The 461,373-nt window shown below is 28.0% G+C and carries 439 protein-coding genes, 1 tRNA gene, 1 other RNA gene, 4 pseudogenes, 1 CRISPR repeat array, 3 riboswitches and 2 other annotated features (2 of these 451 cut by a window edge); of the genes and pseudogenes, 356 read left to right on the forward strand and 89 right to left on the reverse strand.

Features of this window, described 5'->3' with window-relative positions:
• The 3 genes from ACTG44_RS05635 to ACTG44_RS05645 all read left to right on the forward strand — a co-directional run.
• A protein-coding gene (locus ACTG44_RS05635) for an acetyl-CoA C-acetyltransferase (protein ID WP_479919990.1) crosses the window boundary here: on the forward strand, positions 1-521 show its final stretch. 655 nt of this gene lie to the left of the window's left edge; 521 of the gene's 1,176 nt are visible here — the last part of the coding sequence; its start codon lies beyond the left edge, outside the window; its stop codon occupies positions 519-521.
• A gap of 177 nt (positions 522-698) precedes the next feature.
• Positions 699-1,601, forward strand: a complete 903-nt coding sequence (locus tag ACTG44_RS05640; protein WP_479921447.1) for an RluA family pseudouridine synthase — start codon at positions 699-701, stop codon at positions 1,599-1,601.
• 13 nt (positions 1,602-1,614) lie between these two features.
• Entirely contained in the window at positions 1,615-2,619 is a 1,005-nt protein-coding gene (locus ACTG44_RS05645; RefSeq protein WP_021383820.1) for a nucleoid-associated protein, read from the forward strand.
• 140 nt (positions 2,620-2,759) lie between these two features.
• Here the strand turns inward: ACTG44_RS05645 and acpP (ACTG44_RS05650) are convergent, their stop codons facing one another.
• Complete coding sequence (gene acpP, locus ACTG44_RS05650; protein WP_003418905.1) at positions 2,760-2,987, reverse strand: acyl carrier protein; 228 nt, start codon at positions 2,985-2,987, stop codon at positions 2,760-2,762.
• 171 nt (positions 2,988-3,158) lie between these two features.
• Between acpP (ACTG44_RS05650) and ACTG44_RS05655 the strand changes: the two genes are divergently transcribed.
• From ACTG44_RS05655 to ccpA, 5 genes are all read left to right on the forward strand, one after another.
• The gene (locus ACTG44_RS05655) at positions 3,159-3,584 is read left to right on the forward strand and encodes a hypothetical protein (RefSeq protein WP_021383900.1); all 426 of its coding nucleotides are present in this window, start codon (positions 3,159-3,161) and stop codon (positions 3,582-3,584) included.
• A gap of 47 nt (positions 3,585-3,631) precedes the next feature.
• The gene (locus tag ACTG44_RS05660; RefSeq protein WP_009888870.1) at positions 3,632-3,838 is read left to right on the forward strand and encodes a hypothetical protein; all 207 of its coding nucleotides are present in this window, start codon (positions 3,632-3,634) and stop codon (positions 3,836-3,838) included.
• Positions 3,839-4,118: 280 nt separating this feature from the next.
• Positions 4,119-4,298: a hypothetical protein gene (locus ACTG44_RS05665; protein WP_021383870.1), complete on the forward strand. Its 180-nt coding sequence runs from the start codon at positions 4,119-4,121 to the stop codon at positions 4,296-4,298.
• Positions 4,299-4,332: 34 nt separating this feature from the next.
• Positions 4,333-4,533, forward strand: a complete 201-nt coding sequence (locus tag ACTG44_RS05670; protein ID WP_021383905.1) for a hypothetical protein — start codon at positions 4,333-4,335, stop codon at positions 4,531-4,533.
• 245 nt (positions 4,534-4,778) lie between these two features.
• On the forward strand, positions 4,779-5,801 hold the full coding sequence (gene ccpA, locus ACTG44_RS05675) for a LacI family transcriptional regulator CcpA (protein ID WP_044212986.1): 1,023 nt from the start codon (positions 4,779-4,781) through the stop codon (positions 5,799-5,801).
• A gap of 125 nt (positions 5,802-5,926) precedes the next feature.
• On the opposite strand, the gene ACTG44_RS05680 is transcribed toward ccpA, so the two are convergent.
• Positions 5,927-6,325: a hypothetical protein gene (locus tag ACTG44_RS05680; RefSeq protein WP_479921448.1), complete on the reverse strand. Its 399-nt coding sequence runs from the start codon at positions 6,323-6,325 to the stop codon at positions 5,927-5,929.
• Between the two features lie 211 nt (positions 6,326-6,536).
• On the opposite strand from ACTG44_RS05680, the gene ACTG44_RS05685 reads away from it, so the two are divergent.
• The 3 genes from ACTG44_RS05685 to ACTG44_RS05695 all read left to right on the forward strand — a co-directional run bounded on the left by ACTG44_RS05685 (position 6,537) and on the right by ACTG44_RS05695 (position 9,120).
• Entirely contained in the window at positions 6,537-7,409 is an 873-nt protein-coding gene (locus ACTG44_RS05685) for a hypothetical protein (protein ID WP_479921449.1), read from the forward strand.
• Positions 7,410-7,524: 115 nt separating this feature from the next.
• A non-coding RNA gene (gene ssrS, locus ACTG44_RS05690) (6S RNA) lies at positions 7,525-7,705 on the forward strand.
• 182 nt (positions 7,706-7,887) lie between these two features.
• Positions 7,888-9,120, forward strand: a complete 1,233-nt coding sequence (locus tag ACTG44_RS05695) for an exosporium morphogenetic protein CdeC (RefSeq protein ID WP_021383829.1) — start codon at positions 7,888-7,890, stop codon at positions 9,118-9,120.
• A 99-nt stretch (positions 9,121-9,219) separates the two neighbouring features.
• Here ACTG44_RS05695 and ACTG44_RS05700 read toward each other — a convergent pair whose 3' ends face one another.
• On the reverse strand, positions 9,220-10,542 hold the full coding sequence (locus ACTG44_RS05700) for a polysaccharide biosynthesis protein (protein ID WP_021383867.1): 1,323 nt from the start codon (positions 10,540-10,542) through the stop codon (positions 9,220-9,222).
• 50 nt (positions 10,543-10,592) lie between these two features.
• A complete protein-coding gene (locus ACTG44_RS05705) occupies positions 10,593-11,387 on the reverse strand; it encodes a histidinol-phosphatase HisJ family protein (RefSeq protein ID WP_479919996.1) in 795 nt (264 codons plus the stop codon).
• 109 nt (positions 11,388-11,496) lie between these two features.
• Here ACTG44_RS05705 and pdxR point away from each other — a divergent pair, with 109 nt between their 5' ends.
• The 9 genes from pdxR to ACTG44_RS05750 all read left to right on the forward strand — a co-directional run bounded on the left by pdxR (position 11,497) and on the right by ACTG44_RS05750 (position 18,786).
• Positions 11,497-12,942, forward strand: a complete 1,446-nt coding sequence (gene pdxR / locus ACTG44_RS05710) for a MocR-like pyridoxine biosynthesis transcription factor PdxR (RefSeq protein ID WP_021383868.1) — start codon at positions 11,497-11,499, stop codon at positions 12,940-12,942.
• A 27-nt stretch (positions 12,943-12,969) separates the two neighbouring features.
• Positions 12,970-13,179 (forward strand): DUF896 domain-containing protein, encoded by a 210-nt coding sequence (locus tag ACTG44_RS05715; RefSeq protein ID WP_021383914.1) that lies wholly within the window; start codon positions 12,970-12,972, stop codon positions 13,177-13,179.
• 19 nt (positions 13,180-13,198) lie between these two features.
• The gene (locus ACTG44_RS05720) at positions 13,199-14,593 is read left to right on the forward strand and encodes an aminopeptidase (RefSeq protein WP_479921450.1); all 1,395 of its coding nucleotides are present in this window, start codon (positions 13,199-13,201) and stop codon (positions 14,591-14,593) included.
• A 184-nt stretch (positions 14,594-14,777) separates the two neighbouring features.
• A complete protein-coding gene (locus ACTG44_RS05725; RefSeq protein WP_021383805.1) occupies positions 14,778-15,530 on the forward strand; it encodes a GntR family transcriptional regulator in 753 nt (250 codons plus the stop codon).
• A 24-nt stretch (positions 15,531-15,554) separates the two neighbouring features.
• Positions 15,555-15,968 (forward strand): PTS sugar transporter subunit IIA, encoded by a 414-nt coding sequence (locus tag ACTG44_RS05730; RefSeq protein WP_021383875.1) that lies wholly within the window; start codon positions 15,555-15,557, stop codon positions 15,966-15,968.
• A gap of 3 nt (positions 15,969-15,971) precedes the next feature.
• A complete protein-coding gene (locus ACTG44_RS05735; RefSeq protein ID WP_021383907.1) occupies positions 15,972-16,715 on the forward strand; it encodes a BtpA/SgcQ family protein in 744 nt (247 codons plus the stop codon).
• Positions 16,715-17,185 carry a PTS sugar transporter subunit IIB gene (locus ACTG44_RS05740; protein ID WP_479919997.1) on the forward strand — a complete coding sequence of 157 codons (471 nt, stop codon included), beginning with the start codon at positions 16,715-16,717 and terminating at the stop codon, positions 17,183-17,185. Before ACTG44_RS05735 ends, ACTG44_RS05740 begins: the two co-directional genes overlap by 1 nt.
• A gap of 16 nt (positions 17,186-17,201) precedes the next feature.
• Positions 17,202-17,960: a PTS mannose/fructose/sorbose/N-acetylgalactosamine transporter subunit IIC gene (locus ACTG44_RS05745; protein WP_021383858.1), complete on the forward strand. Its 759-nt coding sequence runs from the start codon at positions 17,202-17,204 to the stop codon at positions 17,958-17,960.
• Entirely contained in the window at positions 17,944-18,786 is an 843-nt protein-coding gene (locus ACTG44_RS05750; RefSeq protein ID WP_021383812.1) for a PTS system mannose/fructose/sorbose family transporter subunit IID, read from the forward strand. The genes ACTG44_RS05745 and ACTG44_RS05750 overlap by 17 nt, the downstream gene beginning before the upstream one ends.
• Before the next feature lie 249 nt (positions 18,787-19,035).
• Here the strand turns inward: ACTG44_RS05750 and ACTG44_RS05755 are convergent, their stop codons facing one another.
• Complete coding sequence (locus tag ACTG44_RS05755) at positions 19,036-19,941, reverse strand: selenium metabolism-associated LysR family transcriptional regulator (RefSeq protein WP_479921451.1); 906 nt, start codon at positions 19,939-19,941, stop codon at positions 19,036-19,038.
• A gap of 362 nt (positions 19,942-20,303) precedes the next feature.
• On the opposite strand from ACTG44_RS05755, the gene ACTG44_RS05760 reads away from it, so the two are divergent.
• The 22 genes from ACTG44_RS05760 to ACTG44_RS05865 all read left to right on the forward strand — a co-directional run bounded on the left by ACTG44_RS05760 (position 20,304) and on the right by ACTG44_RS05865 (position 43,205).
• Positions 20,304-21,038 carry a hypothetical protein gene (locus tag ACTG44_RS05760; protein ID WP_021383823.1) on the forward strand — a complete coding sequence of 245 codons (735 nt, stop codon included), beginning with the start codon at positions 20,304-20,306 and terminating at the stop codon, positions 21,036-21,038.
• 254 nt (positions 21,039-21,292) lie between these two features.
• Positions 21,293-22,474: a molybdopterin molybdotransferase MoeA gene (locus tag ACTG44_RS05765; protein WP_021383906.1), complete on the forward strand. Its 1,182-nt coding sequence runs from the start codon at positions 21,293-21,295 to the stop codon at positions 22,472-22,474.
• Positions 22,475-22,497: 23 nt separating this feature from the next.
• Positions 22,498-23,031, forward strand: coding sequence for a molybdopterin-guanine dinucleotide biosynthesis protein B (mobB, locus tag ACTG44_RS05770; RefSeq protein ID WP_021383818.1), 534 nt, complete (start codon positions 22,498-22,500; stop codon positions 23,029-23,031).
• A 118-nt stretch (positions 23,032-23,149) separates the two neighbouring features.
• Positions 23,150-23,425 (forward strand): PTS sugar transporter subunit IIB, encoded by a 276-nt coding sequence (locus ACTG44_RS05775; protein ID WP_021383888.1) that lies wholly within the window; start codon positions 23,150-23,152, stop codon positions 23,423-23,425.
• 239 nt (positions 23,426-23,664) lie between these two features.
• Positions 23,665-25,365 (forward strand): ABC transporter ATP-binding protein, encoded by a 1,701-nt coding sequence (locus tag ACTG44_RS05780; RefSeq protein ID WP_021383886.1) that lies wholly within the window; start codon positions 23,665-23,667, stop codon positions 25,363-25,365.
• Between the two features lie 360 nt (positions 25,366-25,725).
• On the forward strand, positions 25,726-26,913 hold the full coding sequence (locus ACTG44_RS05785; protein ID WP_021383912.1) for a membrane protein: 1,188 nt from the start codon (positions 25,726-25,728) through the stop codon (positions 26,911-26,913).
• A 65-nt stretch (positions 26,914-26,978) separates the two neighbouring features.
• Positions 26,979-28,142 (forward strand): M20 family metallopeptidase, encoded by a 1,164-nt coding sequence (locus tag ACTG44_RS05790; RefSeq protein WP_479921452.1) that lies wholly within the window; start codon positions 26,979-26,981, stop codon positions 28,140-28,142.
• A gap of 150 nt (positions 28,143-28,292) precedes the next feature.
• Complete coding sequence (gene zupT, locus ACTG44_RS05795; protein WP_021383901.1) at positions 28,293-29,096, forward strand: zinc transporter ZupT; 804 nt, start codon at positions 28,293-28,295, stop codon at positions 29,094-29,096.
• A 104-nt stretch (positions 29,097-29,200) separates the two neighbouring features.
• Positions 29,201-29,752 (forward strand): DUF2812 domain-containing protein, encoded by a 552-nt coding sequence (locus ACTG44_RS05800; protein WP_479921453.1) that lies wholly within the window; start codon positions 29,201-29,203, stop codon positions 29,750-29,752.
• Between the two features lie 254 nt (positions 29,753-30,006).
• Entirely contained in the window at positions 30,007-30,720 is a 714-nt protein-coding gene (locus ACTG44_RS05805; RefSeq protein WP_021383919.1) for a LytR/AlgR family response regulator transcription factor, read from the forward strand.
• On the forward strand, positions 30,714-32,093 hold the full coding sequence (locus tag ACTG44_RS05810) for a GHKL domain-containing protein (RefSeq protein WP_479921454.1): 1,380 nt from the start codon (positions 30,714-30,716) through the stop codon (positions 32,091-32,093). The genes ACTG44_RS05805 and ACTG44_RS05810 overlap by 7 nt, the downstream gene beginning before the upstream one ends.
• 226 nt (positions 32,094-32,319) lie before the next feature.
• Positions 32,320-33,003 carry a hypothetical protein gene (locus ACTG44_RS05815; protein ID WP_021383842.1) on the forward strand — a complete coding sequence of 228 codons (684 nt, stop codon included), beginning with the start codon at positions 32,320-32,322 and terminating at the stop codon, positions 33,001-33,003.
• Positions 33,004-33,183: 180 nt separating this feature from the next.
• Positions 33,184-35,556 (forward strand): glycyl radical protein, encoded by a 2,373-nt coding sequence (locus tag ACTG44_RS05820; RefSeq protein WP_021383903.1) that lies wholly within the window; start codon positions 33,184-33,186, stop codon positions 35,554-35,556.
• Positions 35,557-35,570: 14 nt separating this feature from the next.
• Positions 35,571-36,473 carry a glycyl-radical enzyme activating protein gene (locus tag ACTG44_RS05825; protein ID WP_479920002.1) on the forward strand — a complete coding sequence of 301 codons (903 nt, stop codon included), beginning with the start codon at positions 35,571-35,573 and terminating at the stop codon, positions 36,471-36,473.
• Between the two features lie 20 nt (positions 36,474-36,493).
• Positions 36,494-37,045 carry a helix-turn-helix domain-containing protein gene (locus ACTG44_RS05830; protein ID WP_021383825.1) on the forward strand — a complete coding sequence of 184 codons (552 nt, stop codon included), beginning with the start codon at positions 36,494-36,496 and terminating at the stop codon, positions 37,043-37,045.
• A gap of 163 nt (positions 37,046-37,208) precedes the next feature.
• Positions 37,209-38,084 carry a metallophosphoesterase gene (locus ACTG44_RS05835; RefSeq protein ID WP_021383831.1) on the forward strand — a complete coding sequence of 292 codons (876 nt, stop codon included), beginning with the start codon at positions 37,209-37,211 and terminating at the stop codon, positions 38,082-38,084.
• A 156-nt stretch (positions 38,085-38,240) separates the two neighbouring features.
• Positions 38,241-39,221 (forward strand): SPASM domain-containing protein, encoded by a 981-nt coding sequence (locus tag ACTG44_RS05840; RefSeq protein ID WP_021383897.1) that lies wholly within the window; start codon positions 38,241-38,243, stop codon positions 39,219-39,221.
• Positions 39,222-39,725: 504 nt separating this feature from the next.
• A complete protein-coding gene (locus tag ACTG44_RS05845; protein ID WP_021383887.1) occupies positions 39,726-39,947 on the forward strand; it encodes a hypothetical protein in 222 nt (73 codons plus the stop codon).
• 500 nt (positions 39,948-40,447) lie between these two features.
• The gene (locus tag ACTG44_RS05850) at positions 40,448-41,317 is read left to right on the forward strand and encodes a nitroreductase family protein (RefSeq protein ID WP_021383860.1); all 870 of its coding nucleotides are present in this window, start codon (positions 40,448-40,450) and stop codon (positions 41,315-41,317) included.
• 224 nt (positions 41,318-41,541) lie between these two features.
• On the forward strand, positions 41,542-42,414 hold the full coding sequence (locus tag ACTG44_RS05855; RefSeq protein ID WP_021383810.1) for an AraC family transcriptional regulator: 873 nt from the start codon (positions 41,542-41,544) through the stop codon (positions 42,412-42,414).
• A 147-nt stretch (positions 42,415-42,561) separates the two neighbouring features.
• Positions 42,562-42,759, forward strand: coding sequence for a helix-turn-helix transcriptional regulator (locus ACTG44_RS05860; protein ID WP_021383879.1), 198 nt, complete (start codon positions 42,562-42,564; stop codon positions 42,757-42,759).
• 2 nt (positions 42,760-42,761) lie between these two features.
• Positions 42,762-43,205, forward strand: a complete 444-nt coding sequence (locus ACTG44_RS05865; RefSeq protein ID WP_479918366.1) for a hypothetical protein — start codon at positions 42,762-42,764, stop codon at positions 43,203-43,205.
• 204 nt (positions 43,206-43,409) lie between these two features.
• Here the strand turns inward: ACTG44_RS05865 and ACTG44_RS05870 are convergent, their stop codons facing one another.
• A complete protein-coding gene (locus ACTG44_RS05870; protein ID WP_021383891.1) occupies positions 43,410-43,757 on the reverse strand; it encodes a cupin domain-containing protein in 348 nt (115 codons plus the stop codon).
• A gap of 132 nt (positions 43,758-43,889) precedes the next feature.
• Here ACTG44_RS05870 and ACTG44_RS05875 point away from each other — a divergent pair, with 132 nt between their 5' ends.
• Positions 43,890-44,777: a LysR family transcriptional regulator gene (locus ACTG44_RS05875; protein ID WP_021383808.1), complete on the forward strand. Its 888-nt coding sequence runs from the start codon at positions 43,890-43,892 to the stop codon at positions 44,775-44,777.
• A gap of 205 nt (positions 44,778-44,982) precedes the next feature.
• Here the strand turns inward: ACTG44_RS05875 and ACTG44_RS05880 are convergent, their stop codons facing one another.
• The 3 genes from ACTG44_RS05880 to ACTG44_RS05890 form a co-directional block, all read right to left on the reverse strand.
• Positions 44,983-46,176: an alginate O-acetyltransferase AlgX-related protein gene (locus ACTG44_RS05880; protein ID WP_479918367.1), complete on the reverse strand. Its 1,194-nt coding sequence runs from the start codon at positions 46,174-46,176 to the stop codon at positions 44,983-44,985.
• Positions 46,177-46,192: 16 nt separating this feature from the next.
• Positions 46,193-47,602: an MBOAT family O-acyltransferase gene (locus ACTG44_RS05885; RefSeq protein WP_021383807.1), complete on the reverse strand. Its 1,410-nt coding sequence runs from the start codon at positions 47,600-47,602 to the stop codon at positions 46,193-46,195.
• 941 nt (positions 47,603-48,543) lie between these two features.
• Positions 48,544-48,626, reverse strand: a tRNA-Leu gene (locus ACTG44_RS05890).
• A 338-nt stretch (positions 48,627-48,964) separates the two neighbouring features.
• Between ACTG44_RS05890 and polA the strand changes: the two genes are divergently transcribed.
• The 27 genes from polA to ACTG44_RS06025 all read left to right on the forward strand — a co-directional run bounded on the left by polA (position 48,965) and on the right by ACTG44_RS06025 (position 76,351).
• On the forward strand, positions 48,965-51,613 hold the full coding sequence (polA, locus tag ACTG44_RS05895) for a DNA polymerase I (RefSeq protein ID WP_479921455.1): 2,649 nt from the start codon (positions 48,965-48,967) through the stop codon (positions 51,611-51,613).
• Between the two features lie 8 nt (positions 51,614-51,621).
• Positions 51,622-52,224 (forward strand): dephospho-CoA kinase, encoded by a 603-nt coding sequence (coaE, locus tag ACTG44_RS05900; RefSeq protein WP_479921456.1) that lies wholly within the window; start codon positions 51,622-51,624, stop codon positions 52,222-52,224.
• Complete coding sequence (locus ACTG44_RS05905) at positions 52,217-52,771, forward strand: lytic transglycosylase domain-containing protein (RefSeq protein ID WP_021383889.1); 555 nt, start codon at positions 52,217-52,219, stop codon at positions 52,769-52,771. Before coaE ends, ACTG44_RS05905 begins: the two co-directional genes overlap by 8 nt.
• Positions 52,771-54,489, forward strand: a complete 1,719-nt coding sequence (locus ACTG44_RS05910; RefSeq protein ID WP_479921457.1) for an ABC transporter substrate-binding protein — start codon at positions 52,771-52,773, stop codon at positions 54,487-54,489. Before ACTG44_RS05905 ends, ACTG44_RS05910 begins: the two co-directional genes overlap by 1 nt.
• 77 nt (positions 54,490-54,566) lie before the next feature.
• Positions 54,567-54,779 carry a heavy-metal-associated domain-containing protein gene (locus ACTG44_RS05915; RefSeq protein WP_021383836.1) on the forward strand — a complete coding sequence of 71 codons (213 nt, stop codon included), beginning with the start codon at positions 54,567-54,569 and terminating at the stop codon, positions 54,777-54,779.
• A gap of 201 nt (positions 54,780-54,980) precedes the next feature.
• A complete protein-coding gene (locus ACTG44_RS05920) occupies positions 54,981-55,580 on the forward strand; it encodes a hypothetical protein (protein ID WP_021383851.1) in 600 nt (199 codons plus the stop codon).
• Between the two features lie 274 nt (positions 55,581-55,854).
• Positions 55,855-56,226 (forward strand): VOC family protein, encoded by a 372-nt coding sequence (locus tag ACTG44_RS05925; RefSeq protein WP_021383811.1) that lies wholly within the window; start codon positions 55,855-55,857, stop codon positions 56,224-56,226.
• 122 nt (positions 56,227-56,348) lie between these two features.
• The gene (locus ACTG44_RS05930; protein ID WP_479918369.1) at positions 56,349-57,644 is read left to right on the forward strand and encodes a Cwl0971 familypeptidoglycan hydrolase; all 1,296 of its coding nucleotides are present in this window, start codon (positions 56,349-56,351) and stop codon (positions 57,642-57,644) included.
• Between the two features lie 110 nt (positions 57,645-57,754).
• Positions 57,755-58,699, forward strand: a complete 945-nt coding sequence (locus ACTG44_RS05935; RefSeq protein WP_021383859.1) for a hypothetical protein — start codon at positions 57,755-57,757, stop codon at positions 58,697-58,699.
• A gap of 215 nt (positions 58,700-58,914) precedes the next feature.
• The gene (gene rsxC / locus ACTG44_RS05940) at positions 58,915-60,252 is read left to right on the forward strand and encodes an electron transport complex subunit RsxC (RefSeq protein ID WP_021383815.1); all 1,338 of its coding nucleotides are present in this window, start codon (positions 58,915-58,917) and stop codon (positions 60,250-60,252) included.
• A gap of 22 nt (positions 60,253-60,274) precedes the next feature.
• Positions 60,275-61,252, forward strand: a complete 978-nt coding sequence (locus tag ACTG44_RS05945; RefSeq protein WP_021383838.1) for an RnfABCDGE type electron transport complex subunit D — start codon at positions 60,275-60,277, stop codon at positions 61,250-61,252.
• Positions 61,252-61,821 carry an RnfABCDGE type electron transport complex subunit G gene (locus ACTG44_RS05950; protein ID WP_021383890.1) on the forward strand — a complete coding sequence of 190 codons (570 nt, stop codon included), beginning with the start codon at positions 61,252-61,254 and terminating at the stop codon, positions 61,819-61,821. The genes ACTG44_RS05945 and ACTG44_RS05950 overlap by 1 nt, the downstream gene beginning before the upstream one ends.
• A 12-nt stretch (positions 61,822-61,833) precedes the next feature.
• Positions 61,834-62,427 (forward strand): electron transport complex subunit RsxE, encoded by a 594-nt coding sequence (gene rsxE / locus ACTG44_RS05955; RefSeq protein WP_021383804.1) that lies wholly within the window; start codon positions 61,834-61,836, stop codon positions 62,425-62,427.
• Positions 62,428-62,441: 14 nt separating this feature from the next.
• On the forward strand, positions 62,442-63,017 hold the full coding sequence (rsxA, locus tag ACTG44_RS05960) for an electron transport complex subunit RsxA (RefSeq protein WP_021383857.1): 576 nt from the start codon (positions 62,442-62,444) through the stop codon (positions 63,015-63,017).
• A gap of 15 nt (positions 63,018-63,032) precedes the next feature.
• Positions 63,033-64,004: an RnfABCDGE type electron transport complex subunit B gene (locus ACTG44_RS05965; protein ID WP_044213008.1), complete on the forward strand. Its 972-nt coding sequence runs from the start codon at positions 63,033-63,035 to the stop codon at positions 64,002-64,004.
• 219 nt (positions 64,005-64,223) lie between these two features.
• On the forward strand, positions 64,224-64,808 hold the full coding sequence (locus tag ACTG44_RS05970) for a Maf family protein (RefSeq protein ID WP_021383880.1): 585 nt from the start codon (positions 64,224-64,226) through the stop codon (positions 64,806-64,808).
• 44 nt (positions 64,809-64,852) lie between these two features.
• On the forward strand, positions 64,853-65,512 hold the full coding sequence (gene radC / locus ACTG44_RS05975; RefSeq protein WP_021383866.1) for a RadC family protein: 660 nt from the start codon (positions 64,853-64,855) through the stop codon (positions 65,510-65,512).
• A gap of 69 nt (positions 65,513-65,581) precedes the next feature.
• Complete coding sequence (locus tag ACTG44_RS05980; RefSeq protein ID WP_044212993.1) at positions 65,582-66,643, forward strand: rod shape-determining protein; 1,062 nt, start codon at positions 65,582-65,584, stop codon at positions 66,641-66,643.
• A gap of 9 nt (positions 66,644-66,652) precedes the next feature.
• Positions 66,653-67,546: a rod shape-determining protein MreC gene (mreC, locus tag ACTG44_RS05985; RefSeq protein ID WP_021383899.1), complete on the forward strand. Its 894-nt coding sequence runs from the start codon at positions 66,653-66,655 to the stop codon at positions 67,544-67,546.
• Positions 67,547-67,560: 14 nt separating this feature from the next.
• Positions 67,561-68,049: a rod shape-determining protein MreD gene (gene mreD / locus ACTG44_RS05990; protein ID WP_021383803.1), complete on the forward strand. Its 489-nt coding sequence runs from the start codon at positions 67,561-67,563 to the stop codon at positions 68,047-68,049.
• An 11-nt stretch (positions 68,050-68,060) separates the two neighbouring features.
• Positions 68,061-71,039 carry a penicillin-binding transpeptidase domain-containing protein gene (locus ACTG44_RS05995; protein WP_479918371.1) on the forward strand — a complete coding sequence of 993 codons (2,979 nt, stop codon included), beginning with the start codon at positions 68,061-68,063 and terminating at the stop codon, positions 71,037-71,039.
• Positions 71,040-71,136: 97 nt separating this feature from the next.
• Complete coding sequence (locus ACTG44_RS06000) at positions 71,137-71,820, forward strand: septum site-determining protein MinC (protein WP_021383876.1); 684 nt, start codon at positions 71,137-71,139, stop codon at positions 71,818-71,820.
• Between the two features lie 23 nt (positions 71,821-71,843).
• Entirely contained in the window at positions 71,844-72,641 is a 798-nt protein-coding gene (minD, locus tag ACTG44_RS06005; RefSeq protein WP_021383865.1) for a septum site-determining protein MinD, read from the forward strand.
• Positions 72,642-72,658: 17 nt separating this feature from the next.
• Positions 72,659-72,943 (forward strand): cell division topological specificity factor MinE, encoded by a 285-nt coding sequence (gene minE, locus ACTG44_RS06010; RefSeq protein WP_021383822.1) that lies wholly within the window; start codon positions 72,659-72,661, stop codon positions 72,941-72,943.
• A gap of 84 nt (positions 72,944-73,027) precedes the next feature.
• Positions 73,028-74,158 carry a rod shape-determining protein RodA gene (rodA, locus tag ACTG44_RS06015; protein WP_479918372.1) on the forward strand — a complete coding sequence of 377 codons (1,131 nt, stop codon included), beginning with the start codon at positions 73,028-73,030 and terminating at the stop codon, positions 74,156-74,158.
• Positions 74,159-74,196: 38 nt separating this feature from the next.
• On the forward strand, positions 74,197-74,610 hold the full coding sequence (mgsA, locus tag ACTG44_RS06020) for a methylglyoxal synthase (protein ID WP_021383835.1): 414 nt from the start codon (positions 74,197-74,199) through the stop codon (positions 74,608-74,610).
• 703 nt (positions 74,611-75,313) lie between these two features.
• Complete coding sequence (locus ACTG44_RS06025) at positions 75,314-76,351, forward strand: transglutaminase-like domain-containing protein (RefSeq protein WP_021383839.1); 1,038 nt, start codon at positions 75,314-75,316, stop codon at positions 76,349-76,351.
• A 230-nt stretch (positions 76,352-76,581) separates the two neighbouring features.
• On the opposite strand, the gene ACTG44_RS06030 is transcribed toward ACTG44_RS06025, so the two are convergent.
• Positions 76,582-77,775, reverse strand: coding sequence for an FprA family A-type flavoprotein (locus ACTG44_RS06030; protein WP_021383872.1), 1,194 nt, complete (start codon positions 77,773-77,775; stop codon positions 76,582-76,584).
• Between the two features lie 318 nt (positions 77,776-78,093).
• Between ACTG44_RS06030 and ACTG44_RS06035 the strand changes: the two genes are divergently transcribed.
• The 9 genes from ACTG44_RS06035 to ACTG44_RS06075 all read left to right on the forward strand — a co-directional run bounded on the left by ACTG44_RS06035 (position 78,094) and on the right by ACTG44_RS06075 (position 86,417).
• Positions 78,094-79,938, forward strand: coding sequence for a TIGR03960 family B12-binding radical SAM protein (locus tag ACTG44_RS06035; RefSeq protein ID WP_479920011.1), 1,845 nt, complete (start codon positions 78,094-78,096; stop codon positions 79,936-79,938).
• 1 nt (position 79,939) lies between these two features.
• Positions 79,940-80,641, forward strand: a complete 702-nt coding sequence (locus ACTG44_RS06040) for a TIGR03936 family radical SAM-associated protein (protein WP_021383885.1) — start codon at positions 79,940-79,942, stop codon at positions 80,639-80,641.
• A 17-nt stretch (positions 80,642-80,658) separates the two neighbouring features.
• Positions 80,659-82,080 (forward strand): Rne/Rng family ribonuclease, encoded by a 1,422-nt coding sequence (locus ACTG44_RS06045; RefSeq protein ID WP_479921458.1) that lies wholly within the window; start codon positions 80,659-80,661, stop codon positions 82,078-82,080.
• A gap of 100 nt (positions 82,081-82,180) precedes the next feature.
• Positions 82,181-82,492, forward strand: coding sequence for a 50S ribosomal protein L21 (gene rplU / locus ACTG44_RS06050; protein ID WP_003419082.1), 312 nt, complete (start codon positions 82,181-82,183; stop codon positions 82,490-82,492).
• Positions 82,493-82,506: 14 nt separating this feature from the next.
• Positions 82,507-82,824, forward strand: coding sequence for a ribosomal-processing cysteine protease Prp (locus ACTG44_RS06055; protein WP_479921459.1), 318 nt, complete (start codon positions 82,507-82,509; stop codon positions 82,822-82,824).
• Positions 82,825-82,837: 13 nt separating this feature from the next.
• Entirely contained in the window at positions 82,838-83,128 is a 291-nt protein-coding gene (rpmA, locus tag ACTG44_RS06060; protein WP_003419086.1) for a 50S ribosomal protein L27, read from the forward strand.
• 110 nt (positions 83,129-83,238) lie between these two features.
• Positions 83,239-84,516, forward strand: coding sequence for a GTPase ObgE (obgE, locus tag ACTG44_RS06065; RefSeq protein ID WP_479921460.1), 1,278 nt, complete (start codon positions 83,239-83,241; stop codon positions 84,514-84,516).
• A 29-nt stretch (positions 84,517-84,545) separates the two neighbouring features.
• Positions 84,546-84,914, forward strand: coding sequence for a YhbY family RNA-binding protein (locus tag ACTG44_RS06070; RefSeq protein ID WP_021383816.1), 369 nt, complete (start codon positions 84,546-84,548; stop codon positions 84,912-84,914).
• Positions 84,915-85,005: 91 nt separating this feature from the next.
• A riboswitch (SAM riboswitch) is annotated at positions 85,006-85,112 on the forward strand.
• Between the two features lie 102 nt (positions 85,113-85,214).
• Positions 85,215-86,417 (forward strand): homoserine dehydrogenase, encoded by a 1,203-nt coding sequence (locus ACTG44_RS06075; protein WP_021383828.1) that lies wholly within the window; start codon positions 85,215-85,217, stop codon positions 86,415-86,417.
• Positions 86,418-86,538: 121 nt separating this feature from the next.
• Here ACTG44_RS06075 and ACTG44_RS06080 read toward each other — a convergent pair whose 3' ends face one another.
• Positions 86,539-87,105 (reverse strand): tyrosine-type recombinase/integrase, encoded by a 567-nt coding sequence (locus ACTG44_RS06080; protein ID WP_021383821.1) that lies wholly within the window; start codon positions 87,103-87,105, stop codon positions 86,539-86,541.
• 267 nt (positions 87,106-87,372) lie between these two features.
• On the reverse strand, positions 87,373-88,632 hold the full coding sequence (locus ACTG44_RS06085; RefSeq protein WP_021383863.1) for a nucleoside recognition family protein: 1,260 nt from the start codon (positions 88,630-88,632) through the stop codon (positions 87,373-87,375).
• Positions 88,633-88,756: 124 nt separating this feature from the next.
• On the opposite strand from ACTG44_RS06085, the gene ACTG44_RS06090 reads away from it, so the two are divergent.
• The 5 genes from ACTG44_RS06090 to ACTG44_RS06110 all read left to right on the forward strand — a co-directional run bounded on the left by ACTG44_RS06090 (position 88,757) and on the right by ACTG44_RS06110 (position 94,302).
• Positions 88,757-89,470, forward strand: a complete 714-nt coding sequence (locus tag ACTG44_RS06090; RefSeq protein ID WP_479921461.1) for a FadR/GntR family transcriptional regulator — start codon at positions 88,757-88,759, stop codon at positions 89,468-89,470.
• Between the two features lie 116 nt (positions 89,471-89,586).
• Positions 89,587-90,861: a nickel-dependent lactate racemase gene (gene larA / locus ACTG44_RS06095; RefSeq protein ID WP_479921462.1), complete on the forward strand. Its 1,275-nt coding sequence runs from the start codon at positions 89,587-89,589 to the stop codon at positions 90,859-90,861.
• 16 nt (positions 90,862-90,877) lie between these two features.
• Positions 90,878-91,666 (forward strand): electron transfer flavoprotein subunit beta/FixA family protein, encoded by a 789-nt coding sequence (locus tag ACTG44_RS06100; protein WP_479921463.1) that lies wholly within the window; start codon positions 90,878-90,880, stop codon positions 91,664-91,666.
• Positions 91,667-91,679: 13 nt separating this feature from the next.
• Complete coding sequence (locus ACTG44_RS06105; RefSeq protein WP_479921464.1) at positions 91,680-92,900, forward strand: electron transfer flavoprotein subunit alpha; 1,221 nt, start codon at positions 91,680-91,682, stop codon at positions 92,898-92,900.
• Between the two features lie 10 nt (positions 92,901-92,910).
• Positions 92,911-94,302 carry an FAD-binding oxidoreductase gene (locus tag ACTG44_RS06110; protein ID WP_479921465.1) on the forward strand — a complete coding sequence of 464 codons (1,392 nt, stop codon included), beginning with the start codon at positions 92,911-92,913 and terminating at the stop codon, positions 94,300-94,302.
• A 261-nt stretch (positions 94,303-94,563) separates the two neighbouring features.
• Here ACTG44_RS06110 and ACTG44_RS06115 read toward each other — a convergent pair whose 3' ends face one another.
• On the reverse strand, positions 94,564-95,844 hold the full coding sequence (locus ACTG44_RS06115) for a nucleotidyltransferase (RefSeq protein WP_479921466.1): 1,281 nt from the start codon (positions 95,842-95,844) through the stop codon (positions 94,564-94,566).
• Between the two features lie 460 nt (positions 95,845-96,304).
• Between ACTG44_RS06115 and ACTG44_RS06120 the strand changes: the two genes are divergently transcribed.
• From ACTG44_RS06120 to ACTG44_RS06300, 37 genes are all read left to right on the forward strand, one after another.
• Complete coding sequence (locus tag ACTG44_RS06120) at positions 96,305-97,501, forward strand: acetate/propionate family kinase (RefSeq protein WP_479921467.1); 1,197 nt, start codon at positions 96,305-96,307, stop codon at positions 97,499-97,501.
• 92 nt (positions 97,502-97,593) lie between these two features.
• Entirely contained in the window at positions 97,594-98,118 is a 525-nt protein-coding gene (locus ACTG44_RS06125; RefSeq protein ID WP_021383950.1) for a YceD family protein, read from the forward strand.
• Between the two features lie 24 nt (positions 98,119-98,142).
• Complete coding sequence (gene rpmF / locus ACTG44_RS06130) at positions 98,143-98,319, forward strand: 50S ribosomal protein L32 (protein ID WP_003419113.1); 177 nt, start codon at positions 98,143-98,145, stop codon at positions 98,317-98,319.
• Between the two features lie 204 nt (positions 98,320-98,523).
• Positions 98,524-99,081: a transcription factor FapR gene (gene fapR, locus ACTG44_RS06135; RefSeq protein WP_003419115.1), complete on the forward strand. Its 558-nt coding sequence runs from the start codon at positions 98,524-98,526 to the stop codon at positions 99,079-99,081.
• A 10-nt stretch (positions 99,082-99,091) separates the two neighbouring features.
• A complete protein-coding gene (gene plsX, locus ACTG44_RS06140) occupies positions 99,092-100,114 on the forward strand; it encodes a phosphate acyltransferase PlsX (RefSeq protein WP_021383976.1) in 1,023 nt (340 codons plus the stop codon).
• A 25-nt stretch (positions 100,115-100,139) separates the two neighbouring features.
• A complete protein-coding gene (locus ACTG44_RS06145) occupies positions 100,140-101,126 on the forward strand; it encodes a beta-ketoacyl-ACP synthase III (protein ID WP_021383966.1) in 987 nt (328 codons plus the stop codon).
• 108 nt (positions 101,127-101,234) lie between these two features.
• Complete coding sequence (gene fabK / locus ACTG44_RS06150; protein ID WP_021383942.1) at positions 101,235-102,164, forward strand: enoyl-[acyl-carrier-protein] reductase FabK; 930 nt, start codon at positions 101,235-101,237, stop codon at positions 102,162-102,164.
• 15 nt (positions 102,165-102,179) lie between these two features.
• Positions 102,180-103,130 carry an ACP S-malonyltransferase gene (gene fabD / locus ACTG44_RS06155; protein WP_021383967.1) on the forward strand — a complete coding sequence of 317 codons (951 nt, stop codon included), beginning with the start codon at positions 102,180-102,182 and terminating at the stop codon, positions 103,128-103,130.
• Positions 103,130-103,879, forward strand: a complete 750-nt coding sequence (gene fabG, locus ACTG44_RS06160) for a 3-oxoacyl-[acyl-carrier-protein] reductase (protein WP_021383965.1) — start codon at positions 103,130-103,132, stop codon at positions 103,877-103,879. Before fabD ends, fabG begins: the two co-directional genes overlap by 1 nt.
• A 63-nt stretch (positions 103,880-103,942) precedes the next feature.
• Positions 103,943-104,167 (forward strand): acyl carrier protein, encoded by a 225-nt coding sequence (acpP, locus tag ACTG44_RS06165; RefSeq protein WP_003419132.1) that lies wholly within the window; start codon positions 103,943-103,945, stop codon positions 104,165-104,167.
• A 28-nt stretch (positions 104,168-104,195) separates the two neighbouring features.
• On the forward strand, positions 104,196-105,434 hold the full coding sequence (fabF, locus tag ACTG44_RS06170) for a beta-ketoacyl-ACP synthase II (protein ID WP_021383994.1): 1,239 nt from the start codon (positions 104,196-104,198) through the stop codon (positions 105,432-105,434).
• Positions 105,435-105,666: 232 nt separating this feature from the next.
• Entirely contained in the window at positions 105,667-107,385 is a 1,719-nt protein-coding gene (locus ACTG44_RS06175) for a tetratricopeptide repeat-containing diguanylate cyclase (protein WP_479921468.1), read from the forward strand.
• A gap of 30 nt (positions 107,386-107,415) precedes the next feature.
• A complete protein-coding gene (locus ACTG44_RS06180) occupies positions 107,416-109,416 on the forward strand; it encodes a sigma-54 interaction domain-containing protein (protein ID WP_479918379.1) in 2,001 nt (666 codons plus the stop codon).
• Between the two features lie 356 nt (positions 109,417-109,772).
• Positions 109,773-110,018 carry a TIGR03905 family TSCPD domain-containing protein gene (locus ACTG44_RS06185; protein ID WP_021383974.1) on the forward strand — a complete coding sequence of 82 codons (246 nt, stop codon included), beginning with the start codon at positions 109,773-109,775 and terminating at the stop codon, positions 110,016-110,018.
• Positions 110,019-110,053: 35 nt separating this feature from the next.
• Positions 110,054-110,779: a gamma-glutamyl-gamma-aminobutyrate hydrolase family protein gene (locus ACTG44_RS06190; RefSeq protein ID WP_479920016.1), complete on the forward strand. Its 726-nt coding sequence runs from the start codon at positions 110,054-110,056 to the stop codon at positions 110,777-110,779.
• A 22-nt stretch (positions 110,780-110,801) separates the two neighbouring features.
• Positions 110,802-112,115 (forward strand): APC family permease, encoded by a 1,314-nt coding sequence (locus ACTG44_RS06195; RefSeq protein WP_021383982.1) that lies wholly within the window; start codon positions 110,802-110,804, stop codon positions 112,113-112,115.
• Positions 112,116-112,320: 205 nt separating this feature from the next.
• Positions 112,321-112,860, forward strand: coding sequence for a GNAT family N-acetyltransferase (locus tag ACTG44_RS06200; RefSeq protein WP_021383997.1), 540 nt, complete (start codon positions 112,321-112,323; stop codon positions 112,858-112,860).
• An 88-nt stretch (positions 112,861-112,948) separates the two neighbouring features.
• Positions 112,949-114,934, forward strand: coding sequence for a fructose-1,6-bisphosphatase (locus ACTG44_RS06205; protein WP_021383980.1), 1,986 nt, complete (start codon positions 112,949-112,951; stop codon positions 114,932-114,934).
• Positions 114,935-115,156: 222 nt separating this feature from the next.
• Positions 115,157-116,125 carry a stage III sporulation protein AA gene (spoIIIAA, locus tag ACTG44_RS06210; RefSeq protein WP_021383924.1) on the forward strand — a complete coding sequence of 323 codons (969 nt, stop codon included), beginning with the start codon at positions 115,157-115,159 and terminating at the stop codon, positions 116,123-116,125.
• A complete protein-coding gene (locus tag ACTG44_RS06215; protein WP_044213029.1) occupies positions 116,115-116,636 on the forward strand; it encodes a stage III sporulation protein AB in 522 nt (173 codons plus the stop codon). The genes spoIIIAA and ACTG44_RS06215 overlap by 11 nt, the downstream gene beginning before the upstream one ends.
• Positions 116,637-116,653: 17 nt before the next feature.
• The gene (spoIIIAC, locus tag ACTG44_RS06220) at positions 116,654-116,851 is read left to right on the forward strand and encodes a stage III sporulation protein AC (RefSeq protein WP_009888937.1); all 198 of its coding nucleotides are present in this window, start codon (positions 116,654-116,656) and stop codon (positions 116,849-116,851) included.
• A 24-nt stretch (positions 116,852-116,875) separates the two neighbouring features.
• The gene (gene spoIIIAD / locus ACTG44_RS06225; protein ID WP_003428424.1) at positions 116,876-117,253 is read left to right on the forward strand and encodes a stage III sporulation protein AD; all 378 of its coding nucleotides are present in this window, start codon (positions 116,876-116,878) and stop codon (positions 117,251-117,253) included.
• An 83-nt stretch (positions 117,254-117,336) separates the two neighbouring features.
• Positions 117,337-118,542, forward strand: coding sequence for a stage III sporulation protein AE (gene spoIIIAE / locus ACTG44_RS06230; RefSeq protein WP_479920017.1), 1,206 nt, complete (start codon positions 117,337-117,339; stop codon positions 118,540-118,542).
• Between the two features lie 55 nt (positions 118,543-118,597).
• Complete coding sequence (locus tag ACTG44_RS06235; RefSeq protein ID WP_021383945.1) at positions 118,598-119,215, forward strand: stage III sporulation protein AF; 618 nt, start codon at positions 118,598-118,600, stop codon at positions 119,213-119,215.
• A gap of 11 nt (positions 119,216-119,226) precedes the next feature.
• The gene (locus ACTG44_RS06240) at positions 119,227-119,781 is read left to right on the forward strand and encodes a stage III sporulation protein AG (RefSeq protein WP_021383956.1); all 555 of its coding nucleotides are present in this window, start codon (positions 119,227-119,229) and stop codon (positions 119,779-119,781) included.
• A 26-nt stretch (positions 119,782-119,807) separates the two neighbouring features.
• On the forward strand, positions 119,808-120,494 hold the full coding sequence (locus tag ACTG44_RS06245) for a SpoIIIAH-like family protein (RefSeq protein WP_021383962.1): 687 nt from the start codon (positions 119,808-119,810) through the stop codon (positions 120,492-120,494).
• Positions 120,495-120,603: 109 nt separating this feature from the next.
• Entirely contained in the window at positions 120,604-120,966 is a 363-nt protein-coding gene (locus ACTG44_RS06250) for an Asp23/Gls24 family envelope stress response protein (RefSeq protein ID WP_021383951.1), read from the forward strand.
• An 85-nt stretch (positions 120,967-121,051) separates the two neighbouring features.
• Entirely contained in the window at positions 121,052-121,558 is a 507-nt protein-coding gene (gene nusB / locus ACTG44_RS06255) for a transcription antitermination factor NusB (RefSeq protein WP_021383993.1), read from the forward strand.
• Positions 121,542-122,612 (forward strand): Kae1-like domain-containing protein, encoded by a 1,071-nt coding sequence (locus ACTG44_RS06260; protein WP_021383991.1) that lies wholly within the window; start codon positions 121,542-121,544, stop codon positions 122,610-122,612. Before nusB ends, ACTG44_RS06260 begins: the two co-directional genes overlap by 17 nt.
• Complete coding sequence (gene xseA / locus ACTG44_RS06265; RefSeq protein ID WP_479921469.1) at positions 122,609-123,814, forward strand: exodeoxyribonuclease VII large subunit; 1,206 nt, start codon at positions 122,609-122,611, stop codon at positions 123,812-123,814. The genes ACTG44_RS06260 and xseA overlap by 4 nt, the downstream gene beginning before the upstream one ends.
• A gap of 1 nt (position 123,815) precedes the next feature.
• Positions 123,816-124,031, forward strand: coding sequence for an exodeoxyribonuclease VII small subunit (gene xseB / locus ACTG44_RS06270; RefSeq protein WP_479921470.1), 216 nt, complete (start codon positions 123,816-123,818; stop codon positions 124,029-124,031).
• A gap of 2 nt (positions 124,032-124,033) precedes the next feature.
• Positions 124,034-124,921, forward strand: coding sequence for a polyprenyl synthetase family protein (locus tag ACTG44_RS06275; RefSeq protein WP_021383981.1), 888 nt, complete (start codon positions 124,034-124,036; stop codon positions 124,919-124,921).
• 29 nt (positions 124,922-124,950) lie between these two features.
• Positions 124,951-125,388, forward strand: a complete 438-nt coding sequence (locus ACTG44_RS06280) for a divergent PAP2 family protein (protein ID WP_021383959.1) — start codon at positions 124,951-124,953, stop codon at positions 125,386-125,388.
• 33 nt (positions 125,389-125,421) lie between these two features.
• Positions 125,422-127,287 carry a 1-deoxy-D-xylulose-5-phosphate synthase gene (gene dxs, locus ACTG44_RS06285; RefSeq protein WP_479921471.1) on the forward strand — a complete coding sequence of 622 codons (1,866 nt, stop codon included), beginning with the start codon at positions 125,422-125,424 and terminating at the stop codon, positions 127,285-127,287.
• 132 nt (positions 127,288-127,419) lie between these two features.
• Positions 127,420-128,232, forward strand: a complete 813-nt coding sequence (locus ACTG44_RS06290; protein ID WP_021383987.1) for a TlyA family RNA methyltransferase — start codon at positions 127,420-127,422, stop codon at positions 128,230-128,232.
• Positions 128,233-128,251: 19 nt separating this feature from the next.
• Positions 128,252-129,931 carry a DNA repair protein RecN gene (gene recN, locus ACTG44_RS06295; protein ID WP_479918386.1) on the forward strand — a complete coding sequence of 560 codons (1,680 nt, stop codon included), beginning with the start codon at positions 128,252-128,254 and terminating at the stop codon, positions 129,929-129,931.
• 202 nt (positions 129,932-130,133) lie between these two features.
• The gene (locus tag ACTG44_RS06300; RefSeq protein WP_021383984.1) at positions 130,134-131,000 is read left to right on the forward strand and encodes a hypothetical protein; all 867 of its coding nucleotides are present in this window, start codon (positions 130,134-130,136) and stop codon (positions 130,998-131,000) included.
• A gap of 83 nt (positions 131,001-131,083) precedes the next feature.
• Here ACTG44_RS06300 and ACTG44_RS06305 read toward each other — a convergent pair whose 3' ends face one another.
• Together ACTG44_RS06305 and ACTG44_RS06310 are read right to left on the reverse strand one after the other, a co-directional pair.
• The gene (locus ACTG44_RS06305; RefSeq protein WP_021383943.1) at positions 131,084-131,575 is read right to left on the reverse strand and encodes a GNAT family N-acetyltransferase; all 492 of its coding nucleotides are present in this window, start codon (positions 131,573-131,575) and stop codon (positions 131,084-131,086) included.
• A gap of 60 nt (positions 131,576-131,635) precedes the next feature.
• On the reverse strand, positions 131,636-132,076 hold the full coding sequence (locus ACTG44_RS06310; RefSeq protein WP_479921472.1) for a GNAT family N-acetyltransferase: 441 nt from the start codon (positions 132,074-132,076) through the stop codon (positions 131,636-131,638).
• A gap of 160 nt (positions 132,077-132,236) precedes the next feature.
• On the opposite strand from ACTG44_RS06310, the gene ACTG44_RS06315 reads away from it, so the two are divergent.
• The 17 genes from ACTG44_RS06315 (at position 132,237) to ACTG44_RS06395 (ending at position 150,164) form a co-directional block, all read left to right on the forward strand.
• Positions 132,237-133,298 carry a SpoIVB peptidase S55 domain-containing protein gene (locus ACTG44_RS06315; protein ID WP_479921473.1) on the forward strand — a complete coding sequence of 354 codons (1,062 nt, stop codon included), beginning with the start codon at positions 132,237-132,239 and terminating at the stop codon, positions 133,296-133,298.
• A gap of 140 nt (positions 133,299-133,438) precedes the next feature.
• Positions 133,439-134,263, forward strand: a complete 825-nt coding sequence (gene spo0A / locus ACTG44_RS06320; protein WP_021383996.1) for a sporulation transcription factor Spo0A — start codon at positions 133,439-133,441, stop codon at positions 134,261-134,263.
• Between the two features lie 424 nt (positions 134,264-134,687).
• Complete coding sequence (gene steA / locus ACTG44_RS06325; RefSeq protein WP_021383954.1) at positions 134,688-135,809, forward strand: putative cytokinetic ring protein SteA; 1,122 nt, start codon at positions 134,688-134,690, stop codon at positions 135,807-135,809.
• 17 nt (positions 135,810-135,826) lie between these two features.
• A complete protein-coding gene (locus ACTG44_RS06330; protein WP_479918388.1) occupies positions 135,827-136,702 on the forward strand; it encodes a copper transporter in 876 nt (291 codons plus the stop codon).
• A gap of 23 nt (positions 136,703-136,725) precedes the next feature.
• Positions 136,726-137,418, forward strand: a complete 693-nt coding sequence (locus tag ACTG44_RS06335; protein WP_021383983.1) for a glycosyltransferase family 2 protein — start codon at positions 136,726-136,728, stop codon at positions 137,416-137,418.
• Positions 137,419-137,425: 7 nt separating this feature from the next.
• Positions 137,426-138,250 (forward strand): glycosyl transferase 4 family protein, encoded by an 825-nt coding sequence (locus ACTG44_RS06340; protein WP_021383979.1) that lies wholly within the window; start codon positions 137,426-137,428, stop codon positions 138,248-138,250.
• A 4-nt stretch (positions 138,251-138,254) separates the two neighbouring features.
• Positions 138,255-139,322, forward strand: a complete 1,068-nt coding sequence (locus ACTG44_RS06345) for a DUF3866 family protein (protein ID WP_021383975.1) — start codon at positions 138,255-138,257, stop codon at positions 139,320-139,322.
• Position 139,323: 1 nt separating this feature from the next.
• Positions 139,324-139,860, forward strand: coding sequence for an NUDIX hydrolase (locus ACTG44_RS06350; protein ID WP_021383955.1), 537 nt, complete (start codon positions 139,324-139,326; stop codon positions 139,858-139,860).
• A gap of 68 nt (positions 139,861-139,928) precedes the next feature.
• On the forward strand, positions 139,929-140,534 hold the full coding sequence (locus ACTG44_RS06355; RefSeq protein ID WP_021383964.1) for a stage II sporulation protein M: 606 nt from the start codon (positions 139,929-139,931) through the stop codon (positions 140,532-140,534).
• Positions 140,535-140,545: 11 nt separating this feature from the next.
• On the forward strand, positions 140,546-141,460 hold the full coding sequence (locus ACTG44_RS06360) for a tyrosine-type recombinase/integrase (protein ID WP_021383986.1): 915 nt from the start codon (positions 140,546-140,548) through the stop codon (positions 141,458-141,460).
• Positions 141,461-141,501: 41 nt separating this feature from the next.
• Positions 141,502-142,674: a phosphopentomutase gene (locus ACTG44_RS06365; protein WP_021383922.1), complete on the forward strand. Its 1,173-nt coding sequence runs from the start codon at positions 141,502-141,504 to the stop codon at positions 142,672-142,674.
• 56 nt (positions 142,675-142,730) lie between these two features.
• The gene (locus tag ACTG44_RS06370; protein WP_021383992.1) at positions 142,731-143,543 is read left to right on the forward strand and encodes a purine-nucleoside phosphorylase; all 813 of its coding nucleotides are present in this window, start codon (positions 142,731-142,733) and stop codon (positions 143,541-143,543) included.
• A gap of 186 nt (positions 143,544-143,729) precedes the next feature.
• Complete coding sequence (locus tag ACTG44_RS06375; protein WP_021383989.1) at positions 143,730-145,055, forward strand: pyrimidine-nucleoside phosphorylase; 1,326 nt, start codon at positions 143,730-143,732, stop codon at positions 145,053-145,055.
• 213 nt (positions 145,056-145,268) lie between these two features.
• Positions 145,269-146,348 carry an endolytic transglycosylase MltG gene (gene mltG, locus ACTG44_RS06380; protein ID WP_021383930.1) on the forward strand — a complete coding sequence of 360 codons (1,080 nt, stop codon included), beginning with the start codon at positions 145,269-145,271 and terminating at the stop codon, positions 146,346-146,348.
• A 171-nt stretch (positions 146,349-146,519) separates the two neighbouring features.
• A complete protein-coding gene (locus tag ACTG44_RS06385) occupies positions 146,520-147,194 on the forward strand; it encodes an O-methyltransferase (RefSeq protein WP_021383929.1) in 675 nt (224 codons plus the stop codon).
• Positions 147,181-148,428: a peptidase U32 family protein gene (locus ACTG44_RS06390; RefSeq protein ID WP_021383971.1), complete on the forward strand. Its 1,248-nt coding sequence runs from the start codon at positions 147,181-147,183 to the stop codon at positions 148,426-148,428. Before ACTG44_RS06385 ends, ACTG44_RS06390 begins: the two co-directional genes overlap by 14 nt.
• A 71-nt stretch (positions 148,429-148,499) precedes the next feature.
• On the forward strand, positions 148,500-150,164 hold the full coding sequence (locus ACTG44_RS06395) for a peptidoglycan D,D-transpeptidase FtsI family protein (RefSeq protein ID WP_021383933.1): 1,665 nt from the start codon (positions 148,500-148,502) through the stop codon (positions 150,162-150,164).
• A gap of 101 nt (positions 150,165-150,265) precedes the next feature.
• Here the strand turns inward: ACTG44_RS06395 and ACTG44_RS06400 are convergent, their stop codons facing one another.
• Together ACTG44_RS06400 and ACTG44_RS06405 are read right to left on the reverse strand one after the other, a co-directional pair.
• Positions 150,266-150,550, reverse strand: coding sequence for a sigma-70 family RNA polymerase sigma factor (locus ACTG44_RS06400; protein ID WP_021383999.1), 285 nt, complete (start codon positions 150,548-150,550; stop codon positions 150,266-150,268).
• Between the two features lie 25 nt (positions 150,551-150,575).
• Positions 150,576-152,090 (reverse strand): recombinase family protein, encoded by a 1,515-nt coding sequence (locus ACTG44_RS06405; protein WP_021383947.1) that lies wholly within the window; start codon positions 152,088-152,090, stop codon positions 150,576-150,578.
• A gap of 235 nt (positions 152,091-152,325) precedes the next feature.
• Here ACTG44_RS06405 and ACTG44_RS06410 point away from each other — a divergent pair, with 235 nt between their 5' ends.
• From ACTG44_RS06410 to ACTG44_RS06425, 4 genes are all read left to right on the forward strand, one after another.
• On the forward strand, positions 152,326-152,484 hold the full coding sequence (locus tag ACTG44_RS06410) for a type I toxin-antitoxin system toxin (RefSeq protein WP_169466111.1): 159 nt from the start codon (positions 152,326-152,328) through the stop codon (positions 152,482-152,484).
• Positions 152,485-153,045: 561 nt separating this feature from the next.
• Entirely contained in the window at positions 153,046-153,264 is a 219-nt protein-coding gene (locus tag ACTG44_RS06415) for a hypothetical protein (RefSeq protein ID WP_021383949.1), read from the forward strand.
• 560 nt (positions 153,265-153,824) lie between these two features.
• Positions 153,825-154,439: a DUF1653 domain-containing protein gene (locus ACTG44_RS06420; RefSeq protein ID WP_479921474.1), complete on the forward strand. Its 615-nt coding sequence runs from the start codon at positions 153,825-153,827 to the stop codon at positions 154,437-154,439.
• A 212-nt stretch (positions 154,440-154,651) separates the two neighbouring features.
• Positions 154,652-155,161 (forward strand): VanZ family protein, encoded by a 510-nt coding sequence (locus tag ACTG44_RS06425; protein WP_479921475.1) that lies wholly within the window; start codon positions 154,652-154,654, stop codon positions 155,159-155,161.
• A 466-nt stretch (positions 155,162-155,627) separates the two neighbouring features.
• Here ACTG44_RS06425 and ACTG44_RS06430 read toward each other — a convergent pair whose 3' ends face one another.
• The 5 genes from ACTG44_RS06430 to ACTG44_RS06450 all read right to left on the reverse strand — a co-directional run bounded on the left by ACTG44_RS06430 (position 155,628) and on the right by ACTG44_RS06450 (position 159,972).
• The gene (locus ACTG44_RS06430) at positions 155,628-155,867 is read right to left on the reverse strand and encodes a DDE-type integrase/transposase/recombinase (protein ID WP_479921476.1); all 240 of its coding nucleotides are present in this window, start codon (positions 155,865-155,867) and stop codon (positions 155,628-155,630) included.
• A 437-nt stretch (positions 155,868-156,304) separates the two neighbouring features.
• Entirely contained in the window at positions 156,305-156,469 is a 165-nt protein-coding gene (locus ACTG44_RS06435) for a hypothetical protein (protein WP_479921477.1), read from the reverse strand.
• Positions 156,470-156,644: 175 nt separating this feature from the next.
• Entirely contained in the window at positions 156,645-156,821 is a 177-nt protein-coding gene (locus ACTG44_RS06440) for a DNA-directed RNA polymerase (protein WP_479921478.1), read from the reverse strand.
• A gap of 361 nt (positions 156,822-157,182) precedes the next feature.
• On the reverse strand, positions 157,183-159,009 hold the full coding sequence (locus tag ACTG44_RS06445) for an AIPR family protein (protein ID WP_479921479.1): 1,827 nt from the start codon (positions 159,007-159,009) through the stop codon (positions 157,183-157,185).
• A gap of 540 nt (positions 159,010-159,549) precedes the next feature.
• The gene (locus tag ACTG44_RS06450; RefSeq protein WP_479921480.1) at positions 159,550-159,972 is read right to left on the reverse strand and encodes a sigma-70 family RNA polymerase sigma factor; all 423 of its coding nucleotides are present in this window, start codon (positions 159,970-159,972) and stop codon (positions 159,550-159,552) included.
• A 604-nt stretch (positions 159,973-160,576) separates the two neighbouring features.
• Here ACTG44_RS06450 and ACTG44_RS06455 point away from each other — a divergent pair.
• From ACTG44_RS06455 to ACTG44_RS06570, 24 genes are all read left to right on the forward strand, one after another.
• Positions 160,577-160,939, forward strand: coding sequence for a hypothetical protein (locus ACTG44_RS06455; RefSeq protein WP_044213042.1), 363 nt, complete (start codon positions 160,577-160,579; stop codon positions 160,937-160,939).
• Positions 160,923-161,606 (forward strand): hypothetical protein, encoded by a 684-nt coding sequence (locus tag ACTG44_RS06460; RefSeq protein ID WP_479921481.1) that lies wholly within the window; start codon positions 160,923-160,925, stop codon positions 161,604-161,606. The genes ACTG44_RS06455 and ACTG44_RS06460 overlap by 17 nt, the downstream gene beginning before the upstream one ends.
• On the forward strand, positions 161,581-162,045 hold the full coding sequence (locus ACTG44_RS06465; protein ID WP_479918396.1) for a hypothetical protein: 465 nt from the start codon (positions 161,581-161,583) through the stop codon (positions 162,043-162,045). The genes ACTG44_RS06460 and ACTG44_RS06465 overlap by 26 nt, the downstream gene beginning before the upstream one ends.
• Positions 162,035-162,565 carry a hypothetical protein gene (locus tag ACTG44_RS06470; protein ID WP_021383928.1) on the forward strand — a complete coding sequence of 177 codons (531 nt, stop codon included), beginning with the start codon at positions 162,035-162,037 and terminating at the stop codon, positions 162,563-162,565. The genes ACTG44_RS06465 and ACTG44_RS06470 overlap by 11 nt, the downstream gene beginning before the upstream one ends.
• 310 nt (positions 162,566-162,875) lie before the next feature.
• Entirely contained in the window at positions 162,876-163,433 is a 558-nt protein-coding gene (efp, locus tag ACTG44_RS06475) for an elongation factor P (protein WP_021383927.1), read from the forward strand.
• Between the two features lie 91 nt (positions 163,434-163,524).
• A complete protein-coding gene (locus tag ACTG44_RS06480) occupies positions 163,525-163,980 on the forward strand; it encodes a CD1247 N-terminal domain-containing protein (RefSeq protein ID WP_479921482.1) in 456 nt (151 codons plus the stop codon).
• A gap of 163 nt (positions 163,981-164,143) precedes the next feature.
• Positions 164,144-164,854: a ribonuclease III gene (gene rnc, locus ACTG44_RS06485; RefSeq protein ID WP_021383953.1), complete on the forward strand. Its 711-nt coding sequence runs from the start codon at positions 164,144-164,146 to the stop codon at positions 164,852-164,854.
• Between the two features lie 53 nt (positions 164,855-164,907).
• Positions 164,908-165,978, forward strand: coding sequence for an elongator complex protein 3 (locus ACTG44_RS06490; RefSeq protein WP_021383936.1), 1,071 nt, complete (start codon positions 164,908-164,910; stop codon positions 165,976-165,978).
• Between the two features lie 27 nt (positions 165,979-166,005).
• The gene (gene smc, locus ACTG44_RS06495) at positions 166,006-169,560 is read left to right on the forward strand and encodes a chromosome segregation protein SMC (protein ID WP_021383946.1); all 3,555 of its coding nucleotides are present in this window, start codon (positions 166,006-166,008) and stop codon (positions 169,558-169,560) included.
• A 26-nt stretch (positions 169,561-169,586) separates the two neighbouring features.
• Positions 169,587-170,861 (forward strand): signal recognition particle-docking protein FtsY, encoded by a 1,275-nt coding sequence (gene ftsY / locus ACTG44_RS06500; protein WP_021383973.1) that lies wholly within the window; start codon positions 169,587-169,589, stop codon positions 170,859-170,861.
• Between the two features lie 102 nt (positions 170,862-170,963).
• Complete coding sequence (ylxM, locus tag ACTG44_RS06505) at positions 170,964-171,332, forward strand: YlxM family DNA-binding protein (protein WP_021383968.1); 369 nt, start codon at positions 170,964-170,966, stop codon at positions 171,330-171,332.
• Positions 171,329-172,681: a signal recognition particle protein gene (ffh, locus tag ACTG44_RS06510; RefSeq protein WP_021383940.1), complete on the forward strand. Its 1,353-nt coding sequence runs from the start codon at positions 171,329-171,331 to the stop codon at positions 172,679-172,681. The genes ylxM and ffh overlap by 4 nt, the downstream gene beginning before the upstream one ends.
• Positions 172,682-172,718: 37 nt before the next feature.
• Positions 172,719-172,991, forward strand: coding sequence for a 30S ribosomal protein S16 (gene rpsP, locus ACTG44_RS06515; RefSeq protein WP_479921483.1), 273 nt, complete (start codon positions 172,719-172,721; stop codon positions 172,989-172,991).
• Between the two features lie 64 nt (positions 172,992-173,055).
• The gene (locus ACTG44_RS06520) at positions 173,056-173,283 is read left to right on the forward strand and encodes a KH domain-containing protein (protein ID WP_021383925.1); all 228 of its coding nucleotides are present in this window, start codon (positions 173,056-173,058) and stop codon (positions 173,281-173,283) included.
• 109 nt (positions 173,284-173,392) lie between these two features.
• On the forward strand, positions 173,393-173,908 hold the full coding sequence (gene rimM, locus ACTG44_RS06525) for a ribosome maturation factor RimM (RefSeq protein WP_021383932.1): 516 nt from the start codon (positions 173,393-173,395) through the stop codon (positions 173,906-173,908).
• Positions 173,909-173,916: 8 nt separating this feature from the next.
• On the forward strand, positions 173,917-174,612 hold the full coding sequence (gene trmD / locus ACTG44_RS06530; RefSeq protein WP_021383926.1) for a tRNA (guanosine(37)-N1)-methyltransferase TrmD: 696 nt from the start codon (positions 173,917-173,919) through the stop codon (positions 174,610-174,612).
• 184 nt (positions 174,613-174,796) lie between these two features.
• Positions 174,797-175,147, forward strand: a complete 351-nt coding sequence (rplS, locus tag ACTG44_RS06535; RefSeq protein WP_021383988.1) for a 50S ribosomal protein L19 — start codon at positions 174,797-174,799, stop codon at positions 175,145-175,147.
• 319 nt (positions 175,148-175,466) lie between these two features.
• Entirely contained in the window at positions 175,467-176,363 is an 897-nt protein-coding gene (gene ylqF / locus ACTG44_RS06540) for a ribosome biogenesis GTPase YlqF (RefSeq protein ID WP_021383977.1), read from the forward strand.
• Positions 176,364-176,761: 398 nt separating this feature from the next.
• Entirely contained in the window at positions 176,762-178,054 is a 1,293-nt protein-coding gene (brnQ, locus tag ACTG44_RS06545; RefSeq protein ID WP_021383960.1) for a branched-chain amino acid transport system II carrier protein, read from the forward strand.
• Positions 178,055-179,188: 1,134 nt separating this feature from the next.
• Positions 179,189-180,481, forward strand: coding sequence for a branched-chain amino acid transport system II carrier protein (brnQ, locus tag ACTG44_RS06550; protein WP_479918397.1), 1,293 nt, complete (start codon positions 179,189-179,191; stop codon positions 180,479-180,481).
• Between the two features lie 567 nt (positions 180,482-181,048).
• On the forward strand, positions 181,049-183,241 hold the full coding sequence (locus tag ACTG44_RS06555) for an adenosylcobalamin-dependent ribonucleoside-diphosphate reductase (RefSeq protein WP_021384063.1): 2,193 nt from the start codon (positions 181,049-181,051) through the stop codon (positions 183,239-183,241).
• A gap of 70 nt (positions 183,242-183,311) precedes the next feature.
• The gene (locus tag ACTG44_RS06560) at positions 183,312-184,079 is read left to right on the forward strand and encodes a ribonuclease HII (protein WP_021384056.1); all 768 of its coding nucleotides are present in this window, start codon (positions 183,312-183,314) and stop codon (positions 184,077-184,079) included.
• Between the two features lie 57 nt (positions 184,080-184,136).
• The gene (locus ACTG44_RS06565) at positions 184,137-185,153 is read left to right on the forward strand and encodes an alpha-hydroxy-acid oxidizing protein (RefSeq protein ID WP_021384023.1); all 1,017 of its coding nucleotides are present in this window, start codon (positions 184,137-184,139) and stop codon (positions 185,151-185,153) included.
• A gap of 65 nt (positions 185,154-185,218) precedes the next feature.
• Positions 185,219-185,467: a hypothetical protein gene (locus ACTG44_RS06570; RefSeq protein ID WP_021384021.1), complete on the forward strand. Its 249-nt coding sequence runs from the start codon at positions 185,219-185,221 to the stop codon at positions 185,465-185,467.
• A gap of 137 nt (positions 185,468-185,604) precedes the next feature.
• On the opposite strand, the gene ACTG44_RS06575 is transcribed toward ACTG44_RS06570, so the two are convergent.
• The 6 genes from ACTG44_RS06575 to ACTG44_RS06600 form a co-directional block, all read right to left on the reverse strand.
• Positions 185,605-186,099, reverse strand: coding sequence for a CarD family transcriptional regulator (locus tag ACTG44_RS06575; protein ID WP_021384042.1), 495 nt, complete (start codon positions 186,097-186,099; stop codon positions 185,605-185,607).
• A gap of 238 nt (positions 186,100-186,337) precedes the next feature.
• Positions 186,338-187,402: an ABC transporter permease gene (locus ACTG44_RS06580; protein WP_021384050.1), complete on the reverse strand. Its 1,065-nt coding sequence runs from the start codon at positions 187,400-187,402 to the stop codon at positions 186,338-186,340.
• A gap of 2 nt (positions 187,403-187,404) precedes the next feature.
• Positions 187,405-188,502 (reverse strand): ABC transporter permease, encoded by a 1,098-nt coding sequence (locus ACTG44_RS06585; protein ID WP_021384009.1) that lies wholly within the window; start codon positions 188,500-188,502, stop codon positions 187,405-187,407.
• Positions 188,503-188,515: 13 nt separating this feature from the next.
• Complete coding sequence (locus ACTG44_RS06590) at positions 188,516-189,451, reverse strand: ABC transporter ATP-binding protein (RefSeq protein ID WP_021384064.1); 936 nt, start codon at positions 189,449-189,451, stop codon at positions 188,516-188,518.
• A gap of 189 nt (positions 189,452-189,640) precedes the next feature.
• Complete coding sequence (locus ACTG44_RS06595; protein ID WP_021384005.1) at positions 189,641-190,285, reverse strand: response regulator transcription factor; 645 nt, start codon at positions 190,283-190,285, stop codon at positions 189,641-189,643.
• Entirely contained in the window at positions 190,278-191,438 is a 1,161-nt protein-coding gene (locus tag ACTG44_RS06600) for a sensor histidine kinase (RefSeq protein ID WP_021384006.1), read from the reverse strand. The genes ACTG44_RS06595 and ACTG44_RS06600 overlap by 8 nt, the downstream gene beginning before the upstream one ends.
• A gap of 184 nt (positions 191,439-191,622) precedes the next feature.
• Here ACTG44_RS06600 and ACTG44_RS06605 point away from each other — a divergent pair, with 184 nt between their 5' ends.
• The 18 genes from ACTG44_RS06605 (at position 191,623) to ACTG44_RS06690 (ending at position 213,864) form a co-directional block, all read left to right on the forward strand.
• The gene (locus ACTG44_RS06605; protein ID WP_021384060.1) at positions 191,623-191,967 is read left to right on the forward strand and encodes a YraN family protein; all 345 of its coding nucleotides are present in this window, start codon (positions 191,623-191,625) and stop codon (positions 191,965-191,967) included.
• A gap of 30 nt (positions 191,968-191,997) precedes the next feature.
• Complete coding sequence (locus tag ACTG44_RS06610; protein ID WP_479921484.1) at positions 191,998-193,602, forward strand: YifB family Mg chelatase-like AAA ATPase; 1,605 nt, start codon at positions 191,998-192,000, stop codon at positions 193,600-193,602.
• A gap of 18 nt (positions 193,603-193,620) precedes the next feature.
• A complete protein-coding gene (gene dprA, locus ACTG44_RS06615) occupies positions 193,621-194,721 on the forward strand; it encodes a DNA-processing protein DprA (RefSeq protein WP_021384018.1) in 1,101 nt (366 codons plus the stop codon).
• A gap of 32 nt (positions 194,722-194,753) precedes the next feature.
• On the forward strand, positions 194,754-196,841 hold the full coding sequence (gene topA / locus ACTG44_RS06620; RefSeq protein ID WP_479921485.1) for a type I DNA topoisomerase: 2,088 nt from the start codon (positions 194,754-194,756) through the stop codon (positions 196,839-196,841).
• A gap of 165 nt (positions 196,842-197,006) precedes the next feature.
• A complete protein-coding gene (codY, locus tag ACTG44_RS06625) occupies positions 197,007-197,792 on the forward strand; it encodes a GTP-sensing pleiotropic transcriptional regulator CodY (RefSeq protein ID WP_021384027.1) in 786 nt (261 codons plus the stop codon).
• Positions 197,793-197,910: 118 nt separating this feature from the next.
• Positions 197,911-199,176: a replication-associated recombination protein A gene (locus ACTG44_RS06630; RefSeq protein WP_021384051.1), complete on the forward strand. Its 1,266-nt coding sequence runs from the start codon at positions 197,911-197,913 to the stop codon at positions 199,174-199,176.
• Positions 199,177-199,206: 30 nt separating this feature from the next.
• Positions 199,207-199,977 (forward strand): GNAT family N-acetyltransferase, encoded by a 771-nt coding sequence (locus ACTG44_RS06635; RefSeq protein ID WP_479918400.1) that lies wholly within the window; start codon positions 199,207-199,209, stop codon positions 199,975-199,977.
• A 109-nt stretch (positions 199,978-200,086) separates the two neighbouring features.
• The gene (locus ACTG44_RS06640; protein ID WP_003419409.1) at positions 200,087-200,533 is read left to right on the forward strand and encodes an RrF2 family transcriptional regulator; all 447 of its coding nucleotides are present in this window, start codon (positions 200,087-200,089) and stop codon (positions 200,531-200,533) included.
• A gap of 17 nt (positions 200,534-200,550) precedes the next feature.
• Positions 200,551-201,744 carry a cysteine desulfurase NifS gene (gene nifS / locus ACTG44_RS06645; RefSeq protein WP_021384067.1) on the forward strand — a complete coding sequence of 398 codons (1,194 nt, stop codon included), beginning with the start codon at positions 200,551-200,553 and terminating at the stop codon, positions 201,742-201,744.
• Between the two features lie 53 nt (positions 201,745-201,797).
• Positions 201,798-202,238, forward strand: coding sequence for a Fe-S cluster assembly scaffold protein NifU (gene nifU, locus ACTG44_RS06650; protein WP_021384029.1), 441 nt, complete (start codon positions 201,798-201,800; stop codon positions 202,236-202,238).
• 325 nt (positions 202,239-202,563) lie between these two features.
• Positions 202,564-205,398, forward strand: a complete 2,835-nt coding sequence (locus ACTG44_RS06655; protein ID WP_479921486.1) for a cell wall-binding repeat-containing protein — start codon at positions 202,564-202,566, stop codon at positions 205,396-205,398.
• A gap of 149 nt (positions 205,399-205,547) precedes the next feature.
• Positions 205,548-206,627, forward strand: coding sequence for a tRNA 2-thiouridine(34) synthase MnmA (gene mnmA / locus ACTG44_RS06660; protein WP_021384032.1), 1,080 nt, complete (start codon positions 205,548-205,550; stop codon positions 206,625-206,627).
• A gap of 142 nt (positions 206,628-206,769) precedes the next feature.
• Positions 206,770-207,009 (forward strand) — a binding site (T-box leader).
• A gap of 67 nt (positions 207,010-207,076) precedes the next feature.
• Positions 207,077-209,716 (forward strand): alanine--tRNA ligase, encoded by a 2,640-nt coding sequence (gene alaS, locus ACTG44_RS06665; protein ID WP_479918404.1) that lies wholly within the window; start codon positions 207,077-207,079, stop codon positions 209,714-209,716.
• 24 nt (positions 209,717-209,740) lie between these two features.
• Positions 209,741-209,998 carry an IreB family regulatory phosphoprotein gene (locus tag ACTG44_RS06670; RefSeq protein ID WP_003419418.1) on the forward strand — a complete coding sequence of 86 codons (258 nt, stop codon included), beginning with the start codon at positions 209,741-209,743 and terminating at the stop codon, positions 209,996-209,998.
• 9 nt (positions 209,999-210,007) lie between these two features.
• Complete coding sequence (locus ACTG44_RS06675) at positions 210,008-212,179, forward strand: hypothetical protein (protein WP_479921487.1); 2,172 nt, start codon at positions 210,008-210,010, stop codon at positions 212,177-212,179.
• Between the two features lie 153 nt (positions 212,180-212,332).
• On the forward strand, positions 212,333-212,758 hold the full coding sequence (gene ruvX, locus ACTG44_RS06680; protein ID WP_021384054.1) for a Holliday junction resolvase RuvX: 426 nt from the start codon (positions 212,333-212,335) through the stop codon (positions 212,756-212,758).
• A 77-nt stretch (positions 212,759-212,835) separates the two neighbouring features.
• The gene (locus tag ACTG44_RS06685; RefSeq protein WP_021384007.1) at positions 212,836-213,123 is read left to right on the forward strand and encodes a DUF1292 domain-containing protein; all 288 of its coding nucleotides are present in this window, start codon (positions 212,836-212,838) and stop codon (positions 213,121-213,123) included.
• 282 nt (positions 213,124-213,405) lie between these two features.
• Positions 213,406-213,864 carry a Fur family transcriptional regulator gene (locus ACTG44_RS06690; RefSeq protein WP_021384065.1) on the forward strand — a complete coding sequence of 153 codons (459 nt, stop codon included), beginning with the start codon at positions 213,406-213,408 and terminating at the stop codon, positions 213,862-213,864.
• Between the two features lie 116 nt (positions 213,865-213,980).
• Here ACTG44_RS06690 and ACTG44_RS06695 read toward each other — a convergent pair whose 3' ends face one another.
• Positions 213,981-214,718, reverse strand: a complete 738-nt coding sequence (locus ACTG44_RS06695) for a metal-dependent hydrolase (protein ID WP_021384024.1) — start codon at positions 214,716-214,718, stop codon at positions 213,981-213,983.
• 216 nt (positions 214,719-214,934) lie between these two features.
• Here ACTG44_RS06695 and ACTG44_RS06700 point away from each other — a divergent pair, with 216 nt between their 5' ends.
• The 3 genes from ACTG44_RS06700 (at position 214,935) to ACTG44_RS06710 (ending at position 218,236) form a co-directional block, all read left to right on the forward strand.
• Positions 214,935-216,611: a ribonuclease J gene (locus ACTG44_RS06700; protein WP_079746946.1), complete on the forward strand. Its 1,677-nt coding sequence runs from the start codon at positions 214,935-214,937 to the stop codon at positions 216,609-216,611.
• Between the two features lie 207 nt (positions 216,612-216,818).
• Positions 216,819-217,019: a CD1290 family small acid-soluble spore protein gene (locus ACTG44_RS06705; RefSeq protein ID WP_021384062.1), complete on the forward strand. Its 201-nt coding sequence runs from the start codon at positions 216,819-216,821 to the stop codon at positions 217,017-217,019.
• A 53-nt stretch (positions 217,020-217,072) separates the two neighbouring features.
• Positions 217,073-218,236, forward strand: a complete 1,164-nt coding sequence (locus tag ACTG44_RS06710; protein ID WP_021384057.1) for a D-alanyl-D-alanine carboxypeptidase family protein — start codon at positions 217,073-217,075, stop codon at positions 218,234-218,236.
• Positions 218,237-218,400: 164 nt separating this feature from the next.
• Here the strand turns inward: ACTG44_RS06710 and ACTG44_RS06715 are convergent, their stop codons facing one another.
• From ACTG44_RS06715 to ACTG44_RS06725, 3 genes are all read right to left on the reverse strand, one after another.
• On the reverse strand, positions 218,401-218,823 hold the full coding sequence (locus ACTG44_RS06715; RefSeq protein WP_479921488.1) for a DUF2000 domain-containing protein: 423 nt from the start codon (positions 218,821-218,823) through the stop codon (positions 218,401-218,403).
• A gap of 20 nt (positions 218,824-218,843) precedes the next feature.
• Complete coding sequence (locus ACTG44_RS06720) at positions 218,844-219,680, reverse strand: AraC family ligand binding domain-containing protein (protein ID WP_021384016.1); 837 nt, start codon at positions 219,678-219,680, stop codon at positions 218,844-218,846.
• A gap of 140 nt (positions 219,681-219,820) precedes the next feature.
• Positions 219,821-220,315, reverse strand: coding sequence for an N-acetyltransferase family protein (locus tag ACTG44_RS06725; protein ID WP_479918408.1), 495 nt, complete (start codon positions 220,313-220,315; stop codon positions 219,821-219,823).
• Positions 220,316-220,574: 259 nt separating this feature from the next.
• Between ACTG44_RS06725 and ACTG44_RS06730 the strand changes: the two genes are divergently transcribed.
• From ACTG44_RS06730 to ACTG44_RS06760, 7 genes are all read left to right on the forward strand, one after another.
• A complete protein-coding gene (locus tag ACTG44_RS06730) occupies positions 220,575-221,171 on the forward strand; it encodes a site-2 protease family protein (RefSeq protein ID WP_021384047.1) in 597 nt (198 codons plus the stop codon).
• A 30-nt stretch (positions 221,172-221,201) separates the two neighbouring features.
• Entirely contained in the window at positions 221,202-221,921 is a 720-nt protein-coding gene (locus tag ACTG44_RS06735) for a segregation and condensation protein A (protein WP_479921489.1), read from the forward strand.
• A gap of 1 nt (position 221,922) precedes the next feature.
• On the forward strand, positions 221,923-222,462 hold the full coding sequence (gene scpB / locus ACTG44_RS06740) for an SMC-Scp complex subunit ScpB (protein ID WP_021384030.1): 540 nt from the start codon (positions 221,923-221,925) through the stop codon (positions 222,460-222,462).
• Between the two features lie 190 nt (positions 222,463-222,652).
• The gene (locus ACTG44_RS06745) at positions 222,653-223,285 is read left to right on the forward strand and encodes a DUF2953 domain-containing protein (RefSeq protein ID WP_021384013.1); all 633 of its coding nucleotides are present in this window, start codon (positions 222,653-222,655) and stop codon (positions 223,283-223,285) included.
• Positions 223,239-223,673 (forward strand): GerW family sporulation protein, encoded by a 435-nt coding sequence (ytfJ, locus tag ACTG44_RS06750; RefSeq protein ID WP_479920035.1) that lies wholly within the window; start codon positions 223,239-223,241, stop codon positions 223,671-223,673. Before ACTG44_RS06745 ends, ytfJ begins: the two co-directional genes overlap by 47 nt.
• 248 nt (positions 223,674-223,921) lie before the next feature.
• On the forward strand, positions 223,922-224,362 hold the full coding sequence (locus tag ACTG44_RS06755; RefSeq protein WP_479921490.1) for a MarR family winged helix-turn-helix transcriptional regulator: 441 nt from the start codon (positions 223,922-223,924) through the stop codon (positions 224,360-224,362).
• A gap of 15 nt (positions 224,363-224,377) precedes the next feature.
• A complete protein-coding gene (locus ACTG44_RS06760) occupies positions 224,378-225,829 on the forward strand; it encodes a leucyl aminopeptidase (protein WP_479921491.1) in 1,452 nt (483 codons plus the stop codon).
• A 92-nt stretch (positions 225,830-225,921) separates the two neighbouring features.
• Here the strand turns inward: ACTG44_RS06760 and ACTG44_RS06765 are convergent, their stop codons facing one another.
• Entirely contained in the window at positions 225,922-226,590 is a 669-nt protein-coding gene (locus ACTG44_RS06765) for a TMEM164 family acyltransferase (protein WP_021384003.1), read from the reverse strand.
• A 270-nt stretch (positions 226,591-226,860) separates the two neighbouring features.
• On the opposite strand from ACTG44_RS06765, the gene ACTG44_RS06770 reads away from it, so the two are divergent.
• The gene (locus ACTG44_RS06770) at positions 226,861-227,001 is read left to right on the forward strand and encodes a hypothetical protein (protein WP_021384055.1); all 141 of its coding nucleotides are present in this window, start codon (positions 226,861-226,863) and stop codon (positions 226,999-227,001) included.
• A 186-nt stretch (positions 227,002-227,187) separates the two neighbouring features.
• On the opposite strand, the gene ACTG44_RS06775 is transcribed toward ACTG44_RS06770, so the two are convergent.
• Entirely contained in the window at positions 227,188-227,508 is a 321-nt protein-coding gene (locus ACTG44_RS06775; protein WP_021384031.1) for a MazG-like family protein, read from the reverse strand.
• Positions 227,509-227,628: 120 nt separating this feature from the next.
• Complete coding sequence (locus tag ACTG44_RS06780; RefSeq protein ID WP_021384028.1) at positions 227,629-228,366, reverse strand: NAD-dependent protein deacylase; 738 nt, start codon at positions 228,364-228,366, stop codon at positions 227,629-227,631.
• Between the two features lie 314 nt (positions 228,367-228,680).
• Between ACTG44_RS06780 and ACTG44_RS06785 the strand changes: the two genes are divergently transcribed.
• The 29 genes from ACTG44_RS06785 to ACTG44_RS06925 all read left to right on the forward strand — a co-directional run bounded on the left by ACTG44_RS06785 (position 228,681) and on the right by ACTG44_RS06925 (position 267,420).
• The gene (locus tag ACTG44_RS06785; RefSeq protein WP_479921492.1) at positions 228,681-230,516 is read left to right on the forward strand and encodes an SH3 domain-containing protein; all 1,836 of its coding nucleotides are present in this window, start codon (positions 228,681-228,683) and stop codon (positions 230,514-230,516) included.
• 213 nt (positions 230,517-230,729) lie between these two features.
• Entirely contained in the window at positions 230,730-235,028 is a 4,299-nt protein-coding gene (locus ACTG44_RS06790; RefSeq protein ID WP_021384036.1) for a PolC-type DNA polymerase III, read from the forward strand.
• A gap of 201 nt (positions 235,029-235,229) precedes the next feature.
• The gene (locus ACTG44_RS06795) at positions 235,230-235,691 is read left to right on the forward strand and encodes a ribosome maturation factor RimP (protein WP_021384019.1); all 462 of its coding nucleotides are present in this window, start codon (positions 235,230-235,232) and stop codon (positions 235,689-235,691) included.
• A gap of 30 nt (positions 235,692-235,721) precedes the next feature.
• Entirely contained in the window at positions 235,722-236,876 is a 1,155-nt protein-coding gene (nusA, locus tag ACTG44_RS06800) for a transcription termination factor NusA (RefSeq protein ID WP_021384044.1), read from the forward strand.
• A 6-nt stretch (positions 236,877-236,882) separates the two neighbouring features.
• Complete coding sequence (gene rnpM, locus ACTG44_RS06805; protein WP_044213074.1) at positions 236,883-237,164, forward strand: RNase P modulator RnpM; 282 nt, start codon at positions 236,883-236,885, stop codon at positions 237,162-237,164.
• Complete coding sequence (locus ACTG44_RS06810; RefSeq protein WP_021384040.1) at positions 237,154-237,465, forward strand: L7Ae/L30e/S12e/Gadd45 family ribosomal protein; 312 nt, start codon at positions 237,154-237,156, stop codon at positions 237,463-237,465. The genes rnpM and ACTG44_RS06810 overlap by 11 nt, the downstream gene beginning before the upstream one ends.
• 21 nt (positions 237,466-237,486) lie before the next feature.
• A complete protein-coding gene (gene infB, locus ACTG44_RS06815) occupies positions 237,487-239,427 on the forward strand; it encodes a translation initiation factor IF-2 (RefSeq protein WP_021384052.1) in 1,941 nt (646 codons plus the stop codon).
• Between the two features lie 42 nt (positions 239,428-239,469).
• Positions 239,470-239,850, forward strand: a complete 381-nt coding sequence (rbfA, locus tag ACTG44_RS06820) for a 30S ribosome-binding factor RbfA (protein WP_021384033.1) — start codon at positions 239,470-239,472, stop codon at positions 239,848-239,850.
• Positions 239,831-240,814, forward strand: a complete 984-nt coding sequence (locus ACTG44_RS06825; RefSeq protein WP_479920041.1) for a DHH family phosphoesterase — start codon at positions 239,831-239,833, stop codon at positions 240,812-240,814. The genes rbfA and ACTG44_RS06825 overlap by 20 nt, the downstream gene beginning before the upstream one ends.
• 12 nt (positions 240,815-240,826) lie before the next feature.
• On the forward strand, positions 240,827-241,732 hold the full coding sequence (truB, locus tag ACTG44_RS06830) for a tRNA pseudouridine(55) synthase TruB (protein ID WP_021384020.1): 906 nt from the start codon (positions 240,827-240,829) through the stop codon (positions 241,730-241,732).
• Positions 241,733-241,863: 131 nt separating this feature from the next.
• Positions 241,864-242,793 (forward strand): bifunctional riboflavin kinase/FAD synthetase, encoded by a 930-nt coding sequence (locus ACTG44_RS06835; RefSeq protein WP_021384038.1) that lies wholly within the window; start codon positions 241,864-241,866, stop codon positions 242,791-242,793.
• 103 nt (positions 242,794-242,896) lie between these two features.
• Entirely contained in the window at positions 242,897-243,154 is a 258-nt protein-coding gene (gene rpsO / locus ACTG44_RS06840) for a 30S ribosomal protein S15 (protein WP_021384061.1), read from the forward strand.
• Between the two features lie 239 nt (positions 243,155-243,393).
• Positions 243,394-244,239: a DegV family protein gene (locus tag ACTG44_RS06845; RefSeq protein WP_021384058.1), complete on the forward strand. Its 846-nt coding sequence runs from the start codon at positions 243,394-243,396 to the stop codon at positions 244,237-244,239.
• A 123-nt stretch (positions 244,240-244,362) separates the two neighbouring features.
• Positions 244,363-246,474, forward strand: coding sequence for a polyribonucleotide nucleotidyltransferase (gene pnp / locus ACTG44_RS06850; RefSeq protein WP_021384017.1), 2,112 nt, complete (start codon positions 244,363-244,365; stop codon positions 246,472-246,474).
• A 187-nt stretch (positions 246,475-246,661) separates the two neighbouring features.
• Positions 246,662-247,405 carry a polysaccharide deacetylase family protein gene (locus ACTG44_RS06855; RefSeq protein WP_021384066.1) on the forward strand — a complete coding sequence of 248 codons (744 nt, stop codon included), beginning with the start codon at positions 246,662-246,664 and terminating at the stop codon, positions 247,403-247,405.
• A 156-nt stretch (positions 247,406-247,561) separates the two neighbouring features.
• The gene (locus ACTG44_RS06860; protein WP_479921493.1) at positions 247,562-248,809 is read left to right on the forward strand and encodes a M16 family metallopeptidase; all 1,248 of its coding nucleotides are present in this window, start codon (positions 247,562-247,564) and stop codon (positions 248,807-248,809) included.
• Between the two features lie 35 nt (positions 248,810-248,844).
• On the forward strand, positions 248,845-249,090 hold the full coding sequence (locus ACTG44_RS06865; RefSeq protein WP_003419503.1) for a YlmC/YmxH family sporulation protein: 246 nt from the start codon (positions 248,845-248,847) through the stop codon (positions 249,088-249,090).
• Between the two features lie 9 nt (positions 249,091-249,099).
• Positions 249,100-250,323, forward strand: a complete 1,224-nt coding sequence (gene dapG / locus ACTG44_RS06870; protein WP_479921494.1) for an aspartate kinase — start codon at positions 249,100-249,102, stop codon at positions 250,321-250,323.
• 112 nt (positions 250,324-250,435) lie between these two features.
• Positions 250,436-251,170, forward strand: a complete 735-nt coding sequence (locus ACTG44_RS06875) for a ClpP family protease (protein WP_021384022.1) — start codon at positions 250,436-250,438, stop codon at positions 251,168-251,170.
• Between the two features lie 122 nt (positions 251,171-251,292).
• On the forward strand, positions 251,293-253,704 hold the full coding sequence (locus tag ACTG44_RS06880) for an FtsK/SpoIIIE family DNA translocase (protein WP_479920045.1): 2,412 nt from the start codon (positions 251,293-251,295) through the stop codon (positions 253,702-253,704).
• 2 nt (positions 253,705-253,706) lie between these two features.
• Positions 253,707-254,759, forward strand: coding sequence for a tRNA 2-selenouridine(34) synthase MnmH (mnmH, locus tag ACTG44_RS06885; RefSeq protein ID WP_021384002.1), 1,053 nt, complete (start codon positions 253,707-253,709; stop codon positions 254,757-254,759).
• Positions 254,753-256,087, forward strand: a complete 1,335-nt coding sequence (gene rimO / locus ACTG44_RS06890; protein ID WP_479921495.1) for a 30S ribosomal protein S12 methylthiotransferase RimO — start codon at positions 254,753-254,755, stop codon at positions 256,085-256,087. The genes mnmH and rimO overlap by 7 nt, the downstream gene beginning before the upstream one ends.
• Complete coding sequence (pgsA, locus tag ACTG44_RS06895; RefSeq protein ID WP_021384010.1) at positions 256,074-256,616, forward strand: CDP-diacylglycerol--glycerol-3-phosphate 3-phosphatidyltransferase; 543 nt, start codon at positions 256,074-256,076, stop codon at positions 256,614-256,616. Before rimO ends, pgsA begins: the two co-directional genes overlap by 14 nt.
• A gap of 281 nt (positions 256,617-256,897) precedes the next feature.
• Positions 256,898-257,968: a recombinase RecA gene (gene recA, locus ACTG44_RS06900; protein WP_021384069.1), complete on the forward strand. Its 1,071-nt coding sequence runs from the start codon at positions 256,898-256,900 to the stop codon at positions 257,966-257,968.
• 151 nt (positions 257,969-258,119) lie between these two features.
• Positions 258,120-259,661: a ribonuclease Y gene (gene rny / locus ACTG44_RS06905; RefSeq protein WP_021384070.1), complete on the forward strand. Its 1,542-nt coding sequence runs from the start codon at positions 258,120-258,122 to the stop codon at positions 259,659-259,661.
• A gap of 327 nt (positions 259,662-259,988) precedes the next feature.
• Positions 259,989-261,812 (forward strand): sensor histidine kinase, encoded by a 1,824-nt coding sequence (locus ACTG44_RS06910; protein ID WP_479921496.1) that lies wholly within the window; start codon positions 259,989-259,991, stop codon positions 261,810-261,812.
• On the forward strand, positions 261,790-262,605 hold the full coding sequence (locus tag ACTG44_RS06915; RefSeq protein WP_021384108.1) for a response regulator: 816 nt from the start codon (positions 261,790-261,792) through the stop codon (positions 262,603-262,605). Before ACTG44_RS06910 ends, ACTG44_RS06915 begins: the two co-directional genes overlap by 23 nt.
• Positions 262,606-262,918: 313 nt before the next feature.
• Complete coding sequence (locus ACTG44_RS06920; protein WP_479921497.1) at positions 262,919-265,258, forward strand: sensor domain-containing diguanylate cyclase; 2,340 nt, start codon at positions 262,919-262,921, stop codon at positions 265,256-265,258.
• Between the two features lie 380 nt (positions 265,259-265,638).
• Positions 265,639-267,420: a UvrD-helicase domain-containing protein gene (locus tag ACTG44_RS06925; RefSeq protein WP_479921498.1), complete on the forward strand. Its 1,782-nt coding sequence runs from the start codon at positions 265,639-265,641 to the stop codon at positions 267,418-267,420.
• An 84-nt stretch (positions 267,421-267,504) separates the two neighbouring features.
• Here ACTG44_RS06925 and lepB read toward each other — a convergent pair whose 3' ends face one another.
• Entirely contained in the window at positions 267,505-268,035 is a 531-nt protein-coding gene (gene lepB / locus ACTG44_RS06930) for a signal peptidase I (RefSeq protein WP_021384074.1), read from the reverse strand.
• A 39-nt stretch (positions 268,036-268,074) separates the two neighbouring features.
• Positions 268,075-268,899, reverse strand: coding sequence for an undecaprenyl-diphosphate phosphatase (locus tag ACTG44_RS06935; protein WP_479921499.1), 825 nt, complete (start codon positions 268,897-268,899; stop codon positions 268,075-268,077).
• 256 nt (positions 268,900-269,155) lie between these two features.
• On the opposite strand from ACTG44_RS06935, the gene ACTG44_RS06940 reads away from it, so the two are divergent.
• From ACTG44_RS06940 to ACTG44_RS06950, 3 genes are all read left to right on the forward strand, one after another.
• Positions 269,156-270,064: a tyrosine-type recombinase/integrase gene (locus tag ACTG44_RS06940; RefSeq protein WP_479918423.1), complete on the forward strand. Its 909-nt coding sequence runs from the start codon at positions 269,156-269,158 to the stop codon at positions 270,062-270,064.
• Positions 270,065-270,207: 143 nt separating this feature from the next.
• Positions 270,208-271,653, forward strand: a complete 1,446-nt coding sequence (gene purB, locus ACTG44_RS06945; protein WP_021384089.1) for an adenylosuccinate lyase — start codon at positions 270,208-270,210, stop codon at positions 271,651-271,653.
• 311 nt (positions 271,654-271,964) lie between these two features.
• Positions 271,965-272,417 carry a MarR family winged helix-turn-helix transcriptional regulator gene (locus ACTG44_RS06950; RefSeq protein WP_021384084.1) on the forward strand — a complete coding sequence of 151 codons (453 nt, stop codon included), beginning with the start codon at positions 271,965-271,967 and terminating at the stop codon, positions 272,415-272,417.
• An 82-nt stretch (positions 272,418-272,499) separates the two neighbouring features.
• On the opposite strand, the gene ACTG44_RS06955 is transcribed toward ACTG44_RS06950, so the two are convergent.
• Positions 272,500-273,696 carry a pyridoxal phosphate-dependent aminotransferase gene (locus ACTG44_RS06955; protein WP_021384092.1) on the reverse strand — a complete coding sequence of 399 codons (1,197 nt, stop codon included), beginning with the start codon at positions 273,694-273,696 and terminating at the stop codon, positions 272,500-272,502.
• Positions 273,697-274,081: 385 nt separating this feature from the next.
• Here ACTG44_RS06955 and galT point away from each other — a divergent pair, with 385 nt between their 5' ends.
• Positions 274,082-275,032, forward strand: a complete 951-nt coding sequence (gene galT, locus ACTG44_RS06960) for a galactose-1-phosphate uridylyltransferase (RefSeq protein ID WP_021384097.1) — start codon at positions 274,082-274,084, stop codon at positions 275,030-275,032.
• Between the two features lie 122 nt (positions 275,033-275,154).
• A complete protein-coding gene (locus ACTG44_RS06965; protein ID WP_021384096.1) occupies positions 275,155-275,907 on the forward strand; it encodes an exodeoxyribonuclease III in 753 nt (250 codons plus the stop codon).
• 90 nt (positions 275,908-275,997) lie between these two features.
• On the opposite strand, the gene ACTG44_RS06970 is transcribed toward ACTG44_RS06965, so the two are convergent.
• Positions 275,998-276,774 (reverse strand): 3'-5' exonuclease, encoded by a 777-nt coding sequence (locus ACTG44_RS06970; RefSeq protein WP_479918426.1) that lies wholly within the window; start codon positions 276,772-276,774, stop codon positions 275,998-276,000.
• A gap of 312 nt (positions 276,775-277,086) precedes the next feature.
• Between ACTG44_RS06970 and ACTG44_RS06975 the strand changes: the two genes are divergently transcribed.
• Positions 277,087-278,985 carry a type I glutamate--ammonia ligase gene (locus ACTG44_RS06975; RefSeq protein ID WP_479921500.1) on the forward strand — a complete coding sequence of 633 codons (1,899 nt, stop codon included), beginning with the start codon at positions 277,087-277,089 and terminating at the stop codon, positions 278,983-278,985.
• Between the two features lie 132 nt (positions 278,986-279,117).
• On the opposite strand, the gene ACTG44_RS06980 is transcribed toward ACTG44_RS06975, so the two are convergent.
• On the reverse strand, positions 279,118-280,248 hold the full coding sequence (locus ACTG44_RS06980) for an MGDG synthase family glycosyltransferase (protein WP_479918428.1): 1,131 nt from the start codon (positions 280,246-280,248) through the stop codon (positions 279,118-279,120).
• A gap of 189 nt (positions 280,249-280,437) precedes the next feature.
• On the opposite strand from ACTG44_RS06980, the gene ACTG44_RS06985 reads away from it, so the two are divergent.
• From ACTG44_RS06985 to ACTG44_RS07020, 8 genes are all read left to right on the forward strand, one after another.
• Entirely contained in the window at positions 280,438-280,770 is a 333-nt protein-coding gene (locus ACTG44_RS06985) for a PadR family transcriptional regulator (protein WP_009889116.1), read from the forward strand.
• Positions 280,757-281,680 carry a DUF1700 domain-containing protein gene (locus ACTG44_RS06990; RefSeq protein ID WP_479921501.1) on the forward strand — a complete coding sequence of 308 codons (924 nt, stop codon included), beginning with the start codon at positions 280,757-280,759 and terminating at the stop codon, positions 281,678-281,680. The genes ACTG44_RS06985 and ACTG44_RS06990 overlap by 14 nt, the downstream gene beginning before the upstream one ends.
• Positions 281,673-282,761 (forward strand): DUF4097 family beta strand repeat-containing protein, encoded by a 1,089-nt coding sequence (locus ACTG44_RS06995; RefSeq protein WP_021384078.1) that lies wholly within the window; start codon positions 281,673-281,675, stop codon positions 282,759-282,761. Before ACTG44_RS06990 ends, ACTG44_RS06995 begins: the two co-directional genes overlap by 8 nt.
• Before the next feature lie 101 nt (positions 282,762-282,862).
• On the forward strand, positions 282,863-283,399 hold the full coding sequence (locus ACTG44_RS07000) for a hypothetical protein (RefSeq protein ID WP_021384093.1): 537 nt from the start codon (positions 282,863-282,865) through the stop codon (positions 283,397-283,399).
• Between the two features lie 121 nt (positions 283,400-283,520).
• Positions 283,521-284,228, forward strand: a complete 708-nt coding sequence (locus ACTG44_RS07005; RefSeq protein ID WP_021384081.1) for a lantibiotic protection ABC transporter ATP-binding protein — start codon at positions 283,521-283,523, stop codon at positions 284,226-284,228.
• Position 284,229: 1 nt separating this feature from the next.
• Complete coding sequence (locus ACTG44_RS07010) at positions 284,230-284,949, forward strand: lantibiotic immunity ABC transporter MutE/EpiE family permease subunit (protein WP_479918431.1); 720 nt, start codon at positions 284,230-284,232, stop codon at positions 284,947-284,949.
• 1 nt (position 284,950) lies between these two features.
• Positions 284,951-285,721, forward strand: a complete 771-nt coding sequence (locus ACTG44_RS07015) for a lantibiotic immunity ABC transporter MutG family permease subunit (RefSeq protein ID WP_167640035.1) — start codon at positions 284,951-284,953, stop codon at positions 285,719-285,721.
• A gap of 126 nt (positions 285,722-285,847) precedes the next feature.
• Entirely contained in the window at positions 285,848-287,239 is a 1,392-nt protein-coding gene (locus ACTG44_RS07020; protein WP_479918777.1) for a sensor histidine kinase, read from the forward strand.
• Between the two features lie 76 nt (positions 287,240-287,315).
• On the opposite strand, the gene ACTG44_RS07025 is transcribed toward ACTG44_RS07020, so the two are convergent.
• Entirely contained in the window at positions 287,316-288,137 is an 822-nt protein-coding gene (locus ACTG44_RS07025) for a pyridoxamine kinase (RefSeq protein WP_479918432.1), read from the reverse strand.
• Positions 288,138-288,393: 256 nt separating this feature from the next.
• On the opposite strand from ACTG44_RS07025, the gene ACTG44_RS07030 reads away from it, so the two are divergent.
• The 3 genes from ACTG44_RS07030 (at position 288,394) to ACTG44_RS07040 (ending at position 290,766) form a co-directional block, all read left to right on the forward strand.
• Positions 288,394-289,542 carry an amidase domain-containing protein gene (locus ACTG44_RS07030; RefSeq protein ID WP_044213125.1) on the forward strand — a complete coding sequence of 383 codons (1,149 nt, stop codon included), beginning with the start codon at positions 288,394-288,396 and terminating at the stop codon, positions 289,540-289,542.
• Positions 289,543-289,724: 182 nt separating this feature from the next.
• Positions 289,725-289,925, forward strand: a complete 201-nt coding sequence (locus ACTG44_RS07035) for a cold-shock protein (RefSeq protein ID WP_003419624.1) — start codon at positions 289,725-289,727, stop codon at positions 289,923-289,925.
• A gap of 412 nt (positions 289,926-290,337) precedes the next feature.
• On the forward strand, positions 290,338-290,766 hold the full coding sequence (locus tag ACTG44_RS07040; protein ID WP_021384091.1) for a CBS domain-containing protein: 429 nt from the start codon (positions 290,338-290,340) through the stop codon (positions 290,764-290,766).
• Positions 290,767-290,910: 144 nt separating this feature from the next.
• Here the strand turns inward: ACTG44_RS07040 and ACTG44_RS07045 are convergent, their stop codons facing one another.
• From ACTG44_RS07045 to ACTG44_RS07055, 3 genes are all read right to left on the reverse strand, one after another.
• Positions 290,911-291,666 (reverse strand): peptidylprolyl isomerase, encoded by a 756-nt coding sequence (locus tag ACTG44_RS07045; protein ID WP_479918433.1) that lies wholly within the window; start codon positions 291,664-291,666, stop codon positions 290,911-290,913.
• A 701-nt stretch (positions 291,667-292,367) separates the two neighbouring features.
• Positions 292,368-292,874 carry an ImmA/IrrE family metallo-endopeptidase gene (locus ACTG44_RS07050; RefSeq protein WP_021384113.1) on the reverse strand — a complete coding sequence of 169 codons (507 nt, stop codon included), beginning with the start codon at positions 292,872-292,874 and terminating at the stop codon, positions 292,368-292,370.
• 80 nt (positions 292,875-292,954) lie between these two features.
• The gene (locus ACTG44_RS07055) at positions 292,955-293,275 is read right to left on the reverse strand and encodes an XRE family transcriptional regulator (RefSeq protein ID WP_003428185.1); all 321 of its coding nucleotides are present in this window, start codon (positions 293,273-293,275) and stop codon (positions 292,955-292,957) included.
• 119 nt (positions 293,276-293,394) lie between these two features.
• Between ACTG44_RS07055 and ACTG44_RS07060 the strand changes: the two genes are divergently transcribed.
• The 14 genes from ACTG44_RS07060 (at position 293,395) to ACTG44_RS07125 (ending at position 304,909) form a co-directional block, all read left to right on the forward strand.
• Entirely contained in the window at positions 293,395-293,637 is a 243-nt protein-coding gene (locus tag ACTG44_RS07060; protein ID WP_479918434.1) for a helix-turn-helix transcriptional regulator, read from the forward strand.
• 108 nt (positions 293,638-293,745) lie between these two features.
• Positions 293,746-294,186: a hypothetical protein gene (locus tag ACTG44_RS07065; protein WP_479918435.1), complete on the forward strand. Its 441-nt coding sequence runs from the start codon at positions 293,746-293,748 to the stop codon at positions 294,184-294,186.
• Positions 294,187-294,434: 248 nt separating this feature from the next.
• Positions 294,435-294,878, forward strand: coding sequence for a phage tail terminator family protein (locus ACTG44_RS07070; RefSeq protein ID WP_479918436.1), 444 nt, complete (start codon positions 294,435-294,437; stop codon positions 294,876-294,878).
• 4 nt (positions 294,879-294,882) lie between these two features.
• On the forward strand, positions 294,883-295,947 hold the full coding sequence (locus tag ACTG44_RS07075) for a phage tail sheath subtilisin-like domain-containing protein (RefSeq protein WP_021384076.1): 1,065 nt from the start codon (positions 294,883-294,885) through the stop codon (positions 295,945-295,947).
• Between the two features lie 13 nt (positions 295,948-295,960).
• Positions 295,961-296,389 (forward strand): phage tail tube protein, encoded by a 429-nt coding sequence (locus ACTG44_RS07080; protein ID WP_479921502.1) that lies wholly within the window; start codon positions 295,961-295,963, stop codon positions 296,387-296,389.
• A gap of 102 nt (positions 296,390-296,491) precedes the next feature.
• The gene (locus ACTG44_RS07085; RefSeq protein WP_479920053.1) at positions 296,492-296,938 is read left to right on the forward strand and encodes a phage tail assembly chaperone; all 447 of its coding nucleotides are present in this window, start codon (positions 296,492-296,494) and stop codon (positions 296,936-296,938) included.
• 193 nt (positions 296,939-297,131) lie between these two features.
• Positions 297,132-299,483, forward strand: a complete 2,352-nt coding sequence (locus ACTG44_RS07090; protein WP_479921503.1) for a hypothetical protein — start codon at positions 297,132-297,134, stop codon at positions 299,481-299,483.
• Positions 299,483-299,905, forward strand: a complete 423-nt coding sequence (locus ACTG44_RS07095) for a hypothetical protein (protein WP_223152542.1) — start codon at positions 299,483-299,485, stop codon at positions 299,903-299,905. Before ACTG44_RS07090 ends, ACTG44_RS07095 begins: the two co-directional genes overlap by 1 nt.
• A 109-nt stretch (positions 299,906-300,014) precedes the next feature.
• The gene (locus ACTG44_RS07100; protein WP_479921693.1) at positions 300,015-301,664 is read left to right on the forward strand and encodes a C40 family peptidase; all 1,650 of its coding nucleotides are present in this window, start codon (positions 300,015-300,017) and stop codon (positions 301,662-301,664) included.
• Between the two features lie 14 nt (positions 301,665-301,678).
• Positions 301,679-302,005, forward strand: a complete 327-nt coding sequence (locus tag ACTG44_RS07105; RefSeq protein WP_479921504.1) for a DUF2577 family protein — start codon at positions 301,679-301,681, stop codon at positions 302,003-302,005.
• Positions 302,005-302,436: a DUF2634 domain-containing protein gene (locus ACTG44_RS07110; RefSeq protein WP_021384098.1), complete on the forward strand. Its 432-nt coding sequence runs from the start codon at positions 302,005-302,007 to the stop codon at positions 302,434-302,436. The genes ACTG44_RS07105 and ACTG44_RS07110 overlap by 1 nt, the downstream gene beginning before the upstream one ends.
• Positions 302,429-303,478, forward strand: a complete 1,050-nt coding sequence (locus ACTG44_RS07115) for a baseplate J/gp47 family protein (protein WP_021384077.1) — start codon at positions 302,429-302,431, stop codon at positions 303,476-303,478. The genes ACTG44_RS07110 and ACTG44_RS07115 overlap by 8 nt, the downstream gene beginning before the upstream one ends.
• Positions 303,478-304,095 (forward strand): putative phage tail protein, encoded by a 618-nt coding sequence (locus tag ACTG44_RS07120; RefSeq protein ID WP_479920056.1) that lies wholly within the window; start codon positions 303,478-303,480, stop codon positions 304,093-304,095. The genes ACTG44_RS07115 and ACTG44_RS07120 overlap by 1 nt, the downstream gene beginning before the upstream one ends.
• 1 nt (position 304,096) lies before the next feature.
• Positions 304,097-304,909, forward strand: a complete 813-nt coding sequence (locus ACTG44_RS07125; RefSeq protein ID WP_479921505.1) for a phage tail protein — start codon at positions 304,097-304,099, stop codon at positions 304,907-304,909.
• A gap of 212 nt (positions 304,910-305,121) precedes the next feature.
• On the opposite strand, the gene ACTG44_RS07130 is transcribed toward ACTG44_RS07125, so the two are convergent.
• Complete coding sequence (locus ACTG44_RS07130) at positions 305,122-305,577, reverse strand: hypothetical protein (RefSeq protein WP_021384080.1); 456 nt, start codon at positions 305,575-305,577, stop codon at positions 305,122-305,124.
• Between the two features lie 227 nt (positions 305,578-305,804).
• Positions 305,805-306,224 carry a helix-turn-helix domain-containing protein gene (locus ACTG44_RS07135; RefSeq protein ID WP_021384112.1) on the reverse strand — a complete coding sequence of 140 codons (420 nt, stop codon included), beginning with the start codon at positions 306,222-306,224 and terminating at the stop codon, positions 305,805-305,807.
• Between the two features lie 296 nt (positions 306,225-306,520).
• Here ACTG44_RS07135 and ACTG44_RS07140 point away from each other — a divergent pair, with 296 nt between their 5' ends.
• A complete protein-coding gene (locus tag ACTG44_RS07140; RefSeq protein WP_021384075.1) occupies positions 306,521-306,730 on the forward strand; it encodes a helix-turn-helix transcriptional regulator in 210 nt (69 codons plus the stop codon).
• 31 nt (positions 306,731-306,761) lie between these two features.
• A complete protein-coding gene (locus ACTG44_RS07145; protein WP_479918450.1) occupies positions 306,762-306,971 on the forward strand; it encodes a hypothetical protein in 210 nt (69 codons plus the stop codon).
• A 215-nt stretch (positions 306,972-307,186) separates the two neighbouring features.
• Here the strand turns inward: ACTG44_RS07145 and ACTG44_RS07150 are convergent, their stop codons facing one another.
• From ACTG44_RS07150 to ACTG44_RS07160, 3 genes are all read right to left on the reverse strand, one after another.
• Positions 307,187-307,594, reverse strand: coding sequence for a helix-turn-helix domain-containing protein (locus tag ACTG44_RS07150; protein ID WP_479921506.1), 408 nt, complete (start codon positions 307,592-307,594; stop codon positions 307,187-307,189).
• A gap of 413 nt (positions 307,595-308,007) precedes the next feature.
• A complete protein-coding gene (locus ACTG44_RS07155) occupies positions 308,008-310,515 on the reverse strand; it encodes an MFS transporter (protein WP_479921694.1) in 2,508 nt (835 codons plus the stop codon).
• A gap of 4 nt (positions 310,516-310,519) precedes the next feature.
• Positions 310,520-311,062, reverse strand: a complete 543-nt coding sequence (locus ACTG44_RS07160; protein ID WP_479921507.1) for a TetR/AcrR family transcriptional regulator — start codon at positions 311,060-311,062, stop codon at positions 310,520-310,522.
• 245 nt (positions 311,063-311,307) lie between these two features.
• Here ACTG44_RS07160 and glpK point away from each other — a divergent pair, with 245 nt between their 5' ends.
• Positions 311,308-312,822 (forward strand): glycerol kinase GlpK, encoded by a 1,515-nt coding sequence (gene glpK, locus ACTG44_RS07165; RefSeq protein ID WP_479920059.1) that lies wholly within the window; start codon positions 311,308-311,310, stop codon positions 312,820-312,822.
• A gap of 114 nt (positions 312,823-312,936) precedes the next feature.
• Here the strand turns inward: glpK and ACTG44_RS07170 are convergent, their stop codons facing one another.
• Positions 312,937-313,566: a GntR family transcriptional regulator gene (locus ACTG44_RS07170; RefSeq protein ID WP_021384134.1), complete on the reverse strand. Its 630-nt coding sequence runs from the start codon at positions 313,564-313,566 to the stop codon at positions 312,937-312,939.
• Between the two features lie 584 nt (positions 313,567-314,150).
• On the opposite strand from ACTG44_RS07170, the gene ACTG44_RS07175 reads away from it, so the two are divergent.
• The 4 genes from ACTG44_RS07175 to ACTG44_RS07190 are packed head-to-tail and all read left to right on the forward strand — an operon-like array spanning position 314,151 to position 317,922.
• Positions 314,151-314,942: a LamB/YcsF family protein gene (locus tag ACTG44_RS07175; RefSeq protein WP_479918455.1), complete on the forward strand. Its 792-nt coding sequence runs from the start codon at positions 314,151-314,153 to the stop codon at positions 314,940-314,942.
• Between the two features lie 28 nt (positions 314,943-314,970).
• On the forward strand, positions 314,971-316,191 hold the full coding sequence (locus tag ACTG44_RS07180; protein ID WP_021384142.1) for an NRAMP family divalent metal transporter: 1,221 nt from the start codon (positions 314,971-314,973) through the stop codon (positions 316,189-316,191).
• Positions 316,192-316,210: 19 nt separating this feature from the next.
• Entirely contained in the window at positions 316,211-316,906 is a 696-nt protein-coding gene (pxpB, locus tag ACTG44_RS07185; RefSeq protein WP_021384119.1) for a 5-oxoprolinase subunit PxpB, read from the forward strand.
• Between the two features lie 29 nt (positions 316,907-316,935).
• The gene (locus ACTG44_RS07190) at positions 316,936-317,922 is read left to right on the forward strand and encodes a 5-oxoprolinase subunit C family protein (RefSeq protein ID WP_021384127.1); all 987 of its coding nucleotides are present in this window, start codon (positions 316,936-316,938) and stop codon (positions 317,920-317,922) included.
• Between the two features lie 216 nt (positions 317,923-318,138).
• Here the strand turns inward: ACTG44_RS07190 and ACTG44_RS07195 are convergent, their stop codons facing one another.
• Positions 318,139-318,705: a helix-turn-helix domain-containing protein gene (locus ACTG44_RS07195; protein WP_021384131.1), complete on the reverse strand. Its 567-nt coding sequence runs from the start codon at positions 318,703-318,705 to the stop codon at positions 318,139-318,141.
• A gap of 349 nt (positions 318,706-319,054) precedes the next feature.
• On the opposite strand from ACTG44_RS07195, the gene ACTG44_RS07200 reads away from it, so the two are divergent.
• From ACTG44_RS07200 to ACTG44_RS07210, 3 genes are read left to right on the forward strand one after another with little or no spacing between them, the layout of a single operon-like run.
• Positions 319,055-320,122, forward strand: coding sequence for a mandelate racemase/muconate lactonizing enzyme family protein (locus ACTG44_RS07200; RefSeq protein ID WP_021384139.1), 1,068 nt, complete (start codon positions 319,055-319,057; stop codon positions 320,120-320,122).
• Between the two features lie 18 nt (positions 320,123-320,140).
• Positions 320,141-321,301 (forward strand): DUF819 family protein, encoded by a 1,161-nt coding sequence (locus ACTG44_RS07205; RefSeq protein ID WP_479921508.1) that lies wholly within the window; start codon positions 320,141-320,143, stop codon positions 321,299-321,301.
• A gap of 12 nt (positions 321,302-321,313) precedes the next feature.
• Positions 321,314-323,410, forward strand: a complete 2,097-nt coding sequence (locus tag ACTG44_RS07210; protein WP_479921509.1) for a CocE/NonD family hydrolase — start codon at positions 321,314-321,316, stop codon at positions 323,408-323,410.
• 158 nt (positions 323,411-323,568) lie between these two features.
• Here ACTG44_RS07210 and ACTG44_RS07215 read toward each other — a convergent pair whose 3' ends face one another.
• Positions 323,569-323,913 carry a RidA family protein gene (locus tag ACTG44_RS07215; RefSeq protein ID WP_021384144.1) on the reverse strand — a complete coding sequence of 115 codons (345 nt, stop codon included), beginning with the start codon at positions 323,911-323,913 and terminating at the stop codon, positions 323,569-323,571.
• A 292-nt stretch (positions 323,914-324,205) separates the two neighbouring features.
• Between ACTG44_RS07215 and ACTG44_RS07220 the strand changes: the two genes are divergently transcribed.
• Both ACTG44_RS07220 and ACTG44_RS07225 read left to right on the forward strand, forming a co-directional pair.
• On the forward strand, positions 324,206-325,099 hold the full coding sequence (locus ACTG44_RS07220; RefSeq protein ID WP_021384130.1) for a DMT family transporter: 894 nt from the start codon (positions 324,206-324,208) through the stop codon (positions 325,097-325,099).
• Positions 325,100-325,327: 228 nt separating this feature from the next.
• Positions 325,328-326,614 carry a Gfo/Idh/MocA family protein gene (locus ACTG44_RS07225; protein ID WP_479921510.1) on the forward strand — a complete coding sequence of 429 codons (1,287 nt, stop codon included), beginning with the start codon at positions 325,328-325,330 and terminating at the stop codon, positions 326,612-326,614.
• A gap of 88 nt (positions 326,615-326,702) precedes the next feature.
• On the opposite strand, the gene ACTG44_RS07230 is transcribed toward ACTG44_RS07225, so the two are convergent.
• From ACTG44_RS07230 to ACTG44_RS07250, 5 genes are all read right to left on the reverse strand, one after another.
• Positions 326,703-327,146 carry a regulatory YrvL family protein gene (locus ACTG44_RS07230; protein WP_021384151.1) on the reverse strand — a complete coding sequence of 148 codons (444 nt, stop codon included), beginning with the start codon at positions 327,144-327,146 and terminating at the stop codon, positions 326,703-326,705.
• 9 nt (positions 327,147-327,155) lie between these two features.
• Positions 327,156-327,950: a M55 family metallopeptidase gene (locus ACTG44_RS07235; RefSeq protein WP_021384150.1), complete on the reverse strand. Its 795-nt coding sequence runs from the start codon at positions 327,948-327,950 to the stop codon at positions 327,156-327,158.
• Positions 327,951-328,355: 405 nt separating this feature from the next.
• Positions 328,356-328,718: a hypothetical protein gene (locus tag ACTG44_RS07240; RefSeq protein ID WP_021384140.1), complete on the reverse strand. Its 363-nt coding sequence runs from the start codon at positions 328,716-328,718 to the stop codon at positions 328,356-328,358.
• Positions 328,719-328,908: 190 nt separating this feature from the next.
• Positions 328,909-329,385, reverse strand: coding sequence for an SAM-dependent methyltransferase (locus ACTG44_RS07245; protein WP_479918463.1), 477 nt, complete (start codon positions 329,383-329,385; stop codon positions 328,909-328,911).
• A 97-nt stretch (positions 329,386-329,482) separates the two neighbouring features.
• On the reverse strand, positions 329,483-330,652 hold the full coding sequence (locus ACTG44_RS07250; RefSeq protein WP_479921511.1) for a M20 metallopeptidase family protein: 1,170 nt from the start codon (positions 330,650-330,652) through the stop codon (positions 329,483-329,485).
• A 162-nt stretch (positions 330,653-330,814) separates the two neighbouring features.
• Here ACTG44_RS07250 and ACTG44_RS07255 point away from each other — a divergent pair, with 162 nt between their 5' ends.
• Together ACTG44_RS07255 and ACTG44_RS07260 are read left to right on the forward strand one after the other, a co-directional pair.
• Positions 330,815-331,678, forward strand: coding sequence for a S66 peptidase family protein (locus ACTG44_RS07255; protein WP_479921512.1), 864 nt, complete (start codon positions 330,815-330,817; stop codon positions 331,676-331,678).
• A 70-nt stretch (positions 331,679-331,748) separates the two neighbouring features.
• Positions 331,749-332,342: a DUF3867 domain-containing protein gene (locus tag ACTG44_RS07260; RefSeq protein WP_021384146.1), complete on the forward strand. Its 594-nt coding sequence runs from the start codon at positions 331,749-331,751 to the stop codon at positions 332,340-332,342.
• Positions 332,343-332,592: 250 nt separating this feature from the next.
• Here ACTG44_RS07260 and ACTG44_RS07265 read toward each other — a convergent pair whose 3' ends face one another.
• Complete coding sequence (locus tag ACTG44_RS07265; RefSeq protein WP_021384160.1) at positions 332,593-333,228, reverse strand: cysteine hydrolase family protein; 636 nt, start codon at positions 333,226-333,228, stop codon at positions 332,593-332,595.
• Between the two features lie 87 nt (positions 333,229-333,315).
• On the reverse strand, positions 333,316-334,038 hold the full coding sequence (locus ACTG44_RS07270) for a glycerophosphodiester phosphodiesterase (protein ID WP_479920067.1): 723 nt from the start codon (positions 334,036-334,038) through the stop codon (positions 333,316-333,318).
• 324 nt (positions 334,039-334,362) lie between these two features.
• Between ACTG44_RS07270 and ACTG44_RS07275 the strand changes: the two genes are divergently transcribed.
• From ACTG44_RS07275 to ACTG44_RS07285, 3 genes are all read left to right on the forward strand, one after another.
• Positions 334,363-336,552 carry an amino acid adenylation domain-containing protein gene (locus tag ACTG44_RS07275; RefSeq protein ID WP_021384125.1) on the forward strand — a complete coding sequence of 730 codons (2,190 nt, stop codon included), beginning with the start codon at positions 334,363-334,365 and terminating at the stop codon, positions 336,550-336,552.
• A gap of 410 nt (positions 336,553-336,962) precedes the next feature.
• Positions 336,963-338,891 (forward strand): OPT family oligopeptide transporter, encoded by a 1,929-nt coding sequence (locus ACTG44_RS07280; protein ID WP_021384126.1) that lies wholly within the window; start codon positions 336,963-336,965, stop codon positions 338,889-338,891.
• Entirely contained in the window at positions 338,878-339,225 is a 348-nt protein-coding gene (locus tag ACTG44_RS07285; RefSeq protein WP_021384124.1) for a PqqD family protein, read from the forward strand. The genes ACTG44_RS07280 and ACTG44_RS07285 overlap by 14 nt, the downstream gene beginning before the upstream one ends.
• Before the next feature lie 173 nt (positions 339,226-339,398).
• Here ACTG44_RS07285 and ACTG44_RS07290 read toward each other — a convergent pair whose 3' ends face one another.
• The 4 genes from ACTG44_RS07290 to ACTG44_RS07305 form a co-directional block, all read right to left on the reverse strand.
• Positions 339,399-341,354, reverse strand: coding sequence for an ABC transporter ATP-binding protein (locus ACTG44_RS07290; protein ID WP_479921513.1), 1,956 nt, complete (start codon positions 341,352-341,354; stop codon positions 339,399-339,401).
• Complete coding sequence (locus ACTG44_RS07295; protein WP_479918469.1) at positions 341,344-342,126, reverse strand: M15 family metallopeptidase; 783 nt, start codon at positions 342,124-342,126, stop codon at positions 341,344-341,346. Before ACTG44_RS07295 ends, ACTG44_RS07290 begins: the two co-directional genes overlap by 11 nt.
• Before the next feature lie 82 nt (positions 342,127-342,208).
• The gene (gene ddlR / locus ACTG44_RS07300) at positions 342,209-343,657 is read right to left on the reverse strand and encodes a MocR-like transcriptional regulator DdlR (RefSeq protein WP_479921514.1); all 1,449 of its coding nucleotides are present in this window, start codon (positions 343,655-343,657) and stop codon (positions 342,209-342,211) included.
• Between the two features lie 23 nt (positions 343,658-343,680).
• Positions 343,681-344,580, reverse strand: coding sequence for a D-alanine--D-alanine ligase (locus tag ACTG44_RS07305; protein ID WP_021384129.1), 900 nt, complete (start codon positions 344,578-344,580; stop codon positions 343,681-343,683).
• A gap of 257 nt (positions 344,581-344,837) precedes the next feature.
• Here ACTG44_RS07305 and ACTG44_RS07310 point away from each other — a divergent pair, with 257 nt between their 5' ends.
• Together ACTG44_RS07310 and ACTG44_RS07315 are read left to right on the forward strand one after the other, a co-directional pair.
• Entirely contained in the window at positions 344,838-346,094 is a 1,257-nt protein-coding gene (locus ACTG44_RS07310) for a competence/damage-inducible protein A (protein WP_479921515.1), read from the forward strand.
• Positions 346,095-346,163: 69 nt separating this feature from the next.
• Entirely contained in the window at positions 346,164-346,943 is a 780-nt protein-coding gene (locus ACTG44_RS07315; RefSeq protein ID WP_479921516.1) for an HAD family hydrolase, read from the forward strand.
• Positions 346,944-347,134: 191 nt separating this feature from the next.
• Here the strand turns inward: ACTG44_RS07315 and ACTG44_RS07320 are convergent.
• Both ACTG44_RS07320 and ACTG44_RS07325 read right to left on the reverse strand, forming a co-directional pair.
• Positions 347,135-347,718, reverse strand: a pseudogene (locus ACTG44_RS07320) (zinc dependent phospholipase C family protein).
• A 199-nt stretch (positions 347,719-347,917) separates the two neighbouring features.
• The gene (locus tag ACTG44_RS07325; protein WP_479921517.1) at positions 347,918-349,360 is read right to left on the reverse strand and encodes a sigma-54 interaction domain-containing protein; all 1,443 of its coding nucleotides are present in this window, start codon (positions 349,358-349,360) and stop codon (positions 347,918-347,920) included.
• Between the two features lie 324 nt (positions 349,361-349,684).
• Between ACTG44_RS07325 and ACTG44_RS07330 the strand changes: the two genes are divergently transcribed.
• Positions 349,685-350,629, forward strand: coding sequence for a DMT family transporter (locus tag ACTG44_RS07330; protein WP_479921518.1), 945 nt, complete (start codon positions 349,685-349,687; stop codon positions 350,627-350,629).
• A 233-nt stretch (positions 350,630-350,862) separates the two neighbouring features.
• Here ACTG44_RS07330 and mnmL read toward each other — a convergent pair whose 3' ends face one another.
• Entirely contained in the window at positions 350,863-351,798 is a 936-nt protein-coding gene (gene mnmL, locus ACTG44_RS07335) for a tRNA modification radical SAM protein MnmL/YtqA (protein ID WP_021384118.1), read from the reverse strand.
• A gap of 120 nt (positions 351,799-351,918) precedes the next feature.
• A complete protein-coding gene (locus ACTG44_RS07340) occupies positions 351,919-352,467 on the reverse strand; it encodes a DUF308 domain-containing protein (RefSeq protein ID WP_479921519.1) in 549 nt (182 codons plus the stop codon).
• Positions 352,468-352,619: 152 nt separating this feature from the next.
• On the opposite strand from ACTG44_RS07340, the gene ACTG44_RS07345 reads away from it, so the two are divergent.
• On the forward strand, positions 352,620-353,048 hold the full coding sequence (locus ACTG44_RS07345) for a DMT family transporter (protein ID WP_479918475.1): 429 nt from the start codon (positions 352,620-352,622) through the stop codon (positions 353,046-353,048).
• Positions 353,049-353,121: 73 nt separating this feature from the next.
• The gene (locus ACTG44_RS07350) at positions 353,122-353,790 is read left to right on the forward strand and encodes a diphthine--ammonia ligase family protein (protein ID WP_044213136.1); all 669 of its coding nucleotides are present in this window, start codon (positions 353,122-353,124) and stop codon (positions 353,788-353,790) included.
• Between the two features lie 108 nt (positions 353,791-353,898).
• Here ACTG44_RS07350 and ACTG44_RS07355 read toward each other — a convergent pair whose 3' ends face one another.
• The gene (locus ACTG44_RS07355) at positions 353,899-355,254 is read right to left on the reverse strand and encodes an MATE family efflux transporter (protein WP_021384141.1); all 1,356 of its coding nucleotides are present in this window, start codon (positions 355,252-355,254) and stop codon (positions 353,899-353,901) included.
• A gap of 421 nt (positions 355,255-355,675) precedes the next feature.
• On the opposite strand from ACTG44_RS07355, the gene ACTG44_RS07360 reads away from it, so the two are divergent.
• The 7 genes and pseudogenes from ACTG44_RS07360 (at position 355,676) to ACTG44_RS07390 (ending at position 360,270) form a co-directional block, all read left to right on the forward strand.
• A complete protein-coding gene (locus tag ACTG44_RS07360) occupies positions 355,676-355,906 on the forward strand; it encodes a helix-turn-helix transcriptional regulator (RefSeq protein WP_021384155.1) in 231 nt (76 codons plus the stop codon).
• Complete coding sequence (locus ACTG44_RS07365; protein ID WP_479921520.1) at positions 355,893-356,324, forward strand: hypothetical protein; 432 nt, start codon at positions 355,893-355,895, stop codon at positions 356,322-356,324. The genes ACTG44_RS07360 and ACTG44_RS07365 overlap by 14 nt, the downstream gene beginning before the upstream one ends.
• A gap of 113 nt (positions 356,325-356,437) precedes the next feature.
• The gene (locus ACTG44_RS07370; RefSeq protein ID WP_479921521.1) at positions 356,438-357,193 is read left to right on the forward strand and encodes a DUF1835 domain-containing protein; all 756 of its coding nucleotides are present in this window, start codon (positions 356,438-356,440) and stop codon (positions 357,191-357,193) included.
• A gap of 19 nt (positions 357,194-357,212) precedes the next feature.
• Complete coding sequence (locus tag ACTG44_RS07375; RefSeq protein ID WP_479918477.1) at positions 357,213-357,785, forward strand: DUF4145 domain-containing protein; 573 nt, start codon at positions 357,213-357,215, stop codon at positions 357,783-357,785.
• Positions 357,786-358,481: 696 nt separating this feature from the next.
• A pseudogene (locus ACTG44_RS07380) lies at positions 358,482-358,580 on the forward strand (transposase); the annotation flags it as partial.
• A gap of 75 nt (positions 358,581-358,655) precedes the next feature.
• Complete coding sequence (gene tnpB, locus ACTG44_RS07385) at positions 358,656-359,765, forward strand: IS200/IS605 family element RNA-guided endonuclease TnpB (protein WP_479918478.1); 1,110 nt, start codon at positions 358,656-358,658, stop codon at positions 359,763-359,765.
• Between the two features lie 85 nt (positions 359,766-359,850).
• Positions 359,851-360,270 carry an HTH domain-containing protein gene (locus ACTG44_RS07390; RefSeq protein ID WP_479918479.1) on the forward strand — a complete coding sequence of 140 codons (420 nt, stop codon included), beginning with the start codon at positions 359,851-359,853 and terminating at the stop codon, positions 360,268-360,270.
• 449 nt (positions 360,271-360,719) lie between these two features.
• Here ACTG44_RS07390 and ACTG44_RS07395 read toward each other — a convergent pair whose 3' ends face one another.
• Together ACTG44_RS07395 and ACTG44_RS07400 are read right to left on the reverse strand one after the other, a co-directional pair.
• Positions 360,720-362,453 (reverse strand): sensor domain-containing diguanylate cyclase, encoded by a 1,734-nt coding sequence (locus tag ACTG44_RS07395; protein ID WP_479918480.1) that lies wholly within the window; start codon positions 362,451-362,453, stop codon positions 360,720-360,722.
• A gap of 350 nt (positions 362,454-362,803) precedes the next feature.
• Positions 362,804-365,038, reverse strand: a complete 2,235-nt coding sequence (locus ACTG44_RS07400) for an EAL domain-containing protein (protein WP_021384166.1) — start codon at positions 365,036-365,038, stop codon at positions 362,804-362,806.
• A 766-nt stretch (positions 365,039-365,804) separates the two neighbouring features.
• On the opposite strand from ACTG44_RS07400, the gene ACTG44_RS07405 reads away from it, so the two are divergent.
• Positions 365,805-366,644, forward strand: a complete 840-nt coding sequence (locus tag ACTG44_RS07405) for a MerR family transcriptional regulator (protein WP_479918481.1) — start codon at positions 365,805-365,807, stop codon at positions 366,642-366,644.
• A 58-nt stretch (positions 366,645-366,702) separates the two neighbouring features.
• Here the strand turns inward: ACTG44_RS07405 and ACTG44_RS07410 are convergent, their stop codons facing one another.
• Complete coding sequence (locus ACTG44_RS07410; RefSeq protein WP_479921522.1) at positions 366,703-367,917, reverse strand: tyrosine-type recombinase/integrase; 1,215 nt, start codon at positions 367,915-367,917, stop codon at positions 366,703-366,705.
• Between the two features lie 160 nt (positions 367,918-368,077).
• Between ACTG44_RS07410 and ACTG44_RS07415 the strand changes: the two genes are divergently transcribed.
• The 5 genes from ACTG44_RS07415 to ACTG44_RS07435 all read left to right on the forward strand — a co-directional run bounded on the left by ACTG44_RS07415 (position 368,078) and on the right by ACTG44_RS07435 (position 372,350).
• The gene (locus ACTG44_RS07415) at positions 368,078-368,860 is read left to right on the forward strand and encodes a hypothetical protein (RefSeq protein ID WP_479921523.1); all 783 of its coding nucleotides are present in this window, start codon (positions 368,078-368,080) and stop codon (positions 368,858-368,860) included.
• Between the two features lie 45 nt (positions 368,861-368,905).
• Positions 368,906-369,097, forward strand: a complete 192-nt coding sequence (locus ACTG44_RS07420; RefSeq protein ID WP_479920083.1) for a hypothetical protein — start codon at positions 368,906-368,908, stop codon at positions 369,095-369,097.
• 721 nt (positions 369,098-369,818) lie between these two features.
• Positions 369,819-370,634, forward strand: a complete 816-nt coding sequence (locus ACTG44_RS07425) for an SHOCT domain-containing protein (protein ID WP_021384222.1) — start codon at positions 369,819-369,821, stop codon at positions 370,632-370,634.
• A 266-nt stretch (positions 370,635-370,900) separates the two neighbouring features.
• Positions 370,901-371,389: a CRISPR direct-repeat array (repeat unit 29 nt; unit sequence GTTTTATATTAACTAAGTGGTATGTAAAG).
• 455 nt (positions 371,390-371,844) lie between these two features.
• Positions 371,845-372,117 (forward strand): putative peptidoglycan-binding LysM domain protein, encoded by a 273-nt coding sequence (locus ACTG44_RS07430; RefSeq protein WP_021384214.1) that lies wholly within the window; start codon positions 371,845-371,847, stop codon positions 372,115-372,117.
• Entirely contained in the window at positions 372,111-372,350 is a 240-nt protein-coding gene (locus ACTG44_RS07435; protein ID WP_021384177.1) for a hypothetical protein, read from the forward strand. Before ACTG44_RS07430 ends, ACTG44_RS07435 begins: the two co-directional genes overlap by 7 nt.
• On the opposite strand, the gene ACTG44_RS07440 is transcribed toward ACTG44_RS07435, so the two are convergent.
• Complete coding sequence (locus ACTG44_RS07440; RefSeq protein WP_021384215.1) at positions 372,323-372,523, reverse strand: cold-shock protein; 201 nt, start codon at positions 372,521-372,523, stop codon at positions 372,323-372,325. The two genes, ACTG44_RS07435 and ACTG44_RS07440, sit on opposite strands and share 28 nt — an antisense overlap.
• A gap of 374 nt (positions 372,524-372,897) precedes the next feature.
• Positions 372,898-372,993, reverse strand: a riboswitch (cyclic di-GMP riboswitch).
• A 207-nt stretch (positions 372,994-373,200) separates the two neighbouring features.
• Between ACTG44_RS07440 and ACTG44_RS07445 the strand changes: the two genes are divergently transcribed.
• From ACTG44_RS07445 to ACTG44_RS07460, 4 genes and pseudogenes are all read left to right on the forward strand, one after another.
• Positions 373,201-373,578: a BlaI/MecI/CopY family transcriptional regulator gene (locus ACTG44_RS07445; RefSeq protein WP_021384211.1), complete on the forward strand. Its 378-nt coding sequence runs from the start codon at positions 373,201-373,203 to the stop codon at positions 373,576-373,578.
• Positions 373,579-373,684: 106 nt separating this feature from the next.
• Positions 373,685-374,067: pseudogene (locus ACTG44_RS07450) on the forward strand (BlaI/MecI/CopY family transcriptional regulator).
• Positions 374,068-374,438: 371 nt separating this feature from the next.
• Entirely contained in the window at positions 374,439-375,233 is a 795-nt protein-coding gene (locus tag ACTG44_RS07455; protein ID WP_479920085.1) for a MerR family transcriptional regulator, read from the forward strand.
• Between the two features lie 58 nt (positions 375,234-375,291).
• Entirely contained in the window at positions 375,292-376,431 is a 1,140-nt protein-coding gene (locus tag ACTG44_RS07460; protein ID WP_479921524.1) for an agmatine deiminase family protein, read from the forward strand.
• Between the two features lie 231 nt (positions 376,432-376,662).
• Here ACTG44_RS07460 and ACTG44_RS07465 read toward each other — a convergent pair whose 3' ends face one another.
• The 3 genes from ACTG44_RS07465 to ACTG44_RS07475 form a co-directional block, all read right to left on the reverse strand.
• The gene (locus ACTG44_RS07465) at positions 376,663-377,337 is read right to left on the reverse strand and encodes an MgtC/SapB family protein (protein WP_021384200.1); all 675 of its coding nucleotides are present in this window, start codon (positions 377,335-377,337) and stop codon (positions 376,663-376,665) included.
• 220 nt (positions 377,338-377,557) lie between these two features.
• Complete coding sequence (locus tag ACTG44_RS07470) at positions 377,558-378,112, reverse strand: cysteine hydrolase family protein (protein WP_479921525.1); 555 nt, start codon at positions 378,110-378,112, stop codon at positions 377,558-377,560.
• Positions 378,113-378,189: 77 nt separating this feature from the next.
• The gene (locus ACTG44_RS07475; protein ID WP_479921526.1) at positions 378,190-378,555 is read right to left on the reverse strand and encodes a winged helix-turn-helix transcriptional regulator; all 366 of its coding nucleotides are present in this window, start codon (positions 378,553-378,555) and stop codon (positions 378,190-378,192) included.
• A gap of 229 nt (positions 378,556-378,784) precedes the next feature.
• Here ACTG44_RS07475 and ACTG44_RS07480 point away from each other — a divergent pair, with 229 nt between their 5' ends.
• Positions 378,785-378,919: a hypothetical protein gene (locus tag ACTG44_RS07480; RefSeq protein ID WP_021384195.1), complete on the forward strand. Its 135-nt coding sequence runs from the start codon at positions 378,785-378,787 to the stop codon at positions 378,917-378,919.
• Between the two features lie 196 nt (positions 378,920-379,115).
• Positions 379,116-379,901 carry a GNAT family N-acetyltransferase gene (locus ACTG44_RS07485; RefSeq protein WP_479920089.1) on the forward strand — a complete coding sequence of 262 codons (786 nt, stop codon included), beginning with the start codon at positions 379,116-379,118 and terminating at the stop codon, positions 379,899-379,901.
• Between the two features lie 287 nt (positions 379,902-380,188).
• Here ACTG44_RS07485 and ACTG44_RS07490 read toward each other — a convergent pair whose 3' ends face one another.
• The 3 genes from ACTG44_RS07490 to pdaA all read right to left on the reverse strand — a co-directional run bounded on the left by ACTG44_RS07490 (position 380,189) and on the right by pdaA (position 383,368).
• The gene (locus ACTG44_RS07490) at positions 380,189-381,373 is read right to left on the reverse strand and encodes an alpha/beta hydrolase family protein (RefSeq protein ID WP_479921527.1); all 1,185 of its coding nucleotides are present in this window, start codon (positions 381,371-381,373) and stop codon (positions 380,189-380,191) included.
• A gap of 96 nt (positions 381,374-381,469) precedes the next feature.
• Complete coding sequence (locus ACTG44_RS07495; RefSeq protein WP_479921528.1) at positions 381,470-382,234, reverse strand: helix-turn-helix domain-containing protein; 765 nt, start codon at positions 382,232-382,234, stop codon at positions 381,470-381,472.
• 309 nt (positions 382,235-382,543) lie between these two features.
• Positions 382,544-383,368: a delta-lactam-biosynthetic de-N-acetylase gene (gene pdaA / locus ACTG44_RS07500; protein WP_021384202.1), complete on the reverse strand. Its 825-nt coding sequence runs from the start codon at positions 383,366-383,368 to the stop codon at positions 382,544-382,546.
• Between the two features lie 222 nt (positions 383,369-383,590).
• On the opposite strand from pdaA, the gene ACTG44_RS07505 reads away from it, so the two are divergent.
• Entirely contained in the window at positions 383,591-386,710 is a 3,120-nt protein-coding gene (locus ACTG44_RS07505; RefSeq protein WP_479921529.1) for a helicase C-terminal domain-containing protein, read from the forward strand.
• Between the two features lie 17 nt (positions 386,711-386,727).
• Positions 386,728-387,327, forward strand: coding sequence for a ribonuclease H1 domain-containing protein (locus ACTG44_RS07510; protein ID WP_479921530.1), 600 nt, complete (start codon positions 386,728-386,730; stop codon positions 387,325-387,327).
• A gap of 203 nt (positions 387,328-387,530) precedes the next feature.
• Here the strand turns inward: ACTG44_RS07510 and ACTG44_RS07515 are convergent, their stop codons facing one another.
• The gene (locus tag ACTG44_RS07515; RefSeq protein WP_021384223.1) at positions 387,531-389,621 is read right to left on the reverse strand and encodes a peroxiredoxin; all 2,091 of its coding nucleotides are present in this window, start codon (positions 389,619-389,621) and stop codon (positions 387,531-387,533) included.
• A gap of 265 nt (positions 389,622-389,886) precedes the next feature.
• On the opposite strand from ACTG44_RS07515, the gene ACTG44_RS07520 reads away from it, so the two are divergent.
• From ACTG44_RS07520 to ACTG44_RS07640, 25 genes are all read left to right on the forward strand, one after another.
• Complete coding sequence (locus ACTG44_RS07520) at positions 389,887-390,135, forward strand: hypothetical protein (RefSeq protein WP_044213175.1); 249 nt, start codon at positions 389,887-389,889, stop codon at positions 390,133-390,135.
• Positions 390,136-390,300: 165 nt separating this feature from the next.
• Positions 390,301-391,692 (forward strand): hypothetical protein, encoded by a 1,392-nt coding sequence (locus ACTG44_RS07525; RefSeq protein WP_021384184.1) that lies wholly within the window; start codon positions 390,301-390,303, stop codon positions 391,690-391,692.
• Positions 391,693-391,815: 123 nt separating this feature from the next.
• Positions 391,816-393,285, forward strand: coding sequence for a VanW family protein (locus ACTG44_RS07530; RefSeq protein WP_021384204.1), 1,470 nt, complete (start codon positions 391,816-391,818; stop codon positions 393,283-393,285).
• A 64-nt stretch (positions 393,286-393,349) separates the two neighbouring features.
• Positions 393,350-393,943: a helix-turn-helix domain-containing protein gene (locus ACTG44_RS07535; protein ID WP_021384219.1), complete on the forward strand. Its 594-nt coding sequence runs from the start codon at positions 393,350-393,352 to the stop codon at positions 393,941-393,943.
• Positions 393,944-394,073: 130 nt separating this feature from the next.
• Positions 394,074-395,471 (forward strand): tetratricopeptide repeat protein, encoded by a 1,398-nt coding sequence (locus ACTG44_RS07540; RefSeq protein WP_479918502.1) that lies wholly within the window; start codon positions 394,074-394,076, stop codon positions 395,469-395,471.
• 179 nt (positions 395,472-395,650) lie between these two features.
• On the forward strand, positions 395,651-396,022 hold the full coding sequence (locus ACTG44_RS07545) for a CidA/LrgA family protein (RefSeq protein WP_021384229.1): 372 nt from the start codon (positions 395,651-395,653) through the stop codon (positions 396,020-396,022).
• Positions 396,015-396,704 (forward strand): LrgB family protein, encoded by a 690-nt coding sequence (locus ACTG44_RS07550; RefSeq protein ID WP_044213158.1) that lies wholly within the window; start codon positions 396,015-396,017, stop codon positions 396,702-396,704. The genes ACTG44_RS07545 and ACTG44_RS07550 overlap by 8 nt, the downstream gene beginning before the upstream one ends.
• A gap of 523 nt (positions 396,705-397,227) precedes the next feature.
• Positions 397,228-398,094: a YitT family protein gene (locus ACTG44_RS07555; RefSeq protein WP_479918504.1), complete on the forward strand. Its 867-nt coding sequence runs from the start codon at positions 397,228-397,230 to the stop codon at positions 398,092-398,094.
• 241 nt (positions 398,095-398,335) lie between these two features.
• Positions 398,336-399,145: an MORN repeat-containing protein gene (locus ACTG44_RS07560; RefSeq protein WP_021384171.1), complete on the forward strand. Its 810-nt coding sequence runs from the start codon at positions 398,336-398,338 to the stop codon at positions 399,143-399,145.
• A gap of 147 nt (positions 399,146-399,292) precedes the next feature.
• Positions 399,293-400,357 carry a CAP domain-containing protein gene (locus ACTG44_RS07565; RefSeq protein ID WP_479920096.1) on the forward strand — a complete coding sequence of 355 codons (1,065 nt, stop codon included), beginning with the start codon at positions 399,293-399,295 and terminating at the stop codon, positions 400,355-400,357.
• Between the two features lie 27 nt (positions 400,358-400,384).
• Complete coding sequence (locus tag ACTG44_RS07570; RefSeq protein ID WP_021384191.1) at positions 400,385-401,104, forward strand: polysaccharide deacetylase family protein; 720 nt, start codon at positions 400,385-400,387, stop codon at positions 401,102-401,104.
• A 24-nt stretch (positions 401,105-401,128) separates the two neighbouring features.
• Positions 401,129-401,713, forward strand: coding sequence for an anthranilate synthase component II (locus tag ACTG44_RS07575; RefSeq protein WP_021384194.1), 585 nt, complete (start codon positions 401,129-401,131; stop codon positions 401,711-401,713).
• Between the two features lies 1 nt (position 401,714).
• Positions 401,715-403,064 (forward strand): aminodeoxychorismate synthase component I, encoded by a 1,350-nt coding sequence (gene pabB / locus ACTG44_RS07580; protein WP_479921531.1) that lies wholly within the window; start codon positions 401,715-401,717, stop codon positions 403,062-403,064.
• Positions 403,054-403,797 carry an aminotransferase class IV gene (locus tag ACTG44_RS07585; RefSeq protein WP_021384186.1) on the forward strand — a complete coding sequence of 248 codons (744 nt, stop codon included), beginning with the start codon at positions 403,054-403,056 and terminating at the stop codon, positions 403,795-403,797. Before pabB ends, ACTG44_RS07585 begins: the two co-directional genes overlap by 11 nt.
• Positions 403,798-403,830: 33 nt before the next feature.
• Positions 403,831-404,532, forward strand: a complete 702-nt coding sequence (locus ACTG44_RS07590; RefSeq protein ID WP_021384176.1) for a hypothetical protein — start codon at positions 403,831-403,833, stop codon at positions 404,530-404,532.
• Between the two features lie 25 nt (positions 404,533-404,557).
• Complete coding sequence (gene folE, locus ACTG44_RS07595; RefSeq protein ID WP_021384210.1) at positions 404,558-405,130, forward strand: GTP cyclohydrolase I FolE; 573 nt, start codon at positions 404,558-404,560, stop codon at positions 405,128-405,130.
• Positions 405,131-405,192: 62 nt separating this feature from the next.
• Positions 405,193-405,984, forward strand: coding sequence for a dihydropteroate synthase (gene folP / locus ACTG44_RS07600; RefSeq protein ID WP_479921532.1), 792 nt, complete (start codon positions 405,193-405,195; stop codon positions 405,982-405,984).
• Between the two features lie 10 nt (positions 405,985-405,994).
• Complete coding sequence (gene folB / locus ACTG44_RS07605; protein ID WP_021384220.1) at positions 405,995-406,360, forward strand: dihydroneopterin aldolase; 366 nt, start codon at positions 405,995-405,997, stop codon at positions 406,358-406,360.
• Complete coding sequence (gene folK, locus ACTG44_RS07610) at positions 406,353-406,859, forward strand: 2-amino-4-hydroxy-6-hydroxymethyldihydropteridine diphosphokinase (RefSeq protein ID WP_479921533.1); 507 nt, start codon at positions 406,353-406,355, stop codon at positions 406,857-406,859. The genes folB and folK overlap by 8 nt, the downstream gene beginning before the upstream one ends.
• Positions 406,840-407,625, forward strand: coding sequence for a 3-deoxy-7-phosphoheptulonate synthase (aroF, locus tag ACTG44_RS07615; RefSeq protein ID WP_021384224.1), 786 nt, complete (start codon positions 406,840-406,842; stop codon positions 407,623-407,625). Before folK ends, aroF begins: the two co-directional genes overlap by 20 nt.
• Before the next feature lie 222 nt (positions 407,626-407,847).
• Positions 407,848-409,674 carry a DNA primase gene (gene dnaG, locus ACTG44_RS07620; RefSeq protein ID WP_021384207.1) on the forward strand — a complete coding sequence of 609 codons (1,827 nt, stop codon included), beginning with the start codon at positions 407,848-407,850 and terminating at the stop codon, positions 409,672-409,674.
• Between the two features lie 17 nt (positions 409,675-409,691).
• Entirely contained in the window at positions 409,692-410,858 is a 1,167-nt protein-coding gene (rpoD, locus tag ACTG44_RS07625; RefSeq protein WP_021384218.1) for an RNA polymerase sigma factor RpoD, read from the forward strand.
• Between the two features lie 165 nt (positions 410,859-411,023).
• On the forward strand, positions 411,024-411,713 hold the full coding sequence (locus ACTG44_RS07630; protein ID WP_479918510.1) for a tRNA (adenine(22)-N(1))-methyltransferase: 690 nt from the start codon (positions 411,024-411,026) through the stop codon (positions 411,711-411,713).
• 13 nt (positions 411,714-411,726) lie between these two features.
• Positions 411,727-412,824 (forward strand): Nif3-like dinuclear metal center hexameric protein, encoded by a 1,098-nt coding sequence (locus tag ACTG44_RS07635; protein WP_479921534.1) that lies wholly within the window; start codon positions 411,727-411,729, stop codon positions 412,822-412,824.
• Positions 412,825-412,895: 71 nt separating this feature from the next.
• Entirely contained in the window at positions 412,896-413,468 is a 573-nt protein-coding gene (locus ACTG44_RS07640) for a flavodoxin family protein (protein ID WP_479921535.1), read from the forward strand.
• A gap of 64 nt (positions 413,469-413,532) precedes the next feature.
• Here ACTG44_RS07640 and ACTG44_RS07645 read toward each other — a convergent pair whose 3' ends face one another.
• A complete protein-coding gene (locus ACTG44_RS07645; protein WP_021384199.1) occupies positions 413,533-414,000 on the reverse strand; it encodes a pyridoxamine 5'-phosphate oxidase family protein in 468 nt (155 codons plus the stop codon).
• Positions 414,001-414,142: 142 nt separating this feature from the next.
• Positions 414,143-414,409, forward strand: a binding site (T-box leader).
• Between the two features lie 168 nt (positions 414,410-414,577).
• On the opposite strand from ACTG44_RS07645, the gene ACTG44_RS07650 reads away from it, so the two are divergent.
• Complete coding sequence (locus ACTG44_RS07650; protein WP_479921536.1) at positions 414,578-415,129, forward strand: tryptophan transporter; 552 nt, start codon at positions 414,578-414,580, stop codon at positions 415,127-415,129.
• A 119-nt stretch (positions 415,130-415,248) separates the two neighbouring features.
• Here the strand turns inward: ACTG44_RS07650 and ACTG44_RS07655 are convergent, their stop codons facing one another.
• The 3 genes from ACTG44_RS07655 to ACTG44_RS07665 all read right to left on the reverse strand — a co-directional run bounded on the left by ACTG44_RS07655 (position 415,249) and on the right by ACTG44_RS07665 (position 417,317).
• Positions 415,249-415,725 carry an HD domain-containing protein gene (locus ACTG44_RS07655; protein ID WP_021384205.1) on the reverse strand — a complete coding sequence of 159 codons (477 nt, stop codon included), beginning with the start codon at positions 415,723-415,725 and terminating at the stop codon, positions 415,249-415,251.
• A gap of 118 nt (positions 415,726-415,843) precedes the next feature.
• Entirely contained in the window at positions 415,844-416,935 is a 1,092-nt protein-coding gene (locus tag ACTG44_RS07660; RefSeq protein WP_479921537.1) for a DUF5808 domain-containing protein, read from the reverse strand.
• Positions 416,928-417,317, reverse strand: a complete 390-nt coding sequence (locus ACTG44_RS07665) for a GntR family transcriptional regulator (protein ID WP_021384190.1) — start codon at positions 417,315-417,317, stop codon at positions 416,928-416,930. Before ACTG44_RS07665 ends, ACTG44_RS07660 begins: the two co-directional genes overlap by 8 nt.
• Positions 417,318-417,507: 190 nt before the next feature.
• Between ACTG44_RS07665 and ACTG44_RS07670 the strand changes: the two genes are divergently transcribed.
• The 6 genes from ACTG44_RS07670 to ACTG44_RS07695 all read left to right on the forward strand — a co-directional run bounded on the left by ACTG44_RS07670 (position 417,508) and on the right by ACTG44_RS07695 (position 424,990).
• Positions 417,508-417,954, forward strand: coding sequence for a hypothetical protein (locus ACTG44_RS07670; protein WP_021384216.1), 447 nt, complete (start codon positions 417,508-417,510; stop codon positions 417,952-417,954).
• A gap of 246 nt (positions 417,955-418,200) precedes the next feature.
• Positions 418,201-418,926, forward strand: a complete 726-nt coding sequence (locus ACTG44_RS07675) for a response regulator transcription factor (protein WP_479921538.1) — start codon at positions 418,201-418,203, stop codon at positions 418,924-418,926.
• Positions 418,913-420,163, forward strand: coding sequence for a sensor histidine kinase (locus tag ACTG44_RS07680; protein WP_479918516.1), 1,251 nt, complete (start codon positions 418,913-418,915; stop codon positions 420,161-420,163). Before ACTG44_RS07675 ends, ACTG44_RS07680 begins: the two co-directional genes overlap by 14 nt.
• Before the next feature lie 79 nt (positions 420,164-420,242).
• Positions 420,243-420,920, forward strand: a complete 678-nt coding sequence (locus ACTG44_RS07685; protein ID WP_479918517.1) for an ABC transporter ATP-binding protein — start codon at positions 420,243-420,245, stop codon at positions 420,918-420,920.
• On the forward strand, positions 420,921-423,482 hold the full coding sequence (locus ACTG44_RS07690; protein ID WP_479921539.1) for an ABC transporter permease: 2,562 nt from the start codon (positions 420,921-420,923) through the stop codon (positions 423,480-423,482).
• A gap of 233 nt (positions 423,483-423,715) precedes the next feature.
• A complete protein-coding gene (locus ACTG44_RS07695) occupies positions 423,716-424,990 on the forward strand; it encodes a 4Fe-4S dicluster domain-containing protein (protein WP_479921540.1) in 1,275 nt (424 codons plus the stop codon).
• A gap of 55 nt (positions 424,991-425,045) precedes the next feature.
• Here ACTG44_RS07695 and ACTG44_RS07700 read toward each other — a convergent pair whose 3' ends face one another.
• A complete protein-coding gene (locus tag ACTG44_RS07700; protein ID WP_479918520.1) occupies positions 425,046-428,093 on the reverse strand; it encodes a serine hydrolase in 3,048 nt (1,015 codons plus the stop codon).
• Positions 428,094-428,300: 207 nt separating this feature from the next.
• On the opposite strand from ACTG44_RS07700, the gene ACTG44_RS07705 reads away from it, so the two are divergent.
• Entirely contained in the window at positions 428,301-428,600 is a 300-nt protein-coding gene (locus ACTG44_RS07705) for a rhodanese-like domain-containing protein (RefSeq protein ID WP_479918521.1), read from the forward strand.
• 57 nt (positions 428,601-428,657) lie between these two features.
• Here the strand turns inward: ACTG44_RS07705 and ACTG44_RS07710 are convergent, their stop codons facing one another.
• Together ACTG44_RS07710 and ACTG44_RS07715 are read right to left on the reverse strand one after the other, a co-directional pair.
• Positions 428,658-429,227, reverse strand: a complete 570-nt coding sequence (locus ACTG44_RS07710) for a TetR/AcrR family transcriptional regulator (RefSeq protein WP_479921541.1) — start codon at positions 429,225-429,227, stop codon at positions 428,658-428,660.
• Between the two features lie 197 nt (positions 429,228-429,424).
• Positions 429,425-431,653, reverse strand: a complete 2,229-nt coding sequence (locus tag ACTG44_RS07715; protein WP_202594856.1) for a YhgE/Pip domain-containing protein — start codon at positions 431,651-431,653, stop codon at positions 429,425-429,427.
• Between the two features lie 291 nt (positions 431,654-431,944).
• Here ACTG44_RS07715 and ACTG44_RS07720 point away from each other — a divergent pair, with 291 nt between their 5' ends.
• The 14 genes from ACTG44_RS07720 to ACTG44_RS07785 all read left to right on the forward strand — a co-directional run bounded on the left by ACTG44_RS07720 (position 431,945) and on the right by ACTG44_RS07785 (position 447,831).
• Complete coding sequence (locus tag ACTG44_RS07720) at positions 431,945-433,720, forward strand: ABC transporter ATP-binding protein (RefSeq protein ID WP_479920108.1); 1,776 nt, start codon at positions 431,945-431,947, stop codon at positions 433,718-433,720.
• Positions 433,721-433,732: 12 nt separating this feature from the next.
• On the forward strand, positions 433,733-435,556 hold the full coding sequence (locus ACTG44_RS07725) for an ABC transporter ATP-binding protein (protein WP_479921542.1): 1,824 nt from the start codon (positions 433,733-433,735) through the stop codon (positions 435,554-435,556).
• A 117-nt stretch (positions 435,557-435,673) separates the two neighbouring features.
• A complete protein-coding gene (locus ACTG44_RS07730) occupies positions 435,674-436,219 on the forward strand; it encodes an NADH peroxidase (RefSeq protein WP_107594844.1) in 546 nt (181 codons plus the stop codon).
• A 265-nt stretch (positions 436,220-436,484) separates the two neighbouring features.
• Positions 436,485-437,195: a CPBP family intramembrane glutamic endopeptidase gene (locus ACTG44_RS07735; protein ID WP_479921543.1), complete on the forward strand. Its 711-nt coding sequence runs from the start codon at positions 436,485-436,487 to the stop codon at positions 437,193-437,195.
• A 123-nt stretch (positions 437,196-437,318) separates the two neighbouring features.
• Positions 437,319-437,927: a dienelactone hydrolase family protein gene (locus ACTG44_RS07740; protein ID WP_479921544.1), complete on the forward strand. Its 609-nt coding sequence runs from the start codon at positions 437,319-437,321 to the stop codon at positions 437,925-437,927.
• A gap of 344 nt (positions 437,928-438,271) precedes the next feature.
• Complete coding sequence (locus ACTG44_RS07745; RefSeq protein WP_479921545.1) at positions 438,272-441,181, forward strand: EAL domain-containing protein; 2,910 nt, start codon at positions 438,272-438,274, stop codon at positions 441,179-441,181.
• A 310-nt stretch (positions 441,182-441,491) separates the two neighbouring features.
• Positions 441,492-441,704, forward strand: coding sequence for a FeoA family protein (locus tag ACTG44_RS07750; RefSeq protein WP_021384253.1), 213 nt, complete (start codon positions 441,492-441,494; stop codon positions 441,702-441,704).
• Between the two features lie 12 nt (positions 441,705-441,716).
• On the forward strand, positions 441,717-441,938 hold the full coding sequence (locus ACTG44_RS07755) for a FeoA family protein (RefSeq protein ID WP_021384243.1): 222 nt from the start codon (positions 441,717-441,719) through the stop codon (positions 441,936-441,938).
• Between the two features lie 101 nt (positions 441,939-442,039).
• Entirely contained in the window at positions 442,040-444,196 is a 2,157-nt protein-coding gene (feoB, locus tag ACTG44_RS07760) for a ferrous iron transport protein B (RefSeq protein ID WP_021384245.1), read from the forward strand.
• A gap of 25 nt (positions 444,197-444,221) precedes the next feature.
• Positions 444,222-444,374: a FeoB-associated Cys-rich membrane protein gene (locus tag ACTG44_RS07765; RefSeq protein ID WP_021384256.1), complete on the forward strand. Its 153-nt coding sequence runs from the start codon at positions 444,222-444,224 to the stop codon at positions 444,372-444,374.
• 180 nt (positions 444,375-444,554) lie between these two features.
• Positions 444,555-445,265, forward strand: coding sequence for an AIM24 family protein (locus ACTG44_RS07770; RefSeq protein ID WP_021384249.1), 711 nt, complete (start codon positions 444,555-444,557; stop codon positions 445,263-445,265).
• A gap of 84 nt (positions 445,266-445,349) precedes the next feature.
• Complete coding sequence (locus ACTG44_RS07775) at positions 445,350-446,120, forward strand: ABC transporter permease (protein WP_044213199.1); 771 nt, start codon at positions 445,350-445,352, stop codon at positions 446,118-446,120.
• Positions 446,113-446,844: an ABC transporter ATP-binding protein gene (locus ACTG44_RS07780; RefSeq protein WP_021384254.1), complete on the forward strand. Its 732-nt coding sequence runs from the start codon at positions 446,113-446,115 to the stop codon at positions 446,842-446,844. The genes ACTG44_RS07775 and ACTG44_RS07780 overlap by 8 nt, the downstream gene beginning before the upstream one ends.
• A 33-nt stretch (positions 446,845-446,877) precedes the next feature.
• Positions 446,878-447,831, forward strand: coding sequence for an NrtA/SsuA/CpmA family ABC transporter substrate-binding protein (locus tag ACTG44_RS07785; RefSeq protein WP_479921695.1), 954 nt, complete (start codon positions 446,878-446,880; stop codon positions 447,829-447,831).
• Positions 447,832-447,925: 94 nt separating this feature from the next.
• Here the strand turns inward: ACTG44_RS07785 and ACTG44_RS07790 are convergent, their stop codons facing one another.
• Positions 447,926-448,522 carry a DUF3793 family protein gene (locus ACTG44_RS07790; RefSeq protein WP_021384242.1) on the reverse strand — a complete coding sequence of 199 codons (597 nt, stop codon included), beginning with the start codon at positions 448,520-448,522 and terminating at the stop codon, positions 447,926-447,928.
• A gap of 245 nt (positions 448,523-448,767) precedes the next feature.
• Between ACTG44_RS07790 and ACTG44_RS07795 the strand changes: the two genes are divergently transcribed.
• Positions 448,768-449,367 carry a hypothetical protein gene (locus ACTG44_RS07795; RefSeq protein WP_479921546.1) on the forward strand — a complete coding sequence of 200 codons (600 nt, stop codon included), beginning with the start codon at positions 448,768-448,770 and terminating at the stop codon, positions 449,365-449,367.
• A 205-nt stretch (positions 449,368-449,572) separates the two neighbouring features.
• Here ACTG44_RS07795 and ACTG44_RS07800 read toward each other — a convergent pair.
• Positions 449,573-449,896, reverse strand: a pseudogene (locus tag ACTG44_RS07800) (DUF4097 family beta strand repeat-containing protein); the annotation flags it as partial.
• Positions 449,897-449,983: 87 nt separating this feature from the next.
• Between ACTG44_RS07800 and ACTG44_RS07805 the strand changes: the two are divergent.
• From ACTG44_RS07805 to proC, 8 genes are all read left to right on the forward strand, one after another.
• The gene (locus tag ACTG44_RS07805; protein ID WP_479921547.1) at positions 449,984-450,151 is read left to right on the forward strand and encodes a hypothetical protein; all 168 of its coding nucleotides are present in this window, start codon (positions 449,984-449,986) and stop codon (positions 450,149-450,151) included.
• A gap of 174 nt (positions 450,152-450,325) precedes the next feature.
• Positions 450,326-450,432: riboswitch (SAM riboswitch) on the forward strand.
• 117 nt (positions 450,433-450,549) lie between these two features.
• Positions 450,550-451,515: a methionine ABC transporter ATP-binding protein gene (locus tag ACTG44_RS07810; RefSeq protein ID WP_021384244.1), complete on the forward strand. Its 966-nt coding sequence runs from the start codon at positions 450,550-450,552 to the stop codon at positions 451,513-451,515.
• Positions 451,508-452,164, forward strand: coding sequence for a methionine ABC transporter permease (locus ACTG44_RS07815; protein ID WP_479918533.1), 657 nt, complete (start codon positions 451,508-451,510; stop codon positions 452,162-452,164). Before ACTG44_RS07810 ends, ACTG44_RS07815 begins: the two co-directional genes overlap by 8 nt.
• Before the next feature lie 36 nt (positions 452,165-452,200).
• Positions 452,201-452,992: a MetQ/NlpA family ABC transporter substrate-binding protein gene (locus ACTG44_RS07820; RefSeq protein ID WP_021384237.1), complete on the forward strand. Its 792-nt coding sequence runs from the start codon at positions 452,201-452,203 to the stop codon at positions 452,990-452,992.
• 147 nt (positions 452,993-453,139) lie between these two features.
• Positions 453,140-455,875, forward strand: coding sequence for a sensor histidine kinase (locus ACTG44_RS07825; protein ID WP_479918534.1), 2,736 nt, complete (start codon positions 453,140-453,142; stop codon positions 455,873-455,875).
• A 103-nt stretch (positions 455,876-455,978) separates the two neighbouring features.
• Positions 455,979-456,590 (forward strand): DNA-3-methyladenine glycosylase, encoded by a 612-nt coding sequence (locus tag ACTG44_RS07830; protein ID WP_044213203.1) that lies wholly within the window; start codon positions 455,979-455,981, stop codon positions 456,588-456,590.
• A gap of 892 nt (positions 456,591-457,482) precedes the next feature.
• The gene (locus ACTG44_RS07835) at positions 457,483-458,073 is read left to right on the forward strand and encodes a helix-turn-helix domain-containing protein (protein ID WP_479918535.1); all 591 of its coding nucleotides are present in this window, start codon (positions 457,483-457,485) and stop codon (positions 458,071-458,073) included.
• A gap of 39 nt (positions 458,074-458,112) precedes the next feature.
• Entirely contained in the window at positions 458,113-458,916 is an 804-nt protein-coding gene (gene proC / locus ACTG44_RS07840; RefSeq protein ID WP_021384261.1) for a pyrroline-5-carboxylate reductase, read from the forward strand.
• A gap of 83 nt (positions 458,917-458,999) precedes the next feature.
• Here the strand turns inward: proC and ACTG44_RS07845 are convergent, their stop codons facing one another.
• Positions 459,000-460,172: a DUF1002 domain-containing protein gene (locus tag ACTG44_RS07845; RefSeq protein WP_021384264.1), complete on the reverse strand. Its 1,173-nt coding sequence runs from the start codon at positions 460,170-460,172 to the stop codon at positions 459,000-459,002.
• Between the two features lie 258 nt (positions 460,173-460,430).
• Between ACTG44_RS07845 and ACTG44_RS07850 the strand changes: the two genes are divergently transcribed.
• Positions 460,431-460,904, forward strand: a complete 474-nt coding sequence (locus ACTG44_RS07850) for a type I restriction enzyme HsdR N-terminal domain-containing protein (protein WP_479918537.1) — start codon at positions 460,431-460,433, stop codon at positions 460,902-460,904.
• Between the two features lie 291 nt (positions 460,905-461,195).
• Positions 461,196-461,373, forward strand: partial view of a sigma-70 family RNA polymerase sigma factor gene (locus tag ACTG44_RS07855; protein WP_021384276.1) — the beginning only. It continues 707 nt past the right edge of the window; 178 of the gene's 885 nt are visible here — the first part of the coding sequence; it begins with the start codon at positions 461,196-461,198; the stop codon falls past the right edge of the window.

Below are 461,373 nucleotides of genomic sequence, written 5' to 3' on the forward strand. Positions count from 1 at the left end.
TAAAAGCTGGTACTACAATAGAAAAACTTGCTAAATTAAGACCAGCATTTAAGAAAGATGGAACAGTTACTGCTGGTAACGCATCAGGAATCAATGATGGTGCTGCTATGTTAGTAGTAATGGCTAAGGAAAAAGCTGAAGAATTAGGAATAGAGCCTCTTGCTACTATAGTTTCTTATGGAACAGCTGGTGTTGACCCTAAGATAATGGGATATGGACCAGTTCCAGCAACTAAAAAAGCTTTAGAAGCTGCTAATATGACTATAGAAGACATAGATTTAGTTGAAGCTAATGAGGCATTTGCTGCTCAATCTATAGCTGTAGTAAAAGATTTAAATATAGATATGGCTAAAGTTAATGTTAATGGTGGAGCAATAGCTATAGGGCATCCAATAGGTTGTTCAGGAGCAAGAATACTTACTACACTTCTATATGAAATGAAGAGAAGAGATGCTAAAACTGGTTTAGCTACACTTTGTATAGGTGGTGGAATGGGAACTACTCTAATAGTTAAAAGATAGTTCTAGATTATAATTTAAAAAAATTAAATATTCAACTATGAATGTAACCTGTAAGAGTAACTATTTGTTATTCTTACAGGTTTTTATAGTTAAAAATAATTATTATCTATTAAACAAAAATAGTGTAAAATATATAATATCATGATTTTGAAGATATAAAAGAAAGTAGGTAAAGGCTTGTTTAAAAAAGAAAATCAAAGATATAATATAATATCATATACAAATGAGGAAGAAATGACTTTAAAAGAAGTTTTATTGGACAAACTAAATTTTTCGGTTAGGTCATTATCAAAAATGAAGAGAGAAAAGAGTGTTTTAGTAAATGGGGTATATAAAAAGCCAAGTATAAAAGTATATTGTGGTGATTTAATAGAGGTAAAAATAGAAGAAGAAAAAGCTAGATTTGAACCTCAAGATTTAAATTTACAAATAATATATGATGATTTTGATATAATCATGGTAAATAAACCTCCATTTATGGTAGTTCATCCAACCAAAAGTCACTATGATAAAACAATAGCAAATGGTATTAGTTACTATATAGATAGTAAGAAAGAAAATGTAAAAATACGATTTGTAAACAGGTTGGATATGAATACCTCAGGACTCGTTATAGTAGCGAAAAATGCTTATGCACATCATACTTTGTCTATAGCAATGAGTGAAAATAAAGTTAAAAAAACGTATATAACAGTAGTTGATGGAATTATAGAAGAAGATGAGGGAACTATAAATGAGCCAATCTATAGACAGACAGAGGATTCAATAAAGAGAGTAATAGATGAAAGAGGACAGGCATCTGTTACTCATTATAAAGTGATAGAAAGATTAAAAAATGCAACTGTACTAGAAGTAAGTTTAGAGACTGGCAGAACACATCAAATAAGGGTGCACATGGCTCATATAGGGCATGGAATAATAGGTGATGAGTTATATGGTTGTGTAGATGAAAAACTTATAGATAGGCAAGCACTTCATGCTTATGAGTTGGAGTTTGAGCAACCAAGGACAAAAGAAAAATTGAAATTTAAAGCAGATATACCAAAGGATATGAAAGAGTTAATATCGAAATTAAGATAATGGGGTGATATATATGATAATACATAAATTTATAATACACGTTTTGGACAAAAATAGTGATGTTCCAATATTAAATGACTTTGAAGGTAAAGTTAACCAAGAAGTGGATGGCTTTTTTCAAAAATCTATAAAAAGAATTGCAAAGGATGAGGATTTAAGAAAAGGTATTTTTAAAGATTATAATGATAATCTAATTAAGAACTGTTGTGAACAAATAATATATGATGAAAGTTCTTTTTTAAAAAACTCTAAAGAGATTGCATCTTACTTGTTTGATGTTATGAAAATTAATGCTGCACTAGAATCTTGTGATTTAGCAATCTGTTTATATACTATTAAGGATGAAAAGAGTGTAGCTATATTAAAATTAGACTATAAAAAGTTATATACTCATTCAATTGAATTTGTAGATGATAAATTTAATATTCAAATGGTTTCAAATGAAATTGGTATTCCAGAGACTCTAAGACAAAAGCAAGGAGCGTTGATTAGTCTAAGTGGAATAAATGATGAGTTTCATCTAAGACTTTTAGATAAAGATGCAGAAAAAGAAGGTTCAGAATCAAAATTTGTGACAGAATTTTTAAATGCTAAAAAAATCGATGATGATAAGTATAAGACAAAAGTATTTAAAAACACAGCTGAAAATTGGATAACAAATGCTCTTAGTAATGATATAAAACAGGCAGAAGATGTAAGAAGTATATTAAATTATACATTAAAGGAAAAACATGAGGTTGATATAAATGACTTTGTTGATAATTCAATTAAGGATGATGAGTTAAAGGATAGTTTCAAAGAACATATGGAGGAAAAAGGTCTTGATGAAGGTTTTAGTATAGATAAAAAATGGGTTGAGAAAAAGCTTAAAAAAAGAAGTATAAAAACAGATAATGGATTTGATATAAAAGGAAACTTAACTGATTTTGAAGACCCAATGAAATATACTGTAAAACAAAATCAAGATGGAACCATAGATATAGTAATAAAGAATGTAACATTTTATGAAGAAAAGTAACTTTAATTTGAGTAATTTATATATGAAAATTGAATATTTTCTATAATTGTAAATAAACGTAATATAGTCTGTGTAAACTTCGATATAAATTATTATATAGAAGTTTACACAGACTATTTATATTTGTAGACAAAACAATACTATTTGTTTTCTTCGATATATTTACATATATCACCAATACATTTAAAATTCTCAGCTTCTTCGTCTGGTATTTCTATTCCAAATTCGTCTTCAAGGGCCATTATAATTTCAACAGCATCTAGTGAATCAGCTTCTAAGTCATCCATTAAAGATGCTTCCATAGTTATCTCATCTAAATTGTCTACCCCTAATTGTTCTGCTATTATTTCTTTTATTTTTTCAAACATTTTAAGCCTCCTAAAGCAGTTTTAATTAATTTTAATGTTAGTTTAATATAATATCGAGAATTTTTCAATACGGAATCCATAAAAAATAATAAAATTTTATAAAGGTAGTAATAAAGTCTTATTTGGTGAATAAACTTTATTGATAACAAATATAACTTAGGAGGAAATGCTATGAAATATGTAGGACTATTACTAGCATCAGTAGGAATGTTTTTACTTGTAGCAGTAAATTTTTATTATAATTCAATAACTTTAGATATGCAACGTATAGAGGATTATGTAATGGAGACAAATTTAATACTTGAAGATGTGGCTGAAAAAGATAGTTATGTATCTAATGAAAAAGAAGATTACATATCAAGATTAATGCATGTAAAGAAAGGGATAGAAAACTCAAAAACATCATTCTTGATAGAAAGATATAAAGAATACAAAGTAAAATCAATAGAGAGTTTAATTTATACTATATCAGAAGAGAAAAAAGATTATCTAGATGAAGTTGATAGATACAATAAACTTGGTGAAAAAGAAATAAATAAACTAATCAATAAAAATTTTTTAGAAGTAACTTATCTGTCTATTACTACATATATTTAATTAAAGAGACAGAACTTAGTCTCTTAATGATTCAAGGAGGATTAGTTATGACAAAATTAGAAGACAATATGGAACGTTTCTTTGGAGGATGCGAAGGATTTTTTGGTAATAAAATGTTGATAATAATAGTTATAGTATTCTTATTATTATGTACAGACATTTTAGAAGACTTATTATGCGATGACAATATATGGATATGGGTTATACTAATAGTATTGTTGTTATTTAACTTCGATGATGGTTGTTGTTGCTAAAAAATATTGATTATTAAATAGGCAAAGCCAGTAACTTATACAAGTTATGGTTTTGCCTTTTTTAGTTTAGATTACAAATTTAATACTTCATTATAAATAAAATACTCTGTAAAGTGCTTGTTTACCATACTTATAGTCTGTATGAATGTACAAACTTTACTTTTTTAGGATAAGAAAAAATTAAAAAATAATAAAAATACATTAGCAAAATGGAAACCAAATGCATAGTATATGTTAGGAGCGAAAAGCTCAACAAAATATCAACAGGAGGTAACGTGGAATGTTAGATAGATTCTTTGGAGAAGAAGGATGTTTTGGTGGAGGAGGATGGTGGATAATAGTACTATTCTTCCTATTTTTAGCTTTTGGAGATAGCTGGGCAGAATTTGACATAATGTCATGGATACCATTCCTAATAGTTTTATTAATACTTTGCTGCTGTGGTGGATGCTTAGAGTAAAGATAGTAGTTACTAAAAAAAGGAGGGCTTTGTTATGTTAGATAGATTTTTTGGAGAAGAAGGATGTTTTGGTGGAGGAGGATGGTGGATAATAGTACTATTCTTCCTATTCTTAGCTTTTGAAGATTGTTGGAGAGATATAGACATAATGTCATGGATACCATTCTTAATACTATTATTAATAACTTGTTCATGTGGTGGATTCTTTGAAGGTGATGGAGGCTGCGGTTGCTAGGATTAAACCGTTGCAATGTAAAAATGCTGGTATTTTATACCAGCATTTTTTTATTTTGTTTTTTAATATGATTTAAATTAATAATGAATATTATTAAATTTGTTGAATATAGGGTATAATATAAAATATAATGTATTTAAATGTACTTGCTTTTATGGTAAAATAAAAACTTATATAAATATAGTTAAAATAGGGACCTTCACAAATTGGGTTCAGTTTTAGATAAATTTAGTAAAATAAGGAGGATGAAGATGAAAGGTAATATAACGATAAAAGATGTTGCTAAACAAGCAGGCGTGTCAATATCTACAGTATCTAGAGTTATAAATGATTCAAAACCTGTGACTGATGAAGTCAAACAAAAAGTTTTAGAAGTTATAAAAGAAACAGGATATATACCAAATCCGCTTGCAAGAAGTTTAGTAACTAAGAAGAGTCAATTAATAGGGGTAATAGTTCCAGAAGTTTCAGATTCTTTTGTTAATGAGATATTAAATGGGATAGAGGAAGTTGCTAAAATGTATGACTATGATATTCTTTTAGCTAATACATACTCTGATAAAGAACAAGAACTTAAGAGTATAAATCTATTGAGAGCAAAACAAGTGGAAGGTATAGTTATGATTTCATGGGTAGTTGAACAAGAACACATCAACTATATACAAAATTGTGGTATACCAGCAACATATATAAGTAAAACTGCTAGAAATTATGATATATATACAGTAAGTACTAGTAATAAAGAGGCTACTTTTGATATGACAGAACATCTTATAAAGAAAGGTCATGAAAAGATAGCTTTTATAATGACAAGTAAAGATGATACTGTTTTAGAGATGGAGAGACTTTCAGGTTATGAGAAAGCACTTTCAAATAACAACATAGAATTAAACCAGAGTTTAATTAAATATGGTGGAACTGATTATGAAAGTGGATACAATAGTATGAAAGAATTATTAGATGATGGAATAATACCTCATGCAGCTTTTGTAACAGGTGATGAGGCCGCTATAGGTGCTATAAACGCCATCTGTGATGCTGGATATAAGGTTCCAGAAGATATATCAGTTGCAGGATTTAATGATGTTAAGATAGCTAAAATGTATAGACCTAAACTTACTACAGTATATCAACCTTTATATGATATGGGAGCAGTAGCAATAAGAATGGTTATAAAATTAATAAACAAAGAAATAATTGAAAATAAGAAAATAGAATTACCTTACAGAATTGTTGATAGAGAAAGTGTTATAGAAAGAAAAAAATAAAACCATTAAAATCAATCAGGTAGTGCCTTAAGCACTACCTGATTTTTTATGTCAATAATATCAAATTTAAGAATAGTTCAGTTGAAAAAATAATTGTCATGAATATCTAAATAATTTATTTTTATTTATTCATGAGGATTGGACTTCTTAGTTTTTTTAAATAAACCTTTAGATTTTTTTTGTTGACCATTTGGTGTATTTTTTGGTGCAGGGGAACTTGGTTTACCTTTAGTAGGTTTAGTTTTCTTACTTTTAACTGTTTTAGTATCTCTTTGAGTTTCTGCATCTGAGATTTTTTCCATTATATTATCTAATTTTTTGCGTTGATTTTCATCTAAAAATGCTTTGAATTTTGATACTACTTCATCTCTTCCATCCAAGTTTTTACCTATTTTTATAAGTTCCTCCATAAGTTCATTTTCTGATTTTCCTTTGTAATTATCAGCAATCTTTTCTATCTTATCCTTATCAATATTTTTTTGTTTAGCCATTTTTTCTAATGACTCTGTATCTAATTTTTTCATAAAAAAACCCCTTTCTATAAATATATATTGAATTATATTCATACTATTTATATATAGAAATAATATTGAAGTGGTGAATTGTGAGTGATATATAATATAAATAAAAATTCTTATAGATAATATATATGCACTGAGCTTTAAAAATGGAACATTAAAATATGAAAAACATACTTTAATATAGGGCAATTATATAATATAAGGGGGAATTGTCTTGAATAATTTACTATTTTTGATTGGAGTGATTGCATTGAGTAATGGTAATATCTCTATATTTGATGATAAAAATAAATCAAAAGGAAATAATAGAGTTAGAAAAAACAAAAAAAATGCAAATGATAAACTTTCACAGTCTACACATGGAAATTTGAGGTTTGATGCAAATGATATAAAAAGAGGCTTAAGGCTTATGGATTTAAGTGAAGAAGATTTAGAAATGGGAATGGAAATAATAACAAGAACTAAAAAATACATGTCAAGAGATGAAAGGAAAATACTAATAAAAATAGAGAGTGTTTTAGACTTGGTTAGAGGTATAAAAAAATTAAATAATATAGATGTAGTAGATTCGGAAGATGAAACAGACTTTTTCAGAAAAATGGATAGTGACGATAAAAAGAATATGATGATAAAAGAAATTATAGATGTATTCCCAGAAAAAAGAAAAAATTCGGTTGAGAAAGCTATAGGAATGAAAAAGAAAATAGATTTATTTGCAGAATTGTTTTTGCCAGATGACTTTGGAGAAGGTGGATTCAGTCTAAGTTCTTTGGCAAATATAAATAATCTTGGTAGCATGAATAATCTTAAATTATTGGGAAGTCTTTTAAGAGGTGATGATAGTAATAATGATGATGATGATGAAGATAATAATGAAGAATTAGATTATGAAGAAGAGCTAACAGATGAGAATGAAATATATAATGGTGAAGAAGAATCAATGGAAGAAGAGGAAATATACTATGAAAATGTCGAAAACGATGAAGATATAGTTTATGATGAAGAATTATACAATGTAAATGAGCAAAAATCTGAACATAATTATAATGAAAAAAATACTAAAAATAGAACTAAGAGAAAGAGATAATTTAACTAACTACATAAAGAGAAAAGGAAGAAAAAGTAATACTAGAATAAGTTTATCTTAATTACTATATAAAACCACTTTAAAAAATTCGAAATTTATTATATAATAATAGTATGAAATCCTGAAACATACGATAAGGCTTTTTTAAATTCAACCTACAAATGAAATACGGGAGACCGTGTCTAGTAAATTATAACATGCCTGTTTAGTTTGGACGTTAAAGGTTACTGGCAAGTCACCCACCTGGGAGTGCCTAGGGTGTGAATTTACTTAGCCACCGGTGTTTCGGGACAAAAAAAGTGCTACTATTTCAAATAGTAGTACTTTTTTTATTAAAATGCATTTTTCTACTAAATATATCTAATTATTGATAAATTTAAAAAGCGAAGTAACAATTAAGTTTATAAGAGCATAGTATTAATTAGGCTTCAAAAAGCCGAGACTTAATTAGAATAGCTTACAGGGAGGGCAATGAAAAATGCAAGATTATAAAAAAAATAAAAGAAGAATGATAAATCAGCCAATGCCTACAATTAGTGAAGAAGAAGTGTATACAGAGGAAATGAATTCAGAAGATATGAGAGGATTTAAAAAATCACATCATCATAATAATGGATGTAATAATGATAATAAGTGTGAATGTCATGATGATTGCAAACCTAATCCATGCAATCCATGCAAACCTAACCCATGCAAACCTAATCCATGTGATCCATGTAAACCTAATCCATGTGATGACAATTGTGGATGCCATGACAATTGTAAATGTGATTGTGAACCATGTCAAATGGATTCAGATGAATGTTTTGAAAACAAATGTGGACCAAATTGCTGCAATCCTATATCACCAAGAAACTTCTCTGTATCAAATGCAGTGCCATTTGCAATAGAGGCTAATAGAATATTTGATACTATGCAATTCCAAACATTTACAGATGCAACTGGACCAAATGGAGAACCATTAACTTTTGAAACAGAAGTAGTAGAAGTATTTGGTTCAGTTCCAAGTGCAGGTCAAGCAAGTGTAACTATAGAAAAAATATGCTTAAGTAATGATGGAATAGTTATAGACACAGGAATGACAACTTTAGAAGATTTCGATTTAGATCCATTAGGAGATATAGTAGGAAGAAATTGTGAAACAACTTTTGAATTTGCAGTATGTGGAGAAAGAAACGCTGAATGTTGTAGACAAGGAAAAGGCAAATCAGTAGCTTATAAACAAAGAGGATTAACTGTAGCAGTTCGTAATTTAGTATTAGAGCTAAGAGGTAGATGTGGATGTACAGAATTCGTTGCATTAGCTTTCCCAGCAGTCAGAGCAGGAGGTGGATGTAAGAGAAGAGTTGATTATGTAGAATTTACTTTTAACACACTTTCAGCACCAATATGCTTACCAGCTGACGGAAGAGCTGTTACTTTAAGACAAGAATATCAAACTAACTTAACTGTAGATTGTATAGGAAAATCTATATTAAAATTAGAATGTAACGAATGTTGTGAACCTTTCTATGAATTAATAATACCAAATGATATAGATTTAGTACTTTGCTTACAAGAAACAGTTAGCACATTAATAAGTGAACAAATAGTAGTTTTAGCATCACCAAATCCAATCGAACCAAGACTTGTTGATACTTTCTCTAAAGTATGTGATTTTTCGCAATGTGGACCTAATCACGGAAGTGGTAAGCCTAGTTGCCACAGATAGATAGGTAGATATATAGACAGTTTAAATTATAAATAAAAATCATCTAAGGAAGGCTACCAATGTAAATTATTTACTTTGGTAGCCTTCACGTTTTTATAACTAGTGTATAGATTTTAGTGATTTAAAAAGTACTATAGTATGTAATAGACAAGTAAATATTGATACGATTGTCATTGTGTATATGTATGCATAAATATTAAGCCCTGGAATAGGTAGGAATACGTATAGAGCCACTAGTTGAATTAACATACCAATTATAGTATTTATGCTTGAGGCTAACTCTTTTCTTATTGAATGTAAAATGCCAGATAGAGTTTGATTTAATGACATAAATAATGGAACTAAAAACATGGCTTTTAAATATTCTCCAGCAAGTTTATTTTTAAATACTAACACACATAAATCTTTTCCAAAGAAATAAAAAAATATTGATGATAGTATGCCTACAAATAAAGTTAGAAGTACAGAGTATTTTATTTTTTTTAAGACACTCTTACGTTTTCTTAGAGCTATTTCTTGTGATATAGTAGGTATCAAGTTTACAATAAGTGCTGAACCAACAGTAAAAGGTAAAAATATAAATGGCATTACCATTCCACTGACAACACCATACATGCTTAGCGATTGCTGATAAGTCATTCCTGATAATGCTAATCTCGATGGTATCATCATAGAACTAATAGACTGCAAAAGTATATTTGACATTCTGTTACAAGTTATTGGAATGGACATTTTTAATGTTTCCATTGAAGAATTATAAAAATCTTTTATACTTATAATATACCTATTGTCAAACGATGAATCTCTCCATAAGCAAATAAGCATGAATACAATATTACTCAATTCACCAATCGATATACCTAATAGGGCAATATAACAATTCATAGATTTATTATTTATGTACATAACAAGTAAAAAAACAAATAAAATTTTACCAATCTGTTCAATAATTTGTCCAATAGCAGGGATTTTTACATTCTTTATACCATAATAATATCCTCTTAGTACATTTGAAAGAGTTATTATAACTATAGCAGGGCAAACTGCTAGTATAAATAGGTTTAATTTAGCGTCTTTTAAAAACTTAAGTGATAAAAAAGAGCTATTGAAGGATGCAACTATAGATATAGCAAGTGCTACGAAAAATGATATATATAAAGTTGATATAAATAAAGCATTAGTATTGTGTCTATCATTTAAAGCTTTTCTCTTTGCGACTAAACAACTAAGTGCAGTAGGTATACCTGTTGTTGTAACAGCTAAACAAATCATTAAAAAGTTAAAAATCATATGGTAAATACCTAGACCCGTTTCACCCAAAGCCCTTGATAAGAATATTTTATACAAAAACCCAAATATCCTTACAATAAAATTAGATATAAATAGAATAACTGTTGATAGTACTAAATAAGGTACTTTCAAAAAAATCACCTCCTTATCTTTTAAATATATTCACAAGGAGGTGTAAAAATTTATAATTTTATAAATTCTGGTTTCAATTTATTAAATTTAGATACATATTTAAAGCCCATGTTTTTTAGTAATGCATATATGTAATCAAATTCACAGGCAATTTGACTTACATGATGTGAATCTGAACCTGTAGTTATAATTTCTCCTCCCAAGTCTTTATACATCTGAAGGATATATCTAGACGGAGTTAAATCTGGAAGGTTATATCTGTAGCAAGATGTATTTATCTCAATACCTTTACCATCATAAATAGCTTGTTTAAGAGTTTCTTCAATTATATCTGAAAATAGTCTATCATCTAAAATAGTATCATAAGGTGCATATCTTTTAATTAAATCTAAGTGACCTAAAATAGAGTAATCCTTATAATTCTTAACAATATTATATAAGTAAAGGTAGTAATTTTCATAAACTTCATGTTGAGTTTTATCTTTAAAATAACTACCAAGGTATAAATCCATTGTATCTATAGCATGAATAGAACATATTATAAAGTCCAATGGATATTGATGAGCTTCTTTTCTATAGGTATCCATTAATTGAGTCTGAACTCCAAATTCAATTCCTTTTTTTATTGAGATTTTATCCTTATATTTATTTTGAAGAGTTTCTAGACTCTTAAAATAGTCTTCATATACAATCGAAAAAGAATCATCGGCATAGACATCATAATCAACATGGTCTGTGAAACAAATTTCATTTAAACCAAGTTCAATAGATTTTTTTATCATTTCTTCCATTGTAGATTTTCCATCAGTAGAGAAACTTGAGTGCATGTGATAGTCGTAAAACATAAATATTTCCCCTTTTTATAAAAATTTTGGTATTATATATACATACTAAATAATATCAAATATATGTGAAAGCATCAATAAAATATAAATACAATGAGCGGTGATAAAGGTGGAAAAATACAGAATAGATTTAAGTGAAAAAAAGTTAACTAAATATATACAGATATTTAATCATATAAAAGAATTGATAATAAATAAAGAGTTAGTGGAACATGAGAAACTACCACCAATAAGAAAACTATCAGATTTCTTACAAGTAAATAATACTACCATAGTTAAAGTATATGAACTCTTAGAGAATGAAGGATATGTATATAAGATTGTAGGTAGTGGAACTTTTGTATCAAGTTCAAATTCTTATAAAAGTGGTATAGACAACAGAAAAAACAAGAATACTGTGCAAAGAGAAGATTTAATTCATTTTGATAATGGAAATCCATCTAATGATATGTTTCCTATTGATTCCTTTAAAAATGCTGTAAATATGGCATTATCTAAAGATGGCAGTTCGATATTTGATTACGATGAAGGTCTTGGTTCTGAAGAATTAAGAGAAAAGATGGTAGAGTATCTAAGTGACGGAAATATAAAAACTACTAAAGAAAATATTCAAATCATATCTGGTGCTCAACAAGGTATAGATATAGTTTGTAAAGGGCTTATAAGTTATTCAGATGTTGTCTTTATGGAAGAGCCTTCTTATAATGGAGCGATTGAAGTATTTAAAAGTAGAGGTGCAAAAATAATATCTATACCTATGTTAGATGATGGAATTGATATAGGTATTTTAAAATTAAAATTGGAAAAAATAAAACCAAGACTTATATATATTATGCCTAACTTTCAAAATCCAACAGGAATATCTTATTCAACATATAAAAAAAAGAAGTTAATAGAATTAGCAGAAGAACATGATTTTTATATAATTGAAGATGATTTTATAAGTGATTTTATATTTGAATCAAAAGACAATAGGACAGTTAGAAGTTATGATGATAAAAATAGAGTGGTATATATAAAGAGTTTTTCAAAAATACTTATGCCAGGTCTTAGGATAGGAATTGTAGAAATGCCAAATGAACTGCTAAAGAAGGTTTTATGGGCTAAATACTCTTCAGATATATCAACACCAGGTCTTATTCAAAAATCAATGTATTACTATATGGAGAATTTTGATTGGAAAAATTATCTGAATCATATAGAGAAGATATATACTGATAAGTACAAATTGGCAAAAAGCTTGATTAATAATAAATTGAGTGGTAAATTAAAAGTTAGAAAATCTTGTGGAGGAATAAACTTTTTTTTAGAATTACCAAGAGGATATACATCCCAAGGATTTACAAGTTTTATGCTGAACAAAGGGGTATCTATGCTTCCAGGAACTTATTTTTTTGACAATTTAGTGGATGATAGATTTTTTAGGATAAACATAGCTCGTCCAAGCATGGAAGAATTAGAAAAAGGAATAACCATAATCAGTGATAATATAGATGAGTTTTTTTGTGAATATAAAAACAAGTTAGATATAAAAAGCAATAAATTATTTTATTAAATAAATAGAAGTCTTTAGGAGGAAAACATGTTTGACAAAAAGAAGTTAGATAGGATTAATGAATTGGCAAAGAAAAATAAAGAGGGAGTTCTTTCTGATGATGAAATCAAAGAAAGAGAAATTTTAAGAAAAGAATACTTAGAAAATTTTAGGGCACACTTTAAATCAAGACTTGACAGTGTTAAAGTAGTTTCACCAGAGGAATATGAACAGTATATGAAAAACAATAAAAATTAAAACTTAATAGGAGGAAAACATGAACTTAAAGCATGAATTTAAGAATGCATGGGATGTTGAAAGAAAAGAAAATGCTATTGAACAAGTTATGCAATATTCTCGCAATTATATGGATTTTTTAAGTAAATCAAAAACTGAAAGAATTTCAGTAAAAGAAATTATAAAATTAGCTAAAGAAAATAATTATATTTCAATAGATGAAGCTATGGAAAAAGGAAGTATAGGTAGTGGTGACAAAATTTATGTTATAAATAAAGAAAAGGCAGTAGCACTTTTTGTAATAGGTAAAAATTATATAGAAAAAGGTATGAAAATTATAGGAAGTCATATAGATGCACCAAGATTGGATTTAAAACCAAATCCACTATATCAAGAAGGAAACTTAGGTTTTTTTAAAACTCATTATTATGGAGGAATAAAAAAATATCAGTGGACAGCTATCCCTCTTGCTTTACATGGTGTAGTTATATTAAATGATGGAACAAAAGTTGATATATCCATTGGAGAAGAAGAAAGTGACCCAGTATTTTGTGTAACGGATTTATTAGTTCATTTAGCTGGAGACCAAATGCAAAAGAAACTATCTGAAGGAATTAGTGGTGAAGCTTTAAATATATTAATTGGTAATATGCCTTTAAACGATGAGGAAAAAGAACCTATAACAGCAAATATATTAAAGATTTTAAGTGAGAAGTATAGTATAGTTGAAGAAGACTTATTAAGTGCTGAAATTGAAGTAGTTCCAGCTGGAAAAGCTAGAGATTTAGGTTTTGATAGGTCAATGGTATTGGGATATGGGCATGATGATAGGGTATGCTCATATGCTGCTGTGAAAGCCATATTAGAAACTGAACAACCAGAATTCACTTCAGTTACATTATGTGTAGACAAAGAAGAAGTTGGTTCTCAAGGAAATACAGGTATGCACTCAAAGTTTTTTGAAAATACTGTAGCTGAATTAATTGCTTTGGAGGGTGATTACTGTGATATTAAGGTAAGAAGAGCCCTAGCAAATAGTAAGGTTTTATCAGCTGATGTTTCTGCTGGATATGACCCAAATTTTAGAGAAGCATATGAAAAGAGAAATTCCGCATATATGGGAAATGGAGTAGTTTTAAATAAGTATACTGGCTCGAGAGGTAAGGGCGGATGTAATGATGCAAATGCAGAATTTATGTCAGAAGTAAGAAGAATTTTTAATGAAGGAAATGTAGTATGGCAAACTGCTGAACTTGGAAAAGTTGACCAAGGAGGAGGCGGAACTATAGCGTATATATTAGCAAATCAAGGTGCAGAGGTTATAGACTGTGGTGTTGGAGTTCTAAATATGCATGCACCACATGAGATTGTCTCTAAGGTAGATATATATGAGATGTACAAGGGATATAAGGCATTTTTTAATATCAACTTATAAATTAAAATATAAGAGTAATAAGTGAATAAAGGCTATTGTATAAACAATTTTAAATTGTTATACAATAGTCTTATTTTTTTGTAAAATAGCAAAAAAAATTGACAACAGTTTTATCTTGTTATAATATGTAATAAAGAACTTGTTATATAATGTTATAAAAAAGTTACATAGGGAGGTGAACAAAATGGATGAAAAGAAACAAAAAAAAGAGATGGATTTAGAAGTAAATTCATTTGTTCCTTTATATCAACAACTATATGACAACATTAAAAAACAAATAGCATCTGGTATATATAAGCCGGGAGATAAACTTCCATCCGAAGGTGATTTATGTAAAGAATTTAATATAAGTCGTATAACTGTGAGAAATGCACTTAATGAACTTGTAAAAGAAGATATACTGTGTAAAAAACGTGGTAAAGGAACTTATGTAACAATACCAGAGAGAATAGAAGCAACATGTGCGGGAAATAGTTTTACTAATTCTTGTCATCGTATTAATGCAAAACCAAGCACCAAAATAATCTCTGTTTTAATAAAAAAAGCTGATAAGCAGGTAGCTGAAGCTTTAAGTATTGAGTTAGAAGAGAAGGTAATCTGTATTAAAAGACTTCGATTAATAGATGAAGTACCTGTTATCTTTGAAGTTGATTATTTTAGGATAGATTATATGTTTTTATTAAAAGAAGAATTAGAAGATAAATCTTTAATGGAAGTTATATCTAATAATATAAGTACATTACCTAAGCGTGTAGAAAATATATTTGAAGTAAAACATTCAAACAAAGAATATTCTGACCATCTTAAATGTGCAAGCAATATGCCATTATTGAAAGTAAGACAATCAGTATATACAGAGAATAATGATGTTTTATATTACAATGAACAATTTATAAGAAGTGATAAGTATAAATATGCAGTATCAGCAGAAATATAATCTATATTTAGTAGGAGGACAGATATGAGAAAAATAATATTAGCATCTCATGGAGAATTTTCAAAAGGTCTTTTAGATTCAGTAAAAATGATAGTAGGAGATTTAGCAAATTGTGTTAGTTCATATAGTTTGTATCCTGGACAAAGTGCTTCAGACTTTGCTTTAGAATTAGAAAAAATAATAGTAGAAGATAAAGAATGTGAATACATAATTTTATCTGATTTATATGGTGCAAGTGTATGCACTGCAATGTTGAGATTAACTAACTTACATAATGTTAATTTATTCTCTGGAATGAACTTGAATCTGGTATTAGAACTTCTTACAAGATTTTCTGATAAATTGACAGCTGAAGATGTAGAAGAATTAGTGAAAGAATCTAGAATGGGAATACAAAGTGTGACATTACAAATTAAAGAAGAAGAAGAGGTATTTTAGTTTATGAAAAAAAAGGGAATATTATCAGTATTTAAAAATAAGAAGCCAATTATAGCAATGATACATTTAAAAGGAGATACTCCAGAAGATATCTTTGAAAGAGCTAAAAAAGAAATCGCAATCTTGGAGGAAAATGGTGTAGATGGAATAATGTTAGAAAACTACTATGGCAATTACTATGATTTAGAAAGAATACTTGAGTATGTATCAAACGCTAATTTGTCAATACCATATGGAGTAAACTGCTTAAATGTTGATACTATGGGATTTGAACTGGCAACAAAATATAAGGCAAGTTATATACAAGTTGATTCTGTAGTAGGTCATGTTAAACCTAGAGACGAGGCAACATTAGAAGAATTTTTTAAATTACAACGCTCAAAGTGCCCAGCTTATTTAATTGGAGGAGTGAGATTTAAATACCAACCAGTATTATCAGAAAAGACAGTTGAAGAAGATTTAAAAATAGGTATGACAAGATGTGATGCCATAGCAGTTACAGAGAATGCTACAGGACAAGAAACATCAATGGAAAAGATAGAGTTATTCCGTAAAAACTTAGGGGATTTCCCATTAGTTATAGCTGCTGGAGTTACTTTGGAAAATGCAAAAGAACAGCTTGAATTAGGAGATATGGCAATAATAGGAAGTTACTTTAAAGATAATTATAAAGATTTTGGGGATGTTAGTGTAGAACACGTGAAAACATTCATGGATGAAATAAAAAAAATTAGGGAGGAATTATAATGATTAAATTAGTAAGAGTAGACCACAGACTTATACATGGACAAGTAGCATTTACATGGACAAAATTTCTAAGTACAGATTGTATATTGATAGCAAGTGACGAATTATTAAAGGATGAATTAAGAATGGCAGGACTTAGAATGGCTAAACCATCTAATGTTAAACTTGTAATGAAAAGTATAGAAGATTCTGTAAAAGCACTTAATTCAGGAGTTACTGATAAGTATAATTTATTGATACTTTGTGAATCTGTAGAAGATGTTTATAGACTAGCTAAAGAAGTAAAATCTATTAAATCTATAAACCTTGGTGGAACAAAATCAGCTGATAATCGTGAAAATATATCTAAAGCAGTACATGTATCAAAAGATGACATAAATATGATTAAAGAATTAGATTCAGAAGGCGTAAATGTATTTGTACAATTGGTTCCTGATGATGATGCTACAAATGTAATGAAATTAATATAATTTTAGGGGGATGAAAATGGAATTTACACAAGTTATTCTAATAACTCTAATTGCATTCTTTGCATATATGCATTGTTTTGTAGGTTCTACAATGCATAATAGACCTATAGTTGTTGCACCACTTGTTGGTTTAGCACTAGGTAATCTACAGACAGGTATAGTAATAGGCTCAACATTAGAGCTAGTATTTATGGGTGCATTTCCAGTTGGAGCAAGTAATCCTCCTGATTTTGTTTCTGGTTCTATTATTGCTACAGCATTTGTAATATTAACTGGGCAAGATGTATCAGCGGCAGTTGTACTTGCAGTTCCTATAGCAACATTAGTATTGCTTATAGACAACTTCTTAATGACAGTAGTACTTACATGGGGAGCTCATATTGCTGACCGTTATGCAGAAGAGGGTAATATTGAAGGCGTAGAGCGTGTGCAATTATTATTTGGTATAGGAAATAAATTAATATTAGCAATAATAGTAGGTATAGGATTCTCATTAGGTGTTCCAGTAATAGAAAAGATACTTTCATTTATACCATCATATGTAACTCATGGAATGGATGTTGCAGCTGGTGTTATACCAGCAATAGGTTTTGCTATGTTAGCTAGAATGATGCTTAATAAGAAGACAGTAGCATTTTTATTATTAGGATTTATATTGGTCGCTTATCTAAATATAACAGTAACAGGTGTTGCATTGTTTGGATTAGCAATAGCTTTAATATATGTTAACTTTGTAGGAGAGAAGGAGGTAGTAGTAGATGACAACGAATTCTAAGAAATTGGAAACAATTTCACCAGACAGTAAAATAACGAGGAAAGACTTTTGGAAATGTTTTAGAAGGTCTTTAACACTAGATTCATCTTGGAACTATGAGCGTATGCAAAATATAGCATATGCATATATGATGGCACCTATAATCCGTAGATTATATAAAGATGATAAGGAAAAAAAATCTAAGGCTTTAAAAAGACATCTTGAATTCATGTCAGTTACTCCTCATATAAGTACTCTTTTGGCGGGTATATCTGGAGCTATGGAAGAAGAAAATGCAAAGAATGAAGAATTTGATGCAAATAGTATAAATGCTGTTAAATCAAGTTTAATGGGACCCATTTCTGGGATAGGAGATTCATTTTTCTGGGGTACATTAAAACTTATAGCAGCTGGAGTTGGTATAGCTTTAGCTTCTCAGGGAAATATAATGGGGCCAATTTTATTTCTTTTAATAATAAATATTCCTCATTTTATCATTCGTTATATATGTCTAGATAAAGGATTTAAGTATGGGACTCAATTTTTTAAAGATGTAAGTGGTTCAAGTATAGTTTCAAAAGTTATGGAAGCAGCGTCAATGCTAGGGCTTATGGTAATTGGAGGAATGACTGCCTCTAATGTAATGTTAAAGCTTAGTGTTAATGTAGGTAGTGGAGAGTGGGCAGAGCCTATTCAAACTTACTTAGATCAAATAATGCCATGTATGCTTCCAGCTATGATATTTGGTATTATATATTGGTTATTAGGAAAAAAGGTCAAGACAACTACGATATTAATTTCCGTTATAATTATTTGTATAGTATTAGCTGCTATTGGAATAGTATAATCAAAATTAAGGATATATTTTTTTAAATATTATCCACAAATGAAATTTACAAAGGGGATGTTGCACTAAAAATAAGGCAACTCCCTTTTTATATAAAAAATCCCAAGTTCATTTGAACAAGGGTTTTTTTACTAAATTAACTAAAAAAGAAAATTGTTACATAGTAATTTATGACTATGTATGTGACAGTTATAGTTAGTTTATTCATTAGTTATATAATTTAGGATTAAGTATCTTATATTATAATTATTATATTATGATTTCAAAGTACTCACACAATCTGTTTAGGAATTTATCCTCTAGTGGAGAAAAAGTTTTCTTCTTGGAATAAATAAAGAAAAATTTTCTAGTAAAGTCAACATTTTTTATTTTATAACATTTAATCTTGCCTGCATTTAGATAATCAATAGCTGAGATATAAGATATAAAAGACACACCAAGACCCAATCTAACCATTTCTTTAATAGCTTCATTTGATTCTACATGAGCTATTACATTTAATTTATTTACAGGAAAGTTATTTTTGCTAAGTGTATTTAATATTAAATTTCTAGTACCAGAGCCCTCTTTTCTCATAATAAAATTTAAGTAAGCCAATTCTTCTATATCAATTTTATTATCTTTATTGTCAATTTTAAAATCTGAAGGAGTGATAAGAACAAGCTCATCATCTAATAAGTCTAGGTATTCTATTTGAGGATTGTTGACCTTAGAACCAACTAATCCAAAGCTTATTCGTTCATTTAAAATTTCTGATATAGCATATTGAGAATCATAATGGCTTATGGAAAATTTTACGTCTGGGTAACTCATGGAAAAACTCTTCATAAAATCAGGTAAAATATAGGTTTCAGGTATAGAGCTACATGCAATATCTATCATACCTTCTATTTTTCCTGAATATTCTTTTATATCATATATTGCACGTTTACAGTTGTTTAATATATATATAGCATGTTCATAAAGAATTTCACCAGATTTTGTAAGTGTAATCACTTTGTTGCTTCTATTTATAAGTACAGTTTCTAACTCTCTCTCTAAATTTTGTATATGTGCACTTACAGTAGGTTGAGTTAAAAAAAGTTCTCTTGCAGCTTTTGAAAAACTTTGATGTTTTGCAACAGCAACAAATACTTCAAGTTGTTTAAAATCCATTATTTAATCCTCCTTAAATTATCTAAAACTATTATAACATATTTGATAAATTAATAGTCAAAGGTGATTTTTAAAATAGAAAACCTTAAAATATTCATGGAGTTTTTGATTGTTTAGGAATAATTTGGTATAATGTTATAAGGATATTTACCTTAAAAATATCTTAAATTGAATTTTCAAAATTCAACTTTAAAATGTGTTTTATTACAGAAAAATTACAAATAGCTTCTTAATCTTATTAAATTCAAATAAATATTATATAATTATTTTATAATATAATAAATATAATTATTGAAAAAAGAGATAATCGTACATTGATATATAGATAAATATTATAAAATTTAAGAAAGGAGGATTGATTTATGAAGTTAAAAAAGTCATTAGTTTGTGTAACTATTTTAGGTATTGTACTTGTTGGATGTCATAAAGAAAATACTAAAGAGAAAAATCAAGTAGCAAATAAAGCAACACAACAAAAAACTATGACAAAAGTTCAAAATGATGTTAATGAAATTATGAGTAAAGACTATAATTTTGTTATAAAGAATATGGGAATACCTTATAACACAATTTACTATATAAAACCTAAAGATTTAAAAGAATCAGATACAATGCAAGATATAAATACATCAAGTTATATGACATTAGTTTACCCCAAGTATACTGGAAATAATGAGCTAGATGGAAGTGCTTTATACATTGATATTAATAAAAATAAAGTAGTCAATGTTGAAACAAATTCATTTTCTTCACAGAGCAATATAACTATTGACGCTGATTCTAGTATTATGATTGAAAAAAGTGACCATGAAAAATCGGCTGTATCAATAGAAAAATTTAGAAAAATTGACTTAGGGGAGTATATTGGAGTTGAAGAGGCTAGAATAAATGAAATTGTGGGAGATGTAAATTATGATTTAATAGCATACGATCATGAAGGTAGCAAAGTAGTGAAAAGTTATAGATTAAAAGAAGATAATAAATTGTTAAAAAAAGAAGTGCTTACAATAAGTATTGAGGATAACAAAATAAAATCTATAAAAACTACTGAAAGTGATAAAATTGTAAAAATATTAAAAGGAGCTTTAATAGAATAATGGATTCTAGAGCATACAAGACTGTTTCAAGATAGAAGTAAATTTCTAGCTGGAAACAGTTTTTTTATAAGATTTATAAAATTTAGCACATTGTAGTTGGTAATAATTTTATAAGCTTTATTAAATTTGAACTGCACTTATAGATGACAATTAGTTATAATTAAATATAAGATAAAGTTATTTCTAATTTTTATAATCTATAGCATATTACATTAAAATGTTTTAAATAAAAAATATATTGGGGAGTATTTAAAATGATAGAATTAGCAGATGCCATAAAAATTATTGAAGAAAATGTTGTACCAATAAGTAGGGTGAAGAGAGTAAATCTTATAGACGCAGTAAATAAGGTGGTTGCAGAAGATATATATTCAACAATTGATAGCCCTCCATTTGATAGGTCACCGTACGATGGTTATGCATATAATGCAAATTCTGAAAATAGAAGTTTAAAGGTTATAGGGACTTTATATGCAGGAGAAGTGTTTGATAGTGTATTAAATAAAAATGAAGCAGTGAAGATAATGACTGGTGGTAAAATACCAAAGGGTGCAAACTGTGTAATAAAAAAAGAAGATGTAACTGTTATAGATGATATGATAACTTTAAATGTAAAGTTAAAGGAATACGATAACTATATATTTAAGGGTGAGGATATAAAAAAGGGACAATTGATAATTAATAAAAATCAGGATATAGGATATGATGGAGTAGGAGTATTAGCAAGTCTTGGAATATCTACAGTAACTGTGTATGATGATTTAAAAGTTGGGATTTTGAATACAGGAACAGAACTACAAGATATAAATGAGGTTTTAGAGGATGGTAAGATATATGATAGTAATAGATATACATTATATTCAAAACTTCTAAAGCTTGGAATACAAGCAGATACAATATGTAATTGCTCTGATGATATATTAGAGTTAGAAAAAATAGTAAAGAATATGTTGCAAAAGGTAGATTTTTTAATTACAACAGGTGGTGTGTCTGTTGGGGACAAAGATTTAATTCCAGATGTATTTAGAAAGATAGGTGCAACGGAGTTATTTTGGAAAATAAACATTAAACCTGGAGGGGCTTGTTATGTAGCTACATTGGGAGAAAAACTATTATTTGGGCTTTCTGGAAATCCACATGCAGCAATTGTGGTATTTGATAATGTGGTAGTTCCTGTTATTGAGTATTTGACATATAAAAAAGGAGAGCATTATATAAAAGCCATATTTAAGGGAGAATTTAATAAACTTTCAAATAAAGATAGATTTGTAAGTGGGAAATTATACACAAGTGAAGGTAAATTATATGTAAAGTTAAATGATAAGAAAGATGCTAAAGCTAGATTGTCAGCAACACTGAGAAGTAATTGTATGATAAGGATAAAAAAGAAAGAAACTATAAAAGAAAATCAGTTAGTAGATGTTGTTATTAGATAGTTTTATGAGAGGAAGTCAATTTTATGTATAATATATTGTCAATTGTCTCCTATTCTGGAGTAGGTAAAACTACATTGATTGAAGGTATAATAAAAGAACTAAATAAAGAAGGGTATAATGTTGGAGTGATTAAACATACATGTCATGATTTTGACATGGATGAAGAAGGTAAAGATACTTATAAACATAGAAAATCTGGTGCTAAAAAGGTATGTATAATATCAGATAAGAGAGTAGCGTATATTGAAGAACTAAAAGAGAAGAATCCATTATATGAAATGATTCAGTTATATAGAGATATGGATTTAATTATTATAGAAGGATATAAAAATTATAGGTTCAAAAGGTTGGAGATAACTAGAAAGAATAAATATAAGGATATTTTATCAAATAAGTCTGATTTAATAGGTATTGTTAGTGATATAGAATACGATTTGAATATTAAACAATTTGATTTAAATGACTATAAAAATATATCAAATTACATAGAGTATTGTATAAAAAATGAGATTTTAAGTATAAATGATACTGAAATAAAAAACATATTAAAAGAATAATTTTAAGATACTCTTTTGATATAAAATGGTATAATTATTTATATAAATAAAGATATGAGAAATTTATCAATCGTATTTTGAATTATAAAATATCAAAGAAATCGTAGGAGGAAAAAATATGAAAAAAATATTAGTAGCATGTGGGGCAGGAATTGCGACATCAACAGTAGTTTGTGATAGGGTAGAAAGATTAATTAAAGAAAACAACATACAAGCAGAAGTTATACAATGTAAAATTGCTGAATGTGCAACAAAACAAGAGGGGGCTGATTTAATAGTGTCTACTACTATATTGCCAACAACTTACGATATACCTGCGATAAAAGCAACAGCATACATAACAGGTATAAATACAGCTGCTTTAGATAAGAAAATATTGGATGCATTGAAGTAGTTTTGTATCTATAAAAAATATTTAGCATTAAATATAGAGTTATATCTTTGTAATAAGTTATTTACAGAGATATGGCTCTTTTATATTGTTTTAAATGTATAATATATGACATAAATATTCAAATTTATGAAAAATATTGATTTATATTGCAAGTTTATAAAAGATTTAAAATTGTTGTTATGTTATACTAATTTATGGGTATTTTTTAGAAGTATCAATGAAGGAGGGGTTTAATACTTATGATAAAACAATTTATAAAATATTATAAGCCGTATAAGAAAATTTTTACACTAGACCTTATAGCAGCTTTTTTATTTTCCTTATGTGATTTAGTTTATCCTATGATAACTAGAAATATAATGGATGACATTGTTCCAAATAAAAATTTAAGAATGTTAGTAGTTTTTGCAGTGGTACTTATTCTTATCTTTATAGCAAAAGCAGGTCTTAACTATTTTATGCAGTATTGGGGGCATGTTATTGGTGTAGATATGCAAGCTGATATGAGAAATGAAGTATTTACACATTTGCAGAGACTTCCAAATACGTATTTTGATAATAACAAATCTGGGGTAACTATGTCTAGAATAGTAAATGACCTAATGGATATAACAGAACTTGCACATCATGGGCCTGAAGATTTATTCATTTCTATAGTAATGTTGGTGGGTTCATTCTTTATACTTATAGATATAAATATTCCTCTTACTCTCATAATATTTGCCATATTACCATTTATAATTTGGTTTGCAATAACTAAAAAAGATAAAATGAATGTTGCTTTTATGAAGAGTAGAGTTACTATAGGTGATGTGAATGCTACCTTAGAAAATAGTATAGCAGGTATGAAAGTAACTAAGTCTTTTTGTACTGAAAAAGAAGAATTAAATAAGTTTGTAAGAAGTAATAAGTTATTTAGAAGAGCAAGACAAGATTCTTATAAAGTAATGGCAGAATACTATTCTGGCATGAACTTATACATGGATATTTTAGAGTGGGTAGTTGTTATAGCTGGTGGTTACTTTACTTATCTTGGAAAAATTACTTTGGGTGATTTTGCTGCCTATATATTATATGTAAAAATGTTTATACAACCTATGAAAAAATTGATAAACTTTACAGAGCAATATCAAAATGGTATGACAGGTTTTAAAAGGTTCATAGAAATAATGGAACAAGACCATCAAAAGGAAGCTAAAAATCCTGTTGAGCTTGAAAATGTAAAAGGTAATATTGAGATAGAAAATATATCTTTTACATACGAAGATAAGACTCAAGTATTAAATAATTTAAGTTTATCTATAAAAGCTGGTAAGACGATAGCATTAGTTGGACCTTCTGGAGGAGGAAAGACTACACTATGTAATCTATTGCCAAGGTTTTATGAATTTGATAAGGGTGATATAAAAATTGATGGAAAGAGTATAAAAGATGTCAGCTTAAAATCATTGAGAAAAAATATAGGTATAGTTCAACAAGATGTGTTTTTATTTACAGGAACGATAAGAGACAATATTCTTTGTGGAAATCCTAATGCTACAGATGAAGAAATGATATCAGCAGCCAAAAAGGCAAGGATACATGATTTTGTAGAGACTTTACCAGACGGATATGACACTTATATAGGTGAAAGAGGAGTAAAATTATCAGGTGGACAAAAACAAAGAATATCAATCTCAAGAATCTTTTTAAAGAATCCTCCAATAATAATATTGGATGAGGCTACATCTGCCTTAGACAATGTAACAGAGAGAGAAATTCAAGAATCCTTAGAAGAACTAAGCAAAGATAGAACAAATTTAGTTGTTGCACATAGATTAACTACTATAAAAAATGCTGATGAAATCATAGTATTGACAGATAAAGGAATTGAAGAAAGAGGTACTCATGAAGAGTTAGTAAACAAAAATGGAGTATATAGTAGATTACACAATAACTAGTATGTAAATTTTATACAATAACTAACATATACACTAAATTTATAAACATAGAATATATTAAGATTCATAAATCAAATTCATTTTAATTAATGAGATGTTTTATGAAAAAATGTATTCTATGTTTTATTTTTTGCAAATTACAATTAATTCTATTTATAAGAATAGTGATAAATAGCCAATAACTAGGATAACGTTTTTTTAAAAAGAATAATTTAGAAAGCTAACTTTAATTTATAGAATTTATGGAATTTTATGAAAAAATTCGAATTTTGTCTTGAAATGTTTTTCAAAAGTAGTAAAATAATGGATAACTATACATACATTGTATACAAATATATTTATTATGAGGGGGGATTTTGTATGGAGGCAATAACAGCTTTTTGTCTAGTTTTAGTATCACTGACGATAGGTGATGTAGTTTCAGCGAAAACTAAAGCTTTTGTTCCATCAGTTTTTGTATCAGCAATTATATTTATAGTAGGATTTTGGACTTTTTTCCCAGAAAATATTGTAGACTTAGCCGCTTTAGGAACACCATTAGCCCAATTGGGAATGCTTTTATTAATAACACATATGGGAACTATGATGAGTATTAAAGAATTGGCAGGGCAATGGAAAACAATCGTAATAGCTTTGGCAGGAATAGTAGGTATATGTGTAGGGGCTTTAGCATTAGGTACAGTAGTATTTGGATGGGATACAGCAGTAATAGCTACACCTCCTCTTACTGGGGGACTAGTTGCATCTATAATGATGGCAGATGCTGCTACAGCAAAAGGTCTTGCAAGTTTGGCAGTACTTGCAATTTTGATGTATGTTGCACAAGGATTTGCAGGTTATCCTATTACAGCACTAATGCTTAAAAAAGAAGGAAAAAGACTTTTATCAGATTTTAGAAGTGGAAAAGTAACTACAAGTAAAGTTGAAGAAAAAACTGAGAATTTACCTGAACAAAAAAGTAGATTTAAGATAATTCCAGATTTACCTGAAAAGTATGATACAACATATATGATAATACTTAGATTAGGATTGGTAGCATGGTTAGCAGTACAATTTACAAATCTTACACATGAAGTTGTATCTAGATATGTTATATGTTTGATATTTGGTGTAATAGCATCAGAACTTGGAATAGTTGATAGAAAACCTCTTAACAAATCTGGTTCATTTGGATGGTTAATGACATCATTGATGGCTTTTATATTTGCAGGATTAGCAAAAGCTACACCAGCAATGCTTGCTGAAATGGCAGTTCCTCTTGTAGGAATCATAATATTTGGTGTAATAGGAATGGGAATATTCTCTATTATAGTAGGTAAGCTTTTAGGTGAAAGTAAAGAAATGTCTTTTTCAGTTTCTCTTACAGCACTTTATGGTTTTCCACCAAACTATATATTAACTGAAGAAGCAGTAAAAGCTTTAGCTGAAACACCAGAAGAAAAAGAGTTTTTAATGGATAAGATGCTTCCAAAGATGCTTGTTGGAGGTTTCACTACAGTTACAATAGCTTCTGTAGTAATAGCAGGTATATTTGTAAATCTAATCTAATATTTAAATGATAATAATAAAAAATATTTTAAATAAGAAGAATATGTACTACTTGGAGGTCTGGAATGGATATTAAAGAAATAACAAAGAATTATAAAGATTATGTGATTAAACTTAGAAGGGAATTTCATGAAAATCCTGAGAAGAGTATGGAAGAAGTTAGAACATCAAAAAGAGTTAAAGAAGAGCTTGATAAAATTGGAGTACCATATGTATCAGCTGGAGGTACAGGTGTAATTGCAACTATAAAAGGAACTAATCCAGGAAAGACTGTAGCACTTAGGGGTGATATGGATGCACTACAAGTTGTTGAATGTACCGATGTAGAATACAAATCAAAAAATGAAGGACTTATGCATGCTTGTGGTCATGATGGTCATACATCAATGCTTTTAGGAGCAGCAAAAGTACTAAATGATATTAAAGATAGTATTAATGGAACTGTAAAATTATTTTTTCAGCCAGGAGAAGAAGTTGGTAAAGGTGCAAGAGCTATGATTAAAGATGGTGCTATGGAAGGTGTAGATAGTGTATTTGGAATACATCTTTGGACAGATGTAGAATCTGGAACTATATCAGTAGAAGAGGGACCAAGAATGGCTTCTGCCGATTTCTTTAAAATCACTGTAAAGGGCAAAGGTGGGCATGGCTCACTTCCTCATCAGGGTGTTGATGCAGTGCTTGCAAGTTCAGCAATAGTTATGAATTTACAATCTATGGTTAGTAGAGAAGTAAGTCCTTTAGAGCCATTAGTTGTAAGTGTTGGAGTTTTAAATTCAGGAACTAGATTTAATGTAATAGCAAGTGAAGCTATATTAGAAGGTACAATAAGACTATTTAATCCAAAACTTAGAGAACAAATTCCTTCAATTTTAGAACGTATAGCAAAATCTACAGCAGGAGCATATAGAGCAGAAGCTGAATTAGAATATGGATATTTAACACCAGCAGTTATAAATGACAAAGAATGCTCAAAGATAGCAACAGATGCAGCAATTAAGTTATTTGGAGAAGAATGTATAACAATGTTTGAAAAAGTAACAGGAGCAGAAGATTTGGCTGAATTTATGAATATTGCACCTGGTGCACTAGCGTTTGTAGGAGCTAGAAACGAATCAAAAGGTGCTTGTTACCCTCATCATCATGGATGTTTTAATATAGACGAGGATGCCTTAGAAATTGGGACTGCTTTATATGTTCAATATGCAGTAGATTTCTTAAATAAATAAATTTAATATACTATAAAGAAAAAGCAGAGACTAAGTTTATATCTCTGCTTTTTTAATGCATATAATTCTTATAAGATTGACTATATAAAAGATATATGATAACATAAAAGAAAATGATAATCAATATCAATTAAAAAGAGGGTGATTTATTTGAATAATGTAGTGTTTGCATTTTTGATAACATTATTGGCAGGTTTGTCTACAGGTATAGGAAGTTGCATAGCATTTTTTGCTAAAAAAACTAATACTAAGTTTCTTTCTATAAGTTTAGGATTTTCTGCTGGTGTTATGATTTATGTGTCTATGATAGAAATTTTTCCTAAAGCACAAGATGCTTTGACAAAGTCTATGGGTGAAAAAATGGGAAGCTGGTCAACTGTAATAGCTTTTTTTGTAGGGATGGCTATTATTGCAATTATTGATAAGTTAATTCCTCAAGAAGAAAATCCACATGAGATAAAGAAAATGGAAAATATAGAAGAACAAAATATCAATAGAAATAAATCTCTTTTGAGAACAGGAGTATTTACAGCAATGGCTATAGCAATTCATAATTTTCCAGAAGGTTTAGCTACATTTATATCGGCTCTTGATGATGTTACAATAGCTATACCGATAGCTATTGCGATTGCTATACACAATATACCTGAGGGTATATCTGTATCTGTACCAGTTTATTATGCTACAGGAGATAAGAAGAAAGCTTTTTATTATTCTTTTTTATCGGGAATGTCTGAACCATTAGGAGCAATTATTGGATATGTGCTTCTTAGAAATTTCTTAAATGATATAACTCTTGGAATTGTATTTGCAATTGTAGGAGGAATCATGGTATTTATATCACTTGATGAGCTATTGCCATCAGCTAGAGAGTATGGTGAGCATCATTTATCTATTTATGGGTTGATTGCAGGTATGGGTGTTATGGCTATTAGCTTATTGTTATTTAAATAAGCCTTTAGATATCTGATTGTAACTTAAAATTAATATCAAAATGATATAATTATTTAAATAGATTTTTAAGATATTTAAAAATATCATTTTGGAGAGTGAGTATTATGAAAAAGAAAATAAAGTTTAAATTTGACTGGTATAGCTCACCTGATAAGATAGAAAAATGGCTAGAAGATATGGAAGCGAATGGATATAATCTGTATAAGATAAATAAATTTGGAGGAATATTTTATTTTCACAAAGGAAGCCCAAGAAAAATAAAATACGCTATTGATTACTACTATGATGCAGAGAATAATTATTTTGATGAACATAAATCAAAAGGTTGGAATCTTATATTTAGGAGTATTGGCAGTTTTATGGGGACATCTTCATGGTATGTATGGTCTAAAGAGTATAAAGATTTGCCTCCTAAACTATATGGTGATTTTGATAAACAAAATAAAGTAAAATCAATTTTGTTTATGAATATATTTATATTCTTTTTGTTAGTGGTAATCTTTATATATTTATTATCTGTTGAAGTAAGTAATTTATATAGTGGTTATGGAGTATCTATAACTGCTATTGTACTACAGATTATGTTATTAGTTTTATATATAGTACAGTTATATAAGAGACTAATGTATTATTTAAGGCTCAAAAAGTTTAAATAAATAGAAGAGGGTACCTTGAAATGATTTTAAAAATATTTTAAGGTACCCTCTTTTATACATAAATACTATCTTTTAATAAGGATAATTTTCATTGTGAAAATGATATATCAAAATAACAGTTGTATAAAATTGAGTATTGATAGAAATAATTTAAAAATGTTATTCTAAAGTATCAGATATAAAAAATTATGCCTGAATGAATTAATTCAAATATTTTAACTGTAGTAATTGGAAATCGTGCAAGGAGGAATTTTATGATTAATATAGCAGTTTGTGAAGATGAAAAAGAAACTCAACTTTTAATAGTAGATTATATTGAGAATATATTAAAAAATATAAGTATAGAATATGAAATACAAAAGTATTTATCTGGCGAAGAGTTGCTTAAAAGCAACTTGAAAGACATAGATATATTATTTCTTGATATAAAGATGGAAAAACTAAATGGAATGGACACTGCAAGGAAGATTAGAGAAGTAGATAATGAAATGGAAATAATATTTATAACGTCTCTGATAGACTATGTACAAGAGGGGTATGAGGTAAGAGCTTATAGATACTTGTTAAAGCCAATAGAGTTAGAAGAATTAAAAAAGCATGTGCTGACTTGTATCAAGGATATTGAAATAAATAGGGATAGTTATATTACAATAAAAAATAAGTCCAATACATACAAGATATATCTAAATGAAATTAAGTATATAGAAGTTCAAAAAAAGGATATGCTAATACACACAATAAATAAGAACTTTGATATAAGATATAGCTTAAGTAAAATAGAAAAAGAATTAAATCTATATAAATTTATAAGATGTCATAAAAGCTTTATAGTCAATTTAAGTTATGTTGAAAATATAAAGCATAATATTGCAATACTGGAAAGTGGGGAGGAAGTTCCTATTAGTAGATATAGATATAAAGAGGTTAAGGAGAAGTTTTTGAAATTTCTTGGTGATACAATATGCTAAATTTTATGACTGAGATGTTATTAATTTTATCTGTATTTACAAAATTTGTTATAATGAAAGATGTATTAACTTACAAACAAGATAATAAAAAAAATGAAAAAATAGCATTTTGTATCTTGTTGTTTCTTATTTATATTTTGGTTCAAATAACTAGATTATTTAATGAAGGTAAGTATTATAATAATATAAATTACTTATTTCCTATTGTAATATTTATCGTTTGGGCAGGTTACTATAATTATTTTTACAAGATGAATTATATTAAGTATTCTATTTTATTTTTTATATTTAGTGTATATTATGAGTGTCTAAATGATGTCATATATAGAATACTATTTTTTGTAATTACAGGGAATGTTATATCATCTAAAGAATATCTATTGGCATCTCATCTAGATTATATAAAAATTAATATATATAGAAATTTAATAATTATACTTATATACATGATATTTAGTTTTTTTAGGAAGCATATAAAATTGATTAGTCAGGATAAGAGAAATTATATATACTTATTATTTGCTTTATTAGTTAATACAATGAATGTATTTGTAAATTATATATTAAAGAAATTAGAACGGTTTGGGTCATTATATTCAGAAGGATACTATTTTTACAATTTTGTAAATCCGAAGTTAGTAGGAGCTAGTAGCATACTTATTATTCTGGTATTCAAGGAAATAATAAAAGAAAATAGATTAAAATCTCAAAATGAATTAATAAAAAATAAGTTAGATATGCAATATGCACATTATTTAGCTATTCAACAATCTCATATGAAAGTTAAGAAGCTTTACCATGATATAAATAATCATATTTATTGTATAGATAATCTTAAAAATAATAGTAAAGAAATGGATGAATATGTGCATAATTTAAAAGATGAAATTAAATCATTTAAATATATTTATAATACAGGAAATATGATATTAGATATTATAATCAATGAAAAGAGTGAAATATGTGAAAAAAAGGGAATTAAATTTACTTGCTGTATAAATTTTTCAAATGTAAATTTTGTGAAACCTATAGATGTGTCAAGTATATTTTCTAATGCTTTAGAGAATGCAATAGAAGCATGTGATAAAATTATAGATGAGAATGTTGATAAATATATTAGGATTAAAGGAACTATAACGAAGTCATTTTTTGTATTTAAGTGTGAAAATAGTAAGGTGAATTCTATTAATTCCAATAAAAGTATATTATTTACAGACAAAGTGGATAAATTTATTCATGGAATAGGGATTCAGAGCATGAAATCCTCTTTACAAAAATATAATGGAGAATTATTATTTGAAAATAATAAGGATAAATTTATACTAAATATATATATACCATTGAATCAAGATACTGACAGTTGGGTCGATTAGATTACTAGTTGGTCCATATATATTGATACAAAAAAATAAGGATGTTATCTTTGTGATAGAAAAAGATAACATCCTTATTTGTGTATTAAGGAATGTATAACTTTACTAGTATAAGTTATAAGCATTGGATAGAAAGGTGGTATGTATTGAACAATGAAAGCTAAAAGAATATTGCAGTTAAATAAGTAATACTTTAAATATGTAAATAGAGTGGAGGTAAGTATAAATGAAGATAAAAATGTATAGAGTGGCTATAGTGGTAGCTTTAAATATCAGTTTAGGACTGATGGTAGGATGTATGCCTACTGTGTCTGACAATAATTCAAATGGCTCAGAGCAAATTAGTGAGGATTCATTAAAAAAACAAATTGAAGATAAAAAAGATGAATCTATTGAATTATTTGATAATTACTCAAAAAAGATGAATGATGTAAAAGGTAGAGAAGAAGTAAAAAAAGATTTATCCCAAAGATTTTCGAAAGCTATAACAAATAGTGGTTATAGTATTACTAATTCAAAAACAGATGGTAGTTTTGTGGTATCTATAAATGGAACAGAGAAAGTACCTGAAAAAAATATCCGAAGTTTATTCTATTCTATGTCTGAAGACGACAAAGAAGGAAAGGTAATAATAGATATTCTCTGTGCTAAAGAATATCCAGAGGAAGATAAGTTGTCTGAGAGTGATAAATATATTAAATTTCTATACAATCTATTTAAGTCATTGACGAATACAGAATTAACAGAGAAAGAATTTTTTTCTATTGTAGAAAAAAACTTTAATGATGGAACAGGTACTGTAGAACTTCCTTATATGAAGGATATGCATATTGAAGTTAACAAAGTTAAAGAGTCTACTAAAGTCTTAAAACTTAGCCTATTATATAAAGTTGATATTTCAAATCATTAGCATATTAGTATAATATAAAAACTTATAACAAGATAGAAATACATTATAAATAAAATATCCCTCTTCTTACATAAATAAATTATTTATGCTTCCATTTTATGTAAAAGGACAGTATAATATAATTAAAGTATGTTATAACATACAAAAGCTAATAGATATTTATCTAAAGGGGGATTTTAAATGAGTCAAACTAATAGAATAGAAGCATTTAGACAAGAATACATTAATTCTAAGCCTATGATATGTTGTGAAAGGGCTAGAATTTTTACAGAATCACATAAAAAAACTGAGGGAGAGGCTATATGTATAAGAAGAGCTAAGGCTTTTTTAGAAACATGTAAGGGGCTTCCTATAAAAATATTTGAAGATGAATTAATTGTGGGAACAGCAGGTAAGTTTAGAAGAACAGGTATATTGACACCAGAATTTTCTTGGCAATGGGTAGATAAAGAAATGGATACTTTTGATGAAAGAACTCAAGACCCATATGTAATATCAAAAGAGCAAATAGAATTTATAAGAAGAGAGATATTTCCATATTGGAAGGGAAAATCTTTGGAAGAAGTTTTTTTAGCAAGAATTCCAGAAGATACAGCTAAGATATTGGTAGATACAGGAATAATAGACAATGATTCTAAGTGGAGACAGGCAGTTGGTGAAGTAACACCAGACTATCAAGATATACTATTTGTAAAAGGATATAAAGGAATCAAAGAGGATGCAGACAAAAAAATAGCAGAACTAGATATATCAATTTCAGAAAATATTGAAAAAATAGATTTTTACAAATCTGTTTCTATAGTTGCAGAGGCTATTATGATATTAGCAAATAGATATTCAAATCTTGCAAAAGAAATGAGTGAATCTGAAACAGATGAAAAGAGAAAAGCAGAACTTATAAAAATAGCAGAAATATGTATGAATGTACCAGCAAATCCTCCAACTAGTTTTTATGAAGCAATACAATTTGTATGGTTTGTACAATTGGGAGGTGTTTTATCAGAAAATCCTCTAGCATTAAATTTAGGTAGATTTGACCAATATATGTACCCTTATTATGAAAATGATGCTAAAGAAGGCAAAATAACTGCATCAGAAGCCCAAGAATTGATAGAAGCTCTTTGGATTAAGTTGTCAGAATGGGTATGGACTATATCAGCAAATACAGCAAATTACTTTGCAGGATATAATCAATTCCAAAATCTTACTGTTGGTGGTAAAAAGAGAAATGGTACTGACGGAACAAATGACATTTCATATATGTGTTTAAAGGCTACAGAAAGTGTAAAAACTCATCAGCCAGGTTTAAGTGTTAGAATAAGTCAAGGAGCACCAGATGATTTCGTTATGGCAGTTGCAAAACTAGTAAAACAAGGTACTGGTTTCCCTGCTATACACAGTGATAGTGCAGGGGCACAAATGTTATTACAAGATGGATATGATGCAGAAGATGCAAGAGACTGGAGTAATTGTGGCTGTGTAGTTCCTCATTTCAGAAAAACAGGGCAATGGACTTCGGCAGTAAATATAAATTTTGCAGCAGCTTTAGAATATGCTATGAATGAAGGTAAAAGTAGGTTAACTGGAGAAGTAATGGGATTAGATATAAAGAATATCGCAGAATTTACTTCTTTTGAAGAAGTTAAAGATGAGTTTTTAAAACAATTAGCATACCTTATCAAAAATTCTGTTATAGGAACTACTGTTGCCCAACAAATTCATAAAGAAATGGTACCGAGACCATTTTTATCTACTTGTGTAGATGGATGTTTAGATAAAGGTGTTGATTTAAGCAAAGGAGGAGCAAAATATAATATAGGGCCTGTATTAACTGGTATAGGGCTAGGAGTGGTTTCAAATTCATTAGCAGCTATAAAAAAATTAGTGTTTGAAGATAAAGTTACGACATTAGAAGAGTTAACAAAAGCACTAAACAATGACTGGGAAGGTTATGAAGATTTAAGAAAACTTGCATTAGATGTTCCTAAGTATGGAAATGACAATGATTATGTAGATTCATTAGCAATTGAAGTTTCTGATTTTTATTATACTGAAACTAGAAAATATAAGGATATATTTGGCTCAAAATTTAATAGTGCATTTATGGGAATATCAAATTATGTACCAACTGGAAAAATTGTAGGTGCAACTCCATGTGGAAGAAAAGCAACAAAACCTTTGACAGAAGGCGTTTCTCCATTCGTTGGAACTGATACAACAAGTCCACTAGCAGCTATGAAATCTGCATCAAAAATAAATCATGATGTTCATACTGGTGGAACACTTTTAAACTTAAGACTGAATCAAGATTTGGTAGAAACAGAAAGAGGACTTAGAAATCTAACATCTATGGTTAAATCATACTTTGCTCTAGGAGGATTCCATGTACAGTTTAATACAATATCAAATGATATTCTATTGAAGGCTCAAGAAAATCCAGAAGAATATAAAGATTTACTAGTGAGAGTTGCTGGATATAGTACTCAATTTGTTAATTTATCAAGAGAAATGCAAGATGCTATAATAGCTAGAAATTCACATAGTAATTTTTAATTAAGAGGTAGATTATGAGTAAAAAAGGTAGAGTTGTAAAAGTGCAACATTTTTCAGTAAATGATGGAGATGGAATAAGGACTACTATATTTTTGGAAGGATGTAAATTAAAATGTAAGTGGTGTTCCAATCCAGATTCATGGAGTAATATAGTCAAGCTAGGTGTTATGAAGGATAAGTGTGTATCTTGCAATAGATGTATAGATGTTTGTCCTCAAAAGATAAGTTCACTATTTGATAGGGCTCAAATAAATAGCAAGTGTGATTTATGTGGAGAATGTGTTAAAGTATGCCTTAAAGATGCTATATGTATAATGACTGAAGAAATGAATGTTGAAGAAATTATAAAGGAAGTTGAAAAAGATTTTATATTCTTCTTTGAATCTAATGGAGGTGTAACTTTTTCTGGAGGAGAGCCAACACTTCAAATTGATTTTTTAAGAGAATTAGTGGATGTTTTTTATAATAAAGGTATAAATATGGCAATTGAAACTTGTGGATACTTTGATTGGAATAAAGTAAATGATGTATTCGAGAAAATAGACCATATTTTTGTAGATATAAAATCAATGGATGATAATATCCACAAAGAATATACAGGAGTAAGTAATAAAATTATATTAGAGAATATATGCAAGCTTTCAAATCTGAATAAATCTATGGTTATAAGAGTACCAATTATTTATGGAGTGAATGATAGTGAAGAAAATATAAGAAATACTGCATTATTTGTAAAACAAAATGTTTCGGGAGGAAAGATGGAATTGCTTCCATATCATAAATTTGGAATTGATAAATATAAGGCATTAGGACTTGAAGATTATATATATGAATTTGATGAAATTTGTAATAATCATATGTTAAAATTAAAAGAGATAGTAGAACTTACAGGAGTAAAAATCATAGAATATAAATAGGCTATCAGGAGGGTTTTAACATGGATAATAAATTTCCTAATGTGGGAGAAAACTTAAGGTTATTGAGACAAGAAATGGGCATGAGTTTAGATAAGGCCTCAAAGATGACAGGAGTTAGTAAAGCAATGCTTGGTCAGATTGAGAGAGGGGAATCGAGTCCAACAGTATCTACCTTATGGAAAATTTCATCTGGATTTAAAATAAATTTTACAACACTATTAAGTGAAAACACAAATACCTATGAAGTTATAAAAAAGGAAGATGTAGAACCTATTATTGAACAGAAAGGTAATATGAAGTTATATCCAATATATCCTTTCAGTCCTCAAAGAAGGTTTGAACTTTTCATAATAGAGCTTGAAGAGAATTGTACTCATGTTTCATCTACGCACAGTCATGTTTTAGAAGAGTACGTACTTGTAATAGAAGGAAAACTTGAACTTAATGTTGATGGGAAAACTTATATTTTAGAGTCTGGACATTCTATTAGATTTGATGGAACTTTAGAGCATATATATAAAAATTTAAATATAGGAAAAACTATATTTCACAATATAGAAGTTTATAGATAATTTTATAGTTATCCTTTTCTGAAATAAATTATAATTTTGGAAAAGGGTGACTTGTTTTTATAATGTCAAAAAAAATTATATATATGTACTAATATTATTGTTTTAAAAAAAACATAAAAGCATTATAATAATATTAATAAAATAGAATAAAGAGGAAGAGAATATGATTATAAAGGTTTTATTAACAGTATTGGTATTAGTACTATTGTATATTCTGTATAAGTATGAAACTCAGCATATAGAAACAACAGAATATACTATTTTTAATGAAAAAATTCCAAAAGAATTTGATGACTTTAAAATAGTTCAAGTAAGTGATTTACATAATAAGGTCTTTGATAAAAAAAATAATAAGGTATTAATGGATAAAATTGATTCCTTAAGTCCAGATGTTATATTTATAACAGGAGATTTAGTTGATGGGGAAAATAAAAATTTTCAAGTTGCATTAGATTTAATCGATAATTTGGTAGAAAAATATGAGGTATATCATATAATTGGAAATCATGAACAAAAATCTTTAATAAAAAAGTACAAGCATCTATATAAAGACTATTTTAAGAAGTTGTACTCAAAGAAAATAATAAATATGGAAAACGAGTATGTAAGAATATATAGAGGAGATAGTCATCTTAATTTATATGGTTTAATTATACCATTGGAATGCTATCCATATTTTTTTGGCAATAATAAAAAGTTAGAATTAAGTGACAATTTTATAGAAGATAATCTAGGTAAGATAAATGAAAATGAGTATAATATGCTTTTAGCTCATACACCTTTTTTCTTTGAAAAATATGCAAAATGGGGAGCAGACTTAATTTTAGCTGGACATGTTCATGGTGGTATAATAAGAATACCTTTTATTGGAGGGGTATTATCTCCAAATAGAGAGTTCTTTCCTAAGTATGACTGGGGAAAATATGAAAAAGATAATAGTACTATGATTTTAAATAAAGGCTTGGGAGGTTCAAAAGTTTTAATTAGACTTAATTGCAAACCAGAAATAGTTAAAATTACATTGAAGTCTAATGAATAAGAATTTGTATATAAACATCAATAACATATAGATAAAATTGATGTTAAATCCAGTTAAACATGTACAATGACCAATTTTGAATAAGTGTTGAATTAATAAAAATAAAGTGTTATTTTTAGCATAGAATATTTAAAATATAGGGGGATTAGAAGAATCATGGGTGATATAAGTAGATTTTATGAATCTGTAAGAAATAAATATCCAAAACTAAAAGATGGAACCAGAGTTCATATGTGGCCAAAGGAAAATCTTATACTTGGCCCAATTTATGATGAAGCAAATGGATATGAAAAAAGTATAGGAAATGTGGATAGCTTAACTTGGAAGCAAATTGTTGTACTGGCAGAATGTGATGGGAAAAATACTACTGAAGATGTAATAAATCTATTATCCAATAAATATAGGAATATGCTTGATATAAAAGAAAATGTCATTGAATTTTTTATGTTTTATGAGAATGTATATTTAACCTTTGAAGACGAAGTACAGACACTATCAAGTGTTTTTGAGATAACAGGAAACAAAGTATATCTTACTCCTTTATATTTTACAATAGAGATAGATGGTAACAACAATACAAGTCAGTATTTTTCTGAAATCACAAGATTATTAAAGTGTATGAATGAAAAAGGTTGTAGATTCATAGAGGTTATTGGTGAGGATATTTTAAAAAATAAAAATATGAGAGAAATATTTCAATATATGTTAGACCACTTTGATTTAGTTGTGGTAACTAAGGAGAGTTTTACTATTGATAGAGGACTTATAAAAGAATTAGATAATTATCGTCATAAAGTAATATGGAAAGTATATTCAAACAATGATAATGCACATGTTAAATTAAAAGAAGATATAAAAATAACTAGTTTGATAAAAAGAGGGCATACAGTAGTAAGAGAAGATAGGGAGAAAGCAATAAAAATAGCAGACATGAGATTTAAGGATACAAAAGAAAGATTTTCAAAGTATGGTGCAGAATGGAGTCATTTATACATTTCTTCTGATGGTAGCGTAAAATCTTATTCACTTCAAAAAGATAAAAGAATCTATTTAGGCAATATATTTAACAATTCAGTTGAAGAGATTTTCTTAGAGATGCAAGATAAGATTGATAAACTAGAGATTGTGTATCAATAAGTATTAAAATTATATTTTATAAGAGCTTTATAGACTGTTTATTTGATTTTGTGTCAATAATTATAATGAGGTGATATAACTTGTTAAAATTATTGGACAAATTTTTTTATGATATTTTACTTAAATGTTGGTTGTTTACGATGTTATGGTTTTTTAGAGAACTTTTTACAAATTTCAAAGGACTAAAAAATTTAAATTTCATAAAATATTTATGTAAAAATCATATAAAATTCATATAGCATATGTATTATATAGAGTATAGAAAGACTAGCTTAAAAAACCATAATATAATACCCTATTGTAATGATAACCCTCCCTCACATCCTCAAATAGAGTTATCATTACAAGAATTAATCCATAAATTTAAAATTTATGGTTTTTTTTTATTTAATTTGTTTTATTATATTAGAATATGATTTATTATAGAATATATACTAAGTAATATAGAATACAGTAATTAAGTTTTTGACATATTTTTAACTATACTAATAAGGAGGAGTATTTATGAATGTAAATAATCACAAGTGCCCAGAGTGTGGTGAACACAGTAAAAAGTTTGAGATAGTAGAGGAAAATGAGGATTGTGTGACATTTGAATGTTACACGTGTGGAACTATATCTATATTGAAGTATTGTGAGAACTGTAAAGAATTTGTATTTGTAAATATTCCAAATAATGTGGAAACATATGAGTATCGTTGTGGAAAATGTAATAATAAGATTTAATATAATAAATATAGGTAATTTCATATACCATTTATACAAATCTCATATAAAATTCATATATAAAATGTATTATATAAATATAGAAAGAACTAGCTTAAAACATAATATAATTACCCTAAAATTATAATGACAACTCTCCCTCACATCCTCAAATTATAGTTGTCATTATAAAATAACTTGGCTGTTTCAAAATGTGAAATCATTTAGAAACAGCTTATTTTTTTAAAAAAATAAAGAAGGCAACGGGAAGCCTTCTTTCGTGTAAAAAAGTTTAATTTTTTGTTAAGATTTGTTTGTTTATTTTATATTACCTTTATAATATGTGTTTATTTGAAGGTTGGCAATGGATTTTGCACAACTGGTCATTATTAATGTAAAAGTGGAATATTATTAACAAATAATAATTACAAAATTGTAATTATTATTTGTTAAGTAAATGAGTAAAATATCATACTAATGGGTATATAATTAATAATATACTAGTTTGGGGAGGATAAATTATGAATTATAAAACAATCATATTAAATAGAAAGTCTGTTAGAGAATACAAGAACACAGATATTAAAGAGGAATATCTTAGTGAAATTAAGAAATACTCAGAATCTTGCAAGAAACTAGTTCCAGAAATAGATGTTGACATAAGAATTATGAATAGAAATGAAGTTTTTGACAATTTAGATAAAGTAGCAGGATATAAAGGAAATATGATAGATGCTCCAAGTTATATTATAATATTATCTGATGTAAAAGATAACTATATTGAAAATTCAGGATACATAGGAGAAAGTATAATCTTTAAAGTAACAGAACTAGGAATAGGTTCTTGTTGGGTTACTTTTGAAGATGGTAAAAAGGTAAGAGAGAAACTTGAAATTAATTCAGATAAAGAAGTAACAGGAATCATAGCAATTGGATATGGGGAAAATGCAAGCAATACTAAAATATTAAATGCTACAAAGACTGGAGAAAATTATTCAAAATCTGATATGCAAGTTGTATTAGACAATGGTTCTTCTAGATTAGGTGTAGAAGATGTAGTTTACATGGATGAATGGGGAAATGATGCAAGTATAGAAGTATTAGAAGAAAGAGCACTTCTTGAGGCATTCCACTATGCAAGATTAGCACCATCTACACTAAATAGACAACCATGGAGATTTATAGTTGATGGAGGAGTTGTAGTTTTAGCCGTTAGAAAAGATGGGCATACTAGTCTATATGAAGAAAAAATAGATGTAGGTATCGTTATGCTTTACTTTGCAACAATAATAAGTGCAACTATGTTTGAGTTGAAATGGAATTTAGGTACTCCAGATAAAGATTACAAAGTACCAGAAGATTATAAGATAGTTGGATATTGTAATATATAAGATAATTTAATACTTAACTACACTTAAACTAATTTTTATAAAAAGTTCAATAACATTCCATAATATAATGTTATTGAACTTTTTTATTGTATAATCCAGCTTTCTTATTTATCATGTTTATGAATTAAAAAATACTTACGAATTTTAATGCTTACAATTTTGTGCATGAATAGAGAGGTATATTATTTTATTAGATTGTATAATTTGTTTGGAGGTAATATCAAATGGAATGGATAAATAAATTAAATCAAGCTATTACTTATATTGAAGATAATCTTGAAAGTGGGGTAGATTATGCCGAAGCAGCAAAAATCGCATGCTGTTCAACCTTTCATTTTCAACGGATGTTTTCATATATTGCAGAAGTACCAGTATCTGAATACATTAGACGAAGACGTATGACTAAAGCCGCATTTGAACTACAGAATAGCAATATTAAAATCTTAGAACTATCTGAGAAATATGGTTATGATTCACCAACATCTTTTAATAGGGCTTTTCAAAATATACATAGCATTTCTCCTTCTGCGGCTAGAGCAAAGGGAGTTGTTTTAAAAGCATATCCTAAGATGACATTAACTATTTATGTAAAAGGGAACTTAGAAATGCAGTATCGTATTGTAGAAAAGAAAGGATTCCGTATTGTTGGTATAAAAGAAAGTATGAATATGATTGTAGAAGAGTGTTTTGATAAAGTTCCTAAATTGTGGGATAAATCCATAAAAAATGGAACAATTGATAAGCTTTCAGAGTTAATAAATAACGAACCTCATGGGTTGCTTGGAGTTAGTGTATGTACAGATAGTAAAGGCTTAGATTATTACATTGCTGTCTCAACGGATAATCCTATAGTAGAAAATACTTATGAATACTTTATACCATCAGGTACATGGGCAGTATTTGAATGTATTTCCCCAATGCCAAATGCTTTGGCAATACAAGAATTACAAAAAAGAATTATTACTGAATGGTTACCAAGCTCTGGATATGTATATGCTAATTTACCAGATATTGAACTTTATCCTAATGGTGATATTAATGCTCCTGATTATACCACAGAAGTTTGGATTCCAATTAAGAAACAATCCCAAAATTAACGAACAATATAAACCTTTAAAATTACAGACTGGAAATGGTCTGTTATTTTTTTTGATAAATGGAAAGTAGACTTTACATAAGATGAATATTATTGTATAATTATGGAAAGTAGACTTTACATAAATAAGATATTAAAGGAGAGCAAAGTGAAAAATAGATTAGAAGAAATAAGAAAAAAGAGAGGTATAAAACAAGAAGAACTTGCATCTGCTTTGCAAGTATCAAGGCAAACTATAGGTTCATTAGAAAATGGTAGATATAATCCTTCTATCATATTAGCTTTTAAGATAGCAAGATATTTTGATATGAATATTGAAGAAATATTTATTTATGAGGAGGAGTAAAAATGAAAAAGAACAGATTATATGTTGGAATTGGATATTTTATTTGTGGAATTTTACTTGTTTTATTGGCTACATTTACAGAGTTTTCATTTGAGGCTTTGATTTGGGGATTATCTGGAGCTACTTTGGGTCCTGGGGTATGTATGATTTTTCAATATATATATTGGAGTAATCCAGAAAGAGCTGTAGAATATAAAGAAAAGGTAGAGAATCAAAGGATAGAGATGAATGATGAAAGAAGAATTATGTTACGTGACAAATCTGGACGTATTACTAATCAAATCATGTCTTATGTTTTCGTAATTCTTATACTTATTGTTTCTATATTGAGTGTGTTCTCTGTAATGTTAACAAGTAGATGGGTTTTAATTGTTCTTGGATTACTTATTTTATTTCAATTTATTTGTGGTGTTGTTGTATATAATAAATTAGATAAAAAATTGTAATGAATTATAACGCTGAATATAAAATTATATAAAAGCAAATTAGTTTATAAATTGATAGTATAAGATTAAATTATATGTATAAATTCTTAAAAGCCACAAGTATTATATATTGTGGCTTTTTTATATGGAATTCTATATGTTTTGAATAGAAGTACTATAGTATTATCATTACTTATGAATGATTTTTATAGATTACAAAATAGGCTAGTCTTCATATAAATTACCACTATTTTTTTTATTAAGAGTTCCTTCTAATTCAATCATTAGAAATTTTGTAAGTTTTTTAACTACTGGTCTATGTATTGTATTTTGAGGTACAATGATAAATTCTCCTTCTTTAACTTCTGTTAATCCTTCTGGAGTTTCCAAATTAAATCCTCCCTCTATTACATAAAACAATTCATCTGATTTTTCATGAACATGAAAATTTAAGCTTCTATTTGCTACTTGTACAACACTTAGTATATTATTGTTTATTTTTCCTAATTTTTTGTATACGTACAGTTGTTCAATATTATTTACTTCTTCAATTATATTAGTTTTTGATAACATTAGAATCTCCTTTAGATTTTATTTTTGTTTGACTTTTAGTATATCTGTATGTTAACATCAATCTAATTATTTGTGAAATAGATTGATTTGATTATATCAATCTGATATTTAGATGAAATGAGGTACATAGATATGGAATTAAAGCATTTAAATACATTTTTAACACTTAGTAAAATTAAAAATTTTACTAGAACTGCTGAATATTTGAACTATGCACAATCAAATATTACAGCTCATATACAACAATTAGAAAAGGAATTGGATGTACATCTCTTTGAACGTATAGGAAAAAGTGTAGAATTGACTAGAGAAGGTGAGAAGTTGGTTTCATATGCTGAAAAAATGCTTTTATTATCATCTGATATAAAAAAGATGTATAAAGAGAAAGATAATTATGGGCGTATTGTTATTGGAGCATCAGAATCTATTTGTATTTTTAAGTTACCTGAGATTATTAAAGTATATAAAGAGAAATATCCAGATGTTGACCTTTTTATAAAAACTCTAGATTCTTCTGATTTTGTTCCTTTACTTGCTGATAATACGATTGACATAGCATTTATACTTGATTTACCTATAAATGATAAATCTACTATTTCTGTATTAAAAAATGAGGAGCCAATCTGTGTCTTATCAGTTCCAGAAAGTGATTTAGCCTTAAAAGAAAAGGTGTATATTCAAGACTTTCAAAATGTTCCATTTATTTTGACAGGAAAGAGTTGTTGTTATAGAAGTTTATTTGAGAAAGAGCTATCTGAATCATCTATAGTACCAAAAACAGTTCTTGAAACTGGAAGTATTCAGGTAATTAAACAAACAGTACTTAGTGGGCTTGGATTGTGCCTTCTTCCAGAGCTTGCAGTAGAAAAGGAATTAAAAAAACATGAATTGGTTAAGATTCCTTATACTACAGACTATAATATTTTTTCACAATTAATTTATCATAAGGACAAGTGGTTGTCTAAGAATCTTTGTGATTTTATCTCTATTGTAAAAAAGACGTATGGGATTATTTCTTAATTGTTTACGCTATGCTAATATAAGATATATATTGATATTTTTAGAAAGATAACATAGTGTAGAGAGGTTGTTTATAAGTTTATATGGTAGGTATATGCATTGTTAGATAAATAGTCTCTTTTCCAGTTTTGGTATAAAAAAGGGATGATTCAAATTTTTATTTTGAAATAATCCCTTAAAATTAATTTTAGTTAATATTTTTATATTATACTATTCCTTTATCTATCATCGCATCTATCATTGAATCAAACCCAGAGCTATTATACATAAACATTACAACATCAGCATTGCTTTCCTCAATCATATCTTTGTATGTTTTATCTATTGAGTTTATATTTCTAGGGTCTACTATCTCTACTTCATTAAACATATCAGCAAATAAAAGTGTTGTAGGAGCCTGGTATGAATCTCTAAATATTAGTATTTTTTTATCTAATAATGCTTTAGGATTTTTTATAGTTAATATATTAGTTTGAGCTCCTCTAATGTATGCCCCACCATAATCCCACTTTTTATCACTTCTTTTAGTTGCATAGACCTGTCTTTCTTCTTTTTCTTTTCCATTTATATCAAAGCTATAATCTTGGTTATCTTTTGTCATATAAACTACATATTCATTTTCTTTAATTAGCATATCTATATTTTGATTATAACTTCCTACAAACTTTTTATCAGTAACTATAGACTTTTTGTAGCTATTAAAATGATTTCTTAAATCTTGCTTAGAAAGACCCAAGTCCATATTTGATGCCATCATTTTAAAGCCTTCAAATGCTCCATATCCAGTCCAATGATGGTCAGTTTTAAAATATAAATTTTCTCTTTCTTTATTTGAATAGTTGCTTAAAAAATACTCATCCATATCTATGTATTTAATTGAATCTTGATTTAATCTATTTTTAAAATTCTTTAAATTTATATCTATATTACTTATATTATCAACATACTTAGGATATAAATGTTTTAGCATATTAGATTTATGTGGCATCATTGTAAAATACACATCTTTTCCCATATCTTTACTTAGATTAGATAAGTAATTAATAGACTTTTCGTATCTATTTAATTGGTTTTGGTTTAAAACTTTTGGAAACATACCTAATATCCAGTTATCTTTTCCTAAGTAATAGTTACCTACTTTAGTTTTATTTAAACTAGCTTGAGATTTTGTATTTATTGATATCATTTCATCTCTAAATGCAAAATGGTCATTAAAGTACTCTTCAAATTTATCTATGTAGTTACCTTTTTTAAAATTTTCTATAGTTGGGAATTTTGCAAGATTTCTATTTTCAGTTATACTTAATTTTTTCTTTGGAAGTGAGAAGTTTAGTATAAAAAATCCAAATACTATAATTAAAAATGAAATGGCAACAATCCTTGGTTTATTTTTATTCATGTCAATACCTCCAAAATTAGAATCTAAAGTATAAGAATGGATTATAAGTTGAGCTACTTAACATTACCATTACAATAAACATGCAAGCAACTATGAAAGCTGCATTAGTAACTTGACACATTGTACTATTTAGTGTATTTTTATTCTTCTTAACTACTAATGACTTTATAACTTCTACAATAGGAGTTGATAGAATGATTGCTCCAACAATTATATACCAATATTCAATTATAAATACATTGAATGCATTACTGACAAGTGGATAATTTCCAGAACCAAACATAATACCTATAAACTTAATAGCTTTTGGTAAATCTTCTGCTCTAAAGAATACCCATCCAATCATGACTATAAAAAGTAAATACATATGTCTTATGATTCTTGGCATTTTATATAACAACTTTTCTAAAAATGCTTTTTCTATTGATATTAATATTCCAAAATATAGACCCCATATAATAAAAGTCCAATTAGCTCCATGCCACATGCCAGTTAAAAACCATACTATAAATAGATTTCTATATAGTTTTAATCTAGAGACTCTATTTCCACCTAATGGGAAATATACATAGTCTTTAAACCAAGTACTTAAAGATATATGCCACCTTCTCCAAAACTCAGATACTGTTTGAGAGATATATGGATAGTTGAAATTTTCTAAAAAATCAAATCCAAATATCTTACCTAAACCAATAGCCATATCACTATAACCACTAAAGTCATAGAATATTTGAAGTGTATAGCAAACTACACCTAGCCACACATCAAGTCTTGATAAATCTCCAGATGACTTATTAAATACATCATCTGCAATTATACCTAATTGATTTGCTAAAATCACCTTTTTTCCAAGACCAATAACGAATCTGTTTACGCCTTGAGTAAATTTATACCAATTATGTTCTCTATGTCCAATAGCATCTGCCACAGTCTGATATCTAACAATAGGACCTGCTACAAGCTGAGGGAATAAACTTATGTATAATGCTAGGTTAGTTAATTTTCTTTGAACTTTAGCGTCATTTCTATATACATCTATTACATAGCTCATTATCTGAAATGTGAAAAATGAGATACCTAAAGGTAATTTAATTTCAGGTATAGTTATATTTGTATTTAATAAAAAATTAATATTATCTACAAAGAAATTGCTATACTTGAATATACCAAGAATGGATATATTGTAAATCACAGAAAGCACAACCCATATTTTCTTATCTTTACTGTCAGAAACTTTAATACCAAATATATAGTTTACTATTATTGATAGCATCATCAAAAAAATATATTTTGGTTCTCCCCATGCATAGAAGGTAATACTTGCTAGAAGTAACACAACATTTTTATACTTAGAATTTGCTAAGTAATAGCAAATGAGTATGACTGGAAAGAATAAAAATAAAAATATTAAACTACTGAATATCATATTAAACTCCTTATCTTTTTATTATTTAATAAATGAATAATAAATAAAACAACTAAAATTAATAATATATATATTAAGAGTAAGGTCTTGATTTATTTCTGATTTTAGGCCCATACTATTTAACTACCACTGCTTACTGAGCACTTCTTGAGAGAGTACAATACCAACAATAAGTTGATGTATCAAGAATTATACTCAGAGCAATTGTTAAAGATCTAGCTTTATAACTTTTTATGTATTTTAGTGTTATTTTTAAATTATCTTTTATATTTACAACTTCCTTTCTTAACTAAATAAATTATATATTTATCTAAAATATATAGCAAAGTAAGTATTTTCAAGTTTTAAGTACTTAATTGTAGAAATTTAGCTGTGTTTTTACAAGTTTTATTAATATATATGTAAATTTTGACTTTTTATATAATTTTTTTTAAATTATGTAATGTTATAATGGATTAATAAAGCTATTATAATAAAATAATAAAGAAAAATCACGGACACATTGCTTAACTATATGTGTTTGCCTTTGGTTGTAGCTCTATACAGTCCATTAAGATAGATGTTGTTTATATCTATAATTGTAAAAAGAACTCTTTATTAAGTATTGGAGTTAGAATACTTTCAGATATGCTTTTATTACAAGTTTGTTTTAAATGACAAATACTTTAAAATAATATCGAATCGTTATACTGAATAATGATGATTGATTATAAATATTTTTAGAGAGGGAAAAGTTTTAGAGATTGGGAGAAAATCAATATGATAAGAAGTATGGATTTATTAAGTAAATACATAAAAAATCCTGCTTTGTTTAGATATGTTTTAGGAGTTCAAGAAGTCATGCCTATGGTATTTATACTTATACAAGGCTAGAAACAAAGATGAAAAAATATTACAGTAAAAAAAAACTCTTTAGTATATACTAAAGAGTTTTTTTTTATTGGTGCCGCTGATGGGACTCGAACCCATATGGTTTCCCGTACGATTTTGAGTCGTATGCGTATGCCAATTCCGCCACAGCGGCTTATATTTTAAATCCAAGCTACTTGTATATCCTACCAGATTTTCCAAGAATATGCAAGAGGAATATTGAATACAAAATACTCATCAAACTGTAAAATATCATAAATACTAGACTTTTATTACAAAAACTTATAAATCAACACAGTTGATTTTGAACCCATTGTATTTATCAATTCCACCACTCGGGCATATTATGTATATTATTATAGCAAAAAAATATATTGTTTGCAACATATTTAATTTTAATATACTATTATTATTATGGGAATATTAAATAACAGTATATTGGTATATAATATATATGTTACAAAAATAGATAATTTTTAGGAGTGATATAATTTGGAAAAAAAATTAATTATAATAGATGGAAATTCAATAATAAATAGGGCTTTTTATGCTCTTCCAGAAATGAATAATAAAGAAGGTCTAAAGACCAATGCTATATATGGTTTTACGACAATGTTATTTAAAATGATTGATATATATAAACCAACACATATAAGTGTAGCCTTTGACAGAAAAGCACCTACATTTAGACATTTAGAATATAAAGAATATAAGGCTGGAAGAAAGGGAATGCCAGATGAATTGGCAGAACAATTACAACCATTAAAAGACCTTTTAGATAAATTTAAAATAAACAGATTAGAAATAGATGGTTATGAAGCAGATGATATTATAGGTACTGTTTCTAAAAAAGCAGAAGAGAATGGATATAAGGTATACATAGTAACTGGAGATAAAGATGCCATCCAACTTGCTTCAGATAACACAACTACTCTTATAACAAAAAAAGGAGTTGGTGAAGTAGAAGAATACAACTTTAATTCTGTGATTGAAAAGTACGAGATGACACCAACACAGTTTATAGATTTAAAAGGTCTGATGGGAGATAAGTCAGATAATATACCTGGAGTACCTGGGATAGGTGAAAAAACAGGCATAAAGCTTATAAAAGAGTTTTCTAGTGTAGAAAACTTGATAGAGAATACAGATAAACTTAAAGGTAGTGTAAAAAAGAAAATAGAAGAAAATAAAGAAATTGCTATTCAAAGTAAAAGATTAGCAACTATTATAAGAGATGTACCAATAGAAGTAAATTTAGAGAGCATGATTTTTGGTGATTATGATAAAGATGAGCTTTTAGATAAATTTAGATATTTTGGATTTACAAGTCTCTTATCAAGATTAGTTGATTTAGTTGATTCAAATGATACAGAGCAAGTAGAAGAAAAAATAGAAATATTAAAACTAAAAGATATAGATAAATTTATAGATGAAGTGAATAAAAAAGGACAGGTTATTTTAAAAACTGTTAGAGGACAAGGTAATATACTTGAAAAAAATATAATATATATTTTTATAAGTGTAGATGGAGAAAAAATATATTATATAGATTCAGATGAAGTAACAAAATTAGATAGCATACTTTCAAATAACGAAATTAAAAAATATGGATATAATTTAAAGGATGATTATATATCTTTAAAGCCATATAATATTAAATTGGAAAATATGTATTTTGATATAACTATAGCTGAGTATTTAATAGATTCAACTTCATCTACTTCATATGATTGTAGTGCAATAGCCATGAAGTATTTATCAAAAAAGGTTAAATCAAAAGAAGAATTATTAGGAAAAGGAGTTAAATCCAAAAACTATGAAGATTTAGAGTTTGAGGATTTAGCTGAGTACATGGGTCAAATAGTATGCACAGTGAAAGAAACAGTTCCTATGATGGAAAGAAGTCTAATAGATATGAGTATGGATGGTCTTTTTTATCATGTAGAGATGCCTTTAGTAGAAGTTTTAGGACATATGGAGTATGAAGGTATAAAAGTAGACAAAAGTATCTTGGATGAGTTAAGTATTGAGTTTAAAGAAATAATAGCTACATTAGAAAAGGAAATTTATGAATTATCTGGAGAACCATTCAATATAAATTCACCAAAACAATTAGGTGTTATACTATTTGAAAAATTAGAGCTTCCAATAATCAAAAAAACTAAGACTGGATACTCTACTAATGCAGATGTTCTAGAAAAATTAAGGGATAAACATCCAATAATAGATAAGATAACTGAGTATAGACAAATAGTAAAGTTGAATTCTACTTACGTTGAAGGGCTTTTAAATATAATAAATCCAGAAAGTAATAGAATTCATTCATCATTTAATCAAACAATAACAACTACAGGAAGAATTTCATCTACAGAACCAAATCTTCAAAATATACCTATAAAAATGGAAATGGGTAGAAAAATAAGAAAAGTATTCATTGCAGATGATAATTGTAAGCTGGTTGATGCCGATTACTCACAGGTAGAACTTCGAGTTCTTGCACATATGAGTCAAGATGAAAATATGATAGAAGCATTTAAACACAATGAAGATATTCATACTAAAACAGCTTCACAAGTTTTCAATGTTTCTATGGAAGATGTCACTAGTGAATTGAGAGGTGCAGCTAAAGCAGTAAACTTTGGTATTATATATGGTAAAAGTGATTTTGGATTGGCAGATGATTTAAATATACCTGTTCCAAAGGCAAAAGAGTATATTGAAAGTTATTTTGCTAAATACCATAAAATAAAAGAGTTTATGGATATGACAATAGAAAAGGCTAGTGAAGATGGATATGCTGTAACAATTTTAAACAGAAGAAGATATATACCAGAGATAAAATCAAGCAATTTTATGGAAAGAAACAGAGGAAAGAGATTTGCTATGAATGCACCAATACAGGGAAGTGCAGCAGATATAATAAAAATTGCTATGATAAATGTTCATAAAAAGTTGGAAGATAATAATTTAAAATCAAAACTTATACTACAAGTTCACGATGAATTGATAGTTGAAGCAATTGATGATGAAATAGAGATAGTTAAAAAGATAGTAAAAGAAGAAATGGAAAATGCTGTAAGTATGGATGTTCACTTAGATGTAGATTTAAATGTCGGTAGTTCTTGGTATGAGACAAAGTAGGTGATTTTATGTTGATATTAGGACTTACAGGAGGAATAGGCTGTGGAAAAAGCAGCCTATCAAATATATTCAGAAATCTTAATATTTCTATAGTGGATGCAGATATTATATCTAGAAAAATATTTGAAGATAAAATATTATTAAAAAAAATATTTGATTACTTTGGACAAAATATAAAAAATGATGATGGAACATTAAATAGAAAAGCTCTTGGAAAAATAGTTTTTAATGATGAAGAAAAACTTAGAGAGCTAAATAATTTGACTCATCCACGAATAAGAGAAAGAATAATAAGTGAAATAGATGAAGTAAGAAAAAAAGGTGAAAGTATAGTGATTTTAGATGCAGCTATATTGGTAGAAAGTGGTTTTTTAGATATGGTTGATAAGTTATTAATAGTCACTTGTCAACAAGAAGTGCAAATTAATAGGATAAAGAATAGAGATAATTGTAGTGAGCAAGAAGCAATTAGTAGAATAAATTCACAAATGAGTCAGGAAGAAAAATCCAAATATGGTGATTATATAATAGATAATTCGGGAACAATAATTGAATTAGAAAGTAAAGCACACAAATTTATTGAGTACATGAAGGAGAATTGGCGTGAATAGTAAGAAAGTATTGATTCTATCTATTTTTATAATCTTATTTGGAGCACTATTAATGGAAAGCAAAGTAATACATAAGTTTTTGTATCCTAAAAAATATTCAGAATATGTAGAAAAATATTCTAAGGAATTTAATTTAGATGAAAATATAGTTTACAGTGTTATAAAAGTCGAAAGTAAGTTTAATAGTTCTGCCATTTCAAAAAAAGAGGCAAAGGGTTTAATGCAACTATTAGATATAACTAGGGACTGGGGAGCAGATGAACTAAAACTAAAAAATGTTGATATTTTTGACCCAGAGACTAATATAAGACTTGGTTGTTGGTATTTAAATAAATTGTATAAGGAATTTGGTAAGTTAGACTTAGTAATAGCTGCATATAATGGTGGTTCAGGTAACGTGAGAAAGTGGTTAGAAAATAATGAATATAGTAAAGATGGAGAAAATCTACATGATATACCTTTTGAGCAAACTTCAAAATATGTAGAAAAAGTTAAAAATAATTATAAACATTATAATAAGATATATGGCAAGAAAGGAAAAAACTAATGAAGAGAATAAAAGTTTTAACAGTTATTTTAGCTATAACTCTTATGGTAGTTGGTTGTAGTAATACTAAAACAAAACAGAGTAGTAGCGATTCGAGTTTAAAAAGTCAAAGTTCTATAGATGCTAAATATATAAACTTAACAATGGTAACTCCAAAAACTATAAATCCTATAACTAATACTGATAAGTCTGTTGGTTATATAATGAATTTAGTTTATGATGGTTTATTTACTATAGATGAAAACTATAATGTAACTCCTCAACTAGTTAAAGAGTATAATATAGCTCAAGATGGAATGAGTATAGATATAAAGTTAAAAGATGCAAAGTGGCATGATGGAAAAGCTGTTACTTCAAATGATGTAAATTATACTATTGGTTTAATTCAAAAAAGTGCAGATAGTCCATATAATGAATTTACTAAAAACATAGCTTCTGTGAATATTAAATCAGATAAAGATTTCACAATAAAATTTAAAGCTAGATATGCTTTTTCTATTGATAGTTTAATCTTTCCAATAGTATCTCAAAATCATTTAGATTCAAAGGATGCAAATGACAAAAATAATAATTTGATAGGAAATGGGAAATATAAAATAGAATCATATACAGAGAGAGAAGGAATGGTTTTATCTGTAAATAAAGATTACTATGAAGAAGTTCCAAAAACTATGAAGAATATAAAAGTGGGTATGGTTCCTAATGAAGATGCAAGAACATCTATGGTCATGGCACTTGATAGTGATATAACTAATGTTACATTGAATGATTTGAGTAAGTTTCAAGAAAAAGAGTTTAATATAACAAAATATCAAGGTAGAGAGTATGAGTGTATATTGTTTAATTATAATAATCCTTTTTTCAAGGATGTCAATTTTAGAAAAGCAATTGCACATTCTATAAATAAAGATAGAATTATCAGTGAAGGTTATATGGATGATGCTACTCCAGTTAATTTTCCGCTTAATTCAAAGTCAAAGTACTACAATAGTGAAATGAAAGATTTAGAATTCAATAAAGATAAGGCGATAGAGTATCTTAATAAAGTAGAATATGCAAATATAAATTCAGTAAATCAAAATGATAATAAAGCAGATAAGAAACAAAAAAAATCAACTAAAAAGAATACAAAAAAGCTTACTCCAGAAGAAGAAGCAAAAGCTAAAAAAGAGGAAGAAGAAAGAGTTAAAAAAGAAGCTGAGGAAAAACAAAATAGAGAAAAAGAAGAAGTAAAGAAAAGACTTTCTGAAATGAATTTAAAAATAATAGTAAATAGAGATAATAGCGAAAGACTAAAAACTGCAAACATAATAAGTGAAAACTTAAAGGCTATAGGAATAAATAATACAATAAATCAGTTATCAGATAAAGATATGGAAAATGCTCTTAATTCTAAAAACTATGATTTAGCATTGGTTGGATGGAAACTATCAAGTATACCAGATGTAAGTAGCATTATAGCAAGTAGTGGCTATACTGATGATAAGTTAAATGGATATATGTCTGCACTTACAAGTTCCACATCTGAAATTGAAACAAAAAAAGCATACAAAAATGTACAGACATATGTAAAAGATAATGCAACATTTATAAGTTTAGCTATCAGAAATAACTATATTGTAAGTAATAGTAGATTAAAAGGTAAAATTACTCCAAATGATTTTGATGTATATGAAGGAATATCTAATCTAGATATAAAATCTAGTGAATCAAATTAAATTAAATGGTTAATTAGTATTTAAAAAGTCAAAACTATATGATAAAATACCCTTATAGGGTATAAGGAGGTAATTAAATGAAAAAGAAACTATTAGTAGAAGGTATGAGTTGTGGTCATTGTGTAAATCATCTTAAAACTGCATTAACAGAAGATATAGATGGCATTGAAGTTTTAGATGTAGATTTAGAAAACAAGTGTGCATCTGTAGATATGAAAGATGATGTATCAATTGAAAAATTAAAAGAAGTAGTAGCAGAGTTAGGATTTGAATTAAAGGGAATTGAATAGAAAGATAACAAACTAAAAAAAGACCTCTATTGGGGGAGTAATAGAGGTCTAAAAATGGGGGAGATTGAGTATGTTTGATTTTACATTACTATTATCTCCCCCTTTAAATTAATATATACATAAAAAGTAAAAAAATTTTGTAATTACTCACATTTCTTAATTGTTTTGAATATACTATAAATAGTTAAGGGAGGGAGTATCATGGAATCTAGGGGATATAAAGAGGATTTAAAAAAAATGATACTTGATATGGCCCACAAAGAACTTGAGAGTTATGTATCACAAAAAGGAGCAAAAAAATACTTTGAAGGCAATTTGGATAAGATTATCAATAATAACATAAAAAAATTTAATCAAAGTATTGGTCTTAATAGAGTATATTTAAAAATGTTAAAAAAGTGTGCATATCAAGAAAGTGTAAATTCAATATCAAGAACTATAAAGAAAGAAACATTATTTAAATCAAAAAAAGAGCTATTCGCTTTTTCAGAGTACTTAAAGCTTGATATTAACAAGAGACTTTCATATAATCAGATTTTAAGAAAAATATCAAGATATATATACTATAATAGAAGTTCATATGCTCAAAAGTATGTTGCTTTTAAAAGAGGGGATGAAGAATATCTTTTAGAACCTGAAAAGATAAAAGATGAATTAATAGCAAGTTATAGGTCAAAAACTAGGGAAGATATGAAGTCTATAGCAAAACTTTTGGATATAGAAGTAGAAGATGATTATAATGCTGAAGACATTAGAAAAAAAGTAATAAATTATATTATTAAAGAGAAGATTAAGAACTAAAGTTTTAATTTGTTTGGTTAGAATTGTACGAAGCAATACAATTTAAAAATTTTAAATAGTAAGTTCTATCAATTTACATGATTAAGTATAACTTGATTATAATTCTTCTATGGATTTGATAGAACTTATTCTTTTTTTGACATATTACCTTAAATAATTTACTACTATTTAGGAATTACACAGCATTATTCAAATTTTTAACTTAATGTGATTTAAATAAATTTATAATAATGATATAATATAAAAAAAATAAAAATTGGAGGGTGATTTCAAAATGAAGTTTAATTTTTGCCATAACAATTTCAATGTTACTGACCTGGAAAAAAGTTTGAATTTTTATAATAAAGCTTTGGGACTGAAAGAAGTAAAGCGTAAAGAAGCAGAAGATGGTAGTTTTATATTAGTTTATTTGGGGGATGGCATTACTAGTCATACATTAGAATTAACTTGGCTTAGAGATTGGGATGGACCATATAATTTAGGAGATAATGAATTCCACTTAGCTTTGGAAGTTGATGAGTTTGATGAGGCAAAAAAACTTCATAAAGATTTGGACTGTATATGTTTCGAAAACGAAAATATGGGAATTTATTTCATAGCAGACCCAGATAATTATTGGATTGAAATACTTCCTAAAAATTATTAATTTTAAGTAAATATTTATAATTTCTTTACAATTAATAATATAATAAGTTATCATTAAATTATAGGTACTAAAAATGGATAATAATGTTATGAATTTATGTTTATAAAAATTTGTTGGGGGGAGTGATGGTAGTGAAGAAAGCTATAGCAGCTTTAGGAATTGGAGCGGTAGCAGTATCTGTTAGTTCCATAAATGCAAGTGCTCTTGAAAAAGGAGTAGTAACGGCAAGTGCTTTGAATATAAGAAGTGGGCCAAGCGCTGATTGTGATAAAGTAGCAAAATTATACAAAGGAAAAACTGTAGAGATTTTAGAAAAATCTAATGGTTGGTATAAAGTAAGGGTATCAAGTTCTGTTGTTGGATGGGGAAGTGCAAAATACATATCAACTAGTGGTTCATCTGAAAGTACATCAAACCAAAGTAATTCGACTTCAAGTGGGACAACTATAAGTGGAAATGGTAAGGTAAATGTGAGTTCAAGACTGAATATAAGAAGTGGTGCAGGTACTAACTATTCATTAGTTGGTAAGGCAAATAATGGAGATGTAGTAAAGTTATTAGAACAAAGTAATGGATGGTACAAAATAAAACTATCAAATGGTGTTACTGGATGGGCTAGTAGCCAATATATCTCAAAAACGTCAGAAGATGTTGGGACAAATAATTCTAATTCAAATAATTCCAATTCAAGTAATACTAATAATTCTGATAAAAAACCATCTAGTGAAGAGTCTATTGAGGGAAAAAACGGTAAGGTAACCTCTACTGTAAGTTTAAATGTGAGAAGTGGACCTGGGACAAGTTATTCTATAATAGGAAAATTAAATGGTGGAGATATTGTTGAATTAAAGGCTAAGAGTAGTGGATGGTATAAAGTAAAGTTATCAAATGGTACAACTGGATGGGTAAGTGCTAGTTATATTTCTGAGACTAATGAAGGAACAAAAGACAATTCTAGTTCATCATCTAATCAGAATTCTCAATCCAACAGTAATTCTAATTCATCATTTACTGGAAATTCAGATAAATCTACAGCAAAAGGCTCAACAATTGTAGACTTTGCATATACTCTTATTGGAATTCCATATCAGTGGGGTGCATCAGGCCCTAATAAATTTGACTGCTCTGGATTCACACAGTATGTTTTCAAAAACTCTGTAGGTGTTTCTATTCCTAGAGTTTCCAGAGAGCAAGCCAAATCTGGAAGCGCAGTTTCTATGGGAAATTATGCACCAGGAGATTTGGTTTATTTTGACACTGATGGAGATGGAGCAACTAATCATGTAGGCATATATGTAGGTAATAGTAAATTTATCCATTGTAGTGGTACTCAGACCAATCCTAATAAGGTTAAAGTGGATAATTTAACTAGTTCATATTGGTCTAAAGCATTACTTGGAGCAAGAAGACTTGCTTAACAAATACAATTTCTTATTAAAAAATTAGAATAAATAATCATTTCTATTCATAAATTGTGACTCTTAAAAATATACTTTATTAATAATATAATTTTGGGAGGGACAAACTAATGAATAGAAGAAAAACGATATACAGAGGATTTAATAATAATAGACATAAAATTGATTTACGTAAGTATGTTATAACCATTGCCTGTTTATGTTTAATTGGCTATTATTCTTATACAAAAATAAAAGATAGCAAGGTACTTGAATATGTATCAGCTAAAATACCATTTCTAAATCATTCATCAGATATAACTTATAAAGATATATCTGATGAATTAAATTCAATAAAAAACGGAAAAAAATCTAAATCAGAAACCAGTCCAGAAGATAAAGAAGAAACTAATCCAGAAAAAGCAGTAAATAATACTAAAGAAGCAGAAGAAGTGAAATTAGCTACTATAGAAGGATGGGATATGTATACTATTCAAGTTGCTGCAATAGATAATAATGATGACTTGAAAAAAATACAGACATCATTAGTTAGTAGCGATATACCTTTTTCAGTTATGGAGAAGGATGGAGTAAAAAAAATACAGACATATTCTTCGTTTGACGAAAACGAAGTTAGAAAACACATAAGCAGTGTAAGAAAGGTATTTCCAGATGCATTTTTATCACACTTGGATGCACCAATGTTATCTTTAGAATATACAAGTAATTACGCTTATATAGAGAGTATATCCAAAGAATTAAATAAATTAATAACAAACTTTAAAGAAGAATCAAGTTTTTGGTCAAATGATGAAAATAATGTGGATATGAAAAAATATAATACTATTTTGACAAATAGAAAGGCAATATCACAAAATATATCAAAAGAAGCTGAAAAGATTGACTATTCTGAAATGCGTTTATTTAAAGATAATTTAATTGATTATGTAAAGAATGTAAATGAAAAAATTGATACAGCTTCAAAAGCAGCAAATGAAGAAAAATATAGTGTGAGTAAAAGTCTACTTTTATCATCTATGCAAGAGTACTCTTTGTTTATAAATTCTATAAAATAAAATACAGAAAATTTGGACTTTAGAAAGCTATATGAAAAGGATTGTTTAATTAAGCAATCCTTTTCCTCGTTTTGACTTAATATAAAGAGATTGATTTATAAAATAAATTATAAAAATAGGGATATTTTTTTAACAATTGTTAAGATTTTTTAATATATATAGTATACTTATAGAAGGCAGAAAAAATGTTTTTTTATAGATAAGGGGGTAAAACAATGAAACTCTTAACTTTTAAGGGAGGGATACATCCTCCATATAGAAAAGAGTACTCTAACACAAAGGCACTTGAAAAAGCTCAAGCTCCAAAGATAGTTTACATTCCTCTTCAGCAACATATAGGGGCACCAGCTAAACCTATTGTTGAAGTTGGTGATGAAGTAAAGTTTGGGCAAAAAATAGGTGAACAACAAGGTTTCGTGTCATGCAACGTTCATTCTTCAGTATCAGGAAAAGTTATTGCTATTGAACAACATGAAGTACCAGGTGGTTCGGCTCAATGTGTAGTTATCGAAAACGACTTTAAGGAAGAATTACATGAAAGTGTTCAACCAAAAGGTCAGTTAGAGGATTTGAGTAAAGAAGATATAGTAGGTATTATAAAAGAGGCAGGAATAGTAGGTATGGGTGGAGCTACATTCCCTAACCATGTAAAAGTATCTCCTCCACCAGATAGTAAAGCAGAAGTAGTTATATTAAATGGAGCAGAGTGTGAGCCATACTTAACTGCAGACCACAGATTAATGATTGAAAATCCAGAAGATGTTGTATTTGGTTTAAGAGCATTAATGAAGGTATTAGATGTTAAAAAAGGATTTATAGGAATTGAAACAAATAAACCAGATGCTATAGAAGCAATTCAAAATGTAGCTAAAGATTATAGTGAAATCGAAGTTGTTGGTCTTCAAGTGAAATATCCACAAGGAGCAGAAAAACAACTTATTTATGCGTGTACAGGTAAAGAAGTTCCATCTGGTGGATTACCAATAGCAGCAGGTGCAGTTGTTGACAACGTTGCCACAGCAGCTCAAATAGCTAAATCTATTAAAACAGGTATGCCTTTGGTAGAAAGAATCACTACAATAACAGGTAGTTGTATCAAAGAACCTAAAAACCTAATAACAAAAGTTGGAACATTAGTTTCAGAAATAATAGAACAATGTGGTGGATTTAAAGAAGGTAAGAAGGTTGGTAAAGTTATAATGGGTGGACCTATGATGGGTATGGCTCAATATACTACTGAGATAGCAACTAATAAAGGTTCTTCAGGGATTTTATGTTTGGATGAGGAAGAATCACGTACTCCAGATATTCAAAACTGTTTAAGATGTGGAAGATGTACAGATGTATGTCCATCATTCTTACAACCACTTTACATAAGTGCATATTCTTTAAGAGATGATTATGACACAGCTGAATATCATAGAGCAATGGATTGTATCGAATGTGGGTCTTGTTCATTTATTTGTCCAGCAAGAAGACCATTACTTCAATCTATAAGATCAGCAAAGAGAGAAATAGGAGCAAAGAGAAGAAAGCAAGCTGCTCAGAAATAAAGAAAGTTAAGGGGGAAAAACGATGGAAAATAAGTTGATAGTATCATCTTCTCCTCATGTGAGAAGTAATGAAGATACTTCATATATAATGAAACAAGTTATTATAGCACTCCTTCCAGCAGCAGTAGCAGGAGTATACTTCTTTAGACTTAATGCTTTGAGTGCTATGTTTTTTTGTATACTTGGTACAGTAGGTACTGAATTTTTATATCAAAAATTTATGAAGCAAAAAAGTACTATAGGAGATTTTTCAGCTGTTGTAACAGGATTATTATTAGCATTTAACGTACCTGCATCACTTCCTTGGTGGATGTGTCTAGTAGGAGGAATATTTGCAATATTAGTAGTTAAAATGGTATTTGGTGGAATTGGATGTAACTTTGTCAATCCAGCACTTGCTGCAAGAGCATTTTTATTAGCATCATTCCCAGTTGCGATGACTGCTTGGACTCAGCCAGGTGTTAACTGGATAGGTAAAAACTTAGATGCAGTTAGTACAGCAACTCCATTGAGCTTTTTGAAAAATGGAGCAGCAGGATTAGCAGACCTTTCTAGTAATGGAATCAGTCTCGCTGATATGATGATTGGTAATATTGGTGGATGTATAGGTGAAACATCAGCAATATTATTATTATTAGGTGGAGTATACCTAATGTATAAAGGCATAATAAATTATATTATACCAGTATTTTACATAGCAACTGTATTTATATTAACATTCCTTTTAGGTGGATTTAATATAAATTTCGCAATATATCAGCTGTTTGCTGGAGGTCTTATGTTAGGTGGATTCTTCATGCTTACGGATTATACAACTTCGCCTATGACTAAAAAAGGTCAAATAATATACGCTGTATTAGCTGGTCTTATAACAACAGTTATAAGAATGTATGGTGGATATCCAGAAGGTGTATCTTACTCAATACTACTAGTAAACTGTCTTGCTCCACTTATAGATAAGTTTGTTAGAAATAGAGTGTTTGGGGAGGTGGCTAAATAATGAATAGTATTGTAAGACTAGGTGGGACTTTACTTGCTATAAGTGCTATAGCCGCATTAGCACTTGGGGCTACAAATCAAGTTACAGCTCCAGTAATAGAACAAAGAAATATACAAGCAAATAATGAACTTAGAAAAGCAGTACTTCCAGAAGCAAAAGAGTTCAAAGAAATGGAAGAAAGTACTTATAAAAACCTTGGAGATGGACTTATAGCTGAGGTATATGAAGGTCTTGATGGTTCTGAAGTAGTGGGATATACTTTAAAAGCTAAGCCAAGTGGTTATGGTGGAGAAATTGAAGTTATGGTAGGTATATCATCTGAAGGTCAAGTTACAGGTGTTGATATTGGTAATATGACAGAGACAGCAGGACTTGGAGCAAAAGCTAAAGATGATGCATTTAAAGGTCAATATAAAGGCAAAACTGCTGAGCCTCTTGAAGTAGCAAAAGGTAGTGCAACAGCAGACAATCAAATACTAGCAATATCAGGTGCAACTATTACGTCTACAGCAGTTACTACAGGAGTAAATGCGGCTATAGATGTTTTCAATAGTGCTCTTAATAAATAAGGAGGGTTAATTATGAATTTAGCTAAAGTATTTAAAAATGGGCTAATAGATGAGAACCCAACATTTGTGCAAGTTATAGGTATGTGTCCAACACTAGCCGTTACAACTTCAGCAATAAATGGAATCGGTATGGGTCTTTCAACAGCAGCAGTTTTAATATGTGCAAATTTAGTTATATCATTACTAAGAAAAATCACACCAGATAAGATAAGAATACCTATATTTGTAGTAATTATAGCTACATTTGTTACAATAGTAGGAATGGTTTTAAAAGCATATGTTCCTGCTCTTGATAAGGCTCTTGGTATATATATACCATTAATAGTTGTTAACTGTTTAATATTAGCTCGTGCAGAGAGTTTTGCTTTTAAAACTGGTCCACTAGCTTCAATTGTTGATGGTGTAGGTCAAGGTCTTGGATTTACTGTTGCTCTTACAATAATAGGTGCAGTAAGAGAATTACTTGGAAATGGTAGTTTATTTGGATTGACACTATTTGGAGCATCTTTCCAACCAGTATTAATATTCATATTACCACCAGGTGCATTCTTAACATTAGGATTCTTATTTGCAGGATTTAATAAATTAAGAAGTAAAAAAGCGTAGTGGAGGTGTAATAAATGAATTTAATACTTTTATTTTTAAGTATCGTTCTTGTTAATAACGTTATAACATCTCAGTTCTTAGGTATATGTCCTTTCTTAGGAGTTTCTAAGAAAGTTGATACAGCAGTAGGGATGGGAGTTGCAGTTACATTCGTTTTAACTTTAGCTTCAATTATAACTTATTTTATACAAATTTTATTAGTAAAAACTGGAACTGGATTTTTACAAACAATAGCTTTTATATTGGTTATAGCTTCTATAGTTCAGTTCGTTGAAATGGTAATTCAAAAGATGAGTCCATCTTTATATCAAGCATTAGGAGTTTATTTACCTCTTATAACTACAAACTGTGCAGTTCTTGGTATAGCTCTAGTTAATGTTCAAAAAAGTTATAACTTAGTAGAAACAATAATAAATGGATTTGGTGCCGGAGCTGGATTTACTTTAGCAATAGTAATATTCGCAGGTATAAGAGAAAGACTAGAATTAGCTGATATACCAGAAGCATTTAAAGGTTTCCCTATAACACTTATATCAGCAAGTTTAATGTCAATAGCTTTCTTAGGATTTACAGGACTTATAAAGCTATAAAAAAGAGGGGTGAAAATAGTGATACTTACAGCTGTATTAGTTTTAGGAGTTATGGGCTTAATCTTCGGGATAGTACTAGATTTTGCATCTAAAAAGTTTGCTGTAGAAGTAGACGAAAGAGTGGAAGCTATACTAGGAGTACTTCCAGGAGCTAACTGTGGTGGTTGTGGATTTCCAGGTTGTGGAGGTCTTGCAAGTGCAATAGTTGAAGGAAAAGCACCAGTTAATGGTTGCCCTGTAGGTGGAGCAGATGTTGGTGCAAAAGTAGGAGAAATAATGGGAGTAAGCGCTGAAGCAGGTGAAAAGCAAGTAGCAAAAGTTATTTGTAAAGGAACTTGTTCAAGTGCAAAAGATAAATATGAGTACGACGGAATATCAGATTGTAGAGCAGCAAATGTTTTAAATTCAGGAGCTAAAATGTGTAAATTTGGATGTTTAGGTCTTGGAACATGTAAAGCTGCTTGTAAATTTGATGCTATATCTATAGTTGATGGAGTAGCAGTAATAGATGAAGAAAAATGTGTAAATTGTGGAAAATGTCAAGAAGTTTGTCCTAAGGGCATAATAATCACAAAGCCAGAAAGTCAAGAAGTAGTTGTAGAGTGTAACAGTAAAGAGTTTGGTAAGGCTGTTAAAGAAAAATGTACTGCTGGATGTATTGGCTGTGGAATGTGTGTAAAAGCTTGTAAATTTGATGCTATAATATTTGAAAATAAAATAGCTAAGATAGACTCTAGCAAGTGTGTAGGTTGTATGGAATGTGTAGCAAAATGCCCTACAAAAGTAATATCAGGTGATATAACTAAGAAAAAGAAAGTTACTATTGACCAAGAACTTTGTGTTGGATGTACAGTATGCAAAAAACAATGTAAGTTTGATGCAATAGAAGGAGAATTAAAAGAAAAACATAAGGTAGATGCTGATAAATGTGTAGGATGCCATTTATGTATGGAAAAATGTCCAAAGAAAGCTATTAAAATTTTGTAATATGGACAAAATAAGGATATGGAATAATTTCCATATCTCTAATGAGTACATAAAACAGAGGTATGGAATAATTTCCATACCTCTATTTTATGTATATTTATTTTATTGGTAATAAATATAACAATAGTGTAACAAAAAAGGTTCGACATTTCTGTTGAATTTTTTACAATATAGTGATAGACTAAATAGGTACAAATTACGTACAAACGAGGTGAATAAATGAATATAATCTTGGCATCAGCCTCTCCAAGAAGGAAAGAAATTCTAGAGAATACAAATGTAAGATTTGATATAATTAAAAGTGAAATTGATGAGATTATATTAGAAAGTGAAGCACCAGAACATTTAGTTATGAGATTGGCTTTTGAAAAAAGTATGTCTGTAGCATCTGAACATAATGAAGATGTTGTTATTGGAGCTGATACAGTTGTTGTTTTAGACAATGCTATTTTAGGAAAACCTAAAGATGAGTCTTGTGCAAGAGATATGCTAAAAAGACTATCTGGAAGAGAGCATCAAGTCATAACCGGTATTAGCTTAATAAACTTGTGCGAAGATAAGAAAGTAATTGACTATGTAATCAGCAATGTGAAATTTAAAACGTTATCAGAACAGGATATTGAGGATTATCTGAGAACTAAAGAGTCATTTGACAAAGCAGGAGCTTATGGTATACAAGGCTATGGAGCTTTGCTAGTTGAAGAAATTAAAGGAGATTATTTTAATATAGTCGGTCTTCCAATTTCAAAGTTAGGTGACTTATTAAAAAAACATTTTAATATAAATCTTTTTTATGGAGTGTGATTTATCTGAAAAAGTCATTTAATTCAACCATTAAGGTAAAAGAAATGGCACCAGAGGAAAGACCCAGAGAAAAGATGCTTGCTGAAGGAGTAAAAAGCTTATCAAATACTGAATTGTTGGCTATACTTTTAAGGACTGGTAACAAAAATAAAAATGCTATTGAGTTAGCCAACTATATAATAAATAGAGATATTCAGGGTATTAGACATTTAGAAGATATGACAATAGAGGAGCTGTGTAATATAGATGGAATTGGGTTATCAAAATCAACCCAAATTAAAGCAGCTTTAGAACTAGGCTCTAGAATAGCCAGTTTTAAACCTATGAAGTATAAAATAAAAAATCCTTGGGATATACATAAATATTATATGGACAGCCTTAGGTATTTAAAAAAAGAGGTTTTTAAAGCAGTTCTTTTGAACACAAAAAATGAGATAATATCTGATGTAGATATATCCGTGGGGACTTTAAGCTCGTCATTAGTCCATCCTAGAGAGGTTTTTAAAGAAGCTATAAGAAGAAGTGCAAGTAAAATAATAGTGATGCATAATCACCCTTCAGGAAGTGTGGAACCATCAAGTGAAGATAAGAATATCACATCAAGACTTGTTAAATGTGGAGAAATAATTGGAATAGAAATAATTGACCATATAATTATTGGAGATGGATTATACTTTAGCTTTAAAGAAAATATGATAATTTGACTTTATATGTGATAAAATAGTAGGAGAATGTTTTTAACATGATTCTTAATAGTAGGAAGGAGTAAAATCATGGCTAAGGAAAAAAAGAAAGAGAAAAAAGGTTTTTTTAGTTTTAATAAGATGACAAAGGATATGGGAATAGATTTAGGGACTGCAAATACATTAGTTTACATAAAAGGACAAGGTATTGTTGTTAGAGAACCATCAGTTGTCGCAATAAGAGATGACAGTAAGGAAGTTTTAGCAGTAGGTGAAGAAGCTAAAAAAATGATAGGTAGAACACCAGGAAATATAGTAGCTATAAGACCTATGAAAGATGGTGTAATAGCTGATTTTGATATAACTCAATCAATGATTAGTTATTTCATACAAAAAGCAGCTGACAAAAAAGGTGTTGTAAGTCCAAGAATAGCTATATGTGTTCCTTTTGGAGTTACAGAAGTAGAAAAGAGAGCTATAGAAGAAGCTGCAAGACAAGCAGGAGCTAAAGATGCATTCCTTATAGAAGAGCCAATGGCAGCAGCTATAGGAGCAGGATTAAAAGTTGAAGAACCAGAAGGTAATATGGTAGTTGATATTGGTGGAGGTACTTCAGAGATAGCTGTAATATCTTTAGGAGGAATCGTTACTGCTAAATCTATAAGAATTGGTGGAGACGAGTTTGATGAGTCTATAGTTGCTTATGTAAAAAAAGAGTACAATCTTATGATAGGTGAAAGAACTGCTGAAAATGTTAAGATTAGTATAGGTTCTACATTTAAAGATGATGAAGAAGTAAACATGCAAATAAGAGGTAGAGATTTAATTTCAGGGTTACCTAAGACAATAGAAATATGTTCTACAGAAGTTAGAGAAGCATTAAAAGAACCTGTAAGTTCAATAGTAGATGCAATAAAATCTACACTAGAAAAAACTCCACCAGAATTAGCGTCAGATATAATGGAAAACGGAATAATGCTAACAGGAGGAGGAGCTTTGCTTAGAGGTCTTGATAAACTTATTACACAAGAAACTGGAATGTCTGTGCAAATAGCAGAAACACCTCTTGATTGTGTTGCACTTGGAACAGGAAAATCTGTTGAAGACCAAGAAATCTTTGAAAAAGTATTAATGATGAATGCTAAAAATTAGAAGTTGGTGATGGCCTTGAGATTTGACAAGAATAAAAATGAGAAAAAAAGGATTAATGTTAAAGTGATAGCAACGGGCGTAGTTGCTATCACTTTAATTGGAATTGTGGGTATATCAATCGGTAAGTTTTCTAGTGGTAGTCCAGTAAATTTAGGAGTAGCCTCTGATGCTATTACAAGTGTTGGAAAAGGAATAAACAATGGCTTTTCTTTTATCAAAAATGGATTTAAAGATATATCAAGTTTTAAAGAGAATTCTAAAAAGGTAAAGAAATTAGAAGCAGAAAATGAAAAACTTAAAAAGGATATGATAACTTTAAATACTAAATTAGATAAAACAGAATCACTAGAAGAGTTAAAAAAGACGCTTAATTTTGTAGAGGAAAAATATAAAGCTACAAGTATTTCTACAAGTGTTGTCAGTAAAAATGATGGAAACTGGTATGAGAGCTTTGTTATAGGTGCAGGGAAAAGTTCGGGTGTAAAAAAAGAAAGTATAGTTATGAATGGTAGTGGATTAGTTGGTGTAGTTTATGAAGTTTCAAACAATTATAGCAAGGCAATTTCACTATTGGATTCTAAGGCATCTGTAAGTTTTAAACTAGCAAAGGATGCTAATGCAAAAGGAACAATTACTCAAAATACTACTTTGGATAATAAGGATAGTTATAATAGTAAAGGATATTTACAAGGTTATATGTTTGACTCATCATACAATGTAATTCAAGGAGATATAATAACAACATCAGGTCTTGGATTCTTCCCAGAGGGTATACCAATTGGTGAGGTTGAAAAAGTAGTTGATGATAAAGATAAGTCGCTAAAATATGTAGTTGTAAAACCTTATGTTGATTTTAAGAATATAGATGACGTTGTAGTCATAGAACCAAGAAATATAGGATAAAGGGGATAAAAACAATGAAAAAAGTTTTACTTTGTCTATTAGGAATTGTGCTTATGACTATAGAAAATAGTATAACAAATTATATAGATATTTTTGGCATAAGCTTTAATCTAGTTCTTATATATGTGACTATAATCTCTCTTTATTTAGATGAACTAGAGGGTGGTATTATAGCTGCTATAATAGGGCTTATTAAAGACATAACCGTTGGTGGAATTTTTGGTGTAAATGCGTTAGTTTTGTTTGTTATTGCGTATGCAATCGGACACATGAGAGACCAGCTATATAAAGGTAGCTATATTATTACTTTCGTTTTGATTTTTATAGGAAGTTTAATTGATTCAATTGTCAATATAGGTACATCTAGTATAATCTATCAAAGCTATAGCATATCAACACTTTTAGTAAAAGGTCTACTAGTAGCACCAATAGTGAATAGTTTAATTGGTTTAGTAATATATCGCTTATCTAAAAGAGCAGTTTTAAAACTTAAAGAAGATTAGTTGGTGAGTTCATGGAAGAAAATAAACAAGTTGATAGACTAAAAATAATTAAAATAGTCATAAGTGTGATATTTTTAGCTATTTTAGTAAAAATAATCTACATGACTACATTTAAATATGAATATTACAATGAGTTAGCTGAGAATAAAACATATAAAAAATTGGCAATAGAAGCTCCAAGAGGAGAAATAAAAGATAGATATGGAAGATTGTTAGCGGGAAATAAAAACTTATTTACTGTTCAGGTTTCAGGTAACGATATTAATAAAAAAGATGCAAAGAAGCGTTCAAGAGCAAATGAAATATCATTAAAGCTTATAAATTTGCTTGAAAAAAATGGTGAAGAATATGTAGATGAGTTTCCTATATATGTAGAAAATGGAAAGTACTATTATACATATGACAGAGATATTAGAGAGTATAAATCAGAAAATGGTATCCCAAATGATTATAATGCTAAAGAAAGTTTTTATTACTTAGTAGATAAACTTATATCAGCTGGAATATTGTCTCAAGAAGATAAAAGATTGGATGCAACAAAGTTACAAGCAAAACTGAATGAAAATGGATATTATCCACCTATTTTAGTTAGTAAATGGATGTTCACAGCAGAAAGAGATAAGAGAGATTGGCTGGCTAGTTATAAGATAAAAGAGACTAAGCTAAATGCCAAAGAAGCATTTGAAAAAGTAAGAAATAGTGAAGCATTAAACATTGATAAAAGTTTAAGTGATGAAGATGCAAGAAAAATAATGGTTGTGAGAGATTTGATAAAATCAAAAGGATATTCTCAGTATAATCCAGTAACCATTGCAAAAGATGTAGGAGAAACTACAATTGCACAAATTGAAGAGCGTGCTATGGACCTTGTTGGTGTTTCAATAGCAGTCGAACCAGTAAGATATTATCCTAATGGAACTTTAGGTTCACATATGCTAGGATATGTAGGAAAAATGCCATCAACTCAAATAGAATCATACCTTCAGAAAGGGTATGAAAATGGAGACATGGTAGGTCTTGCAGGAGTAGAGAAAAGTAATGAAAGTAGACTAAGAGGAACTGATGGTTATAAAATGGTTAAGGTTGATGCATTGGGAAGAATCAGTAAAGAGATTGAATCTAAAAAGCCTAAATCAGGAGATACTGTATATCTTACACTAGATAAAGACTTACAGGAAGTTTCAGATAATGCATTAAAACAAATAATAGAAGTTGCTTCTAAAGGAGGTACTTTTAAAAGTAAATTTGGTGATAAACCAATTAGTGCATATGCAGGAAAAGCACAATCAGCAGCCCTTATAGCTATTGATGTAAAAAATGGAGAAGTATTAGCTTCTTCAAGCTATCCTAATTATGACCCAAATAAATTTGCAAAAGGTATTTCTACAGAAGATTATAAAGCACTTCAGCCAAAGAATCCAAATGACTTACTAGCAGGGAGTCCACTTTTAAACTTAGTTACACAAGGGGAATTCCAGCCAGGTTCTTCATTTAAGATGGTAACTTCAATGGCAGCTTTAGAAAATGGTTTAAATCCAAACTTTACAATAAATGACCCTGGGGTTATCATGTTAGGTAAAAAATCTTTTGGTGACTATGTATGGAACCATGGTAGAGGCAATCATGGCATGACAAACTTATATAAAGCAATACAAGAATCTTGTAATATATATATGGCAACTATTGGTACAGGTAAAACATGGCCAGATGGAAAAAGCATTGGTATAGATATGAATGCAAGTAAAATCCTTGAGTATGCAAAATTGTTTGGACTTGACCAAAATACTGGACTTCAAGATGAAGTAGAAGAAAGAGCAGGTAAAGTTCCTAGCACAGAGGATAAATTGAAATCAACACAAGCTCTGTTAAAGTCGAATTTAGAAAGAGAAATGGCAAATGACTTTGTTGATATAACTAGAGATAAAAATCCTAAAGAATATGAAAAAAGAATCAATGAGATTGTAAGCTGGGCAGCAGAAAAGAAAACTCCTGGTAGAGTAGAAACAATGAATAGACTAAAAAAATTGGATGTTAAAGAAGAGAGAATAGAAGATGTAGCAGATTTAGCAGTATTTAGTTATTTCAACTTTGCAAAATGGAGTACTGCAGATACATTCAACTTGGCTATAGGTCAAGGTGAGAATGCCTATACACCAGCTCAGATATCAAGATATGTGGCTGCCATAGCAAATGGAGGCAATTTAGTAGAATTATCTGTAGTTGATAGAGCTGTTTCAAGTAACTATTCATCAGTGAAAATCAATGACCAGAAGAAAGTAGAAAAAATACCTTTTAAAAATCCTGACAACTTAAAAGAATTAACAAAAGGTATGAAATTGGTTGCAAAACAAGGTACAGGAAAGAGTGCTTTTGCTGATTTCCCAATAGATGTAGCGGCAAAGACTGGTACAGCTGAGAAAAGTGGGAAAATACCTACAGATAATGAATATGAATATTTAAAAAGTCATATATCATCTTATAATGTAAATCTAGATGATGCAGTTAAACTAGCAGATAAGATGAAAGCAGAAAAAGAAAAAGAACTTTCATTAACTAAAGAAAAGGAAGTAAAAAAGAAATTAGAAAACAAAGATTTAAAAGACAAAGAAAGAAAGAAATTAGAAGAAGAATTAGAGGATGGAATAAAAGTTAGATTAGAAGATACTGATAAAGTGAATTCTTCATATTTAAGAAAAGCTATAAAAGAATTAAATCCAAAAATAACAGATGACGAAATAGATAAATTTAAACAAGATTATGGTTCTTTTACATGGACTGTTGCTTTTGCTCCAGCAGATGACCCAGAAATAGCTGTTGTATGTGTAATTCCTCAAGGTGATTCAAGTGTATTCTCACTTTTACCAACTCGAGAAGTTATTGGAACGTATATGGGATTAGAGCCAACTAATAGTAAAAAAGACAACAATACGAATGATGTTAACAATTCTTCTGACGAAAATATAAATTTCGAGTCACAAATTAACAGATAGCTTAATCCATATATAAACTTTAGCTTTATACAGAAAAAATAAAAGGATTTAAAGCGTATTTGAAGAATATAAATGATATATCACTCTGGAGGTTGTTATGTCTTTAAGAGAAATTTGTAGTCAAGAACTAGTAGAGTTCAAAGGTAATAAAAGAGGGATAATAGTAAATATAAAAAAAGAAGCTCCATTTGAGGAAATACAGGAAAAATTAATAAACAAATTGGAAGCGTATGTTGGCTTTTTTAATGGGGCTAAAATTAGTAAAATTAATAGTGATTATTTAACTGACATGGAGATTCTAGAATTAAAAGAAGGAATCACTTCTAGATTTGATGTGGAATTCGTTGAAGATCAAAAAATTGAAGAAAATAGTAATTTTCCAACAAAATATGTCAATACCCTAAGATCTGGAGAAAATATTGAATTTGAAGGTGATGTAGTCATATTAAATGATATGAAACCTGGTTCAAAGGTGCTTTCAAAATCAAATACAGTTGTTATGGGAGATATAAATGCTGGTGCTAAAGTTGTAGCAGGAGGTAATGTTTTTGTAATGGGTAAAATAGAAGGCTTTGTACATGCAGGTGCAGAAGGTAATGAATTTGCATATGTTGTTGCTGGAAATCTTAATCCTAAAATATTACAAATAGCAGAAAATATTGCAGAAGCTCCAGATGATGAAGAAAATTATGAAGTTGAATCAGAAATTAGCCCAGAAATAGCCTTTGTGAGTAATGGAAGAATTGTAATCGAAAGCTATTTGTCAAAATTGGACAAATAGAAAGAAAAATAGGGGGTAGTATTATGAGCGAAGTTATAGTTATAACATCTGGTAAAGGTGGAGTTGGAAAAACTACTACCGCAGCAAACTTAGGAACTGCGCTAAGCCTAGAAAATAAAAAAACAGTAGTAGTAGATGCAGATATCGGACTTAGAAACCTAGATGTAGTAATGGGTCTTGAAAATCGAATAGTTTATGACATAGTAGATGTAGTTGAAGGAACTTGTAGGCTTAAGCAAGCTCTAATAAAAGACAAAAGATTTGATAATCTATATTTATTACCAGCAGCACAAACTAGAGACAAAAATGCTGTCTCAGTTGAACAAATGGTTGACCTGTGTGAAAAACTAAAAGAATCTTTCGAGTATATAATAATAGACTGCCCAGCAGGTATTGAGCAAGGATTTAAAAATGCAATAGCTGGAGCAGATAGAGCTATTGTGGTTACAAATCCAGAAATATCGGCAGTAAGAGATGCTGATAGAATAATAGGTTTATTAGAAGCAAATGAAATAAAAGAAATAAGATTAGTTATAAATAGGATTAGAAATGATATGGTTAAACGTGGAGACATGATGGATAAACAAGATATAATAGAAATATTAGCAATAGATTTGTTAGGTCTTGTTCCTGATGATGAAAGTATAATTATATCGACAAATAAAGGTGAGCCAGCTATACTTGATTCAAAGTCACTTGCTGGTCAAGCATACAAGAATATCGCAAAAAGGATACTAAATGAAGAAGTTCCTCTACTTGAACTTGAAGTTGAAGATGGATTCTTTGGTAGACTTAAAAAAATGTTTAGCATGGCTAAGTAGCAAAGGAGGATACATCTGTGTTAGATTTATTTAGAGTTTTTTCTAACGATGCTAAAACTAGTAAATCTGTTGCTAAAGAGAGGTTAAAATTAGTTTTAGTACATGATAGAGTAGATTGTTCACCACAACTTTTAGAAATGATAAAAACAGACATTTTAAAAGTAATAGCCAATTATGCAGAGATAGAAGATGATGGCCTTGAAATAAAAATGTCTAAATGCAGAGGTGAGCACGATGACAAACCTGTATCTGCATTAGTTGCTAATATACCATTAAAGAATATAAAAGATAGATGTATGTAATTAGTGCTTAAAAGGGGGGTATCCTTATTGGTATATGCCCCTTTTATTTAATTATGTGTTTAAAGATAGAAAGACGGTGATTCTTTGAAAAAAATCAATATTAATTATAAGTCGACAATTAAGTTGATAAAACAGTTAGACTGGAAACTTATAGTTACAGTATTAGCTATCTTTATTTTTGGACTTGTTATACTTAGTAGTGCAACGCATGCTAATTCGACTGGTTCATATAATCAATTAATTAAGCAAGGACTAGCTTTTGTACTTGGCATAGGGATGATTATAGTCATATTATTTTTTGATTATAATCTTTTAGGTAGGTATTACAAAGCGCTTTATATAATAAGTCTTGTTTTGTTAGCCATCGTTTTATTACCTGTAATTGGTACAGAAAAAGGTGGTGCTAGGTCGTGGATTAACTTAGGTCCACTTGATTTGCAAACATCTGAGATAGTCAAATTAACATTTGTACTTAGTTATGCAAAGATACTTGAAACTAAGAAAGACAAATTAAATACATTAAAGGAAGTTATACCTGTTGTGGTTTATGCTATTCCATTTATTGGATTATTACTTGCACAACCAGATTTGGGAACAGGAATTGTCTTTTGTTGTATGATATTTGCAATGATGTTTACAGCAGGTCTTAGTTCAAAATTGATAAAAAGAGGAATAATCATACTGTTGGTATCAATGCCACTGATGTATTTGATGATGGCAGACCATCAGAAGATAAGAATAGAAGCCTTTTTAAATCCAGAAGATGTAACACTGAAAGGAAACTATCAGGTTATGCAATCTTTGATTGCGATAGGTTCTGGTGGTGTAACTGGTAAGGGGCTATACAATGGAAGTCAGAACCAAGAAGATTTTTTACCTGTGCAAGATAGTGATTTTATATTTGCTGTTGTAGGTGAAGAACTTGGTGTAATAGGAATGGCAGTGCTGATAATCTTATTTGCAATATTCTTATTAAGGCTTTTAGTAATTGCAAGAGATGCCAAGGATTTTTATGGAACCCTCATCGTGGTTGGTGTTATGGGGATGTTTGGTTATCAGATAATCCAAAATATAGGTATGACTGTTGCATTAATACCAGTAACAGGAGTAACACTACCTTTTGTAAGTTATGGAGGTAGTTCGTTATTAACATCCTTAGCAAACTTAGGATTAGTACTAAATGTTTGTATGAGAAGAAAGAAAATAAATTTCTAGATTTAATACTTGAAACGTAAATTGAGGAGATTGAGCATATGAATATAGCATTAGTAGCGCATGACCAAATGAAAAATACTATGGTCGGATTTTGTATAGGTTATGAATCAATTTTAAAAAAGTATGGACTTTATGCAACTGGAACTACAGGAAAAAGAATAATGGATGAAACTGACTTAAATATCAATAGGTTAGCATCTGGTCCTTTAGGTGGAGACCAACAAATAGGTTCTTTAATAGTAACACAAGAGATAGACTTAGTTATTTTTTTAAGGGACCCATTGACATCTCAGGCTCATGAAACAGATATACAAGCTTTAATAAGACTTTGTGATGTTTATCATGTTCCAATAGCTACAAATCTAGCTTCTGCAGAAATATTTATAAAAGCTCTTGATAGGGGAGAACTATCATGGAGAGAAGTTAGAAAAAATAAAAGTCAACGTGTTTAAGAAAAGTAAATTATATATAAAAAAAGGAGATGTTTCAAAATAAAAATTTGAATCATCTCCTTTTTTTATATTATTTTAAACCTATTGATTTGTATGTTATCTACAATATTCACTGACTTCACAATAAAATTGTACATAGTTTTTTGTGTAAGTACAATAACATACATTGTGTTTTAGATTATAAATCATTTTTATCTGAATTACTTGCTCAATCAACTGATATATTGTTACATTCTTTTCTTTTATAGTCTTCACAGTGAGCCATAACTATACATGATTATACATCCTGATGTAACTATACTTTCCAAAAAATGTATTGAATATATATATTATAATCTGTATAATGTTTTTAGGGGAGAATATATAAATTGTATACAATTTTGATTTTAATTATATTATTGAAAATTCTCCTCACTCTCACCGTTAATAATGATTGAAAAAGAGTTACTCCAGATACAGAATAACAGTTTCTAATATATTAATAATTATCGTTTTCTCATGTTGACATCAAATATACTAATTTGTGAGTTGTATTGTATACCAATTATGTAGAAAATATTAACCAGATTTTCCATGAAATCCAGATATTTCTCAACTGTATAAATGGAGATACATGTTTACAATCCTTCTTTTTAAATCCAAAATAGTCTGATTAATGGTAGGGAATAGGAAATAAAAATATTTTATAAAGGAGAATGCTAATATGAAAAAAATCAGGAAATTAGCTACCAAACTATTGATTACAACAATGGTTTTAACTTCAAGTATGTATGTGACAGTTTATGGTATGACAGCTAAAGATGTTACTGCAAAGACACCAAAAAGCTACGTATCTGGAACTAACAGTATATATGGTCCAAAGTTGTCACAAGCCCAACTGAATTCAGTAGCACAGGCAACAGCAGACTTTATGAATAATAAAATTACAAAGAACATGACCACAGATGCTAAGATTATGGTTGCCTACAATCACATTAAAAATAACACAACATATGTTAATTGGAACGCAGCAGAGGGAGCCAATACTGCCTATACATTGGTAACTAAAAAAGGTGCGTGCTCTGGAATGTGTAGGAGTTTTAAAGCCCTATGTGATGCTATGGGAATTGAATGTTATTATGTACATAGTACATCAAATGACCACCAGTGGAACCTTGTCCGTTTTGAGGATGGACGTTTGTATCATGTAGACATTGATGCTAACAAATCGGCAGGAAAGGACATTATATACAAGAGCCTTACTCACCCATTACCATTTGACAAGACAGCATATCCAGCTGTTGGAGCAGTAAATACTCAAAATCCACCAGCAAAAGCTGGGAAGCACACTATGCTAGCAGATCAACAAGGGGCAATACTTAATGAAGTTTATGGAAATAATATGAAGCCAAAAAATGAAATGTATGAGGGTCTTTTGTGTAGTTCAATTGACTCATCAATAAATACAATTAAGTTTACAGGTAGTAATTCAAATTTAGACCCATCAAAGCATACGGTTTCTGTAATAGGATTTATGAAAACACCATATGGTATGTTTGCATTAGCACCAAATAGTAAACCTGTTGAATATCCTTTTGAATATGATAAGCCATTTTCTTTAGATTTTAGTGGTAAGAACCGTTCTGCGGCAGAATTGTCAAAATACTGTAAAAAAAATAATATAATTATTAAAGTAGAAATTGGTGAAAAAGGATCTAATTCTGGAATAGGGCTAGTAGCATACGCTAGATACGTCCGTTAATACTAATATACAAATAGAACATATCATTATAAATAATGCAACCTCTCGCTGAGGGTGTATTTAACATTATTATGTGAAACAAAAAAGAGATTTTCGACCTCTTTAAAAATTTAAAAAAGGAGTTGAACTTAAAATTAGATTAGAAAAAATCAATTTTGAGACAACTCCTTTTTAATTTATTTTTGGATATAAAACTATTTAAATTAAATAATTTTGTTTGTGATTAATGATTATTTAACTAATTTTGCAAATTCTGCACCAAATGCCATACAGTCTTTTAATGTTTCTTCACTAGGGAAGAATTTTTTCTTAAGAGATTCTACAGGCATTTTAAATGACATAGCTTTAAGTAAAGTCTCAGCCATAGTTATACCTTCACCACTCCAACCGAATGAACCGAATACTCCTGCTATCTTGCCTTGATTAGCCATTGGGTCTATAACAGAGAATAAATCCCACATAGGTTTAACCATAGTTTTGTTTATAGTTGGAGAACCTAATAGTATTACCTTTGATACTACTAATGTATCGTGCATCTCTGTTAATGTCATATCTTCTAAATCATATAATTCAGCTTTTGCGCCTTCTGCATCAAGACCTTCTTTTATCTTTTTAGCCATTTCTAAAGTATTGCTATAAGCTGATAAGTAGAATATAGAAACTTGGTTTTGATTTGTTGTATTAATAGCTTCTGTAGACCATTCAACATATCTTTTAACAGCAGCCATTGGGTCTTTAGTAAGCATTGGTCCATGAGAAGTTAATATAGTATCAAATTCTATGTTCATTCCTACAACCTTATCTACAGCACTTAAAACGTGCTTAGCAAATGGCTTAACTATACAGTCATAATAGTGTTTAGCTGATTTTAGGTAATCTTCACTGTTTACTACATCTGCATCAACACTTGCAAAGTGACAACCAAATGCATCACAAGTTAAAAGAGTCTTGTCCTCTTCAATGTAAGTAAACATTGTATCAACCCAATGTAAGAATGGAGCAGTTATAAATTTAAGGTTTCTTTTACCAATATTTAAAACTTCACCATCTTTTATTACATGACAATTAAAAGGTCTATTTATTTGACCATCTAAGTATAGTTTAGCAGCTTTAGTACAATAAACTTCTATATTAGGATTTAAATCTAATAAGTACTTTAAACTACCAGCATGGTCTGGTTCTGTATGATGAATTACAACATAGTCAATCTTAGCTATATCAGTAACTTCTGATAGATTACTTAAGAATTCATCTTTAAAATTTGCTTTTACTGTGTCAAATAAAACCGTTTTTTCGTCCTTGATTAAATAAGAGTTGTAAGTTGTCCCAAACTCAGTTTCCATTATTATGTCGAATACTTTTAAACCTTCATCTACTACGCCAGTAAAGTAGATATCTTTTTTTACTTCAAAAACTTTACTCATTTTTAACCCTCCTAAAATTTATCATTATACAAGTAACATACCCCATTTTGGGGTTAATGAAACAAAAGATGTCATTATAAGTCATATAAAACAATAGTTTATGTTTATAATATATCATATTTGATAAAAAATCTGCATTTTAATAAAAATTTAATGGAAAATATTATTAAATATTTTTTAGACATTCTATTTTGTGAATAATATAGGTTTTAAATTCAATATTTTAGTTATATTTTTGATAGAAAATATTTTATCGTGTATAATATTACTTATAAATAAGAATAAAAATAAAGAGCTTGTTTGGAGGAATTTGGATAAATGAATAAAGTAGACTTGAAAAAAATCTTAAAAAAAGTAGAAAAGCCTGCTAGATATCTTGGAAATGAAATAAATTCAATTCATAAAGATACTAGTAATAGTGAATTGATAAGATACGCACATTGCTTTCCAGATTTATATGAAGTTGGTATGAGTCACTTAGGAAGTCATATATTATACGATGTAATAAACAAAGATGAAGATGTATTTTGTGAGAGAGTATATTCTCCTGCTGTTGACATGGAAAATATAATGAGAGAAAAAAACATACCATTATTTGCATTAGAGTCAAGAGAGCCTATAACAAACTTTGATTTTGTTACTTTTACACTTCAATATGAACTTTCATATACTAATATCTTAAATATATTAGATTTAGCAAATATACCAATATTAAAAAAGGAAAGAAAACTGGAAGACCCATTTGTAATGGTTGGTGGCCCTTGTGCCTATAATTCTGAACCTTTAGCAGATTTTGTGGATGTAGTAATATTAGGTGAAGGTGAAGAGGTCAATTTAGAAGTAGTAAATGAGTATAAAGGATGGAAGGAAAATAAAACGACTAGAGAAGATTTTTTATATAAAATATCAAGTATAGAGGGAGTATACATACCAAGTTTTTATGATGTTAAATACAATGAAGATGGTACAGTTCAAAGTGTAACTCCTAATAGAGATGGAGTTCCTAAGAATCCTACTAAGAGAATAATAAAAGATGTTGAAACTGTAGACTATCCAGAGAAACTAATAGTACCTTATATAGATACTGTTCATGATAGAATAGTGTTGGAATTATTCAGAGGATGTACAAGAGGATGTAGATTCTGTCAAGCAGGTATGATATATAGACCAATAAGAGAAAAAAGTGTTGAAAGACTTAAAGAAATATTAGATAAATTAGTTAAAAATACTGGATATGATGAAATATCATTATCATCACTTAGTACAAGTGACTATAGCAAATTATCTGAGCTTACTGATTATTTGGTAGACGAGTATGCTTCTAATAATATAGGGATTTCTCTTCCATCTCTTAGATTAGATAACTTCTCAATGGAAATTGCTGATAAAATACAACAAGTAAGAAAGTCTGGACTTACTTTTGCTCCAGAGGCGGGAACTCAAAGACTTAGAGATGTTATAAATAAAGGTGTCACAGAAGAAGATTTGGAAAATGCAACAGAAAGAGCTTTTGAGATGGGATGGAATAGTGTCAAACTATATTTCATGATTGGTTTACCAACTGAGACTTATGATGATTTAGATGGAATAGCTAAATTAGCATATAAGGTTATTGATATTTACAGAAAAGTAAATGGAGGTAAATTAAAGAGAAGTTTTAGCGTTACAGTAAGTACTTCTACATTTGTACCAAAGCCATTTACACCTTTCCAATGGCATGGACAAGATACTACAGAAGAAGTAGTTGAGAAGCAAAGACACTTAGTAAATAAATTGAGAAACAACAATATAAAATACAATTACCATGATTCAAAAACTAGCTTGATGGAAGCTGTAGTAGCTAGAGGGGATAGAAGGATAGGAAAAGTTATATATGATGCATTTAAACTAGGTGCAAAGTTTGATGGATGGGCAGAACACTTTAATTTGGATATATGGAAGGAAGCTATGGAAAAAAATAATCTTTCTATAGATTTTTATGCACATAGAAATAGAACTTATGAAGAAGTATTTCCTTGGGACCATATAGATGTAGGTGTTAATAAAAAATTCTTAATTAGAGAAGATGAGAATGCTAAAAAAGAAAAAATCACTTCTGATTGTAGACATAATTGTAATGGCTGTGGAATAAATATACATGATATAGGAAGGGGGCTTTGCTAATATGAGTAAAATAATAAGAGTAAAATTTAAAAAGGAAGGCGATATGATATATATATCACATCTTGACCTTCAGAGATTATTGCAAAGAGCATTTAGGAGAGCTGAAATAAACTTATCACATTCTCAAGGGTTTAATCCTCATCCTAAAATGAGTTATGGTAATGCTTTGGCTTTAGGAACAGAAAGTCAGGGAGAGTATGTAGATATTGAGATAGAAGAAGATGATTTATCAGTAGAGGAGTTCTTAAGTAAAGTATCAGTTCAACTTCCAGATGGAATAGCATTTATCAAAGCAAAAGAAATTGATAGACAAACACCTTCTCTTTCTTCTGTGATAGATTATGGAGAATATCTGTTTAATATAGAGTTAAAAAGACCTCTAACTAAAGAGTTTGTAAAAAGAAAAGTAATTGATTTTATGAATAATAAAGAAATAATTATAACAAAAAAGAATAAAAAAGGGAAGATGGTAGAAGTTGATATAAGACCTATGATAAGAACTTTTGATGTTTTAAATTTAGAAGATGAATATATTACTCTTACCGCTACTATAGCTACAGGTTCAAAGACTAATTTAAATACTAATATACTTATTCCAAAAATATTAGAGATGTTTGAATTGAATGTTGACCCATTAGATGTTGATATATTGAGAAGAGATTTATATGTATTAGAAGATGGTGAATTAGTGACTCCTATGTAGGCTCGAGAGGTGAAGTTGTGAAAAAGATAGTTATCGAGTCCTTAGTAGGGTCTCAGAAAACAGCAGTACTTGAAGATGAAAGGTTAGTAGAACTTTTTGTTGAGGATAATTTAAATAAAAAGACTGTATCCAATATATACCGTGGAATTGTAAAAAAAGTTATACCAGGAATAGAAGCTTGTTTTGTAGATATTGGCTTTAAAAAACTTGCTTATTTACAATTGAAAAAAGGAAGTACTATAAAATCTGGTCAAGATATTCTAGTGCAAGTAAATAAAGAAGAAATAGGAACTAAAGGTGCAAAATTAAACACTGAAATTAGTATTTCTGGAAGGTATATTGTCTATATACCTTCCAATGATAGAACTACAATATCGAATAAAATTACTGATGAAAAAGAAAGATTTAGATTAAAAAAAATTACTAAGGCAGTAAATAAAGAAAATTTAGGCTTAATAATAAGGACTGAGGCTCAAGGTTGCACTCATGATGAAATAAAAAAAGATATAGAAGAGTTGAAATTAAAGTATGAAAACATTTTAAAAGAATATAAACTTGGTATTGGACCAAAATTATTATATAAATCCTTAGATTTTGCAACTAAATATGTAAAAGATAATGTGAATGATGATATTGAATCTATAATTACTAATAGTTATGATAGATATTGTGAACTCAAGTCTATTTTGAAGGGAATAGACAATACTTATGCTGATAAACTATGCCTTGAAGAAAATAGAGATGTATTTGATTTATATAGAATAGAATCTCAAATAGAGAAGTTATTAAATAAAAAGGTATGGTTAAAGAGTGGAGGTTATCTAATAATTGAAAAGACAGAAGCTCTTACAGTCATAGATGTAAATACAGGTAAGTTTGTTGGAACTGGCAAACTTGATGAGACTGTTTATAAAACTAATATTGAAGCTGCAAAAGAAATTGTAAGGCAACTTAGAATTAGAGACATAGCTGGAATAATAATAATTGATTTTATTGACATGCATAAGAAGAAGCATCAAAATGAAGTTTTACACCTCTTAGAGGAAGAATTTAATAAAGATAAACGAAAAGCTGAAGTGTTAGGTATGACGAAGCTTGGTTTAGTAGAAGTTGCAAGGCGTAGAGAAAAAGAGTCTATTGATAAGTATTATCTAATGTCTTGTCCATGTTGTGATGGTGCACAAACGATAAAATCTATACATCATATGGTAGATGGCATTGAAAAAGAAATTATGAGAATAAGTGAGCATACAGTCTATAAAAATATAATAATAGAGTTTAATGATTTTATTTTTGAACAAATAAAAGAATATTATATGGATATAATTGATAAAATTGGTGAAAAATATAATATAAAGATTTCTTTAAACGCAAATGCTACATTAAAACACAATAAAACTAATGTTATTTTCGATAAAATAGTTGACAATAAAATGTAAATATTTTATAATTAATAATTGTAATGCCGCACAGTAAAGGTTTAAATCTTCAAATGAAGTACCTTGTACTGGCGAGTTTGAGGCCGAGGAGGTGTATTTAATGTACGCTATAGTAAAGACTGGTGGAAAGCAATATAAAGTTTCTGAAGGTGATGTATTATTCGTTGAAAAATTAGAAGCTAACGCAGGTGATGTTGTTACTTTAAACGAAGTATTAGCTTGCTCTAAAGATGGAGAATTAAAATTAGGTTCTCCAGTAGTAGAAGGAGCATCTGTTCAAGCTAAAGTTGTTGAACAAGGTAAGGCTAAGAAAGTTATAGTTTTCAAGTATAAAGCAAAAAAAGATTACAGAAGAAAACAAGGACATCGTCAATCATACACTAAGATAGTTGTAGAAAAAATAAACGCTTAGTTGTTGGTTAAGTTATGATAAAGGTAAAATATTATTATAATGATGATTTCTTGATACAAGGTTTTTGTTTAAAGGGACATGCTGATTTTGATGAAATAGGCTATGATATAGTGTGTGCTGCAGTTACATCTAATGCTATTGCAGTTATAAATTCTTTAGACAAATTACAAAAGATTGAATTTGAAAAAGTAGTAGGAGAAGAAGGTCATATAGAATGTATAGTTAAAGATATACATATAAAAGATGCACAATTATTACTAAATCACTTTCAATTAGCGGTTGAAGAAATTAAACGGGAATACCCAAAAAATATAAAAATTTTAAAAAAGTAGGGGGTGACTCCATATGTTAAACATGAATTTACAATTATTAGCATCTAAAAAAGGGGTAGGTTCTTCTAAAAATGGTAGAGATTCTATATCTAAAAGATTAGGTGTTAAGAGATTCGATGGGCAATTAGTAACTGCTGGAAGTATAATAGTTAGACAAAGAGGAACTAAAATACATCCAGGAACTAATGTTGGAAAAGGTAGCGATGATACTTTATTTGCATTAGTTGATGGTACTGTTAAATTCGAAAGAAAAGACAAGAAGAGAAAAAAAGTTAGTATATATCCAGTAGCAATAGCTGAGTAATATACATAAAAGGAGTGTTGAGGCACTCCTTTTTCTTATAGTACTGATGAATTTATAATAGTGTTTTTGGTAATGCTAATTAAAAGTTTTTAATTAAGTAGGTGAAGAATTTGTTTATAGATAAGGCAAGAATATTTGTTAAGGCTGGAAATGGTGGAAATGGTTCGGTAGCATTTAGAAGAGAAAAATATGTTCCAGCTGGTGGACCAGACGGCGGAGATGGTGGTCGTGGAGCAAGCATCATATTTGAAGTTGATTTGGGTCTTAGAACTCTAATGGACTTTAAGTACCAAAAAAAATATCAAGCTCAAAATGGTGGCGACGGAAGCAAAGGTAAAAGAGCTGGTAAAAATGGAGAGAATCTAGTATTAAAAGTACCAGCAGGTACAGTAATAAGAGATGAGGCTACAGGCCTTGTATTGGCAGATTTAAAGAAAGAAGGAGATATAGCTGTAGTTGCAAAAGGTGGTATAGGTGGTAAAGGTAACCAACACTTTGCAAATGCAGTAAGACAAGCTCCAGCTTTTGCAAAATCTGGTACAGATGGAGAAGAAAGATGGGTAACTCTTGAACTTAAAATGATAGCAGATGTAGGTCTTTTAGGATTTCCTAATGTAGGTAAATCAACATTTCTATCAGTGGTAACTAAGGCTAAACCCAAAATTGCAAACTATCATTTTACAACACTAACACCAAATCTAGGTGTCGTTCAAACTAAGTTTGGAGATAGTTTTGTACTTGCAGACATACCTGGAATTATAGAGGGTGCTTCTGAAGGTATAGGATTAGGGCATGAATTCCTAAGACATGTAGAGAGAACAAAGGTATTGATACATATTGTAGATATATCTGGACTAGAGGGTAGAGACCCTATTGAAGATTTTGACAAGATAAATGACGAACTTAGATTGTACAATGAAAAGCTTTCAAAGAGACCACAAGTTGTTGTTGCAAATAAGTTTGATATACTAGAAGATGAAAGTAAGTTTGATACATTTAAGAATGAGTTAGAAGGCAGAGGATATACAGTATTTAAAATGTCTGCAGCAACTCGTCAAGGAATAGATGATGTAATAGCCTATGTCTCTAAACTTTTAAAAGAAGTAGAAGATGTGGAACTAGTTTCAGAAGAAGAAATGTACAGACCAGAACTTGATATTGGTACTGAAGAAGAATTGAGTATAGATATTGAAGATGGTGTGTATGTAGTTACAGGTAAAGCACTTAGAAGAATAATGTATTCTGTAAATTTTGATGATATGGAATCTCTTCAATATTTCCAAAAAGCTATGGAAAGTCAAGGTGTGTTTGATAGACTTAGAGAAATGGGAATAGAGGATGGAGATGTAGTTAGAATTTACGAATTGGAATTTGAATTTTACAATTAATTTTAGTATAGGATTATAGAGGTGAGGATATGTTAAAAGGAAAACAAAGAGCGTATTTAAGATCTTTGGCAAATACTTTAAAACCTACTACACAAATTGGTAAAGAAGGTGTCACAGAAAGTTTCTTAGAGCAATTAGATGATATGTTAAGAGTTAGAGAATTAGTAAAAGTTACTATACTAGAAAATGCAGGTCTTGATGCTAAAGAAACTGCTAATGCAGTATGTGAAGCTTTAAGAGCTGAATTTGTGCAAGCTATTGGTTTTAAATTTACTATTTATAAGAGAAATGTTGAGGAACCTAAGATACTTTTCCCAGGACATGAACAGGCAAAAGCCAAGGTTAAAAATAATAATGTTACAAAAAAAGGTAAACCAACTAAAAGAGCAGCTAGATAATAGTATATATTCTTTTAGTAAAATAAGTTAAAAAAATAGTGACAATTGGCAAAAATTGTATTATACTATTAAACATAAATTTAAATTAGCAATCTTATCAAGAGAGGCAGAGGGACTGGCCCTATGAAGCCCGGCAACCAGTATATTTTATTATACATTGGTGCTAAATCCTGCAGCAGTTATGCTGAAAGATGAGTATAAACCCGTCATATGGCTTGAGTTTATACTCAAGCTTTTTTAATTAGTATATTTATACATATAAATAATTTAATATAATCAAAATGATGGGGGTATGTAACAGTGAAGATAGCAATATTAGGGTATGGAACAGTAGGAAGTGGATTAATTGATTTAATAGAAAATAATACTTCAAAAAGAGATATAGAAATAGTTGGAATTTTAGTTAAAAATAAAGAGAAACATAAGTCTAAAAAGTATTTTGATAAGATAACAACAGATATAGAAGATATATTTGATAAGGATATTGATATACTAGTTGAAGTAATTGGAGGATTGAATCCAGCTTTTGATTATGTAACAAGAGCATTAAATAAAAAAATACATGTAGTAACAGCCAATAAAGACTTGCTTGCAGAGAGAGGTAGCGACCTTATAGAATTAGCCAATTTAAATGATGTTAGCATTAAATTTGAAGCATCTGTAGCAGGTGGTATTCCAGTTTTAAAGCCATTGATAGAATCATTAGAAGGTAATAATATAAAGAGTATAAATGCTATTTTGAATGGAACTTGTAATTTTATATTATCAAAGATGTATGATGAAAATCTACCGTATGATGTAGCTTTAAAACAAGCACAAGAATTGGGATTTGCAGAAGTTAACCCAGATGCAGATGTTTTAGGATATGATAGTGCTAGAAAACTATCTATATTATCTACTTTATCTTATGGAAAAATAGTATATTGGAAAGATTTATTATTAGAAGGAATAACTTCAATAGATGAAAAAGATATAGAATACGCAAAAAAATTAAATTGTAAGATAAAATTAGTTGCTAGAAGTAAGTATGAATCAGGAGAAGTAAGTGGGTTTGTTAGACCAGCATTGGTTGATAATGATAATATGCTTTCAAAAATAGATAATGAGTTTAATGTAGTGATTCTAGTAGGTGATTCAGTAGGTGAACTTTCTTTTGTGGGTAAAGGAGCTGGAAGAGGTGCAACAGGTAGTGCTGTCTATGCTGATATTATAGATATAATAGATAATAGAAATGCAAATATAAAGTCTTTCTCAAAAGGAAAGTTGGATTTAAGTGGACTTATAGAAGATGAATGTAGTGCTGTAGTTAGATTTGATGGATATGATAAAGATGGAATTTTAAAATGTTTAGATAAATATGTGGATAGCTATGACATTATAGATGATGAAGAACTAGCGATTTTTGTAAATGCAAATTCAGAGCATAAAATTGATAGACTTTTGGAAGATGTAAAAAGAAATAATTATAGTAAATCAGCTAAGAAATTATTGAAGATAGATTAATATATTTATATAGGAATTATAAAATTTAAGGTGAAGTAAAACAAAATAAATATTTTGTTTTACTTCACCTTTTTAATATCTGGTGAATTAATAAGATAATAGAAAAATAAATACGTTATAATTAGCCAATAAAGAAGTTTTCACTAGCTTCATTAATAGCTTGTTGAGTTACCCTTATATATCGCTGTGTAGTGGCCACAGAGCTATGATTTAAGAGCTCTTTGACTAACTCTAAGTTATTATTACTCTTTTCAAATTGAGTAGTAGCATATAGCTTTCTAAAGCTATGTGTACTTATATTATACAAATTCAAGTATTTACAAATTATCCTCAACTGTTTTTGAATAGCTTTTGTCTTTATATTTACTAAATAGTCATTTGATTTAAGATTATACTTTCTAGCATGTTCATTTATAGATTCAATTATATTTTTATTAACTGGTCTATATTGTAATTTGCCTGTCTTTTTTTCATTTATTTCTAACATGTTACCTTTAAAATTGCCTATTTTTAATCTTAAAATATCTGATATTCTTAGACCTAAATTAGCTTCTAACATTAGTGCCAATGCAACTTTAGGATTTTTTCTAAATCTTTTTTCAACGCCATTTTCACTATAAATAAAGCCAGTATGTAATAGTTCCATTATCTTTTTATATTCGTCTATTTCTATAGGTCTTGTTGCCATTTTCAACCACTCCTCTTATTTGATTTGGTAAGTTTAGGTCGGTATTTATTATATAATATAAATGAAACATTATATAATGGAAAAATTTACCAATAAACTTATGCAACTGTGATATATGTGATTAAGGAGAATTTTTTGAAAAATATTTACTAATAAAATTACAAAATTGTGATGAAATAACTGTGTTGTTAAACTAATTAAAAAGGTTATTAAAATTATGACAAATATAATAAAAAAATGGAAGTATTTAGTCAATTTTTGTGATTTTTATTTTTTTCGTAAATATTTCTTAATGGAGAAAGTATTTTTATATCTGATTAATTTTCCACTTGTAGATAAACTTTTCATATGCTTTTTAGCAATAAATAAAGCTGATATTAGGTAAACTATTACTACAATTTGAAGAATTGTGTCATAATAGCTAAGATAATAAAACCAGATTAAGTTATTATATATAACATTATATGTATCAGCAAAACTAGAAACCAATACAGTAGAGTTTGCAATAGGATAAAGTATAAATATAAATAGAGCAGCTAAGATTCCATGAGCAAACTTACTTAGTATGTATAATTTTAAATCTATGTCTGTTTTTGATAAAAATGTACAGCATTGAGCAAGTATGGATAATCCACTAAATCCTATTAAAAAACTAGCTAAAGATGCTCTTAGTATTTCTGGAGCACTTGTTATACTGGACACCTTATTGCAACCTATAGTGATTTCAAATAAACCACTTACAAATGCTTGACAGAGTTCTTTGTTTACACCTAAAAATGAAAGAGGTAAATACAAAATTGACGCTATTAAAGATATTACATTAAAAAGTGATAGTATTTTAAATACTACTGAAAAAACAATTACAAATCCACCAACTGTGAGTAAGGTATTTACTCCATTAAATACAGCATTTCCAAATAGAACAAAAAAGCCATTTCCACTTGCATTTCGAAGATTGATTATATTTTTTATGTTTGTTTTTAAATCTAATTTTGTCTTTGGAAGAATTTCATTACCATAATTTCTAAAAAAAAGACCAACCAATATAGTCCCTAGATAATGGCATAGAATCATTAAATAGCCTAAATTTGAATTTTGAAACATGCCCGTACCAACCGAACCTATTATGAATAAAGGTCCTGATGTAGAACAAAAAGAGACGAGTCTTTGTGCTTCATGTTTAGAAATTTGTCTATTATTTCTAAATTCAGAAGCCAAACTTACCCCTACTGGATAACCAGATACTGCTGATATTGCAAAAGCCAAAGCACTTTTGCCTGAGACATTAAATACAAGTCTAGTTATAGGATTAATAATAAATCCTATAATATCCACTATTTTTAAATCGACAATTAGGTTTGCTCCAATTATGAATGGTAGTAGTGATGGAACTAGAACATTAGACCATATAGAGAAACCCTCTCTTGCAGATTTTATAGCTTCATTTGGGTATAGGATAATGCCTAAAACTAGAACTCCAACTATAATAGCTGGAGCAAAAAAAGCAATAATTTTATTTTTTTTCATAATATCACCTATAAATTTGAGTTATAAGATATTATATTAAAAGTAATAAAAATATATGAATGTAATGGCTTAAGATATATAATAGATATATATTACAAGAACGATTATAATATTGGAGGAAAAAATGTTTAATAGTATAGCTAGTAAGAAAGTTTATGAACAAGTAATTGAACAAATACAATATAAAATACTAAATGGAGAATTAAGAAAGGGAGATAAATTACTGTCAGAAAGAGAATTATCTGAGCAAATGAATGTAAGTAGAACCTCTATTAGAGAGGCTATTAGAGTCTTAGAAACTATGGGAGTGATAGAAAGTAGACAAGGTGAAGGAAACTTTATATGTACAAATATAGAAAAAACTTTAATAGAACCATTATCTATGATTTTTAAACTTAATAATGGAACACTTGAAGATATATTGGAGCTTAGAATAATTTTAGAGATTGAAATTGCAAAACTCGCTTCAAAGAGAATAACTTCTTCTGAATCCATAGAACTGAAAAATATAATAGATGAAATGAGAATGGAAACTAAGAGAAAAGATAATAACCAAGCTTTAGTTTTATTAGACCAAAAATTTCACAGTAAACTAGCCACAATAAGTAAAAATTATTTAATTCAAAGTCTTTTTATGACAGCATCAAAATTATTTGATGGATTTATAGAAGATGCAAGAGAAAAAATAATTGCAGAACCTTTAAATGAATATATATTACTTGAGCAACATGAGGCGATATATAATGCAGTTGTAGAAAATAATTTAGAACTTGCATCTGAAAAAGCAAAAGAGCATATGAAGTTTATAAGTAAAAATTATAGAAAAAATGAAAATTAAAAGTTTGTTATAAAATAAATTATTCTTGCAAATGGAATATAATGGTATTATCATATAAGTGTAAAACTGGTATGACCACATACCAATTTTATAGTTTATATAATGGGAGATTAAAAATGGTAAAGTTAAAAGTACCGTATTCAAAGCAAGGAATGATTTTAGAAATACCTGAAAAACGTTTTATTGGTGTTTTGGAAGCAAAATCGGATAATTATATAGAAAATAAAACTCAAGAAGAAATAGTTGAAGAATCTATGAATAATCCAATCGGCTCTAATTCACTGGAAGAACTAGCTAAGGGTAAAAAGAATGTGGTTATAATTACAAGTGACCATACAAGACCTGTACCAAGTAAAATAACTATGCCAATTATATTAAGACGAATTAGGAAGGTCAATCCAGACATTGATGTGAAAATTATAGTGGCAACTGGATTTCATAGGCCAAGCACAAGGGAAGAGTTAGTTTATAAAATGGGAGAAGAAATAGTAGATAATGAGGATATAGTTATGCATATATCTACTGATGACGAATCTACGTGTAAAGTGGGAGTACTACCTTCAGGTGGGGATTTATATATAAATAAACTAGCATATGAGGCAGAACTTTTAATAGCAGAAGGATTTATAGAACCACATTTTTTTGCAGGTTTTTCAGGTGGAAGAAAAAGTGTACTTCCAGGAATAGCATCTGCAAAAACTATAATGTATAACCATTGTAGTGACTTTATAGACAGTGATAATTCAAGAACTGGAAAATTAAAGAATAATCCTATTCATGAAGATATGGTGTACGCAGCTAAAGTTGCAAGGTTAGCGTTCATATTGAATGTTGTAATAGATAAAGATAAAAAAATAATTGCATCCTTTGCTGGGGATGTCGAAAAAGCACATACTAAGGGTTGTGAATTTGTAACAGAGTTATCAAAAGTAAATTCCATAAAATCAGATATTGTTGTAACCACAAATGGTGGATATCCATTAGACCAAAATATTTATCAATCAGTTAAAGGTATGACAGCAGCAGAGGCTACCTGTAGAGAAGGTGGAGTAATAATAATGATTGCAGCATGTAATGATGGTCATGGAGGTCAATCTTTTTATGAAAATGTAGCAAGTGCAGATTCTCCAAAACAATTATTAGAAAAAATTAGAAGTGTTGGTAGATGTGATACAATCCCAGACCAATGGGAATTTCAGATATTAGCAAGAATATTATCTAAATATACTGTGATAATGGTAACAGATAAGTGCAATCCTGAAATGATAAATAGAATGCATATGAAGCACGCATTTAATTTTAAAGAAGCTTTGGAAATGGCAACTAGTATAGTTGGCAATGATAGTAAGATAGTAGTTATACCTGATGGAGTGTCAGTTATAGTTAAATAAAAAAGGGGTGTACTTTATGGAAATTTTGACATGTATAAAACAAGTACCTGGTACAACTTCAGTAGAGGTTGATGAAACTACAGGGGTACTAAAAAGAGATGGAGTAGATTCAAAAATGAATCCTTATGACCTATATGCTTTAGAAACAGCACTTAGAATAAAACAAGAAAAAAGAGCTAATCTAAAAGTGCTTAGTATGGGTCCTCCTCAAGCAAAAAAAGTAATAGAAGAGAGTTTTATGATGGGAGCTGATGAAGGAGCTTTAATAAGTGATAGAAGATTTGGAGGTGCAGATGTACTGGCTACTTCCTATACTATATCACAAGGCATTAAGAAGATGGGAAAAGTAGATTTAATAATATGTGGGAAACAAACTACTGATGGTGATACAGCACAGGTTGGACCTGAAGTAGCTGAGTTTTTAGATATACCTCATGTTACTAATGTCACAAAATTAATTGATGTTAAAGATAAAAGTATAGTTGTTGAAATAGATATGCCAAATGATTTACAAGTATGTGAGATTGAATATCCATGCTTAATAACTGTAGAAAAAGATATTTTTCAACCAAGACTACCATCATTTAAATTAAAGTTAGACACTAAAGAAAGAAAAATACCTGTATATAACTTAGATGATTTTGAAGATAAAGATGAAAACAACTATGGGCTTAATGGTTCTCCTACTCAAGTTGTAAAAATATTTCCTCCAAAGCCAAACACAGATAAAAATATTGTAAGAGGAAATGCAGATGACTTAAGTTCTGCACTCATAAATAAATTAGAGGAATTAAAATTAGTTTAGGGAGGATTAATAAATGTCAAAGATAGTTGTAAATCAAGATAAAATAACTGATTTAAAAGGAGTATTAGAAATATGTCCTTTTGGTGCTATAGAAGAAAAATCAGGTATAGTAGAAATAAGTGCTGCCTGTAAGATGTGTAAGTTATGTGTCAAAAGTGGACCAAAAGGTGCATTTGAATTTATAGAAAGTAGCAAAGTACAAATAAATAAGGATGAATGGAGGGGGATTGCGGTATATGTAGAACATCACAATGGAAATATACATCCTGTAACATATGAGCTTATAGGTAAAGCTCGTGAGATGGCATCAAAAATAAAACAACCTGTGTATTGTGTGTTTGTAGGAAAAGACATAAAAGATAAGTGTAATAATTTGATTTCCTATGGTGTGGATGAAGTATTTGTATATGATGAGGATGAATTTAAAGATTTCAGGATAGAACCATATGCAAAAGCGATAGAAAACTTTATAAATAAAATAAAGCCAACAATAATGCTAGTGGGTGGAACTACACTAGGAAGGTCATTAGCTCCAAGACTTGCTGCTAGATTTAGAACTGGTCTTACAGCAGACTGTACAATACTTGATATTCAATCTAATACTGATTTAGACCAAATAAGACCAGCATTTGGTGGAAATATAATGGCTCATATAAACACACCTAATAATAGACCACAATTTGCTACTGTAAGATACAAAATATTTTCAGTGCCAGAAAAAGTACAAAGTGCTACAGGAAAGATTACTTTATGTCAAATAGAAAAAAAAGAGCTAAGCTCTAAGATTAAAGTATTGAGTGTAAAAGAAAAAAATAAAGAAATTGGGCTTGAAGAAGCCGAAGTGATAGTTGTTGCAAGTAGAGCAATAAAAAAACAAGAAGATATGGAGATGATATATAAATTAGCTGATAAATTAAATGCTCAAGTAGCAGGAACAAGACCTGTAATAGAAGCAGGATGGATAGATGCAAAAAAACAAATAGGTCTTAGTGGTAGAACTGTAAAACCTAAACTTATAATAACTTGTGGTGTATCTGGAGCTGTTCAATTTGTTGCAGGGATGCAAGGTGCTGACTATATAGTAGCCATAAATAAAGATGATAAGGCTCCTATACTTGATGTAGCACACCTAGCTTTAATAGGTGATATTTATGATATTATTCCTAAATTGATTGAAAAGATAGAAAATAAAAAAGATGATAATCAAATATATATGGCATCAGCAGCCAAATAGGGGGATAGAAATGTACAAATTAATCGATAAAAAAGATATAGATTTTTTAATAGATACTTGTGGAGAAGAAAACGTAATAGTTGGAAGTGATATAAATGAAGATTTTTCACATGATGAACTTGGAGGAATTGAAAAATATCCTGAAGTTCTAGTAAACGTAGTTGAAACTGAACAAGTATCTAAAATAATGAAATACGCATATAAAAATAATATACCAGTTACACCAAGAGGTCAAGGAACTGGTCTTGTAGGTGCTGCTGTTGCCATAAATGGTGGAATAATGATTAATCTGTGTAAAATGAATAAAATACTTGAAGTTGATTATGAAAATTTAACATTGACAGTAGAACCAGGTGTTTTGTTGATGACAATAGGTCAATATGTTCAAGATAGAGATTTATTTTATCCACCTGACCCAGGTGAAAAAAGTGCTACAATTGCTGGTAATATAAATACCAATGCAGGTGGTATGAGAGCAGTAAAATATGGTGTCACAAGAGATTATGTAAGAGGTCTTGAAGTTGTATTGCCAAATGGAGAGGTTATAAATGTAGGTGGAAAAGTTGTTAAAAATAGTTCTGGATATAGTATAAAGGATTTATTAGTAGGTTCGGAAGGAACTTTAGGAATCGTTACTAAAGCCATATTAAAATTACTTCCACTACCAAAGAAAAGTATAAGTTTACTTATACCATTTCCAAATTTGTCAATGGCAATCGAGACTGTTCCTAAAATAATAAAATCAAAGTCAATACCAACAGCTATAGAATTTATGGAAAGAGATGTAATACTAGCAGCTGAAGAATTTTTAGGTAAGAAGTTTCCAGATAACACATCAGATGCTTATCTTCTACTTACATTTGATGGAAATAGCACTGAAGATATAGAAAAAGAGTATGAAAAGGTCGCTAATTTATGTCTAGAAAACGGTGCATTAGATGTATTTATATCAGATACACAGGAAAGAAACGATTCTATATGGTCAGCTAGAGGTGCCTTTCTAGAGGCTATAAAGGCATCTACAACACAAATGGATGAATGTGATGTCGTTGTTCCAAGAGATAAGATAGCAGAGTTTATAAGATATACTCATGAGCTTCAAGATGAATTAAAAATAAGAATAAAAAGTTTTGGGCATGCAGGAGATGGAAATCTACACATATATATTTTAAAAGATGGTATGGATGATAATACATGGAAGACGAGATTAAAAGAAACTTTTGACTGTATGTATAGAAAGTCTAGAGAACTTAGTGGCCAAGTTTCTGGCGAACATGGTATAGGATATGCTAAAAAAGAGTATTTGCATGAATCAAATTCAGATGCTTATATGATGTTAATTAAAAATATAAAATTAGCTTTTGACCCTAAAAATATTTTAAATCCAGGAAAAATATATTAGACATATTAATTTAGCAATGTTTGTGAGAAAAAAAGTATAAAAATGATATTTAAATGTAATATTTTAAAATTTATTTTTAAATAAGAAGCTAAACTGTAAAAGTTTTAGGATGGCAATATTTACTTAAAATTAGAAAGTTAGATAATTTTTAAGTTGATGTTGCCATCCTAAAAGTATGTGCATATAGATTGAAGTAAGATTATTATATTTTGTACAATATATTAATAAAATAGTTTTTAGAAATATTTTTATTTTAAAAATCTATTTTATATAGATTGGACGAGTATAAAAATCCATAGGACCTTTTATTAAGTTTTCATTATTTTTGTAATATACTGAGTTATACATATTTGTAGATTTTATATCATAACTTATGAGCGTTCTAAAAATCATATCATCCAATGAAAATGATATATTTGAAAATTTGTTTATTATTTTTATTTCAGATTTATTTTTTACTTCTTTTAGAATTTCTCTACCTTTATCATTAAAAGCAAGTATTCTTATATAAGGTATTGTATCTATATTTTTTATAAGTTGCATATCACTTTTTTTAATACCTAACAATATATTATTTAAAGTACGTTTGATTTTGGTTAAAGTATATCGTTTAGATTTAATTGATAATTGTAGTTCATATAAGGCTTTAGATGTAAAAATATCTTTGTAGATTTTATTTTCTATACCTTCATTTACCTCAAAATAATCTTTTAAATTGTCTATATCTCTAAGTATAATTGTCTTTAAAGCATCAAAGAAAAAGTTATCAAATATAGGCAAAAAGCCATTATCTATTTTTTCATTTAGAGTGTTATAAGTCTTTTCTGGAATAACATTTTTTAAGTGAAAAAGTGTATTGTTTTCTTTAAGTGAAGTTCTTATAGCAGTAGCAGAACAAATATTACTATCGATTTCTTCAGAATTGTATTCTGCTTGAACTCTAGAGATAGTGAATGGTTTTATATTACTATTTAAATGGATAAGATTTTTTATATATTCTATACCAAGTATATTGTTTGATGAATTTAATGTTTTTGATAATTGTTCCTTTGAATAACTCTGCATAAAGTCATTTTTTTTGTATTGATGTATATAATCAAAAAGTGCATTAGTTCTAGCTGTTGGAAATAACATACCATCATCTAAATATTTTTTTAAAAATAATTTAAATTCATCTGGTTCATTTGCTAAAATTTCTGCAATGTTGTAAAGAATTTCTGTATCTCCTTCTTCACTACCAAAACATATAGAATTTATACAGTTTAGTGAATTTAAAATTGTTATGGCACCATGAGAAAAAATTTCAGCACTTTGGCAAGCAAATAGAGTTGGTAATTCTATAACTAAGTCTACACCATTTTCGACAGCAATTTTTGCTCTAGTATATTTATCAAATAAAGCTGGTTCACCTCGTTGTAGAAAGTTTCCACTCATTATTGCTACAGTATGTGTTGCATTTGTTTTTTCTATAGATTTAGATAAGTGATATATATGTCCATTATGAAATGGATTATATTCAACTATTAGTCCAAGTACATTCATAAAATACTCCTTCTATCTTTAGTTATTTTTATATATATCTTAATTTATTAAAATGTATATAAAATTTAAATTTTTAATTATAAAACTAAAAAACGTAAAAAAAGTTATAAAAATGTAGAAATACTACATAATAAAAAACTAGTTAAATGTTATTAAAATAACTTTATTAGAGCTTTATATTATATTATTATAGCAAATGGGAAAGAATAATCTACATTAAGTTAATTTGTTAATATATTATTAGGAAAATACACAAATTACCATACTATAAATATGATATAATATAAAAAAAAAGTATATACTTTTATATTAAAAGGTGATATATTATTTATGAAAATCGTTTAATGTATACAATAATATATCTATGACAAAATAATAAAAGATAGAGTTTTATTTAGACATTTATTACAAATCAAAAATTATTACATATTATTTATAAAAATCTAAGGAGGAAATAATAATGAAAATATTAGTATTAAACTGTGGGAGTTCTTCATTAAAATATCAACTAATAGATATGACTAATGAAGAAGTTTTATGTATAGGATTAGTTGAGAGAATAGGAATAGAAGGTTCTATACTAAAACATGAAAAAGCAGGTAGAGATGATAAATACATTGTTGAACAACCAATGAAGGACCACAAAGATGCAATAGCATTAGTTTTAGAAGCTGTTGCTCACTCAGAATTTGGTGCAGTTAAAGAAATGAAAGAAATAGATGCAGTAGGACATAGAGTTGTACATGCTGGAGAAAAATTTGCTACTTCAGTAGTAATAACTCCAGAAGTAGAAGAAGCTTTAAAAGAATGTATAGATTTAGCTCCACTTCATAATCCAGCAAACATAATGGGAATAGATGCTTGTAAAGCTATACTTCCAGACGTACCAATGGTAGGAGTATTTGATACTGCTTTCCATCAAACAATGCCTAAATCTTCATATTTATATGGTTTACCTCATGAGTTATACACTAAATATGGGGTAAGAAGATATGGATTCCACGGAACTTCTCATAATTATGTATCTCAAAAAGCAGCAGAGATATTAGGAAAAGACATAAAAGATTTAAAAATAGTAACTTGTCACTTAGGAAATGGAGCTTCTATAGCTGCTGTTGATGGTGGAAAATGTGTAGATACATCTATGGGATTCACTCCATTAGAAGGATTAATAATGGGAACTAGATGTGGAGATATAGACCCAGCTATATTACCTTTCTTAATGAGAAAAGAAGGTTTAGATGCTGATGGATTAGATAAATTAATGAATAAAGAATCTGGAGTATATGGAATGACTGGTATTTCTAGTGACTTCAGAGATATAGAAGATGCAGCTAAAAATGGAGATGAAAGAGCTCAAGCAACACTAGAAGCTTATGTTAAAAAAGTACAAAAATATATAGGTGCTTATGCAGCTGAGATGAATGGATTGGATGTCGTAGTATTTACTGCTGGTGTTGGCGAAAATGGAAAGGCTATAAGAGCAGATATAGCTTCTAATATGGAATTCTTAGGAATGAAGTTAGATAAAGAAGCTAATGATGTTAGAGGAAAAGAAACAATAATATCTACTGCTGATTCTAAAGTAAAAATACTTTTAATACCAACTAATGAAGAATTAATGATAGCTAGAGATACATTAAGATTAGTAAAATAATTTAAGCAAACTGATGCCTATCAAGTAAAAATACTTGACAAACAAATGCTAGATTTGTATAATAAATTTGGTGATATGTTGAGGTGAACTTAATGAAAGTTAGCATAGAAAAAATAAATAGAAAAGAAACTGATAAAATAGACTTGAATTTTTGTGAAAAAATTGATACTATTAGTTATTGTGATGAGATTTACAAATTAGTATCACCTGTAAATTTAAAAGGGAAAGTGTCAAAGACTAATAAAGGTTTATATCTAGATATAGATGTCAATTTTACAATTGTTGACAATTGTTCAAGATGTCTTAAAGAAGTAGAAATACCATTAGAGTATTCTATACAAGGCTTTTTAGTAAAAGAAGAAGATTATGATGAAGATGATTTTGAGGAATTTGATCCTTTTATATTCGATGGCGAAGAAATCGACCTTATTGATATAATAGAACAGACATTAGATTTTAATGTACCTCATAAGGTTCTTTGTAGTGAAAACTGTAAAGGTCTTTGTCAAGTATGCGGAGCAAACTTAAATGAAGTAGAATGTTCTTGCAGTGAAATTACAAACGATGAGGAATACATAGATCCTCGTTTTGCTAAATTAAAAGATTTATTTAATTAAATTTTGACTAAGGAGGTGGCGTAAATGGCAGTACCAAAGCGTAAAACGTCTAAATCAAACACAAAAATGAGAAGAGCAGCTAACTCAAAGATGGAAGCAACAGGATTTGTAAGTTGCCCACAATGTCATGAGCCAAAATTACCACATAGAGTGTGTCCAGACTGTGGATATTATAAAGGTAAAGAAGTTGTGTCTAAGTAATAGCTTCTAAAAAAACATGTAGAGTATACTCTACATGTTTTTTTTGTACATATAAAAGGAAGATGATTTACTAGAGAAATAAGTGGATTTTATGCATATTAAAAAATATAAAAATAATAATATAAGTATTGAAAATTTTTGTGTGTTACTATATACTACTATTAGTAGCTGGTACTAATTACAGCTATAAAATTTGGAGGGAACATGAAAAAGAAAAGTAAAGCCCAAAGACAAAAAGAGCTTATAGATATGCTAAAGACGGATCCTTTTTATACTGATGAAGAATTATCAAGTCTGTTTGATGTAAGTATACAGACTATAAGATTAGATAGAATGAGTCTAAACATACCAGAGCTAAGAGAAAGAGTCAAATCAATAGCAGAAACTCAGAGTTCAAAAGTAAAGACTTTAGGAGTAAAGGAAATTACAGGAGAAATCATTGATTTATCTGTAGGGCGATTAGGTATATCTATGTTAGAAGTTACACAAGACATGATTTATTCTAAGACTAATACTTTAAAAGATACGTATATATTTTCTCTAGCAGATTCATTGGCAATGGCTATAATAGATGCACCTAAAGTTATTATGAGAGTTGCAAATGTAAAAAGTTTTAAGTTGATAGAACAACAAGACAGGCTTATAGCAAAAGCAGAAGTGTATAGAAATATAGATAAAAAGCATTATGTAAAAGTTGTTATCAATAATAAAGCTCAAGAACAAATATTTAGAGGAAAGTTTATCTTTGAAGAATTAGATTAGGAGGGTAATCATGAAAATAGTAATTGATGGAATGGGTGGAGATAATGCACCTAAATCTAATGTAGAAGGCGCAGTAAATGCTATAAAAGAATATAACGTTGATTTAATAATCACAGGAGATAAAGATTTATTAGAAAAGGAATTTTCAAATTATGAATTTGATAGAAATAGGCTAGAGATAGTTCATACTACTGAGATTATAGAAAATGAAGATAAACCAGTAAAGGCTATAAGAAGTAAAAAAGATTCTTCTATGGTAGTAGCATTAAACCTTGTAAAAGAAGGAAAGGCAGATGCTATAATATCAGCTGGAAATACAGGAGCTTTACTTGCTGGTGGATTATTTGTTGTTGGTAGAATAAAAGGAATCGATAGACCTTGCTTATGCTCAGCAATACCGAATGTAAAGCGAGGAATGACACTTATAGCAGACTGTGGCGCAAATGCAGATTGTAAACCTAAAAATCTAGTTGAATTTTCAGCTATGAGTAATATCTATGCAAGAAAAGTTTTAGGTCTTGAAAATCCTAAAGTAGCATTAGCAAATGTTGGACTAGAGGAAGGCAAAGGTAATGATTTAGTTAAAAGGTCATATGAAGAAATTAAAAAATTAGATTTAAATTTTATAGGGAATGTAGAAGCTAGGGAAGTTATAAATGCATATACAGATATAATAATCTGTGATGGATTTACAGGTAATATATTACTTAAGTCTGCTGAAGGTGTAGCTCTTTCAGTTATGAGCCTTATAAAGGAAACTTTTATGGCTAGTACAAAGAGTAAAATAGGAGCATTACTTATAAAGGATGATTTAAGAAAATTAAAGAGTTTTATAGATTATTCTGAGTATGGGGGAGCTCCACTTTTAGGTCTAAATGGAGGCGTTATAAAAGCTCATGGAAGCTCTGATGCTAAAGCTATAAAGAATGCTATAAATCAAGGAATAAAATTTGCAAAAGGAAACGTTGTTGAAGATATCAGTCAATTTATAAGCAAATATAATGAAGAAAATAAAAATAACGAAGATGAATAAACTCGTTTTGGAGGTTTAATATATAATGAATACAAAGGCTGGAATATTAGGAGTAGGAAGTTATCTACCTGAGAAATCATATGATAATTTTCACTTCGAGAAGATAATGAATACATCAGATGAGTGGATAAGTACTAGAACTGGTATTAAGGAAAGAAGATTTGCTAAAGAGTCTGAAGCAACTTCTGACCTAGCATCTAAAGCTGCCTTAAAAGCTATAGAATGTGCAAAGTTAAATGTAGAGGATATAGAGTTGATTATATTAGCGACAATTACTCCTGATATGTCTTTGCCTTCAACTGCATGTATAGTACAAGATGCAATAGGAGCAGTGAATGCTACTGCATTTGATATATCAGCAGCTTGTTCTGGATTTGTATATGGAGTAACTATTGCAAAGCAATTTGTGGAAACTGGTTGTTACAAAAATGTACTTGTAATAGGAGCAGAAACTTGTTCTAAGTTTTTAAATTACGATGATAGAACAACAGCAGTATTATTTGGAGATGGTGCTGGAGCAGCTGTTATTGGACCTGTAAGTGAAGGTGGAATACTATCTACTCATATGGGTTCTGATGGTAAAGGAAAAGATTGTTTAAAAGTACCTGCTGGAGGTTCAAGACTTAAAGCAAGTAAAGAGACTGTAGAAGCTAATCTACATACAATAGAAATGGCAGGAAGTGATGTATTTAAATTTGCAGTTAGAAAGATGGCAGAAACTTCTTTAATAGCTCTTGAAAAAGCCAATTTAAATACAACTGACATAGACTATTTAATACCACATCAAGCTAATATAAGAATCATACAAGCGTCTTCTAAGAGATTAGAACTTGATATGAAAAAAGTTTATGTAAATATAAACAAGTATGGAAATATGTCTGCTGCATCTATACCAGTTGCGTTAGATGAAGCTTATAGAGAAGGTAAAATTAAAAAAGGCGACAATGTAGTTTTAGTTGGCTTTGGTGGAGGTCTAACTTGGGGGGCTTCAGTTGTCAAGTGGACTTTATAGTATAAAATATCCAAAATGCTTTAATTGACAAAATTAACTTTATATTAAGAGTAAGGTTGATTAATAATAAAAAGTTTACTTTTATGATTTCAAGTGAAGGAGAATTGTATGAATAAAATTTGCAAAATATTAAATATAAAATACCCAGTTATCCAAGGGGGAATGGCATGGGTAGCTACTGCATCATTAGCAAGTGCTGTATCTAATGCAGGAGGGCTTGGAATAATAGCAGCAGGAAACGCACCAAAAGAAGCTATAAAAAAAGAAATTGTTGAGTGCAAAAAATTAACAGATAAACCTTTTGGAGTAAATGTAATGCTTATGTCACCATTTGTAGATGACATAATTGATTTAATTATAGAAGAAAAAATTCAGGTTATCACTACTGGGGCAGGAAATCCTGCAAAGTATATGGATAGATTAAAAGAAGCTGGAACAAAGGTTATTCCTGTAGTACCTACAATAGCTTTAGCTCAAAGAATGGAAAAGCTAGGAGCTACAGCAGTAATAGCTGAAGGTACAGAAGGTGGAGGCCATATAGGAGAGCTTACTACTATGGTTTTGGTTCCACAAGTTGCTGATGTTGTCAACATACCTGTAATAGCTGCTGGAGGAATTGTAGATGGTAGAGGTATTGCTGCTTCTTTTGCATTAGGTGCTAGTGCAGTTCAAGTAGGAACTAGATTTATCTGTAGTGAAGAGTGTTCTGTACATTCAAACTACAAAAACTTAGTAATAAAAGCAAAAGATAGAGATGCGATTGTTACAGGAAGAAGTACAGGTCATCCAGTAAGAACATTAAAGAATAAATTATCGAAAGAATTTTTAAAGATGGAGCAAAATGGAGCTACTCCTGAAGAATTAGATAAAAAAGGTACAGGTGCTTTAAGATTTGCAACAGTAGATGGAGATATAGAAAAAGGCTCATTTATGGCAGGTCAAAGTGCTGCTATGGTAAAAGAAATAACACCTTGTAAAGAAATTATAGAAACTATGGTAAATCAAGCAAAAGAGATTATGCCAGCAATAGAACTGTAAATCAGGAGGAGCAAGATGGGAAAAGTTGCACTAGTATTTCCTGGTCAAGGAGCTCAATATGTAGGTATGGCCAAGGATTTATACGAAAATAATGATGTTGCTAAAAATGTAATAGATGAGGCTTGTGAAGCCTTAAAAATGGACTTAAAAAAACTTATGTTTGAAGGCAATGAAGAAGAACTTTCTAAAACTGAAAATACTCAACCTGCTATGGTTACACATAGTGTAGCGGTATTAAAAGCAGTACAAGCTCAAATAGATTTAAAATATAGTGCATGTTTAGGTTTATCTTTAGGAGAGTATAGTGCATTAGTTGCAGCAGATGCAATTGATTTTAAAGATGCTGTATGCTTAGTCAAAAAAAGAGGTAAATTTATGCAGGATACAGTTCCAACAGGTGTTGGAGCTATGGCAGCAATTTTAGGACTAGATAGAAGTATATTAGAAAATGTAGTTAAAGATATACAAGGAGGTATTGTAGAAGTAGCAAATTACAATTCTCCTGGTCAAATAGTTATATCTGGTGAAAATGAAAAGATAGAAGAGGCAATGGTAAGATGCAAAGAAGCAGGAGCAAAAAGAGCTGTTAAATTAAATGTAAGTGGACCTTTTCACTCATCAATGCTAAAAGAAGCAGGAGTAAAGTTAGGCAGTGAGTTGGAGAAAGTTAACATCACTAAACCTAAAATTGATGTAGTAGCAAATGTAAATGCAGATTACTATAAAAATGAAGGGAAAGAACTACTTATAAAACAAGTAAGTTCATCTGTTCTTTGGGAAGATTCTATAGAAAGACTTTTAAACGATGGATATGATACTTTTATAGAAATGGGACCTGGAAAAACTTTAAAAGCATTTATCAAGAAGATAGCTTCTAACAAAAAAGCAAGTGTGAATATTTATAATATAGATGGTATAGATTCTCTTAATGAATTTGTACAAAATTATAGAAATGGAGAGATATAATGATAAATCTTACAGGACAAGTAGCAGTTGTTACTGGTGGCTCTAGAGGCATAGGAAAAGAAATAGCAAAAAAACTAGCATCTTTTGGGGCTGATGTAGTAATCAATTATACTTCTAAAGAAGATGAAGCACTAAAAACTAAAAATGAAATAGAAGGCATGGGTGTAAAATGTACTTCTATAAAATGTGATGTGTCTAAATCTGATGAAGTAAATCAAATGATAGATTCTGTTGTAAAAGAATTTGGAAAAGTTGATATATTGGTTAATAATGCAGGTATAACTAAAGATGCTTTGCTTATGAGAATGAAAGAAGAAGATTTTGATAGAGTCATAGATATAAACTTAAAAGGTGTCTTTAATTGTACAAAAGCAGTTACTAAACCTATGATGAAAAAGAAGTATGGAAGAATAATTAATATGACTTCAGTAGTTGGAATTATGGGTAACCCAGGACAAACTAATTATTGTGCATCAAAAGCTGGTGTAATTGGATTTACAAAAGCTTCTGCAAGAGAATTGGCATCAAGAAATATAAATATAAATGCAGTAGCACCTGGATTTATAGAAACAGATATGACTAAAGTATTAAGTGATGATGTAAAAGAATCAACACTTGCAAATATACCAAAAAAATCTTATGGTAAACCAGAAGATGTAGCAAATGCTGTAGCATTTTTAGTTAGTGACATGTCAAGTTATATAACAGGACAAGTGATAAATGTAGATGGCGGAATGGTAATGCAATAATAAAAAATAATAATTTAAAAAGTAGAGAAATCTATTAAAATAAAAAATCTTAGGAGGTACACAATGTTTAATAAAGTTGTAGAAATAATAATAGAGCAATTAGGAGTAGAAGATAAAGAAATAACTATGGAAACATCATTAATGAAAGATTTAGAAGCTGACTCATTAGATGCAGTAGAAATAATAATGGCACTTGAAGATGAATTTGGTATAGAAATACCAGATACAGAAGCAGAAAACTTCAAATCTATAGGAGATATAGTTAAGTATATAGAAGCTAATAAATAGTCGAGCTTTAAAAAAGTGGAGGTATCCGATGAATAAAAGAGTAGTAATAACAGGACTTGGATGTGTTACGCCGTTGGGAACGGGAAAAGATGAGTTCTGGAGCAATATAAAATCTGGAGTATCTGGTATAGATAAAATAACTAATTTCGATGCTAGCACATATCAAACTCAGATAGCAGGAGAAGTTAAGAATTTTCACCCAGAAGAATATATAAGCAAAAAAGAACTGAAAAGATTAGACAAATTTGCTCAATTTGCAATAGTATCTGCAAAATTAGCAGTTGAAGATGCAAATCTTGATTTAGATAAAGTTAATAGAGAACGTGTTGGTGTTATAATAGGTTCTGGAATAGGTGGAGTTGAAGCAATAGAAACTCAACATAAAATTCTTTTAGAAAAAGGAAACAAAAGAGTAAGCTCTCTTTTTGTACCTATGATGATAGGTAATATGGCAGCTGGTCAAGTTTCAATATTTTTAGGAGCAAAAGGACCTAACACTAATGTATGTACAGCTTGTGCATCAGGGACTCATTCAATAGGTGATGCTTTTAAGGTTATACAAAGAGGTGATGCAGATATTATGGTGGCAGGAGGTTCTGAAGCTGCTGTAACAGGTCTTGCATTTGCTGGATTCTGTAATATGAAAGCTATGTCGACTAGAAATGATGACCCTAAAACTGCATCACGACCATTTGATAAAGATAGAGATGGATTTGTAATGGGAGAAGGAGCAGGTATTGTTATCCTAGAAGACTTGGAACATGCTTTAGCAAGAGGTGCTAAGATATATGCAGAAGTAGTTGGATATGGTTTAACTGCTGATGCATATCATATGACAACTCCAGCTGAGAATGGAGAAGGAGCAGCTAGGTCTATGAATATGGCTTTGAAAGATGGAAATGTTCCATTAGAAGAAGTAGATTATATAAATGCTCATGGAACTTCAACTTATTACAATGACTTGTACGAAACTATGGCTATAAAAACTGTATTTGGAGAAAAGGCATATGATTTATGTGTATCATCAACAAAATCTATGACTGGACATTTATTAGGGGCATCAGGTGCTATAGAAGCTGTTGTTTGTGCTATGAGTATAGAGGATAGTTTTGTACCTCCAACTATAAATGTACAAGAAGTTGGTGAAGATTTGGATTTAGATTATGTTCCAAATAAAGGTAAAGAAAAAAATGTTAGATATGCACTATCAAATTCTTTAGGATTTGGTGGGCACAATGCTACAATTGTACTAAAAAAATATGTATAAATAAATCATAAATATTAAATTTGAAATTAAAAAACAAGTACTTGTTTTAACTTTTAAATTTACATTGACTTAAATTCAAAGTCCCCTAAATTATTTTAGGGGATTTTTTATTAAGATTTAATTCTAGCATATGTTGTAAATCATTTTGATATATTGTATTATTAAGTATTAAGAGGTTATTTATATATATGCGAGTTTTCATTCTACAATATACAGAAGGAGGACTAAAATTTTGAATTTTAGACTACCAAATAAAAGATTATTAAAAAGTATAATTTTTATAGGTGTAATACTTATTAGTATTATTTTGTTTATAAAGTACGACCAAAATGGGCTGAAAGAAAGAGAAATTATAAATAAGGGGAAATATATGTCTGAAAGTCTTGTTTCAGATAAGAAGTATGATGAAGCAAAAAAATTGGTTAAAACGTCTTTTGAAGCTATACCAGAAAAAAAATACAATAAAGTATATAATGAAGTATGGGACATGTTAAAAACTATTTCATCTGTTCCAGGAGGAACGAAGATAGTTATTGATTCATTGGAGAAGATGAGAATGTCAGATGAAAAATTATCTGATGAGAGTAGATTTAATATAGAAAAAAGATTAGCATCAGTGTACATAATGGATAATAATTATTCTAAAGCCGTAGATTTAACTGTAAAATCTATAAAATTGGCTGAAAAATTAGAGGACAATTATGAAAAAGCAAGGCTAGATGTTGATTTGGCGAGCATACTTTTAAAGGTAGGTGGCTATGAAACAGGAGAGAAATTAATAAGAGATTCTTTTAATATAGATATTGATGAAGGCGAAAAAAATGGAATGGTTAGATTATATGCTCTTATAAATTTATCAGAAATATATGTAGAGCTGGGAGAATATGATAAAGCTATTGAAACGAGTGGCAGAGTAGAAGACTATAAAAAATTTGTAAAGATAGATAATTACAACGATTTTGAGATAATGGCTTCTATAATGCAGGCAAATGCATACGTAGGAAAAAATGATATGCCAAAGGCAAGCACTTTTTTAGAAAGAGCTGATTATCTTATAAAATCTGACAAATCAGTCTATATATTAGATAAAGATATGTATTATTATATGGCAATGGGAAATTTAGAATATAAAAATGAAAATTATACTTCTGCAATAGATAATTATAAAAAAAGCTTAGAGATATCTAATAAAAGAAAGTTAATTCAGGAAAAAATAAGAATTTTAAACAAAATATTAAATATATATGAAAAACAAGGAAATGTAAATGCTGTAAATAAGTACCAAAAGATACTGATAAGTGAATACAAAGAGAACAAAAGGATAAGAGACTCAGAGACTAGTTTTTATATAATTGACAAAGTATCAAATGAAAGTGCATTATTTGAGAAAACTAAGAAAGAAATCAAATATTACAAAATATTATTTACAGTAATTATAATTGCTATATTAGGGTCTACTTTTTTATATAATAGACTGAAGTATTTTAAAGCACAAAACTTACATGATGGGCTTACAAATGTTTATAATCGAAAAAGTTTCGATATTATGTATGAAAAATATAGAGATAAAGATGATAATTTTGCACTTGTAATGATAGATATTGACAACTTTAAACTTATAAATGATAATTATGGACATAAATTTGGTGATGTTGTCATAAAGGGGATAACAAATACTATTTGTGTCATGTTGGAGCAAGAAGATAAAGTATTTAGGTATGGAGGCGAGGAGTTTTCTGTACTAATAAGAAATAAATCTGGTGAAGAAGTAGTAAATATAATTGACAATATAAGAATTGCAATTGCAAATAAAAAATGGGGTGAAGATGTAACTGTGACTATAAGTGCAGGTATAGCTCATATTTCTGACAGTAAGAATGTACTAGAAGAAGCTGACAAAAATTTATACAAAGCAAAACAACTTGGTAGAAATAAAGTAGTATATAAGTAATTATATGTTATATAAATAAGAGGTATAAGTATGAAACAATCAATAGCTATAGTAACTGATAAAATAACCAAATTATCATCTTTTTTAGAAGAAAATATACGTTTGGTTTTGGGTGATTACATTGATATAAACCATTACTATTTAGACAATTTAAAAGAGGATGATAAAATACAAGGTGACTTTGTATTGGTAATGACTGATGATAGATTAAATAGCATGAGAAAGCATTTAGTACAAGATAGTAAGATTATAGTAGTAAGAAGGACTCTTAAAGAAAATGAAATCTATGGATTATTTTCAATCCCAAATGGAACAGAAGTATTAGTTGTAAATGATACAAAAGAAACTACCTTAGAAACAATAAGTTTGTTTTACAAGATAGGAGTAAAAAATTTAAAGTTTACTCCATATATTGAAGGAAAAATTTATAAAAATATAGATATAGCTATAACACCTGGAGTAAAAGAAAAAGTACCAAGTTATATAAGTAAAGTAATAGACCTTGGGAATAGATATATTGATATATCTACTTTTATAGAAATAATAAATGGACTTAGAATTGATGTTAAGGAAATACGTAAAAACTTAATGGCATATTCTGAACGTTTAATAAGTCTAGATAACGGAGTCAAAGATAATTATAGACAATTGTTTCTAAAAATGGAGGAACAAGATGTTATATTAAATTTATCAAAAGATGGAATAATATTTACTTCAGCAGATGGTGTTATAAATACTTTTAATAAAGAAGCTTTAAAGATTTTAGGTATAAATGAAAACCCACAAAGTAAAAACATAGAGGAAGTTATATCTAAAGATTTAAATATTTTACTTGAAGACAAAGAAATAGTTGATGAAGTTGTATTTACAAATAAAAAATATATAAATGTAAATAAAAAAAATATATTTTCTATGGGGAATAAAGCTGGTATATATTATAATTTACAAGAAATAACATATATAAAAAAGTTAGAACAAAATCTTACTAATAAATTGAGAGAACAAGGACAAATAGCTAAGTATACATTTAAAGATATAAAAACTAAAAATAAAAATATGATAAAGTGCATAGAATTGGCTAAAAAAATATCTAAATCAGACCTTTCTGTGTTAATAATAGGAGAAAGTGGTACTGGGAAAGAATTGCTATCCCAATCAATTCATAATGACTCTAATAGAAGCAATCAACCATTTATAGCAGTTAATTGTGCAGCAGTTCCAGATAGCCTATTAGAAAGTCAGTTGTTTGGATATGAGAAAGGCTCTTTTACAGGAGCTTTAAGAGAAGGAAAAAAAGGGTTATTTGAACTTGCAAACAATGGAACCATATTTCTAGATGAAATAGGAGATATGCCTCCATTGCTGCAAACAAAGTTACTCAGAGTACTTCAAGAGAAGCAGGTTATGCCTATAGGTTCTCATAATGTTGTAAATATAGATGTTAGAGTTATAGCAGCAACAAATAAAAATTTGCCAAAGATGATTAGAGAAGGAAAATTCAGAGAGGATTTATATTATAGACTGAATGTATTGCCAATAGATGTACCATCATTAAAAAATAGAAAAGAAGATATAATAACACTTATGAATTTCTTCTTAAAACATAATATAAGGCTTTCACCTGAAGTTGTAACTATCTTAGAAAAATATAATTGGCCAGGAAATATAAGGGAGTTACAAAATGTTGCTTCTTATGTAAGTCTAATGTGTGATAATATGGTTTTTAAAGAGGACTTACCACCATATATAAAGACAGAATATGTTGCTAATTATGAAGATGGATTTGGTTATACAAAAAAAGAATTTGAGGATATATTAAGAGTTCTATATGAAAGAAGAGAATCAGCTTCTGGAGTTGGAAGAGGATTTATAATTGAAAGACTTACAGATGAAGGGATTGAGATTTCTGAAAGCAAAGTTAGAAAGGTATTATCTTATTTAAGTGAGTGTGGATACATATCATCTAAATCTGGTAGATTTGGAAGTCAAATAACTTCAGAAGGTATAAATCTTTACAATAAAATGACTTAAGTGTACTGATATTAAAATAAGATATTTTGAACATAAATATTTAAATAAGTGTAAACTTTTATACTTATAAAATTCAGATTATATTATAGTGGAGAGAATAGCATATATTTCAAATGTTTTAAATTAAATATTAATAGGTTAAAAAAATAGGTTTAGATAGGTAATGGGTTATTATAAAATAACCCATTACCTATTTTTATTTTCAAAAAGATTGTATATAAGATAAACAATAAAAACTGAAGTCTACAAAAGCACTGAAAATGCTAGATAAAAAATAAATATAAATAATTATAAATCTTGGCATGTATATTGCTAATTATAGGGATAAGACGACAAAATAATTAGGAGGTTTAATTATGAAATACAAAACAACAGGGACTTGTGCTACAGAAATTGAATTCGAGGTAAAAGAGAATAAAGTTACAAATGTAAATTTTATTGGTGGATGTGATGGAAATTTAAAAGGATTAAAAGTATTAGTTGAAGGTATGAATATAGAAGATGTAATTAAAAAATTAAAAGGAATTGAATGTAAGACAAAGCCAACATCTTGTCCAGACCAACTTTCTCTAGCATTGGAAAATTATATAAATATAAAATAAATACATACAACAATCGATTAGTTAGGAGCTTGATTATGAAACCAATAATAGGGATTTTAGGAAATTTAATAATAATGGAAAATGGAATGTTTCCAGGTCTTGAAAGGTCATATGTAAATAATGACTATATAAATGCAGTACTAAAAGGTGGAGGTAGTCCAGTTATTATTCCAGTAAATACAGATAAAGAAGTTATAAAAAAACAGATTGAGATGGTTGATGGAGTTTTAATATCTGGGGGATGGGATGTCAATCCTCAATTGTATGGTGAAGAAACAAGAGAAGAAACGACATTTATATACCCAGAAGTTGATGAGTTTGATTTAATTGCTATAAGTATAGCATTAGAACTTAAAAAACCTATATTGGGTATATGCAGGGGCTTACAAATCTTAAATGTAAGCTTAGGAGGAACTTTATATCAAGATAATAATCTTGTAGAAGGAAGTTATATAAAACATACACAATCTTCAAAAAGACATGTAGCTACTCATAAAGTAGATGTTAAAGAAGGTAGTATTTTAGAAGGAATCTTAGGAAAACAATTACTTACAAATAGTTATCACCATCAAAGTGTTAATCAGCTTGGAAAAAGATTAAAAGCTATAGCATATTCAAAAGATGGTATAATAGAAGCTATTCAGAAAGAGGATGAAAATTTTGTAGTAGGTGTACAGTGGCATCCAGAAATGATGGTAGACCACTGTAATAAAATGGAAAAACTATTTAAATATTTTATAAATATTTGTTCAAATTTATAATATACCTTGGGGGGGATTGAACATGAACGAAAAGAATAAAATGGGATTAATAAGTATTATACTTTTAGGTATTAACGCAGTTGTAGGAGCTGGAGTTTTCCTATTACCAGGAGATGCAATGAAATCATTTGGTGTAGCAAGTATATTTGTATATATGTTTGATATGTTGTTGGTTTTATCCATGGCATTTTGTTTTGCTGAGGTAGCAGGTAAATTTAACAAAAATGGTGCTGCCTATGTATATACTAAAGAAGCTTTTGGAGATTTTTGTGGTTTTGAAGTAGGTCTTATGAAATGGGTAATAGGATGTATCTCTTGGGGGGCATTAATCGTAGGTTTCCCTACATCATTGTCAGCAGTATGGGCTCCAGCAGGTGACCCTTATATACAAAAAATTATAATTGTAACTATGATAGTTGGTCTTACAATTATAAACTTATTAGGTGTATCCTTATCAAAAATTGTACAAAATGTTATAACTGTAGGTAAACTGATTCCATTAATATTATTTATAGGAATAGGTATATTTTTTATAAAAGGAGTTAATTTTACTACTTCAACAATGGTACCTCCAGGAGCTGGAGTAACAGAGTTTGGAGCAGCAGCACTTTTAATGTTTTATTCATTTACAGGATTTGAATCTATAGCAGTTGCAGCAGAAGATATGGAGAATCCTAAAAAGAATATACCAATAGCAATTATAAGTGTAATAGTAATTGCATCAATAATATACATATTAAATCAAGTTGTATGTGTTGGTATACTAGGAGATTCATTATCTAGTACATCTACACCGGTTGCAGACGCTGCAAGAATATGTTTTGGAAATATGGGTGCAGGATTGGTAACTTTTGGGACATTAGTTTCTGTGGGTGGAATTTGTATGTGTGGTGCTTTCGTAAATCCAAGAAGTTGTGTAGCTTTGGCTGATGATAAAATGTTACCTAGAATATTTGCAAGAAAAGACAAAAAAGGGACACCATATGTAGCAATAATAGCTACTATGATAATTACTATACCAATAGCCTTATCTGGAAGCTTTGCTGAATTAGCGGCAATAAGTGCAGTTGCTAGATTTATACAGTATATACCAACATCTTTATCAGTATTAGTATTTAGAAAGAAAAGACCAGAATTAGTAGGTACTTTTAAAACTCCATTTGGAGCAGTGATTCCTTTAATTGCGGTATGTGTTGGGACATGGTTATTATTCCAAGCATCTATGCATCAGTTAATTATGGGATTAGGAGCATTGGCAATTGGAGTACCACTATACTTTATAATGAAGTCTTATAATAGAAAAGTTTATGGTGAAGAATTAAAGAAAATAGTTTAATTGCATTATAAAAACAAATTGAAATAAGGTTGGATATTGGCAGAAAATTAAATATAAATAAGTATATATAAGGTTATATTAAAATATTATTGATTTTTTATTTTAGTGTAACCTTATATTGTTATTAATACATGAAAAATATTGTAATAGGTTAAAAACAATAGTATTATGTTTATAGATAAAAAACTTGTTAGGAGGTAAATTTATGCCAACAATAACTTTAAAAAATGGTGTGGACATACTTATTAGAGAGGGAGTAAAAGAAGATGCTCAAAACATTATAGATTTCTATAATGAAGTGGGTGGAGAAACTCATTTTCTCTCATTTGGAAAAGACGAATATAAAGTATCTTTAGAGGAACAAGAAAACGCTATAGAGGCAGCAAAAGCGTCTGATAATTCAGTGAAATTGATTGCATTTATAGATAATGAGATAGTTGGTATTGCGACAATTGATTCTAATCAAAAAGCAAAAGGAAAGCATGTTGGAGTATTAGGGATTGTTGTAAAAGAAAAATATTGGGGAATTGGATTAGGAAAAAGACTTATGTTAGACCTTATAGAATGGTGTAAATCAAATGGAATAACTAAGAAAATAACTCTTGTAACTAATGAAGAAAATCATAATGCTATAGGACTATACAAAAAGGTTGGATTTGAAGTAGAGAGTATATTAAAGAAAGAATGTTACTATAATGGTGTTTATACAGATTTAGTAGGAATGTCACTTTTATTAGGAATATAATTAGTGTACATTTTATCTCGAAAAAAGTATATTAAGTATGGTATAATTAAAAAAGAATATAACTTAATATAATTTTGGAGGACGAATTATGAAAAATCTGTGTAAAATATCAGATGATTATTTAAACAGCAAACTGAAGTATTTAAAGTTATTATCAAAACAATATCCAAGTATATCAAAAGCAAGTACAGAAATAATAAATTTAGAGGCTATATTAAATCTTCCAAAGGGAACAGAACATTTTATAACAGATGTACATGGGGAATATGAGCCATTCGTACACGTATTAAAAAATGGTTCTGGTGTAATAAAGAGAAAAATAGAAGAATTATTTTCAAACACAATAAGGGACAGCGAAAAAAAGATGTTAGCAACTCTTGTATATTATCCTGAACAAAAGTTAGACCTAATAATTAAGCAAGAGGAAAATATAGATGATTTTTATAGAATAAATATTTATAGACTTATAGAACTTTGTAAGTATGCTTCTAGCAAATATACTAGGTCCAAAGTTAGAAAACTTTTGCCAGAAAATTTTAAATACATAATAGAAGAAGTTTTACATGAGCATGTCAAAAGTGAACATAAAGAAGAGTACTATAAAAGTATAGTTGAAACAATAGTAAACATAGGTATAGCTAAAGAGTTTATAATTGCTATTTCTACAGTTATACAAAAATTAGTTGTCGATAGATTGCATGTAATAGGAGATATTTATGATAGAGGTCCAAGACCAGATATAATTGTCGATAAACTTATTGAACATCATTGTGTAGATATTCAATGGGGAAATCATGATATATTATGGATGGGTGCAGCGTCAGGTGAAAAAACTTGTATAGCAAATGCTCTTAGGATATCAGCTAGATATGCTAATTTAGATATTGTAGAAGACATATATGGAATAAATCTATTACCTTTAGCTACTTTTGCTATAGAGATGTATAAGGATGACCCTTGTAAAGAATTTATTCCAAAGATTAATGACCAAAGTGTAACAATAACAGAAAAGTCTTTGATGGCTAAGATGCACAAGGCAATAAGTATAATCCAGTTTAAACTTGAAGGTGAAGTTATAAGGAGAAGACCTGAATTTGAGATGGAACATAGACTTTTGCTTAATATGATAAACTATGATGAAGGTACAATTACTTTAAATGGAAAGACATATAAATTAAAAGATACTTATTTGCCTACAATAGACAAAAAGGACCCATATAAATTAACAATAGAAGAAAAAAATGTTATTGATAAATTAGTATCCTCATTTAGAGGTAGTGAAAAACTACAAAAACATGTTTCATTTTTATTTTCTAAAGGAAGTATATATTTAAAGGCGAATTTGAACTTACTGATTCATGGATGTGTACCATTAAATGAGGATGGAAGTTTTATGTCTATGAATATAATGGGAAAAGAGTATAAAGGTAAGGCTCTTATGGACAAAATGGAATCTCTAGCAAGAGAAGGTTTTTTCTTTAAAGATAAGGCAGAAGAAAAGTTATATGGTATGGATATTATGTGGTATTTATGGACTGGAAAATGTTCCTCATTATTTGGTAAAGATGATATGACTACATTTGAAAGATACTTTATAGCAGAAAAAGAGACTCATAAAGAAAATAAGAACCCATATTTTAAACTTAGAGAAAATGAGATGGCTTGTAAAAGAATATTTGAAGAATTTGATTTAGAACTTGATGAATCACATATAATAAATGGTCATGTTCCTGTGGAAAGTAAAAACGGAGAGAGTCCAATAAAAGCTAATGGTAAAATTCTTGTTATAGATGGTGGTTTTTCTAGAGCGTATCAAAAAACTACTGGTATAGCTGGATATACTTTGATATATAATTCTAGAACTCTACAATTAGTATCACATGAACCATTTAATTCTGCTGAAGAAGCTATTGCAAATGAAAGCGATATTTTATCGACAACTGTTGTAGTAGAGCATAAGGCAAAGAGAAAAATGGTAAGAGATACTGATGAAGGAGTAAAAATACAGGAAGAAATAGAAGATTTAAAACTACTTTTAATGGCTTATAAAAAAGGCCTAATAAAAGAAATGTAGATATTATAGAGACACTTCATAATTGAAGTGTCTTTTTTATTGAGTAATATACCATAAAGGTTAATAATAGTAATTTAATAGAGCTTACTTAATAAGTGAATCCTAAATAAATGGGTTTACTTTTTTTTATTGATAAATATTATTTTAAAAAATATATATGTTTTGGTAATATTCCTTGTCCTTTATAAATAGAATTATATAAACAAAGGAGGAGGACAAGAAATGAATAAACTTTCTGATGAAATTATAAACTCTCTTTCTACAACTATAAGAGAAAAGGTAGAAAAAATCTCAAATAATAATCTAAATATAGAAGAAATTAGGTTACGTTCACAAAAACCATTGATACTAAATGCAAACTCTAAAGATTATTTTTATAATCAAAAAACTATGACACTCGATTTAAATCAACAAAACTCATATGTAGTGACAAGAGAAGATGTAGAGCAAACTTTTCAAATAATATGTAAATATTCGATACATTCATTTATGGATGATATAAAAAAAGGATTTATAACTTTGAGAGGAGGGCATAGAGTAGGGTTAGTTGGGAAAGCAATAGTAGAAGATGGACAAGTCAAAAATATAAAGCATATATCATCTTTAAATATAAGAGTATCGAGAGAAATCGTTGGATGTTCAAATAAGATTTTAAGTCATATCATAAATGGAAAAAATCAGATTAATAATACTTTGATAATATCGCCACCTCAATGTGGAAAAACAACTTTAATAAGAGATATAGTAAGAAATTTAAGCAATGGAAATGAGGATTATGGATTTAAAGGTTTAAAAGTGGCTCTAGTGGATGAGCGTAATGAGATAGCAGGTGCTTATCTAGGTGTTCCACAAATGGATGTTGGAATAAGGACTGATATAATAGAAACTTGCCCAAAAGACTTGGGGATTACAATGCTTTTAAGGTCTATGTCACCAAATGTTATTGTGACAGATGAGATTGGAAGCGAAAAAGAAATAAAGGCATTATATACAGCATTAAATGGAGGTATAGGATTAATAACTACTGTACATGGAGATTCAATAGAAGATATACAAAATAGAAAAGAATTAAATAGGCTTCTAGATAAAGAATTATTTAAAAAAGTTATAATTCTTTCTGCCAAAAGAGGTGCAGGGACAATTGAAAAAATTTATGATTTAGAAGAAAAGAGATGGTATTTTGCAAATTAAGATAATTATTATAGCTCTTTTAATAGGAAGTAGTTATTTGATAGGTGAACACATCTACAAGACTTATACTCGTAGACATAAACAATTGAATGATTTAATAAGAGTTTTAGAAATATTAAGGATGGACTTGTCTTTTGGACTTTATACATTGGAAGAGATTTTTAAGAGGATAGGTGCTAATAAAGAGTTTTGTTTTTGGAATTTTTTTCTTCAAATATCAGAAGAACTTCACAATGAACAAGGCAAAACTTTGGAAATGATAATATCAGAAAATCTTGATATTTTAAACAAAGAAACTTATCTAGGTAATAAAGAAATCGAGGAGTTAAAAAATTTAATACTTACTTTAGGTAAAAGTGACATAGAGTCACAACAAAGAATGATAGATTTATCTATAGAAAATTTGAAAAAACAGACCTATGAGACAAAAGAAGATATAAACAAAAAAGGTGTATTGTATAAAAAATTAGTCACATTTATAGGCATAGGTATATGTATTATATTGATTTAAATATGGGGAGGTTTATTATGGAGATATCATTGATATTAAAGGTTGCAGGTGTTGGAATTCTAATATCAGTATTGAATATGATATTGGAAAAAACAGATAGAAAAGACTGGGCAGGACTTACTACATTAGCAGGTGTAATAATCGTATTGGGTATGGTAATAACAGAAATAAGTGACTTATTTAATACTGTAAGAACAATGTTTCAACTTTACTAAAGAGGAGGGAGTAATTTGGAAATAATGCAATTAATAGGAATTGCAATCATTTCAACTACACTCTGTTTAGTAATTAAAAAAGATAGACCAGAGATAGCAAACTTCATAGCGATAATAACTGGAGTAATAATACTATTATCAGTTATGTTTAAGTTGAACTTTATAGTAGATAGTATACAAGATTTAGCTAATAAAGCTAATATCCCAACCATGTATATATCATTAATAATAAAATTAATTGGGATAGCATATTTAATGGAATTTGCAATACAACTTTGTAAAGATTGTGGGGAAGGAAACATTGCTTCAAAGCTAGAATTTGGAGGAAAAATAATAGTTATGTCAATGTCTTTCCCTATACTTCTATCCATTGTAGAAATGGTAGTTAACATAATTCCATAGTTATGTATCTTAAGATAACTATAGGTATATTAGAGAGATTCGTTGTATTGAGGTTTATAGAGTGAAGAGAGGCATGGTTGCTTATGAAAAAAAGATTTTTACCAATGATTATAGGTTTTGTATTTACTTTCTTTTTTATAAATATTTTTGCTATTATGATATTTGCTAACGAAGTACCAAGTAGTGAAGATAAAGAATATGGTGAAACAAAAAATAGTATAGATAAATATATAGATGGTCAGTTAGACAAGCTAGATATAAATGAAATTCAAGATTATATAAATAAAGAAATAGTTATTAATGATGTTAATTTAAAATCGTTTGTAAAAGATTTAATTAGTGGCAAAAAAAATATCTTAGATTTATTCAATAAAGATGGATTGAAGATATTGATGTTTGACGAATTTAAAGCGAGTTTAAAGGTAGTAGCAATAATTTTGGTACTGGCTTTATTATCATCTATTTTAAAAAGTCTAGAGAACTCTTTTTCATCAGGTGCTGTAAGTCAAATAGCAACATATATAATATTTATCACAATGGTATCACTCACACTTGTTGGATTTAAAGATGTATTACAAATTTGCTATGATGCAATAGACCATACTGTAGGTCTCATGCAGGTTATAATGCCAATATTGATAACATTTTTACTTTTAATTGGATTCCCAATAACATCTACTACTTTGAATCCTATCTTTATAGGAGGAGTAACATTTATAAATGTATTTTTTAAAAATTTTTTATTTGTATCAATTACTGTTGCGTTTGGAATTTTAATAATAAACAATTTATCAAAAAATATAAGGTTAAAGAGATTTTTCTCCTTTGTAAAACAAATAAATTATGTTTCTATTGGAGCTATGTTTACTATTTATTTAGGGCTTGTATCCATACAAGGATTGTATGTAACTAGTTTTGATAAATTCAGTGTAAAGACTGCTAAATTTGCTATAGGTAATTTTATTCCTGTTGTTGGTGGATTTGTATCTGATTCTGTGGATATTTTATTATCTTCATCTCAACTTATAAAAAATATATTTGGAGGAATAGGGCTTATATTACTTGTTGGAATTTGTTTACTTCCAGTTATAAAAATTTTATCCGTTATAGTAGTATACAAATTAGCCTCAATAATTGTAGAACCAGTAGGAGAAGATGGAATATCTAATTTTTTAAATGAAGTTGCAAATTTAATGATAATAATGCTAGCATCAGTAATTGCCATAACAGTAATGTTCTTTGTAACTGTAGCTATCTTGACCTCGATAAGTGTCGTAAGTCAAGGATAATATATCAATAAAAAATGATTACATTGAATCGAAAGTTTGTAGAGAGGAGGGTGCTATGTTAGAGGGCATAAAGGCATGGATTGTTAGTGTTTTAATAGGAGCATTTATAGTAAATATAGTAGATATGATTTTACCGAGTTCTAAGATAAAACCTTATGTCAACTTAGTTTTAAACTTTATGTTTGTATTTATTGTAATAACTCCATTAGTAGGATTTTTTTCAAAAGATATGAGCTTAGAAGATAGAATCTTGAAGTCTATGGGCAACTACAACAAACAATATGTAGATAGTACAAATGCTTTAGCAAAAGAAACTGGGAACAATAGCTTATCTAAGGGATATGAGGACGGTTTAAAAGAAGTGCTTAAATTAAAACTTGACGAATATGGTTATGATTTAGAAGATATAGAGCTTAATGGAGCAAATATAAATAATATAAGAATAAAAGAAAAAAATGATAGTACAAAAAGTGATGGCAGTATTGATGAAGAAAATAAAAATAATAGTACTAAAAATAATGGAGAAAACATAAACTCTAATGACAAAGAAAATTCTAAACAAGTCTTTAAAAAAGGTACAGAATATGGACTGAACCTAAATGAAAAAAAATTAAAAAATGACTTAATAAAGGTGCTTGATGTTTCTATAGAAGATATACAAATTGATAAATAGGAGTTGGGAGAATGTTGAAAAACTTGAATGACAAAGATAAGAGAAAGGTATATTCACTAATAACTATAGCTGGAATATGTGTGGTGTCATTAGTATTATTATCTTGTTTTCCGAGTAGCAAAAACAATAAAGAAGCTGAAAAAACAGAAGCTAACAAAAGTACTGAAAAACAAGTTACTAAAGAACAGGAAAAAGATGATTTAGAATCAAAACTAACAACAATACTATCTAAAATTGATGGAGCAGGGGATGTTGATGTAATGGTTACATTTGAATCAAGTGAAGAAATACAACCTGCTTTTAATTCAAATAATACAACAGAAACAACAGAGGAAAAAGATGCACAAGGAGGAGAAAGAACAGTTACGACTTCTAGTGAAAATAAAACAATGATAACTTCAAATTCAAGTGACCCTGTAGTTATAAAAACTACAGAGCCAAAGATAAAGGGAGTGATAGTAGTAGCAAGTGGAGCTAATGACCCAAGTGTGAAAGAAACACTTTATAGTGCAGTACAAACATCATTACAAGTAGCTGGACATCAAGTAGAAATATATTCTAAATAAATACATATAACCGGGGGGATAAATGAATGAAGTTTAATTATAAGGGAAGAGGATTTGTAATAATAACTTTAACTGCAATGTTAGTTGTAGTAGGAACAGTGAATTATCAATTGAGTAAGAAGTCTTTATTAGAAACATCAAAAGAGTTTAAGGCATATGAAGAAGCGCAATTACAGAAAAATACTGATGATAGCGATAGTAGTAAAACAGAGGATTCTAGTAATGTAAATAAACAAGATGGAAAGGAAAGTGCTGATATTGACATAGTCGATAGTAAAACTAGTAAAATAAAAGAAAAGGCAACTGAAACAAGCAAAGAAATAAAAGCTCAACTATCATCTGAGAAAAATATGAAAAAAGCATCTTATATTTTGGATATGAAAATGAATAGAGAAAAGCAAAGAAATGAATTAGTTCAAGATTTAAATGAAATGATAAATAATCCATCTACAACAGAAGAATCTAGAAAAGAAGCTTCTAATATGAAATTAAATATAGTTAAAATTCAAGAAAAAGAACTTCAAATAGAAAATCTCTTGAGTACAAAAGGATATGAAGAAGCATTAGTTTATATAAGTGATAGCAAAGTTAATGTAGTAGTAAATGAAGCTAAATTAGATAAGAAAGATGCAGCAAAAATATTTGACTTAGTTGCAGAACAAGCGAATGTAAAGTATGAAAATATTAAACTTACAAATAATAATAAAAAGTAAAAAATAAACCTCAGAATTAACTGAGGTTATTTTCTTGCAAAGTAGACTTGTATTTGGTATTATTATACTTATAAAAATAGTTCCTTAAAATCAGGAGGTAAGTTTTAATATGGAAGATAATAAGTTTGGACAAGTAAAAATATCTAATGATGTAATAGCTACAATAGCTGGTTTAGCAGCATTAGAAGTTGAAGGCATAGAAACTACAGCAACATTAACAGATAAGTTGTTAAAAAATAATGGAGTAAAAATACAAATAGAAGAAGAGGATGTTAATTTAGATGTAATGGTTATGATAAAATATGGAATGTCAATACCAGATACGGCTTTTAAAGTTCAAGAAAATGTAAAAAATACTGTTGAGACAATGACAGGACTGAAGGTTTCTCAAGTAAATATACACATTCAAGGAATCAGCTTTAAGAAAGATAAAGTTGATAAAGAAGAAGCAAAAGCAACTAAGAAAAATTAATATTAGCCCTCTGAAAAGTCAGAGGGTTTTTTGTTGGCATCTGATTTTTATATAGATAATTAAACTTAAAGGAGAATTTTGATTGATGAAAAAAGATAGGGCACAAAAGAGTACAACAAGAGAATATATAATGAAACTTATATACCAGATAAATATTAATAAAGAAGATTTTGAGGCTTTAGAAGATAAAGTAGATACTTTTTTAAAAGATAATTCGGAGCATATTATAAATAGATATGAAGAACTTGCACTTCAGTATTCAAATAATGCAAATTTAAAATTAGAAGATATTAAGCTTGAAGATGTTATAGACAGAAAGTATATAAACAGAGTATGCAAAGAACTAAAAGAAAATCATGATAAGATAGATGAGTTAATAAATAAGCATGCTAAAAACTGGACAGTAGATAGAATGCCAAAGGTAGATGTGTCTATACTTAGATTATCTGTATGTGAAATAGCTTATTTGGATACTCCTAATAAAGTATCAATAAATGAAGCTGTAGAACTTGCAAAGATATATTGTGATGATAAGTCTCCTAAGTTTATAAATGGTATATTGGGAAGTGTTGTTGATGAAATCGGGAAATAATATAATAATTGGAATTGATACTAGCTGCTATACTACTTCTATAGCAGCTATCTCTTTAGATAAGAAAGTTATCTTTAATGAAAAAATAATGTTGGAAGTAAAAGAAAATACCAAAGGTCTAAGACAGAGTGAAGCTGTATTCCAGCATGTAAATAATTTAGGACTTCTCAGTGATAGAATAAAATCATTTAAAGGTAAGTTTAATGTAGAAGGTGTCTGTTCATCTATAAGACCTAGACCAGTTGAAAACTCATATATGCCTGTATTTAATGTAGGATATAATTTTGGAAAGTTATTATCAAGCATGTATGGTTGTAGATTTTATGAGACTACTCATCAAGAAAATCACATTGAAGCAAGTTTATTAAATAGTAAATTAAAAAATAATAATAGATTTATTTCTGTTCACATGTCTGGTGGCACTACAGAGATACTTTTAATAAGCAAATTGGATAGTAATTATAATATATGGGATAATAACTTAGATGCAATTACCAAAATAAGTAATAAAAAAGATGATAAAAGTAAGTTATGCAATAATTTTGGATATAATATAGATATAATTGGAGGAAGTAAAGATATTAGTTTTGGTCAACTTATAGATAGAGTAGGAGTTAAGTTAGGATATAAATTTCCTTCAGGAAAATATTTAGATGAAAATGCTTTAAATTGTAATCTTAAAATAGAAAGTGGTCTAAAAACTTCTGTGAGAGATGGATATATGAATTTATCTGGATTAGAAAATCAGGTAAATAAGATTATAGAGGATAATAGAGATAATACCAATCAAAAAGAATATGTATCTAAATTAGTATTAGATTCAGTAGTTAGAAATATGTTTAAATCTTTAGTGTATTTATGTGAAACTTATAATATAAATGAAGTAGTTTTTGCAGGTGGAGTTTCTGCAAGTAAGTATATTCTCAAAGAATTAAGTCTAAAATTAAGAAAAAAACATATAGAAGCTCATTTTACAGAGCCACAATATTCAACTGATAATGCTGTTGGGTGTGCTATAATAGGATTGAATAACTTTTTAGGAGAAAGAGTATGAAACTAAGAGCTTTAGATATAAGTGAAGCAAATTCATATATTAAAAGAATTTTAATAAACGACCCAATACTTTCTAATCTTAAGGTTAAGGGAGAAATTTCTAATTTTAAGGTTCATAGTAGTGGGAATGTGTATTTATCACTTAAAGATGAATCATCAAAGCTAAACTGTGTAATTTTTAAAAGCAATTTTAATCGTAATCTAAAATTGGACAATGGTGTGAAAGTTATAGCTAGTGGATATATATCAGTCTATGAGAGAGATGGTGCGTATCAATTATACATTAACCAAATTGAAATAGAGGGAATAGGAAATTTACACATAGAATTCAATAGATTAAAAGAAAAACTTAATAAAGAAGGGCTATTTGACTCAAAATACAAGATACCTATACCTAAAATGCCAAAATCAATTGGAGTTATAACATCTCCAACAGGTGCTGTTATAAGAGATATAATAAATGTTATAAAAAGAAGATACCCTAAAATTAATATAAAGCTTTATCCAGTAACAGTTCAAGGAGATAAATCAGCAGAAGAAATATGTGAAGCAATTAGATTTTTTAATCATATGAAGAATGTTGATACACTTATAATTGGTAGAGGTGGTGGGTCAATAGAAGAGCTTTGGTCTTTTAATGATGAAATGGTAGCAAGAGAGGTTTTTAATTCTCAGATTCCAATAATATCAGCAGTTGGGCATGAAACTGATTTTACTATTTGTGATTTTGTAGCTGATATGAGAGCACCAACACCATCAGCAGCAGCAGAGATTGCTACTCCATCATTAGATGATATAAATTACAAGCTTGGAAATATAAAAAGTAGAATGAGTAAGTCTCTTACAAATCAAATTGAACTAGACCAATACAAGCTAGAGTCAGCGTTTAACAAGATAAATAACTATTTAGATTCTTATACAATAAAAGATAAAGTTATACAATTAGATAAAATATATGATAAAATAATTTTTGGAATAGAAAGTAATTTGAAATTGGAAGAAGAGAAACTAATAAAGATTGGAGCTTTACTTCATAATTTAAGTCCACTAGCTACTATGGATAGAGGCTATAGTATAGCCCAGAAAGATGGAAAAGTAATAAACAGTATAAATGGATTAAAAACAAAAGATATGATAGATATAGTATTAAAAGATGGAAATTTAGAATGTATGATAGATAAAATTGAAAATAAAGAGGTATAGTATGAATTTAACCTATGAAGAAGCTTATAAAAGATTGGAGAGTATTTTAAACGAGTTAGAATCTAAAAATGCTAGCTTAGATGAATCTTTGAGCTTGTATGAAGAAGGTATAAACCTTTATAAACATTGTAATAAGCTTTTAGATGATGCTAAATTGAAAATAAGTAAATTTAATCAATTAGGAATAGAAGAAGATTTTAAAATCGAGGAGGAGTAAAATTGGAATTTAAACAATGTCTGAAAGAAAAAGCAAGTTTTATAGAAAATGTACTTAAAGAATATATGCCTAAAGAAGAAGGATATCAAAAAACTGTTATTGAAGCTATGAACTACAGTTTAAGTGCTGGAGGTAAGAGATTAAGACCAATACTTACATTAGAAGCTTGTAAAATAGTTGGAGGTAATGAAGAAGAAGCTATTCCTTTTGCTGTGGCAATTGAAATGATACATACATATTCACTAATACATGATGATTTACCAGCTCTTGACAATGATGATTTAAGAAGAGGAAGACCAACAAATCATAAAGTATACGGAGAAGCTATGGGTATTTTAGCAGGGGATGCTCTACTAAATTATGCTTTTGAAGTTATGCTTTCAGGTTCAATCAATAAAGAAAATCCAGAAAAATACTTAAAAGCTATAAATGAAATTGCTAAAGGTGCTGGTATATATGGAATGATAGGCGGTCAGGTAGTAGATGTAGAAAGTGAAAATAAACAAATTGAAAAAGAAAAATTAGATTATATACATATGAATAAAACTGCTGCAATGATGGTGGGCTGTATGAGAGCAGGAGCTATTATAGGTGGAGCAAATTCAGAACAGATGGAAGAAATAACTAAATATGCAAAAAATATCGGATTATCATTCCAGATAGTAGATGATATACTAGATATAGTGGGAGATGAAGCGAAGTTAGGAAAAAAAGTTGGAAGTGATATAGAAAATCACAAGTCAACGTACCCATCACTTTTAGGTTTAGATAAATCTAAAGAAATTGCATATAATTTGATTGATGAAGCAAAGAAAAGTATAGAAAAATTATCTGACGATGTAGATTTTTTAAAGGGATTGGCTGAATATATAATAGATAGGGAATACTAAAATATACAGCTAAAATCGAGGAGGGAAAAATGGACTTTTTTTCGGAGATTTTTAACAATGGGGCTTTGGGAATAAGTCTGATTGCTTGTTTCTTGGCACAATTTATAAAAATATTTACTGGTAAGGAAAAAAGAATTGAGTTATCAAGAATACTTATTTCAGGAGGTATGCCTAGTTCCCATAGTTCTTTTGTTACAAGTTTAGCTACAGTGGTAGGTATTGAAAAAGGGTTTAATTCTACTGATTTTGCTATAATTACTGTGCTTGCCTTGATTATAATGTATGATGCAGCAGGTGTTAGACGGGCTGTAGGTAAACAAGCTATTATATTAAATCAAATAGTAGCAGATATACAGCATGGAAAGCATATAGAGCAGAAGAAATTAAAAGAATTAATAGGTCACACACCACTAGAAGTTTGGTTTGGAGCTTTACTCGGAATAGTAACAGCTTTAATATTGATGTAAATTTAAAATTTACAAAACAAAGGTGAGGATAATATGTATAAATATTTAGATAAAGTAAATTCTCCAAAGGATATAAAAAATATGAGCATAGAAGAAATGGATTTACTTGCAAAAGATATAAGAAAATTTTTAGTAAAATCTGTTTCTAAGACAGGTGGACACTTAGCTTCTAATTTAGGAGTAGTTGAGTTAACATTAGCTCTTCATAAAGTGTTTGACAGTCCTAAAGATAAAATCGTATGGGATGTAGGACATCAATCTTATGTTCATAAAATGGTTACTGGAAGAAAAGATTGTTTTATATCTTTGAGACAATTTAATGGACTAAGTGGTTTTCCAAAGGAGAGTGAAAGTCCTCATGATATTTTTGACACAGGACATAGCAGTACATCTATTTCTGTAGCTACAGGTATTGCCTGTGCTAGAGATATAAAAAAAGAAAATTACAGTGTTATATCTGTGATTGGAGATGGTTCTATAACTGGAGGTATGGCACTTGAAGCTTTAAATCAATTGGGATATATCAATACTAATATGATAGTAATCCTTAATGATAATGAGATGTCCATAGATAAAAATGTTGGTGGAATGTCTAAATATCTGTCAAGTATTATAAGAAATTCAACAGTTGAAAAAATGACAGATGAAGTTGATAAAATTTTAAACGTTACATCAACAGGCGAAATTTTATCTAAAACTGCACATAGATTTAAAGACAAGTTGATGTATAGTTTTTCTCCTCAAGATTGTTCATTTTTTGATTCATTAGGTATAAAATATTATGGTCCTATAGATGGTCATAATACTAAAGAATTAATAGATATATTGAGGAAGGCTAAACACAAAAAAGGGCCTGTACTTTTGCACGTAATTACGAGAAAAGGAAAAGGGTACAGATTTGCGGAGGAGCAACCTGATAAATATCATGGAGTATCAAAATTTGATATAAAGACAGGTGTTACATCTTCAAAAGTTAAGTCTATGTCAGCTAGTGTTGGAGAAAAACTGGTTGATATGGCTAGCGATAATGAAGATATAGTAGCAATAACAGCTGCGATGCCATCTGGTACTGGGTTAAATTTATTTGAAAGTGCATATCCAAAAAGATATTATGATGTTGGTATAGCTGAACAACATGCAACAGGGTTTGCAGCAGGACTTGCAAAAAATGGCATGAAACCTTACTTTGCTGTATATTCATCGTTTTTGCAAAGAGCATATGACCAAATTATTCATGATGTATGTATAACTAAAAAGCCTGTTACTTTTCTTATAGATAGAGCTGGGTTAGTTGGAAATGATGGAGAAACTCATCATGGTATGTTTGATTTAAGTTACTTGAATTCTATTCCAAATATTGTAGTAATGGCACCAAAAGATACAAGAGAGATGGAACTTATGATGGATTTATCATTAAAATTAGACTATCCATTAGCAATTAGATATCCAAGAGGAAATAGCTATTACTTGGACAAGGGAGAATATAAAGAACTTGTATTAGGAAAGTATGAAGTATTAGATGATGGACAAGATACAGTTATACTTTCTATTGGAAGTATGGTAAAACATGCTTTGGGTGCTAAAGAAATATTATTGAAAGAAGGAATAAATCCAACAATAGTTAATGCTAGATTCTTAAAGCCAATGGATGAAGATATGTTGAATGTTTTATTAAAGACTCACAAAAATGTAGTTACAATAGAAGACAACGTTGTAACTGGAGGGTTTGGAAGTAGAATAAACAAGTTTATTATAGATAATGAGTATAAGATAAATATACTCAATATAGCAATACCAGAAGAATTTATAAAACATGGTAATGCAGATGAGTTATATGATTTTGTAGGATTATCCTCAGAGAGTATTGCTGATAAAATAAGAAAGTTAGTTATTGAATAAAAAGCTAATGAAAATATTATAAATTAAGACTGATATGAAATATAAAATTTATCAATTAGAATAAATATCAAGTGTGTTACTTAAAGCTACTTTAGTTATTATTAAAGTAGCTTTTAACAGAAAGGTAATTTTATGAAAAAGAGAATAGATTTATTGTTAGTAGAACAAGGTCATTTTGAAAGTAGAGAAAGAGCTAAAAAAGCAATAATGGCTGGTCTAATTTTTGTTGATAATCAAAGGTGTGATAAGGCTGGCACAGAAGTAAAAGAGGACTGTAATATAGAAGTAAAAGGAAATCCAATACCATATGTAAGTAGGGGTGGTTTAAAGCTTGAAAAAGCAATGAAAAACTTTGATTTAACTATTGATGGAAAGGTATGTATGGATATAGGTGCATCTACAGGTGGTTTTACAGATTGTATGCTCAAAAACGGAGCAATAAAAGTATTTTCTATAGATGTTGGTTATGGTCAACTTGCTTGGAAATTGAGACAAGACGATAGAGTTGTGTGTATGGAAAGAACCAATATAAGAAATGTAACAATAGAAGATACAAAGCAGTTTGCTGATTTTGCATCAATTGATGTGTCTTTTATATCATTAAAACTAGTACTTCCAAAAGCTAAGGAGTTAGTACGCCATGATGGAGAAATTGTTGCTTTAATTAAACCTCAATTTGAGGCAGGAAGAGAAAAAGTAGGTAAAAAAGGTGTAGTTAGAGAAAAATCTACACATATAGAAGTTATAAAAATGATTTCAGACTTTTCGGTTAAAAATGGATTTGAAATTTTAGGATTAGACTTTTCTCCAATTAAGGGTCCTGAAGGAAATATAGAATATTTAATTCATTTGAGAAATGGTAATGAAGGTTATGAGTTTAATAGTGACATACACAATAACAAAATAATAGAAGTCGTTGAGGCTTCTCATAATTTAGATAAATAGACTAAAAGGGGGCTTAGACTTGATCCTCGAATTATATATGAAAAATTGTGCTTTAGTTGAAGAGCTAAGGTTGAGTATTGATAAAAATTTAAATATACTTACAGGTGAAACTGGTTCAGGAAAATCTATAATAATAGATGCACTTGGACTTTGTCTAGGTGATAAATACGATAGGTCTTTTCTAAGAAAAGGAACAGACAAGGGACTTATTGAGGCCGTATTTTTGTCAGATAATATATATTTAAAAAAAATACTAGACGAAAATGATATAAGTATAGAAGATGACAATTTGTTAGTCATAACTAGATTGATATATTCAGATGGAAAGAGTACTGCTAGAGTAAATGGAAGAACTGTTAAAGTATCTCTTCTTAGAGAAATTGCATCAACACTTATAGATATACATGGTCAACATCAAAATCAAGCTTTATTTAATAAAGATACTCATTTGAAATTTCTAGACCTTTTTGGAGAAAATGAATTAGAAAAATTTAAAGTTGCCTATAAAAAAGTGTATAACAAGTATAGTGAGGTAAAAAAAGCTTTAAATTGTTTGACAGAAAATAAAGATGAGATGCAAATTCAAAGAGAAATAGATTTATTAAAATTTCAAATAAATGAAATAGAAGTTGCAAATTTAAACAAAAATGAATATGAAGATTTATTAAAACAAAGAGAAGTTTATAGGAATAGTGAAAAGATATATAATAATTTAAATTTAAGTTATAGCAAGTTACATAATGGTGAGTATAATGTTATTGACCTAATAGGTCTTGCATCTAAAGAGCTTAATGACATATCAAAATATGACAGTGTTTTGAGTGAATATAGTGATACTGTAGAAAGAATTATGTATGAATTACAAGATATATCTGGTGATATAAGAAATTACAAAGATAATATAGACTTTGAGCCTTATGAGCTAGAGCAGATTGAACTTAGAATTGATGAGATTAACAATTTAAGAAGAAAATATGGAGATAGTATAGACGATATATTTGAGTATTATGAAAAGATAAAAGATAGATTAGATGAGATACTAAATAGAGATGAAAGAGTTGAACAATTAAAAAGTCAACTTATGAATATAGAAGAAGATTTAAAAATAAAAGCTAATAAATTGACCAAAGCAAGAAAAGAAGTAGCAACTACTTTAGAGAAAATACTTCTTGATGAATTAAAAAGTCTAAACATGAAAAATGTAATGTTCAAAGTTAATTTTGAAGAAGGTCAATTTACTTTAAATGGAGTAGATGATATTGAATTTATGATATCTTTTAACTTAGGAGAAGATATTAAACCAATATATAAAGTTGCATCAGGTGGTGAGATGTCAAGATTTATGTTGGCATTTAAGACAATATTAGCTGATATAGATGATATTGATACATTAGTGTTTGATGAAATAGATACAGGGATAAGTGGCATAGCAGCACAAATTGTTGGTGAGAAATTAAGTGATATAGCAAAGAAAAAACAAATAATATGTATAACTCACTTACCTCAAATTGCGGCAAATGCAGATACTCATTATTGTATAGAGAAAGACACTTCAAATAATAGGACATTTACTAATGTTAGTAAACTAAATCAATCTCAAAGAAAAAATGAAATTGCTAGACTTATAGCAGGTAATAATATAACAGAGAAAACTATTGAACATGCAAGTGAAATCATTGAAATGGCTAAAAAATGCTAGTTAAGAAAGATTGCTCTAATATAGATGTAAAGAATTTTCTATCTGAATACTTTACATCTATTTTTTATGACAAAATAATTTTATATTATTTAATGTAGACATTAAAAACATAAAATTTAAAGGTTTATAAATTTGTAACTTTGAAATTTTTAGATGCTTAAGTATAATATTATGTATAAGGTATTAGTGAGGGGGGCATAAATTGAATAAAAAAAATACTATGCACTTAATTTTTACAATTGTAATTTTTATTTTATTATGGTATATGATATTGACAATGAATGAAATTAACAAAAACATAGAAAACTATAATAATAAATTAGAGTACTTGTCACAAGAAATTATGAACACCAAGTCAGATATTAGTAATACGATAAATGAAGAAATGTCGAAAAGCTATATAACTAAAAGTATCGATTTAAAAGTTAAAAAGCTTGAAAAAGAAGAATGTATTATTGAGGTAGATATTCAATTGAGTAAGCTGGGTAAAGATGGCAAGGTATTTTTCATGTATAAAGAAGATAATAATAAATGGAATGAAATTAAAATGACAAAACATGGAGAATTATCGTATGCTTGTGAGATGAAAATAAAGACAGGCAATGAATATGACTATAAAGTAGTTACAAATGGGACAATATCTGAAAGCTCAGATGTACAAAAGCTAACTACATCTGATTATATGCCTGAACAACCTGTATTTAATTCTGGAATAAGGGATAATAAAGAATATTTTATTGAAATAATAGAAAATAGTAATCTCTTAAATCATGAAAGTGAAAAGTCAAAAAATAAAGTTTATAATAATATCAGATTGAAGAAAGTAGATATCATTGTAAATGAAGGGAAAAAAGATACTGTATGCAAAGCAAAATCTGTTAAAATCTCAGATGATGATAAAAACAATAATTCAAATGAAAGTCAAGTAAATTATGAAGCTGCTTTTCCTAAAAGGGATATTGATGATATAGTTTATATTAAAGCCAAGCTTACATACAGTAATGGAGTAGAATACATAAAGGATATAACTGAAGAGGTAACTATGGGACTACAAGATTTAGAAAAATAAATACATATACAAATAAAGTTAGTCAATAAAATAGAGTATAAATAAAATCTTAGTATTTTTATTTATACTCTATTAAATAAAAATTATAATTTTAATTCCATATATCTAGCACCTTCAATCGGATTATAAGTATACGGTTCTATATCATAGAAACCAAGTTTTTCATATAGTCCTTGAGCACTTTTCATACTTGGAAGAGTGTCTAGTCTCATATATGCATATCCAATTTCTTTTGCCTCTTTAATAATTTCTTCTAATAGTAGTTTTCCTATTTTTAGTCCTCTAAATTGATTTCTTACATATAATCTTTTTAACTCACATATTTTGCCTTCAAGTTTTTTTAGAGCAACACAACCTGATAAATTTCCATCAACAAATGCTAATATCAATGAACCAGAAGGTTTTTTGTATTTTCCTGGAAGTGTTTTTAATTCATTGTTAAAGTCTTGAAAACATAAGTCTATATTTAGAGAATTCGAATATTCAGTAAATAAAATTTTTACATTTTCAAGGTTTTCCAAGTCTTTTTCTTCAACAAATTCTAAAGTTATATTTTGAGCCATTTTATCCATCATTATATAAATATGTTTATATAACGACTTCACCTCCTTGATATATGTATATTTTTGTTAATATCAATTAGATTTTAATACCATTACTTTTTCACCACCATAGTCAAGTTCTCCATTAAACTCAAATCCAAAATCTTTATAAAGCTTGATAGCCTTTTTATTGTTATCAAATATACTAAGATATAATTCATCACAGTTATATTCTTTTTTAAGAAGATTTATAAGATAATCTAAGGACGCTTTTCCGTATCCTCTGCCTTGATACTTTGAATCAATCATGAATCTATCAAGCCAAACTCTATCATCTTCTAAGCGACCATACATAGCGAATCCTATCAATGAATTTTCATCATATATTCCCACAGGTATCCAAGCTGTTATAAATTTAGATTCAGCAATAGAAAGTGCATTGCTTTCTATATAATCTAATTGACTTTTATCTACAGACAAATTAACTAAATCATGCCAATTATTTATGTCTGCAATTCTTACATTTAATTTCAAGATATTACCGCCCTTCAAACTTTTTGTTACAATATAATACTATCATATTATATATTAAAAATCACTTAGTAAGATACTCAGCAAGGTTTTTAAATGAATAAATTTTCTGGAAAAAGGAATTATAAATACATAATAATACAGCATAGGAGTAGATGAATATATGAACAAAGCAAATAAAAATTTCAAAAATATTTGGATAATATTAGGAGCTGTATCGATTTTTATGATGGTTATAATTTTTCAAAATAAGAATTATAATATAAATAAAGAAACTCTAATAGAAGCTTTTACAATTAAGAATCATGATAAAAAATTCGTATATCCACTTGGAAATATAATTGGAGTAAAAGCCAATACGGATGGTGTATTGGTCTTAGGATATGAGGAAGAAGATGTAGATTATATTGGAGGCATACAAATTGGTGATAATATAGTAAAAATAGATAATAAAAGGATAAAAAACAGTCAAGATGTATCAGAAATTTTGAACAAGGCTAAAAAAAGTAAAGTTGAAGTGACTTTTGAGAGAAAGAATAAGTATAAGACAGAAATAATAGAAACTAAAAGAGAAAATGGTAAATATAAGCTTGGTCTTTGGGTAAGAGATAAAATATCTGGAATTGGAACTATGACTTTCTATGACCCTAGTATGGAAAAGTTCAAAGCAATTGGTCATGCCATAAAAGATTCGGATACTAATGAACTATTAAAAATAAAACAAGGATATATATATAAGCCAGAAAAGCTAAAAATAGTAAAGGCTAGTAATGAAAAAATCGGTAAAATAAAAGGCGACTTTAATGATAGCAATTTAATGGGTAATTTCTCGAATAATTCAGAGTTAGGTATAAGTGGTAATATTACAAATAAACAGAACAAAGAATTTGATTTGGCAAATAAAGAAATGCAATTGATAGAAGTTGGAAGACCACAAGATGTAAAAATAGGAGATGCAGTAATTCTTTTTGAAGATAAAAATAAGAATATAACAAGCTATGATATAAAAATAGAAAGTATAGTATATGATAAAGGAAATTATAGAGATATGGTAATAAAAGTAGTAGATGATAAGTTATTGGAATACACAGGAGGTATTGTACAGGGGATGAGTGGAGCCCCAATAATACAAAATAATAAAATTATTGGTGCAATAACTCATGTTTTTAGAGATAATCCGAAAAAAGGATATGGTATTTTTATAGATGAAATGATAAAATTGTAGGTGAGGCATTAAAAAATTTTATTATTTTATCAATTATCTAGAAGGAATATAATTTTGAAGTGTCGAATATGCATTAGAGTAGATAATTAAGAGCAATTGTGTAAAAAGTTTAGTTTTCTGTAATAAGAAGATGTTTTTTAATGGGGGGATTTTTAGTGGAAAAAATCAAAATAGTTTTAGCAGATGACAATAAGGATTTTTGTCAGGTATTAAAAGAGTATTTGTCTAATGAGGATGATATCGATATATTAGGCATAGCTAAGGATGGAATTGAAGCATTAGACTTAGTAAAAAAGACACAACCGGACTTATTAATATTAGACGTAATAATGCCACATCTAGATGGATTAGGTGTAATTGAAAAATTGAATACTATGGATATACCTAAAATGCCAAAAATAATAGTACTATCAGCAGTAGGTCAGGATAAGATAACTCAAAGCGCAATAAATCTAGGAGCAGATTACTACATAGTAAAGCCGTTTGATTTTGTTGTGTTTATAAACAGAATTAGAGAATTGGTTTCTAATAGAGTTGCTCAAGTTGAGCCAAAGCCTAGACCAGTTCAAGAAACTCAAATGACTAGAAGTGATTTTGTTAAGAATGTAGGAAATATAGAAACAGAAATCACAAATATAATACATGAAATAGGAGTACCAGCTCATATAAAAGGATATTTATATTTAAGAGAAGCGATTAAAATGGTTATTGATAATGTTGAGCTTTTAGGTGCAGTAACAAAAGAGTTATATCCAAGTATAGCTAAAAAATTCAATACAACACCAAGTAGAGTTGAAAGAGCAATCAGACATGCGATAGAGGTTGCATGGAGTAGAGGAAAAGTTGACACAATAAATCAACTATTTGGATATACAGTACACAATACTAAAGGAAAACCAACTAACTCAGAATTTATAGCAATGATTGCTGACAAATTAAGACTAGAGCATAGTATGGTTAAATAAATAGACACAAAAAGTAAGGCTTTTTAATTAAGGCATTGGCGATAAATATGTATTACAAGTAGCGAAATGGTATAACCAGTAGGGTTATGCTGTTTCGCTATTTTAATAAGTATAAAATTTTTTCTTTATTTTTTCTTTATTATTCATTCAATATATTAATATAATAAATTTATTTATACTATGCTTATAGTATATGTCTTTATAAGTTGCAAAATGGAAGGAGTTTATTTTTTAAAAATAAATGTTGAATAAAATATAATAAACTTTATATTTTAAAGAATATTGTTGAATGTGTTAAATAAAAAAATAATAGAATATAGTATTATAAATGCCAAAGATGCAAAACAAACTTAAAACATTTATTTTATTGTTAAGTAATGCTATAATATAATGTGATTTTAATAATGATAGTGGAGGTTTAAAAATGAGAGTCGAGGCCCCTATAAAAGTAGATCGAAAAACCAAAAAACTTGCTAAAAGAGTTGAAAGTGGGGAAATAGCAGTTATAAATCATATCGATATAGATGAAGTTGCTGCAAACTCTTTAGTAGAAGCTAAAATAAAACTTGTCATAAATGCGGCTCCTTCTATAAGTGGTAGGTATCCCAATAAAGGTCCAGGAATATTAACTGAAAATAATATACTAATAATTGATAATATTGGAGAAGAATTATTTGAAGAATTAAAAGAAGGGGAAACTATAGAAGTTGTAGATGGAAAGATATATAGAGAAGGAAAATTTTTAGGTGCAGGCGAAGTTTTAGACAAGTATGAAGTTTCACACCAAATAAAGGCTGCTTATGAAAATTTAGCTGTAGAATTGGACAGATTTATAGATAATACTATAGATTATGCTAAAAAAGAAAAAGGATTTATACTTGGAGAAGTAGAAATCCCAAAAGTGAAAACTAATTATGCTAATAAACATGTATTGATAGTTGTAAGAGGTCAGGACTATAAAGAAGATTTAAGTACTATGCTTTCTTATATAGAAGAGGTAAAGCCAGTCTTGGTTGGTGTTGACGGAGGAGCAGATGCTTTAATTGAGTTTGGATATACTCCAGATGTAATCGTAGGAGATATGGATAGTGTAAGTGACGATGCTTTAAAGAAGGCTAGCGAAATAGTAGTACATGCTTATACAGATGGAAGGGCACCAGGTCTTAAGAGAGTTCAGGAGTTAGGTTTAGATGCAATTGTATTTCCTGCACCAGGAACTAGTGAAGATATAGCTATGCTTATTGCTTATGAGTATAAAGCAGAGTTAATAGTAGCAGTTGGTACACATTCAAATATGATTGATTTCCTTGAAAAGGGAAGAAAAGGTATGGCAAGTACCTTTTTAGTTAGGCTTAAAATAGGCTCAAAGCTTATAGATGCTAAAGGAGTTAATCTGTTATATAGAAGTAAGTTAAAAATAAAGTACATATGGGCATTAATAGCAACAGCTTTATTTCCTGTGTTGGTAGTAGCATCGTTGTCACCAGGAGTTCAACAATTTATACAACTAATGCAATTAAAGTTTAGAGTATTATTACAGATGTAAATTTTAGGAGGATAAATATGCATATTAATATGAAATATTATATAGTCACTATAGGTGCTATATTTATAGCTTTGGGTATAGGCATGTTAGTAGGATTTAACTTAAATAATAATCAACAATTAAGTGAACAACAAGCAAATATAATAAATGATTTAGATGATAAGTTTAATATTTTAAAAGAAAAAAACGATAAACTTGATGGTGACCTAGCAAATGTAAATAAAGATTATGAAGAGGCGGTTAATTTTATAAATAAAAATGTAGATAAGATTTTAGCCGGTTCATTAAATGGTAAAAATATAGGAATAATATCAGCTAATGAAAATGACGATTATACAAAGAATATAGAAGACATAATAAATAAATCTAATGGAAATATTGCATTCAATATAGTATTAAAAGAAAATATAACAAGTCCAGAAAAGTTAAAAGAAATATCAACTAAATTGGGTGCAGATATAAAAAATTCAAGTGATGCTGTTAATTATATAATGGATACTCTTAAAAAGGAAGATGCAAGTGATATTCTGACATATCTTCAAGAACTAGATGTAATAAAATTTAACTCTCTTGGTAATACATATCTAAAATATGATTCTGTTGTAATAGCTGGTGGAAATGATGCAAAAGATAGTACAAAACAGTTTGAAAAGATAGAAAAGTTTGTAGTTTCAAAACTTAAATCAGAAAATAAATATTTAGTAGAAGTTCAAAATACAGGAGTTAAAACTTCTTATGTAGAACTATATTCTAAAAACAAGGTTGCAACTATAGATAATATTGATGAAGGAATAGGAAGTATATCTCTAGCTATTCTTTTACAACAAGGAAATATAGTTGGCAATTTTGGTAGATTAGATACTGCAACTTCATTGTTGCCATCTATTAAATAGAAATAATTTTAAGGAGAGAAGAAATGAATTCTTATATAAGTATAATAATACCAGCTTATAATGAGGAAAGTAGAATAAAATATACGTTAGATAGTATAGTGGATATTAAACAAATAAACGAAATAATAGTCGTTGATGATGGTTCAATTGATAATACTGCTAAAGTTGTATCTGAACTAGAAAATGAAAAGATTAAATTTTTTAAGTTAGATAAAAATAGAGGTAAAGGATATGCTTTAAATTATGGTATTAAGTTAGCAATGAAAAATGCAGACATTATAGGATTTTTAGATGGAGATTTAGGAAGTTCTGCTAAAGAAGTTGAGAAATTAATAGTGCCTATATTAAATGGTGATGCTGATGTTACTATAGCTAAGTTTCCTCCTGCAAAGAAAAAAGGAGGATTGGGATTTGTAAAAGGTTTAGCTAAAAATTCTGTTTTTGAGATGACAGGTGTTGAGTTAGACGCAACTTTATCAGGCCAAAGAATATTTAAAAGAGAAGTTTTAGAAAAATTTGATGAAATACCTTTTGGATATGGAGTAGAAGTTGGTATGACTATTGATATATTAAAGTATGGATTTAAAATTAAAGAAGTATTAGTGAATATGACTCACAATGAAACAGGAAGAAATTTAAAAGGATTTATTCATAGAGGAAAACAGTATTATCACATAAAAAAGGTTTTAGGACAAAAAAAGAAAGAATGGAGGTAATATCTTAGTGAAAGATTATATACTTTATACCATTTTACTATTAACAGGATTATTTGGAACCTATGCTGTAATACCACTATTTAAAAATCTATTGATAAATGGAAATGTACTTAGGCCAAACTATAAAAAAGATATGATACCAGTAAGTATGGGTATTGTGTTTTTGCCGATGGTTGTAATTAACGGAATAATACTTGCTCTCTTTACTACAGAATTTAGGGATTTAGCATATATATTTATGTTTATGTTTGGTATGATATCCATGTTTTTTGCAGGGATACTAGACGATATTATTGGAAATAGAGATGTAAGTGGTTTAAAGGGACATTTTAAAAGTCTATTTAAAGGAAGTCTTACAACTGGTGGTTTTAAAGCATTATTTGGTGGATTTGTAGGACTTATAGTTTCTGTTGCTATATCAAAAGACATAATTGACATAATAATAAACACACTAATAATAGCTCTATCGACTAATTTAATGAATCTCTTGGATTTAAGACCAGGGAGGGCAATAAAAGTATACTTATTTATAATGGTGATTATATTTTTAACATTGACAGGTTTTGTTCAAGTGCTTCCATTACTTATAGTACCAAATGTACTTGCATATTTTAATTATGATTTAAAAGCAAGAGCAATGATGGGAGATACTGGTTCAAATGTTCTTGGAATATCTATTGGAATCATGATTGCTTTTGGATATTCATTTAATGTTAGATTAGGATGGTTAATATTCGTAGTTATTATGCATATATTCACTGAGAAATACTCATTAACTAAGATAATAGAAAAAAATAAATTATTAAATTTTATAGATAAATTGGGAAGGTAGCATTATGATAAGCAAAAGAGTGGGGATTGTTGAGTCAATAGTAAGCCAAACTGAAACTCTTGATGATATAAGAGTGAATATAAATGGGGAAGTGCAAAGGGCATATAATTATCCAAAACTATCTGGAAGCGTAAGTATAGGAGATGAAGTAGTTTTAAATACAACGGCAGTAGAATTGAGTTTAGGTACAGGTGGATACCATTTTGTAATAACTAATTTAAATAACTTAGAATCTACTTTAACTGAAGGTGGACATATAATGAAACTTAGGTATACACCTTTTCAAATAAAAGTTGATTCTATTGAAGAACAAGAAAGTATTTATCATGATGCATTTGAAAACTTTAAAGGATTAGAAGGTCTTTCTGTTGTGGTAGGAACTCTTCACAGTATGTTAACACCATTTGCAGCTTCATTTAAAAGAAGTAATCCCAATAAAAAGTTAGTATATATAATGACTGATGGGGCATCTCTTCCAATTTATTTAAGTAAAAATGTGGATACTTTGAAAGCAAAAAAATTAATAGACAGTACCATAACAATAGGCAATGCATTTGGTGGAGATTATGAATGTATAAATATATACACTGCACTAATTACAGCAAAAGAAATATTAAAAGCAGATGTAGTATTTGTAAGTATGGGACCAGGAATTGCTGGTACAGGAACAAAATATGGATTTACAGGAATTGAACAAGGTCCAATTCTTGATGCGGTAAAAAAACTTGGAGGAAGAGCAATAGCAATTCCAAGAATTAGTTTTGCTGATAAAAGAGAAAGGCATCAAGGTATTTCACATCATAGTATGACTGTATTTAAAGAAATTGTAAATGTAAATGTAGATATACCAATAACCATATATGATGATGAAAAATTAAGTTTTATAAAAGAACAAGTAAGTTCAAATGGTTTAGATAAAAAGCATAATATAATTTATATAGATAATAATAAAACGAAAGAGGATTTAGACTATTTTAATCTAAAAGTAAAAAGTATGGGAAGAAATTATGAACAAGATGAGGCATTTTTTAAAGCTGCAAGTACAGTAGCATATTACTTAATGGAGGTTTAAGATGGTATTAGAAGAAAAAACTATTAGTAGTGATAGGGTTTATACAGGTAAAGTAATTACTTTAAAGGTTGATACTGTTGAAATTCCAGGGCAAGGATATCAAAAAAGGGAGTTAGTAGAAGTTGGTGGAGCAGTAGGAATAGTTGCAATTACAGATGATAACAAAATTGTACTAGTTAAGCAATTTAGAAAGCCTATAGAAAAGCCAATTTTCGAAATTCCAGCTGGTAAACTAGAAAAAAATGAAAGTCCAAAAGAATGTGCTGAAAGAGAACTAAAAGAAGAAACTGGGTATAGTGCAAAAAATATTAAATTAATACATAAATTTTTCACTTCAGCAGGTTTTTCTAATGAGATAATGTTCGTATATTTAGCAACTGGGCTTACTCCAGGAGAGAATAACTTAGATGCAGATGAGTTTTTAGATGTATATGAAGTTGAGCTTGAAGAGGCATATAATATGGTATTAAAGAATGATATTGAAGATGCAAAAACTTCTATTGGATTATTATTAGTAAAAGATATGTTTAAAAATTAATATTTATAAAAATGAATAACCCCTTGTCCTAAAGCATATTATTTTATAAAGGACAAGGGGGAATAAAATTGAGAAGAACATATAGAAAAAATGATTTTAGAGAATTGAATAGACAAATAATTATTATAGGATTGTTGTTTATGATGTCTATTGTTATTGGGTCTTATATAAATAAAATCTTGCCAGGTTCTAGTGACAATATATTAAACAATATAAATCCTGCTGTAGAGTATTATAATCTAAATCTAAACATAAAAGAGACAGTTATACAAAATTTAAAGTCAGATGGAATTTTTATGGGCTCAATAGCTCTATTAAGTTTGTTTGTAGTGACAATTCCAGCAGTGTTAGTAGTTTTTGTATTAAAAGGTATGTCAATAGGATATACAATAAATAGTTTTATATTGGCATTAAAGTTTAAAAGCGTAAAAATGATTTTAATAATATTATTTAAAAATTTGATTATTATTCCATGTGCAATCATATTAACATTAATTAGTTTAAGCTATTTCAAAGAGATGGTTTATGAATTTAAAAAGAATAACAGAAAAAATATGCAATTTTTAATTAAGAGGTATATACTAAATATTATAATTATAATAGCACTATCATTGGGGTTGCAATTAATATTAAATACTGCAAGTATTGGTATTATTAAGTTCCTAGTTAAATAAAGGAGTTTATAATGGATATTATAGAGGGATATATAGATTACATAAAAGATAAAAAAAAATTATCAGAAAATACAGTGGCATCATACTTTATGGATATAAAAAAATATATGGAATATATAAATCAAAAAAGTATTAAACTAGTAGATATAGTTGAAAATGATATTATAAGTTATTTAATAAAGTTGGAAAAAGATAATGTATCAATAGCTACAATAGCGAGGATGATATCCTCTATAAAATCTTTTCATGATTATTTATTTTTAAATCATGTATGCACAAATAATCCTGCAAAGGACATAAAAAAACCTAAAATAAAAAAAGAAAATATAAATATACTTACAGAAGAAGAAATTGAAAGATTATTAAAGTTTCCAAAGTTAACAACACCTAAGTTGATTAGGGACAAGGCTATTTTTGAGGTATTATATGGTACTGGTATAAAAGTATCTGAATTAGTAGATATGAACGTAGAAGATGTTGACCTGGATATTGACTATATATATTGTAATTCATGCTGTAAAAATCAAAGAGTAATACCACTTTGTGATATTACAAAACTTTATTTAGATAAGTATTTAAAAGAAGCAAGACCTAAAATAGCTGTGGAAGGTGAAAAATCATTATTTGTAAGCTCATTGGGTCAAAGGTTTACACGACAAGGTCTTTGGAAAGTCATAAAAAAATATTCTAATTTAGCTAATATAGATAAAAATATAAATCCTACAATGCTTAGACATTCATTTGCAATTCATTTATTAAATGAAGGTGCTAACATTGCTGTTGTAAGTAAAATTTTAGGAAATGTTAATCTATCTAGCCTCCAAGTATATTTAAATCATATAGATAAAAACGTGAGAAGAGAAATAAAGGAAAAACATCCAAGAAATGATATTGATATAGAATTACAAAAAGCAGAGGCTAAATAGACTGTAGAGCAAATTTTATAATTTAAAAGGAGCGTATTTATATGAGCAGAGTGATTTGGATTGTAATTGACAGTGTTGGGATAGGAGCATTGCCTGATGCTGAAAATTTTGGAGACAGTAAGGATGTAAGTACTCTTGGAAATATATTTAAGAAATATCCAGATATACAAATTCCTAATATGAGAAAATTAGGGATAGGTAATATAGAGGGTGTAGATTTTTTTGAAAGTATAAAAGAACCAATAGGTTGTTTTGGAAAATGCAAGGAAATGTCTCAAGGGAAAGATACTACTACTGGTCATTGGGAAATGACTGGTATAATAGTTGACAAGCCTTTTAAAACATTTGAACATGGATTCTCAAAAGAAATAATAGAAGAATTCGAGCAAAAAACTGGAAGAAAAGTAATAGGAAATAAACCAGCTTCAGGGACTGTGATAATTGATGAATATGGAGAGCACCAAATAAAAACTGGTGATGTGATAGTATACACTTCAGCTGATAGTGTATTTCAAATAGCTGCAAATGAAGAAGTAATCCCACTAGAAGAACTTTACAATATGTGTAAAATAGCTAGGGAAATAATGATGGGAGATAATGCAGTTGCTAGAGTAATTGCTAGACCATTCATAGGGAAGAAAACTGGTGAATTTGTTAGAACTTCAAATAGAAGAGACTATTCATTAGACCCATTTGAACCCACTGTTCTGGATAATATAAAAGAGTCAGGGCTTGATGTTTTAGCAGTCGGAAAAATAGAAGATATTTTTAATGGAAAAGGAATTACAGATGCTATCCATACTAAAAGTAATATGGATGGAGTAGATGAAACTTTAAATTATATGAAACAAAAAAACAAAGGTCTAATATATTCAAATCTTGTGGATTTTGATTCTAAATATGGACATAGAAGAGACCCAGAAGGATATAAGAAGGCTCTTGAGGAGTTTGATAGTAGACTTCCTGAAATAATGGATAATATGAGAGAAGATGATGTGCTTATAATCAATGCAGACCATGGGAATGACCCAACATATAAAGGTACAGACCATACAAGAGAATATATACCAGTTATGATTTATGGTAATAAGGTTAAAAAAGGATTTAATTTAGGAATAAGAGATACTTTTGCTGATATTGGAGCAACTGTTGCAGATATACTAGATGTAAAATTGCCTAAACATGGGTCAAGTTTTAAAAAAGAATTATTCTAAATTAAAATATAAATAAAAAGTCAAAAAATTTAGCTTAATAGAATGGAGGGATTGGAATGTTTGAAAAGATAGAACAAAGTAGCAAATTTATAAATTCTAAAATTAGTATAAAACCTAAAATTGGTTTAATATTAGGTTCTGGACTTGGAGATTTGGCAAATGATATAGAAGATTCTGTCATAATTAAATATAGTGAAATTCCAAATTTCCCTGTATCAACAGTAGAAGGACATGCTGGACAACTTGTTATTGGAAAGCTTGAAGGGAAAGAAGTAATTGCTATGCAGGGGAGATTTCATTACTATGAAGGATATTCTCAGAAAGAGGCTACTTTTCCAGTAAGAGTTATGAAAGCTTTAGGAGTTGAAATTCTTATAGTAACCAATGCTGCTGGAGGAGTAAATAAAAAGTTTGAAGCAGGGGACTTGATGATTATAAGAGACCATATAAACTTTAGTGGAAGCAATCCATTAGTAGGCAAAAACGATGATAGGATTGGAGCTAGATTTCCAGATATGTCAGATGCATATTCTTCTAAATATGTAGATATAGTTAAAGACTGTGCAAAAGAATACAAGATAGATGTAAAAGAAGGCGTGTATATGTTTTTTAGTGGTCCAAACTATGAAACACCAGCAGAAGTAAGAATGGCTCAAATATTAGGAGCTGATGCTGTAGGAATGTCTACTGTTCCAGAAGTTATAGTAGCAGCACATTCTAATATTAGCGTTATTGGGATATCTTGTATAACTAATATGGCTGCTGGTATCTTAAATCAACCACTAAGCCATGAGGAAGTAATACAAACTACTCAAAAAGTAAAAGCAGAATTTATGAATTTAGTTAAGAGTACAGTTAAAAATTTATAAATATTTTGAGTAGATTTATAATGAAATAGCTGATGTATTATTTGAAAAGAATTAATAAAGAGCTGTCTTGATATAGAAAATTATTTCTAATAAGAGACAGTTTTTTTATAATACTATAAGATTTGAAATTGTTTTAAAGTTTAATATTTATTTAAATTATTACAAGTTAGAATGGAGATTTCAAGTATGAGAATGTATGATATTATAAAAAAGAAGAGAGACAAACTAGAACTTAGTAAAGAAGAAATACATTATTTTATAGAAAACTATTCAAAAGGAGATATACCTGATTATCAAGCTTCTGCGCTATTAATGTCTATTTACCTAAATAAGATGAATAAACAAGAAACTGTTTATCTTACAGAAGCGATGATGAACTCTGGTGATATTATAAAGCTATCAGATATAGATGGTATAAAGGTAGATAAGCATAGTACTGGCGGTGTAGGAGACAAGACAACTATAGCCCTTATACCTTTGGTTGCTTCATGTGGAGCACCAGTTGCAAAAATGTCTGGTAGAGGTCTTGGTCATACTGGTGGCACTATTGATAAGTTGGAGTCTATACCAGGTTTTTCAACAGAAATGGATATAAATAAGTTTATTGATTCTGTAAATAAGTCTAAAATAGCAGTATGTGGTCAAAGTGCCAAGGTAGCAATTGCAGATAAGAAAATATATGCACTTAGAGATGTTACAGCAACTGTTGATAATATATCATTAATAGCATCTAGTGTAATGTCCAAAAAATTGTCTTCAGGAGCGGATGCAATTGTGCTAGATGTAAAAACTGGAGATGGAGCATTTATGAAGACTTTAGAAGAATCTTTTGAATTAGCGAAATCTATGGTTGATATAGGTACTGGTATGAACAAAGATACAATAGGAATTGTAACAGATATGGATGAACCTTTAGGTTTTGCAATAGGAAATTCTTTAGAAGTTATAGAAGCAATTGAAACTTTAAAAGGAAATGGACCTAAAGACCTTGTTGAACTATGTGAAGTATTAGGAGCATATATGTTAGTTTTATCAAAGGTTGCACATGATTTTGACGATGGTATTGAAAAGATAAGAGAATCTATAAAATCTGGTAGTGCAGTACAGAAACTTAAAGAATTCATAGAAAACCAAGGTGGAAATAAAAATGTAGTAGCTGATTATTCTTTATTTAAAAAACCAAAATATAAACATCCAGTTAAATCAACTAAATCAGGTTATATAAGTAAAATTAAGGCTGAAGAAGTTGGTTTATCAGCTATGATTCTTGGAGCAGGTAGAGAGACTAAGGATGATATTTTAGATTTATCGGCAGGGATAATCTTAGAAAAGAAAGTTGGAGATTATGTAAATGAAGGTGAAGTTTTAGCATACTTGTATTACGATGATGAACAAAAGTTTTTATTGGCAAAAGACAGATTTATTAATTCATATTCCATTGTAGATAAAAAAATAGAAAAAAATAAATTAATATATGGTATTGTAACTAAAGATGAAATCAAAAAGTTTTAGAAAATTTTAGAAAAGTGATTATAAAAGGCCTAACATGTCAAAAATAGTGTTAGGTTTTTTATTTTTTTGATAAGTGATAAACGAATATCAAAAAATATATTTTAAAATATTTTTTGAAATATAAATAAGTTTATTCGACAAGGTGATTGAAAATTAGAGTATCTAGCTTTATAATAGAAAATGGATAAATATACATAAGGAGTAGATTATATTATGAAATTTAAAGAAAATAGATTAAAAATAGCAGCATTAATAATTGTTATTTTAATTATCTTAGCAGGTATATTTGTATCTATGCAAATAGGTCCTTATAATAAAAATAACAAGAATGATGTAATTATTGATATCCCAAGTGGTGCATCTGTTGGAAAAATATCTGACATATTATATGAAAATAAATTAATAAAAAATGAACTATTATTTAAACTTTTGGTAAAGGTTAGTAATAAAGCCCCATCTATAAAATCAGGAACATATTTACTTAACCAATCGTATTCAAATAATGATATAATAAGTCTTCTGGCTTCAGGTAAAATATATCATGATGGTGTAAAAGTAACTATTCCAGAAGGTGCTACATCAAAAGAAATTATAGCAATGTTAGTAAACAAAAATCTAGGAGATAAAACTACTTTTGAAAATTTAATAAAAAAACCTCAAGAATTTTATGATGAATTTCCATACTTGAAGGAAGATGGAATAAATTCTTTGGAAGGATTCTTATATCCAGAAACTTATTATTTTAATTCAAAGAAACAATCAGAAAAAGATATTTTAAGCGAAATGTTAAAGGTATTTGATAGTAAATATACGGACAAGCTTAAAAATAAGCAAAAAGAATCAAAGATGACTCTTCAAGAAGTAATGGAAATGGCTTCAATAATTGAGAAAGAAGCTGTTCTTGATAAAGACAGACCAATAATAGCAAGTGTGTTTTATAATAGACTTAAGGTAGGCATGCCTCTTCAATCTGATGCAACAATACAATATATATTTGAAGAGAGAAAGAAAATTGTAACATATGATGATTTAAAAATTGATTCACCATATAATAGTTATAAAAATAAAGGATTGCCTCCTACACCAATATCAAATCCTGGCATAAAATCTATTGAAGCAGCACTATATCCAGATAAAACTGATTATCTCTATTTTGTAGCTAAGATTGATGGTGGAAATAACTATAGTACAAATTATCAAGACCATTTAAAATATGTCAAAGAATATAAAGAAGCAAGAGATAAGCAAGGCAAAGATACAAAAACAACAAATAAAGAAAATACAAAAAAATAAACGATGATTATAAAAAGTCTAACAGGGTAAGAATAATGTTGGGCTTTTTTATTGAAAATTGTTATTCTTAGATTTATAATAAAGAAAGTGTAAATATATATAACAATATGAATTTAAAAAATAATAAATTAAGACAATGTTTGAATATTTATTATTTTAGGGAGTGTTTTTATGAGTAATATAGTTAATGACTTGGTTGAAGATTATATAAGAGTGACATTAAAAGAAAAAGAAGGACTTTTAAAAGAGTTAGAAATTTATGCAGAGGAAAATAGCGTTCCTATAATACATAAAGAAGTTTCAGATTTGTTAAAAGTCTTATTAAAGATTCAAAAGCCAAAGAGAGTTTTAGAAGTAGGTTGCGCAATTGGTTATTCTTCTATTTTTTTTGCTACTATTATAGGAAACGATGCAGATATAACAACTGTTGAGAGAAATGAAAAAATGATAGAAAAAGCAAAAGAAAATATAAAATTAGCTGGATTTGACAATAACATAACTATACTAGAAGGAGATGCAGAAGAAAAGCTTAGTCAAGTCCAAGGTGAATTTGACCTTATATTTATAGATGCAGCCAAAGGTCAATATAAGTTATTCTTTGATTTAGTTATAGATAAATTAAAAGATGGTGGACTTTTAGTATCTGATAATATTTTATACAAAGGTATGGTTGCACATGATGATTTTGTCATAAGAAGAAAGAAAACCATAGTAAAAAGAATGAGAAATTATTTAGATTATATATGTAATTGCGATTATTTAAGTACATCATTGATACCAATAGGTGATGGTGTAGCACTAAGTTATAAAGAAAGTAAAAGAGGTGACGTAGATGGAATTAAATAAAGTTGAACTTTTAGCTCCAGCAGGTGATTTGGAGAGATTGAAAATAGCTATAACATATGGAGCAGATGCTGTTTATATAGGTGGAGAGATTTTTGGAATGAGGTCTGCTGCAAAGAATTTTAGTAAGGAAGATATGGCAGAAGGAGTAGCTTTTGCACATGAAAGAGGTAAAAAAGTATTTGTAACAGTAAATATAATACCTCACAATGAAGATTTTCTACAACTAGAGGATTATTTGTTGGAATTAGAAGAAATAGGAATAGATGCAGTTATAATAGCTGACCCAGGAGTTCTAAGTGTTATTAAAAAAGTAATTCCAAATATGGAAATACATTTAAGTACGCAAGCAAATACAACTAATTATCTAAGTGCAAAATTTTGGTACGAGCATGGAGTAAAAAGAGTTGTAGTGGCAAGAGAATTGTCTTTCGATGAAATATCTGAGATAAGAGCAAAAACACCTTTAGATATGGATATAGAAGCATTTATGCATGGAGCTATGTGTATCTCTTATTCTGGTAGATGCCTAATAAGTAATTATATGACTGGAAGAGATGCAAACAAAGGTTCTTGTGCTCAATCTTGTAGATGGCAATATCATTTAGTAGAAGAAAAAAGACCTGGTGAATATTTCCCAATATATGAAGATGAAAGAGGTACATTCTTCTTTAATTCAAAAGATTTATGTATGATAGAGTATATACCAGAATTAATCAAATCTGGTATAACAAGTTTAAAAATAGAAGGTAGGATGAAAACTTCATACTATGTAGCTACTGTTGTAAGAGCATATAGAATGGCAATAGATGAATTTTACAAAGACCCAGAAAACTGGAAGTTCAATCCAATGTGGATGGAAGAGTTAAAGAAAGGTAGTCATAGACATTTTACATCAGGTTTTTATTTGAATAAACCAACAACAGAAGACCAAAATTATCAGTCAGCATCATATGTTAGAAACTATGATTTTATAGGTATAGTTAGAGAAACAGAAGATGAAGATGGTCTTATTGTGGTTGAGCAAAGAAATAAAATGTGCGTTGGTGATGAAATAGAGGTCATGGGACCATATAAAGAAACTATGTTTACTAGAATTGAAGAAATGTATAATGAAGAAGGAGAAGCCATAGAGTCAGCTCCTCATCCTAGACAAATAGTGAAATTAAAGTTGTCAGTAAAAGTTGGTAAAGATTATATGCTTAGAAAAGTTATAGAAGAAAAGGTTGAAGAATAATAAAAATTTGATAAAGATAGTATTAGCCCCTTAGAAATTGTCAATAATGAAATTATCTAAGGGGTGATTTCATGTCAAAAAAGAAGACTCCATTTTTGAAAAAAGTGGGAAAGAGAACCTGGTATATATTTACTATAATTTTAATAATTTATAGTGCTTTAATTTATAGGCTAGTTGATATACAGGTATTAAAAGGTGATAAATACAAACAAAGTGTAGAATCACAAAGTGTTGAGAAAGTAGAGTTAAATAGTGGAAGAGGAATAATATATGATAGAAACGACAAGAAACTTACAGATACAAGCAAGACTCAAGTACTGGTAGTTGAAAAAGAAAAATTAAATAATAACTATAAAATTTTAGAACTCGTTAAGAAAGCTACTAATCTGAAAGATTTGGATATATATAAGGCTATACAAGAACAATTAACACATCCTATAATACAGATTCAGACTAAAAATATTGATAATAGTATGAAAAAAGAGCTTGAGAAAAATGGAATAATGGTAGAAGAAAAAACTATGCGATATTCAAAAGATGGTTTATTATCACATACAATAGGATATATAAAAGAAGATGATAAGTCAGGGCAAACAGGAATTGAAAAAAGTATGGATAGTGTGCTTAGAAATTCAAATGAAAAGTATATAAGTGCTTTTAAAGCTGGAGATGCAGGAAATGAAAAATCTCTAAACATACTAAAGGGAAGTGTAAAAACTATTGATGATAAGTCTAAGGATAGACATCTAAAAACTACAATTGATTATAATATTCAAAAAAAATTAGAGCAGATACTAAACAAAGAAGAAAACCCTACAGCAGTAGTAATCTCGGAAGCTTCTACAGGTGAAATTCTTGCAATGTGTTCTAGACCTAATTTTGACCAGAATGATATATCAAAAAGTTTGAAAGGAAAAAATGGAGAATTTGAAAATAGAGTTATAAAGGCAACATATCCACCAGGGTCTGTATTTAAGATGGTAGTTTTATTTTCTGCACTTGAAAATGGTGTTGTAGATGAGAACTATACTTATAATTGCACAGGAAAGACTAAAGTTGGAAATACTAATGAAATACTACGATGTAATAAAAGAAATGGTCATGGTTTCCAAAATTTAAGACAAACTTTTTCTAATTCATGTAATCCTGCATTTTTAGATATAGCTATGAAACTTGGCAAAGAAAAGATACTTAAATCTGCTGAAAAGTTGCATTTATTTGAAAAGGTTGATATTGGTCTTGATGAAGAAAAAATTAGAGAAGCTCCAAAAAATATATCAATACGAAATTTAGCTATAGGTCAAGACAATATAGAATTTACACCACTTCAAATAAATCAAATGACTCAGATAATGGCTAATAATGGAACATTCAAACCATTATATTTATATAAAAGTCTTGTGGACAATAATATGAATACAATCAAAACTTACAAGTCTTCAAAAAAAGAAGAACTTATTTCTCCTTATGTGTGTACACAAGTTAAAGAAATTATGAAGTCTGTATCTAAGGTTGGTACAGCTAAAGATTTAAAAGATTTAGAAGGTGGATGTGGAGTTAAAACTGGTACAGCTCAAAGTAGTTTGAATAAAAAAGCAATAGACCATGGATGGATAACTGGATTTTATCCTGAAGAAAGACCTAAGTATGTAATAACAGTGTTAGTAGAAGGAACTCAAAAAGAAAGTAAATCTGCAATACCTATATTTAAAGAAATATGTGAAAGCATACAATAAAATTATATATTATAAAATTTAAGGATATATCGTAATTTTAAGTTTTAGATGAATGGCTATATCTAATACTATTACGATATATCCTTTTAAAAATTATAATATTAACTTTCCTGAACAAGCTCTTTTTCTAGTTTTTTAAGAGCTTTTTTTTCGATTCTAGATACATATGACCTCGATATATCGAGTTTTTGTGCAATTTCTCTTTGAGTTTTATACCCATAAGGAGTTAACCCATATCTTAACTGGACAATTTCTCTTTCTCTAGGAGTAAGAATTTTGTTTAGTTGCTCATAAAGTTTTCCGACTTGAACTTTTAGCTCAACTTCATCAAGAACATGGTTAGCTTCTGTACCAAGTATATCTAAAAGACTTATTTCATTACACACTACGCTTTATATGTTATTGATATTACTAACTTTCATATAATTTCAAGTGGACTGTTAACTCAAAGGAATCTAGTTTTTGCTCTTTAGATTTGTAATAAATAGCTCTATCAATAACAGATTTCAAAAGTTTATTTTTTCCAAGAGAATCTGAGTCATGATAAAGAGATAGTACTGTTTTAATATCGTTTATTATTTTTGCAGTATCTTTTTTAACTGTATTTAATTTATTTTTTAGCGTGTCTATTGAGATTATAATTTCTTCAGTTCTTGAGTCTATATTATTAGACCTTTTAATAAATGTATCTTCATCATATATACCACGCTCCAACAAATCATACAACTTATTTTTTTGCTTCCCTAATTCTTTTAATTCAGTTTCTAAGCCTTTTAATACTCGTTTTTGAAATTCTATATTATTATCTGCATTATTTTCCTTTAAATCTATATCAGACATTCTTAGTTGGTATTTTTTCACTGCATCTTCTAATGACTTTAAAATAGCAGATTCAACAAATTCAAAGCGAGAGCTCTTATTACAACCAGGGTGATAACAAATTATATAATCGTGGTCCGTATATGGTCTATATACTAGAGGTCTACCACAGTTTTTACATATTACTATTCCTGCAAGTGGATTTTTTATTTGATTACCATAACTTACATGGCCATTTTTGTTAAGGATATTCTGAGCTTTTTTCCAAACTGATTCACTTACTAGAGGTTCATGCTTACCCTTTGCTTCAATCCATTCATCTTTAGGTCTTAATTTAACAGTTTTTATTTTATTTGGATTTTTAGATTTTTTATAGTCTTTCTTTTGCCACTGAATATAACCACAATAAACTTTATTTTTTATTATATTTGTTATTGCAGAGTTATACCAATTAGCACCTGTAGAGGTTTTAATCCCTAGGTTATTTAGATGTTTAGATATTTTACTGCAACCCATATCCTCATTAATATATAAATCAAAAATAATTCTAACCACATCAGCATCCTTATTTGGTACAAGAATTCTTTCTTTTCTACCTGTAGTTACAGCATCATATCCAAATGGAGCAGAAGTACCTATGAAATTTCCTTCCTCAACTGATTTTATTCTTCCTCTTTGCATTCTTCTTGAGATAAGTTTTAATTCTTTTCTTGCCATAAATGCTTCAAATTCTGAATATTCTTCATCAAATTCATCTGTTAAGTCATATGTTTTTCTAGGTGTTATAATTTTAGTCTTACTTTCCTTGAAAGTTTCTAAAATTATACCTTGGTCTTTCATATCTCCACGACCGAGTCTGTCCAAATCCATTACTAATACTGAATCGTATTTATTTTCTTCAACTTCCTTTAGAAGTTCAATCATTTTGGGTCTATGTATTATACTTTCTCCAGATACTAGTTCTTCCTTTATTTCAATTACATTTAGATTTTGGTCTTTTGCTATTTTTAATAGAGTTGATTTATGTCTGCTTAGAGTTTCGAATTCTCCTTGTTTTTCTGCTTCTTCATCAGCACGAGATTTTCTTAAGTAGATAGCAACATTCATATAAGTAATCACACTCCTTGAATATATTATATTAGTTATAACTGAGTAATATAATTGTTTTATAAATACTTATAAGTATGTTATTACAACCATATTAAACAAGTGTTTTTAATTATATAAATTACCAGAATATGTTATAATAATTCTAGCAAGAAGTTGTAACCTATAATCTAAGAGTGGAGTTCATACAAACAAAGGATTATCCTCCCAATTTTAAGAAGGGAGGTGATTATGTATGGATAATTTTTTACTAAGTATATTAGCCAGTATTTTGGCTAGCTATATAGTTTACTTAATAAGTAAGTTATTTAGAAAACGTAAAAAACCACTCAAAGCTGGCACTAAGAGTGGTTGGGAATTTGACTTTAAAATCAAATTCCATAAGTTTAAATAATTTTCTAGTTTTTTAATCATGAACTTCACTCTACACCACATAGATTGTAGTTCTTCTTGCTTTTATTATATCACAAATTGATATAAATATTCAAAAATAATAATTTTACTACATAGTAAATGTGTATATAATTTTGTTATGTTTTTTGATTTTATAATCAAGTGATTATTAAATTAAAATTTATCTATTTTCTAAAATAAATTGGCAATCCTATAATATTTCTTCCACATTTGTTTAATATATTTAGAATTATTCTAATAATATATTTTAAGTGTAATATACCTTCCATTAGTTTTCTTATTTTTAATTATTAATAGTACTGTATTTCCAATCTTAAAATCTTATTTCTAAATTATATGATACACCTGTATTTGTATAAAATATCAACCTTGTCTAAATCTATACACCTTGTCTTTGGTATACCAAAAGTATGAAAAAGAATAACAGTAAAATTTAAAGCAATCTAGGTAAATACATGACAAATTAAAATTCTAAAAACAAGGTTTATATTGAGTATAAGACAAGTATATGAGCTCATATTTTATAACAAGGGGTGATATTGTGAAAGTACTACAACAATTTAAACCATTTAAATATGATACAGAAAAGGATATAGAGTATGATGAAAAAATTATAGCTAATCAAAGTACAGAAGTCTATATAATATATCCACGCATTTCTAATGAAGAGAATAAAAGAAGATGGGAAGACTTTGATGCTGTAGCCAAAGAAGTAGCTATTAATATATCAATGAAAAAAGCTGAAACAGCAGAATGTTAAAAAAGTATAGAAGTTGCTAATATTTAGCACTTCTTTACCACAAAGTTGGACAAGTGTTTTTTAACAACTAGGTAGTTATTTTACGAAATTTATATACTGTGAAAAATAAAGAGGCATAAAATAATTTTTATTTTAGAAAAACAAAAAGAACATTAAATTTCTAATTATAAAAGAATTTATGAGCTATAGTTAATATCAAATTATGAAATATGTAGAAGATTTAATAATCGTAATAAAACTTGAAGAAAACTTGAAGTGTAAAAAGCTTATGTAAGATGTATTATAGAAGTTGAATCATGACAGTTGTAATATGCAAAGAATTGAGGTTGTATATTGTTTACCATAAATATTGGATATATATGCTCTAGCTGTGAGAAAAATTTTACTGATAGCATTTATTACATTTATAGTAACAAATAAAATTATAGTCAATAAGTAAATATATTATTTAAATAGGAAAAGAGTTTTATATAAGAGTCGATGGAATAATTAAAATTATAAAGATACTAATTTAAAAAATAATATAAATATGAAATGTGTAAATTAGGAGGATTTAAGTAGTGGTTAAAAATGAGTTATTATTAGAATTACATAGAGTTTTATCTAAGATGGAAAAACATTGCAATAATTTTACGAAAAAATCAAGAGAAGAAAAGAATCTAAATTGTGGTGATTGTGAATTTTATACAAACAACTATGATTTAAATAATAATAGTTGTTTGTATAAAGATATTAAGACTTTTAACATATACAATACTATAGATATAATGGTTAAAGATTTAGATATAAAAGAATCTAAGGAAAGAAAATTAAAATATCCATATATATATAAGCATTTCAAAGGTGGATTTTATGTAACTATAGGAATTAGTAAACCTGTTGCTTATTTTGAACTTAATAAATCATTGTTTGAATTTGATAGTTATTATTTAGTAGTAGAAAATGGTTTTAATGCAGTTCATACTGAAACTAATGATATTGTGGTTATATATAAAGACTCGGATGGAAACTTCTATCATCAAAAAGAAATAGACTGTGAAAAGCTAGTAATTTACAAATCTTTATACAATGGAACAGGAGCATTTGCAAGACCCATAGATATATTTCTCTCTAAAGTAGATAAAGAAAAGTATCTTAATACAGCACAAGAATATAGATTTGAGGAGTTTGAGTAGCTAACTATGAAATTTCTACTAAGGTCTATACTGTAAAAATAGAATTTTAAATAATAAATAAAGTGCATGTTGACAAAGTAAAGAATAAATTTTATATATTAAATAGTGAATAAAGATTTATGTAATTTTATAAGAAATAGTTGACAGATAAATTGTATTGCTATACTATTGTATTAAGAACATAATACAATGGTATAGTAAGGAGGCAATGAATGAAAACGAGGGAATCTAATATTACAAAAGTATTGTTTATAGTATATATAATCATTTTGACATGGATAATACTATTTAAGATGCAATTTGATATTGCATCACTTGAAGCCATGAATCTTAGAAATATAAACTTAGTACCTTTTGCTGGCTCACTTGTAGTTAATAATAAAGTTGATACATCAGAGATTATATTAAACGTAGTTGTATTTATGCCATTTGGAATATATTTGTGTATGCTAAAAGAAGAGTGGAGCTTTCTGAAAAAGGTTGTACCTATTTTTTTAGCAAGTTTAATTTTTGAAACACTTCAATATATATTTGCAATAGGTGCAAGTGATATAACTGATTTGTTAGGAAATACATTAGGGGGAATAATAGGAATAGCAATTTTTGTTTTATTATCAAAAATATTTAAGAACAAGACAATAAAAATTATCAATGTATTAGCTTTGATTGTGACAATTATTGTGATATTATTTTTGGGACTGATTATTATTACAAACTTATAGACGGAAGTAAAGTGTATATCATTAATGAGGATATAATTAATCTTGAATAATAGTTGTACTTTAGCAACAATACTATCTACTTTTTTATTGTTTCTAGTATTACATTCAACACTTATATTTGCCTTAAAGACATGTGAATTTACTTATACATAAAAAGCACCTAATTATAGATATGTCCCTGTCAAGTAGACACTTAAAAAAATACCTTAAATGGCATGAATACGATATTAAACTGGGCTCATGTCATTTTTTATTTGAATATGTTCATTATTGTAGAAATAATATAATCATCTATCAGTTTAACAATCTAATTTGGATTATTTGTATCAATTAAATAGATTAATTCTGATTTTAAATGATTGAAAAAACTCTCAATAGGGGCATTATCTCAACAATTGCTTCTACGCCACATAGATTGTTTTATTCTATTTATTTTAAGAGTTGCACAATATTGTCTACAAGTATGTTAAAATCCTTGATCTATATGTAAAATACAGTTTTTCTCTAAATTCATTTTAATAACTTGTTTTAATGTATTTTCGACTAATATAGTGTCATTTCTAGTACTTATATTGTATACTATAATCTCTCCACTAAATAAATCTTTAGCAACATTTAGATATAAAAATTTGTTACCAACGGGAATATAAGTTATATCCATATAAATTTTTTCTAGTGGTTTATTTGAATTAAAATTTCTATTCAATATATTGTCTACTACTTTAGAAGGTATAAATTTTTTTCTAATAACAGATTGAATTCCTAACTATTTCATTGACCTGTATATTCGTTTATGATTTTTTGAGTAATCAAGTATATTGTTTAGATATATACAAATTCTTTTTCTACTGTAGATACTACGATATTTTTTATGTATATCAATGATATACTTTTTAATAACATTATCTTGGATGTCCCTATCAGTAAGTTTATTGAAGCTTTTTAGTCATTTATAATAACCACTTAGTGAAATGTCTGTTAATTTACAAAGTCCAGATGCTGTATATTTGTAAGTCATATACTTAATTACAGTAAATTTATCAGTTACTTTTACTTGTTCGATAGGACATTTAATCTTTTTGAAAATTCATTTTCCATACGTAAATATTCTAGTTTTTCTTCTATAGATTTAAATTTGATTTTTTATTTGCCTTTTCTAGGGGTTTTAGATTTTCCATGAGTTTCTTTAGCAAATATGTATTCACCTTTATTTCTGTATACTGTTACCCATCTGATAATTTGTGTTTTATTCTTTATATGTAAATTTTCAGCTACATTAAGATAACTTAGAGCTTCATTTATATACATATCTACAACTTTTAATTTTAATTCTCACTATATTTATTATTTTTTTATATAGATCCCCCCATCCTTATAATCTTGATCTTTAGCATCATTATAGGTTGCTTTTTAAAAGTGTCTACTATAAAGGGAGCATACCATATATAGGTGCTTTCATAAATTATCACATATGTATTGTATCTTAAAAATTTTGAATATTTAATTCTTGATTTTCTTTTGTTTGTTCTAATAAATCTAAAGCACAATTAATACAAACCTTGATTTCTGTATTGGTATTTTTTTCATAATAAGTTATATATTTATTTCTATATTCATCTATTTCTTTTCCACAACAACTACATAAAACGATTACACTCATATTTTAATTCCTCCATAACTGATTATTCTTAATAAATCAAATAAAACGATTTTTCTGAAAATAATAATTGTTAAAGCTTTATCAATTTAGTCTTATTCTTTATTATAATGTATTTTATTAAAAAAATAAAGTTTATATATAATATTTACAGAAAAAAGTATTTTATGACATAAACTAAAAGATTTTATAGTAATAATATTTAAATGTACAGAAAAAGTATATAACAAATGAAAATGGTTGACATTTATTTGTAATAGTATTTTAATTTTGTTCTAAACTTGATATTATCCAATAATTAGTTTATTTTTTGAGAGTGATCAAATCTAAAAGAGACGCTTCTTTTATAGAAACGTCTTAAAAATCAAACCTTAAGGGTATTTTTTTCAGTAACATATTTTTTTACATACTCAATAATAATAGTTGTGGTATCTTTTCTTTCAAAAGTTTTTCTGTCAGCAAGAATTTCTTCTATATCTTCTTTTTGACTTAAACTTAGTTCAATAATTTCTATAGCTTTTTTCAATATAGCGTTTGTTTTTTCGTCATCCAATAATATTTTTTCAATTCTCAAACTATTTTCTTCAGATTGTTTGTCAATAGAAAGATTTATTTTATCATGAGGGCAACAAAGGTATTTTAAAAGCATAATAATATGCCATCTAGCACGTCTATATTTTTTCCCATCATCATTATTAAGTACAAATCGTTCCACTTTATACCAAGCAAGACCACTTACATAATAAGAATTTAAGAAAGATAGATGGTTATCTTTAAATAATAAATCTCCAGTCTGTTTTACAACTTTACCATATTGTCCAGAGACTTCATGAGGTAAATCAAAAAATAGTGCAGATGTTGCTTTTATTTGAAAAGGAATATTAATAATTTTTGTTTTAGCAATATTTTCATCTCTGTATTGTTCTGTTCTTCGTTCATAATAAAGAGGACAAGTTGAACTTCTTGTTTTAGTATTATAGTATTGTTCAATAGCTTTTTGAATAGAAGATAGAGCTACCAGTTGTTCTGGTTTTAATTGGGTTTGACTATTAGTAGCTTTTATAATAGCATGTTTTGTATCCTCATCTTCTGTAGAAATCAATCTAATAGGAATATAAATATCATTGGTATTGTTGTTTATAGAATTTAAACATTCAAAAATTACATTACTTGTTTGACAACCATTAACTATTTGGTAATTAGTCAATGTTAGATCTTCAGAGCTTAAAAAAATATTATCTGCAATAATTGTTATGCCATTATTTAATAAACCAAATAAATAATTTTCATTACCCAATAATTGTTTTTTCATGGAAGCATTGACTTCTACTTTTTCAGAAGATCCTAGATAATAACGTATATTATCATTAAAGATACCTTTTCTTAAAATTCTTTCATTATTAACTTCATCAGTCAATAAACTAATAAACTCTTCTAATTTAATCAGCCCATAATATCCATTTTTTATTCTATTATGAATATCTTTAGGATATGGTACAGGTTGTTTAGTTAATGTAATTGATACTTCTAACCCTGAAGTATTTTTTTCATGCAAAGACATTATATCCTTAATACCTAGAAACTCAGGGGTTTTTACTTCATTGAATAAGCTCATATCGTTTAAATCAGTAATGCCCAAATCTATTTCAGATTTCATATGTATATCATCTAAATCTATTTCTTTGGGAGATAAGCATATGAATTTCATGTTTAAACTAGGCTGCTTTTTAAATCTTGCACCTTTTGAATAAATATATTTTGCCACTTCCCAATGTGTACGTAGTTCTGGTATTTCACATTTATCAAAGTTGAAAAAACGTCTAACACCTGTAAAAAAATCTGAAATATCTTGGCGATTAAATTTGTCAGATGTCTTTGATTGAGTAAAGAAGAAACTAACTTCGAATTTCCTGATTTCATCTATAATAGAATTAACATCTTCAATACTTGTTACAACACGATCTGAGACGAATATAGCTATACCATCTATACCAAAAGCTGTATCAGTATCCATATCTTGATAAGTTACACTTGGGTCATTAGAATAAATGGATAAAACTAAGTCATTAATATATTGTTCGAAAATAGTGTGCTGATCTTTTGCTTTAGATTTAGATATCTCATGTTCTGCAACAAAATTGTCTATGTAGGATTTTATTACTGGGTGAGCTATAATTGTTGTTTTAGACATAATAATACTCCTTTCAATTTATTCCTATATTCTACTTTTATAAATTATAGCATAAATCGACTAAAAATGGTTATATATTTATATATTAAAAGAATGACTAAATATAAATATCATAATTGTATAAATTTATCAAATGAATATTATTTTGATTTATAATATATTCAATATATTATAAATCAATAGGTTAAATTAATCTCTAAATATTAGATTAAAGTTTATACAAGAACTAAAAAAATATTGTAAAAAGGATGTTTTGGATAAAATAACAATATCAACGCTATTAAATAACTTACCAATATAAGTATTTTATAAAAAACAGATAGGATAACCTTTAGGCTATAACTATAAAAAACATAATATTTAAAAATTTAATATAAAAAAAATTTTTGATATATGTGTAACAATTTATTTGAGAGTATAGTTTTGGTATTATATAGTAGGAAAGTAATGACTAAAAAATTAGCTGATATTAGATAGATTTTTATGCCTAACAATGCTATTGATATGTCTTTTAGCTTGAGAGAATTAAGAAAAGTATTCTTATAGAATGTTATTTTGTACAGTAGAGAAATATAGATAAAAAGTAGTATTTATTTCATTACCTTCTTTATCTGTTCCGATAGGGTCTTGTAGAGATACTTGAGTTTTATTTTTTTTGTTAGATCTAATATTCATTAAAATCTCATTTTCAATACATCTAGAAGCATATGTTGCTAATCGAGTTCCTTTATCTATATTATAAGTTTCTATAGCTTTTATTAATCCTATTGTACCTATGGATATTAAATCATCTTGGTCTTCCGTCGAATTATTATATTTTTTTGCTATATAAGCTACTAATCTCATGTTTCTTTCAATCAATGTATCTTTTGCACTTTTATCGTTTTCTATTTTAAATTTAGTTAAATACTCAATCTCTTCTTCAGGGGTTAAGGGTTTTTCAAAAGATTTAAGAGCTGCCAATAGGTCACCCCCCTTTTCAACGGTCACTTTAAATTATATGAAGGAGACTTATCCAAGTTGACTGTTATCTAATAAAATAATGTGCATACTTTTAGAATTTAAAACATATATTTACAAACTTTTGACCGTAATATAACATGAAAAATGATAACATAAATTTAAAATTTTGTTATATATATATGAAACAAGGCGAAGGAATTATTAATTTATTTAGTATAAATTGAAATTTGGATGTCAATAAATATAAAGGAAGATGAGATTACAAAGTGAGGTTAGCAGGAGTAGTTAATACTATTAAAAATTAAGGTGGTGTACTAAAGGGATATAGTAATGATGGAATAGAGTTAATCTGTAATTGAAAATGGTTTTGATTTAACAAATAAGAAAGTGATGATATTAGGTTGTGGAGGTGCTTGTAGAGTTATGGCAGACAGTTTATGTTCAATTAAAGAAACATTGATATGTTAATAAATCAAGGGATAAGTGCTTTTGTATATGGACTTAGATAGCTTTAGAGGGAAATGGAAAAACTTTATAAAAGATATTTATGAAGAAAATTTACAGTTAAATTTCTATATAAAATATTACTGAGAGGTTTTTATTATTGAAAACAAGAAATAAGGGTTTTATATCAATTGAATGTATAATAAGCATTGCTATATTATATGTGACGGTTTATTTAGTGTCAACATCTTTATATAGTTGTTATAGTTTTGTCTGTAGAAATTCATCTGATAGAGAAATGTTAATCATTGCAAAAAAATATATGGAAGAGGAGAAGTATAAAATAAAAAGTAGTAAATATGATTTGATTGAGAATGAAACAAATAGAAACTACATAAATGGATATGAAGTTGTCAGTACAGCAAAACAAATTTTAGATTACTATCAATGTTATGAAATAAATATAGAAATAAAAAGTAATTTTAAAAAATTGAGGTTTAATAGTTATGTTACTAAACAATAAAGGCTCTATATTAATAATGACATTGATAATATTTTCTATTATAAGTACTGTATGTATTATGACTATAGGTCTAATTTACACACATAATAACATATTTGAGTTAGAATACAAGGACATTCAGCTAAAAGAAACTTCTTTAAGTGGGATAGAAATATCAATAAGTAATGTATTTTCTTGTGTGGAGGAAGCCATTAATATATCAAATAGTGAAGATGAATTTAGAACATATTTCTTAGGAAATAATATGATTAATTGTATAAAAAAAATAAAAGACACCTCCCATAGCAACCTAGAAGACGTTTCTTTAAAAGTAGAGAATAATACTATATATGATAAAGGCGATTTTTTTGAATTGGATATAACAAGTTCAGTTAGAGAAAAAGATTTTTTAAAAGTTATAAAAGTGAGGGTGAAAATTAAAAATCCATGGGTAGGGATTGACATTGAAGATTATATGGATGAATCCAATATTGAGGTATTTAATGAATATGAGTCATTTGAAGAAAATGAAATTTTAAATGAATTTGAAGCTGAGAGTGAAAGCACAAGTAATCAAGAACTTGATGAATCTATAGAAGAAGAGATTAAACAGAATATAATTGAAAATATAAAAAAGAGCTTTGATGAAAAAAATTTAGTATATGTATATAAGTATAGAGGTGTATAACTTTGAAAAAAGAAGGAATGTGACTGTAATAGAATTAGTAGTATCTATTAGTATAATACTATTGATAGCTACATTATCTTTTCCAAAAGATAATCTTGAAAATCAAAAAATAAATTTATTTGCACGTCAACTTTGTTCAGATATAAGATATGTTAGGAGAACTAATATGTTTAGCAATTACAATACATATATATATATTGTAAATCAAGATAAACATGAAGGATATGTATTGAGAAAAGATGGTAAAAATATTAAATCTATAGTACTACCTAAAAGTGTAAAAATAGCAAGAAGTATTGATATAATAAAGTTTAAATCTGATGGCTCGCCTCAAAAAGCATCTACAATAGAGATATATAATAATAGACTAAGAAAAACTATAACAATAACACCTGTAAGTGGAAGAGTACTTCTGAAAGAGGGAAAATATGAAACATAAAGATGGATACTTACTTTTAGAAAGTGTAGTATCATTAACTTCAATTGTAATATTGATAATGGTTCTACATTCTATATTTGTACTTACAATAAACTTGAAACTTAAAATAGAAGATAAGATAGAGTTGCAACAACAAAGCCTTGAAATTGTAAAATCTATGGAAGGAATTATTAGTAATTCTATGGGAATAATAAATCTATCTAATGACGAAGAAGGTTTTAAAAGGACAACATCTATAAAATGTAGGTATGTAGACGAAAGTATAACTAATAATGAAGAATATATAAGTAACAAAGAAATTATATTAAATGAAAGACGAAATAAGTTGTTTGTAAATTCTTTAAATGGTGAAAGTAGTCAAGCTGGTGGTTATGAGATTGGAGATTATGTAGACGAAATGTATGTGTCAATGTCTAATAATGGACAATATGTTAATATAAAATTGAAGTTATCAAAACGTAGCCAAAACTATGAAACTAAATTCAAAATAAAAGTATGGAATTTTAGTCAAAACATATAAAACACATAGGCTTAAGAAAAATAAACAACATTAACAAATCATATAAAACATAATTATTGAGAACTATATAACTGAATAATATTAATATATAAAATGTATAGACTAAGATTGTAGAGGAGAATAATAAAAATATAGAATAAGTAATTTGCCAAATACTTGTTTATATTGTATAACTTATGATATTATGATATTAGTAAAAATTTGTAATCCTGACTTGACAGAATTCAAGTAAGAGATATAATTTTAAAGGCATAGTAATGTAAAATTTACTAAAAAATAAGAAATTTATTTTAATATGGAGGAACAAGAAATGGTATCAGCAGGTGATTTTAGAAAAGGTGTTACATTTGAAAAAGATGGACAACCATGTTTAGTAGTTGATTTTCAACACGTTAAGCCAGGTAAAGGAGCTGCTTTCGTTAGAACTAAATACAGAAACTTAAAAACAGGAGCTATAAGAGAAGAAAGTTTCAATCCAAGTGAAAAATTCCCTAAAGCTGTTATAGATACAAGACAAATGCAATATCTATACAATGATGGTGAGTTATATTATTTTATGGACCAAGAAAATTTTGAACAAATACCATTAAACTATGAGCAAGTTGAAGAAGCAATTAAGTTCTTAAAAGAAAATGAAGTTGCTACAATAAGATTTTATCAAGGGCAACCATTCCAAGTGGAAGCTCCAAACTTTGCAGAGCTAGAAGTTACAGATACAGAGCCAGGTATAAAAGGTGATACAGCTAGTAATGTAACTAAAGCAGCTACAGTTGAAACTGGAGCAGTTGTTCAAGTGCCATTATTTATAAATACTGGAGATAAAGTAAAGATAGATACTAGAACAGGTGAATATTTATCAAGAGTATAAAAATTTATGTATATAAAAGCTTATATGTCTTAATAATATAAGATATATGAGCTTTTAGTTTATATATAAAAAAGAAAGCGAGGGGTGTTACATGAAACATTTATATGAAGAAGTTGCATACTTAAAAGGCCTAGCAGAAGGACTAGAAATTAGTGCTGAAAGCAAAGAAGGGAAAATGATACATAAAATAGTTGATGCATTAGAAGTGTTTGCAGATGCTATTGTAACATTGGATGAAGAGCAAGAAGAACTTCAAGATTTTGTTGAATCTATTGATGAAGATTTAGCAGATTTAGAAGAAGAAATCGCTGACATGGAAGATGATCTTTATGAAGAAGATGAAGAAGATGACGATGAGGACTTCAGCTATATAGAAATGGAATGCCCAAATTGTGGAGAGTTAGTAGAAATAGACGAAGATTTGTTATATGATGATGAAGTAGATGTTGTTTGTCCTGATTGTAAGGCTGTAATATTATCATCAGAAGATGATTGTGATGATGATTGTACATGTGGTGGTTGTTCAAGTTGTGATGATAGAGAGTAAAAATTCATAAGAAATAAAACTGCCTATGATGCCTATGAGATAATTTTGTTTCATAGGTAGTTTTATTTTTATGAGGAAGGGTATTATGTATTTTGGTTTTGCAATACTTGGACAAAAATAGTACACTAGAATTTATAGAATAGGATTTTGGAGGGATGTAGTTATGAAAATAAGTAAAAAATTACTAGATAATATACAAAGATTTGAAAATGTTATAAATTATAAGTTTAAAAATAAAGAATATATATTAGAAGCTCTTACTCATAGTTCATATTCTAATGAAAATAAAAAATATAATTTTAACGAAAGATTAGAGTTTTTAGGGGATTCGGTTTTAGGTATAGTGATAAGTGATTATTTATTCAATGAAGAAACTAATCTGCCCGAAGGGGAACTGACTAAACTTAGAGCAAATATAGTTTGTGAAGATTCATTAAGTGAAGTAGCTAATGATATAAATTTAGGTGTTCACATGTTATTAGGTAGAGGAGAAGAAGCAACTGGAGGCAGACACAGAACTTCAATATTAGCAGATGCATTTGAAGCTGTAATAGCTGCTATATATCTTGATGGAGGTTTTGAAAGTGCAAGACAATTTATACTAAATTATATGGAAAATATAATTTATGACTCAAGAAAAGGAAATATATTTAGAGACTATAAAACACATCTTCAAGAAGTATTACAAGGAAATGGTGAAAATAATATCTGGTACAGACTTATAGAAGAAAAAGGGCCAGACCATAATAAAAGATTTGTGATGGAAGTTGGAATTAATGAAGATGTATTGGGTATAGGAGAAGGTAAGAGTAAAAAGGAAGCTGAACAATTAGCCGCTAAAGTGGCTTTAAAGAAAAAATTATGGGAAAAATAAATGTAATATGTAAAAATATAAAAAGAAATATTTATATTAGAAGGATGTTGTAGATGAAAAAGAGAATTATACCTATATTTGTTCCTCACAAAGGGTGTCCTCATGATTGTATTTTTTGTAATCAAAAAAAAATAACAGGTGTGAGTACCGATGTTACAAGTGAAGATGCAAGAAAAATAATTGAAGAATGTTTAGAGACCATAGATAAAGATGCTGATGTAGAAATAGCATTTTTTGGTGGTAGCTTTACTGCTATAGATATTGATATACAAAAAAGTTTGTTATCGGTTGCCAAAGAATATGTAGAAAAAGGTATTGTAAAAGATATTAGAATGTCTACAAGACCAGACTGCATTAATGAAGAGATACTAAGTATGTTGAAAGACTATAAGACAAGCATAATTGAACTTGGAGTACAATCTTTAGATGAAAAAGTATTATTAGAGAGTGTAAGAGGTCATCAAGCAGAAGTTGTATACAAGAGTTCAAAAATGATAAAAAATAGTGGAATTAAACTTGGATTGCAGATGATGATTGGTCTCCCAGCTGATACAGAAGAAAAATGTATATTTACGGCAAAAAAATTTGTAGAGCTAAAACCAGATTGTGTTAGAGTTTATCCAACTTTAGTAGTAAAAGATACAGGGCTTGAAAAATTGATGGAGCAAAATGAGTATAGTCCATTTACTCTTGATGAAAGTATAAGTATAGTAAAAAAAGTTCTTGTACTGTTTTATGTTAATAATATAAATGTAATAAGAGTTGGACTTCAAGCTACTGATGATATACAAATTGGAAAAGCTGTTTTATCAGGACCATATCATCCTGCATTTAGGGAATTAGTAGAAGCTGATATGATAAAAGATTATTTAAAATTTATTATTTTACAAAATAAAGATGTAAAACAAATGTTGGTGAAATCTAATAAAAAGAATATTTCTAAAATAATAGGAAATAAAAAAACAAATGTGAAGTATATGAAAGAAAAATTTGGTGTGATTTTAAAAACACAAGAATCAGATTTAGATATAAATCAATTAGAAATTGTGTTAGATGGAAAAAGTTTAATTATTGCTAATATGATAGACATTCATAGAAAATTGTATGACATTTATGACCTTTAGTTTTAACGATGAAGGGAGAGAAACGATTTGTATTTAAAGAGACTAGAGTTAAAGGGATTTAAATCCTTTCCAGTGAAAACAGATATTATTTTTAAAGAAGGAATAACAGCTATAGTAGGGCCAAATGGAAGTGGGAAAAGTAATATATCTGATGCTGTAAGATGGGTATTAGGAGAACAGAGTATTAAGAGTCTTAGAGGAGATAAACTCGAAGATGTAATATTTGCGGGTACAGATACAAAAAAACCTATGAATTACTGTGAAGTGGCTCTTACTATTGATAATTCTGAGAATCAATTGGAATTAGATTTTACAGAAGTAACTATAAGAAGAAGAGCTTACAGAAATGGTGAAAGTGAGTTTTTTCTAAATAATAAGAGTTGTAGATTAAAAGATATAAAAGAAGTCTTTTTAGATACTGGTATTGGAAAAGATGGTTATTCAATCATAGAACAAGGAAAAGTAGACGAAATATTAAGTAACAATCCTTTAAGTAGAAGGAAAGTTTTTGATGAAGCCTGTGGTATATCAAAGTATAGATATAAAAAGCAGGAAGCAGAAAGAAATTTAAGTAATACAAAGGAGAACTTAGAAAGAATAGATGATGTATATATAGAAATTGAAAATCAATTAAAACCTCTTTTTAATCAACAGACAAAAGCAAAAAAGTATTTGGAAATAAGTGAGAAGTTGAAGATACTAGAAGTAAATAGCTTTATAAGAGAAATTGAAGGAACAGAAAAAGAATTAAGTGAGGTTAATGAGCATAGAAACGTTATTGAAAAAGAACTTAATGAAAAAGAAGAACAAAAAAGTATTGTAGAGAAAAAGCAAGAGGATATCAATAAAGAGATAGATGTATTACAAGATGTAATTGAAAAGTCTGTAGACTATATAAACTCAATTAAAGGGGTTATATCAAAAAAAGAATCTCAGATAAATTTAATTAAAGAAAGAATAAGAAATTTTACAAATGAAATTCATAGAAAAAATTCAGAAATAAATGATATAAAAGAAAAACTAAATGAAAATAAGCAATACATAAAAGAGTTAGAAAGCAATAAGTCATCAGGTAGTGAAGAACTATCTATTTTGCAAGAAAATATAAAAATATTGGAATCTAATAAAGATAAACAAAAAGTGAAATTAGAATCTTTAAATAATGATATAGAATTATTGAAAGAAAGTATAATAGATATATTAAATAAGAAGCAAGAATTTAGTAATAAGCTATCTACCTTAAATGCAAATAAGGAAAATATGAATATAAGAGATGAAAACATAAGCTCAGAAATAGCAGAATTAAATAAGAGTATTGAAATAAAGTCTTTTGAATTAGATAATATAAATAAAGAATTCAATATGCAAAATGAAAATTTAAAGAATATAAATAATAGAAATAATGAATTAGCAACAGATTTAAAAGATTCAATTAATGAACACAATAAGCTAGAAGATGAAATACAGAAAAGTAAATATAACCTAAATGGATATAACTCAAAATTAAATGTCTATATAGACATGGAAAATCATTATGAGGGGTTTAATAGAGGAGTAAAGGAAGTCTTAAAAAATAAAAGTTTAAAAGGTGTTCATGGAGCACTAGGGCAAATTATAAATGTGCCTGAAAAATATGAGAAATCTATAGAAGCAGCTTTGGGTGCCTATATGCAGAATATAATAACTGATGATGAGTTTAGTGCTAAATCTGCAATAAATTATTTGAAGCAAAATAATTTAGGGAGAGTAACATTTCTTCCATTAAATATAATTAAATCAAATAAAATAAGTTTGGGAAACTTAAAAGCAAATACTAAGTTTATAGGAATAGCAAGTGATTTAATTACATTTGATGAAAAGTATAGAAATATAATTGAAAATATACTTGGAAGAACAATACTTATAAATAATATAGATGAAGGTATAAAATTTGCAAAAGAAACTGGTCACAGGTTTAAAATAGTAACTTTAGATGGTGAGATATTGAACCCAGGAGGTTCTTTGACTGGAGGAAGCTTAAAAACTAATGGGAATATATTATCAAGAAAAAGATACATTAATGAATATACAGAAAAGATAAATAGTATCAAGGTTGAGATTTCAGACTTAGAATTAAAAAGAGAATCTCTAGATAAGGATATAAAAAATATAAAAAATGAAATTGATTTACATGAAAGTAAAATAAAGGATTTAGAAAAAAGTATAATAATAAAAAGTACAAGTATAAAGAACATTGAATCTGAAATTGAATCTTTAAAAGGTAGTATTACTAAATTAGAGAGTGAGAAGAATGATTTGAACTCCAATTTAAATTACACACTTGAAAAAAGTGATATTGTTGAAAAAGATATGGAAGAATTAGATAACATATACAGTCAAAATAAAGAAAAAATTGATAGATTAAATGATGAAATAAAAAAATATAATGATTTATATGATAAAGAAAAATCCCAATTTGATGAATTAAACTTAACCTTAGTAAAGAAAAGAGAGGTTTATAATAGTATAGTTAGAGATATAGAAAGAATAGTTGGTGAAAATTGTGAGCTAGAAGAAAAAAACAAACAACTAGAAGAATCATTAAACTATGAAGAACAAGAAATAGTTAAATTACAAGACTCTATATCTATTGAAGAAAAAGAAAAAGAAAATCTAACAAAACAATTGGGAGATAGTAACAGAAATCTTGAAACTAGAAAAATAGCTAAAGATGATTTAAAAAATAGTTTTGATGAAATCAATAAAGAATTAAAAACTATAGATAGACAACATATAGAACTTAAAGAAAGTTTATTTAAAGTTGGTGGAAGATTAGAAAGATTAAAAACTAGTCAAGACACATATATAAATAAGTTATTTGAGCAATATGAGATGACTCTAGTACAAGCATTGGAAATTAAAAATGAAAATTTAGATATAGATAGAAAATTCTTAGAAAGTCTAAAGAGAGAAATAAGAAGTCTTGGAAATATAAATATAGATTCTATAAAGGAATATGAAGAAATAAAAGAAAGATATGATTTTTATAGTGAACAAAAACAAGACTTAGAAGAATCTATGGAAGAGATAGAAAAACTTATACATACATTAGAAGAAAATATGAAATCTGAATTTGAGATTAAATTTGAAGAAATAAGCAAAAACTTTAAGTATGTGTATAAGAGATTATTTGGTGGAGGTTGTGGAGAATTAACTATTTTAGATAAAGAAAATTTATTAGAAAGTGATATACTAATAACAGCTCAACCACCAGGTAAAAAAATGAAAAACCTAAACCTATTGTCTGGTGGAGAAAAAGCTTTAACTGCAATAAGTATATTATTTGCTATATTAATTACAAAACCAACACCATTTTGTATATTAGATGAGATTGAAGCGCCACTTGATGATGCAAATATATTTAGATTTGGAGAGTTTTTGAAGGATTTATCTAAAGAAACACAATTTATATCAGTAACACATAGGAGAGGAACTATGGAAGCTGCTGACTATATTTATGGAGTTACTATGCAAGAAAAAGCCATTTCAAAAGTTATTAGTTTAAAATTAAAGGAAGCTCAGGAAATAACAGATATTATATAACTTAGATTGACATAGGAGGAAGAATAGTGTTAAAAAAATTATTTGGTTTTGGAAAAGACAAAGAAAAAGAACTGGAAAAAAAAGATGACGAGGTAGAAGAAGAAATAGAAAGTAGTGTTGATAATCTAGAAAATATAGAAGAAACTATTTTTTCAGGGCTTGAAGAAGAAGTGATAGATAAAGTGGAAGATATCGAAGAAAAAGCTGAAGAAGATGTTACTAATGACAGTACTGAAGAAACTGAAGAAGTAGAAAGTCGGATAAATAGTGATGAACAAGAAGTGAAAAGTATCTTAAATAGTGATTCTCAGGAAGATATAATAGAAGAATTAGAAATATATGATGATAAAACTGAATCTGAAGAGATGGAAGATAAAGAAGAAAAAAAGGTTAACTTGTTTGAAAGGCTAAAACAAGGATTAACAAAAGCAAAGCAAGGAATAACAGATAGAATAGATGAGGTTTTAAAATCATATACAAAAGTAGATGAAGATTTACTTGAGGATTTAGAGGAAATTTTAATAACAGCAGATGTTGGTGTAAATACAACTATGGATATAATTGAAAAATTAAGAGATAAAATAAAGCAAAAAGGTATTACTGAGCCTATCGAGGTAAGAGAAGAACTTAAATCTATAGTTGAAGACATTCTTACGAATGAAAACTCTACATTAGATATAGAACCAGCACCATGTATAATCTTAATGGTTGGTGTAAATGGAGTTGGTAAGACTACTACAATAGGAAAACTAGCAAATAGATACAAAAAAGATGGTAAAAAAGTTTTATTGGCAGCAGCAGATACATTTAGAGCAGCAGCTACAGAGCAATTAGAAATTTGGGCAAATAGAACTAATGTAGATATAATAAAACACCAAGAAGGAGCAGACCCAGGAGCAGTAGTATTTGATGCTATAAAGGCAGCAAAAGCTAGAAAAACAGATGTATTAATATGTGATACAGCAGGAAGATTACACAATAAAGCTAATCTTATGAATGAGCTTGGCAAAGTATTTAAAATAGTAGATAGAGAATTCCCAGAGGCAAAGCGTGAAGTACTTCTTGTAGTAGATGCCACAACAGGTCAAAATGCAGTTGTTCAAGCAAAGACATTTAAAGAAGTTGCAGACATAACAGGTATAGTGCTTACAAAACTTGATGGGACTGCAAAAGGTGGAGTAGTACTTGCAGTAAAATCAGAAGTAGATGTACCTGTAAAACTTATTGGAGTTGGAGAAAGAGTAGAAGACCTACAAGATTTTAATGCAAAATCATTTTCAGATGCATTATTTGGTAACTAGTATTCTTTTAAAAATAATGGTTGACAAGAGTGTTTATATGATATAAAATACAATAGTGTAAAGTAGATAACCTTTACAGTATACTGCTAGGAAGTGTAAGATATGAATATAGAAAAAATGGTCGAAATTGGATTGTTATTTGAACAATATAAAGAATTATTAACTGACAAGCAGAAAGAAATAGTAGCTCTATACTATGAAGAAGATTATTCTTTAGGTGAAATTAGTGAAAATCTGAATGTATCAAGACAAGGTGTGTATGACACTTTGAAACGTTCAGAGAAAATACTAAGAGATTATGAAGAAAAGTTACACTTAGTATCTAAGATTCAAGAGCAGGAAAAAAATATTAAAAGTATAAAAGATAAAATTATTGACATTAAAGAAGATTTATTGCACAATAGAGATTGTGCTAATTTAATCCCTAAGCTAGAAAATATAGAAGATGTATGTAGGGAGATGATAAAATGATATTTGAAGGATTGTCTGATAAACTACAAGGGGCATTTAGTAAGTTAAAATCAAAAGGAAAACTTACAGAAGTAGATGTAAAAAATGCTATGAGAGAAGTTAAACTTGCTCTTCTTGAAGCAGATGTTAACTTTAAAGTAGTTAAAGATTTTATAAAAAAAGTTCAAGAAAGATGTGTTGGACAAGAAGTTATGCAAAGCTTAACTCCAGCTCAGCATGTAATCAAGATTGTAAATGAAGAGCTTACGAGCTTAATGGGGGATGTACAAAGTAAAGTAATGATTTCCTCAAAACCTCCTACAATTTTAATGATGGTTGGATTGCAAGGAGCAGGTAAAACTACTACAGCAGGAAAACTTGGAGGATATTTTAAAAAGCAAGGCAAGAAACCTTTATTAGTAGCTTGTGATATTTATAGACCAGCAGCTATAAAGCAACTTCAAGTTGTTGGAGAAAAATTGGATATACCTGTATTTAATATGGGTGATAAAGAAAATCCAGTAAATATTGCAAAAGCAGGTTTAAGCCATGCAATTAAAAATGCAAATGATTTAGTTATTATAGATACAGCTGGTAGACTTCATATAGATGAAGTGCTTATGGATGAGTTAAAATCTATTAAGTCAGAAGTTAAACCACATGAAATACTTTTGGTTGTAGACTCTATGACAGGACAAGATGCTGTAAATGTTGCAGAAAGTTTCAATGAAGCACTTGGTGTTGATGGAGTAGTATTAACTAAATTAGATGGAGATACTAGAGGTGGTGCTGCACTTTCAATAAGAGCAGTTACACAAAAACCTATAAAGTTTATGGGTATGGGAGAAAAACTAGATGATATAGAGCCTTTCCACCCAGACAGAATGGCATCAAGAATCCTAGGTATGGGAGATGTCTTAAGCTTAATAGAAAAAGCACAAGAAAACATAGACTTGGAAAAAGCTAAGGAATTAGAACAAAAAATCAAAAAGCAAGAACTTGATTTTGAGGATTTCTTACAACAAATGGAACAAATACAAAATATGGGACCTCTTGACAAGATAATTGGCATGATACCTGGTATGGGAAATGTAAAAGACCAACTTGGAGATGTAGATTTGAATGGCAAAGAAATGAATAGAACTAAAGCCATAATTCAATCAATGACTACATATGAGAGAAGAAACCCAGGAGTATTAAATGCTTCTAGAAAGAAAAGAATAGCTAGAGGTAGTGGAACTAGTGTACAAGATGTAAATAGACTTATAAAACAACTTAATGAAATGAAAAAAATGATGAAGATGTTTGCTGGTTCACAAAAGAGTATGAAGAAAAGGGGCGGCTTAGGCGGTTTACCTTTTTTTAAATAAAATATAAAAAAGTAAAAATTATTCGGAGGTGACTGTAATGGCAGTTAAAATAAGATTAAAAAGAATGGGAGCTAATAAAAAACCTTTCTACAGAATAGTAGTAGCTGATTCAAGAGCTCCAAGAGATGGAAAATTTATAGAAGAAATAGGATACTATAATCCAGTTTCTGAACCTAAGCAAGTAAGAATAAATGATGAAAAAGCTATAAAATGGTTAACTACTGGTGCTCAACCAACAGAAGTAGTTAAAAAATTACTTGTAAAAAATGGAGTAATAGAAAAATTCGAAGCTTCTAAACAAGCAAAATAATTTTTTCTTGGCGATTAGTTTAAGTAAGTACTCATTGCTGAGGTTACTTTAGGAGATGAAATATATGAAAGAGCTAGTTGTAGATATAGCTAAGGCTCTAGTTGATAATCCTGATTCAGTTGTCGTTGAGGAATTTGAAGATAATGATGGTATAGTCTTAAAACTTACAGTTGCTCAAGATGATATGGGTAAGGTTATTGGGAAGCAGGGAAGAATAGCTAAAGCTATAAGAACTGTCGTAAGATCTGTTGCAAATAGAGAAAATGTAAAAGTTTCTCTTGAGATAGTGTAAATATGAGGATTAGGTATAATACCTAGTCCTTTTTATATAATTATATGTAGTTTTAAGAATTTATGATGATATGAGTATATAAGATTAAATTTTTTAAGAAGGTGATAGCATGAAAGAAAAAGTAACTCATTTTAAGATAGGTCAAATAGTAAATACACAAGGTTTAAAAGGTGAGGTAAGAGTTTATCCACTTACTGATGATATAGATAGATTTGATGAGTTAAAAGATTTCTATCTAGGAAAAGATTTAAATAATAAGTGGATTGTTGAGAAGGTAAGATACAAAGGTTCTATGGTTATAATGAAGATAAAAGATATAGATAGTATAGAAAAAGCAGAAAAGCTAAAAAATAAATTTATGTACGTGTCTAGAGAAGATAGTAGAGAGCTTGAAGAAGGCGAATTTTTTATAGCAGATATGATTGGTATGGAAGTTTTAACTGTAGACGGAAAATATGTAGGAGTGTTAGAAGATGTTCTCCAATATTCTGCAAATGATGTTTATGTAATAAAAGGTGATGAAGATAAAGAATTTATGATACCAGCTATTAAAAAATTTGTACCTACAATAGACATTGATGACAGAAAAATGATTATAGACCCTATTAAGGGAATGATTGATTAGGTGGTAATATGAGATTTCATATAATGACGCTTTTTCCAGAAATATTTCATTCATATATGAATGAAAGTATAATGAAAAGAGCTGTTGAAAAAGGTATAATTGAAGTTAATATATATAATATAAGAGATTTTTCTGATAATAAACATAAAAAAGTAGACGATTATCCATTTGGAGGAGGAGCTGGGATGGTAATGACTCCTCAACCAATATATGACACGTATAAGCATATAATAACAACCTATAATATAAATAATCCAAGAGTAATTTATTTAACTCCAAAAGGGAAGGTATACAATCAATCCATAGTAAAACAGATGTCTGTCAAAGAGGACATAATACTGCTATGTGGTCATTATGAAGGAATAGATGAAAGAATCATTGATTTAATCGTAACTGATGAAATTTCAATTGGAGATTATGTACTAACTGGAGGAGAACTTCCAGCACTTATAATGATAGATTCTATATCAAGACTAATACCAGGTGTATTAAATCAAGATGAATCTTTTGAAGAAGAATCATTTAAAGATAACTTGTTAGAATATCCTCATTATACTAGACCTAGAGACTTTGAAGGATTAAAAGTACCAGAAGTCCTTTTATCAGGTAATCATAAAAAGATAGATGAGTGGAGAAGAGAAGAATCTATAAGAATAACTAAAGAAAGACGATTAGACTTATATAAAAAATCTCAAAAAAAATAAAAAGAGAATAAATAATTAATATACATGTATACAGTAAAGTACCTATAAATGGAATTAAAAACATAAAAGTGCTTGTAATAAATATTGAAGTATAGTATAATATAAAATGTTGAAAATACGGGCGTTCCTCTGTTTACACTGGTCGGGTAGTTAAGAACGTCTATGATATTTAGGAGGAAGAAAGATGAATGAAATGCTAAGAGCAATTGAGCAAGAACAATTAAAAAATGAAGTTCCTAATTTTGGACCTGGGGACACAGTTAAAGTACACGTTAGAATTATAGAAGGAAAAAGAGAAAGAATACAAGTATTTGAAGGTGTAGTATTAAAGAGACAAGGTGGAGGAGCAAGAGAAACTTTCACAGTTAGAAAAATGTCTTTCAATGTTGGTGTAGAAAGAACTTTCCCAGTTCACTCTCCAAAAATAGAAAAAATAGAAGTTACTAGAAAAGGTAAAGTAAGAAGAGCTAAACTAAACTACTTAAGAGGTAGAGTAGGTAAAGCTGCTAAGATAAAAGAAGCTAGAAATAGATAATTAAAAACTTTACTTATAAATGGGGGGCTGATTTATCAGTCCTCTTTCTATTTTAATGAAAATTACAGCAAATAATTATATTAGAAATAAATAGAACTATTTGTTGAAAATATATATTATTTATTTATGAATTTATACCTTTTAAAATGAAAAATAAAATCAATAAATATTGAATTATATTTCGAAATAATATTAAAATAAGAAGAGAATATTATGTAAAGTAGGATGTTAAAAGCATGACAATACAATGATTTAAATAAATTTATTTTTTAATTATAATTAAGATATAATAATATAATCTTTTAAAGGAGTGATATACATGTCAAATGAATATGAAGAGTATCTTATGGATGACAATCTACATATAAACTGGTATCCAGGTCATATGAAAAAAACTAAGGAGTTGGTAAAAAACAACTTAAAATTGATTGATGTAGTTATTGAACTGTTAGATGCCAGAATACCATTTAGTAGTAAAAATCCAGATATAGATAAGCTTGTAGGTGATAAACCAAGAGTAGTTGTACTTAATAAAAGTGATATGGCAGACAGAGATAAATTAAATCAATGGGTAGAGTACTATAAAAAAATCAATATAAAAGCTATACCTGTAGACACAATAAAAGGAGTTGGCATAAATAAGATAATAGAAGAATGTAAGAATGTAACTAGAGAAAAAATGAATAATTTAAAGGATAAAGGGAGAAAAGAAAGAGCTATACGAATAATGATAGTTGGGGTTCCAAATGTTGGTAAATCATCTCTTATAAACAAATTAACAGGAAGAAAAAGTACACAAACAGGAGATAAGCCAGGAGTAACTAAAGGTAAACAATGGGTTAGATTAAAGGGAAACCTTGAACTTCTAGATACACCTGGGATACTTTGGCCTAAGTTTGAAGACCAAGAAGTTGCTTTAAATTTAGCCTTTAGTAGAGCTATAAAGGATGAGATTTTAGATACTGAAACTTTAGCATTAAGACTCATAGAAAAACTTATGAAAATAGCTCCTGAGAATCTGAAAGCGAGATATAAATTGGATACTCTAGGAGAAACTCCAATTGAAACTATGGATATGATTGGTCATAAAAGAGGATTTATAACAGGTAAAAAAGAGCTTGATTATACACGCATAGCTACAACTGTTTTAAATGAATTTAGAGATGGAAAAATAGGCAATATAACTCTAGAAGTACCAGAGAATGTTAAAAGATAGATTTTAAAGCTAGTTAAAAAAATTAATATTATAAGCTAAAAAAAGCCTTTTCCTAAAGGTTTTTTTTACTTTTTTGAAATATAGACAAATATTGTCATGCGAAAGTGTAAATTAGATTAGAAAACCTTTAAAAACATTAATTTAAGACAAATATGCCTAATTTTTTGAAAATTAAAATGAGTATGATTATTTCAAATTTTGGTATATTGACTTGCTTGTTTCGTATAATATATAATAAGCACAAATCAATACAATATATTAAAAATTTAATTTATTTAGTTTTATTAATTTAATAATAAGCTCTTATTGTTTCAATTAAGTTATATATGTAAGTTATGCAAGCGTAAACAATTGAGGAATTTTATTAATTTAATAAGGTTAAAAAGGGGGATTTTATAATGGGTAAGACCAAGGATATTATAGTATTTGGATTTGCATTATTCGCAATGTTCTTTGGAGCAGGTAACTTAATATTTCCACCATACTTGGGAATAATTACAGGTCCAGAGTGGTTAATTGCCTTCTTAGGATTTACATTTGCCGATGCTGGCTTAGCACTTCTAGCAGTAATGGCTACAGCTAAATTCGATGGAAACGTAATTGAAATGTTTAAAAGATGTGGTATGAAATTAGGTATTCTTATAGGTTGTGCAGATATTTTATGCATAGGACCATTCCTAGCTATACCAAGAACAGGTGCAACAACTTATGAAATGGGTATGATGCCTTTATTTGGAACTTCGATTCCAGTGTTATTATTCTGTATAGTTTATTTTGCGATATCATATGTATTAACGATAAGACCTTCTAAGGTCGTAGATATAGTTGGACAATTTTTAACACCAGCTCTTCTAATAGCTTTAGCATTTATAATTATAAAAGGTGTTGTATCTCCTCTTGGAGAGATAATAGATAAGCCTATGATACCTAATGTATTTGCAGAAGGTATAGGTCAAGGATATCAGACGATGGATGCCTTTGCAGCGATAGCACTTGCATCAGTGTTGATAGTGTCTTTAAATGAAAAAGGATATACTTCTATTAGTGAGAAATTAAAAATGATTGGTAAAGCTGGTGTACTTGCTTGTGGAGGTCTAGCTATAGTTTATGGTGGATTATGTTTCCTTGGAGCAACTGTATCAACAATGTATGGAACAGATGCAGTACAATCACAAGTAATAGTAAATATAACACAAGGATTACTTGGTAATGTTGGGAAAGCGATTTTAGCAATAGTAGTATCATTAGCATGTTTAACTACATCTATAGGTCTTACGTCTGCTACAGGACAATATTTCTCTAGACTTACAAAAGGTAAATTAAGTTATGAAAAAATAGTATTAGCTGTATCTGTATTCAGTGCAGTAGTAGCATCTTTTGGTGTTGGAACTATAATAAAGATAGCATCTCCTATATTGAGTATAGTTTATCCACCATCAATTGTTTTAATAATTTTAGCATTCTTCAATGAAAAAATTAAGAATGATAATGTTTACAAAGGAGCAGTATACATGTCACTACTTGTAAGTATATTGACAGTTATATCTACTTACGGAGTAAATGTTCCTGTAGTAAATTCTTTACCACTTTCTTCATTAGGATTTAACTGGGTGGTTCCAGTTATAATAGCTGGAATAATTGGTAATTTTATACCATCAAAGAGTCAATCTAATACACTTGGAACAAATTAAACTTTATTTAATTAAAATATAATTACCTATAAATAAAAGAGTTATCTATAATAAATTAAATTATTTATATAGATAACTCCTTTTATTTTTAGTTTCTATACTAATTGTTTGCTTTTGGATGTAAAAATATAAGAAAATATTAGAAAAAATATATAGTTTATTTTTTAACAATAATAAAGATTAAAAAAAGAATTTTGGATGAATTTTATAAGTTTAGTTATATGTAGTAGCTGATTTTTACAAAAATATTATATAAATAAAATTATAACAATAATAAAATAATAAAATAAAATTTAAGTCATTTACATATATAAATGAATTGAGCAAAGCACTAAATTGTTTTTATAGAGGTATATATTAAGAATTTTTAGTTAATTTTGAAATATAAGTATGTTTATGTGGATACTAGCAACTGCAAAGTTTAAGTAAGTTGGAAGTTAGAAAATAATTACGATGAAGAAAAGTAAGATTGTAAATCATAATAAGGAATTTTCAGAAAAAACGATTTCAAGCATAAAAAAGAAGTGAAAAATCTATAGGTGTAGAACGGTTATTCAATAAAATTAGGAGTTAATTTAGCAAAATAAATACAAAATCCTACAAGAATTAACGTAAATAAGAGTTGTGACAAAAGGAAAACGATTTTTCGGATATCATAATTTTGAAAATTTAAAAAATTAAAAATCATATTGACGGCTTTTTTTTAGAATTATATAATAAACACAAAATATTTAAAATTTAAACTGAATTAAAAAGATTATATAAAAATAGTAAGGAGGTTGATATACAGTATTACATAAAGCAACTTAAATTAGGAATAATTCAAAAAATGGTAAAATTTAGAAAATTCAAAAAAGTTAGAATTTTTAATTTTGTCAAGAAAACTTAGTAAAAAAATGAAAAACCAGTCATGTTTAAAGTATACAGGTTGATTTTATTTAATTAAGAAAGTTGTATTAAATATTGCGAAGATTTTATAAATTATGAAACATAATTGACAAGTTTAAGTCAAAAATGTATAATTAAATAAAATCTCGTCAAAAGGTTTTCATTTAAGAAGAGATTGGACTTATTTTTTAGTAAAATGTAGTAGAAGGTAAAAAAAGTAGTAAAATTCAAATGGGGGTGCTTTAAATGGGTGAGAAACAAATCAAGTTTAAAGATGTAATTGTAATTGGATTTGCACTATTTGCAATGTTTTTTGGTGCTGGGAACTTAATATTCCCTCCATATCTAGGAGTTTTATCCGGAAGTAGTTGGCTAGTAGCTTTCATAGGATTCCTTTTCGCAGATGGTGGTTTGGCATTATTAGCAGTTATAGCAGCAACTAAGTTCAATGGAGACACATCAAAGATGTTCTCAAGAGCAGGTAAAGGATTAAGTATTGCATTAGGATGTGCAATGGTAATCTGTATAGGTCCACTTTTGGCAATACCTAGAACAGCAGCAACAACTTATGAGATGGGTATATTACCTACAATAGGTTCAGGAATAAGCCCAGTAATATTTTCTATAGTATTCTTTGCTATAGTATTACTTCTAACAATAAGACCATCAAAAGTTGTAGATATAGTTGGGTCAATATTAACTCCAGCTTTACTTATAGCTTTAGCAGTATTAATCGTTAAAGGTATCATATCTCCATTAGGAGAAATAAGAGACAGTTCTTTAATACAAAATGTATTTGCAGAAGGTATAACTCAAGGTTATCAAACAATGGATGCATTAGCAGCTAGTGTATTTGCATCAATTATAATCATGTCAGTAATAGCTAAAGGGTATACAGGTGAAAAAGAAAAGATGAAAGCTACAGTAAGCGCAGGTGTTATTGCAGTAATAGGTATGGCACTAGTTTATGGTGGATTATGTTATCTTGGAGCAACTGTATCTCAAGCATATGGACAAGATGTTCAACAAACAGCTTTAATAGTTGCAATAACAGCATCTTTACTTGGAACTACAGGTAAAGTCTTATTAGCTATTATAGTTGCATTAGCATGTTTAACAACAGCTATAGGACTTTCTTCAGCAGCAGGTCAATATTTCTCAACACTTACAGATGGGAAATTAAAGTATGAGCATATAGTTATAGTAGTTTGTGTGTTTAGTGCAATCATATCAAACTTTGGAGTAAGTACAATAATAAAATTCTCTTCTCCTATATTAAGTATGGTATATCCAGCAACTATAACTCTAGTTATACTAGCATTATTTAGTAACCAAATTAAAAATGACAATGTATACAAATGTGCTGCATATATGGCATTATTAGTAAGTGTGTTAACAGTTGCAACAAGCTTTGGTGTAAATATTCCTCTAGTTAATAGCTTACCATTCGCTTCATTAGGATTTAACTGGATAGTTCCAGTTGTAATAGCAGGAATAATAGGAAACTTTATTCCATCTAAAAGCAGTAAAACTGCATAATAATAAAGAATAATTGATAATTATGGAATTGCCTTTAAATTATAGAGGCAATTCCTTTTTATATTTGTAATATTTGCAAGTATTATTAAATTGCTTAAGATTGAAAATATGTTATTTGTTTAATTTTATAACATTAGCAGTAATATGATTTATAATAGCATGTAAAATAAAAAGGATGATTTAAAACTATAAGTAAAATAAAATTATATTTACTAAAAATATTTAATGTAAATGTAAATTATTGCCATATATAAAGAAAAAATAAAGAATTTATTATTTAGATACTTATTAATTAATAAAAGTTAAAACAATAAAAACATAAAAAATATAAAGTATATAAAAGTAGAATTGGACTTTTATATACTTTTTTATATTATTTTTGATTTTTTTAAGAAATTGTTTTAAAAGTTGAGAGAACTATAAGGAGTGTTATATTGAATATAAAATAGTATAATATATATTATGCTAGATAATTAATCTGAAAAAATACAAACATATAAAAAAGTTTGTTTAGAGTTATAGTTAATAGGTGTATTAATTTAATACTAATTTATTGGAGGTCTAAAAATGAAGTACATAATAAAAAGAGATGGTACAAAAGAACTTTTTAGTAAAAGTAAGATTGAAGATGCTGTCTATAAGGCTAGTATAAATAGTGAAGGTGGAGTGGATAGAGATTTAGCATATGATATATCAAGAAAAATAGCTAAAGATTATAATTCTATGGAAAAATGCTTATCCGTAGAGGAAATCCAAGATATAGTTGAAGTATTACTTATGGAATCAAATAGAAAAGATATAGCAAAACACTACATATTATATAGAGAAAGACGTTCTGAAATAAGAACTAAAGCTTGGGAGTTTGATGAACTGCAAAAATCAATATGGAAGAATAAGTATAGAAATAATGGTGAGAGTTTTGATGAGTGGATAAAGAGAATCTCAAATAATAGTCCTAGAATCTCAAAATTAATAAGACAGAAAAGATTTCTATTTGCTGGAAGGATTTTAGCAAATAGAGGATTGCAGAAAGAAGGTAAAAAAGTAACATATTCTAATTGTTATGTAATAGAGCCACCAAAAGATAGTATAGAAGATATTTTCGATACTGCAAAAAAACTTGCTAGAACATTTAGCTATGGTGGAGGCGTTGGAATTGATATTTCAAAGTTAAGACCAAAAGGAGCAAAAGTTAATAATGCTGCAAAACACACGACTGGAGCAGTTTCTTTTATGGAACTTTACAGCATGACAACTGGTTTGATTGGTCAAAGAGGAAGAAGAGGAGCTCTTATGATTTCTATGGACGTAAACCACCCAGAGATAGAAGAGTTTATAGATATAAAAACAGATTTAGAAAAAGTTACTAAAGCAAATATTTCTGTAAGAGTAACAGATGAATTTATGCAAGCTGTAAAGGAAAAGAAACTGTATAACTGTACTTTTGAAGTTGAAACTACTGGAGAAAAAATAGTCAAGATAGTAAATGCATATGATTTGTTTAATAAATTTGTGAAAAATAACTGGGATTATGCAGAACCAGGTATATTATTTTGGGACAAAATAAGAACTTATAATTTTATGAGCGAAGATAAGAATTTTTGCTTTTCAGGAGTAAATCCTTGTGCAGAAGAGCCACTTCCAAGTGGAGGAAGTTGTCTGCTTGGTTCAATAAACTTGTCAGAGTTTGTAATACAACCATTTGGTGAACATGCTACCTTTGATATTAATAAATTAAAATCTTGCGTTAGAGAAGCTGTGGTAGCTTTAAATGATGTGTTAGATGAGGGATTAAACTTACATCCATTACAAGAGCAAAGAGATAGTGTACATAAATATAGACAGATAGGTTTAGGAGTAATGGGTATAGCTGATATGCTTATAAAGATGGGAATAAGATATGGTTCTGATAAATCTTTGGAATTATGTGATTTAATTGGTAAAACTATGTTGAATGAAGCTGTAAAGCAATCAGCCTTAATTGCCAAAGAATATGGAACTTTTAGTGAGTATAAATATGAAAATATATCCAAGTCTAAGTTTTTTATAGAAAATTTAAATGATGATACTAAGGAAATGGTTAAAAAATATGGGCTTAGAAATTCACAACTATTAACTATACCTCCTACAGGTTCTATATCTACAATGATAGGAATTAGTGGTGGAATAGAACCTATATTTAATCTTTCATATATAAGAAAAACTGAGAGTTTACATGACGAAGATGTATATTACAAAGTATATACTCCAATCGTTAAAGAATATATGGATAAAAAAGGTATTACAGATGAAGAATGTTTACCAGAGTTCTTTGTAACTGCAATGAATATAGGATACGAAGAAAGGATAAACATGCAAAAAGTATGGCAAAAATATATTGATGCTTCTATATCATCTACAATAAATATTCCCTTTGAAACTACAGTTGAAGATGTTTTCAATATATATATTAAGGCATGGCAGGCTGGTCTTAAAGGGGTGACAATATTTAGAGATGGATGCAAAAGGAGTGGAATTTTAATAAATGAAAAAAAGGAAGAAAACAATAAAGAAAATAATAAAAAAGAAGATAATAAAAAAGAATGTTATAAAAATAATAAAAAAGAAAAAGATAATAAAGATGAAGAATCCAAAAAAATAATAAATAAAAATTTTGAAGAAGATGAGAAATTTGTGTGTCCTGAGTGTGGAAGTGAAGGAATTGCACATACAGGTGGTTGTAGTATATGCTTAAAATGTGGATATAGTGGATGTAATTAAACTTTGTGTTAGCAAAATTTTAATAGATTTAAAAACTTATATTTTTACAAATGAAAGATGAGGGAATTGTATGCAGAATAAAAGCGTGAGGGAGATTAAGGAAATAATTGAGACTTTAGAAGTAGAAAAATATATGCAATATATAGAACTATTGAGAGTCGATGACAGAAAATCTGTTCAAAGCTTAGCTGTAAAACTAGCTAAAAAATTAGACAATATTAGAAGAGAAGAAGAAAGATTAGAAACTATAAATATATTTGAAAATGAAGGTTACAATAAAGGTTATTTATATATTGGAGGAATTGATGAAGCGGGAAGAGGACCTCTTGCTGGACCTGTTGTAGCTTCTGTAGTAGTATTTAAAAAAGACACAAAAATAGAAGGCGTAAATGATTCTAAAAAACTAAGTGAAGCAAAAAGAGATGAACTTTTTGAAGTAATAAAAAGAGAAGCATTAGACTATGGAATAGGTATAGTAAATAATGAAGAAATAGACGAATTTAATATATTGAATGCTACCTATATGGCAATGAAAAAAGCTATAAATTGTTTAAAACAAGCACCTGATTATCTATTGGTTGATGCAGCGACAATACCAGGGATTGACATAGCTCAAAATCCAATTGTAAAAGGAGATTCAAAATCTATATCAATAGCAGCAGCAAGTATATTGGCTAAGGTTACTAGAGATAGTATAATGTATCAATATGATAGGGTCTATCCAGAATATGGTTTTAAATCTCATAAAGGGTATGGGACTAAAGAACATTATGAAGCCATTGAAAAACATGGGATAACTCCTATACATAGGAAAAGTTTTTTGAAAAATATACTGTAAACACAATATGATATAATGTATATGATATAAATTACTATAATAAATGGGGGATTAAAGATGGAGTATAATGAATTATTAAAAAATGCTAGAGAAAATTTAAATGGAAGTTGTAAAGTTTGTAAGGTTTGTAATGGAGTTGTTTGTGCAGGGGAAGTTCCTGGTATGGGAGGTAAAGGAAGTGGTTCTTCTTTTATAGAAAATAGTAAGAGTTTAGAAAAAGTAAAAGTAAATATGAGAGTAATACATGATGTCTCAAATCCTGATACATCTATAGAGATATTTGGGAAAAAAATGAGTGCACCTATATTTGCAGCTCCAGTAACAGGAACTACCTTGAATATGGGTGGAAAAATTAGTGAAAGAGATTACATAGAACCAGTAGTTGCAGGATGTGCAAAAAGTGGGATTTATGCAATGGTTGGAGATACAGCAGTAGATGCTTTTTTAATGGAAAATTTAGATGTAGTTAAAAAGTATAATGGTGATGGGATTGTATTTATTAAGCCTTGGGATAATGAAAATATTATAAAAAAGATAAGACTAGCTGAAGAAGCTGGTGCATTTGCAGTTGGAGTTGATATAGATGCTTGTGGTCTAGTGACTTTATCGCTACATGGAAAGCCAGTACTTCCTAAAAATGTTGAACAAATAAAAGAATTGGTGAACTCTACTAAACTACCATTTATATTAAAAGGAATAATGACTGTTGAAGATGCGTTAATGGCAGTTGAAGCAGGTGTAGATGCCATAGTTGTATCAAATCATGGAGGAAGAGTATTAGATTGTACACCAGGAGCATGTGAAGTTTTACCAAAGATTGCTGATGCTGTTAAAGGCAAAGTTACAATACTTGCAGATGGTGGAGTTAGAACAGGATTAGATGTATTAAAGATGATAGGTCTAGGAGCAGATGCAGTATTAATAGGAAGACCTTTTGTGACTGCTTCATTTGGTGGAGCAACTGATGGTGTAGAAACTTATGTAAATAAGCTTCAATCAGAACTAAGTGGTTCTATGATATTAACTGGATGTCAAACTATAAAAGATATTGATGGAAAAGTTATATACAAATAAAATTTTATACAAAAAAGAGGAAAAATCATTTTAATGTAGAATAATTGTACAAAGGGGGAATTTATATGAGTAAAAAAGCTTATGAAGAAGCCTTAGTAGAATTGGAGAAATTTATTAATGAAAGAAAAGAAATAATTAAAAGTGCGGAGGGCTGTATTGATAAGTACATAGTTGACAGAACGCTACCTTTTGATTACAAAGATAAATGTGTGGAATGGCAACAAGAGTTACTTGATATTGCAGAGGCACAAGTTTTAGAAGCAAATGAGTTAGGTGTGTTATTACAAGAAAAAAAAGAACTTGCAGAAGATTAAATTTTATTAACTAAGAGTAAATCAAAAATATGATTTGCTCTTAGCTTTTTTGTTTGAGTATAAACTTCAATCTAATTAAGAGAATTTTATCAATAATAGATTAGGCAGTTTAAAGTAAAAGAGAGTGCTTTACGTGCTTAATTTTTATTCAAATTTAGTATATGTTTTTTCATTTCATCTAATACGATTGTATAGGACTTGGATTGAGCTGCAGCTAATTCTGATAAAGCAAACCTTTGAGCCTTATTTAGAAAGTCCTTATCTGTACTACATAATTGTTTTGAACAATCTTGTATCATAAGCATCTTAATCAATTTTACAATCTCAAAAACATCTCCTGAATGAAATTTATCTTGGTATAATTTAAGTCGCTTCTTTCTATCAAAAATCCATACACCATCTGTTTTATCAATAGATTGCATAAAATCATCAACTTCATTTTCATTCATAACTGGACGTATGCCAATCTTGCCAGCACTTATAACTGGAATCAAAATTTTAAGATTGCTATTGAAAATAACAGTCAATTCATAGTATTTCTGTATATTATGATTTATTTCCTTTGTTACAATATCACTTACATAGCAAGCACCTTCTTTTGGATACATCACACTTTCGCCAATATTATACATATAGTTATACCTCCAAACTGAATTTTAGATATTGCAATTTGGGTACAATGCTTTAATTATCTAATACTCAATATTATATCACAAAATACTTGACAAGTCAAAAATATTAATATATAATATTAAGTTTATGATGAATAAATATAAAATAACTATAAAAATATAAGATAAAATGATTTAACGTATTGAAATATTATGTTAGTTTTTTATAAAACTGTACATTAACTATGCTTAGTAATTATTAATTTTTAGCAAAATCTCTTAACTTAAGACTTCCAGCTGTTACAAAGACCATTCCAATAAAAATTAAAACAATTATATTTATTAATATGTTGTCATTATTAATAGCGTCTATAGTCCAATAAAATGGTGTAAGCTTTGAAAGATTAACCATAAAGGATAATTTATCAAGTGATGGTATTAGACTAGATATAGATATAGCTAAACCTATTAAAGAATAAAATGTAGACATAAGACTTATAGAACTTTCACTTTTAGTTACTCTAGCTATCCAAAATACAAATCCAGTAGCAACAAAACTATTTGCTAGTACAATCATTAATGTGTTTAAAGTCAATTTAAAATCACTTATAAATGAGAAGCATACTAAAGTTAAGGTGTATATAATTGCTTGAATAAAAAATAACCCTAAAAATATGCTGAAAATGATTTTTATATCTTTATGTCTTGTAGAAACAAGTCTTTTTAAGGTATTAGATTTTTTTAATGCGAATAAATCAGAAGCAAGATGTGCTGCATTAATATACATAAAATAACATATTAAGAAGACTATTAAAAATGAATTTTTATTCTTATTTGGACTGTTATCAATTATATTTGTCCTTGTCAATTTATCATCTATGTTTCTATCTATTTTTAATTTTAATGAATTAGTAATAAAAGATTCTATTTGTGATTCTGCCCAAAGACTACCTCCACCGTTTTCGGTTTTAAAACATTTAACTACAGGTCGTTTTAAGTTATCTATATTGTTTGAAAAATTTTCATCTAAAATGAAGACAGCAGAAACTTTATTATTTTTTAATAAATTCATAGCCTTATCCTGTTCGTCTAATCCAAATGAGTTTTCTTTTAATTTAGAACCATCTATTAACTTATGTTCATATTTTCCAGAAGAATTAGATACAATTGCTACTGGAGAAAAGTACATTGATTGATTTTCTGAGTTACCAGTAAAAAAGTTAAGAGAAAACATTAATAATATAACAGGAAACAGAACCATGTTAACTAAAAGAGCATGATTTTTTATATATCTTTTTATGTTTGCAATAATTAATCTAATCATTATTAAATCTCCCTCCATTTATATTTTTCTTTTACAATAGAAAGTGCAATCAATATTGTAGATGCAATTAGACATATAAAAATTAAGTTTCCTATTGAATCGATAGTTTTAAATGTCTCATAATTACTGAATAATGTTCCTATTAAATAAGTAGGAGATAAACTTGTAAACTTAGTAAATATATCATTTACCATGCTGAGAATACCTCCAAAAACTGTCTGTAAGAAGAGTAATGTGTAAACAATAACTGTACCATATTTCTTACTAAAAAAGGCGGTTACAAAAGTAGATATTGAAGTCATAAAATAAGAAGATAAAGCACAAAGTAAAATTAATATGGCAAAGTTACCTTTAAATGTTATCCCAAGTATTCTAAAGAATAAAACATATAATAACAAGAAGATAAATGAATAAATCCACAATCCTACAAAATCATAAATTAAGAATTGTACTCTAGTAATAGGCATAGAGTAAAGTCTTTTTGAAAGTCCTTTTGATTCACTTACGTAATTTGCTAAAATATTATTCATTATAAAAATTATTACAAGAAATCCCAGAGAAACTAAAGCAAAGTACTCATAAGAGTTTTGTCTGACATTATTTTTTATTATAGAAGTATCAATAGAATTCTTGTTAAATAATTTAGAGAAATCTTCTGAACTTAGTTTTTGCGAATTATTTAAATATAATTTTTCATGATAAGTATCTAATATGTCTTGAAGTAATATTGCAATATCATCGCGAGTTCCAAGTTTTTCTACACTTAAAATATTTGATTCTTCATTTAATAAATTACTCTCATATCCTTTAGGTATAGTGAGTTTTAAATCTGCATTAGAACTATCTTTTTGAACTGTTAATATAGAAGATAAGTCATTTTTTAAGTATCTTGTCAGATTATTTGATAGCTTTGTATCATCTTTGTCATATATAACAATTGATGTCAAATCTGTTTTTATAGGGTTTTGAAACATGCTTTCTGTCACCATTCCAAGAAACCCAGCTAAGACTAGAGGTAAGGCTAAGAAATATATTAAATTAAGTATAAAAGAGCTTTTTAAACCTTTTAGCATAGTTTTTACACTAATGTATAATCTCATAAAATCACCTCCATTAATCTCTTAGATTTTTACCTGTTAGATTTAAAAACACATCTTCTAGACTAGGTTCTTCATAAGAAATTCGTACTATTTTTGAATTATTTTTCTCAACAACAGATAGCACATCTGTAAGTTGCAATTTTTTATCTATATCCAATTCTACTAATGAATTATTTTCTAAAACAGATATCACACCTTTGATATTTTTTAAATCGAATATAAGTTGAGCATTTATATTTTTAATTTCCATGATTAATTTTGTATGTGTAGATACTAATGATTTTAGATAATTATTATCTCCAAAAGCAATCTCCTTGCCTTCATCCATAATAAAAATCTTAGAACAAAGATGTTCAACTTCTTCCATATAATGAGAAGTATATATTACCGTGGTTTTTTGTTTTTCAGATATATCTTTAATAAAATTGAAAATATGATTTCTTGATTGGGGGTCAACACCTACCGTTGGTTCATCTAATATTAATATTTTAGGATGATTTAAGAGTGCTATTCCAATGTTTAATCTCCTTTGCATACCACCAGATAATTTTTTTATTTTTTTCTTTTTAACATCAGTAAGTCCTGTGACTTCTAAGGCTTCGGTGATTCTCTCTTGAAGCAATTTTCCCTTTAAACCATAGTAAGCTCCGAAGTACTCTAAGTTATCAAAAGGAGTAAGGGTTTCCATAAGTGCTAATTCTTGTGGAACTAATCCTATTATAGACTTTGCTTTTATATAATCTTTTGACAAATCTAAACCATTGATTTGAATGTCACCACTATTTGGTAACATAAGATTTGTAATTATATTTATAAGTGTAGACTTACCAGCCCCATTTGGTCCAATAAGTCCAAATATCTCCCCTTCTTTAACAGAAAAACTGATATTATCAAGTGCCAATTTATCGTTAAATCTTTTTGTTATGTTATTTACTCTGACTATATCCATAATAATCCCTCCAAAAGTAATTTTGTATAAGCTAAAAATCTATAATACTATAATAAAGAATTATGAATCATAATTCTATTACTATAAGTCACTAAAAAAAGTGACTTAAGTCACTTTATATTTTTATTTATTATAAATAAGTTTGTAAGTAAGAAATTTTTTAAGAGTATAGGTTTCTTACATATATATCTATATTACAATTTTATTTTTGAAGGCAAATATAACTAGTTGAGTTCTATCACGAAGTCCTAGTTTTCCCAAGATATTAGTGATATTATTCTTTATTGTACCTTCAGATAAGAATAATTCTTGGCTAATTTCTTTATTATTAAGTCCATTTGCAATTAATTTAATTATGGATATTTCTTTTTCTGTTAAATTATACATATCAGAAATATGTTCTTGTCCTATAGTTTTTTCAGGGGACATGATTTTTTCAGCAACACTTTTATCAAGTACAATATTGCCAAAAAACGAGGAACGAATCCCCTCGTGTAATACTTCGTCCGAACTATCTTTTAAAAGATATCCTGAAGCTCCAAACTTCATAGCGTCTTTTATGTATTCATCATCATTAAAGGTTGTCAAAATTAATAACGCTATGGAACTATCGTATTCTTTTATAAGTCTTGTACCTAGAACTCCATCACAAACTTTCATTCTAATGTCCATAAGGACTATGTCTACATCATTTTTTTTACAGAATTCTAATGCTTCATATCCGTTGGAAGCATCTCCTACAATTTCTAAATCGTCATAAGATGATAAAATAATCTTAAGACCTTTTCTAATCAATTTTTCATCATCTACTATAAGAACTTTGATTTTATTCAAAAAAATCACCTCCTGAAAATTTAGGAAAAGACGCTCTAATTGTGAATCCAGTATTAGAATTATCAAATTCAACTTTGCCATTTAATTCATATATTCTTTCGCTAATACTGCTAAGTCCATTTCCTTTTTTTATATTGTTACATCCTATACCATTATCACTGATAGTAATTATAAGATTTGAAGGATTAAATGTTATAAAAATTCTAATTTCAGTTGCTTTTCCATGTCTTGATGCGTTGGAAAGCGATTCCTGAACGAGTCTATATAAAGCGATAGATTGATTTCTAGATAGGTTCCAAGTATTTTTTGATATAGTTAATCTAACGTTGATATTTGTAAGCTTAATAAAGCTTTTAACCAGTTCTTTGATTTTAAGTAAATTTTGATAATTTTCATATTCAACAGGTTTTAGTTCAGATATAGCTCTTCTTACATCTTGGAAACTTTCAGTCACAAATTCTCTAAGTTCATGAACTAAATCAGAAATGAGAGGTTTGTCTTTTAAGAGCTTTTCTATAGCACTTAATTGAATTATTGTTGTAGAAAGAGAATGTCCAACACTATCATGTATTTCTCTCGATATACGGTTTCTTTCTTTCAAAATTGCTAATTCTTCTATAGAACTTGCATAAATCTCTAAATCAGCATTAGCTTTTTTTAATTCATCTTTAGAAACACGGAGTTTATCGTAAAGACTTTGATTGTATAATTTAGATAAATTCTCACTTTCTAGATACATAGAAAGTATAGTAATAATTAGTAATATAGAACTTGATTCTAGTGCTAAATATACACTTTTATCTAAACCAATAATAAAAGAAGATATTATAACTAAAAAGAATAATATGTATTTATACTTTTCCTTTATTAAAAATGAGGCATCCAAAACTAAAGGAACAAAGTATAGTGAATTAAAAGTTTTTGTATAATTGTACAATATAAAAATTAAAATAAGCTCTAAAAAATAAGAAATAAGTATAAATTTATTCTCATTTGATAAAGAAAAAAATCTGACTTGGTTATTTATTATTAGAAATAATATAATTATTGTTATAACTGGATACAATGTATTTTCAGCATTATTCAAATAGCTTACAAGTAATATAAATAGAGATAAATATCGTATAAAAATAAATAATTTTTTTCTGTTCATTAAAGACATTCCTCCATAAAAATAAACTTTCCTTATGAAAACTAGCATAATATCATAAAAGAATAAAGTCAATAGAAGTATTTATTAATATTAATGGAAATAAAATCAATCTCAAAAAATTGAATAGTTAAATTGTATACTGACGATAATTTAAACGTACAAATTTAATGTATTGGAGTAGATAATGAATAATAAAGAAAAAGGTGATTTTGGAGAAGAAATAGCAGTTAATTATCTGCTAGCAAAAGGTGCGAAGATACTAGAAAAAAACTACAGACTGAAGTTAGGAGAGATAGACATAATAGCAAATATAGGTAATGAAATTGTATTTGTGGAGGTGAAATCAAGGTCCAATATAAAGTATGGTTACCCTTGCGAATCTGTAGGTTTTAAAAAAAGAAAAAAGATAGTTGATGTAGCAAAATACTATATTATAAAAAATAATTTATATAATACTCCAATAAGATTTGATATTATAGAGGTCTATTTATTGGAAAAGAGAGTAAATCATATAATAAATGCTTTTTAAAAAATATAAAGTTTTTTGAAAGGATTAAAAATGTTAAGTATTATTAATTCAAGTAATTTAGTAGGAATAGATAGTTTTTTGGTAAAGGTTGAAGTGGATATAAGTAATGGTATACCTAGTTTTAATATTGTTGGTCTTCCAAGTAAAGAAATTAAAGAGGCAAGAGAGAGAGTAAAATCAGCAATTCTTAATAGTGGGTATAAATTCCCAAGCACGAGAATAGTTGTGAATTTATCACCAGCAGATATAAAAAAAGAAGGCGCTTTTTTAGATTTATCTATAAGTATAGGTCTTTTAAGAGGATTAATAAAAAAAGACGAAAATTACATAAAAGAAAGTATGTTTATAGGAGAGTTATCATTAGATGGAAAGATAAGAAAAGTAAGAGGTATATTGCCTATCATTATAGGTGCAAAAAACCAAAATATAAAACGTATTTTTATACCAATTGAGAATACAAGAGAAAGTTTATTTATAGATGAAATTGATATAATCCCTGTTAAAAGTTTAAATGAATGTATTGATTTTTTAAATGAAGAAATAAAAGTCGATAAAGAAAGGATAATGTCTTTTTTGAATGAGGAGCTAGAAATATATAATGGAAGATTAGAAAAGTATGATACTTATAAAGACTGTGAGCATATAAAGATTCACAGTATAAAAGAAAATAAATATGATGAAGACTTTAAAGATGTAAGGGGCAATTATTTTGTAAAGAGGAGTGCAGAAATTGCAGCAGCTGGTAATCATAATATCTTTATGATTGGACCTCCAGGCTCAGGAAAAACTATGATTGCAAAAAGGATAAGGACAATTTTACCAGACATAAGTATAGAAGAAATGATAGAAGTAAGTAAAGTTTATAGCATACTAGGTATGATAGATGAAACTAAAGGAATAATTGACAATAGACCTTTTAGGGCACCTCATCACACAACTACAAAGCAATCTTTGATTGGTGGCGGAGTAGATGCAAGACCTGGAGAGGTTGCTTTAGCGCATAGAGGTATATTATTCTTAGATGAAATAGCTGAATTTGATAGAAAAATACTTGAGACTTTAAGACAACCTATAGAAGATGGATATGTAAATATATCCAGAGTGAAATATAATACAAAATATCCTTGTAGAGTATTGTTAATTGCAGCTATGAATCCATGTCCATGTGGTTACTATATGTCAGATACAGAATGTAGATGTAGGAGTAATGAAATTGATAAATACATAAATAAAATATCAGGTCCATTATTAGATAGGTTTGATATTTTTGTAGAAGTTAATTCTATAAAATATGTTGATTTTAATTCTTCAAAACAAGAAGAAAGTTCTCAAAAAATAAAGAGAAGAGTAGAAAATGCTAGAAAAATACAAATAAATAGATTTAGAAAAGATAATATAAAAAATAATAGTGAAATTAAATCTTCTAATTTATTAAAATATTGTAAATTGGAAAAAGAAGCTTCAAAAACGGCTGAGATAATAATTAATAAATATAATCTCAGTAGTAGAAGTTATACAAAACTTTTAAAAATGGCAAGAACAATAGCGGATTTGGAAGAAATAGAAACAATAAATTCGCAGTGTATTATAGAAGCTTTTTCATTTAGAAAGGCTTATTATAGTTATTTTAAATAAGTTTTTGAGGTGGATTTTATGGAAAAAAGAGATATCTATTTGTGGTTAAAATCAATTAGTGGAATAACAACAAAAACAATTGAAATAATAGAAAGTGAAATAGTAAATATTGAGGATATATTTGATTTTTCTGAAAAAGAAATATATAATTTAAAAAATATAAGCTTGAATATTAGAAAAAATATAGTAAAATATAGAGGTCACGCTTATTTAGAAAATATAAAAGAACTTCTTTATAAAAAAACAATTAAATATATTTGTCAATATGATAAAGAATATCCTGAGAAATTAAAAAATATATACAATGCTCCAAAGTTATTATTCTATAAAGGTGATATAAGTTTAGTTAATAATAATTTTAATATAGCTATAGTAGGTTCAAGAAAACCTACAGCCTATGGAATTAATTGTGCAAAAACAATAAGTTGTCAACTATCCCAGTATGGGGTTAATATAGTAAGTGGATTAGCTATAGGAATAGATGCATATTCACACATAGGTTGTATGAATGGAAAATCTAAAACTATAGCAGTGCTTGGCTCAGGAGTAGACAATCCTCTTCCAAAACAAAATTTATATTTATCAAATAAAATATTAGAAAATGGGGGATTATTATTATCAGAGTATAATATTAACTCGACAGTAGCACCATATCATTTTTCTAATAGAAATAGGATTATTAGCGGATTAAGTGATGGAGTAGTGGTTGTAGAGGCAGCAATTAGAAGTGGTGCATTAATCACAGTAGATTTTGCTCTTGAACATGGAAAAAATGTCTTTGCGATACCTGGTAATATAAATTCCCAAATGAGTAGAGGTTGTCATAAAATTATAAAAGAAGGTGCAAAATTAATTGAAAATATAGATGATATTTTGAATGAATATAACATATTTAATATTATTGATAAAAAAATAAATCAAAAATATGATAATATAAGTCTAAATGCCAAGTCTAAGCAAATAATAGAAGCTATAAAAAGAGAAGGAAACTTGCATATAGATAGTATTTGTGATTATACTGGTATAGAAATAAAGTATGTAAATTCAATAATCAATGAATTAGTACTAAATGAGTTAGTAGTAGAAATGAATAATAAAACGTACAGTTTAAATGTATAAATTAAGATTAGGTAGTGGGGGTGTGTGGTTTTATGGCCAAAACATTAGTCATCGTAGAATCGCCTGCAAAAGCTAAGACCATAGAAAAATTTTTAGGAAAAAGTCATTACACAGTGAAAGCATCAGTTGGTCATGTCAGAGATTTACCTAAAAGTAAATTAGGTGTAGATATAGAAAATAATTTTGAACCTCAATATATAAACATAAGAGGTAAAGGCGATGTAATAAAAGAATTAAAAAAAGAAGCTAAAAAGTCTAAACAAGTGTATCTAGCAACCGACCCTGATAGAGAGGGTGAAGCTATATCATGGCATTTAGCTCATATACTAAATTTAGATGAATCTGAAGATTGTAGAATAGAGTTTAATGAAATAACTAAGGATGCAATTAAAAAAGCAATTAAGCATCCTAGAAATATTGATATAAATTTGGTTGATGCACAACAAGCAAGAAGAGTATTAGACAGACTTTTAGGTTATCAGATAAGCCCTATATTGTGGCAAAAGGTTAGAAAAGGTCTTAGTGCAGGTAGAGTACAATCTGTTACAACAAAATTAATTTGTGATAGAGAAAAAGAAATAAAAGCATTTATTCCAAAAGAATATTGGACAATAGATGTGGAAGCAAAGACAGCAAAAGATAAGGATATAACTTTAAAATTTTATGGTAAGAATGATGAAAAAATCGAATTAGAAAATGAAGAAGCTGTAAACGAAATACTAAAAGAAATGGAAGGCAAAGATTTAAAAGTTGAGAAGATAGAATCTAAATCAAGACGTAAATCAGCTCCAAAACCATTTACAACAAGTATGCTTCAACAAGAAGGAGCAAATAAGCTATTCTTCACTACTAAAAAGACAATGATGATAGCCCAAGAATTATATGAAGGTATAGATATAGAAGGTGAAGGTACTGTTGGTCTTATATCATATATAAGAACTGACTCTAAGAGAATTTCTGATGAAGCAAGAGAAAAAGCCAAAGGTTATATAGTAAGTAATCTAGGCGACAACTACTATAAAAATAGTAGTGATAAAAAAGAAAAAAAAGATACTAAAAAAGTTCAAGATGCCCATGAGGCAATAAGACCAACTTCTGTTGACAGAACTCCAGATAGTATAAAAGCTTCACTGAGCAAAGACCAGTACAAGTTATATAATTTAATTTGGAGAAGATTTGTAGCTAGCCAAATGGAGGATTCAGTATTCGATATATTAAATGTAGAATGCAAAATAGGAGACCTTGTATTTAAAGCTACTGGTTCAAAAATGAAATTTGATGGTTACACTAAGGTATACAATTTTTCAGAGAGAGAAGATAAAATTTTACCAAGTATAGACAAAGGCGATATATTGAATATAGAAAATGTATTACCAGACCAACACTTTACACAACCACCAGCAAGATATACAGAAGCTAGTTTGGTAAAAACATTAGAGGAATTAGGGATAGGTAGACCAAGTACGTATGCTCCAACTATAGCTACTATATTAAATAGAGAATATGTTGAAAAACAAGGAACGAGTCTATGTCCAACAGAACTTGGTATAATAGTTACTGACATTTTAGAAAATAATTTTAATAAATTTATAGATGTAGATTTTACCGCTGATATGGAAAGTAAACTTGATGTTATAGAAGACGGAAATACAGACTGGAAAGAGATTGTATCTGAATCATATGCTCCACTTAAAGAAGCTATTGAAGAAGCACTTGAAAATATAGAAAAAGTAAATATGGATGAAGAAACTGATGAAATATGTGAAAATTGTGGCTCTAATATGGTTATAAAATATGGTAGATTTGGAAAATTTATGGCTTGTAAAAACTATCCAGATTGTAAAACAACTAGACCAATTATGAATAAAATTGGTGTTAAATGTCCAAAATGTGAAGAAGGAGATATTATACTTAGAAAATCTAAAAAAGGTAAAGCTTTTTATGGATGTTCTAATTATCCAAACTGTGACTTTGTAGCTTGGAATAAGCCGACAGGAGAGTTTTGTGAGAAGTGTGGTTCATATATGGTTGAAAAAGTGACTAAATCTGAAACAAAAACAGTGTGTTCTAATAAAGAATGTAATAAAGAGTCAAAAGAGCATAATGACGGAAAAGAGTGAAAATTGAAAAAAATCACATAATTCTCTTGAAAAAGGTTCCAATCTATGATAATCTTTCAAGTGTAAACAACTAATATAAAAAATAAATTTTCATTAGAGATGAAAATAATATTAGAAAATATAAAAGGTTATTAAAAGGCCTAAATTTCATGAGGAGATGATTAAATGGCAAGTGAAGTGTTACAAAAAACAAGGAAAATAAATAAAACATTACAAACAAGTGGTGGAAGTAGTGTCTCTTTTGATTTACTGGCCGGAGCATTAGGAGATGTTTTAAATTCTAATGTTTATGTAGTAAGTGCAAAAGGTAAAGTATTAGGTCTTCATTTAAATGATGCTCAAGACAGTTCAGTTATAGAAGATGAGTATACTAAACAAAAGAAATTTTCAGATGAATATACTCAAAATGTATTAAAGATTGATGAGACATTAGAAAATTTAAATGGTGAAAAGATATTGGAAATTTTTCCAGAAGAACATGGAAGATTACAAAAATATACTACAGTAGTACCAATCTTAGGTAGCGGTCAAAGACTTGGAACATTAGTACTTTCAAGATATTCAGCTTCATTTAATGATGATGATTTAGTAATAGCTGAATACAGTGCGACTGTTGTTGGTCTTGAGATATTAAGAGCAATAGGTGAAGAGTTAGAAGAAGAAATGAGAAAGAAAGCTGTAGTTCAAATGGCAATAGGCACTCTGTCCTACTCCGAACTTGAAGCAGTTGAACATATTTTTGCTGAATTAGATGGTAAAGAAGGTTTACTTGTTGCAAGTAAGATAGCTGATAGAGTTGGTATAACTAGATCAGTAATAGTAAATGCACTTAGAAAATTTGAGAGTGCAGGTGTGATAGAATCAAGATCATTAGGTATGAAAGGTACTCATATAAGAATACTTAATGATAAACTTACAGATGAATTGAAAAAATTAAAAAACAATCAATAATCTATATTTTTTATAGATTGAGATTAGGAAAGGTATCTATTTCAAATAGATACCTTTTTTAGACGAATTATTGAAATAATTATAGAGTAAGTATTTTAATCAAAAAAGGAGTGAGGAGATGCCTTTAGCAGATAAAATAAGACCAAAAACAATGAATGATGTAATAGGTCAAAGTCATATAATAGGTAATGGCAAAATATTGTCTAAGATATTACAATCTAATTTTTTACCAAATATGATATTTTTTGGTCCTCCAGGTGTTGGTAAAACCACAGTAGCAGAAATAATAGCAGAAAAAAGCAATAAAAATTTCTATAAAATAAATGCTACGAATTCATCTCTAGAAGATATAAAAAAGGTAATATCAGAACTTGGAAGTATAAATAATATAAATGGAGTTTTGTTATATATAGATGAAATACAAAGCTTTAATAAAAAACAACAACAATCAATATTAGAATTTATGGAAAATGGAAGTATAACCTTAATTGCTAGTACCACAGAAAATCCATACCATTATGTGTATAAAGCTCTTTTAAGCAGGTCTACTGTGTTTGAATTTAAACCTTTAGAGAAGTTTGATATAGAAAAAGGTTTGGAAAGAGCTATTGAAGTATTAAATGAAGAAAGTTATATGGATATTGAATGTAATAAGGATGCAATTGAAGATATAGCTATTCTTTCTGATGGAGATATGAGAAGAGCTTTGAATATTTTGGAAATGGTAGTTTATTCAACTAAACCAAATAAAGATAATATAACTCATATAGATTCAGATGTAATACAGTCATCTACCTTTAATAAGATTATAAACTATGATAAAAATGGTGATAGTCATTATGACATTTTAAGTGCATTTCAAAAATCTATAAGAGGAAGTGACCCTCAAGCGTCTATACATTATCTAGCAAGACTTATAAAAGGTGGAGATTTGATAAGTATATGTAGAAGACTTTTGGTAATAGCAAGTGAAGATATAGGTTTAGCTTACCCAAATGCTATTATGATTGTAAAGGCATGTGTAGATTCAGCTATGCAACTTGGATTTCCAGAAGCAAAAATACCACTGGCAGAAGCTACTATTCTTTTAGCTACATCTCCAAAATCTAATTCTGCATGTATAGCAATAATGAAAGCTATGGATGAATTGGATAAAGAGTTTGTTAAGGACATACCAAACAGTATAAAAGATGCACATTATTCTGGTTCTAAAGATATAGGTAGAGGTTGTGGGTACAAATATCCTCATAACTTTAAAAATCATTATGTAAAGCAACAGTATTTACCAGATAGTATAAAAGATAGTATCTACTACATACCACAAGAAAATAAAACTGAGACAAATATAAAGAAATATTTAGAATATCTAGATAGTGATTTTTAAACTGAACGTTATGTATCGGGGGTAGATATTATGATTATAAGACTTAATTCAACTTACCATAGTAGAGTTATGAAATACTTAAAAAGAGAACCTGAGTACAATTTGTTTATAATAGGAGATATCGAAAGATATGGATATGGGCATAATTTTTTAAATATCTGGGGAGATATAGATGAAAAGGGTGAGATAAGGGCAATATTACTTAAATATTTTGAGTTTATGATGTTTTATTCTGATGGAGAATATGATGTTGAAGGTTTTTATAATCTACTTTGTAATACTAATTATGAAGAAATTTCTGGTAAAATATGTGCTGTAGGAGCTTTAGCTAATAGATTGGGACTTAATAATTTAAAGACAGTTGATTTTTGTAAACTTCAAACTAGAAAGTTTTTGGTGGATAATAACTGTAGTGAAAAGATAAAAAAGATTAGGCTGGGAAATCTTAAAAAGACAGTAAGACTTTATGATTTGATAGATGAATTTCACAGTACGACTTTAGATAATTTAAAAAATGGATTGAGGACAGGTAGAGGGTATTGTATAGAGATTAACAAACAAGTAGTATCCATGGCAAAGAGTACTTCAGAAAATAAAACTCATGCAATGATAATTGGAGTAGGTACACATCCAAAGTATAGAGCTAGAGGACTTGCTACAAAGTGCCTTATTAAACTATGTTCAGAACTCCTAAGAGAAAATAAAATACCTTGTTTGTTTTATGATAATGAAGAAGCTGGAAAGATATATAAAAAGCTAGGATTTGAGAACATTGGAAAATGGGGTATTTATTCAAAATAAAAAATTTCAAATTAATCTTGACAAAATTAGTAGGGTATAATAAAATTATGTTGAAAGTAATTCCTACTAAATCAGTATGAATTAGATTTCTATATAGAGGTGATAATATATGAAGTTGTCTACGAAAGGTAGATATGGATTAAAAGCAATGTTTGAATTAGCATTAAATCAAGATAATGGACCAGTATCATTAAAATTTATTGCTAAGAAACAGAAAATATCAGATCAGTACTTAGAACAAATATTTTCATCTTTAAAAAAATCAGGTCTAGTAAAAAGTGTAAGAGGTGCTCAAGGAGGATATTTGCTTTCAAAGAATGCTGAAGACATAACAGTAGGTGATATACTTGTAGTATTAGAAGGACCAGTTGCATTGTCTGACTGTGTACTAGATGAAGATGTATGTGAAAACTCAAACATGTGTGTAACGAAAATAGTTTGGGAAAAGATGAAAAAGGGTATAGAAGATGTTATAGATTCAATTACTCTAAAAGATATGATAAATGACTATAACAAAAATAAATTAGAAAATGATATAACAAATATTAAAAAATAGATTTGGAGATGAATGTAATGGAAAAAAGAAGATTGTATATGGATTATTCTGCAACAACACCTGTTAAAAAAGAAGTATTAGATGCAATGATGCCATACTTAACAGATTATTTTGGTAATGCATCTAGTTTTCACACATTCGGAAGAGAAGCAAAAGATGCATTAGATAAAGCAAGAGAACAAGTAGCAGACCTTATAAACGCTGAACCTAGTGAAGTGTATTTTACAGCTGGTGGTTCAGAAAGTGACAACTGGACATTAGAAGGTGTAGCTTATGCTAATAAAAATAAAGGCAATCATATAATAACTTCAAAGATAGAGCACCATGCGATACTTCATACATGTGAATACTTAGCAAAACATCACGGATTTGAAATAACTTATTTGGATGTTGATAGTGAAGGAAAAGTAGATTTAAAGGAATTAGAAGATTCTATAAAAGATACTACTATACTTATAAGTATAATGTTTGCAAATAATGAAATAGGAACTATACAACCTATTAAAGAAATATCTGAGATAGCTAAAAAACACAAGATATTATTCCACACTGATGCAGTACAAGCTACAGGTAATATTCCAGTAGATGTTAAAGAACTAGGAATAGACTTGATGAGTATGTCTTCACATAAAATATATGGACCAAAGGGTGTAGGAGCTTTATACATAAGAAAAGGTGTAAGACTTCATAACTTTGTTCATGGTGGAGCACAAGAAAAAAGTAAAAGAGCTGGTACAGAGAATATACCTGCAATAGTTGGATATGGAAAAGCAGCAGAATTAGCTAAAGCAAATATGCAAAATCATGTAGAGACTTTAACTCGTCTTAGAAATAAGCTAATAGATGGTGTGTTAGAAAGAATACCTTATACAAGAATAAATGGTAGTTTAGAAAATAGACTTCCAGGAAATGCAAACTTTGCATTTCAATTTATAGAAGGTGAAGGAATACTTTTATTATTAGATATGCTAGGAATTGCTGGTTCAAGCGGTTCTGCTTGTACTTCTGGTTCATTAGACCCTTCACATGTACTTCTTGCAATAGGTTTACCACATGAAATAGCACATGGTTCATTAAGACTTACAGTTGGAGATTTTACAACAGATGATGATATAGATTATATATTAGAGAATTTACCAAATGTTATAGAAAGACTTAGAAGTATGTCACCACTTTATGATGATGCGAAGAAACAAGGCTTAGTAAAGTAGACAGAGAGATAAAACATAAAAAATAGACATAAATTGAGTAGGAGGAAAAAATAATGCAATATAGTGATAAAGTTATGGAACATTTTATGAATCCAAGAAATATGGGAGAAATTGATAATGCAAGTGGTGTAGGTGAAGTTGGAAACCCTACATGTGGAGATATAATGAAGATATTTTTAGACATAGAAGGAGACATAATCAAGGATGTTAAGTTTAAGACATTTGGCTGTGGTTCAGCTATAGCAAGTTCTTCTATGGCAACTGAAATGATAAAAGGTAAAACTATAGCAGATGCATTAGAACTTACAAATAAAGCTGTTGCTGAAGCTTTAGATGGTTTACCACCAGTAAAGATGCATTGTTCAGTTTTAGCAGAACAAGCTGTAAAAGCAGCTCTTATAGATTATGCTCAAAAGAATAATATTCATATACCAGAATTAGATGGATATGTTATAGATGATGCTCATGACCATGATGTTGAGGAAGAAGAATAAAAATAAGGAATAATTTTCCAAAAATTGGTTTAAAACAATTTTAAAAAAGTGTATAATGATGTAGTAAAGAAAAATAGCCGTTTTCACGAAAATGGCTATTTTTTATTGCCCAGATTCCTTGTTTTAACCCGTTTTATAAATTAATCTAATAATAAAAAATATACACTTCTATAATCTCTAAACAATAAGAATATAATAAATCCCAGCAAATCAATCGTTTAGAAGGTTTTCATATATAAATATATTTTCAAAGAAATTATCTAAAAATGCTATTTTCGTGAAAAAGGCACATTTCAAATTAAAAACACTATTAGGGGGAAAAATTATGAAAGTACCAAAGAAAATAGCAGCAATTCTTACTATATCATTAGTAGTTAGCAGTGTAACAGTAGGCATATCAAATGCTCAAACGAACAGTGACACACTTAAAGGTTCTGGTAGATGGGAGACTGCTATACAAATAAGTAAAAAAGGATGGGATACATCTAAAAATGTAATATTAGTAAATGATAATACTATAGTGGATGCATTGACTGCAACTCCTTTTGCAAGTTCTAAAAATGCACCAATTCTTTTAACACAAAATAATAAATTAGATGATAGAACGAAGGCTGAAATAATAAGATTAAAAGCCGAAAAAGTATACTTAATAGGTGGAGTAAAAACTCTGGGTTCAGAAGTAGAAGCTCAATTAAAATCTCTAAAAATTGATACAGAAAGAATATCTGGAAATGATAGGTATCAAACATCTTTAGAATTAGCTAAAAAATTAGATGAATCTCTTGGAAGAAAAACTACTAGTAATATTTCAAAAATAGTTGTTGTTAATGGTGAAAAAGGTCTAGCTGACGCAGTAAGTGTAGGAGCAGCAGCAGCTCAAAATAAAATGCCAATAATACTTTCTAGTCCAAATGAGGGTATAAAATTATCGAGTCAATTTATAAAAGATAAAGGTATAAAAACATCTTATGTAATTGGTGGTGTAAAGTCAATCTCAGAAGCAACAAAAAATACTTTACCTAGTCCTAAAAGATTGTCAGGAAATGATAGAAATGAAACTAATGCTGCTGTTATAAGAGGTCTATACGAGACAAAAGAGTTGAAAAATGCATATATAACAAAAGATGGTATGAATAAACAAGGTGACCTTATAGACTCACTAGCAGTAGGTTCACTAGCAGCAAAAAATAATTCTCCAGTAGTTTTAGTTGGAAACAAGTTAAATAAAGAACAAGAAAAAGTATTGAATACTAAAAGCTTAAAAACAATCACACAGGTTGGAGGCTCAGGTAATGAAAATGCTTTTTCTGAAATAAAAAAATCACAATCTACAACAGTATATGAAGTTAAAAACTTAGAAGAATTAAAAACAGCCTTAGTTAAGGCTGATGCAAATGATGTTATAAATGTTAAGCCATCAGGAACTATATCAAATGATTTATCATTAAGTACTAATAATTCAATTTCTGTAAATTTAAACGGTACATATACAGGGACTATAGTAGTAACTGCTCCAAATGCAGATATAGTTAATAAAGGGACAATAAGTAAAGTATTAGTTAAAGACAGTAAAGGTGGAACAATAATAAATGAAAGTGGAGCAAAAATAGAAAAAGTAGAGATACAAAATAATTCTAGTAATGTTGTAGTTAAGAATAATGGTAAAATAACAAATATAAAAAATGATGCAACAGGAACAAATATAAAAAATGAAGGAACAATAACTGATAAAGTAGAAGGTTCTCAGAGTCCAAGTATAGATGGTACTAAACCAGGTGGAAGTTCATCTGGAGGTTCTTCATCAAGTGGAGGTAGTTCAGGTGGTGGTTCGTCTGTAAAAGACAAATTGATAACATCAATAACAGCACTTGAAGATTCAATAAAAATTCAAAATGTAGAAAATGGAACAGAGTTAAGCAGACTAAACTTACCAAAAGAGCTATCAGCAACAGTATCTGGAGTAGCTAATACTAAAGTAGGGGTAACCTGGAAAAGTACACCAGAGTATAGTCCTACAACATCAGGAACATATGTATTCAAGGCCAATTTAGCAAATGGATATAAACTATCAGAAGGATTATCACTACCAAGTATTACAGTAAAAGTAGCTGAACCTGTTAAAGTTGAGACAATAAAAATTAATAATACTGCTACATTAGAAAAAGCACTTGATTTACAAGAAGATGGTCAAATATGGGAAATAGATGGACAAATAAATGTCGAAAAGCCAATTGTTATAAATAAAAAAATAATTATAAATGGCATTAATGATGCTGAGTTAATAAAATCTGCAGAATTTACTGATACTATACCAGGATATGAAAATATAGTGACGTTAGACAGAATAGATAATGTAGAAATAAACAATCTAAAAGTAACTGGTTTAGATTCTGATAGGATAAATAAATCAGGAATGCATGTTTATTTATCAAAAAATATTAAATTAAATAATGTAACTTTGAATAACAATAAGGGTGCAGGTCTAATAGTAAATGGCTCATCAGTAACAGCTTCAAATCTTAGAACAAGTGGAAATGGATGGTATGGAGTAAATGTAGAATATGTAAAAGCTGATGGAGTTGTAAGTGAAACTAACGCAAACTTAACTTTGACAGATAATTGTAATATAAGTGAATATACTCCAATACAAACAGATAATTATGATAAAGATAAAGTTGTTGTTAATGGATTTGGAGAGTGTAAACTATCACAAGATTCAAAAACTGCTACTTGGGGCAAAGCTTCTATCACTATGAATGAACTTGTTAATATAACACAAGAAAATAAAATAGATGAAAATCAAGATGGTAGTATACCTAAATTTGAAAATACTGAAAATAGAACACCAGTAGAGATTACGCTAAACAAAGGTAAAAATGATTATCAGAATGTAAGAGTAAAAATAAAAGAGGAAGATGGTTCAGCAGGTTTAGGTGGAATACAATTAATTGCCAAAGATAGCAATGGAAATTGGTTTAACATAGTAAACACAGGATGGGGTCCAATGGAAGGATTTTCATTAAAAGATGCAACAACACCAGTTTATCTAGTTGGAAATACAGAAGGTACTTATAAAGTAAAAATACAGCTAGTTGATGTTAGTAATTCTAATAAAATAATAACAGAAACAACAGCATCAGTAGATGTAGTTAAGAATTAGTAAATAAAAAATTAACCTTAAATCTTTTAAAATTACTTAATAATATTATTTTTTTTAGAAAATAGAGCAAGCTATATTTTAAATAAATACAATGCTTGCTCTATATGGTATAATAATAAGTAATGCAAAAGATGAGGTGAAATTTGTTTATGAATAAAAAAGTAATGATAGGTATGAGTGGAGGAGTGGATAGCTCTGTAGCTGCATATCTTTTAAAACAACAAGGTTATGATGTCATTGGTGTTACTATGAAATTGTGGCAAGATGATGACGATGTTGAAAATGAAGGTGGTTGTTGCTCTTTATCAGCAGTTGAAGATGCTAGAAGAGTAGCAAATAAAATAGGTATACCATTTTATGTTCTAAATTTTAGAGAAGTATTTAAAGAAAAAGTAATAGATTATTTTATAGATGAATATTTAGAAGGAAAAACTCCTAATCCTTGTATAGCTTGTAATAAGCATATAAAATTTAATGATTTTTATAAGAAAGCTAGACAAATAGGTTGTGATTATGTGGCTACAGGTCACTATGCAAAGATAGAAAAGGATGAAAGTACAGGAAGATATTTGCTAAAAAAATCTGTTACGGATAAAAAAGACCAAACTTATGCACTTTATAATCTTACACAAGAACAACTAGAACATACTTTATTGCCAATAGGTGATTATGAAAAAGATAGAGTAAGAGAAATTGCTAAAGAAATGGGAATGGCAGTCCACAATAAGCCTGATAGTCAGGAAATTTGTTTTGTTAAAGATAATGACTATGCAAATTATGTAAAAAAACATTCTAAAAAGCGTATTGAAGAAGGTTTTTTTGTAGATACTAAAGGAAATATACTTGGAAAACACAAGGGTATACTATACTATACAATAGGTCAAAGAAAAGGTCTTGGAATTACCTTTGGGAAACCAATGTTTGTAATAGATATAAATCCAATAAATAATACTATAATTCTTGGAGATAATGAAGAATTGTTTAAAAAAGAACTTATTGCAAAAGATGTTAACTTTATATCAATAAATAAATTAGAAGAACCACTAAGAGTTCAAGCAAAAATAAGATATTCAGCAAAACCATCACCAGCGACTATTCACAAAATAGGAGAAGATACTATTAAAATAGTTTTTGATGAAGCTCAAAGGGCTATTACTAAAGGTCAATCTGTAGTAATGTATGATGGAGACCTGGTAGTAGGTGGAGGAATAATCGAGAAAAGTTTATAAAAACATCTAAAAAATTAAAAAAATAAACAATAAAGTATATTAAAGTGGAATAAAGTTTATAAAATAAATTTATTGTATATGGAAATATAGTATTGATTAATTTTGTAAAATTTAGTAATATAATTAGTATATTAATTAAAAAGCAAATACAGTGATAAGGAATAGTAAAATATTTGATGTCTTACAGAGAGAGGGAAAATGCTGGAAGCCCTTAGAATACAATATTTGAAGCAGCCTTTTAGTAGCAATCTTGAACAATTTATATTATGTAAAGAATATATAAGTAGAGATTGACGGTAGTTACGTTATAGCTAAGGTTTTCCGAAGATATCATAGTTTTTATGATAATTAGGGTGGTACCGCGATTGTCCTCGCCCCTATAAATTTATTTATAGGGACGAGGTTTTTTATTTAAACGAAAAAATAAAATTTATCAGGAGGAACATAATATGGAAAAGATGGGATTAAACGAAATAAGAAGTAAGTTTTTAGAGTTTTTTGAGTCAAAAGGTCATTATGTAGCAAATAGTTATTCTTTAGTACCAAACAATGACAAGAGTTTATTACTTATAAATTCAGGTATGGCACCTTTGAAAAACTATTTTTCAGGTGTAGAAGTACCTCCAAATGTAAGAATGTGTACATCTCAGAAATGTATAAGAACAGGAGATATAGAAAATGTAGGTATAACTGCAAGACACGCTACATTCTTTGAAATGATGGGTAACTTTTCATTTGGAGATTACTTTAAAAGAGAATCAATTAAATGGGGATGGGAATTTGTTACAGAATGGTTAAATATACCAGAAGATAAGATTTGGGTAACTGTATATGAAGAAGATGATGATTCTTATGATATATGGGCAAAAGAAATGAATTTCCCAGAAGAAAGAATGGTTAGACTTGGGAAAGATGATAATTTCTGGGAAATAGGTACAGGTCCTTGTGGTCCTTGTTCAGAAATTTATTTCGATAGAGGAGAAGAGTATGGATGTGATAATCCAGATTGTAAACCAGGCTGTGATTGTGATAGATATTTGGAATTTTGGAACCATGTATTTACTCAATTTGATAGAGATGAAGAAGGAAACTATAGCTTATTAGAAAGTAAAAATATAGATACAGGTATGGGTCTTGAAAGAATGGGATGTATCATGCAAGGAGTTGATACTATCTTTGAAGTAGATACAATTAAGTCTATATTAGAAGCAGTTGAGAAATTAACAGGAGTAAAATATGGAGAGAATCCAAAAAATGATATATCACTAAGAATAATAACTGACCATATAAGGGCTGTAACGTTCTTAGTTAGCGATGGAGTACTTCCATCAAATGAAGGAAGAGGATATGTTCTTAGAAGACTTCTTAGACGTGCTGCTCGTCATGGTAAATTATTAGGTGTAAAAGAATTATTTTTACAGAAACTAATAGATGAAGTTATAAAAGTAAATGATAAAGCATATCCAGTTTTAGTTGAAAAAGAAAGCTACATTAAAAAAGTAGTTGGTATAGAAGAAGAAAAATTCAATGAAACTATAGACCAAGGAACAGAAATATTAAATTCTTATATAGAAGTATTAAAAAGTGAAGGAAAAACTGTTTTAAGTGGTCAAGAAGCCTTTAAATTATATGATACTTATGGTTTCCCAATAGACTTGACTAAAGAAATCTTAGAAGAAGAACATTTATCTGTAGATGAAGAAGCTTTTAATGAAGAAATGGAAAAACAAAAAGAAAGAGCTAGAAATGCGAGAGGAAATATGGATGGAGAAAGTTGGAAGGAAGACCCTCTATCAAAATTAGAATCTACAGTTGATAGTATGTTTAATGGATATACTGAAATATATGGAGAAGGAATTATTGAAGCTATAGTTAAAGACGATGAGTTAGTTCAAAGTGCAAAAGAAGGCGATAAGGTATCTATAGTACTAGACAATACTACTTTCTATCCTGAAGGTGGAGGACAAGTTGGAGATTGTGGATTAATAACTAATGAAAACCTAGTTGTAGAAGTACTAAATACTAAAAAAGGAGCTAATAATAGTATAAAACATATAGGTGTAATAAAATCAGGAAAAATAAGCAATGGAGATAAAGTGAAGACACTGGTAGATGGAGAAATTAGAATGGCAGCTGCAAGAAATCACAGTGCTACGCATTTACTTCATAAGGCATTAAAAGAAGTATTAGGAGACCATGTTAATCAAGCTGGTTCTTTAGTTACTCCAGAAAGACTTAGATTTGATATTACTCACTTTGAAGCTATATCAAATGAAGAATTAAAAGTAATAGAAGAAAAAGTAAATAATGTTATTTTAGCGTCTTTAGACATAAAATGTGATATTATGAATATAAAGGAAGCTAAAGAAAAAGGAGCTACAGCACTATTTGGTGAAAAATATGGTGATGAGGTAAGAGTAGTTTCTATGGGAGATTATTCTACAGAACTTTGTGGAGGAACTCATTTGACAAATACTTCTCAAGTAGGAATGTTCAAGATATTATCTGAAGGTGGAGTAGCAGCAGGTGTAAGAAGAATAGAAGCAATAACAGGAAAAGCTGTTTATGAATATCTAAAAGAAAGAGACGGTATTATCTCTGAAGTTTGTGTAAGCTTAAAATCTAAGGAAGATAATTTAATTCAAAGAATAAGCTCTTTATTAGAAGAGAATAAAAATTTATCTAAAGAATTACATGATATGAAAGCTAAGATGAGTTTACAATCAGCTGATTCTATTTTTGATTCTAAAGTTGAAGTAAATGGAGTTAATTTAATAACTAATAAATTTGAAGGTATGGACATGGATACACTAAGAGAAACAGCAGATAATCTAAGAGATAAGCTTGGTTCTGGTGTAGTGGTACTAGCAAATGTAGTAGATGATAAAGTTAACTTTGTAGTTACTGCCACTAAAGATGTATTAGACAAGGGAATACATTCAGGTAATATTGTTAGAGAAGTTGCAAAAATAGCTGGAGGAAAAGGTGGTGGAAGACCTAATATGGCACAAGCAGGAGCTAGTGATGTATCTAAGGTTGACCAAGCTTTAAGCTATGCAAGTGAGGTTATTAAGACACAAGTTAAATAACATTCACTTAAGGAGGTTTTTAATTTGGAAAAAGATTTAGACTACACTATGAAATTTGAAGGGATACCAGAGGATAGAATGAGTGTAGGAGACACTATTGATTTTGTATATAAAGCACTAGTTGAAAAAGGATATAACCCTATAAATCAAATTATAGGGTATCTCCTTTCTGGTGATTCTAGCTATATAACTAGTCATAAAAATGCAAGAGCTATAATTAAAAAATTTGAAAGAGATGAGATACTTGAAGAAGTAATCACGCACTATCTGAATAGAAAGTAGGTCAAATAAATGAGAAAAAAGATTATGTCATTGTTTGCGGTAGTCATTATGATTTTTGTATCAACTGTCAGCTATAGTTTTGCTGAAGAAAAAGGCAAGGTTATATTTATTGATATGAATAGGACTAATCTTGGAAGTATGATGAATATCCCAATCTTAAAAAATGAGTTAGAAAAGAGAGGTTATATAGCTCTCATGAATATAAGAGGGGATCAAGGTACTGACGATAGAAGGTCTTATGCAAGTATGGGTGCAGGAACAAGAGCTAGTGTAACTACTGAAGACTATATCAATTTTCAAAAAGTAGACCAAGATACTTCTAAAGTTTTTGAAGTTGCAACAGGTCAAAAAGCTAAAGAAATAAATGATTTAAGTATTAATAAATCTATAAACGAAAATCTTGAGTATGGAGAGTATGGAGCAAACTTAGGTTCATTAGGTAAAACTTTATCTGAAAATGGTTTAAAGACATCTGTGATTGGAAATTCTGACATTATTGAAAATAATCAAGTAATTAAAAATAGAAATCTATGTTTAGTTGCTATGGACCAATATGGAAGAATTGATTTAGGTAATATTGATGATATTAACAAGAAAGATTCTAAAATGCCATTTGGAATGTCTACAGACTATAATAAGTTACTAGATGAGACTAAAAAATCTTATAATAATAGCGATGCTATATTTGTGGAACTTGGAGATACATATAGATTAGATATGTATAGATTGAACCTAAATGATAATACTTATGCTACAATGAAGAAAAACATTGTAAAAAATATAAATAAATATCTTGAACAAGTATTTTCTATGGTTGGAGAAAATGACACTGTTTATATATCAAGTGCGTTCCCAAGCGATTTAGATTATAAAAATAAAAGAAGACTTTCTCCAATAATAAAATTTAGTGGAGAAGGGAAAGGTCTATTGGAATCGGCCACAACAAGAAAGGCTGGGATTGTTGCAAATCTAGATGTTGGAGTAGATATATTAAATGAATTTGGTCTTAAAAATAAAGAGATGGTAGGCAGAAGTTACACTTTGGTAAACAAAGAAGACAATGCCAGTTATCTGAAATCACTTTATGAAAGGATAGTATCTATATCTTCAATAAGGTCAAGTATTATAAATGGATTTGTAGGAGTGATATCTGCCTCTTGGGTAATTGCAATGTTTGCAGTTTTCTTTAGAAATCACATGCCACATAAAGAGCGTGTATTCAAAGTACTTAAAGAGTTTATAAAATTGGGTATAATAATGCCACTATCATTTATGTTAGCTCCTTTGATGAATTTTAAAACTCCACTTTCAATATCTCTAGGGATATTTGCTACTACATTAATATTATACTTACTGGGTAGAAAATTATTTAAAGACAATGATATAAAACACATGGGATTTTTTGCGACACTTACTATTTTGGTCATAGTTATAGATTCTGTATTTGGAACATATTTAATGCAAAATAACATAATGAGTTATGATGCTGTTATTGGAGCTAGATACTATGGAGTAGGAAATGAATATGAAGGTGTAACTATAGCAAGTGCAGTATTTGGTTTAGCAGTACTATTACATTATAAGAAGGTCTCTAAAGCACTTGTTGTAATTTTTTCATTAATAATACTTATAACTAGTGCATATCCTTCAATGGGGGCAAATGTTGGTGGAGCTATATCGGAATGTGTAGCATATTTGTTGTTTATAATGCTTATATATGATATTAAATTAGACTTTAAGAAAGTTCTATTACTGGCTATTTCAGCTGTGGTTGTCGTTTGTGCATTTGCAGCTTTAGATATAGTTTCAGGTAGTGAATCTCATTTAGGTATGTTTGTACAGCGAATTTTCCTAAATGGGCCAGGAGAGATATTACAGACATTTGGAAGAAAAATTCAAATGAATATGCAATTAGCACAGACAAGTGTATGGGTAAATATTTTACTTGTAGGAATTGGAGTAATTGCAGTACTTATATTCAAGCCATCTAGACACTTTAGGAAGATAATGAACAACTTCCCAATCTTATTTAAAGGTTTTATTGCATCTATGGTTGGTTGTATAATTACTCTTTTAGTTAACGATTCTGGTATAGTTGCGGCATCTACAGCATCTATATATATACTTATACCACTTATAATAATAAGTATAAATATGATAATATTTGAAAAAAATAACTAAAGAATTTTTTACTGTTTATATACTATTTAAATAAAAAATGCAATATGATTACTAATGTAAACTGAACAGTTTACATCGAAAAATCATATTGCAATTTTTATGATTGATAATATGTATTTAACTTGTAGAATATAAATAAACAGAGGAGGCAATATGTTAGACGGAAGAATAATGGGGCTTGATGTTGGTGATAAAACTATTGGAGTTGCTGTGAGTGATTTAATGGGATTAACTGCACAAGGTGTAAAAACAATAAGAAGAGTTGGTAAGAAAAAAGATATTGAAGAAATAAAAGCAATAATAAAAGAAAAGCAAGTAAATAAAATTGTATCAGGATTGCCAAAAAATATGAATGGAACTCTAGGTCCACAAGGAGAAAAAGTAATCAAGTTTTGTGAGTTAGTAAAAGAAGAAACTGGTCTTGATGTAGATTTTTGGGATGAGAGACTTTCTACAGTAGCAGCAGAAAGATCTCTATTAGAGGCAGATGTAAGTAGACAAAAAAGAAAAAAGGTTATAGATATGTTAGCTGCAGTAATAATTTTGCAAGGATATTTAGATTTTAAAATAAATTCATAAAAGAGCTATAAAATTGAATACTTATGATATATAATATAAATAATAAAAATAAAAATAAATTTGAGGTGAATGACATTATGGAAGAAAATATAATAAATTTAATAGACGAAAATGGCGTTGAAAGCCAATTTGAAATAATATTAACATTAGAAGCAGAAGGAAAAGAATATGCAATATTAATGCCTTTAGATGATGAAGAGGCTGAAGAAGCTTTAATCTTCAGAATTGATGAAGACGAAGAAGGTGAAATATTAATACCTTTAGAAAGTGATGAAGAGTACGAAACTGTTGTAGCTGTATATACTGCTATAATGGAAGAAGAAGGTTTAAATTACGATGAAGATGACTCAAATGGACTTAACTAGATAAAGAATTAAGTTTGATATAAAAATTCAGATATTTATTATATTTGCTATAATTAAGATTTATTAATTATAAAAAGCATTTGTAGTATGTATCTGTTTTTTTATTTTTTATTAAAAATATTAAAAAAATTATAGATTTTGGTGAATAATATATCTTTTATGGGTATATATTTATATTGTGAGAATAAATTAAATTTTTTCAAATGTCTTGACAAAAAATGAATTATCAATTACAATATTATTTAATAAAGATTATCAATTGAAAATAGTAAGGGTGATGTTATGGCAAACACAATGGATTTATTAAAAGACAAGTTAAAAGAAACTGGTTTTAAGATTACGCCACAAAGAAGAGCAATAGTTGAAATATTGCTTAAACATGACCATTCACATCTAAGTAGTGAAGAAATCTATGATTTAGTTAGGGTTGACTGTCCTGAGATAGGTTTAGCTACTGTATATAGAACAATGCAGTTGTTAGATGAAATAGGATTAATATCAAAACTAAACTTAGACGATGGATGTATAAGATATGAGATTAGTCTACATAAAGAAGACTGTCATAATCATCATCATCTTATTTGTAAAAATTGTGGAAAGATAATGGAAGCTAAAGAAGACCTTTTAGACAATATAGAAAAAGAGATACAATCATTGTACAAATTTAAAATACTTGATCATGATGTTAAATTTTATGGACTATGTGATGAGTGTAATGGAATAAGCGACTCAGAAGAATAACCTTCTATTGCTTAATGTCAATGGAAGAATAGTATAGAACTTTTATATTCTATGCTATTCTTCCATTTTTTATTATAAATCAGTTATAAGATATAAATATATAATTTTCAAAGTGTTTATAGTTTTAATATCGAAAATATAATTAATCCTATAAGTATGAAAATGAATGATTTTTCTATAAAATTACTAAATGGACCTCCAACTGTTAAAAAACCTAAAGAAATTTTTTTCTCGCTTAACGGATAAAAAATTGGTATTCCTTGTTTTGTAAATAAATCTCCTAAAAACATATGACTTGCATAACCAAGTGTCCCATAAAAAGATAAATTATTAATACTAGTGATTAATTCTATCTGTTTTAGTAAAAAATATATTATTATAGTTGCAAATATGCTATGAGAAAAACTTCTGTGCTTCAACCAGGGAAAAATTGACAACATTAGACAAAAAATTGTAAAATATATTTCAACTTCTATGATGTATAAGCATATAGCTAATAGTATAAATATTAATGATAGAAAAACTTTTCTAAGAAACGTGTGGGTTAGTTTTGCTTCAATAATTATAATTGCAATAAATGTAATTATTGCACTTAAATAAAAATTATCATTTATATTTATTGAAATAAAGAAAATAATAATATTAACAGCATATATAAAAATTCTATATATGTATTTGGATATATTGTTTTTTAGAATAAAATTTGAGACCATAGAATTAGATTTATCCAAATCGGGCAGTACAGCGAAAGTAGCTGAAACTAAAATGTCAACTAAAGATATAGGAATTTTAAATATCAAAGACGTTTGGATAGCTGTTAAGATTCCTATTGCACAATGAGTTTTACCACGCATAAATCCTCCTAAAATATCCGATATTAAATTATATAATATTTAGAGGATATCAAAATAAAATAGGTTTGTCAAAATAATACGTTAAATGTATTTTAAATATAGCTTAAAATATGATACGAATTATGGTACAATAAGAATAACTGGTAGCGAGTGCGTGATTTGATATTATTTAGGATTGTAGAACGTGTTAAAAAATTAAATAGACAGAAGGAGATGATGCAATTGTTCAAAAAGAACACCAACAAGATAAAGGTAATGGCCTTAGGTGGACTTAACGAAGTTGGAAAAAATATGACTGTTGTTGAGTATAAAGATGAAATAATTGTTATAGATGCTGGACTTAGTTTTCCAGAAGATGAAATGTTAGGGGTAGATATAGTTATACCAGATATAACTTATTTAGTCAAAAATAGGGATAAAATAAAGGGTATATTTATTACACATGGACATGAAGACCATATAGGGGCTCTTCCATATATATTAAAGAAAATAAATGTGCCTGTGTATGGAGCAAGACTTAGTATAGGTCTTATACAAGTGAAACTTAAAGAACATAAGATGAATAATGTTAAGTTAAATGTCATAACTCCAAGACAAGTTATAAAACTTGATAACATGGAAGTAGAGTTTTTGAAAAATAATCATAGTATACCAGATGCTTACTCTATTGCAGTACACACAGACCAAGGTATAATATACCATACAGGAGACTTTAAGATTGATTTGACTCCTATTGATGGTGATGTTATGGATATGCATAGACTCTGTGAGTTAAGCAAAAAAGGAGTTCTTTTAATGCTAGCTGATAGTACTAATGCAGAAAAACCAGGATTTACTATGTCTGAAAAGACTGTTGGAGTAGGTCTTGATGAATTATTTGCAAAAGGAAATGGCAGAAGGATTATAGTTGCTACGTTTGCATCCAACATACACAGATTACAACAAATAATAAATACAGCTGAAAAGTTTAATAGAAAAGTTGCTATATCAGGTCGCTCAATGGTCAATGTAGTTGGAGTTGCAAAAGAATTAGGATATCTAGATATTTCTGATGATATGCTTATAGATTTAAATGATATATGCAAATATGAAGATAGTGAATTAGTGATAATAACAACTGGTTCACAAGGTGAACCTATGTCAGCTCTTGCTAGAATGGCTTTTTCAGAACACAAAAAAGTAGAAATAAAGAGTGGCGATTTAGTTATAATATCTGCTCATCCAATACCAGGAAATGAAAAATTAATATCAAGAGTAATCAATTTCTTATTTGAAAAGGGAGCAGAAGTAGTTTATAGCGATATAGCTGATATACACGTTTCTGGACATGCCTGTCAGGAAGAATTAAAATTGATACATGCATTAGTTAGACCTAAATTTTTTATGCCAGCTCATGGTGAATATAGAATGTTAAAAAGACATGCTGAAATAGCTGAACAACTTGGTATGGACAAAGAAAATATTTTTGTCATGCAAACAGGAGATGTTTTGGAATTAGATAAGAATTCTGCTAAAGTAGCAAATCGTATACAAACAGGAAACATACTAGTCGATGGATTAGGTGTGGGCGATGTAGGTAATATAGTCTTAAGAGATAGAAAGCATTTATCAGAAGATGGTCTTATGATAGTTGTAGTGACTATTTCTAAGGATGAAGGTAAAGTTTTGGCAGGTCCAGACATAATTTCTAGAGGCTTTGTATATGTAAGAGAGTCAGAAGATTTAATGGATGGAGCAAAAGATATAATCAAGAATGTCTTAAATGAATGTGAAGAGAAAAATATTAAAGAGTGGGCTTATTTAAAGAATAATATCAAAGAAAACTTAAAAGAATATTTATATCAAAAAACTAAACGAAATCCAATGATACTTCCTATAATAATGGAAGTGTAATATATAAAAAACTATAAAATTGAAAATTAGACCTCTTATAATTTTTAAAATAATATCAAAAATCCAATTGATACTATCTTAAGAATTATAAGGGGTCTTTTTAATTTATCATGTTGAAAATATATATATTACATAAAATACCAATTATAACAATCTTTTATTAGTAAAAACTAATTATATATAAATTTTACTAATAGGAGGATTCTTATGGATAATATTTCAAGACAAAATGCTATAAAAGCTTTGAAACAAACTAAAATGGAAATAGCAGGAGAATATGGAATGAATTATGAAGATGCTTTTGAAATAATAGAAAATGCATCTAATAAAGGTGTTTTAGAAGGTTATTTTAAAAAGCTTGAGAAGAAAAAAAATTTAGGTCAAGGTATATCTAGGCATTTAGAATAAAAAAAGTTAAATGTGAGAAAATAAGTTTAAATAAACTTTAAGAGGTGACATCGATGAAAAAATTAGCTAGTACTGCTTTGGCTATATTACTTGCGTTTACTCCTTTAAGCTTTTCTTTTGCAAATAATAAGGAAAATGCTGATGCCAACCAACTAAATATATCTTCAAAATCAGCAATTTTGATGGATGTTGGCAGTGGACAAATTTTATATGAAAAGGATGCTCATAAAAAGCTTCCTCCTGCAAGTGTAACAAAGGTAATGACAATGCTACTTATCGTAGAAGCTTTGGATTCAGGTAAGGTTAAGCTTGATGATGAAGTTCAAGTAAGTGAAACTGCATCTAGTATGGGTGGTAGTCAAATATTCTTAGAGCCAGGAGAAACTCAAAAGGTTGATACATTATTAAAAGGTATAGCTGTTGCTTCAGCAAATGATGCCTGTGTTGCTATGGCTGAACATTTAGCTGGAAGTGTTGAAGGATTTGTTGATAGAATGAATGCTAAAGCAAAAGAGTTAAATATGAATGATACTCATTTTGCAAATACAAATGGACTTCCAGTTGCAAATCACTATACATCTGCTCATGATATAGCTTTAATGTCTAGAGAACTGTTAAAGCATGAAATGATAAGTAAATACTTAACTACATGGATGGATAAAGTTGTAGTAGGAAAAAAACAAGTTACAGTAGGTCTTGCAAATACTAATAAACTTATAAAGCATTATCAAGGAGCAACTGGTGTTAAAACTGGATTTACTCAAGAAGCAAAATACTGTTTATCAGCAGCTGCAAAGAGAGGTAATACTCATCTGGTTGCAGCAACTTTGGGAGCAGAGACTTCTCCAGAAAGATTTAACGATGCATCTAGTCTTTTGAACTATGGATTTGCTAATTATGAAAGCGTTAAGCTATGCAGTAAAGGAGATAATATAGCAACACTTACATTGGATAAGGCTGATGAAAACAAAGTTAAATTAGTTGCTAAGGAAGATTTAAATGCTCTTATCAAAAAAGGAAGTTCTAAAGAATTTGAGAAGAAAATTGAAATAGTAAAAAATCCTAAAATGCCAATTAAAAAAGGAACTGTTTTAGGAAAGATAAAGATATGTAAGGATAAAAAAGTAATAGGCGAAGTGGAATTAATAAATACTAAAGATATAAATAAGGCAAGCTATCTACAAATGCTTCAAAGAATAATTGATAATATGATATAAATAATTACCAAATGATATACAACCATAATCCACATAAAAAATACCCGTATAGAATTATTTACTATAGGGGTATTTTTATTTATTGTTTATAGAAGGATTTTATAATTTTATGTTTTTTATAGAGAGTTAGAAAAATATATAAAACTTAAAATATTATTTAATATTTATCTAAGTAAAGGCATGCTACCAGTAAGTTTATTTACTTTCTTTTTGTTTCCATAGATTGCTATACCAAAATACTGTAGTTCATCTTCTGGTACATTAGCAATTCTTTGAATAAACTCATCATAAACATTACAGCTTTGTGCAACATCTGAAAAGTCTACAACAGTTAGTTCTTCAAAGTCAGTACTATATAGTTTTTTACGTAAATCTTTTATAAGTTCTTTGTTTCCTTTTAAAATAGGTACAGGAAGTTCGACTATTCCTAAGTGACTATTTCCTGTTTTATCAATCACATCTGAACCAACAGTTTCTGGTGCATATTTTCCTAGTGTGATTCCCATTATAGCTGCTGTATTTGATATAATTCCCATTGGTAAATTTTCATCTATTACCATAATACATTTTGAATTTTTAGTTTCCATTTTTAATTCCCCTTTTCGTTTTATTTGAAGTTGTTTTTGTCATTGTTTATAAATATGTTTTGATACTGCTTTGGTGTAAGACCAATAAAGTTCTTAAAGAAATTTGTAAAGTGACTTTGGTCTACAAATCCTGTCTGTATGGCAGCATCTATAGGTTCTACCCCTTTTTCCAAAAGTCTCTTAGCCTTATTTACTCGTATATTTTCTAAGTATCTATATGGTGTAATACCTTTTAATTTTGTAAAGTTGCGAAGTAATGAGTATTTATTCATTCCTGCTATAGTACTTAATTCATCAAGCAATATATGTTCAGCATAATTGTTTTCTAAATAGTCACAGACTGCTTGGATTTCTATACTTGTTTTCTCTAAGTTAAATTGCAGATTTGGTTCTGTATATTCTTCAATTAATTGTTCAATTAGAAAGAAAAAAAGTTCCTCTTTTTTAAAATCTAGTTCTTCTTCCATGATTATATGATGTAATTCTTGTAGTAGAGGTACTAGCTCACTACGAAATATTACAGATTGATTAAACTTAGGTAAATAATTTTCACCCGTAATTTCAAATACAGTTTTTTTCATTATTTCTGGCTTAATATTTATACATCTGTAATCGAGTACTTTGTTATCTATTTGTTCACAAGTATGACTATCAAAAGGGTTAAAAAGTAGTAAATCCCCAGTACTGGTAGTATACTCTTTATTTTTACAAGATAAATATCTTTGACCTTTTTCTATAAAACCAATTACATAATGTTCATGAAAATGGTTTGGGAATTTTTGCATTATACCTTTAAATCTATATGCTTCGACTTTCAATTCTTTATCAAAACATACTGTGCGCTCTTCTTGTTTCACTTAAGTAACCTCCCTTCACATTATACAAAGTGTAACACATATTTTTTTGTAGTTCTTGTATGATATTGACTAAAATCTAAATATGAATAAAAAAATAGCAACTTTATCTATTTTAGTTGCTATTTTTATTTATATGTAATTTATTTTGCTAAATTATTAAGTGTATCTCCAGCAATTCTATATACTGTCCAATCTTTCATTGGCTCTGCACCCATTGATATGTAAAAATCTATACTTGGTTTGTTCCAATCTAGGCACCACCACTCCAAACGACCACATCCACGTTCTATGGCGATGCTTGCTAATTTTTTTAAAAATGCTTTACCATATCCTTTACCACGAAACTCTGGCTTAACATATAAGTCTTCTAAATAAATTCCTGCACGACCAAGAAAAGTCGAAAAATTATGAAAAAATAGAGCAAAGCCTATAGCTTTATTATCATATTCACCAATCAGAACCTCAGCTTTTTTCTTTACAAATAGCCATTCATTGAGTATCTCTTCTGTAGCAACAACTTCATCTAACAGATTCTCATAAGAAGCAAGTTCCTTTATGAAATTTAGAATAAGATGTGTATCTGATTCAACTGCATATCTAAATTTAAGTTCATTTTTTCCCACAATATTGTTCATTTTAGTACTCCTTTCATCAGTGATACATAAATAAAATAACAATAATGTCAATTCATGTCAACATAATATTGTATTTACAATAGGTGTAATTATTATATTTTCACAGTGAATATGATATAATAATAAAAGTTATAAAATAAAAAGTGAATTTTAATTTTATGTCTGTATGCTAAAATCATTATAATATAAAATAATTTTGCTTATAAGTTATTTAATTGTTATAATAATATTAAAAATTTAATTTAGGAGATGTACATTAATGTTAAGTATGAATATAGGAGAAATAGTAGCAAGTTTAGTTGGTATAGCTATGGCAATATCAATACATGAGTTTGGCCATGCTTATTCAGCTCACTTATTGGGAGATGATACAGCTAAATCTTATGGTAGAATGACATTAAATCCTGTAAGACATGTTGACCCAATTGGTCTTTTGGCTATGTTTATTCTTAGAATAGGATGGGCAAAACCAGTACCAGTAAACCCAAATAACTTTAAAAACTACAAGATAGGAAATCTGATAGTTTCACTTGCAGGTGTTTTTTGTAATCTTTTGACCGCCATACTTTGTGTAATTATAAATAAGTATGTGCATATGTATGCGATAAACACAATAGCTGAATACGTGTTTTTATATAGTATTGGATTTGCCGCTTTTAATTTACTTCCAATACCACCACTTGATGGATGGGGAGTAATATCTACATTTGTACCATATAAATGGAATGAATATGTGTATAAATTTGAAAGTATGAGTTATATAATTTTATTAATTGCTTTATTTACTGGTATATATAGAATAATATTAACACCAATATATGCTGTGTTACTAAAAATAGTATATTTATTTGTTTAATACAAATAAATAGATTAAAGAGGGATTGATATGAAGTATAATATACAATTGCAAGTCTATGAGGGGCCATTAGATTTACTGTATGATTTAATAACAAAACATAAGATAGACATAAAGGATATATCTATAATAGATATAACTAAGCAGTATTTAAATTATCTGAAATTATTAGATAAAATGGACTTAGAAATAACTAGTGAATTTATAACTATGGCATCAAAACTCCTAGAGATAAAATCCAAATATCTACTTTATAAACAAAAGGATGAAGAAGAAGACCCAAGGATAGAACTTATGGAAAAATTAGAAGAATATAGAAAGTTCAAGATAGCATCACAAGATATAAAAGAAAATGTAGCTTGTGTCAATGAGAGATTTTATAGAAATAAAGAAGAAATAATTATTGATGATAATGTAGATTTAGAAGATATATCAATAGAAGCAATAAAAAATATACTTCCATACATATTTAAAGTTAAAACATCACAAATTGAAAATTCTAATGATGAGAAACTAGATAAAATAGTAAGGAAGAAGATAATATCTGTAGAAGAAAAAATATTATATATAAGAGATATTATAAAAGAGAAGCTTGAAGTTACTTTTACAAATATCATAAAATCATATGAAAATGATGAAATAATTGCTACATTTTTATCTATATTAGAGCTAATAAAAGAAAAAGAAATAGTAGTAGTGCAGGATATATTTTTTGATGATATTCTAATAAGAAAAAGTTCGGAGTGTTAAAATGAAAAGAGAAGATATAAAGTATATTATAGAATCTGTTATGTTTGCATATGGAGAACCAATAAGTATAAAAGAATTAAACTATATAATAAATGAAGAACTTTCATCAAAAGAGATAGAGATTATGTTAAATTCACTTATTGAGGAATATAGAGAAAAAAATAGAGGTATCCAGATAATTAAGTTAGAAAACAAATACCAAATGTGTACAAATAAAGATTATGCAGAATATATAAAGAAGATTATTGAACCAAAGAAAAAGAAAAGTTTGAGTCAAGCTACATTAGAAACTCTTACTATAATTGCTTATAAACAACCAATAACAAAAGTGGAGATAGAAGATATAAGAGGAGTAAAATGTGATAAGGTACTACAAACTTTATTTGAAAATGAGCTTATAAGAGAGGCTGGGAGGCTTAACAAGATAGGCAAACCGATAATTTATAAAACAACGGATGAATTTTTAAAATTATTGAATATAGAAACTCTTGAAGAGTTACCTCCTATAGAAAATTATCAAGAAGTAGCGACAAATGAATAAAATGTTATATATGTATAGTGATAGTATTAAAGTTAAAAAACACAATGATTTAGTTTGCAATTTTAAATTTTTAAGGATTTAAAAGGCTCTAAGTTATTGTGTTTTTTTATGTAAATACAAAATTAGAATTATATCGAAATAAATATGGATAATTAAGTATAAATAGTAATTTTTTGATGATAATATAAACATGGAGTTTAATGAATTATTTAATTTTAAGTATTTAATAATAGCTATAATTTTTATAATAAGTATACTTATATTGATTTTAATGTCACATATAAACATCTTATTAATAGCTGATATAAATAACAACGATATTCTTCTAACAATTAATATAAAATACATGTTTAATTTAATAAATATAAATAGACAACTTTATCCAGCTGAAAATAGTAAAAATAATGATAAAAAAGAAGGGATGAAGAATAATATAGATTCAAGTATATTATTAGCTGATGACCTTTTAAGCGTTTATAGACTATTAAAAAAAATAAAAATACATGAACTTTATTCAAATATTAATTTTGGAACTGAAAATATCGGCTTAACATCTTCTGTGTATGTATTAATAAATACGCTATATGGAAATTTATTTAATATAATTGATGCAGAAAAAATGTATTTAAATGTAAATCCGGATTTTACAAAAGATTATGTTTTGGGAAATATAAGGATACATATAAGGTCAAGAATAAAAGATTTATTTCGCACTATAATAATGATTAATAAAATTATGAATAAGAATAAAGGAAATTATAAGGAAGGTGATAGTAATGAGAGCAACAGGTTCGATACAAAGTCTTATGGAAACAACTCTTGAAACAATTAAAGGTTCTATAGATGCAAATACTATTATAGGAGACCCTATAAAAACAGATACTACAGTAGTTGTACCTATATCAAAGGTTACGATTGGATTTGGTATAGGAGGAGGAGAATACTCAAAAGGATATGATGAGAAAGATAAAGAAATTGAATCAAAAAATGAAAAAGCAGATACAAATTTTGCTGGAGGTAGCGCAGGTGCTATATCTGTGCAACCAGTAGCATTTGTAGTTGTTGAAAGTGGAGAGACTAGAATAATGAGTTTAGATAGTAACATTAATCTTGTAGATAATATATTATCTATAACTCCTAGAGTATTGGAGAAAATTCAAAATATATCTCAAAGCAATAAAAATCAAGATAAAAACAATATGCAAAAATAAGATAAAATATTTACAAATATAGATGTTCTTACAAATAAAGTAGTGGGATTAGTATAAATCCCACTATTTTGCTGTGTAACTTAAACGTTTATCTTTAGTAAGATTTTAGTTTAAAACAATTTAAATAGATAATAAAGTTGATATATAGTATAATTATAAAAAGAAAAGAAAGTATTATGTTATAGATATATAAACGTATTTGAGGATATAAGAGGGAGTTATAAATCATTAGTTTTGAGGTGAGTGTTATGAACGATAAAGAGTTATCTATTTTGTTGTTAGAAAGTATGAATAACTTTCATAATTTAATAAAAATTATTAATAATGAAAGATATAAAAAAAGCAAGATTCTTACAGAAAGGCAATTTTTTGCCTTAGTAAAAATAAGAAAACATGATAAAATAGAGCTTAAAAATTTAAGTAGAGATTTGCATGTATCTACTTCTAGTTTATGTATACTACTTAATAAATTGGTTGAACAAGATTATGTGTATAGGGAAGAAGATAGTAGAGATAGACGAAATACATTTTATGGCATAACTAAAAATGGAGAAAAGATATTAGATGATGAAATATTAAAGTTTGTTTCTATAATAAGTGATAAAATGGACTGCTTAGATATAGATAATAAAGATAAATTATTTGCTTCTTTAGAAGAATCCAAAAACATAATAGAACAATTATTTTAAAAAGGAGAATTTAGTATGAAGATAAAATGCTCTAAAGAAATATTAAAAAACCTAGAGAATGCTATAACAGTAGTAGCAATGTTTGATGATGAAGATGTTTCTACAACATTTGAAGAATTAAATACTGTAAGTAAAAACTTTAAAGCTAAAGAGAATAATATAGATACTGTAACATTACTTGAAAATGGTAATTTAGTAAGTATTTGTTTTGTTGGTTTTGGTAAGAGGGAGTTATTAAATAGAGAAAAAATTAGAATCATAGGTGGAAACTTATGTAAGAAGTTAAAAAATATATTGAAAAATAAAGAATACAAGAGTAATAACATTAATATACTGAATCTTGATTTAAATAGCGATGAAATTGGTGCTTTTACAGAAGGTGTATTACTTGGAAATTATAAGTTCGATAAATATAAGACAAAAGACAAGGATTCTAAAAAAAGAGAAATTGATAATATAATTATATTTACTGATAAGGAAGCTGAATGTCAAATTGAAAAATCAATGGTGTTAGCTAATTCAAATATAATAGCTAGAAACCTAGTCAATGAACCATCAAATATAATCTATCCAAAAACATTAGCAATAGAAGCAATTAGACTTGGTGCAGAGTTCGGATTTAATGTTGAAGTTTATGAAGAAGAAAAAATAAAAGCATTGGGAATGGAAGCTTTTTTTGCTGTTTCAAGAGGTTCTGTTAATAAACCAAGATTTATAGTGATGCGATATTTTGGGAATAAAGAAAGTAAAGATATACTAGGATTAGTAGGTAAAGGATTGACTTATGATACAGGTGGATATTCTTTAAAATCAAATGCTTCTATGTTAGACATGAAAACAGACATGGCTGGTGCTGCAAGTGTCATAGGCGCTATGTGTGCTATATCTCAAAATAAACTAAAGAAAAATGTTATATCAGTAATAGCTGCATGTGAGAATTCTTTATCAGGAGGCTCATATAAACCTGGGGATATAATTAATTCTATGGCAAAGAAAACTATTGAAGTTTTAAATACAGATGCAGAAGGTAGACTTACATTAGCTGATGCAATATATTACATTATAAATAATGAAAAAGCAACAAAGGTAGTTGATGTAGCTACATTAACTGGTGCTGCTTTAACATTATTGGGTAATGTTGCAACTCCTGTAGTTACAAATAATGATGAATTCTATTGTGAATTAGAAAAAGCATCTACTTTGTCTGGAGAAAGAGTATGGAAGATGCCAATTTATGATGAATTTATAGATATGATAAAAGGAGAAGAAGCAGACCTTAAAAACATAGGAGGTAAAAATGCTGGGTGTATAACAGCCGGAGCTTTTATTGGTGAATTTGTTGGTGATACTCCATGGATACATATGGATATCGCCGGAACAAGTACATCATCAAAATCAATTGGATACAAATCAAAGGGAGCAACAGGAGAACCTGTTAGAACTTTGTACTATTTAGCAGAAATGTAAAGGAACAATCATAAAATATAACTTATAAAGCCACATAGATAATTTTTATATATAAGATTATCTATGTGGCTTTATTTTTGAATTTAAATAAACTATTTACTCTTTTTCTTTTTTTCAAGTATAAAAGTATCTCTATTAGATAAAAGAGCGGGTATGTACATAATACTAGTAACAAAAATAAATGTAAAAATAGCAGTTATACTATGGCTTAAAAATCCATAATAGTATTGTGAATTTGTAAATGTGTTTAGTAAAAATATGAATGAAAAATAAATTAAACAAATAGCTAAATTATCTCTAAGTGCGTATCTGTTAACTTTAAATTTTCTAACATCGACCATATAGATGTTTGCATAAATTATCAGACACTTAGAAAAGACAAATATAAAATATATTAAGCTAGGAAATTCATAACCCAAGTTTTTAGAAAAAATGAGTTCTCCAACTGAACAAACTAAACTCCAAGAAAAAAAGATGTTAAAAAGATGATACTGTTTAAAAACAAGTATAGCTATACACAGGTATATGCAGATATAATTAATTCCAATTGGTAAAGAGTTTAGAGTACTATAATTACCAGAAGAAATAATTAAGAATTGCTCTAAAGCCATAACTATTACCATTAATGTACAAATTATCTTCTCAACGGTGTAGCTATAAGGTAAAATATTTTTTGTTAGTTTTGGACAATAGTATAAAAACAATCCAAATATAAAGAGGCTTACAAATTGTTCACTAGAAAAAAGAAAAATTTTAAACATATAATATTCTCTCCTATAATAAATTTTAATATGTATCTATATAAATATATTCATTATCTCTCAATTTAATATATAAAAAATTTAATAATAGTTAGATTTTTTATAGAAATTTTGATAATTAAAAACATTCTATTGTTTTGTAGATATATTCTAATCATGTCAAAAAATAAAAAAATTTTTATTTACTAGAGTTTTTGGAAATAATAATAACAAATATTAGAACTAATTAACAGTTTTTGTAAGTATTTGACAATAGAGAGGGTGTAGCAAATGGGAATAATAGAGTCAGCATCAAAATTGGCTGAGATGGTTCATTTATTAGCTGTTGAAAAGGGGATAGATGATATAGAAGCATGGGATGAAGCTGTGGAAGAATACAGTAAACTTTATGAAGAAAGGCGAAAGGAATAGGGTAATAAAAACTTGATGGTAAAAGTAAATTTACTTAAAGAATTTTAAATTTTTATAAAAATATTAAAAATGATATAAATAAAAAAGATGGTATTTCAAATGTAAGTAAAAAATCATTTTGTGATACCATCTTTAAATATTTACTTCAATAATGTACAAGCAATAAAAATGTACAAACAATAAATCTTACTTATCTATATTTTTTATGTAGCCTCTTTTTTCTAACTTACTTATATGTTCTTTGCGTATTTCATCAAGATTAATACCATATTGCTCTTCTAGCTTAAACATCATAGTAACACATGTCTGAGCTACATCCATTAGCTCCTTAGCAGTTTTCTTTATAATATCAACTTCATCTAAGTCATTATTTTCTCCACTTAGATTTCTGAATTTACCTATACATTCAGCTAATTCACCTTGTTCTTCACCCATTTTGATAAATGTAGATTCTAGTGTTGGGTCTAAATTATTAAGTTCTGGTAAGGATATAGTTTTTAGTTTCATAAAAAGCTCCTTTCAAGTTATTCATATTTTTACTAAAACATCATAACAAAGATAATACTAAAAATAAACTTTAAATTCAACATAAAAACTCATATATATAGTAAAAATAGTGAAATAAATCTACATTTGTCTTAATACAGCATCATATAAAACTTCTCCAATAGGCTTATTTATTACAAGAGAAGCTGATTTATCATAAACTGTATTTGCTTTATTAATAAGAGCTATATAGTTACCTTTATAATAATCTATAAAACTTGCAGCTGGATATACAGCTAATGATGTACCCCCTATGATTAGTAAGTCAGCATTACTTATAGCAGAGATTGTTTTAGTAATAACATCATTGTCGAGAGCTTCTTCATAAAGCACTACATCAGGTTTTACTATAGAACCACAGTTGTCACAGTAAGGAATATTACCACCTAAGTTTAACATAGCTTCTAAATCAAAAAACTTACCACATTTAGTGCAATAATTTCTGTGTACAGAGCCATGTAATTCTAAAACATTTTTACTTCCAGCCATTTGATGAAGACCATCAATATTTTGAGTTATCACTGCTTTAAGCTTACCCATCTCTTCTAGTTTTGCTAAAGCTATGTGAGCATTGTTTGGCTTTGCATTAGGATATATTAATTTATCTTTATAAAATTCAAAAAAATCTTCTGGGTATCTAACAAAAAAAGTATGTGAAACTAATTGTTCAGCAGTAAATTGTTTATTAAGTTTCTGACTAAACAGTCCAGTAGAACTTCTAAAGTCTGGGATATTAGACTCAGTTGACACACCAGCTCCACCAAAAAATACTATATTGTTATGATTAGCTATCAATTCTTTTAAGTTATTTGCATCCATAGTTACACCTCCAAATTATTATATATAAATTGTACTACATATTAGGATGTTTATGTTACTTTATTAGAACTCAGTGTTTTTAAAATAAGTTTGGTATTCTCAAAATAAATTTATGTGGTAATCACATGTAACATTACAAGTACTATAAAAAAAATCTATTTTCATATTTAAAAAAACTATAGCTTAATAAGAAGAATAAAGAATTTATAAAAAGAATGTATACAAAATGTAAATAGACAATATTTACTAAAATCACAAGTTGTCGTATAATTATATTAAAATTGTTTTAGTGTATAAGAAGGGCGGGGAAGTACGTGAAGAAAAAAGCAGCGTTAGCAACATTAGCTGTATTACCCTTAAGTATGATAAATGCACATGCTGATGGTGATGTAGGTATAGTGACTATAAATTATTTAAATGTAAGAAATGAGCCAACTGCCGAAAGTAGTATAGCCTTTGTTGCTAAGAAAGATGACAAGGTTTTGATTAAAGACTCTTCTGATGGATGGTATAAAATAAAAGCTGAATCTGGACAAGAAGGTTGGGCTTCGTCAAAATATATAGCAAAATCAAATGGTGATTCTTTAAGAACATCTACAAATAAAGAAAAACAAGTTACTTCAAATAGTTTAAATATGAGAAATGGAGCAGGTACAAGTTATAGAATAATAACTGTATTAAAAAAAGGACAAAAGGTAGAAGTAATATCAGAGAGTAATGGATGGTCTAAAATCAAATATGATGGAAGATTAGGATATGTATCTAGTTCTTATTTAGGAGATGTTTCAAACTCAACTAATAACTCAAAAACTAAACAAGTAAATACAACTTCACTAAATGTAAGAAGTGGGCCGAATACAAGTTATGGTTTATTAGGTAAGTTACCAAAAGGAAGTAAAGTGGAAGTACTTTCAGAGAGTAATGGATGGTCTAAAATAAAGTATAATGGAAAAGATGCATATGTATCTAGTATGTACTTATCAGATGTAAGCCAAAGTAATTCAGATAATTCTAATCAAAATAATGATAAAAAAAATACTGACAAAGTTGTAAATACAGCTTCTTTAAATGTAAGGAGTGGACCTGGTTCTACATATAGTAAGTTAGGAAAGGTTTATAAAGGAAGTAAAGTAGAAGTACTATCAGAAAGTAGTGGATGGGCTAAAATTAATTTTAATAATAAAGAAGCCTTTGTAGTAGGTAATTATTTATCCAATTCAACAGGCAATGACAATTCGAATAATGATAACTCGAATAATGATAACTCAAATAGTAATTCTAATAATAGTGGAAATAATTCATCATCATCAGGTCAAGTAAATGGAATGTCTGGTATAAGTGGAGCTAAAATTGATTATAAATCTTTGAGTTATACTTTAGCATCTCACATAAGTAAACAAGTTGAGAAAGCAGCAGCAGGAGGAAATGTAGTAGCACCAGGAAATAGAAAAAGCACTCCAAGTCCTGAATATAGTACTTTTTCAGCCCAGAGAACAAGTTCATTTGTAAATGCAAGTTCAAGTGATATAGAGTATTATTTAAATCCTAAAAACTTTACAAATACTACTAAAGGTATGATGCAGTTTTTGAAGATTAATAGTTATAGAGGAGGTATTTCAGAATCGAGTTTAAACTCATATCTTAATGGTCTATCTTCTAGTATCTTTAAAAATCAAGGAGCAGCATTTATAAATGCTGCTAAGAAGTACAATATAGATGTTGTATATCTGGTATCACATGCTATGTGGGAAACTGCCTATGGCAAATCTACACTTGCACAAGGTCAGACGCTAACATCTTATAAGGGACAACCTCTTAGTAAACCAGTTAAAGTATACAATTTTTTTGGAATAGGAGCAATAGATAAAAGTGCTAATGTTTCAGGGGCAGAAGCAGCATACTCTAATGGATGGACTAGTGTAGAAGCTACTATAGATGGTTCTGCAAAGTGGATATCTCAAAATTATATAAACAGTTCTAAATATAATCAAAATACTATTTACAAGATGAAGTGGAATTATGATTATACATGGCATCAATATGCAACTGATGTAAATTGGGCGAATGGAATTTCTGGGATTATGGAAAATCTAATTGGTCTTTATGGAGGAGGAAGCAGTTTAGTTTTTGAGGTTCCTCAATACAAGTAATACATAAGTAAAAAATACAGACTATGGGTAGTTTTCATTTTATTTAAATTATCTATAGTCTTTTTGTATATAATTTACAAGGTATAAAGTTAATATTAGCAAAATTTTTATGTTATAATATTAATTCTAAGTAAAGATAAGTGAATAATAGATAGAAATAGATAAAAAGTGGTAATAATATATAAAAGATAATTTTGAGAAAGGAGGATATACATGGAAAGTATTAAGGAATATTTAGATAAGTTGGAAATTAACAATAGTGGTCTTGGAAAGCAACTTAAAGAAGTTTACATAAATAGAGTAGTTTATTTTAAAGAAGACAAGATAGTTTACTTTTACCTAACTTCTAAAGATATTGTTTCTCATGAGCTTTTAGATAAATTTAAAGAGGAATTGATGTATAAACTCGATTACTTTAAAGATATGAGAATGAAGATAAGGTTCACTGGTTTTGAAAGAAAATCTAATAAAGATGTCATAAAAAAATATTGGAATAATATATTGTATATATTGAAGTATCTTTGTCCATCTATAGCAGGATGGTATAAACAAGTAGAATTTCTTTGTTTAGATGAAGAACTAAAAATAAAACTTCCCAAAGGTATATTTTATGAGCGATTAATGAAAAAAAATGTAATTTATGTGCTTAGAACTGTGCTTAGTGAAGAGCTAGGATTAGATTTAAATATAACAATTGAAAAGGCTGTTGATGAAAAGATAAATAAAGAGAGACTTATAAGAATTAATGATAGAGAGATGGAAGAAAAAATTAGAGCTTTAGAAATTGGAAAGATTAATAATTGTGAAGAACATGAAGAAGAAAGTTATGTCATTAAGTCTGAAGTAGATGAAAACTTAGTCTATGGAGATAATGCAAATGCCATGATTGAGAATATAGCTGAATTAAACTCATCTTCTGGAACAGTTGCAGTTGTTGGGGATATATTTGATGTTGAAACTAAGGAACTTAAAAACGGAAAAATACTTATGATAGCATCAATTACAGACTATACGAGTTCAATAAGTTGTAAACTATTTTTAACAGACACAAATAAAGATGGAGTACTTGAAAATGTTAAAAAAGGAGCATATTTAAAAATCAAAGGTGACATAGTTTATGATACATATCAAAGAGAAATTAGTATGATGATTAGTGGGATAAGAAAAGAATCTAGGCCAGAGAGAGAAGACAAATCAGAAGAAAAAAGAGTAGAATTACATGCACATACACAAATGTCTTCTATGGATGCTATTTGTTCTGTCAAAAAGCTTGTAGAACGTGCAGCTAAATGGGGACATCCTGCTATTGCTATAACAGACCATGGTGTCGTACAAGGATTTCCTGATGCTATGAATGCAGGTAAGGCAAATAACATAAAAATACTTTATGGAGTAGAGGGATACTTGGTTGAAGATGATTCTCTTATTATAGAGGATGCAAATGACAAAGAACTTTCACAAACATTTGTTGTATTTGATATAGAGACAACTGGATTTTCCAATACAAATGATAAAATAACTGAAATTGGTGCTGTAAAAATAGAAAATTTTAAGATTGTAGATAGATTTAGTGAATTAATAAATCCAGAAAAAGATATTTCTTATAAAATACAAGAATTAACAGGAATAACTAATGAGCTAATAAAAGACAAGCCAACCATTGAAGAGGTTCTCCCTAAGTTTATGGAATTTGTTGGAGATAGTGTATTAGTAGCACATAATGCAGAGTTTGATACAGGATTTATATCACAAAAGTGTAGAGAACAAGGTTTATTATACAATAACAAAAAAGTAGATACCCTTATGTTGGCAAGAGTCATGTTGCCAAAATTAAAAAGACATAGATTGAATCTTGTTGCTAAAGAGCTTGGTATACCTCTTTTGAATCACCATAGAGCAGTAGATGATGCTGAGGCTACAGCACTTATATTTAATAAATTTTTACAGATACTTACAGAAAAAGGTGCAAAAACTTTAAGTGATGTAAACAATGTACTTGGGAAAATTGATTATACAAAGCTTAGCACAAATCATATAACCTTAATAGCAAAAAATTCTGTAGGTATAAAAAACTTATATAAAATAATTTCAGATGCACATGTAAATCATTTTTTCAGAGCTCCAAGAATACTTAGAAGTGTATTGAATGAATATAAAGAGGGCTTGATAATTGGTTCAGCATGTGAAGCAGGAGTAGTTTTTCAAGCTGTAAAGAAAAATGTACCTGATGACGAAATGAAAAAAATAATAGATTTATATGACTATATTGAAGTAATGCCTATAGATAATAATAGATTTATGATTGATAAAGGAGAAGTCAAAGACGAAGAAGAGTTAAGAGAACTTAATAGAAAGCTAATTGATACAGCTAAAAAATTTAATAAAATTCCAGTAGCCACTGGAGATGTTCATTTTTTAGATAAACATGAAGCAGTGTTAAGAAAAGTTCTTAAGTATTCTCAAGGTTTTAAGGTAGATGAAGAAGAAACTTATTTACATTTTAGAACAACAGATGAAATGTTAGAAGAATTTGGTTATCTTGGTGAAGAATTGGCATATGAAGTTGTAGTGGAAAACAGTAATTTAATTGCTGATATGGTTGAAGATATAAAACCTATACCAGACGATACCTATCCACCAATTATAGAAGGTTCAGATGTAGAATTAAGAGAAATGTGTTATGAAAAAGCTAGACGAATCTATGGGGAACCAATACCAGAAATAGTTCAAAAAAGACTAGATAGGGAATTAAATTCGATAATAAGTAATGGATATGCAGTCATGTATATTATAGCTCAGAAACTAGTTGCAAAATCTCTTTCAGATGGTTATCTAGTTGGTTCAAGAGGTTCAGTTGGGTCGTCTTTTGCAGCGACAATGAGTGATATAACAGAAGTTAATCCTCTTCCAGCACACTATATTTGTGAAAATGAAGATTGTAAATATTCATTCTTTTATGAAATAGGTGAATGGGGTTCAGGAGTTGATTTACCAGATAAAGATTGCCCAAAATGTGGAAGAAAGCTTGCAAAGAATGGTCATGATATACCATTTGAAGTATTTTTGGGTTTTGAAGGTGATAAAGAGCCAGATATAGACCTAAATTTCTCTGGAAATTATCAGCCGATAATTCATAAATACACAGAAGAATTATTTGGGGAGGGGTATGTATATAGAGCAGGTACCATAGGTACTGTAGCAGAGAAAACAGCGTTTGGATATGCAAGAAAATATGTAGAGGAAAATAATATAAGCGTACCAAATGCAGAAGTACTCAGACTTTCAAATGGTTGTACAGGAGTAAAAAGAACTTCAGGACAGCATCCAGGAGGAGTTATGGTTATACCAGATTATAAAGATGTGTATGATTTTACACCTATTCAATATCCAGCAAATGATACTTCTTGTGGTGTAATAACTACTCACTTTGATTATCATTCAATAAGTGGTAGAATACTGAAATTGGATATACTTGGACACGACGGTCCTACCATAATAAGAATGCTTGAAGATATTACTGGAATAAATATAACAGAAATACCATTAGATGATGAAGAGACTATGTCTTTATTTACATCTACAGAGGCATTGGGAGTTACTCCAGAAGAGATAAATTGTCCAATAGGTTGTCTTGCTGTACCTGAGTTTGGAACTAAATTTGTACGTCAGATGCTACTTGACACAAAGCCTACTACATTTGCTGAGCTTGTACGTATATCTGGTCTTTCCCATGGTACAGATGTTTGGGTAAACAATGCACAAGATTTAGTTAGAGAAGACATAGTTGGGTTAAAAGATGTTATATCAACACGAGACGATATAATGAACTATTTAATATTTAAAGGATTACCTCCAAAAATGAGTTTTACAATAATGGAGAGTGTAAGAAAAGGTAAAGGTCTAAAGCCAGAACATATTGAAGAAATGAAGAAAAATGATGTTCCAGAGTGGTATATAGGTTCATGTAAAAAGATTAAATACATGTTCCCAAAAGCACATGCTGTTGCTTATGTTATGACATCATTCAGAATTGCATATTGTAAAGTTCACTATCCAGAAGCATTTTATGCAACTTATTTTACTACAAAAGTTGAAGATTTTGATGCAGATTTAATTGTTAAAGGTCTAGATTCTATAAAATCAAAAATAAATGAAATTGAAGCATTAGGGAACGATGCAACTACGAAAGAAAAAGGTATGTTAACAGTATTAGAAGTTGCTCTTGAAATGTATGCTAGAGGAATAAAGCTATTGCCAGTTGATATATACAAATCAGATGCGACTGATTTTATAGTAGTGGGAGAAAAGACATTACTTCCACCAATGGCAGCAATACAAGGCCTTGGAGGTAATGCTGCTATAAATATTCAAAATGAAAGAAAAAATGGTGAATTTATATCAAAAGAAGATTTGAGAAAGAGAACGAAAATATCAAAAACGGTAATAGAAACTCTTACTAATCATGGTTCACTTGAGAATATGAGTGAGAGAAATCAATTGTCACTGTTTTAAGTTAGTTCAAAAAGTTGCAAATAAAAGAATTTTATGATATCATAGTATAGAAAATAGTATACTTTGCAGAAACTAAGAGTGAGACAGCTGTTCTCACTCTTTTATTTTAAATATATTATTAAAACCAGTTTAATTTTATTAAATATGTTTTATTTAAAATTATAGTAACTGGTCATTTACAATTGAATAGGAGGAAATTTAATGAAAAAAAATTTAGAAGCTACAATTGAAGAGATTGTAACTAAAATAACAGATGAACATGGATTTGAAATGGTTGATGTTGAATATGTAAAAGAAGCGGGAGAATACTACTTAAGAGTATACATAGATAAAGAAGAAGGAATATCTTTAAATGAATGTGAATTAGTTAGTAGAGAATTAAGCCCAATATTAGATGAAAAAGACCCTATAAAGGAGAATTATTTTTTAGAAGTATCTTCTCCAGGACTTGATAGAGCATTAAAAAAAGATAGAGATTTTGTAAGATACCAAGGTAGAGATGTAGATTTAAAACTATATAAAGCATTAAATGGATGTAAACAATTTGAAGGTGAACTTGTAGGACTAACAGAAGATAATAATATAAAAATCATTGTAAATAGTGAAGAAATGGAATTTAATAGAAAAGATGTTGCTATTGTCAGATTAGCAATAAAGTTTTAGTGGTATATTAAATAGGGAGGAAATAAAAAAATGAATCATGAATTTATGGAAGCACTAAACGAATTAGTGGTTGATAGAGGTATAGATAAAGAGATACTTATAGATACTATAGAACAAGCTCTTTTAACTGCATATAAGAAAAACTTTGGTTCAGCACAAAACGTTAGAGTTGAATTTGATAGAGACAAGGGAGATATAAAAGTATTTTCTCAAAGAGTTGTTGTTGATGAATCAGATTTATATGATACTTTCTTAGAAATAGAGTTAGCAGATGCTAGAGAGATAAACCCTAATTATGAATTAGGCGATATTATAGAGCATGAAGTTACTCCTAAAAACTTTGGAAGAATTGCAGCTCAGACAGCAAAACAAGTAGTTGTTCAAAGAATAAGAGAAGCTGAGAGAGAAATAGTGTATAATGAATTTATAGAAAAAGAAAATGAAATAGTTACAGGAGAGGTTGCTAGAGCAAATAAAAACATTGTTTATGTAAACCTTGGAAGAATAGAAGGTATAATGACTCAAAGTGAGCAAATACCATTTGAGAATTATAAAGCAGGTCAAAAAATAAAATTCTATATACTTGAAGTTAAAAAGACTAATAAAGGACCTCAAATAGTTGTATCAAGAAGTCATCCAGGTCTAGTAAAGAGATTGTTTGAAGAAGAAGTTCCTGAAATATATGAAGGAATAGTTCAAATAAAATCTGTAGCAAGAGAAGCAGGGTCAAGAACTAAAATGGCAGTAAGGTCTATAGATGAAAAAATAGACCCAATTGGAGCTTGTGTTGGACCAAAAGGACTTAGAGTAAAAAATATAGTGGATGAACTTGGTGATGAAAAAATAGATATAATAAAATATAGTGAAGACCCAGCAGAGTTTATATCAGCAGCACTTAGCCCATCAAAAGTTGTTAGAGTAGATATAAATGAAGATGAAAAATCTGCCTTAGTAATTGTTCCAGATTATCAGTTATCGCTTGCTATAGGTAAAGAAGGTCAAAATGCAAGACTTGCAGCAAAATTGACTAACTGGAAGATAGATATTAAGAGCGAATCTCAAGCAGAACAAGAAATGTTAAATCTTGAAAATTCCAGAGAAATAGAAGATGAGGATGTTAAAGCTGAATCTATCAACCAAGAAGAGTTAGATACTTCAGATGATACTTTTAGTGAAGAAGAGTAAGGAGGGATGATTTTGAAAAAAGTAAAAAAAGTGCCTCAAAGAAAATGCATAGCATGTCAAGATAGAGACTCTAAAAAAGAGCTTATAAGAATAGTTAAAAATAAAGAAGGAAAAATATTTTTAGACCAAACAGGAAGAGCTAATGGAAGAGGAGCATATGTATGTAAAAGCTCTGAATGTCTCAAAAAGGCTATCAAAAGCAAAGCATTAAATAAAGCTTTTAAGATAGATGTTCCTGATGAAGTCTATGATAATCTACTTATGGAGTTAGAAGAATATGAAAAATAATAAAGAAAAAATACATTCATTCTTAGGGCTCGCAACTCGTGCAGGGAAAATAGTGTCTGGTGATGACTCAACTTTGCTTGACTTGAAAAAAGGAAAAGTAAAGTTGGTTTTAATAGCAGAAGATGCATCAAATAATACTAAAAAACTTTTTAAGGATAAATCAACTTTTAGAAATATTCCATATCTATTTTTTTCAACAAAAGAGGAAATAGGATTTGCAATAGGAAAATCTCCAAGAGCAGTTGTAGGAGTAAAAGATGAAAATTTTTCTAAAAAGATAATTGAACTAATAGAAGTTTAAAATAAAATAGGGGGTGATCTTGTGTCAAAAACAAGAGTATACCAAATAGCAGAAGAATTAAATATATCAAATGAAGAGCTTATGAATAAGTTAACTGAATTAGATATAAATGTAGCTGATAAAGATTCAGTATTAGAAGGAGAAGAATTAGAATTAGTATTAGAATTCTTAAATGAAGCTTCATCTAAAGAAAATGAAAATGTTATAGAGATAGATGGAAAGCTAACAGTTCAAGCATTAGCAACAGAGTTAGATAAATCTCCATCAGAAGTAATTATGAAGCTCATGAAAATGGGAACTATGGCAACAATAAATCAAGAGATAAGTTTTGAAATTGGTGCTTTAGTTGCCAAAGACTATGGATTTGAACTAACAGTAGCTGAAAGTGATGATACAGAAGCTTTAGAAATAGAAGCTTTAATGGAAATTGAAGAAGATAAAGAAGAGGATTTAAAATCTAGACCACCAGTTGTTACAGTTATGGGACATGTTGACCATGGTAAAACATCTCTACTAGATGCAATAAGAAAAACTGATGTAATTTCAGGTGAAGCAGGAGGAATAACTCAGCATATAGGTGCTTCAGAAGTTAAAATTAATGGACAAAAAATAGTATTTTTAGATACTCCAGGACATGAGGCTTTCACATCAATGAGAGCAAGAGGAGCACAAGTTACAGATATAGCAATATTAGTGGTTGCAGCAGATGATGGTATAATGCCTCAAACAGTAGAAGCTATAAACCATGCTAAAGCAGCAGGAGTACCTTTAATAGTTGCTATCAATAAAATAGATAAACCAGGTGCAAATCCAGATAAAGTAAAACAAGAATTAGCAGACCAAGGATTATTAGTTGAAGACTGGGGTGGAGAAGTAATAGCAGTTCCAGTATCAGCTAAGAAAAAAGAAGGAATAGATACACTTTTAGAAATGGTATTATTGGTTGCTGAAATGGAAGAATTAAGAGCAAATCCAAATAAAAGAGCAGTAGGAACTGTTATAGAAGCTGAGCTTGATAAAGGAAGAGGTCCAGTTGCAACAGTACTTGTTCAAGGTGGTACTTTAACAGTAGGTGACCCAATCGTTGCAGGTGCTGCATGTGGTAAAGTTAGAGCAATGATAAATGCAAAAGGGAAAAGAGTAAAAACAGCAGGACCATCTACAGCAGTTGAGATATTAGGTTTATCAGAAGTTCCACAAGGTGGAGACCAATTTGTTGAGGTTCCAACTGACAAAATTGCTAGAAGTGTAGCAGCAAGAAGACAGCAAATAGTCAGAGATGAAATGTTAAAATCAACTCAAAGATTATCACTAGATGTTTTATTTAGTCAAATGAGTGAAGGTTCTATAAAAGACCTTAATATAGTTATAAAAGCAGACGTACAAGGTTCAGTACAGGCAGTTAAACAATCTTTAGAAAAACTATCAAATGAAGAAGTTCAAGTTAAAGTAATACATGGAGGTGTTGGAGCTGTAACAGAATCAGATATATTACTTGCAGCAGCTTCTAATGCAATAATAATAGGATTCAATGTAAGACCAGTTCCAGGTGCAGAATCTCTAGGAGAAAAAGAAAATGTTGATATAAGAACATATACTATAATATACAAAGCCATAGAAGATATACAAGCTGCTATGACTGGTATGTTAGACCCTGAATATGTTGATGAAGAAACAGGAAAAGCTGAAATAAGAGAAATATATAAAATATCTGGTGTTGGAACAGTAGCTGGATGTTATGTAACTAATGGTAAGATATTTAGAAACTGTAAAGTTAGATTAGTTAGAGATAGTATAATAATACATGAAGGTGAACTTGCAGCACTTAAGAGATTTAAAGATGATGTAAAAGAAGTTAATTCTGGATACGAATGTGGTATGAGTTTTGTAAATTATAACGATATAAAAGAAGGCGATGTAGTAGAGGCTTATATAACTAAAGAAGTAGAAAGAAAATTATAAATTCGTATCAAAGAAAATCAGTTAGTAAAGAAGGTCGATGGTATGGCATCATATAATAGAACAAGAAGAATAGCAGAAGAAATAAGAAAAGTAGTAAGTACTATGCTTATAAATGGAGTAAAAGACCCTAGAATAACATCTATGGTAAGTGTAACTGATGTAGAAGTTACAAATGACCTAAGATACGCTTATGTATATGTAAGTATTTTAGGTGGAGATGAAGAATCTACACTAACAGGACTTAAAAGTGCTGGAGGGTATATAAGAAGAGAAGTAGGAAAAAATATAAAACTTAGATATATTCCTGAAATAATGTTTAAGCTTGATGATTCAATAGAAAAAGGAATGTATATGGATAGCCTTATAAAAAGAGTTAATGAAAAAAATACTCAAAAAAATGAGGATGAAAATTATGATGAATAATATTGATAGTATTATAAACTATATTTATGAGGGTGACTATTTTATAGTTACCTCTCATATTAGCCCAGATGGAGATAATATTGGTTCTACACTTTCGATGTATTATACATTAAAAAACTTAGGGAAAAAAGTATATTATGTACTTGATGATGAAGCTCCATTAAATTTAAAGTTTTTGGTTGAAGACGTAAAAATTTATAAGTCTAATGAACTTGATATGAATCAGTATTCTCTAATAGCACTTGATTGTGGAGATGAAATGAGAATATGCGTAAGTGATGAAATCAAAAGTAATGCATCAAAAGTAATCTGTATTGACCATCATGCTAGTAATGATTCATATGGGGATTTAAATTATGTAGATATGGATGCATCCTCTACATGTGAGCTAGTTTATAATTTATTGATTAGATTCCAGCAAATAAAAGATATTGAGATTATAAATAAAGATATAGCAACATGTTTATATACAGGTCTTGTAACTGATACTGGAAACTTTTCATATTCAAATGTGCATGCAAGTAGTTTTGAAATGGCAAAAAATTTACTTGTTTTAGGTGCAGAAAAAAATACTATAATACAAAATATATATCAAAGTAATTCTTCTGATTACTATAAATTATTAGGAGAAGCTTTAAAATCTTTGGAAATATTTGATTCAAAAGTATCTAGTATAGTTTTAACTCAAGACATGATGAATAGAAATAATACAAGTTTCAACGATGTTGATGGAATAACAACATATACAAGAGATATAAAAGGAATTGAAGTTGGAATTCTATTTAAAGAGAAAAAACAAGATGAAATTAAAGTAAGTTTTAGGTCAAAAAATTATGTTGATGTAAGTGAAATAGCCAAGTTATTTGGCGGTGGTGGTCATGTAAGAGCTGCTGGATGTACTATTAGAGATAATGTTGAGAATGCAAAAAAAATGGTATTAGAGGCAGTGTTAAAATCAATTTAAGGTGACAGTAAAATGAATAAGATTATAAGTATATTGAAACCTACAGGTATGACATCTCATGATGTTGTAAGTAGAGTGAGAAAGATTTTAAATATAAAAAAAGTCGGTCATACAGGTACTCTTGACCCAGATGCTTCAGGTGTTTTACCAATCTGTATAGGAAAAGCTACAAAAGTATGTGAAGTTATTTTAAACAAAGATAAATCATATATATGTGAGCTTACTTTAGGTATAAGTACAGATACTTATGATGCCTCAGGTGAAATTTTAAAAAAAGTTGATGATTTTAAGTTGAGTAATGAAGATATAGAAAAAGCTTTTGATACACAAAGAGGAGAAATAAGTCAGCTTCCTCCAATCTATTCAGCTTTAAAAGTAAATGGAAAGAGAATGTGTGATTTAGTAAGAAGTGGTAGACAATCTGAAATTACTTTAAAAACTAGAAGAGTGAATATAAAAGACATAAAAATACTCAGTATAAAAGGTAACAAAGTAATGTTTTATGTTGAGTGTTCTAAAGGGACTTATGTAAGAAGTATTTGTCATGATATAGGAGAATACCTAGGTTGTGGAGCACATATGTCATTTTTGAATAGAACATCTTCTGGTAAATTTGATTTAGATAATTCAATAACATTAGAAGAACTAGAATCATTTTATGAAAATAAAACTTTAGACAAACACTTATATGATATAGATTATGTACTTGATTCATTTAATTATATTGTATTAAATCCTAATGCTATAAAATATTATAGCAATGGTGGTTCAATAGATGATAAAAGATTTTTGAAAGATAATCTCAATAAGAATGATGAATTTGTAAGGGTGTATAGCACAGATAACTTCTTAGGATTAGGAAAATTATCAAAACATAATAATACAATAAGTGTTAAAAGTGATAAGATGTTCATATAATTAATGTATTTAAAAGAATTCCAAAAGAGATAGTACTATAATAACTTCTATAGTCTATCTCTTTTACTTATGCTATAATAGTTTGTGAATAAGTTAAGAGTAAATTATAATTTTAGCGGGGAACATTTATTATGGTGATTATAAAATCTATAGCAGAAATAGCAAACATAAAAGAAAGCGTCATTACCATAGGAAACTTTGATGGTGTACACAAAGGACATCAAGTTCTTATAAAAAAAACAGTTGAATATGCAAAAAAACAAAATATACAAAGTATTGTATTTACCTTTGCAAATCATCCTGTAAATTACTTTAGACCAAACTCAACAAAAAATATTATAAGCAATAATGACAAGATAAAATTATTAGAAGACTTGGGAATAGATATAGTTGTAATCATACCATTTGATGAGTATATGACTAAAATACCTGCAAAGGATTTCGTAGACGAGATACTAGTAAAAAAATTAAAAGCTAAAAAAATAGTAATTGGCCATGACTTTACATTTGCAAGAGCAAAAGAAGGTAATGTTAATCTATTAAAAAGCTTAGAACATGAATTTGGTTTTGAGGTAGAAGTAATAAAACCAATCAAAATAAATGATGTAAGAGTGAGTAGTACTTATATTAGAAGTTTAGTATCCCAAGGCGACATGGCTAATGTTAAAGAGTATTTAGGTCGTAATTACAAGTTAGAAGGGTGTGTTATACATTCTAAACACCTTGGAAGAACTATGGGATTTCCAACAGCAAATATTGACCTTAAGAACAATATGCTCGTTCCAAAGAGAGGTATTTATGCTTCTATTGTACATATTGGAGATGAGGCTTATTTTGGTGCTACAAATGTAGGCTATAACCCAACAGTCAATGGAAAATCTTTATCTATTGAAACCAATATTTTAGAGTTTGACAGAGATATTTATGGTAAAAATATAATTGTTGAGTTTTTGGAAAGAATAAGGGATGAGAGAAAATTTAATTCAATAGATGACTTAAAAAATCAATTGTTTAATGACACAAATTATGTATACGAAAACTATGTTTGCAAAAACAAGTAATGTATGATAAAATGATTAAGGAAAATAACCATTACTCGGCATTTGAATACTCCAATCAATGCTTAGTAATAGGCGTTTCTAAAAAAATACGGAGGTAATCTAAATGATAAACAAGTCAGAAATAATCAAAGAATTTGGAAGAGTTGAAGGAGATACTGGTTCTCCAGAAGTACAAATAGCTTTATTAACAGCTAGAATAAACGAGTTAAATGGACATTTAAAAACTCATAAGAAAGACCACCATTCAAGAAGAGGACTATTAAAAATGGTTGGTAGAAGAAGAAACTTATTAGCTTACTTAAAAGAAAAAGATCTTGAAGGATATAGAGCATTAATAGCTAAGTTAGGATTAAGAAAGTAATTTCATTCTTTATAAAAAAGCAGGTATAGTGTATACCTGCTTTTTTATAGTTAATTCATTATAAAGTAAAATAGTTAATAATAAAAGTAGTTTATATATTATAAAAAATTATAAAATGAATAATATTGGGTAAGAATATTAGAGAAATATATAAATACATAATTAATTTAAAAGGAAAGACAATATAAATATAGAAACTTTATAACAGTATAATTAGTTGGAATAAGGAGGATATTATTTTGAAAATAAAGTTAGTATGTGATAGTTTATGTGATATTCCAGATGAAATATCAGAAAAAGATTATATAGAAATAGTTCCACTTACAGTTATTTTTAATGATAGAGAATATATAGAAGGAGTAGATATAAATAAAGAAGAGTTTTATAAAAAAGTAAAAGAAATTAAGCAAATACCTAAAACATCACAGGCTACATATATGGAGTTTAAGGAAGTATTTGATAGGTTTGTAGAAGATGGATACCATATAATCTGCATGACAGGAGCAGCAAATGCATCAGGGACTTTTCAAAGTGCTATGATAGCTAAAAATGATGTAGATGAAAATGAAAAAATACATATATTTGATACTCGAAACTTATCTCTTGGTAGTGGACAATATGTTATAAAAGCATGTGAACTTCTTGAAGAAGGATTGGCATTTGAAGAAATTATAGAAGAATTAGAAAATACTCGTAGTAGTGTGAGATTACTTTTCGCACCATATACACTTGATTTTTTAAAACAAAGCGGAAGGGTTCCAGTGGCAACTGCTTTGATAGGAAATATGTTGAATATAAAGCCTATATTTTTCTTTGATAATGGGGAAGCTAAGTTAGTAAATAAGGTTAGAGGAGTAAAGAATATAGCAAGTAAATTGGTTGATATAATATTAGAGATGAATGAAGGGTCTTTAGAAGGAAAAATTGTTACGATAGGTTGTGGAGATAATCTTCATGATTGTGAAATATTAAAAGAAGAAGTAAACAAAAGAATAAAAGCAAGAAGAGTGTTATTTACTCGAGGAGGCGTTTCTATTTGCTCTCATACAGGGCCAGATATATTAGCTATAAGTTGCTCTAATTAGTAGTAATATAAGCTTTTTGCATATATGTGTAAAGATAATTTTATATTGTTAATTTATAGTATTTTTGATAATATAGTAAATAGAGTGATATACGTGTTTTTAATAAGAGGAGGACAAGCATTAATGTTTGAACATAAAATATTTAAAATGGATTTTGCAGGAAGAGAACTTTCTGTAGAAATAGGAAAAATTTGTGAAATGACTAGTGGTAGCTGTATAGTTAGATACAGTGATAGTATGGTAATGGTGAATACAACTAAATCGGCTAAACCTAGAGACGGAATAGACTTCTTTCCTTTAAGTGTAGATTATGAAGAAAAATTATACTCTGTAGGTAAGATACCAGGAGGCTTTTTAAAAAGAGAAGGTAAGCCTTCAGAAAAAGCGATACTTACATCAAGATTGATAGATAGACCAATAAGACCATTATTCCCAAAAGGATTTAGAAATGATGTTCAGGTAGTTGCAACTGTTTTATCAGTAGACCAAGACTGCACACCAGATATAGTCGCAATGATAGGTTCTTCTATAGCCCTTTCTATATCAGACATACCATTTAATGGACCAACTGGTTCAGTATGTGTTGGTCTTGTAGATGGTGCCTTTGTTGTAAATCCAAATGCAGAACAAAGAGAAAAAAGTTCAATGCACTTAGTTGTTTCAGGTACAAAAGAAGCAATAATGATGGTTGAAGCAGGAGCAGATGAAGTTCCTGATGATGTGATGTTAGAGGCTATTTTATTTGCACATCAAGAAATCAAAAAAGTAGTTGAGTTTATAGACGGTATAGTTGCAGAAGTTGGAAAAGAAAAATTAGACGTTGAATTGTACCATGCAGGAGAAGAAATAACTCAATTAGTTCGTGAATTTGCAACTGATAAGATGAAAGAAGCAGTTCAAACTTTTGAAAAATTAGAGAGAATGGAAAATATGGATAGAGTTAAAGAAGAAACTTTAGCTCACTTTGAAGAAACTCTTGAAGATTTTGAAGATTATATTGGAGATATAGAAGAAGTATTACAAGATATAATAAAAGAAGAAGTAAGAAAGCTTATAGTACATGAAAATGTAAGACCAGATAATAGAAAATTAGAAGAAATAAGACCTATATGGTGTGAAACTGGTATGATACCTAGAGCTCATGGTTCAGCTATATTTACTAGAGGTCAAACTCAAGTACTTAATGTGGCTACTTTAGGTGCTTTAGGAGATGTTCAAAAGTTAGATGGATTAGATGAAGAAGAAAATAAGAGATATATGCATCATTATAATTTCCCAGCATATAGTGTTGGGGAAGCTAGACCATCAAGAGGACCAGGAAGAAGAGAAATAGGACATGGTGCTTTAGCAGAAAGAGCTTTATTACCAGTAATACCATCTCAAGAAGACTTCCCTTATGCTATTAGATTAGTTTCTGAGGTATTAAGTTCAAATGGTTCTACATCTCAAGCAAGTGTATGTGGCTCAACATTATCTTTACTTGATGCAGGTGTACCTATAAAAGATATGGTTGCAGGTATAGCTATGGGACTTATAAAACATGATGGTAAGGTTGCAGTACTTTCAGATATACAAGGTATGGAAGACCATTTAGGAGATATGGACTTTAAAGTAGCTGGTACAGAATATGGTATAACAGCAATACAAATGGACATAAAAATAGATGGTATAGATAAGGAAATTCTACAAAGAGCTTTAAAACAAGCTAAAGAAGGTAGAATCCATATACTAGGAGAAATGAGAAAAACTATATCTCAACCAAAACCAGAACTTTCACCATATGCACCTAAGATTGTTAAAATGCAAATAAATCCTGATAAAATAAAGGATGTAATAGGACCTGGTGGAAAGATAATAACTAAGATAATAGATGAAACTGGAGTTAAGATAGATATCGAACAAACTGGAGAAGTATTTATATCAGGTATTGAGATTGATATGATTAAGAAAGCTCAAGAACTTATAAATAATATAGTAATCGAACCAGAAGTAGGAAAAACTTATAAAGGTAAAGTAAGCAGAATAATGAACTTTGGTGCATTTATTGAAATACTTCCAGGAAAAGAAGGATTACTTCATATATCTCATATAGCTCATGAAAGAGTTGCTAAAGTTGAAGATGTATTAAATATAGGAGATGAAGTTGAAGTTAAAGTTACAGAAATAGATGAAAAAGGAAGAGTTAATTTATCAAGAAAAGTTCTTTTACCAAAACCAGAACATAAAAATAAATAATATAATAAATAATTAAAGGCAAAATCTTATGATTTTGCTTTTTTTAATGTAAATATATATCTTCTTAAATGATATATATTATATTGACATGTAAAAAAGTATTTACATCATATTTAGTGCATAAATAAAGCTTTCTTTTAATAGTATTAAATAAGAAACAATTTGTACATAATTAGGGGGAGTTTTAATGATAATGATGGTACTTAACAAGAGTAAACTCAAGAAAATAATAATACTAATTTTAGTTTTATTATTAGGGCTATCAGGAGGAGTAATGGTATTAAAAATGTTTAATAATAAACCAGTATTCAACTTCTTTAATGGGGTAGATTTACCATATGAAAGAGGCACAAAAGATAAAAGTGGATATGTTGCATTAACTTGTAATATAGACCTTGGATGGGAAACAGAGTATGTGGAATCTATTTTAGAGACTCTTAAAAAGGAAGATGTAAAAATTACTTTTAATGTAACAGGTAAGTGGGCAGAAAAGAATAAGGATGAATTATTAAAGATAAAAAAACAGGGACATGAAATAGGCAATCATGGATACAAACATTTAGATTATTCGACATTATCATATGAAGATAATTATGAACAAATAGAGACATCTAAAAAAATAATTGAAGAAATCATAGGTGAAAAAACTAAATTTTTTCAAGCACCAGCAGGTTCTTTCGGTCCAGAGACAGTAAAAGCAGCTAAAGCATTAGGATATACCTCAATAAAATGGGATGCTGACACTATAGACTGGAAGTATAAAGACCAACCAGAAGTAATAATTGATAGAATGAAGAAAAAAGATATTAAAGATAATAGTATAATCTTAATGCACCCAACCGATGCAACGACAAAATGTATAGATGATATTATAGCAATTGTAAGGGAGAAAGGATTAAAACCAGGTAAACTCAGTGATGTTTTTAAATAGACAAAGTGTAAATATTTGATTAAGATTGTATAAGTTGTAGTTGAATTAATTAAAAGACTGACTTATAATGTAATACATATAAAAATAAATATAATTAAAATATAGTGTTTTCAATAATCCAATATAAAACAAAGAATAAATTTTTAGGAGAATGTAATGTATAAGACAAAAATACTGGAAAATGGGCTTACAATAATTGGTGAAGAAATACCATATCTAAAGTCAATAACATTAGGTATTTGGATAAATGCAGGCTCTAGGATAGAAGAAGCACAGGTGAGTGGAACTTCTCATTTTATAGAGCATATGATGTTTAAAGGAACCAAAAACAGAACATCAAAGGAGATTGCTAGTTCAATAGACAATTTGGGTGGGCAAATAAATGCATTTACAAGTAAAGAATGTACATGTTATTATGTAAAATTAATAGATGAGCATATAGATACAGGAATTGATGTATTAAGTGATATGATACTAAATTCTAAATTTGATAAAAATGATATAGATAAGGAAAGACTTATAATATTGGAAGAACTTAAGATGTATGAAGATTCTCCAGATGACTTATCTTATGATTTATTAGTAGAAAATATATATGCTAATGATGGTTTAGGAATGAATATAATTGGGACAAAAGATTCTCTATACAATATAACTAGGGAATCAATGTTAGAATACTTAAACAAGTATTATATTCCAAATAACGCTGTTATTTCTATAGCTGGAAACTTTAATTTTGATGATATAGTAGATAAAATCAAATCGAAATTTGGACACTGGGAAAAGAAAAAATTGAATATAGAAATAAACGAGGCTAAATTCAATCCTTGTTTTATATCAAAAAATAAAGATACTGAACAGGTAAACTTAGCTATGTGCTTAAAAGGTATTCCATTTGAAAATGATGACGAAGTATATTCAATGGCAGTAGTAAATAATATTTTTGGTGGAAGTATAAGCTCAAGACTTTTTCAGAAAATAAGGGAGGAAAAAGGTTTAGTATATTCCATATACTCATCACAGACATTATACAGAAAATGTGGAGAATTAGGCATATTTGCAAGTATGAGTACAGAAAATCTGAAAAATGTTTATAATTTAATAAAAGAGGAAATTGAAAACATAAGGAAAAACTATCTTACAGAAAAAGAAATATATGAAAGTAAGGAACAATTAAAAGGCAATTATATATTGGATTTAGAAAGTACTAGCAGTAGAATGATGTCTACTGGTAAATCTATGTTACTTAGTAAAAAAGTAAAAACTACAGATGAAATACTTGAGTGTATAAATAATGTTGATATCAATTTAGTAAAGAAAGTTGTTGATAAGGTATTCAATATCGAAAATATTGGTACATGTATAGTTGGAAGAGATGTAGAAAATATTCTACATTTGGATTGATATCTTAAAAAGTAAATCTCTGGAGGTAATAAAATATGAATTTATCTGAAATAGCAGGTAAGGAAATAGTTAACTTGGTCACAGGAGAAAGATTGGGGGTCATTGGAGAATGTGACCTTATACTAGATGAAACTACAGGCGGTATATTAGCGCTTTTAATTCCAAAAGAAAAAGGTTTTTTTGCCAGAAGAAAAGATAAGTCATTTTTAGAAGTACCATGGAGAAATGTAAAAAAAATAGGTAATGACATGATAATTATAGAATATGAGGGATATATTTAGGAGGAAAAAATGAGTATTTTAGTGCAAAAGTTTGGTGGGACATCAGTAGAATCATATGAAAAAATGAATGAAGTATGTAAAATAGTAAAAGCATACAAAGAGAATGGTGAAGAATTACAATTAGTACTAGTAGTTTCAGCAATGGGTAGAAAAGGAGCTCCATATGCAACAGACACACTTATAAACTTGTGTAGTGCAGTAAACGATGAACCAAATAAAAGGGAGCTTGATTTAATAATGTCTTGTGGTGAAATAATATCAGGAACAATTCTTGCTAATTTATTGAATGCACAAGGTATAGAATCTGTTTTCTTTACTGGTCAACAAGCAGGTATAATTACAAGTGATGAATATTCTAATGCAAAAATAAAATATATAAATCCTAAGAAAGTAAAAAGAGCTTTAGATAATGGGAAAGTTGTAGTTATAGCTGGATTCCAAGGTGTAACAGATGATGGAGAAATAACTACTCTTGGAAGAGGAGGAAGTGATACGTCAGCAGTTGCTATTGGTAAAGCTTTGGAATGTGAAACAGTTGAAATTTATACTGATGTAGATGGTATAATGACAGCAGACCCTAGAGTAGAACCAAATGCTAAAGTATTAAGTTTTATAGATTATGAAGAAGTATTCCAAATGGCTGACAAAGGTGCAAAGGTAATACACCCAAGAGCAGTACAATTAGCTAAAAGTGGAAATATAACTTTAGCTATAAAAAATACAATGAACCCAACTTTTGAAGGGACAAAAATAGGTTCTTTATGTAGACACTTAGAAGAAAATATAGAATATGAACAAGAAAAAGACTTTAACGTTGCTGTTGCAAATAAAGATAGTGTAGCGCAAGTTAAGATTAAATCAGCAGAAGAAGTGTTTACAGAAGTATTAAATGAGATAGAAAATAAACTTATAAATATAGATATGATAAACTTCTTTATATCAGAAAAAGCATTTGTTATTGAAGATGCTGATATAAAAGCATTAAAAGAGATACTAGATAAATTTGAATTAGATTATGAAGTAAATAGAGATTGTGCTAAAGTTACATTGATATGTTCAAGAATCGCAGATGAAATGTCTGGTATCATGTCAAAGGTAGTTAGAGGCTTATCAAAGGCAGGAGTATCTCTTTTACAAACATCAGACTCAAATATGACTATATCTTGTTTAGTTAGTGAAGAAGATATGCACACAGCAGTACATGCAATACATCAACAATTTTATGTAAAATAAATACTATAATACAATTATTTTTATTCAAATTTTAATAATTTTATGTATATCTTAATATATTTGATTTATTTGGTAAAACTAAGTTAAATATGATTTTGATAGGAGTTTTTTTATGAAAGATTATAGAGAAGATAATGAAACATTTGATAAAGATAGTTGTAGAAGAGAATCTAGTTGTGAAGAAAGAGAATGTATAAAGCAATTTGGGACTAATGAAATGCCACTTCAACCCTCTAAGGATACTCAGTGTATAACCATAATTGGAGAAATTGAAGGACATTTTATAGGAAATCCTCAAAAAAAAGCTACAAAATATGAACATATAATTCCAATGTTATACTCAATTGAGGAAAGTAATGATATTAAAGGAGTACTAGTAGTTTTAAACACTGTTGGAGGAGATATTGAGGCAGGTCTAGCTATTGCAGAACTTTTAAACAGTACATCTAAAAAAGTAGTTACTCTTGTTTTAGGTGGAAGCCATAGTATAGGTGTTCCTCTTGCTACAGCAGGAGATTACTCATTTATAGCACCAACAGCAACCATGATTATACATCCTGTGAGAACTACTGGTCTTGTGATTGGTATAAATGAAACTTTTGAGTATTTTAAAAAGATGCAAGATAGAATAATTCAATTTATAATAAGAACCTCAAATATTAAAAAAGATGTACTTGAGAAACTTATGCATGAAAAAGATGAGCTTATAAGTGATGTCGGTAGTGTATTAATAGGAAAAGAAGCAGTAGATTATGGGCTTATAGATGAAGTTGGAGGATTGAAGGAAGCTCTTAAAAAATTAAAAGAGCTTATAAAAGAATCTGACGAAGAAAAAAATAATGATTAAAGTTTGTTTAAATAATAAAATTTATGATATAATGATGTAATAAAGTAGGAGTGTTAGTGTTAAGGCATTAGCACTTTTTGCTGTGAAGGGGTAAAACTTGCTAAAAATAAGGAGTGATATTAATGGCCACGAAAAAGAAGAAAAAAAAGAAGGTAAATACCTTAAGTTTTAACGCAGAATATCATAATTTAATAACAATATTTGTAGGTGTATTTTTATTATATAGTTTAAATTCTAACTCTATGGGATGGATACCTGTGTTAATGCAGAATCTTTTTAAAGGACTATTTGGAGGGCTTTCTATAGCAATACCATTTATAGTAATCATAACAGGACTTTTAGGATTTTTTGATGGAAATGAATATATATATAGGCTAAGAAAGACTAAATTATACTACATAATTATTTTATTTATATTTGTATTTTATGGATTATTAAATGCAGGAACTCTTCCTGTAGATAGCCCACTAAAAGGTAACATGTTTGATGATATTATGAAAATGGGTGTAAGTGGACAAGGTAGTGGCTTGATAGCAACTACGATTGCTTATTATATGAGTAAAATATTTGGTATAGCAGGTGGATGGTTAATAAGCATATTTGCCCTTATACTTTCTATCATGTTTATATTTAATATTTCTATAAAAGACTTGGTATCCAATGCAAAATCAAAATCTAAAGCATCAAAAGATAGCAATTTAACATTTAAAGATAAAATTGCAAATATGAAGAAATCTGCAATAGATATGATGACTGACGAAGTAGATGATACTACTATAAATAAGAAACCAGGATTCTTTAAAGGGTTAATGTCAAAAGGTCGCAATAATGAGGATGAAGAAGAGGAATATTTTGAAGAAGAGAATACTGATGGTGTAGATGATAAGACTATCAAAATAGTTGGATTTAATAAAGCAGAAGACGAGTATTTAGAAATATTAGAAGGTACTCAAAGTATGCCAGAGTTAGATGTTTTAAAAGAATTACAAAAAGCTACAAATGAAAGTCCAGTTGTAGATACTAAACCAGAAAAAAAAGTTGATATAAACAAACCGAACTTGAATATAGAAAAAACTCAACCTATGAGCATTATAGCAGAGTCAGTTAATGAGGATTATTCAAACTACAAAAAGCCTAGTATTGAGCTTTTAAATAAAGTAAACAAGAAATCTGATGAAAATGGTAAAAAGAAAGTATTAAAAAATGCTTCTCTTTTAGAAAAGACACTATCGGATTTTGGAGTAGAAGCGAAAATTAATCAAGTTACAGTTGGACCTACTATAACGAGATATGAGATACAGCCAAGCCCTGGTGTTAAAGTAAGTAAAATTGTAAATTTAACTGATGATATAGCTTTAAGCCTAGCAGCTAAAAGCATAAGAATTGAAGCACCGATTCCTGGGAAAAGTGCAATTGGAATAGAAGTTCCAAATGAAGAGGCTCAAATGGTTGGAGTAAGAGAAGTTCTAGAAAGTGAAGAATTCAATAGTTTTAATTCTCCTCTTGCAATGGGACTTGGAAAAGATGTAGCAGGTAAAATTATAATTGGAGATATAGGTAAGATGCCACACTTACTAATAGCTGGTTCTACAGGTTCAGGGAAGAGTGTATGCGTAAACACATTAATAAGTAGTATATTATATAAAGCAAATCCTGATGAAGTAAAATTACTATTAATAGACCCAAAAGTAGTTGAACTTGCAAATTATAATGGAATACCACATCTACTAATACCAGTAGTTACTGACCCTAAAAAGGCAGCTAATGCTTTAAACTGGGCAGTTACTGAGATGAATAGAAGATATAAACTATTTGCAGATGCTCAAGTAAAGGATGTAACAAGCTATAATGAAAAATCAGAAGAAAAATTACCTAAAATAGTAATAATAATAGACGAGTTGGCAGACTTAATGATGGCAAGTGCAAATGATGTAGAAGACTATATTTGTAGACTAGCTCAAATGGCAAGAGCTGCTGGAATGCACTTGATTGTAGCAACTCAAAGACCATCTGTTGACGTTATAACAGGAGTTATAAAAGCTAATATACCATCTAGAATAGCATTTGCAGTATCATCTCAAACTGATTCAAGAACAATACTTGATATGGGTGGTGCAGAGAAACTTCTAGGTAAAGGAGATATGTTGTTTTACCCACTTGGAGCAGCAAAGCCAGTTAGACTTCAAGGTGCATTCATATCAGAGAGTGAGTCAGAAAAAGTAATTGATTTCGTAAAAAGTCAGGTTAAAGATGGAATAAAATACGAAGAAGATATAATTGAAACTATATCTAAGGTTAATACTTCAAAGAGTAGCGATGAGGATGAATTCTTGAGTGAAGCCATAGAATTTGTCGTGGAGAGTGGTCAAGCATCTGCTTCTATGTTACAAAGAAGATTTAAAATAGGATTTAATAGAGCAGCTAGACTTATAGATTCTATGGAAGAAAGAGGAATAATTGGAGCAAGCGAGGGAAGTAAACCAAGAAAGGTATTAATAAGCAAACAAGATTTGCAGAATTTAGAAGGTGAATAGAATTGTCAGTTATAAAAATAGAAGAAGCACTTAAGCTAGATAAAGTAATATTTGTAGATGTAAGAACAGAAGGTGAATATGAAGAAGACCATATATTAAATGCAATTAATATGCCTATTTTTAAAAATAATGAGCATAATGAAGTTGGAACAATCTACAAAATGCAAGGAAAACATGAAGCAATACAAAAGGGTTTTGACTATGTCTCGTATAAGTTAAAAGATATGTATCTACAAGCAGCAAATCTTGCAACAAATTATGATAATATCGTTATATATTGTGCAAGAGGTGGTATGAGAAGTGGAAGTATAGTAAATGTATTATCCTCATTAGGTGTAAATGTATATCAACTTGAAGGTGGATATAAGGCATATAGAAACTTTGTTTTAGAGTATTTAAGGAATGTAATGGATACAAAAAACTTTGTATCTGTTCATGGATTGACTGGGGTAGGAAAGACTGATTTATTACATCTATTAGAGGAAAAAGGAATAGATGTACTGGATTTGGAAGGTATAGCTAAAAATAGTGGTTCTACTTTTGGTTTTATAACATTTGATAAAAAGCCGCCATCTCAAAAGAATTTTGAAACTAAGTTGTTTGAAAGTATATTTTTCTCAAAGAAGAATTATATATTTGTTGAAAGTGAAAGTAAACGAGTTGGAAGTGTCACAGTTCCAAATGAGATTTTTGATGCAATGATACGAGAAGGACATCATATACTATTAGAATGTAATATTGAAAATAGAGTTAATAGACTTTGTAGAGACTATATTTATGATAAGGATAATATAGAGGTCTTAAAAGAATGTATAAATAAATTTAGAAAAAGATTGGGTCATAAAGTAGTAGATGATTATATTGAATTATTAGAATCAGGTAAATATAAAGAGCTTGTAAAAAGATACCTTTTAGAATACTACGACCCACTTTATATGCATTCAGTAGAGAAATATAAGTACAATAAAGTTATAAGTTTTAATGATACACAAAAAGCTTTAGAAGATGTTATAGACTTATATGAGAGCATATTGGAAGGAGATAAGGAATGTTAAAAATAGCATTAGAATCATTAGGATGCTCAAAAAATTTAGTGGATGCAGAAATAATGATGGGAATTTTAAATAAAAAAGGCTATAAATTAATTGGAGATTTTGAAGAAGCTGATGTAATCATAGTAAACACATGTGGGTTTATAGAATCAGCTAAACAAGAATCAATAGATACAATAATAGAATTTGCTGAATTAAAACAAACTGGAAACTTAAAGTTACTGATAGTAACAGGATGTTTGGCACAAAGATATTCTGAAGAATTAAAATCTGAAATTCCAGAAATAGATGCTATAGTAGGTACAGGAAGCTATCAGAACATAGATGAGATACTTAAAGAATTAAGTGAAAAACATCAAATTGTAAGTCTTGATGATATAGAGTTTGTGTTTAATGAAGATTTACCAAGATACCTATCTACACCTAGTTATATGGCATATTTAAAAATTGGAGAAGGATGTTCTAATAATTGTACTTATTGTATAATACCAAAATTAAGAGGTAAATATAGAAGTAGAAAATTTGAAGATATAATTAAAGAAGCTAATAAACTAGCTGAATCTGGAGTAAAAGAACTTGTAGTTATAGCGCAAGATACAACAAAATATGGTTTTGATTTATATGGAAAAGAAAAATTGCCAGAACTTTTAGAAGAACTTGCAAAAATAGATGGATTTAAGTGGATAAGAGTTATGTATTCATATCCAGAATCTATAACAGAAGAATTAGTACAAGTTATAAAAAAGCATGATAATATATGTAGTTACTTTGACATGCCAATTCAACATGCAAGTAATAATATTTTAAAATTAATGAATAGAAAAACTAGTAAAGAAGATATATTAAATAAAATTAATCTTATAAGAAGCAATATACCAGATGCAATACTTAGAACAACGATAATAGTAGGATTTCCTGGTGAAACAGAAGACGACTTTAAACAACTTGTGGACTTCGTAAAAGAAGTTAAGTTTGATAGACTTGGAGCATTTGCATATTCAAGGGAAGAAGATACACCAGCAGATAGATTACCTAATCATATAGATGAAGAAGTAAAGATACAAAGAAGAGATACTTTAATGATGATTCAACAAAAAATATCTGAAGAACTCAATGAGCAAAAAATAGGAAAGACATATGATGTATTGATAGAAGAACAGATAGAAGATAATGTATATACAGGAAGAACACAGGGTGATGCGGAAGAAATTGACAGCATAGTGTATGTAAAAAGTGTAGATAATCTTGAAATAGGAGAATTCGTAAGTGTTCAAATAAATGATGCAATGGAATACGATTTAATGGGAGATGTTTTATATGAACTTGCCTAACAAATTAACTTTGTTTAGAATCTTTTTAATACCAGTATTTGTTTTAATTATGTTACTCAATGTACCAAATAAGTTTTTAATAGCTTGTATTATTTTTATAATAGCTTCAATTACTGATGCGTTAGATGGAAAAATAGCTAGAAAATACAACTTAGTTACTGACTTTGGAAAGTTTATGGACCCATTAGCAGATAAGCTATTAGTTATTTCAGCACTTACATGTATGATAGAAGATCATCTTGTAAGTAGTTGGATGGTAATTATAATAGTAGCTAGGGAGCTTACCGTCAGCATATTAAGGGCTATAGCAGCAGCTGATGGAAAAGTAATAGCAGCTGGCAACAGTGGAAAACTTAAAACGATAACCCAGATGGTGTCAATAGTATTTTTATTATTAGGGGCTCAGTTTGAGAGTGGATTAATATTAAATATAGGTGGAATTCTCATACTTATAGCAACTCTACTTACCTTATATTCTGGATGGGAATACCTATATAAAAATAAAGAGCTTTTTATGTCCTCTAAATAAAAATAATATAAATAAAAATTAATTATTTAATTAATAAAAAATAAAAACTTAAAATTTTAAAAATGTAAAAAAGGGTATACTATTATAGTATACCTCTTTTCATTTTAAGAATATTTTCTTTTGTGTATATAATTATTAATAATGGTTTATAAATAAAATGTAATGAATAAAAATATAATCATTAGTAGCGTTTTTAAATTGACTAGGTTTGATTTATGTTATATAATTAATATATAACAAGAGAACAAATGTTTGTAGATAAATGAAGGGATGGTATAGAGATGAGTGTAGATCAAGAAAAATTAAAAGCGTTGAATGAAGCTTTAGGTAAAATTGAAAAAGATTTTGGTAAAGGTTCAGTAATGAAATTGGGAGAAGCAACGTCTATGTCTATAGATGTTATATCAACAGGAGCAATTGGTTTAGATATAGCTATTGGTATAGGAGGTCTACCTAGAGGGAGAATAGTTGAAGTATATGGACCAGAATCTTCTGGTAAAACTACTGTCGCACTTAGTTGTGTAGCATCAGCTCAAAAAGAGGGCGGAATAGCCGCATTTATAGATGCAGAACATGCACTTGACCCAGTATATGCAAAAGCATTGGGTGTGGATGTTGATAACCTAATAATATCTCAACCAGATACAGGTGAACAAGCTTTAGAAATAGCAGAGGCATTAATAAGAAGTGGAGCGATAGATATAATAGTAATAGACTCAGTAGCAGCATTAGTTCCAAAAGCTGAAATAGATGGAGATATGGGTGATTCTCATGTAGGTTTACAAGCTAGACTTATGTCTCAAGCACTTAGAAAATTAACTGGTTCAATCAAAAAATCAAATTGTGTTGCTATATTTATAAACCAGTTAAGAGAGAAAGTAGGAATAATGTTTGGAAATCCAGAAACTACTACTGGAGGACGTGCACTAAAGTTTTACTCATCAGTTAGACTGGATGTTAGAAAAATAGATACAATAAAACAAGGTGACAAAGTCATAGGAAGTAGAACAAGAGTCAAAGTTGTTAAAAACAAAGTAGCACCACCATTTAAACAAGCTGAATTTGATATAATGTATGGAGAGGGTATTTCAAAAATTGGAGACCTTCTGGATATAGCTGCTGATGTAGATATAGTTAAAAAATCAGGCTCATGGTATAGTTACAATGATACTAAACTTGGACAAGGAAGAGAAAATGTTAAAAAATTCTTGGAAGATAATTTAGATTTAACTAATGAAATAGACGAGAAAGTTAGAACATTTTACAACTTAACTGGAGAAAGTGAAGAATCAAGTAACTCAGTATCAAAAGAAATTGTAGAAGAAGAAGTAAAAATACAAAAAAATAACTAGTAATTAAAGACATGCCACGCTCCCTATTAGCTTGACACAATGTTGAAAAAATTATAAAATTAAGTGAGGATAAAATATCTAAATTTAATTTTAATTATTAGGAATATTTTTTAATCATAGTGATGACATTTTGGGATTATTAACGAAGGAGGTGGATGTCATAGATAGTGTAGTAATTATTGTAATAGGTGCAGCTGTTGGTATTATAGCTGGATATTTTGTTAGAAAGAATATATCTGAAGCAAAACTTGGACAAGCTGAAAACTTGGCCAAAGAAATAATAGATAAAGCACACCACGACTCAGAAACAGTACAAAAAGAAAAATTATTAGAAGCTAAAGAAGAGATCCATAAGTGGAGAACAGAAGCTGAAAGAGAAAACAGAGAAAGAAGAACAGAAGTACAAAAGTATGAAAAAAGAGTAGTACAAAAAGAAGAAGTCTTAGATAGAAAATTACAAAATTTAGAATCTAAAGAATTAAACCTAAGTGAAAAATTAAAGGTAGTTGAAAAGAAAGAAGAAGAAGTTGAAGTAATAAAATCTCAGCAATTGGAAAAATTAGAAAGTATATCAGGAATTACTTCTGATAAGGCTAAAGAAATAATTTTAACAAATGCAGAGAGAGATGTAAGACGTGAAATGTCTATAATGATAAAAGAGATAGAAAGTCAAGCTAAAGAAGAAGCTGATAAGAAATCAAGAGAAATTATAGGATATGCAATTCAAAAATGTGCAGCAGATCACGTAGCTGAAACTACTGTAACAGTAGTAAACTTACCTAATGATGAAATGAAAGGTAGAATAATTGGTAGAGAAGGTAGAAATATAAGGACTTTAGAAACTTTAACAGGTATAGACCTTATAATAGATGACACTCCAGAAGCTGTAATTTTATCAGGCTTTGATCCAATAAGAAGAGAGATTGCAAGGATTGCTCTAGAAAAACTAATAGCAGATGGAAGAATACATCCAGCTAGAATTGAAGAAATGGTTGAAAAGGCAAGAAAAGAAGTTGACAATATTATAAAAGAATATGGTGAACAAGCTGCATTTGAAACTAGTGTACATGGAATTCATCCAGAACTAATAAGATTATTAGGTAGACTTAACTATAGAACTAGTTATGGACAAAATGTTCTTAAACACTCTATAGAAGTTGCTCATATAGCTGGTATAATGGCTGCTGAAATAGGAGCAGATATTAGATTAGCAAAAAGAGCAGGTTTATTACATGATATAGGTAAGGCTGTAGACCATGAAATGGAAGGCACACATGTTGAAATAGGTATGGATTTACTTAGACGTTATAAAGAGTCTAAAGAAGTTATACATGCAATGAGTACTCATCATGGAGATTACGAGCCTCAGACTGTAGAAGCTGTATTAGTTACAGCAGCAGATGCAATATCAGCTGCTAGACCTGGTGCTAGAAGAGAAACTTTAGAAGCTTATATAAAGAGACTTGAAAAGCTAGAGGAAATAGCTAATTCATATGAAGGTGTAGAAAAATCATTTGCTATACAAGCTGGTAGAGAAATCAGAATAATGGTAAAACCAGAGGCTATAAATGATGAAGAAATACACTTATTAGCTAGAGATATGACTAAGAAAATAGAGGATGAACTTGAGTATCCTGGACAAATAAAAGTAAGTATAATAAGAGAAACAAGAGCTATAGAGTATGCAAAGTAAAAGAAATAATATCTAAATAATAATAAAAATATTTTTAAAAATTTAGATTTGCCACAAGATATGATAATATATCTTGTGGCTTTTTAATTGAAAAAAACTAATTTACCATTATATGGAATTAATATAATGAAAAAAAATATTGATTATAAAGCATTGATAAAATAAATTTTTATATATGTATTGTTTATATAATTATTTGAGTTTGTTTGATATAATGAAGGGATAAAATAATATATTATATTTAAATAAATGTTTTTAAATTATATAATTTTATCATATATTTAAATATATAATAAAATTAGTATGTATTTTATGGAGGAAGCTATTGTGGGAAAGAAAACATTTAGGTGTAATACATTTTATTTACCAATAATATTAACTTTGTCAGTGATATTACTACTTATTTGTGCTTCAAGAGCAGATAATAATTCAAATTTTAAAAGTAATCTCACTCCTGTTTCATTTATTGGAGAGTATCAAATACCTAAATCAATGGAATTTAAACCTTTTATTGATGTAGACTCACTTAAGAGTATAAGAAAAGAGTCTATTTATTTACGTGGTCATTTTAGTAGAGATATTCCAGTAGGGCAAACTCTTTTATTACATATCAGTCACTTGAACGTTAATATTCGTGTATCCGATAAGGAAGTATTTTCTACTGATAGAATAAATTTAAGTAATACACTGACTAGGTCTACAGGGCATCTGTGGACAGGATTCAAATCAAGTGGCATATCAACCAATGACTTAGTAGAAATAACCATACAACGAGTGTACTCTAGTGGTAGAGCATTACAATTAGTATGTTTTTTTGATGAAATGCAGATTGGTTCTAAAGGAGACTTAATTGTTAGCGTGCTTCATGAAAACAAGCTTGGTCTTATGTTCACTATGTTAACAATATCTTTTGGACTATTTGGTTTAATTGCAAGTATTATTTTATTTTTTTTGAAAAGTGACCTAACACGTCAGATTTTTTTATTATCATGGTTTGCTATAGCTGGAGGAATTTGGTGTCTAGCAGATTTTAATGTGCTAACCTTTATCATTCAATCTCCAACTCTGGTTAGTATTTTGGAGTTACTGACACAATTTTTTCTTCCTACTTTCTACATTCTCTATCTAGCTACTTACTTAACTGGATGGAGATTGAAAGTTATAAATATAGGTGCATATGGGCTAATGACTAGCATATTACTTTGTGTTATTCTCCAAGTATTACGAATATATGATTTACATGAATTCCTTATAGTGCAAAATATGATTTGTATTTTAATTGTACTACTTGGTATAGGATGTCTAGTTATAGAAATTGTATTACATAGAGATATTGATGCCAAAATAGCACTGTTTGAATACTTACCAGTAGTTATTGGTGGTATTATGGAAATAGTAAACTATTATACTATATATATTCAAGATTTACCTTTTTTTTGTGTAGGTTTTTTAACTACTATTGTATTTCAAATTGGACATATTATGTTTTCTATAAAAAGAAAAGAGAAACTTCAAAAGAAATTGGAGAATGAATTGATGGAAAATCGGATTTCTATAATGCTTAGTCAAATACAACCACATTTTTTGTATAATGCACTTAATACTATTCAGTATTTGTGTAAACATGATTCTAATAGGGCATGTGAAGCAATAGAGAAATTTTCTTCTTATCTCCGTGGAAATATGGATTCTCTTACACAAAAAAAATTAATTCCATTTGATAAGGAATTATCTCATTTAAAAAATTATTTATGTATAGAGTTATTACGTTTTGGAGAGCGTATAAAAATTAAGTATGAACTCCTTGCTACAGATTTTTCTATTCCTGTTCTCACCATACAACCAATTGTTGAAAATGCAATACGACATGGCATTACAAAGAAGAAAGAAGGAGGAACAATCGTAGTATCAACTTTAAAAGATAAAGAAAATATTTATATTATTATAAAAGATGATGGGGTAGGATTTAAAGCACTCGAAAAAATGAATGATGGAAAAAGTCATGTTGGGATTAAAAATGTAAAAAGGCGATTAAAGACACAGTGTAATGGAAGTTTAACTATAGAAAGTTGTATAGGAAAAGGGACAATAGTGACAATAATCATACCTATTGGAAAGGAGTCAATTTATGAATATAATTGTTGTAGATGATGAGCCAATTGCTCTTAAGAATATGAATGAAAAGTTGGAAAATATTTCTGGGATTGAAGGAATTACTCTTTTTGATGAACCTCAATCTGCATTAGATTACTTAAAAGAACATCATGTAGATATTGCATTTCTTGATATTGAGATGTATGGCATGAATGGGTTAGAGTTTGCACTACTAGCTAAAGATATTTTGCCAAATATAAATATTATATTTGTAACTGGTTACTCAGAATATGCAGTAGATGCTTTTTCAATACATGCTAGTGGCTATCTTCTTAAGCCTGTAACAGTAGAAAGAATAAAGAAAGAAATAGAAAATTTACGTACACCCATTACTTTGAAATCAAAAAATAGTGTTTTTATTCATACATTTGGCAATTTTGAGGTATTTGTAGATAAAAAACCCTTAATATTTACTAGAGCAAAATCAAAAGAATTACTTGCTTATTTAGTAGATAGAAAAGGAGCAAGTGCAACTATAGCTGAAATAGCAGCAGTACTTTGGGAAGATAAGGAATATAACCGCTCGTTACAAAATCAAACACAAACAGTAATATCAAATATGATGAAAACTATGAAAGATGCAAAGATTGAACATATAATAATTAAAAAATGGAATAGTATAGCAGTAGATATTACAGAATTTGAATGCGATTATTACAATATGTTGAGATGGGATATGATGGCAGTTAATACATATGCTGGAGAGTATATGACAAATTATAGTTGGGCAGAACTGACTACAGGAATGTTATATCAAAAAACTTTTAATCAGTGTTATTGTGAAAGATAAATAATTTATTGTGAAAAAATATAAATCTTTTTAGAATTTTAATTTTAATGATGTGCTTTAGATGTGCTTTATCTATTATATTAATATATATTGATAATAAAACTCATATAATTCATTTATATTAGTAGAATGATTTGAGTGTTTTAACATATATTTTTAGATGATGTATCTGTATATTACTGTTGTTTTAGAAAAAGTAATAGATTAATATAAAAAATTTAAAGTTTTAAAGAGTTTACTACTTGAAATAATTATATTTAAAGAAGGTGAAAATACAATGAAGCCAAAATGAGGGTTAAAGAGGGAAGATATTATGAAAAAAAATACACTTTTACATACAAATGCTATTGTTTGTATTATTATTACTCTTGGTTTTGTAGCTACTTCTGTAATTGGCTACCAATCTAATACCAATATTTTTAAAAATGATATTGAGCATGTATCTACATTGGCCGCTGAAGGTATTTATTATCAGATAGATAAACTCCTTTCAGAACCTATAAATGTATCTCTTACCATGGCAAATGATAGCTTACTGAAAAACTTTTTAGATGGAGAGAAAGAACATATAAATGATGAGGAATTTATTTATAAGTTACAAGATTACTTAAATGCATACAGAAATAAATACTCATATGATTCTGTTTTTCTAGTATCAACCAAAACGAATAATTATTATCATTTTAATGGGCTTGATAGAAATCTTAGTGTTAAGAATTCAGAAAATCAATGGTATTATAATTTCTTAAAGAATAATGATGAATATTCATTAAATGTTGATAATGATGAAGCAAGTAATAACAGTATTACAGTATTTGTAAACTGTAAGATAAAAGATGATGATGGGTCAACTATGGGAATTATAGGCGTTGGATTAAAGGTTAATTCATTACAAAGCTTGCTTAAAGAATATGATGACAAATTTGATGTTGTAGCATGTTTAATTGATGATAAAGGCGTTGTACAATTAACATCAGACAAAACTGGTTATGAGCATATAAATTTCTTTGAAAATTCTAGTAGTGATTTATCTGATTCAAAAAACTTAATATTAAACAATAAAAAAGAGCAAAGGAGTTTTTGGCATTCATCTGCAAAATCAAAAACTTACATTGTATATCAATATATACCCAGTTTAAAATGGCACCTTGTTTTAGAAAATGATTTGACTATAATGAGTAAGCAACTTCAAACACAATTTCTAAAAGGAATTGCAGTTATAATTTTGATTATAATATTTGTGCTTTTTACAATTACACGTGTCCTTAAGAAGTATAAAAGTCAAATTATGAAGCTTAGTGTTTCACAGAAATTAGAATATCAAAAGATGCTAAGTCAATCTACTGACGAACTTTATGAAAATATTTTTGAGATTGATGTTACTAATAATAGAGCTGGCTGTGAAGATTCAAATAGATATTTTCATGAGTTTGGTTTAGGGCTTGATACACCATATGATGAAGCACTACATACAATTGCTAAAGAACAAATCAAAGAAGAGTATGCACAGGATTACTTAGATACATTCTTACCAGAAAATGTTATTAAGTGTTATAATAGCGGAATTAATAATATGAGCTATGATTTTTTAATTAAGACCGATGAGAAAAATTATCACTGGATTAGAATTAATGCACGAATTTTCTTTTGGACATCAGATGAATCTGTTCGTATGATATCTTATCGTAAAAATATAGACGAAGAGAAAAATAGAGAATTGTTGCTCCTTGAACGTTCACAACGCGATTCTCTTACTGGACTTTACAATAAGGGTGTAATAGAAGAATTTATTAGCTCATTTTTAGAAAACAAAAATAATCAAGATTCAGAACATGTTTTTCTAATATTTGATATTGATGATTTTAAAAATGTAAATGATAAATATGGCCATGCATTTGGAGATTTTGTTATAAGTGAGTTTGCATTGGAATTGAAATCTCAATTTCGTGAGGATGATATTGTAGGTCGTATTGGTGGAGATGAGTTTGTAGTATTGATAAAAAACTTTAGCACTAATAACTATGTACTTATAGAGAAATTAGAGCGTTTTTGCTCTAAAATTAATCAAAAAAGATTTGCTGGGCACATGGATTTTTCTATTACATGTAGTATTGGTGTAGCAATGTATCCTGAACATGGTTATGTATATTCTGAGTTATATGAAAAAGCAGACCAAGCACTTTATTATGCAAAAAGTCATGGGAAAAATTCTTATCATGTATTTTCAGATGATTCTATTGATAGTATGTCATTTCACATAGACCCTAGAGATGTAAAGGTATTATTAGAAATGGCTACTGATGGTGTTGTCAAATTTGCATGCATGGAAAATTTAAAATTACTTTATTTTAATCAAAAGATGCTTGAATTCACTGGATATTCTGCACAATCTGTTTCATCTAAAGACTTTAATGTTCTTTCACCAGTATTACAAGATGATTTGCAAATAGTAATCGATACATTGGAAGAAGCAATTTCTAAAAGAGAAACTTTTGAAGTAGTTTTCCGTTTTTGCCATACAGATGGTCATATTTTTCCTGTAAGAATGCAAGGTAAGTTTGTGAACGAGTTATATCAAAATCGTTATCCTGTTTTTTATGCGATTTATACAGATATATCAAGTCCTAATCTTATATCAGAAGATAAAAATTGAATATCACAGTAAAATATAAAATTTAATATAATAGTAGCCATATGTAACTACTATAAATAAAACCTGCTAATAAAATAGATTGTTTTTTAGCAGGTTCTTAAATTTTTTATGCTAAACTTCTGTGTTTATAGACGATAAAATTCGCTATTTTAAAAATTTTACCTATTATTTTAAAAATTAATCATGAAATTTATCAATTTGTTATTTACAAAAAATATTTTATAACAATAAATATTTATATTTATTGTAGATTTTCTTTAATAGTTTTGTATTTATTTGTATTTATTTTGAATTTATTTACTAAATTTGCCTATAAAAAGTATATATAAAAATATAGTTCAAAATGGTATAATTAAGTATAACAGAAGGAGGTAATGTAAGTGAGCCAATACATAAATATAAACTCTCAGTTAGACGCCCTAAAATTGAAGGAATTCGAGAAACTATTTTACGAAGATATCAATGAGGACGTTAAAGTAGTGCCAAAAGTTACTCCTTTTAAAGGAATAAATACTGATTTGTTGTATGTTAAAGATGGAAAAATTTTATTTATAAAATTTATGGATACAACAGAAGATATATTTTTTATTTTGGAAGAAGAGTTACTTGAAGTTATGAATGAGGAATATGAGCTTTTGAAACTAAAAATGGGACAAAAGAATAGAAATATAAGCTATAATTACGTTTACATTATGCCATATGTTGAAGTAGAAGAAGCATATGAGTTTGGAGAATTTGTTAATAATAATATAATAGATAAAAATAAGCTTCAGGATATAATGAATAAAAGTTCACTAGAGGAATATCTTAGTGAAAAAAATGATGAAATAAATTTAAATTTATTTTTATTAGATATATGTTCAGAGTACTATATAATAAATGATAAACTACATCTAAATGAAAAATTTAAAAAGATTTCTTTCTATAATGATGACTATAAGTATACAGCAACTATGATGGAAGAGGTTCAAATTAAAGATGCTATTTCTATTAAATACGGGAATACACTTATTGAAGGTGGTTCCGGTATAGGAAAGACAGCAATTATGCTTTCAAGAGCTATAAAACTAGCGAAAGTATATCCACATCATAAATTAATCATATTTACACATACAAAGCAATTATGCAATGAGCTTCGAGAAAGAATAGAGCTATTGTATAAAGATAATAATAATTTAGAAGTCCATACATTTAGTTCTTTTATATTTAAACTCGCTAAAAAATACAACCTAATTGTAGACTATAACATGTTAAAAAATGATTATGAAAAAACTTTTAATAATCTAGTAAAACAAGCACAGAACATTATAAAAAATAAAAATATGTTCAAAGCTATTTTTGTTGATGAAGCAGAAAGCTTTTTAGATTATGAGATAGATTTTATAAGAGAGTTTTTATATAAAACAAAATTTATATTTAATGTATGTTCTTGTAATTCTTTGAATATCTCTAATAGATTAAATATATTTAAAACCTTATATAACAGTATAGAGTTTGATGATAAGATTATTCTAAGTAAAAATTATAGACAAGCCAAAGAGATTGTCGATTTTACGAATAAATTTTCAAATAATTCTAACTCATATATTAATGAATTAAGGCCAAATACAAAGTTTAATACTTTTTTTAATACTGAAGCACTTAGAAGTGGTAATAAGTCTGTTGATATAATAAAGGTAAGTGACCTTGATGACCAAATAAGTTCTGTAATATGGGAAATTGAGTACTTAATAAGTAAAAAAGGTCTTGATTATTCTGAAGTTGCTATTGTATATCCTTACAATAAGAAAAAATTAAAAAGTGGAAAAACTATTTACTTCCAATACATGCTAAAAAAAGCATTGGAAGAAGCAAAAATTCCTTATATATGTGCAGAAGATAACCTAACAAATATAAGTAAGAAGGTAGGAACTACAATAGCAAATATATATTCTATAAAGAATTTAGAATATAAAGCAGTGATAATATGTGAGTTAGAAATGTTATATAATCAAACTATAAATGATACAGAGCAAGATTACCAAGTAAATGACTTTGTAGGAGATTTGAATAAGGTTTATTTAGCTATGAGTAGAGCAACTGATTATTTAAGCATAGTAACGACTTTTAATGAAGATGCAAGTGATATAATAAGAATTATCACAGAATCAAAAGAGAGCTAGTAAAAGAATGTATTTTTTATATAAGTAAATTAAAAGAGACTGAGATGTGTAAAATGAATTTTACCAATCCAGTCTCTTATTTTTCTAATCTACTTTTCCAATATTATCAAAAGGTAATAGTCTTACCATAACCTTACCAAGAATTTCATCCTCATCAACCATACCTACATCAGGAAATCTACTGTCATTACTGTTTTCTCTATTATCTCCCATTGCAAATAGCTTACCTTTTGGAACAACTGTATCTATATCTCCAGAAGTATAATTATTGTGTATATATGGTTCATTTAATAATTTTCCATTTACATATACCTTGGAGTTTGATATTTTTATACTGTCACCTTCAGTAGCTATAACTCTTTTTATTAAGTCTTTTTTCTTTCCTGTATCTCCATCAACTAAATTTGTTTTAAAAACAACAATATCACCTTTCTCAGGTTTACCAACCTTGTAAGATATTCTATTTAAGATTAGATAGTCTTTATCGTCTAAAGTGGGATACATTGATTCTCCACTGACGATAGAAGGTCTTATAAATTGTAGAATTACAAATGCAAGTACAATAGCCATAGCTATTGACTTAGCCCAATCAAATATTTCTTTTTTAACACTCATAACTTTTCTCCTTATCATTTGTCTTTAAATTAGAATAAATTAGAATAGAAAGAAATAAGCAAGAACAATTATACCCAAGACTATTCTATAATAACCAAATACTTTGAAGTCATGTTTTTTGATATAGTCCATAAAAAATTTAATAACTACAATTGAAACAATAAATGCTACTATAGAACCAACACCTAAAATAAGCCATTCAAATCCACTAAATCCAAAGCCAGCTTTTAGAAGCTTCAATGCACTAGCTCCAAGCATTGTAGGGATAGCTAAGAAGAATGAAAATTCTGCTGCTACATATCTAGAAGCACCAAGCAACACTGCACCTATTATAGTTGAACCAGATCTAGATGTACCTGGTATAAGAGCTAGACATTGGAATAATCCTATATAAAGTGCTAACTTATATGTAACTTGCGAAAAATCCTTATACTTAGGTCTTTTATTTCTCTTTTCAAGCCCTATCATTATTATACCATACACAATAAGAGCAATAGCAACTACTGTTGAGTTGAAGAATAATCTATCTATATCGTCTTCAAACAGTATTCCAATAACTCCAGATGGTATAACTGCAATTATAACCTTAAGCCATAAGCGAACTGTTTCTTTTTTCTGTTTAATATTCTTTGAGCTATCAAAAGGGTTTAACTTTTTAAAAAATATAACAAGTACAGCTAATATTGAACCAAATTGAATTACAACCAAAAATGTATTTATAAATGTATCTGAAAAATTCAATTTTATAAACTCATTAACTAATATCATATGTCCTGTACTACTTACTGGCAGCCATTCTGTGATTCCTTGAATTATACCTAAAATGACTGCCTTAAAAACTTCAAGCAAACTAAATGTTTCCAAACCAAAATACCTCCAATACAAATTTATAGTAGCATATTTTATTCAGATTTTAACAAAAAAATGCCACCTTTTACTAACTTATAATACCATAGTACTGTGTAGTGCACAATGGAAGATTGATATTTTCATAAAACCTTCATAATTTAACAAAGTGAAGTTAAAACCTATCTATTGAATAAGGGGTATATTTGAAGGGGAAATATATGGTATAGTAAAAGTATAACCATTTTATTTTATGAGAAGGAAAGGAGTTATTATGTATAGCACAAAAATACTAGATGATTATGAGTACGAAACCTTTAATGTTTTTTCTACAAAATTAAACCCAAACACAAAACACGATTATTTATCAAAGGTTATACTGTTTAAAGAGTTCTTAAAAGGGAAAGAATTGATTTATGTTACAAAAGAAGATTGTAAAAATTTTGTAGACTATATACAGACAAAATATGCAAAATCAACTTGTGAAAAGATATATAGTTATTTACATAGTTTTTATAACTTCTTAAAGAAAGAGGGATACATAGATATAAATCAATTTAGATATGTAGAGAAACCAACAGTAACAAGAATAAAAACAAAAGATGATGTCCTAAGCATACAAGAAATAAATAAGCTTATAGGTATTTTACCAAAATTAAATATAAGAGATAGGGTAATAATAGTCTGTCTAGTTACTACTGGGTGTTTATTAAATGAATTAGTTAGCTTGAAGTGGAAAGACCTTATGGTAGATGAAAACGATAACTCGTACGTGAGACTAGGTAAAGGAAGAAAAGAGAGAGTAGTTAAGTTACATCCATACTTCTTTAAACTTTTAGAAGACTATAGGAATTATTCTGGACTTCCAGAGGTAATAATACCTAGTGATGACTTTATTTTTACAACTCAAAAGAGTAATTCTATAACGGATAGAAATGTCAGACTTATAGTCAAAAAAGCTTTAGATTTAGCAGGGCTTTCTCAATATTCAGCAAGAGACTTTAGACATTCATTTGCAGCAATAAGTTTAAGACTTGGGGCGGATGAGAGTGATGTAAAAAATCAACTTGGTTGGAGTGACAAATACTATGCAATTAGATATAAATATGTATTAAACTTTGTTGATAGTGAGATAGTGGATTACTTAATTGAAAAAGATAATTTAGACATAAATAAAAAATAGTAATAAATAAAAAATATTATATGTAAATATGAACGAAAAATAAAAAAGTCTTGTTATAGTTCGTAAAATTATATATAATTATTTATGTACTAATATGTACACACTAATTACATGACAAAAGATTTAAGGAAGGTGCTAATATAATGATAGATAATAAATACACTACGTATTCAAATCCACTTACAGACAGATATTGTAGCAAGGATATGAGTTATATATTTTCTCCACAATTTAAATTTTCTACATGGAGAAGATTATGGGTTGCTCTTGCAGAAGGTGAGCATGAGTTAGGAATAAATATAACTGAAGAACAATTAGATGAGCTAAGAGCTAATATAGATAATATAAATTTTGATGAAGCTAGAAAAATAGAAAAAGAAGTAAGACATGATGTAATGTCTCATGTAAAAGCGTATGGTTTACAATGTGAAAAGGCAAAAGGAATAATACATTTAGGAGCGACATCTGCATATGTTGGAGACAATACAGATGTTATACAAATGAATGAAGCGTTAAAACTTCTAAGAGTAAAACTTGTCAACTTAATAAACAATTTAAAAGAATTTGCACTTAAGTATAAGGACATGCCAGCTCTTGGATTTACACATTTTCAAGCAGCACAGCTTACAACAGTAGGTAAAAGAGCTTGTTTATGGGCTCAAGACTTAATACTTGATTTGGAAGATTTGAACTATAGAATTGATAATATGAAATTAAGAGGAGTTAAAGGAACTACTGGTACTCAAGCAAGTTTTTTAAGCTTATTTGAAGGAGACCATGAAAAAGTAAAAGAGTTAGATAAGAAAATCTGTAAAAAGATGGGATATAATTCTTCTTATGCAGTAAGTGGGCAAACATATACTAGAAAATTAGACTATCAAGTGATAAGTATATTGTCAGGAATAGCTCAAAGTATGCATAAGATGACTAATGATATAAGACTTTTACAAAGTTTAAAAGAATTAGAAGAGCCATTTGAAAAAAATCAAATAGGTTCATCAGCAATGGCTTATAAGAGAAATCCAATGAGAAGTGAGAGAATAGCATCTTTATCTAAATATATAATTTCTGAGTCTTTAAGCCCTGCAATGGTACAAGCTACTCAATGGCTAGAGAGAACATTAGATGATTCAGCTAATAAGAGATTAGCTATACCTCAAGCCTTTATGGCAGCAGATGCAATACTTGAGATAGGTATAAATGTAACTGATGGTTTAGTAGTATACGAGAATATGATAAATAAACGCGTAAATGAGGAACTTCCTTTTATGGCTACAGAAACAATACTTATGGAAGCTGTAAAAAGAGGTGGAGATAGACAGGAATTACATGAGATAATAAGAGAATATTCTATGAAAGCTGCATATAGGGTTAAACATGAAGGTAAGGATAATAATCTAATTGAGCTTATAATTAATGATGATTCATTTAAAATGAGCAAAGAAGAAATATTGTCTATAATGGACCCCAAAAACTTTATAGGTAGAGCACCAGAGCAGGTTGTAGAGTTTGCAAACGAAGTTATAGAACCAGCTATAAAAGATTATAAAGAAGATTTAGGAAAAATAGATGTAGATTTGAGAGTATAGAAGTATACAGATAAAATATAATTAAAAATGGCTATCTTATTTATAAATAAGATAGCCATTTTAATGGGCTAGCGTCTGCTCTCCATCGCTATGAAGAGTTCTTCCTTATTTACTATACCATGAATTAAAGAAAATAGCTATATAAATAGTGTTTAATAAGAATAATATAAATAAAAATAAACAAAATAATAAGATTACTAATTAAATTTAAACATTCAGCAAAAACTATTGTACTTGCAATATTTTTAATGTAAACTGAAATAAAGTTATTTAGATAATTTAATAAATTTTAAAACAACCGAGGTGATTGTATGAACTACGTAGTAAAAGATACCATAAGCTTTCTAGTAAAAACATTTCCTAAGATTTATTCGAGCCTATACTTAGAAGACCTAAAAAAATTTGCACCAGACTATAATGTAAATAAAACACAATTAAGAGCATTAGTATTTATAAAAAACTATGGAGTAATAAGCATGACTGATTTATGCTCTAAGTTAAATATAGAAAAAGGCAGTTTAACTAGTATGGTTGATGATTTAACTGATAAGAAATATGTAACAAGAGAAAGAGACTTAGTTGATAGAAGAAAGTATCTAATTGATATTACTGAAGAAGGAGGCAAGATAGCTTCTGATTTTATGGATAAATTGAGTGATGGTCTAGGAGAAAAGCTTTCTAAATTGACTGAAGAAGATAGAAAAAAGTATTTAGAGGCAATAAATACTCTTCAATATATATTAAATAAAGAAGAATTTAAATAGAAAAAATATCCCCTTTTCAAATAATATATGAAAAGGGGATATTTTATATCATTAAATTTATATAAATTAATATTTTAAGAATTTATTTGTGTAAAGCTACATATTGCTCTAAACCTTCTTTTAATAATGTAGCAGCTCTATGAAGGTCAGTTTCATTTAGGATGTAAGCTAATCTTATTTCGTCACGTCCTAAACCTGGAGTAGCATAGAATCCTTCAGCAGGGCAAACCATAACTGTTTCATTGTTTTTGTTGAATTCTTTTAACATCCAGATTGTGAAATCTTCTGCATTTTCAACTGGTAATTTAGCAACTATATAGAAAGCACCAGTTGGTTTTTTACATATAACGCCATCAACTTTCATTAATTCATTGTATAATACATCTCTTCTTTTTTTGTATTCTTCATTAACTTCTTTGAAATAAGAAACTGGAGTTTTGTATAATTCAACAGCTCCTATTTGCTCTAATGTAGGAACACAAAGTCTTCCTTGACATAATTTAAGTATTTGAGCTATAAGACCTTTATTTTTACAAGCTATAGAACCTATTCTAGCACCACAAGCACTGTATCTCTTAGAAACACTGTCTATTATTATAACTCTATCTTGTACACCTTCTAAATTACCACAGCTAGTGTACTCAAGTCCATCATAAACAAACTCTCTGTAAACTTCATCTGCTATTATCCATAAATCTTTTTCTTTAGCTATTTCAGCTAGGATATTAAGTTCTTCTTTTGTATAGATTGCACCAGTTGGATTTCCTGGATTAGAAAGAATTATAGCCTTAGTTTTATCATCTACTTTAGACATTATTTCTTCTTTAGATGGAAGGTGGAAACCGTTTTCTGCTTTTGTTGTAACAGCATTAACTTCTACGTTTACACATTGACCAAATCCATTGTAGTTAGTATAGAATGGCTCTGGAACTAATAGATTGTCACCTGGGTCACAAACTGCCATCATAGTGAAAAGTAAAGCTTCACTACCACCATTAGTTACTAGCAATTCATCTTTTTCAAAATTCATATCATAAGTTTTATAGTAATTTTGAAGTGCTTCTAATAATTCTGGAATACCTTCTGATGTAGCATATTCTAAGACTTCACTATCAAAGTTTTTAACAGCATCAAAAAACCCTTTAGGAGTTTTTATGTCTGGTTGTCCTATGTTTAAGTGATATACTTTGATTCCTCTATCTTTTGCTGCTTGTGCAAATGGAACAAGTTTTCTGATTGGAGAGGCCTGCATTGCACTAACTCTGTTTGAATAATTCATTTTAATACCCCCTATTTAATTTAAATACGTATATTGTATTATGTAAATTGTATGTTTGAATACAAGACATCTTTACAAGATAATAATAACATACTTATAGGTAAAAATCATCAAAAAAAATTAATATAGCTCTAAAATAAACTTTTAACAAATTACAGTGAAATACCTATATCCATGCCAATAAATTATGTATTAATAAATTGATTTATTGTAAGATAATGCTTTGATATATTGGCAGTAATATTTTTGTTATAATCTTTTACTTATAGACAAAAATATATAATGATAAATATGTAAATTTATAAAAAATATTATAAATTTATTTAACAGATACGATAAATATCATATAATTATATTAAAGGCTATTAACTAAGAGGTGTTAATTATGAAAGAATTAAGAATAGATCCAATTACTAATGATGTTGTTATATTTGCTACTGATAGATTAAAAAGACCTTTGGATACAGCAGATATACCAAATGAAGATGAAGAAAGCAATGGATATGAAGAAGGATGCCCATTTTGTAAGGGAAATGAGTCTTATGCAACTGATACATTATTTGAAATAGAGGGTGAAGAAGGATGGCTTGTGAAGTCTATTTATAATAAATTTCCTATAATTGATGATGTGGCAAGAGATGTATATGGTGTTCATGAAGTAATGATAGAGAGTGATAAACATAATAGTAATTTTTATAACATGAGTCAAAAAGAATTTGAAGATGTTTTTTTTATGTATAGAGATAGGTTTAGAGAAATGTCGAAAGATGACAGAGTAGAGTATGTTAGTATCTTTAAAAATTTCTTGAGAAAAGCTGGTGCATCTTTAATGCATCCACATGCTCAGATATTGTCTATGTCTTTTATTCCTCCTGAGATTACAAATGAGTTACTAGTTTCAAAAGAGTATTATGATAGTAATAATAGCTCTTTGTATGATGATTTAATCGAAAATGAAATAAATTTAAATACAAGAGTTGTTTATAATGGAGAAGCTTTTATAGTACTTATTCCATATGCAACTAAATATAGCGGAGAAGTAAGAGTAATATTTAAAGATAAAATAAAATTTGATGAGTTAAATGATAATAATGTAAAAGAACTCTCTATGATATTTGAAAAGTTATTTAAAAAACTATATAATATCAATGGATATATGCCATTTAACTTATGTGTTCATACTCATCCAACAAATATTGAAACAAAATCATATTTTAATGTTCATATGCATATAATCCCAAGAAAATATAATTTTGGAGGATTTGAACTTGGAACAAACATGTATGTTTCTTCAATAATCCCTGAAGAGTTAGCAAAAAAATTAAAAATTGATTAAAATATATATTTTTAAGGTATTAAGTAAATAGTAATTTTTAGATAAAGTTATAGTGTTAAATTGTTAAAACAAAAACAAATGAAAAATTAAAAGAAATTTACTGTTTAGATGAGGAGTATAATATGAAATTTATATCATGGAATGTCAATGGAATAAGAGCTTGTGTTGGGAAAGGATTTTTAGACTTTTTCAAAGAAGTTGATGCAGATATATTTTGCTTACAAGAAACTAAATTACAAGAAGGACAAATAGAGTTAGATTTACCAGGGTATTTTCAATACTGGAATTATGCTGAGAGAAAAGGGTATTCAGGTACTGCTATATTTACAAAAAAAGAGCCTTTAAAAGTAATGTATGGAATAAATATAGAAGAACATGACAAAGAAGGTAGAGTCATAACTCTGGAGTTTGAAGATTTTTATTTTATCACTGTATATACACCAAATTCTCAATCTGAATTGAAAAGATTAGAATATAGAACTAGATGGGAAGATGACTTCATAGACTATTTAGTTAAATTAGACAATCATAAGCCTGTAATTGTATGTGGAGATATGAATGTTGCGCATACTGAAATAGATTTAAAAAATCCTAAAAATAATACGAAAAATGCAGGTTTTACGAAAGAAGAAAGAGAAAAATTCTCTAAACTATTGGATAGTGGATTTATAGACACATATAGATACTTTAATCCTGATAAAGAAGGTGTCTATAGTTGGTGGTCATATAGATTTAATGCAAGAAAAAATAATGCAGGATGGAGAATCGATTATTTTTGTGCATCTAAGAAATTAGAAGATAAATTGATAAGTGCAGATATTCACACCGAAGTATTAGGTTCAGACCATTGTCCAGTTGAATTAAAGATAAAATAAAGATTAATCAGGATAAAAATTGGGCTGTAGATATACATTTAAAAATAATTATATTTTAATCTACATGCCTATTTTTAACCTAAGTAAGCTTTATTTGTTTTTTCTTTGAGTGGCATTTTCTAATGCAAATTGATTTGTTTTTCCCATGTTATAAGCTAAGTTAATGATTTTTTTCTCGTCCTTAGTCAATTCACGATTTAAAATTTTCTTAAATTCATCAAATAACTTATCATAATCAATTCTCTTTTTACTGGAATATTTTATAGTTTTAGGTCTGATGTTTGTATACATATATATATCTGGTACTATACTTGGATTGTATATCTTAATAAAGACCTTAGCAGTATAATATGCATCATTTAAAGCATTGTGATAAGACATTTTTTCATCGAGTTGTAATAATGAAATAGCATTTTGTAATCCAATACTTTTTCCTGCTGGATTATCGAAATATTTAGATGCATGTTGTTGAATATTAATATAAGACTTAGGTAAGGTATTTGATGCTAGCTTATGGTAATTAATATTCCTGTACAATTCCTTTAAATCTCCAGAGCCCCATACGCATAATATAGGGTCTTGCGATGATATAAATTCTGTGAAATTGTTGTAAACTTCAGGAAAAGTAGGTGAACAATTAAAGTCAGAATCTTTAATATTAGTCATACGACTAATAAAAGGATGTATTTCTTTGTATATTGTAGGTTTCACATAACTATTAAATGTATCTATTATATTAAATTTAGAATCCAATTTAATTGCTCCTATTTGTATGATTTCAAAAGGACACTTTTCATTGGATATAGTCTTGTTAAGCTTTCTATCAAATCCTTGATTAAATTCCAAATCGAAAATTATGTATTCCATAAAGTTTATCTCCTAAATTTTATTATTATTGCTATTATAGATTATATTATAAGACAAATTAAATTTTTAAAAAAAAATACTTTTATTTTAGTATACCCCATATTTATAAAAATGTTAAACTATTGTATGGAGAATATTTTTTCCAATAAAAAATATTGCGAACTTTTTGTACTTGATATATAATAATATAAATAAAAACACGAATAAAACACGAATATTTTGCAAGAAAAATTCATAAATGTAAGCAAAAATGAATTTTATCTTGTATTTAACAAAATAAAATTTACATAAAAATTATGGGAGAGTGAAAAAATGGATAGTCTATTATATGTAATAGAGAAAGATAAACATACTAATGAAGAAATAAGAGAAATCCTAAAAAACAATAAAAATATAAGATTTGTTTCATTAATGGGGGTTGACTTAGGAGGAAATGCAACAGACGAAAAGATTCCTGTAGAAATATTTTTAGAAGATATAGATAAATTTTTAGAATCAGCTATACAGACTGATGGTTCGAGTGTTGAACTTTATAATATAGCGACATTAAATAATGCAAAAGTTGATTTAATGCCAGATAAAAGTTGTCATTGGTATGTAGATTACAATATGGAATATATAGACGAAGAAGTTGGTTTACCTGTTGGAACATTAAAGATACCTGCATTTTTAATACATGATAATAAAAAAGTATGTTCAAGAGGAGTACTTCAAAAAGCAGATAAGTATTTCAAAAAATCTATGTTTGAGATATTTAAAGAATACCCACATGTGCTAAATAACATAGGAATAGATTCAATAGATGATATGGAAGAAATAATGTTGACAGCAGCTACAGAGCTTGAGTTTTGGGTTAATACTCCTGAGGATAAAGCAGACCTAGAGAAATTATATGTATCACAAAGCCTAAAAGAGCAATACTGGAAAAGAACTCATGGTATTATAAGAACTTGCCTAGAGCAAAGTTTAATAATACTTCAGAAACTAGGTGTAAGCCCTGAAATGGCTCATAAAGAGGTTGGAGGGATACAAAGTTCTATTAGTATAGATGGAAGAACAAACCATGCTATGGAGCAACTAGAAGTTTCTTGGAAGTTTTCTACACCATTACAAGCAGCAGATAATGAGTTATTAGTAAGAGACGTTATAGAAGATGTATTTACATCACATGGACTAGAAGTTACATTTAAAGCAAAACCAATTCATGGAGTTGCAGGAAGTGGTGGGCATACACATGTAGGAGTAAGTGCAAGGCTAAAAGATGGAAGTATCAAAAACCTATTTGCTCCAAAAGATTTAAGAGAAGACTATCTAAGTGAATTAGGATATGGAGCTCTTATGGGACTTCTTTATAATTATGAAGTGTTAAATCCAATTGTAACAGCTTCTAATGATGGATTTAATAGATTAGTTCCTGGATTTGAGGCACCTGTATGTATAGTTACATCTTTAGGTCATAGTTATGAGATTCCATCAAGAAATAGGTCAGTACTTGTTGGATTAATAAGAGATATGAAAAATCCAAAGACTGTAAGATTTGAATTAAGATCACCAAGTCCTCTATCTAACACGTATTTAGTAATAGCAGGATGTTATCAAACAATGTTAGATGGTATAAAAGCAGCAGCTAAGAGTGGTCTTAGCACAAAAGAACTTGAAAAAGAATTGTCTAAAAATGTAGGTGAAGAAGGCTTCTATTTAGAAAAGGATAGAGCATATAGAGATGAAAATGATGTATTTGAGCATTATAGCTTAGAAGAAAGAAATGCAAGATTTGGAATTCCACCAGCTACAGTTTATGAGAATATGAAAAATTTAGAAATATATGCTTCAAAATTAAAATCTTTAAAACAAGGTGATGTATTTACTGATAGTATAATAGAATCATTTAAGGTTGGGGCAATAGATAAGTGGCAAAAAAAATTAAAAACTAGAATAATAGAAGCAGGAATACAAAAGATAAGAAGCATTGTAAAAATACACACAAAAGAAAATATGGATGCACTTGATGAAGTGGTTTGGAATTCAATTTCAGATTTGAAGTTCAACATTATGAAGGATACTTTAACTAGAGAGTCTCTATTTACTAGAGTAAGAGAAGCTGTAGAAAATAAAGATTATCAGACTGCTTCTGATTTACAAATAGAGTTAAAGAGAAGTATGGAAGAAATACAACAATTATATATGCAATACAAGAAAAATATCTACTAAGATAAATTAATAATTTGATTTTAATATTATAAAGGCAATCGAGTATGATTAGGTCATTTGGAGTAAAATCTCAAATACGAAAGCATACTTGATTGCCTTTGGTTTTATAATTTTAAGTTTTGTAATAGAACACTAATTGTAATGAGTATCTATCAATTCCGAGATATAATCAGCAATTTCATCTGGATGAATGACTGTTTTAAATTCTTCTAAATTTTTCTGCATAAAGTTTATTATAGAATCAAATTCATTTGAGACTAATTTATAAAATATATTCTTGAGGTCTAAGTCATCACTATAAATCATTCCAAGACCTTTATCTATTATAAATTTAGCATTTTCAATCTCTTGTCCAACCTTTGGCATTTTTACAAGGACTGGAGTTTGTGATTGAATAGCTTCAAATATGGTTGCTCCTCCAGGTTTAGTTAACATTAGGTCACATTCTTTTATCAGATTATACATGTCATTTACAAATCCAAGTACTTTTATATTTTTTAAAGGTTTTTTATAAGTTAATGTGTCATATAATTTTTTGTTTTTACCTGTAACTATTGTAATTTCTATAGAATCAATATGTTCTTCAATAAATTCGTCTATCCAATGCATAAAATCCTCATCTATATCGAATAGACCTCTTCCTCCACCAAGAAGTAGTAATCTATATTTATCATGACAGAGCTCTTTACTTTCAATTTGAAATCTCTTATCTACAGGAACACCTGTAACCTTTATTGAGTCTGGATTTATTCCCTTCTGAAAAAATCGGTTTTTTATTTCAGGAGATGGAACAAAATATAAATCTGTGTTTTCAAAAACCCACTCCATACTATCTACAACATCTGTTATAACTGTAAGTGTTGGTATATTTATATCAGGATTTTTTATCTTAAAATTATTTACACAAGCTGCTGCTAGTGGAAATGTAGAGATAATTAAATCTGGATTTATATCAGAAATATACTCAGAAAGTTTAGGTGTATATAATTTATGAGAGAAATCATGTCTTGAATCAAACGATTTCTTAAAGTAATAATAGTAATTATATAATCCTGGAGTATATTTTGTATTGTTTTCATAAAGTTTTACCATAGGCTTATTCATCATAGGGATACTTGCATTTATAAAATTTTGTACAACAACATTGTAGTTACTATATTTTTCAATAATACATTCTTTGACTGCTTTTGCGGCACTTATATGGCCAGCACCAAATTGAGCAGTTAAGATTAATATCGTTTTATCTTCTTTTGTTTTAGCCAATTTATCACCACTTTCATAAAATATATCTGATTAGAGTATTATACATTTATAGAAGGATTTAATCAACAAGAATATTTAAAAATAACTATTGTGTAAAACATAGTACTGTGTTATTATGAAAATATAAGAAGTTTTAACATAGTACCTTGTAAAACACAATACTGTGTATTTAAAGAAAGGATGGAGTATATGAACACACAATTTAGAAAGGGTGTTTTAGAAATTTGTGTACTTGCACTAATATCTAAAAAAGATATGTACGGATATGAAATAGTACATAATATCTCTAAAGTGATAGATGTAAATGAAGGAACAATATATCCTATTCTAAGAAGACTTACAAAAGATTTGTATTTCGAAACATATATACTAGAATCTAATGAAGGTCCTGCTAGAAAATACTATAGAATAACTTCACTAGGAAAAGAAAACTTATCCAATCTTATGGAAGAGTGGAGAGAGTTTGTAAAGGCTGTTGAGATTTTAATAAGTGAAGATGAGGGAGGTAATGAACTTGAATAAAACTGAGTTTCTTGAAATTTTAAAGGATTATCTAAAAAAAGATTTTTCTGAGAGCGAAGTTAATGATATATTGAGAGATTATGAAGAGTATTTTGTAGATGGTATTATAGAGGGAAAGAGTGACATGGAGATAATAGCATCACTTGGCTCACCAAAATCTATAGCAAGAGAACTTATATTACAAACTAAAGAAAAAGACACTGAAGAGGAAAAAATAATAAATACTGATGTTTTAAATGATAAATTTAGTAAATTTAAATCAGATATGAAAAAAGGCTATTCTATCTTAAAAGATGAAGCCAAAGAAAAGTACAATAAATCAAAGGAAAATATAAATGATAAACTCACACCAAGTATAGAAGAAAGTGTTGGAGGCTTATCTAGACAAGTTATAAAGGCGTTATTAGTAGTATTATCTTTATTCTTGATTATTCCAGCTTTTGCATTTATATGTGCAGTTATATCTGTTGCCATTGGATTGGTGTGTACATTGATTGCTTTTGTTATATCAATTCCATTTGTGATTAAGTTTATAACAATGGTTCCAGATGTTACGATGTTTTGTATATTTGCGACTATAGGATTTGTAGGACTTGAAATACTTGCATGGCAAATTTTACTGTTTGTTATAAAATTAGGTAAACAATTGCTAGGTAGCTATATAAATTGGATAAAGAGAAAAAATATTTATATAAATGCAAATGAAAAGATGGAAAAAAGAAATAAAGAAATTTTAAGAGAAGAAGACTTGGATAAAGATATTAATGAAGATTCATATAGTGATGATTATAATATAAAAGAAGAAAGTATCAAAAAAACTGACGACTATGATGATAATATAAACTTTGAGGCGATGTATAAGGACCTTGAAGATATAGATGATAAGAAAGGAGAAGATAAACATGAATAAGAAACTTGCCATATTTGCTGCAGTTTTATTGGTAATAGGTATAATTGGAACAACCTGGTCAGGGATTTTAGTTATGCCAAGCTTAATAAACTTTGGGCTAGAAAAGGAAGCTGAATTTAAAAAAGAAAATAAACTTTATCAAGAAAAAGTAAATATTGACAAGTTGGATATAGCTGTTGACAATATAAATGTTACGATAAAGAAACATGCGAGTGAAGATGTGCGTGTTACAACAAAAGGAAATAATGAATTTTACAAGTATAATGTTACTTTAAAAGACAAAACTTTAGTTGTAAAAGGTGAAAGAAAATATGAAAATCAACTTAAAAGGATTAAAAATTTCGACCAATTACTAAATACATCTATAAATAATATGTTTTCACATGATTATAGAGAGCTTGTAATATATGTACCAAATAATGTAGATATAAATGCATCAAGTATAAGTTCATATTTATTCGTATATGATAATGTAGCTTCAAATAATATAACATATAAAACTTCTTATGGAGGTTTTAGCAGAGCTATAACAGAAAATAATGTAAATAAACTGGAAACTTTGAATTTAATATCTAATAGTAATATTGACTTATCAACAAAGTCAATTTTAGGTGTCAAAAATGTAAATATAGAATCAGAATCATTAGACATATCTTCAGAAGATGAAGATGTATTTATCAATAATATAGAAGAGTATATACCTGAAAATGTAAATATAAATGAAAAAATAAGTAGAAATTCACATTATAATAATGAATTTAATTTATATTCTAATTTGCCAATTGCTAAGCATTTAAATATACAAGTTCCAAATTCTAAGGTAAGTCTTAATTTACCAGTGGATAAGTATAAATTTAATTGTGATATAAAGTCAAAAGAAGTAATCGAAGAATTCAATAATGATGAAGAGTATAGTAGTGATGAAGAATATAGTAACGATTCGTCTGATTATGAACATGGTGAAGGACATAGTAACAAATACAAAGACATTAGAGAAATAAAAGGGCTTTTGAATAAAAATATGTCGAATTTAGAACAAGAATATACTATAAAAATAAATTCAAATCGATTAGAACTGTAAATAATTTACTATAATAATTGATAAATTGATTTAAAAGTATAAAAATATAATCTATACTATGGTATAATAAGTATCGAAAGAGAATTAGGAGAGGGATACTTATGAATAAAATAGCAGTAAGTTTTTTAATAATTGCTACTACTTTATCGAGTACAGCATGTATGGATTATAACATCAGCACAGTTGAATTGGTTGACTCTAAAGAGTCAGCAGTTGTAAAGAAGGATGAGGTTGTAAAAGAAGAAGCAACTAGTAAAATGATTAATCCTAAGACTACTACTAAAATACCTATAGAGATAATTTCAAAAGATGAGAAAATAGTAAAATACTTACAGATTGATGAAGAAAGTACACTTAAAGATAAACTACAATTAATCTTAGATACATTATCAAATGAGTATTTTAATGGCTTAGATATGGAAGTGGAAGTCAAGGAAAAAGACAATCTCGTTAAAATAAGTTTAGTAGAACCAGATGAAAAAAGTAGGGTATCTTGGAAAGACGATTATTTAAATGAACAAAATATAAAATACACTATAAACAATATTATAAAAAATGTCATCCAAGAGGAAGATGATAGTATCTGGATTGAAGAAGTAGAAATATACTATAATGGAAAATTAATAGAGTTAATATAAAAAATGATGTGTTTAAAAACACATCATTTTTTTTATTAATTTTTAATCCTTATAAAATCCTTATATTTATGTTTTAGAATGATTCTTGTAAACAAGTTCAATAAAAGAAAGGATGAAAATCATGAGTAATTATATTTTAGAGTTAAGGGGAGTTACTAAAAAGTTTAAGAATGAGGTTGCAGTTGATAATATTTCAATAAAAATTAGACCTAATTCTATTTATGGGTTATTAGGACCAAATGGAGCTGGCAAGTCTACTTTATTAAAAATGATAACTGGAATTTTAAATCCAACTTCAGGAAAAATAATGTTAGAGGGACATAGATGGACTAGAAAAGATTTAGCATATATTGGTTCTCTTATTGAGTCTCCTGCTATATATGAAAATTTAACAGCAAGAGAAAATTTAAAAGTTCATACTACTTTATTAGGTCTACCAGATTCTCGTATTGAAGAAGTATTAAAAATTGTTGATTTAAGAGATACTTTTAAAAAGCGTTCAGGTCAATTTTCTCTAGGTATGAAGCAACGTCTTGGCATTGCTATTGCATTATTAAATCACCCAAAGCTTTTAATCTTAGATGAGCCTACAAATGGTCTTGACCCTATTGGTATTGAAGAGCTTAGAGAATTGATTCGTTCTTTTCCAAAGGAAGGAATTACAGTTATTTTATCAAGCCATATTTTATCTGAAGTTGAACAGGTTGTAGATGAAATAGGAATAATTTCTAATGGAGTAATAGGTTATCAAGGAAAGATATCAAAAGAGCAAAACTTAGAAGAGCTCTTTATGAAAGTAGTAGCTGAAAATAGAAAGAGAGGAAATTAATATGGAAAAATTCGTTAGAGCAGAATTTCAAAAAATGAAAAGAACTTTTGGAATTAGATTGATATGGATAGCCCCAGTATTTTCTATAATTATTGTATTTTTATTTGGTGGAGGACAAAATGGTGTTTACAATTGGTGGTATACTATGTTTCTTCCAGGGGCATTAACATTGATTTCTTCCCTAATAGTACAAAAAGATGAAAAAAAGAAGTATCGTGGTATTTTATCATTACCAATTGAAAAAAAAGATGTTTGGACTGGAAAAATACTTTATTGCATTATATGCTGTTTTATAACATCAATTATTTTTATGATAGGTATAGTTCTTGTTGGGATAGTATATAAGGAAGTTATTTCAATAAGTCAAAATATTATTGGAACCATATTATTAGTTTTATTATTTATGTGGCAGATTCCTCTTTGTATGTTTTTAGCTTCAAAATTTGGTTTGTTTGTTACAATTATAATAAACATGTTTTTTACTATGATTGGAGTTGCAGTTTTTTCGACTACAGAAATATGGTATATATTCCCCTATTCAATTACTCCAAGATTGATGGCTCCTGTATTACATATTCTACCAAATGGACTTCCTGTACCAGAAGGAAGTGAGTTTTTAAATAGTAATGTAATTTTGCCAGGAGTGTTAATATCTATTGTTTTATTTATAGTGCTTTCTTTAGCTACAAATGCTTGGTTTAATAATAGAGAGGTGAAGTAATATGGAACAACTAGTAAGAATTTTTTTTTCTGATTTAATAAAATTAAAGCGAACTTTTATAATACTAATGCACTTTTGCATTGCTTTGATAGGTATGGGATTGTGTTTAGGATATTATAAGTATTCAAGTGCTGATGATATATCAAAGATAGCTGCATATTTACAAGTTATAGCAATAGCGTTTCCTTTATTATCAAGTATTATGTGTTCATTATGTATTGAACAAGAATATTATTCAGGAAGTTATAAACATATGTTAACATCATCTAATCCAAAATATCTTACACTTATAAGTAAGTATATAATATTGATATGCCTTGGTTTTGGAGCAACACTAGTATCTGTATTAGGTTTTAAATTTGGTGTATCTAGTATTTCTAATGAGGTTTATTTTACATTAGATTTTTATGTGATTTCAATTCTGATTTTAGTTGGGAGTAATTTATTTGTATATATATTACATTTATTCTTAAGTTTAAGATTCGGAAAGGGAGCCTCAATTGGAGTGGGTATAGTAGAAACTTTACTCTCAGCAGTGTTGTTAACTGGATTAGGTGCTAGAATTTGGCCTTATATTCCTTGTGTATGGGGTGTTAGATTTATAAGTATTTGGTCATCTTTTTCAAGTTCTAAGACAATTGAATATATTAAAGTTGAATCATTTAAAGAATATCAATCAATAGGATTAGTATGTGGATTTGTAACCATTTTAGCATTTATAATTTTATGTATATGGTTTTCTAAATGGGAGGGTAAAAAGTCTGAAGAATAAAAATAAAAAAGTTACTATTTACTCATATTATTATGTTAGAATATAGCTTAGTGATAAAAATAATCAAATCAAAAGCTAGTTTGTAATTAACTATAAACTAATTAAAGTTTGGAGGATGTGGTGAGGATACTTGTAGGTAAAAAGTCTAATAATAAAAAGATTGTAACACTTAGAACCGTTTTTGTAAGATATTTATCTTTATTCTTTGCTATAACCGTTGTCTTAGTATCTATATTGATATTATCATTTCCTATATTATTATCATTAAATATAATATTACCTGCTAATTATACAGAAAAACAAATCTATGAAAATAAAGATAAGATTATTTCAAGTAAACAAGTAACTAAAGATTTAATTCCAGAGTCGTGTGAGTATGGAGTGTATACTTTAAATGGCAAAGTAATTTCAGGAACTTTCAATAAAGATGAGTCAAAAGAAGTATGGGATTTGATGCGAGGTTTTGAAAGAAGGACGATCAAGTCATCAAAAAACTATATCAAATTGTCCAGAGATAATGAAGTTTGTATAATACGTTATAGTATAGTAGTAGAATTTGTTTCTCCAAATTTAAGGACATATTTACCAAAGCCAGAACTATTAGGAATGATTATTTTTAGTATAATATTTCTTATTGAAATTATTATACTATCAAAATTATTTGGCAAAAAATTAAATGCTGAAATGGAACTTTTAAAAAATACTACAGAAAAAATAGAACAGCAGGATTTAGATTTTGTTGTAGAATCTAGTAAAATTTGTGAAATCAATAATGTTCTTTTTTCTATGGATAAAATGAAGTCAGCTTTAAAAGATTCTTTAGAAAAACAGTGGATGTTAGAAGAGAATCGTAAGGAGCAGATATCTGCATTAGCACATGATATAAAAACACCATTGACTATTATACATGGAAATACTGATTTATTAATTGAAATAAATGAAAATCCAGAGTTATCAGAGTACATGGAATATATAGCAAAAGGTGTTACCCAAATAGAAAAATATATTAATACACTAATAGACATATCAAAAAAAGAGGCTGGTTATATATTAAATAAAGAAGTAATTAATGTAAGTGAATTTATAGAAGATATCTTGATTCAAATAGAAGCATTAGCTAGTACACAAAACTTAAATGTTGAGTTTTCTAAACAAGATGATTTGCCTAAGAATATAACTGTAGATAAAGAATTATTATTTAGAGCTATTATGAATGTAATTTCAAATGCTATAGACTACTCACCAAGCCAGAGTAAACTATACATAAGTGTATCAACAAGCAATAGATACTTAAAATTTGTAATTACAGATTGTGGAAGTGGCTTTTCTAAAGCAGATTTGTCAAAAGCTACAGAACAATTTTATACAGGTGATTTGAGTAGAAATTCTAAATCTCATTATGGAATGGGTCTATATATTGTAAATAATATTGTACAAAAACATAATGGAATTTTACATATTGAAAACTCTATAAAAACTGGTGGTGCTATGGTAACAATTGAAATACCAATGGTTTAATAAATAATATCCATTTTGTAAATACCTAAATTTTGTAGTTTATAGGTATTTATAAAATGGATAATTTTTTGAAATTTTATATACTAGTCAAATCTGATAAAAAGTTTTCAAACATAACTCCATCATTTCTATCAGTATCAAATTGAGATGTGTAATTTATAGTTTTATATATAAAATCTGTTGCTGTATTAACTGCCACTCCTAAATCATGTTTATTCACTAACATACCACAAAGGATAGATGTGAATATATCTCCTGTTCCACTATAAGAGCAATTATTGTATTTAACTGATGTAAAAAATACATGGTCAGTATCTCTATCATAAGCCAAATTTAATATATTGTCCTCTTCTAATATACCAGTAATAACAACCTTGCTAGGTCCTAAATCAGATACAGCTTTTGCAATAGATATAAGTTCATCTCTATTGTAATCACTTTTGGTATAATCCTTCCCAGTCAAAAAACAAGCTTCTGTTAAATTAGGAGTAGTTAAATCTGAATGTCTAACTAGTTCTTTGATTTCTTGTCTCATTTCTTCTGTAAAGATTGGATACATGACTCCATTATCACCCATAACAGGGTCAACTACGATAAAAGCATTGGGATAATCATTTATAAAATTAGCCACTATTTCAATTTGATGTTTTGAACCTAAAAAACCACTATATATACTATCAAAGTTGACTTTTAAATTTTTCCAAACATTTGAATATTTTACCATTTCATCAGTACAATCTAAAAAAGTAAATTCAGGATAACCAGTTTGACTTGAAAGTATAGCTGTTGGAAATGGACAACATTGAACCTTTAATGCTGAAAGTATAGGTATAGCAACTGATAATGAACATTTTCCTATTCCAGATAAGTCATTAATTGCTGCGACTTTTTTTTGCATAAAAAACCCTCCATTAGTATGTATTAATTATAATGATGCCAAAATATTTATATACATATATATTACTATAAAAAAAAGAAAAAAGTAGATTATAAAATAAAAAATTGTAAAAAAAACAGTGTATCAATACAATTAATTTTTAATATTGGACATAATAAAATAAAGAATTATCAAATATGAAAATTATTATATGTGACAGAATATTCTTTGTAATTTCATTTGTAAGGTGTACTATTTGGGAGGTGTAGCTTTGAAAATGCTGAAAAATAAGAATAAGTACATCAAAGGTATAATGGCATTTGTATTTTTATCTTTAGCTACTACAGCAGGTGTATTTTTAGTCAATGATTTAAGCATGAAAAATATGGAGGAAAAAGTCATAGAATCTGCAAATGTTGAAGGTGATGATGTAAAAGACCAATATAAGCTATTGCTTGAAAACTTATTTGACTACAGAAATAAGGCAATATTAGAGAAAAATGAAAATATTTTAAAAGGTCTTTATGAGACAGATAAAAAATTTGGTCTTTGGGCTTATGAAAATGAAGTAAAAAAGATGAAATATTTAGAGAATTGGTCTAGTAAACAAGGAGTAAAATTTAAGGACATAAAAACAAGAGTTAAGATTAAAAAAATAAAAGAAAAAGAAAAAGACCTATATGGTATAATCTGCTCTGTATCGACTGAGTATAAATATTCATATGAAAATCAAAAGGACAAAGAAAATGTCTTTAGAATAGGTACATATCATTATCTAAATGTAAAAATTATGGATAATCAATATGTCATAACTAAAGAGTGGTATACAGACCCTTTTGCAGATTCTTTAAATTTAGAAAACATAAAATCTGATGATATAAGAAACTATATTGGTCAACAAAATGGTGTAGAGTTACAGCTTACAGATGAACAAAAGAAGGCTATAGATTATGCACATAAATACTGTGGAGCAGCAGCTAATGAGGAACATGGTATGAAATTTAATCCAAACTATAGAGATTATAATCCAGAAGGTGGAGATTGTGCGAATTTTGCATCACAGATAATGTTTGAAAGTGGGAGATTCAAGAAGAACTCAATTTGGAATTATAGTGAAAGAGCAGGTACAAAAGCATGGGTAAATGCACAAGCTTTTAAAAATTATTCATTGTATAGTGGAAGAGGTTCATTAATAGCGAAAGGTTCCTATGAAGAAGTATACAAAGAAGCTTATAATCTACGTCCAGGGGATTTTGTCGGATATGAGAAAAAAGGCAGAATAACACATGTTTCAACAGTAACAGGACTAGATTCAAGAGGATACCCTCTGGTAACTTGTCACAATACTGATAGAATGTTGGTTCCATGGGATTTAGGCTGGAGTGATAAATCTATAAGGTTCCATATAATAAAGATAAATTATTAAAAATTTATAAAGAAAAATAAAGTGTAAAAGAGAATAATGGCTTAATATTATAAAGTAAAAAAAATGATTATTAATGTATAAAAATAATAATAATTGACAAACATAGCTATATATGATAGAGTAGTACTAAGGTTACAGAAAAGAGTAGCTAAATAATTGTGTTTTTTTAGGAGGATTTATTAATGAAAACTGGTGTAGTTAAATGGTTTAACAACGAAAAAGGATTTGGATTTATATCTGTAGAAGGTGAAGGAGATGTTTTCGTACATTTCTCAGCTATAACTGGAGACGGATACAAAACATTAGAAGAAGGACAAAGTGTAGAATTTGAAGTAGTAGATGGAGCTAAAGGTCCTCAAGCTGCTAACGTAGTTAGATTATAATTAAAAATTCATATATATTAGTGTTCTAGTAATATGAGAGATAAGCCGCTAATCGTTTAGCGGTTTTTTCATTTTTTGTAAACAAAATAAATTAATAAATAAATTAAAATAAAAGCATTAATAATAAGATAAATATGTTAAAATTAATATTGTAGAGTAAATTTATTATGGCTAAGTTTAAGTCAATTAATTTTTAGTTAATTTTGCTAAAAAGAGAATAAGTGATACTGATAGACCATATAAAAATATTAATAAAGCATAAACAAGATTAAAATGACCAAAAGAAAAACGCTTGTTACAGCGTATAGTATGTAATAATACTTAGAAAATAAGAAAGGAGAAAGTTACTGCAAAAAGTAACATTATAAATATTCAATAATATTTATAATTTTTCGGTAACGGTGGTAGTGTAATGAACATATTATTCTTTCTAACACCAAAAAGTGAAGTAGCATATATATATGAAGACTACACTATAAGGCAAGCCCTAGAAAAAATGGAATATCACAAATACTCTGCAATTCCAATAATAAGTAAGGATGGTAAATATATTGGAACTATAACAGAAGGTGATTTTTTATGGACATTAAAAAACGACTTAAATCTGGACTTAAAAGGATTGGAAGATGTTCCTGTGACAGATATTAATAGAAAAATGGATAATTCTCCTGTTTCCATCAATGCAGATATAGAAGATTTAGTTATAAAATCTTTAAATCAAAATTTTATTCCTGTTATAGATGACCAAGACACATTTATTGGGATAATAAAAAGAAGAGATGTTATAGGTTATTGTTATGAGATAATACGAGGATACAAAAATCTAGCTAATGATAATTAAAAATTTTATTGAAACTTTTTAAGCTGTGTTCTTTATAATAAAAGAATAAAAATCTGAAATTAAAAATTTAAACTTTAATATAAGAAGCTGTCTTTTACAATAAAAATTGTGAAAAGACAGCTTTTTTTATACATCATTTTGTGATTAATCGTTGTACTTTACAAGGTTTCCGTATTTAGCATTAAGAGCATTTATTTTATTTCCATAAACCTCATTTTGTTTTTGGTATAATAAACTTTTTTCAACTTCAGCTTTAGCTTCATCAAATGAAGATTCTGTGCTTTCTTGAAGGTCTTCTAATTTTATTATGTGATATCCAAATTGAGTCTTAACTGGCTCACTTACTTCACCTTTAGCCATAGAGAATACAGCTTCTTCAAATTCAGGAACCATTTGTCCTCTACCGAATGTTCCTAAATCACCACCCATGTCTTTAGATGGGCAAGAAGAATGTTTAACAGCGGCATCTTCAAAAGATATTTCTTCTGATTTTATTTGAGCAAGTATTTCTTTAGCTTTTTCATCACTATCTACTAATATATGTTTAGCAGTTGCACTTTCTGGTTTAGAGAAAGAGCTCTTATTAGCTTCAAAGAATTCTACTTTTTCATCTTCTGTTACATCAACACTAGATAAAACTTTATTTATAGCAAATTGCTTTAATACATTTTCTTCTATCTTTTTCATTTCTGACTTGAATATTTCTTCTTCATTTAATTTTTCTTCTTTAGCATCTAATAAGAATAATTCTTGGTTTACTAAATCATTTAATAAATGTTTTTTACCTTCTTCAGTTTTAAATTGCATAGCTTGATAAGGGTCTAATGACTTTAATGCATTTTCAATATCAATATTAGTTATCTCTTTTTCTCCAACTGTTGCTAAAACTTTTTTTTCCATAATAGTTAACTCCTTTATAGTGTATTTCATTATTAATATAAAAACTACCATCTTAAATAATATCAGAAAACAATGTAGATGTCTAACATTTAAACCCATATTAAGTCAAATAGAATTAAATTTAGTAGAACAAAGTTATTACAATCAATAAAAGTGAGCTCATAATACCTACTACACCTTCTTCATGTTTAAATTTAAGTGTTTTTACCATCGAATAATAAAAATATACCCCAGTAAAAATTATCTTTAGATATAGGAAAGATAAACTTTTAGGATATATTAAAAAGCTGAAAAGAGTAAATATAAAAGCAAGTAGAGTACTTATTCTGTAAAAGAAATCTATTTGTGTAACGTCCTTATATTTTATCATAAACACTGAATATAAAATGATGAAAATAATTGCTACAATTGCGTATACAGTAAATAATATATTTTCAATAGTTCCATTTGAAATTACTATCCACTTATACCACATAATTGGCCAAAAAAATAATGCTAAGAACTTAAAATAATTATCAAACAACTTTTCTTTATACATTCATCAAACAACCTTTCTTAACAAAAGCATGTATTTATTTTTAGAATTTTAAATAATGTGATACCATTATTATATATTAATATTGAATTTATAGAAACCAAAATTTGTTAAAATAAATATATAGATTTTACTGTTAGGTCAATTGAAAATACTACCATTTTTATTATGAAATTGGATCAAATATGTAGAAATATGGCAAGTTGGTTAATATTAGATATTTATTACTTCCAAGTGATAAAGATTGTTTTTTTAATGATAAGAATTCTAGTCTTTTTTGAAAAAAATTAATATCAACATTAAGTATATCTGCCATTTCGTAAACGCAAGTGATACCAGAATTAATTATATTTATTATATCTTCTTCAGTAATTAAGAATTCACAAGCCCATTTTAAAGCCTTATTTTCACATTTGTCTATAATGATTTTTGTATAATAATCGTTATAAGAAGACACATAGTATCCAAGACTGGTGAAATGATGCCCAAGCTCCTCGGCCAAGATAGATGTAAGTTTTTTTGTATTTTGTTTTAAATTACTGAGTAATGATATGATTTTCATACCATGTTTATTTATATAGAGTCCTTCTAAATCACCTGCAATATAAGTAGTATAATGAATTATTATCTCTTCCTGAGATGCTAATTCAAAGAGTTTATCCAAATTATTCATAAAAATCCCCCTAAAATAGAATGTATGTTTGCTTTGAAATTATATTAAAGGAGCAGAAAATAGACTGCTCATCATATGGTTTATTTTTTTTTATATTTATTTAGTAAAAATTCTATATAATCATTAAGTTGTTCTTGTGCCTCTTCAGGCAATTCTTCATGTGGATTTTTTCTATGTGCAGCTACTGTATCAATATTTTCTTTAACTAAGGTTCTTCCAAGAAGGTAATCAACTGATACATTAAACACATCAGCCAACTTATTTAAAATGTGTTCATCAGGAAATCTGTTTTCTGTTTCATAGTATCCTAAGACTCTTTGGGAAACTCCTACTTTTTCACCAAGTTCTCTTTGAGTCAATCCAAATTCCTTTCTAAGTTCTCTTAATCTTTTGGCAAACATTATAACACCACCTTATGTATAGATTATAACAAATTGTTCTAAAAAATAAAACTATGAAAGTATAAAAAGAATATTTTTTTCTAAAATCTATTGATAAAGAACAAATAATTCTATATAATATGGATATAGAAGAACAAAATATTCTTAAAAGTGGTGGAGGTATGAAAATTATGTTTAAAAACAATTTGAAATATTATAGAAAATGTAAAGGTATGACACAAATTCAACTTGCTAGAAAAGCAGGTATTACAAATGACTATATATCTCAAATAGAAAGAGGTATAAAAAATCCTGGACTTCTTATGGCTAAAAAAATTTCTAATATTTTAGAACAAAATATAGATGAAGTTTTTTTTATGTAATTATAGAACAATATGTTCTTGAAAGTTATGAGATTAGTAAAAACTGTACATTAAAGAGATTATTATGAATTTAAAGCTAATATAAGCATATAAAAAAGGAGAAATACTATGGAAAACAAAAAAGATATATTATTTAAAGAAACAGATGAAAGATTACATAATTATAAGTATTTGGATATAAAGATAAAGAACATTAATTTGGATATAAAAAGATGTGAAAATGAATACGCTGGGTGTGGAGCAATGGTGTATACAGAAAAGATTAGTGCTACATATAATATAAGTTCTTCTGTTGAAAATGAAGTTATAAAAAAAGAAGAGCGATTAAGAAAATTAAAGATGGAAAAAGAAGATATAGAAATAGAAAAAGAAAAGATAGAAAATGCTCTAACATGCCTAAATGATATGGAAACGGAGTTTTTTAATCTTTTCTACAATAGTAAGACAAAAAACAATATGACTTATATTTCTATGAAGTTACATTTAGATAGAACCTCTTGTTACAATTTAAAGAAAAAGATGATATTTAAATTAAATGAGATATTATAAAAAACAGGACAAATTTTAAACACTTTATATACACTATTGCAACAATAGGCTATAAAATATGTGAGATAATGTTATTGTGAAAGAAATCCATATTGAAGGAGGTGATGAATTGAAAAGAATAATATTACCTAAAAATATAGAAGATACTTGATAGGAATAAATGAGATGGGTATTTAAAAATGACTTATATCATTTATAGTAAGATTATCAGATTAAGCAAAAATATTTAGTGATAGAGTGGTGATTGTTTGCTTAAATACAAAGAAATAATAGAAACAATTATTGAGACTCTCAAAAAAAACTTTACTGAAAATGTTTTTATTGATGATGAAAGTGTGCAAGGCTCAGAAGGGTCTTGTTTTTTTGTAAGTATATTGTCAGTTATTTGTACACCTATAATGTTAAATACAAATAACAAAGATATTATTATATCTATAAAATATTTACCAAAGTCACAATCAAACAGTATTAGAATGTATGAAGTCTCAGACGAATTAAATAAGCTATTCAACAGAAATATAAAGGTAACAGACAGAAAATTAAATATAACAAAACTAGAACAGAGTATCAAAAAAGAGGAGTCAATTTATACATTGAACTTTTCAATCACATTAAACTATCTTGATAGTGTATATGAAGAAGAAGTAGTATATGAAAATATGGAAGAAATCAATTTGAATTTAGGAGAGTGATAGTATGGCTATAGGATTACCAAGTATCAATATATCATTTAAGGAGTTAGCTACAACTGTTAAAGAACGTTCAGCTAGAGGAATAATCGCAATGGTGCTTAAAGATACTAAGGCACTAGGTCTTAATGAGATACATGAAAAAGAGGATATACCAGCTGATTTATCTGCTGAAAATAAAGAATATATAAATTTGGCTTTGATGGGAAATGTTAATACTCCAAATAAGTTATTAGCTTATGTAATAGAGGGAGAGGCAGATATTCAAACTGCATTAGACTTCCTAGAGACTAAGGAATTTAATTATCTATGTATGCCAAAAGCAGTAGAAGCTGATAAGACTGCTATAAAAAATTGGATAATTAAACTTAGAGACACAGATAAAGTGAAAGTTAAGGCTGTATTAGGAAAAGTTGTAGGAAATCATGAAGGTATAATTAATTTTACTACAGAAGACGTACTAGTTGGAGAAAAGAAATACAGTGTTGATGAGTTTACAAGTAGAGTGGCAGGTCTTATAGCAGGAACACCTTTAAGTCAATCAATAACTTATACTAAGCTTAGTGATGTAGTTGATATACCTAAGATGACTAAAGTTGATGCGGAATCAAAGGTTAATAAAGGAGAGCTTATACTTATTAAGGAAGCAGGGGCTGTAAGAATTGCTAGAGGAGTAAATTCTTTAACTGAGTTAACAGAAGAAAAAGGAGAAATGTTCCAGAAGATAAAAATAGTTGATACTTTAGATATTATAAATAATGATATTAAGAAAGTAATAATAGATGATTATATAGGCAGAATTCCTAATAGTTATGATAATAAATGCATACTAATAGTGGCAATAAAAGAATACCTAGAAGAATTAGAAAAGGAAGAATTAATAGAAGTTGGTTCACTTGTAGATATAGACATAGAATCACAAAAACAGTATTTGAAATCTAAAAATATAGATATATCTAATATGAAAGAACAAGAAATAAGAGAGGCAAATACAGGTTCAAAAGTGTTCTTAACAGCAAAAATAAAGATGTTAGATGCTATGGAAGATATAGATTTATCAATAGAGATATAGGAGGATTATTAATATGGCAAAGATGGAAGCTAGAAACGTAATGAGCGGTACTTGGGGAGAGCTTTGGCTTGATGGGGATAAAGTAGCAGAAGTAAAGAAATTCCAAGCAAAGATGGAATTTACAAAGGAAGACATTATAATAGCAGGTCAAATGGGTACTGATACAAAGTATATGGGATACAAAGGCAAAGGTTCAATAACTTTATACCATGTTAGCTCAAGAATGCACAAATTAATTGGAGAAAAGATAAAGAGAGGTTTTGAACCTAGATTTGTTGCTATATCTAAATTAAATGACCCAGATTCTTATGGAGCAGAAAGAATAGCAGTAAAGAATATAGCCTTTGATGATTTAACTTTAGCTGATTGGGAAGTTGGAGTAAAAGGAGAGATAGAAGCTCCTTTTACATTTACTGAATATGATTTTCTTGATGTGATTTAGTTTTAAATAGATAATTGATAAATAAAGATAGATAGTAAATATATAATTAATGAGTACATGTAATTAGTTAATAAAAATTGATTGATAAAGGAGTAAATAATAATGGGTGAAAATGGATTACCAAAGAATGTAAATATAGTAGACTTACTTTTAAATGCAGATACAGAAAATTTAGAAAGACCAAGTACAATAGTTGAACTTAAGAGATTATCTAATGTTTTTGGTCAAGAGTTTAAGGTAATGTGTAGAGCTTTAACAATAAGTAAGGATGAGGAAATACAAAACACTTGTCTTAAAATTGATGAAAATATGAAAACAGACATAGATTTACCAGAGATGCAAATGCTTACAGTAATAGAAGGCATTTGTGATTTGGATGGAAAACTTCTATTTAAAAATAAGGAGTTAATGGAGAAGTTTAAGGCTCCAACTCCAAAAGAATTGGCAAGAAAATTACTGCTACCAGGTGAAATTACTAACTTATACAGAATACTTCAAGATGTTATGGGTTATGGCAAAAACGCAGTAATAGAAGAGGTAAAAAACTAATAGGGACGGATACCAAGACTACAATAATGTATTATTATTGGAAGAAGAGAGGTATTAGACCGTCCCTTTTTTATACAATGGATAAAGGCGAATTAAAGCTTATTGAAGCTTTTTTCGCCTTGGAAATTGAGGAAGAAGTTGAAAAAATGAGACATGGATATGGAGTTTGTCCTTTGACAGGAGGTGATATATAGTGGGGAATGTAAGAGAAGAAGGCATAAATATGTATCTTACAGACAATTACACACCAAAAATGAATCAAATTATATCAGTAACTGATAATTTTAGGAGAGCAACTGTAGCTGTTTCACTTTCAACTAATGTAATGGCTAATAGTATAAATAATTCTGTTGGAAGTGCAAGTAGTAGAGTAAACAGTTTGAATGCTTCTTTAAGGAAAGTTGAAAATACTGCTAGTAGAGTAAGTTCTACTATAACAAAACTAAGTTCTAGTATGAATGTTGTTTCAGGAGTTAGTGGAAGTTTAATGAGACTAGCAGTAACTATATCTATGATTATTGATTATTTTAGTAAATTGATTCAAAAGAAAAATGAGTTGAACTCAAATCTTATAATTATATTAATATTTAAAGCTAAAAGTGATGAAATAGAAAAAACTAAAAATAAAGTACTTGGGATTTTAAAAAAGATTAGTGGAAAGGTATGGCAGATTGTAATAAAAGCAAAAGATGCAGCTAAGAGCAAGATCGGTGGAATCTTTGAAAGATTAAAACAAATGACTAAAAAACCTTGGAAAGGAACTGTTAATCTTAAAGATATGGCAAGTAGTGCTATAAGCAGAATTTTACCTAAGTTAATTTTATTTAAAAGTTCCCTTTGGAGAGGTGTAATAGCTATAAAAGATATGGCAAGTGGCATTATAAGTAAGATATTTCCTAAATTAAGATTGTTTGCAAGTAAGGTATGGACAGGAGCAATAGCTGTAAAGGATATGGCGAGTAGTATACTTGGTTCAATAAAAGGGAAGATATCAGATTTGACAAATGGAGCTACCATAGGTGTTGCTGTGAAAAAAGGTGTTGATTTAGTTGGTCAAGAGCAAAATCAGAAGGTTATTCTAGAAAGTGTAATGAAAAGAAATACTGGAAAAACTAGTAAAAAAGATGTTGATACTTACTATGATAGTCTATTAGGAATAGCAAAGGACACACCTTTCGACCCTAAAGATGTTGTTTCAATGGGAACTAAAGCTAAAATGATTAGTAATATTACTGGTGGAAAAAAAGAGGAAGATATAACTAAGGCTATGGTAAATGTTAGAGCTCTAAATATGGATACAAGTAGTGAACAAGATGTATCAGCGGCTTTCTTAAGTGCAGCAAAGGGAAATATGGAATCACTTAATACTTTAGTAGGAGAAAATTATAAAACTTTTGATGAAGCATTGAAAGGTATAAGCAAGAAACAAGAGGGATTAGCTAAAAAAATGAGTCAAACAATACCTGGTTTAATATCTAGTGCACAAACTAACATAGACACAGCTTTGAAAAATATGATAGAACCATTTGAACCAATTCTAAGAGCTGGGCTAAATAAAATTAATGATTTTATATTAAATGCATCAAATAAACTAGGTGATTTTTCTGGAAAAGTAGCTAATGTGATGAATGGGAATAAAGATATTGGTCCAACTTCTTTTGAGAATGAGTCTGCTAGAATGATTGGAAATGCTCCAAGAGCAATACTTAGTGCAGGACAAATGTTTACAGAGAACATTGATTTCTCATCAATATTAAACTCACTATTTCCAGTAGTGACAACTGTTAATAATTTATTAGACAGTATAAATAGTAAATCACCAATTGCACAAGGATTAATGAGTATTTTTGGCACAATAGTAACGACAGCATTTCAATTAATTGGGCCTGTAGTTGAGGCCGTTAGCCCAATAATTACAAGAATTTTTACTTTTTTGGGAGAACATGCTCCACAAATAAATTATTTTATAGAGACATTAGGTAATGTGTGGAAAACTGTTTGGGAGACTTTAGGACCAATTTTAGATGAAGTATGGAAGTTTTTAGAACCACTTTTAGACAGTTTTATTGATGCTCTTGAAAATTTATGCGATCTTATAAATAATATCTGTGATTTATGGAAAAAGATGGTGAAATTTATAAAAGAAAATCCAGTTACAGCTAATATAGGAGATTTTGTTGAGAAAAGAAGAGAGAATTATGAGAAGAATGGTATGGATAGTGGTTTGGCACATGATTCTGGTACAAATCCAACTCTTCCAAAATGGGCAAATAAATTTAATAATTTATTTAACAAAAATAAAAAAAATAACGCATTTGGATTGAACTATGTTCCTTATAATGATTATCAAACTAGACTTCATGAAGGGGAAATGGTTCTAACTAAACAAGAAGCAAATCAATACAGAAGTGGACAAAATGGTGGAAATATAAGTATAGCTAAATTAGCTGATACAATAGTAATTAGAGAAGAAGCTGATATTGAAAAAGTAACATCAAAATTAGTTGCAAGTATACAAATGGCACAACTAGGGGGTGTTTTATAATGGAAATGTGGCTTAGACAAGCTGAAGATAGATTTAGATTTCCAGTTATACCATCATCAATAAGCATAAATGGAAAAGCAACTATAAATTCATCAAATATACTTAAAGTTGGAGAAATAGCAACTTTTGGAGGCGTAGCTCTTAGAAGTATCAATATAGCTAGCTTTTTTCCAAATAAAGAATATTCTTTTTGTAATTACAAAGGATTTCCTTCTCCTTATGATTGTGTAAACAAAATTCAAAGATGGATGAATGAAGGTTTAATATTGAGGTTTACAGTTACAGAAACAAATATAAATATGGAAGTAATAATAGAGGGCTTTAGTTATGAAGAAAAAGATGGAACAAGAGATGTATACTTTTCATTAGATTTAAAAGAGTATAAAAGGTTACAAATACCTAGAGCAAATCCAAAAAAATAATATGATTGTTATAAAAAATTACTAAATAATCAAATAAAGAGGTAGGTGATTTTTTATTATAAAAATTTGGGTACACATAAAAAATGGTAATATATATGATATAAGTAATATAGTAGATGCTGTCTCTTGGTCTGGGGATTATAAATCTCCATCAAGAACATTAGAATTTTCTATAGTCCAATCAGCTTCTGATATTAACTTTCAACAAATTGATATACCAATAGCTAGCACAGTTTGCTTTTATGTGGATGAAAAAGAACTTTTTAGAGGTATGATAATTAATAGGTCCAAAGATTCAAGTAGTGTCAATATTAATTTTACTGCTAAAGATATGGGTTTTTTACTCTTACAAAGTGAAGTGTCATACAATTTTAAAGATAAGTTAGTAGAAGATATTGCAAAGCAAGTATTTACAGACAATAAACTTGCAATTGGAAATATACCAAAGACTAATGTAAAATACACTAAAATGTTTATATCAGTAAATGGATATGATACTATAATGAGTGCTTACACAGAGGCAAGTAAGACTACAAAGAAAAAGTATATGATAGAGGCTAGTCTTGATAAATTTAATGTTATTGAGAAAGGTGCTGTTACATTAAATGTTACTTTTGAAGAAGGATTCAATCTCATTAATACAACTTTTTCTGAAAGTATGGAAAACGTAAAGAATAAAGTATTGGTAGTTGATCAATATGGTAATAAAGTTAGTGAAAAAGTTAATGATTCGCTATTTAAAGAAGTAAATGTGATAATGCAAAAAGTCATACAACAACAAGAAAATAGTACAACAGATATAGAAAGTGAGTTTAAAGAGATTGAAAGAACTTGTTCTCTAAAGGGATATGGAGATACAAGTTGTATAACTGGTAGAGGTGTAAAGGTAAAAGATTCTTACACAAAATTAGTAGGATTATTTTATATAGATACAGATAAACATACATGGCAAAATGGAGATTATCAGATTGAACTAGAGCTTAATTTTCAAAATATAATGGACGAAAAATCTGTAGGACAAGATGAACAAAAAGAGACTATTGATGACAGTGGAGATGGTCTTATGAATGGTAATGAGGTTAAAGCTTTATTTACTGCATATTATCCTGCAAATAATTCTATGGAAGGTGGACTTTATGATGCACAAGGAAATAGACTCGATCCTAAAAAAAATACTTGTGCAGCACCAAAGAGCATAAAATTTGGAACAAAGATACAAGTAAAAGGAACAGGTACATCCAGGGATGGAAAAGTATATACTGTTACAGATAGAGGGGGAGCTATAAATATAAAAGATGGAGTGTATCATTTTGATATATTGATGGCTAGTAGTAAAGAATGTAATACTTGGGGTAAAAAAAATGGGAAAGCGGTTATAGGAGATGGAACTTATTCCATTAATTCGTCAGGAAAAGCTAAAGCAGTTATAGATGAGGCCATGAAGCATAAAGGAAAAGCTTATAAATGGGGAGCTACAGGACCAAATAGATTTGATTGTTCTGGACTTATGGTATATTGTTTTAATAAAGTAGGAGTTAAATTGCCAAGAACTTCTAAAGAACAATCTAGATATGGAAAAGATGTAGGTAAAAATAGTTTACAACCATCAGATTTGGTATTTTTTGGTGAAGAAGTGCATCATGTTGGTATGTATATTGGAAATGGGGAATTTATACATGCACCAAATACTGGAGATGTAGTAAAGATAAGTAAACTAAGTAAGAGAAAAGATTTTCATAATGCAAAACGTGTTTTGTAGGAAGGAGTGATATAGTGGCAAATCCAATCAATGAATTTATTGGAATAATGAGAGAAGAAGGGAAATTTCACAATGAACCTTCTTTTTTTATTGGTATAATAATAAATAAATTACCTGATTTAAAGGTATCGATGAACAATATAACTCTAGATAAAGATAATTTACTTATAGATAATTGGTTGTTTGATAGAGCTACAAAAAGTTTTACAACAACACAATATGATAACCATACTCATGAATTGAAGGAACCTCTTACTAATAAACTAGATAAGGGCGATACAGTTATCATGTTTAAAGTAGGAGAAAAATTTGCAATACTAAGTAAGTTGGTGAGTTTATAATGTCTAGCACAATATTTCCTTTTATAGGTGTTCCAGAAGACTATGAAATTCCTAAAAAAGAGGAATTAGGATTATTCCGTGAAGTAGCATGGGATTTTGAAAAAGATGAACCAATAGTAGAAAATGGAGATTTTAAGATTATTGAAGAAAATGAAGCTATAAAAGTTTGGGTATATAAGTGTATAAAAACAAATAAAAATGAACATGAAATTTACTCAAGTGATTATGGAACAGAATTGACTGATTTAATAGGCCAAAAGTATAGTAAAGGCCTTACAGAAAGTGAAGCATCTAGGTATATAAAAGAGGCTTTATTGATGAATCCATATATTTTACAGGTAGACGTAGTAAATACTAATTTTAAAAAAGATATATTGAGTGCATATATAAAAATATCCACTATCTATGGGGAGGTGGAAATAAATGTATAGTGACCAAACTTACAATGCAATAAAAGATAGGACCCTTAAAAATATAAATTTAGATGTGTATAAAGGAGAAGGCTCTTTTCTAAATGATATGATTTCTGGAAATACATTTGAACTTTCCAAAATGTATGTTGAACTTTCTAATATACACAAAATGGCTTTTATTGAAGATACTTATGACCAATTATTAGATAAAAGAGTTAATGAATTTGGTGTATATAGAAAATTAGGAACTGAAGCTATTGGAGAAGTAGAGTTTACAGGTGAGAATGGTGTAGAAATATCAAATGGAACAATTATATCCTATAAAGATTTATTATTTGTTGTAATAAAGGATGTTGTAATTGGTGGCGAAGAGGGAAATATAAGTCCAGTCCAAGCGCTAGAAATTGGAACTAGATATAATTTACCATCTGATTGTGAATTTAAGTTGAATGAGACCATATTTGGAATTGAAAAGATAACAAATATAAATAAATTTTCAGGTGGTACAGAAATTGAAACTGATGAAGAGCTGAGAGCAAGATTTTTTAGAGTACAAAAGAATCAAGCTACGAGTGGGAATAAAGCACACTATGAAGAATGGGCTTTAGAAGTTGATGGTGTATATAATGCAAAAGTATATCCAAGGTGGGATGGTGCAGGTACAGTTAAGGTTTTATTATTTGGTCAAAATAATCAAGCTGTTGAAGACGAAATAATAACTAAATGTAGAGAACATATTGAGGAAGAAATGCCAATAGGAGCTACACTAACAGTAACTACTCCAGTACCACTAGATATAAGTATAAGTGCATCTATGGAGTTAGAAAGTGGATACACTTTGGATATGGTAAAAAATAGTTTTATAGAAAGCATAAATCAATATTTTAGAAACATAACAAGAGAAATTGTATATACAAAGATTATGGGTATTCTAATAAGTACTTCTGGAGTACATGATTTAAGTAATTTACTTGTAAATAATTCAACAGATAATATAGTTATTGAAGACGACAAAATACCTAGTGTTACTACTTTAAATTTTAGTGAGGTGGAGGTTTAATGAAATTAATTGATAAACTGCCATCGTTTTATAAAAATTATACAGTTGAAGCAATACAAGATTCTTATGATAATGAATTATCTTCATTAAAAGAAAATATAGATGATACTATAAATCAAATGTTTGTTGATACATCCACATGGGGTCTTGATATGTGGGAGAATATACTATGTATTCAAAATAATGAAGATTTAAATTATGAGACTAGAAGAAGTAATATAAAAGCTAAAATGAGAAGTTTAGGAACCACTAAATTAAAGGTTATAAAAAATATTTGTGAAGCTTATACAAAGACTAATGTTGAAGTAAAAGTACTCAGCAATGAATTTATATTCATACTAGAATTTATAGTTAATAATTGTAGCTATAATTCCATTGTAGAGTTGGATAAAGTATTGGAAAATGTAAAGCCATGCCATCTAGAACATAAGTTTAAAATGATTTTGTTGAATAAGAATGAATTATTTTGTGGCACTGCTATAAATACAGGAGAAACTGTTACTGTATATCCATGGACACCATCAAATATAGAAATATTTGGAGAGATAACTATAACTACAGGCAATGATAGAAGTATGGAAAAAGTAATCTTATATCCTAAACAGGAGGCGATATAAATTGGCAGAACAAAAATACTATACACTTTTGACCAAAGCAGGTAAAGCATCTATTGCAAATGCAACTGCTCTCGGTAAAAAGGTAGATTTAGTGAAATTACAGCTTGGAGATGGCGGAGGAAGTGAGTATAATCCAACAGAGGAACAAACATCTCTTAAAAAAGTTGTTTGGGAAGGAAATATAAGCAATGTAAAAATAGATGATGAAAACTCTAATTGGATAGTTATAGAAACTGTAATACCAGGTAGTATTGGTGGGTTTATGATAAGAGAAGTTGGTATATTTGATTCAGAAGATAAGCTTATAGCTATATCTAAGTATCCAGAAACGTATAAACCAACTGCTGATTCTGGAAGTGTAAAAGATTTAATTATAAGAATTATCTTGGTAGTTTCTAATACTTCAAGTGTAAATTTGAAAGTTGATCCAACTGTTATTTTAGCAACTTTAAAAGATATACAAGAATTAGATAAAAAAATAGAAACAGCTAAAGTAAGTTTAGCAAGTGATATAGAAACAGCTAAAACAGAGTTAAATACTAAAATTGATGATACTAAGACAGAACTTACTAGTAAAATAGGAGATACAACTCTACTTAATACAACAAATAAAACAAGTCTTGTAAATGCAGTTAACGAGGTAAAGGAAGGTCTTGACAGCATAGAAACAACAGCAGAGAAGACAAGTTATGATAATACAGTAAGTAAACTTGCTGCCACAAATGTTCAAGGAGCTATAGATGAGTTATGTACTAGTGTAAATACGGCTAGAGTCAGTTTGATTAATGATATAAAAGATATGTTACCAATATAAATAATAGTACATTAATTGATATAAAAGACTATAAAAATAAAATAGCAACTAATATATAATCAATCAAATCAATAAAAAACTAAATGAAACTGTACAAATTAGAATTAAACAAATCAAAATTAAATAAAGTATTTGAAATAATATAATAATAAAAGTAAAAAAATAAACAAAACATAAAGAGGTAGCATTACGCTACCTCTTTTTTTATTAAATTATTGTCTATTAACTAAAATAGCTATTTTAGCATCTGGATTATAACTTATTTGAACCATTTGATTTTTCTTAATATGTTCAAGGTCTTCACCACCATAAGCTATTTGTAACTTAACTGGTAACTTACCTTGTTTTATAATAGCAACATACTCTTTTTTACCTTTTTTCTCTAAACTAATCAAATTGCCAACATAAGGTTTGAAGTTCTGATACTTTTTACTAGAATTTCTTATGTAGAAGAAAGCACCAACAGCAATAACTAAATTTATGCCAAGTGTAACCCAAGAATTAATTTTAAGCATAGCTCCAGCGATTATTATCACGAACATTAAAACGATAGGTAATATAGCTTTCTTAAGAAGCAATTTACCCATTATTTCATTAGCCTTTTTCTCAGGGCCACTCATAGTTTTTGATCTAGCAAATGATTGCGCGAATTTGTCTCTTAAGCCCATTTTATCCTCCTAATTTTAATAAATATTTAGTTATAATAACGAGATATTACTTGAAACTAAAAATTTACCACATTTATATTATGTTTGACTTTTGTATAAATAATTACATTCAAGTAAAGCAAAATATACTAATTATTTTATCATAAAACTATAAAAAAGAAAATAAATGAAATAAAAATATTAGAACTAAGAAATGATGTAAAATCGTATCAAAAGCAACATAAAAATTATTTATCTATTTTCTCATCCTTATTTTTATTATATTCAGTTTCTCTCAAATCTTTCTCTTTTTCATATTCATGAAGTTTTAATTCAATCATGCCTTCTATTTTGGCTTTATCATAGTCACTTAACTTTCTAAAGTTATTTAAAAGATTTATTTCATTAGAGTTTATGCTATTAAGTGGATAGTTTGAGGATGAATCGCAAATTAAATCTGGCTCTTGTGATGGATTATCTCCATTTAATAGCCAGTCTACTGAAACATTAAATATCTCAGCTATAGATTTTAATATTTCATAATTTGGTTTTCTAATATTTCTCTCAAATTTACTCAAGTTATCACAGCTTAACATTTCTTCTAATTCATATTGCTTAAGGTTTTTTGTTTTCCTTAAATAAACAATTCTTTCTCCTAAAGTATCCATAAACACTCTCCATTCAATTAATGTCAAAAAGACTTTCTAAAATGTAAATAGTTGCAAATTAAAGGTCAAAATGACATAAAAAATATTGACTTAAGGTCAAAATGACCTTATAATTAATTTAATGATACGAAATTACATCCTAATTTTAGCATAAAGTAATCAAAAAATCTTATTTAGTATCAAATAAATTTATGTACTTAATATTTGTACATATTAAAAAAATATACTAAAAAGAGGGAGGTGTATAAACTAAAAATAAAAGGAAGTATAAATAACTTAGAAAGGAAAGTTGATAAATGGAGGCTCAAAAAAAATGGATACCTTTTTTGGGAGTACAAGTCAAACAAAGGCTTATTGAATTAAATATGACTCAAAGGGAATTAGCGAAGAAAATAGGTGTCAATGAAAACTATTTGTCAGCTATTTTAAACGGAAGAAGAACGGGTAAAAAATACAAATCATCAATTTATCAATTGCTTAATATAGAATATTCAGAAGATGATTAATAAATGGTATATAAAGTAGGTGAATATTCTTATGTGTAAATTAGATTCAGATGTAGTGATGGAGTGCTGTAGAGCAATTGATGAATTTATTACAGCTCTCAATAGTGTACAAAGTTTAAATATGGAAAGATTGAATATATTAATTAAATACTCTAGTACATGTTCAAGTCTTCTTAAAGAGGGTAATTACAGAGGATGTACAATTGTATATAAAAAGATGTTGGAAGAATTAAAAACATGAATAGTACATTTCTTGGTAACATAAATAATACATAGAAATGTACAATATTTTTCAAAATACATAAACTAAAATATGGATAAGGCAATATAAATACTATAGATGTGTTTGAATTTAGAATATACTTGTTTTCAAATAGCTTAAATCCATATTTTAGTAGTTTGCTACAAAAAAAGAAGGTTAATAGATGGTGTAAAATCGTATCAAATTATGTATGTTTAAACCGTTTTATCTTTATTAGTATTAGAGGAATGCTTTTCTAAGTCTTTATATTCAGATATCTTAAGTTCAAGTATTCCTTCTATTTTTATTTTATCACGCTCATTTAGTTGTCTGTATAGATTTAATATCTTCATCTCATCATCAGTAACATGTAGGTAATCTTCCTTATTTTCTTTTACACTATTATTGGAGTTTACTTTTTCTTTACCATATAGAAGCCAGTCAGTCGTAACATCAAAATAATCAGCTATTGACATTAGTATATCGCAATTAGGTTTTCTATCTCCAGTTTCATACTTACCTAAATTTTCAAACTTTAAAATATTCATAAGTTTGCGCTGGGTAAGTTTTTTTGAATTTCTTAAATAAGCAATTCTTTTTCCTAAAGTATCCACAAAATACACTCCTTTCTTTTTATAATCAAGGTCAAAATGACATTTAAAATAAAGATATTAAAGTTTATATATGAAAAATTAACAAAATAAAGTCTAATTGACATTTTGCTTAAATTAATGTGCTCATACTATGATTTTAACATATTATAGTTGAAAATATATGCTTTATTTTGATTTGTATATATATTTCTATAGGTGTAGTTAGGTATGAAAGATGAAAGAGTTGTGAATAGAATTTATAAATATATTTTGATAAACTAAGTTCGTTTTTTAACTGATTATAAAAATGAAAAATATTAAAATAGAAATAGTATTATATTGTAGTTTATATTAATCAATTATAAAAAAATTAGGAATTTAACGTTTAAGACAAAACATTTAAGATATAAGATAAATTTACAATATAATACTATAACACTTTTTTATTTAGTTTTATTTTCTTTATAGAACAACAATATTATAAATGCAAGTAAATTTATACAGAATACTGTTATATACATCTGTTTAAATCCTGAATTTAGAGTAGACTGTAGTGTATTCTCTATTTTTGTTCTATTACTTTCTATAGAATTTATATAATCTAATTTTGATTTATCAAAAGCCTTTGGTATTTCAGTTTTTACTTCCTGTGTCTTTTCTAAAACTGACTGAAGTGATTTTTTTTGCTGCTCCATCGTATCAAGGCCTTTTTGCATGTCTTTCTTTTTATTTATAGAATCATTTAGTTTACTTTGAAGTTCCTTTTTTTGAGTTTCCATTGTTTTAAGTTTTTTATTCAATTGTTTCTTTTGAGTTTTACTTTTTTGTAGCTTTGTATTTAATTCAGTTCTTGCTTTTTTTAATTTCTGTATTTGTGCATTTAAACTTTCCTTTTTTTCATTTAAATTTGGTTTATTCTCACCAGAATCATTATTTTTATTTTCTGTAGAATCATTTTTATTATTGTCAGAATTAGAATCACTAGTATTATCTTGTTCTTGGTCATTTGAGTTATTTTCATTATTAGTAGGAGTGTTTTCTTGTGGTATAGTAGGTATTTTATTATATGCGATTGTCAATTCATTTATAGCTTTATCTTGCTTTACAAGACCTTGTTCCATTCCTTTTATACCTTTGTTGACACCATCAATACCTTTTTTTATACCATCTATTCCTTGATTAATACCAGCTCTAGCCTTTGTCATATTGTCAATACCAGTTTGAATTCCTTTAATACCACTATTTAGCTTATTTTCACCTTCCTCAATACCACCTATTCCGCTTTGTGTTCCATCTATTCCTTTTTGAACATTTGACTGTATTTTAGTAATTACAGATGGAACTTTTTCATCAAACATTGTTGTTGATATTTCCTTTGTGATATTAGTAATGTTAGTTGTATCTGCTGTCTGAACCTTATCCAATAAGTATTTTGGGAGTTTGCCACCTGTCATATCCATGTTGATATTTGATGTATCATTCATATTTGGGATAGAGACATCTTTTAAATTCTTTGCCATTTCAGGGTCTGACTTTAAATCATCTATCATATTCTCAAGTTCTTCAAGTTGAACTATTTTAGGTGTTGATGGCTTCCCAACTAAGTCCATAATATTATCTTGTACAGATAGTCCTGCATGTGCTATAAATCCAATCATTATAGCTGGAGAAATTGAAGTTCCAATTGAGCGTATCAAAGATAATGTTGCAAGTGCTGAATTAGATTCTTCTAATCTTGTATTTGATAACATCATATAGTTTAGAGGAGTTCCCATAGTAAATCCCATTCCTAATCCCATAAACATTAGGCTTATACATACACTAAATACTGTATTTGTTTTTAGTGCAATCAATACTAGATAAAGAGACCCTATCATAGATACAGAAAATCCTAATAATAGTATTTTCTTTGCACCAAACTTATCAATAAGTCTCCCACTTAAAGGAGCAGCAACACCTGCAAATAATCCTAATATAGCGACAAAATATCCACCAGAACCAGCATTTATTTTTAATGCATTTTCAGCATATTGTGGAACAAATACCATACCCATCATTCCAATACCAACAGTCAAAGATAATATAAGAACTATTAGTATTCGTGGGTTTAAAAAATATTCAAAGTTTAAAATAGGGTCTTTAGCTTTATTTTCAATAAATATAAAAATAGGTATAAGTATAATAAATGCCAATAAGTAAGGGTAAACTGATATATCTTGTATAGAGTTTGTAAAGTTAAAAAAGTCTATATTCATAAGACCATACAATAACGATACAATTATACATATCAACATTAATGTACCTAGTTTATCTATTTTTTCTGTAGATGCAGACTTATTATTTTTAATGCACATAATTCCACCAATAAGTATGATTAAACAAATCGGAAGGTTTACAAAAAATAGCCACTTCCAATTTTGAGTTCCAAATATACTTAGAATTGTGCTACCAATACTTGAACCTAAAATATTGGCAATACCATACGTTGCTCCAACTAAACCTAAAGCCATACCTCTTTTATTCTCTGGGAAGGTAGTTCCAAACTCTGCTGTAGCAATAGGCATAATTCCGCCACCACCAATTGCCTGAATAACACGACCAATTAGTAAAATATTGAAATTGGAAAATAGTGATGATAATCCACATATTAATGAACCACTACCAAATAGAAATATGCTAACCAAATACACATATTTTCTTCCTATTTTATCTGCTAACTTTCCAGAAATAGGAATTACAGATGCATATGTTAATGTATATATGGTAATCATCCAAATTCCTGTCTTTTCATTTACTCCAAGACTATTTTGTATAATAGTTCTTGCAGGGGACACTATTCCTGTATCAATAGCTCCCATAAATATACCTAAAAGATAAAGTGTAAGTACTAAAAATATTTTTGGATTACTATCCTTATTCTGAATACTAGTATTAGAATTCAAGGCAAACACCACCTTAATGTATTAATTTTTCAATATAGGGTTTTAAATCTTTAAATTCTATATGAGTGTATGTTGAATATGAAAAAAACATTTTAATAATGATATTGCATACTAACTTATCATTATTAAAAAACTTTTCTTTTTCTAAAGCCTCATATACTTTATTTGAAAGCTGCTCATGAAAATCATCTTTATGTTTTTTCATTTCAAAAAACCTTTTAGTCTCAAAAGTGTTTAGAAAATCATTGTATTGAATATTATGAACCTTGTTTATAAAATTTCTTATTTCTGTAAAAATAATGTCTAGCTTTTTAATGTAATCTTCAGTATTTTTATTAGAGTATTCAATTCGCCTTAGTAGTAAATCCCATTCCGATTTTGTTATGTATTCTATTATTTCTTGTTTTGAATCAAAGTAATTATATACTGTGCCTGCACTTATACCACATCTTTGAGCTATTTTCCTTATGCTAATATTTGAGTAGTTTTCTTCTAGAATCATGTCTCGAGCCACTTTTAGTATATCTTCTTTTACATTTTCTAAAATCTTTGGCATATTACCACCTCGTTTATTAAAATTATTATGAACACTGTTTATTATAAACCTTTAAAATTTATTAATCAATATGCAAGCTATAATGTATAATATTATTATATAGATATGATATAAAATAAGTGTCTTATTAGAAGTATCTAATCTATTAAATTTGTACTTAAGTATGGTTATTTACTTAAATATGTAATATTAGATTTTTCTTTTTAATAAATTAAATATTATTATGTGATAAGGAGAATACTGTGATGGAAAAGAAGTATGTAATGGCATTAGACCAAGGAACAACTAGTTCAAGAGCTATACTATTTAATAAAAAAGGTGAAATAGTAAAAATCGCACAAAAAGAATTCAAACAAATTTATCCAAAGGCTGGATGGGTAGAGCATGACCCTATGGAAATATGGGGTTCACAAAGTGGAGTAATGAGAGAAGTTATAGAAACAGCAGGCATAAGGCCAGAAGAAATTGCTTCAATAGGAATAACTAATCAAAGAGAGACTACAGTTGTTTGGAGTAGGTATACTGGGAAACCGATTTATAATGCAATAGTATGGCAGTGTAGGAGAACATCAGAAATATGTGATGAGCTTAAACATAAAGGATTAGAAGAACTAATAAAAGAAAAAACTGGTCTTTTAATAGATGCATACTTTTCAGCAACAAAAGTAAAATGGATATTAGATAATGTAGAAGGTGCTAGAGAAAAAGCAGAACAAGGAGAATTGTTATTTGGGACTATAGACACATGGTTAATATGGAATTTGACACGTGGAAAAGTGCATGTAACAGACTACTCAAATGCATCTAGAACGATGATGTACAATATAAATAGTTTGGAATGGGATAAAGATATATTACGAGAACTGGATATACCAATAAGCATGTTACCATCAGTAAAACCGTCTAGTTATGTCTATGGTCATACAGATGAACGTATGCTATCAGGAGCTAAAATACCTATTGCTGGATGTGCAGGAGACCAACAAGCAGCATTATTTGGTCAAAATTGTGTTGAAGAAGGTACTGCAAAAAATACTTATGGAACAGGTTGCTTCCTACTTATGAATACAGGTAGTAACATAGTTAAATCTAAACATGGACTGCTTACAACAATTGCTTGGGGTGTTGATGGAAAAGTGACATATGCACTAGAAGGAAGTATATTTATCGGAGGAGCATCTATTCAATGGCTTAGAGATGAATTGAAGATAATTGAATCTGCGAAAGATAGTGAAATGTATGCAAATAGGGTAGATGATACTAATGGTGTATATGTAGTGCCAGCATTTACAGGTCTTGGCGCTCCATATTGGGATATGTATGCTAGAGGGTCAATCTTGGGTCTCACAAGGGGTGCAAAAAAAGAACATATAATAAGAGCGACATTGGAATCAATTGCTTATCAAACAAAAGATGTTTTAGAAGCAATGCAAAATGATTCAAAATTGAAATTAAAGTCATTAAAAGTTGATGGTGGAGCAAGCAATAATAATTTTTTAATGCAATTTCAGTCAGACATATTAAATGTAGATATAGATAGACCAAAAATAGTAGAAACAACAGCTTTAGGAGCAGCATATTTGGCAGGATTATCTGTTGGATTCTATATTGGAAGTAATGAAATCCCATCAAAATGGTCAGTAGAAAAAGAGTTTAATCCAAATATGAATGAAGATAAGAGAAATAGATTATATAAAGGTTGGAAAAAGGCTGTATCAAGAGCTTTAAGCTGGGAAAAAGAAGATGAAGTAGATATTTAAAAATTAGCCAGAAACTAAATTTATTTGAACTTAAAAAGAGCTTTATGTAAAAATATGAAGCTCTTTTTTTATTGTTTGCTTGCAGTTTTATACAATTATACTAAATTATATAATTTATTTTTCACTTTCATATAAGAACATTGGTATAGAGTTATAAATATGTTTGTCTCCAACGACTAAGAGAATATCTCCATCTAAAAACTCGATATACGGGCCAGGAGATATTATAAGTTCCTCACCTCTTTTAATTGCAACTATTGTAGCACCTGTATTTTGCCAAAATTTAGTTTGTGCAGCTGTTTGTCCAACATATTTACATTTAGAATTTATTGTGAACTGAACGGGCACTAAAGGATTTATTATTTCAAGTCTATTAGAATAATCTAAAATTTTATTTATAGTATCTAAAATTTCATTCTCTAAATTAGATTTAGTATCTATTAAATTATAAAGTGTTGATTTATATGATGATATGTTTGTAATATCCCTGTATTTTTTTATAAAAGAAGAAGCTTTGTCTGGAGATAGTACAATAACACCCTTACCCTTTATACTTTTAACAACACCAATGTCCTCTAAAATTTTAACAGCTCTTCTTATAGTTTCTGGAGATACATTGTATTTACCAGCCAAAACAGAACGTCCAAATAATACTGAATCCTCTTGTATTTCACCTGTATATATTTTATTTGCAATATCCAACGCTATTTTTTGGTATATTGGCATCGTATAATTTTTATCCATTGTTTTTCCCCCAATACAAAATTTATGTTAAAAAATATATAATCTTAACAATACTATTGTATAATTTATAGGTTTGTATGTCTACAATATGTACAAATATTGTCCATGTTTTAAAATAATATTTTAACATGCATTTAGTATACATGATTTTATTATACTTAAAACTATGTAAAGACTTACTTATAAAAATATAAAGATATTTTATTTACAAAAAACGATAATTATATAAATGAAATAAACAAATGAATGAAGAAAAATACTTCTGTCTTGCATATAAAGTGATTAAAATTGAGAAATACTTTAAAAATGAAAGCTAAAGTCCTTGTTTTAAGTAAAAATGATTAATTATTAACTAAAAAATGGTAAAAACATTTTTTGAAAAAGAAATACAAATGAATGTGATATTAAAATAATTGCAAAAATATCCCTCAAATGGTAAAATTATATTATGAAATACAACGAAATAGTTGCAAAAATAAAATTGAATAAAAGTAATAAAATATTTCATGCAATATATAAAATAAACAAAATTTAAAAATTAAAACTACTTATTCTATCAAAATGTTAGTGAGGGGGGTCATAAATTGTATAAAGTAGATTTAAATAGTGATTTAGGGGAAAGTTTTGGAGCATATAAGGTTGGTTTAGATGAAGAAGTTTTAAAATATATTTCATCAGCTAATATAGCTTGTGGGTTTCATGCAGGTGACCCTAATCATATGAATAAAACAGTAAAGTTAGCTAAAGAAAATGGAGTAAAAATAGGAGCACACCCAGGTTTTCTAGATTTAATGGGATTTGGAAGACGTGAGATGAAAATAACAAAGCAAGAAGCTAAAGATTATACAAAATACCAATTAGGAGCTTTAATGGCTTTTGCAAGCTCAAATGGATGTAACATACAACACGTAAAACCACATGGAGCTTTATACAATATGGCAGCTAAAGATAAAGATTTAGCTATGGGTATTTGTGAGGCTATATATGAAGTAAACAAAGATATCATACTTTTAGGGTTATATAATAGTGAAATGATAAATTCTGCTAAAGAGATTGGACTTAAGTATGCAAATGAAGTATTTGCAGATAGAGCTTATGATAATAATGGATTTTTAGTTCCAAGAAGTGTAGAAGGAGCAGTTATACATGATACAAAATGTGCAATAGATAGAGTTGTTAAGATGGTAAAAGAAGGAACTGTAGAGACTTTAACAGGTGAAGTTATACATATCAAAGCAGATTCTATATGTGTACATGGGGATAATCCAAAGGCTATAGAGTTTGTTAAAGAGATAAGAAAACGCTTTGAATTAGAAAATATAGAAGTTTGTCCATTAGAAGATATGGAAGCTTGTTCATCAGAGAACATAGTATAAGACTGATAATATGAGGGGGAGATAAAATATGAGTACAAAAAATATTACTGATAAAACAAAAAATAAAAAAGATGTTGGCGCACTTATAGGGGCTGCGTTTATAATGGCAACATCAGCAATTGGACCTGGTTTTTTAACTCAGACAGCGCAATTTACTCAAGATTTTGGACCAAGTTTTTCATTTGTAATCTTAATTACAACAATTCTTTTTATAGGAGCTCAAGTAAATGTATGGAGAGTAATTGGTGTATCAGGTCTTAGAGGGCAAGATATAGCAAATAAGATAGTGCCTGGACTAGGTTATCTAGTAGCTTTTTTAGTAGCACTTGGAGGATTAGCTTTTAACATAGGAAATGTTGGTGGAGCTGCACTTGGTATGAATGTAATGTTTAATATGAATATGACACTTGGAACTGTATTAAGTGGATTGATAGCAATATTTGTATTTATGTCAAAAAATTCAAATTCTCTAGTAGATAAGATAACTAAATTTTTAGCATTAGGTATGATAATTATAGTTGGATATGTAGCAATATCAAATCATCCTCCTGTTGGAGAAGCAGTTTTTAAAATGGTAAAACCAGAGAATCCAAAAGGGCTTATATTCCCAATAATAACTTTACTTGGAGGAAGTGTTGGAGGTTATATAACTTTTGCTGGAGGACATAGACTGATAGATGGTGGAATAACAGGAGAAGAAAATATAAAAGAAATAACTAAATCTTCTCTTTTAGGAATATTAGTTGCAACAATGATGAGAGTTCTTCTATTTTTAGCAATATTAGCAGTTGTTTCAAAAGGTCTTCAACTTGACCCAGAAAATCCAGCTGCTTCAGCTTTTAAATTTAGTGCAGGGGCAATAGGATATAAATTCTTTGGGCTTGTATTATGGTCTGCTGCGATTACATCAGTTATAGGAGCTGCTTATACATCAGTTTCTTTCTTAAAAACACTGAATCCTTTTATAGATAAGTATGAAAAGTATTTCATAATAGGATTTATAGCAATATCAACACTTATAATGGCATTTATAGGAAAACCAGCAACTTTATTAATTTTAGCAGGTTCTTTAAATGGATTAATACTTCCAATAACGTTAGGAATAATGCTTATAGCATCTAAAAGAAAAGATATTGTTGGAGATTACAAACATCCTACATGGCTTTTAATATTTGGAATAATAGTAGTTTTAATATCTGCCTATACAGGAATAACTTCTCTTAGTAGTCTAGGTACTTTATTTGCTTAATTTAGAAGAGGTGACATTTATGAAAACTAGATACTTGCTATCAGGAGATAAAGCAGTAGTTGCTGAATTTGGAAATGAGATATCAGAAGATATAAATAAAAAAGTAATTTCATTTATGAGAGCAATAGAACTATCGAATCTTAAAGGGATTGTCACAGAAATGGTGCCAACATATAGGTCACTTATGATAAGTTATAATCCACTAAAAATAGACTTTGATAGCTTAATTGAGAATTTAAAAAAAATAGAAAATAATTTAGAAAGTATAGAGTTGCCAAAACCTAAAATACATGAGATTCCAGTATGTTATGATAAGGTTTTTGGAATAGATATTGAAAATGTTGCAAGTCATAATAATCTTACTGTAGATGAGGTTATAAAAATACACACAAGTAGAGAGTATTTGATATACATGTTAGGATTTACTCCTGGGTTTCCATATCTAGGGGGGATGGATGAAAGAATAGCTACACCTAGACTAGAGGTTCCAAGAACTAAAATTTATGGTGGGAGTGTTGGTATAGCAGGCTCTCAGACAGGAGTATATCCTATAGATAGTCCTGGTGGATGGCAAATAATTGGTAGAACACCTTTAAAATTATATGATGAAAATAGAGAAGAACAAATTTTACTTAGAGCTGGAGATTTTATAAAATTTGTTCCAATAACATTAGATGAATTTATAGAAATTGAAAAAAGTAATTTAAGTATTTAAATATCGTTATAGTACAGGGAGTGGTATATATGGGATTCAAAGTTGAATTAGGAGGTTTCCAAACATTAATACAAGACAGAGGTAGAGTTGGATATGGACAATATGGTGTATCTGGATGTGGGGCAATGGATGAGTATGCACATAGAGTGGGAAATATATTAGTTGGAAATTCTGAAGATGAAGCTTCTTTAGAAGTTTTAATGTTGGGCCCTACAATTACATTTGATGAATATACGCAAATAGCAGTAACTGGGGGAGATTTGGGTGCCAGAATAAATGGAAAAGAGATTCAAAACTGGAGGTCATATCAAATAAATCCTGGTGACATATTATCATTTAGAGGTGTGAAATCAGGAGCTAGAGCATATGTATCAATAGCTGGTGGAATAGATGTCCCACTTGCAATGGGTAGTAAATCAACCTATACAAGAGCTAAGATTGGTGGTTTTGAAGGTAGAGCACTTAAAAAAGGTGATTATATAAATACTTTTATTCAGGAAAAAGATTTTACAATAAATAAAAAATTGAATTCAAAATATATTCCAAATTATAACTCAGAAATAGTATTAAGAATTGTAAAAGGTCCTCAATTTGATGCTTTTTCTAAAGATGAAGTAGAAAAGTTCTTATCAAATGAATATAAAGTTACAAATGAAATTGATAGAATGGGCTGTAGACTAGATGGAGAGAGTATAAAGCACCTTAATGGAGCAGATATTATATCTGATGGTATTTCTTATGGAGCTATACAAGTACCTGGACATGGAAAACCTATTATAATGCTATCAGATAGACAAACTAGTGGTGGCTATACTAAGATAGGGAATGTAATAAGTGTAGATTTATATAAGTTGGCACAAGCAAAACCAAATGATGTAGTAAAATTTGAATTTGTAGATATATATGAAGCACATAGATTGCTTAGAGAACAAGAAGATAAGATTCAAGACATTTATAAGAGTATGAAAAATATAAGAGTTGTCAAAGCAAAAGTATTAAATGATATAGCAGTTTAATTTAATCTTGATGAACATAATTCTTATCAAATTTTAAAACGTAATTCACAAATAGCTATTTACTATTTACCATAATTAAGATGGTTTAGTTAGTCAAATAGCTATTTTTTAGTTTAAGTAGATAGTATAAATTTAAATAAATACTTCAATTTGAGAACAAAAATTATATTTAAATATTTTGAAGTGTCTAGAAAAAGTATGTATACTATACAGTGTTTATTTAGATTTTACAGGCCAAATTGGAGGAGAAATAACACCGTATCCACGAGCTGTTGTATCTTTACTTGGATTGATGATTTTATGAGGTATGTTGGCCTTTATAAATGTTGAATCACCTGTATTTAATCTTACTACTTTTTCGCCTATACAAATATCAACCATACCACTCGTTACTACCATGATTTCCTCTGATGCATGATATATACAATCCTTAGCATCTTCACTTTCTGGTTTAAGTTCAAACTCTACAAGTAAACTTGAAGGAGTAAATTCAGATGTTGGCATTGGGGATACTATCTCATAAAACATTTCACTCCTTGGAAATTTCATCATAACTCTATCTTCTTTTCTAATGACTAAATCATCAGTATTATTATCATCCATAAACATATATAAAGGAGTATCTAAAACTTCAGCAATTTTTCTCAATGAAGACAAGGACGGTTCAATAGCATCTCTTTCTATTTGAGAGATATAACTTATAGATAAATCTGTCAATTTGGAAACATCACTTAATGTTTTTTTCTTGCTTTTTCTTATATTTCTCATCTTTTCACCTAGCATAAGAACCTCCAAATAATAAAATTAATATAAATATTAGATTAAAACAAAGTAATTATAGCATAACATAGAATTAGTGGCAACAAGAATAAATAGAAGATTATGACAATTAAAAATCAATTAAATGCAAATAAAAGTATATGAAAATCAATTATTGCCGAATTAATACAATAGAAAATATACTAGGTAAAAATTTATCATAGGAGTATTAGTTAAAAGAAGATTATTGAAAAATATTTTAGAAAATAATAAATTTTCAGTAAATTATCTTGACATATGCATTGAAGTAATAATATAATTTTAAGTATAAAAATTAAAAAATTAAATTATAGCTTCAAAAAAGGAGGGCAATATGAAGATAACAGATATAAAATTTGAAAAACTAAGAATTAAATTAAAAAAACCTGTGGTAGTTTCATTTGGAGTAATTGAATATGGTGAAAGTATAATCTTAAAAATTGAAACTGATGAAGGTTATTGTGGGTTTGGTGAAGCAGCTCCTCTTGCAGCAGTTACAGGTGAAGTTTTGGATAATGTACTTTCAATATTACTGATGTTTAAAAAAGAGCTAATAGGGAAAGACCCATTGGATATTGAATTGATACATACAATCATGGATGGAATTATTATAGGTAACACTTCCGCAAAAGCAGCTATTGATATAGCTTTATACGACATTAAAGGGAAAATTATGAATGTACCTCTTTATAAAGTTCTTGGAGGTTTTGATAATAAAGTTCAAACCGATATTACTATAAGCATAGATAAGCCAGAAAAAATGGCAAGAGAGGCTTTAGAAAGAGTTAATGAAGGATTTAGAATATTGAAGCTTAAAGCAGGTATAAACCCTGAAGATGATATTGAAGCTGTAAAATTAATTAGAGAAGCTGTTGGAGAAGGTATAAGAATTAGAATTGATGCAAATCAAGGATGGAATGTAAATAGTAGTATAAATACTATCAAAAAATTAGAAAGATTTGGTGTTGATGCAATTGAACAAGCACTTCCACATTGGGATTTAGATGGAACTGCTTACATAAGAGATAAGAGTAGTACAAAAATTATGATAGATGAGTCACTACATTCGCCAATAGATGCTATTAAAGCGATAAAAAAGAATGCAGTTGACACATTTAATATTAAGCTAATGAAATCAGGAGGAATATATCCTGCTATAAAAATTAATAACATAGCTGAGTCAAGTGGTGTAAATTGCATGTTAGGATGTATGCTTGAAACGAGAATTGGTATAACAGCAGCAGCAAATTTAATTGCATCCAAAAAAAATATAACAGAAGCTGACCTTGATAGTTTTATGTTTTGTGAAGAATTAAATGGTATATCTGGAGGATTTGTGATGGATGGAGATATTATGAATCTTGTCAATAAACCAGGCTTAGGAATAGAAGTAAACTTATGATAAAATTGGAGGTTAAATATGAATACACTTTTTTCAAGTACAGGCAGTATACTTGCTATAATGACATCAATGATTGCATTGGGTTTTTACTTACAAAGATATAAAGCTATTAAGAGTTTAGGACCAGCACTTACAATAATCATAATGGGAATAATACTCTCAAACTTAAAAGTAGTTCCAGTAAGTACTGAGTTATATGGAACTATTTCTACATATGCCATTCCAGTCTCTATGACTATAATGTTGATGAGTGTTGATTTAAAAGAAATGACAAAGTTATCAAGAGAGCCTTTAATTGCAATTTTTGTAGCAGTATTAACTGTAAGTATCATGGCATTTTTATTTGGACTTGTATTTGCAGAAAAAATATCAGAAGGTTGGAAGGTTGCAGGAATGTTTGTAGGTACATATACTGGAGGAAGTGCTAATCTTACAGCTATTGGGACAGGTCTTAATGTAAGTAGACAGACTCTTGCAGCGGCAAATGCAGCAGATTATGTAATTGGAGTACCAACATTAATATTTATGTTTGCTCTACCAGCTATACTAAAAAACTCAAAGAAGTTTAAAAAACTTTGGCCATATCATGTAGAAGAATCAGAATTAGAGGATGGTCAGAATGAAGAATTTATGGAGTCAAAAGAGTGGAGTATTAAAGACATTGCTTGGATGCTAGCTATAGGTTTTGTTGTTACAGAGATTGCAACAATACTTTCTGGATATTTCAATTCAAGCTTTAGTAGTGCAGCAAGAATTCTTTTAGTTACAACCATTTCAATTATAATTGCTCAGTTAAAGCCAGTAAAGAAACTAAAAGGTAATTTAGATTTAGGATTATTTGTTGCATTATTCTTTTTATGCACTATAGGTTTTTCAGTAGATATAAAAGAGTTTTTAGGTTCAACTTTTACCATAACACTTTACTGTTTTAGCATAATTTTTGCTTCATTTATTTTCCATTTATGTATAACTAGACTTTTAAAAATAAAATATCAATATGTAATACTCTCTATAGTGGGAGCAATTGCTGATGGACCAACTTCAGCTTTAGTAGCTGCATCTGCAAAATGGAATTCACTTGTAAGTGTGGCAGTCGTCATGGGAGTAATTGGTGGAGTATTAGGAAATTATGCAGGTATATCAGTGGCATATGCTATAAAGATGTCTTTGGGATTATAGGAGGTGATTTAATTGCTAGAATTTAGGCTATATATATCTGGATTATATAGTGGAAATGTAGTTTTTGATAATGAGTTATTGATTGAAAAATTGAATCCTTTTACAAATAAAATCGAAAGTTTAAAAGCAATAAGTAAAGAAGAAAATGCATACTATTTAAATCTCACAAAAATAGATTTAAACTCTTTATTTTATAACTTTGATGTATACACTACTAGTTTGGTAAATGCAGATAAAAGCGTCATTGTAAATAAGCTAGGAGAGACATATTCTAGGCTTAATGAATACATATGGGTTCAAAGAAATAAAAAATTTCCATTAGATATAATTATTGTGGATAATAAAATAGTTGGTTTTATATGTTTATCTAGAGAAACTTGTACTATATTAGTTATGGATGGATATGAAGATTATACTATATTAAAAGAATGGAATAAAACTCATAAAGATGAGGACATATATTCTATAAAATTTGGTGGAAATTATATGGTTGATATGAAAGATGGAATAAAACTTTCTACAGATGTGTATCTTCCTAACTTTACAGATTCTACTAAAAAAGCACCAACAATTCTTATGAGAACTCCATATGGAAAAGAAAATGATAAAGAAATATATTATAAATATGTACAAAGAGGATATGCTGTTGTCATACAGGATGTTAGAGGAAGAAATGAATCAGAAGGTGATTGGGAGCCTATGATTCATGAAAGAGAAGATGGAGATAGTACTATAAACTGGATAGTATCACAGAAGTGGTCAAACGGCATGGTTGGTATGTTAGGGGCATCTTATCTTGGTTATGTTCAATGGGCAGCTGCTTCTTCAAGTAATAAACATCTGAAAGCTTTAGTTAGCATAGTAACATCAGGAAGTCCTTTTATTGATATACCAAGAAAAGGAGGAGCTTTTGTATCTGGCATGCTTGCATGGGCATTTATGGTATCAAGAAATAAAGTTGATAGAAGTCAAATGGTAAGAGATGACTGGGATGATGTTTTAAACATACGACCAATACAGAATATACCTGTTGAAGCTCTTGGATATAGAATTGAATTCCTAGAGGAATGGCTAAAAAGAGTAGAAAAAGACGAGTATTGGGATATGATGGATTGGCATTTACAAAAAGATAAAATAAATGTACCTGCATTGGTTGTATCTGGATGGTATGATGATAATGGTATGGGGACTACAGAAGCTTTAGATGTAATAAAGGGTTATGAAAAAGGAAAGAGAAAGGCTATCTTAGGTCCATGGATGCATAACTCAAATACTTTAAGAGATATAAATGGTATTTCGTTAGGAAATAATTCATTGAGATATGATTTGGATTATAATTATTTGCTATGGTTTGACAAATACTTAAAAGGTATAGAAAACAATATAGATAAGACTGCTTCAGTAGAGTATTATTCTGTAGGTTCTAATAAGTGGAAGGCAGAAGAAAATTGGCCAATAAAAAACAAAATAGATAAAAGTCTATATCTAATAAGTGATGGAAATGCTAACACATCTTTGGGAGATGGGAGATTAGTGTTTGATAGGGTGCTAGAAGAAAAGTATGACAGTTATATATATAATCCTAAAGACCCATCAATACAGCTAATTGATATGTCAGAAAATGAAGTTGGTGTTCCGAACAACTACAAGGATTTAGAAAAAAGAAGAGACATGTTATGTTATACATCAGATGCTTTTAGTGAAGAAATTACTATAACAGGTGATATAAAATTAGAATTCTTTGCATCAAGTTCTGCCAAAGATACTGACTGGGTCATAAAAATTATGGATGTAGATTTAGATGGAAATTCAATTAAATTAGCTGATGGTATACTTAGTGCTAGATTTAGAAATAGTTTTTATAAGTCAGAGTTTATGGAAGAAGGAGAAATTTACAAGTTCTCAATTATAACTTCAAAAATATCAAACACATTTAAAATTGGTCATAAAATTAGACTAGATATAACATCTAGTGCTAAAAATTTTATTTTCCAAAATAGCAACACAATAGAAGGTTATAATAGTATTGAGTATATAGAGGCAAAGAATATTATTTATCATGGAGGTAAATATCCATCCAGATTGATATTGCCTGTAGAAAATAATTGAATTGATATAGATAAAAACTAACAAGGGAGTGTCTCAAAATGAACTTTTTAGTTCATGAGGCATTCTTTTTTGTATTAAATCAAATACATTTTTATTATTTCAACAATGAAAAAGAGGCTTATCTCTATTTTGAGACAGCCTCTTGTTAGTTAAGTTAATTATTTTGTAGCTGCTACAACACTCATTTCAACTAATAAATGCTCTCTAGCAAGTCTAGCTTCAACACAAGCTCTAGCAGGTTCAAATCCTTTTTCAACCCAAGCATCCCAAACAGAGTTCATAGCTTCAAAGTCTTTCATATCTCTTAAATAAATAGTAACAGATAATAAATGTTGTTTATCTGAGTCGTATTTGTTTAATAAATCTTCTATTTTAGCTAAAACTTCAGTAGTCTGTTCAATTATTCCACCTTCAGCATGAGTTTGTCCACATAAATAAACTGTGTTGTTATGAACTACAGCTCTACTCATTCTTCCAGTTCCTTCATATCTTTTTATTTCCATATTTTAAATACCTCCATAATTAAAAAATCCATTAAAAATCTAAATAATAAATTAAAAAAAGTCTATACTATATAAAATTATATTATATATTGTGATAATAATCTATAAAAACATACAACTTTTTAATTATAATTATTATTGTTATTAATTGAAAAGATTTATTAGTTACTTGACATAATTTATACTTTTAATTATAGTATAAATTGGAATATTTAGATAATTATTATTTAATCTATAAGTAGAAGTTTTTAATTAATATGACTTTATATATTTATATAGAAAAGAGGTAAGTATGAGTAGTACAATCAAATCAAATCGAATAAAGGGCATAATGTTCATAATATCATCAGCTCTTGGTTTTGCAATGATGTCTGCGTTTGTAAAACTAGCAGGAGATTTACCAAGTTTTCAAAAAGTGTTCTTTAGAAACCTGGTATCAGCTATAATAGCATTTTGGCTTATTATAAAACATAGAGGTAGTCTAACTGGTAAAAAGGAAAATTTAAAAGTGCTTTTATATAGGTCAATATTTGGAACTTTAGGAGTTATATTCAACTACTATGCAATTGATAGATTGATGCTTTCAGATGCTAACATGTTAAATAAAATGAGTCCCTTCCTTGTAGTTATATTTTGTGCAATTGCTCTAAAAGAGAAAATAAATGTAAAACAGATAGGAGCTATTATAATTGCATTTGTAGGGGCTTTATTCATAATAAAACCAACATTTAGTGTAGAAGTGATTCCATATTTAGGAGGAATTGCAGGAGCTATATTTGCAGCAATGGCATATACTTGTTTGAGAGTTCTTGGAGATAGAGAAGATTATTATACAATTGTATTTTTCTTTTCAGTTTTTTCATTGGTTACTGTAGGACCAATTGCCTTTGCAGTATATGAACCAATGACTCCTATGCAACTTATATATTTATTACTAGGCGGCGTATTTGCAAGTTTAGGGCAATTTGGAATAACTCTAGCATATAAGTATGCACCTGCTAAGGAAATTTCTATCTTTGACTACAGTAATATAATTTTTTCAGCAATTTTAAGTATATTCTTATTCAATGTCTATCCTGATATGTTAAGTGTTGTTGGATATTTAATAGTATTTTCAGCAGCATTTTATATGTTTTTATATAATAAGAAGTTAGATAAATTAGATAAAGAAAATAGAAAGCAATAGAGTAATAAGATAGATAAAAAATTGTGTTTAGAGTTTGTATTTAATACTTAAAGTTTTATATTAAAATTAAATAATATATAGATTGAAAATACTTAAAATATGGGTCTAAAACAGCAGTTAAGATTGAAAAATTATAACTGCTGTTTCTTTTATTAAAAATATCCAAATGTATGTAAAAATAGACTATAATAGAGTAGTATAAATAATATAAAGGGGATAAATTAAAGTATGGAAAAAGTAAAAATTGCTGTGATTGGAGCAGGTAATAGAGGAACATATGCATATGCTCCATATATTTATGAGAATTCTGATGTGTGTGAAATAGTTGCCGTAGCGGAACCTAAAAAAGGAAGACGAGAATTATTTACACAAAAATATAATTTAGATAGTAAAAATGTATTTGAAACTTTAGAAGATTTTTTTAAACAAGATAAAATGGCAGATGCAGTTATAATAGCTACAAATGATGATAGACATTATGATGTAGCAAAACTAGCTCTTGAAAAAGGATATCATGTATTATTAGAAAAACCAATGTCTAACAGTTTAGATGGTTTGGTTCATATAGATGACTTGTGTAATAAGTATAAAGATAAGATTTTTATGATTTGTCATGTACTTAGATATTCTCCGTTTTATAAGAAACTAAAAGAAATTGCAGAAAGTAAAAAACTAGGAGAGCTAGTTAGTATACAGTATAATGAAAATATAGGATACTGGCATTTTGCACACAGTTTTACTAGAGGAAATTGGAGAAATAGTAATGAAACAAGTCCTTTAATTTTAGCTAAGAGTTGTCACGATATGGATATTTTATTATATTTAGTAGGAAGTAAATGTAAAAAAATATCTGCATTTGGAAGTTTGAAGCATCTTAATAACCAAAATGCTAGTGGAGAAATGGCACAGAACTGTCTTCAATGTTTAGTTGAAAAAAAATGTCCATATTCAGCAAAGAAAATTTATCTAGAAAAAGATAGAAGTATAAATAGAGCAGTTCATATAAATCCAACAGAAGAAAATATTTTAAAGATACTTGAGACTAGTCCATATGGAAGATGTGTCTATAGATGTGATAATAATGTTGTAGATAATATGGTAAATATATTACAGTTTGAAAATGGAGTTACAGCTACTTTTAATTTATGTGCATTTACTAAAGAAAGCGGAAGAACTATAAAGCTAATGTTTAGTCATGGTGAAGTTGGTGGCGACCTAAATAAAAATGAGATAAGAATTAAAGAATTTGGAAAAAATGAAGAGATAGTTATAAAGCCATCAAATAAACAGAATATGGTAGAGGAATATGACAGAAATCTTATTTCTGAGTTTGTTAAGTTAGTTTCAAATAAAGAATTAGAAAAGAGTAGCGTAGCAGCAAAAGAGGCTATACAAAGTCATGTAATGGCATTTGCAGCTGAATATTCAAGAGTGAGTGATGAAGTAGTGTATATAGAAGATTTTTTTGATAATGCTAGGCAAATCACTAGAGAAATAGAAGAAACTATATTTTAATTGAGAGAATTTGTTAAATAAAATAAAGATAGATTAGATAATAGATATACTAATGGATGTGTTCTATTAAAAAATCTATCTTTTTTTATTAAGATTTTTTCTTATCTCTATCAAAAAAATCCATACATTCGGATAAAAGATAAGAAAGTAAAGCGAATAAGATTTCTGTACTTAAAGGAATCGTTATTGAATCCATAAATGTATCAATTATGTTCATAGCTAGAAAAGTTAGTATAAAATCAATTATAAATTCGCAAAGCTTATATATTGAGTAAGGTAATTTGTTTACATATCTGAATATATCTAAAATAGTAGTGCATAAAAAATCAATTGGAGTAGTTATACAAAAATATATTAAAAAGAAAATTAGTACAGACCCAAGAGTTTTATATTCAAAACCTAAGAATGATAAGAAGCCAATTCCTATAACCGTGAAAATACAAAAAGTTATACCAAAAAAAACAGCAAAAAATAAAAATACAGAAATAAATTCGCCTAAAGGAATTCTTCTTTTATTACTTATCTTAATCAACTCCTTAATTTATATAAATAATAACATTCTTAAAAATTCATAATAGTCTTCTGTTTCAAATAGTATTGTTTGAGAATCTATTTTTTTCATATTTGGATAAAAAGAAGCTTTAAAAGCTTTGTAATGCTCTCTAAATTTTATTTCTATTTTGAATTTATCAGGCAATTTTATTAAGTGTCTAGATAAATCTCCAGATAAAGCTTCTTTAACACCTTTTTCTATTTTTCTTAGTGCCAGATTTGGATGTATTGAAATTGAACCGTTTCCAATTCCTTTTGACACAGGTACAGTAATTATATTTGGGTTTAGTTTTTTTGCACTCTCACAAAGCATTTCATCTCCACTTAAAAATGCTACAGGAATATGATAGTATGCAGCAATATAAGCATTTATAGTAAACTCAGATGCTATTTCATCATTTATTTTAAAATAGTCATAATCAATATCCATGGTATGAGAAAGTGGATTACCATTACAAGTAGCTCCAGAATGATAACCAGTAAATATACATGCGTCAAAGCTTTCATCAATTCCAGCCATCATAACTAGTGGGTCTTTAGTCCATCCTCTAAGTATTTTGACATTTTCAGGTAAAATATCTGGATTAATATTTCTACCACTGTCATGTGCATCTTTGACAAGTATTTCATGTATACCAGATTGAGTAGCTCCATCACATGCAGCTGCTATTTCTTTACTCATTTGTGTTCTGTAGTGCTGTGAAAATTCACATTCAAGTTTTGTCTCATCCCAATTTACAATACCACAAGTACCTTCTATATCAGCACTTAAATATAATTTCATAATATAGCCCCCCTTATATTTATAATTAATGATAATAACAGATAACAGAAAAATATAATCAATAAGGGGCATAAAAATATTATGTCTTACTATTAATTATTATTAAATCTGTAACTGAAAAATTACTAAACTAGCATTAAAAATATAACACTAGGTATCATCTATTTGTATAATTTTTTTTATGTAATATTTATATAAGATTGTAACATATAAGTAGTTACATTTACTAGTTTAACATAGTTATGTATCATTTTTAAATTAAATTGTTTACAGAAATTATTATAAGGATTTATATTAACTAATAGAAAAGAAAAAAGTAGAGAGCTATAAGAAATAAACTGATAATTAATGTACGAAAGTGTACTTAATAGTTGATAAATAACTCTCAAAAAGAAATGTATTATTTTAATTGTATTTTTTATTCTTAATAAAGAATACAATAATTATTGATAAAATAGGATTTATTGAAAATCCAAATAATGTCCAAAAACTACTATTAAGATTTTTCTTTGTAGAAATTTTATTACATGCTATTAGGATTATTATATAAATGATACAATTTAATATTCTAAATATATGTGATATAAAATTTTGAGCAAGTGCAAATAAAGTAAATGCGTAAAATAAGCCTATGAAAGCAAAGAAAAAGTAGTTTAAATTCTTGAATTTTGGAAGTTGTTTTTTACTATCATTAATTGACATGATAACACCAAGAACCATAGCTATCCATCCAAATAAATTTGCTGCTTGTAGACTAAATATTGTCATGTATTTTCTCCTTTATATTTATTTATATTTAAGTATACAAGATAATTTATTAATATTAAAGTAGATAAAAGGAATTATATAATTTCAAAATTTAAATATAGGTGATTAGCATATGTTTAAGATACAGTTGAAGAATAAAAGATAAGACCCTTAATTAGAGTATTCTAACTAAAGGTCTACTGTAAATAAATTAAAATTCAAATTCATTTTCCCAATCAAATTCTCCTGACTTTTCTACGCTTTTAGGCCAATGATTACACCATTTAGGAACTGATGGATTTTCGATTCTATCAACACTTGGAGTATATGGTTTTAAGTCAATAACAGGGCTATTGTCATTAGCATCAATATATGGGATTTTTATTATGCCATTTTCATGGTCTATATTAATGATTTGTACAGTAGTTAATGCTATTGGATTAGGTCTAATAGGTGACCTTGTCGCAAATATTCCCAGAATATCTGGTGCATTTTTATATGGTTTTGGAGTTTCCAAAATATTTCTTAATTCAGTATTATCGAATCCATCAGCCCACCAAAGTACATTTAAGTGAGCAAAGCCATCAAGCCCTTTTAAAGCAGGTATGTATTTTTTATCCAATTCAATAAAGATTTCTTCACCTTGAACACGTATTTTTCCGATAGGATTTACTAATATTTGTTTCATAATATTACCTCCAATTATTTGGTTTGTCATTTGTAATTTTAGAATAGTACCTAACACCATGTTAGGGTCAATATAAAAAATTATTAAATATTAATAATTAAAAAGCTAATACATTTTTTACGTGAAGCATGACACCAGTAATAAGGCAATCTTCATCAATGTCAAAGGTAGATGTATGCAGAGGAGAAGTTATATTCTTTTCCCTATTTGCACAACCAATATGGTAAAAAGCTCCTTCACAGTGCCTTAAAAAATATGAAAAGTCTTCAGCACCAAGAGTGGGAGCATCTTTAATGATAATATTTTCTTTTCCAAACAAATCTATGGCATTTTGTTTAACATAATCTACAAGATTATTTGAATTTATAAGGGCTGGATAACCTTCCTCAATTTCAACAGAAATACTTCCTCCAAATGTTTTACAAGTAAAATCGCAAATTTCTTTGATTCGTTTTTTTGAAAAGTTTCTAGTTTCTTGAGTTAAAGTTCTCAAAGTTCCTTTTATAACAACTTTATCACAAACTATATTTTCTTTAATTCCACCTTCAATTTTTCCTAGAGAAATAACCACAGAATCGGTAGGGTTTGTATTTCGGCTGACTATTGTTTGTAGAGCTGTTATGATATGAGCAGATATAACTATAGCATCAATACCTTGATGTGGATAAGCTCCATGACATTTTGCACCATGTACAGTTAATCGAAGTGTATCAGTGGAAGCATTTAAAGTGTTGTATTTTAATTCAATTAGGTTTTTATCAATGTTAGGATTTACATGAAGACCAAATATGTATTTTACATCTGGATTTTTCAGACATCCATCCTCTATCATGAGTTGAGCACCACCAATGGTTTCTTCTGCAGGTTGAAAAAAGAGTTTTACATTTACATTTAGATAATCCTTTAATTTAAATAGTATATTACAAGTGCCAAGTAAAATAGCAGTGTGTGCATCATGACCACATGCATGCATTTTACCAACATTAATTGACTTATAAGAAGAATTGAGTTCTTCTGTTATGGGTAAGGCATCTATATCAGCTCTTATTGCAACTGTTTCAAAGTTTGGATTTACATTTATATATGCAGTTACTCCAGTGTGATTTTTATATTCAATATAACTTATACCTATTTCATTTAAATACTCAATGATTTTTTTCTTAGTTTGAAATTCTTCTAATCCAAGTTCTGGAGTTTTATGTAAATCTCTTCTGATACTTATAACCCAATCATTTATTTCATTACAAAGAGCTTTTATATTAAGCATAAAACACATCCTAACTATATTAAAAATTTATTTTTCTTCATTAATTATATTATTCAATATAAATCATTATTCTGTATCAAGTATAAATAAAATATCTTATAATTATAGTAGAGATATTTAACATGAAGAAGAGTATATCATTTTAGAATAAGAGGTGTTTAAATGTTAGGAGTAATTGCGCCATCTGGGCCATTAAGAAATACAAGTTTAGAGGAAATAAAGTCTAATTTAGAAATTTATGGTTATGAAGTTAAATTTTCTGAGAGTTGTAGTTTAAATTATAAAGGGTATTTAGCTGGTAATGATGATATTAGAGCAAAAGATATAGAAGATATGTTTTTAGATAAAGATGTAGATATGATTATGTGTTTAAGAGGAGGTTATGGGACAACAAGGATATTAGACAAGATAAATTATGATATAATAAAGCAAAATCCAAAACCATTTATAGGTTTTTCTGATATAACAGGTTTAAACTTAGCTTTCTATAAAAATTGTGGTCTTTTACCATATCATGGGATAATGGCAGCAAATGTAGCCAAATGGGATGAATTTACCTATAAATCTCTAATAAATGCTTTAGAATTTAAAGATGAACTCTACTTAGAAAACCCAAAAGAAGAAGAGATTTATACTGTATGTGAAGGTAGTGCAGAGGGAATAATAATGGGAGGAAACTTATCCTTAATAATTGCTACAATGGGAACTAAATATGAAATAGATGCAAAGGATAAAATTTTATTTATTGAGGAAATTGGGGAATCTCAATATAAACTAGATAGAATGTTAACCCAACTATATTCTTCAGGCAAACTTGATGAGTGTAGTGGTATAATTTTTGGAGATTTCAAAGATTGTATTGAGGAAAAAGATTTGATAGAATTATTAAAAGAATTTGCAAGGAAGGTTAATAAGCCAGCTATATATAATCTTCAGTCTGGACATTGTGTCCCAATGGTAACTATTCCTTTAGGTAGAATGTGTGAATTAAATGCTACAGAAAAAATGATTAAATTAAAAAAATAGTGTGTATATAAATATAATGGAAATATGGTATAATCTTATACAAGTAAAAATTTAGCTAGGAGGATGAAGAATGTCTGATGATAGAATAATAGACTTTAACGAACTAAAGAACAAAGTTAAAGATTCTGATGTAGATAAATTTGAGCAATATATATATAACTTATATTTTTCTGTTATGGATGGAAAGATGTCGATGGCTGAGTTTTCAAGAAAAATATTTGATTATATGAGAGATAACAACATATCTCAAGAAAAGTTTATGAAAATACAAAAACAATTTATGGAGAGATATGGTATGGACACTGAAGAAGTAGAAAAACAACTTAGAAACTTTGGAATCGACCCTTCTACAGCAGGTTTTATGAGTAATAATACTTCCAGCAAAGTATCTACAGAAGATTTAGAATCATTTAAGAAGAGTGCAGGATTTTATGAGAAATATGGTGAAAAAATTCAACCTAAAAGTTGCATAACAACATTCATAAAAAATGATTTGAATGATATTAATGTAATAATAGACCAAGAAAAAATAATGCTTTGTAGTGATAAAAAAATAAATCTTATGGACTCAGAATTAAATGAGTTTTTATTAGAATATAAGAATATGTTCAACAAAAAGATAAAAGTAGTTATGTGTGAGACTACAAACAAGTATGACTATTAAAAAGTAAATTTAACTATTAAATCAATATCACTTAGTTATATAACTTAAAAACAAAAATCGCAATTTATTTTTCTTACAAAAAACGAGTAAGGAATATGTAAATTGCGATTTTTTATATTATAGAGATTGGTCATAGTAAATAACATTTATAAGTAATAATATCCTTTTAAAATTGTATTATTCTATTAAAGTTTTATTAAAAATGAGTTGTTTAGTAATTATATAATATACTGTACGAAATATTGAATTATTAATATAGTTCTTTTAATACTTTAACGCCATTTTGAATCATACTATTAAAGAATACTAAGTTTAAAAGTTCTGCAGGATGAACATTTGGGATATCATAAGTATCTACCAAATTCATAGGTACAACTATATTTTTTTCAATATTATACTGATTAAAATAGGCTTTTAGAGTTATTGCAAATTGATATATACATATATCTGTACAATCACCAACTATAATTATATTATCTATATCTTCAAAATCTAAACTTTCTAATGCAAAAAATCCATTAGTAGAATTTTTAGGAAGAATTTGTAGATTCTCTATTGATTTAAGCTCATCAACCAATTCACTTTCTACATCATTTTCTAAACAGTGAACAGGGTAACTCAAAAGTTCTATAGACTTAGGAGTATGAGAATCAGTAAATGCTACTATTCTATTTAATTTATTCGATATTTTTTTTGTAAATACTTCAATTGGTTTTATTAAAGACTCTACTCTAGGAGAGTATAAGGCACCTTGTTTTGCAAAACCATTATTAACATCAATTATAAATAAAGCAGTTTTACTCAAATCATAATTTTCTATTTTTTCTATTGGTAGATTATCTAAATTACTTTTTAAAGCTTCAAGTTCATTTAATAAGTTATCCATAGTTATACCTCCGAGATAAATTTAATAAAATTGTACATATTAATTATATAAAAGTCAAGGAGTACAAACATTGTATGGTTAGCTATGTTATTTTGAATTTAAAAGGTTTGAAGCTATATCTGGATAGTTAGTAAAAATACCATCTACATTGAGTTTTAGACAATGTAGCATATCATCTTCTTCATTTACAGTGTATACATTGATACCAAGTAAATTTGTGTGGCAAAGTTCAACTAGAGATTCAGTTACTAAAATTAAAGGTGCATGGAGATAACTATTACCTAGAAATTTAGCAAAATTGACAACATTATTTATAGGTAAATAACACAATAGTGCTGTTTTTATACTAGGGTCTAATTTATGAAAATTTTTTAAGCTATTGCTATTAAAACTAGATATAAGAACTTGGTTTTCCATATTGTACTTTAAAATAAGTTCTAAAACATCTTTTTCTATATTAGGATAATTTACCTTATCAGTTTTTAGTTCTATATTTAAAACGAGGTTTGTAGGTGAAATTAAAATTAATACCTCTTCTAAAGTTGGAATTTTACATTCTTTGCTGTTTTGATATCCATCAAATGATGAATTTAGAGTCTTTAGTTTTCTTAAGGTTAAGTCTTTTACAAATCCATGCCCATTAAAAGTTCTATCAACTTTTTCATCATGAATAACTACAATTTTTCCATCTTTAGTCCTGTGAACATCAAGTTCTATTCCATATATATTCATATCTAAACATTTTTTAAAAGCTAGAATAGTGTTTTCTGGATATTTTCCACTAAAACCCCTATGAGCATAAATATTCATTTATATAGCTCCCTCCAATAAATCTTGTAAAATTTTAATTAATATAATATATCATATTCCAAAAGGTATTGTTATATATTAATTAAATAACTATTTATAATTTATATATTATATAAATGTAGAAAAATAAAATCATATCTGTGTTATAATATATTTTAAACATTGTAAATATTAAGAATTTAGTAGTTATAAGAATAGATATAATTTTATGCAAGCTCATGTGTTTAGAGCTTGCATATGTATTATTAATATATTTCTATATTGCAAAAATAAAATTCCAAAAGAATTTTTTCTATAGATTTAGTAGTAAGGGGGAATTTTGATATGTATGAAGTTAATTTAGAACGAGCTATGAATTATTGGATGGATTTGTTAGATGATTATACAAATATAGCAAAAATTCCAAATGATTTTTTTTATAAAGACTGCTCTGATGAAGTATTAGACGAAGTTTTTAAGATGAATATCGAAAAACATGAAAGATTAATTCAGTATTCTAAACATAATAATATTAGCATAAGTTCTATTATAGAAACTATATATGGTCTTATACTTCAAAAGTATATATATGAAGATGATGTAGTTTTTGGAAAAACAATAAATATAATTCCAATAAGAGTAAAGGTTAGACAAAGTGAGAAATTTATAGATGTTGTAAGAAAGTTAAAAAGACAATGGAGTAGGTCTTTAGAATATGGGTATTATTTGTTATCGGATATAGAGAATAAAAATCATCTAAATACTAAACTTATAAATACCATATTTGTAGCCAAAAGTTTTGATTTATCATATGACTATGACATAGAAAAAAAAGGATATGATTTATCTGTAATAGTATATACAAAGAGAGCACTTAAAATAAAAATAAAGTATAAACCATCTATATACAAAAGAGAAACTATTAGAAGAATACTAAATCAATTTGACTATATAATAGAACAAATAATAAAAGATAACGATATTTTAATAGAAGATTTAGAATTTGTATGTAAAAAAGAAGAAAAAGTATTATTGGAAGACTTTAATGATAATCAATATAAAGTGCCATATGATAAAAGTTATATTGATTTATTTAGAGAACAAGCTAAAACAACACCTGATAATATAGCAGCTAGAGATGAAAATAGAAATTTAACATATAGAGAACTAGATGAGTTAACTGATAAACTTGCAGGTTATTTAAATCATATAGGAGTAAAAAGTGAAGATATAGTAGCTGTAATGTTACCAAGAGATATTAATATAATTATTACAGCTATAGGGATTATGAAATCAGGTGGAGCTTTTTTCCCAATAGATACAAATAATCCAGAAGAAAGATTAAATTATCTTCTTGAAGATAGTAATGCAAAAGTAGTAATAACTACAGATGAACTTAGCTGCAAGGTTGTAAATGAAAATACAATCGTACTTGATATAAATAATGAAGATATATTCAAAGTTGGATATGAATTGACTGAAAAAATAACACCATCAAACTGTGCATATACAATATCTACATCAGGTTCAACTGGTAGACCAAAAACTATAGCTATAGAGCACAAGAGTCTAGTAAACATGTGCTATTATAGTGTAAAAGTAATAAAGGCTGTAGAAGATGATATATGTGGTATATACTTAAGTTTTAGCTTTGATGCTGTAATGAAACAGCTATTTCCATATTTGCTTATAGGTGCATCAATAAACATTATGCCTGAGGAAGCTAAATTTGATGAATATACAGTAAATGAATATTGTGAGGAAAATGATATAACTATCTTAGCATTACCAACAGCGTTTGCAAAATTATTTATACAAAATTGTACCAATAGCTCACTTAGAGTTGTGCAGACTGGAGGAGAAAGATTAAAGGGATATAGAAAACGTAACTATGAATTATATAATGAGTATGGACCAACAGAATTTACTGTCGTATCGACTTCTTTTCATGTGGATAAGGAATATGGAAAAATACCAATAGGTAAACCTATATTTAACACTTATGCATATGTATTAGATAAAAAGAATAAACTATGTCCAATTGGAGTTCCAGGAGAGCTATGTCTATCAGGAATTCAAATATCAAGAGGTTATTTAAATAAAAAAGGGCTTACAGAGCAAGTATTTGTGGAAAATCCTTATAAAACTTGTGAATATAATAAATTAATGTATAGGACTGGAGACTTAGTAAGATGGTTAGATGATGGAAATCTGGATTATATTGGAAGGATGGATAATCAAGTAAAAATTGATGAGTTTAGGATAGAGCTATATGAGATTGAAAATATAATAAACAATATTGCAGAAATTAAAAGTGTTGTTTGTATATCAAGAACAAATGATGATGGAGATATGTATATATGTGCTTATTATGTGATTGATGATAAAGATAGTGATAAGGTAAATGAAAGAGCAGTTAGAGAATATTTAAATGAGCATCTACCACCATATATGATTCCAACAATAATAATGAGGATAGATAAAATACCAGTTACACCAATCGGAAAAGTAAATAAAAAAGCACTACCAGAGTGATTTTTTATTATGACAGGTGTTGTAAAGTGATTTCAGAAATTTCTTTATGACACCTGTTTTTTAGAAATAATCAATTGACACAAAAGAAAGAATTTTCTGTACATTTTTACTGTGATGAAAATTTGTTTATAAGAATGATTATTGTATTTTTTATACTTTTACGTGTTTTAAAGTGTTTTTCTAACAAATTTAATTTTACATTAAAAAATTTTTTTACTTTTTATCTTAATACTTTTTAGTATAATTGAAAAATAAAAAGAATATTAGCATAAAAATATCTAAAAGTAGAAAATAATAATATGGGGTTAAATTTTAGTAATTTTAACTCGCTATTTGTAAAATAATAAAAAGTTAAGTTTTATATGTATATATGTTATAATATATACAAACTGAAAAGGGGTGAAAATTTTATGAACAAAAAATTACCTAAGGGTGCTTATGGTGAAGTTAGTGGAAAAGATTACGTTCCATACATCACAGATAAGTCCAGAACCGGTGGAAATGTAGCTGTACTGATTATCGGTATCATTTTAGCTGCCATTTTTGCCGCATCTACAACTTATTCTGGAATGAAAGCTGGTCTTACTGTTGCAGCGGGTATTCCAGGAGCTATAATAGGTTCTGCTTTTGTCGGAGCATTTGCTCGTCAGAAGGGTATTCTTGGTAAGAATTTAATCCAAGGTATGTCAAGTGGTGGAGAATCTGTTGCAAGTGGATTCATTTTCGTATTACCAGCAGTTATCTTAATTGGAAGCCAAATTACATTTTTCGAAGGCTTAGCTGTTGGAGTTGGTGGAGTTTTATTTGGTATAGGAGTTGCTGCTATAGTTCACAACTATCTAATAGTTGAAGAGCATGGTAAACTTATGTACCCAGAATCAATGGCTATATCTGAGACACTTGTTGCTTCAGAAGCTGGTGGAGATTCAATTAAGTACATGGGAATAGGATTTGTAATAAGTGGATTTATTACTGTATTAACTGGTTCATTCTTAAATGTAGCAAACAATGTAATGAGTCTTGTAGGAAGTAAGTTCTACAAATGGAAATTTGATATCGAAGTAAATCCTCTACTTTTAGGAATTGGATTTATAGTAGGTCTTGAAGTTTCTTTAACAATGTTTGCAGGAAGTATATTATCAAACTTTGGTATCGCACCTTTAATAGGATATTTTACAGATATGGCTAGAGATGGAGCTATGGTATGGAATAATCCTGCGATGCCTCTTAACCAAATGGATGTAGGAGCTATATCTAGTAGTTATGTAAAATATATAGGTGCTGGTATGATGCTTTGTGGTGGTATTATTGGTGCAATAAAACTTATACCAACTATAATCGCTTCTATAAAAGAAACACTTAAAGCTAAATCAAGTACTGGAGAAGGAGAAGAAGGTTCATCTATACAAATGATACTTTTATTAGGTGGAGTAGTTGTTGGATTCTTAGCAGCGTTCTTAATTTCTGGTAATATTGCTATGGCAATTATTGGAGCTATCATATCTCTTTTATTATCTTTATTATTTGTTATAGTAGCAGGACGTTTAACAGGAACAATAGGAACATCAAATCTTCCAGTTTCTGGTATGACTATTGCTTCTCTAGTTATTGTAACATTAGTATTTGTTATAATGGGCTGGACTGATTTAGAAGCTAATAAATCATTACTTTTATTTGGTTCATTTATAGTTGTTGCTATTGCTATAGCTGGAGGTTATACTCAATCTCAAAAAGTAACTTATATCATTGGTGGTAGCAAAAATGAAATGCAACGTTACTTTACAATTGCAAGTATAGTTGGTGTTATAGTTGTTGTTGGAGTAATTTTATTACTTTCTGACCAACTTAGAGCAACTGGTGATAATGTACAATTTGCATTACCACAAGCTAACTTAATGTCAACATTAACTTCTGGTATTATGTCAGGTAGTTTACCTTGGGTTATGATTATTGTTGGAGTATTTATGGCAATTGTTTTATATGCATTAAACTTACCAATAATGACTATAGCTATAGGATTCTATTTACCAATAGCAACTACTTCTATAATATTAGTTGGAGCATTAATCCGTTTATTTGTTGAGTTAGTATCTAAAACTGACAAAGAAAAAGAAGTTAAAGTTTCTAATGGTATAAGTTTATCTTCTGGTCTTGTTGCTGGTGGTTCTATCATTGGTTTAATAGGTATAATATTACAAGTAACTGGAGTTATAACTCCAAAAGTACCAAGTGGATTTGCTGCAACAAATTCAATGGCAATTGCTTTATTGGTAGTTTTAGTTGTACTTACAGCGTTACCTATTGTTTTATCTAAAGTAAAAAACAATGAGCAAGAGTAATGATGTTTTAGATATTGTATTTAAAATTACTAATGGACTTGAATATGAAGTAGATGAAAATAGTATTGTAACGATACTTGAAAAACAAGACCATAAAATCCAAAGGTTTTTTAGAAAGTTAAAAGCTAGAATACCTAAATATAAAAAAATAGAACTGGATGAATATTCTAGTTTCGTGTTTTTACAAATTGATGGTCAGAGAACTGTTAGAGCAATAGGTGAAAACCTAGAAGCTAAATATGGAGAAGAATCTCATCCACTTTACGAAAGATTGTTAGTTTTTTTAAATCATATTGAAGTTAATTGTCATTATGTTGAAAGACTGGATATATAAATATAAGTAAAATTATTATAGGATATATCGGAATGTAAAAGTTAGAAGATAATTATAAAAGAGGCTATCTCAAAATAGAGATAAGCCTCTTTTTTACTGTTGAAATGATGAAAATATATATTAAAACCTACAAATTTAAATTAGAACTTATTAAACTTAATATTAGAATAGTATTATTTATTATTAGCTATTTCATCAGCTAGATTATTTAGATATTCCCATCTTTCATATTTATGTTCAAGTTCCTTTTCTAGTCTTGATTTTTCATCTAAAATTTCTTGAAGTTTGGTAAAATCAGTTGAAAATTTTGAAGTACTTTCATCAAGTGTTGCAATTTTAGATTCAAGTTTTTCTATGTCTGATTCAATATTTTCAAATTCCCTTTGCTCATTATATGAGAATTTAAGTTTTTTATCATTTTTAGGTTTTTCTTTTTTTGAAGTAGTAGAGTCATCTTTTTTAATTGATTCTTTTTTAGATTCTTCAAACTCAATTCCTTGAATCTCTCTATAAATAAGATAGTCGCTATAATTACCTGTATATACATGGATTTTTCCATTTCCTTCATATGCAAATATTTTATTACAAATTCTATCTAAGAAGTATCTATCATGTGATACTGTAACTACTACACCTCTAAATTCATCAAGATATTCTTCTAAGATTTTAAGTGTCTCAATATCTAAATCATTTGTAGGCTCATCTAACAGAAGTACATTAGGAGCTGTCATAAGGATTCTAAGAAGGTGCAGTCTTCTTCTTTCACCACCAGATAATTTACCTATCAAAGTATACTGCATAGTACCATTAAAAAGGAATCTTTCACACATCTGAGAAGCTGTAATTCTAGTACCATCTGAAGTCTCTATATAGTCACTAGCTTCTTTTACATAGTCTATAGCTCTCATATCAATATTCATATGAGAGTCATCTTGAGAAAAACAACCTATTTTAACCGTTTCTCCAATTGAAATATATCCACTATCAGGTTCTATATCTCCATTGATTATGTTTATAAGGGTCGATTTACCCATACCATTTTTTCCTATTATACCAATTCTATCAGTACGAGCTAAAGTATATTCTAAGTTATCTATAACTGTATTACCTTCAAAAGCTTTGGATATATTGTGTATTTCTATTATTTTATTCCCAAGTCTACTTGATGCAACAGATATATCGAGATTTTCATCAGGTTTGAAAGCTTCTCTGTTTGTGAGTTCATCGAATCTTTGTAAACGAGCTTTTTGTTTGGTACTACGAGCTTGAGCTCCTCGTCTAACCCAAGCAAGTTCTGTTCTAATTAAATTTTGTCTTTTATCTTCAATACTTGCTTCTAGTGCAAGTCTTTCCATTTTCTTTTCTAGAAATATTGAATAATTACCATCATAACTAAATAATCTACCCTTATCTAGCTCAATTATTCTATTTGTAACACGGTCCAAAAAGTATCTATCATGAGTTATCATAAGTAGTGAACCTTTTCTTGAATTGAGATATTCTTCAAGCCAATCTATCGTATCATTATCTAGATGGTTAGTAGGCTCATCTAGTATTAAAAGCTCACAAGGAGTAATAAGGGCTGATGCTAAAGAAACTCTCTTTCTTTGGCCTCCAGAAAGTTCTTCTATTTTTTGATTAAAGTCATTTATACCAAGTTTCGTAAGTACTGACTTGGCTTCACTTTCCAAATCCCAAAGATTTAAAGCATCTATTTTTTCGTGTATTGATAATAATTTTTTATTCAATTCATCTGTAAAGTTTGAATTAAGTCTTTCTAAGATTTCTTGATATTCACCAAGTAGTTTTAATTCCTCTGAAGTCCCATTAAATACTTGTTCAAGTACAGTTGAACTTTCATTATAAGTTGGGTTTTGAGGTAGATATTCTATTCTAATACCATTAGTTTTTGTTATATTACCAGTTTCACTTTCTTCAACTCCTGCAATAATCTTAAGCAAAGTAGATTTACCAGTTCCGTTTACACCAATAAGTCCTATTTTTTCACCATCATTGATTCCAAGAGATATATTTTCAAGTAATTTTTTTTCGGAATAACTTTTACTTATGTTTTCCAATGTCATTAAATTCATATAATTCACCTTTATTTCTAATCTATTATTTTTCAAAATGTTGATAGTCTGGGTTTTTCCAATATCCACCCCAACTCCAACCTCTGCTTACAAAAGCATTATAACAATCATCACCTTTTTTTATCATTCCAAGTTTCGAAGTAGACCTATCAGCATAGACTGTGCTTACTTTAGGACTAACATTATCTCCAGAAACTTGAGGGTTCTGCAATGGATTTATATCTATAGCACGTCCTTTACCATGGTTTGAAACGACATCTGTACCAGCTACAGTTCTATAACAAAATGACGAGGTATTATTATCAGACATAGATTTTTCATCTATAGCGTCATAATCATCTATTAGTTTGATTTTTTCAATTGGATATTTTTTTTCATATAATTCCTTAAAAATATCCACAACTTCTGGAGCTAGTTCACTACTTACTATCATTTCTCCTTGATGAGTTTTTTCATCGAATCCATAGTATGTAAGTTTTAAATAAGATATGCTATCAAAGCTTATAGGTTCATCAGAAGGCATAGATTTACCAATCATTTTACTTTTTATATTATCTGGTATTGAAGAATATGAAAAAGTAGGTTTAATATTGTTATCTTCCTGCTTTTTATTAGAGCTTTGATTATTTTTAGAACCATCTGTTGTATTGTTTTTATTCTGCATAGTTTCTTGACTATTTACATTATCTTTTTTATTGGGGCTAGAGAAAAGTATCTCATATATAGATAATAAGGCAAGAAATAATACAGTTATTACAATTGTTAGTTTTAATTTATTAATCTTTTTTCGTTTTGACTTTTTACTCATATTATCCCCCAGTGTTAGATTCATATAAACTATATATATTATACATCATAAAAATAAACTAGGCTAACAATATTTAGTTAACCTAGGACATTTCATTTACAGTTTCTCCAATTATTTTTATTCCAATTTCAATATCTTTAAAAGATAACCTAGAAAATCCAAGCCTTAAAGTGTCAGAACCAGAATTGTCTGTAAAGAATAAATCTCCAGGCATGAATATAACATTTTTTTCATAACATTTTTCCAAGAGTTTTCTAGTATCTATGTTTTTTAGTTTTATAAATATATGTAAACCACCATCACCTAAGATGTATTCTGTGTTTATATATTTTTTTATACATTCATATGCAAAGTTAAATTTATCTCCATAGAACTTACGTATTTTCTTAATGTATTTCTCAAAACCGCCATTGCTCAAATAATCAAATAAAATTCCTTGGTCCAAAAATGATACATGTATATTTCTGCATCTTTTAACACTTTCTAACTTATCGATTACTTTTTTATCTGCAAATATCCATCCAATTCTCATTCCAGGAAATAAAATTTTTGAGAAACTGCCAATATATACAACTCCATTATTCATATTGTCAAGAGAGCAGATAGGAAATATATGAGAACTATTGTAGAGCAATTCTTCATTAAAACCATCTTCTATAATTGCTATGTTATACTTTTTCATAAGATTATAGAATTTGTATCTATTTTCAGGAGTCATTACAATCCCTGTAGGATTGTGATAAGAAGGTGTAATATATGCAAATTTTATTTTATTTTTGTACTCAATTAAGCGTTTCTCTAGCATATTAAAATCCAAACCATCTTCATGTATGTCTACACCTAAAATATTAAGATTATGCGATTTCATAATTTTTATAGCAGTATTATGAGTAGGATTCTCACATATTATGTAATCTTTTTCTTGAGTAAAAGATGACATAATAATGTCAAAGCCTTCTGTAAATCCATTTGTTATTAGTATATCTTTGTTATTAATATCAACACCCTTGTTTGTCATGTATTTTAGTAAATAATCAATAAGGGGTTTGTAACCTTGTGCATATCCATAATTGAGCAATTTGTGACCTTCTAAAGATATTCTATTTAGAAAAGATTTTTTGAATTCTTCCATATCAAATAAATCTCCATCTGGAGAGATACTTTTAAATGAGATTAAGTCAGAGCTCCAAGGAATCTCACTTTTTATAATATCCAATTCATTAGCTTTTTTGGAGTATGTATTCTCTAAACAGTCCCAGTTCAAAGACCATGTAGTATTTGACGATTTATTCTTTGATTTAACAAATGTACCTTTTCCTGAAATAGAGTAGATTAGACCTTCTGATTTTAATTCTTCATAGGTTAAGACTACAGAATTTCTACTAACTTGTAAAAGCTGACTAAGCTCCCTTGTAGAAGGGAGCTTACTATTGTCTGGAATTAATCCTTTTGATATCATATCACTTATATAATTTTTAATTTGTATATAAATTGGTTCGTTGTCATTTAATTTTAGATTTGAAAATATCAAATTACCACCTCAAATTATTTTATCTAATTTAAAGAGTATTCTATAAGTTTATCTAATAGCTCGCTATACTTAATACCTCTAGCAGCTGCACTTCTAGGAATTAAACTAGTTTGAGTCATGCCAGGAAGAGTATTTAGTTCAAGAACATATGGAATACCTTCACTTATAATCATATCAACTCTTACATATGCTTTGCAATTAAAAATTTCCCAACAAGTCTCAGAAATTTCATTTACTCTTTTTTGAAGTTCTTCTTCTAAATAAACAACTTCTTCTTTTGCTCCTTTTTCAACTGAGTATTTAGCTTCATAATCAAAGAAGCCTGAATCAGATTTTATAGATATTGTAGGGAATACTTCTCCATTTAGTATAAATGAAGTATATTCTACACCTGGTATATATTTTTCAATCATTACAAATTCATCCACTTCTAGTCCTTTGCGAACTGCTTCTTCAACTTCATCTTTAGAATGAATAAAGAATGTTGCTACACTTGAACCTCCTGAATTTGGTTTTATAAATACTGGATAACCTATCTTATCTATTTCATCATAATCTATCGCATCAACTGATTTTACTAAAGCCCATGGAGCAGTAGGAAGGTTTGAATCTCTAAGCATTTTTTTAGTTATATTTTTATCCATACACATTCCACTGCAAAGAGGTCCACATCCAGAATATGGTATATCCATAGTTTCAAGTATTGATTGAATACATCCATCTTCACCAAACTTCCCATGTAGGGCAAGTATTGCAAAATCTACATCTTCTGGTATCTTTGTAAATATATCTTTTTTATCATCTATTATTACTTTTACAACATCGTATTTATTTTTATCAAGATTATTATATATCTCTTTTCCTGAGTTTAAAGAAACTTCTCTCTCTGATGATATTCCACCCATTATAACTGCTATTTTCATATTATACACTCCTATTTTGATTTTTATTATTTTAAATTAAATTTTTTATTTACTTACTTAATTATATGAATTAAGAGTTGATGATGAAAGTACCACTATATATGAAGTTTGTATCATGTGTGGTTTTGGAGTAATAATCTAATTTAAAGATAAATTTAAATGATTTTTTAACTTTATTTATGTTATTATTTTTGCTAAAATTATTGTTATGAACTTAAGACTAGTCTTAATGGCTATAAATCAAGGAGTGATAAATTTTGAAAGCTGAAATAATAAGTGTAGGGACAGAAATATTATTAGGTGATATAGTAAATACAAATTCTCAATTTTTGGCTAAGGAACTTGCATCATTGGGAATAGAAGTATACCATCAGAGTACGGTTGGGGACAACAAACAAAGACTCTTAGAATGTTTTGATGAAAGTTTAAAGAGAAGTGATTTAGTAATTACTACAGGTGGTCTTGGACCAACTGGTGATGATATGACAAAAGAAACTGCAGCAGAATACTTTGGTCAGGAACTAGAATTACATAAACCATCATTAGAAGTTTTGGAATCTTTTTTCGTTAAAACAGGAAAAAAAATGGCTGAAAACAATATGAAACAAGTATACTTTCCAAAAGATGCTATAGTACTAAAAAATAATAATGGTACAGCTCCAGGAGCAATTTTAAAGAAAAATGATAAAAGTATAATAGTGTTACCTGGACCACCAAGAGAAATGAAAGCTATGTTTAATGAGAGTGTCAAACCTTACTTACAACAATTTACAAATGAAATGTTAGTATCTAAGACTTTAAGACTATATGGAATAGGGGAGTCAAATCTGGAATTAGAAATTCTCGATATAATCAATGAACAAACCAATCCAACAGTTGCTTTATATGCAAAGGAGTTAGAAGTTACAATAAGAATAACTGCAAAAGCTAAAAATGAAAAAGATGCTTTTGAATTAATAAAACCAGTGGAAGAAGAAATAAAAAATAGAGTTGGTAAATATGTATATACTGAAGGTGATATTTCAGTGTCTGAAGGAGAAACTGTGTTAGAAGATGCTGTTGCTAAACTTCTTGTAGAAAAAAACTTAACAATAGCAGTAGCTGAATCTTGTACTGGAGGTTTAGTTTCTTCATCTCTTATAAACTATTCAGGAATATCTTCTGTGTTTCTTGAAGGTTGTGTAACATATTCTAATGAGGCTAAAATGAAAAGATTAGGAGTAAAAAGAGAAACTTTAGAAGAATTTGGAGCAGTAAGTGAGCAAACAGCAATAGAAATGGCTGAGGGCGTTGCTAAAGGGCTTGAAGCTAATATAGGTATATCTACAACTGGAGTAGCTGGACCTGGCGGAGGAACTGAGGAAAAGCCTGTGGGATTGGTTTATACTGCAATATATATAAATGGGAAAACAGTAGTGAAAAAAAATACATTTAATGGGGATAGAAGAAAGATAAGATTAAGAGCTACTAGAGATTTACTTAATGAATTGAGAATACAATTGGAAAAGCTTTAAATTATTATGATACTGGATATATTTAAAGCATTAGTATAATATAAAATCATTTTTGGAGGCTTTTAATTTATGATAAAACATATATTTTGTGATTTAGATGGAACTCTATACGAAAATGGAACTATAACAAAAAAGGATATATCAGCAATTGAAGAAGTAGAAAAAAAGGGAGTGCAGTTTAATGTTGCTACAGGTAGAATATTTAAACAGGCTCGTAATATTATCAAAGGCAATTTAGATATGAATGGATACTATATATGTGAAAATGGTTCATTTATACATGATAAAGATTATAATGTAATTTTTAAAAGAACTATAGACGATAATCTAGTGAGAAAAGTTATTGATAGATTTGAGTCAAGTGATGCACAATTGTACTTTAAGTATAAGGGTGATGTAATCGTAGGTAGTGATACGACTGCCTTTAGACACTATTCTAGTGATTTTATAGTTGACCCTGATTTTGAGAAAAGAAGTAGTTTTGATAATCTTATAGGAAATATAGGGGTATGCTCTGAAAATTTAGAAGAGTTATCTAGAATAGAATTGTATCTAAAAAGTGAGTTCAGTGAAGTATTAGAAATATATTTTTCTGGAACATATACTTTAAATATAGTGCCTAAAAGTGTATCAAAAAGAGGAAGTATAGAACATGTAATAAAAACTTTAAATGTAAGCCCAGATGAGGTTGCTACTATTGGAGATTCTCCAAATGATATTTGCATGTTGGAAGGATTTAAATACAGTTTTGCAATGTCCAAAGCGAGGGAAGAAGTAAAACAAAGTGCAAATTATATAGTGGATAGTGTGAAAAGTGCTATTGATGTTATAATGGAGATAAATAGTTAAATACAAGATTTATATAGTTAATAAAAAATTAATAAGTTATATTTTTCTACAAATCTATTAAGTAATCAATTTTAGAGATTTGTTTATTTAATATAAAAAATGACTGTTCTAAAGAATTATAAAATTATCTTTTATATTCTATAGAACAGTCATTTTGATTATACTTAATTATAAGTTTAAAAGTTCTTAAATTAACCACAATTTGCTATGTGATATGATTTTATTGTATTAGATAAAATAGCATCTAATATATAATTTATAACGCTATTACATGTATAAGCTGAAAACTTTAAATCATTCATATAATCAGTTTTCTTTTTATATTCATTATAAAGTTTAGTAAAAAATTTCTCAAAACCGTTATTTATAGTAGTACCTTTAATTTTAGACAAATCAACATCTTTTGCGAATGATCCAAGTTCTCTTTCATAAGTGACATGTTTATTTAAACTATGCTTAAATTCCCAGCGTTCACTATGAGCTACACAGAAAAAATCGCACAGAAAGTGACATATAACTCCTAACTCTTGGCTAAGTCTGCTTACTGAAAAATATTTAGAAAGACTATCTATATTAAGACTGCACAAATAGTTTATCTTAGAAAGAATCATATTAAATGATTCATCTAAATAATGTTTTTTAATTTATATTTAGAAAAAGCATCTGGCTTTATATTACCGTATATAAAGTTTTTTTCACTTATAAAGAATGTTTTATTTTCATCTATATTATCAAGTATTGATTTTGCCATAATAAAATGAGTATTCATTAACATATTTACACCTCGTATAGTTTGTTAGACTTATTAAATATATTATTATGATATGATATTTATGATAAAAGTTTAATGGTAAATATATGAAACTAAGTCAATCATATTTATTTAAATAATTTCAACCATATTCATAATACCAGTAAATGGCCAAATTTACAATATGTAAATAGTGTTAAGTTTTTATTTATCAAATTTAAAATTAAGTATTAGTATACTTTCTAATTAACCTACTAGCCTTAGACTGTGAAATTTCAAGGTGTTTAGCTACTTTATAAGAACTTCCAAATTTTTCATAACTATCCAAAATTATATTTTTTTCATACTCCATAATTAAGGTATCAAAATTTTTATTCTTATAATCAATGGATGTTGAATTAGACTTTATAATTTTATTAATGTCAGATATATTCATTTTATTTTCATTAATGTCAATATTTACATTTTTTATAAGGATATGTGGTAAATCATCTATTGTTATATGATTATCTGTGCAGGTAAGTAAGATTTTTTGAATTATATTTTGTAATTCTCTTATATTACCTGGGAATCTATAATTTGCAATAATATCTATGGCATCTTTGGAAATAGTTTTATTTAGATTAAAGTCACTTGAATACCTATTAAAATAATATTTTATAATCTCTACTAGATTATCTCTTCTTTCTCTAAGAGGAGGCAATTTTATTTCTATAACATTTAATCTATAATACAAATCCTCTCTAAATTTCTTTTCTTTTACTTTTGAAATTAAATCAGCATTTGTAGCAGATATAATTCTTATATCGACTTTTTTATTTTTTAAACTTCCAACTGGAGTAAAAGTTTTATCTTGTATTAATTGCAAAAATTTTGCCTGTAAATTTTGTGGTATATCTCCTATTTCATCTAAGAAAAGAGTTCCTCCATCAGCTAATTCTACAAGTCCAACTTTACCTTTGGTACTTGCACCTGTAAAAGCACCTGAAGTATATCCAAAAAGTTCAGATTCAAGGAGTTGTGGAGATATAGTCGCACAATTTATAGTTATAAATGGTCCATTAGTTCTATTACTGTTGTGATGTATATATCTAGCAAGTGAACTTTTCCCTGTCCCAGATTCTCCTAAAAGAAGAACACTTACATCTGTTTTAGAAACGTGATTTACTGTATTTATGATTGGTTTCATAACCAGTCCATCCATAATTACAGTATCTTCAATTCTAAGAGCAGTTCTATATAATGTTTCCACTTCAGATTTATATTTTTTTACTTGTTTTTTTGTATCTTCAAGTTTATTCTTTATATTATTAAGTTCAGTTATATCTCTACAATTCTCAACAGTAAATTCTAAGTCTCCATTTTCATCAAATATAGGGGTAGCAGTTATAATGAGCTTTTTTCCTGTTTGAGTATCTTGTTCTAGTGAAAATTTAGACTTTGTCTTTAATACAACTGGTATGGGGCTTTTTGTTGAATATCCAGATTCCTCTAAAAAAGAAACATTTTTTCCTAAAATATCTTCTTTTTTTAGACCATAATTTTCTTCAAATGCTTTATTGCAATATATGATTATTCCTTTATTATCAGATACACATATTTCGTCATGAGAGGCTTCTAATATCTTTTGGTAAAACTCCAAATCTAATTCTAAATTCAAATCCATTTTTTTGTTATCCTCCTAAATTCTTAATGATATATTAAAATAGGTTTAATTTACTAAATATAATTAAAATTTAATATTTATATAATATATAAGTTTCAGTCTATTTTAACTTTAAATAAGTTATATATAACTCATTTTACAATTAAAACAAGTCTAAATCAACTTAAAATGTATATGAAACAAATATTAAAAAATTGAAATTTTATCAGTGTTGTTGAAAATACTAGGTTTTTGGTGTCGATATATATTGGATTAAAGTGGCATAATTTTTGCTTAACAAAAACTATGTGCATTGACTTAAATAAAATTAGAGGGGAATTTGAAATGGGAGAAAAAAGTAAAGGGTATGTATTTATAGCAACAGCAGGAATATTATGGGCTACACTTGGATTATTTGGAAAGTTTTTAATGGGAAATGGATTAACATCAGAACAGGTAGCATTTACAAGATTGTTTTTTGGATTTATAGTTTTAGGAGTATATTCTTCTATAAGGACACCACATATTTTAAAAATAAGTAAGAAGGGAATCATATATTCAATAATAATAGGTATTATATGTCAAGCTATGTTTAACTTATGTTATTTTAAAGCAATTGAAACTGTAGGTGTGTCAGTAGCAGCAGTTTTATTATATACTTCACCATTATTTTTAGCAGTATTTTCAAAAATCTGTTATAAAGAGAGTATTACTAGAAGTAAAGTAATTTCACTTATTTTTTGTTTTATGGGTGCAGTTATGGCGGTGACTGGTGGAAGTTTAGATTTTCAAAATTTAAGTGCTTTTGGACTTTTACTTGGTATATTATCAGCAATAGCATATGCACTTATGCCAACTATTAGTAAAAATGCTTTGAAAGAATTTTCAAGTTCTACAATATTAGTGTACAGTTTCTTATTTGGAGCTATCTTTATGATTCCATCTGCTAGACCTTGGGAGATATTGTATTATGCCAAAGATTTAAATATTCTATCTTGTATGCTAATGTTAGGTATTGTACCAGCAGCACTTGCATATATTTTTTATGCAACAGGTATATCTAAGGGAGTAGAGTTATCTGTTGCAGGTGTTGTGGCATCAGTAGAGCTAGTTGGTTCTGTAATAATTGGCTGTACTATATTAGGAGAAAATTTTTCTTTATGGAAGCTATTTGGGGTAATGCTGATGCTAATATCAGCAGTAGTAGCACTTAATCTTTCTTATGATGGAATAAGAATGTTTTGTAAATCCAACAAGTTAAAGCAGATTGAAAAAACAGAAAGTATTTAGAATTAGAGATTTAAAAATATTGAGATTTAAAAATACTGAAATTAATAATGTTACATAAAATTATAGGTAATTGTAGTTAATTTAGAAATATAAATTAAATTTTTTACTATACTATATAAATTAATATATTGTTTTATAAATACTAAATAACTATAGAGAGAATTATACTTACATAACACTTTCTATAGTTATTATTTTTTTGATATTGTTTTATGTGTAATAAGTATACATCATTAAAAAAACTTGCAACCTTGATAAGAATTTCGAGCCTTCAAGGTATCATCAATTTGATTTAAAATTTCCCATTTCTTTAGACTCCATAAAGGCCCAACTAGTTCATCTCTTTTGCCATCACCAGTAAGTCTATGGATTATCATAGTTTCAGGAAGTATTTCTAATTGGTCACATACTAGATTTATATATTCATCTTGTTCCATAAGAGTTAGCATGCCATTTTGTAGCATCTTTTCCATAGGAGTGTCTTTTATAACATGTAATAGATGAATTTTTATGCCATCTACACCCATTTTACCAACAGCCTTTGCAGTTTCCATCATCATATTATAATCTTCGCCAGGAAGACCATTTATAATGTGTACAACAACCTTTATGTTTTTAGCTTTTAATTTTTCAACACCTTCAACAAATGATTTATAATCATGTCCTCTATTTATAATTTTAGATGTAGAATCATGAATTGTTTGAAGTCCAAGTTCAACCCATAAGTTAGTTCTTTTATTTAGTTCAGATAAGTATTCTACAACATCATCTGGCAAACAGTCAGGTCTTGTTGATATTGAAAGACCTATGACGTCATCAAGTTCTAATATAGTCTCATACTTTTCTTTTAAAACCTCAAGGGGAGCATACGTATTTGTATATGCTTGAAAGTAACCAATATATTTTGCATGAGGCCATTTCTTTAACATCATTTCCCTTATATTATAAAATTGACTAATAAGATTATCTTTAGGGTTGCCAGCGAAGTCACCAGAACCTTCCTTGCTACAATAGGTACATCCGCCATAACCAATACTTCCATCAATATTTGGGCAAGTAAACCCTGCATTTATTGATACCTTAAAAACTTTTTCTCCAAAAGTATTTCTAAGATAATAATTCCAAGTATGATATCTTTTATTATCAAAAGCATATTTAAATTTATCCAAAGTAATCACCTATTTCTAATAAAATTGTACACTCAATTTGTACAAAAAACATATTACCATAAATATATGACTTAAACAAATTCTATTTTAAGTAATATAAAAAATAATGCAAGAAAATAATTAATATTTTCTTGCATTATTTCCAGAGAAAAATAGAACTAGTCCAAATAATATTATGAAAAAGGACATTATCGATACTATAAATCTAGATAAAAAAAGAGGAGACAAGATAAGGCATACACCAAATAGAGTCTTAATTATATTCCAAGTTGTAAATTTAGAATATGTATTATTCTTGCTATTTACAAGTGCTACTAGTTGATTAAATATTAAATAAAATCCTAAAAATAATGAAAATATACTTTGTATTTTTTGAGGAAATATAAAAAGTAATATACATGCAATTATTAGAATCCATTGAACATTAGTAGATGACTTAAGTTCTTCTTTAGTAGCGTATCTTTTTAATTCATTGATATTTTTTAGATTTAAATATGCAAAGAATAAAAGAGCAATACCAAAAGTCCAAGAAATTAATTTTATCCCTAATGTCTTAAATGTAAGGCATAATAATCCTAAAACGATGAGTAATACTCCCATTAACATAAATTTAGTAGCATTTTCTTTTTTATTAAAGTTATTAAAATCGATATTAAAATTTGTGTACATAAAATCACCTCCAAAATCAATAGAACAATTATAACAGAAATTTATATTCAAATAAAGTCATCAAGTATAAAAATTAAACTATACTTAGTAATTAATTGATAGGTTGTATCATAAACTTTTATTAATAGAATTATATAGGAGGAGGTTTGTCCATGACAAAATTATGGGCAATAATATTTGCATTATTAGCAGGTGGGTCTACTGCACTTGAAGCCTTTATAAATGGAGAACTAGGGAAAAGTACAACAGCATTAGTTGCAACATTTATAAGCTTAACTGTAGGGGCAATATTTTTTTTGGTAAGTATAATAGTTACAGGAGATTTAAAGTGTTTGGTGTCTATAAATGGTTTTAACTATAAGTTATTGCTAGGAGGAGTATTTGGTGGATTAATAATATATTTCACAGTAAAAGCAATTCCAAATTTAGGTGTATCAAATACAATTATATTAACACTTGTATCTCAAGTTCTAGTTGGATTTTTTATTGATAGCGTGATTTTAGGACAAGAAACAATGCATTTATACAAGTACATAGGTGTTATACTTTTAATATTAGGGACATTTTTTATAGTAAATTAGTAATTTAAAGTATTATATAATTTGCTATGCAACTTAGATATTTGGTATAATTATGGTAACAAAACAAAGTTAGATGAAAGAGGTGTTAGAATTGGCTGATGAAAAATTTGTAATGTCATTTAGTGGTGGTAAGGATAGTATATTAGCATTAAATCGAATGTTGAAAAAAGGATATAAGCCTGTGGCACTCTTGACAACTATAAGTGAGGAACATGGAAAATCATGGACGCATAATTTAGAATATAATATGCTTAAACAAGTAAGTAGCAATATAGGATTACCTTTATTAGTTGCTGAGTGTGGCGTAGAAGGATACGAAGAGAGTTTTGAGAGAGCTTTAATAAAAGCTAAAAATATGGGAGCAACAATATGTGCATATGGAGATATAGACATAGAAAGTCATAGAAAATGGGATTCCGATAGATGTGATGCAGTTGGTATGAAAGTAAGTTTACCATTGTGGCAAGAGAGTCGAGAAAATTTAGTATATGAATTTATAGACAGTGGGTTTTGTAGTATTGTAACAAAAGTAAATTTAAAGTATCTAGGAGAGGAATTCTTAGGAGAAAAATTGACTAGAGAACTTGTTAAAAAGATAAAAGATGCAGGTGCTGACCCATGTGGAGAACATGGAGAATATCATACTTTTGTAGTAGATGGTCCAATATTTGAAAAACCTGTAGAATATGAAGTAAAAGGAACTTCAACAAAAGATGGTTATGGATATTTAGAAATAAAATAATTACATAAATAAAATACCTATTATATAATCCTAGTTTTTGCAAAGGTCTAATATTTGCAAGATTGTATAATAGGTATTTTTTATTTTATATATTTTACATAATATTCTTTAAGCAACCTTATTTAGATTAGAGTCTAATGTAGAATAATTCTTTTTTAGGAAAACTATTGATAAAATAAGGCATATAAATTCTGAAACAATAGTAGTCATCCATATTCCTTGACCGCCAAATATTAGTATCATTGAAATTAGGCTTAGAACAACTACTACAAGTCCTCTACCAAGAGATATAACAGTAGAAATTGATGGTTTTTCTACTGAAACAAAGAATCCAGAAATTATTACATTAATTCCTACAAGTAGGAAAGATATAGAGAATATTTTAAATACACGAATTCCTTCATTGAATAGTATTGTTTCTTCTGGGTGTATAAATAAAGAAACTATTGGTCCTGAAAAAGCCATACAAATTGCAAATACAGAAATTGATGCTATTATTGTGGCTTTTATTCCCATCTTTAATAATTTTTTTACATTATCCATATTCCCTGCACCATAATAAAAACTAGTAAGTGGTTGCATACCCTGAGTTATACCCATCATAGTCATAAGTACCAATGTATTTATATAATTTATAACACTGTAATAGATAAGAGCACTTTCACCAATATATTTAGTAAGACTCAAGTTAAAAAGTAAGACAACTATACCACAACTTAATTCAGTAGTCGAATCTGGGAAGCCTATAAATACAATTTTTCTAAGTGTTTTGAAATCAACTTTAAATTTTGAAAAATTCAAGGTTGAGTTTTTTCTTAAAAAATGTATCAAGAAAAAAATAGTAGAAAAGACTTGAGATAAACCTGTGGCGATACCAGCACCTTTTACACCCCATCCAAATTCAATGACAAATAAGTAATCAAGTACGATGTTTGTAAGAGCAGATATTATTACGCCAACAGTAGCTAATATTGGGAATCCATCAGTTTTTATTATAACTTCTAGAGAGTAAGATACTATAAAGAAGCCATTAAAAAATATTATTATTCCTAGATAATCTTTAACCATACCAATTGTGGACTCTGTAGCTCCTAAAAATAATGCTAGTCTGTCTAAGTTAAAAAAAGTTATAGCTAAAATAATTATAGATAATATAATTATTGATACTAAGTTGAATGAAAAGACTTCATTTGCAGATTTAATATCTTTCTTGCCAAGATAAATTGCAATTATAGTAGATGCACCAGTTGAAAATAACAGAGAAACTGCAAATATAAAATTAATAAAAGGCATTGATATATTAACAGCAGCTAAAGCTAATTCACCAACTCCTTTACTTACAAATATTCCATCAACCATTGTATATAATGAGAAAACCCACATTGCAACTACAGATGGTGCTAGGTATTTAAAAAACCTCTTACCTAGGCTCATGTTTTCGTTTATAGATATTTTAGTATCCATTTATTACCACTCCTTGTAAATCTATTATAAAAATATTAAACTATTAATTAATAATTTTATTTCTAGTATAAATGATAAACTATGGTATAGTACCAATGTCAACAGCAAATAGTAAATAATTATAGATTTTATTAAATCATAGTGATTTTAAGCGTTTTATAAGTATATCCTATTATATATATTACTGACATTTAACTGACAAATAGGAAAAAAAGTACTTTAACTGACATTTAACTGACCATTATTTGAATAGTATTTTGCTTATATTTTCAGATACTTCTTTGTCCATTTTATCTAATAAGTGAGAATATTTATTCATAGTTATTTTTATATCTGCATAGCCCAATCTTTCTGAAATAACTTTTATGCTAGTATCTGTTTAAATAAAATAAACTTTATATTGTATAAAAAGGAGTATTCAATGAAGACTAAAATTAAAATATTAAGAACTTCCATTGGAATGACACAGCAACAACTTGCTGATTTAGTTTATGTAACTGAGAGGACAATCATTTCTATAGAAAAAGAACTGTATACTCCTTCGCTCATGCTTGCTTATCGTATTTCAGAGATATTTGGTACAACAGTAGAAGATTTATGCTATCTGAAAGAAAATAAGGTGCTGGAGGATAAACAATATGAAAATTTATAATAAAAAAGGTTTTACTTTTGGTGTCTTGGCTACAATATTAGGAATATGTAGTTTGACAAAAGATATTATATACCCTGAGGATTGGCTAACACTGCAAATTAAGCATGTTGTATTTTCTATAATAATTTTATTGTTTGGGATTATAGCTCTTATTCGTGCATTTTCTAAAAAAGCTGCACAAGAAGATAGGATTGAATCTATGGATGAAAGAAATCGTTTTATAAAGTTAAAAAGTGAAGCTAAGTGTGGAAATATTATATTTTGGATTACAACTATTATTAGCATATGTGGCTTTTTATCTTATTATTTAACAGAAAATATAGTGTATATATTTATTTTTATTACAACAGCAATTCTAAGCATGATATATATTATTATAAAGTTTATTTTGTACCTATATTATGAAAAACATGAATAGAAATATGTAAATTAACTCTAAAAACAATACTATAATACTTTAGAATTGTTTAACAAGTGCGGTTTATATATTATAATAAAATAAATTATTGGTTTTACAAAGAGGTGAATTATATGGCACACATATGTTTTGATGATGTTTGTTGTTACATATTGAAAGAAGCAATGAAGTTAAAGTTAATACCACATAATAAAATCGTAGTATTTGAAGATGATTTATCAATAGGTGATATTTCAGATGTAAATAATTATGAATTAAGAGAAAATATTTTTAGAATTAGAACTGACCTTGAAAATAATCCTAAGTTACTATTCAAGCCAAATTTACTAGAAGATAGAAAATTAGCAAAACATAGAGATATAATAATATGGTGTGCAAATAACCAAAAAGATTTATGTGGTGTATACTATGTAGTTAGTAAGTTTCAAGATAAAAGTATAAAAATTGTATTAATAGATGAAAAAAAGGAAGAAGATTGTCTAATTAAATATTCGTTTACCAGTGAAATGGTTCCAGAAGATTCTCATTTCTTTTTAAATAAAGCATCAGAAATTGGCTTTAATGAAAAGCTGGAAATTAAAAATAAATGGAATGTATTAGTTAAAGAAAATGCTATTTTTAGAGCATTGGTAGAGGAAGAAATTAAAAGTGTTGAAGAAACTTATTTTGATAAATATATATTAAGAAATATTAGTGATAAATGGAGACCTTTAATTGAAGCTGTTGCAGATTCTATGTTTGAAGATGAAATGCATGCCAAAGATTGGTTTATACTTTGGAGGATAATGGAGATGTCAAATTTAAAAATAGTAGAAATTAAAGGCAGTGAAGGTGATATGTATTCTGATACTGAAATAAGAAAAATTTAAGGTTTTGGGGGTAAAGACAGTGAATTTTTGGGAAGGAATAGACAATGAGTTGTCAGGTAAAAACTACACTTGTGGATATTGTGGTTGCTACGTAGGAAGCGAAAAAGGTTATGAAGGTATTTGTCGTACTAGTCCAGAAAAAGAGGTTGAAATAAGCATATATTTATGTCCTAGTTGTGGGAATCCAACGTATTTTGATAAGGACAATAGGCAGTATCCAATGTCTAAAGCTGGGAATGATGTATTACATATTAATAATAAAGATGTTGAAAATTTATATGAAGAAGCTCGAAATTCATTTAGTGTAAATGCATTTACATCAGTAGCTTTATGTTGCAGAAAGTTACTAATGAATGTAGCAGTACATTTAGGTGCTGAAGAGAATAAGACATTTATATTTTATGTTGAATGGCTTGATAAAAAGAATTACATATTGCCTAATTCTAAAAAATGGGTAAACCAAATAAGAAAAATAGGGAATGAAGCTACTCATGAAATTTGTATTGTAAGTGAGGAAGATGCTAAGAAGACATTAATTTTCACTGAAATGTTGTTGAAGATAGTTTATGAATTTCCAGCTATGGCAGAATAATAGGGACTAGATGTATTTTAAGGAAAAATGAATTATTTTGTTATAAATGTGTACAGTATAAAAAGCCTTATTTAAGTTTAGAGAGGATTAATTTGAATGGAAGTAAAAAAAATTGATTAAAAAATAGCTACGCATACTCGTGACTTTAAGTCGTGAGTTAGTAGCTAAAATAGTCAGCATATAGGGAAACTTATATGTAGAGATAGGATATAACCTATCCAATACTACTTGAATTGCTGGAAACCCCTAAAGCTAACCAAACTAAAACATAAGGATGAAATAAACCTAAGTGTGAAAGTTACGAAAGTAGAAAAAATTGGTTAGATGGTATAAGGTTAAACCCTAAGTACTTTAAAATGGGCAATCAGCAGGTAAGCTCCGAATAGGAGAAACTTCAACGACTATTCCTCTTGAGGGAAGTACACTACAAGCTATTGGTAGTGGGTAGACCTTAACGGATAATGCCGAAGGATAAGATATAGTCTGCGCTTGCATGAAAGTGTAAGAAGTTCATAAGAGAACTGCATAGGTAGTAGCGAACTTATGTGAACGACAACCTCAAAAATGATAAAAGTTAAGACTTACGGTTCTTACATATGCTATTTAAAAATAAATATAAAAACCTTTAAAATACTTGTTTAAAAAAATTGCACTTGTTAATATTAGGATGGTGATGAAAAATTGAAGTGACTCAGATATGTATATTTAGTACAATACCATATAACATGGTGTGTAAAATATAGACATACAGTATTAACAAATGAAATTGAAGAAGATTTAATTAATATATTTAGTTGTTACTGTATCAGAAAATACAAAGGAGCAGATAAGAAAATATATTAATTAATCAGAAAAAACAAGTAAAGTGAGGTGATAGTAGTGGAAAAGGCATATAAGTTTAGAATGTATCCAAATAAAAAACAGCAAGAGTTAATTAACAAAACTTTTGGATGTTGTAGATTTGTATATAATAAATATCTTTCTAAAAAAATAGAAGTTTATGAAAACAATAAAGAAACTTTTACTTATAAACAGTGCAGTTCTGATTTGACCAATTTAAAAAGAGAATTAGAGTGGCTTAAAGAACCTGACAAATTTTCACTACAAAACACCTTAAAAGATTTAGAAAACGCATATAAAAAATTCTTTAAAGAAAATACAGGATTTCCTAAATTTAAATCAAAGAAAACTAATAGGTTTTCATATAGAACTAACTTTACAAATGGAAACATTATGTACTTTAGTCAATATATAAAATTACCTAAACTTGGTATGGTTAAAGTAAGGGATAAACAAGTACCTCAAGGGAGAATACTTAATGCTACAGTATCCAAAGAACCAAGTGGTAAATATTATGTATCATTATGTTGCACTGATATAGATATTGAAGCATTTGAAAATACTAATAGTCAGATAGGTTTAGATTTAGGAATTAAAGAATTTTGTATCTCAAGTTGTGGACAATTTATAGAAAATCCTAAGTATCTTCTAAAGTCATTAAACAAACTTGCTAAATTACAAAGAGAACTATCGAGAAAAACAATTGGTAGTTTAAATAGAAATAAAGCAAGGTTAAAAGTTGCAAGACTTCAAGAACATATAGCTAATCAAAGGAAGGATTTTCTACAAAAACTATCTACTAAATTAATACGAGAGAATGATATTATTTGCATAGAGGATTTACAAGTAAAGAATATGACTAGAAATCGTAAAATGTCTCGCTCTATTTCTGATGTGTCATGGTCAGAATTTGTTCGTCAATTAGAATACAAGGCTAATTGGTATGGTAGACAAATTGTAAAGGTAGGTAAATTCTTTGCAAGTTCACAAATATGCAATAAATGTGGGTACAAAAACGAGGAAATTAAGGATTTAAATATAAGAGAATGGATTTGTCCTTGTTGTAATGAAACTCACGATAGAGATATAAATGCAAGTATAAATATACTAAAAGAAGGATTAAGACTAATAACAGTTTAAAATAAATAACTTATGTAAGAACCGTAGGAACTACGGGGATAGCCTGTGGAGAATTAGTAAGACATATTTTAGTATGCAAAATTCTATGAAGCAGGAACCCTGTGACTTTAGTCATGGGAGGTTCAGTGATGAATATCATATAGACGAAAATATCTTATCAAATTTGTTTGGAGTAGACATAGAAAAAATAAGAGCGTATAAGAAATATGAAAATGAATTTATAGAAGATTTAGATGTATGGTCAAAAAGGATAAATGTAGTTTTACAACTTGGATATATCATGGATGTTGACTTAGATTCTAGGCTTAGAGGCATTTTAAGTCTTTTGACTAATATGTATAATCTTAATACTAAATTTATAGCTAAGGCTTCAAATGTTGAGGAAAAATACATAATAGATTTTATAAATGGGATAGATTGTATACCAGTAGAAATGAAGTATAGTATATGTGTAGCAGCTATGAATTTGAGTTTAATATTTAAAAATTATGAATGTCAAAGCTGATAAGAAAGAATTTGTGCTTATAGATAACTTTGTATTTAAAATAAAAAGTGAACTCTTTTAAGCGTTCACTTTTTTATACGAATAAATTGTTATTTTAAGATAGACTATATTAATATTAGGTATTTGTAATAAAATATTTATAATCTTATATTTCTAGATATTTAAAGTTTAATTTTTCCATAAATTTGTTCTTTAGTAAAGTAACCAATATTAAGAAGTATTTTATCTAAATTTATTTTAAGAATTTATATAGAAGTAGTAGAGGGGTTTAAGAACAAATTATGAAAATTAGAGGAGAAGCTTACTAAAAAATATTAAATATTTATATAATAATCACAAAGTATATGATTGTCTTTAAATAATAATATACTTTATGATTAATATCATTATAAATAACAATAGCTGAATTATAATTTATTTTTAGGCAAAGGTATAATATGACAATTTTATTATTCACATATACTATAACGATTTTTTCCGTCTGCTTTTGATATATACAGAGCTTTATCAGCTTTGGAAAATAAATCTTTATAGGATTTAATTGAATCATCAACAAAAGCAATTCCAATACTTAATGTTATTTTATGATTATTTTTCAACTTTATTTTACTTGTAGCATTTAAAATCTTACTAGTACTTTCTATTACTAAATCCTTTGTTAATGATTTCATAAATATCATAAATTCATCTCCACCGATTCGAGCAACTATATTTTTATTACATGTGTTTTGTAGTAATATTTTTGATACAGCAACTAAGACTTCATTTCCTTCCAAATGCCCAAAAGTATCATTTACAGTTTTAAAATCATCAATATCAATAACTAATAAAGCATCACTAGATTTTGTCTCAGAATTACAGAAGTAATCTTGAATAAAATCTTCTGATACCCTTTGATTGTATAGTTGTGTTAGTGGGTCACGTTGAGCTTGATTAATTAAAATTTCTAATTTAGATTTGTCATCAGTTATGTCTTTTAAAACACCAATTGTCTTGATAGGTTTATGGTCACTATCATAGATAACTGAACATTGGACACGAATCCATCTCCATTCATCTTTAGTCAATGAGTTTAATTGTCTTATTTCAATTATTTCTCTAAGATTTCCACGAAGAACTTCTAGTAATTTGCCAATATCATCAAGATGAACAATTGCTCCAGACTCTAACAACTTAGAATAATTTTTTGTTTCAAAGTTTTCTAATTCAATTTTTTTATCTATTTCTACACGTTGATATTTTATAAAATTATCATTTCCAATGTCATATTCAAACATAATGTCTGTAATATTTTGCAAAGCGATGCGATATCGCTCTCTTTCTAATTTTAATTCAGATTCTATATTTTTTAATGGAGTAATGTCAGTAATAATGCTATTAATTTTTACTACACCATCACTATTTAATGATTTCATTCCAGTATCTAATACCCACATTAGTGTTCCATTTTTTTTGCGTATTCTATATTCAGATGAATATGTAGCTCCCTTTGCAAAACATCGTTTGCAATCTTCTAGTGCTTTAGGTAAATCTGGCGGATATACAGCTCCTACTGCTGAACCACCACTCATTTCAATAAACTCATCATATGTATATCCTAATATCTTAGGCAATCCTTCGTTAACATAGAAAAAAGAGTATGTATCATCATCATTGCTACCTTTTAATCCACCATTGATATTATTTGTAATCATCTCAATAACTTCTGTTTTTTCTTTTAGCATTCTTTGTAAATAATCATAACTTTGTGTTCCAATTTTGGTAGGGAAGTATTCATCAATCTGCATTTCACCATAAGGATTTGATATATGCATATGTTTTACTAATAATTTCTCTCTATCTTCAATTATCTCAAATGTACAACGCTGATTTACTTCTAATACCATTTGTGCATTCTCTTTAGTACTGACAGTATATTTTCCTAATACCATACAGCTATTTTTATCTTCACTTACAATTTCAAATGTGTCATTACTTATGTCACAAGAAGGCACTTCGTTTTGACCTGCATAAAAATAATCTTTTATTTCATTAAAAGAAGTGAGAAATTCCTGTTCTCCTGGTCCAATCCATGTGACATCTTTAGAAAGGTGTTTTAATATTTCATCAATATCTCGATTTACATAAAAGTTTGTTATAATATGTTTTGCAAATTTAGGTGATTTTTTTAGGAGTATGCTCATGATATTCCCCCTCTCCTTTGTTATTATATATCCTAATTATATTATACATTAATATACTTAAATTAAAAATGTTGTTAAACTGTGATATTTTTATTAAATAAGTTGATTTTAGTTAAAAAGCACTGCAACAAAATCTGTTTCAGCGCTTAGGACTAACGTACTATATAAATACATAATAATATAAAATATAAGTTCAGAAAAAGAAAAATAATTACATATTTTTTATCTAATTCTATCGTTATAGATTTAAAGTTTATTTTACTGTATCAATATCATAGTTGAATGAATTATATTTATATTTAAAAAATTTCTTTAAACATCTTAATTTCTTCAAGCTAATGTATTATAGACTAGATTTTTATTAAATTTTCTATTTTATTTATATCTATATACATGCCTTGTGCAATAGACCTACCATCAATTGCAGATAGATTACATTGTGTATACATAACTGTAACGATTTGACCATCACGCTTTATAAGTCTATATAAAAAAGGCTCAATTTTATTTGTATCAATCATCTCTAAACTCTTTTTATAAATAAAGTCTAAATCATCTGGATGAACAATTGCTCTTAAGTTACCACCCATCTCACCAAAAAATTGTTCTCTTGTATAACCTATAATATCAAACATTTCTTCATTCATATAAGTAATAATCATATCACCAAATAAATCATAGCGAATTATACCAACAGGTAACATTGAATAAAATTGTGATAAAACATTACTTTCATCAAGATGAGTATTTGTCATTTTAGGTATGGAATACGATTCAAATTCATTTATATAACCAGCAGTTTTTATTAAATCTATATGTAGTTTTGCTAAAAGTAATCTGTTTTCTGAAATTATACAATTTGCACTAAAATAGAAATTACTATATTTTTGACATTCAGCAGATTCATCTGATAAAACAGCTTCTCCACTAATTAATAATAAATCTGAGTCAGTATTATGTGGAGTTATACTTTTATAAAGAATAGAAAATTTTTTACCTTTAATATGTTTTTCAAAATGTTCTATTATTTTAGAAAAAGATGTAATTTCTGTTTTACTGTAAAAATCAAACCATTGAATGTCTTCAGTGACATTTGATTTTAGTTTTTGCATGTCTTGCATAATAAAAAATTCGTCAAATATCTTTTCTACCAAAGATTTCCCTATATCAGAATATTTTATAAACATTTCTCCTGGGTTATTTTTTTCAGATAGTAATTTTTCAAATTGTGTGCACTCCATAGGTTTTGCATAATAATAACCTTGAGCAATATCGCAATTTATACTTTTAATAAATTCTACATGTTGTTCTGTTTCAACACCTTCACATACTGTAAGCATTCCAAGAGCTCTTGCAATATTTACTATAGAATATAAAATTGTTGTATTTTTAAAATCATTTAAATTATGAGACAAAAATATTCTATCAATTTTGATTATATCAAAAGGCAGATTTTGTAACATACCAAAAGATGAATATCCAGAACCAAAATCGTCCATTGATACAGAAAAACCATAAGAACGAAGTTCAGTTAATTGTTGAATAATATTATTTGTATTTTCTAATAATATATTTTCTGTGATTTCAATACTGAAATTTGATGTAGAAACACTGTACTTTTCAGTAATACTTTTTAGCATACTTGGAAAATTAGAATTAAAAAAATGAAGACGAGAAAAGTTACAACAAATTGGAACAAAAACATCATTGTTATCAATCCATCTTCTTATGTTTTTGCAGTTCTCTTCAAATAAGTATAAATCTAGCTCGGTTATCAAACCAAACTGTTCGAATAAAGGTATAAATTTATCTGGAGTAAGAATTCCTTTAAGAGGATGTCTCCATCTTGCAAGAGCCTCACATCCAACTATAGTATTGTTTTTTATATTATAGAGTGGTTGATAAAATGCTTCAATTTGTTTAGTTTGTAAGGCCTGTGATATTTCATATAAAAATTCCTTATCATTTTCCAATTGATTATAAAAATTATTATCCTTAAAGTCAAATGAAATGTATCTATTTTTACCTTCTACTTTAGCCTTTTTTAAAGCACTATACACTTGATTGAAAAGCACTAAAGTAGTACTATTTGGCTCGCCATTCCAAATAGTACTACCAATACTAAATGTAACATTGGAGTATATTTCTTTTTCGTTAGGAAGTTGTATTTTTAATTCTCTAGCACTCTTTATAATAGCTGTACCTATATTGTTTAGTTCATCATTTGATACATTTGGAATTACAATTAAAAATCCTTCTCCTTTTAAATAAGCAACTATTCCATTAGATTCTGGAACAAAGGACAGTAGTTTTTGAGTGATATTGATTAATAGATTTTCTCCAACTAAGTATCCATAGATATCATTAAATAATTTAAAGTTATCAATATTTAATAACATTATTCCGATATGTATGTCTTTCAAAATACAGTCATTAATATATTGGTATACAAACTCTCTGTTTGGTATTTTAGAAAAAAAGTCTATTTCATTTGAAATTTTAAATTTATATTTTCTATTGTCTAATTCATTAGCTAATAGCTCTATCTTTTTATTTAACATTTTTATATAATCATAATTTTGCATGGTATTCCTCCATAAGATACTTTAAATTTTGATGACAACTGTATTTATGCTTAAAATATTTAAATGTTAATTTATAAATAATTTGAACAATTAATTTTAAATAAGTATTTCAACTTTATATTCATTAACTTACTTATTATAAGATTAAAAATAAAAATTTTTAAATTAGTAATAATCTTATATAAAATTAGTTAATGTCTAAGTTTGAGTGTATTGAAATATTTCTTTTTTGAATGCAATTATATCATATTTCTTTATAAATAGATAGACTGTAAGCCATGTAGTTAGTAAGATAGAATACATTATAAGTAATTTCAAATTTAATGTTTTTATAAATAAATAATTAATTTATTTATAATTAATTTTTACTTATAATTTAATATTACATTAATAATTTTATATACTTAATTTCAGTTATTTGAATTAAGTTTAATTTTATATTTTCTGATATATACTAGAATAAATGTTAATTTACTAAATGTATTAAAGGATAATTCATAGAAATCTATTTCAAAAAGATATTATATAAATATGTATATAATAGTTATATACATAAAGGATAGAAATCTAAGATATTACTTAAAAAAGTTAAAATTAGAAATATTATAATAGAAAAACAACTAGATTTTAATAACTGATTGTAGAAGCTTTATTTTCATGTCCTTGTTTTAGAGGTGTTTTTAGTATATTCTAAAAATATGATTATAGAGAGAAATAATTTTGATTATAAAATAAAAATAGGATTAGGAAGGATTTTGTCATATAAATGAAAGATTACTATAAAATAGGAGAGATATCTAAAATATATGGAATAGGAAGAGACTCATTAATGTATTATGAAGAAATAGGTATTCTAAAGCCAGTTAGAGACATAAATGGATATAGAATGTACAACATATCAGATATATGGAAACTCAATTTAATAAAAGAATTTAGAAGTTTGAATTTTCCAATGAAAAAAATAAAAGAGTACTTAGATGATAGAAGTATAGAGTCTACAAAAAATATTTTAAATGAAGAGCTTGAATTAATTGATAAAAAAATATTTGAATTTATAAGTCATAAGGAAAATATTATAAAAAGATTAAGTTCAATTGAAAGTGTAATTCAAAATACAAAAATAGATGAGATAGAGGTTGTATATATAGAAAAGAGAAAAGCTTTAGAATTAAATGCTGATATAAGAAGAGATGAGGATTTTGATTTTTTAATTCAAAAACTTCAAAAAGAGTATGAAAATAGATTTAATATACTTGGAAATAATAATATTGGTTCTGCTTTTTCTACTGAAGCAATCAACAAAGGTATATTCAATGAGTTTAAATCTGTATTCTGTTTTTTAGAGAATAGCGAGGAAATATACAATATAGTTTTTGATGAGGGATATTATGTAACTTTAAACTACACTGGAAGTAATTCTAATAATAAAATATATATGGAAAAGGTATTTAAATTTATAAAAGAAAATAATTATAAAATAATTGCTGAACCTATAGAAATATACAAGATAGATATACATGAGACTGGAATTGTAGATGAGTTTGTAACCGAAATTCAAGTACTTGTAACTAAATCGCTAGATTTCAACGAATTAGATGATAAATAGAGTGAAAAAATGCTAATTTGCCACCGATTTGCCACCGTATTATAAAATCGGTGGCAAATTATATTCTGAGACCTTCTAAAATATTTACTGTTTCACTTTCCATTTTATGTGTGACATGAGAGTAAGTATCCATTGTTGTAGTTATTTTACTGTGACCTAGACGCTTTTGTATATCTTTAATATTAGCTCCATTTTCTAAAAGTAAAGTAGCATGTGTATGTCTTAAACAATGAAAATTGAAATCAATATTTAAATCTTTATTTATTATTGCTATTGCCATGTCAATATCACCATGAGTTACAAATGAACCATCTTTTTTTCTGCATACCCAATTATATTCTGTTTTTTTATACCATTTTCCTATTTTAACTTTCTGCTTTTTTTGATTTAGTTTTTCATCTTTTAATATTTTAGATAGAGTATCACCAATTTTAATATCTCTTATTGAAGAATTTGTTTTAGGGGGAGCTAATTCAAAATTGGAATCTTTTTTCCTTACTAAGTTTCTTCTAATTTTAATTATATTATTTTCTAAATCTATATCTTCACAAAATAAGCCTAATACTTCACCTTTTCTCATACCTGTATAAAACCCAATCATCAAAGGAATATAGGCATTTGTCCCAACTGGAAACTTATGTAATATTGTATCAAAATCATTTAAGGTAATAGTTTTAACTTTATTACTAGTATTAGTTTTCACTAAGTTTTTAGGAATACTAACATATTGAACAGGGTTCTCTCTAATAAGTTTATATGGGTATACAGCTAATTTTAAAGAAGTGTTTAAAACACCATAAATCAATTTTAAAGTTCCTTTTGAGTAATTTTTTTCTTCACCATTTTCTGTATATTTTTCTTTTGATTTTATATTTAAAAATTCTTGAATAATAGCAGGATTTATAGATTTCAATTTATATTTTCCAAGACTTGGTTTAATATGATTTTCTATAGCCCTTTTATAATTACCTTGAGTGTAAAACTTGCAATTTAGAAGTACATATTCTTTGTACCAGAAGTCCAAATAATCAGATAAACTAATATTAGTTTCATCAAATACAGTACCAGAGTTTTCAAATTCATTTATTGCATCTCTTAAAGCTTTTTCAGCTTCTTTTTTAGTTTCTCCACCAACTTTTTCTACTTTTTTTCTCTTACCATCTACTATACCTGCATCAAAATAGTAATACCATTTTTTACCTCTTTTTCTAACATGTTTTATATTAACTATGTGGTATGTAAATGCAAATGCAATTGATTGTAATATAAACACGTATTGGTTTTTATATTAACTATGTGGACTTAAAATTAAAAATACTAAAAACACTTACTCAGGCAGGTGTTTTTTTTATTGAAAGGATGTGATAATAATGTAAAAATTTTACTTATATAGTATAATTATGTTACAAAATCATATTATGTGGGGGAATATTATGTTTGAAAAATTTAAGGAATTAAAAAGTTGGCAAAAGGTATTAATTGTTATAATAGGAATTTTATTATTACCATTAACATTGCTATTTTTTTCTATTCTATTTTTAGTAAAAAGTATAATGAAAAAGGGTAATAAGTTGGTGAAAATATTAAAAATTGTTATAAGTTTGTTTTTAATATTTATACTTTTGATGTTTAATTGGGCATGGTGGGGTGATACATTCAAAGTAACAACAGAGCATAATTTAAAGAACCAGCAAGAAATTGAAAGAAAAGAAAAAGAAGAACAAGAGATAAAAGCTAAGGAAGCTAAAGAAAAACAAGAAAAAGAATTAAAAGATAAATTAGAAGCACAAAAGAAAAAAGAGTTAGAAGAAAAGAAAAAACAAGAAGCAGATAAAAAAGCACAAGAAGAAGAACAGAAAAATGAAGTAGAAAAAAGTTTATCTAAGGAAGAAGTAAAAGAAAAAGTAGAATCTGTTATACCTGATAATTTTAAAAATAATACAAGTTATTATGTTGATATGCTTACTCCAACTAAAGGAGATGGGTATATAGTTAGCATTCAAATAGAAGATTCTAAATTTAATAATGAAAGTGAATGCAGAAACTTTACTAAAGAATTAGTCAACAACATAAAAGATATGAATGATATCTATTCAGTAAGAATAAACTTTGTTGATGATGGTACTCTTACTTATGTAGTATGGTTAGAAGATTGGAACAATATAAAAAATGATGTAAATTTAATTGATAGTATAGAATTTGAAGCTAGAAGCTAGTTCTAGGATTAGATTAACTATACATAGTTTTATAATGACTATGTAGTGTGTAAACACAAAAAGCAATTAACTATTTATATTATTAAGAAACATATAGATATAGAGGAAATCAAAAAAGAATTAGGATTAATGGATAGTGATTTAAGTTTAGAGCATTTAGTTGAAGCTAGAATAAATAAGCTATTAAATACTATTGATGAAACGGACAAGAAAGTTTTATTAGATGGATTAATTTAGTATAAAGTGTATTTACAATAGTTAAGGAACGATTTGCAAACTATAATTATGAATAAGAAGGTGGTTATTATGAAAAATTGTTTAGAGTGCAATTACACTTTTTCTATTACAAATAGGCTTAAAAGTATGTTTACTGGAAAACTTAAGTGTAAAAAATGTAATGCCATATATAAACTCAAAAGTAGTATTTATCGTTATATCTACTATTTAATTATATATTTTTCAATTATACTTCTTTCACCAGTTTTTATAAGATATAAAGGGATTTATTTAAGTTATTCAACTAGAATATTAATACTTTTTCTTATACATATTTTTTTTATAATGCTGTATGATTTGATACCTCATAAATTTCAAAAATATACTAAGGTAAAGTAATTAAAATTAATAAAATTTATAAATATATTATTCTAAATAGCATCAGATAAGAAGCTAACTAAATCGATCGAAATTGAAAACTATCAGCATAAGTTTAAAAGATAATTAAGGTTTAAGAGTAACATAGTATGTTTTTAAATCTTACTAAAGTTTTATATTAACTATGTGGTATGCGAAGAAAAAAGTTCTAGAGATAGGTAAAAATGTTGTCAAAGTTTTATATTAACGATGTGGATTTAAATTAAAAATACTAAAAAACACTTACTTTATTGTAGGTGCTTTTATTTTACCAAATTATGCTATAATGTTGTTTGAGATGAGTAATTTGTGGGGGAATTTTGATATGCCAATGATAATAGTAGCAATAATATTAATGTTATTAGGAATAGTTATTTTTATAGGATTTATGCCAGGAAGTTTGGTACTTTTGGCATCATTAATAATTATTTATTTTGTTAGAAAAAAACAAAGAGTTATGTGTATTATATCTTATATGTTTCTTATTTTTACAATATATTTATATGCAGTTTGGGAAGATATAAGCCCATATACAGAAGAAAAGATGGCTATTTTAGAGGAACAACAAAAGAAAGAAGAATCAGAAAGAATCAGAAAACAAGAAGAAATAGATAAGGAAAAAAGGGAGAAAAAATATGGAAAAAAAATCTCAGCAGAGGAGCTAAAAGCAAAATTAGAAGAATTAGTACCTCAAAAATATAAGGGTAGTCACTATAAAGTTGATGTAGTTGAGTCTGGACTTACTCAATTTTATTTAACAGTACAAAACGAAAAATTTGAAAATACTAAAGAATGTCAACTATTTATAAAATATATTACAGAAGAATTAAAGGATTTTAAGATAGATTGTTGTACTTTTGAATTTTATACTAAGGATGATGGGGGTAAGTATAATAGTATTTATATTAAGTACTATAGAGAAGTACAAACTGGTGAAAAATCTGTATTAGATTTACATATTAGTGAAGATAATATTATGACTGATGAAGAGATTCAAAATGGTATAGATGAAGTTAAAAAGAAAAATTATCAGAGTTATGTAGACCCATTAGAACAAATAAAGAAACTAAAAGAGTTGTTAGATTCAGGAGCAATTACACAGGAAGAATATAATAAAAAGAAAAAGGAATTATTAGAATAGATGATATAGTAAGTACTTACAAATATATAGGTGTTCTTAAATTGATAACTTATTTCATTTTAATTTTATAGTTTGAATTTTATGATATAATAAAAATATAGAAAATTTGCAGTGAGCGATATTCGTGATAAAGTAGGATTTAACAGTTGCAATGTAAGGCATTGAGGCTGTGTGATAAGTGTTATCAACTGCACTACTCATGGTTCACTGCAAATTTGAGAGAGTTGTATGTGTGTAAGCATTGGAAATGCTAAGTTTATTTTGGGGTTTTATATTAACTAAGTGGTATGTAAAGTTCATATTCCAAAGATTCTGTTTACATTGAATAGAAGTTTTATATTAACTAAGTGGTATGTAAAGAATTTAATCACCACCTCGATTACTCAATTTGTAAGTCGTTTTATATTAACTAAGTGGTATGTAAAGTATAAACCTTTTTTCATGTTGCACTCTAAAAATCTTAGTTTTATATTAACTAAGTGGTATGTAAAGGGGTTAGAACCTCCCGATTCTAAGACTATTTGAGCTAGTTTTATATTAACTAAGTGGTATGTAAAGTTATAATAGTCAAAACTTTTTAATTGACTATCATAAGGTTTTATATTAACTAAGTGGTATGTAAAGATAATCATACGAGGACAAGATGAGTCTAGTTCTATAGTTTTATATTAACTAAGTGGTATGTAAAGTATACAATAGCACACAAATAGTCTGCTCCCTCATCTGGTTTTATATTAACTAAGTGGTATGTAAAGTTTGCAACAGTATAGGTTATAGAAACTGCATCATAATGTTTTATGTTAACTATGTGGATTCAAAATTAAAAATAATCCAAAAACACTTGCTTATGGTAAGTGTTTTTTTAATTGAAAGGATGTGATTATAATATAAAATAAATATAGAATAGGTAAAATATGTAAGAATTATATGTTATAATATTTTGAGCAAGGAAAATAAAATTGAAAAGCTAAGGGTGATTAAAAAAATAACTTTTAAATTCTAATCAATTAGAGAAATTCACCTTTTACAAAGTAAATTTTATCTCTTTGCTTTCACTATAGCATAAATTAGAAAAAATATGTAAATAAAGAAACAATGCTTATTAAATTTAATAGGCATTTTTTTATTTTAATATTAAATAAGGAAGTGAATATATGGTAAGAAAACTGCTGTGTAATATTCAAAAACACATTAGAAAGGAAATGATAACTTGGTAATAGATATATACATAAAAAATGAAAAAGAAAAAATAGATTTCCATTTCCCAGTTAATCCACAAGATTTTTTATCTATTAAAAAAGAAAAAAGATTTGAAACTGTTCATATAGTGAATTTAGGTGAATTTGACATTAAAAAAGAAGGCGAGAAGATAAGAAAAATATCATTCAAGACCTTCTTACCCAACTTATATGATGCTTCTTATTGTAGATATAGTGAGTTAAAAAACTCTACTGAAATAGTTGCAATGCTTGAAAAATGGTAGACCAAGCCGAACCATTACGCTTAATAGTAACTGGTTTTGGTTACAATGGGTTAGTTACAATATCTAGTTTTAGTAATACTCAAACAGCAGGAAGAGAAGAAGATAGGGACATTGAGATAACATTATTTACTTCATTAATAATTATATTATATATACTAGCAATAAAAAAAGACCCTAAAAGAGTCTTTCCCGAAAAATCTATATATTATAATATAGTTATATTTTCTGCTTGAGGACCTCTAGCACCTTTAACTATATCAAAGCTTACTTGTTGACCTTCTTCTAATGATTTAAATCCTGAAGTTTGTATAGCTGAGAAATGAGCAAATACATCATCTCCACCTTCTATTGATATAAAACCAAATCCTTTTTCATTATTAAACCATTTCACTATTCCATTATTCATTAAAAATACTCCTATTAACCTATATCAAGATATACTTGATTTAATTGTGTATTACCACAAATACTATTGTATCATAGATTAATAGAAATGTCTACTTAATTATATTTTTAAGTTAACATTTCTGCTTGTTTTTAATATTAAAAATATATTTAAGAGCTTTGTATTACTATAGATTGGTGCGAATGGAGATAAAGTTAAAAGAGATTCTCTAGAAAACAAAATCTATATAACTTTGTATTTACAAAATTATAATAATCGTATGAACTACTGATATAAGCAGTCAACATATGTGTACACTTATCCATTTTATCTCTAAACATATAAATTATTATCTCGCTAAAAAACTTTCATAAAAACAAAAAGAACTATATATTTTTGGTAACTGGATGACATAATTTATAAGAATTTTATAAGTCTTAGTCCCTATAGCTTTGCGTCACTAAATTTCTATAGTTTTGCCGATTTAGTTTTATTCTACAATTTAATAATACAATGCAATTAGTTATTATTCAACATATGTGTTTGAAAATTGAATAAGTTTATAGATATGAATAATATTTTTTATATATAAAAACAAACTAAATAAGTAGAATATATGGTAAATTTTACCTGTAGTTTTTGTATTAAAAAGCTCCTATCATTAGTTTAAGTTAGACTGAATGAGGGAGCGACACAAGATGGAAGAAGAAATGTTAATAGAAAAATTATTAAGAGCAGAACTAATATTAATGGAGTATTTATGGAAAAAAGATTCCATAATATCTAAAAAAGAAATTGTAAAATATATAAAACAGAGGTATGGATGGCATAAAAGTACAATAAAAACACTATTAAAAAGATTGGTTGATAAAGGTTATTTGGCTAGAGATATTATAAAATTTCAATCTCATTATAAAATAACAATAGATAACGAAGAATATTACGCTTTTAAGAAAAAGGTACTAAAATCTAGTAAAAGTAGAAAAATAATGCGTTTTCTTACTACCACACATAAATCTATAAGCAAAGATAAGTTAGACTCATTAGAAGAGTATTACAGTAACTTAAAAGAATGATATGGTGAAAATTGGGTGGTATTATTTACCTTAATTCTCTTGTTTGGAAAACTTTATTAAGATAGAATTTTATTTATATATGAATCGACAAGGGGGTATATATAACGTGAAAATTAGTAAATTACCAGAAGCGGAATTAAAAGTTATGAGATATATTTGGGAATCATATAGAATATTGACATCAAGAGAAATTGTTGAAGCCATGGAACAAAAATATAAATGGAAAGACACGACTACATTTACAGTATTAAAAAGATTGCAAAGAAGAGAGTTTTTAGAAACAGAGAAAATAGATAAACGTACTCACTATAATGTACTAGTAAAAGAAAAACAATATCAGAGATTTGAAACAAGAGAATTCATAAAAAATATACATAAAAATTCAATTAGAAGTTTGATTTCAGCATTACATAAAAATGATGAGAAAGTAGATGAAAAAAATTAAATGAGTTAGAAGAATATTTTAAGAGTTTGGAAAAAGATGATTAATAAAAAATATAGTATTATTTAATAAAAAAATGGAGTAGCAATTTTTTGCCACCTATTTGCCGCCCAACTTATTATATAAAATTAACTATAAATAAAAATATAAGATAAAATAAAAACATTGATTTAATGTCTGATATTTTAATGGTTTCAAAATAAATATAAATAAAGACAAAGAAAATACTACAATTTATAACCGAAATTCAAGTACTTGTAACTAAATAGCTAGATTTCAATGATATATCAAACAAATCTTCAAACAATCAGATAATATCACAAATTCACTTACATTTTGTTTAAGTTTAATCTATAGTATATATAAATAATAATAAAGTAATAAACTTCGAAATCAAAAAAATGAAGAAGGTGTTTGTATGTATAAAATAGGTGAAGCTTCAAAAATAACTAAAATATCATCTAGAATGCTTAGATATTATGATAAAGAAAATATATTGAAACCTAGTCACATAGAAAATAATGGATATAGGTACTATACAGAAGGAGACATTAGTATAATATCAAAAATAAAAAACTTAAGAAGATATGAGTTTTCTTATGAAGAAATAAAAGATATATTTGATAATAATAAATATGAAAATATAGATATATATATCAATAAGATTGAAGAACTAACAAAAAAAATAAATAAATATGGATATTTAATTTCAGAAATAGAAGAAAAGGTAAAATTTAAAGATACAATTATAAATAATTATGATGTTAATATTTGTGAAAGACAATCAGTTAATACCTTGTGCAAAAAAGCCATTATTACTTATAAAGAGATAGGAGAATTTATAGAATCTTGCTATAATACGATTTCAAAAAGCAAATCTAATAAAGTTGGATGCTATTATGTAATGTTCTACGATAATGAAAATATAGATGAAAATACATATGAAATAGAATATTATCAACCTATTATAGATAATAAAGAAATAAATGGATTCAATAATAAGGTAATTGAAAGTGGTACATATATTAGTACAATATGTTATGGAGATTATGAAAATTTAATTGATGCTTATAATGCTTTGTATAAGTGGGTTAAAAATAACGATTTTAAAGTTAAAGGAAATTTTATTGAAAAATATCTTGTAGATTCATTATTAACTCCCTTTAGCTATGAATTTATAACAGAAGTATCTATAAAAGTTTCAAAAGATTAGTTGACCTTGACACTATGATAACCTTTATACTTGAATTATAAAAATAGAGGAGGTTATTATGAATAAAATAATTTCAATGCTGGTATTACCATTATTATTGATGATGAGAGGATTTACAAAAGGTTATGAAAGTGAAAATATAAATCAAAATAATCAAAAAAAGTATTATATGACACTAGAAGATGAAGAACATGAAGGCACTTGGTTGCAATGGCCTCATAGTTATACTTATGGAAAAGAATATCAAAAGAGAATAGAAGATGTATGGGTAAAGATGACAAAGTCTTTAGTGGAAGGTGAGAATGTTCATATAGTAGCTTATAATAATAGTGAAAAAGATAGAATAGAGAATTTATTGAAAAAAGAAAACATTGACATGAGTTATGTAGATTTTTATATTCATAAAACTGATGATGTTTGGATAAGAGATAATGGTCCTATATTTGTATATGATGAGAGTGATGAAATTGTAATATTAGATTGGGGATTTAATGGTTGGGGAAGAAAAGAACCATATAGTAAATCAAATCAGATTCCTAAAAAGATAAGTGAAGACTTAGGAATTAAAAGTATAAATTTAAGCGAAGTAGTCTTAGAGGGTGGAGCAATAGAGCTTGATGGTAGTGGAACATTTTTAGCGACTAAAAGTTCTATAATAAATAAAAATAGAAATAAAAACTTAAGCCAAGGTGATATAGAAAAATATATAAGAAAATATTATGGAGTAGAAAAATTTATATGGTTAGATGGTGTAGTTGGAATAGATATAACAGATTTTCATATTGATGGATTTGCAAAATTTTATGATGAATCAACAATAATTACATTAAATAAAAAAGGATTGATAGACTGGGGATTAAAGCAAAAAGATATTAATATATTGTTGAATTCAACAAATGTAAAAGGGAAAAAATATAATTATGTATATCTACCACTTACGCAAAACAATGTTAAATTAAAAAATGGAAAAAAATTAGCATATCAAGGTTCATATATGAATTTTTATATAGGTAATAAAGTTGTATTAGTTCCAAATTATAATGACCCAAATGATAAAGTTGCGAATAAGATTATACAAGATTTATATCCTGATAGAAAAGTAATAGGAATAGATATAAGAGAGTTATATAAAGATGGTGGAATGACTCATTGTGTAACTCAACAACAACCTATAGCTGTAGTTAAAAATAGAGAGTAATAAAGTGTGATATGAATTAATATTGACAGCTTATTTATGAAAAAAAGATTCCTTAATGAGAAAAAATGAAATTAAAGAAGTTAGAAGAAAATTTTAAGAGTTCATAAGGAAATGATTAATAAAGCACATATAGTATTGTTGAATAAAGAAAAATGGAGTGGCAATTGTTTTGCCACCCATTCGCCACCATATTTTAAAATCGGTGGTAATTTGTATCTTTATATTTGTTTTTCATATTTCTAAAGTTTCTATAAGAGGATTATCACTAAATAATTTTAATAAATTTGTTTTTTTGTATCCTTTAGGTAACTTAGTATATATAACTATTTCTAACCAATCTCCATCAAGGCGTTTAATATTCATGTTTATAATTTCAATATTAGATTTCTTAAATTTCTCCTCAATATATTCTATCGAATCGCTTCTATTAGAAATCTTGAGCGAAACTTGTTCTGCTGTAGGGAGTTTCATCCATTTCCTATCTCTATGGAGTAATATCTGCACAATAACAATGATAATACTTGAAACAATACCTAATAAATATAATCCAGAGCCAATAGCAAGCCCTGTACCTGCTGTTGCCCATATACCAGCAGCTGTAGTAAGTCCACTTACTGATTGATTTCTAATAAATATTAATCCAGCTCCTAAGAAACCTATTCCACTGACAACTTGTGCTGCAACACGGGCTGGGTCTAGACCAATACCTGGAGTACCTACTATATCATTAAACCCATACTTAGAAACAATGATTATAAGCGCTGAACCTAATGCCACTATAAAATGAGTTCGTATTCCAGCTTCTTTTAGTCTATTTTTCCTTTCATATCCAATTAAAGCTCCACAGAAACCAGCAAGGATGATTCTTGCTATATACTCAAATTGAATTAGTATATGATTATTCATTTGTCTAGCACCCCTTTCTATATAATAATATATATACTATAATACTACATTTTTTATGTGGATATAGTAAAGTTTAAAATTTATATGATAGTTATATATGAATATAAAATAGATAAGAGTATTTTATATATATAAAAATGATAGAACGTATCTAATCTTAAATGATTAAAGAGCATACTTAAATAAGTTAAGTTTGCTCTTTTTAATATGGTAAATATTTTTATTTATAACAACTAGATAAAAAAATATCTGTATTTTTTATATCTGCAAAACTCTTCTGCAATGATGCCATGAATACTTGATGGACAGTGTTTGCATGAATTTCTACATCACCCCAAGATAAATTTTTTGTTGTACAGGCATCATCTATAAGAGTTATGTTGTATCCTAGTTTTTTTGCTGTTCTTACACTTGTATCAATGCACATATGACTCATCATTCCACAAATCACCAACTTAGTTATATTTTTTTCCTCAAGTACAGTGTGTAGGCTGGTTTGAAAAAAACTGTCTGGTGAATGTTTAATTATAATTTCTTCATTTGCCAGTGGAAAAACAGTTTCATTTATTTCTGAACCATAAGTGTGAGGAAGAAAAAAAGAAGCTGTTTTATCTGTTGATATATGTTGTACATGAATAACTGGTAAGTCATTTTTTCTAAAGAACAGCAATATCTTCTTTGCATTTTCAGCAGCTTTTTTTGATTCAAATAATTTACATTTTCCGTTTTTAAAATAATCATTCTGAATATCAATTAGTATTAAAGCTATAGACATGTTTATACCTCCTATATATCCTTATTATAATATTCATATAAAAAATGTAAATTACTTACTTTTTGGTATGTATAAAACTATTTATTATAACAAATTCCTTTGCTGTCTAGAACCCCTTGTTGACCATTTTCAAGCATATATTCTATACCTATTTCTTGCATTATTTCCACAGCTTTTAACATTTTTTTACCACGGTCAGTAAGAAAATATTCAACATGTAATGGATAACCAGGTGAACTTATCTTATCAATAATACCAAATTCATGTAGTTCTTTTAATTGTTGAATTAACATTTTTTGATTTATTCCCAAAATGCCATGTTCTAAGTCAGAAAATGTCTTATTAGACTGTCTTAATTCAAATACAAGGATAGTTTTCCATTTTCCTTTGATTATGTCATGTACAATTTCAAGAGGACATGTGTATTCATCTCTTATTTTCATAATATATCACCCCCATAAAATGATAATAAATTATATCACTTGTATTGTGATATGACAAATATATATGAATTGTATGTAAAGTTTATGGTTTATTAAGTTCTAAAATTCTTCTAGCGTAGTTCACATTTAATACACAAATAATTAGTAAGATATAAGTAAATAAACATATAAAATAACTATAGAAATTTAACTTTAAAATAATTTATGATAATTTAGAGGAGGAAAATATATGAATATATCAAGAAAAGCTATGAAAATAATAGAATTGGCACAAAGAATAGCAACCAAGAAAGGTATCTCAGTAGAAGAAGCTTGGAATGAAGCACTAACAGAATATAAAAATAAATATGAACACATTGCATAGATATTGAAAAAATGTAGCTTATTTAAAATATAAAATGACATATAATCTTTAATTGTATACTTTTACAAGAAATAAATTAGCTTACAATTCTAAATTATTTTTGAAAAATTAAGAATATTTGGTGGAATATAATGAATTTAAATGATACTATAAATTATAAGGTATATCATTATTAATGCAAAAGGAGGATATATACTTGATTGTAAAAATAGATAACACTTTAGAAAAAGAATTTTGGCAATATGTATCACATGAAGAAAGTTTAAACTTATTCATAATTGGATATGTTGAAAACTATGGATTTAGCTCCTACTCTCAAGATATATGGTCTCAAATGAAAGGAGGAAATATAACTTCTATAATATTAAAGAGTAAGTCAACACTTATAATTTATAGTCTAAAAAATGATTTTGATATAGAAGAGATGAAGTATCATATAAAAGATTTGGATGTAGAAAGTATAAGTGGAAAAAAGTGTGTAATGGATAGATTAATAAGTGGATATAAAGATTTCTATGAAAAACTAGATAATAAATTTTGCATATTAAAGGAAGTAAAAGAAATTGATTTCTCCAATATGAGTGAGTATAAAATAGAAAAGGCTCAGGAAAAAGATGTTGATGAAATAGGTAAACTTTTAAATAACTCAGATTATAAAGTAAGTAAAAATTACATAGAAGAAAGAAAAGAGCATTTAAAAGAAGGAAATGTAAGAGCATATTTTATTAAAAATAATGACATTATGATTAGCACTGCATCAACTGGTATGGAAACTAGTTTTTTGGCAATGGTAGTATCTGTAAGCACCGATAAAAAATATAGGGGAAAAGGATTTGCAAGTTATATAGTTTACAATTTAAGTAAAGACTTATTGTTGGAAGGAAAGGTACCATGTCTTTTTTACAATGATGACATAGCAGGTAAAATATATAAAAATATAGGATACAAAGAGATAAATGAATGGACAATCCTTTTTAAATAACTATAAAAAATAGTGAATTTTCGTGTCATTCATAATGTATCTTATACAACAGCTTAAACATTTGAAAGACGCTTGATTGATGGGGTTGTTGGTATTTATGGACTATTCATTTAAGCGGATTTTTCTTTGAAAATTGATTAAATGATGCTCCTATTCCACAAGTCCCTATAAAATTTGTGACATAGGAAAGGTCCAGCTACATTGAGTAACTGGGCCTAATTATCATATGTATGGTTATGTACAGACATGGTATAAGATGGAATTTTGTATGGCTCGAAAATAAATTTTTAAACTCTATCAGATTTTTTCATCATCATAATCCAATTTGAAATTGTATCTAAAACCAGTTTGCTATTTCCACAGTTACAGTGGTTACTAGCTTGTTCTGTTTCTGTCATAAGACGGAATGTAAGTGAGCGAACATTGGTAAGTAAATCAATCTCTTTACTAACAGTTCTATAATCAATGAAATGATCTTGCGTTGCACCCAAAATCAAAATGTCTTGTGTTATCTTTTTTGCAATAGGCTCTATTTGATAATCGTTGATTCTTTGAAAATACTCATAAGGTGTAGATGCTTCATATGCGTACATTCCATGATTTAACCCCCATACTACCAGACTATCACCACGCTTCATTTTTTGTTTTATTATGAAATTGATTAGCCATTTTGTTTTAAATTTTAGCAGTAAGTGAAGTAGTTTTTGCATTTTTATTGGTTGAGATCCAAGTATTACGTCTAATAAATTGGGGAATACAGACCAAGCCACCACTCGCTCAATTCGTTTTTCAAAGGCTGCTGCTCGTGGAGCAAGAAAACCTCCCAAGGAAGCACCTACGATGGTTACATTATCTAAATGAAAGTAGTCTAAAATTGCTTTTACAGGACGTTCCCATTGATAAGTAAAGTGTTTTTCCTGTAAACGCATCACGCCACCTTGACCAGGTCCCTCAAAAAGATAAACATAAAATCCCTGTGATGCAAGATAAAGCATCGGAAAAAAGAATTCTTCAAAGTAAGAATCATTTCCACCATGAAGCAATATAATGTCCTTTTTCTCTCCCTGTGCTTTTGCATACATCACAGGTAGGGTGATATTTTCATATGGCACATGAAAAATCTGTATAGTTCCATTTGAGAAATATTCAGAGTAGTATTCGTAAAATAGAGTAGTCGCTTTTTTGTAGGATTCTATTTTATCAGGGTCGCCATCGTACATAAAAAATTCACTCATACGATAGTAAGCAATGGCATTTTCTATGCGTTCATCTTGTTCGGCTTCTTGAGCCAGACATATAAGTTCTATTTTCCAACTTTCACTATCGACAATTTTAGAAGCGACTTTTTGTATATCTTCCAAGCGACCTCCGCCCCACATAATAACCCTGTTTAACTGAAAATTAAAATTGGCGTTTGTATTAAGGGAATATAAGCCTTTATTAAAAGAAATTTTATTTGTTTTCAATGTCATCACTCCTAAAAATATAATGCATAGAGATAAAGAGTAATCTTTATCCCTATGCATTTATTGTAACAAACATTAGAAATATTAACTTTCAAATAGACGCTATTGAGAGAAAAAATATATTCTACATTTTCCTGTAAGTTCACTTGCAGCAATGCCAAGATATTTTTTGCTGGAAGCGGAAAAATGAGAGGGCGAACTAAAACCTGCATCCATAGCAGCTGAGGTAATATCACCACTTTTTAATAATAACTCATAAGCCTTGCGAAGCTTTGATAAAGCCAAATAACTGTTTAGTGATATTCCCATTTGTTCTTTGAAAAGATGAGAAAATCGGCTTTTGGACAATTTTACTTCAGCACATATCTCAAAAAAGATTTGATTGTCAATGTGTGTGGACTTTAGAATATGATTCAATGCCCATTGTATTCTACTGTCTGTAAGAGATGAACTATGATAATTTAAATTCAATAGATGGAAAACTTGATTTGAAAAGTCAATATAGCTTTGGGGAAATCCCTTTGCCTGACAAGTGATATAAATTTTTTGTATTTGTTCAACTATGAGATTGTCTATAACGAAAAAAGGATAGCCTAGTAATTGATGTTGATTAAGATTTTGAGATAGCATGCTTGTGTCATCTATCAAGAAAACCAACATTTTATTATCTTTACTTGACACTGTATGTGCGACATTGGAATCTATAATAATCCCCTTACATTGTAATGCCTCGCCATTATCAAACATCACAGACAAGTTTCCAGATTGTGATATAATAATATGTTTTGCAAAGTGTTGATGAATAGTTGGTTGCTTATATTCTGTATCTAAAAATATATGGTTAATCATTACACAAATCGTAGTCATAGCGGTCAACTCCTCGTTTATAGGTTAGCATATTATACAGTTTTTAACAAGAAAGCCTAGTAATTGTATTTTTTGACACTGTAAATTATTACACAATATTGTTATACACATAGAATTTAATAGGTTATGCGCAAAGGGTGTAAAACGACTTTCAAATGCGATATAAGGAGAAATAACACCATTTTAGAGGATATTCAAGAGCCTTATTTTATGTAATAAAAAATAAAAAACTCCATTAAGAATTAAAGTATTTATAAATAGTTTTATTTTTACTATAATTCATGATGGAGTTTTTTTGAAATTAAAATATTATTTTTTATTACTTAGATAATCGAGCGTTTTAAGTTTATAACCTTCTTTTTCCCAATGTGTAAGTACTTCATCCAATATTTCAGTGTTTGTTGATGAATTTGGATGTAATAGAACTATTGCACCAGGATGTGTTCTTGAATAAATTTTGTTTTTAGCAAATTCATGAGTAGGCTGTTTCTTTTCATACCAATCTACATAAGCAAAACTCCAAAATATAGATTTATATCCTAAATCTTTTGTGTATTTCAAAGACTGTTCACTAAATTTTCCCATAGGTGGTCTAAAGTACTTAGGCATTTCTTTTCCAGTAACATCTTTGTATGCCTTTTCTACACTTGTAATTTCTTCTTTGAATTTTTCAAAATCTGTAATACCTGCCATTGATGGATGACTTTTTGAGTGATTACAAACTAAATGACCTTCTTTTTCCATACGTTTTATCAAATCTGGATTGCTTTTTATATAACTTTCAACTACGAAAAACTGTGCTTTAGCATTGTGTTTTTTCAGTGTATCTAATAATTTTGGAGTATTTCCACTTTCATATCCAGCATCAAATGATAGATATATAACTTTTTCATTAGGATTTCCTACATAATAAGAATCATATTTTTTAAAAAAATTTGCTTCTTTTATAGGAGATGGCTGTTTACCATCCTCTCTAGGATTAAAATACCAATCGTATTCATGGGTATCAAGTGTTGGGCTAGAGATTTGAGTTTTTGTTTTGTCTAATGATTTAAAGTTTATACTAGCAATTCCCAAAAGTATTAGAGCAAATGTTCCAATTAAAATGTATTTTTTTAGGCTATCTTTTTTCACAATTTCACCTCTTATTTAAAATTTCAAGTGTCTTTCTTACAATATAGTTTGAATATTTATAGTTAAAAATATTCATATATACAGATAATAAATTAAAGAAATTTGTTGTAAGATATATAAAATTAATATTAATTATATTAAATAAAGTACATATAAATGATAAAATATAAAGAGCAATCATTGTATATAAGTTAGACTTGTTTAACTTGAAGGGATATAAAAATGGATAATATAATAAGTGTATTGAATAATGTTGTTTTTTTAGATATAGAAATTAGTGGATTAGATTATCTAAATTCAGAAATTTTAGAAGTTGGAGCTGTTAAGGTTAAAGATTGGAAGATAGATACATATCAATCATTAATAAAAAATAAGTATGATGTACCTATAGAAGTATTTTCACTATGTAGTAATTTAAATAAAAGTGATTTAGAAACAGCTTATGAGATAGAAAAAGTCGAAGATAGACTTATAAATTTTGTAGAAGATAGCGTGATTATATGTCATGATTTAAGCTTGAAAAGAAAGTTTTTTGAGTATCATATGCCAAAGTTAAAAAATAAATTTATTGATTTAATTGAATTAGCAGTTATTTTAGAACCATATCATAAAGAGTATAGCTTGGAGTATTTAAAAAATAATTTAACCAACTATGATTATAAAGTAAAAAATAGAGCGTTGTCAGATGCAATTGATATCGTAAATATTGTAAATTGTCTTCTGGTAAGATTTAATAATTATGAAAAAACTACTCTAGAACCATTGAGTTTTAAAATAAATTCTTATCTTAAGAAGTTTAATCTTTTAACATGGGAATGGAGCAAATTTTTAGAAGAGGCAAACTATGATTTATCAGATAATATAAATATAAAAAAAGAATATAAAGAATTTAACTCAAAGGAAGAGAAGAAAAAAGAAAGAGAAACCTTAAAAATTTTAAATGAGGAAGAAAAAAATTATGAAGAATTATTAAAATACAAAACCATATGGGAGAATAAAGAAGGATTTACATATGAGTATAGATCAGGTCAGTATGAGCTTACCAAAACAATAAGAGAGTTGTTTAGAAATAATGAAGATGAAGAAAAAATTGCATGTATAGAAGCGCCAACTGGTATAGGTAAAAGTGTAGGATATTTATTACCTGCGATATTAGAAGCTAGAATTAATAAAAAAAGGTTGTTAATTTCTACTGATACAAAGGAATTACAGATACAATTAATAAATAAAGATATTCCAAATGTGTTAGATTCTTTAGGTCTAAATGGAAAAGTAAGTTATGGATATATAAAAGGAAAAAATAACTATATTTGCATAGATAGACTGGAAGCATATATAGCAGACTATGAGTCTCAAGAACCTACTAAGGGAGAAATATTATCTTTAATATTTTTAGAGAGATTAGTTGAAGGTGGTAAACATGGAGATATAGAAGAAATAAATTATTGGGTGTTGGATAATTTTAAGGAAATAAATGTACACCTAAGAAATATAAGTTGTGACCCAAACATGTGTAGACCTAAAAAGTGTAAAAAAGATTGCCTATATAAGAAAAGGACAGAAGAATTGAAAGAAGAACATATAACAGTAGTAAACCATTCTTTATTAGCTAAATGGCCATATAAAGATGAAAAACCTCTAGAACATATAATAGTAGATGAAGCACATAATTTGACTGAAAAGGGATATGATTTCTTTTCAAGCATTATAAATTCAAAGTCTTTAAGATATTTATTGCAAGAAATTTATCCATATGAATTCATTCAAGATAGTAGCTTCATATATAAAAAATATAGTAAAAATATGAGAAAAATAAAGGCTTTTGATAAATTTTATCATATATTAAAAATTGAAAGAAAAGATAAACAAAAAATTGCTAGAAGTATAAATCTTATTCTTGAAGAGATAGATTCAATATTAGACTTTGGTAGCTGTAATGAATATAATAGTGTAAGCAATTATAATTTAAGATGGGAATTAAATCTGCAAATAGATGAAATTGTGGGAAAACTAAAAAAAGATGGCATAGATACTGAAATAAGTTATAGATTGTATAGTGAAAAGATAAAATCAAGTTGTGAAAAAATAATAAAAAATTTAGTTGTAATAATAATAACAATTTATAGAAATATTGATGATGATAATATAGATAAAGAAACCGACATATATAAATTTGGAAAAGCAAAGGCTAGAGACTTAGAGGATATAAAAATTATATTTGAAATATTTTTAGAATATGATGAAAAGGATGATTATGCAAGGATAGTTGAAATTGATAAAAGTTATAATGATTTTGAATTTAGAGTAGTTCCATTAAAAATAGCAGATTTATTTGAAGAAAATATTTTATCTCAATTAGAAAAAGGAATATTTTTATCTGCAACCTTGAGTTTATCTGAAAATATGTCTTATTTTAAAAATACATTAGGAATAGATAGGGTTAAGAATGTAGAAAAGATTATAGAGCCAATTTTTGATTATAAAAATATGGTATCTGTAGTTGCTTTCTCTGATATATGTGAGTATAGAAATACTGAATTTCCAAATGAAATGAGTAAAATTATATCTAATATATCACAAATTACAGAAGGTCATACACTAGCTCTTTTTAATAGTAAAGACAGACAAGAAAAGACTTATGAAATATTGAAAAAATATTTACATGGTTTTAATTTAGAAATTTATGCTGATAAAAAGGGTATTAGACATCTTAATGATTTGAATCGAAAGTGTGTAGTACTTGGTTCAAAAGGATGTTTTGAGGGCGTAGATATTCCAGGAGATGGTTTGGTTTGTGTAACTTTAGACAAGCTTCCAAATCTAAATCCCAAAGACCCTTTGTATTTTACTATAATGAAGAAGTATAATATAGATTACTACACCATAAATTACCCTCAAATGACCATAAAAGTAAAACAAGCTATGGGAAGAATTTTAAGAAGTAAATACGACTATGGATGTTTTGTGATTTTTGATGTAGGAACTAATATAAGTGTACTGAAGAGATTGGAGAAAGATTTGCATGGTTGTAAAATTTCAAAGATGAAAAGTAATGAATTTTATACTTATGTAAAGCAACATTTAAATAAATCTAGAAGTTTGATACTAAAATCTGTTATATTTGATACTGTAAAAGCGTTAAATGTCGATGCTAGAATAGATAATAATGATGTTGATAAGGATATCATAAGAAAAGACATGAATGAAAATATAAGACAAAGAGCTATAAAAGGGGAAGTGTATTATATAGATATTATAAACAAAGATATGAAAGTAAAGTATTTTGATAAGAGCTATCTGATAAATTTAGACATATTTATGAGAGAAGAACATAAAAACTAAGCGTGGGAGTGATATATTTGGCAAAACAAAAGTTTTATGCTGTAAAAAAGGGTAAAAGTATAGGCGTATATAATACATGGGATGAGTGCAAAAAACAGGTGAATGGATTTTCAGGAGCTGAATATAAGAGTTTTCCTACTTTACAAGAAGCAAAAGAGTATATTTATGGGTCAGAAAAATTGAACTTTAAAGAAGATGAAGAATTTATAGAAGCATATGTAGATGGAAGCTATGAACATTCAATAAAGATGTATGGTTCTGGTGTTGTGATTTTAAAAAATAATGAAGTTATAAAAACATATAGTGAAAAAGGAAAAGAGGAAACTCTTGTAGGAATGAGAAACGTAGCTGGAGAAATAGAGGCTTCTAAAATTGCAATGCAATACTGTATTGAGAATAATATTCAAAACCTGATTTTATATTTTGACTATGAAGGTATTGAAAAGTGGTGTACTGGAGTTTGGAAAACAAATAAAGAAGGAACTATAGCATATAAAAATTTTTATGACAGTATTAAAAATAAATTAAATGTGAAATTTACAAAGGTTAAAGCTCACTCTGGAAATAAATATAATGAAGAAGCTGATAAATTAGCAAAAAAAGCTATTGGTGTATAACAAAAAATTGTTGATATATAGTAAGTTGTCATAAGTATAGATTTAAATTCTTAAGTTATAATTAAAAAAGCAGAATTGTATTATAGCAAAATAAGCATCTAATTTATAAATAATCAATAGTATTATTAATTAGATATAGTTTATTTAATATAATACAATCTGCTTCTTTCATACAATAAAACTATAAAATTTCTTACATTCTGTTAGAATTGACCATATATACCTTCAAGTTCTTCCTTTAATACCTCAGGGTCATTTATACCAATTGACATAGTTCTAGCCAATATATTTGCTTGGTCATAAGTTGATGTCCATGAAAATACACCACCTAGACAATTTCTGAGAACATATTGAGTTTTTAAGAAGATGGATAAGGAATCATCATAGGACATTGCAAACTCTCCATCCCTAACTAAATATGGAACTTGAGCAACATTATCAAATCTATATTCATACCCGTTTTTATTTATATAATCTCTTCTAAGTTCATCATAAGTTCTTGTTATAGTAGCACCTAATCTTCCGTAAAATGGTATGCCAAGAAGTATTTTTTCAGAAGGCATTCCAGCATTTTCAAGATTTCTTACCATTATATCAACGCTATATCCTGGTAAAGATAAATCAGATTCAAAAAGATTTGCTTGATGTTTTCTACCATTTGGACCTGTCTCACCTGCTGTAAAATCATAACTCATAAGATTAAAATAATCTATTATTGGTGCTATTTTATCTATTTCAGCACTTGAATTTATATATCCTCTATCTCCTGTTCCAGCCACACTAAGCCATTTTTCATCTCCTATAACATCTCTTATGGCTGTCAATAAAAGTGTAAAGTTTTCTCTATCCTGAGGTCTTGATACTATTCCAGATGCACTACTTCCAGGATATTCCCAGTCTATATCAACTCCGTCTAAAGCATATTCATTTATCATCTGATTAACCTGTCTTGCAAAATTATATCTAGATGTAGGAGTTAATGCTGCATCAGAGAAGCCCTCAGCTCCCCAACCTCCGATAGCTACAATTACTTTTAAGCTAGGTTTTTCACCTTTAAGAGCAAGTAATTGATTTAAAAATCTAGGATAAGGAATAAATAAATTGCCAGACTGGTCTATCTCTGCAAAGGCAAAGATAACTGCATCCAATAGTTGAGCATCTACATTAGTCGGATTACCAAGAACATATTCTGCCACAATTGGACTTATATCTGGACAATTTGCATTTTCAACTATTGGATTGTATGGGTCTGTTATTTGTGGTCTAGCTAATTTTTTTGAATCTTTCAAAGTCTTCATAGCTATTTTTTTAGTATTTTTTTCACTAGTATAATCATAGTTTTTATAATTTTGTTTATAAAAATCTTCATAACTACTATCTTCTTTATCGTAGTTATAATTTATTGCATCACAAGATTTATCTTTGAGTTTGCTTTGTTTAGAGTTAGAAGTTTTATTGGTATTTTTAGTGTGCTTCTGTTCACAGTTACAATCTTTTTTAATATCATTGTTGTGATTTTCTTTACAATCATGAGTTTTATTCATATAGTCAGTATTTTTATTCTCGCAATCAGATTTATTTTCAATGTTTTTAGTATGTTCTGTATTCCAGCTACAATTATTATCAATCTTCTTATTTAATTCTTCGTCATTATAATTATCTGGTACAAAACATAAGTACCAGTCCATGCAGGAATATTTCTTATTACAGCTGTTAACCCTATTTTTTAATTCTTTATAGTTTTTAGGATATGGTAGAATCACTGGCATACCAGGAAACCAGTTTGCAGGTGTAACGATGTTGTCTCTATCACTAGTTTGAAGAGCATCTACTATTCTAAGTATTTCTGGGATATTTCTTCCTGTAGTCAGTGGATAATAAAGAATCGTTCTTAAAATTTGATTATTATCTATAATAAATACAGAACGAACAGTTGATGTATCACTCATTGGTTTTGATATCATACCATATAATTTTGCAATTCTCATATCTCTGTCTTCTATAATAGGAAATGGTATTTCTACACCTGTAAGTAAAGAGATATTGTACATCCAAGCAAGATGTGAACTATTGCTATCAACGCTTAGACCAATTAATTCCGTATTTCTTTTTTTAAATTCGTCATAATATTTAGCAAAACACAAAAATTCTGTAGTACAAACTGGTGTAAAATCACCAGGATGTGAAAATAAAACAATCCAATTACCTTTATAATCAGAGAGTCTAATAGGGCCGTTTGTTGTATTGGCTTTAAAATCAGGAGCCTTTGATCCTAAACTTGGCAAATTTGGCATGTAAATCACCCCTCAATAAATTATCATTTATTTTATTCTATTAATTAATAGAGATTAGTGTTACTACTTTATTAAAAATTAAGGAATCCTAATGTCAAAAAAAGATATTTATTAAAAATATTTAATATTTTCCTAACATAAATGACAATAGTAATTGCTATTTTTTTACTAATTTGGTATAGTAATGGATAAGGGGTAGTGTCAATATTAGCGATTATACGAGGTGATTGAATTGAAAAAAATTCTAAGAATTTTAGTTATCTCCATGATGATATGTTTTGCAATGACTTTTGCATTAGTATTAATAAATTCAGTTATGGGAGTACATATAGGATTGGATTATTACTTTTTGATGGGAAGTGTACTTACAGTTTGTTTAACAACTGGAATTGTTTTATGCAATGCTAGAAAAATATTTGATAATAAAACTATACATAAAACAAGAATGAAAAATGTCAATGCTAATAAAAAACAGAAAAGTCATTCTAGAGATATAAACAGAAAGATATCATAATTTATGTAAAGGAAATATTTATGTATAAAATAATGATTGATAGGTAAAATAAAAACACGATTTAACTTGTGTTTTTATTTTTTTTCAAGAATTATGATATAATAACCAATAAGAAATTTAGTTTACCATAAAATATAAATATTGCTAAATGGAGAGGGAACTATAATGAATTTTAGAGATTTATTTGAAAAAGCTGTAGATTTTATTGATGAAAAAAGAAAGTCTATAGTTGCAATTTCATTATCAGTATTAGGCGTAATTGTTTTAATGATAGTATTTTTCTTAAGTAGTAATGAATTTAGTGTAGGAAATGAAGCTAATGAGTTGTTGAAAATTATAGACAAAAGACAGTATTCTGTAGCTGTTGATTACTATGCAAGCATAGAAAAGAAGTTTTCTGACTCGAAAATGGAAAGATTCAATAAGTCTGTTTCTAAAAAAATAAACAAATTGTTATTAAACAGTGGAGATAAATATTTAGATGGAGATATAAGTCAAGAAAGTTTTATTGGATTAATAAATACAGTAAAAGAGTTAAATAAAATAAATATAGATATGGATGATTTATTAGTTCAGGCTGATAGAGTTAAGGAAATGTATAAGGAAGAGAATACTACTTATGATATTGCCATTAATTACATAAACACTGTTTCGATATTAAATGGCGTGGGTAGTAATTTAGATGTATACAAACAGAATATAGAAACAATCAAGGAATCTAGAGATGTTTATGATTCTGCAGTCAAAGACCAAAAGGTCTATAAGTATTATGAAGCTATTGAAAAGTATAATAAAGTATTAAAAGAAGATGAGAAGTATTATAATATGGCTCAAAATGCTAAAAAGCAATGCATTGAGGAAATGTATGATTACTATATAAGTAAAGCTGAAGAGGCAAACACTTCTGGAGACTATGAAAGAGCATTACAGTATATAGAGTATTTAAAAGAAGACTATTCAGATGATGAAAAGGTACAAAGTTTAGAGAAAAAATATAAAAAGAATTTATCATTGTATACTTTAACATCTGATGACATTATAAATGTAATATCCAAAAAAAGTGGCAAAGACAAGTCAAATCTATCTATAAACTCACTTCCACAAATGATAAAAAATAATAAATACTATTATGCCGAAGTATATGAATATGATAAATTAATAAATGAGGTATTAGTGAGTGCAAAAACTAAAGATTTATATTCATATAAAGATGGTAAAAAAGATTACAAAGTAGACTATGGAGATGGGTACTTTAGAGTATTAGAGGATGGAAGCTATCAATTTGGTATTACTAAAGATAAAGCTAAGTTTGTATTAACTAATACTCTTGATGAAAAAGAAAATAAATATAAAAAGGTTGAGATATTAGATATAGAGAAAGCTGACAGATATGTAAAAAGTAAAAAAACTTTAGAAGAATTATTTGGAAAATATAAAAATATTTATTATTATGCTGTAGTAAACAAAGGATTGTTTAAAGGTAAAGAGGTTTACGCGGTTAATATTTACAATGAAAAAATATATGCCATATCAGAAAAAGGTCTAAATGAATATTAATTAATTATATTAATAATGTTAAATTATTATATAATTAAAAAGTTTTTGGGTTTTTAAGGCAGATTATGTAGTAATATAATAGTAGGTGTATATAAATAATTTTATTGTAAGGAGAAGTATGGGATGAGTAATGTGAACAAAAAGCTAGTTATAGCTATTGGAGCTGTAGCATTAGTAGTCATAATTTTTATGGGTGTAATGTGTATGCAATTTAAAGGGGAGAAAATAGCGAAAAACACATATGTTAATGGAGTAAATATTGGCAAATTAACTAAAGCACAAGCAAAACAGGAGTTAAGTAAAAAATACAAATTAGAAAATGTTGAGTTTATCTACAATGATAAAAACTGGAAAGTTAAAAGCAAAGATTTAAATTTATCTACAGATTTGGATAAAACAGTAGAAAATGCATATAATTTAAATAGAAAGAATGGTTTCTTTGGAAATCTATCAAAAACTATTTCAGCAAATTTTGGAAAGAAGAGTAACTTAGTAGTAGTGATAAACTATGATAAAAATAAGCTAAAATCAGAGATGGAAAAGATAGCTAAAGAAATAGATGTAGACGTAAAAGATGCAACACTTGATATAAGTGGAGAAAAAGTAAAAGTTGTGCCAGACTCTGATGGTCTTAAAATGGACATTTCTAAGAGTATGGAAAGTTTTGATAATCAAACTAAAAAAGGTAACTATAAGAATAAATTAGTAGTAAAAGCTACTCAAGCAAAGATAAAAAAAGAACAACTTGCTAAAATAGACACAAATTTAGGTACGTATTCAACAACATTTAAGACTTCTCAAGTAAATAGAAGTATAAATATAAAATTAGCAACAGATAACATAAGTAATGTGTTGCTTATGCCAGGAGAAACTTTCTCATTTAACAATCATACAGGTAAAAGAAGTAAAGAAAATGGATATAAGAGTGCACCTGTAATAATGGAGGGTGAGATGGAAGAAGACTATGGTGGAGGAGTTTGTCAAGTTTCATCAACATTATATAATTCTGTGTTATATGCAGGTTTAGAAATTGTTAATGTAAAAAATCATACAATACCATCAAGTTATGTTCCAAAAGGAAGAGATGCAACTGTTGCAGATAGTGGAATAGATTTCTTATTTAAAAATAATCTAAAGCATCCAGTTTACATAAAAAATTACGTTTCAGGGAATCAAATTGTTTGCAATATATATGGAAGTGCAGAAGACAAACAAAACATAACAATATCAACAAAATTAGATGGTGTTTCACAAACTACAATGAAAAGAGTTAATGATTCTACAATGCCTAAAGGTAAAGAAAAAGTGGATAAAAGCGGAAGAAATGCATACTCTGTATCAACATATAGAACATTTAATGACGCTAATGGCAAGAAAATTAAAACTGAAAAAATAGCTAATTCATATTATCCTAAGAAGGAAGGTATTATATTAGTTGGAACTATGGAACCAAAACCAGAAGAAAAACCAAAGACAGATGAAAATAAAAATAATCAAAACACAAATAATCAAAATCAAGATAATCAGCAAAAACCAGAAACACCACCAACTGATAATAAGCCTAATGAGACACAACCACAACCGCAAGCTTAAAGTTCTCAAGAATAGGATTTATGTAGAGTGTTAAAAAATATAAATCTAAATAGGAGGGATTACTTTGAATTTAAATAATATAACGAATTACGTTCAAAGTATTTGCGAGAATATTTCTAATGTGTTGGATGTAGATGTTACTTTAGTTACAAAAGATTTAACTAGGATAGCAGGTACAGGAATATTCAGAGGTAAAATAGGAGAGACAATCTCAGAGAAATCAGTATACTCTCTTGTTTTAAAAGATGGAAAATCCTATGTTATAAATAAGGAAATAGAAGAGAACTGTAATAAATGTGCAAATAGAGAAAATTGTAAAGAGTTAGCTGATATATGTACTCCTGTTAAAATGGGAGAACATATACTTGGAATTTTGGGTATAGCTGCATTTAATGAAGAGCAAAAGGAGAAAATACTTTCAAAAGACAAGGAATTAACTGCTTTTATAAGAAGTATGTCTGACTTAATATCGTTTAAACTAGATGAATTATATAAACAAGAAGTTAAGACTATGGATGACCTTGAGAGGGAAGCTATAGAAAAGGCTATAAAAAAATATGGAAGTAACACAGAAGGTATGAAAAAGGTAGCAGAGGCTTTAAATATAGGTATAGCTACACTGTATAGAAAAGTAAAAAAATTCAACATTAAAAGTTAGTAATATTGAAAAAGAGGTAACCTTTTCACGAGAAGAAGAGGATTACCTTTTTTATTATGGGAATAATGGCAAAATATGTATAGTTTTGACTTGATATATTAAATATGTTATCTTAAATATATATTTTAGAGTGGAGGTGAGTATTATTTTAGTTAAAGATATAAAACAGGATATAGAAAACATGCCTAGAAAAATTTTAGATATATCTTTGATAGAAGATAATAAAAGTGATTTGACTTTTTTTAACATAGAAGAAGAAGATGGTGATGAGACACTAAAAACATTAAAACAGAGTTATGTGACTACAAATTATAAAGAAGAGACACTATTGAACTTACAAGGAGCTTTAAATTCAAAGTCAGACACAACATCAAAGGAATTAAAATTAGAATCATACAAAAGATATAATAATGCATTAGATTTGGCATATAAAAACTATATAACTAGTGCTATTAATATGGCGAACAAAGCTTTAGAAATAAATCCTAAAGATGTTGATATACTAAATCTTAGAGGTCTTTTAAAGCTATTAAAATGTGACTTTGCTAAGTCATTTGAGAGCTTTTATACAGCTTTATGTTATGAAAATAACCATATATCGAGAAAATATGTAAATCTAATTTCATCTGAAGATTTTAAAACATTTTTAGGAAGGTACAATCATTCTATAAGATTTATAAATGAAGAATTAAATTATGAGTCAATACATATTTTGGAGAATATAATTGAGGAAGAACCTGAACTAATAGAACCATATGTAATTTTATCTTTGTTGTATGATAAGCTAGGCAATGTAAAGAAGAGAGAAGGATACTTAGATAAGCTTAAAGAGTTAGATAAAGATAATCCAGTATTTGAAAATAATGAGGATGAAAAAGAAAGCATAAGTAAAAAGGAAGAAGTAAAAAAAGTTAAAAAGAAGAAAAATATTTTACCATATATTATAGTTGTTTGTGTTTTAATAGGTATGGGTGTATATTTGATTCAAAGTAAAAAGAGAATAGAAAATTTAAATAATCAAATAAGTAGTAAAGATGAAAAGCTAAATGAAACTGATAAAAAGCTGGGAGAAACAAGTGAAAAATTAGAAAAAACGAATAAAGAGTTAAGTGAAGCTAAAAATAAAGAACCAGAAAGAGATATAACTGTAGCTGATGAAGAAGATTTATACTATCAAGCTCTAGATTTAAAGAAAAATAAAGAATATGAAAAAGCTATAGATAATTTTAAAAGTGTAGTTTCTTCTGGTAAAACTAAAAAATATATTTCTGAATCAATATATCAACTAGCCATAACAAATAAGTTATTAGGAAATAAAGATGAAGCCATAAAATATTATAAAAAGTATATAAATACTTATACTAAACACGACCAGTATTATGATGATTCATATTATGAGCTGGGTATGCTTTATTATGATAATGGTGATTTGAAAAATGCACAACAAACTTTTTATAGTTTAAGAAGTGAAGTTCCAGACAGTATGTATAACAATTCAAAAATAAAAGAGATTTTAAGTGAAAAATAGGTTTATAAAGTTAAGTTTTTTGAAACAACCAAGCATGTATTTTATTAAATTAAAATAAAAATAAATTTAAAAGAGATTGTATCAAATTATAACTTTCTATTTGAAGAAAGATATTTGCTTGTTGAAAAAACTACAAATATATGATTTGAAGCAATCTCTTTAGTTTTTGGAGGTGGAAAATGAAAGTTTTCAATCAATTAGTAATAATTTTAAGTATATGGGTTATAGGAGAGTATATAAGTTCCTTTATACAAGGAATTATACTTATTCCTGGGAGTATAGTTGGGATGTTATTATTATTTTTACTACTACAATTTAAAGTATTAGATTTAAGTAGTATAGAAAATATAAGTGGATTTTTCCTTGATAATATGGCTGTATTTTTTATACCAGCGGGTGTATCACTCATAAAATCATTAGACCTAATAAGGGAAAATGTACTAGTGCTTTTATTAGTCATATGTTTAAGTACGCTAATAGTGATGTATGCTACTGGAGTTATAGTAGAAAAGATGATAAAAAAGAAGGAAGAAGGACAAAAAGATGTATAATGTATTACAAACGCCAGTGTTTGGCATAATAGTAACAATAGTATTTTTTAATTTAGGGAGATATATTCAACGAAAAACAAACAATCCTATATGTAATCCCATGTTAATTGCAATCGTAGGAATAATAGTGTTTTTAAGCATAACTAAAATTCCTTATGAGAACTACAAGATAGGAGCAGATAGTATAAATTTCTTTCTAGGTCCTGTTACAGTAGTACTTGCAGTTCCACTTTATAAGCAATTTGAATTATTTAAAAAGTATATGGTTGAAATTATTGTAGGTATAGGTTGTGGTATAGTAATTTCTTTTATATCTGTATTGATAATTGGTAGGATAGCTAATTCAGATGTAAGTATTATAAACTCTTTGATTCCAAAATCTATAACAACACCAATGGGAATATCTTTAGCAAATTCTTTAAATGGTGTAGAGTCAATAACAGTTGTGGCTATAATTTTTACAGGTATCTTTGGTGGAATGCTTGCTTCTACAGTATTTAAACTTGGAAATATAAATCATCCAGTTGCTAAAGGGATTGCACTTGGAACGTCTGCACATGCTCTAGGGACTACAAAAGCTTTTGAACTTGGAGAAGTGGAAGGAGCTATGAGTGGTGTTTCTATTGGGGTATCTGGTACAATTACAGTAATATTAATTCCAATTATAATGAATTTTATATAAAAATAAGATTAAAATTAGTATTGTGGATACTTAAAACAAAATAAAATAAAAAAAATTTAAAATAAAAATTGAATGAAAAAAATGCAAATAATGAAATAAAAAAATCATATACTGAAATTATAAAAACAAAAATTTCATTTACCAATTAATTATGAACAGATAATTACTAAATTTGAATTTGCTAAGATAAGATAAATTACTGTAAAAAGAGATATTTAGAAAAAAATACTATAAATTTACTATATTGCAAGTTAAATAATAAGTAGTATCATATTGTGCTAGAAGAATTTTCATTTAAAGCATAAATGAGATGATTTGAACGTTTTTACAGATTAAAATATAAAAAATTGCACTAGACATATATGAAAAAGATACTATAATAGATGATGTAATAGATGACAGTTCAAGAAATTGTATAAAAAATTTATTTGAAATATTATCTATTACATCAGGAATAATATAATATATGTAAAAATAAGTTTTTAAAATTCTAAAGATTTAGAAAGATTGAAGGGAGAAAGAAATGAGTGAAGTTAAGAATACCCTACAAAAACATCCAGCTTTAAGATATTTAACAATGCTATTTGGGATGTTGATGACATCTATAGGTATAAATGGGTTCTTAAGACCAGCACATCTACTTAGTGGAGGTGCTACAGGTATAGCAACATCTATAAACTATTTGACAAATATAAATGTGGGTCTATTAACATTTTTAATCAATATTCCAATATTTATTTTAGGGTTCATATACCTTGAAAAAGAGTTTTGTATTTCAAGTTTAATAAATATGATTGTATTTTCATTATTATTAGGTGCAACTCAGGAAATAAGTCAGATTATACCTATACATGATATATTACTTCAAAGTGTATATGGTGGTATACTATCTGGTTTAGGTGTTGGGGTTGTATTTAGAACTAGGTCTTCCCAAGGTGGTACAGACATAATAGCCGCAATACTAAAAATTAAGAAGAACATAGAAATGAAAGATACTGCTTTAGCGATAAATGGGTTAATAGTACTTACAGGAAGTTTCTTATTTGGATTAGATTTAGCATTATATACTCTTATAGGTTTATTTCTAAATGCGTATTCAATGAGTTTTATTAAGGATGCAATGAATTATCAAAAATCTGTCATGGTAATGTCAAATGAAGTCGATTTAATAGCGGAAGACATAATGAAGAGTTTAGTTAGAGGTGTAACTTTTTTAGATGCAGAAGGTGCATATACTCATCAAAAAAAGAAAATTATATATACAATAGTTTCATCAAATGAGATACCAAAGATAAAAGATATAGCTTTGAAGTATGATAAAAAAGCTTTTATATCTGTAAATGATGTTACAGAGGTAAAAGGAAGAGGATTTAAAGCAAAAGATTTATAGAAAATTTTACAGGCTGAGAGCTATAATATAAATTTATATATTATAGCTCTCAGCTTATTTAAATTTAATAGGTGGAACATAAAGCTTTTATTAATGATTTGTGTATCACTTTAAAAGATGCTATTTTAAAATTAAAATTGAAAAAATTACTTAATATGTAGAAAACATGACCACTATTAGGATATAATAAATTTAATGGATTTAGTAAAATATCTAGTAATAACGTTGGAGGAATGGCATTATGAATTTATCTAAAGAATATGTTAATTTGTATGATAATTATTTGAAATATATAAATGAAGTAAATAAAGAGATTAAAAGTATAAAGAACATGAAGAAACGTGTTTTAAAAAAGGGAGATTTTGCTCCAGAAAATGAAGTGTTAGAATTAGAAGGAAAAACAATTCGTGATATAGATGATGTCGACACAAAAAAACCGAAAAATAAAATATATAAATTTTCAAATGGAGATATATATGTAGGCAAATTTTTAGAGGGAAAGATGGAAGGTCAAGGTTCATATACTTTTTTTGTAGATGAAGGAACAGAGATGGAGTACATAGGAGAGTTCAAACAAGATAAAAAAAGTGGAAAAGGAAGCTTTATATTTTCAAATGGGAATGAATATATAGGTAATTTTGAGGAAGATACGATGAATGGTGTTGGAAATATGCTCTATAATAGTAAAGATGAGTATATTGGAACTTGGAAAAATGGTAAGAAAGATGGAAAAGGTATTTATAAGTGGAGTGATGGATGTATATATGCAGGTGAGTTTAAAGGTGGAAAAATGGAAGGCTATGGTATTTGTTACAATAGTGAAGGTGAAATACTTTATGAAGGAGATTGGAAGAACAATTTGGTTCATGGTAAGGGGACTTATATATGGGAAAAAGGTAAGAAATATGTAGGTGAATTTATGCATGGGAAAAAACATGGGCAAGGAACTTTTTATCTAAATAATGAATTGGTTTATGAAGGTACTTGGAAATTTGATAAACCATCCATTTTTGATAGAACATTAGATGAAATATTTTCTTTAAGACTGTAGCTTTATCTATTAGTAGGTAAAGCTTTTTTATAATACTTACTAAATACAAATAGGTATTAATACTATTAATTAGTATATATTATCAATATTAGTGCAATAAATGTAATATTAAAAAGTTTTTGTTTAATTTTATGAAGGAGGGATATATTGAAGAAATTAATTGCTTTAGTGTTAGTAGTACTTATTGTTTTATTTTATAGCCCTGAACTATTAGAAGAAGTATATGATATAAAAGACAAAATTTCTCAAAGTGAAATATGGAATGAATTTTTAGACAAGATAAATATAAATGGTAATTCTGACAAAGAAAAAAAAGAAAAGAATCAAAATTTACAATTAAATAATGCTGAAAATGAAAATTTAGGAGAATCAGATATAAAGAACTTTGAAAAAATAACTTTAGGAGAAAATTTAAATCAAGTTTTTTCAAATATTGGCAAACCTGGTAGAATTGATACTAGTGAATATGGTTTTGATTGGTATGTATATAATCAGTATGGAAAAGAATTTGCAATGGTTGGTGTTGAAAATAATGAAGTAGTGGCACTTTACAGTAACTCTATGAATTCATGTGAAAATCAAGATATAAAAATAAATCAAGATAGACAAACAGTAAGAACTAAGATTACACCATTAAAATATAAGAGAAAAGGAAATACTAGATATATAATAAACTCAGAAAATCAATATGATATAATAAATAAAGAAGGCAAGTATATTACAATTTTCTACGATATTCATGAAAAAAATAGAGTTTGTTCGTATTTAATAATTGATAAAACGACTGAAGATGAGTTTAAAGGATTATATCCAGAAGATAGAGAAGAACTCAAAAAATGTTTTGAACTTGAAGTTATAGACCTTGTAAATAGTGTTAGAAATCAAAGGAGTTTAAACTCATTGAGATACAGTGAACAGGCTACATTAAGTTCAAGAAAACATAGTAAAGATATGAGAGATAATAATTTTTTTGACCATATAAATAAGAACGATGAAACTCCATTTGATAGAATGAAAAGAGAAGGAATAGTATATACCTCAGCTGGGGAAAACATAGCAGCAGGACAAATTAATGCAATATATGCACATGAAGCTTGGATGAATTCTGAAGGTCATAGAAAAAATATTTTGGGGAATTATAATAATATTGGAGTTGGAGTAATATTTGGAGGAAGCTATAAAACATATTACACTCAAAATTTTTATAAATAACTAAACTATTTGAAAGGAAGTCTAAAAATGACACCATGGAAGAAAAGGACAACATATAAGTGTATAGTAGCAATAGCTTTGTTTTGCGGAATAATACTAATATCTAATTTTAGTAAAGTTTCTGCTTTGATGACAGATACTAATGGAAATGTTTTAATTAAACATGGTTCAAGAGAAAAAAAATTAATAGCAATTACCTTTGATGATGGACCACATCCAAAAGAAACTAGCCAAGTTTTAGATGTATTAAAGAAGTATAATGTAAAAGCTACTTTTTTTATAGCTGGTAAACATGCACAATGGTATAAAGAACCATTAGTGAGAGCAAGTAAAGAAGGTCATGAGATAGGTAATCATACTTTTAATCATCCTGATATAAGTAATTTAAATTCTAATCAGATAGAAGAGGAGATTGTTAAGTGTGAAGATATTTTGAAAAAGGTGACTGGAAAGAAACCTACATTATTTAGACCACCATTTGGAAGTTATAGAGAAAAAGATTTAATAGAAATTGCAAAAAAGCATGACTATAAAGTTGTCTTATGGACAGGCGTAGATGTGAAGGATTGGAAAAATCCAGGTGCTAATAGTATTGCAGATAAAATAATTAATAAAGTACAAAATGGAGATATAATACTTTTACATGATTATGCAACCAATGATACAGTTAAAGCTTTAGATATGTTTATCCCAAAAATGATAGAAAAAGGCTTTAAATTTGTAACAGTTTCTGAGTTAATAAAATAATTTTTAGGGGGGGAGATTTATAGTATGATTTTAATGATAGACAATTATGATTCTTTTGTGTATAACCTAGTACAATATATAGAAGAATTAGGGGAAATAGTCGTAGTAAAGAGAAATAATGAAATCAAAATAAGTGATATTGAAAAAATTAATCCAGAGTTAATTGTGTTATCTCCTGGGCCATGTTCTCCAAAAGAAGCTGGTATTTGTATAGATATTGTTAACTATTTTAAAGGGAAAAAGCCTATACTAGGAATTTGTTTGGGTCACCAAACTATTGGACATGTTTTTGGAGGGGATATTATAAAGGCACAACAACCGGTACATGGAAAAGTGCATAGTATAAACCATATTAATAAAGGTGTTTTTAGCGGGCTTAAAAATCCTTTGAATGTCACTAGGTATCATTCACTAATAATTGACTCTAATAAAGTTCCTGAAGAACTAGAAGTTACAGCAACTACTGATAAAGGTGAAATAATGGGAATTAGACATAAGAAATACTTAATAGAAGGAGTACAATTTCATCCAGAAGCTATTTTATCAGAATATGGTCATGAGATGCTGAAAAACTTTATAACAGAAGCTAGAGAAAGGATACATATGTAATATGATAAGAGAGATAAACACTAAACTTAATTCTTTTGAGATATTTACTATTTTTAGAAACGAACATGACAGTTTTATATTAGATAGTGCCATGGATAAAGAAAAATTGGGAAGATATTCTTTTATAAGTAGCCAGCCATTTAAGGTATTAAAATATAAGGATACTGACGAAAATCCATTAGAAATTTTAAAAGAAGAACTAAATAAATATAGAGTTACAAATGATACTAACCTTCCATTTATAGGAGGGGCTGTAGGATATTTGTCTTATGATTTAGGTAATTATATGGAAGAATTACCTAGAAGTGCTGTAGATGATATTGGGATGCCTGATATATATTTTGGATTTTATAATCATGTAATAGTTGTAGACCATCTTATGGAAAAAACTTACATAGCTACTCCAGATATAGATATAAAATTAGAAGAAAAGATAATTGATGACATAGAACAAAAAATATTAAAAGAAGAAGAAAAAGGTATAGATGATATATGCTATCAAGAAAAAGAAGTTAAACCTATAAGACTTAAATCTAATTTTACAAAGAAAGAATTTAAAAATGCAGTTCAAAATGTTAGAGAGTACATAAGACAAGGGGATATATACCAAGCTAACTTGACACAAAGGTTTAGTGGAGAAACAGAGCTTACAAGCTTTGAACTATATAGAGATTTAAGAAGATTTAGTCCAGCACCATTTGGAGCATTTTTAAACTTTGAAGATGTACATATATTATCAAATTCTCCAGAAAGATTTATAAGATGCACTAATAAGAAAATAGAAGCTAGACCAATAAAAGGTACTCGCCCAAGAGGTAAAGATAAGGAAGAAGATTTAAAGCTTCAACAAGAACTTAAAAATAGTGAAAAAGATAGGGCTGAACTACTTATGATAGTGGATTTAGAAAGAAATGATATTGGTAGAATATCTAAAACTGGGAGTGTAAAAGTTCCAGAACTATTTGTAATTGAACCATATGCAAATGTAAACCACTTGGTCTCAACAGTTGTAGGTGAATTAAAAGACAATAAGGATGTTACTGATATAATAAAAGCTACTTTTCCAGGTGGTTCTATAACAGGAGCACCCAAGATTAGAGCAATGGAAATCATAGATGAATTGGAACCAACACAAAGAAACGTATATACTGGTTCAATAGGGTATATAGGTTTTAATGGTGATATGGATTTTAATATAGCTATTAGAACAATAATAAAAGATGATAAAAAAGTTTATTTCCAAGTTGGAGGAGGAATGACTTGGGACTCTGACCCAGATGAAGAATATCAAGAAACAATTGATAAAGCAAAATCTATAATGAAGGCTTTGAGGGGATATTATGAAGAATAATGTAGGTTTTGATAGTAGTCTAAGCAAATTTGGAATTGGTTTATTTGAAACTATTAAAGTTGAAAATGGCATACCAATAGATTTAAATATCCATATAGAAAGGATGCTTAATTCGATAAGATGCCTAGACTTAGATATAAAGTATGAAAAAGACTTCTTGATAGATGAAATTAATACATATATAAAAAAAGAAACTATTATTGATAAAGCACTTAGAATTACTGTTTTTGATGAGGGATACAATATATCTATTAGAGACATTCCATATAATCAAGAAACATATGAAAAGGGGTTTAGATTAACTGTATCGCCAATCGTTAGAGGTGATAGTTTGATTCATAGACATAAGACTACAAATTATTTTGAAAATATATATACCAAAAATGTTGCCAATAAAAATGGTTATAATGATGGTATATTTGTAAACTCAGCTGGTGTAATCTTAGAGTGTTCTATGAGTAATATATTTTTTATAAAAGGAGAAAGAGTGTATACTCCTAGTGGTAAACTACCAATATTAAATGGAATAATAAAAAAGAGGATTATAAATATTTGTGACGAATTATATATAGAGTTGTTAGAAAATGAAATTAATATATCAGAAATTGGCATTTTTGATTTTGTTTTTGTCACAAATAGTCTTATGGGAGCTATGAAAGTTATAGAAATTGACAAAATAAAATTTGATGAAGAAAATATTATTTTTGATAAAATATTAGAGTTCTTAAAATAAATTAAAATATTAACAATTTGTTGGAGATAAAAAATGATAAGTTGTATTTATAAAGTATATAGTGAAGAGATAACAAAGATAATAGAAAATCCAAATACTTCAGCAGTATTTTTGGTTGGTTCTAGTAAAGACTTAGATTTTACTCTTCATGATGTAGAAATAAATGATATTGATGTATTCGTTTTTGTAAAAAAAGGGGAAAAACAAGAGCGAGTACTGTTTGAAAAAAAGGGAATAGAATTTGACATAAACTATTTTTCAAAAGATGGTGTGAAAAAATTATTATCAGATAGGGAGTATTTTTTTATTAAAGAGATGAAAGACGCCAAAGTCCTATTTGATGAGGAGAATATATCAAAGACTATAAAAGATATAAGTAGAGATATTTACTTAAAGGGGCCTAATAAAATGTCACTAGAAGAAAAGTCCTTTTTAAAACAAGATATTGGAGGGAAAATATCAAATTTAAAAAATAAAGAAAGATTTAATGTTTTTGAATATCATTTTTTGACGAATTTATATTTAAAAGATATAATAATTGGGTACTTTAATATAAATGATAATTGGGTACCAAAAGATAAAAAATTACTAAAAGTTTTGAAAGAAGAAAATAATGAACTTTTTGAACTAGTATCAATGGTAAGTGAAAATTATGACTATCAAAAACTTTTAGATGTTTATAATTATATTTTTAAAGAAATTGAGACAAAAGAGATTATAAAACTAATCTTTTAGTCGCAAATCAATGGGGGGAGTTTAAATGAATAAAGTTGATAAAGAAAAGATACAACATGCAGTGAGAGAAATATTAGAGGCAATTGGAGAAGACCCAGATAGAGAAGGTCTAATCGAGACTCCAAATAGGGTTGCTAGAATGTATGAAGAGATATTTTCTGGTCTTGGTGAAGAACCAAGAGACCATTTAAAAGTCCTTTTTGCAGATGAAAAACATGAGGAATTAGTATTGGTAAAAGATATTCCATTTTATTCATGCTGTGAACATCACTTAGTTCCTTTTTTTGGAAAAGCTCATATTGCTTATTTACCAAAAGGAGGAAGACTGACAGGTCTTTCTAAACTTGCTAGAGTAATAGATACGTTGGCCAAAAGACCACAATTACAAGAAAGAATTACTAAAAATGCTGCAGATATAATAATGGAAGAGTTACAACCTTATGGTGTTTTAGTTGTAGTGGAAGCAGAGCATATGTGCATGACGATGAGGGGTGTAAAAAAGCCAGGTTCAAAAACTGTTACATCAGCAGTAAGAGGTATATTTGAAAAGGACATTGCATCTAGAGCTGAGGCTATGAGTCTGATTACTATGAAGTAGTAGCCGTTTCATATAATCATTTATTGAGATATAAAATTTAATCTAAGGGAGTGTCAGTAATTGTGTTTGATTATGGTAAAAGAACTTATATAATGGGAATATTAAATGTAACTCCAGATAGTTTCTCAGATGGAGGAGATTTTAATAACTTAGATATAGCAATAAAACATGCAAAAGATATGGTTGACCAAGGTGCTGATATAATAGACCTAGGAGGAGAATCTACACGTCCAGGTCATAGTTATGTAGACTCAGATGAAGAACTAAGAAGAGTAATCCCTGTAATAAAGAAACTTAAACAAGAATTAGATATACCAATATCAATAGATACTTATAAGGCAGATGTTGCAGAAGAAGCACTAAAATTAGGTGTCACTATGGTAAATGATGTTTGGGGTCTTAGAAAAGATAAAAATATGGCTTCTGTAATAGGTAAATATGATGCAGAAGTGTGTATAATGCATAATCAAGTTGGGACAAACTATAACAAAGATATAATGGAGTCAATAAAAGACTTTTTTGAAGAAAGCATAGAAATGGCAATTAGCTGTGGAGTAAAAAAAGAAAAAATAGTACTTGACCCAGGAATAGGATTTGGTAAGGATTTTGAACAAAATATTGAAGTATTAAGAAGGCTAAGTGAATTGAAAGACTTAGGATATCCTATTTTACTTGGAACATCTAGAAAATCGGTAATAGGAAAAGTACTTCCAGTTGAACCAAAAAAAAGGTTGGAAGGTACAATAGCTACTACTGTGCTTGGTATAAGAGATGGTGTAGATATAGTTAGGGTACATGATGTTTATGAAAACCTAATGGCAGCTAAAATGACTGATGCAATATATAGAAAGTAGGTGTGATATAATGGATAAAATATTACTTAGTAATCTAGGATTCTATGGATATCATGGTGTGCTTAAAGAAGAAAATTTTCTAGGTCAGAAATTTTTTATCGACATGGAGCTTTATGTTGACTCAAAAGAAGCTGGACTTAGTGATGATATAAATAAATCTGTAAACTATGCTGAAGTTTACAGTGTTGTTAAGGATATTACTGAAAATAAACAATTTAATCTTTTGGAGGCTTTGGCAGAGAACATTGCTGGAGAGGTCTTAAACAAATTTATGCTTATAAATGGAGTTATGGTTAGGGTCAGAAAGCCTGAAGCTCCTGTAAATGGAATTTATGACTATTTTGGTGTCGAGATAAGGAGAACAAGAGATGAATAAGGCTTATTTGGGAATAGGTACTAATGTAGGTGATAGATTTAATAATTTGTCAGTGGCATGTGAGCTTTTAAGAAAGAGTGATTCTATATATAAAGTAAAAGAATCAAAGTTATATGAAACAAAACCATGGGGATATACAGAACAAGCAGATTTTCTAAATATGTGCGTAGAAATAGAAACAGAGTTTGAACCGTATGAGCTGTTAGAATATTGTCAAGGAATAGAGAAAGAGCTACACAGAGAGAGAATAGTTCACTGGGGTCCAAGAACTATAGATGTAGATATACTATTTTTTAATGATATAGTATCCACTGATGAAAAACTACTAATACCTCATCCAAGGATTCAAGACAGAGCTTTCGTTTTGATACCACTTATGGATTTAAATGAAGAACTTCTAATAAATGAAAAATCAATAAAAGAACATTTAAACCTCCTATCTGCTGAAGAAAGAGAAGAAGTAAAGGAGCTTGTAGGTTATGAAAGAAAACCTATTTAATGGTAATTCAAAAATAGAGATAAGTACAAATAATAAAGAAATAGTTGTAAAAAAGGACAAACTTATAATAGCTGGACCATGTGCAATAGAGAGTTATGAGCAACTTTTAATGACTGCTAAATTTGTAAAAAGTCATGGTGCAAATATTTTAAGAGGTGGAGCATATAAGCCAAGAACATCGCCAAACTCATTTCAAGGATTAAAAAAAGAAGGTCTTGAAATATTAAAAGCAGTTAAAAAAGAGGTTGGTATAGCTGTTATTACAGAGCTTATGGATGTAAGAGATATGGATGAACTGTACAGTATAAGTGATATAATTCAAATTGGCTCAAGAAATATGCAAAACTTTACACTTTTAAGTGAAGTAGGAAAACAAAACAAACCTATTATGTTAAAAAGAGGAATAGCATCAACAATTACTGAATGGATAGGCGCTGCAGAATATATAGCAATAGAAGGAAATAGTAATATTATAATGTGTGAGAGAGGCATAAGAACATATAATGATTATACTAGAAATACATTAGATTTAGCTGCTGTACCAATTATTCAAAAAGAAACAGGTCTCCCTGTTGTGGTAGACCCAAGTCATGCTACTGGAATTAGATACTTGATAAAACCTATGTCAATGGCATCACTTGCATGTGGAGCTGATGGAATAATGGTAGAAGTGCATCCTGACCCAGAAAATGCTCTATCAGATGGTGCTCAATCTCTTTGTTTTAATGAGTTTGAAGATTTAATGAAATCAATTAATAATTATTAAAAGAGGCAAGAGCCTCTTTTTTATTCGTAATGGTTATTGAGATGAATTTATAAGTTATATGGAATTTAATAGTTAGACCATTTGATATAAATAAAGACTTAATATTGATATAATTAATATAAAAAATAAAAATTTTTTGATTAATAAGAAGGATATCAATAAAAAAAGTCGAATTCTGTATATTGAGTGATTGACAAATTTAGAATATAGTGTAGAATAGAAATGTTAACACAAAAAATTACACCAGAAGGTGATAATATGAATGATATAAAAGACATTATTGAAGAAATAAAGGCTAGATGCGATATAGCAAGTATAATATCTGAATATATGAATATAAAACAATCTGGAGCCAATTATAAAGGATTATGTCCATTTCATGGTGAAAAGACACCATCTTTCTATATAAATACATCAAAACAAATTTATAAATGTTTTGGATGTGGAGAAGGTGGAGATGTGATAAATTTTGTCATGAAAATGGAAAATTTAGATTTTATGGATGCTGTAAAAATTTTAGCGAATAAATGCGGTATAGAAATTAACACTAACATGAATGAAGAGACTAGGATTAAAATAGAAAAATCCAAAAAATTTCAAGATATTCACACAGAAGCAGCTAGATTTTATCTTTCAAACTTGTTGGGAAGTAAGAATCTTGGGTATGAATATTTAAGAATAAGAGGACTAGATGATAAAATTATTAAGAAATTTGGTTTAGGATTTTCTTTGGATTCATGGAATTCACTTATGAACACTCTAATCAGCAAAGGATATAAAAAGCAAGATTTGTTGGAGTGCGGTCTAATTGCAAAAAACAGAGATGGAACTAATTGCTATGATAAATTTAGAAATAGAGTTATGTTTCCTATATTCGACTATAGAGGAAATATAATAGGATTTGGGGGAAGAGTATTAGATGATTCTTTACCAAAATACTTAAATTCTCCAGACACAATAATTTTTAATAAAAAACAGAACTTATATGGATTAAACTTTGCTAGAAAGAATTTAGAGAGTAAAACTATAGTCTTAGTTGAAGGATATATGGATTTAATTTCGCTTTATCAGTATGGTATAAGAAATGTAGTAGCAACCCTTGGAACAGCCTTGACTGAACAACAAGGTATTTTAATAAAGAGATATGCGGACACTGCTATTATATCTTATGATTCTGATGAACCAGGAATAAAAGCGACTTTAAGAGCTATAGATATACTTACTAAATTAGGTATTAATGTAAAAGTGTTGGATTTAAAAGATGCGAAAGACCCAGATGAATTTGTAAGAAAATATGGACTTAATGATTATAGAAAAGCTATGGATGTTTCTACTCACTACATAAAATATAAAATAGATCATCTTAAAAAAGAATTTAATATTCAAAAAGATGAAGAACGAGTGAAGTTCGCAAAAGAAGCTTCTAAAATTATAAAACAATTGACAAGTCCTGTTGAAATTGATTTTTATACAAAGTATTTAAGCAATCAAATAGATATTAATGTCGAGTCTATAAAGAGAGAAGTATATGGTAAAAATTATAATAAGCCATATAATAACAAAAATCAAAAGAAAGCAGAAGAAAAAATAATTGAAAAAGTCGAAGTCAGACAAGATGGAAAACAATTAGTTGAAGAGACTCTAATAAAAATAATGTTAGAAGATAAAAAAATTAGAGAAATAGCGTTACTAAAAGTAGAAGAAAGTGATTTTTTACTGAAAGAAAGTAAAGAAATTTTAAATTACATGATTAAAAATCAAGAATTGGACAAAATAACTATTGACAAATTGAAAAGTTTAAACATATCCGAAGAATACTTAAAAGAATTAAATTCAATTTCTTTGAATAGTATAAACTTAGAGAACACAAAAGAAATAGAAGGAATAATAACAAATATCCGAAAAAATTCATTAGAAGAACAAATTAACAGCTTGTTGAGAGAACAACAAGAATTAGAAAATAATAATGATATGAAAGAGGTAGATGGTAGAGTTATGGAAATCGCTTTAAAAATAGTTGATATAAATAAAATTTTAAAGAGCTTGTAGAGAAAGGAGGTTTGAGTGTGGAAAATAAATCGAATAAAAAAGAGTTAAAAAAAGTCACTGCTAAGACATTAATAGAAAAAGGAAAAAAGCAAGGTTCATTAACACTTGCAGAGATAATGGAAGCTTTTTCGGAGACTGAACTTGATAAGGACCAAGTAGAAAATCTTTATGAGACTTTAGGTAATCTGGGAATAGAAATAACAGAAACAAAAAACTATAAAGCTGATATAGATTTTTCGGCTACTGATGATGATTTGAGTATAAGCAACCTAGATGAAGATACAGAAGCAATTTCACATGAAGACTCTTCTGCAATAGAAATAGAAACTGTGGATTTATCTTTACCAAAAGGGATAAGTATAGATGACCCTGTTAGAATGTACTTAAAAGAAATAGGAAAAATTCCTCTACTTAAACCACATGAGGAAGTAGAATTTGCTAGGAGAATGCACGAAGGTGATGAGATAGCCAAACAAAGATTAGTTGAGGCAAACTTAAGATTGGTTGTAAGTATAGCAAAAAGATATGTTGGAAGAGGTATGCTTTTCTTAGATTTAATACAAGAGGGAAATTTAGGTCTTATAAAAGCAGTCGAAAAATTTGACTATACAAAAGGATATAAGTTTAGTACTTATGCAACATGGTGGATAAGACAAGCCATAACACGTGCCATCGCAGACCAAGCTAGAACTATAAGAATACCAGTTCACATGGTAGAGACTATAAATAAGCTAATAAGGGTATCAAGACAACTACTTCAAGAGCTTGGAAGGGACCCAAAACCAGAAGAAATTGCAAAAGAAATGGAAATGACAGAAGATAAAGTAAGGGAAATAATGAAAATAGCTCAGGACCCAGTATCTTTAGAAACTCCAATAGGAGAAGAAGAGGATAGCCATTTAGGCGACTTTATTCCAGATGATGATGCTCCAGCCCCAGCAGAGGCAGCAGCATATTCTTTACTAAAAGAACAAATAGAAGATGTACTTGGCTCATTAAATGATAGAGAGCAAAAAGTATTAAAACTTAGATTTGGTCTTGAAGATGGTAGGGCTAGAACTCTTGAAGAAGTTGGAAAAGAGTTCGATGTAACTAGAGAAAGAATAAGACAGATAGAAGCAAAAGCACTAAGAAAATTAAGACATCCAAGTAGATCAAAAAAACTTAGAGATTATTTAGATTAAAAAGATACATCATTAATGTTTTTGTATAAAGGCCATGGGATAAGTGATATCTCATGGCTATTTTGTAGTAGAGATTTAATTTTATTTTTTATAGTAACCTTAATTTAATACTTATGACTTACTATAAGGCCTATAAATCAAGGAAAATTGAAAGGAGATATATATTTGAAATTAACAGATAGATTATTAAAAATAGCATCATTGATATCATATGGTAAAAAAATAGCTGATATAGGAACTGACCATGGGTATATACCAGTATATTTGTTAAAAGAGGGAAGAGTGCCGTTTGCAGTATTGGCAGATGTTAATAAAGGACCTCTTGACAATGCACGTAAAGAGGTCATACAGAACAATCTTTTAGATAAGGTTGATTTACGATTGGGTTCTGGTATAGAGGTTCTTGAAATAGGGGAAATAGAAGAAGTAATAATTGCTGGAATGGGTGGAATTTTGATAAGTGAACTTCTTGAAGCTAAAAAACAAGTAGCACATAATGTAGAAAAATTTATACTACAGCCTATGCAAGCACAAGAAGAACTTAGACGTTATCTTTTGAATAATGGTTATGAAATCTTAGATGAAGTTTTGGTAAGAGAAGATTTTAGGATATATGAAATAATAGTTGCCAAATACACAGGCAAAAATACTATAATAGAAGATGAGATATACTTTGAAACTGGAATAAAACTTTTAGAAAATAAAGACTCTCTTTTTAATGAATTTATAGAAAAAAAGATAAAGACATATAGTGCTATAGTTAATAAGCTAGAAGGAATGAGTGGGGAAGTAATAGATAAAAAAAGGGAAGAGAGTAAAACTGCAATAAAAAAACTTGAAAATTTAATAAAATAAATTGGAGGTATGTATGTTATTAAAGAGTCTAACTAGAAAAATTGAAAAAAAGTATCCTCTAAGCTTAGCTGAAGATTGGGATAATGTAGGTCTTATAGTTGGAGATTTTGATGTAGATGTAAAAAAAGTATTAGTATCTTTGGAAGCTAATGAAAATGTTATTGATGAAGCTATCTCAAAAAACATAGATTTAATTGTGACACATCATCCTTTTATATTTGGAAAAATCAATAAGATTAATAGTGCAGATTTAAAAGGTAGACTTATACAAAAACTTATTAAAAATGATATAGCACTTTATTCTATGCACACTAACTTTGACATAGCATTTGATGGTTTAAATGACTATTTTATGGAAATTATGGAATTTGGTAACTCAAAGGTTTTAGATATAACAGAAAGCGAGATTTTATATAAACTCGCAGTATATGTACCATGTAATTATTCAGATGAATTGAAAAGCGTTTTAAGTAATTCAGGAGCAGGTCATATAGGAAATTATAGTGATTGTACATTTTCAATAGAAGGTGAAGGTCAATTTAAACCATTAAAAGGCTCTAATCCGTTTCTTGGAAGCATAAATGATATAGAAGTAGTAAATGAGGTTAAAATTGAAACTGTGGTGCCACAGAAGCTTTTAGGAGGGGTAATAAGTTCCATGTTGGATGCACATCCTTATGAAGAAGTTGCATATGATTTGTACAAGCTAGAAAATAAAGGCAAGACATTTGGCTTAGGTAGAGTAAGTAGACTTGATGAAAGTATGACATTAGAAAATCTTTCAAATAAAATAAAAGAGAAATTAAATATGAAACATATCAGAGTGGTTGGAAATCTTAATACAAATATAACGAAAGTAGCAGTTGTAACAGGGGCTGGTTCAGAGTTTGTAAAAAAAGCTAAGAGACAAGGAGCAGAAGTCTTAATAACAGGAGATGTAAAGTATCATGAGGCACAAGATGCACTTGATATAGGAATGTGTATAGTAGACTGTGGGCATTTTGATACAGAAGATATATTTAAAAACGTTATGAAGAGATTTTTGGATGAATTTAATGAAATAGAAGTAATAAAAAGTGATGTATATTTGAATCCATTTAGTATCATTTAGTCATTTAGTAGTATTTTATTATAAAAAATACTATACAAAAAATAAATTTGAATTTAATTAGGGGGATAAAGATGAAAGTAGCAGTAATTTTTCATAGTGTTTGTGGAAGTACATATTTATTAGCAAGAACATACAAAGAAGTACTTGAAGAAATGAATATAGAAGTAGATATGTTTAAAGTAAGTGATGAGGTTGCAAAAACACTTCTTCAGTATTATTTAATAAATTCAAAAGAATATAAAGATGAGTTTGAGAATATAAATACAATTAAATCTGGAAAAGAATTGCTAGATTATGATGCTATATTTATGGGCTCACCAACATACTATGGAAATGTATCTGGTCCAATGAAGATGTTTATGGATAGCTTTTCTGATATTTGGGTAGGTGCTCCTTTGAGTGGAAAAATATTTGGTTGTTTTGCCACAGCAGGTTCACAACATGGAGGAGGAGAACTTTCTTTACAAGCAATGAATACATTTGCCCAACATATGGGAATGACTCTTTTATCAGTTCCATGTACAGTAAGAGGAGACAATCCAGCATATGGAATACTACATATAGCAGGAGATAACTCTGATATAAGACCAAGTGATGATGTTAAGCTTGGTATAAAAGATTATCTAAAAAGATTGAGTGTATAAGAATATCAAATTAAAGTACCTAAAAGTGGCTGTATAGCTACTTTTAGGTATATTAATGTATTTATTATAAGCGTGAAGCTTTACCAGAAATATGGTCAATTTCTATTTTAACTACAGTTGTTAAATTTATATCTTTCTCTATGTATTTCATGCCCTCTTCAAAAAATCCTTTAGAATATTTTTTTATGATTTCTACAAGAGCATTTTTCTTTTCCTCACCTTCTACAGTTGAAGCTTTTCCAAATACCACAGCACTAGAATATGTAGTGCTAAATTTGTCTGGAATAACATTTTCATTAGCAACTACTAAAAAAGAAACTTTATTGTTGTTTGATATATTATCTAATTTATGACCATTTCTTGCACAATGGAAGTAAATAGAATCATTAAGGTACACATAGTTTACAGCAACTCCATAAGGATAGCCATTTTCAGATATAGTAGAAAAAGTACCAAATTCACCATTTTTTAATACTTCTACAGTATCTTCTTTTGTCATTTCTCTCTTTTTCAATCTCATTTCTCTAAACATAATATCATCCTTTCTAATTTTGATTATTAAATTAAATTTTAAAACATTTATAAAGATTATGCTATCCTTTTTACAAATTTAAAATAAAAATTAGAGTTGACAATTATAAAAATTTAGAATATTATAATAGCAACAGCAAATTAAAAATCCTATGACAAGGAAGAGTAATTATGTTTAGCTTCAACATAGAGAGCTGAGGAGGGTGGAATCTTAGCAAGAAGGGATATAGTGAATGGACCTTAGAGGAGTGAATTGAAATCATATTATTATGAAAGTAGACTTTATCGTCAGTCGCACGTTACAGCGAATAGGGTATGTAAGTACCTGATAATGAGATGTATAAGAATTAAACTTAGGGTTTATTTTTTATATAATTTAGGTGGCAACGCGGATAATCTCCGTCCTATTGATTTAGGACGGAGTTTTTTATTTTACAAAAACTCTTAAAAGAAAATATATAAATTTCAGAAAAAGGTGGTGAAAAAGATGTTATGAACTTTCAAAGCTAAAGAGGATGATTTAGAAAATTGGCAAAAAAATAAAATAAATATTAATAAAATTAGGGAGAATTATTACAATGAAAACGAATACAAAAAAATTAACTTTAAATGCAATACTTTTAGCTATGGGATTACTAATACATCAACTTACACCTGCTATAGGACTTCCAATGCAACCAGATATATCACTAGCAATGATGTTTATAATAATGATATTAAATAAAGAGGATTATAAGATTTGTCTAGTAGCAGGAATTGTGACAGGAATATTTGCAGCACTAACAACTAAATTTCCAGGTGGTCAGATTCCAAACATACTTGATAAAACTATTACAATAAATATAATGTTCATGATAATGTATGTAATTTATAAATTACCATTTATGAAAAACTTAAGTAATAAAAAGCAAGACTTAATAGTAGCTACAATAATATTTCCAATAGGAACTATTGTGAGTGGAACTGCATTTTTACTGTTTGCTCAAATAATAGTAGGTCTTCCTGGAGGTTCATTTATGGCATTGTTTATGGTTGCAGTAGTACCAGCAATACTAATAAATTTAATAGCTGGTTTACTGTTATTTAAGGTAGTAAGTATGTCTATAAGAAGGGTAAGTTATCAAGGTTAAATATTATGACTTACAATGATATTTAAAAAAATAAATAATGAAATAGTAAAGAGGTATCAAGTAAAATTTAATACTTAATACCTCTTTGTTTGTTAATTTTAACAATATTAAACACTATCTTATACATGATAAGGAGATAATAAAGAATGTATCTTTAAAGTCTCAACCAAACAGCAAAATTTATCTAACAAACATACAATTAATGCTTCTTTGTATTTAGGTGGCTTAATAGTAAGCGGCCACATATGTTTTAAAATGATATCAGTTTCCATTTCATTTATTTGAAAAAATAAATTTGCATTTTTTAGTGCTTCTTTAGGATGAGTAAATCCGTGTAATCCTTTTCTATCCCCTTTGTAATGCCAGTCATAAAGGAAAAAGTCGTGTAATAAAGCTCCTCTAATAACACTTTGAATATCAACATTTAGGTGCAATTTTTTACATAATAGATAACTATAATATGCTACTGATAAACTATGTTCAAGACATGAAACATTGCCATGATGAGGAAATGTTCTCATAAGTTGTACTTGTTCTGAAGAAAGTATTTCAGAAGCACATTCATTAAAGTATTTGATTTCAGCTTTTGACAACATTATGCAAATCTCCATTTCTAGTAATATATAAATACTATATTTCAATGATAATATGAAATATTTCTTATCCTACAAAATATAATACCCAATAATACAAGTAAGATACCTTTTATGGTATTTAAAGTAAAAGAGATTTTATTAGGCTAAACAATGAAAAAATTAAAAGTAAAGCTATAGCAATATATATTATTTTTCCAATAGGATTTCCAAAATTTACAGTATACCCAATACCAAATCTCTTATCAACCATTAATGATGGGTCGTTTGGATTATTATATATAATGCCTGCTATCCAATGTTTTTCATCATCTTCTGGAGAATAGGACGAGTTAGACTTTAAATTTGGAGACTTAATATATGTTATTATTAAATAAATTATAACTAAAAATGTTACTATAATTATAGCAGTTGATAAATTTGTTTTTATTGATAAAAAAGCAGTAAAAAGTTGTATTGTCATTAAAATCATCAATATCAAAAATAAATAACCAATTTTGTTTAGATATTTAATGTTTTCAGCTCGACTTTCTTCAATTTTATTTGAATCTATTTTAATTCTTGACTTTATAGAACCAATAGAAGTTATATACAATAAAATGATTAAACAAAATGCAGTGCCTATTAATTTAAAAACATTAAAATATGATTTTTCCATAAAAGAATTAGGAGTTCCATTTATAGTCCAATTGATAGCAATTAAGTCTGGCAGTTGATTATAATTAAATACTATAAAAAGACTCATTCCAAAAGCAAGTAGTATTGGTATTAAATATAATATTTTAAACCTTTTTATTATTTTATTTTTTTTATTTAAGAAATCCATATCTACTATTAACTTTGAATCTATATCTATATGACCTTCTGTAGAATAAATTTCTGATTTAAACTTTTTAGCTTTATTATGAGTATAAATATATAATAGACTTTCATATAATAAAAATCCCATTATACCAATAAAATAAGAAAGTTCCAGTTTATTAAATGCAAGAACTAGGATAAAAATTAATATAAAGTCCATAATAAAACCTAAAGATAAAAGTTTTTTAAACTTCTTATCCAACATTATAAAGTTAGTATAGTTTTTGTGTTCTTGGTCTATAGAAACTCCATAAATATGTTTTTTACCTACTAAATAAGGCATGAAATAAAATGAAGCATACATCAAAATTAAAACTGGAAATATTGTAAATAAACATTCAATCTTACTCATGATATTTCACCTCGTATTTGTCAAATAAATTTGAACTTAGTGATAAAAATTCTTCTTTGCTGATACCTGATAAATAAGATTTTGCTACTAGAAGTTCTAAGTCAAGCTTATTTTTTTGACGAGTTGGATTTGCAGCTTTTATTGGTAATTCAGCAACAATAGCACCTTTTCTTCTATCAATATTTAAGAAGCCTTCTTCTTTTAACTCATTATAAGACTTATTTACTGTATGCAAATTTACACCAATATTTTCAGCCATACTTCTTACAGATGGAAGTGATTCGTTTATTTTCAATTCTCCCGAAGCTATAGCTTTAGTTATTTCTTCTTTAATTTGTACATAAATAGATTTATCACTATTAAAATCTAAATTTAAAACCATAAAAGACCTCCATTATGCTTTATAAATGAAAACGATTGTTATATATATAGTATAACATAAAAAATAATGTCAAACACAAAATATAAATTTATATTTTGTAAAAATTGTAATTTAAAAATAACATAATTTTTATCAAAATAATACAGATACTATCTATAGATAGAAATAAAAATTAGAAAGGAGAAAAAATATGTTAACATATTTAATTAAAAGACAAATGCATAAAAAAGATGATGGAATGAGTAAACCAATGATGTTTACAGGAGCAGTTCTTACAGGTGTGGGTGCATATGCTGTATATAAGATGGTAAAAAATCGTAAATCTAATTCTCAAATGGTTGATACAAATTATTATGGAAACAGTGATTATGATGACTATAAGTATGACGAATTTGATTATGACTGTAACTGTAGAGATAATAAACAGGATTATGAGTATGAAGAACTAAAAAAAAAGGTAAAAGAATTTAATTCAAGAAGAATAAACTGTGAAAATTGTCCACATGTTTCTCAGGAAGAAATGATGCAATATGTAAATAGTGTTAAAGATGTAAAGACTGATATTGATTTACATGAAGATGATAAAAAAGATAATATTTACAAAGAAGAAGAATACAAAAAGTATGATGAAGAATAAATTATATTCTAAATTGTTAAACAAATAGTTATGTTAGATTATTTAACATAAGGTTTCTAAAATGTAAGTTGTAGCTTAACTTGAAGAACTAGGTATTATTCTTAAGTGAGTTAAGTAACAACTTACATTTTTGTTTCTATAAGTTTTAACAACTCTTTGTGACTATTTTGTAATTATAGATATATTTTAGTATATAAGGTATTTGTGTATAATAAAAACTGTATAGGTAAATAATTTAAAATCAAAATGGAAAGAAAGGAAATAGCTATGTTAAAGTTATTGATAGTTGAAGATGATAGTACCATATCTTTTGGAATAAAATATGCCTTAGAGCAAGAAGGATTTAGTGTAGATATAGCAAAGAATTTATCAAGTGGAAAAGAAATGATTTCTTCTAATGAATATAGCATGATACTTTTGGATGTGACATTACCAGATGGAACTGGTTATGAATTGTGTCAATATACAAGAGAATTCTCTCAAATTCCGATAATATTTTTGACTGCTTGTGATGAAGAAGTAAATATTGTAATGGGTCTTGATATGGGTGGAGATGATTATATAACAAAGCCTTTTAGAATTAGAGAATTAATATCTAGAATAAAAGCTGTTTTAAGAAGAAAAGGTAATACTTTAGAAGAAGCTAAGAAAATGCTCAAATTTGGAGATTTAAGTATATATACATTAGAAGCTAGAGTATATAAAAATGAAAAAGAAATATTTCTGACATCAGTTGAATATAAACTTCTTCTAATTCTTATACAGAACAAAAATACAGTTTTAAGCAGAACTCAAATATTGGAAAAACTTTGGGATGTAACGTATGATTTTGTAAATGATAATACTCTAACTGTTTATATAAAACGACTTAGAGAAAAAATAGGTGATGACTTATGTGAGCCAATCTACATAGAAACTGTAAGAGGCCTTGGTTATAAATGGATAGGAAGTGAAAATAATGTTTCTATATAATCCAGAAGTGAAGAGGTTTTTAAGTAAGTATATTGTTTTGATGTTTGTTGCTATTACTATATCTATTGGGTTTAGCATAATCAATATGGATATAACTAAAGGTATGATTGTAAAAAATAATCAAGCGATAATAGGAACACTGTCTAGCAAATATCCAAATTTAGAAAGAGAGATAGTGGATATAATAACTCAAGGAAAATCTATAAGAAATATAGACTATGGAGAGAAAATATTAAGTAAGTATAATTACGATAAATCTATTAAAATAAACTCTGAGCCTATAATTTCTAAATTAGTTTTAGAGACTATAAAAACAAATATAATCTTGGTATGCATAATATTTATTCTAATATTTATATTGATTGCTAGTTATTTTAAGGTAATGTACAATGATTTATCAGATATGACTAAGTATGTTTACTATAGTTCAGAAGGAAAAGCATTTGATATGAAAAATAAAAATCAAGAAGGTCAGGTAGGTCTTTTAAAAACTGAACTATTAAAGATGACGACAATTCTTAATGAAAAGGTTGAACTTTTGAAATCAGAAAAAATATTTTTAAATAATACAATTTCTGACATATCACACCAATTAAAAACTCCTATGACTTCTTTAATAATGTTGAATGACTTGTTATATAATGATGTACCATACGAAGTAAAAATAGATTTCTTAGATAAGATAAAGAATCAGTTAAATAGGATGGATTGGCTAATTAAAAGCATGCTTAAACTATCAAAAGTAGAAGCAAAAGTGATAAAGTTTAAAAAAGATAAGATAAAATTTAGTGAACTTATACATAGAGCAATGCAACCAATGAAAATACCTATGGAAACTAAAAATCAAAAATTAACTATAGAAGGAAACGATAATGTATCCTATATTGGCGATATTGATTGGTCTGTGGAAGCATTAGTGAATATAATTAAAAATTGTATAGAACATACTCCTGAATTTGGAAATATAAGTATGACATATAAAGAAAATCCATTATTTTCTGAACTAATAATAAAAGATGATGGCGAGGGAATAGATAAAAAAGATATACCACATATATTTAAACGATTTTATAGAGGAAGAAGTAGTTCAAAAGAGGATAGTGTAGGTATAGGTCTTGCAATGTCAAAATCAATAATAGAAAGTCAAAATGGAGATATCTATGTAAATAGTGAAAAGGGCAAAGGTACAGAATTCCATATAATATTTCATAAAATGTATGCTGATAATAGTGACTAATCTGTAATATTTAATTCACTTTGTAGTAATAGCTAAAGTCTAATATATGAAGTATAGAATATAAATATTGGAGGTAGCCATGGAAATTTTAAGAGTAGAAAATCTAACTAAAAGTTATGGTAAAAATGAAACAAAAGTTGATGCTATAAAAAATGTAAGCCTATCAATTGAAAAAGGTGAGTTTATAGCAATAACAGGGCCAAGTGGAAGTGGTAAAAGTACATTATTACATTTGCTAGGAGGTGTTGATAGACCTACTAGTGGTAAAGTTTATATAAATGATGTGGATATCTATAATTTGAAAATCAAAGATTTAGCAATATTTAGAAGAAGAAATATAGGTCTTATATATCAATTTTATAACTTAATTCCAGTCTTAACTGTAAAGGAAAATATATTGCTTCCAGCAGAACTTGACAATAGAGATATCGACAAAGAATATTTAAATGATTTGATGAAAACACTAGGTCTAAATGATAGAGAAAAGCATCTTCCAAACCAGTTATCAGGAGGTCAGCAACAAAGAACTTCTATAGGACGTGCTTTGATTAATAGACCTTCTATAGTATTAGCAGATGAACCAACAGGTAATTTAGATAGTAAAAACTCGAAAGAAATACTAGAATTATTAAAATTATCAGTAAAGAAATACAATCAGACTCTAATAATGATAACTCATGACAAAGACATAGCACTTCAAGCCGACAGAATTATAGGTATAGAAGATGGAATTATAAAAAGTGATGAGGTGATGTAGATGAACTTATATACATCACTAACTATTAGATACTTAAAACAAAATAAAAGAAGAACTATTGTAACTATAATTGGGATAATACTTTCAACAGCTTTAATCTGTGGCATAGGAAATATATTTGAAAGTTTCATGGATTATCAAGTAAGAGAAACTATAAAGAATGATGGAAGTTTTCATGTTACATTCAATGATGTAAATAAAAAAGATATGGAATATGTAACAAAATCAGCTGAAATAGAAAAACATGCATTTACTAAGCAAATTGGATATTCTAAATTAGAAAATAGTGAAAATGCTATATTAAGTATAAAACAGTATGATAAAAATGCTATGGATGGATATAAAATTTCTATAGAAGAAGGTAGATTGCCATCTAAGGTTGGAGAAATTGTTCTAAGTGAAAATGTTATTAATCTTATGGATGATAAATTAAAAATAGGAGATGAGATAACCTTAAAAGTAGGAGACATGTTTGACTCAAATAAGAAAAAGATTGATAACATGGTATTTCATGAGGGTGATTATATAGCGAACGAAAAGGAAAGAACTTTTAAACTTGTTGGTATAATTAAAAAACCTGGATTTGAGCTTTATGATGAAATTACAACTGCTATAACTTACTTTAATCCTGCAGTTAATTACAATGGCACAATGAACATCTCAGTAACAGTAGAAAATCCTAAAGATGTATATAAAATAAGTAAAAAAATAAGCAAAAACATATATCCAAATAAAGATGAAGAATCAGTTTCTGATATGGTAAAATACAATGAACATTTATTAAGATTACAAGGTGCTAGTAAGTACGCAAACATAAATAGCTCTATAAAGTCTATAATTGCAGTAGTGACTATTTTAGTAGTTATATGTACTATTGCTACAGTATATAACTCTTTTAGCATTTCTATAATTGAACGAAAAAAACAGTTTGGAATATTAAATTCTATAGGTACTACATCTAGCCAAATTAAAAAGTTGGTCTTTATAGAAGGTATTATAATTAGTTTAATTGGAATACCAATAGGGCTAATATCTGGAACAATAGCTATAGACTTATTATTTAAAACTATAAATAGGTATTTTACAGAATCGATTGTTACACAGATGAGTTTACAAATAGTGTATAACCCAATAATAATTATTGTTAGTATAATAATAGTTTTATTTACAATATTTATATCAATTCTATTACCTGCAATAGCAGCTTCTAATATTTCTCCACTTGATATAATTAAAAACAGTGGAGACTATAAAGTACGAAAAGTCAAAGACTCAAAACTTATTAAACTGATTTTTAAGACTGAAGGAGTACTTGCATATAAAAATATGAGAAGAAATAGAAAAAAATTCATAGTAACCCTTTTTTCTTTAATGATAAGTATAATAATTTTTATATCTTTTAGTGGATTTACATTACTTTTATTAAGAGGTGAAGAAATTAGAAATTCTCAAAAAAACTATGATTTATATTTAACTGCAAAGGGTACAGCTAGACCTATTGATGATGTTATAAGTACATTACAGGAGATTCCTGGAATAAAAAACTTTGAATTAGCAACAGGTCAGTCTATGTCTATAAGAGTAAGTGAAAATAAAATAAATAAATCCAATGAAGATTTAATTAAGGATTATTGTGAACAGTATAAGAATGGAGATAGTTATGAATACGACTTTATAAATAATGAATTAAGGTTTCCAGGAGAATTTTCAATAAAAAATAAAACAAATAATTTAATAAAAGGTTCTTTTGATAAGGAAAAAGCAATTAAAGAAAATGGTGTGATTCTAGTTAGAAAAAGTTACTTTGAATCCAGTGGTAAGAAAGGTATAGTAGAGTTAACTAATTACAAAGTTGGAGATACAGTAAATTGTGAATATCTTGATGACAATGGTTCAAGTAAAAAAATGAAGATTAAAATTCTTGCTATAACTGATGAAGAACGTCTAGGAATGGGTTATCAAAATATGGGCTTGCAATTTATAACTTATGATGAAGTTGCTAAAAATTTAGGTTTAAAATTAAATAGAAGTCTTATATTTATAGATTCAGAAGGAGATGTTCAGACTAAGAAGAGAGTAGAATCTTTAGCTGATAAAAATAATTTTAACTTCCATGATGAAAGTGGAAGAAGTGAAGAAGAGAAACAAAATCTAAAGGTTGTCAAAATATTTGTATATGGCTTTATAGCAGTTATATCTCTAGTAAGTGTTACAAATATACTAAATACAGTAAGTACAAGTATAAATCTAAGAAAAAGAGAACTTGCGATAATACAATCTATAGGGGTTACTCCTAAAGGATTTAGGAAAATGATATATTTAGAAAGTTTTATATATGGTATATTATCTTTATTATTTGGAATACCAATTGGTATTGGTATGACTCTAGTTATGAATAAACTTATTTCAGGTGTGCTTGAGTTTTCTCCTGTTATACCATGGGCAGCAATAGCTATATGTATAGTAAGTGTTTTTATAATAACTTTTATAGCAGCTTATATACCAATGAATAAATTGAACAAAGAAAATATAATAGATAATATAAGAAGAGAAAGTATCTAAATATAAAAGTAATTTTTATTTATATAAAATATTATTAAAATCGTTTAATTGGTATAAACTATTATTATACTAAATAAACGATTTTTTATTTATATAAGAAATCTAATAAATAAATTACTAGAGGTATTTAACTATTTAGAAAGAATTGGTATTATATAAAGTAAGGGTTTAGATAAAGTATTTATAAATAAGTATAAATATTTGATTTTATTGGAAAACAAAAGAAAAAGAAGGTGATTACTATTTCTCATATAACTGCGAAGAACATGTATAAAAGTTTAGAGGAAAGAATAAACAAGTTTCCACAAGGTGCTCCACCATCAGATACATTATACAAAATACTAAATGTATTATATACAGAACAAGAAGCCAAATTAGTAGCTCAGCTTCCAATAAAGCCTTTTAGAGTAAAAACAGCAGCTAAAATCTGGAGTGTAAGTGAAAGTGAAGCATATAGAGTATTAGATAAACTTGCAAGTAAGGCTCTGATACTAGATATAGAAGATAATAAAGGAAAAAAATATATAATGCCTCCTCCAATGGCTGGCTTTTTTGAGTTTGCTATGATGAGAACAAGACATGATATAGACCAAAAACTTTTAGCAGAACTTTACTATCAATATATGAATGTAGAAGAAGATTTTATAAAAGATTTATTTTATTCAACGGAAACAAAGCTTGGAAGAGTGTATGTTCAAGAGGAAGTTTTAACTAATGATAATGAAGTTAGTATTTTAGATTATGAAAGAGCCACTCATATAATTGATACATCGACTCATATAGGTGTAAGTATGTGCTACTGTAGACATAGAATGCAACATGTTGGTAAGGCTTGTGATGCTCCTATGGATATATGTATGACATTTGACAACGTAGCAAATTCTTTAATAAATAACAAATTTGCAAGACGTGTAGATAAAGTAGAATGTAAAGAGCTACTTCATCAAGCATATGAGCATAACTTAGTTCAATGTGGAGAAAATGTTAGAAAAGGAGTTACATTCATATGTAATTGTTGTGGCTGTTGTTGCGAGGCATTAGTAGCAGCTAAAAGATTTGGAAACCTTCATCCAGTACAGACTACTAGCTTTATACCAAATATAAACCATGAAAGTTGTGTAAAATGTGGTAAATGTATATCTGCATGTCCAATAGATGCAATAAGCAAGGTCAAGGAAAATGATAAAGAATATATAAAAATTGATGAGGATAGATGCCTAGGTTGTGGAGTTTGCGTTAGAAATTGTCATAAAAATAGTATTATGCTATTAAAGAGAGATGAAAAGATAATAACTCCAGCAAACTCAGTACATAGAGCAGTTCTAATGGCAATTGAAAAAGGACAATTACAAAATCTAATTTTTGATAACAATGCATTAGCGAGTCATAGAGCTATGGGAGCTATACTATCAGCTATATTAAAACTTGAACCAGCTAAAAAAGTTTTAGCCAGCAAACAATTAAAGTCAGTATATTTGGATAAATTGTTAAGTATGAATGATAAATAGATAAAATAGGGCTATATTTAAGTAATATTACTTAAATATAGCCCATTTTAATATATTAAGCTATTTCTTTTATTTGTTTAAATGAATTCTCATTTCCATTTCCACCAATTTGTGTTACAGATTTAAATCTCATAGTTTTAAATAGTTCTTTTTGATTATAATCTAATAAATTTCCTACTAATATTACAGGAGACTTAGTTTTTCCAGCTAAAACTCCAACAGATAATCCATCTATTAAATCATCTTGTTTATTGATTCCGTTTTTAGCAACGTATAGGTTGTCTATCTTAGAATCTTTATAAAATTCTTTTATTACCTTTGCATTAGTTTCATTTCTAGTGCTACCTGATATTCTTTGTGGATTTTGAAGTTTACTTTCTATATTTTTAGAAACTGTGTATTCTCCACCAATTACATAAGACTTCTCAATTTTTTTGTTTTTAAATAAGTTGTTTATTTCATCTATATTACTGTTTTCATTAGTAAGTATTATAGGCATATCATTTTGAGCTGATACAGCTCCAATGCTTACTGCATCGGCTAATCCTTTTTCACCATTAACTACTGAAATCTTTGAAATGTTACTAATATTATTCAATTCTTTGGCAATATTCATAGAAGTCTGATATCTATCATTTCCTGAAATTCTAGATACAGAAATATTATTTGATTTTATAGTATCTAGGGACTTTTCATTCACAGAAGCTTCTCCACCAACTACATATACATTTTTAACTTTTAATCTCTTCAATTCAGCTAAAGTTTTTTCGTTTATTTGAGAGCTTCCAGTTAATAATATAGGAGCATTTTTCTTATATGCAAGTGGTGTTGCAGCCAAAGCATCTGCAATTGCTGAGTCATTTATTAAAACTGCATTTTCAGCATTTTCCCAACCTGCTTGACTTATCTTAATAGAAGTTTCATATCTATCAGTTCCTGTCAATGTATTTGCATTTACCTCATCTTGATATGCAACTTCAAATCTAGCATTTGGACTTCCTGAGAAAACAATTACGCCTCCTTTTGGCAATCTAACTCTATTATTCTTTGTAACTAAAGAATAGTTTACAGGAATTCCTTTAGCATCGTAAACAGCAAAAGATGAATTTTGAGGAAGATTAACTTCTATTTTTTTGTTTGCTATATCATCACCAATCTTATACCATTTTGCATAGCCATTAGATGCTAACTCGCATGTGAAAGATTTTTCTGATGGCAAATTAGTTATAGAATCTTCACTAATATATGTCTGTGTGGCAAAAGTTAAATACTCTGTACCATTTTCTTTATGAAGTTTAATATCAGCTAAGTCACGTCCCATTACACCAGGTATTTCTATAAATGCATTTGAGTTATTTTCATCTGCTATTTTAGTATTAGCTATATAACCAGGAGTTCCATCTGAAAGACCAAGAACTGCCTTTACAGAACCAAACATATAGTGCTGAGAAGTATATTTTTCATCTACTATATAGTAACCTTTATCATTTCTTTTCTTCCATGCTTCTTTTACGCTATCTGATATATTATTACTACTATCTACCTTTTGAGCTACATAATATAAACTTGCTGTTTGACCTAATCCTGGAACATCATCGTAAGAGCTCATATTTAAATATGTAAGGTTATTTTTTTCTTTTACAAATTTTAAACAACTATTACCTTTTTCAGAAACAAATCTATCTTGTCCTATATATACATACTTATCTTCAGGTCCATTTTCTAGATAAGGAGAAGATACTGTTAAAGTTCCATTATCATTAACATCAACTTTTATCATATTTGAAGACGCATAAAGACCACTATTTTCTTTTAAATAACTTGGCATTTTAACTTGTTGTGGTTTGCTGAATGTTTTATCAGGTTTTATTTCCTTAATCTTACCCTTTTCTTTTAATGCAGACAGTAACATTTCTTGTCCAATTATTTCATTAAGTTGACTACTTCCACCAGAAGAAACAACTGCAACTGCCATATTTTCATCTGGAAGCACTATAATATTACTGTGGAATAGTAAAGAGTCTCCACCTTTTGTAAGAGCCTTTAAGTTATATTGATTAAATGGATAAGTGTTTACGCAATCCCATCCTAAACCATATCCAAGTATAGAATCTTCTCCCTCAGGCCATAGACCATTTAAATATTCTTTATTTTCCATAGCTTTTATTGAAGAAGGTGAAAGAATACCATTTGATTTTTTCATAAATGTTTGTGCAAATGTACATAGATTTTCTGCACTTGAATATAAACCACCAGCACCTATGGTATTAAAATTATCTTGTGGTACAGCATCTTCAAAATAAGGTACATAGGCTTTTGCAAGTCTTGAACTATCAAAACTATCTTCTGGAGTTTTTGTATTTTGTAAATTAAGTGGACTGCTTATGTACTTGTCAATAAAATTAGTAAATGTCATACCAGATACTTTTTCTACTAAAATTTCAGCTAAAGTAAATCCATCATTACAATAAACAGAAAAAGCTCCTGGTTTAGCTTTTAATCTTTGTTTTTTTAATTCTTCTAGAAAACTATCGTGACCATAAGAATCATTATCTCCTAATAAAAGAGCATTTTTTAAAGTACTTCCCATTAATCCTGATGAGTGATTTAATAACATTCTTGGAGTGATTTCTTTGTATCTCTCATCAGCCATTTTAAATTCAGGTATATAATTTACAATAGGAGTATCTAATTTTACTTTTCCCTCTTCTACTAACTTCATAACAGCAGTAGTAGTAAACATCTTACTGATAGATGCAATATTATACATGTTATCCTTAGTTAAATTTTTATTATCCTGTCTACTGTAGACTCCACCATTACCAGAAATCTCAATTTTACCATTATCAATCAAAGCATATTGAGCATTTTCAATTCCATACTTAGATAATAAAGTTTTAATTTTCTCTTTAGCAAGAGCTTTAGTTTTTGGATAAGATTCTGAGTTTTTGCTATAATCATTTAGCTTTATGTCAGAACTTTGATATTTCTCCGAGTTATCTTTTACATTACTATCAGCAAAAGTAATATTTGGAGCAGCAGTAAATAACATACTCAATACTAATGTACTAGATAATAATTTAGAGAGCCTTTGCTTAAACATATTACACTACCTCTTTTCCCTTTTAATAATTTATAATTAGCATAACATTCTTAATTATTTTAATCAACAGATTATTAACAATAAAAAAAGCTTTTATTAAGTATATCTTTTATATAGCTGAGAAAAATATAAAAGAATATTTGTTGTTGTATGAAGAATAAAGGGTATAAGTAATATATACAAATAAAATGGAGGAATCTTAGACATATGTACAAGAATATAAATAAGAAACAACTTAAAGAAATGATGAAAAATGAAAAAGATATTTTATTATTAGATGTAAGAACTAAAGATGAATTTAGAGAATGTAAAATAGAAAATGCTATAAATATATCTTTACAAGAGCTAATTAATAACATAGATGAAATTTATGAATATAAGGATAAGAAAGTAGTGGTTTATTGTAGAAGTGGTCATAGAAGTGTTACTGCATGTAATTTATTGGCTGAGGAAGGATTTGAACATCTGTATAATTTAAACTCAGGAATAACTGATTATCTTAATTAAAGTATGTAAGTTATATTGAATACTGAATATATCCCTGTTTATTAAGCAGGGATATACTTATATGTTCATAAGGTAATTTAGGAAAGAACAAATTTTTTCTACTTTTTCAGTATTTGAAATATCTTCACGTAATAATATTCCTTGCTGACCATATACACAAAAGTATGCTGTGGTATCAGTGTCAGGAATATTAATTTCTCCTCGTAAATTAGCCAGTTGAAGCTGTTTTTTTACTATAGGAATAAGTTTTTCACATATTTTTAAAGATAATTGGTCATGAATTTTTTTACTCTTTTCTCCGTGACATACTTTGTAGTAATGGTTATCATCAGTTTCTATATCAATAAATGTAGGTACTTCTTCAATAATTTGCTTTAATGTTTTATCTGTATTATCTATAATAGTAGACATTTTGTCCACTAGAGTTTGTGCATAGTAGTCTATAGCACTATCAAATAGGCTTTCTTTTGATGGAAAATAACGATAACATAATCCTTGTGCAACATTCATATGTTTTGCAATATCAGTTATAGAAGTTTTCTCATATCCATTTTCATAAAATAATTTTATTGCAGTATCTAGAATTTCTTGCTTACGTTCACTTGGTTCTTTAGTAATACGTGCCATATAGTATCCTCCTTATAATTTCAAATACATAATAACATAAGGAATTTTGAAAGTCAATGAATGAATATCAGTCATTTACATTATGTAATAAATTTTAGTTTTGAAGTTAAAAAAGGTAGTAACTGAGAAGCTACTACCTTTAATATAAGGTTGAAATTCTGTTTTTAAAAAATATATTTAAATACAAAATTGATTTTTTAATGACCAGTTAAATTACTATCACCAAATTTATCGTTAAATGGTTTTATAATTCTGTTTATAGGTCCTTTTAGAAGTACATTTAAACAAATAGACAGAATCATAAATAGCAATAGAACTAATATATCTTTAGTTAAATTTGGAGCATATATACCACCCACTGCTTCCCTTGTAGCACCTATTGCATAGGTAAATGGCATTATAGGATTTATTCTTTGGAAGAATGTAGGTGTAACTTGTATAGGGAATGTACCACCAGAAGAACCAATTTGAACGACTAATAGTACTATTGCAATTGCTTTTCCTACATTTCCAAATACAGAAACCAAAGAATAAACAATAAAGTTAAATACCATACTAGTAAACATAAGCAGAAGTATCAATAAAATTGGATGCTTTGCTGTTACTCCTAATAATAGTATGTCTCCAGTTCCAATTATGAAGCCTTGGATGAGAGCTATACTTAGAAAAGTAAGACCCCTTCCAAAATAAATTTCATATGGCTTATAGTTTCCATGTACAGATGTAGATAATAATGCTGAAAGAAGTAATATACCTACCCATGTAGAAAGAACACTATAAAATGGTGTCATTGCAGAACCATAATTTTCAATTGGATATAATTTTTCTGTTTTCACTTCAACAGGTTCCTTTAAGAAATTAGACTTTGTTAATATATCACTTTCAAGTAAGCTGACTAATTTTTTCATATCTTCACCATTACTAATCTTACTTAAATTATCAATCAAGTCATCCAACATTCCTTTTGCAAGAGGAAGTCTTTCTCTTATTAATGATATACTTTCCTGTGCATTTCCTGAAAGACTTAGAGAAGTAGTAAGTATTTCTTCAACCTTTGGAAGTTTTGCTTCTGCCTTATCTAAAACAGTAATTATATCATTTGCTACTTTTATACTATTTGAAAATATACTATTTATAGGTTTTGATATTTTTGAATCAAAATTATTTAAAATATTTAAATTAATTCTTCCAATACCATTTGATAAACTTAAAACATTATTTAATGCACTTATAGATGGTTGTTGCCCAGATATAACCTTGTTTTTAATGTCATTCAATGTTGATATAGAGGAATCTATTTTATTGTTAGAGTCTTCTAGGTTATCTATTACATCATCCAATCTATTATTTGATGTAAGCTGGTTTAATTTAGTTAAAAAGTCTTCTAATGTATCATTTAAAGATTGTAAATTAGAAAGCTTTTCTGATAAATTATCTATCAACTTAGGGACATCTTCACTTCCACTATTTACAGCATCAATTAAATTTAATGTAAGGGAAGAAGCCGAAGATGAAAGGTCAACCATTAAATTTAAATCAGATTTTATAAGAGGAGAAAGCTCATCTAAATTGTCATTTGTATCCTCTAAGAATTTCTTTAAATCATTTGATAACAGTTTTGTATCATTTAAAGTCTTTTTAATAGTAGGTAAATCTGATTTAATATCTTTAACTGTATCAGACAACTTTGAAGTAGCATCAGAGGCTAAATCGACAGTCTTATTTATATGGTCAAATCTCTTTTGAAGGTCGATAAGAGAACTTTCAACCTTTGTTAATTTTGGAAGACTGTGTTCAATTCCTGCACCAACTCCATTTGATATACCAAGAACGATTTCACTTACTGTTTTTACTATAGTCTGATTAACTTGTAACTGTATTGTAGAAGCACCTTTGTCAGTAATCTTTGGTGCAACTGCATTTATTTTTTCATTTACTGTATAAATAATTTCACCTTTTTTAACATCATCCGTAATTAATGATGTTAAATCTTTTGTAAAATTCTTTGGTATTTTAAGTGACGCATAATAAGTACCTTTTTTAACACCTTCAAGAGCGGTTTTTTCATCTACAAACTGCCAACCTAAACTTTTATTATCCTTAAGTTGTTCGATTAATTGGTCTCCTACATTAATCTTTTGACCTGCTATTTCATTTCCTTTATCTTCATTTGTTACTGCTACAAGCATATTAGCAGTACTTCCATAAGGGTCCCAAGATGCCTTTATATTGAACCAAGCGTACAAAGAAGGTAAAAAAGCAAGTCCTACAACTATTACAAGTACTGCGTAATTTCCACGTATATCTTTTAGGTCATTTTTAAAAATTTCTAATATATTTTTTAAACCATTTGAAGGTTTTAAATTCTTGATATTATTCCAGTTTAAAAATTCTTTTAAACTATTAGTTTTTTTCAAATGTCTCACCTCCTAAAATATTTTGATAGAGAAAAAGTTAGATTTATAATCAATTTTAAATTATATTACTTTTTACACAAATAGTAAAGTTAAAGTTTTGTCTTAATTTTAATACATATATATTATATATAATAGTATGCTATAAATATATATAAATATAGGAAATAAAAACAAATAATTTATAACGTGTATAGTATAAAAATTAATAATAAAACAAATATTTATAATTGATACAATCAATTAAATTAGCCATTATGATATACTTTTTATAATGAGAAAATTCTATGAAGGGATGATTAAATGAGGTATTTTAAAAAATACATAAAAAAATATATAGTATTATTTCTGACAGCAGTATTTTTTTTGACATTGGAAGCTTTTTGTGATTTAGCTCAACCAACTATAATGGCAAAAATAATAGATATAGGAGTTTCAAATAAGAACTTAGATTACATATTATCAACTGGAGCTTTAATGATAGGAATAACCTTTTTAGGGGCAATATTTTCAATAATAAGAAGTATAATCTCAGCAAGAGTTTCTCAGTGCTTTTCCTACGATTTGAGACAGGATGTATTTGAAAAGATAAATACATATTCATTAAAACAAATAGATAAATTTGGTAGAGCATCACTAATAACAAGAATCACTAATGATATTAACCAAATACAACAATTCGTTCATGGAATGATGAGGGTTTTTATAAAATCGCCAATCATGTGTATAGGAAGCTTAATTATAGCCATAAAATTAAATTTAAAGATGTCAATAATTATCTTAGTTGCAGTTTTAATTATATTTATTATAATATTACTCAATATGAAGATTGGATATAGACTATTTAAAAATGTACAGGAAAGTACAGATAAAATAAATTCAAAATTAAGACAGTTTTTAAGTGGAATAAAAGTAGTTAAATTATTTTGCAGATACAATTATGAGAGTAAACGTTTTGAAGAGTTAAATGAAGAGCTTTTTCAAAATAGTAGAAAAGCTACAACAATGATGTCGTTTTTTAGACCTACAATTACAATAATTATTAATATTTCCATAATAATAATATTATTAATTGGAAGACATTTAGTTTATTCAGGAGAAATTAAAATTGGAATTATAGTTGCTTATGTAAATTATATGACTAGAATATTAACCTCACTTATAATGATTTCACATGTTTTTAATGTTTTTGTTCGCGCAAAAGCTTCTTATGAAAGAGTAAGTGAAGTTTTGCTTGATGAGAATGAAGAAATAATTGAGAAAAATACCAGTTTAAATGTTGAAGAAAAGAATTTAAAATTTACAAGTGGTGATATAGTTTTTGAAAATGTTTATTTTTCATATAATAAAAATACAGATGAAAAAATATTAAAAAATGTATCTTTTAAAATAGAAGAAGGTCAAAATATTGGTATGATTGGTCAGACTGGTTCAGGAAAGACTTCTTTAATAAATTTAATTCAAAAATTATATATAGTTGACAAAGGAGATATTAAGATTGGAGGAAATAGTATATACAGTGTTTCTGAAGAAAGTTTAAGAGAAGGAATAGGTGTAGTATTTCAAAATAGTAGTGTATTTGGGAAAAGTATACTAGAAAATATAATTATGGGAAATAAGGCTATAAGTAGAGAAGATGTTATAAATTCATGTAAGATAGCAAATGCAAATCAATTTATAACAAAACTTGAAAATTCTTATGATGAAGTTTTATTTCAAAGGGGTAAAAACCTATCAGGAGGACAAAGACAAAGAATTACTATAGCTAGAGCTATAGCAAAAAAACCACAAATATTAATTCTTGATGATTGCTTTAGTGCAATGGATATTAATACAGAGACGACTATTAGAAAGAATATAAAAGATTATATAAATAATTTAAAAAACAAAGAAAATAAGAAATGTACCATCATAACTATTTCACAAAAGATTAGTTCTATAATTGACTGTGATAAAATTTTAGTCTTAGATGAGGGAGAGGTGGTTGGATTTGCTACACATGAAGATTTACTGGTTAGTTCTCCAATTTATAAAAAAATTTTTGAGTTGCAGAACTTAGCAAATGAAGATGTAAATTAAGGAGGAAGTATATTGAATTTAGGTACTGGAAATCAAAAGGTCAGTAGATTGAAGAAAAAAGAGAAGCCTAAAGATTTTAAGAAAACATTTAAAAGAATTTTTATGTACTTTAAAAAAGATAAAAAGATTACTAGATTAATTTTTTTGCTGGTAATAGTCGATTCAATTATATCAACTATAATACCATATACTCTTGGGAAAGTAGTTGACATAATAAATATTGATACTTATTCAAGGTCCATTTTCTTGAAAGGCATAATTATATTATTCTCATTTTATATAATTGAATTCTCAGTTAAACTGTCTAAGGGTATATGTACAGCTAGACTATCTCAAAGTATAGTTAAAGAGATGAGAAGTAATTTGTTTTTGAAATTTAAAAATCTACCAATAACCTTCTTTGATAAAAGTTCTACTGGAGATATTATGAGCAGGGTAACAAATGATGTTGATAATATTAGTACAGGAATCTCAAATTCATTAGTACAATTAATTACAGGAATTTTAAATATATTGATGACTTTCATTATGATGTTTATATTAAGTCCAATTTTGACCTTTTGTAGTATTATATTGATACCAATAGTAATGTTTCTAAGTAACTTTATAGCAAAGAGGACTAGAGTTCTATTTAAGCAACAACAAGTAGAGTTAGGGAAGTTAAATTCTCATATTGAAGAAATGGTATCGAATATAAATGTAGTAAAATCTTTTAACTATGAAAGAAAGTCTGTAGAGGATTTTAGAGAAGTCAATGATAGACTATTAAATATTTCACTCAAATCGCAAATTTATACATCCCTTTTAATGCCTATTATGAATGTAATTAGTAATATAGGATTTGCAACTATATGTATTATAGGTGGAGTTTTGGCATCTAAGGATATTATAACTATAGGAGTTATAGCTAGTTTTTTAAGTTATGTAAGACAATTTACAAGACCTTTAAATGAATTGGCAAATCTATTTAATACATTACTTTCAGCAATAGCAGGATGCGAAAGAGTTTTTGAAATTATAGACGAAAAAGAGGAACAGGAAGCAAAGAGCGTATTTAAAAGTAAGTTTAATGACAATAAGAAGGATAATTTAAATTCTTCTTTTGTAAATGGAGAAATAGAATTTAAAAATGTAAGTTTTTCTTATAATTCAAAAAAGAAAGTTTTAGATAATATAAATTTAAGAATCAAAGCAGGCACATCAAATGCCATTATAGGAGAGACTGGTAGTGGGAAAACAACAATTATAAATCTAATTACAAATTTCTATCAAGTAGATAAAGGAAGTATATTTTTAGATGGTGAAGATATATATTCTATTAACAGAAACTATTTGAGGTCTTGTTTTGGAGTAGTTCCACAAGAAAGTTATATATTCAATGATACGGTCATGGAAAATATAAGGTATGGAAATCTAATGGCCACTGATGAAGAGGTTATATGTGCTAGCAAAATAGCAAATTCGCATAAATTTATAACGAAAATGCATGAAGGATATAATACTGTATTATCAGATAGGGGTGAGGATTTAAGTGAAGGTCAAAAACAATTAATAAGCATTGCCAGAGCAATATTAAAAAATGCACCTATACTCATTTTAGATGAAGCTACAAGCAATATAGATATAGCAACTGAAGCTAAGATTCAAGATGCAATAAATAATTTGACTTTTGGGAAGACAAGTATAATTGTAGCTCATAGATTAAGTACCATATCAAATTGTGATAATATAATAGTTTTAGAAAATGGTAGAATTATAGAATCTGGAAATCATAAAGAACTAATAGAATTAAAAGGACATTATTATAGAAACATACTGTTAACACAAGGGAAGTAAGTATTTAGAAAAAAACTTTAAAAAAATTGTTTAAAGGTATATGCCTCGGGTATATATAAACTAACTTGATAAATAAAAAATTTAATTTGATATATAAAATTTAGGAGGAAATTAATTATGAAAAAATTTGTTTGTACAGTATGTGGATATATACATGAAGGGGATGCTGCACCAGCACAATGTCCAGTATGTAAAGTTGGAGCTGATAAATTTGAAGAAATGAAAGGCGAAAAAAATTGGGCTGATGAGCATAGAATAGGTGTAGCTCAAGGTGTAGACGAAGAAGTAATTGAAGGATTAAGAGCTAACTTCGTTGGTGAATGTACAGAAGTAGGAATGTATTTAGCAATGAGTAGACAAGCTGACAGAGAAGGTTATCCAGAAGTAGGAGAAGCTTATAAGAGAATAGCTTTTGAAGAAGCTGAGCATGCTGCTAAATTTGCAGAACTTCTTGGAGAAGTTGTAGTTGCAGATACAAAAGAAAACTTAAGAGTTAGAGTTGATGCTGAGTATGGTGCAACTGATGGAAAACTAAAATTAGCTAAAAAAGCTAAAGAATTAGGATTAGATGCTATACATGATACGGTACATGAAATGTGTAAAGATGAAGCTAGACATGGTAAAGCATTCTTAGGATTATTAAATAGATATTTTGGAAAATAAATTTAATATAAGTTAAGTAGATTTTTAGGAGTATATCATTTATGATTTTTAAAATTATAAGGATATACTCCTTTTTAATAGTTGTATTTTATTTTATAGCTATAATCCTGTAAATATTTAAATGAGTATAAATATAGTTTTAATGAAATTAATTTTTTAGTTTTATCATCTCTAATTTATATAATAATGAAATTAATTTGATACAAATATATATTTATGGTAAAATTGGAAAAATAAATAAGTATTTGATTAGAAAGGAGCATTTATGATGTTTAAAACTGTACTTGAAGATGAAGAATATGCTTTGTTATGTAAGAATTATTCTAAAAATGATGGAGTAAAAGCAATACTCATTTATTTAATACTTATGTTATTAGTGTTTTTCCAAGGTTATTTGTATACAACAAATTTAAGTTCAACAATTTTAACTAACTCACAAATGATATTGTCAATCTTGGATTTATTTATAGGATTGGGATTTGTACTACTTTCAAAGGAAAAACTAAATACGATTGGGCTTACAGTGCGAAATTTAAATAAAAGTCTTTTGTATGGAGTTTTTGGTGCTGCAGTACTCGTAATTTTCGTTATTTTAGCAGAGGGAATTATGAAAGGAAAAAAAGTTGATTTTCAATTACCCACTGTTTATATGGTTGCTACATTTATTGTTTCTGCTATTCCAGAAGAAATTGCTTTTAGAGGGTATATTCAAACAAGGTTAACTGGATTAATAAAAAATAGTGTACTTTTATCTTGTGTTAATGCTTTCCTTTTTTTATCTATACATTACCCTGTAAAATGGATTGTAAATGGATATTTTTCATTTTCACTTCTACCTGGATTTTATGTGATATGTCTTATATTACTTCACCTTTTATGTGACTTAGTATATAGAAAAACTAATTGTCTGTGGGGGTCATGCCTACTTCATATCTTGTATAATATTGTTACAGGAGTGATGATTTTTACTACTTAGTCAATATTACTTTGTAGAAAGTTTATTGTAAAAAAACGGATTATTTTATAAGTTAAATTTTAGAAATAGTAAATTAACATACTTAAAAGAATACATTAAACTAAATGTAAAAAATATTGACAGGTGGTGGACAATATGATTAAGTATATACATAAAAGTAATATAGCTATTGTTGTACTACATGAAATTTATGGAGTTAATAATTTTATAAAAGATGTTTGTAAAAAGTATTATAAAGATGGGTATGATGTGTTTTGCCCAGAGCTTTTGGGATATAGAAAAGTTTTTTCTTATTCAGAAGCTCAAGAGGCGTATGATTTTTTTATAGATAGTGTTGGATTTAACATTTATAAAAGTGTAGAAAAACTCATAAATGATTTAAAATCAGAATATAAATATGTACTTGTTGTAGGATATAGTGTGGGTGCAACTATTGCATGGAGATGTAGTGAAGATTCTCTTTGTGATGGTATAATTTGTTGTTATGGTTCTCGAATTAGAGATTATATGGATGTAATTCCGAAATCTCCTACTTTATTAGTATTTGCAAAATATGATTCATTCGATGTAGATTCTGTTTCTTGTCAACTTTCTGGAAAACAAAATATTCAAATCGAAATTTTAGAGGCAAATCATGGTTTTATTGATGTATACTCAAAACATTATTCTGATATTCAAACACAAGTATTTAGTATTAAAGAAAAAAGTTTTATAGCTAAATATTTAGAGTAGTATAACTTATTGTAAAATATATAAAAATATTTAATTAATCTGAAAAGTTTTTTATGGCACTATTGATATTTAAAAATATTAGTAGTGCCATTATATTTTAGTGCTATTATGTTTTTGAGATATAGTTAATTAATCTAATTATAGTATTAATTATGTTTTTATGATTTTTAATGAGTTACTATAATGCGATACATTTAAACAGACAATAAGAAAATTAATTGTAGCTGAATAAGAATATTATATGAGAATATTGCAATTTGATATATTTACCAGTACAATAAAAGTAGTTACAACTGGTAAACTAAATAAATTAAAGCAAGTTGGCAAATTGGAGGTTTTTAAATATGAAATCATTTAAAAAGCACTTCTTGATACTTTCTTTGATATTTTTACTTATTATATCCTGCCTTGACAATGTTCAATGCTTTGCTGATGAGTCTGAAAATTCAAAAAAAATACGAGTTGGATATTGTGATAACTATGGAATTATATCTTCACCAAAAGATAATTCTTATACAGGATATGGTTATGACTATTTAAAAGAAATTTCAAAATATACGGGATGGAAGTATGAATTTATAAAAGGGTCTTGGGAAGAATGTTTAGATAGATTAGAAAAAGGTGAGATAGATTTACTTGGACCTTTACAGAGTAATGATGAAAGAAATAAAATATTTAATTTTCCTAAAATAAGTTCGGGATATGAATATAGTGCACTATATACAAATGAAAGTAACTACAATATGTTTTATGAAGATATAAGTTCATTTAATGGTATGAGAGTGGCTGTGCTCAAAGGTAATTTTCATAATATTGCATTTGAGAAATATAGAGAAGAAAATAAATTTTCAGTGGAATATATATATTGTAATTCTATTGATGAGTTAATTGAGTCTGTAAATGAAAATAAAGCAGATGCTTTTGTTTGTGGAAGTATCGTAAATGCAAAAGGAATGAAAATAGTTAGTAAGTTTTCAATGGAACCTTTTTATTTTGCTACTACAAAAGAAAAAACTAACCTAGCAAAAGAATTAGATTATGCTTTAAAGGAATTAAAAATGAATAACATGTACTATGATATGGAGTTATATAAAAAGTATTTTAAAAGAGATGTTACTAATTCCATAGCATTTACTCGTCAAGAAATTAATTTTATTAAAGCAAATCCAAAGCTTACTATGGTATACGATTCAGAGTGGTCTCCTGTTGAATATTATGATATGGTAAGTAATTCGTTTAAAGGTATAAGCTCTGACTTAATGTCAGTTATATCAAAAAAATGTGGTATAGAATTTGAATATATTAAAACAAAAAATTATAATGAGAGTCTTAATTATATAAAAAACGGAAAGGCAGATATGCTTTGTGGCTCAATTAATGAAAACAATAAAGAAAAACGATTCAATATGAAATTGACAAATCCGTACATAAATATTCCAATAGTTATGGTTGGAAAATTAGGAACTAATCTGAATAATGATTTAAATATTGCTTTAACGAGTAGCTATAAGTCTATTGATTCTTATATAGAAAAAAATTTTGAAAATTCTAAAACAACATCTTATAAGTCTATAGAAGATTCTTTAGATGCTATAGATGCAGGAAAAGCAAATTTAATGGTACTTAGTTCTTATCAGTTTGATGAACTTTTAAAGAAAGGAAAAGCCAATAATTTATCTATTATATCAGTTTTAGATACTAATTATGGAATGTGTATAGGAGTATCAAATAAAATTAATCCAATATTGATATCAATTTTAAATAAATCAATAGGTAAAATTACTGAAGAACAGTTAAATGATAGCATATATTCTAATACTATTAATAAGCCTTATAAGGTAGCATTTAGTGTTATTTTTAAAGAGTACTCGGTACAAATTATTATGTGTATTTGTATTATATTTTTAATTGCCATCAAATATATAATTTATAATAAGAAAAAGAAAGAAGATTCTCTGAAAAAAATTGCATACATAGATTCATTAACAGGAGCAGATAGTATAGAGAAGTTTAAAATAAATGCAGATAAACTGTTTTCTAAAAATAATCCAGAATCATATGTGTTATTTTATATGGATGTTGATAAATTTAAATATATAAATGATATGTTTGGATTTGATATGGGAAATAATACTTTGATACATATATCAAATACTATTGCAAGTGAATTACATGAGGATGAAATCTTTGCAAGAGTTTCTGCTGACCATTTTGTTCTTCTCATTAAATATAAGACAGATGAAGATATTAAAGCAAGACTAAATAGTATTTATAACAAAGTTCAGATATTTAGTAATCCGAAAATAAATTACTATAAGTTGATTTTAGATTGTGGTATATACAAAATAAATAAAGATGATAGGGATATAAATACTATTATGGATAGAGCAAATACTGCTAGAAAGACTATAAAAGGTGGTCATAAAAATTCATTTGCTTTTTATAATGATGAAATGCATAATAAAATACTAAAAGAAAAAGAAATTGAAAATACAATGATAGATGCTCTTAATAATGGAGAATTTATTGTGTATTTTCAGCCTAAATATAGCCTTTTAGATTACCAAATCATAGGAGCTGAAGCACTTGTTCGTTGGAATAATCCAAAGAAAGGTTTAATACCACCAATAGAATTTATACCAGTATTTGAGAGAAATGGTTTTATTGTAAACATTGATTTTTATGTATTTGAAGAAGTGTGTAAAAAGATTAGAGAATGGATGGATGAAGGTCAAAAAGTGGTGCCTATATCTGTTAACTTATCTCGAATGCATTTTGTAAATAGTAACTTTGTTGAGAGGTTTAGATTAATTGTTGATAAATATAAGATACCAACAAATTTTATAGAATTAGAGCTAACAGAAACAGCAGTATTAAATAATATAGAAGGTTTGATTGATACAATGAATCATCTAAAAGAAAATGGGTTTATAATTTCTATGGATGACTTTGGAACAGGGTATTCTTCGCTTAATCTTCTAAAAGAATTGCCTGTTGACATATTAAAATTAGATAGAGCATTTTTTACAGAAAAAGATGAGAGCGATAATGAAAAAATTGTTATATCCAATGTCATTAGAATGGCAAAAGAACTAAAAATGAAGGTAATATCAGAAGGGGTAGAAACTATTTCACAATTAGACTTTTTAAAACAAATTGGATGTGATATGGTACAGGGATACCTATTTTCTAAACCAATGCCTATAAAAGAGTTTGAGAAAATAGTTTTTAAAAAAGAAGAAAATAATGTATAAGTGATGTGAAAACATATACACAATAAAGATGCTTTAATATAGTTAAATATACTATTTTGGAGCATCTTTATTTTTATATAGATTTTATCAATAGGATAACTCAAATGAGAAAAAAAATCAAAAGAATACAATAATCACTTGCAAAGTTTATACTATTGTGGTAGACTTAAATCAAAATTAGGAATTGTAAAAAGAAGGAAAAAATAGGTTATTATTTTAACTGATTAAAACTTAAGATAAAATATTGTAATTCATATATGAGATAACGATTGCTTGTAAATTTAAATTAGTTTAAGAGGAGGAATATTATATGATGCCATTGATACTATCAAATACAGGAGAAGAAGTAGTTATAAAGAAGATTTCAGGAAGTGACAAAACAAGAACTTTTTTAAATAGTATAGGTTTTGTAGTAGGTACAAACGTTAAAATAATTTCTAAGATAGATGGTAATTTAATAATAGATGTAAAAGATACTAGAGTTGCATTGGATAAAAAGATGGCAAGCAGAATAATAATATAGGGAGGTAACAACATGAACAGACTAAAGGATATTAAGTGTGGAGAGACTGTAAAAGTCAAAAAATTAGAAGGAGAAGGAGCCACACGAAGACGTATAATGGATATGGGAATTACTAGAGGTGTTGATGTATTTGTAAGAAAAGTAGCTCCTCTTGGAGACCCAATTGAAATAACAGTCAGAGATTATGAACTATCAATTCGTAAGTCAGATGCAGAAAAAATTATTGTGGAATAATAAAATTAATTAATTAGAATAGGGTTAGTGCAATTATATAATGAGAATGATTTTCTGTATCATAAATAGTTATGTACTTAATAATAATGGAGGGAATGGAAATGTCAATAAAAATAGGTCTCATAGGAAATCCTAACTGTGGTAAGACAACAATGTTCAATGGGCTTACAGGTTCATCGCAATATGTTGGTAACTGGCCAGGAGTAACAGTTGAAAAAAAAGGTGGAAAATTAAAAGGAAATAAAGATGTGGAAATAGTAGATTTACCAGGTATTTATTCTTTATCTCCATATACATTAGAAGAAGTAGTTACACGTAATTTTATGTTGGATGATAAACCAGATGCAGTAATAAATATTGTAGACGCATCAAATATAGAGAGAAATTTATATCTTACAACTCAAGTTTTAGAATTGGGTATACCTACTGTTATAGCTCTTAATATGATGGATATTGTTAATAAGAATGGTGATAAGATAAATATTAAAAAGTTATCTGAGGTTATAGGTTGCCCAGTGGTAGAAGTAACAGCAGTTAAAGGTCAAGGAATAATGGAAGCTGCTGAAAAGGCAATTGAACTTGCAAGTAGCAACAATAAATTAGATTTTAAATTGCCTTTTGTTGACGAAAGTAAGGAAGCAATAGAAAAAATAGAAAAAATAATAGAAGAAAAGACTCCGTACATAGATATGGAAACACGTTGGTTAGCTATAAAGTTATTTGAAAGAGATGAAAATGTTATACAAAAACTTGATATCTCTAAAACAATATTGAATAACATAGAAGAAATAACTAGAAATTGTGAAGATGAATTGGATGATGATAGTGAAAGTATAATAACAGCAAATCGTTATGAATTTATTAGCTCAATAATTTCAAGTATAATAAAGAAGAATAGAAAAGGCAAGGAAACTGTATCAGACAAGATAGATAAGATTGTAACAAACCGAATACTAGCATTACCTATTTTTGCACTTATAATGTGGGGAGTTTACTATATAGCAGTGAGTTCGTTGGGCGCTATAGCAACTGATTGGACTAATGATGTACTGTTTGGAGAAATTATTCAAGGGAATGTAAGTAACTTTTTGGTTTCTTTAAATGTAGCGGATTGGTTACAAGGGCTTGTAGTTGATGGTCTAATTGGTGGAGTTGGAGCTGTATTAGGATTTGTTCCACAAATCATGCTTTTATTCTTACTATTATCAATACTAGAAGATTGTGGATATATGTCACGTGTAGCCTTTATAATGGATAGAATTTTCCGTAAGTTTGGTCTTTCAGGAAAATCATTTATACCAATGCTTATAAGTTCTGGTTGTGGAGTTCCAGGAGTTATGTCAACTCGTACTATAGAGAATGATAGAGATAGAAAAATGACTATTATGTTAACTACATTTATTCCATGTGGAGCTAAGATTCCAATAATAGCATTATTTGCAGGAGCATTGTTTGGAGGTGCTTCATGGGTAGCACCATCAATGTATTTCTTAGGGATTGTAATGATAATCATCTGTGGAATAATATTAAAGAGAACTAGTTTATTTGCAGGAGAGCCATCTCCATTTGTTATGGAATTACCTCAATATCATGTTCCAAGTGCAAAAGGTGTTTTGATACACATGTGGGATAGAGGAAAAGCATTTATAATCAAAGCAGGTACAATTATATTTATAGCTTGTGGAGTAATTTGGTTCTTACAATCATTTAACTGGTCATTACAGATGGTAGATGCTGGTGACAGTATATTAGCTAGTTTAGGAAATATAGTTGCACCAATATTTGCACCTCTTGGATTTGGAAACTGGCAATCATCAGTAGCAACAGTTACAGGACTAGTGGCTAAGGAAAATGTAGTTGGAACATTTGGAGTTTTATTTGGTATATCAGATGCAACAGAGCAAGATCCAGCACTTCTTGGTTCAGTTGCAAGTATGTTTACAGTAGCTAGTGCGTTTGCATTTATGACATTCAACATGCTTTGTGCACCTTGTTTTGCAGCTATTGGAGCCATAAAAAGAGAAATGGGTTCATGGAAATGGACATGGATTACATTAGGATTCCAAACTTTAACAGCATATATAGTTGCTCTTCTTGTCAATCAAGTTGGAAGTTTAGTTTTAGGTACTGGAGGAAGTATTGCTGGGGCAATAATATCTATAGTTATAGCAGTAGCTGTAGTATTGGCAGTTTTAACTTATTCAAATAGAAATATGAAAAAAGAAAAAATTGGTAAATTAAGTTATATGAAAAATTAATTCATATAAATAAGGAGTGGTAAATATGGCTACATTTATTATAGCGGCTATTGTGGTAGTATTAATGGCATTAGCTGTAATGCATATGGTTAAAAATTCAAAAAAGAATGGTAGCAGTTGTGGATGTGGTTGTTCTGGATGCTCAAGCAGCAAGAGCTGTAATAGCACTAAGAGATAGATAAAATAAGAACCTGATAAAAAGTATAAATTACTTTGTTATCAGGTTCTTATTTTTTATATAAATAATAAATTTCATGTTTGGGGTAGGTTAGACTATGTTGTAATTTTAATGTATAATTATAGACAAATATATGATTAGGAGGTATTATTGCTAAACAAGGCAATATAAATGTATATTATGTTTAAATTTGACGTGACAAATGAACTTATGTGTATAGCAAGGGGAAGTGGCAAATTTTTTGCAAAAAAAGGTGCTATGGTAGCCTTTAAGGGAAATTTTAATTTTGAAAAATTGTTATTAGGTCCCAACAATGGTGGTGGTTTAGGAAGAGCACTGTTAGGGCATGTTCAAAGGTCATTGACAGGAGAACAAATGCCAATAATGGTTGTTGAAGGTGAAGGGGAAATTTACCTAGCTCAAAATGCTTATCATGTAGATGTAATATCGATTGACCCAGGTGATTCAATTTATGTTGAGAGTGAAAATTTATTGGCATTTTCTGAACAATTAAATTATAGTGTAAAACTAATTGGTTCAGGAGTACTATCTCAAAAAGGTCTTTTTACTACACATTTAATAAATAAAACAGGCCAAAATCAAGATGTTGCTATAATAACAGATGGGAACCCCCTAATACTTGAAGGTCCTTGTTGTGTTGACCCAGATGCATTAGTAGCTTGGACTGGAAGAGAACCATATCCAAAGGTAGCAAAATTATCATGGAAGACTTTTATTGGTCAGACTTCGGGGGAATCTTATCATATGGAATTTGTTGAACCTGGACAAATAGTTATTATACAGCCATCTGAAAGATTGTCTGGCTTGAAAACAGATTCTACACCTTCTGATAGAATGAATTCAGGTGGATTAAGAATTGGTATAGATTAGATTTTATAGTGTAGCTTAATCATTCTTTAGGATTTTAAAAAATAAAAAGGGTAGCAGGGATAGATATATTAAAAGGAGTTTTATATGATTGAGAAAATTCATAAAAAGTTCAAAGGATATTATATTTTTTTAATAATTTTAATTTTATGGAAGATTGTATGTATTCTGGGGATATGGAGTAGTTATATCTTGCCTCCTCCTGAAAGAGTTTTAGATACTTTCATAAAAATGATATATGATGGTTCTATTTTCTTAAATGCTTATGCCAGTATAAAAAGAATATTGGTAGGTTTTTTAATAAGTTCACTGATAGCGATACCACTTGGAGTTGTATTTGGAGTAAATAAAAAAATGTATGAATATTTCAAACCACTCTTTGAATTTATGCGAAGTACACCTCCACTAGCTTTGGTTCCAATGCTGATTTTATGGTTTGGTATAGGTGAAGAATCCAAAATTATAATTATCATTTTAGCATCCTTTTTCCCAATATTTTTAAATACATTGAAAGGCATAAAAAATTGCGATAACAAATTAATAGAAGTGGGTAAATCTTTTAATTTATCTAAGAAGAGAATTTTTTATAAAATAATAATTCCTAATTCTATGTTAGATATTGTTGTTGGACTTAGTTTAGGTCTTGGATATAGTTTTAGAGCTATAATTGGAGCAGAGCTTATTGCAGCTTCTTCAGGTCTAGGATATTTGATTTCTGATGGAAAAGATATGTCGCGAACTGATGTTGTATTGGTAGGTATTTTTGTTATTGGATTTTTAGGTATACTTTCAGATTATTTATTTTCAAAGGCGATAATAAAGTTTAGCAAAGGGAAGCAGGTTGATTTAAATGGTTAGAAATGGATTTTTACTAGAGAATATACATAAAAAATATTTAGTTGATAATAAAGAACACTTAGTTCTTGATGATGTATCGTTAAATATATCTAGTGAAGAAATAACTGTTATATTAGGTGAAAGTGGATGTGGTAAGACTACTTTACTTAGAATTTTAGCAGGTCTTGAAAATGCGACTAGTGGAAATATATATTTTTATAGTAATGATAAAAAGTGCATTCCAAAAGTGGGAGTGGTATTTCAAGAAAGTAGACTTATGCCATGGTTGAATGTGAGTGAAAATATACTTTTACATACTGAAAAAAAGAATAGAAATAAAGTTGATTTGGACAAATATTTAAAAATGATGAAGCTTGAAAAATTTAAAAACTCATATCCAAATGAATTATCAGGAGGTATGGCTCATAGAGTAAGTATAGCAAGAGCTCTTTCCTTCAATCCAGATATTTTACTTATGGACGAGCCATTTGCGGCACTAGATTACTTTACAAGAAGAAAAATGCAGAAAGAAGTTATAAATATCCATGAAAATACTAAAAAAGGTGTAGTATTTGTAACTCACAATATCGAAGAAGCTATGGAAATAGCAAAGAAAATAATTGTTTTTAGTAAAAATAAAGGGATTAAACAGTTTAGTGTCGAAGATGAATATAATAGAGATTTAACTAAAAGCTATTATATAAGCTTAAAAAAAGAAATATTAAGGGAATTGGGGGAGTTTTAATTGATTAAAAGAAATAAAAAAATTTTAGCAGTAATGACATCTTTAGTAATGGTGTTGGTTGGTACTGTAGGATGCTCAACAAAAGATGAGGACAAAGATGCACCTGCAAAAAAAGAAGCTAGTTTACCAAAGGAAATAAATCTGACTTATGTAAAATCACCACTTAATGTTCCTAGTATACTGGAAAAAAAGGATGACTTATTTGGAAAAGAATTTAAAAAGGACAATATAAAAGTTAATTTTCATGAATTAACAACAGGACCAGAGCAAACTCAGGCACTAGCTGCAGGGGAGATAGACTTTTTACATGCTTTAGGTGGAACATCTGCAATAATAGCTGCTTCAAATGATGTTGGTCTTAAAATTACAAATATTTATAGTAGATCACCAAAAGGATATATGCTTATAACTAATAACGAAAATATTAAATCTATAAAGGATTTAAAAGGCAAAAAAATAGTAGGGCCAAAGGGAACTATACTTCATCAATTATTAATTGCTGCACTTGCTAAGGAAGGTTACACTATAGACGATGTTGAATATGTAAATATGGATATTCCTGGTGCTGCTTCTGCATTAGAAAGTAAAAGTGCTGATGTAGCTATGCTTGCAGGTCCAACTGCATTAAAAACAATAAATTCAGGTGCTAAGATGATTGTAAATGGAGAAGGATTAGTTAGTGGAATAATAGTTACTGCTGTAAGTGATGATTTTGCTGAAAAATATCCTGAACTAGTAAAAAGATTTATGAAAGTTCATGAAGATACTTTAAAATATATGGATGAAAATAAGGACAAAGTAATGGATGTTGTATCTAAAGAAGTTGGATTATCTTTAGATGAAACAAAAGAAATGTATTCTTGGTATGATTTTAGTTCTAAAATAACAGATAAAGATATAAAAGAGTTAGAAGATACACAAGAATTCTTGATGTCTAATGGAATGCAAGAAAAGAAAATAAATATTAAAGATATGTTGTACAATTAAAATTAGAATATTGAAGTAAAAAATACACCCTTATTTATTATGGAAACAGCATAGTAAAAGGGTGTATTTTTTATTGTCATATATAAAAACACAATTAAAAACAACTTACTATTTTATCTACACTTATGTAGTCTAGTAATTTTCTCATTTTCTTACGATGAAGTAAAAATTTAGAATACGTGTCTTCTGATTGTTTTGTATCTCCATAAACTTTCCAATATTTAATCATAGAAACTTCATAATTACTATATCCCATAAAGCCAATTACATCTTTAAGAGGATATCCTAAAAAAATTCCTATTTCATCAGGGAAAGTATCACCATTAAGTTTATTTACTAAATGCTCCAAATAAGCATTGACATTCGTATTTTGTTTATATCCTAGAAATTTTAAAAAATTTACTGTTTTTTTACATTTTAATCTTTCTGATAATGCATTTTTGTTTACAAATAAGATTTTTAATCCTTTTTTCTTTTTATCAATAACTATAAAATCTATTTTTTTACATTTATATAGATATTTGTAAATGTCACTAATCTTTTCCTCTCTATTTACATCAGTAAATGAAATATTTATTATTTCAGCAGGTTTAGAACCTAAAAAAACTGGACCTAAAACTTCTAAAAGCCATTTTATATATGATGATTCAATTTTATTTTTACAACAAAATTGTGAATTACAACAAGACATAAAAGATAACCTCCTTCAAATGAAAATTAATATCAATTAATTAAATTATACTATGAATGATAATCAATATCAACAATAAAATTATATTTTTTTCATTTAGTTGTTTATTTATTATAATTTCCAAAAAAATAAATTATAACTTGTTTAATTTTAGTAAATAAAAAATAAAAATATAGAAATACTAAATTAAGAAAGAAATATATTAAATTTTTTTGTAATACAAAACATCTAGGAGGATAATAAAAATGAAATTAAAAAGAACTTTATTTGTAGGACTAGCGTTAGTATTAGCTATAGGAATGACTGCATGTACTAAAAAAACAAAAGAAGCAAGTGAGAATGCAGGAAAAAATCCCAATGAATCAGTAAATAACAATGAAGGTTATATGAATTATTATTCAACAAGTTATAACGATTATATAGCAGGTTTAAATAGATACTCTATTTATGATACTCCAGAAAGCATAAACAATCAGTTTAAGGATAAAGAATATCCAGGAAATGAAAAATACTTAAATGATGTAAAGGCTGCGTACAAAGATAGTAGAGATAAAATACAATCATTTGTAACATCTCTTAAAAAAGATGGTAAAACAGAAGATACAGAATTAAAGAAAATGAATGATGAATTAATAACTGAAGGTGAAAGATTAGTAAAAGATATAGATGAAAGAATAAAAAAATTAGACAATGTATCTGATGAAGATATGAAAAAAGGTCAAAATGACTTTATGAAACTAGTTCATGGAACAGAAGATGTTGGAAATGATATAGGTAGTGGTTTTAGAAAAATGATAAAAGATATGAATGATAGACTAGGAATAACAGGAAATAATAAAAAATAATATAACAAATACCTAATTATAAAATGAAAAAGTTTTAAAACATATAGAAGCCCTGAAGATATTATCTTTCTTGGGCTTCGTATTTTTTTATATCAAAATCCAATACAATAATTAAGTCGAATATCTTAATTCCTCAATAATATTAGCAAATTGGTATGATATCTAAGAAGACATTGATATTTTTCATCATAAAATATAAGCACTATCATTTTGTAACCTTAATATTTCCAATATTGCTTTCAACATTAATTTCTATATTAGGATGACTACGAATTCTCCATTTTGCTGTCTTTTTCTCAATAATAATATATTTTTGAAAATTGATTGGAATTAAGCTATTTTTTGTTTTTGCTATAAATTCTAACTCTAAATCTTTAGGAAGTATAATATTAATCTTGTCATTTTTATTAAAGAATGAAAGATTATTAATTACTTTAGTATATTCGATATTTAAATTACCAGAATTATTGGATTTATAATTTCCTGAACCAACAGCAGATTTTATATCCACATTCCCACTAGTGGAAGTATATGTAACATTTCCATATAGTTTGTCACAAGTGACATTGCCACTGAACGTTTAAAAGAATTTTTACTGGCAAGAGGGTTAAAAGTTTTGTCTAATCGTGGTTATATAGATATGCATATACCAAAATATACTCTGAATTGGGTAGCTGAGTATTTGTTGTCTTTTGTAAATAATACTACAATAATAGAATGTATGCAACTTAAATCTTTAATAAAGTCTAAGGTGTTAGAGTTATGTAATCATCATTGCCTTTAAGTCATTTGAAAATACAGGGGTTTGCAAGCTATAAAATCAATAAAAAATAGATATTTATTTTTCACTAAAAGTAATAAAAAATAAGAAATTTAAATAAATTCATTGACAAATATTATTAATGAATATATCATATATAACATAGCAACAAATGATAATCAAATTAAATTAAATAACGTCTTATCAAGAGTGGTGGAGGGACTGGCCCTTTGAAACCCGGCAACCAGTATATTTTATATACATTGGTGCTAAATCCTGCAACTAATATAGTTGATAGATGAGTATAAATAGCTTTCTAAGCCTGAGTTTATACTCAGGCTTTTATTTTGTTAGATACAAATTAAAAGACATAAGCTAGGATAAACATAAAAACTGAGCAGAATATATGGGGAGGAAATTTTATGATTAGCATAAAAAATGTTAATAAGTATTATGGAAAGATTCAAGTGCTTAAAGATGTAAATATTGAAATAGAATCTGGAGAAATTTTTGGAATAATAGGTCATAGTGGTGCAGGTAAATCAACACTACTTAGATGCATAAATGGACTGGAAGAATATCAAGAAGGTAATGTACTTGTTTCTGATAAGGAAGTAAAGTCATTAAATGAAAAGCAGATGAGAGATTTAAGAAAAGAGTTAGGTATGATTTTTCAACACTTTTCATTACTTGAGAGAAGAACTGTATTTGATAATGTAGCATTGCCATTAGAATGTTTTGGATATACAAAATCAGAAATCAAGAAAAGAGTTTTAGAGTTATTAGAAGTAGTTGGAATATCTGAAAAGAAAAATGATAAACCTAGAAATCTAAGTGGTGGTCAAAAACAGAGAGTTGCAATTGCTAGAGCTTTGGCACTAAATCCACAAGTACTTCTTTGTGACGAAGCAACTTCAGCATTAGACCCAAATACTACAAAATCAATTCTTTCATTACTTGAAGATATAAATAAAAAACTAGGAATAACAATAATAGTTGTAACTCATCAAATGGAAGTTATAAAACAGATTTGTGGAAGAGTAGCAATAATGGAAAATGGAGAAGTTTTAGAGGTGGGAGATACAGAAGAAATTTTCTTAAGAAATACTAAAGGACTTAGAAAATTAATCGGTGAAGAAAGTATAATCTTACCAAAGGGAACAAATATAAAGATACTATTCCCTAAAGATATTTCTAATGAAGCTATTATTACAACTATGGCAAGAGAACTAAATATAGATGTTTCTATAATATTCGGTAAATTAGAGCAATTCAAAGAAGATATTTTAGGCTCACTTATCATAAATGTTTCAGATAAAAGTGGAGAACAAGTAAAACAATATCTAACTAGTAAGGGCATAAGATGGGAGGAAATGATAAATGAATAGTTTAATCGACTTTTTGACAACACTATTTCCAAATGCATTGTTACAAACTTTGTATATGGTTATAGTACCAACTATAGTGGCAACAATATTAGGATTTATACTAGCAATCATATTAGTGGTTACAAAACCAGATGGATTAAAACCAAATAGCACAATAAATAGTGCTTTAGGGTTTATAGTAAATATATTTAGAAGTTTCCCATTCATGATACTTATAGTTGCAATGATTCCAATAACTAGATTAATCGTTGGAACAAGTATAGGAGAAACTGCTGCAATAGTGCCTATAACTATTGGTGCAGCACCATTTATCGCTAGAATTATAGAAAGTTCACTAAATGAAGTTGATAAAGGATTGATAGAAGCTGCAAGATCTTTTGGAGCTACAAAGAGACAAATAGTATTTAAAGTTATGATAAAGGAAGCCATGCCTTCAATAGTATCTGGAATTACATTATCAATAATATCTATACTTGGATATACAGCTATGGCAGGTGCAGTAGGAGCTGGAGGATTAGGTAATATAGCACTTATTTATGGATATCAAAGATTTGATACAGCAGTAATGGTGTATACAGTAATAGCACTTGTAATATTAGTTCAGATAATACAAGGTATAGGAAATCTAGCTTACAAGAAACTAAAATAACTTAATCATAAACATTTTAAAGAGGGGGAGTAAAAAATGAAATTAAAAAAATTATTATCAGTAGCATTGGTATCAGCAATAGCAATATCAGCAGTAGGTTGTTCAAACAAAGAGGATAAGAAAATACTAGTAGGAGCTTCATCAAATCCACATGCAAAGATATTGGAAGTTGCAAAGCCATTATTAAAAGAAAAAGGATATGATTTAGAAGTAAAAATATTTGATGACTATGTACTTCCAAATACAGCTTTAGATGAAGGTTCTTTGGATGCTAACTTCTTTCAACATATTCCATTTTTAGAAGAAACTGTGAAGGAGAAAGAATATAAACTTACGTATACATCTAAAGTTCATATAGAGCCAATGGGATTCTATTCAGAAAAAGTTAAGTCATTAGATGAAATAAAAGACGGAGCAGTTATAGCTGTGCCAAATGATGCAACTAATGGAGCTAGAGCACTTAAATTATTAGCAAAAAGTAAATTAATAGAAGTAAAAGATGGAGAGCTTATAACTAAAAAAGACATAACTAAAAATCCTAAAAATATACAAATAAAAGAAATGAATGCAGAACAATTACCAACAGTATTAAAAGATGTTGATGGAGCAGTTATAAATTCCAATTATGCTTTAACAGCTAACTTAAATCCTACTAAAGATGCTATAGTAATAGAATCAAGCGATTCTCCATATGTAAATATAATAGCTTGTAGAGAAAATAATAAAGATAGTGATAAGATAAAGGCTTTATCAGAGGCTATGAACAGTAAAGAAGTTAAGAAATTTATACAAGATGAATATAAAGGAAGTATAGTGCCAGCTTTCTAAATTGAATATGCAAAATCTATAAAATGAGTAAAATTAAAAATATTTACTCATTTTTTTTTATAACTAGAAAGTGACAAATTTTTTGGAAGAATTGTGGTAACATATTTATAGGTAAAACTATATAAAAATGAAGAAGTGGTGGGGAATATGGAATCTAAGGGAACTTTAAGCAAGAATAAGGTCTATATACTGGCTAATGGGGTATTTTTGATTATTGCAATTTTAAATATAAATTTGTATACAGTTTCTATAAATATGTATAGGATAATTTTACTTTGGATATTTGGGTATTCTATAGTTTATATAACTAGTTTCAAAAAAGACGAATTTATAAATATATTAAAAATAGGATGTCTCGTATTAGTTTTTGTAAGTATTTTAGGAGTAGCAGATTTAAAACTTCAAAAATTCCAAATTGTGCTACTCAATCTAAGTATAATTAATATGTCTACTTTTATATATTTAACCATTTCTAAAATAAAAAAATTGAGAATAAGCCCTGTATTAATTTTTTATGGTGCTTTTGTCATAGTAGACTATTTTATAAGAAATATTTTTAGTGATTTTAATTGGAATATGATTATTATATTAGTTAATATTGCTATGTCGTTATTTAATTTGTTATATTTATTGAATAAATTTGATAGTACAATTGAACACTATAAGTTAATAAAAGATTTATCATATTTTGCTTTTTTTACAACAATTATAGGATTTATAGCAATTTGTTTTAGTACAGTAGATACAGATAGGTTAATAGGAGTAGTGTATTTATTATTATGTAACCATACTTATTATGTATATGTATACAGTTTCAATAATAGAATAGTATATCCATATTACGAGCTTGATTATATAAATAAAAAATTAAGTAGAAAGTCAGAGCAACTAGGGAAGATAAATTTAGCAATAGAAAAAGATATGACTATACAAAGAACATTAAAGAATTATATAGACCAAAGAAAAGAGTTATTGAGACAAGCTCTTGATACAATACCAAATGTGTGGATAGTAACAGATTATGATTTTAATATAAGCTATACAAATAATAAATTTAAAAATGAGTTTTCAAAAGATATGAGTAATTTTTATAAAATATTAACTTTTGTCAAAGAAGATAAAAATGTAGCTAAAAAATTAAAGAAGTTTGACAATGATATAAGTATAATTGACAAGCAGGTAGAATTAAATGATAAAATCTATTTATTGAGTTTAAGTAATAATAAAGAAGAAAGTAACTACTTAATAAGCTTAAATGATATTACAAATGAAATCAAAATGGATGAAGAAATAAGACATATAAATAAAGATTATGAAAATATTATATTAAATATTCCATCTCCTATACTTGTAAGAAGTGCTGAAGGTGGTATAAAGAAGAATAAGATAATAAGCATAAATAAGAAATATGAAAAGAGCTTTAAATGTAATTCAAGTGATTTAGTTGGCATGACATTAGAACAATATTTTGAAACTTTCAATATAGATTTCTTTGATAATAGATCATTTAAGAGATTAAATCTTACACAAGAAAAGAAAGCTGAAATAGTAAGTTATAATGATACAGCAAACTGTATAGTTAATTTTGTAATGTCTGACTCAGAAGGTGAAGACCGTGTTGAAGAAGTTAGAGTTGGAGATTATTGGTCTGATAATAAGCTATTTAAATTGCTTACGTTTAGAGATATAACTAAAGAAATAAATATACTTAGAATAGTAAATGAACAAAAGGTAATATACGAAAAATTACTAGATGCTATACCAGAAGCTATTTTTCTTGAAGATTTAAGTACATCAAGAGTTCTATATACAAATAGAGCTTTTAGAGAACTATTTGGAATTTCTAGTGACGTATTAGGAGTTACAACACAAAAATATAGAAATATATTAGTAAAAAAATACATAAATAATTTAAATATAGGAGAGAGAGAAAAGAGTATTCACATAGTAAACGAAAATAATCATATTAAAGAAGTAAAAATGATATCAAGAACATTGTATTTTGGACAAAAAAGAAGTAGAGTGAGAATTATTAAAGATTTAAGTGTGCAAAGAGAGTCTGAAAGACTTAAGAAGGCATTAATAAAACAAAGACAATATGACCAAATGAAAATGGAGTTTTATGCTAATATATCTCATGAACTTAAGACACCTTTAAATAATATATATAGTTCAGTTCAACTTGTCGAAAATCTTTATAAAAAGGGAAAAATAATTGATTCTCAGGATATACTAAAAGAACATATACAAATAACTAAACAAAATATGTTTAGATTATTACGATTAATAGATAATATAATAAATATTTCTCAAGTTAAATCAGATATATATAAGATTAAAGCAGTTAATTTTGATATTATTGATATAACAGAGAGAATAGTTACATCTATTAGTAGTTATGCTAGGTCTAAGGGAATAGACTTGGTTTTTGATACAAATGAGGAAACTATGAGAGTAGGGCTTGACCCAGAATCTATAGAACGTATAATACTGAATATATTATCAAATTCTATAAAGTTTACTTTAGAAGGTGGAGAAATTCTTGTAGGGATATATAAAAAAGGTGAAACAGTAGAGATACTTATAAAAGATACTGGTATAGGTATAGAAAAAGAAAAATTATTTGATATATTTAATAGATTTAAACAAATTGAAAATAGTGGAATATCAAATGAATTTGGAAGTGGAATAGGGCTGTGTCTTACAAAATCATTGATTGAAATTCAAAATGGGGAAATTTACATAGACAGCAAAGTAGGAGAAGGAACAGAAGTAAAAATTATATTCCCAATTAGAGAAGTGGTTGAAGAAGTCTATGATAAGTCAAATTATAATGACAACATTGAAAAATTCGAGATAGAATTTTTTGATATATATAAATAATAAATACTGAAATCTATTATTCGTATACTAGTATAAAATAAGCTAATTTTATTTATGTTTTTAGCTAGACTGTATCCATTGAAAATAAATTTTATGAGGTGAAGTGTTGGAAAAGGATTTTTTTAGAAAAAATGGTATTGATTTAGCCAAATCAATACTAGGCAAATATCTTATAAGAAAGTATGAAGATAAAACAATTGTTACTAAAATAATAGAGACAGAAGCATATATGGGTATAACCGACAAAGGAGCACATGTGTATGGTGACAAAAAAACGGACAGAACTAAGCCATTATATTTAGATGGTGGACATATATATGTTTATTTAATCTATGGTATGTACAACTGTTTAAACTTATCGGCAAATGTAGAAAATATACCAGAGTGTGTATTGATAAGAGGCGTAGAACCTGTAACTTCTCTAGATGAGATATCTATAAATAGATATAATAAATCTTACAATGATTTGAGCAAATATCAAATAAAAAACATTACTAATGGGCCAGGAAAACTTTGTAAGGCTTTAAAAATAGATAGAAGCTTAAATAGCAAGAGCATAATGGGTGAAGAGTTATATATAAGTGATTTCTATTATAATGAGGAAGGAATAAAGGTGTTTAGTAAGAATCAGATGGATATAAAGACTAGTAAGCGTATAAATATAGATTATGCAGAAGAGGCAAAAGATTTTTTGTGGCGTTTTTATATTGAATAAATCTTGATGTAACCGAGATATCTGTCTATGGGAAATTATTTTCTCCAGATAGATATCTTATTTTTTTATAGAATTTTTAGTTTAATAAAAATAAATTTATGAATTAAGAACATATTTTAATAAATTTATAATTATTTTACTAATATAAATAAAGATGTATTTTGGCGAAATAAGCTACAAAAATTAATTTTTTTGTGTATTTTATTAAAAATGATAAAATTTATATAGATAATTAACTTATTTTATAAGTAATAAATTAATTATTAAAGAATGAAGAAATTTTGACAAAAAAAGAAATTCTATTTAGAATAGAGATATATTTAAAAGAACATAAAACACTTCAATAACACTTGACAATCTAAAAATTGACAAGGCTGTATCTAAAAATATATATAATATTAAATTATAAAATGGAAGATGTTGCAAAGTAAAAAAAGACATTGAATAGATGTCATTAAATTGTAAAATTATGTTATAATTATAAAAAAGGATGTAAGAATGTGTAGAAATAATAATATAATAATCTGAATTTTTAATAATTAAATTTAAATAAGACATGCAACATATAAAATATAATTTAGATATATTGATTAGATAAGGTATATTAATAGAATTAGTATACTATTATGAATTATTTTGATAATATAGTGAATCATATGAATAACTTAAGTTTTATTATATAAAAAATAAAGACTTGTAAGAAGTAGATATTTAATTGGTAAAGTTAGATAAAAATATGTGAAAAATAAATCGTAAAAGTGTAGACAAAACAAATTTAATAAATTATAGTAATACTAATAATTTTTTTAAAAAATGAAATAAAATAGGCATAACAGCCTATATTTATATTTTTGTATTTATATTATGAAAAAATTAAAATTATTTAGGGGTGATGGTTTTGAATAAGGACATAGGAGCAAAAATAAAGCAACTTAGAACTCAAAAGCAAATGACACTGAAAGATATGAGTGAAAAAACAAACTTATCAATTGGTTTTTTGTCACAGCTTGAAAGAGGATTGACAAGTGTGGCAACAGATTCCTTAGGAAAAATAGCAAGTGTATTAGATGTAGAATTAACATACTTTTTTATGAAGCCGAAAGAGCATAAAAGAGCTGTATTAAGAAGTTATGAGAAAGAAGTGTTTGATGTAGAAAATTCTACATTTATACATTATCATTTGTCATCTAATCTAAAGGAAAAAACAATGTTGCCAAGATTAATTGAAATTCTTCCGAGTAAGAGTAGTGAAGAAATTTGTTGTTACGTACATGACGGTGAGGAGTTTGTGTATGTGCTAGAGGGTACTCTTACAGTGTTTTTGGGTGATGAGCAAATAGAAATGTATCCAGGAGATACAATACATTATAATAGTGAAAAGAACAATCACAATTGGGTCAACTATACTAATAAATTAGTAAAAATTTTGGTGGTAAGTGTTCCAAATCCATTTGAGAAATCTGATACGATTAAAGAAGTTTAAATTTGAACTATTAATACTAGATAATAAGGAGGTACTATAGTGAAAAAAATTGGATTCATAGGTGCAGGAAATATGGCAAGCGCTATGATAGGAGGGATAGTAAATTCAAAATTAGTTGAACCTGATATGGTCATAGCATCAGCATACAGTCAGGGAACACTTGATAGAATACATAAAAGTTTTGGAATAAATACTACAAAAGATTCAAAGGAAGTAACTAGAAACTCTGATATAGTAATTGTGGCTGTTAAGCCAGATATATATGATGATATTTTAGAAGATATAAAAGATTTTATAGATGACAGTAAAATTGTAGTTACAATAGCCGCTGGAAAATCTATAAAAGATATAGAGTCAATCATAGGAGAAGATAAAAAAATAGTTAGAACTATGCCAAATACTCCAGCTCTTGTAAATGAAGCTATGTCTTCTCTTTCTATAAATAAAAATATAAACGATGAAGACCTAGAGGCAGTTACAGAAGTGTTTAATTCTTTTGGAAATACTGAAGTAGTACCAGAATATCTTATAGAAGCTGTAATTGGAGCGAGTGGTTCGGCACCAGCATATGTATTTTTATTTATAGAGGCTATGGCAGATGCAGCAGTAATTGCAGGTATGCCAAGACAACAGGCATATAAATTTGCATCACAGGCAGTTATGGGTTCAGCAAAAATGGTACTTGAAACAGGAAAACATCCTGGCGAGTTAAAGGATATGGTGTGTTCACCTGGTGGAACTACTATAGAGGCAGTTAAGGTACTTGAAGAGGAAGGTTTTAGAGCTTCTGTCATAAAAGCTATATGTGCATGTATAGATAAGTCTAAAAAGATGAGTGAGTAATAAAAATTTATTGCAAAGAAAAAGAATTGCCTTTTATAGAAAATTTCTATTTTAGGCAATTCTTTTTTTTATTTATTTAATTTTTAAAATAAGCCTGAAAGCCAATTTTTTATTTTTTCAAAGAAACCAACTGAATCATCGTTATTTGATTGATTTTCTGAATTATTTGTGTCCTCGTTATTTGATTGAGAGTTATCTTTATTTTCGTTATTAGCTGTATTATTATTTTCTGAGTTATTTGAATTACTATCATTATTAGAATCAGTGTTATCTTGTGGATTTATTTGAACACCTTCTGTAGAGTTTATTACAGCATCAGAGCCAAGAGACTCATCATTAGTGCTATTTAAGATTCCTAAATCTTTTTTATCTCCACCTGAGAATAAACCAGAGAACCAGTCTCCTATTCCACTAAACCATCCACCAATAGTGTCTAGTATACCAGAGCCTTTAACACTCTCACCTAATTTCTTTAATTGCTCATTTACATTATCTGATACATTATCTAATGTATTTTTCATGTTATTGTAATCATAATCTTGGTCAGCTATTTTTTTCATTACACCTTTAATTTGTTCTTTTTGTTCTGGTGTAATAGTAATATTGTAATTATTTACAACATTGTTTATTGTATTTGCTATTTGAGTAGTGTCTTTTGTGCCATTTTTTACAATTTCTGTTTTTATATCATTCATTACACCAGTTGCCTTTTCTTGACCTATATCATCTCCTAAATCACCTGTAACTACCAATTCTTCAGAAGCAATCTCTTTCTTTGTTTCGTCAAGTTTCTTTCCTGAAGCATCTTCAAATGCTTTCATGATTCCTGTCAATGCACCAGTACCACTTACAGGGTATGGAGCAGCGGCAATAACATTGGCATCTTCAAGACCAGCTGTTGTAAGTGTTGAAGCAATCATTGAGCTAGTTACCCAAGTTAAATTTGCTGTTTTAACATTAATTCCATTTCCTTTTTTAGTAGGTTCAACATATGAACAAGATATAGTAACTTTTCCAAGCTGACCTTCTGTTGCAACACCTTGTAAGTATTGTCTTTCTTCTGCATTTGTTACATCTAAAACTAAGACTTGGTCTTTTTTCACTCCAAAGTAATTAAGCATTTGTTGCTTTTGAGATTCTGATAAGTTAGCTCCAAGTGTAACTACGTTTGTACCATCTGCATAAGAAAGGTTCATACTTCCAAGTACCAGCATCGTAGATATAACAATAGAGCTAATTTGTTTTTTAAACTTCATAATATTCCTCCTAGATTTAACATACATTACATTTTCAATATATTAATATATTGAATAAAAATATGTACTACATTTCTATTATACTAAATATAAACTATTTTTTAAATCAATGCGATTACAAGATTGTAATAAAAAAGGGAATATAAGGAAGATAATAAAAAAATAATTTTTGTAAGAGATTGAAAAAACAATTAATGTAGTATACTATAATATAGAAATGATTATGATAATGTTACAGAATTGGAAGGAGAAAAATAAATGTCAAAGGAATTAGTAAAAGATAGAGTAATAAAATATTTAATAGAAGATTTATTAGTACCTCAGGATATGATTGATACAAATGTTGAATTAGCAGAATTTGAAGAAGGCGCAGAAGGAACTTTAGATATTATTGTAAATGTTAAAGATGAGGAAGATTATTATGCACCTGTAATGATAGTTCAATGTTTGGATGAAGATGTAGAGCTAGAAGGTGAAGTTTTACAAAAACAAATAGAATTTTTAGAAGAAGTAGATAATATAACTATGTCAGGTAGATTAGTTTTAACTAATGGCGATGCTATGATGTATGCTGATTGGAGAGGCGAAGAATACGATACTGAAGCAGCTCTTCCAACTTATGATATAATGGTAAAAGAGTTTAATGAAATGGAGCAACAAGTAAAAGATTTAGAAGAACATCACCATCACGATGAAAATTGTGGCTGTGGATGTAATCATCATGAAAATTAAATATCGAGCATATAGATTAAAAGAGACTGTTTATTAAACAGTCTTTTTTTTAGACATATATCATTCTAAAAACCAAGGATATAACAAGATGGAATAAAATAAATTATATATATAGGGAGGATATTGGTGTTAAAAGTAGAATAGTATTATAGGTATAGTTTTTGTAACTTTGTATACATAATGTACAAAACAACTTGTTTGAAGAAGGGGATATTATGTAATTGTAGATTATGTAGATTTAAATTATTTATTTTTGTTTTAGCAAATTCTATGAATAGAAGGGGTTTGATTATGGATACTAAAAAAGAAAATAATTATGAAAATTATATTTGTGTGGGTTCATCAAATGTATCGAATGCGATGAAAATGTATTTAAAGGAAATTGAGGAATACAAAATGTTGTCAGCGGGAGAAGAGGTAGAGCTGGCTAAGGAAATAATCAACTCATCTTCAGTAGCAAAGGAAAAGT

The sequence above is a fragment of the Clostridioides sp. LIBA-2809 genome (genome assembly GCF_056688965.1).

What these genes read in the sequence shown, in the direction of transcription:
- ACTG44_RS05645 (WP_021383820.1), top strand. Translation starts at nt 1,615, where the DNA reads ATGATAATACATAAATTTATAATACACGTTTTGGACAAAAATAGTGAT.
- acpP (WP_003418905.1), bottom strand. Translation starts at nt 2,987, where the DNA reads ATGTTTGAAAAAATAAAAGAAATAATAGCAGAACAATTAGGGGTAGAC.
- ACTG44_RS05655 (WP_021383900.1), top strand. Translation starts at nt 3,159, where the DNA reads ATGAAATATGTAGGACTATTACTAGCATCAGTAGGAATGTTTTTACTT.
- ACTG44_RS05660 (WP_009888870.1), top strand. Translation starts at nt 3,632, where the DNA reads ATGACAAAATTAGAAGACAATATGGAACGTTTCTTTGGAGGATGCGAA.
- ACTG44_RS05665 (WP_021383870.1), top strand. Translation starts at nt 4,119, where the DNA reads ATGTTAGATAGATTCTTTGGAGAAGAAGGATGTTTTGGTGGAGGAGGA.
- ACTG44_RS05670 (WP_021383905.1), top strand. Translation starts at nt 4,333, where the DNA reads ATGTTAGATAGATTTTTTGGAGAAGAAGGATGTTTTGGTGGAGGAGGA.
- ccpA (WP_044212986.1), top strand. Translation starts at nt 4,779, where the DNA reads ATGAAGATGAAAGGTAATATAACGATAAAAGATGTTGCTAAACAAGCA.
- ACTG44_RS05680 (WP_479921448.1), bottom strand. Translation starts at nt 6,325, where the DNA reads ATGAAAAAATTAGATACAGAGTCATTAGAAAAAATGGCTAAACAAAAA.
- ACTG44_RS05695 (WP_021383829.1), top strand. Translation starts at nt 7,888, where the DNA reads ATGCAAGATTATAAAAAAAATAAAAGAAGAATGATAAATCAGCCAATG.
- ACTG44_RS05705 (WP_479919996.1), bottom strand. Translation starts at nt 11,387, where the DNA reads ATGTTTTACGACTATCACATGCACTCAAGTTTCTCTACTGATGGAAAA.
- ACTG44_RS05715 (WP_021383914.1), top strand. Translation starts at nt 12,970, where the DNA reads ATGTTTGACAAAAAGAAGTTAGATAGGATTAATGAATTGGCAAAGAAA.
- ACTG44_RS05720 (WP_479921450.1), top strand. Translation starts at nt 13,199, where the DNA reads ATGAACTTAAAGCATGAATTTAAGAATGCATGGGATGTTGAAAGAAAA.
- ACTG44_RS05725 (WP_021383805.1), top strand. Translation starts at nt 14,778, where the DNA reads ATGGATGAAAAGAAACAAAAAAAAGAGATGGATTTAGAAGTAAATTCA.
- ACTG44_RS05730 (WP_021383875.1), top strand. Translation starts at nt 15,555, where the DNA reads ATGAGAAAAATAATATTAGCATCTCATGGAGAATTTTCAAAAGGTCTT.
- ACTG44_RS05735 (WP_021383907.1), top strand. Translation starts at nt 15,972, where the DNA reads ATGAAAAAAAAGGGAATATTATCAGTATTTAAAAATAAGAAGCCAATT.
- ACTG44_RS05740 (WP_479919997.1), top strand. Translation starts at nt 16,715, where the DNA reads ATGATTAAATTAGTAAGAGTAGACCACAGACTTATACATGGACAAGTA.
- ACTG44_RS05745 (WP_021383858.1), top strand. Translation starts at nt 17,202, where the DNA reads ATGGAATTTACACAAGTTATTCTAATAACTCTAATTGCATTCTTTGCA.
- ACTG44_RS05750 (WP_021383812.1), top strand. Translation starts at nt 17,944, where the DNA reads ATGACAACGAATTCTAAGAAATTGGAAACAATTTCACCAGACAGTAAA.
- ACTG44_RS05755 (WP_479921451.1), bottom strand. Translation starts at nt 19,941, where the DNA reads ATGGATTTTAAACAACTTGAAGTATTTGTTGCTGTTGCAAAACATCAA.
- ACTG44_RS05760 (WP_021383823.1), top strand. Translation starts at nt 20,304, where the DNA reads ATGAAGTTAAAAAAGTCATTAGTTTGTGTAACTATTTTAGGTATTGTA.
- ACTG44_RS05765 (WP_021383906.1), top strand. Translation starts at nt 21,293, where the DNA reads ATGATAGAATTAGCAGATGCCATAAAAATTATTGAAGAAAATGTTGTA.
- mobB (WP_021383818.1), top strand. Translation starts at nt 22,498, where the DNA reads ATGTATAATATATTGTCAATTGTCTCCTATTCTGGAGTAGGTAAAACT.
- ACTG44_RS05775 (WP_021383888.1), top strand. Translation starts at nt 23,150, where the DNA reads ATGAAAAAAATATTAGTAGCATGTGGGGCAGGAATTGCGACATCAACA.
- ACTG44_RS05780 (WP_021383886.1), top strand. Translation starts at nt 23,665, where the DNA reads ATGATAAAACAATTTATAAAATATTATAAGCCGTATAAGAAAATTTTT.
- ACTG44_RS05785 (WP_021383912.1), top strand. Translation starts at nt 25,726, where the DNA reads ATGGAGGCAATAACAGCTTTTTGTCTAGTTTTAGTATCACTGACGATA.
- ACTG44_RS05790 (WP_479921452.1), top strand. Translation starts at nt 26,979, where the DNA reads ATGGATATTAAAGAAATAACAAAGAATTATAAAGATTATGTGATTAAA.
- ACTG44_RS05800 (WP_479921453.1), top strand. Translation starts at nt 29,201, where the DNA reads ATGAAAAAGAAAATAAAGTTTAAATTTGACTGGTATAGCTCACCTGAT.
- ACTG44_RS05805 (WP_021383919.1), top strand. Translation starts at nt 30,007, where the DNA reads ATGATTAATATAGCAGTTTGTGAAGATGAAAAAGAAACTCAACTTTTA.
- ACTG44_RS05810 (WP_479921454.1), top strand. Translation starts at nt 30,714, where the DNA reads ATGCTAAATTTTATGACTGAGATGTTATTAATTTTATCTGTATTTACA.
- ACTG44_RS05815 (WP_021383842.1), top strand. Translation starts at nt 32,320, where the DNA reads ATGAAGATAAAAATGTATAGAGTGGCTATAGTGGTAGCTTTAAATATC.
- ACTG44_RS05820 (WP_021383903.1), top strand. Translation starts at nt 33,184, where the DNA reads ATGAGTCAAACTAATAGAATAGAAGCATTTAGACAAGAATACATTAAT.
- ACTG44_RS05825 (WP_479920002.1), top strand. Translation starts at nt 35,571, where the DNA reads ATGAGTAAAAAAGGTAGAGTTGTAAAAGTGCAACATTTTTCAGTAAAT.
- ACTG44_RS05830 (WP_021383825.1), top strand. Translation starts at nt 36,494, where the DNA reads ATGGATAATAAATTTCCTAATGTGGGAGAAAACTTAAGGTTATTGAGA.
- ACTG44_RS05835 (WP_021383831.1), top strand. Translation starts at nt 37,209, where the DNA reads ATGATTATAAAGGTTTTATTAACAGTATTGGTATTAGTACTATTGTAT.
- ACTG44_RS05840 (WP_021383897.1), top strand. Translation starts at nt 38,241, where the DNA reads ATGGGTGATATAAGTAGATTTTATGAATCTGTAAGAAATAAATATCCA.
- ACTG44_RS05845 (WP_021383887.1), top strand. Translation starts at nt 39,726, where the DNA reads ATGAATGTAAATAATCACAAGTGCCCAGAGTGTGGTGAACACAGTAAA.
- ACTG44_RS05850 (WP_021383860.1), top strand. Translation starts at nt 40,448, where the DNA reads ATGAATTATAAAACAATCATATTAAATAGAAAGTCTGTTAGAGAATAC.
- ACTG44_RS05855 (WP_021383810.1), top strand. Translation starts at nt 41,542, where the DNA reads ATGGAATGGATAAATAAATTAAATCAAGCTATTACTTATATTGAAGAT.
- ACTG44_RS05865 (WP_479918366.1), top strand. Translation starts at nt 42,762, where the DNA reads ATGAAAAAGAACAGATTATATGTTGGAATTGGATATTTTATTTGTGGA.
- ACTG44_RS05870 (WP_021383891.1), bottom strand. Translation starts at nt 43,757, where the DNA reads ATGTTATCAAAAACTAATATAATTGAAGAAGTAAATAATATTGAACAA.
- ACTG44_RS05875 (WP_021383808.1), top strand. Translation starts at nt 43,890, where the DNA reads ATGGAATTAAAGCATTTAAATACATTTTTAACACTTAGTAAAATTAAA.
- ACTG44_RS05880 (WP_479918367.1), bottom strand. Translation starts at nt 46,176, where the DNA reads ATGAATAAAAATAAACCAAGGATTGTTGCCATTTCATTTTTAATTATA.
- ACTG44_RS05885 (WP_021383807.1), bottom strand. Translation starts at nt 47,602, where the DNA reads ATGATATTCAGTAGTTTAATATTTTTATTTTTATTCTTTCCAGTCATA.
- coaE (WP_479921456.1), top strand. Translation starts at nt 51,622, where the DNA reads ATGTTGATATTAGGACTTACAGGAGGAATAGGCTGTGGAAAAAGCAGC.
- ACTG44_RS05910 (WP_479921457.1), top strand. Translation starts at nt 52,771, where the DNA reads ATGAAGAGAATAAAAGTTTTAACAGTTATTTTAGCTATAACTCTTATG.
- ACTG44_RS05915 (WP_021383836.1), top strand. Translation starts at nt 54,567, where the DNA reads ATGAAAAAGAAACTATTAGTAGAAGGTATGAGTTGTGGTCATTGTGTA.
- ACTG44_RS05920 (WP_021383851.1), top strand. Translation starts at nt 54,981, where the DNA reads ATGGAATCTAGGGGATATAAAGAGGATTTAAAAAAAATGATACTTGAT.
- ACTG44_RS05925 (WP_021383811.1), top strand. Translation starts at nt 55,855, where the DNA reads ATGAAGTTTAATTTTTGCCATAACAATTTCAATGTTACTGACCTGGAA.
- ACTG44_RS05935 (WP_021383859.1), top strand. Translation starts at nt 57,755, where the DNA reads ATGAATAGAAGAAAAACGATATACAGAGGATTTAATAATAATAGACAT.
- rsxC (WP_021383815.1), top strand. Translation starts at nt 58,915, where the DNA reads ATGAAACTCTTAACTTTTAAGGGAGGGATACATCCTCCATATAGAAAA.
- ACTG44_RS05945 (WP_021383838.1), top strand. Translation starts at nt 60,275, where the DNA reads ATGGAAAATAAGTTGATAGTATCATCTTCTCCTCATGTGAGAAGTAAT.
- ACTG44_RS05950 (WP_021383890.1), top strand. Translation starts at nt 61,252, where the DNA reads ATGAATAGTATTGTAAGACTAGGTGGGACTTTACTTGCTATAAGTGCT.
- rsxE (WP_021383804.1), top strand. Translation starts at nt 61,834, where the DNA reads ATGAATTTAGCTAAAGTATTTAAAAATGGGCTAATAGATGAGAACCCA.
- rsxA (WP_021383857.1), top strand. Translation starts at nt 62,442, where the DNA reads ATGAATTTAATACTTTTATTTTTAAGTATCGTTCTTGTTAATAACGTT.
- ACTG44_RS05970 (WP_021383880.1), top strand. Translation starts at nt 64,224, where the DNA reads ATGAATATAATCTTGGCATCAGCCTCTCCAAGAAGGAAAGAAATTCTA.
- radC (WP_021383866.1), top strand. Translation starts at nt 64,853, where the DNA reads ATGGCACCAGAGGAAAGACCCAGAGAAAAGATGCTTGCTGAAGGAGTA.
- ACTG44_RS05980 (WP_044212993.1), top strand. Translation starts at nt 65,582, where the DNA reads ATGGCTAAGGAAAAAAAGAAAGAGAAAAAAGGTTTTTTTAGTTTTAAT.
- mreC (WP_021383899.1), top strand. Translation starts at nt 66,653, where the DNA reads ATGGCCTTGAGATTTGACAAGAATAAAAATGAGAAAAAAAGGATTAAT.
- mreD (WP_021383803.1), top strand. Translation starts at nt 67,561, where the DNA reads ATGAAAAAAGTTTTACTTTGTCTATTAGGAATTGTGCTTATGACTATA.
- ACTG44_RS05995 (WP_479918371.1), top strand. Translation starts at nt 68,061, where the DNA reads ATGGAAGAAAATAAACAAGTTGATAGACTAAAAATAATTAAAATAGTC.
- ACTG44_RS06000 (WP_021383876.1), top strand. Translation starts at nt 71,137, where the DNA reads ATGTCTTTAAGAGAAATTTGTAGTCAAGAACTAGTAGAGTTCAAAGGT.
- minD (WP_021383865.1), top strand. Translation starts at nt 71,844, where the DNA reads ATGAGCGAAGTTATAGTTATAACATCTGGTAAAGGTGGAGTTGGAAAA.
- mgsA (WP_021383835.1), top strand. Translation starts at nt 74,197, where the DNA reads ATGAATATAGCATTAGTAGCGCATGACCAAATGAAAAATACTATGGTC.
- ACTG44_RS06025 (WP_021383839.1), top strand. Translation starts at nt 75,314, where the DNA reads ATGAAAAAAATCAGGAAATTAGCTACCAAACTATTGATTACAACAATG.
- ACTG44_RS06030 (WP_021383872.1), bottom strand. Translation starts at nt 77,775, where the DNA reads ATGAGTAAAGTTTTTGAAGTAAAAAAAGATATCTACTTTACTGGCGTA.
- ACTG44_RS06035 (WP_479920011.1), top strand. Translation starts at nt 78,094, where the DNA reads ATGAATAAAGTAGACTTGAAAAAAATCTTAAAAAAAGTAGAAAAGCCT.
- ACTG44_RS06040 (WP_021383885.1), top strand. Translation starts at nt 79,940, where the DNA reads ATGAGTAAAATAATAAGAGTAAAATTTAAAAAGGAAGGCGATATGATA.
- rplU (WP_003419082.1), top strand. Translation starts at nt 82,181, where the DNA reads ATGTACGCTATAGTAAAGACTGGTGGAAAGCAATATAAAGTTTCTGAA.
- ACTG44_RS06055 (WP_479921459.1), top strand. Translation starts at nt 82,507, where the DNA reads ATGATAAAGGTAAAATATTATTATAATGATGATTTCTTGATACAAGGT.
- rpmA (WP_003419086.1), top strand. Translation starts at nt 82,838, where the DNA reads ATGTTAAACATGAATTTACAATTATTAGCATCTAAAAAAGGGGTAGGT.
- ACTG44_RS06070 (WP_021383816.1), top strand. Translation starts at nt 84,546, where the DNA reads ATGTTAAAAGGAAAACAAAGAGCGTATTTAAGATCTTTGGCAAATACT.
- ACTG44_RS06080 (WP_021383821.1), bottom strand. Translation starts at nt 87,105, where the DNA reads ATGGCAACAAGACCTATAGAAATAGACGAATATAAAAAGATAATGGAA.
- ACTG44_RS06085 (WP_021383863.1), bottom strand. Translation starts at nt 88,632, where the DNA reads ATGAAAAAAAATAAAATTATTGCTTTTTTTGCTCCAGCTATTATAGTT.
- ACTG44_RS06090 (WP_479921461.1), top strand. Translation starts at nt 88,757, where the DNA reads ATGTTTAATAGTATAGCTAGTAAGAAAGTTTATGAACAAGTAATTGAA.
- larA (WP_479921462.1), top strand. Translation starts at nt 89,587, where the DNA reads ATGGTAAAGTTAAAAGTACCGTATTCAAAGCAAGGAATGATTTTAGAA.
- ACTG44_RS06100 (WP_479921463.1), top strand. Translation starts at nt 90,878, where the DNA reads ATGGAAATTTTGACATGTATAAAACAAGTACCTGGTACAACTTCAGTA.
- ACTG44_RS06105 (WP_479921464.1), top strand. Translation starts at nt 91,680, where the DNA reads ATGTCAAAGATAGTTGTAAATCAAGATAAAATAACTGATTTAAAAGGA.
- ACTG44_RS06110 (WP_479921465.1), top strand. Translation starts at nt 92,911, where the DNA reads ATGTACAAATTAATCGATAAAAAAGATATAGATTTTTTAATAGATACT.
- ACTG44_RS06115 (WP_479921466.1), bottom strand. Translation starts at nt 95,844, where the DNA reads ATGAATGTACTTGGACTAATAGTTGAATATAATCCATTTCATAATGGA.
- ACTG44_RS06120 (WP_479921467.1), top strand. Translation starts at nt 96,305, where the DNA reads ATGAAAATATTAGTATTAAACTGTGGGAGTTCTTCATTAAAATATCAA.
- ACTG44_RS06125 (WP_021383950.1), top strand. Translation starts at nt 97,594, where the DNA reads ATGAAAGTTAGCATAGAAAAAATAAATAGAAAAGAAACTGATAAAATA.
- rpmF (WP_003419113.1), top strand. Translation starts at nt 98,143, where the DNA reads ATGGCAGTACCAAAGCGTAAAACGTCTAAATCAAACACAAAAATGAGA.
- fapR (WP_003419115.1), top strand. Translation starts at nt 98,524, where the DNA reads ATGAAAAAGAAAAGTAAAGCCCAAAGACAAAAAGAGCTTATAGATATG.
- plsX (WP_021383976.1), top strand. Translation starts at nt 99,092, where the DNA reads ATGAAAATAGTAATTGATGGAATGGGTGGAGATAATGCACCTAAATCT.
- ACTG44_RS06145 (WP_021383966.1), top strand. Translation starts at nt 100,140, where the DNA reads ATGAATACAAAGGCTGGAATATTAGGAGTAGGAAGTTATCTACCTGAG.
- fabK (WP_021383942.1), top strand. Translation starts at nt 101,235, where the DNA reads ATGAATAAAATTTGCAAAATATTAAATATAAAATACCCAGTTATCCAA.
- fabD (WP_021383967.1), top strand. Translation starts at nt 102,180, where the DNA reads ATGGGAAAAGTTGCACTAGTATTTCCTGGTCAAGGAGCTCAATATGTA.
- fabG (WP_021383965.1), top strand. Translation starts at nt 103,130, where the DNA reads ATGATAAATCTTACAGGACAAGTAGCAGTTGTTACTGGTGGCTCTAGA.
- acpP (WP_003419132.1), top strand. Translation starts at nt 103,943, where the DNA reads ATGTTTAATAAAGTTGTAGAAATAATAATAGAGCAATTAGGAGTAGAA.
- fabF (WP_021383994.1), top strand. Translation starts at nt 104,196, where the DNA reads ATGAATAAAAGAGTAGTAATAACAGGACTTGGATGTGTTACGCCGTTG.
- ACTG44_RS06180 (WP_479918379.1), top strand. Translation starts at nt 107,416, where the DNA reads ATGAAACAATCAATAGCTATAGTAACTGATAAAATAACCAAATTATCA.
- ACTG44_RS06185 (WP_021383974.1), top strand. Translation starts at nt 109,773, where the DNA reads ATGAAATACAAAACAACAGGGACTTGTGCTACAGAAATTGAATTCGAG.
- ACTG44_RS06190 (WP_479920016.1), top strand. Translation starts at nt 110,054, where the DNA reads ATGAAACCAATAATAGGGATTTTAGGAAATTTAATAATAATGGAAAAT.
- ACTG44_RS06195 (WP_021383982.1), top strand. Translation starts at nt 110,802, where the DNA reads ATGAACGAAAAGAATAAAATGGGATTAATAAGTATTATACTTTTAGGT.
- ACTG44_RS06200 (WP_021383997.1), top strand. Translation starts at nt 112,321, where the DNA reads ATGCCAACAATAACTTTAAAAAATGGTGTGGACATACTTATTAGAGAG.
- ACTG44_RS06205 (WP_021383980.1), top strand. Translation starts at nt 112,949, where the DNA reads ATGAAAAATCTGTGTAAAATATCAGATGATTATTTAAACAGCAAACTG.
- spoIIIAA (WP_021383924.1), top strand. Translation starts at nt 115,157, where the DNA reads ATGAATAAACTTTCTGATGAAATTATAAACTCTCTTTCTACAACTATA.
- spoIIIAC (WP_009888937.1), top strand. Translation starts at nt 116,654, where the DNA reads ATGGAGATATCATTGATATTAAAGGTTGCAGGTGTTGGAATTCTAATA.
- spoIIIAD (WP_003428424.1), top strand. Translation starts at nt 116,876, where the DNA reads ATGCAATTAATAGGAATTGCAATCATTTCAACTACACTCTGTTTAGTA.
- spoIIIAE (WP_479920017.1), top strand. Translation starts at nt 117,337, where the DNA reads ATGAAAAAAAGATTTTTACCAATGATTATAGGTTTTGTATTTACTTTC.
- ACTG44_RS06235 (WP_021383945.1), top strand. Translation starts at nt 118,598, where the DNA reads ATGTTAGAGGGCATAAAGGCATGGATTGTTAGTGTTTTAATAGGAGCA.
- ACTG44_RS06240 (WP_021383956.1), top strand. Translation starts at nt 119,227, where the DNA reads ATGTTGAAAAACTTGAATGACAAAGATAAGAGAAAGGTATATTCACTA.
- ACTG44_RS06245 (WP_021383962.1), top strand. Translation starts at nt 119,808, where the DNA reads ATGAAGTTTAATTATAAGGGAAGAGGATTTGTAATAATAACTTTAACT.
- ACTG44_RS06250 (WP_021383951.1), top strand. Translation starts at nt 120,604, where the DNA reads ATGGAAGATAATAAGTTTGGACAAGTAAAAATATCTAATGATGTAATA.
- nusB (WP_021383993.1), top strand. Translation starts at nt 121,052, where the DNA reads ATGAAAAAAGATAGGGCACAAAAGAGTACAACAAGAGAATATATAATG.
- ACTG44_RS06260 (WP_021383991.1), top strand. Translation starts at nt 121,542, where the DNA reads ATGAAATCGGGAAATAATATAATAATTGGAATTGATACTAGCTGCTAT.
- xseA (WP_479921469.1), top strand. Translation starts at nt 122,609, where the DNA reads ATGAAACTAAGAGCTTTAGATATAAGTGAAGCAAATTCATATATTAAA.
- xseB (WP_479921470.1), top strand. Translation starts at nt 123,816, where the DNA reads ATGAATTTAACCTATGAAGAAGCTTATAAAAGATTGGAGAGTATTTTA.
- ACTG44_RS06280 (WP_021383959.1), top strand. Translation starts at nt 124,951, where the DNA reads ATGGACTTTTTTTCGGAGATTTTTAACAATGGGGCTTTGGGAATAAGT.
- dxs (WP_479921471.1), top strand. Translation starts at nt 125,422, where the DNA reads ATGTATAAATATTTAGATAAAGTAAATTCTCCAAAGGATATAAAAAAT.
- ACTG44_RS06290 (WP_021383987.1), top strand. Translation starts at nt 127,420, where the DNA reads ATGAAAAAGAGAATAGATTTATTGTTAGTAGAACAAGGTCATTTTGAA.
- ACTG44_RS06305 (WP_021383943.1), bottom strand. Translation starts at nt 131,575, where the DNA reads ATGATGGATAAAATGGCTCAAAATATAACTTTAGAATTTGTTGAAGAA.
- ACTG44_RS06315 (WP_479921473.1), top strand. Translation starts at nt 132,237, where the DNA reads ATGAACAAAGCAAATAAAAATTTCAAAAATATTTGGATAATATTAGGA.
- spo0A (WP_021383996.1), top strand. Translation starts at nt 133,439, where the DNA reads ATGGGGGGATTTTTAGTGGAAAAAATCAAAATAGTTTTAGCAGATGAC.
- steA (WP_021383954.1), top strand. Translation starts at nt 134,688, where the DNA reads ATGAGAGTCGAGGCCCCTATAAAAGTAGATCGAAAAACCAAAAAACTT.
- ACTG44_RS06330 (WP_479918388.1), top strand. Translation starts at nt 135,827, where the DNA reads ATGCATATTAATATGAAATATTATATAGTCACTATAGGTGCTATATTT.
- ACTG44_RS06335 (WP_021383983.1), top strand. Translation starts at nt 136,726, where the DNA reads ATGAATTCTTATATAAGTATAATAATACCAGCTTATAATGAGGAAAGT.
- ACTG44_RS06345 (WP_021383975.1), top strand. Translation starts at nt 138,255, where the DNA reads ATGATAAGCAAAAGAGTGGGGATTGTTGAGTCAATAGTAAGCCAAACT.
- ACTG44_RS06350 (WP_021383955.1), top strand. Translation starts at nt 139,324, where the DNA reads ATGGTATTAGAAGAAAAAACTATTAGTAGTGATAGGGTTTATACAGGT.
- ACTG44_RS06360 (WP_021383986.1), top strand. Translation starts at nt 140,546, where the DNA reads ATGGATATTATAGAGGGATATATAGATTACATAAAAGATAAAAAAAAA.
- ACTG44_RS06365 (WP_021383922.1), top strand. Translation starts at nt 141,502, where the DNA reads ATGAGCAGAGTGATTTGGATTGTAATTGACAGTGTTGGGATAGGAGCA.
- ACTG44_RS06370 (WP_021383992.1), top strand. Translation starts at nt 142,731, where the DNA reads ATGTTTGAAAAGATAGAACAAAGTAGCAAATTTATAAATTCTAAAATT.
- ACTG44_RS06375 (WP_021383989.1), top strand. Translation starts at nt 143,730, where the DNA reads ATGAGAATGTATGATATTATAAAAAAGAAGAGAGACAAACTAGAACTT.
- mltG (WP_021383930.1), top strand. Translation starts at nt 145,269, where the DNA reads ATGAAATTTAAAGAAAATAGATTAAAAATAGCAGCATTAATAATTGTT.
- ACTG44_RS06385 (WP_021383929.1), top strand. Translation starts at nt 146,520, where the DNA reads ATGAGTAATATAGTTAATGACTTGGTTGAAGATTATATAAGAGTGACA.
- ACTG44_RS06390 (WP_021383971.1), top strand. Translation starts at nt 147,181, where the DNA reads ATGGAATTAAATAAAGTTGAACTTTTAGCTCCAGCAGGTGATTTGGAG.
- ACTG44_RS06395 (WP_021383933.1), top strand. Translation starts at nt 148,500, where the DNA reads ATGTCAAAAAAGAAGACTCCATTTTTGAAAAAAGTGGGAAAGAGAACC.
- ACTG44_RS06405 (WP_021383947.1), bottom strand. Translation starts at nt 152,090, where the DNA reads ATGAATGTTGCTATCTACTTAAGAAAATCTCGTGCTGATGAAGAAGCA.
- ACTG44_RS06410 (WP_169466111.1), top strand. Translation starts at nt 152,326, where the DNA reads ATGGATAATTTTTTACTAAGTATATTAGCCAGTATTTTGGCTAGCTAT.
- ACTG44_RS06425 (WP_479921475.1), top strand. Translation starts at nt 154,652, where the DNA reads ATGAAAACGAGGGAATCTAATATTACAAAAGTATTGTTTATAGTATAT.
- ACTG44_RS06435 (WP_479921477.1), bottom strand. Translation starts at nt 156,469, where the DNA reads ATGTATATAAATGAAGCTCTAAGTTATCTTAATGTAGCTGAAAATTTA.
- ACTG44_RS06440 (WP_479921478.1), bottom strand. Translation starts at nt 156,821, where the DNA reads ATGAGTGTAATCGTTTTATGTAGTTGTTGTGGAAAAGAAATAGATGAA.
- ACTG44_RS06445 (WP_479921479.1), bottom strand. Translation starts at nt 159,009, where the DNA reads ATGTCTAAAACAACAATTATAGCTCACCCAGTAATAAAATCCTACATA.
- ACTG44_RS06460 (WP_479921481.1), top strand. Translation starts at nt 160,923, where the DNA reads ATGTTACTAAACAATAAAGGCTCTATATTAATAATGACATTGATAATA.
- ACTG44_RS06465 (WP_479918396.1), top strand. Translation starts at nt 161,581, where the DNA reads ATGTATATAAGTATAGAGGTGTATAACTTTGAAAAAAGAAGGAATGTG.
- ACTG44_RS06470 (WP_021383928.1), top strand. Translation starts at nt 162,035, where the DNA reads ATGAAACATAAAGATGGATACTTACTTTTAGAAAGTGTAGTATCATTA.
- efp (WP_021383927.1), top strand. Translation starts at nt 162,876, where the DNA reads ATGGTATCAGCAGGTGATTTTAGAAAAGGTGTTACATTTGAAAAAGAT.
- ACTG44_RS06480 (WP_479921482.1), top strand. Translation starts at nt 163,525, where the DNA reads ATGAAACATTTATATGAAGAAGTTGCATACTTAAAAGGCCTAGCAGAA.
- rnc (WP_021383953.1), top strand. Translation starts at nt 164,144, where the DNA reads ATGAAAATAAGTAAAAAATTACTAGATAATATACAAAGATTTGAAAAT.
- ACTG44_RS06490 (WP_021383936.1), top strand. Translation starts at nt 164,908, where the DNA reads ATGAAAAAGAGAATTATACCTATATTTGTTCCTCACAAAGGGTGTCCT.
- ylxM (WP_021383968.1), top strand. Translation starts at nt 170,964, where the DNA reads ATGAATATAGAAAAAATGGTCGAAATTGGATTGTTATTTGAACAATAT.
- ffh (WP_021383940.1), top strand. Translation starts at nt 171,329, where the DNA reads ATGATATTTGAAGGATTGTCTGATAAACTACAAGGGGCATTTAGTAAG.
- rpsP (WP_479921483.1), top strand. Translation starts at nt 172,719, where the DNA reads ATGGCAGTTAAAATAAGATTAAAAAGAATGGGAGCTAATAAAAAACCT.
- ACTG44_RS06520 (WP_021383925.1), top strand. Translation starts at nt 173,056, where the DNA reads ATGAAAGAGCTAGTTGTAGATATAGCTAAGGCTCTAGTTGATAATCCT.
- rimM (WP_021383932.1), top strand. Translation starts at nt 173,393, where the DNA reads ATGAAAGAAAAAGTAACTCATTTTAAGATAGGTCAAATAGTAAATACA.
- trmD (WP_021383926.1), top strand. Translation starts at nt 173,917, where the DNA reads ATGAGATTTCATATAATGACGCTTTTTCCAGAAATATTTCATTCATAT.
- rplS (WP_021383988.1), top strand. Translation starts at nt 174,797, where the DNA reads ATGAATGAAATGCTAAGAGCAATTGAGCAAGAACAATTAAAAAATGAA.
- ylqF (WP_021383977.1), top strand. Translation starts at nt 175,467, where the DNA reads ATGTCAAATGAATATGAAGAGTATCTTATGGATGACAATCTACATATA.
- brnQ (WP_021383960.1), top strand. Translation starts at nt 176,762, where the DNA reads ATGGGTAAGACCAAGGATATTATAGTATTTGGATTTGCATTATTCGCA.
- brnQ (WP_479918397.1), top strand. Translation starts at nt 179,189, where the DNA reads ATGGGTGAGAAACAAATCAAGTTTAAAGATGTAATTGTAATTGGATTT.
- ACTG44_RS06555 (WP_021384063.1), top strand. Translation starts at nt 181,049, where the DNA reads ATGAAGTACATAATAAAAAGAGATGGTACAAAAGAACTTTTTAGTAAA.
- ACTG44_RS06560 (WP_021384056.1), top strand. Translation starts at nt 183,312, where the DNA reads ATGCAGAATAAAAGCGTGAGGGAGATTAAGGAAATAATTGAGACTTTA.
- ACTG44_RS06565 (WP_021384023.1), top strand. Translation starts at nt 184,137, where the DNA reads ATGGAGTATAATGAATTATTAAAAAATGCTAGAGAAAATTTAAATGGA.
- ACTG44_RS06570 (WP_021384021.1), top strand. Translation starts at nt 185,219, where the DNA reads ATGAGTAAAAAAGCTTATGAAGAAGCCTTAGTAGAATTGGAGAAATTT.
- ACTG44_RS06575 (WP_021384042.1), bottom strand. Translation starts at nt 186,099, where the DNA reads ATGTATAATATTGGCGAAAGTGTGATGTATCCAAAAGAAGGTGCTTGC.
- ACTG44_RS06580 (WP_021384050.1), bottom strand. Translation starts at nt 187,402, where the DNA reads ATGATTAGATTAATTATTGCAAACATAAAAAGATATATAAAAAATCAT.
- ACTG44_RS06585 (WP_021384009.1), bottom strand. Translation starts at nt 188,502, where the DNA reads ATGAGATTATACATTAGTGTAAAAACTATGCTAAAAGGTTTAAAAAGC.
- ACTG44_RS06590 (WP_021384064.1), bottom strand. Translation starts at nt 189,451, where the DNA reads ATGGATATAGTCAGAGTAAATAACATAACAAAAAGATTTAACGATAAA.
- ACTG44_RS06600 (WP_021384006.1), bottom strand. Translation starts at nt 191,438, where the DNA reads ATGAACAGAAAAAAATTATTTATTTTTATACGATATTTATCTCTATTT.
- ACTG44_RS06605 (WP_021384060.1), top strand. Translation starts at nt 191,623, where the DNA reads ATGAATAATAAAGAAAAAGGTGATTTTGGAGAAGAAATAGCAGTTAAT.
- ACTG44_RS06610 (WP_479921484.1), top strand. Translation starts at nt 191,998, where the DNA reads ATGTTAAGTATTATTAATTCAAGTAATTTAGTAGGAATAGATAGTTTT.
- dprA (WP_021384018.1), top strand. Translation starts at nt 193,621, where the DNA reads ATGGAAAAAAGAGATATCTATTTGTGGTTAAAATCAATTAGTGGAATA.
- topA (WP_479921485.1), top strand. Translation starts at nt 194,754, where the DNA reads ATGGCCAAAACATTAGTCATCGTAGAATCGCCTGCAAAAGCTAAGACC.
- codY (WP_021384027.1), top strand. Translation starts at nt 197,007, where the DNA reads ATGGCAAGTGAAGTGTTACAAAAAACAAGGAAAATAAATAAAACATTA.
- ACTG44_RS06630 (WP_021384051.1), top strand. Translation starts at nt 197,911, where the DNA reads ATGCCTTTAGCAGATAAAATAAGACCAAAAACAATGAATGATGTAATA.
- ACTG44_RS06635 (WP_479918400.1), top strand. Translation starts at nt 199,207, where the DNA reads ATGATTATAAGACTTAATTCAACTTACCATAGTAGAGTTATGAAATAC.
- ACTG44_RS06640 (WP_003419409.1), top strand. Translation starts at nt 200,087, where the DNA reads ATGAAGTTGTCTACGAAAGGTAGATATGGATTAAAAGCAATGTTTGAA.
- nifS (WP_021384067.1), top strand. Translation starts at nt 200,551, where the DNA reads ATGGAAAAAAGAAGATTGTATATGGATTATTCTGCAACAACACCTGTT.
- nifU (WP_021384029.1), top strand. Translation starts at nt 201,798, where the DNA reads ATGCAATATAGTGATAAAGTTATGGAACATTTTATGAATCCAAGAAAT.
- ACTG44_RS06655 (WP_479921486.1), top strand. Translation starts at nt 202,564, where the DNA reads ATGAAAGTACCAAAGAAAATAGCAGCAATTCTTACTATATCATTAGTA.
- mnmA (WP_021384032.1), top strand. Translation starts at nt 205,548, where the DNA reads ATGAATAAAAAAGTAATGATAGGTATGAGTGGAGGAGTGGATAGCTCT.
- alaS (WP_479918404.1), top strand. Translation starts at nt 207,077, where the DNA reads ATGGAAAAGATGGGATTAAACGAAATAAGAAGTAAGTTTTTAGAGTTT.
- ACTG44_RS06675 (WP_479921487.1), top strand. Translation starts at nt 210,008, where the DNA reads ATGAGAAAAAAGATTATGTCATTGTTTGCGGTAGTCATTATGATTTTT.
- ruvX (WP_021384054.1), top strand. Translation starts at nt 212,333, where the DNA reads ATGTTAGACGGAAGAATAATGGGGCTTGATGTTGGTGATAAAACTATT.
- ACTG44_RS06685 (WP_021384007.1), top strand. Translation starts at nt 212,836, where the DNA reads ATGGAAGAAAATATAATAAATTTAATAGACGAAAATGGCGTTGAAAGC.
- ACTG44_RS06690 (WP_021384065.1), top strand. Translation starts at nt 213,406, where the DNA reads ATGGCAAACACAATGGATTTATTAAAAGACAAGTTAAAAGAAACTGGT.
- ACTG44_RS06695 (WP_021384024.1), bottom strand. Translation starts at nt 214,718, where the DNA reads ATGCGTGGTAAAACTCATTGTGCAATAGGAATCTTAACAGCTATCCAA.
- ACTG44_RS06700 (WP_079746946.1), top strand. Translation starts at nt 214,935, where the DNA reads ATGCAATTGTTCAAAAAGAACACCAACAAGATAAAGGTAATGGCCTTA.
- ACTG44_RS06705 (WP_021384062.1), top strand. Translation starts at nt 216,819, where the DNA reads ATGGATAATATTTCAAGACAAAATGCTATAAAAGCTTTGAAACAAACT.
- ACTG44_RS06710 (WP_021384057.1), top strand. Translation starts at nt 217,073, where the DNA reads ATGAAAAAATTAGCTAGTACTGCTTTGGCTATATTACTTGCGTTTACT.
- ACTG44_RS06715 (WP_479921488.1), bottom strand. Translation starts at nt 218,823, where the DNA reads ATGGAAACTAAAAATTCAAAATGTATTATGGTAATAGATGAAAATTTA.
- ACTG44_RS06725 (WP_479918408.1), bottom strand. Translation starts at nt 220,315, where the DNA reads ATGAACAATATTGTGGGAAAAAATGAACTTAAATTTAGATATGCAGTT.
- ACTG44_RS06730 (WP_021384047.1), top strand. Translation starts at nt 220,575, where the DNA reads ATGTTAAGTATGAATATAGGAGAAATAGTAGCAAGTTTAGTTGGTATA.
- ACTG44_RS06735 (WP_479921489.1), top strand. Translation starts at nt 221,202, where the DNA reads ATGAAGTATAATATACAATTGCAAGTCTATGAGGGGCCATTAGATTTA.
- scpB (WP_021384030.1), top strand. Translation starts at nt 221,923, where the DNA reads ATGAAAAGAGAAGATATAAAGTATATTATAGAATCTGTTATGTTTGCA.
- ACTG44_RS06745 (WP_021384013.1), top strand. Translation starts at nt 222,653, where the DNA reads ATGGAGTTTAATGAATTATTTAATTTTAAGTATTTAATAATAGCTATA.
- ytfJ (WP_479920035.1), top strand. Translation starts at nt 223,239, where the DNA reads ATGAGAGCAACAGGTTCGATACAAAGTCTTATGGAAACAACTCTTGAA.
- ACTG44_RS06755 (WP_479921490.1), top strand. Translation starts at nt 223,922, where the DNA reads ATGAACGATAAAGAGTTATCTATTTTGTTGTTAGAAAGTATGAATAAC.
- ACTG44_RS06760 (WP_479921491.1), top strand. Translation starts at nt 224,378, where the DNA reads ATGAAGATAAAATGCTCTAAAGAAATATTAAAAAACCTAGAGAATGCT.
- ACTG44_RS06765 (WP_021384003.1), bottom strand. Translation starts at nt 226,590, where the DNA reads ATGTTTAAAATTTTTCTTTTTTCTAGTGAACAATTTGTAAGCCTCTTT.
- ACTG44_RS06770 (WP_021384055.1), top strand. Translation starts at nt 226,861, where the DNA reads ATGGGAATAATAGAGTCAGCATCAAAATTGGCTGAGATGGTTCATTTA.
- ACTG44_RS06775 (WP_021384031.1), bottom strand. Translation starts at nt 227,508, where the DNA reads ATGAAACTAAAAACTATATCCTTACCAGAACTTAATAATTTAGACCCA.
- ACTG44_RS06780 (WP_021384028.1), bottom strand. Translation starts at nt 228,366, where the DNA reads ATGGATGCAAATAACTTAAAAGAATTGATAGCTAATCATAACAATATA.
- ACTG44_RS06790 (WP_021384036.1), top strand. Translation starts at nt 230,730, where the DNA reads ATGGAAAGTATTAAGGAATATTTAGATAAGTTGGAAATTAACAATAGT.
- ACTG44_RS06795 (WP_021384019.1), top strand. Translation starts at nt 235,230, where the DNA reads ATGAAAAAAAATTTAGAAGCTACAATTGAAGAGATTGTAACTAAAATA.
- nusA (WP_021384044.1), top strand. Translation starts at nt 235,722, where the DNA reads ATGAATCATGAATTTATGGAAGCACTAAACGAATTAGTGGTTGATAGA.
- rnpM (WP_044213074.1), top strand. Translation starts at nt 236,883, where the DNA reads ATGATTTTGAAAAAAGTAAAAAAAGTGCCTCAAAGAAAATGCATAGCA.
- ACTG44_RS06810 (WP_021384040.1), top strand. Translation starts at nt 237,154, where the DNA reads ATGAAAAATAATAAAGAAAAAATACATTCATTCTTAGGGCTCGCAACT.
- rbfA (WP_021384033.1), top strand. Translation starts at nt 239,470, where the DNA reads ATGGCATCATATAATAGAACAAGAAGAATAGCAGAAGAAATAAGAAAA.
- ACTG44_RS06825 (WP_479920041.1), top strand. Translation starts at nt 239,831, where the DNA reads ATGAAAATTATGATGAATAATATTGATAGTATTATAAACTATATTTAT.
- truB (WP_021384020.1), top strand. Translation starts at nt 240,827, where the DNA reads ATGAATAAGATTATAAGTATATTGAAACCTACAGGTATGACATCTCAT.
- ACTG44_RS06835 (WP_021384038.1), top strand. Translation starts at nt 241,864, where the DNA reads ATGGTGATTATAAAATCTATAGCAGAAATAGCAAACATAAAAGAAAGC.
- rpsO (WP_021384061.1), top strand. Translation starts at nt 242,897, where the DNA reads ATGATAAACAAGTCAGAAATAATCAAAGAATTTGGAAGAGTTGAAGGA.
- pnp (WP_021384017.1), top strand. Translation starts at nt 244,363, where the DNA reads ATGTTTGAACATAAAATATTTAAAATGGATTTTGCAGGAAGAGAACTT.
- ACTG44_RS06855 (WP_021384066.1), top strand. Translation starts at nt 246,662, where the DNA reads ATGATAATGATGGTACTTAACAAGAGTAAACTCAAGAAAATAATAATA.
- ACTG44_RS06860 (WP_479921493.1), top strand. Translation starts at nt 247,562, where the DNA reads ATGTATAAGACAAAAATACTGGAAAATGGGCTTACAATAATTGGTGAA.
- ACTG44_RS06865 (WP_003419503.1), top strand. Translation starts at nt 248,845, where the DNA reads ATGAATTTATCTGAAATAGCAGGTAAGGAAATAGTTAACTTGGTCACA.
- dapG (WP_479921494.1), top strand. Translation starts at nt 249,100, where the DNA reads ATGAGTATTTTAGTGCAAAAGTTTGGTGGGACATCAGTAGAATCATAT.
- ACTG44_RS06875 (WP_021384022.1), top strand. Translation starts at nt 250,436, where the DNA reads ATGAAAGATTATAGAGAAGATAATGAAACATTTGATAAAGATAGTTGT.
- ACTG44_RS06880 (WP_479920045.1), top strand. Translation starts at nt 251,293, where the DNA reads ATGGCCACGAAAAAGAAGAAAAAAAAGAAGGTAAATACCTTAAGTTTT.
- rimO (WP_479921495.1), top strand. Translation starts at nt 254,753, where the DNA reads ATGTTAAAAATAGCATTAGAATCATTAGGATGCTCAAAAAATTTAGTG.
- pgsA (WP_021384010.1), top strand. Translation starts at nt 256,074, where the DNA reads ATGAACTTGCCTAACAAATTAACTTTGTTTAGAATCTTTTTAATACCA.
- recA (WP_021384069.1), top strand. Translation starts at nt 256,898, where the DNA reads ATGAGTGTAGATCAAGAAAAATTAAAAGCGTTGAATGAAGCTTTAGGT.
- ACTG44_RS06915 (WP_021384108.1), top strand. Translation starts at nt 261,790, where the DNA reads ATGAATATAATTGTTGTAGATGATGAGCCAATTGCTCTTAAGAATATG.
- ACTG44_RS06920 (WP_479921497.1), top strand. Translation starts at nt 262,919, where the DNA reads ATGAAAAAAAATACACTTTTACATACAAATGCTATTGTTTGTATTATT.
- lepB (WP_021384074.1), bottom strand. Translation starts at nt 268,035, where the DNA reads ATGAGTGTTAAAAAAGAAATATTTGATTGGGCTAAGTCAATAGCTATG.
- ACTG44_RS06940 (WP_479918423.1), top strand. Translation starts at nt 269,156, where the DNA reads ATGTATAGCACAAAAATACTAGATGATTATGAGTACGAAACCTTTAAT.
- purB (WP_021384089.1), top strand. Translation starts at nt 270,208, where the DNA reads ATGATAGATAATAAATACACTACGTATTCAAATCCACTTACAGACAGA.
- ACTG44_RS06950 (WP_021384084.1), top strand. Translation starts at nt 271,965, where the DNA reads ATGAACTACGTAGTAAAAGATACCATAAGCTTTCTAGTAAAAACATTT.
- ACTG44_RS06955 (WP_021384092.1), bottom strand. Translation starts at nt 273,696, where the DNA reads ATGAATTATTCAAACAGAGTTAGTGCAATGCAGGCCTCTCCAATCAGA.
- galT (WP_021384097.1), top strand. Translation starts at nt 274,082, where the DNA reads ATGAAAGAATTAAGAATAGATCCAATTACTAATGATGTTGTTATATTT.
- ACTG44_RS06965 (WP_021384096.1), top strand. Translation starts at nt 275,155, where the DNA reads ATGAAATTTATATCATGGAATGTCAATGGAATAAGAGCTTGTGTTGGG.
- ACTG44_RS06970 (WP_479918426.1), bottom strand. Translation starts at nt 276,774, where the DNA reads ATGGAATACATAATTTTCGATTTGGAATTTAATCAAGGATTTGATAGA.
- ACTG44_RS06975 (WP_479921500.1), top strand. Translation starts at nt 277,087, where the DNA reads ATGGATAGTCTATTATATGTAATAGAGAAAGATAAACATACTAATGAA.
- ACTG44_RS06985 (WP_009889116.1), top strand. Translation starts at nt 280,438, where the DNA reads ATGAACACACAATTTAGAAAGGGTGTTTTAGAAATTTGTGTACTTGCA.
- ACTG44_RS06990 (WP_479921501.1), top strand. Translation starts at nt 280,757, where the DNA reads ATGAACTTGAATAAAACTGAGTTTCTTGAAATTTTAAAGGATTATCTA.
- ACTG44_RS06995 (WP_021384078.1), top strand. Translation starts at nt 281,673, where the DNA reads ATGAATAAGAAACTTGCCATATTTGCTGCAGTTTTATTGGTAATAGGT.
- ACTG44_RS07000 (WP_021384093.1), top strand. Translation starts at nt 282,863, where the DNA reads ATGAATAAAATAGCAGTAAGTTTTTTAATAATTGCTACTACTTTATCG.
- ACTG44_RS07005 (WP_021384081.1), top strand. Translation starts at nt 283,521, where the DNA reads ATGAGTAATTATATTTTAGAGTTAAGGGGAGTTACTAAAAAGTTTAAG.
- ACTG44_RS07010 (WP_479918431.1), top strand. Translation starts at nt 284,230, where the DNA reads ATGGAAAAATTCGTTAGAGCAGAATTTCAAAAAATGAAAAGAACTTTT.
- ACTG44_RS07015 (WP_167640035.1), top strand. Translation starts at nt 284,951, where the DNA reads ATGGAACAACTAGTAAGAATTTTTTTTTCTGATTTAATAAAATTAAAG.
- ACTG44_RS07025 (WP_479918432.1), bottom strand. Translation starts at nt 288,137, where the DNA reads ATGCAAAAAAAAGTCGCAGCAATTAATGACTTATCTGGAATAGGAAAA.
- ACTG44_RS07030 (WP_044213125.1), top strand. Translation starts at nt 288,394, where the DNA reads ATGCTGAAAAATAAGAATAAGTACATCAAAGGTATAATGGCATTTGTA.
- ACTG44_RS07035 (WP_003419624.1), top strand. Translation starts at nt 289,725, where the DNA reads ATGAAAACTGGTGTAGTTAAATGGTTTAACAACGAAAAAGGATTTGGA.
- ACTG44_RS07040 (WP_021384091.1), top strand. Translation starts at nt 290,338, where the DNA reads ATGAACATATTATTCTTTCTAACACCAAAAAGTGAAGTAGCATATATA.
- ACTG44_RS07045 (WP_479918433.1), bottom strand. Translation starts at nt 291,666, where the DNA reads ATGGAAAAAAAAGTTTTAGCAACAGTTGGAGAAAAAGAGATAACTAAT.
- ACTG44_RS07050 (WP_021384113.1), bottom strand. Translation starts at nt 292,874, where the DNA reads ATGAATAATTTGGATAAACTCTTTGAATTAGCATCTCAGGAAGAGATA.
- ACTG44_RS07055 (WP_003428185.1), bottom strand. Translation starts at nt 293,275, where the DNA reads ATGTTTGCCAAAAGATTAAGAGAACTTAGAAAGGAATTTGGATTGACT.
- ACTG44_RS07060 (WP_479918434.1), top strand. Translation starts at nt 293,395, where the DNA reads ATGGATATAGAAGAACAAAATATTCTTAAAAGTGGTGGAGGTATGAAA.
- ACTG44_RS07065 (WP_479918435.1), top strand. Translation starts at nt 293,746, where the DNA reads ATGGAAAACAAAAAAGATATATTATTTAAAGAAACAGATGAAAGATTA.
- ACTG44_RS07075 (WP_021384076.1), top strand. Translation starts at nt 294,883, where the DNA reads ATGGCTATAGGATTACCAAGTATCAATATATCATTTAAGGAGTTAGCT.
- ACTG44_RS07080 (WP_479921502.1), top strand. Translation starts at nt 295,961, where the DNA reads ATGGCAAAGATGGAAGCTAGAAACGTAATGAGCGGTACTTGGGGAGAG.
- ACTG44_RS07085 (WP_479920053.1), top strand. Translation starts at nt 296,492, where the DNA reads ATGGGTGAAAATGGATTACCAAAGAATGTAAATATAGTAGACTTACTT.
- ACTG44_RS07095 (WP_223152542.1), top strand. Translation starts at nt 299,483, where the DNA reads ATGGAAATGTGGCTTAGACAAGCTGAAGATAGATTTAGATTTCCAGTT.
- ACTG44_RS07110 (WP_021384098.1), top strand. Translation starts at nt 302,005, where the DNA reads ATGTCTAGCACAATATTTCCTTTTATAGGTGTTCCAGAAGACTATGAA.
- ACTG44_RS07115 (WP_021384077.1), top strand. Translation starts at nt 302,429, where the DNA reads ATGTATAGTGACCAAACTTACAATGCAATAAAAGATAGGACCCTTAAA.
- ACTG44_RS07120 (WP_479920056.1), top strand. Translation starts at nt 303,478, where the DNA reads ATGAAATTAATTGATAAACTGCCATCGTTTTATAAAAATTATACAGTT.
- ACTG44_RS07130 (WP_021384080.1), bottom strand. Translation starts at nt 305,577, where the DNA reads ATGGGCTTAAGAGACAAATTCGCGCAATCATTTGCTAGATCAAAAACT.
- ACTG44_RS07135 (WP_021384112.1), bottom strand. Translation starts at nt 306,224, where the DNA reads ATGGATACTTTAGGAGAAAGAATTGTTTATTTAAGGAAAACAAAAAAC.
- ACTG44_RS07140 (WP_021384075.1), top strand. Translation starts at nt 306,521, where the DNA reads ATGGAGGCTCAAAAAAAATGGATACCTTTTTTGGGAGTACAAGTCAAA.
- ACTG44_RS07145 (WP_479918450.1), top strand. Translation starts at nt 306,762, where the DNA reads ATGTGTAAATTAGATTCAGATGTAGTGATGGAGTGCTGTAGAGCAATT.
- ACTG44_RS07160 (WP_479921507.1), bottom strand. Translation starts at nt 311,062, where the DNA reads ATGCCAAAGATTTTAGAAAATGTAAAAGAAGATATACTAAAAGTGGCT.
- glpK (WP_479920059.1), top strand. Translation starts at nt 311,308, where the DNA reads ATGGAAAAGAAGTATGTAATGGCATTAGACCAAGGAACAACTAGTTCA.
- ACTG44_RS07170 (WP_021384134.1), bottom strand. Translation starts at nt 313,566, where the DNA reads ATGGATAAAAATTATACGATGCCAATATACCAAAAAATAGCGTTGGAT.
- ACTG44_RS07180 (WP_021384142.1), top strand. Translation starts at nt 314,971, where the DNA reads ATGAGTACAAAAAATATTACTGATAAAACAAAAAATAAAAAAGATGTT.
- pxpB (WP_021384119.1), top strand. Translation starts at nt 316,211, where the DNA reads ATGAAAACTAGATACTTGCTATCAGGAGATAAAGCAGTAGTTGCTGAA.
- ACTG44_RS07190 (WP_021384127.1), top strand. Translation starts at nt 316,936, where the DNA reads ATGGGATTCAAAGTTGAATTAGGAGGTTTCCAAACATTAATACAAGAC.
- ACTG44_RS07195 (WP_021384131.1), bottom strand. Translation starts at nt 318,705, where the DNA reads ATGCTAGGTGAAAAGATGAGAAATATAAGAAAAAGCAAGAAAAAAACA.
- ACTG44_RS07200 (WP_021384139.1), top strand. Translation starts at nt 319,055, where the DNA reads ATGAAGATAACAGATATAAAATTTGAAAAACTAAGAATTAAATTAAAA.
- ACTG44_RS07205 (WP_479921508.1), top strand. Translation starts at nt 320,141, where the DNA reads ATGAATACACTTTTTTCAAGTACAGGCAGTATACTTGCTATAATGACA.
- ACTG44_RS07215 (WP_021384144.1), bottom strand. Translation starts at nt 323,913, where the DNA reads ATGGAAATAAAAAGATATGAAGGAACTGGAAGAATGAGTAGAGCTGTA.
- ACTG44_RS07220 (WP_021384130.1), top strand. Translation starts at nt 324,206, where the DNA reads ATGAGTAGTACAATCAAATCAAATCGAATAAAGGGCATAATGTTCATA.
- ACTG44_RS07225 (WP_479921510.1), top strand. Translation starts at nt 325,328, where the DNA reads ATGGAAAAAGTAAAAATTGCTGTGATTGGAGCAGGTAATAGAGGAACA.
- ACTG44_RS07235 (WP_021384150.1), bottom strand. Translation starts at nt 327,950, where the DNA reads ATGAAATTATATTTAAGTGCTGATATAGAAGGTACTTGTGGTATTGTA.
- ACTG44_RS07240 (WP_021384140.1), bottom strand. Translation starts at nt 328,718, where the DNA reads ATGACAATATTTAGTCTACAAGCAGCAAATTTATTTGGATGGATAGCT.
- ACTG44_RS07245 (WP_479918463.1), bottom strand. Translation starts at nt 329,385, where the DNA reads ATGAAACAAATATTAGTAAATCCTATCGGAAAAATACGTGTTCAAGGT.
- ACTG44_RS07250 (WP_479921511.1), bottom strand. Translation starts at nt 330,652, where the DNA reads ATGCTTAATATAAAAGCTCTTTGTAATGAAATAAATGATTGGGTTATA.
- ACTG44_RS07255 (WP_479921512.1), top strand. Translation starts at nt 330,815, where the DNA reads ATGTTAGGAGTAATTGCGCCATCTGGGCCATTAAGAAATACAAGTTTA.
- ACTG44_RS07260 (WP_021384146.1), top strand. Translation starts at nt 331,749, where the DNA reads ATGTCTGATGATAGAATAATAGACTTTAACGAACTAAAGAACAAAGTT.
- ACTG44_RS07265 (WP_021384160.1), bottom strand. Translation starts at nt 333,228, where the DNA reads ATGGATAACTTATTAAATGAACTTGAAGCTTTAAAAAGTAATTTAGAT.
- ACTG44_RS07270 (WP_479920067.1), bottom strand. Translation starts at nt 334,038, where the DNA reads ATGAATATTTATGCTCATAGGGGTTTTAGTGGAAAATATCCAGAAAAC.
- ACTG44_RS07275 (WP_021384125.1), top strand. Translation starts at nt 334,363, where the DNA reads ATGTATGAAGTTAATTTAGAACGAGCTATGAATTATTGGATGGATTTG.
- ACTG44_RS07280 (WP_021384126.1), top strand. Translation starts at nt 336,963, where the DNA reads ATGAACAAAAAATTACCTAAGGGTGCTTATGGTGAAGTTAGTGGAAAA.
- ACTG44_RS07285 (WP_021384124.1), top strand. Translation starts at nt 338,878, where the DNA reads ATGAGCAAGAGTAATGATGTTTTAGATATTGTATTTAAAATTACTAAT.
- ACTG44_RS07295 (WP_479918469.1), bottom strand. Translation starts at nt 342,126, where the DNA reads ATGAGTAAAAAGTCAAAACGAAAAAAGATTAATAAATTAAAACTAACA.
- ACTG44_RS07305 (WP_021384129.1), bottom strand. Translation starts at nt 344,580, where the DNA reads ATGAAAATAGCAGTTATAATGGGTGGAATATCATCAGAGAGAGAAGTT.
- ACTG44_RS07315 (WP_479921516.1), top strand. Translation starts at nt 346,164, where the DNA reads ATGATAAAACATATATTTTGTGATTTAGATGGAACTCTATACGAAAAT.
- ACTG44_RS07325 (WP_479921517.1), bottom strand. Translation starts at nt 349,360, where the DNA reads ATGGATTTGAATTTAGAATTAGATTTGGAGTTTTACCAAAAGATATTA.
- ACTG44_RS07330 (WP_479921518.1), top strand. Translation starts at nt 349,685, where the DNA reads ATGGGAGAAAAAAGTAAAGGGTATGTATTTATAGCAACAGCAGGAATA.
- ACTG44_RS07340 (WP_479921519.1), bottom strand. Translation starts at nt 352,467, where the DNA reads ATGTACACAAATTTTAATATCGATTTTAATAACTTTAATAAAAAAGAA.
- ACTG44_RS07345 (WP_479918475.1), top strand. Translation starts at nt 352,620, where the DNA reads ATGACAAAATTATGGGCAATAATATTTGCATTATTAGCAGGTGGGTCT.
- ACTG44_RS07350 (WP_044213136.1), top strand. Translation starts at nt 353,122, where the DNA reads ATGAAAGAGGTGTTAGAATTGGCTGATGAAAAATTTGTAATGTCATTT.
- ACTG44_RS07355 (WP_021384141.1), bottom strand. Translation starts at nt 355,254, where the DNA reads ATGGATACTAAAATATCTATAAACGAAAACATGAGCCTAGGTAAGAGG.
- ACTG44_RS07360 (WP_021384155.1), top strand. Translation starts at nt 355,676, where the DNA reads ATGAAGACTAAAATTAAAATATTAAGAACTTCCATTGGAATGACACAG.
- ACTG44_RS07365 (WP_479921520.1), top strand. Translation starts at nt 355,893, where the DNA reads ATGAAAATTTATAATAAAAAAGGTTTTACTTTTGGTGTCTTGGCTACA.
- ACTG44_RS07370 (WP_479921521.1), top strand. Translation starts at nt 356,438, where the DNA reads ATGGCACACATATGTTTTGATGATGTTTGTTGTTACATATTGAAAGAA.
- ACTG44_RS07390 (WP_479918479.1), top strand. Translation starts at nt 359,851, where the DNA reads ATGAAGCAGGAACCCTGTGACTTTAGTCATGGGAGGTTCAGTGATGAA.
- ACTG44_RS07395 (WP_479918480.1), bottom strand. Translation starts at nt 362,453, where the DNA reads ATGAGCATACTCCTAAAAAAATCACCTAAATTTGCAAAACATATTATA.
- ACTG44_RS07400 (WP_021384166.1), bottom strand. Translation starts at nt 365,038, where the DNA reads ATGCAAAATTATGATTATATAAAAATGTTAAATAAAAAGATAGAGCTA.
- ACTG44_RS07405 (WP_479918481.1), top strand. Translation starts at nt 365,805, where the DNA reads ATGAAAGATTACTATAAAATAGGAGAGATATCTAAAATATATGGAATA.
- ACTG44_RS07415 (WP_479921523.1), top strand. Translation starts at nt 368,078, where the DNA reads ATGTTTGAAAAATTTAAGGAATTAAAAAGTTGGCAAAAGGTATTAATT.
- ACTG44_RS07425 (WP_021384222.1), top strand. Translation starts at nt 369,819, where the DNA reads ATGCCAATGATAATAGTAGCAATAATATTAATGTTATTAGGAATAGTT.
- ACTG44_RS07435 (WP_021384177.1), top strand. Translation starts at nt 372,111, where the DNA reads ATGGTAGACCAAGCCGAACCATTACGCTTAATAGTAACTGGTTTTGGT.
- ACTG44_RS07440 (WP_021384215.1), bottom strand. Translation starts at nt 372,523, where the DNA reads ATGAATAATGGAATAGTGAAATGGTTTAATAATGAAAAAGGATTTGGT.
- ACTG44_RS07445 (WP_021384211.1), top strand. Translation starts at nt 373,201, where the DNA reads ATGGAAGAAGAAATGTTAATAGAAAAATTATTAAGAGCAGAACTAATA.
- ACTG44_RS07455 (WP_479920085.1), top strand. Translation starts at nt 374,439, where the DNA reads ATGTATAAAATAGGTGAAGCTTCAAAAATAACTAAAATATCATCTAGA.
- ACTG44_RS07460 (WP_479921524.1), top strand. Translation starts at nt 375,292, where the DNA reads ATGAATAAAATAATTTCAATGCTGGTATTACCATTATTATTGATGATG.
- ACTG44_RS07465 (WP_021384200.1), bottom strand. Translation starts at nt 377,337, where the DNA reads ATGAATAATCATATACTAATTCAATTTGAGTATATAGCAAGAATCATC.
- ACTG44_RS07470 (WP_479921525.1), bottom strand. Translation starts at nt 378,112, where the DNA reads ATGTCTATAGCTTTAATACTAATTGATATTCAGAATGATTATTTTAAA.
- ACTG44_RS07475 (WP_479921526.1), bottom strand. Translation starts at nt 378,555, where the DNA reads ATGAAAATAAGAGATGAATACACATGTCCTCTTGAAATTGTACATGAC.
- ACTG44_RS07480 (WP_021384195.1), top strand. Translation starts at nt 378,785, where the DNA reads ATGAATATATCAAGAAAAGCTATGAAAATAATAGAATTGGCACAAAGA.
- ACTG44_RS07490 (WP_479921527.1), bottom strand. Translation starts at nt 381,373, where the DNA reads ATGACATTGAAAACAAATAAAATTTCTTTTAATAAAGGCTTATATTCC.
- ACTG44_RS07495 (WP_479921528.1), bottom strand. Translation starts at nt 382,234, where the DNA reads ATGACTACGATTTGTGTAATGATTAACCATATATTTTTAGATACAGAA.
- ACTG44_RS07505 (WP_479921529.1), top strand. Translation starts at nt 383,591, where the DNA reads ATGGATAATATAATAAGTGTATTGAATAATGTTGTTTTTTTAGATATA.
- ACTG44_RS07515 (WP_021384223.1), bottom strand. Translation starts at nt 389,621, where the DNA reads ATGCCAAATTTGCCAAGTTTAGGATCAAAGGCTCCTGATTTTAAAGCC.
- ACTG44_RS07520 (WP_044213175.1), top strand. Translation starts at nt 389,887, where the DNA reads ATGATGATATGTTTTGCAATGACTTTTGCATTAGTATTAATAAATTCA.
- ACTG44_RS07525 (WP_021384184.1), top strand. Translation starts at nt 390,301, where the DNA reads ATGAATTTTAGAGATTTATTTGAAAAAGCTGTAGATTTTATTGATGAA.
- ACTG44_RS07530 (WP_021384204.1), top strand. Translation starts at nt 391,816, where the DNA reads ATGAGTAATGTGAACAAAAAGCTAGTTATAGCTATTGGAGCTGTAGCA.
- ACTG44_RS07545 (WP_021384229.1), top strand. Translation starts at nt 395,651, where the DNA reads ATGAAAGTTTTCAATCAATTAGTAATAATTTTAAGTATATGGGTTATA.
- ACTG44_RS07550 (WP_044213158.1), top strand. Translation starts at nt 396,015, where the DNA reads ATGTATAATGTATTACAAACGCCAGTGTTTGGCATAATAGTAACAATA.
- ACTG44_RS07555 (WP_479918504.1), top strand. Translation starts at nt 397,228, where the DNA reads ATGAGTGAAGTTAAGAATACCCTACAAAAACATCCAGCTTTAAGATAT.
- ACTG44_RS07560 (WP_021384171.1), top strand. Translation starts at nt 398,336, where the DNA reads ATGAATTTATCTAAAGAATATGTTAATTTGTATGATAATTATTTGAAA.
- ACTG44_RS07570 (WP_021384191.1), top strand. Translation starts at nt 400,385, where the DNA reads ATGACACCATGGAAGAAAAGGACAACATATAAGTGTATAGTAGCAATA.
- ACTG44_RS07575 (WP_021384194.1), top strand. Translation starts at nt 401,129, where the DNA reads ATGATTTTAATGATAGACAATTATGATTCTTTTGTGTATAACCTAGTA.
- pabB (WP_479921531.1), top strand. Translation starts at nt 401,715, where the DNA reads ATGATAAGAGAGATAAACACTAAACTTAATTCTTTTGAGATATTTACT.
- ACTG44_RS07585 (WP_021384186.1), top strand. Translation starts at nt 403,054, where the DNA reads ATGAAGAATAATGTAGGTTTTGATAGTAGTCTAAGCAAATTTGGAATT.
- ACTG44_RS07590 (WP_021384176.1), top strand. Translation starts at nt 403,831, where the DNA reads ATGATAAGTTGTATTTATAAAGTATATAGTGAAGAGATAACAAAGATA.
- folE (WP_021384210.1), top strand. Translation starts at nt 404,558, where the DNA reads ATGAATAAAGTTGATAAAGAAAAGATACAACATGCAGTGAGAGAAATA.
- folB (WP_021384220.1), top strand. Translation starts at nt 405,995, where the DNA reads ATGGATAAAATATTACTTAGTAATCTAGGATTCTATGGATATCATGGT.
- folK (WP_479921533.1), top strand. Translation starts at nt 406,353, where the DNA reads ATGAATAAGGCTTATTTGGGAATAGGTACTAATGTAGGTGATAGATTT.
- aroF (WP_021384224.1), top strand. Translation starts at nt 406,840, where the DNA reads ATGAAAGAAAACCTATTTAATGGTAATTCAAAAATAGAGATAAGTACA.
- dnaG (WP_021384207.1), top strand. Translation starts at nt 407,848, where the DNA reads ATGTTAACACAAAAAATTACACCAGAAGGTGATAATATGAATGATATA.
- ACTG44_RS07635 (WP_479921534.1), top strand. Translation starts at nt 411,727, where the DNA reads ATGTTATTAAAGAGTCTAACTAGAAAAATTGAAAAAAAGTATCCTCTA.
- ACTG44_RS07640 (WP_479921535.1), top strand. Translation starts at nt 412,896, where the DNA reads ATGAAAGTAGCAGTAATTTTTCATAGTGTTTGTGGAAGTACATATTTA.
- ACTG44_RS07645 (WP_021384199.1), bottom strand. Translation starts at nt 414,000, where the DNA reads ATGTTTAGAGAAATGAGATTGAAAAAGAGAGAAATGACAAAAGAAGAT.
- ACTG44_RS07650 (WP_479921536.1), top strand. Translation starts at nt 414,578, where the DNA reads ATGAAAACGAATACAAAAAAATTAACTTTAAATGCAATACTTTTAGCT.
- ACTG44_RS07655 (WP_021384205.1), bottom strand. Translation starts at nt 415,725, where the DNA reads ATGTTGTCAAAAGCTGAAATCAAATACTTTAATGAATGTGCTTCTGAA.
- ACTG44_RS07660 (WP_479921537.1), bottom strand. Translation starts at nt 416,935, where the DNA reads ATGAGTAAGATTGAATGTTTATTTACAATATTTCCAGTTTTAATTTTG.
- ACTG44_RS07665 (WP_021384190.1), bottom strand. Translation starts at nt 417,317, where the DNA reads ATGGTTTTAAATTTAGATTTTAATAGTGATAAATCTATTTATGTACAA.
- ACTG44_RS07670 (WP_021384216.1), top strand. Translation starts at nt 417,508, where the DNA reads ATGTTAACATATTTAATTAAAAGACAAATGCATAAAAAAGATGATGGA.
- ACTG44_RS07675 (WP_479921538.1), top strand. Translation starts at nt 418,201, where the DNA reads ATGGAAAGAAAGGAAATAGCTATGTTAAAGTTATTGATAGTTGAAGAT.
- ACTG44_RS07680 (WP_479918516.1), top strand. Translation starts at nt 418,913, where the DNA reads ATGTTTCTATATAATCCAGAAGTGAAGAGGTTTTTAAGTAAGTATATT.
- ACTG44_RS07685 (WP_479918517.1), top strand. Translation starts at nt 420,243, where the DNA reads ATGGAAATTTTAAGAGTAGAAAATCTAACTAAAAGTTATGGTAAAAAT.
- ACTG44_RS07690 (WP_479921539.1), top strand. Translation starts at nt 420,921, where the DNA reads ATGAACTTATATACATCACTAACTATTAGATACTTAAAACAAAATAAA.
- ACTG44_RS07700 (WP_479918520.1), bottom strand. Translation starts at nt 428,093, where the DNA reads ATGTTTAAGCAAAGGCTCTCTAAATTATTATCTAGTACATTAGTATTG.
- ACTG44_RS07705 (WP_479918521.1), top strand. Translation starts at nt 428,301, where the DNA reads ATGTACAAGAATATAAATAAGAAACAACTTAAAGAAATGATGAAAAAT.
- ACTG44_RS07710 (WP_479921541.1), bottom strand. Translation starts at nt 429,227, where the DNA reads ATGGCACGTATTACTAAAGAACCAAGTGAACGTAAGCAAGAAATTCTA.
- ACTG44_RS07720 (WP_479920108.1), top strand. Translation starts at nt 431,945, where the DNA reads ATGAGGTATTTTAAAAAATACATAAAAAAATATATAGTATTATTTCTG.
- ACTG44_RS07730 (WP_107594844.1), top strand. Translation starts at nt 435,674, where the DNA reads ATGAAAAAATTTGTTTGTACAGTATGTGGATATATACATGAAGGGGAT.
- ACTG44_RS07735 (WP_479921543.1), top strand. Translation starts at nt 436,485, where the DNA reads ATGATGTTTAAAACTGTACTTGAAGATGAAGAATATGCTTTGTTATGT.
- ACTG44_RS07745 (WP_479921545.1), top strand. Translation starts at nt 438,272, where the DNA reads ATGAAATCATTTAAAAAGCACTTCTTGATACTTTCTTTGATATTTTTA.
- ACTG44_RS07750 (WP_021384253.1), top strand. Translation starts at nt 441,492, where the DNA reads ATGATGCCATTGATACTATCAAATACAGGAGAAGAAGTAGTTATAAAG.
- ACTG44_RS07755 (WP_021384243.1), top strand. Translation starts at nt 441,717, where the DNA reads ATGAACAGACTAAAGGATATTAAGTGTGGAGAGACTGTAAAAGTCAAA.
- feoB (WP_021384245.1), top strand. Translation starts at nt 442,040, where the DNA reads ATGTCAATAAAAATAGGTCTCATAGGAAATCCTAACTGTGGTAAGACA.
- ACTG44_RS07765 (WP_021384256.1), top strand. Translation starts at nt 444,222, where the DNA reads ATGGCTACATTTATTATAGCGGCTATTGTGGTAGTATTAATGGCATTA.
- ACTG44_RS07770 (WP_021384249.1), top strand. Translation starts at nt 444,555, where the DNA reads ATGTTTAAATTTGACGTGACAAATGAACTTATGTGTATAGCAAGGGGA.
- ACTG44_RS07775 (WP_044213199.1), top strand. Translation starts at nt 445,350, where the DNA reads ATGATTGAGAAAATTCATAAAAAGTTCAAAGGATATTATATTTTTTTA.
- ACTG44_RS07780 (WP_021384254.1), top strand. Translation starts at nt 446,113, where the DNA reads ATGGTTAGAAATGGATTTTTACTAGAGAATATACATAAAAAATATTTA.
- ACTG44_RS07785 (WP_479921695.1), top strand. Translation starts at nt 446,878, where the DNA reads ATGACATCTTTAGTAATGGTGTTGGTTGGTACTGTAGGATGCTCAACA.
- ACTG44_RS07790 (WP_021384242.1), bottom strand. Translation starts at nt 448,522, where the DNA reads ATGTCTTGTTGTAATTCACAATTTTGTTGTAAAAATAAAATTGAATCA.
- ACTG44_RS07795 (WP_479921546.1), top strand. Translation starts at nt 448,768, where the DNA reads ATGAAATTAAAAAGAACTTTATTTGTAGGACTAGCGTTAGTATTAGCT.
- ACTG44_RS07810 (WP_021384244.1), top strand. Translation starts at nt 450,550, where the DNA reads ATGATTAGCATAAAAAATGTTAATAAGTATTATGGAAAGATTCAAGTG.
- ACTG44_RS07815 (WP_479918533.1), top strand. Translation starts at nt 451,508, where the DNA reads ATGAATAGTTTAATCGACTTTTTGACAACACTATTTCCAAATGCATTG.
- ACTG44_RS07820 (WP_021384237.1), top strand. Translation starts at nt 452,201, where the DNA reads ATGAAATTAAAAAAATTATTATCAGTAGCATTGGTATCAGCAATAGCA.
- ACTG44_RS07825 (WP_479918534.1), top strand. Translation starts at nt 453,140, where the DNA reads ATGGAATCTAAGGGAACTTTAAGCAAGAATAAGGTCTATATACTGGCT.
- ACTG44_RS07835 (WP_479918535.1), top strand. Translation starts at nt 457,483, where the DNA reads ATGGTTTTGAATAAGGACATAGGAGCAAAAATAAAGCAACTTAGAACT.
- ACTG44_RS07845 (WP_021384264.1), bottom strand. Translation starts at nt 460,172, where the DNA reads ATGAAGTTTAAAAAACAAATTAGCTCTATTGTTATATCTACGATGCTG.
- ACTG44_RS07850 (WP_479918537.1), top strand. Translation starts at nt 460,431, where the DNA reads ATGTCAAAGGAATTAGTAAAAGATAGAGTAATAAAATATTTAATAGAA.